Here is a 461,373-nt window from a genome sequence, read left to right as displayed (position 1 = left end):
TGGAGGAGGAAGTGAAGAACAACACGGACGAATCCGCGTACAAACACGAAGGGTTCACGGCTCAGCAGTGGATACTGGTGGATTACGTGAACGTCGTAGTGCATATTTTCATACCCGAAACCCGGAAATTCTATAACCTGGAAGAGATGTGGAGCGACGCGGAACGCATGGAACACCTCGATCACTGAACAAAACCCCGCGTTTTGTATTAATTACTTACATAAAAGACAACTCTCATTCGTAAAGGAGCGAACGATCATGGAAAAAGGAGGCAATAACTATAGCAAGGGACCTGATAAATCACCGAAGAAAGGACCGAAATTCAATATCTACTGGGTATACGCCTTCATCGGCATTGCCCTGCTGGCTATGAATTTCGTACTGCCGATCTCCAGCCAGCCCAAGGAACTGTCCGGTTTCAAGGAGTTCCAGCAAAAGCTGCTCCGCACCGGCGACGTAGACAAGCTGGTGGTGGTGAACAAGGCCCTCGTAGAAGTTTATATCAAAAAAGAACGGCTGAACCAGCCGCAATACTCGGAAGTGGCCAAAGGCCGCCTCGGCGCCCAAAACTCCGGTCCGCATTACCAGTTCACCATCGGGAGCGTGGAAAGCTTCCAGAAAGAGCTGGACCGCGCACAGGAAGGAATGCCCCTGGTAGACCAGATGAACGTATCCTACGTTCCCCGCCAGAACTGGTTCGAGCCGCTTATGCAAATACTGCTGCCCATCCTGCTGCTCATCGGTATGTGGGTACTGCTCATGCGTAAAATGGGCGGCCCCTCCGGCGGAAGCGGCGGCCCCGGCGGCATCTTCAACATCGGCAAATCCAAAGCCACCCTCTTCGATAAAGGCACCCGCGTCAACATCACCTTCAACGATGTTGCCGGCCTCGACGAAGCCAAAGTGGAAGTGATGGAAATCGTGGATTTCCTCAAAAACCCGAAGAAATACACCGCGCTCGGCGGTAAAATCCCGAAAGGAGCCCTCCTCGTAGGCCCTCCCGGTACCGGTAAAACCCTCCTCGCCAAAGCCATGGCCGGCGAAGCGCAAGTGCCCTTCTTCTCCATGTCCGGCTCCGATTTCGTGGAACTGTTCGTAGGCGTAGGCGCTTCCCGCGTTCGTGACCTCTTCAAACAGGCCCGCGAAAAAGCACCCTGTATCATCTTCATCGACGAAATCGACGCCATCGGCCGCGCCCGTGGCAAGAACGTCATGATGTCCAACGACGAGCGCGAGAACACCCTCAACCAGCTCCTCGTGGAAATGGACGGCTTCGGTACAGACAGCGGGATCATCATCCTCGCCGCCACCAACCGGCCAGACGTGCTCGACAGCGCCCTGCTTCGCCCCGGCCGTTTCGACCGCCAGATCTCCATCGACAAGCCCGACCTTTCCGGCCGTGAACATATCTTCAACGTACACCTGAAGCCCATCAAGACGTCGCCCAACCTCGACATCAAGAAACTCGCTTCCATGACGCCCGGTTTCGCCGGGGCAGACATCGCCAACGTATGTAACGAAGCCGCGCTCATCGCCGCCCGTAAAGGCAAGAACGAAGTGGAAATGGAAGACTTCAACGACGCCATCGACCGTGTGATCGGCGGCCTCGAGAAGAAAAACAAGATCATCTCCCCCGAAGAGAAGGAAGTGATCGCCTACCACGAAGCCGGCCACGCCATCTGCGGCTGGTACCTCGAACATGCCAACCCGCTCGTGAAAGTCACCATCGTTCCCCGGGGCGTGGCAGCACTCGGGTACGCACAATATCTCCCGAAAGAGCAATACCTCTATAATACCGAACAACTGGAAGACGATATCTGCATGACCCTCGGCGGCCGCGCGGTAGAAGACATCGTGTTCGGAAAGATCTCCACCGGCGCGCAGAACGACCTGCAGGTAATCACCCGGATGGCTTACGCCATGGTGACCGTGTACGGTATGAACGACAAAGTGGGCAACGTATCCTTCTACGATCCGAACAACGAGCAATCGTTCACCAAACCGTATTCCGAAGAAACGGCGAAAATGATCGACGATGAAGTGCGCGCACTGATCGACAAAGCTTACCAGCGCACCAAACGCCTGCTGACCGACAAGCTGCCCCAGGTTAAACTGCTGGCGGAAGAACTGCTGAAAAAGGAAGTGCTGTATAAAGACGACCTGGAGCGCCTCATCGGCAAGCGCCCGTACGATACGCACAAAGAACATATCCCGACGAAGGCAGGCATAGGTGTGGAAGGCGTTCACCCGTCAGACATCATCAATCCTTCCCCGGCTAACGTAACAACCGAACAGGAATAAGGCACAATGAAAGTATCTCCCGCCAAAGAAAACATCCTCAAAAGGGTCCGCAACGCGCTCAGCCAGCCGGTTCAGCTCCCGTTCCCCCATGCGGAAGGTAACAATTCCGTATTCGTCACCGAAAATGAAGGCCTCGAACTGAAATTCGCGGAAGAATTTTCGAAACTGCAGGGCAAATTCATCTTCTGTTCCTCCCGTGAAGAACTGGCGGAAAACCTCCAGACACTCGTGGAGAACAAGGAATGGGCGCACGTGCATTGCCAAACACCGTCGCTGGAGAAAATCCTCCAGCCGTTCAATCCCGCCTACCTCAACGTGGGCGACATGAACCAGATGGATGCCGCGATCACCGATTGCGAAATGCTCGTTGCCCGCACCGGCTCCATCGTCATGAGCGCAGCGCAGCCCTCCGGCCGCGCATTGCCCGTGTTCGCACCCGTCCACCTCGTAGTGGCGTTCACCCACCAGCTCGTGTTCGACGTGAAAGACGGCATCCAGCGGCTGAAAGAGAAATACCAGGGAAACCTTCCCTCCATGATCTCCTTCGCCACCGGCCCCAGCCGAACCGCCGATATCGAAAAAACGCTCGTGGTAGGCGTACACGGCCCGAAAGAAGTGTATGTTTTCCTGCTGGATGAATAACTACTTCAAATACAATAGAATAACGATACTTGTAAAATGCAAAAGGAATTCATCACTTTTGCATTTTACATTTCATAACGAACCATGAACATTCATCTGCCGCCCGGCAAACGTGTATATTTCGCTTCCGACTTTCACCTCGGCGCCCCCGATATGGCCCGCAGCCGGCAGCGCGAAAAACTCATCGTACAGTGGCTCGACGAAGCCTCGAAAGACGCACAGCACATTTTCCTCGTCGGCGATCTCTTCGATTTCTGGTTCGAATACAAACACGTCATCCCCAAAGGATACACCCGCCTGCTGGGCAAGCTCGCCGAACTGCGCGACAAAGGCATCGGCATCACCGTTTTCATCGGCAATCACGACATGTGGATGGACGGGTATTTCGAGGAAGAACTGGAAATTCCCGTGTACTTCGAACCGCAGCAGTACGTGATCGGTGGAAAGAAATTCTATATCGGTCATGGAGACGGCCTCGGCCCCGGGGACCACGGGTATAAATTCCTCAAGAAAATCTTCCGCAATCCTGTTTGCCGCTTCCTGTTCTCGTGCATCCCGCCGAACTGGGGGATTTCCATGGCGAACTTCTGGAGCCGCAAAAGCCGCGCCGCCACCGGCGAAAAGCTGGAAACCTTCCTCGGTGAAAACGAGGAATGGCTGGCGATCTACTCCCGCGAGATCCTCCAGAAAGAACATTTCGATTACTTCATCTTCGGCCACCGCCACCTTCCGCTCGATCTGAAAGTGGGAGACGCATCGCGCTACATCAACCTGGGCGACTGGCTGAACTATCATTCCTACGCCGTGTTCGACGGCCAGGCTACCGAATTGAAATATTACAAAACCGGCACCCCGATTTAACCGAGGATCTCGTGTAAGATAGGCGGGCTGTGCAATTCCTTGAAATCGGGGAGGTGCAGCCTGTAGAAATCGAGGTAGGCGTACAGGAGGTTGCGCCGGCGCTCCTTGTTCATCAACACCTGCTCCAGGTCGGGGATGTACTGGATGTTCTGCAGCTTGTCCGTAAGCTCGCTGTTGGTTTCGTCGAGATAATTGGTGTGGTGCGGCGGAAGGTCGACGTAAGTGCCTTCGGCCAGATCGAGGTAAGGCGTGAATTCCGAGTAATGCCCCGCGAAATGGAACCCCAGGTGCGCGGCGAAGCGCAGGGTGAAAAACAGCGGGAGATTGGCCGCCACGGCGGTGTTTTCGGTATCGAGGGCGCGGAACACCTTTTCCGTGAAGTGGTACAGTTCGGGATCGGGCTCCGGTTGTTTGAGGGATTTTTGCAGCAGCTCGATGAGGTACAGCGCCACCGTGTTCTTCACGATATTCACGTGCATGGTGGTGTAGATATGCCCCGGTTTGAATTCGGAAATCCGCTGGATATTTTTCTGTTCGTGATGGTACACCACGAGGTCGAGGATGTTCCCGGGCTGGAGGATATTGCCTTTTGCCGCCTTGGGGCGCGACGAGCGCACGCCGTTCACGATGTACGACTGTATCCCGAAAAGCTCCGTGAAGATGCTCAGGATAACGCTGGTGTCCCCATATTTGACGGTGCGGAGTACAATGCCCGGAGTTTTGTGCAGCATATCACACAAAAATCGGTTATCAGCGGATAAATACCAGTTTCGATACGATTTTTTCCTTCCCCGCCGCATCACTGGCCAAAACGAGATAAACCCCGCTTTGCGGACGGAACCCCGTGTAATCCCGCCCGTTCCAAACCGCCTGCCCGCCCTGGGCGCGGGTTTGAAAGACCAGTTTCCCGGAAACGTCCGTGATTTTGACGTACGCGTCGCGCACCAGCCCGCGAACGGCGATCGTACCGTTATAGCCGGAAGGTACGGGGTTCGGGAAGACGAGCACTTCGGCACCCTGCGTTTCGCTGCCTTCGGTGGCTTCCCCGCGCCAGGATACCAATCCGTTCCCCGTCCCGAAAAATACCTCTCCCGTTACGGGATCGATGGCGATGCGCTGAACGGTATTATCGGGGAGTGGACTGTTGCCCGTATGGAAATGCCGGAGGATGCGGCTCCCGTCGGCACTGGTGAGCCAGGCGCCGTTGCGCGTGCCCACCCATTTGCGGTTGGCGCCGTCTACCGCAATGGAAAGCACCTGCTCGTTCTGGAATAAATACCCGGCGAAAGCGTCTGTACGAACTACCGGGAGCCAGGTTTCACATGCGTTTGCTGAAAAAATGTCCTGCGCGCATTGGTAAACACCGATGCCCCGCGCCGTACCGATCCAGATCCAGCCATCGCGGTCTTTGGCGAGGCAATAGACTTGCGACGACGGGAGGTTCCCGCGGCCCGCGCCCGATTGCAGCTGTTTCCAGCGATCGTCGCGAGGATCGTCGGCGTTAGTGCCATGGTCCATGACGATCACGCCGCCGCCCAGCGGGGCTGCCATCCATTTCTGGTCGAAATCGTCGATGAGGATTTGCGAAACGGCATTGTACGGGAGGAAATAGGGGACGGTGAACCCGTTCCAGTTGCCGGATTTATTTTTGACGAGGAGTTGCTGCTGCGTGGCGCCGAAAGCGGTAGCCCAAAGGTGCCCGTTTTGATCTGCCGCCACGCCGCCGATGCGCTCCCGGCCGAGAGGTTTCTCCTGCACAACCGGAGCGCCGTCGCGGAAAGTAAAGACCCCTCCGCCGAAGGAGCCCGCATATACATTCCCGTTCCCCGCCGAAAGGGAAATCACGTCGGGGACGGCCTTGCCCTGCTGTACCCATTCGCCTTCCCGGAAAACCGATACCGGAAAAACGGCCCCGGACGGCTGCCAGTTATCGCTGACGGTCCCGGAAGCGGCCCACAGCGCGCCTCCGTGCGGAAGCAGCGCCCCCGAAGCCGGGCCTGCCGGGGCATCGGGCGTGAGCGCGGTGAAAATATTGTCTTGGTAAAAAATGAGCCCGTTTTGCCGGTCGGCGATCCAGATCCCGTTTGTGGTCGGCACAGCGCCGGAAGGCGAGGGCAGGAGGGCGCTTGTTAAAGTGGTTTCTTCATCCGAAATCCGGACCACCGCTCCCGGGAGCCCCATGAACAGCGCATTCCCGGACGATTGCAGGAACGTGATCGCACCGCGGCCGAAGACCCACTTCTGCCAGGCGTTGCCCGTGAAGCGGAAAAGCGTGTCTTTGACGCGGGCAACGAGGTAATCCGAGGCTACCAGTTGCTGTGCCGTTGCGGGAAGGGACGGAAGTATTTTCCAGGAACCGGGGTCGGCCAGGTTGGAGGCCGATATGGATGCGCGGTAGATACCATGCGACGTGGATGCGAATATTTCCGTACCGTAAATGGTGGCAGACAGTACCGGGTACCCCGGCGTCCAGGTGTCGGCGATTTCGCGGCGGCGGAGGTCTGTAACGATGATGCCGGTAGGCAGGGGCAGGAGGGCTCTGTCCCCCGAAATGAGGATGGAAGTTGCGGCTTTATCGGGGTTCCCCGGGTGCTGGAGCACGTCGGGGATATTGGTGACGCGGCCGTTGGATACGAGGTCGATATTGCCGTTGCGGTACGCGAGCACGAGGGTTTGCAGCCCTTCGTGCCAGGCCATCGCGGAAATGCCGGCGTCGTGCAGGCCGGTGGATTTACCGTACCGCGTTACCGCGTGCTCGTCGGCCGACAGCGAGAAGAGCCCCTGTGCGGTGGCGCAAAAGATTTCATTCCCGTTAGCCGCCACGGCAACGGCCTGGCGGGTGGGGAAATGCTCGCGCCATTGGCCAATCGGGATGCTTTGCGAGCGTAAGTCGTTGGAAACGAGTATCAAAAATAAAATCAAGCAGGGGCGAAACATACCTCAAAAGTAACAATTATGAATTATCTCTTATGCATTAATCGACATGAATAGTTACCTTTATGGCCTTTAAACAAAATTAGTCTAAATCTATGTGGCAGCGCCTTGCAGCTTTCGTGTTGAAATTCCGTTTGTGGCTTCTGGCTTTGTTGTTCCTGGGAACGGGCGTCATGGCTTATTTTGCGAGCAAAGTGGAGCTCTCTTACGAGTTCACCGGCGCTATCCCCCGCGATAATCCCAAATGGCTGGTTTACCAGGATTTCAAACAGAAATTCGGTGAAGACGGGAACATGATGGTGATCGGGCTCGAGACCGATAAGCTCTTCCAGCTGGAATTCTTCCGCGACTATGTGGCCATGAACGACGCATTGCGCAAAGTGGAAGCCGTGGAAAACACCCTCAGCATCCCAGTCGCCGTAAACCTTGTGAAAGACGCGGAAACACAGAAACTGAAGGCCGTTCCCCTGTTCCAGCCCCTGCCCAAAAACCAGGCCGAACTGGATAGCCTGAAAAATGTCTTCTATTCCCTGCCTTTCTACAAAGGCCTGCTCTATAGCACCAACGCCAACGCCTATATGATGGCTGTGAGCATCAACAAACAAATCCTCAATTCGAAAAGAAGGATCGAAGTGGTGCAGGCCATCCAGAAAATAGCGGAGGAATTCGGCGAAAAACATAATGTGGACGTGAAACTGAGCGGCCTGCCCATGATCCGGACCATCATGGCCACCAAGGTGGCAGACGAGCTGAAGATGTTCCTCTACATCTCTTTCGTGCTCACGGCCCTCATCCTGCTGCTGTTCTTCCGCTCTTTCAGCGCCGTGCTCATGAGCATGATCGTGGTGGCGATCGGGGTGATCTGGAGCGTGGGCACCATCGTGATCTGCGGCTACAAGATCACGCTGCTCACCGGTCTGATACCACCGTTGATCGTGGTGATCGGCATCCCCAACTGCGTTTACTTCCTCAATAAATACCATACGGAATATGCCGTTCACGGCGACAAGATGAAGTCGCTCGTACGGATGGTACAACGGATGGGCATCGTGACACTGTTCACCAACCTCACCGCGGCCATCGGTTTCGGGGTGTTCTATTTCACCAATTCCGCGATCCTGAAGCAGTTCGGGGTAGTGGCGGGGGTGAATATCATGCTCATTTTCCTCATCTCCTTCATCTTCCTGCCGTCGGTACTGAGCTATCTGCCGCCGCCGAAAACGAAGCATACCAGCTATCTAGACAATAAAGCCTGCCGCTGGGTGCTGGAGTTCCTGAACCGCATGGTGTTCAACTACCGGCCATGGGTATACGCATTTACGGTGATCATGGTGGTGCTGGCCGTAATTGGTATGGCGCGCCTTCGCCCGGTGGGTTTCATCGTCGACGATATTCCGAAGAACGATAAACTTTATACCGATCTCAAATTTTTCGAACATCGCTTTAAGGGCGTGATGCCGCTGGAAATTGCGGTGGATACGAAAAGGAAGAACGGCGTGGTGAACCTCCGAACGCTCGAGAAACTCGACGAGCTGGGCAAGATCATCGCCGAACAGCCTGCGTTTGCACGGCCGCTGAGCGTAGCCGAAGGGATCAAATTCGCGAAACAGGCGTATTATAGCGGCGACAGCCTGAACTATACCGTGCCCAACCAGTTCGACATCGGGTTCCTGGCGCCATACCTGCGCATGAAAGGCGGGGGCGACAAATCCGTGTTTTCCCAGCTGGTGGCTTCTTTTATGGACAGCACCCGCCAGGTGGCGCGCATGAGCGTGAACATGGCCGACGTGGGATCGGTGGAACTGCCGCGGCTGCTGGATTCGCTGCGCCCGCAGGTAGACCGGATCTTCGATACCGCACATTATAAAGTGACGTTTACCGGCACGAGCATCATTTTCCTGGAAGGGAGCCGGTTCATCATCAACGGCCTGGCGGAAAGCATTCTGCTGGCATTCGTGCTGATCATTTTCTGTATGTTGTACCTGTTCCGCAGTTGGCGGATGCTCATCATTTCGCTGGTGCCCAACATTATTCCGCTGCTGGTGACGGCTGGGGTGATGGGTTGGCTGGATATTGCCATCAAACCCTCCACGGTGCTCGTTTTCAGCATTGCGCTGGGCATCGCGATAGACGTAACGATCCGTTTCCTCGTGAACTTCAAGCAGGAATTGCCGCTGAACAATTATGATATTTCCGCGACCGTGCGGCATACGATCAACGACACGGGTTTGAGTATAATTTACACATCGCTGATCCTGTTCGCGGGCTTTATGATCTTCAGTTTTTCGGAGTTCCAGGGTACGAAGGCGCTGGGCTGGCTCACGAGTTTGACGCTGGTGATGGCGATGATCACGAACCTGACGATTTTGCCGGCGATGTTGTTATGGATGGAGAAGGCGTTGCAGAAGAAGGCGAAGAAGAAGGAATTGTGGAAGGCGCTGGATGAGGAGGCAGACCTGGAAATGGACCAGATCGGGTTGGACGAGCGCAAGGACTGATGCGTTCATCCTGTTTTATGACCGTTCAAATAATTTTACGATCGTCGCACTAGATAATTATCTCATATCTGTAAGGCATTAAATTTTAAACCCGTGGCCGCTTGCCGCGGGTTTTTCATTGCCTTCAGGTCAAATAATCTAGTAGGGGGCGTTCGACATGGGGAATTCGCCGTTTATAATAAAGCATTATATATAGTAGAGAAAAAGTAAGAGGTTTAGGATGCCATTTCTAATCCTCTTAGTCCATGAAAAATAAGTTCCTAAAGGGCGCTCATTTATCTGAGCGAAAATTTAAGGAGATACTTAAGCTGTTCTCCGAAGATTTAACCGCCACGCAGATAGCCAATATCAGTGGCGTTAGCAGGGTAACGATCAATAGTTACTTGAAGAAGATCAGGTTGCAGATTGTAAAGTACTGTGAATCTTTACAGCCTGAAAAAGCAGCGGGTTCCGCATCTCTGGGGCACCGCGCACATGCACTCCATCAGCCGCAAGACATAGCCGTTGCCGTTAAGACCGATGTAGACCGGATCGTGAAACCGGTGATATTCGGTATTTACAAGAGCGAGAACAAGGTGTTTACGGAAATTCTCCCGGACGTTAGCCGTTCCATGATCCAGGCGATCGCCCGCGGGAGGTCTGTACTGGAAACGGTGGGCAGTGCGGAGCGGATCCGCCGGTTCAACGGGGTGGTAGACCTGAGTCAATATCGTTTGTATCACCTGGGCCACGGGCATCACGAGGCGGAAAACAAGACGGTGCTCGACGATGTGGACGGGTTCTGGGGTTTGACGAAGCACCGGCTGGCGAAGTTCAAGGGCCTGAACCGGAATACGGCTTATTTACATTTGAAAGAATGCGAGTTTCGCTACAATTATAGACATGAGGAATTATACGCAGTACTACTTAATCTTCTCAAGACTTTTCCATTAAACTTATCTTGACCATAATTTGTTTCTAGCGACAATTGGCGTGAATTACGGGAAAACCAGTAATTTTACGTTACCAAAGTCTGTCGCTTATGAAAAAAGTAAACAAAAAACGCTTGCCGTTCGGGTGGCCGGGCGTGCCAGTGCAAACAAGATCTGGTCGGGGTACTGCATATAAACCTTTACCGTACAGCGTTTCAGCAATAAAAAATATTGTGCTCCGCAGCCATGCGGCGCATGCAACTAATTCTAAAGATCTCGATTTAGATTTTGGTTGATGATAAGCGGGTGATAATCTTGTCGCCTGCTTTTTCTTTTTGTACCTGGTTTAACCCGGCTCAAGGCAAAGCAATAGGGCGGCATCCCAATATAACGTCGTTCCATACCACAGAATCAACTTATCAAGAAAAAATAGTATTAACCAAAAAAAAATGTATGTCCCCTCCAAAAAATTTACAAATCAATTGCGTTAAGAAAGAGTTAAGTAATTTATATTTGTCTGTTAAAATTCTGTTAAACAACTAAATTATGCTTATGAGGAAAGGTCTAACCGCACTTTTCCTGATCCTGGTTTGTATATCGGGACAGGTATTGGCGCAGAGCCGAACCATTAAAGGAAAGGTTACAGCGGCAGATGACGGTACCCCTATCATTGGTGCCACGGTGATTGCTAAGGGCACAAATGTCGGAACCGTAACAAATGCTGAGGGTATGTATTCCCTGAACGTTCCTAATGGTGTAGACGTACTGGTGGTTAAATTCATCGGTATGCGTGACCAGGAGGCGAGAATCTCCGGTTCAACCGTAAACGTCGTTTTGACTACCGACGTTACCAATCTCACAGAAACAGTCGTAACGGCCCAGGCTATCCGCAGGGAGAAACGTTCGCTGGGTTTTGCCGCTCCGACCGTTAAGGCGGAGGAGCTGACCAAAGGCCAGAGCGTGAGCGCACTGAACGGTCTTACCGGTAAGGTACCTGGTCTGAACATTTCGGGTACTGCATCCGCTCCCGGTAGCTCTACCCGTATCGTACTCCGCGGTGGTTCGTCCATCACCGGTAACAACCAGGCGCTGCTGGTAGTGGATGGTGTGCCCATCGACAACAGCGGTCTTATGGGTGGCGGCGACAGCCGTTCTTCCGTTGACTTCGGTAACCGTGGTAACGACATCTCCCCGGACGACATCGAGTCCATCAACATCCTGAAAGGCCCTGCAGCCGCTGCGCTGTATGGTTCCCGCGCTTCCAACGGTGCATTGATCATCACCACCAAATCCGGCAAGAAAGGTCAATCCAAAATGAACGTTTCGTTCAATACGGCCAACACTTTCTCTTCCGTGCTGAAAATTCCCGAGTACCAGAACGAATTCGGACAGGGTTATCCTGATGATACCTATCCCGGTGGTTACCACAACGACCCGAAGGAAAACTGGAGCTGGGGCGCACCCTTTACCGGACAGGTGCAACCCTGGGGCCAGGAAATCAATGGCGTTCGCCTGCAGAAACCTTACGCTGCCATCAAAGACAACGTGAAAGACTTCTTTGACCTGGGCATGGCCACCAACAACAATCTGGCACTTTCCGGAGCTGGCGACAAAACAACCTACTTCCTGTCGCTCAACGCTTTGAATTCAGACGGAGTAATGCCTGGCCATTCCGACACGTACAACAGGTACAACGTGCGTTTCAACGGAACTGCCGATCTTGCGCACAACCTGACTACCAGCGTAAACTTCAACTACTCCAAGATCAAATCCAACATGGTTCAGGGTGGCCAGGGCGACGGTTCCGTATGGAATTCCGTTATCCAGATGCCGCGCGACATTCCCCTGACTTCGCTGAAAGACTTGAGCAACCCTTACAACAGTTTCGGTAACATTTTCGATGCTGGAGGCAACCCGTTGTACGGCTACTATGGCGCATACACGGTGAATCCTTACTGGCAGCTGGCGAACTATCGCAACGAAAATGCGGTGGATCGTATTACCGGTAACTTCCAGGTAGGTTGGAAACCCCTGTCTTGGTTGAACGTAGTTGAACGCCTTGGCGTCGATGTTTATGCTGACCGTCGTAAGTACAAATACCCGAAATTCAGCTATGCTCCTGCCGATAATACTTCCGGCGAGTACAGCAGAGCCGCGAACACCCAGGTGGGCGCCGGTAAGTACCAGGAAGAAATCTACAACCTGGCGGAAATCGTGAACGACCTCATGATCACCGCTGAGCATGAATTCAGTTCCGACTTCAAAGGGAGCATCCTGTTGGGCCATAACATCCGTCAGCGCCAGTTCGACGTTTCCGATGTGGAGACCAACCCCTCCGGCGGCCTTGTTGTGCCCGGATGGTATAATTTCGGTAACTCCAATGGTCCGATCGATGCTGTGAATACTTTCTCCCGTCGCCGCCTCATCGGTGTATACGCAGACATCAACATGTCTTACCGCAACCTGATCTTCCTGGGTCTTACCGCGCGTAACGACTGGTCTTCGACCCTGCCGAAAAACAACCGTTCCTTCTTCTATCCCAGCGTGAACGCATCATTCGTGTTTACTGAACTGATGAAAGACGCTGCAATCTCCGATTGGTTTGAATATGGTAAGATCCGTGCCAGCTGGGCGCAGGTGGGTAACGACGCCGATCCCTATCTGCTGAATACCTTCTATGACCGTACCAACATCCTCGGACCTTTCGGTGCCACCCGCTTCCCGCTTAACGGCATTCCGGGGCTGGCCCAGTCCAACAGGATCGGTAACCCCGAGCTGAAACCGGAGATCACCACCGCATTCGAGGTAGGTACAGAGATGAGCTTCTTCAAGAACAGGCTGAGCCTGGACTTCTCTTACTATCAGAACAAGTCTAAAGACCAGATCCTGAGCATCCCGATCTCTGCGGCCAGCGGTTTCACTTCCAAAGTGGTGAACGCAGGTTCTATCCAGAACCGTGGCGTTGAGCTCGCGCTGCGCGGTACGCCTATCCAGACTTCTTACGGTCTTAGCGTTGAACTGTACGGTACATACACCAAGAACAAGAGCGAAGTGCTTTCGCTGCTGCCGGGTGTGGACCAGATCGTTCTGGGCGGTTTCGGCGGTATGTCTATCGTAGCCGCTGTGGGCAAACCGTACGGTACCTTCTACTCCCAGGACCTTCGCAAGACGCCTGACGGAAAAGTTATCGTAAGCTCCAACTCCGGCAACCCGTTGCTGACGCCTGCATCTGTATACCTCGGAACTTACAACCCGGATTATATGGCATCCCTCGGTACCAACATCAAGTTCAAAAACTGGAACCTCGGCGTACTGTTCGACACCAAGCAGGGCGGTATGTTCTATTCCAGGACGAAGGACCTGATGGACTTCGTAGGTGTATCGAAAGAATCCGCTGCCAACGGCCGCGTTCCCCATCCGTACCCGAATTCTGTGATCGTAGATCCGAACGATGCCAGCAAATTTATCGCGAACACGAAGCCGTATGATATGGTGACTTACTGGTCCAACATCATACCGGCAGGCCAGCACGTACTGGATGGCTCTTTCGTAAAACTCCGTGAAGCGAACCTGAGCTACCGTTTCCCGAAAAGCATGCTGAATAAAGGTATCTTCAGCGACGTTACCATTGGTCTGTTCGGTAACAACCTGTTCATGTGGACTCCGAAAGAAAACGAGTACGTAGATCCTGAAGTGAACTCTGGTGGTTCTTCCAACGAACAAGGTCTGGACTTCTCCGCCCAGCCCTCCCTGCGGAACTTTGGCTTTAACGTGAAAGTTACTTTTTAACAGTTACTAAAAAATTGAAGAATGAGAAAATTGAATATAAAGAAAGTGGCTTTGGCTGTTACGATTGCCGTGACGGCGGTGGGCTGCGGTAAGTTTCTGGATGTGAACGATAGCCCCAACCAGCCTTTGACGGCAGACGTGAAACTACTGTTGCCGTCTGCACAGGCGGCTACGGCACATGTGCTCTCCAACCAGTTTGGTATTACCGGCGGCCTGTGGTCTCAATACTGGACGCAGAACCCGTTCTCGAGCCAATACCGGAACACCGAGCGTTACACGATCCAGCCTTCTACTTCCAACAGTCCCTGGGCTATTCTGTACGCCGGCGCCTTGCAGGATTACAAGCGCGTAATCGAGAATGCGGGCAGTCTCAACCAGCATGCGGCTATCGCCCTGGTAATGAGAGCTTATACGTACCAGATGATCACCGATGCCTGGGGCGACGTTCCGTTGAAGGACGCCCTCAACGAAGGTGTTAGCCTGAACATCCCGTATCAGTCCCAGAAAGTTGTTTACGACAGCATATTCCTGTGGCTCGACCGCGGCTTGGCCATCCTGAATCCTTCCAGCCCCAACAAGGTTGGAGGTGAAGATCTGGTTTTCGGCGGCAACATCAACCAGTGGATCCGTTTTGCCAATACCCTGAAGCTGCGCGCCTACCTGCGCCTCAGCGGTATTGATGCAACGCGTGCCGAAACCGGTGTAAAATCGCTTGAAGGCAAACCGCTGCTGTCTTCCTCCGCTGCGATCCAGTACGCCACGACCGGTGGTAACGAGAACCCCCTGTTCTCCGAGATACTCGGCCTTGGCAGAACGCAGAACCTGGTAGCCAGCAACACTTTCCTGGACGCGATGAAGGCAAATAAAGACCCTCGTCTGAAACAACTTTACACCACAGTTACTTACGATGGCGTTGAGGATACCGTAATCGGTAACCGCCAGGGTAACTTTACTGCTTCTCCGGACTTCGATCTGTCGTTCCCCAGCGCTGCAACCGGTGGCCTCGGTGCTGACAACAATTCCGCCACTGCCCCAGTAGTGCTGATCTCCGAAGCGGAAAGTTATTTCCTGCAGTCGGAAGCACGTGCACGCGGCTGGTTCACCGCCGGTAGCGCGCAAACGCTCTTCAATAACGGTATTACTGCCAGCTTCGAAGCCAACAAAATCGGTGCTCAGGCCGCTGCCTACATCGCTAGCGCTACTGCCGCCCAATGGCCCGGAAGCATGGCCGATCAGATCAAAGCGATCATTACGCAGAAATACTTCGCCATGAACGGCTGGCAGACATTCGAGGCCTGGACCGAATGGCGTCGCACGGGTTATCCCGATTTCTTCGTGCTGTCGTCTAACCAGGGCCTCAGCGGAAAATTCCCCGTTCGCTTGCCTTATCCTGAAACGGAAGCCAACACCAACGGTGAGTTCGGCAACGTAAAACACAGACCTAACAGCGAACGCCTCTGGTGGGATATTGCCGACTAAGTCTTGTGAATTTATATGTATTCAGAAAGGCCGTTCCGTTCACCCGGAACGGCCTTTTTTTGCCCTTTCCCCATAAAATATCCCCCCAAATTTCCAATCACATTTAAGTGTACTATCATATCTGTTGAAATTCAGTATCTTGTGGTTCATTCTGTTACACCTTCGGGGCATTAGACAAAAACGTAATCACATGAACAAAACGCTACCGCTATGGCTTTTGACCGCCATCAGCATTCCGGGCGTTGCACAGACACCAGGTAGTAGACCAGATTCTGTTATCCCTTCGAAACGGCTTCTGGACGAAGTCGTTATTTCAGGTTATAACACCGCCACCCGCAAGCAATACACGGGAGCGGCCACCATCGTAACGGGAGACAAATTCCGTATGGCCCCCACCGCATCTTTCGACCAGATGCTGCAGGGCCGTGCGCCCGGACTTTACGTGGCAACGGGAAGCGGTCAGCCCGGCGCCGCCGCGCGCATGGTGATCAGGGGCACCGGCACCAATAACGACATCAGCAATTTCCGCGCCTCCGCTCCGCTCTATATCGTGGACGGAATTGCCGTGGAAAGCGGTGTTTTCCTGGGATTGAACCCGGCAGACTTCGAATCCGTCAGCGTCCTCAAAGATGCCAACGCCACGGCGCTCTACGGTTCCCGCGGCGCCAACGGCGTGGTGATCGTCACCACCCGGAGAGGGCAGCAGGGCGATGTCCGCTTTGCCTTCAACACCCGCCACGGCATTTCCCAAATTTCCCGCCGCCATTTCGATATGATGAATACGAAAGAAAGGTTGCAGTTTGAGGAAGAAGTGGGCCTGGAAAATGGCCGCACCATCGGCGCCGGATGGATCTTTTCCATGAAAAATCCCGCCAACGCCAATCTTCCCGCCGATGTGAAAGCCCGCTACCAGGGTATTCTCGACAGTCTCGGCGGCATCCAAACCAACTGGATGGATCACCTCATGCGCGATGCAGCGCCTTTCCACGAATACGAACTTTCCGCCACCGGCGGTTCCGACAAAGTTCGGTTCTACTCATCCGCCAGCTATCTATCCCAACAAGGCATCGCCTATCGCTCCGGCCTCGACCGGTATACCTTCCGTACCAATGTAGACGCTACCGGCAAAAAACTGCGCCTCTCCATTAATACGGCTATCGGATACACCGGCAGCGATCTGATCGAAGACGAAGCCACGCAATCCGTCGGCAATCCCTTCGCTTCCGTTTATTACGCATTGCCTTACGAACAACCCTACGTTAACGGCGTGCTGGTGCATAGCGGCAATAAAGCCAGTTTCGGCGGCGTGTACGATACCCGTGAAGGTTCTGACGCCATCGAGCGGATGCAGACCACCACCAACCGCCTGAACCAGCTGAAAGGGCTCCTCAGCTCATCGCTGCGGTACCAGGTGAACGATTGGCTGTATGCAACCTTCAATATGGGGATGGATTTCCGCGAAAACAATGAAATCCGCAGCGCGGCGCCGGGCTCCCTGGCCGGTAAATCGGCACCGGGGGGGCAGGGGTATCATGAAGAAAAAGTCAACCACTTCTTCCAGTTCACTTCTTCCGCCGGCATTACGTACGACAAGCTGCTGGCCGGGCGCCACCGGCTCGTGGTGGCGGGGTTTTATGAATTCAACCGCCTGAAATACCAAAGTTTGCAGGCGAAAGGTTTCGGCTTGACGCCGGGCCTCGGTGGCACGCTTTCCGGTACCACGCCCGGTTCGGCCGTCAACGGGTTCATCCCGCAGGTAAGCGGGGAACGGACGGGAATGGCGCTGGCATCGTGGGTAGGGCTGGTGCGTTACCTGCTCGACGAGCGCTTCAGCCTCAACTTCAGTTACCGGTACGACGGCTCGTCGACACTCCCGAAAAAGAACCGCTGGCAGCCGTTTTACTCCATCGGCGCGGGGTACGACCTTCCCGGGCTCGAAAACGTAGCGTGGATCAATACTTTGCGCGTTCGCGCCAGCTACGGTACATCCGCAGCGCCGCCGAACCAGTATTTCGCCTACGCAGCGGGGTACGGGGCTACGCGGTACGACGGTCAGCCGGCCATTGCGCCCGTTGCCATCGGCAATCCCGATTACGAATGGGAGAAAACGCACATGACCAACCTCGGCCTCGATCTCGCATTCTTCGATCATCGCCTGCGCCTGGTGGCAGATTGGTATAACCGCGAAACGAAAGGCTTTTTCCTGAGCGAACGGCTGTCGATGACGAGCGGTTTCGATTCCCGGAACATCAATGCCGGCAATGTCCGTAACCGCGGCGTGGAACTGGACCTGAACGGGGATATCATCCGGAAGAAAGACCTGACCTGGTCGGCCGGCGTTAACTTCACGTACAACCGGAACCTGGTAACGAGCCTCGGCAGCGCCAATCAGTACCAGGTGAGCACATTCCTCATCCGCGAAGGACTGCCCGTCAATTCCCACTACATCGTAAAATATGCGGGCGTTGATCCCCAGACCGGCGAAGCCCTGTATTACGACCGCAACGGCAATATCAATTCGAATTATAGTTTCAGCGCCAGCGTGGCCGAATTCGGCGCCAACGATCCTAAAATATACGGCGGCTTCAACACGGGCGTTCGCTGGAAAAACTGGTCGGCCGATGTGCTGTTTTCGTATATGACGGGCATTTCCCGTTACAACGCGATGGACTGGTATACGCTGAACAACAATTCCAACGTGTACAGCAACCAGTCGCGCCGCTGGCTCAACCGCTGGCGCAAGGCCGGAGAAGCAGCGGAAGAAGCGTCTTTCGGCAGCCCGCGGACGTTCTCGTCCCGCCACATCCAGGATGCATCGTTCCTGCGTTTGCGTACCGCGCAGATCACTTACAACCTGCCGGAAAGCCTGCTGGCGCGTACGCAGGTGATCAGGGGCGTAACGGTGTACCTGCAGGGCCAGAACCTGTTGACATTCACCAAATGGAACGGTTTTGATCCGGAAGATTACAATGCCAACGCGTTTTTTGAATATCCCGCACCGCGCACGATGGTGGCGGGCGTTCGTGTCCAGTTCTAAAATCAATCAGGAATGAAATCAATGTTTAGATATAGTTTGATAGCGGTGTGGATGATGGCGGCTTCCTGCCTGGGAGACCTCGACGTCAAGCCCACCAACATCAAAGACCAGACGGTAGCGTTCAATTCGATAGACGACGTGAATGCCGCCGTTTTGGGAGCGTATGCTTCGCTCAACGGTCAATCCATCAAGATCAGCTCGCTTATCGCGGATGAAAATATGATGCCGCTGGAAAACACCGTGAATACCGGTGGAACGGTGTTCAGGTGGCAGCACAACGAATCTACGCCCGATGTGTTGCCCGTTTGGAAAAGCAATTACCAGGCCATCGACCGGGCGAACCGCATCCTTGCCGTGATCGACGGTGTGCCTGCCGAATCGCATGAATTAGAGCGGAGGCAACAGTTAAAAGGGGAGCTGCTGGCGTTGCGGGCATATTGCCACCTGGAAGTGCTCCGCAATTATGCGGTGTCTTATGATGGGAACGACGACGGTATTCCCGTGATGACCTCCTCCCAGGTTTCGCAACCCGGCCGGAGCAAGGTGAGCGCGGTTTTCGCGCAGATCCGCAAAGACCTCGGCGACGCGAAGCTGCTCATTCCCGCCAACTGGACAAGCGCCACGCGCATTACCCGGCTGGCCGTGTTCGCCATCGAAGCACGCACCGCGCTCTACCAGCAGGATTGGACGGCGGCCATCGCCGCTGCGGATGAAGTGATCGGCGCGGTGCCATTGGCTACGGAGCAGCAATTCCCCGGCATCTGGACCGACCTGGCCACGCAGGAAGTGATCTGGAAACTGAAAAGGGAACCTTCGGACGAGCGTTTCGGCGCCTTCTACCGGACGAACGCAGGGATGGTGCTGTATGCGCCGTCATTCAAACTGCTGGCGGCTTTCGATGCATCGCACGACGTCCGCTTCAGCAGCTGGATCGCCGATCTCGATGCTGCGCCCGCAAGCACCCGCTGGACGGTCACGAAATATACCGGCAGTTCCGCCAACCTGAACCTGACCGACGTCAAGCTGTTCCGTGTTTCGGAAATGTATCTCATCCGGGCGGAAGCGCAGGCGCGCAAAACCGGCGCCAACATCGCCGCGGCCAATTCCGACCTGGAAACCCTGCGCTCCAGCAGGATCGATAATTACGTGCATTCCGGCTACGGTACCGCCGCGCAGGTGCTCGACGCCGTTGAAGCCGAACGCTTCCGCGAACTGGCTTTCGAAGGGCATCGGTATTACGACCTCCGCCGCTGGAAGAAAGATATCGTAAGGCTGCCGCAGGATATCGTGAGCGTTGGCGGAAATGTGCTGACGTTGCCGGTTACGAAAAAACAGTATTTCATGCCGATCCCTTTCGAGGAGATGCAGGCGAACCGGAATATCGGCCAGCATCCGCTGTATCGATAGGGATAACGCAACATCCTTACCTGGAAAAGCCCGGAAGCCAACGCTTCCGGGTTTTTTGATGCCGGGCATAAAAAAGGAGCCTCCGTGCGGAGGCTCCTTTTTGTTTACAGCGGAACTGCAATTATTTCAACACTTCAGCCAGTTTCTTTTCCAGTTGATTACCGCGCAGGTTGGCAGCGATGATCTTGCCGGCGGGGTCTACCAGGATGTTGGTAGGGATGGCGTTGATGCCGTACAGCGGAACAACGGAAGATTCCCAGAATTTGAGGTCGCTCACGTGCGTCCAGGCGAGCTGGTCGTCGGAGATGGCCTTCATCCAGGCACCTTTTTCCTTGTCGAGCGAAACGCCGAGGATGGTGAAGTTTTTGTCTTTATACTGATTGAAAGCCGCGACTACATTGGGGTTTTCCTGGCGGCAGGGGCCGCACCAGCTGGCCCAGAAATCGACCAGAACGAATTTCCCTTTGAAGGAGCTGAGTTTGATCTGTTTGCCTGCGGGATCGGGGAGCACGAAATCGGGCGCTACCTGTCCAACCATGGCGGCAGGGCCTGCTTTGGCTTCTTCGGCGCCGCCTTTTTCGAGGGTTTCGAGGCCGGCGAGGGTGTTTTTCACGAAGCCGTTTTCAGGGAATCGTTTGGCGATGTCCTGGAAATCTTTTTTATGGGCTACGCGATCTGCGGCGTCTTCAAAACCGGCGAGTTCCATGGCGAAAACCGCGGGAACGGGGTTTTTGGAAGCGCGGGCGGCGGCGAGGAAATGTTCCCGGAAGCTTTTGGTTTCCTGGTCCATGGCGGCGCGGCGCGCGTCGAGGACGCTATCGGGTGTTTGGGCGATACGCATGCTGTCGAACGCCTGCATTTCCTTGCTCAGCGTCTGCGATTTCTCGCTGTAATATTTCAGTAACTGCTGGATTTCGGTGGTGGCTTCGGACCCTTTCACCTGGATTTTTTCCAGTTCGTTATAATCGCCGGTGATGCTCATATCGCCCGCATCGAGGGCGAGGAAGATATATTTTCCGCTTTCGAACCGGATGGCGTAGAGGCCTTGTTCGGGGACCATGCCTTCGAGGGTGATTTTTCCGGACGCGTCTTTAACGGCCGCCGTATCCACGATTTTGGTGGAGTTTTCCATCACTTCTTCGAGGTACACCTTTTCCAGAGGGGTGTTCGCCAGTTGCACATCGATCTTGAACGCGCCTTTCTCCGGGTGACTGTTGCAGCTTGCCAGTAAGGCGGCCGCTCCTGTCAGCCAAATCGCAAATTGTTTCATGGGCTTTTCGTTTAGTTGGATTTTCAATCAAAAATAGTCCTAAATCCCCGGAAGGGTTCTCCGGAAATGTTAAAATTATGTAGTCGGTTAATTAAACAAATCACCTGAAATGGTCATTTCCCTGCGGTATCGGCTCCAGCGGGGGGCGTAAGCGCGGAATGGGCCTGTGGCGGGGCTTTTTCGGGAGATGTTATCCGGGATGAGCGGCAGTCGTTAACCGTTGAGGCGCTTGAGCAGCAACTCGTTAGTTAATTTCGGGTCTGCCTTTCCCCCGCTCATTTTCATGACTTCGCCGACGAACATCCCGATGAGACCTTTTTTCCCCGAGCGAAATTCCGCCACTTTTGCCGGGAATCTGGCCAGCACTTCATCGATTACGGGGAGGATGCTGCCGGCATCGGTTTCCTGGATGAGATTGAGGGCGGTGGCCACTTCCAGCGGTGTTTTACCGGGTTGTTCGATCATGGCGGGCAGGATGCGGGAGGAAGCGATGGAGAAATTCACCTTTCCGTCGTGGATCAGCGCAATGAGCGCGGCGAGGGCGGAAGGGTTGAGGGGGAAGTCGGAAATAGCGGCATTGCGCTCGTTGAGCCACGATTTAACGGGGCCGAGCATCCAGTTGGAGGCGGCCTGTGCGTGGGGCGTTTCGGCCATGAGGGCTTCGAAATACACGGTGGTTTCGCGGTCGTCGCAGATCACGCGGGCATCGTATTCGCGAAGGCCCAGCTGGCTGGTATAGCGGGTCACTTTTTCTTCGGGAAGCTCCGGCAGCGAGCGGCGCACCTGGTCGAGGAAGGCTTCCGTCAGCCGGAAAGGCGCCAGGTCCGGCTCCGGGAAATACCGGTAGTCGTTGGCTTCTTCCTTGGAACGGAGGGAAAACGAGCTGCCGTTGGAGGCGTCGAAGCTGCGGGTTTCCTGGACAATGGTGCCCCCGGTTTCCACGAGCTCGATCTGCCGTTTGATCTCGTTTTCGATCGCGCGCTTCACGTTGCGGATGGAGTTCATGTTCTTCACTTCCACTTTGGTGCCGAGCGTGGTTTCGCCTTTGAGGCGGATGGAAACGTTGGCGTCGCAGCGCATGGAGCCTTCTTCCATATTGCCGTCGCACACATCGAGCCAGCGAACGAGCCGGCGGAGCTCGGTGAGGTAGGCGTAGGCTTCGTCGGCCGAGCTGAGGTCGGGCTCCGTCACGATCTCCACGAGGGGAACGCCGGCGCGGTTATAGTCGATGAGCGTGTTGTGAGGGTCCTGGTCGTGGATGGATTTCCCGGCGTCTTCTTCGAGATGGATGCGGTTGAGCTGCACATTCCGGGCGGTCCCGTCCACGAAAATGGGCACATGGCCGCCCACGCAGATGGGAGCGGTGTGCTGGCTGATCTGGTATCCTTTCGGGAGATCGGGGTAGAAGTAGTTCTTCCGGGCGAAGAAGTTTTCCTGCTCGATACGGCAATGACAGGCAAAACCGAGCCTGATGGCCAGTTCTACCGCCTTTTTGTTCATGAAGGGCAGGGTGCCGGGGTGCCCCAGCGTAACGGGACTGATATGCGTGTTGGGCTGACCGCCGAAGGCGGCGGAGTCGCTGGCGAATAATTTGCTGACTGTCAGCAGTTGGGCATGCACTTCCAGGCCAATTACCGCTTCATATTTGTTATAATCGATGCTCGCACTCATAATATTGATATCACTGCTGATTCGCACAAAGATATTCAAACTGTAAAAAAGCAGGGAATTTTCACGAAATTGTATCATCAACGTTCCATCCTATGGCTGCTATCCAAGATATTCACCAGGCCCAGCGCCGCTTTTTCGACTCCGGGGCCACCCGTTCCCTGCAATTCCGTAAATCCGCCCTCAAGCAACTGAAAAAATCCCTCAAACGGCACGAAGCAGCCATCCTGGCCGCACTCCGGGCCGATCTCCGGAAAGCGCCGGTAGAGGCTTTCGGCAGCGAAGTCGGGCTTTTGTATGACGAGATCGATCATACCCTCACCAATCTCCGCCAGTGGATGCGCCCCCAACCGGTCAGCTCCCCGCTCATGCATTACCCTTCATCCAGCACGGTGTACCGCGAGCCCAAAGGACTGACGCTCCTCATCGGCCCCTGGAATTACCCATTCCAGCTGGTGGTGAATCCGCTCATCGGGGCGGTGGCGGCGGGCAATTGCGCCATCGTGAAGCCTTCCGAACTGGCGCCCGCTACGGAAGCTGTGGTAGCCAAAGTGATCGCTGACGCGTTTGCGCCGGAGCACGTGACCACCGTTTTAGGGGACGGCGCCAAAGTAGTGCCCGAAATCATGGCCTACCGGTTCGATCATGTATTTTTTACGGGCAGCATCCCCGTGGGCCGGAAAATCCTGGAAATGGCCGCGCCCCATCTCACCCCCGTAACGCTGGAACTGGGCGGGAAAAGCCCCTGCGTGGTAGACGCCGGCGCCGACATTACAACCGCTGCAAAAAGGATCGTGTGGGGGAAATGCTGGAACGCCGGGCAAACATGCATCGCGCCGGATTATGTGCTGGCCGATAAAAAAATATTGCCGCAATTGCTCGAAGCGCTGCGCGATGCCGTCACGAAATTCTATGGCGACGATCCCGCCAAAAGCCCCGATTACCCGCGCATCATCAACGAGCGGCAGTTCGACCGCCTGGCCGGCTACCTGGGCGAAGGCACGGTTTTTTCCGGCGGGCAAACCGACCGGTCCGACAAATACATCGCGCCCACCATTCTCACGGATATCAAGCCCGACGCGAAGGTGATGCGGGAAGAAATCTTCGGGCCCATATTGCCGGTGATCCCTTATAACGGCACCGATGAAGCCGTGAAAATGATCGCTGCCAATCCGTATCCGCTGTCGCTGTACATTTTCACCAAGAGCTCACGCACGGCGAAAACGCTCGTGGAGAAAGTGGCTTTCGGGGGAGGTTGCATCAATAATACGCTGGTGCATTTCACGAACCTGGAGATGCCGTTCGGCGGGATTGGTCCCAGCGGGATGGGGCGCTATCACGGGAAGTACAGTTTCGACGAGTTCACGCATGTGAAGGGCGTGATGAAAACGGGCACCTGGCTGGATGTTCCGGTGAAATATCCGCCGTTCGGGAATAAGTTGAAAATGCTGAAGATGCTACAGAAATAGGCGGAAAATCCGACCGGAAAAGTTTCGCGTTTCGTGAATCGTTATCATTGAAATGATCGGTTTGCGAAACGTTTTTTTATGCAGGTATCTGAAGTAATATTTTTCGGTGGATGTAAGAAAACGCAGCAAACGCACAACTAATAATTGAGGAGGATTTTGAGAAAAATGGCTGCAATATTTTTATGAAAAGGTGCCGAAGAAGTTCTGTGTTTCGCAAGTGGTTATTATTGAGTTGAACATTTTAAAACATGAAACGTATGACTACAAACTAACTTGTGACCAAAGCATGAAGACCGGGCGCGTAGTTTCGTTCAATATGCGTGGAGAGAACGATCCGCGTGAGCTAGTTGATTCCGGCAAAGTTTTCCCTGGGCGTGAATAACCGATAGTTGAATATTATGAGTGATTCGCAGGTAGTAGCCAAACTACAAGCGATCGGACCGGAAAGTGTTGTTGGGCCTGGCGATGGGATGCTTTGGTAGATCGCTATCTTCCGGATTAACGATCAGTAAAATATAAAAACGGCCCGGGAACTCCCGGACCGCCTCTCTTTGCTTTACACTAAACTATATATCTGCCTTACTGTTTACAAATTTTCGGACCGCAGTTTACGCGGTACTTTTACCGTCAGCGTTTCGGTTTTGCCGTTGCGGCGGATGCTGAAACCGATGCTGGATTTATCTTTCGCTCCGCGATAACCGGCAACCACTTCCCGGGCGCTTTTTACCGGCTGGCCGTCGATGGAAAGAATGACATCGCCTGTTTTGAATCCGGCTTTTTCAGCGGCGGAACCGTTTTCTACGGATTGAACGGTGGCGCCGTCGTTCGCTTCACGGTCCTGCACCTGGAGGCCCAGTTTGGCCTGGGCGTTGGGGTTGAAAAGGTCGTCGAAGCCGCGGGGCATCTGGAAAACGCGGGGCTCGTCGTCGAGCATCCGCGGACTGCGGAAACGGCGGCCGCGCATCGTGTCTGCAGCACTATCCCGCGGTTGTAATTTGGCGGTTGCTTTTTGTTCTTTCTTATCGCGGAGGTAGAGAACGGTCACTTCGTCGCCGGGCTGGAGTTTTCCAATGGTTTCGAAAAGGTCTTGCGGCTCGGAGATTTTAGTATCGTTGACTTTCGTGATCACGTCCCCGGCTTTGAGCCCTGCTTTGGCCGCGGCGCTGTTTTCCGCAACTTCGGTAATGGTGGCGCCTGCTGCGGCGGATTTTTCGGTGATCACGCCCAGTACAGCTGGCCCCGGCCTGATGGCGTCTTCCAGGAGGTTTTCGGGCATATGGTCGGGGAAGTTTCCGTTTCGCGGTATGATGACGCGGCGTTTCACGGAAAGCCCGTCGCCCTCGTATTCCCGGATGGGCTTGCCATCCACGAACACTTCGCCGTCTTTGATCTCTACGGTTACTTTCGCATTTTGCGTTTCGCCTTTGCGTTTGATGATGATCTCGTCATATTCTCCCAGTTTATGACCGCGCCCGTCTTGTGCGGATACCGCGGTCGATGCCAGGGTAAATGCGAGGAGGAGGGTACTGCCGGAAAAAAGGAGTCTGCGCATAATATCAGCTGTTTTTTTAGTGACAGGGCAAATTTACAGGCCGGGGAGGGTAAAAAAATGTTAAAAAAGCGGTGGAGGCGATAACGGAATGTTAAAATAAAGAAAGGCTCCGGGAGGAGCCTTTCTATCATCAGAGGATGCTTTTCACTTTTTCGATGACCGTGGGGAACTGGCTGACGTCTTGCCCGCCGGCATTGGCCATGGAAGGCTGTCCGCCGCCGCCGCCTTTGATGAGGCCGGCAACCTGTTCCTTGATGATCTTCTGGGCGTTGAGGCCTTTGTTTTTCACGAGGTCGTCAGACAAAAGGACGGCCACTTGCGCTTTGCCGCCGACGTTGGCGCAGAGCACTGCCGCGAAGGGCGCGGTCAGCAGGTCTCTCAGGACGTTCGCGTAAAGCCTTACCGCATCAGCGCTGGAAGCGTCTACCACAGTGCCCACGAACTGTACGCCGTTCACGGTTTCCGCTTTTTGCGGGAGGCTGGCCGCGGCCTGTTGTACCTGTTTCAGTTCGAGGGCAGCAAGTTGCTTTTCGAGGGCCGATTTTTCGGCAACGAGCGTTTCCACGGCTTTGGCGGGCTCTTTCGGGTTTTTGACAGCCGCTTTGATTTCTTTCAACTGCGCGATCTGTTCATTAACATATGCTTCGGCCTTGGCGCCGGTAACGGCTTCCACCCTTCTCACGCCGGCCGCAACTGCGCCTTCGGAGAGGAATTTGAAGAGCCCGAGCTCGCCCGTATGGCCTACGTGCGTGCCGCCGCAAAGTTCGAGGGAATAATTGGGATCGATGGTCACCACGCGTACGGTGTCTCCGTACTTCTCGCCGAAAAGCGCCATGGCGCCCAGGCTCATGGCTTCATCGCGGGGCATTTCGCGGATGATCACGGGGATGTTTTCCCGGATTTTCCCGTTCACGATGGCTTCGATGGAGGCCAGCTCTTCGTCGGTCACTTTGGCGAAATGGGAGAAATCGAACCGGAGATATTCCGCGTTCACCAGCGAGCCTTTCTGCGCCACATGCGTGCCCAGCACCTGGCGAAGGGCGGCGTGCAGCAAGTGGGTAGCGGAGTGGTGACGGGCGATGTCCTGGCGCTTGAGCGCGTCTACTTCCGCTTTTACCGCCGCTTCCGGATGGGCCGGTAACTGGTCGGTAAAATGAACGATGAGGTCGTTTTCCTTTTTGGTATCGGTAACGGCGATGGCTTCCGTTCCAAAGTACAAGGTGCCGGTGTCGCCCACCTGCCCACCGGATTCGGCGTAGAAGGGGGTTTTGTCGAGCACGATCTGGTACTGTTTTTTGCCTTTCGCCGTGATTTGGCGGTATTTCAGCACTTTGGCGTCCGTGGTCAGTTCGGTATAGCCTACGAAAACGCCGGAAGGCTGTTCGTCCAGTACGCTCCAGTCACCCAAATCGAGGGTGGTGGCGGCGCGCGAACGGTCTTTTTGCTTTTGCAGCTCTATTTCAAACCCTTTTTCGTCGACCTCCAATCCTTTTTCCGATGCTATTAGCTTAATAAGATCGAGGGGGAGCCCATACGTATCGGAAAGTTCGAAAGCGGCGCTGCCATCGATTTTCTTCGTAGTGGATGTAGTGGTGGACGAGCTTAATGTTTCGAAGCGGTCCAGGCCGCTTTCCAATGTTCTTAAGAAACTGGTTTCTTCTTCGAACACTACTTTTTTCACGAAATCGAGCTGGTTGTACAGTTCCGGGAAAACGGTACGGAATTCTTCCGCGAGCATCGGTACCAATTCGTGCAGGAGCGGCTTTTTCACATCGAGGAAAGAGAAGTAGTAACGAACTGCCCTGCGGAGGATGCGGCGGATCACATAACCGGCCCCTGTATTGGCAGGCAGTTGCCCGTCGGCGATGGTGAAGGATATGGCGCGGATGTGATCGGCGATCACGCGGAAGGCGATGTCGGTTTTTTCGGTCTGACCGTATTTTTTGCCGCAAAGCAGCTCCGTGGCGTGGATCAGCGGGGTGAAAACGTCGGTGTCGTAATTGGACTGTTTGCCCTGGATCACGCGTACCAGGCGTTCGAAGCCCATGCCGGTGTCTACGTGCTGAGCGGGGAGAGGCACGAGGGAGCGGTCTTTCATGCGGTTGAACTGCATGAATACGTTGTTCCAGATCTCGATGACCTGCGGGTGGTCGTTGTTCACGAGGTCTTTCCCCGGAACGGCGACTCTTTCGGCGTCTGTACGGCAATCCACATGGATTTCGGTGCAGGGGCCGCAGGGGCCGGTTTCGCCCATCTCCCAGAAGTTATCCTTTTTATTGCCCAGCAGGATGCGGTCTTCCGCGATGTGGCGCTTCCAGAAATCGAAAGCGTCCGCGTCCATGGGCAGGTTTTCAGCTTCGCTGCCTTCGAAAACGGTCACGTACAGGCGGTCTTTCGGGAGTTTATACACTTCCGTCAGCAATTCCCAGCTCCAGGCGATGGCTTCTTCCTTGAAATAATCCCCGAAGCTCCAGTTCCCCAGCATCTCGAACATGGTATGGTGATAGGTGTCTATCCCCACTTCTTCCAGGTCGTTATGTTTGCCGCTCACACGGAGGCACTTCTGGGTGTCCGCGACGCGGGTCCACTGCGGCTGCTTGTTACCAAGAAAAATGTCTTTGAACTGGTTCATCCCCGCGTTGGTGAACATCAGCGTGGGGTCGTTTTTCAGTACGATCGGTGCGGAAGGGACGATGTGGTGCCCCTTGGACACGAAAAAATCCAGGAACTGTTGCCTGATCTGGGCTGCGGTCATAAAATATTAGTCGGTATTAATATCTAATTTTAGTATTATAATTGCATCCGTCCTGAAATTGGCGTTATTTTGTGATTGTCGCAAATAGGCCCGCCGAGAAAATTGAGATGCAAAAGGTTGACGTTTTAGCCTAATTCTCTTAGGTTTGCGGACCCCGGTTACAACCGTTCAATTTTTTAGCGCAAGGTGGAATGCGGTGCAAAAATATCGAAATAATCATAACTAGCTAACCGCCATTTTCCGGGGCCAATCCGCCCGGGAACCGGGTTTATAATAAATTTTAACGGGGGGCGTTCTATCGTACGCTGCTATCAACCGCTAATGGTTCATGAAGAAAGTCAAATATTTTTATAATACTCAAACGCTTAAATACGAAAAGCTCGTAGTCTCCGTCAAGGTGAAAGTCCTCCGGATCCTCGGCTTCCTGTCTGCCGCCATCGTCACCGGCATGCTCTTCCTCACGGTCTCTTACCGGTTCCTCGATTCCCCCAAGGAAACGATGCTCCGCCGCGATCTCGATAATATGCAGGAGGAATATAATACCCTGCAAGACCAGGTGAAAGAACTGAAAGGGCAGCTCGGCGAGCTTCAGCATCGCGACAACGAAATTTACCGCGTCATCTTCGAAGCCGCTCCCATCCCGGATAGCGTGCGGGCGGGGCAAGACGAGAAATCCAAAGAAAACCTCGCCCTGTCCGCCAAACCCGAAAGCGAAATCATCGCCGCCACCAAAAAAATGCTGGCGGAAATCGGGAACCGCGTCCAGCTCCAGGAAAAATCCTACCTCCAGATCGAAGATCTTATCAAGAACAAACAAAAGATGCTCGCCTCCATCCCGGCTATCCAGCCTGTGGCCAACAAGGACCTCGACAGGATCGCGTCCGGGTTCGGCTATCGCATCGACCCTATCTATAAAACCGTAAAATTCCACTCCGGCCTCGATTTCACCGCTCCTTCCGGCACGCCTATTTATGCCACGGGCGACGGTACCATCGAAGAGGCCAGCCTCAGCGACGTAGGCTACGGCAACCACGTGGTGGTGAACCACGGTTATGGCTATAAATCGCTCTACGGCCACATGGTGCGCATCAAAGCCAAGCGCGGCCAGGCCGTAAAACGGGGCGACATCCTCGGATGGGTGGGCAGCACCGGCAAATCCACCGGTCCGCACTGCCATTACGAAGTGATGAAAAACGGGGTGAAAGTAGACCCCGTGTACTTCTTTTATAATGATCTTACTCCCGAGCAATTCGACCGTATGTTGAAGATCGCGCGGTCCGGCAACCAGTCTTTCGATTAATGGAATGATTATTGAAGGAAATGGCGGTTCAGTTCATGGGATGGATTCCGTAATATTGTATCCGTAATCTTTTTCATTATCAATTAGTTTCGGTTATGATGCAGCAACTGGACTTATTCGGCCTGCCGACGCCGCCCCCGACCGCAAAGCAACCTGTGCCCGGAGTTCCCGGGGAGGAAAACGGCGCTCCTCCGGCACCGGACGCCCCGCTTGCCGCAGGTGAAACGCCGGTAAAGGGCAAAAAAAGAGGCCGGAAAAGTCTGAAAGAGCTGTCTGGCGATCCACACGTGATCCAGGAACTGGAAAAATTAACGCTCGACAAACAGTACTATTCCATCAGCGAAGTGGCCGGCATGTTCCGCGTCAACACTTCCCTGATCCGCTACTGGGAAAATGAGTTCGATATCCTCCAACCCAAAAAAAACCGGAAGGGCGACCGCCTTTTCCGGCAGGAAGATATCCAGCACCTCAAACTCATCTACCACCTGCTGCGCGAAAGAAAGTACACCATCGAAGGCGCCAAACAGAAACTCCGGGAAGACAAGCGCATCGCCTCCCGCAATTTCGAAATGGTAAAATCCCTCGAGAAAGTCAGAACGTTCCTGACGGAGTTAAAAGATCAATTATAAAACATAGGACATTATGCGTTTACACACAGTACTACTGGGATGCGGATTGTTGCTGTCTTCCGTGACCATGGGCCAGAGCAAGGCGCTCAAAGGCAAATTCGAGATGAAACAGCTCCTTTCCGACTCCTCCTACGCCTGGTTCCATAACGGCGTCAACCGCTATAACGCCAACACCACCATGGTCAACTATATCAAGACCAACAAGGATAAGATTCAACTGGTGGCTTTGGTTAACCCGGCAGACGAAGCCAGCCGCACACTCCTCCCCGAATTCTATAAAGTAATGATCCTGTCCAGCGTGCCCGAAGAATCCATCCACATGTACGCCGTGGATAATTCCGGGAACAGCGGAGACACGAAGGCAGACAGCTACAAAGTGAAAAAATATCCCACCATCATCGTGGTGCGCGACGGGAAAGAGGAAGGCCGCATCACCGGCGCCGCTTCTTCCACCGTGGAAGACGATCTGGCCAAGATCATCATGAAGATGAACGCGAAATAATTATCGTCATATACAGCGAAAAAAATCCCCTCGGGCATAGCCGGAGGGGATTTTTTGTTTCGCAGGGAAACGGATTTATGCGCTTTCCTTCATGGCCAGGCGCGCGCCGTGCTTTTCCAGGATGCGCAATGCTTCCAGGTTCACGCGCTCGCGCAACTCCAGGTACGGCGTGCCGTCGAGGATATTGGTCATGTAAATGAGTTGCAGGAGAATGGAATCTTTCCCGAAGTCGTGCAGGTTCACGCTGAAGCCGGGCTCCACATCGGGCTGCGCCTTCAGGAAAGCCTGGAGGTCTTTCACCACGGCCAGCACCGCCGCAGGAGGCGTATCGCCGGCGAGCTCCAGCTTCATGGCCACGCGCTGCTGCGTGCGCAGCGACAGGTTGTCGAGCACGCTGTCTACCATCTTTTTATTCGGAACGGTCACGAAAGTCTTTTCCAGCGTGCGGATGCGCGTGCTGCGCAGACCGATCTTTTCCACCGTTCCCTGGAAATTGTCGACCTTAACGCTGTCGCCTACACGGAATGGTTTGTCGGAAAAGATGATGAACGAGCCGATGAGGTTCTCGATGCTTTCCTTGGCGGCGAGGGCGAGGGCGGCAGCGCCGATGCCAAGACCCGCCACCAGCTTGTCTACCAGCTCTTTCCCGAAAAGTATGTAGATAAGGATTATCGCTCCGATGATATAAACGATCGCTTTGAAGAAATCGCGGAAGAAGATGACGAACTGGTCGTCGGTTTTATCGTGCGTTAGGCCGGCTTTCTTTTCCAGGATGAGCGCGAAGAAATCGATGAGTCGCAGCAGTATCCTGATGAACGTCATGCTCAGCACGATCTTCAGGACGAGCGCCAGGAGCATTTTCAACGTGAAAGGCTCGGCGCGGTTGAACACGACGATATTCAGCGCTTCGGGAAACACGAGGTGATTGCTGGCCATGATCACGGCCACCATCACCAGGAAGTATTCTATCGGCTTGAGCAGCAGCTCCACGAATTCTTTTTGCCCGATCGCGGGAGACCAGTGCCGGATAAGCCCGTACAGTGCGGCGGCGAGGCTTTTGGACAAATATCGCCGGATGAGGACAACGAAAAGAATGATGCCCGCAACGATAAGATAGTTGCGGACGGAGTTTTCGAAAAACTGTTGGTTCAGGAATTCATTCATAGCGGTGCAAATCTACGCAAATAGCGATTTCAGGTCGAGGATGCGGGAGGTATTTCCGGAAATCTGAACTACGCCGGGCGTTTTGCCTTTTTCGAAACTGCCGAACCGGTCGTCGATCCCCAGTGCCATCGCACCATTGAGGGTAGCCCATTGCAGCATGGTTTCCAAGGGGATGTGCGGGAATTTCTGGCGGAGGGTTGCTATTTCGCGCCAGATGGAAAGCTGGTGGTTGGATGCGAGACTGTCGGTCCCCAGCGTGATCGTTACGCCGGGCGTAGCCAGGAGCATGTCCACATCCGGCAGCATGCCTTCGATATACAGATTGGCGTTGGGGCAGAGGCACCAGTAGGTTTGGCCATCCCGCGCCAGCGCGGCTTCCACGTCTTGCCGGGTGGTGAAGGTGTTATGGACGAGGAGCATCGTTTGCCCCTGGTCGAAATACGGGATATAGGCGGGCAGGCTGTTGGAGCCGGTCCCGCCGATAGAGGAGGCATCCATATTGAAATGACGGTAAAATTGCAGGAATGGGCCGGTTTTGTGACGGAATAATTCGTTTTCGGCGGCGGATTCCTGGTTGTGGATGCTGATGGTGCCGTTGCTTTTGAGCCCGTTGATGAGGCGGAACAGGGTGGGCGACACGGAATAGGGCGCATGGGGGACGAGGGCAGCCGGCAGTTGCGCCTGGCGGAACTGGGCCAGTACGGCCATGGAGTGTTCCAGGCGCTGCGGGGCCGATGCGTCGGCAACGCCCATGCATTCCACGAAGGTGTGCCACACGGTCTGGTGGGCCGTCCGCCGTTTGACGGGCACGGTGGCGGCGGTGTTGGCGATGTCTCCCACGGCTACGGTCCCTTCCTGGTGCATGGCCCCGGCGGCGGCGTCTATGGCGGAATGGAGAACGTCGGCGGCGGGAGGGGTGCGGTTTTCCATGACGGCCGTGAGGAAGGCGGGGAGACCGGTGCCCTCGGGCACCGACCCTTTCATGTGCGACAGTTCAAGATGACAATGGGTGTTAATGAACCCCGGGCAAAGTATCCCATCCAATTTCACAAAATCTTCCCCTACCCACGAGCGCGGAACGAGCGCCGAAACGGTGGCGTTCTCATCCAGCACCAGCGCCCGGCCTGGGCCATGAAACTTTCTCCCGTCGAATATATCGTCTGCTGTAATCTTGATCATAAGGGTGAATTTAGGGAATGTTGGCCGGAAGCATCGCCTTCCGGCGCTTAAAATAACCGGCAAAAGCGTAATTTTGCAACCCGAACCGGCAAGGCGGGCAGGGACCAGCGGCGTAATAACGCAGGATCAAGCCCTAAATTGCTGAATTTTAATCCGGATAACCGATTTATGATAGATAAACTGGAAGCCATCAAAGGCCGATACGAACAAGTTTCCATGGCGCTTACCAACCCCGAGGTAGTAAGCGATAACAAACAATTCAGCAAGCTGAGCAAGGAATACCGCCAGCTGGAAAAAATCGTAAAGGCCTACGACGCTTATCGCAAGCTTCTTGAAGCCATCGCCTTCAATCGCGAAGTGCTCGAAAGCGGCGACGAGGAAATGCGCGAGCTGGCCAAGGAAGAAACCGAAGGCCTGGCGGAACAGAAAGATCAGATGGAGGCCGATATCCGGAACCTCCTCATCCCGAAAGACCCGCAAGACGAGAAGAACGCCATCCTCGAGATCCGCGGCGGCACCGGGGGCGACGAAGCCGCCCTTTTCGCCGGAGACCTCCTGCGCATGTACCTCCGTTATTGCGAGAACAAAGGCTGGAAAACGTCTATCATGAACGAAAACACCGGCGGCGCAGGCGGCTACAAGGAAGTAGTGGTCGAAGTGTCTGGCGATGATGTATACGGCACCCTCAAATTCGAATCCGGCGTTCACCGCGTACAGCGCGTACCCGCTACCGAGGCCTCCGGCCGCGTGCACACTTCCGCTGCTACCGTGGCGGTGCTGCCCGAAGCGGAAGAAGTGGACGTAGACGTTCGGGAAGCCGATATCAAAATGGACACCTTCCGGTCTTCCGGCGCGGGTGGCCAGCACGTAAACAAAACCGAATCGGCCGTGCGCCTCACCCACATCCCCACCGGCGTGGTGGTGGAATGCCAGGAAGGCCGCAGCCAGCACTCCAACCGCGACATCGCCATGCGCATGCTCCGGACCCGCATTTACGAAGCGGCCGTCCGCAAGCATGAAGACGCCATCGCTTCGCAACGTAAATCACTGGTTTCCACGGGCGACCGCTCCGCGAAAATCCGTACGTACAACTATCCCCAGGGCCGCGTGACCGATCACCGGATCGGTATGACCGTCTACAACCTCGATGCCTTCATGAACGGCGAGGTCGAAGAAATGATCCAGGCCCTCCAGTTCGCCGAAAACGCAGAGAAAATGAAGACCGGCGACCAGATGGGTATGTAATCCCGTCGCGTTCCGCTTCCCACGTATAGACAATTCCCTTTTGCAACAATTTGCGGAAGGGAAATGTTATTAATCCTGCGCGTATGCAGCAATTGTCGAGCTTCATAATTTATCCACCCTAAACTTTCACAAATGTTAGATCAATTAGTGCAACTGGTCCGCGAAAATGCGCAGGAAACAGTAGTAGCCAACCCTGCCATTCCCAACGAACAAAACGATGCCGTGATCGGCGAAGCGTCTCACTCCATCGCAGAAGGCCTGCAGTCTGCACTTGCCAACGGCAATGTGAAAGAAGTGATGGGCCTTTTCAACGGAAACAGCGCGCCCGATAGCGCAAACCCTTTAGTGAACGGCATCCAGGGGAATTTCGTAAAAAACCTCATGGAGAAATTCGGTCTCAACAGCGGCGCTGCCGCTTCCATCGCCGGGTCGCTCATCCCTTCCGTTTTGGGCAGCCTCGTAAAGAAAACCAATGATCCGGGAGACAGCTCTTTTTCGCTGGACGGCATCATCGGTTCCCTCACCGGCGGTTCTACCGGCGGCTTCAATCTCGGTGGTCTGCTGGGCAAGTTCGGCCTGGATAAAGACGGCGATGGCGATGTTGATATGCAAGATCTCACCGCCATGATCACGAATGGCGCCAAACAACAGCAAAGCAGCGGCGGCCTGGGCGGGCTTCTTGGTGGCCTTTTCGGGAAATGACGCATCGGGGAATAACTCCATATCTTTTAAACCGTTATCCCTTACACATTGATAAACATAAATTTATCTGCCGGAAAAAATTGTTGGCAAAGAATTTGTTTAGGCTAGCGTACTCAAACCAAAAAAATAACCAAGATGAAAAGATTGAATGCATTTGTGGCGATGGCGATGGCAGGTATCCTTGTTTTCAGCTCCTGCAGCACGTGGCAGAGCATGGACAATACGAAGAAAGGCGCCGTGATCGGCACCGGTGGCGGAGCTGCTGCCGGCGCGGTGATCGGAAAGGCCGCTGGTAACACCGCCCTGGGCGCCATCATCGGTGCCGCAGTAGGTGGCACTGCCGGCGTGCTCATCGGTAAGAAAATGGACAAGCAGGCCGAAGAAATCAAGAACGAAGTACCCAACGCCACCGTAGAACGCGTAGGCGAAGGTATCAACGTTACATTCAACTCCGGCGTACTGTTCGGCTTCGACAAATCCGACCTTACCGCTACCGCCAAATCCAACATCGAAGAACTGGCGCAAGTGCTGAACAAATACCCGGACACCCATGTTCGTGTGGAAGGCCATACGGACGATACCGGTTCCGATTCCTACAATTACGGCCTGTCCGAACGCCGGGCAAAATCCGTAGCGAACTACCTCGTTGGCCAGGGCGTTTCCGCTTCCCGCGTGCAGACTTTCTGGTACGGCGAAACCCAGCCTAAATTCCCTAACGACAGCGAAGCCAATCGCACCAAAAACCGTCGTGTGGAATTCTCCATCTTCGCAAACGACAAAATGAAGTCCGAGGCGAAGAACGAAGCTGGTCAGAAATAAGCTTTTTAGTTGAATTTTCTCATAAGCAGTTTGAAACGGTCCTCCCGGCTTTCCGGGAGGATTTTTTTTGCCATGTAGTTCATGACGAAAAAGCCGCCAGAGACCTTGTCCATGGCGGCTTTTTGTAGTATAAACCCAGTTTTACAGCGTATCGAGCCCGGCGAGGAGGATGGCGCAGGCCTGGCGGATTTCTTCCTCCGAAATGATCAGCGGCGGCACGAACCGGATGGCGTTGGATGCGAAAAGGAACCAGTCTGTAATGACGCCGTTGGCGATGCAATAATCAATGACTTTCTTGGCGGAGGGGAAATCTTCCACTTCCACGGCCAGCATGAGCCCGCGGCTCCGCACGGCCTTGATCTTCGGATGTTGCAGCAGGCTGAGGAACAGTTTTTCCTTATCGAAAACGCCGTCGATCATGTTTTCGGAAAGCAGCGCCTTCATGCCCGCGAGCCCTGCGGCGCAGGCCACGGGGTGGCCGCCGAAGGTAGTGATATGGCCGAGAACGGGCTGGTTCGTCAGGCTCCACATGATATCGCGGTCGGCGATGAAAGCGCCCAGGGGCATCCCGCCGCCGAGGGCTTTGCCCAGCAGCAGTACGTCGGGGACGATGCCGTATTGTTCGAAGGCCCACAGGGTGCCGTTCCGGCCAAGCCCGCATTGTATCTCGTCGAGGATGAGCAGCGTACCGGTTTCGGTGCAGCGGCGGCGGAGGGCTTGCATCCATTCCACGGAAGGTGCCAGCACGCCCGCTTCGGCTTGTACCGTTTCTGCGATCACACAGGCCGTGCGGTGGGTGATCTGTTCGAGCATGCCCATGTCGTTATGCTGCAAATGCAGTACATCGGGCAGGAGAGGGCGGTAGGCGTTGCGCCAGTATTCGTCGCCGATGATGCTCAGTGAGCCCTGTGTGGACCCATGGTAGCTGTTTTTGAATGCGATCACGCCGGTGCGGCCGGTGTGGCGCTTGGCCAGCTTCATGGCGCCTTCGGTGGCTTCGCTGCCGGAATTCGTGAAGTATACGGAGTTGAGGGAACCGGGGAGGTGTTGGGTGAGGAAAGTGGCGTACTGTACCTGCGGCGATTGTACGAACTCGCCGTACACGATCAGGTGCATGTAAGCGGCCGCCTGTTCCTGGATGGCTTTCACGACGGCAGGGTGGCAATGGCCGACGTTACAGACGCTGATGCCCGCGATCATGTCGAGGTATTGCTTGCCCGAAGCGTCCCACATATGCATTCCCTGCGCCTTTACCATCTCGAGCGCCAGCGGGGCGTCGGATGTTTGCGCCACGTGCTGTAAAAAAAGCTGCCTGTTATTCATTGGGGCGAAGTTAGTGAAGTTCTATATTTGTATCATGCCAGTAATATTACCAGTAAAGGGTGTACACCCGCAAATGGGCGACAATTGCTTCATTGCGCCGAATGCCACCATCGTGGGCGATGTGGTGATGGGAAAGGATTGCAGCGTTTGGTTCAATGCCGTGGTCCGGGGAGATGTGAACAGCATCCGCATGGGCGATAAAGTCAATATCCAGGATGGCGCCGTGATCCATGCTACTTACCAGAAAACGAAAACCATCATCGGCAACAACGTATCCATTGGCCACAACGCGATCGTGCATGGCTGCACGGTGGAGGATAACGTGCTGATCGGGATGGGCGCCATCGTGATGGACAATGCCCGGATCGGTTCCAATACCATCATCGCCGCCGGGGCCGTGGTGCTGGAAAATACGCAGGTGGAAGCGGGATGCATCTATGCCGGGGTGCCCGCCAAAAAGGTGAAAACCATCTCCCAGGAGCTCATTTCCGGGGAAATCGACCGCATCGCCAACAACTACATCATGTACGCCGACTGGTTCCGCGACCAGGTGTAGTCATGTTATGAATAATTATTATATTGCAGGTCTAATCCCGGACCTATGAAATCAAAATGGACGATTGGGCTGTGGGCGGCATTCCTGTTGGCGGGATGCGCCTCCCAGAAGCAAGGCTGCCCTGGCAGCACATTCTATAATTCCGGCAATATGAAACAGAACGCCAAGGCCGGCAAACAAATGAAACTTTTCTAAAACCCCCGTCCATGCGGCATCTTGTCATTTGCCTGATCGTCATATCCGCACTGGGAGCGGGCTGCAGATCTCAGAAAACCGGCTGTCCCACCCCAAAGCGCAACCTCGGTGCCGAAAAGGTATTCGATGAAATGAACGCCCCGAAGAAAAAGGGATTGTTCAGGCGGCGGTGATTCTCGTGCCGGGGAAAAAAGGCCTATCCCCGGAAATCAATCGTATTCATGCGCATTGATCGTGGCCAGCACGGTAGCATAGCTGACATACCGGTCGATATCGATGTCCCCCCTTTCCACGGCGGCTTTCACGGCGCAGCCGGGCTCGTCGAGGTGGAGGCAGTTGTTGAACTGGCATTGGGGGATATATTCCTGCATCTCGAGATAGTAATGTGAAAGCTCCGCTTTCGGAATATCCACGATCCCGAATTCCCGGACGCCGGGCGTATCGATGAGCCGGCCGCCATTGGGCAGGTCGAACATCTCGGCGAAGGTGGTGGTATGTAAACCTTTTCCGCTCCATCCGCTCACCTGCTTCGTTTTCAGTTGCAGGCCGGGCATCAGCCCGTTGATGATGGTGCTCTTGCCCACGCCGGAATGGCCGGAAATGAGGGTGGTCTTATCTTTCAGCAATTCTCCCAATTCGTCGATCCCGATCCCTTTCGCTGCGCCCGTCAGCAAAACGGTATACCCGATCTGCTCATAAACTTCCTTCCAATGTTCGAACTGCTCCATTTCCTTGTCGCGGTACACGTCCATTTTGTTGAACACGAGGATGACGGGAATATGGTATGCGGCGGCGGTAACGAGAAAGCGGTCGATGAACCCCTGGGAGGTGCGCGGCTCCCTCACGGTTGCCACGAGCACCGCCTGGTCGAGGTTGGCGGCTACGATATGTTTTTTGTGCTTGCCCTGCGGCGAACTGCGAACGATGTAATTATGCCGTTTTTCGATGCCGGTGATGATGGCCGTACCTTCCTCGCCGTCTGTCTCCAGTTGGATTTCGACATGGTCGCCGACGGCGATGGGGTTGGTAGACGTGATGTCTTCATCGATTTTGAAGATGCCTTTGATACGCGCCTGGTAAAAAGCGCCCTCGTCCGTTTTCACGGAATACCAACTGCCGGTGGATTTATAGATCGTTGCTTGCACGGTGTAAAGATAAAGCAAATCCGGACTAGGGCAGCCGCTTGAAAAGCGTATACCGCAGCACGGCCTCCAGCAACAGTGCCGCCAGGGCGATCATGGCCAGTGGAAAGAAATGCTCCTTGAAGCGCCGGTAAGACGTGATTTCCACTTTGGTGCGCTCCATTTTATCGATTTCGTGGTAGATGTCTTGCAGGGAAGCGTTGTTGGTGGCCCTGAAATACCGTCCGCCGGTTTCGGTGGCGATCTTTTTCATGAGGGGCTCGTCGATCTGCACGTCCACCATTTGCATTTGCACGCTGCCGTCGGGCATGGTGGCGGGCGAGGGGGCTTTGCCGATGGTGCCTACGCCGATGGTGTAGACTTTCACTTTATATGCTTTGGCGATTTCGAGGGCGGTGAGCGGGTCTACGAGGCCGGTGTTGTTCACCCCGTCCGTCAATAAGATCACCACTTTGCTTTTGGCTTTGCTTTCGCGGAGGCGGTCTACGGAGGTGGCGAGCCCCATCCCGATGGCCGTCCCGTCTTGCAACATCCCGCTGCGGATGGCCATGAGCTGCTGTTTGAGCACGCCATGGTCGGAGGTGATGGGGCATTGCGTGAAGCTTTCGCCGGAGAAGATCACCAGGCCGATGCGGTCGCTGATGCGGCTGTCCACGAAATCCATCGCTGTTTTCTTGGCGGCTTCCATCCGGTTGGGCCGGAGGTCTTCGGCGAGCATGGAGCCGGAAATGTCGATCCCCAGTACGATGTCGATGCCTTCGCTGTCGATGTTTTCAGAAGTGTTGGACGTTTGCGGCCTTGCCAGTGCGGTCACCAGCGCGGCGAACGCGATGATGCGCAGGGCGGGGAGGATGGGCCGGAAACGGATTTTCCAGGAAACGGGAATGCCTTTGAGGCCTTGCAGCGACGAGACTTTCACCGATCCCTGGAACTTGCGGCCGGCGCTCACGCTCCACCAGATAAAGGCGGGGATGAGCAGCAGCAGCCAGAAGAAGGCCGGGTGTGCGAATTCAATATTTTTCCAGAGTTCCGCGTTCATGAGTGGTATTACGAATTTGTGCCGATGGCCGGCTGTTCGGTTTTGGGCAGGGCGGAGGCGCGCGTCCATTCCACCACGGCCCTGGCCTTGCGCAGCGAGTCTTCATGCTCCTGCGGCGAAGGCTGGAGCTTGGCGAACTTGGCGAGATCGGCCAGGCTGAGGACGGCGTAAATTTCGTTGCGCTGCTGATTGAGGATGGTGACCGGCTTGATGTCGTCCATCAGTTCCGCCGTGGTCTGTTCCATGGCCGGTATGTTGAACTGCTGCTCGAAGTAATTGCGCAGCACGTCTGTCAGCGAAGTGTAATAGCCTTTGACGTCCGTTTGCCAGGGCTGTTCTTTCTCCAGTTTGTCCAACGCTTCCACCGCGCGTTCGAACGGCGATTTGGAAGGCACTACGGGCAATGGTTTCGGCGCTTTCTTGCGGTTGCGCCACATGGTGAAGTACAATACGATGGCCGTGATGAGCAGGAATCCGCCCAAAATAAGGAACCAGTAATCCAGCCAGTTGAACCCCACCACGCGCAGGGGCTTGATGGGCTTGAAGGCTTTGGTGGTGTCTACGGCCACGGTGCTAACATCGATGAAAATGGGATCGGTGAACACGGAGTCGTAAGACCCGTCGGTTACCGAATACACTTCGAATTTCATGGGCGGCAGTTCCCACCGGCCGGAATCGAAACTGGTGAAGGTGACGGTTTGCCGCCAGATCCGCTGGTTGTCGTTAGAACCGGTCGTGTCCAGCTGTGTGCGTTCCACGAGCTCGATGTGGTTGCTCGAATCGGGGATGTTGGGGAAGATCACTTTGATGTTGGCGCCTTTGAGGGCGTACAGCATCACCTTGGCGGTAAGGTCTACCTTCACGGATTCGCCGATGCGGATACGCGTGGTGTCGGCCTTGGCCGTTACCTTGAAGTAATCTTCGTATTGGACCGGCTCTTCCTTGTCTTGCGCCCGGGCGCCGGCAAAGATGCAACAAAGGAGGACGGTGGTGAATATGTTCTTGATGGATTTCATCCGGTCTTGATCGTACTTCGTTTATCGGTTATACCCTGTTCAGGAAAAATGTCTGTAAAGCTTTCACGTAATCTTCATCGGTGCGGATGCTGATCAGTTCGGCGCCGCTTTTCATGAAAGCGTTGCGGCAATATTGCGCGTGTTGCTGGAACTGGCGGTCGTAATATTCCCGCACTTTCCGGTCGCTGGAATCCACCCACTGCGAAGCGCCGGTTTCGGCGTCGGTCATGCGGATGAGCCCTGCGTCGGGGAGCTCTTTGTCGCGGCGGTCGTACACCTGCACGCCTACTACATCGTGCCGTTTGGAGGCGATGTTGAGGGCATCCTGGTAATTCCCGGAAAAGAAATCGCTCAGGAGGAACACGATGCTTTTCTTTTTGGTGGCGTTGTTGAAGAACCGGAGGGTTTCGGCGATGTTGGTGCCTTTTTTCTTCGGTTCGAACGACAGCAGTTCGCGGATGATGAAGAGGATGTGCGATTTCCCTTTCTTCGGCGGAATGTATTTTTCCATGCCGTCGCTGAAAAAGATGACGCCAACCTTGTCGTTATTCTTGATGGCGGAAAACGCGAGTACGGCGCACAGCTCGGTAACGAGGCTGCGCTTGGTCTGGCGCGTGGTGCCGAAGGTTTCGCTTTCGCTCACGTCTACCAGCAGCAGCACGGTCAGTTCGCGTTCTTCTTCGAATATCTTGATGTAGGGGCTGTTGAAGCGTGCGGTCACGTTCCAGTCGATGGCCCTTACGTCGTCGCCGAAATGGTAGTCGCGCACTTCGCTGAAAGACATACCGCGGCCTTTGAAGGCCGAGTGGTATTCTCCGGCGAAGATGTGGTTGGTCAGCCCTTTGGTCTTTATTTCCAGCTGGCGGACCTTTTTGAGTATTTCTGCAGTGTCCATCTGATGGCGGGTTTAAAGGGATCAGGGCACTTCCACGGCGTTGAGTATCTCGCTGAGGATGTTTTCGCTGGTCACGTTTTCGGCTTCGGCTTCGTAGGTGAGGCCTACGCGGTGGCGCATCACGTCGAAGCAAACGCTGCGGACGTCTTCGGGGATCACGTATCCGCGGCGCTTCGTAAAGGCGTACGCTTTGGAAGCGAGGGCCAGGTTGATGGAGGCGCGGGGCGATCCGCCGTAGGCGATGAGCGGTTTCAGTTTACCGAGTTTATAATCTTCCGGGTTACGGGTGGCGAACACGACGTCGAGGATATATTGTTCGATCTTTTCGTCCATATATACCTGGCGAACGAGCTTGCGGGCTTCGAGGATTTCCTCGGGGCGTACCACAGGGCTGATCTTCGCCTGCCCTTCCGGGGCAAGGTTTTGCCGGATGATGTGGCGTTCTTCTTCCTTGGTGGGGTAGCCGATCACGACTTTGAGCATGAAACGGTCTACCTGTGCTTCCGGGAGGGTGTAAGTGCCTTCCTGCTCGATGGGGTTTTGCGTGGCGAGCACGAGGAACGGTTCTTCGAGTTTGAAGGTAGTGTCTCCGATGGTCACCTGTTTTTCCTGCATGGCTTCGAGGAGGGCGCTTTGCACTTTGGCGGGGGCGCGGTTGATCTCGTCTGCCAGGATGAAATTGGCGAAGATGGGACCTTTGCGGACCATGAACTCGTTTCGTTGCTGGTTATAGATCATGGTGCCCACCACGTCTGCCGGCAACAGGTCGGGAGTGAACTGGATGCGGGAGAATTTGGCGTCGATGGCGGAAGACAGGGATTTGATGGAGAGCGTTTTGGCGAGGCCGGGCACGCCTTCGAGGAGTACGTGGCCCTGGGCGAGCAGGCCGATCATGAGGCGCTCCACCATGTATTTCTGGCCTACGATCACTTTGTTGATCTCCATGTTAAGGAGGTCTACGAAGGAGCTGGCCTGGTGAATCTTTTCGTTGATCTGCCGGATGTCGTACGAGGTATTTTCCATGAATTGTTATTTCAAGGTTGCTAAAATAAGGATTCTGCCATTTAAACCTACTCCCATAGCGGGATTCCGCAGTTAAAAACCTGTTAAATCGGGCGCCGGAGGGATTTCCTGTTAAAGCAGATATGGTTTATAAAAAATTCCAATTTAAGAATACGGATCGATATTTACATTGATTTTTTGCGTAAACCGTACATTTGTCGTCCGTTAGCCCTGCAATACAAATGCCAGACAGGGCGGCGCATCATAAACCAATTGAAAATGAACAACGACGATTTTAATATACGCTGGAAAAAAGTGGAAGACCTGCTCACCGCCCGTTTCGGCAAAATGCCCAATTTCGAGGGAGTGCTCATGCTGATCGGGGTGCAGGAAGTGAACCTCCCGAAGAAGAAATTCACGAAAGAGCAGAAGCAGGACCTCATGCACGTGGCGGTTTGCGTATTGCTGTCGCGCAGCGGCTATTTTGAGCCGGAAGGGCGGGATAAGGACGGATGGCCGCATTTCAAGGAAGTTCATCCGGTGCCCAAAATGGGGATGGAAGAGCAGGAACGGTTCCTGAAAGCGCATATTATCGACTATTTCGAAGAAGGGGAGGAATAAGCCCGGCCCCGCAACCGGGCCGAAGTGTGCGACGCAACGGCGGCCCGGCCCTGCAAGGAAGACGAATACACGAACATGCCCATGAATAAAAAGTTACCCTTTTTACTGCTGTTGCTGCTCGCCACCATGGCCGCGCATGCGCAGCGCAACCGGAAAGTGAAGGTTTATACGCCTTACGGAAAAATGGTGATCCGGTTGTACGACCAGACGCCGAAGCACCGCGACAACTTCCTCCGGCTCACGAAGCAGCATTATTTCGACAGCCTGTTGTTTCACCGCGTGATCAAAAATTTCATGATCCAGGGCGGCGATCCGGACAGCAGGCGGGCCAAGCCCGGGGAAACCGTCGGCAACGGCGGGCCGGGATATACGGTGCCGGCGGAGTTCCAGCTGGATCTGTATCACCGGAAAGGCGCACTGGGCGCGGCGCGGGACGATAATCCCACGAAGGCCTCGTCTGGCAGCCAGTTTTACATCGTGCAGGGGAAGAAATGGACAGATGGCGGGCTGGATACGCTGGAGCAAACGCGGCTGGGCGGCCGGAAACTGCCGGTAGACCAGCGCGAGGTGTACAAAACCTGGGGCGGATCGCCGCATCTGGACCAGAACTATACCGTGTTCGGCCAGGTGGTGAAGGGGTTTCATGTGATCGACAGTATCGCCGCCGTTCAGACCAACAAGGCAGACAACCGGCCTTTGCAGGACGTGCGCATGAAAATCCGCCTGAAAAAGAAGTTCTTTTTCTTCTAGGTCTGTCATTTTAACGTTTTGAAAATGACAAACTTTTTATAATTCTGGACGTAATCTTTATTTTTACCGCTCAAAATCAAACTTGACATGAATTTTCCGTCGAATCTGCGTTACACCAAAGACCACGAGTGGGTATTATTAGAAGGGGAAACTGCGAAAATCGGTATTACCGAATTCGCGCAGCGCGAATTGGGCGATATCGTGTTCGTGGACATTCCCACGACCGGTAAATCGCTGGCCGCTGAAGACGTTTTTGGAACCGTTGAAGCGGTGAAAACCGTTTCCGACCTGTTTCTGCCCGTTGCCGGTACGATCGGTGCGGTGAACGAGGAGCTGGAAAGCAGCCCTGAGCTGGTGAATACCGACCCTTATGGTGATGGCTGGATGGTGACGATCACCGTGAACAACCCTGCCGATGTGGAAGGCCTGCTGACGGCCGACCAGTACAAAGCGCTGGTAGGCGAATAATTTATTATGCCTGATACATCGCGTAGAAACCATAAAGACACATTTAGTATGAGGATGATCCGTTTTTACCTGCCCGCAATGGGATGGATCATCCTCATTCTTTTTTTGTGCACCCTTCCGGGAAAGGCGATACCGACGACCGGTTTCCTGGAGATGCTGCATTTTGACAAGGTGGTGCACTTTTTCCTTTTCGGGGGAATGGTGTTGCTGCTGGCGTATGGATATTACCGGCATCACGGGCGCATCGGCGCGGGCATGCTCACACTGATCGTTACCTGCGTCTCTGCCTACGGGCTGGCGATCGAGTTCATCCAGAAATACCTGGTGGCCAACCGTAGTTTCGATCTGTGGGATTTTGCGGCGGATACGGCGGGCGCCATTGCGGGCGCGCTGATTTTCCGGTTCGTGGGGATGCGGTTTCTGAAATGATCGTTGTTGAAAAGACATACTTTCCATAAGATGCGCCTTCATTCAGGCGCTTTTTTTATGCCTGCAATCTTCGATTTTCGGAGATATTCTCCGAGTTAGAAGAGAACTTCTTGCATTTTCGGAGATTTTTTGGAACGTGTTGCCAGGCGCGTTAATATTGCGGGCGCTACCGTTAACCCAGGTACGATTTTCAAATACCTTCATTATGAATGTAGGCAACACGATCCGGCGATTGCGGGAGTACCGCAACCTGACGCAGGAGTACATGGCGGACCGGCTCTGCATCGGTTCTACGGCTTATGGGAACATAGAGCGGAACGAAGTGAAGCGGCTGACGGTGGAGCGGCTGATGCAGATCGCCGAAGTGCTCGATGTTCATTTCACGGAACTGTTCAACGATCCGCCGCCGCAGCAGCGGCAACCGAAACCGGTGCTGCAGGAAAAGGACCTGCAAGACCTGCTGGCGTATTTCCGGCAAGACAAATTGCTCATGAAGGAAATGATGACGACGATGCGCGATTCCATGCAGAAGATGGACCAGATGATGCGCGAGCACATGCGGATCATGCAGGCGGTGCTGCATCCCATCCGGGAAGTCTCCACGCAGAAAGCAAAAGCGCAGCAGCCCTAGAACTGGAGCCTGAAGCTGCCGAACACGCCGAACTTTTTGTTGTTGACCTCGGCCGGCAGGGGCTTCGGCGCCACTCTCCAAACGAAATCCACCCGAATGAATTTGAGAATGTTTTCAACACCCGTGCCTACTTCTATATAGGGACTGCCCTGCAGCGTCTTGAACGGATAGTTCGTTTGCAGGTTGAGGGCGCGGTTTTTGTCGCTGAGGCTGCCGATCACGCCTTTGGCCGTCCAGAACTGGCGGAACTTCAGTTTGCGGACGAGCGGGATGTAATTGAAGATCCCGCTGCCGAGGGTGTGCTCGAGGTTGAAACCGGCGTATTGGTCGCTGATGAACTCGTAGCGGTTCATCATGTTGAACGCGTATTTGTTGTAGTAGTAGATCTCGTTGCCGGGATGGATTTCCAGCAACGGGTAAGGCAGGGTGGTATTGAAGATCTTCCCGCCGAAGAAGTTGTAGTACAACTGTCCGAACGGCGCTACTTTCAGGTAGTCAGACACCGTGAAGGTAGCTTTGTGGTAGCTGTAGTTGCTCTTCCAGATACCTTTCACGCCCAGCGCATATTTCAGTTCCACGATGGGGTATTTGCTGCCGAGGCTGAATCGGTAGTAATTGCCTTCGAGGAATTCTTCGCGGAAAGCGTACCGCAATTTCACGGCCACTTCCAGGTTCGTGTAGGGATCGGTTTTGCCGCCGCCGTGCGGGAATACGGCGCTGCCGGGTAAGGGATCGTAGGGCATGAACTGTTTGTGCACCAGTGAGAAGTGATGCGAGAACCCGCTGTAATATTCCTTGAAGAACTCCGCACGCTTCTCTTCGATCTGCATGAATTTTTGCGGAACGCCGGGCTTGCGGATCGCGAGGGTAAAAATGTTATCCGTGCCCACTTCATCGTAATAGCTCGCGCCATTGTCGAGATCGCGGATGAATGAACCGTACACGTACATGCGCGGGTGGCGCTGCAGGAGGTACAGCGCGGAAACTTTCCCCTTGAAGCGGTCGTCGCCGAACCCGTAGGCCAGGTACCCGTTGAGGTACAGGTCTTTATGGAACTGCGGCGTAGTCCCCAGATCCAGCCGCACCCGGAAACCTTCCAGGCGGTTCTGGGAAAAGAGGTACCAGTACGGCCCCCATTCCAGCGGCCCGAACGGCTTATATCCCGTAGCCAGGAAGCGGATGGTATTGGAATATTTCTGGAACAGCGGCATCTTCTGCAGTGTGTCCACCATTTTGTAAATCGACTGTTCATTATGGCTCAGCGATTCGTGGCGGTGGCTGTCCCAGAAGGAATCCGTCCGCGTACGCGCACTGTCGGCCACCACGATGTTTTGCGGGTAGCGTTTTTCGGAGAACAGGTTGGTGACGGCGGTATCGTTGAGGATGAAACCCTCGTACGTCGTCGTTTTACGGCCGATGAACTCGATGGTTTTCGTCGGTTTGGGGCTCGGCGTCCAGAAGTCGACCACGAATTTATCTTTCGCGAGGAACCATCCGCTGCTGTCGGCCAGCTGTTTGAATTCCTGGACGAGGGAGATTTTGCGGACGAAATTGATGTTGGCGTCGTTGGGGACCGACATGCTCATCTTCTGGATGGCGAAGGTGGAGTCCATCACCCAAAGGTCGCCGATGAATGCGTTCTCGCCTTTGCGCCGTGGCTCGAAGTTCATGCGGATGAACCGGTTGTTGGCGATGTATTGCGTATCGGTAATGCGGTAATTATAGAAAAGCGTGCCGTTGCTGCTGATGGGGCTCACGAAGCTTTTGTCGAACACCGGGATGAAGTTGTCGTACACATTGATGTTCTGGTACATGCCGCCGAGGAACTTGGTGACGCTCTCGTTGTCGAGGCCCGAGGTGCGGGAGGCTTTGATGATCTCTTTCGTTTTCTTCGGGTTGCGCTGGAAGTAATAATCGGAGATACTTTCAGTGAGGAACACGGGAAGGAACGGCTGGTTTTCCGTGGTGCTGTCGATATTCTTCAGGATGAACGAAAACGGCTTGGTGAAGCGGTTCTTCGCGAGCTTGACGGTGTTGAGGTTCTTGATATCGAGCTCCAGTTTGTTGTAGATCTCGTATTTATAGCTGTCGAGCCGGTCGTAGTTATTGAAAGGTTTCCGGCGTACGATGTTCCGCAACAAGATGATGGCGAAGTTGACGTTGGCTTTGACTTCATATGTTTTGAGGGAAACGTCGCCGCGGGAAATCTCGAAAACGAGCGTTTGCTCGGGCAGTTTCCGGTCTACGAACAGCACGGTCCTGGCGTAGCCCATGACGCGGACGAGGAGGGAATCTGAGGGGATGGAAGGAAGTTCGAAAACGAATGCGCCTTCCGCATCGGTGACCATACCGGTGTTGGTGCCCACGAATTGGAGTGTGGCAAATGGGATCAGTTCCTGGGTGTGCGCGTCTTTAACAATGCCTTTTACTTTATGCTGCGCATGTAGGGGTAAGAAGCTGATGAGCGTTATAATTGAAGCTATGGTTCGTTTCCAGCCGTTCATTTCAGGAGGCAAATTAGATATTTTCGGACGAATTAGTTTGACTGTTGTTAAATGGGACGGATTTATGGCAATTTCCAGCCTGCCAGGGTAAACCGCACCGCGGAAACCCGGGAAACCCGTGCTGTCAGGCCCGCATCGCACCCATCACCCATCCATCGCCACTCACGCATCTGCCTACACTTTCCGGGCAACATGGTAATTTGATGGGTATCGGAACCGGGATCACCCCGCCGGTTTTTCTCCGCCGTATCCCACCCTAAACGAACACCCCCTTCCCAAGGTTACGCCGATCCACCCGCAACGCCCCAAGACAAAACGCACGTCCCGACCCTTTACCCCTATAACAACACAAAAACATGCCGGATTTCTTACAGCACGTTTCCATTCCCTATTTTCCGGAAATATGCCTAGCTTTGATAGACAAAGTGCTTTCTCTATGAACGAGCAACAACATCTCGATACCCTTAAAGACATCAAGCGGATCATGGAACGCAGCACGCGGTTCATGTCGCTCAGCGGCCTCGGCGGCGTGGGCGCGGGCCTCAGCGGGCTCATCGGCGCATGGTTCGCCCACGGCATCCTGGAAGATTACCGCGCGAGCGCCGGTTCCCCCTTCCTGTATAACGGCGGCCATTACGAATCCGGCTCGCCAGACGTCAACCTGCTGGTCCTGAAGCTGTTGCTCATCGCGGCGGCGGTGCTGGCGGGCGCCCTTACCACCGGCAGCTATTTCACCTGGCGGAAAGCCCGGCAGCAGGGCCTCCCCATCTGGGACGCCACTGCCCGCAAAGTGGTCATCAATCTTGCCGTGCCGCTCGTAGCGGGTGGTTTTTTCATCCTCGGCATGATCTATAACGGATTTTACGGTTTCATCGCCCCGGCCTGCCTCGTGTTTTACGGCCTGGCGCTCATCAACGCCAGCAAATTCACCATGCCTGAGTTGCGCTACGTGGGCTTCACCGAATGCCTCCTCGGGATCATCGCCACTTTCTTGCTGGGATACGGCCTCTTTTTCTGGGCGCTCGGCTTCGGGCTGGTACATATCCTGTACGGCGTCATCATGTGGTGGAAATACGAACGCGCCCCCCAGGCGGCTTAAACCTCCCTTTGCATGAATCCAATCGAGAATCTGAATAAACTGTTCGAAAGTAGAATACGGCTTGGCGTGATGAGTGTGCTGATGGTAAGCGAGGAAGTGAGTTTCAACGATCTCAAGGCGATGCTCGACGTAACCGATGGCAACCTGGCCTCGCATCTCTCCACGCTGGAGGAAAATGCCTACATCAAGGTGCACAAAGGGTTCGTGGGCCGCAAAACCAATACCACCTATTCCATCACCAAAGCCGGCGAGAAAGCCTTCAAGGGCCACCTCGCCGCGCTGGAAGCCATGATCAAATTCACACAGTGATGAACAGGCTGACCGGCAGTTTCCGCAACGCCTTCCGCGGCATCGGCACCGCGCTCCGCAGCGAGCCCAACGCCCGTATCCACCTCGCGGCTACTGGCGCCGTCATCGCAGCAGGGATTTTTTTCCGCTGCTCCGCCGGCGAATGGGCCGTGCTCGCCGTAGCCACCGCTGCCGTGTGGACGGCCGAGCTGCTCAACACGGCCATCGAAAAATCGATGGACCTCCTTCATCCGGACCAGCATCCCCTCGTCAAAAAAATCAAAGACATGGCAGCCGGGGCGGTGCTCATTGCTGCCATGGGTGCGGCGATCGCGGCGGGGTGCATCTTCCTTCCAAAAATACTATAGCAGAAAAGGACACGAAAAAGCCGGCTGATGTAGCCGGCTTTTTCGTGTATCTGAATTGCGTTCCGTTTAGAAGTCTACGCCCAAACCGAAGGTGAGCTGTGGTTTGCCGCGGAAGAACCCGGTCATGGGCCAGCCGGCGTCGAAGCGGGCGAAGTAGCCCAGCACGGTGGTGCGGGCGCCGAATCCGTAACCGCCGACGAAGGGCCCGAGGAAGCCTTCCTTGATGCGGATCACCACACCTTCTTCGGTTACGTATTCCGTATAGTTCGCGTCTTTGAACTTCAGTTTTTCGTTCCAGGCCGTACCGATATCGATAAATGAAATCAGTTGGAAGTTGCGGAGGAACGCGCTGTTGATGGGCTTGTCGATGAAAGTGGTGAACACCGGCAGGCGGAGTTCCGTATTCATCAGCATGACGTTGTTGCCGTTGCGGATATTCTGTTTGTAGCCGCGCATGTTCACGGCCAGCGTTTGGTAAGCGTAATTCTCGTTGGCGTTCGGTGCGCGGTTGGTGTAAATGTCGGGCTTGATCATCCAGTTGTCTACCCCCCCGAGGAAGTAGATCAGCTTGCGCGAGCCCCAGGAAAGATCGGCGGCGAAACGCGTAGCCCAGATGAAGTTCCGGGTGATTTCCACGTAGTGGCGCGCATCGATGCCCATGTTGTAGGTGAACTTGCCTTTCGGCGTCACCTGTCCGAACAGGGTGTTGCGGTTCCCGGAAATCTGCGCCACCATATCGCCGTAAATCTTGTAGCGGGTGCCTTTGAAGATGTTGATGGCGGGGTTGATCACGTTGTCGTGCACATATTCCAAACGCGCCAGCACGGCGGTTTCCTTGTAGTTGGGCTCTTTCAGCGATCCCTGGTCGTTGGCGAGCACTACCAGCTCATCCGTCCGCAGACCCGCCGCGAGGCGCATGCTGCGCACCTGGTCGAACGGATAGCGGACTTCTGCCTGGTAGATGTTCGTTTTGTTCTTGATGGGATAGTTGGTGAACTGGTTGCTGCCGTCCCCAACGGTCAGTGCGGCTTTTTCCACCTTGCGGTAATACGTCAGTTTGTAATCGAAACGCTTCTTGAGGTAAGCGAACGAGAACATATACTCGGTACCGTCGAGGGCAAGGGGGATACGGAATGCGCCGGAGAACTTGTAATCTTCCATAAGATCGCTGATGCCGAGGCGGATGAGGCCGTTGACGGGGTCTGCCAGGCGGATGGGGCCCTGCGGCCAGCCATAGTAAGGCTGGTAGCGGTTCATGAGCACCGAGTTGTCTATCTGCGTTACCAGGTAGTCGGAGCTGAACTTGAGCCTGTAATTGCTGAGGCGCGCGCTTTTCAGGATGGGCGGCTCTTTCTTTTCGGACAGTGCGGGCTCGTTGGCGGTATGCGCCGCCGTATCCGCCGGCTCGTTGCCGAATTCGTTCTGGAAGAAGTTAGGCTGCTTGGGGGCCGTGTCTGGCCGTGCGTAATAGCTCGGCAGGCCCATGCGCAGGGAGTCGTCGCGCATTTGCTGGCGCATGTAGTTGGTGGGCCGGGCCGAAACGTTGCGTTTTTTCAGCGTATTGGTGTCCACCTTCAATTTATACAACCGTTTCCAGTCGCCGATCTGCACTACTTCCGACACCAGGCCCTGGTCTCCCGCGATCCGGGATTCCTTGATGCCGAACTGATAGTTGGTTACGGGGAAAACGTACGTTGAGTCGTTGGTGATCGTAATGGCCTGAACGGAATCCGGTGCCGTGGCGCCATAATCCATCAGGGCGGAATCGAGTTCTTCCTTGTCGGGATTGTGGAGGATCTCCGCGCCCACGAAGTACAGGGAATCCACCCCGGCCCTTTCCGCGCGGAAGAAACCGGCGTACCGGTTGTTGATGCCATTGGCATCGCTCACGAAGGTAAAATGGGTGGTATTGTACTGAACGGGCAGGCGGGCATTGCCGTAGGGGAGGTCCGTTAACTGGGAAATCTGTTTTTCGGAAGATTTGTTCCAGTTGTCGACCATGAAAATATTATACCGGTTATGCGGCAGCGAGGTGTCCGAAGTACGGGCTTTTGAGTTAGGACGGTTGGAGGAATAGATGATCCCGCTTTTGCCGGGGAACGCCGCGAAGGAAGGATCGAGATCGTCCCACACGTCGTTGGTGATCTGGTCTACCTTGCTGTTGGTCATGCTATAGGTGAAGATATCGGTATGACCGTTGCGCACGGCGGAAAGCAGGAGGGAGTTATCGAATTCGAAGAAGAACTTCATATCGATGATCCTTTCGAACATGGGCAGGTCCTGTTTGATGGTGATCTTGGAGATCAGGTCATAGACCATGAGGCGGGTTTTGCCTTCGTGTTCGTATACCACGGCCAGCCGGTTCCCTTTATGGTTCCAGGCCAGCAGGGGATAGTTGGGATCGAGTTTGGACGTGAGCTGTTTGACGCCGCTCTTCAGCAGCACCTTGTTGGTGCTCCAGCCCAGGTTGATCTTCACTTTGTAGGTGCCTTTGCTGTATTCCACCACGGCGTACATGGAGTTTTTGGGATTGGGGGCGTAGCGGTAGTAGTCTTTTTTGCCGATCTCGTTGGAAATCACGCCGGTACCGCGCGTCACCTGGCGTCGGCGGCGGCCGTCTTCCTGGAAGCGTTTGCGCCACCACATCATGAAATCGGCCTGTGCGGCTTTGGGTTTCATGTGCAATACCTGCTCGAAGCCTTTTTTGAGGCCGCGGTTGATGCGGGTGATGTACATGAGGTAAGGCACCGCGTCTTTACCGTACTTGCTTTCCACGTAATACCAGAACGCCTGGCCGGCCAGCAGGGGTTTGTCGAACGTAAGCTGGTTGAAGGTGTTGTATTTCCCGGAGTTGAGGGCGGCTTTGAGCTGATCGTCGAGCTGGGGGGTCCAGTTCTCGGCGGCGTATGCGATGAACCCGTCTGTGAACCAGTTGGGGAAATCGATGAGCACGGCGTTGCCGGCGAATTCGCCGATATCTTCCCCGAACAGGAGGGTTTCGAGCATGACCCGGGCGATGCCCTGGCGGATCTGGCGGCGCAGGTTGGCATGGTCGCCGTCGAAGTAAACGAGGAGCTTGTTGCCGACGAGCTTCGTCACCCCGCCCGTATTCTGCCAATCTACCCCGATCCCAACGTTGGATTGCTTGAATTCGGCGAAGTTGTTGTACACAATAATGTTGACTTTCTGCCGGAAAGTGAATTCCATGAACTCCTCCAGCTGAGGCAATTCCCTTTCCGCGCACTGGGCCACGTACTTGCCGAGCTCGAGGCCGTTCTGGGCGAAGTACGTGTTGAAGTGCCGGGTCGTGTAGAACCGCCACTTGAAGTTCTTGTACTGTACCCGGTTCTGGCCAAATTCCACGGTATTCGTCTGCGCCTGGGCGTTAACAACAAATCCGATCAATAGGCATAAGCATGGAATAATTGACCTGGTAATAAATCGGTTCATACGGAAAGTATTGATAATATTGTGTAGCGAATTAAAATTAGTAAAAAACATCAACAATGTTTGAAATCAGGTGCTTCACGGTGAATCCTTTTCAGGAGAATACATACGTACTAATTAACGAAAAAAAGCAGTGTATCATTATAGATCCCGGATTTTATTATCCCGAAGAGCGGGACCAGTTCCTCCGGTTTATGGCCGAAAACGAGCTGACGGTAGCCCGGTTACTCAATACCCACTGCCATCTCGATCATATCTTCAGCAACAGGCTGGTGCAGAAAATGTTTGGGAAAGGGCCTGAAATCCACCGGTTAGACCAGGTGGTGCTCGACCGTTCCCCCCAATCCGGGATGATGTACAATATCCCTTTCGAGCCCAGTCCCGAGCCGGTGGGTTACCTGGAAGCCGGCGATAAGGTGACGTTGGGAGACGATGAGCTGGAAGTGATCCTCACCCCGGGCCATTCCCCCGGAAGCATTTCGTTCTACTCCGCGAAGCAACATTTCGTGATCGCCGGAGATGTGTTATTTAAACAGAGTGTGGGTCGTTCCGACTTCCCTGGAGGTAATTTTGAAACACTGGCAAGCAGCATCCGGGAAAAACTGTACAAGTTGCCCGACGAAACGGTGGTGTATTCCGGACACGGTCCCGAAACTACGATCGGGTTCGAAAAAGTGCATAACCCCTTCGTTCCGGAAGACCCCTCAACCCGCCTTGCGTGACAGCAGCCGGGCGATGTCTTTCCTTTCCGGCCAGGCGATAACGGCCAGGTATACACCCAGTTCCGCCACGGCGGCGATATGAACGGGCCAGAACCCCAGCCCCTGCACCTTTATATAATCATGCAGCACATACAGCGCGCCCGCCAGGCCCAGGTACCCCAACACCTTCGGCACCTCGTACGGCACCGGGTAATATTTCTGCCCGAGCAGGTACGAGGCCGTCATCATCGACCCATAACAAACAAATGTGGCCCAGGCCGAGCCCGTATAGCTGAACTGCGGGATCCACCAGATATTGAGGACGATCGTCACCAAAGCCCCGCCCATCGTGATCCACACCCCCATCAGGTTACGGTTGGTCAGTTTATACCAGATCGTGAGATTGTAGTATATCCCCAGGAACACCGTGGCCATGGCCAGGACCGGTACCACATGGAGCCCTTCGGCGTACGACTTGTCGGCCCCCCGCGTAATGAGCCACGACCAAATATCGAGGAACAGCGCCACCACAAGGAAAGCCGCGCCCATGAACATCGTGAAGTATTTCATGACGCGGGCATAGGTCTGCGGTGCATCTTTCCGCTCAGCCTGGTTGAAGAAAAACGGTTCCGCGCCCATCCGGAACGCGGTGATGCTGATGGTAATCAGCACCGCCAGCTTGTAATTGGCCGAAAAAATACCCAGCAGGCTCATGGAAACCTCGCGGCTGGCGGGGTACACCTGCGGGAAGATCAGCCGGCTCAGCATTTCGTTGATCATGCCGCCGAGGCCGATGGCGATGAGGGGCCAGCTATACAGGATCACTTCCTTCCAAAGGGATTTATCGAACTTCCAGCGGAAAGCGCTGAATTCTTTGGATAGGAACAGCAGCGAACAGGCGCTGGCGGCCATATTGGCGATGACGTAATATTCCACGCCATAATCCGGATTGTACCACGACAGGTACCCCTGGGCATGGAGCTTCGGCGCAAATTTCAGGATGAACACCGTCAGCGCGATCTGCACTATAATGGTCGCCAGTTTCACGGCGGCGAACTTGCGCGGCCGGCCTTCCTGGCGCAGCCTGGCGAAGGGGATCGTGGTGAGGGTGTCGAAGAAAAGAACGCCCGTGGCCAGCATCACGAGGTGCTCGCGGCCGGGGAAACCCAAACCCTCCGCCAATACCGGCGAGCCGATGAGCAATATCCCCGAAAACAGGAAGGTGCTCACGATCATGGATACGTTCAGGGTATTGAATAGCCGGTCTTTCTCCACCGACTGCGTAAACCGGAAATAGCTGGTTTCCAGGCCGTAGGTGAAAATAATATTGCAAAAAGGGATGAATGCGTACAATTGCCCCACTTCCCCGAACTTCTCGGCGGGGAACACGCTCGTGAGGAAGAGCTGGAGAATGAACCCTAAAAATCGGTGTACAATGGTAGGAACGCCGTACCAGATCGTTGCGCCGGCCAGTTTCTTGATATTTCCCAAAGCGTCGGTTTTAATCCAAAAATAAGAATCGTATTAATAGTCGCGCCCCGTTCCGGGCCGGCGGTTCTGTTTTTTTTCACTGAGCCGTTTCTTGAACTGGAGGCGTTTTTCCTTCATGGCTTTCGTCGGCTTCACTTTTTTGCGGGTTTTCGGGACAAAGAGCCCTTTTTCCAGCAAGGCGTTCATTTTGCGGATCACTTCCCCTTTATTGCCCAGCTGGGAACGTTCCGTCTGCGATTTTACCTGCAACAGGCCGTCGGCGTTCAGTTTGCTGCCAAGGTGCTGCAGCAGGAGGGTCTTCTGTTCTTCTGTCAGCAAAGCGGAGCCGGCGATGTCGAAGTACCCTTCCACCATCGTTTCCACCTTGTTTACGTTCTGGCCGCCTTTGCCGCCGCTGCGGGCCGTTTTGAATTTTATTTCCGGAGTCACGTCAAGCATAACACATTCCTTATCTTTAACGCAAATGTAAACGCTTCGAAGAATATTTTATGAGAGCTGTGATCCAAAGGGTGGCCCGGGCCGAAGTATCCATCGGCGGGGAAGTGAAATCCGCCATCGGCGGGGGCCTTCTCGTACTGCTGGGTATAGAAGACGCCGACGGGCCGGAAGATATTGCGTGGCTGAGCGCCAAAATCGTCAATCTCCGCGTTTTTAACGACGAAAACGGCGTCATGAACCGCAGCGCCCTCGAAACCGGAGGCAGTGTCCTCCTCGTTTCCCAATTCACCCTACACGCCTCCACCAAAAAAGGCAACCGGCCCAGCTACCTCAAAGCCAGCAGGCCAGACACCGCCATCCCGCTCTACGAAAGCATGATCGCCAGAATGGAGGCCGATCTCGGCAAGCCCGTCGGCACCGGCAGCTTCGGGGCGGATATGCAGGTTTCCCTGGTGAACGACGGGCCCGTCACCATCATCATCGACACTAAAAACCGAGAATAAATGACCATCCAGGAAGCCCAGCAGCGCGTAGACCAATGGATCAACACCACCGGCGTCCGCTACTTTTCCGAACTCACCAACATGGCCATCCTTACCGAAGAGGTCGGCGAAGTGGCCCGGATCATCAGCCGCCAGTACGGCGACCAGTCGTTCAAACCTTCCGACCGCGATAAAAACCTGGCAGACGAGCTGGCGGATGTGCTGTGGGTGGTGTTGTGCCTGGCCAACCAGACCGGTGTAGACCTCACCGCGGCGCTGGAACAGAATTTCGGGAAGAAAACCACGCGAGACGCCACCCGGCATAAAGACAATGAAAAGCTGAAAGGCTGACGCGTGGTGAATTAATATAATACGTTGTTTCAAAATAGGATTTTATCTTTGCGCGACTATGGCAACAGATCAGAACAAGTTCCAGGCGATCATTTCGCACTGTAAAGAATACGGTTTCATTTTCCCGTCGAGCGAAATTTACGACGGTCTGAGCGCGGTGTACGACTATGGCCAGTACGGCGCGGAGCTCAAGAAGAACGTGCGCGATTATTGGTGGCGTTCCATGACCCAGATGCACGAAAACATCGTGGGCATCGACGCGGCGATCTTCATGCACCCCACGGTTTGGAAAGCATCCGGGCACGTAGATAACTTCTCCGACCCGATGATCGATAATAAAGACAGCAAGAAGCGCTACCGCGTGGACCACCTGATCGAAGGGTACGCTGAAACGCTGGACGCGGATGCGGGCAAAGCCCTCATCGCCGAAATGGAGGGCCTGATTTCCAAAGACGATTTCGCCGGCCTGAAAAAGCTGATCGAGGATAACAAGATCAAATGCTCGGTGAGCGGGACCGTTAACTGGACAGACGTTCGCCAGTTCAACCTCATGTTCTCCACCGAATTCGGCGCCGTTGCATCCGACAATGAAGACGATAATAAAGTGTACCTCCGTCCGGAAACGGCGCAGGGTATTTTCGTGAACTTCCTGAACGTGCAGAAGACGGGCCGTATGAAGATCCCGTTCGGTATTGCGCAGGTGGGAAAGGCGTTCCGTAACGAGATCGTAGCCCGCCAGTTCGTGTTCCGCATGCGCGAGTTCGAGCAGATGGAGATGCAGTTCTTCATCCGCCCCGGCACCCAGCAGGAATGGTACGCTTACTGGAAAGAAGAGCGGTTGAAATGGCACAAGAGCCTGGGCCTGAAACCCGAGCACCTCCAGTTCCACGACCACGCCAAACTGGCCCACTATGCAGACGCTGCGGTGGACATCGAATATAATTTCCCGATCGGTTTCAAGGAAGTGGAAGGCATTCACAGCCGTACCGATTTCGACCTGTCGCAACACCAGAAATTCTCCGGCAAGAAGCTCCAGTACTTCGATCCCGAGATCAACCAGAACTACGTGCCGTACGTGATCGAAACCTCGATCGGTCTGGACCGCTGCTGCTTCATGGTGCTTTCCGAAGCGTATGTTGAAGAAGACCTCAGCACTCCCGAGAAAGCGGACTCCCGCGTGGTACTGAAGTTCCCGGCAAAGCTGGCGCCCATCAAACTGGCCGTATTCCCGCTCACTAAAAAAGATGGTTTGCCGGAACTCGCGCGCGAACTTTTCAACGATTGCAAAACCCAATTCTATTCCTTCTACGAAGAGAAAGATGCGATCGGTAAACGCTATCGCCGCCAGGATGCCATCGGTACGCCGTTCTGCGTAACCGTGGATCACCAGACAAAAGAAGACGGCACCGTTACCATCCGCTACCGCGATACGATGCAGCAGGAACGCGTTCCCATGAGCGAAGTGAAGAACATCGTCATGAAAGCTATGATGGTTTAATATATTCGTCTGAAAATAACGAGGCGCCTCCGACCGGAGGCGCCTTTTTTTATGCGATAAATCAACCGTTCCCTGCGATATGGAAACCGTCTTGCGATAAACGAATTTTGGTGTCGCGAAAATTCAAACTGTCTTGCGATAATCAAACCGCTCGCGATAAAAACGAACCTGACTGCAAAAATAATCCCAATTCCGGTAAAATCAACCGTACAGTTCGAGGTGAACATCGTGCCGGTCGTACCCCATCGCCTGTATCCGCTGCCGCGCCTCGTCGATCATCGCTTTCCAGCCGCAAAGGAAGAAATACGCCGGCCGGCGGTCGGCCAGCAAGTCTTCGTACACCTGGTGAACATAGCCGCGGTGGCCCGTCCACCCGGGATTATCTTCCCGCGAAAGGGTAGGGTGGTAGTGGAAACCAGGCATCTCTGCGGCGAGGGCGCGCATCTCGTCCTTGTACAGAATATCCTTCTCGTACCGCGATCCGTATATGAGATGGATATCGGGATGGGCGATGCCGTTCTTGTGGAGGAATTTCGCCATAGACCGGAACGGCGCTATACCCGTGCCCGTGCAAATGAGGAAAATATCGCGGTCGAGCGATTCGGGCAGCACGAAATTGCCCAGCGGTCCGCGGAGCGTAAGCTCGCTGCCTTCCCTGATCTCGTTGAAAATGTAAGTAGTGCCGGCTCCGCCTTCCAGTAGCACGATCACCAGTTCTATTTCCGATGAACCGTTGGGGTGGGAGGCGATGGAATAGCTCCGCCAGCGCTTGTTTTTCTTTTCGTGGATAGGCAAATCCAGCGTCACGAACTGCCCGGCCTTAAAGTGGAATGCTTCCTTTTCGGGGATGTGGATCCAATATCTACGCGTGTTATACGTCTCGTTCACAATCTTCGTTACCACGCCGGTATACCATTGTTCGAGCATGTATGAAGGTTTTTTGCAAGATGAGTAAAGCCATTTCACATAAATTACGCTTTTTTTCCGGTTTACGGGGGATTGCGGGAATGTTAGCACCCGAGCCCGGCCATATCCCTGACCCAAGGGAAGCGGAAAACTTGAAAATGCCTTATCTTTGCATCCTTCATGAATTTGCAGGGAGTATTACAATTGTTTGAACGGGATCCCCGCCTGAAATCACTGGCGGACGGGACCCTCATGCCCGCGCCCCGCTATTTTCACCTTACGGGCCTCACCGGCAGCGCCGCCGCCTTCGTGGCGGTAGTCCACCGCAACAGCTCAGACGCCAATCACCTCATCATCCTGAACGACAAGGAAGAAGCCGCTTATTTCCATAACGACCTGGAACATCTTTCCCAGGCGCTGGACATCTTCTACTTCCCCGATTCATTCAAGAAAACCGGCGTCTTTTCCGACTTCAACAGCAGCCACAGCATGCTGCGGACGGAAGCCCTCATGAAGCTCACCGGGCCCCAGCCCCACAAGAAAGTGCTCGTGACCTACCCCGAAGCCATCTTCGAAAAGGTAGCCGGCAACACGTCTTACAACACCAACATGGTGTCTGTCAAGGTCGGCGAGAACCTCAAGGTCGACGACCTGCTCGCCAAACTCGTGGAATGGGGCTTCGAAAGCACCGATTTCGTGTACGAACCCGGGCAATACGCCGTTCGCGGCGGCATCCTGGACATATATTCCTTCGGGAACGACAAACCCTACCGCATGGAACTCTTCGGAGACGAAGTAGACTCCATCCGCCTGTTCGACCCCGAATCCCAGCTTTCCGAGCGCAAGCTCATGCAGGTGACCCTCATCGCCAATATGGACACCCGGGCCACCACGCACCAGAAAATGTCGCTCACCGAGTTCCTCCCGGAAAACACCACCGTCTGGATCAAAGATCCCGCATACGTGCAGGGCGTGCTGGACCAGATGGAGCAGCGGCTCGACGACTGGCTGCAGTCCGGCCGCGCCACAGACGTGAGCGACGATGAAGCTATCCAGCTGTATGAAGCTGATTTCTCGAAAGCGGATGTGCTCATGAATGACCTGCTGCAACGCCATTGCGTGGTGTTCGGGGCGCATTTTAATTTCGAGAAAGTACCGGCCGGCGTACAGGAGATCGCGTTCAAAACGATGGAACAGCCCGTTTTCAACCGCCAGTTCGATCTCCTCATCAAAGACCTTTCCGCCCAGAACGCGGCCAAAACCGCACTGTTCATCTTCGCGGAAAACCCGCGGCAGCTCGAAAGGCTCCGCAGCATTTTCGAAGACCTCAAAGCCGATTTTCTCTTCTATCCCATCCCGGTGCCCATCAGCGCAGGGTTCGTGGATGCGGGACTGAAAATCGTTTGCTATACGGACCATCAGATCTTCCAGCGTTTCCATAAATACAAAGTGAAGCAGGCCTACAATAAAAACAGGGCCATCACGCTGAAAACTTTGCAGGAACTGCAGTCCGGCGATTTCGTGACCCATATCGATCACGGCGTGGGCGTATATTCCGGCTTGCAGAAGATCGAAGTAGGCGGAAAGATGCAGGAAGCGATCCGCATCATCTACAAAAACAACGATCTGCTGTACGTGAACATCAACTCACTGCACAAGATCAGCAAATACACCGGCAAGGAAGGCGTTACGCCCAAAGTCAATAAACTCGGCAGCGACGCGTGGGAGAAACTGAAGGAAAAGGCGAAGACCGAAGTAAAAGACATCGCCAAAGACCTCATCAAGCTCTACGCCGCCCGCAAGGCGCAGCAAGGGTTCCAGCACACGCCAGACACCTATCTGCAAACAGAACTGGAAGCCTCGTTCATTTACGAGGATACGCCAGACCAGTCCAAAGCCACGGCCGACGTGAAACGCGATATGGAATCCCCTTCGCCAATGGACCGCCTCGTTTGCGGAGACGTGGGCTTCGGCAAAACCGAAGTAGCCGTGCGCGCCGCATTCAAAACCGTGGTAGACGGCAAACAGGCCGCCGTGCTCGTGCCCACCACCATCCTCGCGTTCCAGCATTGGAAAACGTTCTCCGAGCGGTTGAAGGATTTCCCCTGCACGGTGGATTACATCAACCGTTTCAAATCCGCCAAAGAGAAGAAAGAAACGCTGAAAAAACTGGAGGAAGGAAAGGTAGACATCATCATCGGAACGCATTCGCTGCTCGGCAAGGAAGTGAAGTTCAAGGACCTCGGCGTCATGATCGTGGACGAAGAACAGAAATTCGGCGTGACGGCGAAGGAAAAGCTGAAAACGATGAAGGTGAACGTGGACACGCTCACGCTAACGGCCACGCCTATCCCGAGAACGTTGCAGTTCTCGCTCATGGGCGCCCGCGACCTTTCCATCATCAATACCCCGCCGCCCAACCGGCAGCCCATCGAAACGGAAGTGCTCGTGTTCGACAAGGAGCAGATCCGTGATGCCATTTATTATGAAACGGAGCGCGGTGGCCAGGTGTATTTCATCCACAACCGGGTGAACGGGCTGCGCGAAATGGCGGGCCTCATCCAGGAGCTGTGTCCGGACCTGAGCATCGCCACGGCGCACGGGCAGATGGAAGGGCATAAGCTGGAAGAAGTGATCCTCGATTTCATCGACCGCAAGTACGACGTACTGGTTTGTACCAATATCGTGGAAAGCGGGGTGGACATTTCCAACGCCAATACCATTATCATCAACAACGCCCATCACTTCGGCCTGAGCGATCTGCATCAGCTGCGCGGCCGTGTGGGCAGAAGCAACAAGAAAGCGTTCTGTTACCTGATGGCGCCGCCGATGAGCACGCTGCCGACAGACAGCCGCAAACGCCTCCAGACGCTGGAGCAGCACAGCGAACTGGGCTCCGGCTTCCAGATCGCCATGCGCGACCTCGATATCCGCGGTGCCGGGAACCTCCTGGGCGGCGAACAAAGCGGTTTCATCGCAGAGATCGGGTTCGATATGTACCAGAAAATCCTCGACGAAGCTATCAGGGAGCTCAAGCAAACCGATTTCAAAGACCTGTTCAAGGACCAGCTGGAAGAAAAGAAAGATTACGTTTCCGATACTACCATCGATACCGACCTCGAAATCCTCATCCCCGATACATATATCGAAAGCATCCAGGAAAGACTGAACCTCTACCAGGAGCTCGACAATATTACGCAGGAGTCCAAACTACAGGAATTCGCCGCCGGGCTGGAAGACCGCTTCGGGCCCGCGCCGGAACCCGTACACGATCTGTATACCACCATCCGCTGCCGTTGGATGGCCATTGCGCTGGGCTTCGAGAAAATGATCCTCAAAGAAGAAACCCTTCGCTGTTATTTCATCAATAACCCGGACAGCCCCTACTTCGAATCACCCACGTTCCAGCATATCCTGCACTACATCCAGACGCGCACCAACAACGCACGCCTGAAGCAGGTGGGCAAGAATTTCATGCTCATCGTAGACAGGATAGACTCCATGACCAAGCTGCACGACTTCCTCCGCAAAATGACCGACGCGCGGAATTAAGAACTTTTGTAACATATCTTTGTTTTATACGTTACACCGGCACACAAAATCATTTTACCTGACTAAAACTTAAAGAAAAGTTAAAGCCGGCACAAGCATATGGAAACACATCCATGCCCCGCATCCTGCTGGTGAATTTAAAACTGAAAGCAATGAAAAGATTAACCGTACTTTTAATGGCCCTTGTTATGACAGCAACTTCCTTTGCACAAACTACCGACAACAAGCCCCCGGTAAAAAAGATCGAAGTGAACGGCAGCGCCGAAATCGAGATCACGCCCGACGAGATCTATTTCAACATCACCCTGCGCGAATACATGAAGAACAAAACGCAGAAGGTTTCCATCACAGAACTGGAACAAAAACTCCAGAAAGCCGTGGAAGCCGCCGGTATCGCGAAAGGTGATTTCACCATCGCCAATGTATTCGGATATAACTACGACCAGTGGTGGAAAAAGAAGAAAGATGCGCCCGATTTCATGGCCCGCAAACAGTATCGCCTGAAATTGACCCGCCTCGACAAAATCAACGGCATCCTCGCCGCTGTGGATGAAGAAGGTATCGAAAGCGCGAACGTAGCTTCTTTCAGCAGCAGCAAAATGGAAGAATACCGCAAACAGGTGAAGATCGAAGCGCTGAAAGCCGCCAAGGCAAAAGCTGAATACCTGGTAGCCGCTATCGGTGAAAACCTCGCCGGTGTGATCGAAATCCAGGAGTTCAACACCGATCAGTACAGCGACGTTCGTCCTGAAATGGCGAATATGATGGTCCGCAAAGCCGCTGCTTACGACGCTGCAGGCGGTGCGCCCGATTCCAACATCGATTTCAAAACCATCAAGATCCGTGCGGAAGTGCGTGCCGTATGGGGAATCAAATAACGCGAAACTAAAACAACGCAAAAGAAGAAGGGCTCCTGGTCGTCACCGGGAGCCCTTTTCATGTCTTGATGGTTTGGTCACTGACGCCCGATGACGTATGACGCGGTCTACATTCTACTGTCGTTTTTAACTGTCTTTTCAGTCTATTTTGCTACTAACGGCCTCTTGCCGAAGTCAGGTAAGTTGGGATAAATAGGACACGTATGTTGCGATGGTTTTTCAGAAAATTACTTCGTGTATCTGATGAGCGAAACCTCGAATCTGCCTTCGGAAACCACTTTCTTTTTGGTTTCGTCCACATCATGGACCAACACGCCGCTAAACGTGCCCTTCGCTTTGGATTCGCTGATGGATTCGATCTTGATGGTGGCGCTGGCGCCGTACTCGAGGTCCACGGCTGAATAGCCGATACCTTCGCTGAGGCGCTGCATCCAGCCGATGGTATTGTATCGGAACGTGTTCAGTTCGTAGGTCCCGGTTTTCAGTTGTTTGTTGGGAAACGCGACGTTGACGGTCAGCAGCTGGTTGTCTCCCGTCATACCGCTCACGATGAGATGGCTCATCACATCGTTGGCCGTATCGTACAGGCTGCCGGTGAGTTGTTTGGAAACGGTGAGCTCCTGCCCGTCGAGTTTCATCGACATGGTGCCCTGGCTGCGGTTGTCCTCGAAAATATCTTTTTTCTTGCAGGCGGTGAGGCAAAGAGCCACCGCAATGCCAAGGGCCGGCAGCGTGCTTGCGATTTTCATAGGTATACGTTTCTTTGGTACAGGTGATGCTAGCGGATGCAATATACACCGTTAAAACACATTATCAAAATTAATTATAAATAAAAATTTGCATTGGTGGGAAAGTTGGGGAAAAACGAAGCGGCCGTTCCCTTTGAGTTGGAACGGCCGCTATTCGCAAGATATTATTACCGAGCGGGTTACGCGTCGATTTTTGCGTATTTGGCGTGCGATTCGATGAATTCGCGGCGCGGGGGGACCTCGTCGCCCATGAGCATGGTAAAGATGCGGTCGGCCTCCGGGAGGTTGTCGATCGTCACCTGTTTCAGCGTACGGACGTCCGGGTCCATCGTCGTATCCCACAGCTGCTCGGCATTCATCTCACCCAGACCTTTATATCGCTGGATGGTTACGCTGTCTTCCTTTCCGCCGCCGGCCAGCCGCGTAACGGCCGCCTTGCGCTGATCTTCGTTCCAGGCATACTGGAATTCCTTGCCTTTCTTCACGAGGTACAGCGGGGGTTGAGCGAGGTATACATACCCTTGTTCCACCATTTCGCGCATGTAACGGAATACGAAAGTTAGGATGAGGGTGGCGATGTGGCTTCCGTCCACGTCGGCATCCGTCATGATGATCAGCTTGTGATAACGGAGCTTGCTGAGGTTGAGGGCTTTATCGTCGTCGGGCGTACCGATGGTCACGCCGAGCGCCGTAAAGATATTTTTGATCTCTTCGTTCTCGTAGATTTTGTGCTCGAGGGCTTTTTCCACGTTCAGGATCTTACCGCGCAGCGGCAGGATGGCCTGGAAGTTACGGTTACGGCCCTGTTTGGCCGTACCACCCGCCGAGTCCCCTTCGACGAGGAAGAGCTCGCATTTATTGGGATCATTGTCGGAGCAGTCTGCCAGTTTGCCGGGGAGGCCGCTGCCGGTCATCACGCTCTTGCGCTGTACCATCTGGCGGGCTTTCCGGGCGGCTTCGCGGGCCTGGGCGGCCAGCACCACCTTGTTGATGATCTGCTTGGCTTCCTTGGGATGTTCTTCCAGGTAAGCGTCCAGTACGTTGGCCACCGCGGAGTCCACGATGCCCATAACGTCGGAGTTGCCGAGCTTGGTTTTGGTCTGCCCTTCGAACTGCGGCTCGGGAACTTTCACGCTCACGATGCAGGACAGCCCTTCGCGGAAGTCGTCTCCCGTCACCTCCACCTTCGATTTCTCGAACAGCTTGTTTTTATCGCCGTACGATTTGAACACGCGGGTGATGGCCCTGCGGAAGCCGGCTACGTGGGTGCCGCCTTCGATGGTATTGATATTATTAACGTAGGAGAAGATATGCTCGTTGAACGAATCGTTGTAGAGCATCGCTACTTCCACCGCCACATTGGCGTTGGCGTCATGAGTTTCGATATAGATCGGGTTGGGCAGCAGCGGGTTGCGGCGGCCGTTCTTGTCGATCAGTTCCACGAATTCGATGATACCGCCTTCGCTGTAGAAGGTTTCGCTGAAATTGTTGCCGTTGTCGTCTTTCTCCCGCTCGTCGCTAAGGGTGATGCGGATGCCGCGGTTCAGGAACGCCAGTTCGCGCAGGCGGCCGGCGAGGGTTTCGCGATTGTAAACGGTTTCGGTGAAAATGGTGGCGTCCGGTTTGAAATGTACGATCGTACCGGTGATATCGCTCTGGCCGATCTCGCGCACGGAGAACTGGGGGACGCCCATTCTGTATTCCTGCTCGAAAATCTTGCCTTCGCGGTGAACGGTTACGCGCAGGGGGTCGCTCAATGCGTTCACGCAGGATACGCCCACGCCGTGCAGGCCGCCAGACACCTTGTAGGTGTTTTTATCGAATTTACCACCGGCGTGCAGTACGGTCATCACCACTTCCAGCGCAGAACGCTGTTCTTTCTGGTGCATGCCCGTGGGGATGCCACGGCCGTCGTCCTTTACGCGGATGGAATTGTCTTCACAAATGGTTACTTCAATGTTCTTGCAATATCCGGCCAGGGCCTCGTCGATGGAGTTGTCTACCACCTCATAAACAAGATGGTGTAAACCTTTGACACCGATGTCGCCAATATACATGGCGGGGCGTTTACGCACGGCTTCCAGCCCTTCCAGTACCTGGATATTATCGGCGCCGTAATTGCTGGAGGCAGGCGGTGCTTGCACTAGTTCTTCACTCATATTTTTAGCTGAAAATCTTTTTTGAACAAATCCGTTGAATATCCAGCAAAAATACGGAAAATCAGGCTAATTTCCATGAAAAACAAGGCTAATTTGAGGGGTGTGGATACTCGGTGGAAACTGCAGTCCTACAACCCGGCCGCCAAATCGGTCAGCACCGTTTCCTTGATACCGGTGAAGATGGTCTTCCAGACGAGGTTGAAGAACGATTTTTGCGGATCTCTCGTGAATTTGGGTTTGGCAGTCCGCAAAGGCTGTCCGGGCGAAGGGTTTTCGTTCTGGATCACCATCAGGTTCGCGATGAGGCTCACCAGTCCTTTTTTCCGTTTTTTGCCTTTTGCCACGATATCTTTCAGGAAATCGATCTTCAGATCGTCGTATTGCATGGTCAGCGTGCCTGCGGCCGAACGCTCGTTACCCCGGATGTGCCATTCCAGTTCCCGGATTTTGGCGGAGCGGATAGACACCTCTCCCAGCGGCCGGGTAGCCGCGTTCATCTCCCTGCCGTCCATATCGTTCAGCTTCCCGCTCACGGCAAAAGCGCCGGCATCGTTCCCCAGCGCGAAATCGAAATGCGCCTTCAGCTTGCCGGTCCGCATGAGAATGGCGTGAAGGTCTACCGTGGCGTGGGGATTTTTCTGCACCAGGGAATCCACGTTCGTGATGTTTCGGAACGTGCCCCCGGCCTGATGAAACTCCACCACGCCGGTTTGCCCGTTGCCCGGGTTCACCTCCGAATAACTCACCTGCACGCCCTGCGCCGTAAGCGTATCGATCCGCAAAGGCAGCTCCAGCTTCATGAGCAGCTGGTTGGGGAACTTGCCGAGCAGATCGCCCGGCGGCATGGGCAGCCCCCGGTTGCGGTAAACATGCAGCTCCCCGCCGTCGATACTCGCTTTCCGGATAACCGCCTCCTGCTGCAGGATGTGGCGGAGCAGTACGCCGTCAGCTGTTATATTGTTGAAAGTCAGTTGAAAACGATCCTTTTGCGTACCGATCCGTTTGTCGAATTCGGATGTACTGTACCGGGGATCCAGCTGGAAACTGGCCACAGTCAACTGTTTGGCCACGGCGTTGAAGGAAATATTGGAAAGCCGCATCCAGTAAAGGCTGTCGGCCGTCCGGTACTCCCATTTCCGGAGCCCCACGGTAAAATCCTGCGCATACAGCACGCGCGTCAGGTCATTTTCGCTGATGGAGTCGATGGCGAGATTTCGTAGTACCACGTCGAGGTTTCCGAGCTTCGTGATCTTTCGGCTGCTGTCTTCCCGGATTTGCGTGAATTGCAGGCTGGTATTGGCTAATTCGATCTCCCCGATGCGGAAATTCCGGATGGAGCGCGAAACGGATGCGTAAAAGCTCTTCCGGGGCGTGGTATCGTTGCTGCGCATGTCGTGCACGATGGTCAGTTCGGGGTCGCGGAGCCGGAACGATCTGGCATCCACCTCTTTATGCAGGAAATACCGCCAGATTTTCAGTCCCGTCACCTGTACCCGCCCCAGTTTGGCGTTGTACAGCACTTCCGGGGCGCGCTGTTCGTGTACGAGCCGATCATAAACGGCGGAATCGGGGAGGAGCGCCACATGGTCGATGGCTACGCTGCCGGTGAGCAAATTCAGGTGGATCTTGCCATAGGCGAGGGTATAGAGGCTGTCCGACCCTTCGGTCACATATCTCCGCAATTCCGCATCGAGCAGCTTTTTCCAGTACGTGCCGAGGTACCATCCGCCGGCGAGCAGGGCTATGGCCAGGGCGCCAGCCACGAATAGAATGATTTTCCAGGATTTCTTCATGCGTAATCTACTGTTGCTAAAGTTATACCAATTCCCCCGGTAAGGTCTGTGAATTGTAAGGACTTTGTCAGCCTGATGCGATAATAACAATCATTCGTTACTTTTGTCCGGCTTCATATGAAAGAAATACAGGAAATATTACAATTGGCGATGGCGCAGCCGGCCATGAGTGACCAGCTGGAGCTGGCGGTGTCCGAATCGGTCGCCGTTCCTGATTGTCTTGATTACACCTTGCAACGGTATGTATACGATCGTCCGCTTCCTGTGGAAGATGTGGCGATGGTGGTGTACCAGCCCGCCAAGCGCGGGAAGAGCGCGGCTATCGAACTGCGGTACTGCGTGGCGGGGAACAAGTATTGCCAGCGGCCGAACTGTAACGACCGGGTTTGTGCGGAAGGGCATAAAGCGGCAGATTGCGCGAGCGATAAACTGCCTTCGATCGATTTGATCACGGTGCGTTTCCATCCCGGGTTCATCCAGTCTTTACAGAAGAGCAATACGAACAGTACGCTGTTCGAGCTGCAATCGCGCAAGCCTTTCATGAAAACCATCCAGCCCTGCACGAAGTCGAAAAACGTGCTGGAGCAGATGGTACATCATAATTATGAAGGGGTGTTGAAAAACATCTTCCTGCAGAGCAAATCCCTGGAGCTGCTGCTCTTCAGTTCCGACCAGTTCATACAGAACGATACTGAAGAGCGTTACGGCTGCCGCTTCCTGACGCAGATGGAAGACCGCTCCAAGATCGAAAAGGCGCGCACCATCCTCCTGGAGCAACTGGATGCGCCCATTACCATACGCGAACTGGCGCGCAAGGTGGCGATGAACGAATGTTACCTCAAAAAAGGCTTCAAAGCCATGTACGGCACCACCATCTACGATTATTTCCAGAAGGAAAGAATGGAAAAGGCCCGCGGTCTCCTCTATGAAAAAGGGATGTCCGTTTCGGAAGTGGCCATGATGATGGGGTATTCCTGCATTTCACATTTCTCTACCGCTTTCAAGAAGCATACAGGCCTGAAACCCTGTGAGTTATTACTTCGCTAACCCGTTTTTCCCGGTACGATCATTTCTTTTCCCGATCCGATATTTCGTTTGACGAAGATCGATGCATCTTTGTAACACGTTACTGGATATCGATCCGGTTACCTCATAAGCTTCCTTATCAGATTTGACCTAAATCGGGAAGGCTTGCGGTTAGTAATGCCATTAAAGCGGCGCCCTGATCAAACACCACTCACGACAAAGAGCTGGGGGCCGCCATCCGTAAGTTTTTCCACCGTAATTTGCATAAAGCCGTTACTTTTCTGTAGCGGCTTTTTTCTTTTTTAGCCTGTTGTGGAGCAACCGTAGAATTTTATCGACCACCGTGGAATTTGTCTACGGTTGTTTGTTGGATGTGGGTTTGGTGTAGATGGCTGATTTTATGATATTTTATGGGTCGGAGGGATTCACTGCTTGTTGAAAAAGTTAATCCGATTAACATCCGTGACTTATAACTTAAGGTACTGACATATCAGCGGGGAAGAAACATTACGTCATGACAGCGCCAACTCATTTGCAGGTTTGTTCGTTGGAATTTTTTCATCAACCGGAAATTACATCCACCTGGAATACGCATTTTTTCTTGCAGGCAATTTTGTCGGAAGGATTATATAATTCGGCGGGAATATTCTTCCGTTGAACGCCGGCGACTTTTAACGTGATTTGACGAATGAGCCACGTAGCGTCTGCCCTCAATCCCTTTACAGGCTTATTTGTGAGCGGAAGCATACTTCCATTTGCAGGAAAAGAAAAACCCCGCCCAAAAGAGCAGGGTCTGTCCTATTTATCCCTATACCTATGAAATACTTAATTATGTGTTGTAAGTAGTACTAATCAACAATAGTGCCAGCATCGTTCATCAGTACTGTTTTGGCAGCACCATTTTCTTCGATGCTTACTTTGTAATAAGAGGCAACATCCGCTCTTTCGATTTTCCACCCTTCTTTAACAACGGCGGACGGATATTTGTTCTTCAAAGTTCCCAAAACTGTTTCGGGCACAGCTCCGTTCAGGTATTCGCTGCGGGTAGCCACCCAGGCTCCTTCTGCATTGTACTCTACTGCGGTCTTCACGCTGTCCCTGCTAAAGGATGCGATCCAGTTACCGCCGGCTGTTTTTACCCAGGCCGCGTTCGTAGTGCCTGCATATTGGGCATTTTGCTCGAATGCCGCTTTTACGGGCGCAGGAGCCTCTACTTTCTTAGCTGTGGTCTTGGATTTTTTGGTGGATTTCTGTTGCGAAAACGCTATGCTGGAAGTGAAGATAGCAGCGCAAAGAAGTAACGTTACTCTTTTCATAAAAGATATGGTTTTTCTCTGTTATACGGTCTTCTCTTTCAGTACCAAAACCTTGCCAAAAACGCAAAGTAAGTACAGTTTATTGTAAATTACCCAATTTCGCCGTCATTTTTTTCAAAATCCCTTTATTTTTTATGAACGGCAGGCCCACAGGGAATCCTCCGCCTATTTTCGTAACTTCGCAGAATTTTAAAATCCATTCATTAACAACCAGGTGGGGTATTGAATATGGCCAGCAAATATCAGGAATATAACCAGCTGAATTTACCGCAAATAGAACAGGAAATCCGGAAGGAATGGGAGCAGCACCAGATCTTCGAAAAAAGCGTCTCCAACCGCGACGGCGCCATCCCTTTCGTTTTTTATGAAGGCCCCCCGAGCGCCAACGGCCTCCCTGGTATCCACCACGTGATTTCCCGATCCCTCAAAGACCTCGTTTGCCGCTACAAAACCATGAAAGGCTACCAGGTGAAACGCAAAAGCGGTTGGGACACCCATGGCCTCCCGGTAGAGCTCGGCGTCGAAAAAATGCTGGGCATCACGAAGGTAGACATCGGGAAAAAAATCTCCATCGAAGAATATAACGAAACCTGCCGCAAGGAAGTACTTAAATATAAAGACGTCTGGGAAGAGCTCACCCGAAAAATGGGATACTGGGTTGATTTGCAACACCCTTACATCACCTTCGAGAACGATTATATCGAAACCTTATGGTGGTGCCTCCAGCAACTCTATAAAAAAGGACTGCTCTATAAAAGCGTCTCCATCCAGCCGTATTCCCCCGCAGCCGGCACCGGCCTCAGCTCCGCGGAACTGAACATGCCCGGCACCTATAAAGATGTAAAAGATACCACGGTAGTGGCCATGTTCAAAGCCCTGCCCTCCGAAAAATCACAATTCCTCTTCGACGCCGCTGGCAACGGAGAAGAAGTGTTTTTCCTCGCCTGGACCACCACGCCCTGGACCCTCCCGTCCAACCTCGGGCTCACGGTCGGCGAAAACATCGACTATCAACTCATTAAATCCTTCAACCCCTATACCCACCTCCCCATCAATGTGGTAGTGGCCAAAGACCTCGCCGGCAAATATTTCAAAGCCGAAGGATTGAACGGCGACCTCGCCGCCTGGAAACCGGAAGACAAAATCATCCCCTGGCAGGTCATCGCCGACTTCAAAGGCCGCCAGCTCGAAAACATCCGCTACGAGCAACTGCTGCCTTTCGCGCAACCTGAAGAGGGCGACCCCTTCCGCGTGCTGCTGGGCGATTTCGTAACCACCGAAGACGGTACCGGTATCGTGCATACCGCGCCCGCGTTTGGGGCAGACGACAATCGCGTCGGTAAAAAATACGGCATCGGCATCCTCACGCTGGTAGACCGCCAGGGCAAATTCACCGATAACGTCGGCGAATTCTCCGGCCGTTACGTGAAAAACTACATCAACGAAGCCGATTATAAGGACGTAGACGTAGATATCGCCGTAAAACTGAAGAAAGAAAACCGCGCCTTCCGCGTAGAAAAATACGAACACACCTATCCCCATTGCTGGAGAACGGACAAACCCGTCCTCTACTACCCGCTGGATGCCTGGTTCATCCGCACCACCGCCATGAAAGACCGGATGGTGGAGTTGAACAAGACCATCAAGTGGAAACCGGCGGCCACCGGCACCGGCCGCTTCGGCCAATGGCTGGAGAACATGGTGGACTGGAACCTCAGCCGCAGCCGCTACTGGGGCACGCCACTGCCGATCTGGCGTTCGGAAGACGGGACCGAGGAAATCTGCATCGGGTCTATCGCCGAACTGAACGAAGGGATCCGCAAAGCCAATGAAGTACTGGGCGGAGATGTGAACAAGCAATACCTGCACGACGGTATCCTCGATCTGCATAAGCCTTATGTGGACGACATCGTGCTGGTAAGCCCCACAGGCAAGCCCATGTACCGCGAGCCGGACCTGGTAGACGTGTGGTTCGATTCCGGCGCCATGCCGTACGCGCAATGGCATTACCCTTTCGAGAACAGGGATAATATAGATAAAGGGCTCGCTTTCCCGGCGGATTTCATCGCCGAAGGCGTGGACCAGACGCGGGGTTGGTTCTATACCCTGCATACGCTGGGTGTGATGCTGTTTGACAGTGTGGCTTATAAGACCGTGGTTTCCAATGGCCTGGTGCTGGATAAAGACGGCAACAAGATGAGCAAGCGCCTTGGCAACGTGGTGGACCCGTTCCAGACGATCGATCAATATGGCGCAGATGCCACCCGTTGGTACATGATTACCAACGCATCGCCCTGGGATAACATGAAATTCAATGTGGAGGGTATCAAGGAAGTACAGCGCAAACTGTATGGCACCCTGTACAATACCTATAACTTCTTTGCGATGTACGCGAACCTGGACGGTTTCCGCTTCCAGGAGCAATACATCCCGCTGGCAGACCGTCCGGAAATCGACCGATGGATCATTTCGGTGTTGAATTCGCTCGTGAAGCGGGTGACGGACAGCCTCGACGATTTCGAGCCCACGCAGGCGGGCCGCGCCGTGCAGGAATTCGTGGACGAGCACCTGAGCAACTGGTACGTAAGGCTTTGCCGCCGCCGGTTCTGGAAAGGGGAGTATGAGCACGACAAGATTTGTGCGTTCCAGACGCTGTACGAATGCCTCGAGAAGGTGTCGCAGCTCATGGCGCCGGTTTCTCCGTTCTTCTCCGACTGGATGTATCGTAACCTGAACAGTGTCAGTGGTTTACGTCCGGAAGCATCGGTGCATCTGTCCGATTTCCCTGCGGTAGACGAAACGGCGGTAGATGCGGAGCTGGAGGAAAGGATGCAGTTGGCGCAGGATATTTCCTCGCTGGCGCTCAGCCTTCGTAAGAAGACCAATATCAAGGTCCGGCAGCCTTTGCAGAAGATCCTGATACCGGTTACGGACGCCCATATGAAAGACCAGATCGCGCTGGTGGAGCACTTGATAAAAAGTGAAGTGAATGTAAAAACTATTGAGTATCTTACGGAAACGGAAGGGTTTATCAAGAAAAAGATTAAGCCGAACTTCAAATCCCTCGGTACCCGGATGGGTGCCAGGATGAAGGCGGTGGCGGGTGCGATCGGTGAAATGACGCAACACGACATTGCCTCGCTGGAGAAGTCCGGAGAATTTGGCTTGAGTATTGATAATGAGCACATTCCGATCGGTTTGACGGATGTTGACATCATTTCCGAAGATATTCCAGGCTGGACAGTAGCGAATAAAGGTATGTTAACCGTGGCCCTGGATATCACCATTTCACCTGAATTAATGGACGAGGGCAATGCGAGAGAGCTGGTGAACCGCATTCAGAAGATACGGAAGGACAGTGGTTTTGAGTTAACTGACCGTATCAGTGTCAAAGTACCGGACGTTCCGTCCCTGAAATCGGCGTTAATGAACTTTAATGACTATATTTGCACGGAAATTTTGGCAGATAGCTTGGAAATAGTGCCGCAATTACAGGAAGGTACGGAGGTAGAAGTTAACGAATTTAAATTCAACGTATTAGTTAACAAAAAAAGCTAATCCCATGGCAACAAAGAAGAAGGTTGCTGGTAAGACTATCAAGAAGGCGGCTCCTGCGAAGAAAGCGGTAGCGAAGAAAGCGGCGGCACCTAAGAAGGCTGCAGCCAAAGCGGCGCCTGCCAAAAAGAAGCCGGCTGCTGCGCCGAAGAAGGCGGCGGCGAAGAAACCCGCGGCGAAAGTTGTGAAACCCGCTCCGAAGAAAGCTGCCGCGAAGAAACCGGCTGTGAAGGTAACTACTTCAAAAGCAACCTCTTCCAAGAAAGCAGTGCCGGCTAAAAAGCCAGCTGCTGTTGCCAGGAAAGCTGCGGCTCCGGTGAAGAAGACGGCGGTTAAGCCTGCTCCTGTTGCCAAAAAGCCCGCGGTTGTGGCGAAAGCTCCCGTTAAAAAATCAGTGAAGGCCGTAACCGTAAAAGCGGTGCCGGTACCTGCACCCAAAACCAAGAAAGCACCGGCGGCCAAAACCCCGGTTGCGCAGACTGGGCCGATTATTGCTAAACCCGTAGAAAAAGTAGATATAATGGCAAAGAGCAAACAGGAAAAATCAGAAAAAGAGCCGGTTAAGAAGGCCAAAGCAGAAGAACCTGCGAAACGGGTTGCTGAGAAACCTGCTGGAAAAACGACATCCCGCTCCGCCGGAAGCAGCCGTTCTTCCTCCGCCAAAGCGGTGACATACGTGCCGGAATTCACCAAATCCGTGCTCGATCAGCCCGAAGCGCCCACAGGTCCGATATATCGTTATAGCGATCCCGAATTGCAGGAGTTCAAGGAAATCATCCTCAAAAAACTGGAAGCCGCCAAAAAAGAACTGGTGTTCCTCCAGGGCCTGATCACCCGTAAGGATGAAGCAGGCACCGATGATACCGAAAACAAATACATGAGCATGGAAGACGGCTCCGGTTCCCAGGAACGCGAGCAGCTCAACCAAATGGCAAGCCGCCAGATCCAGTTCATCGACCACCTCGAGAAAGCCCTCGTGCGTATCGAAAACAAAACTTACGGCATCTGCCGCGAAACCGGCAAGCTCATCGAAAAAGCTCGCCTGAAAGCAGTTCCGCACGCGACCCTCAGCATCGAAGCGAAACTCGCCAAAAGCAAATAACCGTCAAGCAAAAAATAATGGAAGGCCGTCCGTTCTGGATGGCCTTTTTGTTTGCCCCTGCCTCATGGCCGCATTCACCCTACTTCATCAATACCATCGCCCATCACCCTGTTTATTACCCCCATCAATGCAAGCCGCAAATCGTAAAATTTTTCCCTGCCGGGCGAAAATGCAACAGCAGCGGATTGCAGTTTCGAAATTGTATCCGGATATATAACGTTATTGCATACACGTTAATGGCTATCCAGTTTACAAATGGATGGGCCACCCGGAAGAATAGCCCCCGTTCATACTTCTGTTACCACCCAACACAATAAGAATCGGGAATTGTGCCGGGCCAATTTATGGATCGAATGAAGAAACTGCAAGGGGGCCGGGGCCGCGAGATCACGGCCCCCCCTGATAAAATAATCCCATGTTATGATGATAAGCGTCATCAAAATCAACAACACGAAACTAATGATCAGCGAAACCATAACCTGAGAAAAAGGGCGAGGAAATCTCAGTGTGGGAAGAGAATATCTCCGAAAATCGGAGGATAAAAAAAAGCTCCTCCGAATGAATGGAGGAGCTCGTGGATTATATACCTTTTGTTTATTGCTATGCAGGTTTCAATGCCTTCCCATCGCAATCTTCCTTCCGCCGAAACGCTTTTCCCACCTGCCTTGCAGCCAGGTACACCAATCCTGCCGCCGCCAGCGCCGCCAAACCTCCCAATCCAATGTTCAACGCCTGGCTCTTCGTCGGCCAACGCTTCTTCACCTTGTCGGGGCTCGCCTGCGCAATGTCCAGCAACGGCGCCATGCAATTGTCTTCGATCACCTTATCGGCCATCGTCGCGGTTTCTACATGTTGTGGATGGTACGCCACACCAATGCCCGCGTCCTGCAACAGTTCGCCATCGGTTTCGCCGTTGCCGACGTAAATAATGTTCTGCGACTGGATATGGTATTTGTCGGAAATATATCGCAGGATATTGCTCTTGCAATACTGCGCACTTCCGTTCCTTCCGGAGATGAAATAATCGGGCACCGTTATCTCGCCGGTAGCCACGCTATGCACGAGGTGCAACCTGTTGGCAAACGCGAAATCGGCGCCCAGCTTGTTTTTCATGTGGTTGGCCACACATTCGAACCCGTCCGTGATCAGGCCGCAGATGTACCCGCGCCGTTTCAGTTCACGAATGACATGACGGATGTCAGGCGTCACGGGAATACTATCCGCCACCTCCAGCAGTTCCGCCAGGTTCCTGCCCTTGAAAAGCGCAGCGCTGCGCGTGAGCACCGATAACGGATCGGTATAATGTTGCAGCACCTGCACGAGCGACTCCTCCTGTTCAAAGGCCACTGCAGCGGAATACAGGTAGTTTTCGCGGAAGATCGTTTCGTCGAGATTGAAGATCACCATCTTCTGCAGCTTGTCGATGGATTCGAGGATCGAATATTCCATCTGCTCGCGGATGATGTTGATGTTGCCCAGCGTTTCGAGGTTTTGCTGGGGAATGCTTTCCGCTTTTTTCAGGATGGTGCGGCTCACTTCGCGGCTCATTTTACTCAGCTGTTCCCAGGTCTGCATCGCATTCTCGAGCCGGCCGATATTCACTTCGCGGATGCGCGCGCCCATGAGGTACATGTCTATCAGCAACCCGATGTCTACGCCGTAGTCGTTCTCGAAATGAACCTGCTGCAACATGTCTTTCCGCGCGGCGATCATACCGCTGAGCGGCTGGTTGAAATGCGCAAGCTCGGGGAAAAGAATACTCAGCAGTGGTTTGGCCACAAGCTGCGTTACACGGCCTGCCTGCCGTTCGAAATATGATTTGGTGAAATCGGCTTCGTTGTTCACGATTGCGTCGGTCAGCATTTCCACCAGTGCGTCCGGATATGTGAGAATGTCGCCGTCCACATACATGATGATATCATGTTTCGCGGCCATCATGCCTTCCCGCATGGAAATCCCTTTCCCGCGCTGGCTGCTGGTGATGACGCGCACCCGTTCCTTCAGGGCTTCGTCTACGGTATTATCGGTGGAGTTGTCGTCAACTACGATAATGTCGATAGGTCGGGATGTTTTTTTGATGGTCTTGATGACCTGTCTGATCGTTGCGCCCTCGTTGAGCACGGGAATAACTACGGAAATCATAGGCGTCAATAATAGTTTTTGTGAACAATTACAGTGCCTTTTGGCAGCCTCTTGCCCCAAAAATGATACCATAATGGCGCCATGCATGGCGCGGGAACCGCCAAAAAAGGCTAATTTTACGTTACTTCACGCTTTAGGAGCATGGATGGTTCAGCTTAAACGGTGTATATATGCAAGAAACTAAAAGACAAAAGCAGGTAGGACAGCTGGTGCAGGAAGAGCTCAGCGATATTTTCAATCGCATGGGCTTCAACGTGACGGAAGGCGGCATGATCTCCATTTCTTCTGTCAAGATGACGCCGGATTTGCTGGAAGCGCGCATCTACCTGAGCATGTTCCAGATCAAAGCGCCGGTTGAAATGCTGGCGCGGATGAACGAGCGCATGGGCGAGATCCGCCGCGATCTGGGCAACCGCGTCGCAAAGCAATTGCGCCGCGTCCCGGAACTGACTTTCTTCCTGGACGATACGCTCGATCATGTTTTCAAAATGGAAGAGTTGTTCAAAAAGATCAACGAAGACGATAAAAAGTCAAAACCCTAATCCCGCCCATCTTTTCGCATGATCTGGCAATTCGCTGCACGATATTTCCGCGCCCGAAAATCCACCACGGCGATCAATATCATCGCCTGGGTGAGCGTGGGCGCTATCGCCGTCGGCACCGCCGCGCTCATCACCGTTCTCAGCGTGTTCAACGGCTTCACGGGGCTGGTCAAATCATTGTACTCATCTTTCTATCCCGACTTCCGCATCGTTCCCGACAGCGGCAAAACCTTCGTGCTCACGGCAGACCAGCTGAAGCAGATCGCCGCCGTGCCCGGTGTGGCAAGCATTTCGTCTACTGTCGAAGAAAAAGCGGTCGTACGCAATGGTACCAAACAAACCATCGCGGTAATAAAAGGAGTGGACGATGATTTCACCAAAGTGGCGCATGTGCAGGACAAACTGGTGAGCGGCGAATACAGCCTGAAAGATGAAACGGGGCCGCAGGCCGTATTGGGCCTTGGTGTGGAAATATCGCTCGGGCTCGATGTGGAGAAAAGCCGTGTGCCCATCACCGTTTACATGCCGCGGCGCGACGATGCCGCGTTCAACCCGCTGATGCCCGACCAGTCGGTGGTTTCCGGGACCGCGTACCCCGCAGGCTCTTTCGCGATACAACAGGAATTCGATAGTAAATACGTGTTGGTGGACGTCGGTTTCCTCCGCCGGATGCTCGATATGCAGCCGGGCGAAGTTTCGGCCATTGAAGTAGCCATGGCGCCGGGTGCGGGTGAGCGGAAGGTCAAACGCGCGCTGCAGGCGCTCCTGGGCGACGGGGTGCAGATCCAGACCCGTATGGAGCAGCACGCCACCATATATAATGTAATGATGGTGGAAAAATGGCTGACGTATGTGTTCCTCAGTTTCATCCTCGTCATCGCCGCGTTCAACATGATCGGTTCGCTGTCTATGCTGGTGATAGAAAAGCAGAAAGATATCACGATCCTTAAAGCCATGGGCGCCAGGACCGCCACCATCCGCAGGATATTCCTGGCCGAAGGGCTGATGATCGCGGGTTCGGGGACGGTAGTCGGGTTCGGGCTCGCCATTATCATTTGCCTGATGCAGCAATACTTCGGCCTGGTGAAGCTTGGCGGCGGAACTTTTCTCATCGATGCCTATCCGGTTGAAATGCACGGGAACGATTTCCTGCTGGTGGCGGTTACGATCCTGGTGATCGGAACGCTGGCGAGCTGGTACCCGGCGCACCGCGCGGCGCGGCAGGTAATCTCGTTGAAAGCGACCTGACCTGTCACTTTACCGTACTTGTATACGATTTTGCGCCAACGCAAGCCCATAAAAAAAGCGTACCCGGAGGTACGCTTTCCTATTTTACAGATGGTAAAAAACTATTAGTAGTCGCCGAGGGTTTCGGGCAACTGGTCGAGTGCCTTGGCCAGCTGCTCGTCGTTGGGAGCGATGCCGTGCCATTCGTGCGAGCCCATCATAAAGTCTACGCCGGCGCCCATTACGGTGGTCATGAGGATCACGATGGGTTGTGCTTTGCCGGTGAGGCTTTTCGCTTTCTGAAGGGTAGCTACCACATCGTCCATATCGTTGCCGTTCATGGAGAGGACTCTCCAGCCGAAGGCGTGGAATTTGGCTTCGAGGTCGCCGAGGCTCATTACTTTATCGGTGGGGCCGTCGATCTGCTGGCCGTTATAGTCAACGGTGGCGATGAGGTTATCGATTTTGTGGTGCGCGGCGAACATGATGGCTTCCCAGTTTTGGCCTTCCTGGAGCTCGCCGTCGCCATGGAGTGAATAAACGACTTTATGATCGTTGTTCAGTTTTTTGGTGAGGGCGGCGCCGCAGGCAACGCTGAGGCCCTGGCCGAGGGAGCCGGATGCTACGCGGATACCGGGGAGGTGTTCGTGGGTAGTGGGGTGGCCCTGGAGGCGGCTGTCCAGCTTGCGGAAAGTAGCCAGTTCGGGCACCGGGAAGTAACCGGAGCGGGCGAGGGCGCTGTAGAAGACGGGGGAAATGTGACCGTTGGAGAGGAAAAACAGGTCCTGGTTTTTGCCGTCCATTTCGAAGGGCACGGGCTGATGTTCCATGACCTTGAAGTACAGGGCCGTGAAAAAGTCGGTGCAACCGAGCGAACCGCCGGGGTGGCCGCTTTGTACGGCGTGCACCATCCTTACGATGTCCCGCCTGATCTGTGTGGCTATATCTTTCAGTTCTGGCATGATAATTGGCGTTTTTAGCTTCGCAAAAGTAATAAGAAATTCCCCGCTTTTTCAGTGATTATCTGAATTTTTAAAAAAGGGGGGAAGTCGGGCCTCAAAATTTCTTGATACACATTTCGCTGAATTCAATATCTTTGCACCACAACCCCCCGTATGGAGAATGTAATTATCGCAACTATCCTGAGTTTCGTTATAACCTACTTTGCGATCCCGGTGTTGATCCGGGTAGCAGAACTGAAGCATCTATATGACGAACCGGACGAGCGCAAATCGCATAAAGTACGAATCCCCACATTAGGTGGCCTGGGATTCTTTGCCGGTTTCATACTGGCATCTGCCGTATGTGTACCTGCCAAGGAGAATTTCCCCTTGCAATATTTGCTGGCCGCTTTCTTCGTAATTTTTTTCGTGGGCATGAAGGACGACCTGGTCGGCCTGTCTCCCGTTAAGAAACTGGTAGGCCAGCTCGTGGCTGCATTTGCCATCATTTACCTGGGCAACCTGCATATATCCAATATGTACGGCTTCCTCGGGATCGGCGAGCTTCCTTTCCACTTCAGCCTCCTCCTTACGTATTTCACTTTTATCGTAGTCATCAACGCTTTTAACCTGATCGACGGGATCGACGGGTTGGCGGGCAGCATCGGGCTGGTTGTGTCCGCAGTGCTGGGTGCTTACTTCCTTTTCGCGCACGAAATGCTGTATGCCGTGATGGGTTTCTCCCTGGCTGCAGGCCTCGCCGCGTTCCTCATCTACAATGTTTCTCCCGCGCGCATCTTCATGGGCGACACCGGCTCCCTGCTGGTAGGCCTTGTGAACGCGACGCTCATCGTTAAATTCATCGATGTGGCCGGCAACCCCGCCAGCGCAGTTCCCCTGCAGGCAGTTCCGGCAATCGCTTTCGCCGTACTGATCATTCCCCTGTTCGACACGCTCCGGGTGTTCACCATCCGTATGGCCCGCGGCCGCAGCCCTTTCACGGCCGACCGTCACCACATCCACCACTACATGCTGGCCCTGGGGCTGAACCATCGCCAGGCTACCGCCGTCGCCGTAGTGTCCAACATCGGTTTCATTCTCCTCGCATATAACCTGCAAAGCCTGGGCACCACGGTGCTGCTGTTCCTCGTCGGGAGCCTGGCATTGGGGGGCACCTCCGTCCTCTTCTACCTGAAACGCCGCAAAGAGATCGCCGCCTCGGAAGCCGCAGCCGCTATCGCCTTCGCAGCCGTAGAAACCGCGCCGGCAGAGCCGCCGCCCGCCACCACCAAATCCAAGATTTTGCGGGTGCCCACAGAATCCGTCATGCAGGACAAATAACCGGCGCACCCCGCTTGCCAACTGCCAACGCATCGTCTTTCCCTTTGACGATTAAAAGATTTCATGTAGGTTTGCAAGCACTTTAAGTAAATATTCTTATGCAAGACGAACTTAATTTAATCCTGGACGACGCGAAAGATTCCATGGTGAAAGCAATTGCCCACCTGGAAGCAGAGCTCACGAGAATACGTGCCGGTAAAGCCAATCCTGTGATCCTCGACGGTATCACGGTAGACTATTACGGCGCACCCACCCCCCTTAACCAGGTTGCCAACGTAGCCGTTGCGGATGCCCGCACCCTCACCGTTCAACCCTGGGAGAAAAACATGCTGCAAGCCATCGAAAGAGCGATCATCGCTTCCAATATCGGTCTTAACCCGCAGAACGACGGTTTGATCATCCGCCTCTTCCTCCCCCCGCTCACCGAAGAACGCCGTAAAGAACTGGTGAAAAAAGTGAACGGAGAGGGCGAACACGCCAAAGTTGCCGTACGCAACATCCGTCGCGACGCTATCGAAGCCATCAAAAAACTGCAGAAAGACGGTCTCAGCGAAGACACCGCCAAAGATGCGGAAGCCAGTGTTCAGGAGTTGACAGACAAGCACATCGTGCTGGTAGACAAGCATTGCGCGCTGAAAGACAAAGAAATCATGGCCATCTAACCGCCATACATCAGATAATTGAAAAGAGACAGGTTGCGGCCTGTCTCTTTTTTTATGTCAGTCTGGATACATTTATTTCCGGTTGACGAGGTACACCCCGCCCATGATCACACCCAGGCATAGCACCTGCCATCCGCTGATGGCTTCACCGGCCACGAACCCCCATCCAATGGCCACTACCGGCAATCCATACGTTACCATACTGGCGAAAATTGCGCCCGCAGAACGGATCAGCTGGTAAAACAGGAGGGAGGCCACGCCCGTGCCGATCAAACCCAGGGTGCAGCTGGCCGCAAGGCTCATCCATGGCCGATCCGCCGCCTGGAAAGTGGCGCTGAAACCGCTCAGGAGCAATACCGGCAAAGCGAAGAGCCCCATGAAAAACAGGGAAATCGAAACGAGCTGGAGACTCTGGAATTCTTTTAGGTAATGATGCACCAGCGCAATGTTGAGCCCGTAACACGCCGTGGCCAGGATCACCAGGAAACCGTAGTACCAGTACGCATTCGCATCTACTCCCTTCACCAGGAAAAGGAGGATCACACCCGCGAACCCGATCATCAGCCCCAGCACCTGCCGCTTCAAAACAGGCGAATGGAAGAGGGCGAGCGAGAAGATGAGTGCGAACACGGGCGTGAAGGAATTCAGCATGCCGGCCAGCGAACTGTCTATCCGCGTTTCCGCGATACAGAACAAATACGCCGGAATTCCGTTACCTAATAAACCGGACATAATTATCACGGGTATTTTGGATGCGGGCGTTTGCCGGATGAACCGGAAGAAAAACGGCAACAGGGCCGCCCCGGCCGATATCAGCCGGATGCTGGCCACCTGGTAGGGGGAAAACGAGGCCAGTCCCAGTTTCATGAGGATGAACGAGCTGCCCCAGGTGAGCGATAGCAGGAGGAAGATCCCCCAGTTCAATACGCGTTGGTTCATAGTGCAGCAAAGGTACCGATTCCGAATTGTGCCGATGTTAAAGTATATTAAGAAAAAATAGAGATATGCCATCCATCAAGCTAACCGACATCCCGACCACCGCTCCGAAGAAAGTCGACAAGGAGCAAATCAAAGAGGAAATGCAGACCATCCTCAAAGACCTCGACGAATTGCAGAACCTCCTGTACGCCGAGCACAAGCACAGCCTGCTCGTAGTGCTCCAGGGAATGGACGCCAGCGGGAAAGACGGCGTGATCCGCGATGTTTTCGGCACCATGAACCCCATGGGCGTGGTGGTTACGCCGTTCAAGGCTCCCACGGCGCAGGAAGCCGATCACGACTTCCTCTGGCGCATCCACCAGCACGCGCCGGGAAAAGGAATGATCCAGGTATTCAACAGGTCGCACTATGAAGACGTGCTCGTACAACGCGTACATAAATGGGTGGATGAAGACGTGATCGCCAAAAGGTTCAACGCCATCAACGATTTCGAAAAGCTCCTCCGCGACCATAACAGTACGCATATCCTCAAATTCTACCTCCACGTATCTTCCGAAGCGCAGACGGCCAGGCTCGAAGAGCGGACGCAGGACCCGCGGAAGATGTGGAAATACAACGAGAAGGATTTCGCGGAAGCGAAACTGTTTAAAAAATACCAGAAAGCGTATGAAGATGTGTTCAGGGAATGCCATAAAATCCCCTGGTACATCGTGCCTTCAGACGATAACTGGTACAAGGAATACTTCATCGCCAAAACGGTGAGGGATACACTGAAGTCCCTCAAAATGAAGTTCCCGAAATTGCCGAAAGTCAAAAATAATGAGGATGTCAAACCATAATTCTGTAAAATTGCACTGGATTTCAACCCTTTCTTAACCTTCAAAAACCTTGTGTATGTCTTTTTTTGGTGAATTCAAAGCCTTCGCCATGAAGGGGAACGTAATCGATCTGGCTGTCGGTGTTGTTATCGGTGCCGCATTTAACAAGATCGTTGGCGCCATTGTGGATTCGATCATTATGCCGATAGTAGGTGTACTTATCGGCGGTTTCGATTTCAAATCGCTCGCGATAGAAGTTGGATCGGCCAAAATCATGTATGGCGCAAGTATCCAGGCTGTCGTAGAATTCATTGTGGTGGCGTTCGTTCTCTTCCTTGTAATAAAAGCGATCAACCGCATGAAGAAACCTGAAGAAGCACCCGCTCCCGCAGGCCCTACGCCTACCGAGCAACTCCTCATGGAAATCCGCGACGAGCTCAAAAAACAATAATCTTATATCAGTAAAATCGACGGTTGACCGGTCTTTCCCGGTCAACCGTTCCTATAATTGTATTCAACCGACAGTAACCATGAAGCATTTTTCCTGTTTCCTCCTGGCCCTGATGGTCTTTTGCGGAACATTGCGCGCGCAGGACCAGTCATTCAAAAACCTGCGCGAAGAATCCGCCAAAGGCATTAAAAGCACCGAAAAAGACACCACCGGCAGGCTGTGGCTCAAAGGCGGATCTTTCGGGCTCACCTTCAACCAGGGCTCGCTTTCCAACTGGGCCGCGGGTGGCGATAAACTTTCGCTCTCCCTCCTCGGCACCCTCAACCTCTTCGCGAACTATAAAAAAGGCCGGCACTCCTGGGATAACAACCTCGACCTCGCCTATGGCTATGTAAACACCACCAGCCTCGGCAACCGGAAGAGCGACGACCGGTTCGACCTCACCTCCAAATACGGTTACGATATCGGCCGGAAATGGTACCTGAGCGGGCTGTTCAATCTCCGTACCCAGCTGTCGGACGGCTATATTTACCCGACCGATTCCACCCGCGAATTCACTTCCACCTTTTTCGCGCCGGCCTATGTGGTGCTTTCGCCCGGTATAGACTGGATGCCGAACAAGGATTTCTCGCTGTTCATGTCGCCCTTCACCGGCAGATGGATCGTGGTGAGGGATGATTTTTTGTCGAACAAGGGCGCCTACGGGGTGGATTCCGGCAAACACGTGAAAAGCGAATTCGGTGCCTACATAACGGCCAACTACAACAAGGAATTCGCCAGGAACATGACGTATAAGTCGAAACTGGAACTGTTTTCCAACTACAAACACAATCCCGGGAATATCGACGTATTCTGGACGAATATTATCTCATTGAAAGTCAATAAGTTGATTAGCGCCAATATTTCGTGGGACATGATTTACGACGATGACGTGCGGGTTTTCGAGAACAAGGAAACCGGCGTCATGGGGCCGCGGCTGCAGATAAAGCAGGTGCTGGGCGTGGGGCTGACGGCCAAGTTCTGATCTCCCGGATTTTTGTTATTTTTGATAAACCTGTCGGTACTTCCCGGCAGGTTTTATTGTTTAATTATGAGTGACCAGAATATTTACAAGATCAGTCTCCCCGAGTTCGAAGGCCCCTTCGACCTGTTGCTGTTTTTCATCGAACGCGACGAGCTGGACATATACAATATTCCGATTACGAAGCTGACGAACGACTTCCTGGACTATATCCACCATATGGAGCAGCTCAACATCGAGCTGGCGAGCGAATTCATCCTGTTCATTTCCACGCTGATGCGCATCAAGGCGAAAATGCTGTTGCCGCGCAAGGAGGTGGATGCTGCGGGCAACGAGATCGATCCGCGGCAGGAGCTGGTAGACAAGATCCTCGAATACAAGCGTTACAAGGCAGCGGCGGTGGAGCTGGCCGAGAAGGAGGCAGACCGCATGCTGGCGATGAAGCGCGGCAACATCCAGAAAGAGCTGGCCGAAATCGGCGAACTGACGAGCGAGGGCTCCGAAGTGCAGACGCTCACGCTTTTCAAGCTGACCAAAACCTTCGAGAAGGTGATGCAGCGTGTCAAGGAGCGCAGTAATAAACCGCAGCACGTGGTATACAAATACGATTATACCATGGAAGGCAGCCGCGAATACATGCTGGACCTGGCGCGCGGGGAAAGGACGATGGCTTTCGAAAAGATGTTCGACCATTGTAAAGACCGCGTTCATGCCATCTTCCTGTTCCTCGGCATGCTGGAACTGGTGCAGGCCAAATACCTTTCCATCATGGTGGGCGAAGGCCGCAATAATTTTATCATCGAATACATAGACCCGGCCGACCGTCCGGAAGAAGAAACCGTGGTTTTTGAAGATTAGCGAATTATGGCAAGCAAGAAAGAACATATCGAAATGGTGAACCTGGGCGAATACGCCCGTGCGTCCGACGATCCGCAGGAATTCAGCGTGTCGCACCTGTGCAGCCTCGGCCCCGTGTTTTTCGAGCACCAGGAAGCTCCGCACCGCCATGATTTCTATACGATCTACTGGATCAAGAAAGGAGAGCTGACCCATACCATCGACACCGTGACCCACACCGTGAAAAAGAACACCCTGTTCTTTCTCGCACCCGGACAGGTGCATCAGCTCAAATCTTCCGAAAAGATCGATGGCTACATGATCGCTTTCCATAACTGTATGATGTGCCCGGCCGGTTCTTCGGACATGGACCCCGTCAAGACCGGGCTTTTCGTGAACGATGCGTTCAGCTCCGTGGTGCCCGTCACCGATCCGGAAGTGGAAAAAGAAATCGACTGGATGATCCAGCGGATGGAAGAAGAAGTGACGGCGCGCCGCGCCAACTACCATTCCGCATTCCGCAACCTGCTGCAATACTTCCTCATTATCGCCAGCCGGAACGCGCCCAAGCCTGTTTCCCTCACACCGGAATACCAGTCCAGGCACAACAGCGCCCTGTTCATGACGTTCAAAGGCCTCATCGAACAACGTTACAAGGAACTGAAGAACGTGAGCGACTATGCCGCGCAACTCCATATCAAACCCGTGCTGCTCAACGAGATCAGCAAACAGCTGTCTGGCATCACCGCCGGCGAGCATATCCGCAACCGCGTGATCCTCGAGGCGCAGCGGTATCTCTTTAATACCGATCTGACGGCCAAAGAGATCGCCTACGCCCTGGGGTTCGAAGATCCCCACTATTTCTCCCGATTTTTCAAGAAATACACCAACCAAACTCCGTCGGAATTCAAGGAACTTGCAAAAGCGTAGTTCTTTTTTCGTAAAGAATTGATTGTTAGGTAGATATGATCCGGTCGAAAAAAAGTCCACCGATTACATCATTCTATCCATTTCAAATAGATGTTGCAACATGTAATTTTGTGTTGTCTTTTAAAGGAGGCAATATGACACACACCACCAAGCAAGTAGCACATGTTTATCAAGGCGCGCAGTCGCACATGGTTGGCGACGGGTTTAAGGTCCAGAACCTTTTCCCTGGCGGAAACAAGATGATCGGCAAGCAGTTGAGCCCGTTTTTCCTGCTGGATTATGCGGCCCCTCACTACTTCGCGCCTTCTGAAACGCCGCGCGGCGTGGAAGAGCACCCGCACAGGGGGTTCGAAACCGTGACCATCGCCTACCAGGGCGCCCTCGAGCACCGGGACTCCGGCGGCAACAGCGGCAAAATCGGCCCTGGCGACGTGCAATGGATGACCGCCGCTTCGGGCATCGTGCATGAAGAAAAACACGAAGGCGCGTTCACCCGCAACGGCGGCGTCCTCGAAATGGCCCAGCTCTGGGTAAACCTGCCCAAAGCCCACAAAATGGATCAACCCGGGTACCAGTCGATCCTAAACGCCGACATCCCCGTGGCAGACCTCGGTAACGGCAGCTACGCCCGCGTCATCGCCGGGAATTTAAACGGCGCTAACGGTCCCGCAAAAACCTTTACGCCCATCAACTTGTTCGATCTACGGCTCACCGCCGGAACGGAAACCACTCTCACACTGCCCGACGGTTTTAATACCGGCATCGTAGTCCTGAAAGGTGCGGTTACCATCAACGGAACGCACGCCGCCAAAGCGGTAGAGATCGCGGTATTCGAACAAGCCGGGGAAACGATCACTGTAAAAGCGGAAGAAGACGCAACGCTGCTTGTTTTGAACGGCGAGCCCATCCGCGAACCCATCTTCGCTTACGGTCCGTTCGTCATGAACAACAAAGAAGAGATCATCACCGCGATCGACGATTATAACAACGGCAAAATGGGCCGGCTGAACTAACAACAACATTTGGACCTGAATTGAACATTCATCAACAACTTAAAAACTTACACACAATGGCAACCTGGAAAATTGACCCCGCGCACAGCGAAGTTGAATTCAAAGTAAAACACCTCATGATCACCAACGTAACCGGCCACTTCGCGCAGTTCGACGGTACGGTGAGCGCTACCAAAGACGATTTCACCGATGCCAACATCCGCTTCGAAGCCGATGTGGACAGCATCAGCACCAAGAATTCGCAGCGCGACGAGCACCTGAAGAGCCCCGATTTCTTCGATGCGCCCAATCACCCGAAATTGTCCTTCACGTCTACCGGCGTTGAAAAAATCGATGCGGACTCTTTCGTCCTGAAAGGCGACCTGAGCATCCGTGGCGTTACCAAACCGGTGGCCCTGAACGTAGCATATTCCGGCATCACGATCGACCCGTATGGCCAGACCAAAGCAGGTTTCGAGCTGACCGGTAAAATCAACCGTAAAGATTTCGGCCTGTCCTGGTCGGCTACTACGGAAGCCGGTGGACTGGTGGTGAGCGATGAAGTTCGCCTGATCGCTGCGGTGCAAATCATCAAACAAGCATAATTAAAAAATAAAAGCACTGACGATGGATATCCTCGAGAAACTGAACTGGCGATACGCCGTTAAAAAGTTCGATCCCAAGAAGAAATTGAATGAAGCGCAGTTGGAAAGGGTACTTGAGGCTACCCGGCTGTCTGCATCCAGTTACGGCCTGCAACCTTACAAAGTGATCGTAGTGAAAGACCCCGCGGTGCGGGAAGCGCTGAAAGCCGTATCCTGGAACCAGCCGCAGATAACGGACGCATCGCACCTCGTGATCTTTGCGCGGTACGACGAGTTGAAGGATGCACATGTGAACAACTACATTGATCGCATTGCGGGCGCCCGGAATCTGCAGCGCAACGAACTGGAAGGATTTGAGAATGTAATGAAGGGCACGGTGAACCGCCTCAGTGAAGATGACGCAGCCGTATGGACGTCCAAACAGGCCTACCTGGCCCTGGGCACCCTGCTGACGGCCAGTGCGGTGGAAGGTATAGACGCCTGCCCCATGGAAGGATTCGATGCGGCTGCATACGATGAAGTATTGGGACTGAAAGGAAAGAATCTGCGCACGGTAGTAGTGGCGGCGATTGGATTCCGCGCGGAAGAAGACGGTTTGCAGCATGCGAAGAAAGTGAGAAAGCCCCTGGAAGATTTCGTGGAATCAGTGTAACATTCAGGTTGTTTGGGGGTTTAGGTAAACCGGGCGGAGCAATTCGCCCGGTTTTTTTAATCTGGATTCCTTAATTTTATTCCCTGGCGAAACATTTCACCCTAAATAAACTCATCAAAATGAAAAGATCCGCAACCGCAAACTGGAAAGGCACTGGTAAAGAAGGCAATGGCACCGTATCTACCGACTCCGGCGTGCTGAAAGATACCCAATATTCCTACCTCAGCCGTTTCGAATCCGGTATCGGTACCAACCCTGAAGAACTGATCGCCGCCGCCCATGCAGGCTGCTTCACCATGAAGCTGAGCTTCGTGATCTCCGGCGCAGGTTTTACCCCCGGTAACATCGACACCAAAGCGGCCGTAACCTTCGAAGGCGGCGCCATCCCCGGTATCCACCTCACCGTAACGGCGAGCGTGCCCGGCCTGGATGAAGCCAGGTTCCAGGAATTCGCGGAAGACGCAAAAGCGAACTGCCCGATTTCCAAACTGCTCAACACCAACATCACGATGGAAGCGAAACTCGTATAAGCGTTTCCGTTACATTTTTCCGAAAAGCCGGGTGTGGTTGCGAAAACTGCACCCGGCTTTCTTTTCCGGGAAAAATAGTCCACCATTTGCGCCATTGCGTCCATTGCTGCGGGGCGTATTTTTTCGGAAATTTGCATAAAGAAAAAAGGAGATTCAAGATATGAAAACTACCATTCACCGTGCAGATTCCCGTGGCTTCGCCAATCACGGCTGGCTGCAGTCTAGCCACACTTTCAGCTTCGCCGGGTACTACAATCCCGAGCGCATCCATTTCGGCGCGCTGCGCGTGCTGAACGACGATACCGTGAAAGGTGGCATGGGCTTCGGGGCGCATCCGCACGATAATATGGAGATCGTGAGCATTCCGCTGAGCGGCGCCCTCGAGCACCGCGACAACACGGGCCGCCACGAGATCATCAATCATAACGACGTCCAGATCATGAGCGCCGGCACCGGCGTGGAGCACTCCGAGTTCAACGCCAGCAAGACCGATCCGGTGAAATTCCTCCAGATCTGGCTGTTCCCGAAAAAGCGCGACGTCGCCCCGCGGTACGGCCAGCAAACCTTCGACCCCGCAGACCGGCACAACCGCCTGCAGGTGGTGGTTTCGCCCGAAGGAACGGGAGAAGGCCTCCCCATGAACCAGGACGCCTGGTTCTCGCTCGGGAACTTCGATAAAGGGCAGGCTTTCAGCTATTCCCCCAAAAAAGACGGAAACGGCCTTTACCTGTTCGTGATCAGCGGCACCGTGACGGCAGCCGGCGAAACCCTGTCCCCGCGCGATGCCCTCGCGGTGGAAGACTACACCCGGCTGGATGTGACAACGTCCGAAGATGCCCAATTGCTGCTGATGGACGTGCCCATGCTCGCATGATCCGAATCCACAGAAAATACCTCGCCCGGTGGAAAAAATCCACCGGGTTTTTCGTTCCCCAAAGCCAAATTCTCCGTAAATTAGACCTGAGCGTAAGATTGATCTGAATGGGATATTGAAACGAAAGCAGGGCTTATGATGCGTACAATCGTCATCCTGTCACTTTAATCAATATATCATGGAAGTACCAGCACAGTCATCAGAGATCCAGGCACAGTTCTCGACCTGGAAAGAAGAAGTAGATAATGTACGTTCCAGCTTACGTACCATGCGCGGCAAACTCCAGGAAATCGCCACCTCGCCGCAAACCAATAACGAAAGGTCCATGGCGATCGAACATTTCCAGAACCAGTTTATCCGGCAGCTCGAAGTAGCCGACGAAATGTACCACGACCTGAAGCAGTCCGCCAAGCACATGGGTTACGGCAATCCCGCCATCGTGCATCACGACAGGCCTGTAGACGACATTAACAGCCTGCAAGACCGCATGCAGGTATTCCATAAACTCCATAATGAATTGGCCGGTGAGTTCCACCGGTTCGAATCGTACGATTAAACCCCGTCATATTACCGGTGATTCGTCTGGCGCAGCTTGTCCTGTATCTTGTGCAGCGTTGCGTCCAGTTCCGTGCTGCATTCCCGCAACATGGCCAGCAGCCTGTTGTTCAGGCCCGGCTCGTTTTTCTCGAGATCGAACATCGACATGATGCCCAGGATAGACGATACGGGCTTGCGGATTTCATGTGAATTGATCCGCGCGATTTCGTGCAGCGTTTCGTTGTTTTCCTGCAGGCGTTGCATGAAAGTGCGCCGTTCCGTAATGTCTGTCTGGATGAGGATGTATTGCTGTAACTCGCCATGGGCGTTGAGTACGGGCGTTACATCGGATTTCACCCAGTAATGCGCGCCGTTCTTTTTGTAGTTGAGGATTTCGATATTGAAAGCGGATGCACGCGCCATTTGGTCTTCGATCTGCAAAACGGTGGCGGGATCGGTGTCTGGGCCAGACAGGACCTCTTTCACCAGTTTGCCGTTCACTTCGTCTTGCAGGTAGCCGGTCATGATGCGGAAACCTTCGTTCACCCATTCTATCCGCCCCCGCGCGTCGAGGATGATGACGCTGTTGGCCGTGCGGCTCGCCACGAGGCTCAGCAGCTCGATCTCCTGTTTCTGCCGCGTACTTTCGTCCACATCCTGCATCACACCGATGACGCGGATGGGCTGGCGCTGTTCGTTGTAGATGATGTACCCGCGGTCATACACGTATTTGTAACGGCCGTCGGCGCAACGGAAGCGGTAATTCACTTCCAGCCTGTCTTTGCGGAGCGTGCAGGTAATGTCGAACTGCTGCATGACGTGGGGCAGGTCTTCGGGATGTACCCTTTCCTGCCACCATTCCATCGTATCGCCGACATCCGCATCGCGGTAGCCGAAAAGCGTGACGGGACCGTGGTTCCGGGCGATGCGGTTCTGCCTGATATCGTAGTAATAGACGTAATCCGGCGTAACCTGGGCGAGGAGGTCGTACCGCGAGCTGATGTCCCTCGCTTCGATCATTTGCCGCACTTCCGCGTCGATGTCCAGCGCCATGACGATGCGGGCCTGTTTGCCCTGGAAGAGCGTGGGGCGGGAGTGGAGCTCCACATAAAACGTTTCCCCGTTCCTGCGCCGGTGCTGCCAGATGCCGCGGTAGGAAATGGTCGTGTCCGTCCGCTTTACGTCTTCCATCAATTCCGGAATGGTGGCGGGATCGCGGATATCGTGCAGGGTCATGGACGCAAATTCCTCCTGCGAATAACCATATTTTTTTACCGCCGCTTCGTTGACCGCGAGGAACCTGAGACTTCCCCATTCATATACCCACATCGGCACCGGATGCTCGCTGAAAAACTGGCGATAAGGCGCATGCAGGGATTCGGCGGAACGGAACATCCATCGCGCAACCACAAATACGATCAAACAGGAAATAACGAGGAATACGAAGAACAAAATGATACCCGCATCGCTGCCCGGAAACCAGTCCGCCAGCAATACACGGAGCGGCCGGTAAACAATCCCCCAAAGAAGGCCGGCTGCCGCCAGGATGCCCGTGATTTTCAGGGCAGGTAAGCGCATCACTTGAATTTAACGGAAGGTAGCCAATTTACCGGTACCGGCCAAGATTCAATCCCGGTGCGGTTTGCACGCAAACTTGCTTGTCACCATTCGAGGGTAACGTTGTCGCTTTGGGCGTACCCGGTGCAGGTGAGGACCATGCCTTTGGCGCGTTCTTTTTCCGTCAGCACTTCGTTGACAGACATCCAGACTTTTCCGCTGGTGCAGGTAGCGATGCACGATCCGCAAACGCCGCCCTTGCAGCTGTACGGCTGCGCCACGTGCTGGCGGAGGGCCGCATGGAGGATGGTCTCGTTCCCCGGCACGGGCAGCGTCTGCTCCACGCCGTTGTGCAATAGCCGCACCTGTTTGATGGAGGTATCGTCGGGCACGGCCACCCGCGCGATTTTCGCATCGGTGTTCACCACGAAGTTTTCCTTGTGGAGCTGATCGGGCCGGAAGCCCATGAAGGTGAGGGTGAACTGGGCCATGCGCATGTATTCGGCCGGCCCGCAGATATAGAAAAGCGCCGCTTCGCGGGGATGCCGCAAATGTTTGGGTGCGATGGATTCGAGAATGAGGTTGTTCATCCGCCGGATGCCGGGCGCCGCGTCTACCGGGTCGCTGAAGATCCAGACAACGGTCAGCCGGTCGGGGAAGCGGGTTTCCAGCGCCAGGATGCGATCGCGGAAGATGGCGCTTTCCTCGTTCCGGTTGCTGTAGATCAGCGTAACGTGTGAAGCCTTTTCTTCGTGCAACGCCTGTTGGAGGAGGGAGAACAGGGGGGTGATACCGCTGCCGGCCCCCAGCAAAAGAATGTCCCGCGCGGAACCGGGCTCGCTGTCGAGCACGAACCGGCCGGAAGGCAGGAGCGAAGTCACCACGTCGCCCACCTGCCAGTGGCGGATGATGTGGCGGGAAATGGCGCCGTTGGCCACGCGTTTGACGGTCACTGCCAGGTGGCCGTCGATCCCCGGCGTGGTGCTGAGGGAGTAAGACCGCCTGTATTCCGTGCCGTGGAGCTCCACGAGGAAGGTGAGGAATTGTCCGGCGCGGTAATTCACGGGTTTCCCGTCCGCGCTTTCGAAGCGGTAGGTGTACGTGTCCGGCGTTTCGCGGATGATGTGCGTGATGCGAAGTGATATGTAGAGGTCGCGCATGGTGCATTGCGGCGCCCGGTGCTCCGGGCGCCTGACGGCCTTTATCAGCTGGTTTGAACGGAAATTTTGCTGCCTATCATGGCGCGTACGGCCGAGGCGATGGCGGCTGCATCGTATCCGCATTCGCGTTGCAGTTCGGCGGGTTTGCCGTGCTCCACGAGGCGGTCGGGGATGCCGAGGCGCTTCACGTCTGCCTTGTATTCGTTGTCTACCATGAATTCGAGCACTGCGCTGCCGAAGCCGCCTTGCAGGGCGCCGTCTTCAACGGTAATCACCCGGTCGAAGCGTTGGAAGATCTCATGGAGCATCTCCGTATCGAGGGGTTTTACGAACCGCATGTCGTAATGCGCGGGCTGCAGGCCGTCGGTCATCAGTTCCTTCATGGCCTCGGTCACAAAGTTACCGGGGTGGCCGAAGGAAAGGATGGCTACGTCGCGGCCGTCCTGTATTTTTCTGCCGGTGCCGATCTTGACGGGAGCGAAGGGCCTCCGCCAGTCGGGCATCACGCCTTCGCCGCGCGGGTAGCGGATCACGAAGGGGTTGACGGTGGTCGGCAGTTGGGCGGTGTACATGAGGTTGCGCAGCTCTTCTTCGTTCATGGGTGCGCTCACGATGAGGTTCGGGATGCAGCGCATATAGGGAATGTCGTACGCGCCATGGTGCGTGTAGCCGTCTTCCCCCACGAGCCCCGCCCTGTCGAGGCAGAACACCACGGGCAGGTTCTGGATGGCCACATCGTGGATCACCTGGTCGTACGCACGTTGCATGAACGAGGAGTAGATGTTGCAATAGACTTTCATGCCCTGGGTGGCCAGGCCGGCGGAAAGCGTAACGGCGTGCTGTTCGCAGATGCCTACGTCTATGGCGCGGTCCGGCATTTTCTCCATCATCCATTTGAGGGAGGAGCCGGAAGGCATGGCGGGCGTAATGCCCATGATGGTACCGTTCTTTTCGGCCAGTTCGATGATGGTGTGGCCGAATACGTCCTGGTATTTGGGCGGTTGCGGTGTTTCGATCGCCTTTTTGAAGATCTCGCCGGTGATTTTGTCGAACAGTCCGGGCGCATGCCACTTGGTCTGGTCTTTTTCGGCGAGGGCGTATCCTTTCCCTTTCACGGTGCGTACATGCAGCAGCTTGGGGCCGGGGATGTTGCGCAGGTCTTGCAGGGTATCTACCAGTTTGGTGATGTTATGACCGTCGATCGGCCCGAAATACCTGAGGTTGAGGCTTTCGAACAGGTTGCTGGATTTGGTCACCATGCCTTTGACGCTGGCTTCGAGCTTGGAGGCCATGTCGCGGGTAAATCTTTTGCCGATGGGCAGCTTCCCGAGCAGGTTCCAGACATCGTCGCGGAGCTTGTTGTAGGTATGGGAAGTGGTGATATCGGTCAGGTATTCTTTCAGCGCGCCCACGTTCGGATCGATGGACATGCAGTTATCGTTGAGGATAATGAGCACATTGGCATTGGATACGCCGGCGTGGTTGAGGGCTTCGAAAGCCATACCGGCCGTCATGGCGCCGTCGCCGATCACGGCGATGTGCTGGCGGTCGTGCTCGCCCTTATTGGCGGAAGCGATGGCCATGCCCAGTGCGGCGCCGATGGAGGTGGAGGAGTGCCCTACGCCGAAGGTGTCGTACTCGCTTTCTCCGCGGTTCGGGAACCCGGCGATGCCTTTGTATTTGCGGTTGGTATGGAAAACGCTTTTACGGCCGGTGAGGATCTTGTGCCCGTAGGCCTGGTGCCCCACGTCCCACACGAGCTGGTCGTACGGCGTGTTGTAAGCATAATGGAGCGCAACGGTGAGTTCCACCACGCCCAGGCTGGCACCGAAATGGCCGCCGTGAACGCTCACGACGTCAATGATGAACTGGCGCAGCTCGTCGCACACCTGGTGCAGTTGCTCCCTGTTCAGTTTCCGCAGATCGGACGGGTATTCGATCTGGCTCAGTAATTGACCTGCCGTAATTTCCATATCACCTTTTGGGTTTAATGCCCAAAAATACATGTTCTGCCGCATTTTTCGGCCCATCCGCCGCACAAATCCATTCATCGTCAGCACTTTTTTGATGCTATCCGAAGCTTTTCGGAGCTGGACGGGACTTATGATATTGAAAATCAATTTTATATGTAAATTTTTGTCCTGGCGGGATTGTCATTTCGTTCAGGAGCGCCGCCGGTGGGGGGGGATCGGCGCTTTGGCCCATTTAACCGCTTAAACCGCCATTGGTAATAATTGGGTTTCGCTGCGCGGTGCGGCTTGGTATTTTTGGAAGAAGCAGGTTTTATCGCAGGACTTTGCTAACTTTTGCTGAATGTTAAAACGCTTGTCTAAATATTGGTGGTGCCAGATACTCGGGTGGGGAGCGTGTGCCTTTCTTTACTTTTTCGTGGCCGTTTCGATGGACAAAATGGAGTGGTGGATGCCGCCTTACATGCTCGCCACCGCACTCCTGGGCATTGCCATTACGCATGGTTTCCGGGCTATTATCGTCAAATACAAATGGATCGAAAAGCCGTTCGAAAGCGTGGCCATCTACTTTTTTTTCGGGAGTGTGGTTTGTGCCACGATCGATTCTTTCATCCTGAGCGGTTTCTATTACGCCATGAATCACTCCCATTTCGAGGTGGATTTCTATGACAACTGGCTGCGGACCTTCCTGCAGCAAACCACCTTTATTACGCTATGGGCCGTGATTTATTTCCTCTGGCATTATGTGGAGGAAAGCCGTAATTCCCAGCTGAACCAGCTCCGGCTGGAAACTACCGTGCGCACGCTCGAACTGAAGACGATCAAGAGCCAGCTCAATCCGCACTTCATTTTCAACGCGTTGAACAGTATCCGCGCGCTGGTGGACGAAAATCCCCGCCGCGCCAGAACGGCTATTACCGAGCTCAGCAACATCCTGCGCAACTCGATGCAGGCGGATAAGGCCGAAACCGTGAGCCTGGAAAACGAACTGAGCATCGTAAAAGATTATCTTGCATTGGAAAATATCCGGTTCGAGGAGCGGTTGAAGGTGCAGTACGATATCGATCCGGAAACCCTCGAGCTCCCGGTGCCCCCGCTGATGCTGCAAACCCTCGTGGAAAACGCCATCAAGCATGGCATCTCCCGCGAGGTGAACGGCGGCCTGATCCTCATCGGCTCCCATGTCCACGACATGTGCCACGAGATCACCATCCGCAACACCGGGCAAATCGTCGAAAAACAGCAGAACGGCGGCGGTTTCGGCCTCGCTTCCACCCGCCAGCGGCTGGGGATACTCTTCGGGAAAAGAGCTTCCTTTGACATCAAAAACATCGATTACGCAACGGTAGAAGCCAAAGTGCTCATGCCGCTATTATAAAATCGTCAACCAATTTTGACAGTATGAAAAAAGCTTTGATCATAGACGACGAACGACTGGCCAGGAGCGAACTCAAAAAGCTGCTGGCAGACCATCCCGAGATCGTGGTGGTAGGTGAAGCGGTGAATGCGAAAGACGGGATGGAAAAGATCGAATCACTCAGGCCCGATCTGCTTTTCCTCGACATCCAGATGCCGGACAAGACCGGTTTTGATCTGCTGGCCGAACTGGAAAGAACGCCCCAGGTGATCTTCACCACCGCGTACGACGAATACGCGCTTAAAGCCTTCGAATACAATGCGCTGGATTACCTGCTGAAGCCCATCGAGCCGAAGCGGCTGGCCGATGCCATCCACAAGCTCCACCAGGCGGATGAAAAAGAACGGATCGCTTCCGCTTCCGGGATCCGCAATATCCTCGGCGAGGCCGACCAGGTGTTCGTAAAAGACGGCGACCGCTGCTGGTTCGTCAAATTGCAGGAGATCCGCCTGTTCGAAAGCGTCGGCAACTATGCCCGCGTATATTTCGAAACCAATAAGCCTTTGATCCTCAAATCGTTGAATGCACTGGAAGAGCGCCTGGACGAGCGCGTGTTCTTCCGCGCTAACCGTAAACATATCGTGAACCTGCGCATGATCGAGCGGATAGACACGTATTTCAACGGCGGACTGTTGCTGGAGATGCGCGGCGGGGAGAAGATCGAAGTGAGCCGCAGGCAGGCGGTGAAATTCAAGGAAATGATGAGCCTGTAAGGCTTTGGGACATATTTTTTCGGAAGGGCGATGGAAATTATTTTTCCTTCGCCCTTTTTCGGTTAAACCCGGGAATGTTTTGCCGGTCTAATCTTTAGGACAATTGGACGGAGTATTTAAAGGAAAGGGCTGCCCTGGAGAAGGCAGCCCGCTTTTATTTAAATTATGCTTATGAAAAAAGGCCTTACGGCCGAAAAAACCATAGAAATGCCATAGCCGAACCATGACCTGGACAGATTACGTTACGCGTACTGTAATAAATTCTCTGGATATGCTTGTGTTAGGTATAAATACACACAAACAGGGCGGATGAAATGCGTCGGCCTTGAATGGATCTAATAAACATTGCTCACGTCCAAATCGCCACTTACTCAGGGCCGATATTATCTAAAAAATGGTCTGGTTGGTTTCGGGGTGCAAGATATTAAACCTCTGCAAGTTTTTCATACAATTCTTGCGGAGATCAATAAAAATTTTGATAGAGGGATAATTTGAGCGGCTGAAATGTATCGGCTAGATAAGCCTGTGGGTTAACGGGCGGCGTTTACGGGGGCGCTGTGAACGGCATCTGCGATTTCCCGGATGAGGGACGCGTCTTTTTCGATGGCGTTACCGACAACAATGATATCAGCGCCGGCTTTACAATTCAGATATGCTTTCTCTGCGGTGCGGATACCTCCGCCCACGATCACCGGCACTTCCACCTGGCTGCTTACCCGTTGGATCATGCTTTCCGTGATCGGTTTGCGGGCGCCGGAGCCCGAGTCCATATAAATCACTTTCATGCCGAGCATATCGCCCGCCATGGCCGTACACATCGCGATATCATCTTTATCCGCCGGAATGGGCGTGGCGTTGCTGATGTAAGACACCGTTGTGGGAGCGCCGCCGTCGATCACCATGTAACCGGTGGAAATAACTTCCAGCCCGCTTTTCTTCACCGCCGCGGCAGATACCACGTGCTGGCCGATGAGCAGTTCCGGATTTCGGCCCGAGATCATGGAAAGGTACAGCAGTGCGTCTGCGTAGCGAGACACCTGTGAGGGGCTTCCGGGGAACAGGATCACCGGAATGTCGCAGCTGGCTTTGATCTGCTGTACTACATCGTCTAGATGGTCAGTGATCACCAGGCTGCCGCCCAGGAAGATGTAATCTACCTTCGATTCCGTGCATTTGCCCGCCAAATCTGCGATCCCTTCAGGTGTGACCTTATCCGGATCGATCAGAACAGCGAATGACTTTGTACCCTTTGCCTTTCTCTCGATAAAGGAATTGTATATTTTTCTGTACATTAATAATGCATTGTTCCGGTTGTCGCAAATGTATACAATTTTTCGTAATAAGGACAGGGTGAAATAAATATGCATGGTATTGATTTTGCAATTGATTTCACCCCAAAACCGGTGAAATATCAACACCCTTGCTGCCGTTTTTGTTAATGGAGGCTTTTCCACAAGCTGTGCAAAACAAAAACTCGTTTGTGTACCATTGTAAGGTAACTTAGTTATCCCACACCAAGCGTCGAAAAACCAGTTTTGTTTAATCCTGTTAAAAATTTTCTAGGGCATGAAAAATCAAGTAAAAAAGACCGGTGGTCTTTCGTTTTCACGGCATTTTACCCGCGAAGGCGTGAGCCCCTTCGATCAGTTCGAGTATGATTTGCGCTCTTCCGTGATCCGCAACCCGGGGGGCGATGTAGTTTTTGAAATGAATAATGTGGAAGTACCGAAGGGCTGGTCGCAGATCGCTACCGACATCCTCGCCCAGAAATACTTCCGGAAAGCCGGGGTGCCGCAGCCCGACGGCTCCACCGGCCGGGAAACCTCCGTTCGCCAGGTGATCCACCGTATGGCCAACTGCTGGCGCGCCTGGGGCGAAAAGTATGATTACTTCGCCTCCCCCGCCGACGCACAGATTTTCTACGAAGAACTGGCATATTGCATGCTCAACCAGGCCTGCGTGCCCAATTCCCCCCAATGGTTCAACACCGGCCTCTACGAAAGCTACGGCATCAAAGGCAAACCGCAGGGCCACTATTACGTGGATCCCAAAACCGAAAAACTCCAGAAATCCACCTCCGCATACGAACGGCCACAACCGCACGCCTGTTTTATTTTGAGTGTGGACGACGACCTGGTGAACGACGGCGGCATCATGGACCTCTGGGTCCGCGAAGCACGCATCTTTAAATACGGTTCCGGCGTAGGTACCAACTTCTCCCGCATCCGCGGCGAAGGCGAGAAACTCGGCGGCGGCGGCACCTCCTCCGGCCTCATGAGCTTCCTCAAAATCGGCGACCGCGCCGCCGGTGCCATCAAATCGGGCGGCACCACCCGCCGCGCCGCGAAAATGGTCTGCCTCGACCTCGACCATCCCGAAATCCTCAATTTCATCAACTGGAAAGTGGAAGAGGAAAAGAAAGTCGGCGCCCTTATCAACGCCGGCTACGCCTCCGACTACGAAGGCGAAGCCTACAAAACCGTTTCCGGCCAGAACTCCAATAACTCCGTCCGTATCCCCAACAGCTTCTTCCATGGCCTGGAAGCCGATGGCGACTGGAACCTCACGGCGCGGACCAACGGGAAAGTGATGAAAACGGTGAAAGCCAGCGACTTATGGAACCAGATCGCCTACGCGGCCTGGCGCTGCGCCGATCCCGGAACGCAATACGACACCACCATCAACGAATGGCATACCTGTCCGCAGGGCGGCCGCATCAACGCGTCGAACCCCTGTTCGGAATACATGTTCCTCGACAATACCGCCTGCAACCTGGCTTCGGTGAACCTACGCAGGTTCTTCGATGAAGACGCCAGCCGGTTCGATGTGAAAGGTTTTGAGTATACGGTACGGCTGTGGACCGTGGTGCTGGAGGTTTCCGTGCTCATGGCACAATTCCCGTCCAAAGAGGTGGCGGAACTGAGTTATCAGTACCGTACCCTGGGGCTGGGGTACGCCAACCTGGGCAGCATGCTCATGGTAAGCGGTATCGCGTACGACAGCGAGGAAGCCCGCGGGATCGCGGGGGCGATCACGGCGATCATGACCGGCGTATCGTATAAAACGTCCGCCGAAATGGCCGGGCACCTCGGCGCTTTCCCGAAATACGAAGAAAATAAACAGGACATGCTCCGCGTGATGCGCAACCACCGCGCCGCGGCTTACGATGCCATCGAGGCGTACGAAGGGATTGAGATCCGGCCGCAGGGGATCAACGCGCGCTTCTGCCCGGATTACCTGCTCACGGCGGCCACCAAAGCCTGGGACGATGCCGTGCAGCTGGGCGAACAATACGGTTACCGCAACGCGCAAGCCACCGTCATCGCCCCCACCGGAACGATCGGCCTGGTGATGGATTGCGATACCACCGGTGTGGAGCCCGATTTCGCACTGGTGAAATTCAAGAAACTGTCGGGCGGCGGATACTTCAAGATCATCAATCAATCTATCCCGACTGCGCTCAGAAACCTCGGTTATAAAGACAATGAAGTGAAGGCGATCGTGGATTATGCGAAGGGCACGGGCAGCTTCGGCGGCGCGCCATATATCAATCCGCAAACCCTCAGCGAGAAAGGTTTCATCGGCGACGAGCTGAAAAAACTCGACACAGCGGTTGCCTCATCCTTCGATATCGCATTCGTTTTCAACGTATACACACTCGGCGAGGAATGCCTGCACAGACTGGGCTTCACGCCGGAGCAGTATTTCAACATGGAATTCAGCCTGCTGCACGAGCTTGGTTTTACCGATGAGCAGATCGAAGCGGCGAACGATTACGTTTGTGGTACGATGACGGTGGAAGGCGCGCCCTACCTGAAAGAGGCGCATCTGCCGATTTTCGATTGCGCCAATAAATGCGGTAAGAAAGGCGAGCGCTACATCCACCCCCACGGGCATATCCGGATGATGGCCGCAGCGCAGCCGTTCATTTCCGGCGCTATTTCCAAAACCATCAACCTGCCCAACGAGGCCGTGGTGGAGGAAATCGCGGATTCTTACAAACTGAGCTGGGAGCTGGGTTTGAAAGCCTGCGCGCTCTATCGCGACGGTTCCAAACTGAGCCAGCCGCTGAGCAACAAGAGCGACAAAAAGAAAAAATCCACAGAAGCCGAAGGGCCCGCTGCCGCAGAAACCGCGCAGATCATCGATATGAACCAGCTCACGATCGACGAGCTGCTGGAAGAACTGAACAAGCGCATGACCGCGAGCACGGATACTTCGCTGAAACGCGCGCTGTCGCGGATCGTGGAGCGTAAAACGCTGCCGGCCAAGCGCCGCGGGTTTACGCAGAAAGCGAAAGTGGGCGGCCAACCGATTTTCGTGCGGACCGGCGAGTACAGCGATGGTACGCTGGGTGAGATTTTCGTGGACCTGGCGAAAGAAGGCTCCACTTTGCGCAGCCTTATGAACTGCTTCGCCATTGCGGTGAGCGTAGGATTGCAGTATGGCGTGCCATTGGAAGAGTTTGTCGACAAGTTCGTGTTTACACGGTTTGAGCCCGCCGGCATGGTGGACCATCCGAATATCCGTTCGGCCACTTCGCTGATCGACTATATCTTCCGCGTGTTGGGATACGAATACCTCGGCCGCACAGACCTCGTCCACATCCTCGATGCACCGGGCAATACGGGCGAAGACGAGTGGGACGAACCGCCTGCCGCACCGGCTGCGAAGCCCGCGCTGTCGAACGTACGGATCGTAGGCAACAAGTCGGAAACACCGGCCCCGAAATCGGCCAAAGTCCAGCCTGTGGCGGCTGCGGGGAGCGAAGGAAGTACCCAGGAATACATGCGCAGCATGCAGAGCGATGCGCCGGCATGTAACACCTGCGGGCACATAACGGTTCGTTCCGGCACATGCTACAAATGCCTGAATTGCGGAAATAGCATGGGTTGTAGCTGATTTATTCAGGACTTTTTAACAAGTATCGGCGTTTCAGTGAAATGTGGCCGCATGATGAAACCGGCCATGGTAGAGGGTTTGACAAGTATAAATAATGGGGATACTTTGTTAATTATTTGTTATTCACAGCTTAAAATTTCAAATAAAGTTAACATCGATATACCTTTGTATACAAATAGGGTTTTCATAGGATAGTAACAAATTGAGGGCGCTTTTCTAAGTGCCCTTTTTCTTTTCAAACCCTTGAAGGCTGCACGTTTCGCAGTTCGATCCTTTCTCTTTTCGTTTTCACATTTCTTTAAGATTTCAATCGTAAAAAAGCGGTTTCGCCGCGTGCGGAATTTTTTCGTCGCGCCCATTTTCGAAACACGACGCGTTCAATTTTCCGTCATTTGCTTTCGCCGGATTTTCCGCTGCAATTTTGCCGCAGTGAATTGAAAGAAGTGCCCGTTAACCACGATCACTGCAGCTACGAATGTTGTGAATGAAAGCTTTGTACTTGATAATTTGATATTGATGGAAGTGATCCGGCGGCGGCGGATGCGCGCGTTACATATGCGAAATTTTTCCCGACGTATTGATGCTGGCCGTGTTACCCGGACAGGCACCTTTTCATTAACATGTAACCGGGAGGCGCAAAACCGTTTTTGTCCAGCGGGTTATTTTTTCTTGAATTTCGTTTAAAAAAACGACCTCCAATTTCAAAATATTCATTTTTCAGGTCGTTTTTTGCGGAAATCGAATATTAAACGGAAACAGATTGTAGTTATTTAATTTATTTTATATTTGTTAAAGTATTAATTTTTTATATGGTTACTGTCCTATGAAAAACCAAATATTCCTACACCGCGAGAATCTTCTTGCACAGTAAATGACTCTCGAAAGCAATGGATTTTTCCATTGCTTTTGTTTTTTTATGCGGTGGTAAAAATTAACCCGCAGGATGCAGCTCGCGGAAATGAAAACGGGTATCCCAGGCTGTGGGCGCATCATCCTTTTCCGGATCCTCTTTTTTATAACAATCGTCGTTATTGCGTGCAGGTGCATACGTCCTCGTCACCGTTTCGCCCATCTGGAAAGGCACGGGCGCATGGAATATGGGGCCGTCGTAGACAAAACTGTGGAATTCCCCGTTTTCCCCGCAAGGGTCCACGTTCCCAGGTAAATCTTCCAGGAAAGCCGCGTCGAACTCCCGCCCGGCAAACGACGCCGGCAAATACCGGTCGTTCGCACAAACGATCACCGCCCTGAACCCCGACGCAATGAAATCCTTCGCCAGCTCCAGGCTGTCGCGCTTCCAAAGCGGGAAAATCCCTTCCATCCCGGCTTTCGCCAATTGCGATTCCCGGTAAGCCCGCAAATCTTCCAGGAAAATATCCCCGAACACCGCCCGGGTGATCCCCGCCTGCCGGTAACTTTCCAGGGCTTCGGTCATGATCCCGTTATAATCTTCCATCGACGCGTTTTCGGGGAGATACGCCTTTTTCAAGGGGATGCCCGTCCGCAAAGCCTGTTCGTCCAGCAACCGTTCCTGCACCCCGTGCATCGAAACACGGCGATAGGCGGCGCTGAGGGTCGTGAACAACCCGCGGACCTGAATATTTCCCTGCTTTTGCAGTTGCCATAGGGCGAAAGACGCGTCTTTCCCCCCGCTCCAGTTAAGATATGCTTCCATTTCACGTAAAATTATTCTAATTCCAAATCATTAACGTGGCGGGAGGGTTATATTTGATAACCTAAACCTGCTCCCCATGCGCGCTATCCCCTGCATCCTCTTCGTCCTTTTCCTGACTTTTCCCGGCATCGCCCAGCACAAGGGGCTCGTGGCCGGCCCCATGACGGGGTCCGTAGAACTGCGCGACGCCATAGTTTGGGTGGAAGTGGCACCCACGGTGAAGCAGGTGGCCGTCCGTTTCTGGCCGAAAGGACAGGAAGGCCGTGCCCGCACCCAAAACTGGACCGGGCAATCCGGTAGAACCTACCTGCCTGTCAAACTGCAGCTCGTCAACCTCGATCCCGCCACGGAATACGAATACGAGGTCGTAATAGATAAAATCCCGGCTAAAAAGTCTTCCTTCAAAACCAAAACCCTCTGGCAATACCGAATGCCCGCGCCCGATTTTACGTTCCTGACGGGCTCCTGCGCGTATTTCAACGAAGACGGGTTCGACCGGCCGGGCAAGCCCTACGGCAAGGATTCCTCCATTTTCCTCACCATGGCCAAAGAAAAAGCCGATTTCATGCTATGGTTGGGCGATAACTGGTACACCCGCGAAGTGGATTACCATTCCGCGCCTGGCCTGGCCTACCGCGCGCACCGCGACCGGTCCCTGCCGGTGCTGCAGCCTTTCCTGTCGGCCATGCCGCACTACGCCACCTGGGATGATCACGATTTCGGGCCCAACGATGCCAGCAAAGCCTACATTTTCCGCGACGAAAGCCGCGCCGTGTTCATGGATTACTGGCCCAATCCCACCTTCGGCCGGGACGGGAAAGGCATTTATACCCAGTTCAGTTTCAATGACGTAGACTTTTTCCTGCTGGACGGGCGCTACTTTTCCAGCGGCTCCCGGATGCCAGACAGCATCGGCGGCAAACCGAACGCGGAAAAGAAAATGTACGGCGACGAGCAGATGGAGTGGCTCCGCAACGCCCTGCTGCAAAGCAATGCCCGATTCAAGGTGGTGGCCACCGGGAGCCAGGCGCTGAACGTGTATTCCCGTTGGGACAGTTTTCATCATTTTCCAGTTGAATACCAGTCATTTATGGATTGGCTGAATGAAGTGGACATCCCTGGGATCGTATTCCTCACCGGCGACCGGCATCATTCCGAAGTCGTTAAAATGGACCGCCCCGGCAATTATCCGTTATACGACATTACCAATTCTCCCCTCACATCCGGCGAGGCCGCCCCTTCGGGCATCGAGGTGAACAGCCCCATCCGCGTGGCGGGAACGCTGGTGGTGACGCAGAACTACAGCAGGATCAAGGTGTTAGGGCCGCAAAACGACCGCAGGATGCAGGTGGAGTTCGTGGACCGGAACGGCCGGGTGCTGGGGAAATTTGAAGTGGCGGCGCAGGAATTGAAAAAATAATTCGGGGAAAGCTGCAACTTTTCTTGCAGCGGTTCGTCTATTTGATGAAAGGCCCAAAAGGATGTTGGTAGCTTTACAAGTGCTGTTTGTACCGCAAAACTACGGATTCGTCAAAAGGGCTTTTATTTCACCAGTTATTTTGTATTTTTAGGTCATTAAACTATTACCCTTATGAAAAAGCTGTTGTTTATGTTGGCAATCGGAACGGTGGTTTCATCCGCCGCGTTCGCCCACAACGGCGATAAGACTACCAATAACGGCGACAAGTCTGCCAATAATGGCGACAAGACCGAGAAGGGCGCTACCGTAACCGCCGCCACCGCCAAAGCCAAATCGAGCAACAGGCTGGAGGAGATTCTGTGGACCGTTCCGCAGTCGAAAGTGGAGAAAGTAGACGAACTGGAGATGAACAAGGCCATGGTAGACCTCTATAAGTGGTATTTACAGAACGAAACCCGCATTAAGAACGATCCTTCCCTCAAGCTGGATCCGAAAGATCAAATCGTTGCACCTTTCAAGGTTGACCCGAAAGTCCTGCAACAATACATGCAATTCATCAAGAAGAACTTCCCCGGTCTCAACGAAGATGATCTGAGCGATAAGCGCACGGCCAGCAAAACCCGCAAAACCGCGCCTGTATCCACTTGCGACGATCTCGACAGCCCGATGCCTTTGACGGCTTCGAAATAATTTCGTAAGTTCGTTTAATGCATCTGCTCCAGTTTACCTACAAAAGGGAAGAAGTTATCAATGCATTACGGTTCCATTTTTTACGCAGGGGCGAAATCAAGGTTTTTCGCAATGCCCTGATCATTTTGCTATTGGCAACCGTGATCGGGTACGTGTTGCGCCTGGTGAACTTCAACGCCATGCTGGGGATCGTGCTCATGATGTTGATCCTGGGCTGGGCGTTCTGGTATTTGCTCCCCGTTTCCACTTACAATAAAGCCGCTACTTTCAGGGATAATATCCGCCTGCATTACAATGATGAAGGAATGGCGATCCAGACCGGGGTGGGAGAACGCCAGCTGTTGTGGCGCAATTTCAACCAGATCGTGGAAACGGATTCTTTTTTCTATCTCTACCGCGACAAGCGCAGTTTCTTCCTCATTCCCACGAGTGCTTTCCAGAGCGATGAAGCGCACCTCCAATTCCGCGAACTGATGCAGCGCGCGATCCCGGATTATCGCCGGAAAGACAAATCCTGATCAGAGTTTCCTGAACATTTCGACGTGATCGATGCCTACTTCGGTGAAAATTCCGCCGCGGGTAGAATAGCCGTTTTTTTCGTAGAACGGCCGTGCAAGGTCGCGGGCGTGCATCATCAATTCTTCGAACCCTTCTTTCCGCGCCTGTTCTTCGGCGAAGCGGAGCACGCGGCTGCCGGTGCCTTTGCCCTGCTGATCGCCGTCTACCGCCATTTGCCGCAATTGCACGGTGGTTGCGCTTACCGGCGTGAGGATGCAACAGCCCACGATGCGGCCGCCATCGAAGCAGCCGATGAGGATGTCGTGCATTTCCTGTTGCAGGTATTCCTCCGAAAAAGTGAGGCCCAGCGGGCGGCGGAGGATTTTGTCGCGCAGCGCGATCATGCTGTGATGGTCGCAACTGCCGTATTCGATGAGGCGGATATCGGGCATGGGACGAAGGTACGGAGGTTTACCAAATGACGTTTTCTGTGTAGGGTTGACGGGCGTAATCGGGGAACGGGCGGACTTTTTCCAATAAAGCCGTCCGCACATTGAATTCCCAGATGGCGGCATCTTCCATCCAGGGATCTTCGAGGATGAGCAGGGATTCCGGGCCGGATTGGCGCATGTCGTAAACGCCGACGCCATGATAACGGGTGACGGCACCATTCCGAATGACCGCCAGACCATCATTCCCTCCAACGGCAGCCCAGTCGCCATTTTCGGTCAATACACCGCAGGTAGGATTACCATAAAAAGAATCGATCAATATGGCTTTCCTGGCGTTGACATCGAGCAGGTAAGCTGCTTCGAAAATGCTGACCAGGCCGAATGATTCATTTTCTGCATGGATAACGAGATTCGGCCCCCCGGTTTCTTTCATACTTCGATACAACTGCTCGAACAATTCGGTTTCCGTTAACATGCAATGAATTTATACTGGATTACTGTTAAAATATTCAAGTATCACCGGCGCCACAGACCGCACTTCCAGCATGGGATCGCTGATCCGCAGGGCGTTCGGGTGCGTATCCGTGCAAACGAGCCGGGTGATGATGCCGCTGTCGCGGATACGGTCGAAGCCGTTGCCGGCGAAAATACCATGGGTGGTGATAACGGCGATGGATGAGGCGCCCGCCTGTTGATAAGCCTGCGCGGCGTTAATGAGCGAACCGCCGGTGCGGATCATGTCGTCGTAAATGATGACGGGCGTATCCTGAACATTGGCGCTGATGGCAGTGACATGCGTTTCTTCCCCCGAAACCCGCTTTTTGAACACGAACGCCGCAGGAACACCGAGGTCGTTGGCGAGCGATTCCACCCATTTGGCGCGGCCGGAATCGGTGCTGGCGAGCACGAAAGGCTTGCCGCCGGCAATATCGAGCGCTGCCTGCTGCACGATGTTTTTGGCGTACAAATGCACCGGCCTCACATTGCTTTCAAAATAATACGATATTCCGTCTACGTGTAAATCGATCATGATCACCCTGATACCGTTGGCAGCGGCGGGCAGGGCGGAGAACAGCGTGGCACGGGTTTTGGCTTTTACGATCTCCCCGTACTGCACGGCCCTTTCCATGGTGGAATAGCCGAAGTAGGGGATCACGAGGTTGATGCAGACGGCGCCGTACTGGATACAGCCGTTGGCGATGTCGAACAGTTCGAGGGTTTCCTTATCGTCTATCGTTCCGCCGATCAGAACCACTTCCTTCCCGCTAACGTTGGAGGTTATACGGTGATAGTGTTCGCCGTCGGGGAAATCGCGGATGGAAAGGAGCCCCGGCTCCCATGTGTCTGGCGCGATGGCGAGCAACCGCTCCCTGAGATATTGGTACCTTTGCGTGGAAAATACGATTTTACGGGCCATGGCTTGAATTTCAGGAGTTTCCCGAAATTATGCCAAAAGCGTCAGGCTTATAAATTATTTTTAACGTTTCATTTGAGCCCGGAACGTTAAATTTGAGAGCATAGTATGAAGCAATTTCTGTTAAGATACGCCGTGGCGGCGGGTGTTTTGTGCCTGGTCGGACTGCAGGAAGCCAGCGCGCAGGCTGTCCGCCTGATGGGTATGATCACCGATGCGGACACGCGCACCGGGCTCCCTGGCGTTACCGTCTGGAACAAACGCAGCAACATGGGCTCGATCTCCGGTGAAACGGGCCGTTATTATATCGAGGCGCTGCCGGGCGACACCATCGAGTTTTCCAGTATCAGCTACGTGCGCACGGCTTACGTGGCGCCCGGGATTTCCGCGACCCGCAACGTGGAAATGAAGCGCCATATCATGGGGCTCCAGGGCATCAACATCCGTGGCCGCATCTATAAACAGGACTCCCTCGCCATCCGCGAAGAATACGAACGCTATTTCGGGTACAAGCGCCCCGGCGCGCTGGATGTGCTGAAAACACTGCCGTCCAACCCCATCACCGCGCTCACCTACCTCGTTCCCAGCAAAGCCCGCAAACGCCGCGAGAAATTCGGGGAACAGCTCAAATACTGGGAAGAGGAAAAGCATATCGACTACCGCTACAATCACGACCTGGTGGCCAAAATCACCAAACTGGAAAGCCCCGAGCTGGATTCGTTCATGCTCGCCTACCGCCCGCCTTACAACTTCCTGCTGAACGCAACGGAATACGATCTGCTGCTGTTCATCAAACAATCGTACGAACGCTGGCAAAAACAGCGCGGCGAAGGGAGAAAGGAATCCGCCAACTAAGTTCGTCAACATACGGAAACGCCCGTCCAGCTGCATGCTGACGGGCGTTTCCCGTTAAAGGAATCCCGTCCGGGCGGTACCTGGACGGGATTTTCGTTTTTATCTGCGGGGAGATTATTTCAGTAATCCGCCTTTCAGCCGCATGAGCTCCGTTTCCGCCACTTTCGTGTTGTAGCGCGCCTGGATGAGGCGGTAGGCGGCGAGCTCGAGGCTTTGCTGGGCTTCTTTCACTTCCAGCGTGGTGGAAACCCCTTGCCGGAAGCGTTCCAGCGCCACCATGGTGTTTTCGCGGGCGAGGTCTACGCTTTCCTGCTCCAGTTCCAGCGCCATTTTGTAGTACTCGTAATCGCGGTAGGCATTGCGCAGTTGCAATTGCACCAGCGAGGCCTGGTTGTCGAGCGCGAGTTGCTGATATTCGATATCGAGCTTCGCGGCTTTGTATTGGCGATGTGCGTTGAGGCCGTTGAAAATGGGCACCGTGGCGGAGAAGCCGTAGTTGAAGCCGCGGTTCTGGTTGAACACGGGGCTGAACTGGTTGATGGCGGCGCTCGCGCGCGACTGGTTGAAGTTATAGGCGGAGTTGAAAGACAGTACCGGGAAAAAATCCCCCTTTCTTTCCTTCAGCGTCAGCCGTGAAATTTCCAGGTTCTGGCGGGAGATCTGCAGCTGGGGGTTCGTCTGGTTGACGTTTTCCAGGATCTGACCGTAAGTGTACCGGAGGTTCAGCGGGATGGTGTCGAGCACGTCGTAGTTCACGCTTTCGTCGGCGATGGCGAGCAGTTGATTGAGCGACGCTTTGCTTTGTTCGATCACGGTTTGCTGGCGGAGCCAGTTGGCGCGTTGTGCGTTGTAATCCACTTTCGCCTGGAGCCAATCCGTTTTCGGCGCAAGCCCGGTCTGGAACTTGGCGTCGGAGAGTTTCACGCGTTCGTCGGAAATGGACATCTGCTCGGCGAGCGCGCGCAATTGCTGTTTTTGCTGCGCGATGTTGTAATAGCTGTTGATGATATTGGCGACCGTATTCTCGACCTGGTTGCGGACGGCCAGTTCGCCCAGGATCTCGATGGCCTGCACGCGCTGGCGCGTAGCGAACATCTTGAGGCCGTCGAACAGCGTCCAGTTGAGGTTGACGGCCGCTTGCAGCTGTTTGTTCTTGATGCCCGAGGTGTCGCGTTTGGTGCCGTTGCCGAATTCCTGTTTGGTGGCGGTATTGGTCCAGGTCTGGGCGGCGGTGCCGTTGATGCGCGGTGCGAAGGCGAAGTTGGCGTATGCGTTATCGTTGGCCGACAATTCCGCATCGTTGCGCGCCATGCGGATATCGAAGTTGTTTTTCAGCCCCAGGTCGATCGCCTGTTCCAGCGTGAGCACCTGCTGCGCGCGGGTGGCGGTGCAGGCGAGGATCAGGGAGGTGAAGAAGAATATCTGTTTCAGTTTCATTGTTAGCATGATTTTAGGCGTGCGCGGCGGATGCTGCCTCTTCGGGCACTTTCGAATCAGTTACCGCGTCTTCGAATTCCGTGTTCTTCTTCCTGCGGCTGAGGAAGGTGTACACGGCAGGGATCACGTACAGCGTGAGCACGAGCGAGAACATGATGCCGCCCACGATCACGATCCCCAGCGGGATGCGGCTGGTAGAAGCCGCCCCGAGGCTCATCGCGATGGGAAGCGCGCCCAGCGCCATGGCCAGCGATGTCATGAGGATCGGGCGCAAACGCATCACCGCACCTTCGATCGCCGCGTCGGATTTCTCCCGGCCGGCGTCGCGCATGTGGTTGGCGAATTCCACGATGAGGATCCCGTTTTTCGTCACCAGGCCGATCAGCATGATCACCCCGATCTGCGAGAAGATGTTCCAGGTCTGGTTGAATAGCTTCAACGACAGGAATGCGCCTGCAAACGCCATGGGCACCGTGAGCATGATGATCAGCGGATCGACCCAGCTTTCGAACTGCGCGGCAAGCACGAGGTAAATGAGGATGAGCGCCAGCAGCAGCGCGAACATGGTGTTGGAGCCGGACTCGGCATAGTCGCGCGAGGAGCCGCTCAGCGCCGTGTCGAACGAATTGTCGATCACTTTTTCCTTTTCCAGTTTGGCGTAAATGGCGTGCATGGCGTCGATACCGTCGCCGATGGTTTTGCCGGGGGCAAGACCTGCGGAGATGGTGGCCGATTTCATACGGTTGTAGTGATAGATTACCGGCGGGCTCGTTTCCTCTTCGATGGTCACGAGGTTATCGAGCTGGATGGCTTCGCCGCGTGCGTTGCGGACGTAGATGCTTTGGAGATCGACGGGGTCGTCGCGGTCGGCGCGGAACACCTGGCCCATCACCTGGTATTGTTTACCGTTGCGGATGAAGTAACCGAAGCGGCGGTTGGAAAGGGCGAGTTGGAGGGTGGAGGAGATATCTTCCACCGAAACGCCGAGTTCGCTGGCCTTTGCCCGGTTGATGTGGATGCGCAGTTCGGGTTTGTTGAACTTGAGATCTACGTCAACGCCCTGGAAAACCGGGTTGGCGGAAGCTTCTTCCACGAATCGGGGGATGACGGCGGAGAGTTTCTCGAAGTTCACGTTCTGCAATACGAAAGCAACGGGCAAACCGCCGCGGCGGCCTACCTGGATGGTTTGCTGCTCGATGGCGAACACTTTGCCCTGGGGGAACCGGTACATATTGCGGTTCACCATATTCACGATGTCTTTCTGCGAGCGGAGGCGCTCGTTCGGCTCGGGGAGCGTCACGAACGAGAAGGCCGTGTTCACGGAACCCGCACCGGAGAAGCCCGGCGCCGTCACGGAAAGGATCACTTTCTTTTCGGGGATGGAATCTTTCATGAAATTCACCAGGTCTACCACGTACTTGTCCATGGCATCATAAGCCGTGCCTTCGGGCGCGGAGATGGAAAGGCGGAACGTGCTCCGGTCTTCCACCGGCGCCAGTTCTGACTGGATGTTGGTGAACAGCACGTAGATCATGCCGATACAGGCCGCAATGATCACCCAGGCGAACCAGCGGATCTGGATGAAGGAAGCGAGCGTATTCTTGTAGCTCCGTTCCATCCACTGGAAGAACGGCTCCGTTTTTTCGTAGAACCAGGAATGCTTGTGCGTTTTGCGGGCGAGCTTTACGTTGAGCACGGGCGTGAGCGTAAGTGAAACGAACGCCGAGATCAATACGGCGCCGGCCACCACGATCCCGAATTCCCGGAACAGACTGCCCACGAACCCCTGGAGGAAGATGATCGGAAGGAACACGAACGCCAGCGTTACCGACGTGGCGATCACCGCAAAGAAAATTTCTTCGGAACCTTCCTTGGCGGCGCGCATGCGCGGCATGCCCAGCTCGATCTTTTTATAAATGTTTTCCGTGACCACGATACCGTCGTCCACCACGAGCCCCGTGGCCAGTACGATGGCCAGCAGCGTGAGGATATTGATGGTGAACCCGCAGATGTACATGATGAAGAACGCGCCGATGAGCGACACGGGAATGTCCACGATCGGGCGAAGGGCCATGAGCCAGTCGCGGAAGAACAGGTACACGATGAGGATTACCAGCGTGAGGGCGATGATGAGCGTTTCCTGCACCTCATGGATACTCTTCTTGATGAAGGCGGTATTGTCCATGGCGATGTTGAGGGAGATGTCTTCCGGCACCTCCTGCTTCAGCTGGTCGTATCTTTTATAAAATTCTTCGGCGATGGCCACGTAGTTGGAGCCTGGTTGCGGAATAAGGGCGAGGGCGATCATCGGCACGCCGGATTCCTTCAGCTGCGTTTCCTCGTTTTCCGGCCCGAGCACGGCCTGGCCTACGTCGCGCAGCCGGATTTCGGCGCCGTTGACGTTCTTGATGATGAGTTCATTGAATTCCTCTTCCGTATCCAGCCGCCCGAAAGTACGCACGGTCAGCTCGGTAGCGTTGCCCGCGATCTTGCCGGAAGGCAGTTCCACGTTCTCGCGCTGGAGGGCAAGTTGTACGTCGCCGGGGGCGAGGGAATAGGCGGAAAGGCGGGCGGGGTCCATCCAGATGCGCATGGCGTATTTCTTCTCGCCCCAGATCTGGATGGCGGAAACGCCGGGAATGGTTTGCAGCCGTTCGAGGAGCACGTTGGTGGCGTACTCGGTGACTTCGAGCTGGTTGCGGGTGTTGGACTGGACGGTCATGGAAATGATGGCGTCCGAGTTGGCGTCGGCTTTGGATACCACGGGCGGGGCTTCCAGGTCGTTGGGCAGGTTGCGCTGCGCCTGGGAGACTTTGTCGCGCACGTCGTTGGCCGCGGCTTCGAGGTCTTCACTCAGTTCGAATTCCACCGTGATGTTGGAGGAGCCTTGTGAGCTGAGGGAGGAGATATTTTTGATACCGGCCACACCGTTGATCGCTTTTTCGAGCGGTTCGGTGATCTGGGTTTCGATGATATCGGAGTTGGCGCCGGGGTAGGATGTGCGGACGTTCACCACCGGCGGGTCGATGGCGGGGAAGTCGCGCACCCCGAGGAAGGTGAACCCGACCAGGCCGAAGATCACGATGATGATGTTCATCACGATGGCGAAGACGGGCCTTTTAAGCGATATGGAGGGTAAGCTCATGTGTTTCGTTGTTAAGTTCAGGGAACCGCTGCTGTTTCGGGCAGCGCACTATTGCACCTTATTATATTGAAAGGGCATTCCGGGTTTCAGTTGGAGTATACCGGTGGTGATGACGGTGTCCCCGATCTGGAGGCCGCTGGTGATCTGCACGTTGTTTTCGTTACGGATGCCGGTTTCCACGTTCACGAATCTGGCTTTGCCGCTATTTGCCACGATCACCTGTTTGAACCGGGTTCCGGGGATCACGGCCTGGGAGGGGATCATAATGGCGTTGGGATTGTCTTTCAGCTGTATGGAGGTGCGGGCGAACGATCCGGGGAACAGGGTGCCGTTGGGATTGGGCACGATGGCGCGGATTTTCACGCTGCGGGTGGCCAGGTCGATCTTGGGATCGATGGCGTATATGGAGCCGCGGTAGCGGACGGTGTCTCCCGTCACGGAAAAAGTAACCGGGTCGCCTTTACGGATGGCGTTGCGGTATTTTTCGGGCGAAGCGAAGTCGATCTTGAGGGGATCGAGCTGCTGGAGGGTGGTCATAATGGTGGTGGGGCCTACGATGGCGCCTTCAGACACGTTGCGGAGGCCGATGGTGCCGCTGAAGGGGGCGCGGATCTCCGTTTTCTGGAGCTGGGCCTTGTTATATTCGATGTCTGCGCCGTAGGCGGCTACCTGGTTGGTGGTCACGTCCACATCCTGCCGGGAGATGCCGTTGATCTTGAGGAGGGATTCCTGGCGGGAGAGGGTGGTTTTGGCGAGTTCGCGCTGGAGCTCGAGTTTGCGGAGCTGGGCGAGGATGTCGCCATCGTACAGTTTGATGAGGAGAGTGCCTTTGGCTACTTTGGCGCCTTCTTTAAAATATATATGGGTGATGCGACCGGTGATCTCGGGTTTGAGCTCCACTTCTTCGTTGCTTTGGAGGGTGCCGGAGGCTTCGATGATTTCGTCGAGTTTCACGGGTTTCACAACATAGGCATCGGCCATGATGGGTTTTCCGGCCGGGCGGCCGCCGGCGGAAGGAGCGCCGGGTTTTGCGCCGGGTTTTGCGGTCAGCTTATAAATAAAGAAGCCGGCAGCAGCCAGAACCAGGAATAGAATAATAATTCGTAAGGTCTTATTTCGCATGTTTCAGTCTATATAAAGTTTAGTAACCGCTTTCGGTTTTTCGGTCCGGGGATCGGGACGTGGAATCCATCCCCCGCAAGTTAAGGGATTTCGAAGCCGGACAAATTTAATAATTGGACGTTATCGCGCTCCCGATCCGGTTTTAAATATGGTTAAGTGGCTGAATTCGGGGGCTGAATGGTCAACTTGTATGTCGTAACAGCTAATTAGGCGGGGATTTGTGGATGAGCGGTGCAATAAGGGCCGGAGGTGAAATGATGGGGGATGGATAGGTGAAGGGAGGATGCGCGGCTTCGGGGGGGACCGACAAAAGGGCAGTTGCCGGGAATGCGGGGTGTGGTGAGGGGAGGATGGGGCCGGGGAGAAAAAGGGGAGAAAAGCGGGTGAAAGCGGGGTTTTCAAGGATGAAAAAGGGGAGTCATATGTTTGGCCGCGTGTATGCGGTGAAAGCTGTAATTCAATGCTGTGGCTTATCTTGGAGTTCATTGTTGTTAAGCAAATGGAAAATCTGGGTTAAAATTCTACCGAATCCTTGGCAATTGAATAAAAATTATATTTTTGCAGTCAAGTTTTAAACCAAAAACACTTAAAATTATGTCAGACATTGCATCAAGAGTTAAAAAGATCATTATTGACAAATTAGGCGTTGACGAAGCCGAGGTAACTCCTGAAGCCTCTTTCACCAACGACCTGGGCGCTGACTCTTTGGATACGGTAGAACTGATCATGGAATTCGAAAAAGAATTCAACATCTCCATTCCTGACGAACAAGCAGAAACTATCACCACTGTTGGCCAGGCAGTAGCTTACCTGGAAGAACACGTAAAATAATCCAACAATCAGAACTGTTTTAATGCAACCAAGACGAGTAGTCGTTACAGGTTTAGGCGCGCTGACACCGCTCGGCAATTCCGTGGAATCTTTCTGGCAGGGATTGGCGAACGGTGTATCGGGCGCTGATTATATCAAGCAGTTTGATGCTTCCAAATTCAAGACCCGTTTTGCCTGTGAGCTGAAAGACTTCGATCCTACCCAATTCATGGATAAGAAGGACGCGCGCAAAATGGACCCGTTCACGCAAACCGCCGTCATAGCAGCCGATCAGGCTGTTGCGGACGCGAAAATCGACCGCAACTCCGTGGATGTTGACAGGGTTGGCGTGATCTGGGGTACGGGTGTAGGCGGGATGATCAACTTCTCGAATGAGTTAAAGGAATTCCATTCCGGGGACGGAACGCCACGTTTCAGTCCTTTCCTGATCACCCGGCTGATCCTGGATATTGCCGCAGGGCATATATCCATGCGGCATGGTTTCAGGGGGCCTAACTTTTCGGTGGTATCTGCCTGTGCATCCGCCACCAACGCCCTTATCGAAGCCATGTACACCATCCGCTACGGAAAAGCGGACGTTGTCATTTCGGGTGGTTCCGAAAACATCATCAATGAGCCCTGCGTAGGCGGTTTCAACGCCATGAAGGCGCTCAGCGAACGGAACGACGATCCCAAAACGGCCTCCAGGCCATTCGATCTCGACCGCGACGGTTTTGTGATGGGCGAAGGCGCCGGCGCACTGGTGCTGGAAAGCTACGAACATGCCATGGCCCGCGGCGCGAAAATCTACGTCGAGCTCGCCGGCGGCGGCGCATCTGCAGACGCACACCACATCACCGCTCCTCACCCCGAAGGGCTCGGAGCCATGAATGTGATGACGCAAGCCCTCAAAGATGCCGGCCTCCAACCGGAAGAAATCGACTACATCAACGTACACGGTACCTCTACTCCGCTGGGCGACATTGCGGAAGTAAAGGCCATTCAAAAGGTATTTGGAGAAGCTGCCTACGATCTTAACATCAGCTCCACCAAATCCATGACCGGGCACCTGCTCGGGGCTGCCGGAGCCGTGGAATCCATTACGATCATCAAGAGCATTCTGGAAGGTCTCGTGCCTCCCACCATCAACCACTTCACCGACGATCCCCAGCTCGACGCCCAGCTGAATTTCACCTTTAACGTTGCACAAAAAAGAGAAGTGAGAGCGGCGCTCAGCAATACCTTCGGGTTTGGCGGGCACAACGCCTCCGTTATTTTCAAAAAATTTGTTCCTTGATTGTGTGAGACTACTTCCAGGATTCCTATATAAAATTTTATACGGGAAAAAGAAACTGTACAAAGACCTCTACAACCTCCTCGGGTTCCACCCGGGCAATCTGGCTTTGTACGAAGTTGCTTTAAGCCACCGTTCCAGCAAGGAAAAATTCCTTGAGAGTAACGAGCGCCTGGAATATCTTGGTGACGCCATCCTCGGCGCCATTATCGGCGACTATCTCTTCAAAAAATATCCCTACAAAACTGAAGGATACCTCACCGAAATGCGGTCCAAAATCGTGAACCGCCAGCAGCTCAACGATATCGCCATCAAAATGGGCCTCCGCAAACTCACGATCTACGACAAATACAACTCCTTCCTCAAAATCTCCCAGATCTTCGGTAACACCCTCGAAGCCCTCGTTGGCGCCGTTTACCTCGATCGCGGATATAACCAGACCAAACAGTTCGTCCACAAACGTATCCTGGTTCCCTACATCGACCTCGAAGCACTCGAGATCGTGGAGATGAACCATAAGAACAAACTCTACGGATGGGCCAACAAAAACGGTAAAACCCTCGAGTTCGAGCTCATCGAAGAACAGATGGACAATGGCCGCCGCATCTTCACCGTTGGCGCCATGCTCGACGGCGAACTCATCTGCACCGGCAAAGCCTTCAATAAAAAAGACGCCAGCCAGATCGCGGCGTCTCAGGCCATCGAATTGCTGGGAATCGGAGAGAACGATAAATAATCACTTTCACGTAGGTTCAATAAAAAAGACGCCGGTAATTCCAGCGTCTCAAAACCTTGTATTCCGTTAAGCCGGCTTCACGTTCAGCCGCAATATCGTTTTCAGTTTATCCGGCGGGGTTTTTCCCGGATCGTTCAGATAGATTTCATGATGCACGCCGTTCACTTCCAGGTGGTGCTGGCGGATGTATTGATGCAACTTGGCCACGGAAGCTTCCTCTTCGAAATAGGAGCCCGTATGCAAGAGCTGTACCGCCAGCGAGGGGGGCATCGCTTCGAAACGGAGCGCGTCGAGGAATGGAAGCTTCTTGTTGCCCGCCAATGCCGCCGCCTGCCGGCAATCGCCGCGGCTCACGAAGGCCGGCATCTGGATCGCCAGCTTCCAGTTCCATTCAGCAGCCGTAACGCCCGGCAAAGGCTCGCCGCTGTTGGCCCACCAATAGCCTTCCAGCGCGGGCATCCGGAAATCGTTGCCCTGCAATTTGGAAATCTTGCGGACGTTGCCCGCCGTAGCCAAAAGCGTTTTGATCTTGGAACGGAATTCCCCGGCATGGCAATCGCCCGTACCTTCCACGGTCAGGAATTGACCGGGCGCTATGGTTACTAACTCGGGGGTAGACCGCGCCCGGTAATATTGTCGAAGTTCTTTGTTGAGATCTGTTTTTTGCATACCTGTCGTTTATGCAAAGGAAACTGGCCGGTGTGACAACGGTATGTCAGGAGTAATGTTCGCTTAATTCGGAAATCTGCTGGCGGATGATGATCTTCAGATCGTTCGGTTCCACGATTTCCACATGTTTCCCCAACATCAGCAGCCACCGCGCAAAGTAGGAGAGGCTGCGGTACAGGAAATCCATCTCCACATAATTCTCTTCTGTCCTTTCCTGTACAAATCCGTAATGATATTTCTGTTGCCCCAGCCAGCGCGCCACATCGTGCGAAATTCGCACTTTGATCAGGCTCGGTTGGTCGGGATCGGCCTCAAATTCCTTTGTGATGTATTGTTGTAAAGTGATCCGTTTCGATTTGTCGAACCCCTGGTTCGTGAGGTGAAGGGTCTTGATACGATCTGCCCGGAAATCGCGGTAGTCGTTGCGGAGGCGGCACCAGCCGATGAGATGCCAACTGCTGTTCATATGGAAAATGCCGATGGGCTCGATCTCGCGGTGACTGGTGCTGTCGTTGTAAAAGGAGTAATATTCCACCGCCAGCACTTTCTGATTGGCCAGCCCTGCCTGGATATCGCTGAGGAAGCGGTTGGGAAACTCCTGTTCGTCGTTGCTCCGCCGGTCGTGCAGCACGGCGATGTTTTCGTCGAGCGATTCGAGGAAGTCCTTATCGCTTCCCCGCAGCACGGCCCTGATTTTCTGCATGGCGGAACTGAACTGCTGGTGGTTGGAGCGGTCGCTGTGTTTTTCCATGAGTTTTTCACCGGTGAGCAGGGCGGCGGCCTCGCTGCGGTCGAACATCACGGGCGGCAGATGGTACCCGTCCACGATATAATATCCCGTTCCCGCCTCGGCCCCGATGGGCACGCCGGCTTCCATGAGGGCTTTAACGTCGCGGTAAACGGTGCGCAGGCTGATGTCAAACCTGTCAGCGATCTCCTGCGCCTTCACGATTTTCTTCCCCTGCAGTTGAACAAGAATAGCGGTTAAACGGTCGATACGGTTCATGCTTCAAATGTAAAGACAAATTTTGCCCGGAAAATAGTCCCCGATTAAACTTTTCACCCTTTTTAGACATCTTATTGGCATAAAGGCTAAGATTTTGGTGTTTCGCAGCTTTTCAAAAAAAAGATGTTTTAACACGCATGTATTTTTATGGTTCGACGTCAAACTAATAAACAGTGCAAGTTATCCCCTCAAGATATGTAAGGAACTAGTTGCTGTTACAGCATATAGTTAGGTTAAATGGTAAAGCCCTGGCAATTCCTTGCCGGGGCTTCTTTTTTTGCCCGGAACCTGCGTCAGTAGCTCATTTCATTGAGTTTTACCTTTCCACGGAAGGTCCAGAACACGAAAATGGTGTAGGAAATGACGAGCGGCGTGCCGATTGCGGCCATCAATAACATGATTTTCAATGATTTGGGGGAAGATGCGGCTTCGTAGATGCTGATGCTGTAGGCCGGATTGGTGGTGCTGATGACGATGTTGGGATATAGCCCGATGGCGAAGAGGATCAATAAAACAGCCGTGATGCAGCTGGAAAAGACGAAGGCGGTGAAATACTTCCGCGCGTCGATGTTCCGCTTGATGTTGAGCACGGTGAGCACGGCGAGCAAGGGCAGGGCAAACAGCCATGGGTTCTTCTTGAACTCGTCGGTCATATGCGGAATGTAGATCAGCGTTACCATCGAGGAGAGGATGAAGCAGAGGATGAAGAATTTACTGCAGTTGTTGACCAGGACCGTCAGTTTGGCGTAGAGGCGGTTTTCGGTTTTCATGACGAGGTAAATGGCGCCGTGGAGCATGAAAAGCGACAGGGTCGTAATGGCGATGAGGAGGGCGTAAGGATTGAAGAAGGTCAGCAGATCGCCGGTGAATTCGTGTTTTTCGTTGATGGGCAGCCCGTGGATGAGGTTCCCCAGTACCAGGCCCAGCAGAAAGGTGATCAGCGTGCTGGAGGCCGTATAACTCACATCCCACATCTTCCGCCACCACGCCATGGGCTCCTTGCTCCGGAACTCGATCGAGATCGCGCGGAAGATGAGTGCCACGAGGAACAGCATGAACGGTACGTAGAAAATCGAGAGGATGGTGCCGTAAACGAGCGGGAACCCAGCGAACAGGGCGCCTCCCGCAATCACGAGCCACACCTCGTTGCCGTCCCACACCGGGCCGATGGCGTTCAGCGCTATCCGCCGGCTTTCTTCCTTATTGAAAAAAAGATGGAGCGCCCCGGCGCCGAGGTCGAACCCGTCGAGCACGCCGTAGCCTGTGATCAGTCCCCCGATCACGAGGAACCAAAGTGTGGGCAGGTCCAGTCCTAAGATCGTTTCCATGTCTTGCGTTTTGAGGTGTTTAGTGTTCGGGATGTTGCAGTTGCTTGATATTGCGCTTCGAGAATTCGTCGCTTTCTTCTTCTTCGTTGTGCGTCATGGCCGGTCCGTGCTGGATTTTCTTATTGAGCAGGTAAATGAACAAAATGAACAGCAGTGTATAGACGAGCGTGAAGAGCACGAGGCTGAATACGACCTGGTTGGCTTTCACGTCTTTGCTCAGCGCGTCTGACGTGCGGAGGAGGCCATATACCACCCAGGGCTGCCTGCCCACTTCGGCGGCGTACCAGCCGGCCTGGTTGGCGATCTGCGGCAGGAGCACGGCCCAGATGAAGAGGGTCATGAGCCATTTTTTGTTGAACAGCCGTTTTCGCCAGAGGTAATATACGGCCAATAACGTCATGGCAATCAATATCATACCGATGGCGATCATGATGTGGTAACTCTGGAATACGAAGTTCACCGCCGTGGGCCGTTCCGTTTTGGGGAAGGCGTCCAGCCCGGTCATGGGGGCGCTGAAGGAGCCATGGGTGAGGAAGGAAAGGCCCCCCGGCAGGCCGAGCCCTGTGGTTTTCCCGGCTTCATTGTCGACCCAGCCGAAAAGGTACATGGGCGCCACGGCGGAGCTGTCCCAATGCCCTTCCATGGCCGCGAGTTTGGCGGGCTGATATTCGCTTACGTAGTGGGCGGAGCGGTGGCCGGTGAACAGCTGCGCCAGCGCGGCGATCACAGCTACGGAGAGGCCTACCTTGAACATGGCCTTCGCCGGTTCGAGGAACCGGTTGCGGACGATGTAATAAGCCCCCACGCTCATCACCAGGAACGATCCGGCGAGGAAAGCGCCGATGATCACGTGGGAGAGGCGGTCCATGGAAGAAGGGTTGAACACCATTTCCCAGAAGTCGGTAATCACGGCGCGGGCCATGAGCCCTTCGCCTTCGATGACGTAGCCGGTGGGCGTTTGCTGCCAGGAATTGGCGATCACGATCCAGACGGCGGAGAACATGGAGCCGAGGGCGACCATGATGGTGGAAAAGAAGTGGACGCCTTTGGAGACGCGGTTCCAGCCGAAAATAAGGATGCCGAGGAAGCCGGATTCCAGGGCGAAGGCGAAGATGCCTTCGGCGGCGAGGGCGCTTCCGAAGATATCGCCCACGTACCGGGAATAGGTGGCCCAGTTGGTGCCGAACTCGAACTCCATGACGATGCCCGTGGCCACGCCGATCCCGAAAATAAGGGCGAAAATCTTGATCCAGAAGCGGGTGATGTCTTCATACATCCTGATCCCCGTGCGGAGGTACATGCCTTCCATGATAACCAGGCAAACGCCCAGCCCTATGCTGAGCGGCGGGTATATATAATGGAAAGCGATGGTGAAGGCGAACTGAATGCGGCTGAGTATTTCGACTGACGGCATGCCAAGGGTTGTTTTAGTTGCACAAAATTAGGATGGTGGAACGGGGGCTGTCCTGATGCGGGTCAGGCGCAGTTCCTGATCTTCATCAATTTAATGAAATGCAAACACGTTGGTCTTCCTTACGATGTCAATAACAATCATTTAACACCTGCAGGCATAGCCCGACGCTAATTTTGGTGGACCATGGACGGGGTGTTCCGAAAGGGCCATTCTTCCATGTAGTTAAATTGGAGCGTATTTAGCAGGTCTGGGGATCTCCCCGGACTTGTTATTTTTCAGCCAGGCCTGTTAACGATATTTTAACAAAACCTACCGGCGGGTGTACTTAATTTCCCGTGGCATCCATGACCGCCGATACAAGTAAGTTCAATATAAATTTTGGAGAGTTATCAGCCCTGGCCCGATGTTTATCGGGCTAATTTTTTGCCGGACCGCGATTTGTTAATCGCTTGTTGCTGTTGACCGTGCGCAGATAGGGGCTGAGCCGTAGAAGATTTATCCCCGGCCTGTCGGGAATATTCCGTAAATTATAGAAGAGCGTTTTTTGAATGTTAATGGAGTGGTTCAATAAAATTAAACGTGTTGGCCTTCAACCCGACCACAGGGAGGGTGATGTAAAGCGTTTGATGGTGGTAAACTCATTCAGCTTTATCACCGCCCTGCTTTGCACCTGCTGTGGCGTGAGCCTCGCATGGATTTCGGGCGACTGGTCCATTTTCTACACCGCGCTCGGCTTCGTAGGCGGTTTCTTGTCTGTACTCGCTTTCAATCGCGTCGGCCGGTACGCTACGGCCAAATTCACCCTCATGCTCGTGTTTTGCCTGGTGATGCTGTATTATGGCGCCACTTTCGGCGAAAGCACGCAGGTACATTTCCTGGGGCTTTTCCTCATCGGGGTGCCCCTGCTCATCTGCACCCCGAACGAAAAAGAACTGCGCTGGTACTGCCTCTGCCTCATCGCCACCTGCCTCATCCTCCTCGAAACCAATTATTATTTCCAGCTGGTGACACCCATGGCCATGACGCGGGACGAACTGTATATTTTCCGGTGGATGATCATGTCGGTAGTGCTGGCGCTCAATTATATGGTGATCAGTTTCTACCAGATCAATATCTCCGGCCTCGTGAAACGCCTGCACAAACGCAACGAAACGCTGCTGGAGAAGAATAAACTGGTGAACGACAAGGAAGCCGAACTGAAAGCGGCGAACGTGAAACTGTCGGCGTACAACGAACATCTCGAACAGGAGGTGAGCGACCGTACCAAAGACCTCCTGGCCAGTAACATCGCCATGGATGACGCTATCCAGCACCTCAAGCGCAGCAACCGCCAGCTCCGCGAACAGGATAAAATGCTTACCGCGCAACTGAAACTGCTGGAAGAAGCGCGGGAAGAGCTCACCAAAGCCCGCGACGCCGCGGAAAAAGCCAATACCGCCAAATCCGCTTTCCTCCGGGAAATCAGCCACGAAATCCGCAACCCGCTCAACGCGGTCATCGGGATGACGTACCTCCTCCTCAACGAAGCCGACAACCGCAACCGCATCCCGCAGCGCGTGCTGGCCTACATCGAAAGCATCAGTACCAGCGGCCATAGCCTGCTCGAAATCGTCAACAACGTACTCGAGCTCGCCCGCATCGAAGCCGGAAAGATCGACCAGGTGCAGCCCGAACCATTCGACCTTCGCGAATGGCTCCGCGGCATTTCGACCATTTATCAGAATGCGGCGCAGGTCAAAGGCGTGGCCATCCAGTTGCAGATCGACAATCGCCTGCCCGGCATCGTTCGCGGAGATCGCATCCACCTCACCCAAATCGCCAATAACCTCCTCGGCAACGCCATCAAATTCTCCCCTGAAAATAAAAAGGTAACGCTGCACGTCTTCCGCCGGGAACCGGCGCACTGGTGCATTCGCGTGTCTGACGAAGGGATCGGCATCCCGGAAGACAAGCAGCGCATCATCTTCCAGCCGTTCGAACAGGCGGATGCTACCATCCATGAAACTTACGGCGGCACCGGCCTGGGCCTCACCATCACCCGGCGCATCGTGGAAATGATGGGCGGCACCATCTCCGTTCGCAGCACGCCGGGCATGGGCACCGCGTTCACCGTTACCCTGCCGCTCGTGGAAGAAGACGCCATGGCCGGAATGGAAGTAGCGGCCGGTCCGCTGGAAACGCAGGCGGAATACCAGTCGTTCCCCTCGGAAACACGCGTGTTGCTCATGGAAGACAGTGAGATCAACCAGCTCATCATGGAGCGCTTTTTCTCGCATGTGGGCATCAACCTGCACATCGCAGGAAATGGGGAAGACGGGCTTCGCCTCGCACGCGCCGTGCATCCTGACATCATTATCCTCGACATGCATATGCCGCGCATGAGCGGCCGCGAAGTGATCGTACAGATCCGGAAAGATCCTGACCTGAAACATATTCCCGTCATCGCCATTTCGGCCGATGCATTCCGTGAACAGCAGAACGAGGCCAAAGCCGCGGGCGTGAACGAGTATCTCATCAAGCCCATCGAATTCGACCGGCTGTATAACGTCATCGACCAATACATCCGCCAGGCGCGGCAGCAGGCGCCCTTCCCGTTGCGCGTCATCCGGGCGAGCTAGTTTCCCAATGAAAATTACAAAGCGGGCAGATCGGCCCAGGTGGTTTCGGCGATCACGGACTCGTCGTCGGGCTTCGCTTTGCGGACGGAGTTCACGGTCCAGTACGCCAGCTCGTCGGAGGGGATGGAGTATGACAGGATGGATTTGATGCCTTCATCCGTCAGGTCGGGGCGCAGCCATTCCTTTTCCAGTTCGCGGGGGAGGATGAGCGGCATGCGGCCGGCGTTGTCGCCGCCGTTGTGGATGCGTTTCATGACATCGTTGGCTTCGCGGGTGATGAGCGTGAAGGTGCCGGGGATTTCGCCGGTTTCGGGATCGGGGAAGTGCGACCAGGCGTAGAGGCCGGCGATGAAGAAGATGTCGCGGTCTTTGACGTGGATGTAATAGGGGATCTTATTTTTCCACCCGGGCACTTCGCGGTGTTCGAAGAAGCCGGTGGCGGGGACCAGGCAGCGGTTTTTGCGGATGCGGTTCCAGTAGGCCTTGGTGTCGAGCACTTTTTCGGAACGGGCGTTTACCATCCATTTCCTTCCCTTCTTCACTTCTTCCGGTGTTTTCATGTAGTTGGGGATCACGCCCCATTCGAACCTTTTGAGCTTGAATTCTCCATTATCCTGCATTACCACCGGCCATTTGGGGTACGCTTGCGCCACTTTGTGGAAAGTGGGCTCGAAGTGAAGGTCCAGCTGGCCCATATCTTTGAGTTCGGGCAGATAGTCGAACACGGAGGCGATGCTGGCGGAGAAGGAAAGGTCGTAACACATGGGATCAGGTTTTTTCGATGTCGGAGAAGGGTATTTTGATTTCTTCCTGTTTCGTTTTCAAAGTAAGGAAAAGTTCGCCAAACTGGATGAACAGCGATACGTGGAGGTTTTCCTTCCGATCGGGCTTCCAGTTGGTATGTGCGCGGACGTACTGTTTGATAGCCGCTCCTGTTGCGGGATCGGGGCTCCATTTGCGTTTGGCGAGCAGGCCCACGTAGATGGCGTATCCGTCGGGTTGTGCGGCGGCTGCGAAAAGGCGTTCCCGGTCGGCCGCGTCGTTCCCATCATATACGCGCCGCTGCGGATCGTCGGCGATGGCTTCGAAATGCGCCCGCGCCTCTCCGATATTCCTGTAGGCCGAAATGAGGAATGCTGCCTTCAGCGAAGGGTGCATGCCGCGGGGATATTGCTGGCGTACGAACCATCGGTGCCCCGCTGCCAGGAGCCCTTCCAGCACGGCGGGCCGTAATATGGCGAGCGGGTTGTGCATTATTCCGCTTTTGCTTTGATGATTTCCTCCAGGCGCGTAGTGTAGCATGGCGAAAGCCGCTCCTGCCGCAGCGCCCATTTCCTGTCTCCTCCCTGCACCGCGAAACGCAGCACCGGTTTGCCGGCGAAGTGCCGCGTGATCCCGTCGAGCGCCTGCATGAGCTTGCGTTCCTTTTCGTGGTCGGTGGCTTCGAAGATGTTTTCCTGCACCTGCGAATCGGGCACAAGGTCCATCGCGATGATGCCGGTTTTCTTGTAATTATATCCGGGCTTGAAGATGCGGTCGAGCCCCAGGAGCGCCTGGCGGATGAGCTCCCGCGTGCTGCTGGCGGGCACTGGCAGGCGGAGGTTCACGGAGCGGTGGTATTGCGCGTCTTGCCCGCGGAAATTATTCGTTTGAACAAACACCTGTATGATGCTGGCCCGCGAGCCCTGTGCCCGCAGTTTCTGCGCAGCTACGGCGGCGTAGTTGCCGAGGGCTTCGCGGATATCGTCCTTTTCGGTGAGCAGCTGACCGAACGAGCGCGCCACGCAAACCGCTTTTTTCGCCGGCGCCGACTCCTCCAGCCCGATGTTCGGAATGCCGCGGAGCTCATGAACCAGCCGCAGGCCCAGGACGGTCAGTTCCCGCCGCGCAAAATCATCGGGCACGCGGGAGAGGTCGAGCGCTGTGTGGAACCCTTTCTGGTGGAGCATGGCGGCATATTGCGCCCCGATGCCCCAGATGTCTTCCACTTGCGTGGCGGCGAGGACGGCCGTGGTTTTTTCGGGGGTGTCGAGCACAAGGAAGCCTTCGGGTAATCTGGATTTTTTGACGGTCCGGTTGGCCATCTTGGCGAGGGTTTTGGTGGGCGCCACGCCAACGGAAACGGGCATCCCGACGTGGTGCAGTACCCCTGTGCGGATGGCCGCGGCCAGTGTGGCGGGGGAAGCATGGCCGGTGACGTCGAGGAAGGCTTCGTCGATACTGTAGACCTCCATCTCCGCCACGAAGCCCGCCAGCACCTGCATTACGCGCTGCGAGAGGCTGCCGTACAAGGTGTAGTTCGAGGAAAAGACCGCGACCTGGTGCCGTTCCAGCAGCGCCTCCATGAAGAATGCCGGCGCGCCCATGCGGATGCCGAGGGCTTTGGCTTCTTCGGAGCGGGAAATCACGCAGCCGTCGTTATTGCTGAGCACCACCACCGGCCTGTGAAGGACGGCCGGGTGGAAGAGCCTTTCGCAGCTTACGTAAAAATTGTTGCAGTCAACCAGGGCGATCATAATGCTAATTTTATTAGCAAATATAGCTAAAAATATTGGCCAATTATCCGAAGTGCGCCACGATCGCATCGGCGATGCGGCCTACCAGCGCGGAATCCGGCGGGGTAGGGCCCTGGGAGATGGCGCGGAGGCCGTCTTCCTCGTCCAGCTCAAAGATCACCAGCCCGTCGCCCGTATCCACATGAAACGCCATGCCGTAGCCTTTCACGAAAGGCTTCACTTCAAAGCGGCGCCCGTCCACCGAAATGGTAAAAATTTCCATGGGGCAAATATCCGCCATTCCGGGTATAAATACCTTATGCCGGGCGGCACGGGGTTCCTGGTAAATCTGTTATTGGTGTATGCAGATGAAGTGGGGGGATTTCCTGACCGGCGCCGGTCACCTGCTGGGGGGAGCCGTGACCGGAGTGCCGGGTGAGGAAAGAAGAGGCGCATCAGTTCAGTAACGCCTGGATTTTTGTGGTCAACTCGAGTGGACTGAAAGGCCTTATTATGATTTCTTCCGCTTCCATGCCGAACCAGGAAGAAATACTGTCCATAACGAAAGAGGCGGGCAGTATCATGATAACAGGCAAACCGCGCCGCCCTCGCTGGGCACGCAATTGCGCTGAAAGTTCATCTAAATCGGGGAAAGGCAACTTCAGATCGGCGATCACCAGGTCGTAATCATACGAACCCAATAACATGGCCGCTTCTTTTCCGTTGTATGCCAGATCTGCAAGGTGTCCTTCCTTCTTAATGATCAGCTCTACGACATGGATCATTAATAAATCGTCTTCAATTACCAATATCCTTTTCATATACGGGTCACTGTTGAATCCATTGCAGCACAGGCATACGACGGCCTGCCGCGCACGCGGTACGTTTTATTATATGCTGCTAAAATGGAAGTTTCAATAAAAATAGAGGCGAGTATACAGGTATACGTCTGAATCTTTTATATGGCTTTCCGATAATATTCAATCTACTAGGTATAAGCCGGTCAGACCCAACTTTGCATATACTGTGCCAAAGTTTTCATTGGTTAATGCGCATTAACAAGCCTGCCGGATAGGTTTTGAATGCGGACATTCCTATCTTTGGGCCCGAGTTCTTTACCCAATTCATATTTTCCATAGCGTGGTAGCCGGCGAAAGCCGGATTTAAAAAGGAACCGTGTGCAAATCACGGGCTGTCGCGCAACTGTAAGTAACTGCCAGAGTTACCGCCCAAGGCGTTCATTGTCCTGACCTGAACAGGATGAGAAGAACGGCGGTAATGTTACAAGCCAGGATACTTGCCCGCTATGAAAGATCTTGCTTTCGCGATTTGAAGCAATGGTCGGGACCGTCATGGGCAACATATGCCCCGCCGTTCCATGCCTACTCACATTTCCTGAAAGCGTACGAAAACCGTAAGGAGCATTAATCCACATTAATGTCTTAAAAACGTTTTTGCTATGCTGAAACACACCCTCGGCTACCCGCGCATGGGAGCCCAACGCCAGCTCAAGAAAGCTTGCGAAGCTTACTGGCAAGGCCGCATCGGCCGCCAGGAACTGACCGTCACCGCACAACGCCTCCAGGAAGAACAATGGCGCCTGCAACAAGCCGCAGGGATGGACCTCATCCCCTGCAACGATTTCAGTTACTATGATCATGTGCTCGACATGTCGCTCCTCGTCGGCGCCATCCCCGACCGGTACGCGCCCGTGGTCACAGACGTGCCGCAGAACACCGAAACCGACCTCGCATTCGCCATGGCACGCGGATGCCAGGACCACGGCCTCGATCTCACCGCCATGGAAATGACCAAGTGGTTCGACACGAACTATCATTACATTGTGCCGGAATTCCGCAAAGACCAGTCGTTCCGGCTCTTCTCCAACAAAGTGTTCAACGCCTTCGACGCTGCGAAGCACCAGCTGACCGCCACGCCGAAACCCGTGCTGATCGGCCCCGTGTCTTACCTGCTGCTCGGCAAGGAAAAAGAACCCGGGTTCCACCGCCTCAGCCTGCTGCCCCGGCTGCTCCCCGTTTACATCGAAGCGCTGCAACGCCTGCGCGACCGCGGTGCTGCATGGGTGCAGCTCGACGAGCCCTTCCTCGCCACCGACCTCCCCGAAGGCGCGGCGGATGCTTACCGTTACGCCTACACGGAGATAGCGAAACATTGCAAAGGCGTCCGTACCATGGTGACGACCTATTTCGAAGGGCTCCGCGACAATGCGGAACTGGCCGCTTCGCTGCCCGTGTGCTGCCTGCACATCGACCTGGTGCGCGACCCCGGGCAATTGGAACAACTCCTGCCCCTGCTATCGCCGAAAATGTCGTTGTCGCTGGGTTTGATCGATGGAAGGAACATCTGGAAAAACGATTACCGCCGCTCGCTGCCGTTCATTCAAAAGGCAGTCGGCCAATTGGGGGAAGACCGGGTGATGATAGCGCCGTCGTGCTCCCTGCTGCACACGCCGGCCGACCTGGAGTTGGAAACGCAGCTGGATGAAGAGCTGCGCTCCTGGATGGCGTTCGCCAAACAGAAGCTGCAGGAAGTGGGGGAGCTGGACAGGATATTCCACGGCGAAGATGCCCTGCTGTCGGCCAACGAAGCGGCGATCGCTGCGAGGAGCGCATCCACCCGCATCCACAAACCCGCCGTGAAAGCACGCGTGGCCGCCATTTCGGAGCGCGATGCGCAACGGTCGTCCGGTTTCGGGCATCGTCAAACATTGCAGCAGCAAAGGTTCCGGCTGCCGATGTACCCCACCACCACGATCGGTTCGTTCCCGCAAACGGCGGACATCCGTGCGCTGAGGGCGGCTTTCAGGAAAGGCGATCTTACACAATCACAATACGACGAATCGCTGGAATCCGCTACCCGGGAAACGATCCGGCTGCAGGAAGATATCGGGCTGGATGTGCTGGTACACGGCGAATTCGAACGGAACGACATGGTGGAATATTTCGGGGAAAAGCTCGAAGGATTCGCGTTCACGCAACACGGCTGGGTACAGAGCTACGGCAGCCGTTGCGTAAAACCGCCGGTCATTTTCGGTGACGTGAGCCGGGAGCAGGATATGACCGTTCGCTGGTCGGTGTTCGCGCAATCGTGTACCGCGCAGCCGATGAAAGGCATGCTGACCGGGCCGGTAACCATTTTGCAATGGTCGTTCGTCCGCGACGATCAACCCCGCTCCGAAACCACGGCACAAATCGCCCTGGCGATCCGCGATGAAGTGGTGGCGCTGGAGCAGGCGGGGATCGGCATCATCCAGATCGACGAGCCCGCCATCCGGGAAGGGTTGCCCATCCGCAAGGCCGACCGGGAACGGTATCTCGACTGGGCCGTGCGCGCCTTCCGCGTCTCCGCATCGGGCGTGCAGGACGGAACACAGATCCACACGCACATGTGCTACAGCGATTTCAACGACATCATCCGCCACATCGCGGAGATGGACGCAGATGTGATCACGATCGAAACGTCGCGGTCGCAAATGGAATTGCTGGAGGCTTTCGCGGATTTCAAATATCCGAACGAGATCGGGCCCGGTGTGTACGACATCCATTCGCCGCGGGTGCCGTCTGTAGCCGAAATGGAATTTCTCCTGCGCAAGGCCGCCGAATATCTGCCGGCACGCAACATCTGGGTGAACCCGGACTGTGGCCTGAAAACCCGGAGGTGGCCCGAAACGGAAGCCGCGCTCCGCAATATGGTCGAAGCTGCGAAAGCGGTGAGGGCCGGTGTGAAGGAAGCGATTTGACGATGATAAAAAGAGCCGCGCTGGAAACAGCGCGGCCTTGTTTCGGCTTCATTGATAAGACCGGATCACGTTCCAGCCATACCATCTCTTCATAGAAGCGTCTTTAATAAACTTATCGTGCGACTGAAAACAGGTTGCATCATAATCCTCCCACTCCGCGATACTTGTGGAATGGCCGGTACCCCAGCCATTTCGCCAATACTGCCAACAGGCGGAACGCCCATTTCTGCAGCGTTACCGGAACGCCGGCCATGTAGCAATGGTCCGGATACCGGTGCAAGGTAGCCGCCAGTTGCAGGAAGCAGGGGATGCCCCTGCGGTTGAAAGCGCCTTTCTGTGATAACGACCATAATGTTTCGAGAATACTTTCCCACTGCATGGCGGGTGCGATCTCGTAAGTGAAATGCAGTGGCTCCGTAAGACTGCCGTTGCGCCATGCATGCGCGGTGCCGGGGGGTATCACTACCTGGTCGCCCGCGTGGTACAACCGCGACGTGTTGCCGGCTTCCATCCACAGGCTGCCGGAATGAACGATGAACTTTTCTTCCTGCAGCGGGTGGCGGTGGCGATGGGCGCCGCAAGCCGTTTCACCGCCGGGGCCTACCACAGCGGCGATCTGGAGGTAAGCGCCGCCGGTGCTGGCGTGTGTTTGGAGAAAAGTGAACTGCTCCTGGTTGTAAGGGTTGTAAATAACGGATCCCTGCCGTACCATGATCGCGCGGTTTTGAGGTCTTTGTACGGCAGCAAAAATAAGTGCGGCAAGAACCTTGCCGCACCGGTAGTAATACTTAATTATATGGGTAATGATGCTTAGGATTTGTCCATCGCGCGCCAAACGAGCGCCGCGGCGATGCCGCCAACGATGGGGGCTGCGATGAAGAGCCAGAGCTGCGAAAGGGCGTTGCCGCCGGCGAAGATGGCGGGGCCGAGGCTGCGGGCGGGGTTAACGGAAGTGCCCGTGATGGGAATGCAGAAAAGGTGGATGCAGGTGAGGGTAAGACCGATGGCGACGCCGGCGGTGGTGCCGTTGCCCCATTTGCCGGTAGCGCCGAAGATCACGAACAGGAACAGGAAGGTGAGCACTGCTTCGGCTACGAACGCCGAGGCGGTGTTATATCCTGCGCCGTACCCTTCGCCCCAGCCGTTGGAGCCCAGGGCCCATTCGCCGAGTTGCCAGCCTGGAAGCCCTTTCTGGATGGTCCACAACACCCATGCGGCGATCACTGCGCCGATGCATTGGGCGATGATGTACCCCAGCGCGTCGGCCGCCTTGATCTTGCCGGCGGTCAGCATGGCGATGGTAATGGCGGGATTGATATGGCAGCCCGAGATGCCCCCGATCGCGTAACACATCACGAGCACCGCCAGCCCGAAAGCGAAAGCGATCCCCAGCAACCCGATACCCGCAGGCCCGGAGGCGCTCACCCCCGATACCACGGCCGCGCCGCACCCAAAAAATACCAGGGCGAACGTGCCGATCATTTCCGCAAAATACTTGGTGGAAGACTTGATTTCCATGTGGGTTTGAATTTTGGTTACCATTAATACAAACCAACCCCCGATATTGTTCTGCCTCTAAAACGGGGATTTGCGCACGCCCGTAGCCTCGATGGCGAACCGCAACAAGCTGTTTTTCCCGGAAAGCGATAACTTCCGTGTAATGTTCATCCTGTGGTTGCTCACCGTTTTTTCGCTGATGCCCAGCTCTTCGGCGATCTCCCGGCTCGACTTGTAAGCCGCCACCAGGTGGATGATCCGGAACTCCGAAGGCGTAAGCATGGCCATCATTTCCACCGCGCCGGTAGGCGATTTGTGCTTTTGCCGCAGCAGGAAGGTAGACATCTCCGGACTGATGTACGCGTTCCCCGCCGCTACCGAATGGATGGCGTGGATAACATCCACCACCGCATTTTCTTTCAGCACATACCCCATGATGCCGATCTCCAGGGCTTTCATGAAAGCGTCTTTCACTTTGTGCATGGTCAGCAGCACGATAGGCAGCTCCGGCTGGTGAAGCAAGGCCTCCTCTGCCACCTGGAGCCCGTTCAGCTCCGGCATGTCGATGTCGAGAATGGCAACGTCTGGCCGTTTGGACCGGATGCCTTCTGCCGCATCGCGGCCGTTGGCGGCCTGGTAAATGACGCGGAAATCGCCGCCGGATTCGATCACTTCCCGAAGGCCTTTGAGGAAAATCGGATGGTCGTCGGCAATAAGGATATCAAGTGTTTTCATGATACGAAATGGGAATGTTGACGGAGAGCGCCGCGCCCTTGCCCTCGCCGGGGTGAATGATGAACTGGCCGCCCATGATCTGCACGCGCTCACGGATGCTCAGCAGGCCGAAGCCGTTTTCGTTCGCGTTCCCGAAACCGACCCCATCGTCCGTCACCACGATCTTTATCAGCCAAATGGCCCGGTGCACGCGCAGGGTGCAGCGTGTGGCGCCGGAATGCTTCACCATGTTGTTCAGCAATTCCTGCACGATGCGGTAGATATTGATTTCGTTTTCGGGGGAAAAAAGATGGTCGATATTGTCGATCCCTGCGTCCATCAAGATGTTGGCGCCGTCGCCGGTTTCTTCCGCCAGGCTCTGGATGCTTTGGGTAAGGCCCATCATTTCCATCTGGTAAGGCCGCAGGGAGTAGGAAATATTCCGGATTTCCTGGATGGTATCCGCCACGTTCCCGGCGATGTCCCCGGAAATGGACTGCGCGTCGTTTTCGGTTTTGTTGCGCAGGAGGAGCAGCCGGTTTTTGATGAGGATGAGCTGCTGGCCCACACTGTCGTGCAGCTCCGACGCGATACGCTTGCGTTCGTGTTCCTGCATGCGGATCATTTCTTTGGAGAACGCGCTGCTTTGTTCCATCGCCTGGAGCTGGAGGGCTTCTTTCGCGCGTTTGTAGAAATTCAGCTTGCTGGTGAGCGCCCACGAAAGGATGATCGCTTCCAGCGCCGTGCCCAATTGCGCCGCATGCCGCGTGAATGCGTTATCGGGCAGCAATCCGTTGTCCCGCAGGTTATATACCACGCCGAATACGATGAGCAATCCGAATCCCGCCAGGAAATACACGGCCGGCGGGAACCCTTTCACATACACTGAAATGCCCGCCGCGAGCCAATATGCGAAGGTGACGTAAATCGCGGCCTCCAAAACGATGTACATCACCGGCCAGGGAACGAAAAGGGCCATCACCGGGATGGCGATGAGGAACACGGTTAGCGGAACGCGCAGTTTGTGCACCAGCGGCGCGTGTTCTTTCACCCGTAAGAAAGTGTTGGTGAACAACACGCCGAACAGCATCCCGCCGGGCAGCACGGTCGTCATTTCGTTGAGCCAGCGTGCGCTGGGAAAGAAGACGGCAATGTAGTTGTTGAGGACGAGGGTGGACAGGCCGGAAAAGAGGATGTACAATACGTATAGCAGGTAGGAAATATCGCGGAGGGTGATGAAGGCGAAGAGGTTGTAGATCATCAGCGCCAACAGGATGCCGTAGAAAATACCGTGGATGAAATCGTCTTCGTGCTGTGTTTCGAGGTGATATTCGATGGCCGCCACTTCCATGCGCAGGCGCATCACGGCGTTGCCGGTTACCCGGAGATAATAGGTGGTGCGCTTTGCCGGCGGCGCGTGCATCGGCAACAGGGGCATGTTGGATTGGATGATACGCCCGTCTCCCGCAGCGCCCGAACGGTAGCGGACGTTGCTGAATTGCCCGGGAATGGTTTCATGATAGAGATCGATCTCCTGCAGCCCCGCCGAAGCGATGGAGAGATACAGCGTTTCATCCACCGGGTTTTCTACATCGAACTTCACCCACCATGCCGAGGAAGTGGCGCCGGGAACGGCTACCGCATCCGCAGATCGCTTGAAATCCCCGCTGCGCGCCACTACGTCGCTGATCGTGAGCTGTTTCCCGGGATCTTCCAGCAGCAAAGGATACGCGATCTTTTGCGGCGGGATTCCCGGGCGCGGGGCGTCCGGAAAAACGGGGTGGAAAAAAAGCAATCCCGGCAGGAGGAAAAATAAGCTGCGCAACATGTTGTGGCAAAATTACGATTGGTGTGTACAGGGGCTATAGGTATTGTTACCCATAAGGTGCAAAGGTAAGCCGCGCGGGAAGGAAATGAAAATAGATTTAAAGTGTTGAAAATCAGTTGTAAAGAGCTAGATAAACTTTCAGCGCGATGCTGGATATCATCGGGGCAGACGAAGCTGCAGGGAAATTTCCGGGCAGGGTGGCGGGAAATCTGGCGGCACGACCGCTGGCTGGCATACTGTTGCGAAGGGTACCACCCTCCGCAGGAATCATATTGATTGTAATATTCTTCCGATCGGTTAAAAAGGACGGAGCCGAGGGGGAGCTAATTAATGGGCAATGATCGGACTTCTGTTGGCTTGTTATAATTGCAGGAAACAAATATTATTTTTGATGAAATAGTTACCCATTCAATTACTGCAATTGTATATGATCACACTTTTACGGCTATACGGCCAAACCAGCAATAATTTTATCCAGCATATCCATCTCGATGCTTTTTGCAGGGCCAACGGGTTGGAATACAAAAGCCCGCGGATGAATAAATATTACGGAACATACCCCGGTTTGCGATCTGCAGGTTATGGTGATTCAGTATTGGGAATGAAAATCCAGAAAGCCCTTTCCTTCAAGCCTACCTATCATTTCAATAAAGAAGACAACCAGGAAGTGTATGAAAAGGATTTGCTGACAGGCCGGAAAATGTATTGCGAAGGCTGGTTTTTCCGCTCACCGGATGAAGTGATCAGCCGGTATATCCCCATTTACAAAGAACTTTTCCGGCCTGCTTTTGATACCCGGCCCCTTGTGGAAAAGTATTTACAGGCACCGGATGGCGAAGTAAGGATTGCGGTGCATATCCGGCGGGGGGATTATAAAGAATGGCTTGGCGGGGCGTATTACTTCGAAGACGAAGTTTATATCGATAAAATTCAACAATTGCTTACGTTGCTGAACCGGCCGGCTAAAATTATCATCTTCACGAATGAAACCAATTTAAACCTTCCGGTATACAAATCGGCGTTCGGGGATGTGGTGGTTTCCGGCAAATCCGTGGCTGAGGATCATTACCTCATGTCGCAGTGCGACTACATTCTCGGGCCTTTCAGCACATTTACTTTGTGGGCCAGCTTTATTGGCGAAACAAAATTTCATCATTTTTTCAAAAAGGATGAAACAATAGAACTCGACCGGTTTCGGATATGCCGTGGCAATTGGTGGTAAGCGAGACGGCCATTCGGTTGCCGGAAGCATGGCTGCTGCGGCTTCCGCTTGTCCGGCCGCCAGCGTTTCCCGGATCGCCTGGCATTACGCCGTAACATCTTCCGCTCCTACGATCCAATCATTTACATACGTGCGAACGGCCGAACCGGACATCCCGATCTGGAAGGAGCGTACGCTTCGTCAACGGGAACGGGGAATTCGTCAGGTTTAAAGCCCCTGGAAGGTATTCACGGATTGGAATTCGGCGAGGTATGCGCGCGGAGATCGTCCTTTCACGCTTTTGAACACGCGGTTGAAATTGGTGATGCTGTTGAAGCCCGCCTTGTACGCCGCTTCTGAAATGCCGTCGGGGTTTACGGTCTGGGTGAGGCTTTTGCAGGCTTCGTTGATGCGCACTTCGTTGAGGAAAGTCACGAAACTGCGGCCCGTATGCCTTTTGAAATACCTGCAAAACGCCTGTGGCGTCATGTAGGCAACGGCCGCCACTTCGTCGAGCGTAACGTGGGTGTGATATCGTTGCATAACGAAATGGAGGATCCTCCCCAGCCGCATCCCTTCGCTTTCTGACAGGTCAGCAGAATAATCCGCAGGGCACAGCCGCTCGGTGTGCCGCAGGTTTTGCAGCGAGGTAAATACATCGAGAAAACGTTGTAACGCATCGAGCCCAACGGCATCGTGCGCCGATTCTATCAGCTTCGGCAATTCCGGGCACTGCGCGATGTCGGTTTTAAAACCATGCTGGTTAGCCTGGAGCCAGGTTTTCAGCATTTTCATTTCCGGCAGGTTGAAAAGCCCGCCAATCGTGCCTTTGATGTTAAAGTACAAAGACGATGCCTTGATGGATTTACCACTGTCTGCCGCAAAAAATTCAGGATTGCTTTTGAACAGGTGCGGCAGGTTGCTGCCGATGAGGAAAACGTCGCCGGCTTTGAAAGCATGCATATTGTTCCCGGCCAGCAGCATGCCTTCTCCACGTTCCACGAGCGTGAGCTGGTACTCGTCGTGCCGGTGGAGGTGCGGATAAAAATGCGGCTGCTCGATCCGCTCTGCGATCACACTTTTGTTATCTGGATAGAGTATGGTAAACGGTAATACTTTCATAACCGGGATGCGTCCCTTAATTTACGCTTTTTACCCCATCCATGGATCTTAAAACCCGGATCAGGTTAAAATCCGGTAAGTTATGGTCAAAATCGGTCTGGCGAGAAGGCGGAAACGTCCATGACAGGGGGTTGTTCCGCAATCAATTGACTGACAACCAATCCGGTAGCCGGACCGAGGCTCAGCCCCATCATGCCGTGGCCGGTTGCCAGCACGAGGTTTTTCAGTGTTTTGCTAAAACCGATATAAGGCAGTCCATCAGGTGAAGAAGGCCTGAAACCATGCCAAACCTCCGCGGCAGCCGGCATTTTCACGTGCAGGTTCGGAAAATAGGCGGGGATGGAAGACACGATGCCTTCCACGCGGTTCATATTCACCTTGTCGTTCATCCGCCCGAGCTCCATCGTTCCCCCGAAACGGATCCGTCCATCCATCGGTGTAATAGCGACCCGCGCTTCGCAAAGCAGTGCCGGCACCTCCACGATCCCGCCTGGGTTATGCTGTAAGAAAGAGTATCCTTTTCCCGGCATGAGCGAAAGGCCGATGCCCATGGTCCTCGCCACCTCCGGCGACCACGCCCCGGCCGCCAGCACGAACCTGTCGGCCGTAAACTTCTTTCCACCGGCCAGCACCGATTTTACGATGCCTTTTTCAATGTCTACCCCGTCGACTTCGTGCTGCTTCAGGATGGAAACGCCGTTTTCCGCGAGGTGTTTTTGCAGCGCGTCCATGAGCGTCATGGGCGTGAGGTGGCTGTCGCAGCGGTAATGAACGGCGCCCAGTACGTCCAGTTCGAGCCCGGGCTGTAGGGCTTTGCATTCCGCGGGGTCCAGTACGGCCATGTCCAAACCCAACGCCCTGGCGTCTTCCACGAGGTGCGATTCCTCTTCAGCGGTTTTTTCCGTTTTGAAGAAAGCGAGAATGCCCCGGTGCCGCAACCCCATGTCGAAACCGGGTTGCGCCGCGAGTTCGGTGTACAACCGGTGGCTCAGCAGCGACAGGTCGCGAAGGGGCGCGGCGGAACGTTTCACATGCTTCGCATTCGCATGTCTCATAAATTGTAACCCCCAGCCGATCAGCGCCCGGCTGAACGACGGTCTCACGTAAAAAGGACTTTTGCTGTCGAACATCCAGCGGATGCCGCGGTTGATCATGCCGGGCGAAGCCATCGGCACGAAGTGGCTGGGCACGATCATGCCTGCGTTGCCGTACGAGCAGTTGCCGGCAATATCTCCCTTGTCGAGCACGGTAACGCGGTGGCCGTCTTTGTTGAGGTAATACGCCGAGCACAGCCCAACGATGCCTCCGCCGATGATAACGATATCTGCCATGGAATAGACTTAAATAACCTGGAAACCGAATGCGTAAGGATCGTCTGCCTCGTCGATGCGGATGTTGTTGTACCCGTAAACCCTCGCCCAGCCTTCAATGCTGGGGATGATGGCGGGTTTGCCGGCGAGCTCGGCGACGGCTTCCACGCGACCGGTGAATTTGCTGCCGATGAAACTTTCGTGGATGAAGGGCTCGCCCTGCCGGAGTTTCCCCTTGGCGAACCATTGCGCCATCCGGGCGGAGGTGCCGGTGCCGCAGGGCGACCGGTCGATCGCTTTATCGCCGTAGAAAACGGCGTTTCGTCCGGAAGATGCGGGATCGATGGGCGCGCCGGTCCACTGGATATGGCTGCAACCATTGATGGTAGCGTCTTGCGGATGCACGAACGTATGCGCATCGTTGATCCGCTTGCGGATTACCTGGCTCCATGATACGAGTTGCGCGGCAGTATGATGTTCCAGCCCGCGGAAATTCTCCTGCGGGTCGATGATGGCGTAGAAGTTGCCGCCATAGGCTACGTCGAACCGGAGCATGCCCAGGTCCGGACATTCCACCTGCAGATTTTCGGCGGCGAGGTACGAGGGAACGTTGCGGAGTTTGACGGATTTCACTTTCCTGCCTTCCTGCTGATACTCGATGACGATGAGGCCTGCGGGTGCTTCCATACGCACGGTGCCGGGGATTTTCGGCGTCAGCAGCCCTTCCTCGATGGCGATGGTGATGGTGCCGATGGTGCCGTGGCCGCACATGGGCAGGCAGCCGCTCGTTTCGATGAAAAGCACGGCCACATCGTTCGCAGGGTCGTGCGGCGGGTAAAGGATGCTGCCAGACATCATGTCGTGGCCGCGGGGTTCAAACATAAGCCCGGTCCGGATCCAGTCGAATTCCCTGAGGAAATGCTGGCGTTTCTCGCTCATACTGTCGCCCTGCAACAGCGGGCCGCCGCCGGCTACGAGGCGGACGGGATTGCCGCAGGTATGCGCGTCTACACAAAAGAATGTTTTCGATATCATTTTCTTGCACAGGTTAAATCGGTGATACGAATGATATTGAGCGGGTTGGAGGACTTCAATTCGTCTGGCAACAACTCATCCGGCCAGTTCTGCCAGGCCTGCGGGCGAACGAACCGGGCCACGGCGCCCTGGCCCACGGAGGTGAAGCGGCTGTCTGTGCTCGCGGGGAAAGGGCCGCCATGCTGCATGGCAGCGCAAACTTCCACGCCGGTGGGCACGCCGTTGAAGACGATCCTCCCCGCCAGGTCCGCCAGTTGCTGAATGAGGTGCTCGTGTGCGGGAAGTTCGTCCGGTTCCCCCATGACGGTAACCGTCAGTTGCCCGGCGAGCGCCGCGGCGGCCAATTGCAGTTCGCGCAAATCCTCCGCTACCACTACCATCGCATACGGCCCGAATACTTCTTCCTGCAAATGCGGGTTGGAAAGGAAATCCCGGGCGCTGACCTGCGTGAGCCGCGCGCGCGTCGGGAAATGGTCCGTTCCGGAAGCGGGGGCGCTTTCGGCCAGGAGCGTCACTCCGTCCGCGCTGGTCATTTGGGTAGACAGTTGATGATAATGTTGATGGATGCCCGCGGTGAGCATGGGAACGGATGCGGTTTCCCGGATGGAATTTGCCAGTGTGGTGGTGAAAGTTTGGAGGGCGGGCGTTCGCAAAGCGAGTATGAGACCGGGTTTGGTGCAGAATTGCCCGCCGCCCAGGGTGATCGATCCGGCGAGTTGCGTGGCAATTTCCACCGCACGTTTTTCCAGCGCAGCGGGTAAAAGCAGTACGGGATTGATGCTGCCCATCTCCGCGAAAACGGGAATGGGAACTGCACGTTCGGCTGCGAGCTTTTGCAACGCCAGTCCACCTTTTAGCGAACCGGTAAACGCGACCGCTTTCGTAGCCGGATGTTTCATCAAGGCCGCGCCCACTGTATGCCCGTCATCAAATAATATGGAAAAAACACCTGCCGGCATGCCGCATTTTTCAATGGCGGATTGGATGGCAGCCGCTACCAGCGCGCCGGTGCCGGGGTGCGCGGGATGCGCTTTCACGATCACGGGGCAACCGGCCGCGAGAGCCGAAGCTGTGTCGCCGCCGGCCACGGAGAACGCCAGCGGAAAGTTGCTGGCCCCGAAAACCACGACAGGCCCCAGCGGAACCAGCATTTTGCGGATATCCGGCGGACCGGTATGGGTCACGGGTTGCACCCAGGAACCTTCTTCCACGAGGTCGGCGAAAAGCCGAAGCTGTGTGGTGGTGCGACCGAGCTCGTTGCGCAGGCGCGTGAGCGGAAGCCCGCTTTCCGCCGAAGCCCTTTCCGTTATTGCGTTTCCGTCTGATTCGATTTCTTGAGCGATGGTACGGAGGAAGAGCGCTTTTTTATCTTTCCCGACACGGCGGTACGATTCGAAAGCGGCGACGGCGGCTTGCATCGCGGATTCCACATCCGCAGAGGCAGCGCAGATGAACGAGCCATCGAGCAGCGCGCCGGTGGCTGGGTTCACGGCCTGGAATGAATGAAGGCCGATGCTATTGGACGTTTGCATGGATGTTGAGATAGTCAGGTAAAATGGGGCGTGTTGCCAATGCGGTATCGATCACTTGCTGAACGGTTTCGCGTTCCTTTCCTTGCAGCTGAAGCCTTGGCGCGCGCACGTTCTCCGTGCCGATACCGGTGCCGGCTGCGGCCAATTTGATGTATTGGACGAGGCGGGGATGGATGTCCAGCTCCAGGAGCGGCATAAACCAGCGGTAGATTTTCAGCGCGGTGGCGATGTCTCCCGATTTGACGAGCCTGAATATGGCCACGGTTTCGCGGGGGAATGCGTCTACCAGTCCTGCCACCCAGCCGTCTGCGCCGAGCACGAGGCTTTCGAGGGCGAGGGGGTCTACACCGGTGAGGATTTTATATCGGTCGCCGAAGCGGTTGATCATGCGGGTGATGTTGATGACATCGCGCGAGGATTCCTTCACCGCCTGGATGTTTTGATAAGGCAGCAGTTCCTCGAACATCTCGAGCGTGATGAAAATCTTGTAGTCCACCGGGTTGTTGTACAGCATGATCGGCAGGCTGGTGGCGGATGCTACGGCCTTAAAGAAAGCGAGCGTTTCGGCATTGTCTGCGTAATACCGCATGGGCGGCAGGAGCATCAGTCCGTCTGCGCCCCAGGATTCCGCGTCGGCCGCCAGTGCGGTGGCGGCGCTGGTGGTTTGTTCGGCGATGTTGACGAGGATAGGGAAGCCCTTCGGCAGAAAATCCCGCGCGGCCAGATACAGCTGCTTTTTCTCTTCGTTGGTGAGCGTGCTGGCTTCGCCGAGGGATCCGCCGATGATAATGCCGTCTACACCCGCATCGAGCTGCGCGGCGAGATTGATTTTCCACATGTCGATGTCCAGTTCGTCGGACGGAGTGAAGGGAGTCAGAAGGGCGGGGAAAACGCCGTTCCAGTTAAACTTGCGCATAAACCTTTGTTTGGTTCAAAGGTAGGGGAGGCCGTGGGCGCGGATGTTACGGGATTTAACTGGAAGTTGACGGATATTGACCGGTTTCCTTCCGCCCGTATACCCACAACAAAAACGCCCGCGGATTGCGGGCGTTTTGGCGAACAAGTCGCTGTATTATTTACTGCTTTCGTGATTTTCCTGCGGGTTTGGGCGAGGCCTGTTGCGCACCGTCAAAATGGAACCAGTTGAAATCGGCGAATCCGCCTTCGCCGGCGAATGTTTCGCTATAATTGAGGAGGGCAAACCGGTTTGCGGTCCAATCCAGTCCCAGCCCCATTTTCAATGTGTCGCCGAATGGCAGGAAATGCTTTCCGTCGGTGCTGTACGAGAAAGTTGCGAGAAAGCCGACATGGGTGACTTGCGCCCTGATCCAGATTCTGGTGTGCGGGAACCGGGGAATACTATCGATTACCTTTCCATCGTTCACCATGATGAGCATATTCCCTTCACTGTTTTTCCGTATCGCGATATAGGCATATGGAAACTGGAATACTCCGAAACCTGCCACGTTTCCCGCTTTCAGCTGGCTTACGTCCATTTCTACGGTGCCTGCCGATGTGGGGCCCTGGACCCGCTGCGTCAATGTATTGCGGGCAGATTTGAGGTCGGCCGCGTATGAAGCCTTCAGGCGCAGGTGCCCTTTCCTTTCCCCGAGCGACCATTTACTATTATCCGGGTTATGGTTCCACTGCCATTGCAATCCCAACGTCCGGGTATTGAATTCATCGGAAGTGGCGGGGTTGGCGATGGGGTAGGTTTTGCCGACATGTGGCTTTTTGCCTGCGGCGTATCCTTTTCCATGGTCGCCGAGGATGGGCCATCCATCTTCCCAGGTCACGGGCATCAAATGCGGTACACGGCCGATGGGGCCACGGTCTTGCATGATGATGAACCACCAATCCCCATTCTTCAACTGCACCATTCCGCCCTGGTGAAGGCCGTTGTTGGGATAGGAGCTTTCGTCCTGGTAAATTACCTTGCTTTCGTACGGGCCTTTAATAGACTTGCTGCGCAGGCACATCTGCCAGCCTTCTGTTCCGCCGGCCGGGTTGGTGATGTAATAATAGCCGTTGATTTTGTACATGTGCGATCCTTCCATGCTATAAGCCGGGTAATGCGCGGTAGAGCCCTGCGGACGGGGGACACGTCCCTTCCAGATGGGTTCGGCATTGAAGGGGCCCTTTACGGAAAGCGCGTCGGCATTGAGCTCGGTGAGGTAAAGCGTGCCCGCACCATGGACCACGTAGACGCGGCCATCGTCGTCGAAGAACAGCCCTGGGTCGTACATGTAATCCGGAAAGATGGTACGCTTCCAGGGGCCTTTTACATCATCGGCCACGCAGATGGAGAAATACCCGCTGTCGGCCCCCCATCCTCTCGGGGTGCAGAAGCCGACGTAGAATTTCCCGTTATGATGGCGGATGGTGTTGGCCCAGGAGCCGTTGAGGTACATGGTGCCGCCCTGCATGTCGAATTTGGGATTTTCGTCGTATCGCGCCACCGCATAGCCGGCCATTTCCCAGTTCACGAGGTCTTTGGACCGGAGGATGGGACTCCCCGGCACGTAGTGCATGCTGGTGGATACGAAGTAGAAATAATCCCCCACGCGGATGACGTCAGGGTCTGGCCAGTCTCCCCACAGGAACGGGTTTTTGAACGTGCCGTCCCCGTTATCGGCGGTGTAAACGGTTGGCTGCTGTTGCGCGTGGAGATGGAGGTGCCCTGCGCAAACGAATGCGAAAATGATAAAGAGTAGCTGCTTCATAAAACTGGTAAATGTTCATTCCGCCTTGCCGGATGCGTTACCCGCGGCGGCTGGCGGAACGATCAAAGTTAGGATAAGCGATCCGACCGGAACAGGGACGATTTTGATAAAAACCGATGGTTTATTTGCAGGGGCTGGTCCATTCCCATCGATTTCCTGCCGTGGAACTGTCGGGGTCGGCTGTATTGCAAGGAGAAGTTTGAGACACGGAATATCCGTCGAATAAAGAAGCGGTCGCAGCAGGATGCGAAATGCAGATTTATCGGAGGAACACCGTTTTACCAGAACACCGTATACAAAGCCGCCAGTATCCCGAGAATGATGACCGCGCCCACTTTGAAGCCGGTAGTGGTGCGGAACATGGAGCGGTTGATCTCGATAGGCGCTTCTGTTTCGGGCCGGGGTTGCGCCAAACTGATAACGACCATCACGGCGATGAGCAGGCAGAAGGTGATAGACATCCGGTCGAGGAAGGGAAAATCCGGGAACGCCCCGCCCGTCCATTTCGGGAGGAATTTCAGGACCGTGGAGATGGGAATGGTGAGCAATGCGCCGGCGAGCGCCGCGGAAGCGGTGGTACGTTTCCAGAAGAAACCGAGGAGGAAAATAGCCAGCACGCCGGGCGAAATAAACCCTACATATTCCTGGATGAACTGGTAAGCCTGGTCGAGGGATCGCAAGGCCGGGGTCACCAGCGCGGCGATACCCATGGAAACGATCACCGCCCATTTGCCTGCGCGCACCAGTTGCCGTTCGGTCGCGTTTTTATGGAAGAATTTCTGGTAAATGTCCAGGGAAAAAATGGTGGAGATGCTGTTGGCCTTTCCTGCGAGAGAAGCCACGATGGCGGCCGTCAGTGCAGCGAAAGCCACGCCTTTAAGGCCCGGCGGCAGGAGGTTCATGAGGGTAGGATAGGCGTGGTCGGGCTTCACGTGCCCGGCGGCATCCGTCATTTCCTGCTGGAACATGCCGTTTTTGTGCAGCACGAACATCACGATGCCCGGCAGTACGGCGATCACGGGCACGAGGAGTTTCAGGAAGGCGGCGAAGAGAATGCCGTTGCGGGCGGTTTTCAGGTCGGCCCCCAGCGCCCGCTGCGTGATGTATTGATTGCACCCCCAATAAGCCAGGTTGTTGATCCACATCCCGCCGATCAGTACAGACAAGCCGGGAAGCTCCTTGTAATAGGGGTTGCTTTCATCGAAGATCATATGGAAATGCGTAGGCGCTTCCCGCCGCAACACCCCCAATCCCTGGAGAATATTCCCGTCATAACCGAACTTTTCCGACAACAACGACAGCGCCAGGTAAGTAGTCACCAATCCGCCGACAATCAATACCAGTACCTGTATCACATCCGTATACCCGATCACTTTCATCCCGCCCAGCGTCACGATGATCGCAAAAACGCTCAGCCCCGCGATGCACCATTCGAACGAAATCGTCGAAATGGAAGTAATGGCCAACGCACCGAGATAGATGATGGAGGTGAGGTTCACGAAAACATACACCAGCAGCCAGAATACCGCCATCACGGTGCTGACCTTGTCGTTATACCGCTTCGCGAGGAATTGCGGCATGGTGTAGATCTTGTTTTTCAGGTAAATGGGGATGAGCACCACTGCGACGATGATCAGCGTGGCCGCCGCCATCCATTCATACGTGGAAATGGCCAATCCCAGCGCGAATCCCGAGCCCGACATCCCGATGAAATGCTCCGCGGATATGTTGGACGCGATCAGGGATGCCCCGATCGCCCACCAGGTCAGCGACCCTTCCGCGAGGAAGAAATCTTTAGAACTGGCGGCGGCGGAACGTTTTTTCCGGTAGATGTAAAATCCGTATGCGGCAACGATAAAGAAATAGATAAAGAAAACTACATAGTCGGCGAACTGCAGTTTATTCATACGCGTGGAAAGGGTTTAGTGGTTGCGGCAGGGATCAGAATTTCAGGTTGGCGGGCAGGTATTTGGCCACCAGGTCTTCGTAATAGGGCCGCAGCTGTTTCCAATCCGGCGGTACGGGGTTTTTCGAATAAAGATCGTATGGATTAAAGAGCTTTACCCAACGGAGCATTTCACGGTCGTGCCCGTCCAGCAGATCGCTGTACGCGCCTTCGCGGTGCCAGGCGTAGAAAGAATGGTACCGCAGCATGTAGAGGCCCTGCTCCGGCAGATAGTCTTTCATCATCTGGTACACATATTCGTCGTGCCCCCACGACATGTCCACGTTCCGCAGCCCGCATCCTTTTTCATAAATGCCGGTGGGCGACTGGAAGCGTTCGTCGCGGTAATCGGGGTTGTTTTTGAAGAATTCCGGGTATACGATCTTTTCGGAGTACGCGCATCCCACGGGGAAAGTATCGCCAACCACGGCCCATTGCGGCTCGCCGAAAAGACAGAGCACCTTGCCCATGTCGTGCATGAGGCCAACGAGTACCATCCAGTCGGGGTGCCCGTCTGCGCGGATGGCTTCGGAGGTCTGGAGGAGGTGCTGGAACTGGTCGAGATCGGTGTCGGGGTCGGAATCGTCTACCAATTCATTGAGGAAGTCGAACGCTTTCCAGACGGGCATTTCCTTTTTGTCGAACTTGAGGTAATCGGCCCGTTTCTGCTGCACGAAATCGTATGTCTGGTAAGTATGGTTGAGGCGGTAGAATTCGCGGACGGTGTCCCGTTCCGGGGTATCGTAATTCCGGTATTGGTCGGTCGTTTTATCTTTGGCGATGCTGTCCGGGTCGGGATACCGGTTGAGGACGGCATCTTCCCATTCATCGAGGCTGTTCAGGGGATTGATTTCCGAGGGTTTGAACGGTTGCTGGTTACCCATGGCAAAATTTTTTGTAGTTTGAGAGATGTGGAATCCATCCATAATTTCGGTTATTTTTAAGTGGTTGTGTACGTTTCCACTTTCTTTATTTACGAAACCGGTTTCGTAGAAAGATGCAGCAGATCACCATAAAAGCCCTGGCCCGGGAGCTCCAGCTTTCGGTTTCGACGATTTCAAAAGCGTTGCGGGACAGTCATGAGATCAGCGAAGCCACCAAGCGGCGGGTGCTGCAGCTGGCCGCGCGGCTGGATTATAAACCGAACCCATATGCGAGCAGTCTCCGCGGGCGGAAGAGCCGGAACATCGGCATCGTGATCCCTGAAGTGGCGGATAGTTTTTTTTCGCTGGCGATCAACGGGATTGCGGCGGTAGCGAAGGAAAAGGGGTATCATTCCATCATTTGCCTGACGCATGAAGATAATAAAGACGAACAGGCGATCCTGAAAGATTTCCAGAGCGGGCGGGTAGACGGGGTGCTGATGTCCGTTTCCGGGACTACGGAGAACGGTGCGCACATTCGCGCGTTGATGGACCATGGCGTTCCCGTAGTGCTGTTCGACCGCGTACTGCCGGACGTTCCTGCGCCGAAGGTGGTTACAGACGATGCCGCCAGTGCGGGCAATGCCACGCGATTACTGTTGAAAAACGGCTGCCGGCAGGTGGCGTTCCTGGGGCTTTCGCCGCGGCTGTCTATCAGTGCAGACCGGCTTTCCGGCTACGAAAGCGCCCTCCGCGAAGCCGGCCATCGCCCGTTGGCGAAGAACGTGCTTTGCTGCGATGCCGATGCGCACCGGAACCTCCTGGCGATCAAGCGGCTCCTGCGCCGGAAAGACCGGCCGGATGGCATTGTGGCTGCGGTGGAAAAGCTGGCGCCGCTGGTGTACCAGGCTTGTAATGAGTTGTCGCTGCGTATCCCGCAGGATGTGAAAGTGATCTGTTTTTCGAACCTGGAGATCGCCGGGATGTTGCAGCCCTCGCTGTCGACGGTAACGCAGCCGGCGTTCGAAATGGGGGCGAAGGCGGCGGGATTGTTAATTAAGCTCATGGCGGGGAAGCGGGTGGAAATGGAGGTGGTGGTAGGATCGGGGATTGTGGGGAGAGGGTCTACCGGTGGGAGTGGCAAGCTTCCAAATCGTACATTCCCTAATGATACCGGCAGCAATTAGCGTCTGGATAAACCCAATCGAATAATGGCCAAACTGGTTCGCCAGCCAGGAATGCGTAAAGGTTATACCCCTGTATGGATCTTTACCGATTATACACTTGAGATAATATCAAGGATATAAGACAGCCGCAGCTTTTCCTGCTCAATTCTTCCCTGCACCGGCATTAGCCGGTTATAAGCACCTACCTCTGCCGGCGTAAGATGGGTCGGTGGTGTTTTTTTGTATTTCTCTGTCAGGCGTTCCACTTCCTGTTCATGCAGATCAAAGCACTGCTCGTCCATGAGGATGCTGCGGGTATGCGGATATTGCGCCCGGAACATACTTAACATATTATAGCCAGCCTCATCCATATCTCCCCAATAATACAAACTTGCCCGGTGCAGCATCGGGATATCCGCCAGTCCGGTGAGGGCGAAACCTTTGGAACAGACGGCAATGGCACCGGGCCTTGGCGGCAGCATGTATAATGTAGTTTCATTCTCCACTATCCAGATTTCGCTGACGGGCCAATGCATGCGCTGAAGCGATTCCTGTGATAAGCCGATGATTTCCATGTCGGGGAGTAACTGTTGTTGCAGGGATTTGTCGAGCCATCTGACGGGAAACAGGAATGATTTCTGACGCAGCCCCAAAGCCACTTCCAGGTTATTGCTGGCCTGTTTGCAGATGCCCGGGTGCAAATGTGTCACTAGCGGAAGGATCGTTGCCTGATGCCGCTCGATGAATTTTGTGTGAACGGGGACCGGGAGGCTGCGTAAATAATGTACATGCAATTCGTTTTTGTGCAGGTAGTCGATGACGGCGCAAATCCCTTTCCAGTCGGCCCCCAATTCCAGCACTTTGGCCGGCCGGGCGGATAGCCAGGAACGGATTTCCGGGTTCCAGGCAACCAGGGCAAGCAGTTGTTCCTTAAAGGCTATCGTCTCTTTTTCTTTCCGGACCAACGCCAGAAAATCACTTTCGGACGTCACCACAATATTGACCGGCCAGCGCTGTTTGCCGAATTTCTTACTGTTCCAGTCTTCCCAGCAAACGGTCCATCCATATCCTCCGTCCTTTTTCTCATGCCGCAAAAAGCATTGAACGGATTGTTCCAGCATTTCCCAGGTTTCCGGTTTTTTCAGGCCGCTGCGAAGTTCGATGGGCGTGAATTCCTTTTCATCGATCAGCGACTGTAGATAACCGGGGTAATTTTTTTCCAGCCGGGAAAGGTAGGTTTTATCCAGCATAGCCATTAATTGGTTGTTTCGTCCTGGGACTTCATTCTGTCTATCAATTCCTTTTTCGTCATATTATACAGGGTGCTGTGGCGATGGCCGACACGCTGGACCAGGTGAACATGGGCGATAAAATCCTGAACGATCTGGATTTTATCGCTGGGCGTAACTACCAGTAACTGCAGGTGCAATTCCCGGCAGAGTTCCATCAGGTAGGTCGCTTTTTCTTCGTCCTGGTTGCTGAAGCTTTCATCTACGGCAATGAACCGGAGGCTCCGGGAGTTTTTGCCTTCGCGGGTAATGCCGAACTGATAGGCAATGGCGCTGCATAGGATCGTATAGGTGAGCTGGGCCTTTTCGCCGCCGGATAGTTGCCCCATCTGCTTATATGTTTTCTTCGGTTCGTTGTTGCCGCGGTAACGTTCGTCTGCCCAGAATTCGAACCAGTTGCGGACATCCAGGACTTTTCTTCGATAGTTCTCGTCTTTGTCCAGGTCGTTAATGAGCGGCTGCACTTTCTCTGTGAAATGGAGGGCTTTCGCCTCGAAGCTTTCCTGCGCCCAGTTGGCCGCCTGGGGCAATGCTTCGAGCAACCGCTGGCGGAACTCCCGGATTTCCGTTCCGGCGCCCAATACCCTTTTGCCCAGTTGGATGTAAGTGTCGGGTAGCCGGTTGAAGTTGATGGCGGCTAATGATTCGTTCAGGCGTTTTACGCTGGTGTCGATGTCGCGTTCCCATTTATCCAGTGCTTCCTTGAGGCCGGCGATCTTGTGGGTGATGGTGATATTGATGAAGGATTCGAAATCCCGCCTGTATTTCGGAAGGTTTTCGGTGGCCAGGGTTTCCAGCCATTCCATGTATTCTGCCGCATAGCCGGGATCGTCGGGGAGTTGCTGTACATCCCCGCCCCAGTCGGGATATTTGGTAAGGATGTCGGGCGATGGGCGTTTGATTTTTCCGATCTGGTACATTACCTGCTTTTCGGCCTTCGACAGGTTGTCCAGGATCACGTCTTTATCTTTTTCCAGCAATGCCCTGAAAGATTCATAACAATTTCTGAGGTCCGCCAGTCCAGGATTTCCCAGCATCCCGCTATGCTGTTGCTGGAAGGAAAGCAACCGGTCTTTATCCTCCACCGTCAGGCGCTCCAGCAGCGGCTTTAGCGAGGCGGCTTCCTGGTCGTACTGTTCTTTCCGCATTTTCAGCTGCGCGCCTTCCTCGATGAGGGATTCATGGAGGTTGTCTGCTTCGGCGCGCGATTGCAGGATCTGTTGCAACTGTTTCTTCAGGGCGTCCAGCGCTTCGTTGCTCTGGCGCAGCGCTTCCGTCTGTTTTTTGAGGTTTTGTATGCTGGCCGTGATGGCTTTAAGGTTCAGGGAATCAAATGCCGGATGTTCGTCAATTCTCTGGCTGTGGTAGAATTGCGTGGCCAGCCGTTTGTTTTTACTGGCGCACCGGTTGATGATTTCATCCGCCGAAGCGATCACTTCCACGGCAACGGCCCTTTTTTTCAGCAGCGCTTCTTTCTTGTTCTCGTTGTTCCAACCCAGCACGTAGCGGCTGGGGTCGTTCCTGTCGGGCCGGTCGTCTTTCTCGTGGCGTTTTCCGTTTTTGATGAGGCCGTTCAGCGTGATGGCGTTTTCATACCGTTCGATATGCTTTTCATCTTCCAGGCAAGTGGTGCGGAAGGTGCGGACCGTTTCCTGCTCCAGCCAGTCAGAAAGCTCATGGTCCGGATGGAATTCCAGTTTCTCCGGAACGGTACCTTCATCCATATGCTGGTGAAGCGGTGTATCGAGTACGTGCGTGTATACCAGTCTTGCCCGGAGGTGATTGTTGTTAACGTATTTATTTACTTTTTTGTAGTATTTATCGGGCACCAGCATGCGGAGTGCGAACGGGCGGAGGAGTTTTTCCAGCGCGGGTTGCCAAATCATTTCCTCGCTTCTGACCTGCATCAGCTCGCCTGCGAAGGGCAACCGGGTGATGTCGATGTTCAGTTCGTCGCAGATCTGCTTCCGTAAATTGATGAGGTGGTAGTCGATATTGTTTTTGCTGTGCTGCAGGCTGTTCAGTTGCTGCTCCAGTTGTTCCTTGTCTTCCAGCGCTGCCCTTTTCCTGTTTTTGGCTTCGAAGTCGTCTTCTTCATTGAGGCGTTTTTCGTTTTCGAGGGCGCGCAGTTTTGTATTGTTTTCCTTTTTGATCTGCTGATAGAGGTCCCTGGTTTCCGGAACGGTTACGGTCAATTTCAGGTCTTCGCACCATTTGCTGAATTGGGAAAGTTCCTGTTGGGTGGATGCGAGTTCCTTTTCCTTTTCCGCGATTTCCGTTTCGAGGGCTTTTAGCCGTTGCCCGGCTTTGTTGTGCTGGATCTGGAAATTGACGTCCTGTTCTTCCTGCTGGTATTTTTGGATGGACGCCTTGATGGCGGTCTGCCTGCCATGCTGCAGCCGGATCAGGTCGTTTAGTTCGCTGATGGCCGTTTTCAGCAATTCTCCGTGCGTATATCTTTCCCAAACCTGGGCGGTTTCGAGCAGTTCTTTGTTCTTTCCGGCTTTGATCTGCAGCTCCCGGAAGCGTTCGTACTGTTCTTTAAGGGCCGTCAGCATGCTGATTTGCGCTTCGGATTTTTCGATATTGCGTTGCGCGTCGAGGAGGGTGACGAGCTGTTTTTTCAGCGCGTCGAATTCCTCTTCCGTATTTCTCGGTTCCAGCATGTTCTGGCGGATGAACTCGTCGAGGTTGCCCAGTACCTTGATCCCGACGGTCTGGTTAAAGAGCTGGAGGGCCTGCATGCTTTGCATGCCGAGCACTTCCACCATTCGCTGGGCATATTTGCTGGCGGCGTCGAACCATTCTACCTGCTTGCGGGCGCCTTTGTTGTACCGCTGGTCTATATTCCGCTTCCAGTTGCCGGTTAGGTCGAACGGTTTGAAGTCGTTTTCGATGAGCAGCGCCTTGTGTGCGATGCCGAAATACTTTTTCATTTCGCCGTTCAGGTAATGGCGTACCTGGAACAGGGTTACTTCCTGCCCGGTTTCATTGGCGAAATGTACGAGCAGGATGCTATAGGCGCTGGATTTGTCTTCCCGCAGGTATTCCGTTTTCGACGTCCCGTTCGCTTCGTTGTTGATGGTTCCGAAGCCGCCGAGCACGTAGCTGTCTTCCGTGCGGTCGCCTTTTTTCTCGCTGCCGCTGCTCTGGTTGTAGAACCGGTATCTTTTTTCCGGAACGATCAATGTGAGCAGGGCGTCCACGAAGGTGGTCTTGCCGCTGCCGTTCGCGCCGGTCAGCAGGCTGGTTTCGCCCATCGGCCGGATGGTATGGATGGTTCCGTCGAAGGTGCCCCAGTTCAAAATCTCCATGTATTGCAGGCGGAATCCGTTCTTCTCGCTGTCTGTGCTGAAAACATCTAGCTGCATCGATAGTCGTTAGTTGTTGTTGATAAGTTCATCTGTTTCCCGGATGGCGGTATGTTGTTGTTTTACCTGCAGTAGCTGCTGGTAAAAGTCATCCAGCTCTTCCGCGCCGATCCGGGCTTTGATGATTTTGCAGATACGGAATCGTTGTTCATCGGGGATTTCATGCGCTTCTTCCTGGCGGAGGAAGCCATATTCTTCCGCTTTTTCGATGAGGCGGTCAATTTCCTTCATGAATTTCACGCGGCTGAGGGGTTCCTTGAAGAACAGCTCCGCATATTCCTTGATTTCCCTTCTTTTCCGGATCAGCTCGCGGTTGGTGGATTCTCCCGTTTCGAACTCGGCCATCATTTCCCGGAGCAAAATGAGCATGATGCTTTCTTCATAACCCAATGCCCGGCGATGGATCCAGCTGAAGCCTACGTTATCTTCTTCCGTGAAGTTATGTGTCAGGAAAGCATATCCATCGTCTTCGTCCAGCGTCATTCTCAGGCCGATCGCCGGCAAAAAGGATTGGATTTCGTGTTTGAACTGCAGGAGTTTTTCCCAGTTGCTTTTCTCCAGGTATTCCAGCGGCCCTTTTAACAACCGGATGAAAACCGGGGTGAAAGGATGTATTGGATGGTTCGGATTCATTTTTAGAGATTGAATAGTAAAAACGGGACTTCTACGAACGAAGTCTGTTCCTTGTTCAGCGGTATCAGTTCGGTGCCGGTGCCGATCACGCTGGCTTTGCCGGGTTTTTCGCGCAGGAACCGGAAGTAACCGACAACTTCCGCCAGTCCGTGTTCCAGCGGCGAGATCTCCAGGACTTCCTTCAGCGATGCCGCTTTCTGGATTTTCAATGCCTGCTCTACTTTATTCCAGAGGTATTTTTTATCTACCAGGGTGGTGTTCAGTAGCCGGTCGAACCGTTCGGGATCGGTTACTTTTTCCGGTGCGGCAGATGGTTGTATTACTGTTGGAGGCGGTTTTTTGGGTGCCAGCTGCAATTTTCTGTCCATTACCATCTTAATGTCCGGAGTTTCCGGGATGTTCAGTCCGCAGTGGATATCAGGTACGTTCATCAGGTCGAAGACCAGTTCCTTGATACCAGCCATCTGTGCGCGAAGGCGCCTGTGTTTTGCGATTTCCTTTTCGGTGATGATGCGGCTCAGTTTGTCGGCCATTTTATCATTGGCGTCGTACACGGCCCGGCCTTGCTGGAGGAGCAGTGATTTTACGTTCTGGATAAAGTTTTCGTCTGCGGGGATTTCCCTTTCCCTTAGCAGCGTCAGCAGTTCATCCATGAGGGTGTGCCATTCTTCCTGTCCGGCGCGGGAAATGAGAAAGTCCCAGAAAGCGTAGAAGCTTTTGCCCTGGCTGCTGTTGCGAAGGGCGTCGTAGGCTTCGAACGCATATCCCAGTATGGCGCCTTTGTGTTGTTCGGTGCGGGTGTGATGCTCTACGATGGAGCGGTGGATCTGCTTGAAATTGTCTTCCACCTCCCTGAAGTCGCTGATCAGTTCATAGCAAAGGCGGGAAAAGAGGTCGAGGCGCTCCCCGACCTGGGCGTTGTTGTAGCTGTCCGGAGCGATGCCCAGTTCGATGGCTTTTATTTCCTTGTCGATTTCGGCTCTTTTGTCTTTGAGGATTTCCAATCTTTTCCGGGCGTCGTCTTCCGAATGTTCGACGATATCGCGGAGTGAGTTGAACAGTAATTTGAACCGGCTTTCGGTGCCTACGTGCTGCCGGTTCTGGAGGGTGGAAATCCATTGGAACAGTCTTTCGGTGTGGGCACTGAGTTGGTATTGGATGGTGCCGTCTGCGTCGATGAGGTCCTGCAATATCCGTTTTTGCACCCAGTTGAGGAGGTATTTCCGGCTTCTGATGTCTTCATTTTCGCCGAAAAGGATATTGGCTTCGTCCAGGTCTTCGGCGTTTTCGGACTGGGTGAGGAGGAAATCCGCGACTTTATGGATGAGGGTCTCTTCATCGATCAGCAGGCGGTTTTCTTCCTTGAAGGCGCTGTAAAGCAGGGGAAGGACCCATTTTGAATTATGCAGGCGGAGTATTTGGAAAGTTGGGTTCGCGCTCAGTAAATATGCAACGTCCTCGCTGGTCATACAGGTTTGGAGGGGTGTTTGGTCATAAAAATCCGGTACACTCGAACCGGCAATTTAGCGCTTTCTTTCAAAAGTACCCCATTGATGATATGTGATTGGATGTTAATCCGGCAGCCTTATTCCCCACATTACCGCCAATCGCCTAAAATCCTTATGTTTATGCTATATATCGATATCAACGTGGCATGGGAACGGGCGGACTATATGAGGAGCAACAATTGCTGGCGGCTTTGTATTGGCCGATATTTACTTGGAATTATGGCAACATCGGCGATTTTCCCTGCCAGGGGCGCGCTAAATAAATGGTTGCGCGTATCCGTACGTAATGCCGCTCTCCATGTTTTGGAACAGGAAAAGCACCACCGGGAGAAGCATGCCTTGTTACTACCGGGGTCCGAATGCCGGTTCGAAACGCAATATTCGTAACCACCATACAAAAACAATGCAAGACGTACTATTTGATTTTATATCCAAATACGTTTCTCTGACAGAGGACGAGAAAAACGCAATAGTTTCGTTAGACATATTCCGCTCTTTCAAAAAAGGGACGATTTTACTCCATGAAGGACGGAGGTCCACAGATAGCTACTTCGTTTTAAAAGGCTGTATCCGGACATATTATGTTCTGGATATTGAGGAAAAAACGACGGCTTTCTACACGGAAATGGAAGCCCTTACTCCTCCTTGCGTTGTCAGCAAAACGCCGTCCGAATTTAATATAAGTTGCATAGAAGACACGCTGCTTACAGTTTCAAACGCTGATATGGAAATAGAAATAAACAGTAAGTTTCCAAAGTTTGAAACCGTATGCAGAAAATTATCCGAAGAACTTTTAGCCAAGCAACGAATAGACTTTGATGAATTCAAAACGTCTTCCCCCGAACAACGTTACCTGAATTTACTACAAAAACGACCAGACCTTATCCAGCGTGTGCCGCAGCACCAATTAGCGAGTTATTTGGGTGTAAAACCCCAGTCTTTAAGCAGGTTAAGAGCCAGGATTGCAGAGAAAAATAAGGGATAGGGTCCATTTCTTAACTTAAGTGAACGCGTTATGGCATTTTGCCAATCTACCTTTGCAATATCATCTAACAATTAATAGGATCGATTTGCAAAAGAGAATTTTATTGTCCGCTTTGACATTAATGTTGGCAAGCAGTTTACCGGTGAACGCACAAAATGCCAGGAAAGACAGTTCATATAAAAAGTATTTTGTTGGGAGCACTTTCCTGATGTTAGGGAATTTAATTCCCAATGACCGGAACCCGCCTCATTTTATACAACTTAATGTTGGATATCGGATCACGCCTAAAGATGTTGTTTTCCTGGAACTTAAAAGATCCAGGTTTGCCTACCCGCTCGGCATCCCCTGGGGAAAATCGTTTGATGCACCTGGAGAAAACTATCCGGGACATGTACGCCAGAATATAATTGGACTGGCTTACAATCGATTTTGGTGGAAAGGTGTGTATACTGCTGTTCATGCCATGAACGCCTTTCAACGATATTATAATGAGAATGATGAAAAGACGGCAAATGGATTCACTTTATTCATGACGTACCGTTTGGGCTACCAGGTTAAATTATTTAAAAACCGCTTCTTTATAGAACCATCTGTTGGTTTGACTCATTGGCCCATTAAAACGAACACTCCGCAATCTTTTAAAGAAAAGGAAAGTAAGTGGCCAGAATACTTTGGTTTCGAACCCGGGTTCCATTTTGGGTATAATTTTTAGTGTGTTGTATATGAATGCACAGAAATCACCACAAAACGAACTGACGGATATCAAAGTCAGTTTGAAACTGAAACTCGCGGCGCTGTGGGCGAGCTTTATGTTCCTCTACATCTATATAGATTACTTCCACTTGTATATGCCGGGTTCACTGAAAGATATGCTGGCAGGAAAGGCATTTGTATATGACGTTACGCAGGCATTTCTTTTGATAGTACTCATCACTGTAACGATTCCGGCGTTGATGATTTTCCTTTCCGTTGCCCTGCCGGCTAAAATAAATCGTTGGGTAAATATCATTATTCCAGCAGTCTATATTCCCTATACGTTGTTGAATTTGGCAGGAGAGGCCTGGGTGCACATGGTGCTCGGGGCTGTTGTAGAGCTCGCTCTTCTTTGTCTGATTATTTTTCATGCATGGAAATGGCCCCGTATTTCATGATGAGCCTGTCAGCGAAAAGGTAAGACAGCTAGCGGCATAATATCCAGGATCGACCGTTGTTTGCTTAATACACCCTGTGCTATTCCTTTGATACTTGTTACGGTTTCATCGTTCTTCCATGCCGCCATTTTCCGGGCATTGGTTACATCTCACATGCTGACGTACAAAATCTATCAACTTATTCTTACCGGAAAACTTGTAATGAATGAAATTGCTTGATGGCTTTTCCAGCGCTCCCTTGTCTTGGCAGGTTTCCCCCAATGTGCAGAAAGATGGAGGCCCGATTTTTGGCAGCCGGTAGTCAACAAATTTGATGATCGAGCCGGTTTAGGATGCAAAAGCATCCATTTGGGTCTCATTTGTTTCGCCCTTCCTTTTTGCTCCGGTGGTTGTATCCGGGGCATTGGGAGATATTGGATAAAATTGAAGGGAATTGCAAGTAAATGTCTGATTTTCAAGATGGATTGGCGTTTTGTAATGGTGGATATATACGGTTAGAGACGCTGATGATTTCAAGCGGCAATCTTTAGTTCGATGTTGAATTTGAAAGTATATATTTATTGATCATATATATGGAGATGGGTTTAAGTTTTCGCCCGAAGGTTTCTGGATGTTCGCCTGCCGACGTATAGTATTCGATTTTTCCGTTGATTTTGGAGTACCACACTTTGCCCAAAGACTGGTATGTTATGGTATCTGGCCGCGTAATTTTTCTGAAGTATTTGAGTTTCATGGTGTCTAGTGCTATGATCCTTGCATTTTCCACCTTTTCGTTGCATGCTGCAAGCTCGTAGTGGTCCTCTTTCCAATACATACAGCCACCGCTTAAGTCCAACGGTTGACTGGATTCCTTCCACCACCACGTAGCGGTTGTTCCCAAGACCAGAGACAATATTGCCGCAAGGGCGAGCCTTTTCGATGGTTTACTTTTTGTCTTTTCCTTTCCAACCGGATTTTCCGTTCCCGACAAGGGTGATGGTGTTTCCGAAATCTCCGGCTTTTCCGGTTTGGGGCCAGGGACTTCTGTTAGCAGTATTTCAGAAGTTTGTTCAGGCGCATCTGTTTCCGGTAATGCAATATTTCCCGCCGCATAGTTTTTCCCGTGTTTAAAGGGTCTGCCTGGAAAGTCTATCAGCCATGCCAACAACTCAATATGCTTCTCGTCAGGTTTCTCTGATTTTCCCCTTATGAAATTTACCAATGGCCTGAACTTGTCGGTTTCACAGCGCTGAACAACCGCCAGGATGGTTTTTGTTTCGTTTAGATCGCCGCAGAATTCCCGGATGGTCTTTTCGTCCTGTTTGCTGACATTTTGTGTGCATTTCAATTCACAAACTTCTTTGATTTTCGCGGGCGTCAGATACATAAGCCCGTAAGGCAGCGTATTCTCTTTCTTTTTTCGCTCATACGCATCCAAAATCATTTGCTGGTAGTCGATAAATAATGTCGCCATAATTGAAATTATAAACTGAATAATCGGAATTGATCCGGCATTTCCGGAATTACAATAGGAATATCAGGAATTACAAGAATCATTGGAATTGTTTGCTAATCAGCCTTTTATGTCGCTCTATCTTTGTTTTGCAATCGGGTAAGACCTCAATAGCTAAGAGGTTTTCTGTACAGACCTGATTCAACCGCAGGCTAAAAAAGCGGATGCCGATAACCGGCTTGGGAAGCGATTAAAAGCTTCCGCGATCTACGCCTGCACCCCTTCCCAAAAAACAAGAAGCGCTTCTTGACTGACGCTAAACCGCTGCCGGACGCCCCGGCAACCGGCAGCCCTTTTTTACCACTCACAAACATTTAATCCAATGATTCACATTATATTAGGCTTCTTCCTGGCATTATTCTGCCCCAGCCACTCCAACAACAGTAATAACAATAATAATGGTGAACAGGTTACTACTTTCGGAGATACCGGTGGAGAAACCGGTACAATCACTCCCAAAAAGCCCTGACGCTTAGTTCTGGTGAGGCAAGAGTTTTCTTGCCTCACTTTTTTTTATCTGTATGGAATAATTCCTTAGATCGTAAGAATTCGATATTTTTAATAGAAATAACCTCATTGCGCCCCTTATACTTCATCCTGCCTACATTGCTCGGTGGTCTATTTGCCTGTTCATCTATCCAGGAAGCCCCGCAACCCGTATCCGCCCCCACGTTGGATAAAGGGGTGTCCTTCTTCAATACTAATAACGACTCGGCGTTTTATTATTTCAATCTTGTTGCTACAACGGCGGGTAACGACAGCCTCGATGTGGCCATGGCTTATACTTACATGGGTATTATCCAGGCTTATGAGGGTGATCAGTACGGCGGGCAGGAAAGCCTGCTGAAGTCCCTCTCATTTCTGGACGATAAAAAACCGGAAGATTACGACTGCCTGAGCGCAAATTACCATGAGCTGGGCAACATCTGTCTGAATCTCAAGAACTATGATGCAGCGATCGGTTACGTTCAAAATTCATTCAAATATATAAAGCATCCGGAAGACGAAGCCATAGCCAATAACAGTATTGCACTTATCTATCAAAAGAAGGGTGACTATGACCGGGCCGCTGCATTGTACAAATACCTGCTAAAGAAAAGTAAGGATAAGTCAAAGGAGTTTGCGCGCATCTTGTCCAACTACGCCAAGACCCAGTGGCTTAAGGATTCAACTTATCCTGCCGGGCCGGAGCTGCAATACGCCTTACGGATCCGCCGCGACTCGAACGATGTCCGGGGCCTCAACGCCAGCTACGCCCATCTGTCTGATTTCTATACCGTCTCTGCACCGGATTCCGCACTTTATTATGCAGGGAAAAGATACGAGGCGGCCCAGGAAATGAACAGCCCTGACGACCAGGTGGAGGCCCTTTCCAAGCTCATAGCGTTGAGCCCCGCCCATTCGTTGAAAACCTATTTCGTTCGTTATCAATTTCTTACCGATAGCCTGCAGACCGCCAGGAATGCGGCGAAAAACCAATTTGCCCTCATCCGGTTTGAAGCGGAGAAAAGCAAAGCCGACAACCTGCAGTTGCAAAAGGACAACGCGCACCGGAAAACGCAGCTGGTAGTGCTATGGTTTGTATTTACCGCTATCGTCCTGCTCGCTGTTTTTATCGTCGTTTCATGGGCGCGCCGGTCGCGCCGGCGCAGGCAGAAGATAGAGGATGCGTCCCGCCAGGAGATTCAGGCAATCCGGTTGCGAACCTCCCAGCGCGTGCATGACGTAGTAGCCAACGGCTTGTACCGTGTCATGACGGAAGTGGAACATGAGCAACATATCGACAAGGAGAAGCTCATTGACAAGATCGAGGAGCTTTATGAACAATCCCGCGATATCTCATACGAAGGCCCCGTGGCGTCGTCGATTCCCTTTCATGTTAAAATGGACGATTTGTTGAAATCCTTCGGCTCCGGGCATATCAAAGTCGCGATCTTCGGGAACGGACCTGGGCTCTGGGAGCAGGTAAATACGCATGTTCAAATTGAAATGGCACATATTCTGCAGGAATTGATGGTGAATATGAAAAAGCACAGCAACGCGCAATCCGTGATGATTAAGTTCGGATTGCAGGATGGCCGGTTGCGGGTGCTTTATACCGATGACGGCATCGGTCTTTCACCGCAAATTAGTTATGGAAATGGGCTAAAAAGTACGGGAAACCGTATTGAAAGGAATGGTGGGGAAATTACTTTTGAGCATCCTGAAAAAGGAGTAAGAATTCACATTTCCTTCCCAACTGCTTGATCTTTATGATTACAAAAGTTCTGATCGCCGAAGACCATGAAAGCGCCAATATTTCAGTCCAGAAAACGCTGGAAGACCTGGCCATCACCGATACGGCATATGTATACTATTGCGATGACGCCCTGAATAGAATCGTGCATGCCCTGAAAGCGGGCGATCCTTTCGACCTCCTGATAACGGATCTTTATTTTGAACCTGATAATAATATACAGGTATTATCAGGCGGAATGGATCTCATCGCCGCAGCGAAGAAAGAACAGTCTGGCCTGAAAGTACTTGTCTTTTCCGCGGAAAGCAGGCCGGCTGCGATAGAACAGCTTTTTAAACATGAAGATATAGATGGGTTTGTACGCAAAGCGCGGAACGATGCTCGGGAACTGAAAGAAGCTATCCGTGAGATATCCAGGCACCGGCGGTATTTTCCGCGGTATACCGGTCAGGAGACCGGCCAAAAAAATGCTTATTCCTTTTCGGAATTCGATATTGTAATAATCACATTGCTGGCGCAGGGCATGTTGCAGAAAGATATTCCTGCCTATCTCCAGCGCAACCGGATAAAGCCCTCCGGCCTGAGCAGCGTTGAAAAGCGGCTGAACCAGATGAAAGACGCTTTCGGTTTTACGAAGAATGAACAACTGGTCCTGCATTGCAAAGCGCTCGGCGCTATCTGAGCGAATCTGAAAAATTTCATCATACCCGATGAATTACGGTTTCCCATAAAATCAGGTTGGGCAGTAAGCATACTTTTGATTCATAAATCAATGATACAATGAAACAGAAGTATTATCTAAACAACCGGATGCAGGCTAATGGCGATTACGAGGTGCATGCATCCACCTGCAAATATTTTCCCCTGATGTACAGCGTCACTTACCTGGGCGAGTTCGATACCTGCAGCGATGCGGTTCGCGCAGCGAAAAGGCGCTACCCGCAAGCGAACGGATGTTACTATTGTAGCAATCCCTGCCACACAACTTGAGGTCGGCGATCGTCCATTAGTAACCCTCATTGAACCCGTCAGGCTATGAAATTACTCCTATATGCCTGGTTGCTCACCTCCAATTTTAACTGCAGCCAGGTTACGGTATACGTTTGCGACAGTAAGAGTGCCACGAAGTACCATTTTAGATCGGATTGTCGCGGATTGAATAATTGTAAGCACCGGATCGTCAGCATGCCCCTCGAAAAAGCTTCGAAAACGAGAAGCCTTTGCAAATGGGAAGATTAAACCGGTAGTAATCAAAACCGCATTTATAAAATATTATTCCTGTGTTATGACGTCAACTCCAAATCGTACCCCGTTAAAATATTTACAGTTCGAGGGGGATCATTCCTATCGGCGCTACGTCCAACTGGACGTTCCGGAAAAGTCGCCAGCACCGGCGCCGCAGGGACAGACACCCTTGGAAGCGCGATCCCATGGCAGTTATGGCCCGCTTTTATTTCACCCCCACTGGAAAGCGCGACGCAGGGAAATCCTCCAGCGCGACATGCATCGCTGCGTACATTGCCGGAGTAACCAGCAATTACAGGTGCATCACCGGCAGTATCACTTTTTGGCGGACCAGCAGAAGTACCGACTTCCCTGGGATTATCCGGACCATTTACTTATAACGCTATGCGAGGCCTGTCATAGTAAAGGGCATAGCAGATACAAAGTACCTACAATCACGATCAAATAATACATCATGGGCTTATTCAATATTTTCAATCGGCAGCGCCCGAACGGCCATAGTCATGCTTTGGCGATAGAAAGCGTTATCCCCGATATTCCGGAATCCACGTTTGTGGAAATGGAAGCACCCGGAAAAGAGCCGGCTGAGGAAAAAACAACTACGCAGCAGAGCGGTGGGATCCATTTGCTGTATGAATTCCTCGACAGGAATTTCGAAACGAAAGGTTACAACGATGCACTTATCAATCCCGACACCACGCATCTGGACCAAAACGTGACTGCACTGAAGAATGACCTTGAACGATCTATCAGGAAAGTAAAGACGTTTTACGAAGACTTTATCCGGCAGATCGATTTCCACATCACGAGCAGAAGCCGAAGCGGAATGATAGATACGGTGGAGGAGCTAACGGTAAAGAGGGAGATCGCCGAAAGCCATATTGGCCAGGTGAAGGAGATTGAAGAGCAGGCGAAGCGGAACGAAGGCGTGGGGCATGGGATCGTCATTAGCTATACCAGAGGGTTTCGAAATGGACTGGCCGCTATTTCAAGCCATATGATCCTGAATAAGAACTTTTAAATCAAGCGTTATGAGACATATATGGATTCGCTTCGGCTGCTTCATGACCGGGTACAACTACGGCATTCTCAGGAACTGCAGCGAAGGGGCTTTTAAGTCTGTGAAAAAGTATACGGCGGCGATGCTGATCGTTTGTATCCTCTGGTTTTTTATCGGGTTTACTTTTGCGCACCGTTATTTGTCGCTGGGGCTGCCAGGCTGTTTACTGGCAGGTTTACTGTCGATGGTGATCATTGTACAAGTGGAGAAGCAAATCGTATTATCCATCAATCCCAATCGATTGCTGCTATTTTTCAGGGGGTGCCTGGCATTCATGATGTCTATCCTTGGCGCTGTAATCATCGACCAGATACTGTTCGAGAAGGATATCGAGATAGAGAAAATCTCCTACGTTTCCGAGAAGGTGGATAAAATTTTGCCTTCGAGGACAGGTGAATTGAGGAGACAGATCGCAGCCATTGACACGGTGATCGCCCGGAAGGAAATAGAAAGGGAAAGTTATGTAGAAGAAATCACCAAGCGCCCCACCATATCCGTTACATCATCCAGTTCGGCGGTGAGGACCGTGCCCGTGCATACTGTTACTTTATCCGGAAAAGATACTACGATTCTAACGAGGGTAAACGAAGGTAGCGTTTCGACGACATTGGTGCCGAACCCCAAGATCGAACTCACGCGTGCGCTGGATTCCACGATCGGTTCTATACGCCAGCAACGGTCCCTGAAGGAAAACGAGCTGCTGCATATGAAGCCCGCATTGGAAAGGGAGATGAGGGAAAGTACCGGTTTCCTGGATGAACTGACAATCATGGCGCGGATGCTTTCGGCTTCCTATGTGGCCTTGGGTTTTTGGTTCCTATGGATCCTTTTTTTCCTGTTTATCGAGATGCTGGTGTTGTTCAGTAAAATGGGGGATAAGTCCAACGATTATGAAAAAGCCGTGCTGCATCATATGAACATCCAGATGCGGAGGCTAGATGCCTTGGGAAAGGGGTTTGAGTAGCGGCCTGATTTATTACACACCTATAATTAAAGTATTCCATGGATTTTAAAGATGAAATCAAGCTTTTCGGAGATAAGGTCGAAAAGCTGAAATCCCAGATTCAAACAGAGGAAGCCACGAAAAACGCTTTCATCATGCCTTTTATCAAGGTGTTGGGTTATGATGTATTCGATCCCTTCGAAGTGATGCCGGAGTTTATCGCGGATATTGGGATAAAGAAAGGAGAAAAGGTAGACTATGCTATCCTGAAAGAAGGCCAGCCTTCCATTCTCATCGAATGCAAGCATTGGGGCGAGAACCTGGATCCGCATAATTCCCAGCTTTTCCGATACTTCCATACAACGAAGGCCAAGTTCGGGCTATTGTCGAACGGGATCGTATACCGGTTTTATACTGACCTCGTTGAACCAAACAAAATGGATGAAAAGCCATTCTTCGAGTTCAATGTGACGGACATCAAAGACAATCAGGTCGAAGAACTGAAGAAATTCCACAAGTCGTATTTCAACATCGAAAGTATTCAGACAACGGCCAGCGACCTGAAGTACATGAATGAATTGAAGATCCTGCTGGCCGGAGAGTTCCAGAACCCATCAGAGGGACTTGTCAAATTATTTGCGAAGCAGATTTATCGGGGAATGTTGACTTCCAAAGTTGTCGAGCAACTCGGCGGGCTCACCAGGAGGTCGATCCAACAATTTATCAACGACCTGATCACCGAAAGGCTCACCTCTGCCCTGAAGAAGGAAAATGGGCCGGATCAGACAGTTCCGGATAAGGAAACGACGGATATCGCCGGGGAGAAAGGTGCTTTGATTGAAACGACCGACGATGAGCTTGAAGCGTACATGATCGTAAAGACCATCCTTCGGCAGCGTATTAGTCCGTCAAGAGTAGCGCACCGCGATGCGCAATCCTATTTTGCCATTCTGCTGGACGATAACAACCGAAAAACGATCTGCCGACTGTATTTGCATGGCTCCCGAAAGTATATCGGCACATTCGACGAACAGAAGAAGGAAACGAAGACCGAGATCGTTACGGTAGACGATATTTTCATGTTCGGGGAAGCGTTGCATAAAACGGTAGAGTGGTACGATATGGACCGCGTACAGATGGCGACGAACGGATAGTTCAAATGGAAGGCATGTACAATCATTTCATCATAACTACTAAAAATTCAATTTATGGCTGATCTTCAGATTACCTGCATTAACAAAACGCCGCGCGACAACCCCTATGATGGCATCACGCATGTTGGCGGTCATTCATGGAAGCTGAAAAGGGAAGATGCGATAGCGCATATCAAAGACGGTACGCACTCCTTTTATACGCTGGTGCGCGGGAACAGGGGAGAGGTTGGCGTGGTGGAAGGCCCCAACGGGAAATATCTGAGAACTTACGCAGACGGTAAATGGAACGATAATTTATTGGCCTTGCCCGAATGCTTTTAATTTAATGGAGCTGTGACAATAGGGATATGATGTGGTAGGTGCCAGTTTTGGCACCTTTTTTCTTGTAGGTCCGGAAAGCAAAAGGCACGGCCCGGACGTCATTCAATGGCCTTTTTTAAACGAATTTGGAATCATCTTTAGAAAGGATCGATTAAAAGGAGGATAAGCTTGACTAAATACCCGACTACAAACAGAAAACCCGCGACAAGCGCGGGTCTCTTCTAAATCGTGCGGGCTGGGAGGGACGATTATCGAACTTTTGAGTTTGAATTCAAATAAAAGAATAGACCATATACTTCTGTATCAATCGTTTATACATTTCCATCCTTCAGATAGTCAAGGAGACCAGATTGTGGCGGTCTCTTTAATCTAAAATCACGTTTATCATGCTGCGAGCTATTCTACCCATTCGATTTCTCGTTTATTTTTCTCTAGGCCGATCAGTCCTGAACGCTCATAACCTTCCTAGCAAGCCTGGGACATAAACACACCTTCTACTTTCATTTCGAAGCAGTCTGGAGGTGTGGTTGATATCAGCAATTTGATGGTGGTGAATTTGCTGCCCAGCCCTAGCTTATCCATATGGGCATAATATTCTTCCAAATTCCGAAACTTATACGTAGAAAATTCACGGGGCCTGTTTTCTCGCGTCATAATCGAGTGCGATAGGTCCATCACTTCAGGCAGAATTTTATGAGGGTAGTCGGTTTTTCACAGGAGCAATACCTATCTAACAAGAGCTAAATTATTGATAAAGAGAGCTATTAAGAAAGAAGTAAAAAGTGGTTAAAAACGACACTTTTTTACCTTTTGCGGACTGGACGAACCCACGGGTATTAAATCGAAGTATGCACGGGCTTACATAAGCCATTTTAACAGTGTTGATTTTCAACATTCTACAACACCGATCTCATTTCTTACGTAGTACCTCTATTGAGGTTGACAACATTGAACTCGACTAAAAAATCGACTAAACTATGTTGTTACCAATCAAACCGATTTGCCCAAAGAACAAGGTACGTCGGGATGGCACGGGGCTGGTCTTCGTCCAGTATTGTGGCGCCGACAACAAAAAGTTGCTGCTGAATACGAAAATCGCCATCCCTCCCATATGCTAGAACCGGAAATTCCTCCGGGTAATGCCCGATCTACCGGCCCGGTATGGCAGAGCCGCTGAATTGGGCGGACGGCTGACCTCTATGCTGCGAATGGAGGAGGACATTATTTCTTATGCGGTGAAAGAGAAGATTCCGGATGTAGGCGTAAAATGTTCCGGCCAGAGGCGTTAATCACCGTCTGCCAAGGGCACCACCACGATATCGACCCGCCTGCCTTTGCTCAGTTCCGCGGCGGCAGCCGTGTCGGCGCCCATGGCTGCGGCGGAGATCTTCTGCTGATCGATGCCGCACTGTATGAGGTATTCCCGGATGGATGCGGCCCTTTTGCCGGACAGAACGAGGTTGTGCTGTTGAGAGCCTGTAATGTCCGCGTAACCGTTTACGATCACGGCCTTGTACCCTTTTGCGACGATACGCGCCGCCGTTTCCCGCAACACCTGGAAGTCGCCGGGCTTTTCGATCCGGAAGCTGTCTGTGGAGAAGTAAATGTCGGGGATGCGGATCGTATCTGGCGGCGGTGCGGCGGCTATGACGGGCGTGTCTGCAGGAGCATTTTTCCGCGGCCGCAACTCGTGCCGCAACCGGTTCGATGTGAGCGCACGCGCCCTCGTCTGCAATTCTTCGGGCGTCAGCCTGATTTTGCCGGCAGGCGTGAGCGATACATCGTCTACCGCAAAGATGGGGTTAGACGCTACGGGAGCCGCCTCCCCCTTACCAGGCGCCCCCAGTATGAGCCAGCGCTCGTTGCCGGCGGCTTCGAAGCGGACAGATATTTTCGTCCACCCACCTTTCTCCCGCCTGCCCACGGTCATCTTCGCGGCGGCTGGCGGCCGGAGCGTCCGCGGGCCGGTGCCCAGCATATGTTCCCGCTGACCGGCGAAGGCGAAAGAGATGTCGTTTACGGAAGACCCGGCGTCGCTGAGGCCGACGTAATATTCGAGCGTGTAGGTCTGGCCGGCTTCGAGCGGGAAGATCAGCTCGCTCTGCCAGTAAACGAACTTATCTGGTCCGGCATACAGGAAAATGCAATGCGCGCCGTTGCCCCGGCTCAAATGTTTTATACGTTGATAAGCCCAGTCGATATCGAAGGAAGTATACCAGCCGGCTGGCGCGCACGGAGATTGAACCTCGCAGATATTGACGGATTCTAAATTGCCGTTGACGACCAGGTTCTGACCAGATGCGGAAATGCAGGCCGGGATCGCCAAAGCTATGAGGAGGGTAAAACGCATGTACCGGGTTTTGACATTAATTGATCGTACAGTCGAAGGGTTTCCGCTGCCATCCGCTTTCCGGTAAATCGCTTTCTGTATTCCCGGTAGGCGTTACGTGCCATCCTGCCGGCGAGCTTCGGGTCGGTAAGCAGACGGATGATGGCAGCCGCCAGTTTCGATGGGTCGAGTTCGTAATTGTTTTCATGAAAGTCTATATTAACGAGCAGACCCGTCCTCTTATTGTGAAACGCCTCCCGAAGCCCGGGGATGCCGGAAGCCACGATCGGCAACCGGTACATCATCATTTCTATCGCCACGAAATTGCACTGGTCGTACAAAGACGGGATAACGCCCACATCGGCCGCCTGGTACCAATCGAACAGGCCAGGTTTCTTCTGTTCGCCGATATAGGTCATCCACGGCTCGGAAAGGTAACTGTCCAATATGCCCAGCCTGTCGAAACCGGCCACTACCAGCCGCACGTTACCCATTTGCTGGTAGGCGGTCCGTATAGCGTCGATCAGGTGCATAATCCCCTTGTCTTCATTGATCCTTCCTGAATATAATACGATACGGTCGCCCGGTGGCAATCCCAGTTTTTGCCGGAACAGCTTTTTCCGGTTGTGTCTTGCCGGCCCGGGATCGAACCTGAGCCCGTTGTAAATGGTCCGGATCTGCCGACCATCAACACCGTATGTATGCGCGAGGTCTTGCCGGCCGTGGTTGCAGATCGAAATGAGGCCGTCCAGCTCCCGATAAAGCGCCCCGCATTTTTTGAAGATTTCCATAGCAGACAGTTCCTCTCTGGAATACTTCCGCGCCTGCAACGCCTGAAAAAGTGCGTAATTCCCCCGAAAATAGCCAAACCAGTTGAAGAAATGGTACGTATACAGCACCTTGCAACCCATCGCCTTTTTCAGTTGCAGACCGAACTCCAGGAACGCGTAATGGTTGATATGCAGCATCGTCGGCCCCAGCTGCAGTAAGATTTCCCGGCAAACTGGCGCCAGCATTCGCCAGTAGGCATCGCTGTATTTCGCCGCCCGCTGCTCCGGGATGAAATAATAGGTGATGCGCTGGTGCTGGCGGACCGTCACCTCCGCATATCCCGGTGCGTCAAAATTAATGATGCAAATATGTTTGTCTTTCGTGCCGGGGAAATTCTCCACCAGGTTTTCGAGATAGCGCTGCACGCCGGTGAGCCGGTACTATTGAATCTACCAAAGAGGTGGTTCCGACCAATCTTCCTTGGTATAACTCAACTACAAACAAATTCTGGTCAAAATTAAATGCCAGTGATCCAAATAAAAAGATTGGGGCGTCGCTGGTTTTAAAAGTTATGGCAGGGGACGTCGTCGATCTGAAAACTAAAGCTTACTACAAGGCGGGTCCTATGCCTCAAGGGCAGGCTCCGGTTCAGGAAATTCTGAACAGTCTCCTTTATGCATATTTAGGAGGAAGTACAAATATTATCAACATTGGTAAGGGGAATCTAATTACAAACAATAATACTATCCTTAACGCCACTGATTTATCTAAATTCATTTCAGATAATCAGAATAACAACAATACAGCGTCCGCTGCGCCCAAAGCATATTTAAACTATGTACTTTTTGATGAAAATTTGAATTTTGTTAATGGAGCAGTTAAGCGCATAAATGGTCCCGCTGATCAACTATCGGAATATATCGGGCATATGGACATCGAAAAAAGTGGCTATCTATATGTTTATACAAGTAACGAAACGCAAACAGATGTATGGTTCGATGACGTGCAGTAGTGCTCCAAGCGGGGCCGTTACTTCAAGAAAGCACCCTTTACCCTACGGGATTAGAAATTGCCTCGCTGAGTAGCAGGCAGATGCTGCGAGCGCCAAATGAAAAACTCTATCAAGGAAAGGAGCTGGATGAGGAACTTGATGTTACGTTGTATAACTTTGAAGCAAGATTTTATGATCCGCAAACAGGCCGATTCATAAGCGTAGATCCAGCATGGCAGTTCTTTAGTGGTTATACCAGAATGGGCAACCATTGGATTGTTGGACGGGATCCTGACGGTAAAGTTTGGCATATAATAATTGGCGGACTTATTGGCGGTGGCATTAACGTAGTAATGCAAGCCATCAACGGCAACATTAAGGGGCCGGGTGATTTTGCTGTTGCTTTTGGGATTGGGTTTGCTGCCGGCGCGGTAACAACTATGACTGCAGGGGCGGTGTCTGGAGCAATGATGGGTACTGGTTTTTGGAGCGGCGCAGTAAGTTCAACGGCGGCTTCATCTGCAATATCTGGCGCAGGTGGATTTACACAGGGATTCGTTGCCGGAGGGATTGGATCTGGAATGGGATCTTTAATCGAAACTACCGGTAATGCAATAGCTTTCCATGATATGGATTTTGGTGATGCATTAATGCAGGGCGGTCAATCAGCAAGTATGTCGTTATTGACTGGAGGCTTGATACAAGGTACAGCCAACGGTTTTATTGCTATGGGGGCGGGTCGAAGTTTTCTTGATGGAAGCCTTATAATGGAAGAATAACAGCCCATCCCAAGCATTTATAAGTCATTCACTTACAACGAAAACATGGCTCGTTTGCAAAACCATCCTTACTGGCCATTAGGCCCTAAGCAAGCAATCAGGTTTAGAGATAGAAAATCTGTATACCCGCACTGTTTATCTGCCTTCAAAGGGTTACATTCCACTCCCAAAAAACAACAAGACTTTTGACTTTTTAAGTCCTGAAATAAACATGGTTGTTAGCATGAAAACTTCGGCAGCAGCAAAGTTGAGCATTGCGAAAAACATTCAGGAAATGGCAGCTTTACCTTATGAAACGAAAGTGCTACATTTGGTGTTCCCGCCAGGACACTTACCAATTAACGTCAAACAGGTTGAAAGTCTGGCTGAAAAGTTAGGAATACATGTAATAATTGACCATCTATAGTTTTTAAACTATGAGTTTACGCTTTACGATATCATTTCCAGAAGAGCAACTGCCGCAAAGTGGTGAAGTGCTTAAGTTGGTGCTTAAGCACCTGCCATTTCAACCAGTTAGAATGCTCAGTCCTTTATTCGCTCCTTCATATACACGATTTAACAAGAAAAAAATCGACGAATATATAGAAACAATGAATAGTGTCGATGAAAATAAGTTTTGGTTGGAAGAAGGAGAGGGAATTGATCCGTTTGAAGAAGTATCAACCACACATTCTTTTTCATTTAATTGGGATAAAAGTAATAAAGTGAAGATTCTTACATTCCGATATCCTGAGGATGTAAAACCTAACGCTCAATCATTACTAGATGTCTTCCAAGTGCCATTTACCTTTGCATTTGTAACTGACAGTTCTAAAATTAAATGGCAGAATGAGAAATTCATTAAGAACTACATTGCCCATGGCAGACCTTACCAGCATCTTAAGTTAGAACAAACTTCCCAATTGGCTCAGGTATATGGACCCATGATTGATATAACAGAAAACCCTGGTCACGAAGCAATTGTATTATCAATGGATCTTATGGCAGCGCCGGAGATGTGGTTTGGGCCGTTAAGTCAACCTTACTTTGATAGAAAGTTGCTGCTGAGTTTTCCGGATGCTATACATATTGATTTGCTATGTGACGAGACAGTCTATGTAAATCTCTTTGATGTCGAGACTTCTGACTATGAGTTAGCTGAAATCCTAGAATTACAGCGAAAATTCAGGAAGTGGGTAAGAATGAATGAGGTTGAAAGTATGCTTATTAGCCCTACCACCAAACCCAATAATGTAATGGAAAGAAAAATTGAATTTGATGAGGTTGAAAAGCCTAAAGTTTCGACAACTATTTGGAAAATAGTTAAAGGAAAAAAAGATAAAGATTAAACTTGAACTTTTTAAAGACACTCTTAAAGAATTAATAAAACCTACAAAAAGGAAGTCATCAATTGATAAAATAATATCTAGCTATCCTTCCAGGAAGTTTACATGCGGCGAATCATTTTATAGAATCCGAGTGAATCCTCAAGACCCTCATCAACCAGAACAGTATGATTCTCCACCAGATAGATTCTTGGGCCATGGTCGATTAGATTCTGCTAACTTTCCCGTTTTGTACGGCTCTCAAGATGCCGAGGTATGTATTCATGAATGTAGAGTTTCAGTAGAAGTTGAAATATACATGGCTACAATTGAGGCCTCTAAGGACTTATGTTTTCTTGATCTGACCGAAATACTATCCGAAGATGGAACAGAATTTGAAAGCCTAGATTTAGCTATTCATTTTCTGTTTTTAGCAGCCAAACATTCCTATAAAATATCAAGAGATATTGCCAAAGTTGCAAAATCTGCAGGCTATGACGGAATTATTTACCCCTCTTATTTCAGTTTAGTAAGGACGGGAGCAATGCCCTTTGAAACTGTTTTGGGAATTTCAACAAGAAAGCTCGGTGAATTTAAAGATAGAGCTCAAGGCCACATAATTCAAAATATGGCAATATTTGGAAGACCTATTAAAGATGGCAAGCTCCATGTACGTTGTATAAACCGAGCTGTATTGAATCGCGTCTTTTACGGTATCAGTTTTGGGCCGGTACAATACTAGCCGAATAAAATAATGATATTATTTTATTACCACGGTTTATAAAAATTCAAAAACCTTAAGTATACTAAAAAGAAAACTATAATAAATGAAATGGCTAAAAACAGATATTTGGTTTCTATCGTTTTATAAAGTTTAAATGATTTCGGTATTGATTTGATTTGTCCAGCCGTAAGCAAGAACAAATAATAGCATACCATAGTAGTGGTTACGAAGGTTGCTAATACCGATATGGAATTGAGCAAATCTTTCATAAATAAAATTTACTAAAAAAATATCACTTAGGCAAATCTTTATTCGTAGAAACTTGTTTCATAACATTAATAAAATCCTTTGAATCTGAAATCTCTAGTGAATCCATTGTTTTCTTCAAAACTAAGTCTTGCTTTTCCCGATCATGCTGCTCGTTCAAAAAATCGGAAATGCTCTTTATTAGGCCCGGAAGTCCATCAGTTTTAAGCTTAACCGTCCCATTCTCATAACCGCCCCCACACAAAAAAAGAAGTACTGCAGAGATAGTCAGTGTTCGTTTACAATAAGACTTTAAGTTAACTTTCCCCGGCGAATTTAAGTATGTTTTAACCTGGACGGACGATAAATCAACAAGAATGTCATTTGCCTTTGCGTATTTATCAACTAGAGTTAAAAGACTATGACCAAATCCAAATAAATCTGTTGCTTGGATTTCATCATTGGATTTACATCCAACACCAGATTTATCTCATCATTTAATAGATAAAAGTCCCTGAGGTTTCGTTGTATTAATTCCGCGTAGTTATTAATGTTGCTAATTGCCTGATGAGACTGTAGCATCTTAAAGAGATAAGGATCTAAATCACTTCGTTTGATAGTTTTATTCCACTTTACTTTTTTTCTCTTTCTATACGGGCATCCCGTAATATTAAGTTGGTGTTCAGACAACTCCGGAATTGTATTTGATGTCACCACTCCAAATGTGAGGTACTTCGAATTTTCCGACGGAATGATAATTACATCATTTGTTTTCAATTTGTAAACGAACCTAATTATTTGGTTAGTAGTTAGTCCGGGAGACCTATCATCTGGATATAACTCAATTACCTTTGCTTTTAGGGCTTCAAAAAACGAAGTAGTATCTTCACCGTGGATTGTTTTCAACGTATGAAGTAACCCGAGTGAAATTTCCTCGTGTTCTATCGCTATGAAATTATGCTCTTTAAAAGAATCGTAATACTTGCCTGATTGTGTTCTAATAAGCCAGTACTCAACATCAGATGCAACACTTGGAATTTGATCGATCCAACTGTCAATTTCTTTGACTAATTCATCCATCGAGGGTAGTATTTAATTTAGGGGTTGATGGGATGGAATTTCAATACGTGGTCAAAACTTTATGCGTCACAATATAGGTTAATTTTATTAAATATCAACAACGCTAAAAGTGAGGATGACTTTGCAATGTGTTTTTATTTTCGTCATCGAAGGAATAGAGATATCATTTGTGTAAATTAAAGATGTTAACCTCCGTAAAGATCATTGAAAACAAAAGGGAACTCGACTAAATACTCGACTAAAAACAGAAAACCCGTGCCTAGCGCGGGTCTCTTCTAAATTGTGCGGGCTGGGAGGGACGATTATCGAACTTTGCAGGCCAGATTGACTAAAGCTAAAATGCGCAAGTCCTGTATAGGTACACCACCTTTTCCGATCCCTTCTGCGGACCAAACGTAGTTATCTTAATCATAACTCATCTAACTTTTGGTGACACTTTATTCGGAGCCTTGATCATTTATATATCTTTCTAATTGAAAAACCAAATCATACGTGGTTTTATTAATACAATATTTAATCAGTTCATCCATTACTTTCTTTTCAAAAGATTTTGAAGCTAAACCCTTTCGAATCAAGCAAATATCTTGCATTAGGTTACTAAGCAAGAACCAGTCATCACTAGAAATTACTTCTTCTTTTCCCTTATTCTGTATGTAGTAGCCATCATAATAGCCTTTGTATTTTTTAAATATTTCTATTTTCTCCGGCGTTAACATTTGTACTGGATTTTAAAAGTGAAAATTATGCCTGTACATTCGGATTCTTTAATAATGCAGGATATTCGAGTACCCCCCAATTATAGAACATTAACCTCCATAAAGTTCATTGAAAAAAGAGAACTCGACTTAATACTCGACTAAAAACAGAAAACCCGCGCCAAGCGCGGGTCTCTTCTAAATCGTGCGGGCTGGGAGGGACAATTATCGAACCTTTAGCTGGCAACAAAAGAGCAATATTCCTCACTGTCCGGCATAACGATATTCAAACTTCTTAAGGATCTTACTGTTTTGATCACGCACCAAAATCAATCTTCCAAAGGTATCATATTCGTAGTAAGTGGTAACATTGTTGGCGTCTGTCTGGCTCGTCATCCCTATTAATGGCGCATAAGTATAGGTCGACACGCTTACTTGGCTGTTACTGGCGAGCCCGGTACGAATCTTATTTAACTCGGTCCGGATCTGCGCATCCGAATAGGTATGTGCATTATCCAGCATGGTTTGATTGATCAGGGCGGACACTGTAGCAACATCGCTTCCTACTACTTTGGCAACCGGGTAAACGCCGTTGTACCCCCATAAGTATACTTCCTTAACATCGTTCACCTTTTGTTTTTCTGTTGGATTCCCATCTGGGTCGTAGCTATTAAATAATATGCGGGTTTTGTAACGGGTATCTGCGGCAAATACGGCAGCATTCAGGGCTGTAGGTAATTGTCCAGCGGGCGCGTTAGAAAACTTGAATGCTGAAACCGGAATAGGTATGTTAGTTTCCAATACACTAACGGATTGAATATTCCCCCATCCGGCAGGATAATAGTTCGTAAGACTACCTTCGGTAATTGAAAAGGTCCCTGTTGGGTATTCCTTCAATTTCACCGTTTCTAAAGGCACCGATACGATATTCTTGCTTATCAGATTGTCGATAGCGGCATTTCCAGTCAGATATTCCTTGGGATATGTGTAATATTCCTTTGATACGGAGCCATCGCTTTGAGCAATAGATTTACTGACCGGTAAATAACTCTTGCCGCTATTTTCTATCGTAGTGGTAGTTTTTTGCTCTCCATTTCCTTGATAAAGCGTCTCTTCAGTTTTCTCAAGGAAAATAGTACCTGAATGATGGCTATAATATGTAAACGAAACCAAATGCTGGCCATTCACGAGATTCCGGTTGGTTATATTCACTTGCAAGCCATTGCTGACTGGTTCGAGGGTCTTTTTGTAAGTATTTTCAACTTTACGAACCTGGGTATATATCTGCGTTACATTATCATACTTGTAATCCATTTGCTGCGTTAAAAAGCCGCGCAACCAGTCTCTGCGATCGGCCGGAGGATTCGGGGCTTCATAGAAAGTAAATCCATCTGCGCTAGCATTACCTTTGTAAAGCACGTCCGGCGATTCCAAAGGTCCCAAATACGAGTATGATGTTTTTCCTAAAGGAACCCCGGCTTCAGACACAGCCTTTTCTTCAACATACCGGTATCCTACAAATGAGTTGTGAGTAGTACTTAATGGATTAACAGAGTTGTATGAAATGCCTAAATGTCTATCAAGCGACCCTGTTCTTGCTTCGACAGTAAACTCAAACTGATATATTGGTGCAGCCAGCAATTGCCCAGAACTCCCATCCTGTTCATACTTATATTCTTTGTATAATGTTTTTTGGGAAACCGAATCATACTGTTTACTTTTCCTTACCCTTATACCCCCTACTTTTGGAGGTTGCCCTTGTGAACCCTGTTCGCTCGTTATAGTATAGAAGCCAGATAATGTGGCACTATGTAATTTTTGATGATCGGGATTCTGCGGACTGTTTAATAAAGCATAGGAAGGACAATGGTAAAGGCGATAAGCCCCAGGCTGAAGGGTGACATTATAAGTTCCGTCGTTATATCCTCTCCAAATAACGCTGCCGGTAGAAACATTCATTATGTAGAAATTCAAACCGCTTGCTGGGTAGTAAGGAATATCTGTTAGCAGTACCTGTGCCGTTCCCGTACTTCCATGGTACACAGCAAACTCAATATAGTAGTTCCTAACCATATTGCCATTTCCGTCCGGCCGTATTTCGTAATTCAAGCCCTCATACCATCCATCTACATTGTACTTATAGTGGCTAAGGGAGATGGAATAGATTTCGTTGGTTTTGGTAACTTTTGGAGGAATGTTAGGACTTGGAGCTGCATCATTTGATTCAAATTCGTACTCCGTAAAACCTCCTGAAGCATGGTTTACTTTGTACAAGCTTCCTTGTTTGGCATACAGGAAATCAGGGCTCTTACCTCCCACGTATACCACAGGGTTAGGGCTACCGGTTTGAGAGGGCTCTATCAATACAAAAGGAAGCTCTGCCGAGGGGTTATCCGCTTTATTCGAATATCCCCAATGATCTACTAATGGAGAAGCCCTGTGCGGTAACCCATACTCTGTATGATAATCAAAACGCTGGCCATTGTTTAACGCAACCCCGTTTGCGTCTTGTTCTGTCGATTTCATTAACATTAACCGCCGGCTAAATGATACGTTAGGAGTAATAGTTGAAGAAACGAAAAAATTATTGGTACCAGCAGGGTTGATGCTTGTGTAATCTACTAGACTGTTCCCAACTAAATACTTATAATCCAGTTTAAATTGTCTTTTAATATTGCCCTGTTTGTCTTCGACAATAATTTTATCGAGCGCATTATCACCCACAAGATCCGCACGTCCCAGTGTTGTTGGGATGAACCTGATCTTCCCTTCCGGAAAGTCAATGGATGACAGTCTTTTTGTATTAACATATTGTCTTGGTACGGATGTAGAAGATGGATAATTGTCATCTTGGCCCTCTAGCTGTAAAATACTAGTCTTTGTTGGTGCAAGATCATAAGCCAGATCAACAGATGTATAGTTAAACACAATCCTTTCTCCGGTGGGGGATTCCATTTCTGTCAAGTACCAACTATTGATGCTTCGTCCGTTAGTAGTAAACCCGCTTCCGGTCAGCTCGTTATTCCTGGAAGCTGATAACGTTTTTTCATAGTCCTTAAAGCGGTAGATGATGCCTTTATCATCAATGATCTGCCAATCCGAAATGCAAGAAGCGTTGCCGTCTGAAAACTGAAAAATGGCAATATTCCCCTTCGTAATCTTATAATTGCTTTTCGGAATTGACTTGGGAGTTCCGGCTGCGTCAAACACAAATCTGCCTGAGCCACCGGGAAGGCTATAGAAAAATAAATCTTGCTGAGAATCAATTGTTCCTTCCGCCATGCTAATAAAGTCTGGATTATAGGGCGTTGACGGAGGTATGGTGTAATCTATATAACCAAATGTCGGTGTTTCATCCGGCATCCCCACTACCGACCGCGTTATAACGCCGCCGGCATTGAGATTCCATCCCAACCCACACCACGATGCCATATCGGCTACCTTGACCCCACCGGAGGTATAACTAAGTGTAATGGGAACTTGCATTACACCAGCATTCACTGTCCAAATAGGAACAGAAATTTGTGGCGTACCTGTATACAAACCCATCTGCGTTTCGGTATTAAATACCAGGTTAGCAGCATTGGGCGCTGGAGGAATAATTGTCTTTTCCTGGGCTAACGAAAGATTCGCCCAAATGATTGCCAAACAAGTAAGTACTTTTCTAAACATGGCGTTAACTATTATCATTGTTCATTTTTAGGGCTGGTGCTACGAACGTGACGAGGTAAGTTTCTTTTTGGGAAATTTCAGTCAACTCATTGAGGAAGTAGCGTAAATATTACATTCTAAGCCCCTGAGGAAAGTTCAGTAGTAGTGACAGCTATATGAAGTTCATTCCTGTTGGAGAGGGTGATTTCATTAATTACAACTCTTGAATAATTGGAGCCAAATCTCGCGAAAATGCAGCAGTAGCACTGGTTACAAACAGGAGTGGGCAACAACATATGAAGAAAATTCCTTCTATTCATAAGGTAGGGGTTTACGTGAAAGTAACGATATGGGTGTAAGTTCTAAACCCCTATTTTGTTAAATTCATGTTAATTTCAAAGTAACGCAAATGGTTGTTTGCCAGTGTTAAGAAATTACTTATTTTAATATGGAAATTAGAATCGCAGTTTAATCGATTACCCCGTTTGCAGTGAACCGCCTCAAGTTTTGCCCCCTTTCCTGCTGACTGTAATCCTGTTCAAAATTAATACCCTAACCGCATTTTGATGAAACGAATTCTCGTACTCGCATCCATTTTTGCCGCCCTCGCTTATACCGGCGCTTCCTTTGCCCAACAACCGGATAATAGTGTTCCCGCCACCAAAACAGCACGAGCCGTACCTATCGCCATGCCTGCCGGAGCAAAGGTGAACTACGTTCGGACCTGGTCGCCCAATCAACCGCTGACAGACCCTACCGCCATAACGGCCGCAACTGACGCGGGAAACGCTCCTATGTCCACCGCATATTTCGATGGATTGGGACGTCCGTTACAAACCGTCGTAAAAGGCGCTTCCCCTGTAACGAAAAAAGATCTCGTAACACCCGTTGAATACGACGCCTATGGCCGTACTCCATTTAACTACCTGCCGTACGTCAGCACGAGCGGGGATGGTATATTAAAGCTCGCCCCTTTTGCCGAACAAAAAGTATTCTATGATGGCCAGCTTACTACAGCCAACAATACCAAAGAAGAAATCTATTACGCCGAAACGCAATTCGAATCCTCCCCGCTCAACCGGGTACTGAAATCCATGCCGGCCGGCAATAACTGGGCGGGATCGGCTAGAGGCACTTCCCAGCAGTACCTCGTAAACGCAACTACGGATGAAGTGCGCAAATGGCAGGTGGGTACCTTAATGACCGGCAATGTCCCCTACTCAGTGGTTACCTCCAATGGCGCCTATGCCGCCGGTGAACTGCTCAAAAATGTGACAACTGACGAGGCCGGCAAGCAACTGGTGGCATATGTGGATAAGGAAGGCCATACCATTCTTAAAAAAGTACAAATTGCGGCAACTCCCGGGGCCAACCATACCGGGTGGCTTTGCACTTATTACATATATGACCTGATGGGCAACCTCCGTTTCGTGCTACCCCCAAAGGTGGTAGAAGGCCTCGCCGCGGCCGGCTGGGTACTTAGCGCTGCCGCCAGCAAATCGCTTTGTTTCAGGTATGAATACGATGTCCGTAACCGAATGGTCCTTAAAAAAGTACCGGGCGCGGATTCCGTTGAAATGGTCTATGATCAGCGGGACCGGCTCGTTCTCACAAGAGACGGAAACCTGCGTGCCGTTGGCGGCAAATGGCTGGCCACGTTATACGACAATCTCAACCGGCCGACGATGACCGGTATCTATACCAGCCCCCGCACGCACAGCGAACTGATCGGCGACCAAAGCACGTCGCCTGGAGCTAATACCATCCTTCCTGCCAGCCTCGACCCGTTGACGTATACGTACTACGACAACTATACTTACGCCGGTGCCAAGGCAGCGCAATCTGCTTATTATACCAGTCCACAGGCCGGCAGTAACCCATGGCCAGAAACCATTGCCGTCAATACGCAAACCCGCGGCCTGGTCACCGGAACGAAAATCAGGGTACTGGAAACAGCTCAATATCTTACTACCACCACATATTACGATGCCAAAAACCGTCCGCTGCAGATATTAAGTGATAACATAAATGCGGGCTTAGATGTAACCACGAACCTATATGACTTTTCAGGAAAGTTGCTCAGTACCTATGAATATTACAACAACCCGGCCGCCGGCGCAGCAGGAGTTACGCGATTACTGACGAATTTCAGCTATGATCATGCGGGCCGCGTGTTGAAAGTCACCAAAAAGCTCAACGACAATGCCGCTCATACCCGAGATATTGCTACCAATACCTACGATCAGTTAGGGCAATTGCAGAAAAAAGAGTTTAAGAATGTTGCCGGAACCGTGATCGAGAGCATGACGTACACCTATAACATCCGGGGCTGGCTGAAAGGCATTAATCGTAATTATGTGAAAGGAACGGAGACCCGGTATTTCGGGCAGGAACTGCATTACGATGCGGGGTTCACGAACAAAGAATATAACGGGAACATCGCTGGTGTTACCTGGAAAGGTACCAAAACAACAACTCCCAATGCCTACGGATATGTGTACGATGCCGCCAACAGACTTCTGAAAGCCAACTTTACCCAATCCACAGGAGCCACCACCTGGGGAGAAACCGCCCATAACTACGATTCCTGGATGGGAGATGGCGTCAACTACACAACAGCCTACGATGCAAACGGAAACATACTTCGTATGCAACAATGGGGTGCTAAAGGCACATCCACGAATGTCAGAATCGATAGTCTCGCATATACTTATTATGATTCTACTGCGCTTTCTGCAACTAATAAACTCTATAAAGTTGCAGAGGGATCAAACGACCCAGCCACCACATTAGGGGATTTCAGCGATCAAAATGCCACATCGACTTTCGACTATGCTTACGACAAAAACGGGAATCTCACCAAAGACGCTAACAAGAACATTACTGCCATACAGTATAACTTATTAAACCTGCCAAAGGCTATTACAATGACTGGGAAGGGCACGATCAGCTTTATTTACGACGCGACCGGGCGCAAATTGGCAAAAACGGTGCTCGATCAGACGGTAACCCCGAACAAAACCACGCGGACCGACTATCTCGGCCCCACGATTTATGAAAACAACGTGCTGCAACTGATTTCACACGAGGAAGGCCGCATCCGTCCCATTACTGGAGGAAGCTTCACGTTTGACTATTTCATGAAAGATCATTTGGGTAACGTCCGGATCGTGCTGGCGGAAACCAATCCGCCCCAACAGCTATATATGGCCAGCATGGAACCGGAACAGGCTTCCGTGGAAAATGCGCTGTTCAGCAACATCGATGCCTCCCGGACGGAAAAGCCCGTAGGATACCCGGACGACCCGCAGACAGACCAAAACACTTCGGTAGCTAAGCTAAACGGCAACGACCCCGACCGGCGCATTGGCCCCAGCCTGGTATTGAAGGTAAAGACCGGGGATACGGTGCGTCTGGCCGCGAGAGCATTCTATAAGACGCAGGCATTCAAGCAAAACCAAAAGCCTGGCGCACCGGCAGCCGATATGGCAACTGCTTTGATTCGGGCTTTCGGTAACCCGGGGAACGCTGCATCCCAACCGCATGGTTCCGAAGAGAATGCGAACGGAACGCCTTTTGGCGCCGATTTCATAAATGACGGCTGGCAGCGACTCGTGAACCGTGAATCCAAAGACGCAGCCAATCCGGATAGGCCTAAAGCATATTTGAATTTTGTACTATTCGACGAACAATTTAACTTAGTGGAAGGCTCTAGTGGCGTAAAGCAAGTAGCCGCTCAGCCCGATGAGCTTCAGACTCTTGGCGCGGACAATGTGGTTATGGAGCAATCGGGCTTCTTGTATGTCTACACCAGCAACGAGACGCAACAGGACGTGTTCTTTGACAATGTAACTGTGGCTTTGGCGGGGACGCCTGTGCTGGAGGAGACGCACTATTATCCGTTTGGATTGGCCATGGCGGGATTGAGCGACAAGCAAGCTATTGGAAAGGAAAATGCTTTCAAGTACAACAGGAAAGAATTACAGACTAAGGAGTTTACTACCGGGCCTGGTTTGGAATGGTATGATTATGGTGCCAGGATGTATGATCAGCAGATTGGCAAATTCTTTACAATAGACAGATATACCGAGAAATATTTCAGTTTGAGCGGTTACAACTATGTTGCCAATAACCCAATTGCTTCAAAAGATGTAAATGGCGATTTCATAATCTCACTCCATTATAAAATTACTTACGATGTAATGCTTCGATTTGGTTATTCTGCCGGGGCGGCAGACCGTGAAGCCTACTATTCATCATATTATGCGGATCGACCAAGTGCTTTCTTTATGAACCTAAATGATATGGCAGCCTTGCGTTATGGGATACCTGAGCCTAAGTCTCCCGGAATGCAACAACTGGGATGGAATAGGGGGCCATTTTGGGATGATGATGTGACGAAAAATTCACAAAACACCGGCTCTGCTGCCGAAAGCCAACGACATTCCATGGAAGCCGATGATGAGAATATTGGCGCTGCAGAAGCAACGAGACGAGGTCAGGAATTTGGCTGGGGACAAATTTTCAAAGCCGCGAAATTCGGCACTCCCGACAAATGGAACATTGGAAGTGCAGAGGCGAAGGCATTTGGTATCGGGTTACACGCTTTGCAGGATTCGAAACCGCATAATGGTACGAAAATGGAGCATCACAGTATCTATAAAGATTTGGGTAAAGGAGCAGCCGGTAAAAAGGCACTTAGGGATGCCACATTAATAACGGAATCTGCACTGATTGTGGTTGAAGTACTTAATGGGAATTTCTCCCATATTCGAAGTGGAACACGAATCGATATTTCCGGCATGAACAAAGAACAAAAATCTCAATTTCTTGGTGCCCTATTAAAGGGTAAACTTACAATCAAATAGTTATTTATGAAGTTAATCTTTCGCACAGTATACATACTATTGGTCTTCATTTATTCGCTTGATATTCTTCTTCTTGCATTGCTAGGTTCACATGGAAAACTTGTATTCAATAATAAAGAATCAATGGGCCTTATGCTCCATTTCTTAATTTGTTGGATTACAATATTGTTGTTCCTGGGAATAAAAAAGTACTACTCCAACTTTTACTATTTGCTCGGCTGTTGTAGTATTCACTTCGTGCTTCTGATACTGAATATACGCCACACCTTTAATCTCTTTTCGATTAACGAAAACTATCAACAATTGATTTTTTGCATGATTTGGACCGTTGGGTGCATCTTTGGAATTTATGTTCAATTTGTACTTACAAAACACCTGTATACCAAGCGGATAAACAAAAAGGAATTCAATTAAATACTAGACTAAAAAACAGAAATACCCGCGCCTAACGGGGGCTCTTCTAAATCGTGCGGGGCTGGGAGGGACGCTTTTCGAACTTTTTTTATGCCAACATCCAATAATGGCGCGATGAATTACAACCTTCACCTAGAACCGATCTAATGTACCCATCCCAATTAGCAGTATATCATTGGCCGATTGAAATACTATTCAGTGAAGGATTTGAATAATCCTATTGATTGAATGAGTTCGTACTTCCATATCATTGGAAAGCAATGACAAACACAAACCAACAAATTCAATAATAAGCAATATAATGAAGAAAATACTACCGCATATCATTATGGATGGCGAAAGTAAAATGTCAATCAATTCTACCTTTCACGTCGTTCCGTTTTGATTGACACTTGCTTGATTGACGTCAAAGTATCTTAATATAAAATGTCGGACATGAGCACTTAAAACATATGTTTATTAATAATATTACGATTGAGTTTCTAGTCTGAAGTTTATTGTAATCTATTTGAATCTATATTTATTGACTGATGCTCCAGCATGAAATGAATTTTTGTTACCCCCAAAACTTCTTTTGCCGAAATTCAATGCTTTTAATAAGCCATAATGTATTTCATACTTTACTCCAGTTTTAACCTTGGGGGATAGATTGGCATAGTTGCGCTCTCTAAAGCACCATCTGATAAAAGTATTTCTTCCTTGGCCTTCAATGTAGCAAATTACATTCAAATCAAAAAGGAACTGTAAAAATGTATCTGCAGTATCAAAAAATTTAGGTTTATTGATATTCGTCTTTTCGAAATATTCCATCATCTCACAATAAGCCCTTGTAAAATCCATATAACCAAATGTACTTTTCCCTTTCAAAAAGTCAAAAAATTTCCTAAATGATTCATAGTCAGTTTCTGAGAAATAGAACGCTAGATAATCTTTAATTTCTCCAAGTAAGTAATCCGAATATCGTGTTTGAAACTCTCCATTATCAAAATCATGATGAGAGAACGTACTTGGGTCATTCTTTTGGTTCCTAACATGTATATCCTTAAGAAAGTCAAGCATTGTGACTATATCTCTTGGACGATAGAGAGAATATCTTAGAAATTGTATAAAGGACGACTCTCGCTTGTTAGCAATAAACGGTTGATAAGGAAAATAGTGATTCCAACAATCGCCAACCTTACTATTTTCGTCCTGTTGGGCTAAAAGCAGTCTATCTGCGAGTATAAAAAGTTTTGAATTTCTATATTCGGAGTAATTAGTTCTCCAATCAAGTAGAATAGAGTTGTCCTTAATCTTATTGTTTTGATTTTGCAAGCCAAGATTAGCAAAAATATCTGGGCGAATTAGAAGAACTACTTTTAATCGTCCTTCCCCTTTAATAGATGGAAAAAATTCATTGTTAACTGACCACGTAGCCTGTGCGAGTCCTTTAATACACTCTATGTAATACTCGTACGAAACTGAATCAGGTCTAACATCTATCCCATCTATGAAAAAAGTATAATTTGAATTTAAAGTTAAGCTGGCAATTGCTTTTTCGAAATGATTCTGAATATATAGTAGATTAGTTTGAAATTTTGAATGTGTAAAACTTCCTTCTTTTAGATTTTCACCCAACAATTTGAAATACTTATGCAGCACTTCGGCAGAGAATTTTGTCTTTTCCACAAAGTTTAATGCATGTACAATTTCTGGAGAAAAAGCGTTAAGATAGTATTCGTCGATTGCGTTCTGTATCGCATTGAATTTGTCAGAAGACTTAAAAAAGCCTTTAGCACTTTCTTGTTCCTTTATTCTATGAGATATTATTAAGTACAGTAAAACTTTCCAAACGTTTGTATATTCAGATAACTGCAAATGGTTATCTTTTTTTAACTTAATAAACTTTTCATAATCAGTTTCACTTACATTATTTATAAAGCCGACCGTATTAAATGAAACATTATTAGTTACAGTATTGCGGCGCGGACAACAAAAAAGTGCTGCTGAATACGGAAATCGCCATCCCTCCCAAATTCTGGAACCGTAAATTCCTCCGGGTAATGCCTGATCTCCCTGCCCGGTATGGTGGGGCTGCTGACCTGGGCGCACGGCTGGCCTCCCTGCTGCGGATGGTGGAGGACATTATTTCTTATGCGGTGAAAGAGAAGATTCCGAATGTAGGCGCATTCCTGAAACAGACCTTCCGCCCGGACTTTGATCCTTCCGGTCTGTTTGAAGCGGCGGAGTTGGCAGCGACAACCAACCCGGGTATCAACCTCGATATTTATTTCCAGATCGAGCATTACATCCAATGCAAGACCGGGAAGGTGTCTCCGGCCACGATCAACGTATTCAAGACCATGAAAGAGCATGTACTGGCCTACGAGACTTACCGCGAATCCCCGATCAGCTTTGATAGCTTTGACTATTCCTTTTACGAGGGGTTTGTAGACTTCCTGACATACGAATACATCCAGCCCCGCCGGAAAATCCCTACAAAGGGATTGCGGCTGGCTTCCATCGGTAAAACCGTGAAACACCTCCGCCTGTTCCTCCGCGACCGGATGCGCCGGAAGATTATCCCTCCCATTGACCTATCGGATTTCAAGATACTGGACGAGAACGCAGACGCTATTTATCTCACCTCGGTGGAGATCATGCACATTTACGGGCTGGACTTGACCGACCGGCCAGACCTGGCCCCCTGCCGGGATTTGTTCGTTTTGGGGTGCCTAACGGGGCTACGGTTCTCGGATTTCACCTCCCTGAAGGGTAGCGACATTCGGAAAGGGATGTTACATAAAAAGCAGGAGAAGTCGGATCATTGGGTGGTGGTGCCTCTGCGGAAACAGGCGGAAGAGATTTTTCTGGAACGGTTCCGGGAGGGCGTTCCCGTCTTCAGTAATGTGATGTTTAACCGGCTGATAAAGGAGGTGGCGAAGTTGGCGGGGATCGTGGAGCCGGTACGGTTCACCCACAAGAAAGGGAATAGGGATATAGCGACTGTTCGCCCGAAATGGGGCTGGGTGACTTCCCATACCTGCCGCCGGTCTTTCTGCACGAATGAGTTTTTGGCGGGTACACCGGTTGAATTGATTATGCGGATTAGCGGGCATAAGAGCCTACGGGATTTCTACAGGTATATTCGGATCACTCCTGAAGAAGCGGGGCGTAAGATTAGGGAGATTTGGCAGCAACGAGGAGAAATCCTATTGGCAGGATCTGTTCAATAATAGTTGAGGGGGCAAGACTGCCCCCTCCATGGAAAAGTATATATACGATGTAAAGAAAATCGCTACAGCATAAAGTGGTCGATCCGCTTTAATACGGACAATACTTCCTTCAATCCGTGGGCGTTGCATAGAAGCGAAAATGGAGGGATGTCTCCCAGCGATTGATTGCACTCCTTCATCCAACCGTTAAACGTTCTCCTTTGGCCGAATAGATCATATCCGAACGCATAGATATTGGCCAACTGTAGAATCGTATTACTGGCCTCCACCGGGAAAATCCTTGCGTCCCTCCATTCCCGGAAGCCATCGCCGGTAATATTCAGGACAAAGCACAAATCAGTAATATCCATTTCAGTTACAATCAGGAAATCTTCTACCATATTGATGGTAAGGCCGGATTGAATGATTTCCGCCGCTCTCTCGAAGGTTAAAGGATGCAATAGCTTGATTTGCCCGAACGTTTGCAGGGCGTGTAGTTCCAGTGTTTCAGGTTGGTTCTGTTCTATGATAAATGGGTTTATGGTTGGTTTTTGAATTGACGGAACGGGTAAGGTGAACGGGAAAAGGCTTCCGCGCGGGAATTTGTGGAGGATTTTGCGCGAGGTTGGAAAGATGCTCTTTCAGGATTTGGTTAATCTTTGCCCTATCAGTACGGGAGATCAGCTCCGGATGTTTCATGTAGAAATCGAGGGTATCTTCCTCCCATCCGCATTCAATGCAAATCCGGGTTTGAAATATGTCACCGATCAGGTTGAGGACGGCAACGACTTTAGGAAGATTGTAACGGAACTTCGCTTGCTTCGCCATAGTGGTTGTTTTATACGGTGAAGGCGGCAGGCGGGGGAGGAAATAAAAAAAGCGTGAGCCTCTACTTGCCGCCCCAGGGTCTGGAATACCGGATGACGTAAGCGAGCACCCACGCCGTAGCGTGAGCACCACCCTTGTCTCTAGTATCCTTAGTTTTCCAGACCCTGGACTAGAATCAAAAGCGATTGCCTCAATTACTTGAAAGCAACAAAATTAATGATTTCCCGCCCGCTTGTATAAGGTGGACGGCTATTAATTCTTAATGCAATATAGGTGAAATAATTCACTGTACCCATGCTTGGGTACATTATTTTTTGGGAAGTGTCGGAATTTCCGGGAATTATGCCCACTTCCGATGATAAATTCCTGATTGAGTTTGGCGCGCGCCTGCAGAAACTGCGGACGGCAAAGAAACTTAGCACCCGCGAGTTCGCCTATAAGGCGGAGATTTCCCATAGCTCAGTGGGGAGGCTGGAAGCCGGTGAAACCAATCCGACGCTGACCACCCTCGTAAAGCTGGCGGAAGCGCTGGAGATTGACATGAACACGCTCACCGGCAAAAAATAGGCGAGTCGCGCCCTTTGGGCAAGGGCCGATCTAACACCGATGACCTGAACCAACGCCGACTGGCCCTTGCCCAAAGGGCGCAAGCCCGCGGCAGGCGAACAAATTTCGAAACAAAAGCCATTTTTGAGCCCAACCGTGATACCTATTATATTTGCAATGCATTACACTTATAAATTTCCATTAATAAAATGTTCAATGGACTCAACTCTGTAACCTTTAGCAACTTCCCAATTGAAGAAAGGAAGGTGAATTTCTTTGTCGATTTTTATCAGTACTGCAATCACTTTGCTGGAAAAATTAATAATCATGATCTAGACACACCAACCAGCATTTGTGCAAAACTCATTTTTCAACTTGAAAACAACAAGGATAAAAGAGGAGTAAAGTTTGTTAAAAATCATTTGAAACGTTTAGCTGTATATAGTAACATATATGCCAGTTCATTCGCGGAATTTCAGCCCTTAATGCACATTTGGGAACGTTGGATTCAAGCAGACGGAAATTATACCTTCTTACGTGATAACCTGAGCGAATTCACTAGCTTATCTAAAGCACTGCACACACAATTAGAAGCGAACCTAATCAGTCATACTGTAGAGCGCATTAAAGAGCATCTTTTAACAAATGAATCTCTTGAAACCCTTAAAGAAGGCCTTTCTTTCTTTACTAAGATATTAGTAGCAGAAACAATAATTGGACGCCGTAGTAGAAATGAAGCCCGGGAATTATTCTCAGAAATTATGACAAATGACTACCGGAAGTTTCCTTATCCTGCACACATAAATACTTCGGAGGAAAAAAGGCGATTCTTTAATGCGAAGAATATTGTAGTAATTTTAGACGCAATTAAAAACTTTGCTCATGCGCCAGTACTTGAACAATATATTTACTTTAGAATTCCAGGGCTGGAATTAGCCGACAATTCCGCTTACGAACATAACAATACCAAAATATACCCCAAAAGTCATCCTGATGTTAAAGGGATGTTAGAATGGTTATCTACCTTAACAGACCCAGACATAAAGAACTTTTTCGAAGGGAAAATAATTTCAATAGGTGAAGTAAAAGTCAAAAGTGCGACCGTAAAAGGTGCATACAAGTTGGCAAAAAATAATATTCTCAATACAACAAGATATATTGGCGCCGTGCTTGATAAAAGTATTCACGTAGATATTGAGAGCTATTTACATACCGAAAACAAGGTAAATTTTGGGTGGAATATTAGGTTTATCAATGGCAAGGCTGTAATTCATGAAAACGAGCGCTTGCAATTAGAAGATAACGCTTTTGATCGATTTAAAGATGACACTTGCCATTCCGGATGGGAATTCGTTAAACATGAACAATATTATATTCAGGCACAAATTGACCAAAACATATCTAATTTGTGGGCGTATTTAGAGTTCGTGCTTTCTAATCCATCTACATCATTGGTTCCAGCAGAAGTTGCCGCGGCCATATTGGTTCTTGACGAAACTGAATTTCAATTTTGGTCGAATTTGCATTATCTCCGCAATACTATTGATTCGATGAATACTAACTGCAAGAGAATTGGATTGGATATTGATCAACAGCAGGCAATGTTGAATGATCTGGATAAATTTAAGGAGTATGGACCACTGACCCAAAGTGACCTATTTCAATATGGATTTTCCAAAATGATGAATCAATCGAACCTCGCGTCGTCGGAGAGTAGAAGGGAGCAATATCGCTTTTATATAGAGATAATGAACGAGACCTACGAACAACGTAACCTTATCCAGCATCAAGGAATTAGCTGTGAGGCAGCAGTAACTAAATTAAATAGTATTTTGCCTTTTATTTTTGCTAGAATTCGACATGTACTATTTGAGTATGCAAAGCGATACCCAACTAAAAATCGAACGGAACTTATTGAACAGATCAAGGTAGATACAGCGAATTGGAGGGAGGTTTGATCACTTAATTACTCAGATATCTTTAATACTACAGGCCCAATCCACGGCTCCTCTTCACCCTCCGGACCACATCTACCCGCTCCCCACCAAATCGCTTCTGGAAGCCTGCAAATGAGAAATTCCGGTGGATATCGCTTCCCTTGAAAGCATACTTACCCTTCCGGAAGCTAATTCCGGCCGCTTCTCCTTTTCCGTTCCGCTTATACATGATATCGATCCGGCAATGGGCGAGGACATTTTCAAGATGTGCGAAACTCTTGCATAGTACCAGCGCGGTGGCTATGGTGGAGAAGATTTCCTCCTTTACGGCTTCCTCACTTCCACGCGCCGGAGGCGTTAGCTTCGGCGTGCGCCCTTGGGCTATTTTCAGTCCGTGTTCCAAAGTAAGTGCCTGGGCTACCTTTTTCCCCCGAAGCCCTAGCCAGCTATCCGAAATCGCTATTCCCTTCATGTTTACCAGATTGGCTATTATATGCAGGTGCTGATGGGCCTTGTCGGAGTGCTTAACGATGGTAAACTGGGTGTCAGTAATTTTAAGGCGGTCAAGGTATTGGCAAGCGATTAATGTCATTCGGGATTCTGTAACCCTATCCGATGGGTGAAAACTCAATATCCCATGAAAGACGGCGCGGTGCTTATTGGGTAGCCTCCGGCGGTTGTCTTCAAAGTCAGCAGCCATATCCTTGGGGTTGGCTTCTCTAACGCCATTGACGTGGAGGATCTTCACATGGTCTTCCTTCCTGCATACGTATCGGCAGCATCCCGCAAAGGATTTGCCGGTAATTACTTTACTTATCACTACTTAACTTTTTAAGGATAGAGGCTAACTCCTGATAGGTATGATAGAAGCCCCTACAGACGTCAATATAGCCGGTAGCGTTGCAGACCTTTGCCATCTGGTTAATGTTGTTCGCCATACCAATGAGGGCTTGCCGGTACTGACGGCCGTCCTCATCCAGCCGCGCGATCACCTTGCCCCGGAGGATAATTCCCCGCATGAAGGGCATTAGTTTTATCCCGGCCTTGGCCGCCTGCTCCTTTAGCTGGGCCAGTTCTTCCGTGTTCAACCTGATGCCGACCTGGTGCTGGCGTTTCTTTGGGCTGGGAGGTCGCCCACCTTTCTTTGCACACATAAGCCAAAAATTCAATGATTGCCCGCTGGCGGGCAACCTTTTGCGACCAGCGGGAGCAAAAGCGAGCGAGTTTTTGCGAAGCAAAAACACCGCTCGCTAATACAAAATCAAATGACGGGGGACGACTGGCCGGGCGAACCGTCCGGGTAGAGCAATTGCTGGATATCGTTCCAGAGGAAGTAAGCCCGCGACCGAACTTTATAACGTTTCAGCTTGCCGCACTTAATCCAGTCGTAGATCGTGGGGCGGGTGACTTGAAAAAGCTGGCAAACCTCGGCAATCTTTAGCAGGGGTTTGTAGTTGAGGCCGGGTGTAACAAACGTGGAACTACCAGCCGCCGGTTGCACTTCCAATCGGCCGACTTCCTCCCGCACCAGTAAACGCAGCTTCTGCCAGAATACCTCCGGCTCCAAAGGAAACAGCATTGGAGTGGTGGGCAGTTCATTCTTCGCACTTTCCATAGTTTACAGATTTAGGCTGTAAATATGGGGTTGGGGAGGCCCGGAATCGGGTTAAGTATACTTGTATTTAGTTAAAACGGCGGGATTGACAGTTATTCGGGCCGATTATATCGGATTTCCAGCTCTTTTAACATTTGCACACCCTTTGGAAACTGCATTTCCTCAAAAATAGCGTACACTTCCTCGAAACTCTTCGTAATCTCGGTTTGCTTTCTTTGCTCAATCTTTGCCCGCTTTTCCTTCTTGAATAGTAAATCGAGTTCGTTCTTTAGGCCCTTCTGGCTTACACCGAAGATTTTAAGCAGCAGGCTTGCAGATTTATCACTTGGGGTAAGAAAGTTAATTTCAGCACATTTATCCAAAATGTAGTAAAGCAATACAAGCCCCCGCGTGGAAAGTTGCTCTTGTTTGCACTTTTCGGCCCAAATTCGCTGATTCCCTTCGAACTCGGATATTACAGTTTCCAGTTTCGGGAGAAAATCACCGGTAAAAGCTGGACGATATAAAAGAACATATAAGGGTAAGTAAAGTAAAATACCTACGACTAGTACCAGCAAGAGATAAGATATATTAAAGGTGGCCAGTACGCCCAGGAATACTATTCCGCAAATGGCCACCAAAGCTGCATAATGGCACAAGGCCCAAAACCAAAAGTCGTTGATTAATTTCCGTCGCGTCGCAGCTATCGGCCAGCTATCAAAATGCTCCTGATGCTTTTCATGGGTTCGACGGAAGTGAAGGGTCAAGTATTGAAAATTAAAAGGCTGTTCAAATAAGATGAATGATTTCAATCTATGAAAAGGAAACAATTGCATATCTTAATTTGATTTCTATCAAATTACTAAAAAAACAATTAATCGCCTTTACCCAAAGCCCTTAAATCGCGTTTCTATTGTATTTTCAATAGAAAATTGAAACTAATACTTGCATTTATTTATAATGCACGCTGATCAGTATTCTATCCGCCAAAATTACAAAGTCACCTCCACTTCTTCAGTCTGCTCAGCATAGTCATATTCAGTTTTAAACAATTCAATTTCTTTACTAGAAATGACTACATCTATGTTATTGATTACATCTTCATCTATAATTTCAGTAGCTTCAATAACAGTTCTTAAGTTATTCTCTATCCAGTCAGAATTCCAAATCTGCAACCTAGGATTATTTATTTTTTCGCAAAGTTTTTCAGAGTATACTTTTTCTCTATCAAGTTTAATAGTAACCCTTTGAAGCCAAATTTTAATATGCCCTGTATTGGGTATCTTTTCGAATCTATTGTGAATTAGAATTAGTATTTCATTCTTTTTATGGTCGGGAACGAGCGACAAGAGTTTGCTTAGAACCGCAGAAGCAATTGGATAAACTCTTGGGTTTTTATACATTATGTCTACCAAAATGCTAACTAAAACAATTATGCTTTGATGAGTTTCAGTTACATCTTTAATTCTGTTATAGAATTTGCCTAATGCTTTCGATAAACTGCCCGAATTTGGATGTTCTTCCGAAAGCTTATGAATAATCAATAAATGTTCTTGAATACCTTTCGCACCCTTCTTTGATGAAATCCAGTATAATTTATCCGATTTTATTGAGTTCTTTATGACGTTATTTGATACGATTGTTTTCTGTGCGTTCAAACGCATTCCAAGCTCAATCAAAATCTCCGTCAGTAACTTGGTAATATGTTCAGCAGTTTGTGGATTGTTCGAAAAAATTCGATAATCATCTCGATACCTTATTATTTCATAATCTTGAATGTTTGCTTGTTGAATTTTGGTAGACAGTTCTAGATCGGCAAAACCAAGAACCATTTCAGCGATAAAATCCATCAATACGCTCCCTTGTGGAATTCCATTGGTCTGCCCATAGGACATACTCTGTAAGTGTCTATCGATAATATTGCCGACCAACCCTTTGTCTTTTCTACGGTCCTTGGCGGTTGCTTTTGTATGTATTGCCCATGGAACAGAATGAGTATACATTGATCCATAACAATCAGAAATATCAGTATGCAAAACATATTCAAACTTCAATGCCAGCTCCAACGATTGCTGTTCAATTGCTTGCCACCACTGACTAATTGTAGTTGCTTTATCTGATTGTTGATTATCTGAACGTAATGGAATGCTATAACATCTGATTTGAGGATTTGCCTGAAATTGATTGAATCGAGCTACAATTAGATTCCAGTTTGCCTGTTCAGTAATTTTATTAACTAATGAAACATACAGGGCTGGATGAATCAATTGAAAAGGGCGCCATGCAAATTTCCCATCTTTGTTATTAAGAAACTTATAATTTACTCCTTCAAAATTTGCTGGAAAATGAGGCTTAATTTCTCCATCTTCATCAACATAAGTAGAGTGAAAAGTTTTAAGTTCCCGGCCTCGCATATGTGTTGAAACAGCCTGCAATAGGTTTCCAAATTCAAAATAAGTAGGAAGATCAAAGTTGATATAGCTTTCTCTCTTTAGAAAATATTGCCTTGCTTCTGTATAATTGAGGTCTAAAACTTTAGTCATGGGTATAAGTTCAATTTTGTCGGATAACCGGTTTTAAATGCGCTTAACACTCAAATATACATAAGTAATTCCATTATGTGTTATCGCGTAAATTTCTTGCTATGCTCAAAATAATTAAGGCTATTAACTAAGCATACTCATGAACTAAATTCCCAATTTCGAATAGTCGTTTAATCAAGATTTTTTTGATTAAGCTGCGATTGAGGGCGATCATGTTTTTTTTACGAGAAAACTGAATCGCCCATCTTTTTAAGTCACTTTTCGTAACTTAAAGTATGTTAACCTCCGTAAAGATCATTGAAAACAAAAGGGAACTCGACCAAATACTCGACTAAAAACAGAAAACCCGCGCCTAGCGCGGGTCTCTTCTAAATCGTGCGGACCGGACGGGACTCGAACCCGCGACCTCCGCCGTGACAGGGCGGCATTCTAACCGACTGAACTACCGATCCATTCCGTTAACCGGGTTGCAAATATAGCGACAAGTCCCGTAATTTTACAAATCATTTTTTACGATGTCGCAAAACGAGCATTCTCCCACAGCCCAGGCACCCCGCCTCACCCGACTGGCCCCCACGCCCAGCGGTTTCCTGCATGTGGGCAACCTGCTGTCGTTTGCCGCCACCATCGCACTTGCAGACCGCTTCCAGGCCAAGGTCCTCCTCCGTATCGACGACCTCGACCGCGACCGCCTCCGCCCCGCGTACCTCCAGGACATATTCGATACCCTTCATCATATGCACATCCCCTGGCACCAGGGCCCCCGCGATCCGGACGATTTCACCGGCAATTGGTCGCAATCCCTGCGGATGGCGCGCTACGCCGAATTCCTGGATAACCTTCGCGCTGAAGGCCACCTCTTCGCCTGCGATTGCTCGCGTACGCAACTGGTAGACGGAAACTATCCCGGTACCTGCCGCCATAAAAATATACCGCTCGATCAACCTGGCGTGGCCTGGCGGATCTTCACCGACCCGGACGCGATCATTCCCATGCAATCCATCGGGATGAAGCCCCCGCCCATGCGCTTACCGCCTTCCATGTACGACTTCGTGGTACGCAAGAAAAACGGAGAGCCCGCCTACCAGCTGGCTTCCGTGGCAGACGATCTTCAATTCGGGGTAAACCTGGTAGTGAGGGGCGAAGATCTTTTGCCTTCGACCCTCGGTCAACTCTATCTCGCGTCCCTGTTGCCGCCCAACCCGTTCGCGCAGACCGTTTTCTGGCATCACCCCCTGCTGGAAAGCCCCTCGGGCCACAAACTCTCCAAATCCGTAGGAGATACCTCCATCCGGTTCATGCGCGAACAGGGAATGTCGCCGGCGGACATCTGTGCCGCAGCGGCCCGCATGATCGACCCCGGCGCGCGGCCGAAGGATGTCATGGAACTGGGAAATTGGCTCCTGCAGCGGGAAGGAGCGGATATGTGAATTACTTAACCGGTTCCCGCAATATCGTTTTCAATTTCTCCGGAGCGGTTTTCCGGAAGTCGGAAAGGTAGATCTCGTGATGTAGCCCGTTGTGGGAAAGGTTTTGGGCGACCATGTACTCATGCATCACCTGCAGGGACTCACCTTCGCGGCTAAACGGCCCTTTATGCAGCATCTGCAGCGATTTTCCTTCATGCATGGAAAACAACCGTACGTCTTTCGCCTTTTCCACCCCTTTTTTCGACGCCGCGGCAATGCCGGCGGCTACGTCTTCTTCCGTTACGAAATCGGGAAGCCGGATGAGCAACCGGTACGACCATTCACTCCGCGGAACCCTGGCCGGCGCGTCGGCCATCGTAAGGCCGGGATAGGCGTCCATGTCGAACCACCACTGGCCTTCGAGCTTGGCTACGGTAAAGTCGTTTTCGCGCGCTTTGCAGCGGAATTTAATGGCATAGGCCACAGGGTAGAGGGTGGCGATGTTGGCCGCGAACGCTTCTCCGGAAGGGTCGCCGGAACCGGTCAGGGAAAGGTAGTGCGCCGGGCCGATGTCTACGATTTCCGGCTTGGATGCGGCGCTGTAATAGGTTTTGTACTTTTTTGCGAGGTCCAGTTTTTCCATTGGGTCTAATTTTGATGCAAATAAATAATGAGGCGTGACAGCCTTATGTCAGTAGCAATGGTTGTTTATTTTTGTTAACTTTCGAATCAACTAAAATAGCATCCTATGAGTAAATTTGTCATCACCAAAAGATCGAACGGAGAATTTCAGTTCAATCTGAAAGCCGGTAACGGCGAAGTTATCCTCACCAGCGAAGGATATTCTTCCAAAGCAGCCTGTCAGAACGGGATCGATTCCGTTCGCAACAATGCCCGGCAAGACGAGCGTTTCGAGCGGAAATCGAACGCCGGCGGGAAATTCTACTTCAACCTGAAAGCTGCCAACGGCCAGATCATCGGCACCAGCCAGCAATATTCCTCGGAAACGACCCGCGACGGCGGGATCGATTCGGTGAAGAAAAATGCACCTGAAGGAGAGGTGGATGATCAGTCGGCGGCGTAACCGGGCTTCGCATATTATTACAGCAAAAAGGCCTGCAGTGTTGAGTTGCAGGCCTTTTGAATTTATTTCCCTTCCAGCTTTTCCAGCCGTTTTTTCATATCGGCATTCTCTTTTTTCATTTCGATAAGATAAAGCGTCAGTTCCTCCACCTTCTGCAAAAGCCGGGCATTCATATCTCCGAGATCGTGCCCGTCCTTTTTCACTTCCGCCTCGCTGGGAATGCCGGGCAAGTGCTTGTTGGCGCGGACGAACGCGGCTACCGAATCCAACGGCTGTAAAGCATAGTCATCCGCAAACACGAAATCTGGCCAGCCTGTAGCCTGGACTTTCACCTTCCGCGCGGCGATCGTGCCTTCCACAGCTAGTTTGGCGGTGCCTGTCGCCATAGTATGGGTGCCAATGGTGGCGCTGCCTGGAATGATGAGCGTATTGGCCTTGAACCCTCCGGGTGTCTGGATATAGTTGGCCATGAAAGGCTCAACTAAAGTTACTTCCTCGTCTTTGACCAATGTTAAAGTTGCATTGGTAGTATAGCCGGTGAAGGTGAAATAGTACAAGGAATAATTATTGGTTATTTCGAGCGCCATATATTTGACGCTGTTATAAGTAACAATAACGATTGTCGTAGGTTCGTTGTAACAAAGCAGGGTCCCGATGTTGCCGTTGTAGGCGCTGGAAGTATTGACCTCCATCGTCCATTTGCGATTGTAGGACCCCGCGCTTCCTCTTACAGCACTGATCTTCCCTGACACCTGGTAATCCTGGATAAGCGTGCCAACATAAATGGGATGCAGTAGAATATAATTGGTGCCCTGGGAGTCTTCCGAATTGTTGGCGATGAATTTGTTAACGACATACGTCCGCCCTGTAGATACAATCTGCAACGGCGCCTGAGGCGAAGTAGTGCCGATGCCGGCGTTGCCTGTTGCGGGAAAAGTGTTGCTTTGGGCGGAAAGGGAAACGGGGATTGAAACGGCCACAGCCAGGGTTAAGAGAAATTGTCTCATAGGTATTGTTTATGGATGTTTGGAAACTCAATATACAACAAAGTATGTTGAGGTACGAATTGTATGGATTAATGCCGGAATGATAAAGGGGGATCCGAGGTAGGCGATCCCTGGTAGGGCATTCCTGTTTTTGGGCGGGCAGGTGAGCGGTAATACGATTGGCCGTTGCGGAAGCGCTAAAAACCAAAAAATGCCCAAAGACCGAAGTCAATGAGCATTTAAAGCTTGCGGAGGAGAAGGGATGAAAACCCATCCTGGAAAGCCTTAACAGTGCTTGATTCTACGATCATAATACATTTTTGATACCTTAGGCCATACCTTCCAGTGAAAGGAGCTGGTTTGAAGATGCAGTCAAATTACTGCTTTTTTGTTACTTATAGAGGCTGATACAGTCATTGAGCTTGCCTACGATATATTCTGCTATCTCCAGTATTCTGTCCCTTTCTGCCCTGGTGATAGTGGCATATTTGGAGGTAGATACTTTCCTGTAATAGGTGGCATTTGAGAAATCACAGTCCAGGCAAACCCTGTCTTTAAAGGCTTTACCTGCATTATCGAAGTGCTTATGCAAATTTTCGAGCATGCTCATGCTGTTGGGTTCTTCAGGAAGATCCATGATATTAGTATTAATGATTATGCAATTCCTCGAAAATGCCCAGGAGGGTATCTTCCTTCCTGTAATTTTCCCTCAGGATGGAGGTTGTACCCCAAAAGTTGCAGCCATAACCCCTGAAAACTACCTCTCCCAAGAGAATCAGTTCATCCCCCATCCAGTGAGGCACCAGGAGCCATTCGTAAATGTACCTTTCCTTGGGGGCTGCTTTGTCGAGGACTTCCCTTTCCAGTTTGACTTTTTCAACCCTGTCCTGGAGTTGTTTGACTTTTTCATCGTCCAGGGTGTGGAGGATTTCTTTCTGGAGAATGGAAATTTCCCTGTCCTTGCGCATCAGGAGGTCTTTTACCAGGAGGCAGGTTCCTCTATGGACATGGCCATCTATCAGCACATCATACACAAGTGGGTTGTGGATGAAGGAGTGGAGGGATTCATCATTACTCAGCAGGAAACTGTTTACAAGATAAGTTTGATCTGCCAGGATGGCTGCTTTGCAGAAATCCTGGAATTTGGCTAATTGATCTTCTGCCATCGTTAAAACATTTATTGGTTTAAAAAAAGTTACCCACCCTACCAGGAGGTAAGATGGGTAAGGTGAAATTTTGAAAAAGTATCAGGCTGCTGTGGATTCTTCCAAGAGCTGAAAGAGTAGTTTGTTAAGGGATTGGAGCTGGTGAATCAGGCATTTTGGAGAAATACTCACTTGGTTCGTAGCAGCCTCCTTTTGTCCAGTAATTACTTTCATCAGGCCATCCACATCAAAAGAGAAGAAATCTCCCAGGGTCAGGCCATATATTCCAACCAGCTTTTGCAGTCTGGTGATGGGTATTCTGGAAGCATCTTGTTCCAGAGCTAAATAAGTGGAATGCCCTATGCCCAATTCCTCTGCAACATAAGCCTGGGTGTAATTATGGATCAGTCGCAGCAGGTAAATTTTTCTGCCAATGTCGTTCATGTAAATAAATTTTAAAGAATAGATGTTAGGTCAGGAACCAACTGGATTGGTGGTTGTCCAGGGCTCGCCTGATTTCCTCAGTAAACTGGAAGGCATTCAGTGATCTGTCCAGGAATGTGTCGATGTAGGAACTTTTATTGGCTCCAGTGAATAGGTTATATAACCTCCAGAGGTTGATGCTACCATCCTCATTTCTACAAAAGCTATCGTCCCTGTAATAATCCCTGCAAACAGTGCTGAGCTGGGTGTCACCAAACAGAAGAGGGGAAATGCCTGCTTTCATGGCAGGAGGCAGATAATTGAACAACTTACATTTCCCAATGAGGTGGACAAACTGCTGCTCAGAAATATCATAGTTGGTGAAATTCCTGAGTTTTTGAATGTGCTGGGATGCATTGTATTGGCTGAACAGAGAGTATATAGCATTTTTGAGCTGCGCCATATTCTTCACCTTCAAATCTGCCATATAGCCATCAGTCCTTACACATAAGTTTGTGCAAACCTTATTCTGGAACCCAATAAATACCTTGAAATGCTCATCAGCACCTTTCTTGGTGTATAAGTTCTCCAGGTTGTAGGCTTTTACTCCTCCCAGGGTAAGGGTGAGGTTATTCCCTTCGATGGAATCTGAGATGCTGGGGATTTCAATGATAAAAGCCATCCTTTCGAAATACAGGGTCTTTTCGTGATCCAATAGGTCTTTTGCTGCCTTTTCTTTGGCTTCAGGGATTCTGCCTTTAATAGGATGGCTTAGCCTGATGGAAGGGCTTAAAATGGATTCCTGGGAAAATACTTCTACTGCTACCTGGGAGGTCAGTTCGATAAAATCATAATGGCTGATTAAAGGCTCATTGTCCTTCGCGAAACAGGGGATTGTGTGGTCTTTCCTGATGTGTGCCAGAGGAAATTCCTCTGTATTGGCTTGTAGGAAAGGTTTGGAGGTAGAAGTTTCCTCAAAATCAATATAAGTTCCCTGGTGAGAGGGAGTTTGCAAAATAGCTTGTTCCATTTTTTGAACTTTTAGGAAAAGAAAAAGGGCAAAACCTTTGTAGTCCTGCCCTTCATCTGATTGGGTGAATGAATTAATTGGATGGGATTATGTGATTAAGGTACATATGCATATTGATGGGTCAGCTTTACTGCTTCCCCAGTTTCGTGCATAATAAAGTCGTAGGGTTCACATTCCTGTTTTACAATGTTTCCTTCGATGGATTTTCCAACCATCAGCCTGGCTGTGGTTTCATCAAAAGTTGAAGAAATAAAGCATTTCCTGACTGTAGCGTAAAATCTCCCTGATTGTTTGGATTGGATCATTTCAATATCACCTATCAGCTCCAGGGAGACAAATGATTTCCCCTGTGCATCAGCATGCACTTTAAAATTCTTAATAGTAACCATAGTTGTAAGGATTAGGAATTATATAACTAGTTGATAAAAAAGGTGGGGTATACCCTGAACCTGATATTAAGAGGGGGTGTATTAAATGGGGTGGTCGCTACTTACATTTATATGAGGGGGAGGGCAGGAAGGAATTTCAATTATGCTATATATTAATTAAACATCGAAAAATTTGGGGCTGGAAAAATTTAGCTAAAAATAGGGAGATTGGACTAGATAGGTATTTATTCAAACATAGTGCAGATAAACATTTACTCAAACATAATTGTGGAAAATCATGTAAGGTTTATTTACTAAATAATTTAGTATATTTGATATAATGTAATATCAACCTATGGATTTAGATAAGGATTATCAAAAAAGTTTATCAGATACACTGACTAAAAGCCAGGATGATTTTGAGAAACAGTTAAGTTTTATCAGTGCTGGTGCATTGGGATTATCCATGCTTTTTATAGAGAAAATAGTCCCACTTAGCACTGCCTGCAATAAGTGGTTACTTAAATCTGGTTGGATTCTTTTAGCCATAACTCTTTTTTCCAATCTTTTTTCTCATTTCCTTTCTGCCCAATATAATTACAAAACTCTTATTGAATATCAATGTGGCTCCGAGACGAAACATGCGAAGAGGACAAGATGGATTACTTTAATAAATGTAGGTACAATCATTACATTGATTTTAGGGATTCTTTCAATTTTAATTTTTTCATCAATAAATATATAATGTATGAGCAAAGAGAAAGAAACAAAGGTGATGCCTAGAGAATTAGTCCAAGAAAAGTTGGGAAGAGTGGTTCCTCCACCTCCCAAGGCTTCGACAAACAATAGTAATAGTAGTCAAGCTACGACAACTTCATCTGGCGATAACAATAATAATAGTACATCTAATAACCAATAAGGAAAAGTTGTATGCGACTTAGTGGAAAGAGTGTTGTAGAACTCTCTAATGAGGACATTTTGTCCTTGATTGAACGAAGAGTTCCTGAATCAATAACCCTGGATTATAAAAGGGACTTTAAACTCAAAGATGATGGTGATAGATCAGAATTGCTGGCTGATATAACAGCATTTCATAATACAGAAGGTGGTATTATAATATTTGGATTGGAGGATGAGAAAGATGAATTAAATCAAAGTACAGGAATCCCCCAATTGCCTAGTGGCAATAGAGTGGCCATAGACAATTATGATAAAGTCATATCTCAAATTGAGGAAATTGTTAAGAATAATACAGATCCCCAATTAAGTCATTTGTCTTTTAGTAGTTTAATACCTGTAAATGGCTGCAATGTTTTTGCAATATCAATTCCTAAAAATTTATCGTTACCTACCAGAATAAGTTTTAAGAACTCAAGTAAATTCTACAGGAGAAGGAATACTGGCAAGTATTTGTTGGATACCCATGAGTTGTATAATTTATTCATAAAGAACATGGAAATGAGAGATAGGGCCAAACAGTTTATTCAGGATAGGATAAAATCAATACAGACAAACCCTTTTTGGGATGCTATTGTTGATATTCCCAATATGATACTTCATATTATTCCTTTGTCAAAAATGGGCTATACTTCTTTGGATTTTTTGCCTAGCTCATTTCATGAGAATATGATTAGAAAATTACCTCCAATCATGTCAAGTGGCTACAGCTATAATCATACTTTTGAGGGTTTTGTTATCCATACAAACCCATATTCTGATATGTATTCGTATAATTCAATATTTAGAGATGGCTGCATTGAGGTTTTTACAACAGGAATATATATGCAGGATGCTAGTAATAAGTATTTTCTATCTGGAGAGAATTTAGCAGCTGAAGTTTTGCAGCAAGTAAAGCAGACAATAGAGTTCTACATCACAGCATCGATAGAATCCCCATATTGTATTTCTTTAGCATTTAATAACATAAAAGGGATGCCAATTTCTGGACTTTGGAATCATAAAAAAGGCTTCAAAAAGGAAAGTCTATTGTTCCCAATAGTTGTCATTCAAGATTTCAAACAAGATTATTATAAGGCAATGGAATCATTGTTCCATATCATTTGGCAAAGTGCAGGTTACGAAATGTGTCCTCCAGATATTTTACAGAAAATATAGATGAATCAATCAGGCTCAAATTCAAACAACTTGTAAGGAGCGACTTCTAGTGCTCTAGCAATTGCAGCTACATGAGATATAGATGTGTTGATAGTTCCCCTTTCAATCCTACCTATTTGAGATAATTCAAACCCACACTTAAAGGCAAGTTCTTCCTGGCTCATCTTCTTGAACTTCCTTATTTCTTTGAGCCTTAGCCCAAATTTTTTGATAAAATCCTCATCCCTATAGTAGTTATTAGCCACAAGGCAAAGAGAAACCTTGTGATATAGAATTGTTAGAGCAAATTTGCGTTATTTACTGCAAAACAGGTATTTTTACTTCAAAACCACATATTATGAAAAGTTTCACTCTATTTGGTCTACTTTTTCTTTGTTTAAATTCATCAGCTTATTCTCAACAACCTGTTGATGCTTTAGACCCAATGACCTTGGAGAAAAACAAGGATGATTTAGAAAAAATTAAAGCCTCAATTGAGAGAAGTAATACAGGGCCAACAATACAAGACTATTCTACCTCGAAAGAAAAAACTGAATTGGATCAACTTATTGAAAGTCTGGAGCCAGGCAATGGCCCTCATGCAAGTTCTAATCCAGCCACCACTCCTATAGCACCAACTGGTATATATAATACTTCTGATACCAGCAAGATTAATTTTGATGATGAGATATTCAAATCTTCTAACGAGAATAATAATAATCAGGGTACTTTGGTAGTATTCTCAATTGTCATCATTTCCACATTGGCAATAGTTGTACTTATATTAAAATTAAAATAACATCTACCTATGGAAAATATCAAAGGGTGTCTTTGGGGCATAGGCATTCTTGCAATTGCTTGTATTGCAGCATTTATTATTGATGGCCTATGGAATGGACTAATTTATTCCCTGTTCAAAATTCCCTGGTGGTTGTATATTTTAGGGATAGTTGGATTTATTGGCTTTAAGTTAAAGAAGTAGCCAACTGTCAGATTAAATCGTAGCTATCTTATCTTACACGATTAATAAATCAATTCCCATTTATTCTTGCCAACATGGAGGTATAATGAACATTATCCACATATTTTACCAACTCTAGTACAATTGGAACTAGTTTTTCAGTCTCGCCAAAAAGATTGTCATTATATCCCCTTATGCTGGTTCCATGATCTGCTCTATGCGAATAATGATTTACAAATTTTCTAACTTTTGCAAGTTCGCTGAATCCCACTATTTCGTCAAAGCATTTATCCAGTTTCTTTCGACCAAACTTGAAAGTTAGAAAAGATTCTAAGAGCTGTCTGCATAAATTAGCTATAGTGTGCGTATGATAATAAGATTTGTCGTTCGATTCATTGTATTTCTTAATTTCTGAAAAAATAAAGTGATACTCAGAACCAAATTGCTTTAAAACATATTCAGCATCTTCAAATATCGCAGCTCTACTACCATTATGATTAATGTTCTTTATGCAGAACACTTTTTTTAAATCCTTTGCCTCAAACCATTCATTGATAAGGGAGAAAAAATTGAAATTATGTGTAAGAATAAAGAGCTGTCCAATCTTACTTGGCATGTCTTTTTCTGAAAAGAACTCTTCTTTAATGAAATGAGCTGCATTGAACAGATGATTGCTATCAAAGCTTGAAATAGGATCATCCAAAACAATAATTGACTCCTGCAAATCAGCTATCTCCATCTCCTGTAATTTTGATATGAAATAGACAAACGCAATGGCTGTTCTTTCGCCCTCACTCAAATGCTTTGCCAATTCTTTTTTTCCTGACCTGATAATTTTATATCCACCTTCATCTGCAATATATTCTAACAAAATATCATTTCTTCCCAGAAACTTATATAGGTTCTCATTAAATTGTTCAGCGCCCATAACAGCATTGACTAATACCTTTTCTAATTCTAATATTTCCTTGGCTATCACATTTAGTTGTTGTCGCACTTCATTGGATTCTTTGTCCAGCTCTTCGATTTCAATCAAGCTTCTAAAATATTCATTGTTAGAAAGTGCTTCGCTGACATAGTGTAGCTCCAGCTTTTCTTGGCTTTCTTTAAGTATTTTTGAATAATTATCAGTTTTGCTATTGCATAATTCGAGGACAGAGATCACCTTATTTACGCTACTACTAAATGCAGTAAAAATAGAAGTTGTATTTTGTGTATCTAGAGATAGTATTTCAAATGGATTTCCAAGTTTAGTATTCATGGTGTCAGACCAATATTTCAACTTAGTATCAATTTCTATAAGGACGCTCTTAAATTCATTAACTGCATCTTTGTATCCTTCCTTATATTCATCATATAAGTGATCTTCCAGTGGCACTGAAAGGTGAAATCCCTGTTTTATACTTTCAATGAATTTAATGCCATCTTCTATTTTTGTTTTTAATGAAATATAGTCTGCACTAAAATGTGCATTTAGTGCATTAATTCTCTCTTTTGCTATTGCATTTCCACAATATCCACAAACTTCACTACCTATTTTTGAATGCAATTTCAAGCCCTCTTCTACCCATCTATTGAGTAGTTCGTCATTAACTAATTGCTCTATTTGATTAGACACAATATTGGTTTGTAAAACTAGATTCAACCTGGCTTCAAATTCAATTAAGTTATTTGAATTAGGCAATTCAAACTCCAGGGGAATAATTTCTTTTACCTCTGGCTTAACTGCCATAATGACTTTGCTTAGATCTGCATCAGTAAGAATCGAAGTTGCATTTACTTGTTGTTTATGCCTATCGATAAATGCTGATAGTTTATTTCTATCATAGTTAAAATAGTAAGTATCTTTTGTGTCAATGACCTTAAAAGAATTTTTAATCCCTTTTGCAATATCTGAAAGGAACTTCTCATTTACTTTTCTTTTATCCCTGGCTCCATTTTCAGCATTCAGCAATCTGTCAACAAGACTCTTTTTCTCTTTATTTAGTTCTTTGAGTTTTGCCTTTTCTTCAATCCTTTCTTTTGATACCAAAAGAATGCTTTTGGCGCCTTGTTCCTCAAAATTTATATTCTCTGCAACGAAGTATTTATTAAATACTTTTAATTTCAATGAATTACTTGACAATGATGCCCCATTTGTCAGCTTTTGCTTATCTGCTAATTCAATTTCAAATTTAGCATCCAGGTGTTCGTCTGGAATAGATTTTTCTTCAACATACTGAAGCAGATTAGAAAATGTGCTTTTCCCACTTCCATTCCAACCATAGAATAAATTATATTTTGAAAAGTCTGACAATGATGAAGACCTTGTGAAATCTTGAAATATGCGAAATCCATGGATTTTGTTGATGCTTTTAATCATAAGTAAGAGATTTTTGGTGTCACAACTATTCGAAAAATAGAGAAAGTCCTAAAAAGTGGATAAGCCAACTCAATATACACGACAATATAATGTAATTGTAAGTTAACAGTTTGTTATTGATACCCTGTTCGTTCAATCATGTTTGCATTTTAAAATCCAGTCCAGAGTATTGAGAAGATAGGAAAGAGAATGCTGCTTAAAATTAGCTGATAACAGTGCAGAAAGTAGATTCTGTAAGATGTTGAAATTGATACTTTCAATTGGTGTCAATAATTTTTTTTAATGCTATTGGCAAATAAATCGAACCATAATAATTTTACAATTCAGTTTTAAAATGGCCAAAGTTTCCTTGGGATATTTTGGTCAGGTGATATAAAAATTAATTCACAAAAAAATAAAATATGAAAAATTACAAAACGAGCAATCAGCCTGGATTCAGGTGATGGAAAATTATTTATTCTTAGATGGAACAACAGCTTTTTTACATTCCAGAGAACATAGATATAGATGATATTATCAGGAAAAATTCAATCAGCCACATAGATGGTTTTAATAGAGATAAGCTACTCTACATTTTACACCTTCTTGCAGAAATCCCCTCCAGAAACAAAGATTTAACAGACGAGGAAGGTTATGTACCTATTAATGCTGAAATCCTGAAACAATGGATTGGCAAAGGATATTCTGACTATTTAACCTACCTACTGGAAGCTGGTATTATTGAAACAGATGACCAGTTTATTGTTGGCGTAAAATCAAAAGGATATAGATTTTGCGAAAGATACCAGCAATCACTTAAATCAATTCCTATTACCAATTCTATTCTGCTCAAAAAGATGGAAGGCATTAAACAGCCCAATAAGGGCACAAAGGAGCCTCAAATTTTCAATAATGTTACTTACAGTAGTGGAATGGCGATTGAAAAAAAGGAGCCAGTTAATGCCTCTACAGCTAGCCAATTTGATCTATCTTCTATTGGCAGTAAATACACTCCAATAGAAAGATGGTATAAAGCTGGTGGCTTGAATATTAATGATAAGCTGGCACATGCGTACAATGCAGAAATATATTTACAAAAGAAAAAAGACAGATCGAAATGGGATAAAACTATTAGTGGTAGAGGGATTGAGTGGAAAAACCCCTATACACAGTATCTTGGTACCCATTTGAATATTGAGAAGATAAGGAGAGGTTTATTTAACGCACATTTTGACCAAAATGTATTCAGGTATCATTCTGCACTGACTTCCTGTAAAAGAGAAATAAGAAATGCTGTTACCTACGATGGCGAAGAATTAGTTTCTATAGATTTGTCAAACAGCCAGCCTACTTTGCTTACTTTGCTGTTAGACGATGGATTCTGGACGAATGAAGCGAAGGGAGGAAAATTGAATTCTTCAGATATTCCTTACTTATTCATTACTCCAATATTCGCCAACCACAAACACTTATCCAATACCATTACTCTGTGCAAAAATGCCCAGAATAATAGAATAATGGAGGGGGATGAAATGTGGAATTATTATCGAATGGTTAGTAGTGGAAATTTTTATTCTGAATTTCGTCATCTGCTAAAAGATAAGCTAGGATTTGATTTTAAGACAAATGATGAAGTAAAACCCATGCTATTCACTGTGCTGTTTACAGATAACAGATTCATTGGACAAGAAGAAGCTGCACCTAAAAGAATTTTCAGAGATATATTTCCCCAAATATATGAGATCACAGCATCCATCAAAAGAGCGAAAGCTGAAAATTTACCTATCCTGCTGCAAAGGATTGAAAGCTACATCATGTATCATCGTGTAGTTGCAAGAATTGCTCAGGAAAAATCATATCTGCCAATTTTTACACTCCATGATTCTGTCGTAACATTGAAAGGATATGAAGAGTATGTAGAGAATGTAATGAAAGAAGAGTTTGGTAAATGTCTTGGATTTACACCTCATTTTAAGCGAGAGTACTGGATTGAGAACAAGCTAAAAATGGCAATATAGCCAGGAAATGTCAGCAGGCGCAGGAATCATTCTCGTGCGTCTATTCCTATTAGAGAGTAACTTATAATTCTGTATTACTGTTAAGGCAAAAAGGCAGGAACTATGTCCTGCCTTTGCTCAAACTGTCTTACACACCTAAATGTATTTTTTTGAATGGCTTTGCCATATTTAGGCAACTTTCCTTTCAATATGTGCATAGTGATATATCACTCCTCCAAATGAATATTTCTCTGATGATATGGCGTTGTCGAAATAGATATTGTTCCTATGCCCATTACTAGCCAACTCCTTCAAAATGTATACAAGCACAGTTTCTGGAATTAAAACAGTACAATGACTGATTTTGGTATCATCCATCAGTAAGAATATATAGTCAAAATCGGCTGTTTGATACTCCCCTGTATACTCATTTAAAATGATGATATCTGATTCTGATATTTGAGAGATTGCTTCATCCTTAGCAGCATTTATTTTGAATCGCATGTGGTATATTTTAAATTGTTTTAAGTGATTTGAGTTATTTCTTCCTATTTTATATAACATAAGGGCGGTGGCTTGTTCCTTTGAATCATATCTTGTTGTTTTGTTCGATTCAAAGGTGCCAAATTGGATTATGTCCTTTAGTCCTGAACAAGTACTGTCAGGACTAATCAGTTGTTGAAATGTAATGTGGTAAGGGGTTTTGTTTTCCTTATTTCAGCTTTGAAGTATTAATTCTATCTCCTTTTAAGGCTCTTTTATCTTCTTTGCTAGGGGTTAAAAGTGTATCAATTGATGAAGGGCTGAGTGGTTGCCCATCTTTTTCAATGAAATTATTGAGGAGGAAATTTTTTATTTGCTCTTTTGTGGCCTTGATCAATGGCTCCCCTCCATTCTCAACATTTGAATATAAGTCATAAAACAAGGTTATAAGGACTTTGGATTTCCCCATCCATTGTAATTTGTGGGAAGATTGGGGGGACGAGGATAGGTTTAATTTTTTGGGTGCTTCAGTATCATCAGGAACATTGTATTTATCTATAAGTTCTGCTTTCAAATCTTTAAGACAATTGGCGATAAAAATGTATTTATTCACATAGTCCAATCGCTCTGCATAAAGAATAAGGGGATTAAGGGTTTTATAGATAGTTTTTAGGTAGAGGATTTGCTTCTTTTCATCATCTATTCCCAGGATAGCATTGTCAATGAGATCAAGTGCATTAATCATCCCTCCTGCAACCCTTTCTTCCAGAATCTGAGTAAAAGATATTTTTTCAACATTGGCTTGGGAGTTTTCGTCAACTGCATTCGTAGATGCATACTCGATCGTATCATTTTGGAAATCCCTATTTAAAACTGGGGCGAATTCAGCACCCAGCAAAAATTTCATTCGTTCTTTGGCTATATGGTTTCTTAGGATAAGGTCTTTAAAGTATTGTAGGGGGTGTTGCATAATAGGTGTAGGTTTTGTTTCCCTACACCTAATTTAATAAAAGTTTGAATTTCAGCTACAATTTGAACCAAAATACCAGTATAATAAGGAAGACGAAACCCATAAGAAACTGAATGATTGGATTCTCTTGTAGGTAGGAGTATTTATTAGGAATGACTTGTTTTGCAATAAAAGTTCCTATACCCCAACAAATAAACCCCATCACCAGGATCGTCCAGATCAACATGATTTTATCCATTGGTAGATGTGTTTAAGTTATCAGATAATTTCACCCTTAATGCCTGCATATCCTGGCTAATCTTCGAATCCACCACTTTCGCATAAATCTGAGTAGTCTTCAAATTGGTATGCCCCAACATCTTCGACACACTTTCAATAGGCACCCCATTACTCAGTGTAATTGTCGTAGAAAAGGTATGCCTGGCTAGGTGGAATGTCAGTTTCCTGGATATTTCGCACAAATCCCCAATCTCCTTCAGATATGCATTTACCTTCTGATTGCTGGGGATAGGGAAGATGAAATCCCTTTTTCCCTCCAGGGAATGCAACTCCAGGTACTTTTCAAGAATAGCCAATGCTTGGGGTAGGAGGGGTAGGCTAGTGCGCACATTGGTCTTTTGCCTGAAGGTGTTCACCCATTTCCCACCATCAACCCCAATGATGATGTGTGAGGGCTTCAGTTGCTTCACATCTGCATAGGCCAACCCAGTGTAGCAGGAGAAAAGAAAAATATCCTTAATCCTGGCCAGCCTGAGATTGGGAATAATTTTATTCTCCAGTTTCTGAAGTTCATCCAGGGTGAGAAATCCTCTTTCCACGAGCTTTAAGGAGCATTTAAAATTCCTGAAAGGATTATTATCCAGCCAGCCATGAGCAATGGCCATGTTGGTGATCTTTTTCAGGAACTGGATATATTTGATGGTGGGGTTGTGGCTAATCAACTCCACTGTTTTGAGGTAAATCTCAAAATTCACTACAAACTGATGATTCAGCTCCTTCAGGAAAATATCCTTTCGTTTATACTGATGGATGATATAGCTCCTGACCTTGCGCTCCAAAGTCTTGTATTTCGTATTGGTGGCTTTGGCGTTCTTGATCCCTGTTCCCTTTGCCAGAAGGTCATTGTGGTAGGTTAGGGCTTCCAGTAGGGTTTTCCTTTCAATATCAGCACCAGCCAATCTGTGTTTTATCAGATCGAGGGAAATGGGTGTTTCCTGCTCCAGCAGAGAATTGTAAATGGAGAGGATTTTAGTTCTGAGGGATGCTAAAAGTTTATTCATTTCCTGGGCTTCAGGCTTGTTGCCTTTTACCTGGTACTTCTTCGCATCCCATGATTTTTCTTCGATGAATAAGCCTGTATTGTGGTTGAGCCTTTTCCCTTCATGGGTGATCCTGGCAAAGATGGGAATGCCTCCCTTTTGCGTCTGCCTGGATTTGTAGAGAAAGAAACTGACGAAGATTCTATTGCTTTCCATGTAGAAGTTTTTACGCTCCTTCCAGGAAGGCATGGCTAAAAGTAGTAAATGTGTAATGGGTTGATATAGATGTTATTAAAGGTGCTTTTACTGCTACCTACAAAGAAATGTACTGCTACCTTCAGTGATACCTTCTGTTATAAAAAACAGGTTGTTTCTTCAGTTCGCCCACATAACTTTTTTACTTAATTCTATATCTGTAAAACCTGTAGAAGTTAATACAGGAAAGGGTTGCAACTCCCCCAAAACAAAAAATGCCCAAAGACCGAAGTCAATGAGCATTTAAAGCTTGCGGAGGAGAAGGGATTCGAACCCTTGATTTTCTTACTCCAGCCCTCCAAAAGTGTTATCGCTTGGTTTTCTGATATTTACGAAACGCTGATTATTTAATATGAATGTGGTTTTGTGGGCTTGCGTAGACTTTTACGTAGAGTGCCGCAAACTTGTTTGCGCTATCAATTCTCATTTTCGGGAATTATAGACCAAAATTCAATCTTATTCCGCCGCCAACGCCTCTCAACGAATGTCCTCCTGCAAAAACTTCGATCGTCTTGTATTGATAGCCAACATATCCGCCGCCGCCAAATGTTGCTTTCTCATTAAAAACGTGGTGTGAGGCACCTTGATTCACGTAGTCATATTTTTCGCCGCCGCTGGCAACAATTTGTAGATTCAGCCCCTTCCAAACATATCTGCTGTATCCCAAATCAATTGTATAAAAGAAATCTTTTATGTCTGAGTAGCCCGGAGGATAAACCCGGTTTTCAGTCCTATCGGCCTTTCCTTCTTTGTCAGTAAACTGATAAGTGGCGCCAATATGAAACCTGCTCTTATTAAGTTTAAAAAAGAGGTCTACATTTAAGCATTTCTCGCTATGGAAACCAGCAGACAACCCAACGGCTTTCGTTTGAGCAAAAGCAACTGTCGGAGCAATAAACAGGAACAAAATAAGTGCTTTTTTCATAGTGATGGCGAGGCTGTTCTTTTACAATAAGTTTTTTTAAGTAAATGCTATAGGCTAGAAAGAGTCTTTAGTTTTCATCTTCTCGCTGAACGTAGTAAGAATGGCTTGGGCCTCCGTCATAGCGTAGTTTTTCACACTATAGAATACTTTGTCTTCAGTTTTTTTCGCGTCGCCAGCAAATCTCCTCATGAAAACTTGCTGGTTCAAATCACCATATTCGGTTCCTGTAGATGGTCCATATGCGGATGTCAGTTCTCTTCCGGAATGCCTAAAATCTGACAATACCATTCGGTACTTACCATCTCGAACATCAATAGACATTACATAAGCTATATTTCCAAAAGGGTTTTTAGGAAATGACATCATTGCTTTTCCAATAATCTTACCTGCTTCTTTATCGTGCATATCAACAACTGCTTTAGCGGATCCGTAAGATTTCGAAACCCACTCAAATGCGCGAACAAATAATTCATCCTTTTTATCTGCTGAAGATTCGGTAATTGAGAATTCAAACGGACTGGGGTAATTCTGTTTAATTATTTTTCCTCCAGGCGCACATGCTGAAAATAATATCAAACTAAAACAAACAGTAAATGAGATGTACTTCATGGTATTCTTTATTTATAATGCGCATATACAATGCGTACTGCGGTATTATGTTTGTTGAACCTACTACCTATTAACTGAGTTAACCTCCAAAACTGTACGACATGAGCCGCAAGAAAAGAAGACTGGGGCCGGGCGCAGCTATTTCTCCAAATCCCGCCATGCTATCATGGTATCTCGCTCAATTTCCTCCAGCGCCTTTTCCACCGAAATCCCCAGGCGCTCCGCTTCCTGTTTCGCCACCCGCTGAACCAGCACCTTCAACAGAGCACGCTCCCGGTTAAGTTCGTCTCCAGGTAAAGCGGGCTTCCCTATTCCAACCAGTTCAGTGCGAAAATGAGCTTTAAAGTTATCTAGATGTTCCTGATATACTTTCCCGTTAGAGCCCAATAAGGTGGAAAAGTGTGTTCTGGTATACCCTAACCGTTTCGCAATTGCTTCGTTGGTTAAAGGCGCACCGGCCATTTTGCTGTTATTTTTTACAATATCTACCAGCTTTTGAAGCTCTATTTTGAAATCCATTTAATAAAAATTATGTTCGATTGAATAACATCGAAAGTTTTACAATCGAACATTTATCTCTTGGAATGTTCGATAATCGCACATAGATTTGTACTGTAATCGCACAGCAAAGTTACACTGTGGTTACTGAAAAATTACACGTGAAAGTACGCAAAAATCGTAATACGTATGATTCCGGCAGATAAGAAAGAAGAAATAAAGGAATTGTTGAAGCAGGTGAACGTGGCGGATATCTGCCGCCAGCATGGCCTGAGACCCGCTTCGGTGTCGGAATCGCTGGGCGACCGGCGCCGGGATCATACCGCTTTAAAGGTTGTGGTGAGGGAGGCAAGGAAGATCGTAGCACAACAGGCCGCGGAAATCGATAACCTTTAAACTACCCTCGCCATGAGCCCCGAACGTATCGACAAACTTGAACAAAACTTATTGGCGCTCCGGAAGATCGCTGACTGGCTGCTGGAAGAGGTGCGGGCGGAGAAATCCGCCTCACCCGCCCGGCGGCAGAATAAAAGGCAGGCTCGGGTGGTCGATCTTAAAACGCGCATTCTCTGTGGCAGACTGAAGCCAGACCACTTGCGCACCCCTAAAACCAAGAAAGCATGATCCACATCATCGATTATATCGTCGGCGCCGATGGTCTCGGCCTTTTCATCGCCTGGGATCGCGACTGCATTCCGCAGGAGGATCGCGAATTGGAGAACGGGGAGTTGCTGGAATTGTTACTGCAAGCCGGTTACATCTGCGATTACCACCAGCATAACGGCGCGGATGTAGCAGTGTTGATCGACGGCTTCAAATACTGGACGGATCTCCAATCCTTCCTCCGCGACGAGCTCAGCGATCAGATGTGCATCAATCTTTTACAGGAACAACTTAAACAGGTATAACCGCCTCTTCCGGAGGTAATTCATAACACAAATTTTACCAATACAATTATGGAAAATTACACTCTTCCCACGGGGAAAGTCCTCGTATTGCGTTCATGTGAGCCGGATATGACCAGCCACGGAGGCTTCAAATGGCCTGAATCCGGCCCCGTTACCTGTCCTGACTGGAAAGACAACACCGAATGTGGCAATGGGCTACATGGCTGGCTCTGGGCACAAGGTAATTTTGACCTCAAATTTAAAAGTCCGCAGGCAAAATGGCTTGCACTGGAAGTAGACGAGAAGGATATCCGCGAATTGAGCGGTAAGGTCAAGTTCCCCGCCTGCACTGTTCTTGTAACCGGTACATTCCGCCTGGCGTATGATTTCGTTATGAAGTATTTCTGGCTGAAGCATGCCGCCGAGTTGCGCCTCCAAGTAGTGCAGGACCCTACCGCAAAATATTCTGACGAAGAAGGTGTCAGTGTAGTGACCACTGAATTTAAAGCCTCAGCATCCGCTGCTGGCGATGGCGGGCACGCATCCGCTGCTGGCAAGTACGGGCACGCATCCGCTGCTGGCTATGGCGGGCACGCATCCGCTGCTGGCGATGGCGGGCACGCATCCGCTGCTGGCGATGGCGGGCACGCATCCGCTGCTGGCTATGGCGGGCACGCATCCGCTGCTGGCTATGGCGGGCACGCATCCGCTGCTGGCTATGGCGGGCACGCTGTAGTACTCGGGCTTAACGGAAGAGCATGTTGCGGAGAAAACGGGGCGCTGATCCTGACTTACTGGGATGGTACCCGCAACCGTCACGTTGTTGGCTACGCCGGCGAGAACGGCATTGAGTCAGGGAAATGGTACAAACTGAGCGATAAAAAGGAACTGGAACTGATTGCAGACGCGATTTGAATGTGAAACATTGGAAGAGTAGTCCGGGTTTTTCTAAATCTGGAATTTTCTCACCCTTTTAATTCAATAAACTATGGACAACAATACCATCCTCGCAGGGGCCATAATTGCGGCTTACTACCTGCTTTGCACCATCGCTTTTTACCTGTACAATAAAACCGGTAAATCATGAGCCCGATCACACTCGTACTCGGCGGTATGCTGTGCCTGGCACTACTGTGTCTGTTCGCTTACTTTCTCGGTAAACTTTTTAAAGCCCTGGGAGATGACACCACTTTTTGCTCACATTGTGACGATGACGATGTTCATTGTCCTGTATGCCGCAATGCGGAAGGTCTTTAAAGAACCATCGCATGACCGGAGTAATAACGATAGTGGCGTCCGGCCGCGTGTGGTTCCAGGAACGGTACAGCTTCATCGACGATCGCAGGCGCATCTTGTCAAGGATTTCGGAAGAATTCGAACCGCCGTACGAAATCATCATTATGCCGGACGTGTCCGAAGAAATCGAAGTACTGCACTGGTCGAAATTGCAGGTGCAGTTTTCACTCTCGCCCTTATCTGCACTGCGATCTGGTGCATCGTCAAACGTAAACATCAAAAAAGCAATATAGGTATGAACATCAGTATGACTTTGACCGCTGATAAAGCGGCAGATTTTGAAAAGCTGGCTTTGGTCTTTTCGGCCCTGGCAGACAGCTCGTGCGCGCCCGGTGTCAAATCTGGCGATTCTGCTAAGGCTTTAGCCGCCCCAACAACCTCAAAGGTTGCAGCACCTTTATCATCCGGCAACGTTGCCGAGAAACAGACACTAGCACCCGCTGCTGTTGAAACAGAAGGCAAAACTCTCTCGCTTGAGGATGTCAGGAAAGCCTCCAAAGCTAAGATCGATGAAGGCAAACAGGACCAGGTTAAAGAGACGCTGGAGAAATTCGGTGCAAATCGACTCACCGCGCTGGAAAAGGCTGATTACTCCGCATTCATGGCCGAACTGGATAAGTTATGAGTTCTCATGCATTCCTCCCTCCCTCCAGTGCTAAAAGATGGATCGCATGCACTCTCTCCGCTCATTTGGAAGCTCAATTCGAGGATAGAGCCGGTATAGAGGCAAAACGGGGTACCCTCGCTCACCTGCTCGCTGAGACGATGCTAAAGGAGAAATACGGGCTCATCTCTACTACAGAATCTGCTGCTATCCTGAAGGAATGTAAGCTCTCGCCATTGTACGATGACGCCATGCAGGTCTACATGGAAGACTATGTGGCCTACGTGGTTGAGACTTTTGAGACTATCCAGGCGGCGACCCCTGATGCAGCTATTTTCATCGAGGTTAAGTTGGATATGACGGAGTATGTTCCTGAAGGCTTCGGCACCGGCGACGTCACCATTATCGGCGACGGCCGCATGCGGAACATCGATTTGAAGTATGGTAAGGGCGTGTTAGTGTCGGCGGAACGTAACGAACAAATGATGTTATATGCGCTGGGGGCTATCCGAAAGTATGGAATCCTTTACGACATAGATGTCGTTGAGATGACCATATATCAGCCGAGGCGCGATAACATCTCTGATTGGGAGTTGCCGACTACCGAACTGCGCAAATGGGCCGAAGAGGTGGTGAAACCTCGTGCGAAACTCGCTTTTGAGGGAAAGGGCGAGTTCGTTCCCGGAGAGCACTGCCACTTTTGCCGCGGTAAAGCGGTATGCCGGGCCAATGCGGAAAAGAACCTCGAAATCGCCCAATACGATTTCCGTGACGGGCATTTGCTCTCTGACCAGGAGGTGGCGGACATCCTTTCCCGCGCCGACCAGTTCCAGAAATGGCTCACTGCTGTGGAAGAGTTTGCGCTCGAATCGGCTGTCCAGAAAGGCAAACGCTGGCCTGGTTATAAGCTGGTAGAGGGCCGCAGCAATCGGGTGTATTCCGACAGGGAAAAAGCTGCGGATGCGCTGAAGGCTGGTGGCTTCTCCGACACGCAGATATACGAGCCTCAAACTTTACTCAGCATCACCGCCATGGAGAAAGCCATCGGGAAGAAAGCGTTTTCGGTGCTACTGTCCGATCTCATCGACAAACCGCCCGGTAAACCTGCGCTTGTGCCAGTTTCCGATAAACGGCCAGAGCTGAACAGCATTGAAAGTGCTCAAAACGATTTTTCTTAATTGATTCAAAACCAATATTTAACAATGACAACTACAACCAATCCCGGCAAAGTGATTACCGGCCTTGTGCGCTTCAGCTACGTACATGTATTTGAAGCCGTCGCCCTGGAAGAAGGGCAGGAGAAGAAGTTTTCTGTTTCCCTCATCATCCCCAAATCGGACAACGAGACAGTTGACAAGATCAACGCGGCGGTGGAAGCCATTAAAGCGCAGGTGAAGGCAAAGAACGGCGGCAAACTGCCGGCCAAATTTAAGCTACCGCTGCGCGATGGCGATGAAGAACGCCCTGACGACGAAGCGTATGCCAACAGTTATTTCCTCAACGCCAACTGCAAACCGCAGCCTGGTGTCGTGGGGCCGCTGAAGGATAAGGACGGTAAACCGTTGCCGATCACGGATCCCGCGCAACTCTACAGTGGCTGTTATGGTCGTGCCAGTATCAATTTTTACGCTTTTGATACCAAAGGGAATAAGGGCATCGCCTGCGGCCTGAACAACCTGCAGAAGCTCCGCGACGGGGAGCACCTGGGTGGTCGTAGCCGTGCGGAAGACGATTTTTCTGATGATCTCCCAATGGATGACGGAGACTTGCTTGATTAACCTGCTGGGGCTTCGGCCCCAGCCTTAAAACCTCCTCGTATGCAATTCGAAGATATTCAAAGACTTATGCAACAGATTAGCGGATTGGATACTGATATCCGCAAACTGCAACGTTGCGCCACCAGGTTGAAAGATCTGGATGCTGTAATCGGTTTGAAGTTAGTTCTTCCAAAAGCAGCGCCTGTCGAACATTTTGATGGAGCAGCCAACCCTATGGCATTCCCTATCGGCGGGCTTATGGAAGGTCTCATGTCAACCTTTATACGAAAAGCCCCGCCTTCCGAAGATTTCCACTTCAATATCACGGAGGTAGAAGCTCTCCAGATCCTCGGTGTGATCGTAGCCCATAAGGAGGCTGCGCGGATGCACCATATTAAACAGCTGGCAGACGCCGGCATCTCCATTTCTCTTTAAATCTATTGATATGCAAAACGCTTTCACCGACCGTGACCTGATGCCATTTGGCAAACATCGGGGCAAAGCCATGGCCAATGTGCCCGCACCGTACCTGCTTTACTTGCTCAATGCCGGAATCGATCACCCGGGTGTAAAAGGGTACATCCTCGATAACCTGGATATCCTGAACAAGGAAGCCGCAAAAGTAAAACGCTGATGCGTACGCTGGCCATAGATATAGAAACCTTTTCCTCTACCGATCTGACAAAGTCAGGCGTTCACAAGTACGTGGAGGCTCTGGACTTTGAGATCCTGCTGCTTTCCTACGCCATCGATGGCGGCGAACCTATGTGCGTTGATCTGCTGGCAGGCGACACGCTGCCAGTCGACATCCTTGATGCGCTTACCTCACCTGCGGTGCTGAAAACCGCCCATAACGCGGTTTTCGAACGCACATGTATGGCCAAATATTTCGGCCTGCCAATGCCGCCGGAGCAGTGGGAGTGTACAATGGTGAAGGTCGCCATGCTCGGCCTGCCGCTATCGCTGGATGCTGCAGCAAAAGCGTTGAAGCTGGATGCAGAGAAAGACGCGGCCGGCAAAGCGCTTATCCGCTACTTCTCGCTACCCTGCAAACCGACCAAAACCAATGGTGGCCGCACCCGTAACCTCCCGGAGCACGACCCTGAGCGGTGGGAAAAATACAAGTCTTACAACCTGCAGGACGTTCGCGTCGAGCTGGCAATCCGCGGCAAGCTGTCTGCTTTCCAGATCCCCGATCAGGAACGCCGCCTCTGGCAACTGGACCAGTACATCAACGACAACGGGATCCTGGTGGACACCCTGCTGGTGCGCAACGCCATCCGGCAGGATCTTGCCTACAAAGAGACGCTGACCGAGGAGGCGGTGCGGATCACGGGGCTCGATAATCCCAACAGCGCCACCCAGCTCAAAGACTGGTTAGGGAAGGAGATGGACAGCGAAGTGGAAACCCTCCGTAAGGATGATATCCCCGCTCTGCTGCAGGCGACCGATAAAGAAGCCGTGCAGCGCGTGCTGCAGATTCGGCAGGAAATGGCAAAGACATCTGTGAAAAAGTACAAGGCTATCGCAGCATGCGTGTGCGCTGACCGCCGCGTGCGGGGGCTGCTGCAGTTCGGTGGGGCGAACCGAACGGGTCGGTGGGCCGGGCGCCTGGTGCAGGTGCATAACCTGCCGCGTAACGAAATGTCCGATCTGGAGCTGGCCCGCGAGATGGTGCGACAAGATAACCTTGGCGGGTTGGAGCTGCTTTTCGGGAACGTGCCGGACGCGCTTTCGCAACTTATCCGCACCGCCTTTATCGCGCCGAAAGGCCACAAACTGCTGGTAGCCGATTTCTCCGCCATCGAAGCGCGCGTTATCGCATGGCTGGCAGGGGAGAAGTGGCGGCTGGGCGTTTTTGCCACCCACGGGAAAATTTACGAGGCCTCCGCCGCCCAGATGTTCGGCGTGCCGCTGGAGAGTGTTACGAAGGGCTCCGACCTGCGCCAGAAGGGAAAAGTGTCCGAGTTGGCGCTGGGCTACCAGGGAGGGCCGAACGCGCTTATCAAGATGGGAGCACTGAAAATGGGCATTGTCGAGGAAGAGCTGCCACGGCTGGTGGCTATGTGGCGCCAGGCCAATAAGGCGATCGTGCGGTACTGGGACTGTGTGGGGAACGCCGCGATCGAGGCTGTTGAGTTCGGCCAGCCTGTAACCATCAGTCATGGCATCGTCCTCCGTATGGAACGCAATATCCTTTTCATCCAGCTGCCCAGTGGCCGGCGCCTGGCGTATGTACACCCGCAGCTTCGCCCGGGAAAGTACGGTGGTACCGTGCTCGCTTACGAGGGGATGGATCAGACCACAAAGAAGTGGGGCATGCAGGAGACCTATGGCGGCAAGCTGGTCGAGAACATCGTGCAGGCCGTAGCCCGCGACTGCCTCGCCGTAGCTATGCTGCGGCTATCGGACGCCGGGTACCGGATCGTAATGCACGTTCATGATGAGGTCGTGCTGGAGGTTCCCGACACTGCCAGCTCCACGGAGAAAGTAAACGAAATTATGGGCATGCCCATCGACTGGGCGCCCGGACTGCCGCTGAAAGCGGAGAGCTTTGAAACTTCATTTTATAAAAAGGATTGACATGAAAATATTTTTTAAAGATACGGGGTTAGAGAATCTTCAGCGCGCCATTGAACGCGCTGCGCAAAGAGACGCGCAGGGAAAACAGTGTAGCCCGGAAAATGACTTCGTCAACCGCCCCGGTCATTATACGGCCGGCGCCATTGAAGTCATCGACTTCATCGAAGACCAGGGGTTCAATTACCGCATCGGCAATGCGGTGAAGTACCTGTGCCGTGCCGGGCGTAAAGATCCTGCGAAGCATGTCGAGGATCTGCAGAAAGCGATCTGGTACATCAACCGGGAGATTCAGACACTGGAAAAGGATAAGCCATGAGAAAGTTCACGCCAGAGGAAGACGATTTTTTACGTAAGAATTACCTGACCGTGCCGGCAAAACGGATGTCGATCCTTTTGGGGCGATCGGAAAGCGCTGCGCGGCAGCGAATGGCGTTGCTGGGGCTGGTGGCTCCGCCGGAAGTGATTGAGCGATTTCGGAAAGAAAGTCAGTTCAAGAAAGGGCAGGTCTCATTCAATAAAGGACGGAAGCAATCGGAGTACTGCAGCCCGGAAGGTATCGCACGGTCAGCGAAAAACCGCTTCAAAAAGGGCCAACTGCCCCCGAATACCTTGTATGATATGGCAATTACTGTACGAAACGATAAGCGTGGCGTGCCATATAAATTCATCCGGGTCTCGCAATCCGTATGGATACCCCTTCAGCGGTACGTATGGGAGAAAGAAAACGGCCCGTTGGCCAGAGGACTGAAAGTGATCTTCAAGAACGGCGATACGATGGATTACCGCCCTGAGAACCTGGAAGCCGTTTCCTGCCGCGAGCTCATGCAACGCAACTCCGTTCACAACCTTCCGAAACCGATTGTGCAGACCGTACAGCTTCGCGGCGTACTCAACCGTCAGATTAACAAACGCATTAAACAGTTGAAAGATGAAAAACAAAATCAGTGACCTGCGTGATCACATGTTCGCCGCGCTCGAACGGCTTGCCAACGAGAACATGACCCCAGAGGAGCTCAACACCGAGATCGAGCGCTCCAAAGCGATTTCAGACGTAGGCAAGGTTATCGTGGAGTCCGCAAAGACAGAGGTTCTATACGCCAAGCTGACCGGGCAACGCCACGAGGCGCCCACGAAGTTCCTGCAGCTTGACGAGGATGGCATTCGTAAAATCGAACGTCCTGCAGGAACCTACAGCAATAAATCGCCTATGGGAATTGCCGGCAGCGAGGAATAAACCCAAACAAACATGACATCACAGACTATGCAATATGACGGCCAGCTGGATATCGCCACTGGCCGCTACCGGATGGAGCGGAATTGGAAGAACAAGCAGGTGCTATGGTCTGACCTGGTGGCGAAGCTCTCCGCCACCCACCGAACAACGGAGACCTACCAGGAGTACCTGAAGGCGAAGAAGTCGCGGCAAGATGAAATAAAAGATATCGGGGGATTCGTTGGCGGCTACCTGGCTGGTGGCCGGCGTAAGGCCGGCACGGTCGTGCACCGCCAGTTGCTTACTCTCGACCTGGACTTTGCTACACAGGGGGTGTGGGACGAATTCACCCTGCTGCACGACAATGCTGCGGCGCTCTACAGCACGCACAAGCATTCCCCGGAAGCGCCGCGCCTACGGCTTATCCTGCCGCTGGATCGTGAAGTCGGCCCGGACGAATATGTTGCGATCGCGCGGCGGGTGGCCGGGATGGTCGGCATCGAGTTATTCGATCCCACTACTTACCAACCGGAGCGGCTCATGTACTGGCCCTCCACGGCGAAGGATGGGGTTTACCGCTTCGAGCACCAGGACGGCCCCTGGCTTTGTGCCGACGATGTGCTGGCGTCGTACCGCGACTGGCGCGACAGCAGCGAATGGCCGACCAGCAGCCGCGAATCGGATATTACGCTCCGCGAACTGCGCAAGCAGGGCGACCCGTTGCTGAAGCCGGGCATTATTGGTGCATTCTGCCGGACGTACTCCATCGGCGAGGCTATTGAGGTTTACCTGTCGGATGTGTACGATACCTGCGACGTAGCCGACCGCTTTACCTACAAGGAAGGAAGCACCAGCGCCGGGCTGGTGGTGTATGATGATAAATACGCCTACAGTCACCACGGGACTGACCCGACCAGCGGCAAGCTATGCAACGCGTTCGACCTGGTGCGCCTGCACCGGTTCGGCCTGCAGGATGAAGATGCACGGGAAGACACCCCGTCCAATAAGCTACCGTCGTTCCTCGCCATGCAGGAGCTCGCGGCCAAAGACCCCCAGGTGCGCCGGCAATTAGGTGCCGAACGGCTTGGGGAGGCGCATGCCGACTTTTCCGACGACCTGCAGGAGTTGGATGCCGAGCCTGCCAGTGATGAATGGTTGGCGGATATGGACGTGGACAAGAAGGGTAATTACTACTCCACCATCGACAACATCATGCGGGTGCTGCAGAACGACCCGGCACTCAAAGGCCGCTTCGCCCTTAACCAGTTCGAGCGCCGCGAGGTGGCGCTGAAGAACCTGCCGTGGCGCAAAGTCACCCCGCAGACCGCCTACCTCACGGATGTGGACGACGCCGGCGTGAGGCACTACCTGGAAAGCGTGTACAATATCACCGGCGTGCAGAAGGTGCAGGACGGTATGAACCTGGTTACCGCCGCCAACGGCTTCCACCCGGTACGGCAATACCTGGAGGGGTTGAAATGGGACGGCGTGCCTCGTGTGGACCAGCTGCTGATCGACTACCTGGGCGCCGAGGATAATATCTATGTACGCACTGTAATCCGTAAAGTGCTGGTTGCCGCAGTCACCCGCATTTTCCGCCCCGGCGCCAAGTTCGACTACATGATCGTAACTGTTGGCCCACAGGGAAAGAAGAAATCCTCACTGATCGATGCCCTCGGCGGCGCATGGTATTCCGATTCGCTCACCACGGTGCAGGGAAAAGATGCTTATGAAGCCGTACAGGGTGTATGGATCCTTGAAATGGCGGAGCTCGCCGGGCTTAAACGCGCGGAGGTGGAAATCGTAAAGCACTTCATCAGCAAGCGGGTAGACCGCTACCGGGTAGCCTATGGCCGGCGCGTGGAGGACTTCCCTCGGCAGTGCATCCTGTGGGGCACCAGCAACAACCGCAACTTCCTGCGTGACCCGACGGGTAACCGCCGGTTCTGGCCTGTCGATATCCACGTCACGCCGCCAACCAAAGACGTATTCGTTCACCTTACCGAAGAGGAGAGAGGGCAGGTATGGGCAGAGGCGATGGAGTTGTACAGGGCCGGGGAGCCGTTATTCCTTCCCAAGGAGATCGAAGACATGGCCACTGCCGTGCAGGCGGAACACGCCGAGCACGACGAGCGCGCCGGTATGATCGCCCGGTACCTGGACACCCTGCTGCCGGACAACTGGGAGCAAATGGACATCTACCAGCGCCGCGCGTTCCTGGCTGGCGATGAACTGGCGGCGCCAGGCACTCACCAACGCACCCGTGTCTGCGTGGCGGAGATATGGTGCGAGGTGCTGGGAGGGCAGCAGAAGGAGATGAACAAATACAACACGAAGGAAGTACACGACATGATGCGGGCAATGAAGGGGTGGGATGAATGTAGGTCGGCGAAGTCACGATTTGGCTTCTATGGTTTACAAAAAGGCTACGTGAGAACTGATTTCGTGGTAACAGATGATGTTACCACTGTTACCACGAATGTTACCACGAAAAATAAGTCGTGGTAACATCGAAAGACAATACAGTAAGGAATCCTAACCAATTGTTACCACTGTTACCACGAAATACTATAACTTATCGAAAAGGTTAATTAGGGGATGTAGATAAGAATAACACTCGCCTAAACACGCGTAATAGAATGTATGGGAATTTGTGGTAACAGTGGAACAGTGGCAACAAACCTGAAAATGGCACAAGAATCAAAACTCGAAACCCGACTCCGTGAACGTGTGAAGAAACTGGGCGGACTGGCGATCAAAATTTTCATCCTGATGTTCACCGGCTTTCCTGACCGGATTGTCCTGATGCCCGGCGGCCGGTTCTGGATCGTAGAGATGAAGGCGCCAGGCGGATCACTGAGCCCACGCCAGCAGACGGTTCATCGCAAACTCCGCCGGATGGGCTTTGAAGTGACGGTGATATGGGATGAAGAAACATTACAGAACTTTTTTAAAATCATTGAGTTATGAGTAGTAAAAGGGAGAAACAAGAAGAAGGAAGAAAGGCACATGCTAGGAGAATATCCGCCTTTCAAAAACAAGGATTTACCATTTACAGGATCGCAAAGGGCGGATATGATGGGGAGCATTGGGGGTACAAGCATAAAGACGGAAGGAGCGGGGGCGGTTTTGATCGTGACTCGGATGTCATGGATTATTTGGAAAGAATGAACATGGTAAATTTCGAAAAGCCATGAAGTACGCCCCTTTCCCCTATCAGGAACACGCCACCGAGCACATCATCGAACACCCAGCCGCAGGGTTGTTCCTGGAAATGGGTCTCGGCAAAACGGTGTCCACGTTGACCGCGATTGACCGTTTGATGCGGCAGTACATGGAGGTCGGTAGGGTGCTGGTGATCGCCCCGAAGCGCGTGGCGGAGGATACCTGGACGACCGAATGTGCCAAATGGGACCACCTCCGACACCTGCGGATCTCTCGGGTACTGGGCACAGAAAAGCAACGCCTGCAGGCGCTGAAGGCCTCCGCCGATATCTATGTCATCAACCGCGACAACGTTGTATGGCTGGTGGCCCAGCTGGGGGGAGCGTGGCCGTTTGATATGCTGGTCATTGACGAGTCCAGCAGCTTCAAGTCACCGAAGGCGGCGCGGTTCAAAGTGCTACGATCCGTCCGTCCGAAGATCAACCGCGTGGTGATCCTGACCGGCACACCGGCGCCCAATAACATTATCGACCTGTGGCCGCAGCTATACTTGCTGGACCAGGGCAAGCGCCTGGGCAAAACCATCACCGGGTTCCGAACGGAGTATTTCTCAGCTGGCCGCCGCAATGGTCACGTGGTGTACGACTACGTGCTGAACGGCCAGAAGGACGACGGCATCATGGGTGCTGGGATCATGGAGAAGGAGATCTACGACAAGATTGGCGATATCTGCATTTCCATGAAGGCTGCGGACTACCTGCAACTCCCGGAGCGCATTGATCGTTTCGTGCAGGTGCGTCTCCCGGCGAAGATCATGGACCAGTACCAGGAGTTCGAACGTCGGCAGGTGCTGGCACTGGCTGACAACAACGAGATCACCGCGGTTAATGCGGCGGCATTGTCCGGCAAGCTCCTGCAGTTCGCCAACGGCGCGGTATACGACGAGGAGAAGATGGCGCACGAGTTCCACACCGAAAAGCTGGAAGCACTGGAGGAGATCATCGAGTCGGCCAATGGTGCGCCGGTGTTGGTATTCTACTGGTTCAAGCACGACCTGCAGCGCCTTCACAGGCACCTGGCAGCCTATAAGCCTCAGGAGTTGAAGGGTTCTGACGACATCCGTAAGTGGAACGAAGGCAAAACCCGCGTTCTCCTGGCGCATCCTGCCAGCGCGGGGCACGGACTCAACCTGCAAGCTGGCGGTAATATCATTGTATGGTTCTCGTTAACGTGGAGCCTGGAACTTTACCAGCAGGCCAACGCCCGACTGCATCGGCTCGGCCAGGACAACGCAGTGATCGTTCATCACCTGGTCGCCACCGGCACCATGGACGAGGATGTGATGGTGACGCTGGGGGATAAAGCCGATTCCCAGGACGCGTTGATGCGTGCGGTAAAGGCACGGGTAAAAAAATATTTCGGCGTGGCGCAAAAAGTATAACGAATTCAAATTTTTACTATTTTTGTTACATCAGGCTACCCGATTACCCACACAGTTTATAGCCGGTGTAACTCACAAACACTCGGCAATGATCCAAGGAATTAACGTGAAAGAGAGCAGTGGCGAATTGCTTATCGGCATCAAGCGCGAGCAATTCATTGCCCAGATCAATTCCCTTCCCGACAAAGATGGATGGGTAAACCTCATCATCTCCCCGTTGCGCGCCCCGGTTTCGAAGGGCTACACGCACACCGTAAGACCACAAAAACCTAAAAAGCATGGGACGACCGAAAAGCATCAGTAGTCCCGAACGCCTTTACCAGCTGTTTGAAGCATATAAGCAGCTGGTAAAGACTTCGCCTTTTGAGGTACATGACTACGTCGGAAAGGATGCCGTAGAGGTTCATAAGCGTCGTGAAAAGCCACTTACCCTCGAAGGGTTTGAGAACTACGTAGAAGGATTAGGTGTGATTGGCACACTAGCGCACTATTTCATGAACTACGAAGGGCGTTACGAAGCCTTCGTAAGTATCTGCGCGCGTATACGCCGCGAAATCAGGCAGGATCAAATCGAGGGCGGCATGGCGGGAATTTATAACCCCAGCATCACGCAACGATTGAACGGCCTGGTGGAGCGTACCGATGTTACCACGCAGGGAGAAAAGATAAACGTGGACTACGGGAAGTTGAGCGATGGAGCACTTGAAGAAATCGTCCGGGCTTCCGGCGCTGGATCCGAATAAAGCGCTGGCGGAGCTGTGTAGACGCCGTTTTTACCGGTTCTTTCTCGAAATGTGGGAAACGATCGAGGCGGCGGAGCTGGTGCCCAACTGGCACATCGAGTACATCTGTGATGAACTGCAGGATGTGTACGAGAGGTGGGCGCGGGGCGAATCGCAGGACGATGTCCTGATAAACGTACCGCCAGGCTCCACGAAAAGTACCATCGTTACGCAGCTGTTCCCGGCCTGGTTGTGGGTGAAAGACCGATCAGCCAGGATTATTTCCAGCAGCTACGCGGCAGATCTTGCCACGGCGCACGCTGTTAAAACGCGGGATTGCCTGAAGTCGGAGAAGTTCCAGGCCTTGTTCGGCAAGGACTACGTAAAGTTCAAAGACGACACCGACGGCAAGACGCATTACAAGAACGACGCGAAAGGCGAACGTTTCGTAACCAGCACCGGCGGACGGGTTACCGGGATGCATGGCGACTTTATCCTGATCGACGATCCGCTGAATCCGGAACAGGCGACCAGCGATACCGACCTGAAGAAAGCGACGAGGTTCGTTTCCCGCACGCTGGCGACCCGGAAAACGGATAAAAAGCGTTCGGTGACCATTATGGTCATGCAGCGCCTCCACGAGGCGGATCCCGCCGGAGAATGGCGAAAAAAGAAGCTGCTGCGGTACATCTGTCTGCCGGGCGAACTCAGTAAGGACGTCCATCCAGCTGAATTGAAGGATCGGTACATTGACGGGTTGCTGGACGTTCGGCGGTTACCGCGCGAAGCCCTGGAAAAGCTCCAGACCGATCTTGGCAGCTACGGATATGCCGGCCAGATCCAGCAGCGCCCGGCGCCGGAGGATGGTGGGATATGGAAGCGGTGGTTCATCGCTATTCCGGACAACGCTTTCCCGACGCCCGACCAGCTGGAGGACTACGGTTCTGACTGGGACACGGCCTATACGGAGGCGCAGAAGAATGACGCCAGCGCGTATTGTACATCCGGTGCCATCCGGCTGAAGGAGGGCCGTAAGATCTTCATCGACAAGATCGGGCACGCCAAAAAGGAGTTCCCGCAGCTGATCCGGTTTATGAAGCTGCTGCCGGCGCCACACTACGTCGAGGCGAAGGCTTCCGGTAAAAGCGCCAAACAGACGCTGGTGTCCAATGGCATACCGGCGATCGAGGTGCAGGTGGTTGGTGGCGACAAGATCGCCCGGACGAAGATGGCGACGCCGCCGGTGGAAGCCGGCCTGGTGTTTATCCGGCAAAGTCTCGTCGATATGCTGTACGACGATCCCGAACAGGGTCTGCTGGCGTTCCCGAACGGCCTGCACGATGACCTGAACGACGCAATAGTACAAGCCATCCAGCGGCACACGCAGCCGCAAAAGGAATGGTTCTAGATATTTTCTCTGGCTCCGGTTCTCTCCCGATTTGGCCGTAAAACACGGCAAATGAACATTGTCCAACGCTTGAAATACGCGGCACAGGCCTTTGGAGGCCGATTGCCGGTGAATAATGGCGGCATGCGGGAGGTGGGAGCGCAGTTGGTATCCAACTTGCAGAACACCAACCAGTATGTGAAGAACGGGTATTCCGCCAACGCGATCGTATACGCGATCATTTCCTATTCTGCCCGAAAGTTCTCCACCGTTCCCCTTCATCTCTACGAAAAGACCAATGATGCCGCCTTCAAGCGGTATAAGGTGCTTTTGGGTAGTGGCTTTCCAACCACCAAAGCGGCAGCGATCGAGGCTACAAAGTTGCGGCGGAAGGCGCTGAAGGCGGTGGACACCCACCCGGTACTTGACCTGCTGGCGCGGCCGAATCCCATGCAGGGCGGCTCCTCCTTCATCGAGAACCTCTACGGTTTCAAACTCATTACCGGTGCCGGCACAGCCTGGGCGAACCGCGGAGGCATTGAAGGCGGTGAACCGCTGGAGCTGTGGTGTCTGCCCTCGCAAGACATCGACATCGTATGCAAACGCCCTGATTTCCTCGTGCCCGTTGGCTACCAGCTGAAACACGGGTACATCACCAACCTGCGGAAAGAGGACGTACTGTACTGGAAATACTGGAACCCGAACTGGTCGACCGACGGGTCTCACCTGTACGGTATGGCGCCGCTGCAAGCCGGGGCAATGGTCGCCACGGAGCGCAGCAAAGCCGACCGCGCCAGTGCGACCGTTATGCAGAACCTCGGCAGCAAGGGCGTGATGTTCGCGAAAGGGGAGAAGGGCATGTCCGTGGAGCAGCGGGATCAGCTGCAGGACAGGCTCGACCAGGAAGTAAACGGGATCCAGAATCTTGGCCGCGTCGGACTCGCCAATACCGAACTGGGGTATATCAACCTCGGCCAGACTATGCAGGAAATGGCTATGGAGGGCGTGAAGCGCATGTCCAAAGAGGATTTGTGCAACGTGTTCGGCTTTCCGCCGGTTATCCTCGACCCCAGCAAGGGTACGCTGGCCAACCTGGAGGCATCCATAAAATCGTTCGTTACCAACAAGATCATACCGGAGTGGTGCTCCTTGCGCGATGACCTGAATGCCTGGCTGTTGCCGATGTACAAAGACGGCCGGCGCTATTGGCTGGAGCCGGATTTCTCGGCCATCCCGGAGCTGCAGGAGGATCTGGAGAAGCAGGTGAACGCCGTGATGAAGATCTGGCCGCTCACCCCTAACCAGATGCTAGAATACCTGGGCTGGGAGATCGACGAAACCGATCCCGTCATGAACCGCAGGTATGCACCTGCCAACTTGGTGCCGCTTGACGAACTGAGCGCCCCGGCTGACGACATTAGTACCGATGTTGAGAAGCTGTTGCGAAATGGAATTTCTGATTATAAATAATCCAATTTTTATGCGTTACACAAACATTGTTGTTGAGAAACAGGAGACAGGGCTTACGTGGGAGAATCCCGTGATAGTGTCACGGAATTTTGACCACATCGCGATCGGTAAGGCATGGCTCCGGATTGGCGCGAATGGCGAAATCGTGGCAGACATTGAAACAGACAATGAGTGTGCTGGTCTTTATCCCGCCATTGGGTACAAGTTTGATACGACCATGCCTGACAAGAAAACGATCACGGGCATTGGACTCTGCGATAACATGAATCTGGATGCAACGATTTCGCCTTTATGACCGATCGGCAGATATGGCGGCAGTTTGAGACGTTTCAGAAACGGTACGAACGCAAATATGCGAAGCAGGTGTACGCCTTGTTGCGGCGCCAGGCACGTCAGATTGCGGCGTACCTCGTCGAGAACGGCATCGAGCAGACGATTGCCGCCATGTCGCTATTGATTCGCCGGCAGGATGTGGCGGATCTGCTGCAGCGCCTGTATACGGATGTAGGAGTCCGCTGGGCGAACATTGAGTACGGCAACATCCTCGACCAGGTGAAAGGTTATGATGTTCCCGTACGCACCAAAGCTTTCGGCTTCAATGCCGAGTGGGAGGCGATACTGAATATCTTTTTCACCGCTTACGGCGGGGATAAGATCACCAGCATTGACGAGACCACCAAGGAATGGCTGATCCGTAAGATCATCGAAGGCCGCGAGGCGGGACTCGGCCCGGAGCAGATCGCCAGATCCATGAGGGATGATAAAACGATCCCGCTGGCACGTGCGCGGGTGATCTCCCGCACGGAGACCGTAGCTGCGGCGAACTTCGGCGGCATGACTGCGGCACGGCGCAGTGGCCTGCGGATGAATAAGCGCTGGGTAAATGCCCACGACGGACGTGTCCGCGAAACGCACAAGGACGTGGCACAGGGTGGCGTGGGAGGTGAAGTTGTGCCGCTGGAGCAGCCGTTCAGCAATGGCATGATGCATCCGGGTGATCCGCAAGGTGGCGCGAAAGAAGTCATTCAATGTCGATGCATTGTGAGCACCAGGCCAGCGCGCGACGGAAACGGGATGCCGATAAGAGCGTAAAAGTATCGTAATGACATTGGAAGAAGCGATTAAGATTGTTATACCGACGCCGCCAGGCGCGTGCCGCCTGATCCGCATGCGGCTGGAGTTTGAGCGATTTCAACTGAAGCAACGCATCGAACAGAAAAGAGATTTGCACCTGGTGCCGAAAAAAACTTTGGAAGAAATCGAAAAACTATTTTGCGAATTGAAATAAATACTATTTTTGTAAACGTATGGCAGAAAAGCGCAAGATTACTCCGCGCAAAGAGAAAGCCAGAACCAATTTCCCACCCAATTTATCTGATTCTCCCCGCAAAGAAAAACGTCCAGTTCACGCGCCTGTACCGTTACAGGTAACCTCTGACCATGCGCATTCCCATAACGCGCATGAAAAGGAACATTCAGTACAAGACCCTCGATGGGGGCATTAAGGACGTAGACACGCAGTCTCGTACACTGAAAATTGCAATCGCATCGTTCGGAGAGGCTAACCTCGACCGCGATCGCGATATCATCCTGCATTCTGCCGCAACAAAGACTATCAAGGAACGCGGCCCTAAAGGCACCAACGAGATCTGGCACCTTACCGATCACGTATACCTGATGGAGCATGCACTGGGTAAGTTCTCCGACCTGTACGTTGAAGGGGATTATCTCATTGGTATCTCCTCTCCCAGCCGTACCCGCCTGGGTAACGACGTGATGGAGCTGTATGTGGACGGCCACATCAACCAGCACAGTATCGGATTCGGCGTAATCGAAGAAGAACAACGTAAAGATGGTGTAAACATCATCAAGCAAATCGCGCTGTGGGAAGGTTCCACCGTCCTGTGGGGCGCGAATGCCAACACGCCGACCTTCGGAGTCGCCAAATCCCTTACAAAAGCGGAGGCGTCCTCCATGCTGGAGCGGACGATCAAAAGTCTCCGCAACGGTCACTATTCCGACGAAACTTTTTCCTTACTGGAATTACAACTCAAAGCGATTCAACAATATCTTCTTGACATTGACGAAAAAGCCACTGCGCCGGCATCCGAGACCACGCAGCCGGTTGTCAAAGCGGTTGATTACTCCGGTTTATTGAGTGAAATAAAATCAGTTCAAAACATCTACAAAAACTGACACTCATGTTTCGGATATTATTTCCCATGAACTTCCTGTACCGTGACGCGCTCGCCGATGGCGGCGGCGGAATGGAGGAAGTGACCAAAGCGGTCAAAGAGCTGAAAACCGAGGCCGAAAAAGGCCAGGCAGCAGTGAAAAAGCAAATCGGCGATGTCGCCGACGAAGTGAAAGGCGTCAAAGAAGGCGTCGAAGAAGTGAAATCCAGCGTTACTGTTGTACGTGACGAGCAGGATAAATTGAAAGAAGAAGTGAAATCCCTGAAAGCTGCTCGTGGGCGCGAAGGGGCTGAGCCGAAGCGGAAGAACTTCAATCAGGTGCTTGCTGATGCGCTGGTTGAACAAACCGATGAGCTGGAGAAAATGGCTCGCGGTGATAGCGGCCGGAAAAAGAACCTATCAATCCAATTAAAAGCAGTTGGTGACGTAACAACGGCCAGCGTAAGTGGCGGTGATGCATGGGGGAACATTATTCGTCCCGGTATTATCGAACTGCCCAAACGTAAGGTGAATGTGCGGGATCTGTTACCTGTTGGCTCGATCGGTCCCGGCACTGAATTCGTATACATGCGGGAAATTCCCGGTGAAGGTGCGCCCGATGTTCATACAGAAGGGGCGGTAAAATCCAAACTGGATCTGAGACTGCAGGAAGACAGTGTTAAAATCCAGACCATTGCGGGGCTGATGGACGTAACAAAGAAGGCGTTCAACAATATCCCCGGGTTTGTATCACTCATGCAGTCCCGCCTCCCCGAACTTCTTCGCAGAGCTGAAGATCGCCAGGAACTGTGGGGCGATGGTACCGGTGATAACCTGAAGGGCATTTTAACCGCCGGTAACTATACCGCTTCCGATTCTACGGCGGATACCCTGGTAGAACAGCTTATCGACGGCCTGTCTCAGGCTGAAGATGAACTGGAAACTGACGTTACGACAATTCTGCTGCGCCCCAAGTACTATTTCTCATTCTTCAAAAACAAAGCTGCAGGATCAGGTGAGTATGATCTGCCTAAGAATGTAACGTTTGTGAATGGGGTAATGTATGTTTCTGGTATTCCGGTGTATTCTTCCACTGCCATGAACAAAGACTTCGCGGGAGCAGAAGCGAACAAATTCCTTATTGGTGACTGGAGCCTGGGCGCACAACTGCTCGTTCAGGAAGATATGCGACTGGAAATCAGCGAACACGATCAGGATAACTTCCGTCGTAACAAGTATACCGTTCGTATCGAAGAAACCGTTGCGCTTCCTGTATATGGTAGCCGCTTTTTCATCGCTGGCGACGTGGCAACCCCTGTAGTGTAACAGATCCTTAACGAAATACCTCACCGGGAGGGTGGCGTAAAACCGCCCTCCCTCATTCTAAAAGCAAATGAAACGTTTCCTCTTTCTCGTGACATTGGTGTTCGGTTTTGCCCTGGCCTCCCAGGCGCAGACCGCCTTTGTGTCGCAATACAGCAAGGCACTGGACACGGTGACCAACACCGCGACCAAATACATGACCATTCCGACGCCGCTGAACAGTTTCTACAAAACTGCCGAGATCTCCGTGACCTATACGAAGATTAGCGGCACCGTTGCGGGCACTGTGGCGTTGGAATATAGTATCGACGGTACGAACTACTATTCCCTGACTGCCAATGCCGCAGCGACGGCGACGGATGTTGCATCACAGACATTCGGCTGGTCGCTGAAGGACGTCGGTTTCCGATATATCCGGTTAAAGTTCACCGGTACCGGTACTATGTCGGCCCAAGTCAAGGGTATGATTAACGCACGCAAACAAAATTCATAGCCATGGTCAAGACCCTTGTTACCAAGAAATTTATCGACCGGGACACCAAAGAGCTGCAGACGGTCGGCATGGAGTACGAGTGCGACGAAAGGCGCGCGGAGCTCCTGCGGAATGCGGGGTATGTGAAACTCCCTGATGCGGAACCGGAAGCACCGGAAGCACCGGAAGCACCGGAAGCACCGGAAGCATCGGAAGCACCGGAAGTCGAAGGTGAAACGGGTGTACCTGCCGCTCCTAAAGTTGCAAAACCCAGAAAAGTTAAACAGAAATGATCCGTAACCGCATCAAAGACGTCGTAGAGCTTGCGGCTCCTGCCCAGGAACCGGTAAGCCTACAGGAGGTCAAAGACTTCCTGCGGGTGAGCTTTGCCGATGACGATGCGGTGATTTCCGGGATGATCACGGGTGCCCGCCAGCTACTGGAGAAGCGCCTGAACATCTTCCTGGCAGTACGGTCGCTGAAAGTTACTTTTTCCCATGACGGATGCAGTGCAATTGCGCTGCCCTACGGGCCCGTCGGTAACATTACCGCCTCGACTTTCAAGTACGACCTCGACGATACCCTGACCATCACTACCTCCACCTATACGATCATCGGCGATCAATTCAAACAGTTCAAAGGTGCAGCAGGTTGGTGGACGATAACCTACGACGCCGGATATGTAACGGCGCCGGAGGCACTCCGCCAGGGTGTCCTGAAGCAGGTCGCATGGATGTACGAGAACCGGGGTGATACTGCCAAGACGGGGCAACTTAACACCGATGTTCTTTACATGTTGGCTGGCTACGACAAAAACGCGTGGATATGATCGGCCAGATGCGGTATAAAGCCACCTTTCAGACTCCCGTCGCAACGGCGGTTGCCGGTGGTGGCCAAACGGTCGAGTACACCGATACCCTAACCGACTGGGTGGGGGCGAAGCAGGTGAGCAGCAAACCGGGAGAGGAGGGGTTCCAACCTTCCCTGGGTAATACCTACCGGTTGTCGCTACGGTTTCGCAACGGCTTCGCGCCTCAGTACGAAATGCTCGTAGCCTTTAAAGGCGGATCGTTTACGATCACCGGTATTGAGTCGGATCTGCGAGAGCGTTTCTGGTATATCACCATCACCGAAAAAGTGTAGATAATGGGCCGCGTGCGATACACGCTGAAAATTGAGGGCATGGATAAGGCCTTTGGTAAGCTGAAGAAAATCGACAAGAAGCTCATAAACGATGTCGATGATATTCTCCAAGCCGCGGCATTCGATACCAACGACGATGCGATCAGCAATATTCAGCGAGAGGGTGCGATTGATCTGGGAGCAGGCGGAGGGCTGATATCTCACCAACAGGTGCGTGCGATCGGGAAGAATAAATACGAAGTACTGAATTCGTCCAAATACGCACCTTTTATCGAATGGGGTACAGGGCGACAGGTCAGTGTGCCGGCAGAATGGGCACAATACGCGATGAAGTACAAAGGCCCTTATCCTGGCACCTGGGACGAGTTCGAGGAGAACATCCGGGCATGGATGAAGCGGCACGGAATACCAGATCGCCAAATCTATACCGCCTCAGATGGAACTGAAAGCTACATCGATGTGACGTATTCGATCATGATTAAGATACTGGAGCGCGGATTGCCAGCTAGACCATTTCTGTACCCAGCGTACGTAAAGAACAAAGCCGAAGTAGTAAAACGACTCAAAGAATTATTTAAATGAAAGATCCCGGCGCAGCCATACGAAACGCCATTTTTCTTGCATGTGACGGTGTGGTGCTCCACTTGGGGCAACCAGTGCCGATCTACGACGGGAATGCCGATTTATCTGCTCCGGATCAATACATCGTCCTCGGTTCGCAGACATGCAACCAGAACGGCGATAAGCAGACTTTCATAACATACAACACGATTATCGTGCATGTTGTCACCCGATTCGACCTCACCGACCGTGGGAATACCTTGTTCGCAGACAACATTGCTACCCAGATTACCCAGATCGTTAACCCCGATCCTGTTACCCAGCTCGACCTGGGCCCCGATTTCCAATTAGTGGTCACAAATGTAGAGGGAAGCGATACGCGCCGGTACGCCGACGCCCGCCACCGCTTCGTCGAGAAGGCCATCCGATTTCAACTCATTGTAAACCAACACTAAATGTAAAATAATGGCAAAGCTGAAAGCGAATGACGTCGGCCTTTTCCTCAACACGGGAACGACCGCAGTGCCTGTCTGGAAAGTGCTCGCTTGTCTTACCGCCACCGACATCGATCTCGCCGTGGAAGAACTGAATGGCGATTCCAAATGCGGGATCGACCGGGAAGCCGGCGATGTTACCTGGACGGGGTCGTTTGAAGGTTTCTTCAAACTGGATCCCACTTCCACAGAGGTAAGCGGTGAAAACCTGTTGGAGATTGCCCAGGCGAAAACCAAAAAGGAGTGGAAGATCTCCAATTCGGACGACTCCTATTATCGCGCCTTTACCGCATACATTTCGTCCTACAACGAGAGCGCTCCGTACAACGAATTCGTAACCTTCTCCGGTGAACTGAACGTTTCCGGCACAGTAGCAACCGCACCAACACCGTGATTATGACAGACGTACAATTTGAACTGGGCGGCGTTGTCCGCCAACTGCGTTTCGACGCTGGCGCATTGAAACTTTTGCGTTCCCTCCTGAAGAAGGATCCGCTCACCGACGACGAGCAGGATGAAGATCATGCGGCCAAAATCGCATTTGCAGGCATTCTACGTGAACATGCTCGTCGGAAAGTGCCCTGCCCGATCACCTTTCAGGAGGTGCAGGAATGGTTTGATGAGATGTCGCCCAAGGAGCACCTGCCAATCCTGACGGCCTTCAAAGTGGCAATGGACATCGAGCCGGCGGAAGGCGCCTCGACTTCGGAGCCCGGAGCGGATAAAAAAAAATAACCCTCCGTGATCTGGAGAAGATCGCGATTTGCGAGGTCGGTATTTCTCCTGCTGATTTTGACGAATTAAGCCTGCAGGAGCTGATTTGGATGATTGAAGGCTACCGTACGCGGGATGCGCAACGGCAGGAGCCGTTCAGAATGCTGTACTGGCTGACCTTCAACGCCAACAGCAAAAAGCCGAAGTCGTTCCGCGCAATGCAGGAGGAGTGGCCGCTGTACACCGACAAACTAGATAATTCGATACCGGACATAGAAATGATGAACCAGGCGTGGGATCGCCTGCAAAACGTGAGTAATGGATCAAGCCGGAATTAAACTCATTTTTGACGCAGAAACCAAAAGAGCCGAGGAAGGGGCGAAGGCGATAAGCGACGCGCTCAACGGTGTTGGTAAGCACGCGAATGCTGCAATTGCTGACCTCAGCAAGATCGAAAAACTGCTGGGAGAGGTGGCGCAATCCACCCGTGTTACAATGCATGCGATAACCTCCATGTCTCATGCCTTCACCGATTCGGGGAAAAAAGCTGTTTCTGGTATGGGTAATGTTAAACGCGGAGTAGCAGATGCAAGCACATCGCTGACCGGGTTTACACGTATCATACAGGATGCGCCCTTTGGCTTCATCGCCGTAGGGAATAATATCTCCGAACTCATTACCCAGCTGGGTGGCCTATCTAAACAGGCAGGCAGCGCAGGTGGAGCGTTGAGGGCTTTGGGGCAATCTATTCTCGGCCCTGGCGGTGTGGTACTGGGGCTTAACCTGGCCATTTCTGCCGTTACCGTCGCTGTGCAGAAATATGGCAGTTTGGGCGAAGCTGTGGACGCTATCCTGAACCCCATGAAGGAACAGGCGCGAATCCAGAAGGCCGTAAACGATACAATGCTGGCTGGTGCGCAGGACGCACAGACGGAACTTGCAAAAATTGACGCGCTGTATCGGGCTACGCAAAACCTTAATGTCCCACTGGCAGAGCGCAATAAACTCATCGATTCCCTGCAGAAGAAATACCCCGACTACTTCAAGAACTTCACCAACGAGGCGCTGCTTGCTGGTCAGGGGGCGGCCGCATATGACAAACTCCGCCAATCAATCATCGCCACCGCACAGGCTCGCGCCATCGAGAAGAAGATCGGCGAGTTGTCCGCGCAGCGGCTGGAGATCGATATGAAGCGCACCAAACAGATTGCCAAGCTGGCAGAAGCCCAGGCCAACGCTCGCAAGATCGACGAGGAGGCCGCAAAGGCGCCGAAAGGCGGCATCGGTATTGGCGCAGCGCAACAGATGGATCGTTTCCAGGCGGCAGGGCTATCCGCCGCCGCTACTGTCAATTCATTGCAGGGCAACATCTCCGGGCTGAACAAGGAAGAGCAGGAATTGGTGAAAACCATTGACGAACTCATCAAACGGCAGGATGCGCTTGCGGTACAATTCGGTAGTAAGATATTCGGCATCCAGGCTGATAAAGCCAAAGCGGCCGGGAAGACCATTTCCGATGTGGTGCAGGAAATGAACAAAGACCTGACCGGGTTGAATGTGGCTTTTGCCGCAGTCGGCGGTACGGTGGCCAGTCTCGCCGTGGACAAACTCCGCGTGTTCGAGAAGGCGCTGAAGGATCTGGCAGAGTTCGGTGTACGCCCAGGGGATGAGCTGTTCAACCAGATAAAAACACAGATCGAGCAGCTGCAGAACTCCCTGACCAAGACGCCGGTAACAATCAAATTACCAGTGAAGATTGAGGCGTTACCAACGATCGGATTCAATAATGAGGCTTTCCGGGCAGGCATAGCTACTTTAGGGAACAATCTTTCCAAAGAGATTACTGCTTTAAATGAAAGACTCACCATAATGGCAAGAGAAGCAACGATGAACGCTTTCCTTGCGCTCGGCGATGGAATAGGAGCAGCAATTATTGGATCGCAGAGTGGTATAAAGGCTGCAATGTCATCGTTTTTGAACATTCTCGGCGGCTATATGCAGGCTTTGGGAAAGGAACTTATTGTTTACAGTAAGGTTTTGGACGGCATTAAAATCGCGATAAGTGGGCTTAACTCCACTGTTGCATTAGCTGCCGGCGCCGCTGCAATTATCGCAGGCGGGGCCCTGAAAGCATATGCTGCGCAAATCCCCTCATTCGCTACTGGCGGTATCGTCTACGGTGACCAAATAGCCCGCGTGGGTGATAACCCCGGCCGCAAAGAGGCTATTGTACCCAGTGAAGACTGGCGCGAGGCGTTCGGCGGCATGCGCGGTTTCGACGGGGAGCTGGTAACCAAGGTTCGGGGTCAGGATCTGTTCATTATCATGAAAAAGGCTGCATCGCAGCAGGGGAGGGTCAACTGATGGCGTATGAACTGAAATACACCTTCTCCTTCCGCGACCGGCACGTCGTGACGCCAGCCACCTGGCGCGTCGATATTCTCGACGGAGAGCAAGCTGCGGGCTCCGTATATACGCTGGTGCCATCCGGCGATCCTCTCATCACTGAGCGCATCGAGACGGACGACGAGAAGGCAAATTTTATCATCGGGCGCCAGATAACGTTCTCCTACGAATTCACCGGCGCTGTCGGCGAACCCCTTCCTGAAGAGTTCTTTGAAGCCTCGGAGCGCCGCTGGCGGGTGGAAGTGTACCGGAACAACGTGCTGGATGGGGTTTACTACATCAAACCGGATTTTTGTTCCCGCACCTGGAAGCACGCGCCGTACACCATAACGCTGAAAGCCGTGGACGGTTTTTCCTACGCCAAAGCGGTTCCGTTCGATATGTACGATACAGATCAAAAGCTGGTGTACGATAAGGTGAGCCTGTACGAGACTATGCTTACCCGTGCCCTGCACCAGATCGTCGACGCCGGCACGTCCATAAACATCCTCTGCAGCCTTACGCCGACCAATATCGAGGCAGGGAAGCGGTTACTGAACGGAACTTTCATCCATACTGATATCTTTTATGATTTTGTCACCGGTCCCGTAATGGTACACGACGTCATAACCGCTTTCTGTAAAACCTTTTACGCTCGGTGTTTTATCGCAGGTGGTCAGGTCTGGTTCGTCCGCATGCAGGATTTGACCAGCGATACGTTCACCGTGGAGCGCTACGAAAGCGAATTCACCGTGACCGATGTCGCTGTTCCTGAAATGCTGGCATCTGGTGGATCGACGGTAGGCGCCTTCGACGTGCTGCCAATCGACGACGACCCGGAATTGCCCATGGTGCCCGCACTGAAGAAAGCCACTTTCGAAGTGAACTACCAGGGGATTAATATTCTGTTGAATTTCAACTGGGAGACCTATGACGGTACCGCAAATTATGACCAATGGCATCGATCACTCGGCACTCCTGCGCTAGGTAGGGTGGGGGATGGGACAATCGAGAGCCCTTACGGCGCGCTTATTCCATTCAGCACCAACAGCCTGCATAATATTAGCCAGGGATTTTATAGCGATACACAGAACATACGTATTAAGCCCGGAGAATTGTTGGATTTGGAATTCAAGTATCGATTTAATAACACAAAAACCTTTGCGTTCCTAGTAAATCTAGACAGTGACGATCCGGATTACCTCGGGTTCACTATGGGAGCTGGCGGTGACTGGGTAGCTGAGGGGCAAGGTGTAGAAGATACGTCCCGGCAAAACCTTATTCGCAACGGTCGTAAAAGAGACGGCAATTTTAAGGTTAGATCCTTACCTGTGCCACACCCTCGTCCAAACGGTACCCCGTCAGGTCCACCGCCGACTTCGTTCAAGTTATCCTTGTTTTTTTACACACCCTACGAATTGTCCGAAACGGTGGATGGGCCTTTCGTCGATTCCGTTACACTTTGGCCGCCGAAGATGGGCATCATCAATCTCGCCTCAAAAGGGCGGCGCCTGGCGGCGATCAACGGGGCGAAATTCTCCCGCGAAAAGACAGATCCGCAGCAGTTCAGTTTCATTGATACCGGTGATGATGGTGCGTCCAACACGCTTTTCACCGGGGCGGCAAAAGAGCCGGTTGCCAGCTGGGAGAGCAGTAAGCCCGGCATCGTCGCCGACGATATCGAACGCCACATGGTGCGGGCGCACATCGACCAGTACGCCAGATCCCTGCAAAGCTGGGAGGGGAGCCTGTACAGCAATACGCTGGAGTATTACAGTGTGATCGAGTTCGACGCGCTGCCGGGTAAACGTTACCTGCAGCTGCGTGACACCTACAATAACCTTACCTGCACGCACGAGGTATCGCTCATCGAGCTTTTACCGGAAGGCGGGGCGCAGGTTGAAATACGTGAGTTTGACATCGAGGAGGAAAACGAATGAAAGGAAAGGACTTCATAATCTACATAGAGGACAACGGGGTCGAAACGCCTATCTGTTATGCGACAGACTGCGTTTTTGATTTCCAGTACTCCACCCGCCGGATCGTCGATCCGACCACCCGGTGGCGCCGGTTCCTCGCCGACGACATCACCTACACGGTGCAGGTGCCAGGCGTAGTGGTGTTCCGCGCCTCGGTGAACTGGGTGAAGCTCAAAGGCTGGGCCGAACAGGGCGCGGAATTGAAATGGCGCGCTTCGGCATATGCTGTGGGTGGCTATTCCATGTCCGGCTCCATCCTGATTACCTCGCTGAATTTCACCAGCCAGATGAAGGACGTCATCAAGTTCGACATGGCGGCTACCGGTACCGGTATGGCAAAGGACGTTTTCCAGCCAATTCCCGCCGACGTCTTCCTCGCAGATTCGTCTATGGCGCGCCTGTTCGGTTGCCCCGACCCGTACCCGGTATCGCTGTACTGGTACAACGCGGACGGCACAAGTCCTGGTGGCGTGATCGGCATCGCCTATAACGCGGACGATGTAATCAACCAATTCAACTCCTATCCGGAGAATCAATACTTCCAGTTGACCGGGTATACATCCGGGTGCGATTTCAGCCTGCTGGCTGAGTGGGATGCGCCTTTCGTGCCGTCCGTTGTATTTGCGTCCGCTTCGCCTGGATTGGGCCTGTGGACAGGAACGGACAACGAGGGTATTACTCCCGACCCAGACACTAACGAACTTATAAGCCCGAATTATGCCTGAGTTTGATATCGTAGACCTCGTAGCCGTCCAGGATCTTCCCTCCGGAATAGCCGTCACCAAATTGTGGCAGCTGGTGGTGGGGGATCCTGCGACCAAGAAGGCATATAAAACACCCATCGAAAATGCCGGCGACATCATCGCCGATCAGCTGGGCTCCGCCGTGAACCTGCCAGATCGGTACTACACGATCGGCGGCGAGATGCATGGCGCTACGTTGGAGAACGACACGAACCCAGTGTCTCCGACTTTCGGCAAGCCGATCCGTTTGGTTGACGCATACCTGGAAGGGAAAGAATACAGCATCGATATGCGCGGGATGGGCTTCATGGAGAAAGGCCCGGAGTGGCAGAACAATGTCTCCGGTGGCGGGTTTCACCACACCAAGACCGGCGCCTATTTCGTGAACGGCCAGAAATACCGGGTCGAGTTCAAGCCGGTTATCAGTAGCGTGGTGGCTACCCCTGACGCAATCGCCCGGTTTACCTCCGGGGTGCAGGTGGTTACCTCCAGTGTTACCGCAGGTGCGGCATTCGACCGGAAAATGATCCTGCTGCAATCTGCCACGTCGCTGGCAATCACCTACACACTGAACTCGGCTTACCCGGAGAATGTGCTGTGCGTGGTACGTACTGGCGGCGGGCAGCAAAAGCAATCCGTTGTGGCCGCGCCGGCAGGTCAGACTATGGTGCGCGGTGTTTCGCTGGTGCCCACCCGTGTTGTCCTGGGGGAAATCGACTACGTATTTCTCGTCCGGATCGGTACAGTTTGGTACGTTGTCGCCCAGGGAGAACGGTGGAAGCAGGTGGGCATGCCTGCATTTGGCGGTATACCCGGCCCTGACCTGATCCGCGCACAGCGCCAGACGCTACAGGCCAACGAATACCCCGGTGTTGACGATTATTGTGTTGCGCTCGCCGCAGCCTACCCGGGTTCGGTAGTCACAATCGCCCAGGCAGCCGCAAACCCTACGAAGTGGGCGCGAGGTGGTGGAGTGGTGATGGTGCCGAAGTGGGATGGATGGTTCCCACGTTTCCTGGATCTTGGTGCGGGGAAAGATCCCGACCGGTCTGAGCCGAATATCGTCGGCTCCACGGAGGCCAACCAGAACAAGGCACACAACCACGAAAATGGCAATTTCAAAGGGTTAATGCAGATCACTGGCACCGGAACAGCGGTAAACGGTGACAACGATCCCGGAAATACGCAACCGAATCTTTTTGGAATGGGGAACATAGTTTCCGAGGGCGGCTCCGAAGCCCGCCCCGAGAACGTGGGATTCCCCGCTTTAATACACATATGACGATGAAGAGAGTATTGACAATTTTGGCAGTATTGCTGTCAATGGCCGCACAGGCGCAGAATGAAACACCATGGAACTACAACGCGATTAACAATGCGTATGATGGTCTCTGGCCGCGGGGCATTTTCATGTTACCCCGTGATACAACCAAGAAGGTTATACTAGACGAGAATTACATGCCCGTCGGCGATTCCGGAATTCTTGCGTATTGGCATGGGAAACCGCGGTGGAAGGATAACGCAGGTATCTGGCGGGAATTCGCATCTGATCTTTCCGCCTACATGAAATACTCAGACACCTCGACCACAATCGCTACACGGACGTATGTTTCGCAATTCGCCATCGAAAACCGCGCTTCAGGATTGCAGCCCAGCTCCAGCTTTGGCATTACAGGGACGGCAAGAATCGCTACGAATACTACGCCGGCTGCGCCGCTACATGTAGGGAAGCTACCCTCAACTTTAGACCTGTCCATCGTGGCGGAGGGAAATATCCAGACGGTACCAGCTGAATCGGGTAACCAGGCGCCTACTTTGGGGCAAGTGAATGATTCCCTTCCCGGAATTGCTGATTCGGTTGAAGAGCTCATACTATTCGGCTCTCCAAAACATAGCGTTCTTGTCACTGATTCACTGCGCGGCGGATGGTTTACATGGCAAGCTACCGGTACTGCTGACAAAGGGATAACGTTTGCCGGGAGTAACGGATACTGGGTACGCGCGAAAGCCAATCCGGTTAAAGCCACCTGGTTTGGGGCAGTTGGCGACGGAATTGTGAATGACAACCAGGCAATAGCCGATGCTGTGGCATATGCCATCAGTCGGAATATCGGAATAATCGAGGTGAATGTGCCTAAGCTCCTGATTGATTCCGTGGACTGCCAGGGCGTCGCCGTCGTGGGAATGCAGACAGTACTAACCGGTAGATTTGACAACGCAAAGTACATTCGTGGCTTCATTGTTAACGATTACGACCGGGAGATTTCGCCAGCTTACATACCTCCGGCTATGACACGATCAAATAAGATGTGCCTGTACCGGAATGATGATTCGACATTCTACGCGATCACTAAGAAACCCCGCGGGTACTTACTTACAGTCCTGAGGAAGAATATTGTGACCACTGATGATTCTGAAGGTCTTCCAACCGATCTTTTGCGAACGACAATCGTACACGATATCGATGATGCGTATTTAACGAGCAATTCCGCGCCGACCAAATCCGGCACCTGGTCATATTACGAATACTTCCGTGGCACCCACGGGATCGTTATGCACATTAACACGACAGCAGCACAGAATGCGTATATCGAATTCTCATTCACCGGAGCCGAAACACAACTGGGGTTAATGTCCTCCGCTTCCGGATCAGACGTAGAGGTGAGGATAGATGGGAATATAGTAGAGACATTCAACACTACCCGGCCCACTGCGGAGCTGTTTACCCGGAAGTATGCCAACCTTTTGCCAGGTACTCACACCATCAGGGTGACCAAGACCAATGCCGGGGGGAACATGTACGTATGCGGCGTTAACTTTTATTCGCTCAAGGACGCACCAGTGGCATCATATGACAGCATGTACTACTACCGGAACAACACCACGTACCCTCCCTACATCTTCAACAGTGGCGCGCAAGAATATGCCGTCATGAACTATAAGAATAATCGGTTCGCAGGCTCCTATCATGGAGGAGAAACGCTGATCTCACGAGACGTCCGGCTCGATGGCATTGCTACGGATATACTGTCAATCAAGGCGGTAGTATGCAACAACATTGATATTACCCAGCGGACAGTGATTAAATGGTCGGGAGTTGCTGCGCCGGATTCTCTGAATACGATGTCCACGCTTCGCTTTTTCGACAGCGGGTATGAGTTTCGCGCCGCAATGGATGGAGAGGTCCATGCAAAGCGATTCTTCACGGCCATGACCACTACTTCGGACCTGTTCGACGAGCTGTTATTCCCATACCGAATCCCTGACATCAGCACGGCCAGCCTTCCGATCATTGCTAACAACAGGGTCAGCCTCGGCCGCGTGAACATGATAGTTCAGCGGCATGCAGCTTCCGGGCGGAAGGTCACCACGTCTTGGAATGTACATCCGAACGACAATCTTCTGCGCGGCGGGGCTTATATCTGGATCGTTCCAGGCGCATATAACAAGCTCTATTACGCCCTGAATGAGGATCGTTTGGCTACGGTGAAAAACATTTCATTTACTGTTCAAAAAATATTTGAATGATGGATAAAATAGCACTACTCAAAGAAATATGGCTTCGCCTTTCCTCCGGCAGTGGTAACACTCCCGAATTCTGGAAGAAGATACAATCCTACAGTATCTATATCCTTTTGGCCATGGGCGCGGCCTTTGGCCTGGAGTATCTCGACGTTTTCGTTATCCCGGCAAAACTGTCTTCGGCGCTCATCTTCCTTGCCGGCTGTCTCCTCGGTACCGGTGGTGCCGCCACGGCAACGGTGAAGGATCCGGAGAAGGCCGGAATTAGCGAGGAATCTAAATACAAACCGAAAGGCTAACTGATCATGGAAAACCGAATAGCTCATATGGAAGACAAGCTGGAAGAATTGTCCGGGAACGTGGAGAAACTGTCCGAATCCCTGAAGGATATGAAGGGCATGATGGCGCAGGTGCGGGAGGGGATTATGGGAAACCCAGTAGCAGGAGACAAGGGCCTTTCCGGGCGCCTGGCCAAGCTCGAGGAGAAGATGGAGACATATGAACGCTGGAAATGGTGGGTTATCGGCGCTGCATCGACAATCGGATTTTCTTTGAATGAGCTGTTCGAAACTATTCTCACCAAATGAAATACCTCATTTCGATATTGATCCTTCTGGCCGGCTGCCGGACAACCAAAGATCCATCCGCTGCAGAACGGGAGGCGCTCCGGGCTGTGCTGGGGGAGCACCTGGATAGCCTTCAGCTGGCGCCTCCGCTAACCCTCCAGGGTGAAGCCATCACCATCGAAACGCGCGGCAGTATTCCGGATTTCGATTCCGGCGCCGTGAAATCGAAATCCGGCCGGCTGACGGTGAAGTGCCCGGACAAAACGTTGAACCTGGACAGTATCCTCCGGAACAATCGCGTTTTCCTGGCCATGGTAACTGCGTGGAAGCTGGCTGAAGCCCGGAAGGATAGCACGGCACGGGAGAACGCAGTTTATAAAGCCGATAACGCCCGGCTCACTAAAGGCAAGCGCGCTGCGGATCTACGGTTCTGGCTGCTGGCCGGCGCTGTGCTGGTTTGGCTAATTATCAAATTCAAAACCGGGGGCCTGGGCTTCTTCAAATTGTTCAAGAAATGACCAATCCGAGAAACATCAAATACATCGTATTACATTGCACCGCGACCCAGCCATTCGCAAGCGTAGAAGCTATTCAGCGATACTGGAAGGAACAACTGAAATGGAAGAGTCCAGGCTATCATTACATCATCTCCGCCAACGGCGGAGTGAAGCAACTTGCGGACGAAAGCGACGTGACCAATGGGGTACAAGGATTTAACCAGGCATCCGTTCACGTCTCGTACATCGGCGGAATAGATGAAAAAGGGGATCCGAAGGACACCCGAACACCCGAACAACTGGAAGCGATGAAGGCGCTGGTAAAAAAACTCAAAGCAAAGTATCCAACTGCAAAAATTCTGGGCCACCGGGATTTCCCAAGAGTGAAGAAGGCGTGCCCCTCATTTGACGTAGCGGACTGGATTTCAAAATTGATATAGTTATTCAGGCCAATTATTATTGTGGGGCAATAATTTGTTGTTTACCGGAATTAACCTTTTCATTGGCCATCAGTTCAAATTCAGCACTTACAGTTGAAATTGACCCACCTTCACATTTTGCAAAGCAACCAAGATATTCACTTTTGACAGTATCCTCAACTTCTACATTAATAATGATTTTGTGGCGATAGATTTTGCTAAGATCGCTGTGTTTAGAGAACCAATTCTGAAACGTCTTATTCCTAAATTGTTGTCTGCCATCAGTCGAATCGCAGTGATACATGAGCACAATCTGAGAGAAACCGGACATAAAATGAGAAATGATGGCGCAGATTGTTTGGCCAACACGAGGATCGTGAGAGGAATTGGATTGGGCTTCTTCGTCTACAGGGCAAAAACCAAAAGCATAGCCGTGCTGTTGCAAAAATGGGTATGGATCTAGGCCATCTGCCCAATCATCAGCAGAAACTATGTATGCGTAATACCTTAAATAACTGTCGGTAGTAAACCAGTACTCGGTACGTGATTCTTGGGGGTGCTCGGATATTTCAAAGGCGTACACTGATGTTTACCGAAGTTTTACTGAGGCTTTACTTTAGGGGCAGTTTTTTGAGCAAGGGGGCTATTTCTCATCTGTTCCTTGATTTGCTGCTTTTTTTCATGCAGCTTGTCAAGGAAGGCGAGTGCTTTGGCATTTGTGGTCGTTATGGTGATCTTCTTTTCCATGGGTGTTGCGAATTAATTGTCAGGGGTATTAATATTTCTGAACTATGACTTTGACGTACTTATTAATCGCATTGATGCCTTCAAAGCTAAGTTTCAGCACTGAAATAACAATGCGTAGATGAAAAAAATTACAAACTACTTCTTAATACAATTGATTATCAATTGAAATGATATTTTCCAGCCGCCTATTTTTTTAGTGGCAACATGTATAAAAAGGGAAAATTCAGGCAATAAATTTAGTAAATAATGCTAAATATTTTAGTATTATTTGCCTAATTAAATTAGCATTTTTAGCTTTTTAGACTAAGAAACTATCAAAAGCCAGGCAAAAATACCCGGCAGAGTAATGTTATGCAATACTAAAAATGTCACGCAAAAGGTACGTTACCCTTAGCTACGATCCGTTGGGTGATAGCCCAATTAAATCACAGATCCACCATGCTTTCTTTAATCTGCTGGCGGAGCCGTTCTCCTTCCTTCCTCAAATATGGTTTTGTTGAGCTAGAACCCAGGGCATGACCGTAGCTTGCCTGGACACCACTATACGACACGCCGGCATCTCGTTTGGCATCGCCGCCTAGCCCTTTGAACGAGTACAGGCTGATATTCAATCCAAGTTCATCCTTTACGTATTTTTTCCAGAGGCGGGAAAGGTTGTTCGCCGTGAGACTTTTCGGGCCTGAGCGCAGTTTCCGGCCAAATGCGTAATTGCTTGCCGGGTGGTCGCCTTGACGTTCCCGAATCCATTTTAACATGAAAGCAGGCACCGGCACCACCCTATAAATTCGGGTTTTACCCTCCAGATAACTGAGTTTAATCTCAGAGTTCAACCAGTCTGTCATATTGTAACGATACTGCAGTATCTCGTTTGGCCGCATTCCCGTTACATGTTCAAACCTGACCAGATTATACAATTCCTGGTGATACTTCGGTAATTCAGCTTTCAGCATCTTCAACTCCTCATCGGTCGCGTGACGGTGTATCCCGAAGTCGATCGGTTCTTTATCATCTATTTTTAAACAGGGATTGAACTCTACAGCTTCCCATTCCAGCAAAGCGTCGAAGTAGGCGCTGATGTAAGATTTGTACCGGTTGAAGGCATTGGGTGTCCACACTTTGCCCTTTCCTTCTTTGTCATACTCCGCCTGGCGCAATTTTCCAATCTGCTCCAATAGCATTCGCACGTGTACCCGCTTCACCTTTTCCAGCGGTAATTTGTCCATCCCCCCGGCCTTGATTGCGGGAATGGCGTACCGGAGCCCCGTTTCGTAATTGAATCGGCTCTTTTTCTTTAATTCTTTCTGACGGATTTGGTAAGCGAGCTGAATGGCGTCAGGGAACAACGTGGCCGGAGTAGGTACCGGAACGCCATCAGGGGTTTTCATTTCGTGAATTGGCTCCGGTGCAGGCTCTGATTCCTGATGACTGAGGAGCCAAGCTTCTATTTTACAGTCGAAAGGGTTCCATCCGGCTTCGAGGCTTTCTGTGATGATTTTCACTGCGGCACGACCTTCCCGGTCCCGTTCCTTCACCGTGCTAAAATAGTTGATCCCCAATCGCACCGGGACTCTTTTGCGTCTTTGTCGAGCTTGGCATGTGAAGTAAAAATCGACATACCATTCCTTCGAAAGATCACCGTTGTACCGATGTAATTGAGGATCACTGTAACCTGGTTTTAACATGACTGATAAATTTTAAAAGTTGACTTTTACGTAGACTTTTTTATTTATCAGCGCTCCGGAATTCGCTAAAACCCAAGCTGGGATTGACTGCGGAGGAGAAGGGATTCGAACCCTTGATAGGCTTTCACCTATACACACTTTCCAGGCGTGCCAGTTCAACCACTCCTGCACTCCTCCGTACGGTTGAATTATTCAATTCAGGGTTGCAAAGATAGACTTTTGTTGAACATTTCCAATTTATTTTTCGGGAAATATTGGGCTTTTCGGGCCATTAATCCAGGATGTCGGCTTCTGAAAGCGTCAGTTCCCCACGCAGCGGCACTTCCAACAACCGCTTCACCTCTTCGGGCGGCAGGTTCTGGCCCAGCAGGAACATCAGTTTGGTGGTGGCCGCCTCAAACGTCATATCGTGCCCGCTCACTACGCCGATCTTCTGTAGGTGGGTCGACGTTTCGTATTTGCCCAGCTCTACCGAACCGCCGTCGCACTGCGTAATGTCCACCATAATGATCCCCTTGTCTGCCGCTTTCTGCAGGCATTCGGTGAACCAGGGCTGGGTAGAGGCATTGCCGCTGCCGAAGGTTTCCAGCAACAGGCCGCGCATGCCGGGCGTATTCACGATCGCCTCCACCGCGCGCCGGGTAATGCCGGGGAAAATCTTGAGCACGCCGATGTTGTTATCCATGCTCTTGTGCACCTTCAACTCCTTCTCGGGCGCGGGAAGCATGAAATTCTGCTTGTACTTGATATCGATACCGGCCTCTGCGAGCGCAGGATAGTTCATGGAATAAAACGCTTCGAATTTTTCGGCGTTGTACTTCTTGGCGCGGTTGCCGCGGAAGAGCATGAAGTCGAAATAAATACAGACTTCCGGTACCATACAATGCCCGTTCGCCTTGGTGCTGGCGATTTCCATGGCGGTGATGATGTTCTCCTTGGCGTCTGTCCTGATCTTGCCGATCGGCAACTGGCTGCCGGTGAGGATCACGGGCTTGGAAAGATTCTCCAGCATGTAACTCAGCGCGGATGCGGTAAACGCCATGGTATCGGAACCGTGCAGGATCACGAAACCATCGTACCGTTCATACCGGTCTTCGATAATACCGGCCAGCTCGGACCATACTTCGGGATGCATGTCCGATGAATCCATCGGCGGATTGAATGCGTACACATAAAAATCAATTCCCATCCGGTAGAGCTCGGGAAGATTGTTCCTGATCTCGTTAAAACCGATGGGCCGCAGCGCGGTCGTCTTTTCGTCGTAAATCATCCCCACGGTGCCCCCGGTATAGATGATGAGAATCTTCGTCATGTAATGCTATGGAATTGCATGCAAATGTACCGCGGAATCAGTTAGAGCATTTTGAATAATTGTTGTGCATTGGCAGTGGTAATCGAAGCCACATCCTCAATTTTTAGATTTTTTACATCTGCGACCGTCTGCGCGATCAGCGGGATGTAGCTGCTTTCGTTCCTTTTGCCGCGATAGGGGACCGGCGCCAGGTACGGCGCATCGGTTTCCAGGACGATGTGCTCCAGGGGGATTTGTGCCACAATGGCGTCGAGGCCCGACTTCTTAAACGTGACTACACCGCCGATACCGAGGTAGAACCCCATGCCGATGATCTCCTCCGCCTCTTCGCGCGTGCCGGAAAAACAATGGAACACCCCCGTAAGCCGCCCGTCATGCAGCTCCTTCACCACATCGATACACGCCCGCGTTGCCTCCCGGCTGTGGATGGCGATAGGAAGGCCGATCTCCAGCGCCATCCGGATCTGGCTGCGGAAAGCATGGTATTGCTGCTCCTGGAGCGACTTATCCCAATAAAAATCCAGCCCGATTTCCCCCACGCCCCAAAATTTCCGCGCTTCCAGCCACTTCCGCACAATAGCCAGCTGCTCTTCGACGTTTTCTTTCACATAAACGGGATGCAACCCCATCATGGGAAGGCAATGTTCCGGGAAAGCCGCTTCCAGCGCCAGCATCACCCCGATGGAATCTTCGTCGATATTGGGCAGCAACATCGTCCCAACACCCTGCCGGATGGCGCGCTGCACCATCTCCGGCCGGTCGGAGTCGAAATTATCGGAGTATAAATGGGCGTGCGTGTCAATCCAGTTCATTATATATTGTTTTTTTCAGTTAATTGTTTATCTTTAGTTTTGAGAAAAATTTAATATTTGAGGCGAACCGTCCGTCAAAGGTAAGTCTCACTATGCCAATACCTATAAAAAACCTCCTACGATGAAACACTATTTTAACACGAACAAGGTGCTGTCTGTTACTGCGCTCGCCATCAGCGCCATCACCGTTTTCTTCGCCTGTAAGAAAGATGACGCCAAATCCGGGGCAGACGACAAGAAAGACAACAACACCATCTCCGCCGCTGTTTCCGAAGCCAACGTCAACGCCATATATGAAGATGTGTTCAACGCATCGATCGATTATAACCGGCGCGAACTCCCTCCCGGAGGCCGTAAAGCACCGGAACAGGCAGACACCGATCCCAATCCGAACGTTTGCTACGGCGTATTCACCGCCGAACCGGGCGATGTGCTCACCTATCCCAAAACGCTCACGATCGATTTCGAAAACGGTTGTACGGACGGCCGCGGCATCACCCGCAAAGGCAAACTCAAAATCAGGCTCACCAGCATCCTCTGGCTGCAAGACGCCAAGGCCACCGTTACCTTCGAAAACTATTTCGTGAATGGCATCAAGGTAGAAGGCACGGTTGTGATCACCACCACCAGCTGGCTCTCCGCGAAGAAAACGTTCACTTACACGGTAACCGACGGCAAAGTGACCTATCCCAACGGCTACACCGCCACCTACAGCGGCACCCGCACTGTGGAATATAAAGACAATAATACGGTAGATACGAAAGACGATCTGTTCGAGATCACCGGCAACGCCCTGCTGAAAGACAGCCTGGGAACCGCTACCGTAGCCATCACCACCCCGCTTAAACGCGGCCTCATCTGCCCCTGGATCCAGTCTGGCGAAGTAACCGTTACCCTCAACGGCCGCAGCGGCAAACTGAACTACGGCAACGGCGAGTGCGACAAAAAAGCCACCCTCACCATAGGCGACAAAACCAAGGAAATCTCCCTGTAACCCGCAACCGGACCCGATAATAGCAACGCCGCACGACCCTCCCGGGCATGCGGCGTTGCCGTTTCCTTAACCTTCCCTACACGATCGCCCTCACCTCCCAGCCCTGGCGCTTACAGTGCTCCAGCACCCGCGGCAGCGCGTAACTCATCCGGTCCCAGGCCTTCTCGCTGTCATGAAAAACCACGATGGAACCGGGTTGCAGCTTGAACACCACGTTCTGGACACAGGCCTCGCCCGTGATCTCCCTGTCGAAATCCCCGCTGAGCACGTCCCACATAATGATCTGGTATTCCTTCTTCAATTCCTTGATCTGGAACGGCGAAATCCGCCCGTACGGCGGACGGAAAAGCCGGGAACGGATGTATTGCGCCGCTTCCTTGATATTGGCGAGATACTTGTCTGTAGCCGTTTTCCAGCCGTTGAGGTGGTTGTGGGTATGATTGCCGACCGCGTGCCCTTCCAGCAAAATCTGCTGGTAAATTCCAGGATGCTCCACCACATTCTTCCCGATACAGAAAAACGTGGCCTTCGCACCGTATTTTTTCAGCTGTTCGAGCACGAATGGCGTGGCTTTGGGATGCGGGCCATCGTCGAACGTGAGGTACACCGCCGGTACGGCAGGCGAGAAATTCCAGGTGCAGCTTTTGTAGAGCGACTTCAAAAAGCCGGGTGTTTTCGTAAAATAGAACATGTTAAGCGGATTAGCGTGATCGTTCCCTGCCCCGAAATTATTATTTTTGCGCCGTATGAGTCACAATAAAGTAAGGGTGCGCTTTGCGCCGAGCCCTACGGGCGGACTTCACCTCGGCGGCGTACGCACGGTGCTGTTCAATTATCTTTTCGCCCGTCACCACAACGGTGAGTTTATCCTCCGGATCGAAGACACGGACCAGACACGCTTTGTGCCCGGCGCCGAGGATTATATCGTGGAATGCCTCCGCTGGTGCGGGCTGGAGCCCGATGAAAGCCCCCTGAAAGGCGGTCCGTACGGCCCATACCGCCAATCCGAACGCAAACCGCTGTACCGCCAGTACGCCGAACAGCTCGTTGCTTCCGGCAACGCCTATTACGCGTTCGATACCCCCGAAGAGCTGGAAGCCATGAAGGAAGTGGAACGCGCCCGCGGCAACCATTCCCCGCAATACGGCCACACCGTCCGCGGCCACATGCGCAACTCGCTGAATATGGAAGCGGCCGAAGTGAAGGAGCTCCTCGATAAAGGGACACCCCACGTCATCCGCATCAAAATGCCGACAAACGAGGAAGTGACGTTCACCGACATGATCCGCGGCGACGTTACATTCCAGACCAATATCGTAGACGATAAAGTACTGCTGAAAGCAGACGGGATGCCCACCTATCACCTCGCCGTGGTGGTCGACGATTATCTCATGAAGATCACCCACGCCTTCCGGGGCGAAGAGTGGCTCCCCTCCGCACCGGTGCACATCCTGCTCTGGCGATACCTGGGATGGGGCAACCAAATGCCGCAATGGGCCCACCTGCCGCTCATCCTGAAGCCCGATGGCAACGGTAAACTGTCCAAACGCGACGGCGACCGCCTCGGCTTCCCCGTATACGCCATGAACTGGACAGATCCCAAAACCGGCGATCTCACCCGCGGTTTCCGCGAAAATGGATTCCTCCCCGAAGCGTTCATCAATATGCTGGCCATGCTCGGCTGGAACGACGGCTCCGGACAGGAAATTTTTACCATCGAAGAACTGATCGAAAAATTCTCCATCTCCCGCGTCCACAAAGGCGGCGCCAAGTTCGATTACGACAAGGCGAAATGGTTCAATCACGAATGGATCATGCGCACGCCGAACGACCGCCTCGCCGCGCTGCTGTTCCCCGTGCTCGAAGCAAAGGGCGTTTCTGCAGACGCGGACTACGCGGAAAAGATCGCCGGCATGGTGAAAGAGCGCTGCCATTTCGTGAACGAGATCTGGGACCATGGGTTCTTCTTCTTCACCCGCCCCGGAAAATATGACCTCGATGCCGTGAAACCCAAGTGGAATGCGGATAAACAGGCTTTCTTCGGAGAATGGTCTGCCGCGCTGCTGGACCAGGAAGATTTCTCCGCCGCCGCGCTGGAAGAAGGTTTCAAGGCGCTGGCCGCCGCCAAAGGCATCAAGCCGGGAGAATTGCAGTTGCCTTTCCGCATCATGCTTTGCGGCGGGAAGTTCGGCCCACCGGTATTCGATATCGCCGCTACCATCGGCAAAAACGAAACGATCGACCGTATCATGATCGCGCTGGAAATGTTGAAGTAGTATAACATGACCGCATAAACGAAAAGGCCATCCGCTGTGGATGGCCTTTTTCTATTACAGTGAAGTTCGATTATGCTTTTTTGGCTTCTTTGGCCCAGGTGTCTTTCAACGTCACCGTCCGGTTGAACACGGGTTTACCGGTCGTAGACTCGGTGTCGGCCACGAAGTACCCTTTCCGCAGGAACTGGAAACGTTCGCCGGGCTTGGCATCGGCCAGGAACGGCTCGATATGGGCCTTTTCGATGATTTCGAGGGAGTTGGGATTGATGAGGTCCTTGAAATCGCCTTCCGCGCCGGCCGGGTTTTCCACGGTGAAAAGCCGGTCGTACAACCGCACTTCGGCCGTTTGGGCATGTGCTGCGCTCAGCCAGTGGATGGTCCCTTTCACGCTCATGGCGCTGCCTTCCGCACCCGATTTGCTTTCGGGGATGTGGGTGGCGTAAACCGTCGTCACGTTGCCGTTCTCATCCTTGTCGAAGCCCGTGCATTCCACGATGTAGGCGTATTTCAGGCGCACCTTGAGCCCCACGCCGAGGCGGAAGAACTTCTTGGGCGGATTTTCCATGAAATCTTCCCGCTCGATCCACAGCGTATTGCTGAAGGTCACGTTGCGATGGCCCGCGGCCGCGTCTTCCGGGTTGTTTTCTGCCTGCAGTTCTTCGGTTTGCCCTTCGGGATAGCTTGTGATCACCAGCTTGATGGGATCGAGCACGGCCATCACGCGCGGCGCGGTTTTGTTCAGCTCCTCGCGGATGCAGTATTCCAGCAGCCCGAGCTCGATGATGTTATCGCGCTTCTGGATGCCGACCCTTTCCGCGAAGGTGCGTATGCTCGACGGCGTGTAGCCGCGGCGGCGGAACGCAGCGATCGTGGGCATGCGGGGATCGTCCCATCCGCGCACGATGCCTTCGTTCACCAGTTGCAGCAGCTTGCGCTTGCTCATCACCGTGTAGCTGAGGTTCAGCCGGGCGAATTCGTACTGGTGCGACGGGAAAATGTCCAGCTGCTGGATGAACCAGTCGTACAGCGGCCGGTGGGGGATGAATTCCAGCGTGCAAATGGAATGGGTGATATTTTCGATGCTGTCGCTCTGCCCATGCGCGAAGTCGTACATGGGATAGATGCTCCAGGCGTCGCCGGTGCGGTGGTGGTGCGCATGTTTGATGCGGTACATGATAGGATCGCGCATGTGCATGTTGGGAGACGCCATGTCGATCTTGGCGCGGAGCGTTTTGGCCCCGTCGGGGTATTTGCCGGCGCGCATGTCGGCGAAGAGCTGGAGGTTTTCCTCCACGCTGCGGGTACGGTAGGGGCTATCTTTCCCCGGTTCCGTGGGCGTGCCTTTCAGCGCGGCGATCTCCGCGGCGGAGGAATCGTCTACATACGCGAAGCCTTTCTTAATAAGCTCCACGGCGTATTGATACAACTGTTCGAAGTAATCGGAGGCGTATAATTCTTTGGCCCATTGGAAACCGAGCCATTGGATGTCTTCCTTGATGGAATCTACATACTCCGTGTCTTCCGTAACGGGGTTGGTGTCGTCGAACCGGAGGTTGGTCTGGCCGCCGTATTTTTGCGCCAGCCCGAAATTGAGGCAAATGCTTTTGGCATGGCCGATATGGAGGTAGCCGTTGGGCTCGGGAGGGAAGCGCGTGAGCACCCGTCCGCCGTTGACGCCCTTGGCAATGTCTTCTTCTACGATCTGTTCCAGGAAATTCAGTGATCTTTCTTCGCTCATATTTGGCAGTTTATCCGAATTGCAAAGGTAATATAATTGAAAACACGCTTTTGCCGCACTTTCGGGGAAAATACTACATTTACAATCCAATTATAGGAATTATGGTCAACCCGAATCAACGTCCCATCCGCGTACTGGTAGCCAAAGTAGGGCTCGACGGTCACGACCGCGGCGCCAAGGTGATCGCCTCCGCCCTTCGCGATGCGGGGATGGAAGTGATATATACCGGACTGCGGCAGACGCCGGAAATGGTAGTGAATGCAGCTTTGCAGGAAGATGTGGACGCCATCGGCGTGAGCATCCTGTCGGGTGCGCACATGACCGTATTCCCGAAGATCATCGCCCTGATGAAGGAAAAAGGGATGGACGATGTGCTGCTGACCGGCGGCGGCATCATCCCGGACACGGATATGCAGGAACTGTACGCCCTCGGTGTGGGGAAACTCTTCCCGCCCGGCACCCATACCCGGGAAATTGCCGACTATATAGATAGCTGGACGCGGGAGCGCAGGGAATTTTAATATTTTTGAAACTTTTCACAAACACGTTCGTCTTCTTTACGGACGGCAGCATAACGATGGCTTTCCGGGGCAACCAAAACGGAAAGCCCGGCCGATGATGAGCGGCTGTCCCCATCCTTAACCAAGTAAAGTTGAAACCATCATGAAAATTGTCCGCTACGCAACACTGTGCCTGGCCCTCACCGCCTCCGCAACCGCTCTCCGTGCCCAGGAAGACACGAAAACCAGCGATACCACGATCGTATCCACCGAAACCAAGAAGAAAGTGAGCTTTCATTTTCACATCTACGCACCCCCGAAGCCCGGTAAAGGTTACATCACCGCCGGCGGAAACGGACCGCTGCTCTCTTTCGCCAACGTGAAACTGAACGATGAGCGTATGCGCAACATCCCCCGGTTCACGGTTTTCTTCAACATCGGCACCAATTACAACTACGACTTTAATAATAATATCGGTATATTTACTGGATTGAATATCAAAAATATAGGTCTAATCACCAAACCCGAAGACAATGTGAAGCTGAAGCAGCGCGTGTATACGCTGGGCGTTCCGGCGGGGATTAAAATCGGGGACCTCCGCAGCGGTACCTTCCTGTATTTCGGCGGGGAATATGATATGGCCTTCAATTACAAGGAGAAATATTTCCTCGACGGCGACAAAAAATCAAAGTTCAACGAGTGGTTCAGCGACCGGACCGATTTGTTCATGCCATCGCTTTTCGCCGGGTTCCGCTTCGGGTCTGCATTTGGGGTGAAGGGGCAGTATTACCTGAACAATTTCTTCAACCAGGATTTTACCGAAACCAAAGACGGTGTGAAAACGCAGCCGTATAAAAACCTGAAAGCCAACCTGATGTTTGTAACATTAAGCTACAATTTCGGGATCAAGGCCAGGTCGCACAACAAGACCACCACCACTACCGAGTACCGCAAAGGCACGAAGGTGATCATCGAAAAAAGAACAGAAATTACTGATTAACAATATTTTAGCCAACAAAGGAGAAGGGCGCTGCAGAAAAGGCAGTGCCTTTTTTATTTCCCGTATCCCTTCAATAGCCTTAAATTAGCCGGATCATACCGAAACAAAACATCTTGCCATATGTACAAAACCCTTAACACGCAAATCAATGACGGCATTCTGGAGATCACGGTCAACCGGCCGGACAAGCTCAACGCCCTGAACCGCGAGGTGATGCACGACCTGGCGCTGGCGGTGGATGAAGTGTACAAGAACAAAGACGTGTATGCGGCCATTATTACGGGCAGCGGGCCCAAGGCGTTCATCGCCGGGGCGGATATTGCAGAGTTTTTGGAGTTGTCGCCCGAGCAGGGGATGGACCTGGCGAAGAAAGGGCATACCATTTTCCAGCGGATCGAGGATTGCCACAAGCCCATCGTGGCGGCGGTGAACGGTTTTGCGCTGGGCGGCGGATGCGAGCTGGCCATGGCCTGCCATTTCCGGCTGGCGAGCGCCAATGCGAAGTTCGGGCAGCCCGAAGTGAACCTGGGGATCATTCCCGGATACGGCGGCACCCAGCGGCTGACGCGCCTCATCGGGAAAGGGAAAGCCCTGGAGCTCATGCTCACGGGAGACATGATTTCGGCGGAAGAAGCCTTGAAATGGGGGCTCGTCAACCACCTCACCTCCCCGGAAGAGCTGCTCCCCAAAACCCGCGAACAGCTGGCCAAAATCCGCGAAAAAGCGCCCCTGGCCGTGATGCGTGTCATCAAATGCGTCAATTCCTACTTCAAATACGATGAAAACGGGTTCGAGACGGAAATCAAGGAATTCGCGGACAGCTTCGCCACTAAAGACCTCGCCGAAGGCGCTTCCGCATTCATCCAGAAACGTAAACCCAATTTCAAAGGAGAATAAACCGCAGGTTCTGTAACTTTACGGTCCAAAATTTCAAGTATTATGGATTTCAGGATAGAGAAAGACACGATGGGCGAGGTGAAAGTGCCTGCCAACGCATATTTTGGGGCACAAACCCAACGTTCCATCGACAACTTCAGGATAGCCCAGGACATCAACAAAATGCCGAAGGAAATCATCAAAGCCTTCGCTTACCTGAAAAAAGCCGCCGCCCTCACCAACCGGGACGCCGGCGTGCTGCCCGCAGAAAAAGCCGCGCTCATCGGGAAAGTGTGCGACGAGATACTCGAAGGCAAACTCGACAACGAATTCCCCCTCGTGGTTTGGCAAACCGGCTCCGGCACCCAATCCAACATGAACGTGAACGAAGTGGTGGCCTACCGCGCCCACGTCATCAACGGCGGCCAGCTCACCGATAAAGACAAGGTATTGCACCCGAACGACGATGTGAACAAATCACAATCCTCCAACGATACCTTCCCCACCGCCATGCACATCGCGGCGTATAAAATGCTCGTGGAAGTAACCATCCCCGGCATCACCAAACTCCGCAACACCCTCGCCGCCAAAGCGAAGGCATACATGCACATCGTGAAGATCGGCCGCACCCATTTCATGGACGCCACGCCGCTCACGCTGGGCCAGGAAATCAGCGGATACGTGTCCCAGCTGGACCATGGCCTGCGCGCTATCAACAACACGCTGCCCCACCTGTCTGAACTGGCGCTCGGCGGCACTGCGGTAGGTACCGGCATCAACACGCCCGATGGGTACGACGTGAACGTTGCGAAACACATCGCCGCACTTACCGGACTGCCTTTCGTGACCGCAGAAAATAAATTCGAATCCCTCGCCGCGCACGACGCCATCGTGGAAGCGCACGGCGCGCTGAAAACGGTAGCCGTTAGCCTGATGAAAATCGCCAACGACATCCGCATGCTCAGCTCCGGCCCCCGCTCCGGCATCGGCGAGCTTTTCATCCCCGACAATGAGCCCGGCTCTTCCATCATGCCCGGTAAAGTGAACCCCACGCAATGTGAGGCCCTCACCATGATCGCCGCGCAGGTGCTCGGGAACGACGTAGCCATCAACATCGGCGGCGCCACCGGCCACTTCGAACTGAACGTCTTCAAACCCATGATGATCTATAACTTCCTCCACTCCGCTCGCCTGCTGGGCGACGGCTGCGTGAGCTTCAACGACAAGTGCGCGGAAGGATTGGCGCCCATCGAGGAAAACATCAGGAAACACGTAGACAATTCCCTCATGCTCGTAACCGCCCTCAACACGAAGATCGGGTACTACAAAGCCGCCGAAATCGCGCAGAAAGCGCACAAGGAAGGCACCACGCTGAAGGAAATGGCCGTGAAACTGGGTTACGTAACGCCCGAAGAATTCGACGCCTGGGTGATCCCCGCCAACATGGTCGGCAAACTCGGATAAGCGAAACCGAACGATAAAAGAAAAAGGTTGTCTGCAGATGCGGACAACCTTTTTTTATGTTCGTAAAGAATCAGGCTATTTCATGATCGTCAGAATGATCGTGCGCAAGCTCATGGCGATCACCAGCACGGCCACCAGGATCATGAGCGGTTTGCGTTTCATTTTTTTGACAAGGATGGCGGCAAAGGGAGATGCGATCACACCGCCCAGAATGAGCCCGATGATCACCTGCCAGCTGTCTACGCCGTTGAAGAAAAGCAGCGTTCCCGCGCTGGACGCGGCGATGAAGAATTCCGCGGCATTCACCGAACCGATGGTATAATTCACCGTGCGGCCTTTCGCGAGGAGGGTAGAAGTCACGATCGGCCCCCAGCCCCCTCCGCCGATGGAATCCATGAAGCCGCCGAAAAACGCCAGCGGACCGAGCCGCTTGGTTTTACTCTTGGGCTTGCGTTTCTGCAATGCCTTGCGGAGGATCAATATGCCGAGGATCATGAGGTAGGCGCTCATGAACGGTTTGATGACATCGCCGTCGATTACGTCCGACAGCAGCCATGCGCCTGCGATAGCGCCGATCATGCCCGGGATGAGGAGATGGAGGAATAATTTCTTGTTGACGTTGCCCAGCTTGAAGTGCGCGATGCCGCTGGCGCCCGTCGTGAACACTTCGGCCACGTGCACGCTGGTGCTCGTCATGGCCGGAGATACGCCCAAACCCAGCAGGAGCGAAGATGACGTGGCGCCATACGCCATGCCCAATGCCCCGTCGATCATCTGCGCCATCAGCCCCACACCCATGAAAAACAGGAGCTTGCTGGTGAAAATGTCCTGTACCGACTTCGCGATACGCGTTTGCGCATCATGCGAAATGCCGTAATGATACGTGAACCACAGGCCAGTCGCCACCGCCAGGATAGACACCCCGATCGTCACCCAGATCCAGTAACTCTTTTTATTGTCCTCGTTCACGAGGTCTATGAGCACTTTCTGGGTGGCATCGGTAGCTACTCGCTGTTCCGCCTTATCGATCACCTCATTATGCGACATGACTAATTATTAATTAAGTCTACAGGAATTGTGGACTAAAAATAGAGGTAATCCACGGTTTATCCAAATATTTCTGTCCTTAATTCTAAAAAAGGCGGAGGACGCTTTACGCCTCCGCCAGACAGGCTGGTTTTGTGTAACAGGGTTTCCAATTGTATGGTAAAGCGGCCGCAGCGGGCTGCGGCGCGCCTTCAGCTATTTGGCCAGCAGGCCTTCGATGGAGAAGGATGCGTAGTACAATCCGCCGATGGTCGGGCCCGCGGCGTATTGGATATAGCGGTGGTTGAACAGGTTGGAACCACCCACCTTGATGGTGGTTTTGTATCTGGGGATACGGTAATTCACCTGGGCGTCAACGGTACTGAATGCCGGCACGTCCCCATTGGCGAGGGGGCTTTCCCACTCGAACGTGTTCTGCCAGCGCCACACCACGTTGAACCCGAAATTCTTCAGCAGCTCGCGGTTACCGAAGCTGATGTTGCTCACCCAGTCGGGCGTGTTGAAACCGGTAGCGAACACGTCTTTTTCCTTGTTGTCGACGATGTCGTTGTAGTTCAGGTTACCGGCCAGGGTCCATTTCTTGTAGAAATTATACGTCAAACCCAGCGATGCGCCGTAATTATCGTAGGTATTCCTGGCGTTGGTATACACCCGGTAGCGGGTTTGCTTGCTGCGGTTGGCGGCGAGCATGTCGAGCACGGAAGCGTCTGTCCCCACCTTATCCGTTGCGGGCACCGCAACTTCCACCTGGCCGAGGAAGCCGTCGTACCGGTTGTAATACGCATCCGCGTCTACCACGAATTTATTGCCCAGCAGCACGCTGCGGTAACCTGCTTCGAAGGAGTTGATACGCTCCGGACGGGTAGGGCTAAGCGCCGTGATATCCAGCAGGGCCTTGTTTTTCAGGGCGGCGGCGTTGGCGGAAAGCCCGTCGGCCACGTCTTTGTTCACGGCGTTATTGAAGTTGTTCACGGAGGCGAGGGTGTAGGAATTCTCCAGGTAACCCAGCCCATCGTTGATATAGGAAAGGCCGCCCACACGGCGCACGTTGCCGTTGTTCACGAACGAAAGGGCTTCGAACAGCGCAGGGAAGCGGAAGCCGTTCTGCCAGCTGGCGCGGAAGTTATGTTGCTGCGCAAGGGTGTAAACGACTGCCAGGCGCGGGTTGATCCTGGGATCGAACTCGGGGTTGTAATCCACGCGGATGGAGCCTACCAGCTTCAGTTTGTCTTCAAAGAAAGTTTTGCTCACCTGCGCGAAGCCGCCGAATTTCTTGTAGTGGACGTTCTTCCCGCCCGGTGTGGTCCTGTCTTTCACGGGTTTGGTGAAATCGACGAAGTTATTGCCGTCGGGGATCACTTCATACAGCCTTCCGTCTGTTCCTACCAGCAGGTTGAAGCGTTTTACGTGGCGGCTAAGGTCCCACTGGGCATCCACGTGATACACGCGGCTATGCTGATCGAGCCAGGCGCCGCCGGTGGCGGGCGCTCCGGCAACCGCGGCGGCGTGGTCCCAGTTATTGATGCCGATGATGGTTTGTTTCAGGGCGTCGAACTCGGGCGTGCCGGGCTGAACGCGGCCCTGGTCGGCGGTGGAGCGTGCGCGGCGCATGGCTTCTGCGAGCCCGGTGCCGGCGTTGATTTCCGACTGCAATTTCGCCTGGAAGGCGTCTCTCCAGGCGTTGTTGCTCTTATGGGTGAGGTCGAGGTTGTCGGTCAGGGGTTTGAGGTTGTAGGAATTGCCGGTATTTTCCAGCATCACATATCCGCGAACGAAATAATCCGCGCCGCGCAGTTCGAGTTTGTGGTTTTGGACTTTCACACCGTCCAACTGGATTTTGTTCCCACGCTGGAAGAGGCCGTCCATTTCACCGAAACGGTAAGTATAGCTGAGTTCCGCCTTCGGCGTGATGCGCCAGTAAAGGCCCAGGTCGGCTTTGATATTTTCGACCGTGGGGTTTACGAGGTCTTTTTCCCAATAACCCGTGCGACGAACGTTGAAGGTTTCGTTCTTGCCGTTCAGCGTCACGCCTACGGAAACGTTGTTGTTGTTCTCGTCGCCGTATTTGTTCCAGGCGTCGTACGCGGGGTTGTTGGCGGCGCCGTTGAGCGCGGGGAAGCGGCTGTTGGCGGCGCCATTCTGGTCTTTGGGGGTGCTGGCGCGCCAGTCGGTACCGCGGAGGTAGCTGACGTTGACCTTGAACGCGATTTTATCTTTCCAGGCGTGGGCGTAGCGGATAGCGGTTTCCGTGAGCACGCTGGGGTCGTAATCGATACCGTCTACGTGGTTCACGCCGATTTTCTGGTAAACGCTGAGGCCTTTATAAAGGAAAGGACTTTTGGTCTGAAGGTTAGCCATACCGTTGATGGCGTTCATGCCGTAGAGTGCGGAAGCGGCGCCGGGTGTGATTTCCACGCTTTGGATGTCGAGCTCGGTGGGGCCGATGGCGTTGCCGAGGGGGACGCCGAGCGTGGCGGCCTGCATGTCTACACCATCCACCAGCTGCATGAAACGGAAGTTATTGGGGATGTTGAAGCCGCGGGTGTTGGGGACTTTAAATGTGAGGCTGGATGTGGTCATTTGGACGCCTTTCACGTTTTCGAGGGCATCGTAGAAGCTGGGAGCGGGCGATTCCTTGATGGCGCGGATATCGAGTTTTTCGATGGCTACGGGCGATTTGAGGGCTTCTTCCTCCACGCGCGATGCGGTGACCACTACCTCCTTGCCCAGCAGGGTTTGGGTGGCCAGGCCGATGTCGAGCCGGGAACCGGTGCCGGTTACTTCGAACTCCTGCGACTGGAAGCCGAGGCTGGAGAACACGAGCGTAAAGGGAAATTTGAGGCGGGATTTCAGGACGAAGTTCCCGCTATTGTCGGTAGTGGTGCCGGCGATAGTGCCTTTCACCAGTATGCTGACGCCGGGAATGGCTTCGCCGGTGGTCTGGTCTTTTACCTTACCTGATATCTGCACGATATTGTTTTCCTGGCCGCTGGCGAAAAGCGCGGCCAGCAGCAGGGGCAATGCGAGCAGGAAGCGATTGTAAACTGTTTTCATATAGTTGTTGGCTTTATTAATACTATTAGTCTATAGGAATAGTGGACAAATGTAAATGGGAAATTGGAAATTTACAAGAAGGGAGGGAAGGAATTTTTTAAATTGGCCATGGGAAAGGGTTCCAGGAGGGGCCTGCCGCGTCGGGCCCGCAGCCGGCGGAACAGGGCTCCTCCATCGCTGCGCCTGAACCGCACCCGTCGGGAGGTAAAAAAAGGCCGCATCCCGGAGGAGCGGCCTTTGAAATATGTAATACACGGATAATTTATGCTACGGTATCGTCCAGCGCGGGTTGCGTTCCGACAGGCTTCTGTTTCTCGTCGCCCGGTTTGTGGAGGAAACGCTTCTGGAAGATGAGGATGGCGATCACGCCCACCGAAATAGCCGCATCGGCGATGTTGAAGATCGGACGGAAGAAAATGAAATGCTCGCCGCCCCAGAACGGCATCCACTCCGGGAAATTACCGCTGAACAGCGGGAAATAGAGCATATCCACCACGTTCCCGTGCAGGAAAGTGCCATAGCCGCCGCCTTCGGGAAGGAACTGTGCTACTGACATATCCGTGCTGTCGGAGAAGATCAGTCCATAAAACATACTGTCGATCAGGTTGCCGGCAGCGCCCGCCAGGATCAGCGCCCCGCAAACGAGCAGGCCGTTGTGGTATTTCTCGCGCACGAGCCGCTTCATATAGAAGAAACCCACGATCACGGCGATCAGGCGGAACATCGTGAGGGCGATCTTTCCGAATTCGCCGCCGAACTTCAGGCCATACGCCATCCCTTCATTTTCAATAAAATGAATCTGGAACCAGCTCCCGAATATGGGGAAACTTTCGTTCAGCGCCATATTTGTCTTGATCCAAAACTTCAGGACCTGGTCTATGAATAGGATCCCTATCACGATCCATACAATGTGACGATACTTCAAAACTTCAAATTTTTCCAAAAATAATGTATTATTTCAAAGTTGCCCCTCTCCACTGCTATTCCTGGAAATAAACCCGTTTCACGCGCTGGGAAATTCCGGTCAGGATCTCGTAAGGTATGGTGCCGGCCCATTTCGCCACGTCTTCCACGGGCAGGCCTTCTCCGAATACGATTACTTCGTCGCCCTCCGCTACGTCGGGGATGCCGGTTACGTCGAGCATGAGCATGTCCATCGCGATGACGCCGGCCACAGGGGCCAGTTTCCCGCGAACGAGCATTTTCCCGTTCCCGTTGCCCAGGGCGCGCATATATCCGTCTGCATACCCGATGCGCACGGTAGCGATGAGCGAGGGCGCTTTGGCCTGCCAGGTGGCGCCGTAGCCTACGGTGTCGCCTTTGGGAATGCGCTTCACCTGCGACACGGTGGATTTCAGGGTGCTGACATTTCGCAGTTTGTCCTGGAAATCATGGGCGCTGTCTACCCCGTACATCCCGATCCCGAGCCTCACCATATCCAGCTGCATCTGCGGCAGGCGGTGGATGGCGGCGCTGTTGACGATGTGGCGGATGACGGGGTACCCCAGCTGCTGCCGGAGCGCCTGGCTCATTTTCTGGAACCGGTCGAACTGCATGTTGGTGAAATCGTCTTTCTTCGGGTCTTCGCTGGCGGCGAAGTGGCTGAAGATGGACTGTACCCTGAAAAGCCCTTCGGCATTGAGCCGCAGTGCCAGCGCAGGGATGTCTTGCTGCTCGAAGCCGAGGCGGTGCATGCCCGTGTCCAGCTTGATGTGCACGGGGTAATTGGATTTATTCGCATAGCGGACGGATTCCTCGAACAATTCCAGCAGGTGCATGGAATACAGTTCGGGCTCCAGGTTCCATTGTAAAATAGCGTCGAAGCTGCTGGGCTCGGGGTTCATCACCATGATGGGCAGCGTAATGCCGGCGCGGCGGAGCTCTACCCCTTCGTCGGCATACGCCACGGCCAGGTAATCGATGCCGTGGAACTGCAGCAGGTTGGCGATCTCGAAGCTGCCGCTCCCGTAGGCGAAGGCTTTCACCATGGCCATGAGTTTGGTGCCGGGCTTGAGGATCGACTGGTACGCTTTCACGTTGTGCGCCAGCGCGGTAAGATTGATCTCGAGGATGGTTTGATGGGCTTTTTGTTCCAGCAGTTTACCGATCCGCTCGAACTGGAATACGCGGGCGCCTTTCACGAGGATGGACTCGTTCTGGAAATCCGCGGTGTTCACCTGCTGGAGGAATTCTTCGGTGCTGGCGTAAAACTCGCTTTTCACCCCGGCAAAACTTTTCTTTTCGCGCGAGATATTCTTCCCGATGCCGATAAGTTTGCTGATGCCTTTGCTTTCCAGCATGCCGGCCACTTCTTCGTACAGCGAGCCTTCGCTTTTCCCGGATTGCAGGATATCGCTCAGGATGACCGTTTTGGTAGGATGCTGGCGCTGCTGCTGGAGGAATTCCAGCGCGATGGCGAGCGATCCGAGGTCGGAGTTGTAGCTGTCGTTGATGATGGAGCAGTTATTGATGCCCTGTTTCATTTCCAGCCGCATGGCGATGTTGCCGAGATGGTCCATCCGCTCCTGGATGGTTTCCTGGGGCTTGCCCAGGTACAGCATGAGCGCCCAGCAATGGATGGCGTTTTCGATGGAGCCCTCGTCCACAAAAGGAATGCGGATGAAGACCGGCTCCGATTTGTACAGCGCATCGATGCGGGTGTGGTTATCGTTCTTGTCGACCGAAATAATCCGGAGATCGGCGTCTGTCTTGCGGCTCCAGGTGAGGAGCTGCAGGGCGTTGTCGATCTCGCGCTTGCCCACGAGGTTATGGAAATTGTTGACGCACTCGTTGAGCGCCAGGTAATCCTTGCAATAGATCAGCACATCGCTGCGGGTGAACAGCACGAGCTTTTCGTTCACTTTCTGGCGGATGTTGAGGAAGCCTTCGTTATGGGCTTCGCCGATATTGGTGAAAATGCCGATGGTGGGACGGATGATCTTTTCGAGGTTCACCATTTCGCCGGGCTGTGAAATGCCGGCTTCGAAAATGGCGAGGTCGTTCTCGGGTTTCATTTGCCAGACAGACAGGGGCACGCCGATCTGCGAGTTGTAGCTTTTCGGGCTGCGGACGATGTTGTTGTCTTTTTCCAGCAGCTGGTACAGCCATTCCTTGACGATGGTTTTGCCGTTGCTGCCGGTGATGCCGATCACGGGAATGTTGAATTGCTGGCGGTGCCAGGCCACGAGGGCGTGGAGCGCCTGCAGGGTGTTTTTGACTAAAATGATGTTGGCTTTCGGGTAGAGGCCCTGGGCGATGGGCTCGCTGACCACGAAATTGCTGACGCCTTTTTTGTACAGATCGTCGATGTACTGATGTGCATTGCGGCGCTCGCTCACAAGGGGAATGAACAAGGATGTTTCGGCAACTAGCAATTTCCGGCTGTCCAGCAAAATGTGTTCGATCTCCGGATGCCCGGTCTGTTGCAACAATTCTCCCTTCAGGATCTTACTGATACTCTCTGCTGTATACAATGTTATATGGTTTTAATCGAAAAGCGCCCGCAGACTCTCATGTACGGGCGCTTTCAGTTCGGATCAACTAACTCTCTTTGGACTCGGTCGGTTTAACCGGTAATTTCTTGTCGAACAGTATGGAATATACAATGGAACCTGCCAGGCAAAGCACGATCACGATGAGCGATACCCAAACCGGCATATGGAAGTTCCAGATCTCTGCCAGCATTTTCAGACCGATGAATACCAGCACGATGGCGATGCCCTGCTGCAGGTAATCGAACTTGTCTACCGCACCTCTCAATAGGAAGAAGAGGGAACGGAGGCCAAGCACGGCGAAGATGTTGGATGTATATACCACGAGCGGTTCTTTTGAAATGGCGAATACGGCCGGAATGGAATCCAGCGCAAATACGATGTCGGTAAACGCCAGCATCACCACCACCACGGTCAGCGTCGTGAAATACACTTTCCCGTTCTGCTTGATGGTGAACTTGTCTACGTTCGGCTGATTGGAGAGCCGCAGGTACTTCTGCATGATGCGGTACGCGAAATTCTCCTCCGGCTTGAACTCATCGTGCTGGTCTACCATGAACATCTTGACGCCTGTATATACAAGGAACGCGCCGAAAATGTACAGGATCCATCCGAATTGGGCGATGAGGGCCACGCCCACGGTAATAAAAATGGCGCGGAACACGATAGCCATGAGGATACCGATGAGCAGCACCCGCGCATAGCTCGTTTCCTTGATCTTGAAAAATCCGAATATGAGAATGAAAACGAAAATATTGTCGATGGAAAGCGACCACTCCATGAGATACGCGCTCATGAATTCGACAGCCATCTTTGAGCCGTCTTCGTACCAGATAAATGCACAGAAGCCCATAGACAGCGCTACCCAGAAACAGGTTTGGAGGAGCGCCTTTTTGATGGACATTACTTCACCTTTTTTACTTAATAACCCCAGGTCGAAGATCAGGGCCAGAACGATCACAATTCCAAAAACTGTATACGTCCATGTTTGCGGTGTCATGTAAAGCGGAAAAATTTAATGAATGGCAAAGATAATGGATTCCGGCAGCTTTTACCTGGCATACTTGCGCTGCCTGAAGTACTGGAACGCCATGGCAAACAGCAATACGGCCCCGATGGGAACGGCAAATGCGATGATCTGCCATTTCGTTTTATCGCGGCGCACCTTTTCACCGTCCAGCAGCCTGAGCGTCAGTTCCTTGTTGCGCGTTTCCATCACCGGGCTCTTGCTGGCCAGGTAATCCATCCCGTTAAGGAAAAATTCCTTGTTGGCGAACTGGTAATCCGGGTTGAACTCGTTGACCCCCATCTGCAATGGGCCGCTTTTCCGCGTCACGGCATTGAGCACCAGGTCTGCATCCCCCGCTACGATCATCCTGCCCGCGGTATCCGCTTCCGGCCGGAAAGGCCTGTGCGCGGAGGTTTCCCACTGCCGCTGCCCCTCCGCGCCGATCCGGTGGCGGAACAGCGATGAAAAACGCCCCTCCAGCAACACGGCCACCGGAACGTTCCGCGACCGGAACTCCCGCGGATTGGGCTGCTGCTGCACGCTTTCGAGCGTGATCTGCACAGGGCTGCGCACCAGCCGGCTATGTTCCGACGAGGTGAGCAGCACGGTTTTATGAATGTCTCCACCCGCCATCGTATCCACCGATCCCGCGAAGCGGCTCATCACCAGGTCCAGGTTTTTGACGATGGAATGGCCGTTGGTAGAATTGAGCAAAGGGAAATAAGGGAACGGCACGGGCTGGATCTGCGGTTTGTCGCCGATGTTGCCCACCACGAGCGGGATAATGTCTGCCCGGAGGTCCTGGATAAGATCGGGGTTCACCCGGGCGCCGTATTTGAACAGCAGGTCTTCCAGCTGGAGATTGCGGTCGAACGCCACGAAATCGCGCCCGCGCAGACTGTCCGTCGATGCCGTCAGATTGTCGAGGAACCAGGCGATATTGCCGCCCTGCATCACGTATTGATCGATCTTCAGTTTGTCGGCGTCGGTAAACGTCCGGGTCGGCCGGACGAACAGCAGCGCATCGAATTCGTCGGGGATCGCCGGTGTGGTGGCGAGGTTGACGGTATCCACTTCATACAGTTCATGCAGCGTTTTCAGCGCGTCGTAGACTTCAGGGCCTTCCGGTTCCCCATGGCCGAGCATGTAGCCCACGAGCGGACGATGGTTTTGCTGCAACTGGTAAATGGCGTTGGCGAATTTGTATTCGAGGAGGGCTTCTGAGCTGTTGAGCGCCTGCATGGGGTCCATGCCGCCCTGGCTTTTCAGGAGGTTGACGGCCGATTCGCGGTCTTTGTATGTAATAATGGCGCCGGGGAAAATGAGTTTCTCGGCGTAGGAATCCTTCCCGTCGTCCTGCACCTGCAGGTTAAAGGGCAGGATGCCCCGTGCCATGAGCGTGTCCTGGAAAGCGGCGCGCATGGAATCGGGGAGATCGGAGCCGGGATTGAGGAAGCTGAAGCGGACGTTGTTGCCGCCGAACTGCTGGAATTCCTCGAGCAGCTCGCGCGTGGCGTTAGACAGCTGTCGGAAGCCGGCGGGATATTTCCCCTTGAGATAAACTTCGATCTGAACGGGCGCGTCGAGCCGGCGGAGGAGATCGCGGGTGGAAGGGGCGAGGGTATAGCGCTTCTCGGCGGTGAGGTCGAACCGGGTATGGAAGAACCCTGCCGCCGCGTTAATAGCCACGATCACGGCCAGGAGCCCCAGCGTCCGTTTCAGGTATTGTTTTCGTTTGTCCTTTCTCGTTAGTTCCATAATCAACCCTGCCAGATTTTCCTTTCCAGCGATATTTTGGTAAGATATAACATCAGTCCGGCCACGCTGGCGAAATACACGATGTCGCGCGTGTCTATCACGCCGCGGCTGATGGAAGTATAATGATAGCGGATGCCGGCCATGGCGAGGTAATAATCCGCCCCGCCTTCGAACACCGCCAGTTTGCTGAGGGCATCGAACCCGGTGTAGAGGATGTAGCAGGTGAAGATGGCCACCAAAAAGGCGACCACGGCGTTAGCGGTGACAGACGAGGCCCAGAGCCCGATGGCGGTGAACACGCCCCCCAGCAGGAAAAGCCCCAGGTAAGACCCCAGGATGCTGCCGGTATCGGGCCCGTTTCCCGCCGCGGCCAGCTGCGAAATGGCGAGGTAATACACGGCCGTGGGAACGAGCGCGATGGCTACGATGAGCAGGCAGGCCCAGTATTTCCCCCAAACGATCTGCCAGGGCGTCACCGGCTTGGTGCCCAGCAGCTCCATGGTGCCGCTGCGGTACTCGTCCGATAAACTGCGCATGGTGATGGCGGGAATCAGCAACAGGAATATCATGGGCGCCAGCTCGAAAAGCCCGTCCAGGTCTGCGTACCCGGCCTCGAGGAGGCTCGTGTCCCGGAAAATGAACAGGAACAGTCCGTTGGCGAGCAGGAACAAAACGATGGCTACATACCCCGTGATACTGCTGAAAAATTGGTGGATGTCTTTCTTGAAAATGGCATACATGACGGAAGCAAATATAATTCAATTACGTTTCCACAATATTTGAATTTTTAATCATCCGTAAACGATTCAATAAAAAAGCCGTCCGGTTACAGGGGACCGGACGGCTGGAAATGCGTATGTGTTTGCCGAAAGCTTACACGGCGAAGCTGTCGCCGCAGGCGCAGGTGCGGGAAGCGTTGGGGTTATTGAAGTAAAACCCTTTCCCGTTGAGCCCTTCGGAGAATTCCAGGACGGTATTGCAGAGGTACAGGAAGCTTTTCAGGTCTGTCACCACTTTAATGCCTTTGTCTTCGAAAACCTGGTCTTTCGGCTTGGTTTCGTTGTCGAAATCGAGTTTATAGCTGAGGCCGGAGCATCCTCCGCCCACAACGGACACGCGCAGGAAGTAATCCTCGCCCAGGGTCCCTTCGGCCCGGAGCGCATCCACTTTTTGCTTGGCTTTATCACTGATATAGATCATCTTATCCGTATTTACTGGTTATATATTGCGTGCAATGAGCGCACGGTATTGTTGACTGTCTCGATGGCACGGTCTACGTCCGCTTCGGTCGTAAACCTTCCCAATCCAAACCTGAGCGAAGAATGTGCCAGTTCTTCGGGGACCCCCATCGCTATCAGCACATGACTGGGCTCGGGATTGGCGGATGTGCATGCCGAACCCGAAGATACGGCTATTTCCCGGGTTACGCCGCGCAGGAGGTCGGCCCCCCGTACGTCGGGGAACTGCAGGTTGCTGACGTGCGGCAGCCTGGGGGCGCCTTCGCCGTTCACCCGGGCGCCGGTTTTTTCCACCAGCGTTTTTTCCAGCCTGTCGCGGAGGGCCGCCAGCCGGCGGGATTCGCCTGCCATTTCGTCGGCCGCAATGGCGCAGGCCTTGCCCAACCCCACGATCCCCGGTACGTTCAGGGTGCCCGAACGCATGCCGCGCTCGTGGCCACCGCCGTCCATCTGCGCCGCCAGCCGCACGCGCGGAGCCCTGCGGCGGACGAACAGCGCGCCCGCGCCTTTGGGGCCGTATAGCTTGTGGGCCGACAGCGCCAGCATCCCGATGCCTTCGCCGGCGGCGTCCAGGGGTATTTTACCCACGGCCTGCGTGGCATCCGTCAGCAGCAGGATCCCGTGTTCCCCCAAAATCCCTGAAATATCGGCGATGGGTTGGATTACGCCCGTTTCGTTGTTGGCGTATAGCACGGCAGCCAGCACCGTGTCTGGGCGGATGGCGGCTTTGAGGTCGTCGGGGTTTACGGTCCCGCGGCCATCTACCGGCAGGTAGGTAACTTCCGCACCGAGTTTTTCGAGGTGGCGGCAGGTGTCGAGCACGGCTTTATGCTCGGTTTGCAGGGTGATGAAGTGTTTCCCTTTTACCGCATATGCTTCGGCAGCGCCTTTGAGGGCCAGGTTGAGGGCCTCTGTGGCGCCGGAAGTGAACACGATTTCCTGGGGCTCGGCACCGATGAGCGCAGCCACTTCCTCGCGCGCCTGCTGTACCGCTTCCTCGGCCGTCCATCCCCAGGCGTGCGCGCGGGAAGCGGCATTGCCGAAATGGGTGGTGAAGTAAGGAAGCATGGCTTCCAGCACCCGGGGGTCGCAGGGCGTGGTGGCGTTGTTGTCGAGGTAAACGGGCAGTGTCTGCATCTATGCAAAATTACGGTATAAGTTCTACTTTTACCCGGAACCGCCCGGGTCGCGGGTAACCGCAGGGTCATCTTTCCGGGCATTAAATCATACACCCATATGTTAAAAGTTGAGCACATCGGCATCGCCGTGAAATCGCTGGCCGTTTCCGTTCCCCTGTTCGAAAAACTGCTGAACGCGGAGTGTTACAAAACCGAGGAAATCGCCTCCGAAGGCGTGTCTACCGCGTTTTTCCGCCAGGGCGAAACGAAGATCGAGCTGCTGGAAGCATTATCTCCCGCCAGCCCAGTCGCGAAATTCCTCGAAAAAAAGGGCGAAGGCGTGCATCACCTGGCTTTTGAAGTGAAAGACATCCGCGCCGAAATGGCCCGGTTGCAAAACGAAGGCTTCGAACTCCTGTCTGCCGAGCCCAAACCCGGGGCAGATAACAAACTGGTATGTTTCCTTCATCCCAAAAGCACGAACGGCGTGCTGGTGGAGTTAACGCAGGAACGGACCGGATAGAAGGAAATCAGCCTGTTATAAAAAAAGCGCGAAAAAAAATGGCGGTATTTAAACCTTTTATTTAGTCGCGCGTTGATATTGGTATAACACAGCACAAATGCAAGCCGCTCAGGCTTCATCACAATACTCTAAAGTTGGCATAGGTTATGAAAACCTGTGGGTTTTTTAACTCGCAGGTTTCTTTTTTTGCCCAATCCGTAAGCGATTGCGGAGATTTTGTTCGGGAAGCCGGCATCGGTAAAAAATCCCGGCCGCCGTTGCGTCGCACACTTCGGCATTTGCGCAGGAATGGAGGAATATTGTAGGGATTACATTAATTTCCATTAGCCTTTCCCGTTTTAAAAGATGTTATCAATGACCCGTCCTGGTTTTATCGTCCTGATGTTTTTCCTGCTAACGGGAACGACCGTAGCCGCCCATTCGAATTAATTCACGACCTTTTCCATCCCTACGCTCCGCGAGCCTTTTACGAGGAGGTGCGTGTCCTGGAACTGTTGCTGTTCCAGCCAGGTGCGCGCTTCGCCGGCCGTTTCGAACCAGATGTAGGGGTGCCGGGTTTTGGAGAATTCCTTTCCCACGAGCACAACGGCTTTCCAGTGGCTCAATTGGAGGAGGTCGGCCAGCGCCTGGTGCTCCTTATCACTGTCCGGCCCCAGTTCCTTCATGGCGCCGAGGAGGAGGACTTTCTGCTTCGCATCGAGCCCCGCGAAATTTTCCACGGCGGCTTTCATGCTGGAGGGGTTGGCGTTGTAGGCGTCCATCACGAAGGTGTTGGTGCCTTTTTTCACTACCTGGGAGCGGTTGTTGGAGGGGACGTACGCTTCCAGGGCGGCGCGCAGTTTTTCCGCCGGCACCTTGAAATGGAGCCCGGCAGCGATGGCGGCCATGACGTTCGGGAAGTTGTAAGCGCCCACGAGTTGGGTGCGCACATGCCCTGCGCCTGCGGATTCCAGCTCCAGCAGGGCGGTCCCGGGGAAAGGGGCGCCGGCGTAATCGGCCGGGTCGTGACCATAGGTGATCACCGTACCGATGCCTTTGCTCATCTCCACCAGGTAGGGATAATCCTTGCAAACGAACACCGTTCCGCCGTTTTCGCGGAGGTAGTCGTACAGCTCGCCCTTGGCCAGGCGCACGCCTTCCTCGCTGCCGAACCCTTCCAGGTGGGCCTTTCCGATGTTGGTGATGATCCCGTGCGTGGGTTCCGCCACTTTGCAATAGGCGGCGATCTCGTGGCGATGGTTGGCGCCCATTTCGATCACGGCCATTTCCGCGTCCATGGGGATGCGCAGCAGCGTCAGCGGAACGCCGATATGGTTGTTGAGGTTGCCTTCGGTGGCGTATGTACGATATGCCGCGCCCAATGCGGTGCGGAGCATTTCTTTCGTAGTGGTTTTACCGTTAGTGCCGGTAATGGCGATGAACGGAATGTTGAACTGCCGGCGGTGGTGCCTTGCCAAAGCCTGCAGGGCCGCCAGCGCATCATCCACCAGCATCATCCTATCCGGCTGGGTGAAAAACGCAGGATCGTCGACCACCGCGAAACTGGCGCCGGATGCCAGGGCCGCACCGGCATACTGGTTACCGTTGAAGTTGGGGCCGCGCAGGGCAAAGAAGATATCGCCGGCTTTGAGCTGGCGCGTGTCTGTTTGCACGGAAGGGTGCTGGCGGTAGATGGTATATAGCTGTTCGATATTCACGTGTTGCGGATTTGCGTACAAAAATAAGGAATGATGGCCCTCATTTTCTTTATTATCTTTCGCAGGCAACCTATGTAGGCCCGAACCCGTAATTAACGCTATGCAAACCCGTCAACTTATGCTCATACGCAGGAAACAATTATGGACGATGCCGGCGCTGCTGGCCCTGTGCATCCTGGCCGCCTGTACGTCTGAACAGGCGCCGGAGCCTACCGCCAACGCCGATTGCTCCACCGTGAACGTCACCGCAGCCCGGATCTACGAAATCGTTCAGCAGCATTGCACCAACCGCAGCTGCCATCCCGGAACGGGATCGCCGCTGAACGCCGATTTTTCCACGCCCGCCAAACTGAAAAATTACATTTCCACCAACGGCGCATCATGGACGTTCCGCGTTACCGGCGCCGGTGCCGATATGCCGCAAAGCCAGGGCTATCCCCCATTGCCGAAAGCCGTGCGCGATTCCATCGCCTGCTGGGTAAACAAGGGAATGCCGGATTGATCCACCAAAACAGTCACGCATGAAACGAATTTTCATCATAATCGCATTCCTTGGTCTCGCCATTCCGGCGGCGGCACAGAATGTACAGTCGTGCCGCTCGGTGCGCCTGCGTTTCTTTTCCAGCGCGCCGCTGGAAGACATCGAGGCGATGAGCACCCAGGGCGTATCGGCCATCAATCCCGCCACGCGCGCCATTTATTTCAAAGTGCCCATCACCTCGTTTCAATTCAAAAAGAAACTGATGCAGGAGCATTTCAACGAGAATTACCTCGAAAGCGACAAATTCCCCTACGCCGAATTCAAAGGGAGGGTCCTCGGCACCACAGACCTCACCAAAGACGGCACCTGGCCGGTTGAAGCGGAGGGCGACCTCCAGATCCACGGCGTCACCAAATCCTACCGGGTATCCGGCACCATCACGATTGCGGGCGGTAACCTGGCCGCAGAAGCGAAATTCAAGGTGCGAGTTGCCGATCATAACATCAAAATCCCGAGCCTGGTGATAAAAAATATCGCGGAAGTGGTGGAAGTGACCATGAGCGCGCAATATCAACCGGCCGTCAAACCTTAATCCAAAAAGCTTCAAACCAGCGAATATGTTGCATCTCCGCTTGCTCACCGCCCTTCTGCTCACCGCCCCGGCCGCCATGGCGCAGGACGATCTGGGCGCCATTTTCGGGAAGGACTCCGTCCGCCGCGATCCCGTGACCTCCACTTTCAAAAGTACCCGCATCATCAACGGGCAGTCGAACGAAACCCTGGCCAGGGGCGACCTCGACTTCCGGGTGGCGCACCGGTTCGGCGACATTGGCGGCTCCGGCGGCGGATCGTCCACCTTTTTCGGGCTCGATAATTCTACAGACATCCGCATCGCCTTCGAATATGGCATTACCGACCGCCTCACGGCCGGCCTGAGCCGTTCCAAAGGCAACGGCAACTTTTCGCAGATGTGGGAGGTGCTTGGCAAATTCAAACTGCTGCAGCAAACGCACGACAACCGCGTGCCGGTCGGTATTACGCTGTTCGCCAATGCGGTGGTATCGTCCATGAAAAGCAGTCCGGACCAGGCCGATCCCAATTATTTCGCCAAATTCTCCGACCGGGGGAGTGCTGTGGCCCAGCTGGTGATTTCCCGGAAGTTCGGTGAAATGGTGAGCCTGGCGCTGCTGCCCTCGTTCGTGCATCGTAACCGTGTGGGTTTCAAGGACATGAACAACATGTTCGCCATGGGGTTGGGCGGCAGGCTGCGGTTCAGCAAACGCGTGGCGCTGGTGGCCGATTACTTTTATTCGTTCCGCGACGAGGAAAGCAAGGATTATTACGAATCCCGGGGCACGAAGTTCTACAACTCGCTGGGCGTGGGCGTGGAGATCGAAACGGGCGGGCACGTGTTCCACCTGAATTTCACGAATGCCACGGCCATCCTGGAGAACCAGTTCATCCCCGAAACGGTGAGCACCTGGACGCACGGACAGTTCCGCTGGGGCTTCAATATTTCGCGCCGGTTCTCGCTGGGCGGGCGCTAGGTCGTTAATGGGAAGTGAATGGGTACGATTGTGCTGTTTTTGGACCCAAGCCGTTAAATTGCGGATATGTCAACATTGAAATGCCGTATCCGGGAAGGCTCCATGGTGGCGCGGATAGCCGCCTGGAAGATGGGTTCCGGCAATATCGCGATCGTTTTCGGGAACGTCATTCACCTGCATGGGGTAAGCCGGGAGCGGTTCCTGGCCAATACGGCGTGGGTGCGGCACGAGGTGCGGCACGTTCGTCAGTACCGCGAGGCGGGCTTCTGGCGGTTCCTGTGGCGTTATGTGCGCGACTGGCGCCGGTATGGCTATTATAACATCCCTTATGAAAAAGACGCCCGGCTGGCGGAAACCAATCCGCGGGAGCTGGAAGGGGTGGAGATACGATAAAGATTCGTTAAAACGAAGGGGGTGGGGATAAAAAATGTTGCAACGCGGTTATTTTCCTTATTTTTACGGTAAAGGCTGATTAATATGGTTAAGAAGGTCACAGAGGGAATCACGATAAGCGTGGAAACGTTTTACCAGCCGGATTACTCCAATCCGATCGGCAGTGAGTTCATGTTCGCTTACCGTATCACCATCGAAAATAACAATACCTTCCCCATCAAACTGTTGCGCCGCCATTGGTATATCATCGATTCCAACGGCTCGCACCGCGAAGTGGAAGGGGAAGGCGTGGTAGGTGTGCAACCGCTGCTCGCACCAGGCGAAAGCTATCAATATGTTTCCGGCTCCAATCTCCGCACGGAAATCGGTAAAATGTACGGTACGTATCAAATGGAAAACCAGCTGAACAAGAAGCTCTTCGATGTGAAGATCCCCGAGTTTCAGATGGTTGTGCCGTTCAAAATGAACTAGGGCCGGTATTTGGCCCCGTTGAAGATGAGCATCGCGTCCTGCGTGTTCATGAGTTTTTCCAATGTATATTCCGGATGGCGCTCCATGAATGCCCGTACGATCCTGTACCCGGTAAACGCGCCTATTTTACCCGGCGCCTCGGCTGGCATGCCCTGGGTCGACGGCCCGTCGCCGATATACCGCGCGATCGTTTGTCCATCACGGCTATACAATAATTTATTCTCCACGAAATACTGCCAGACCATCTGCTCGTTTTCTTCACAGAATTTTAGCTGTCCGCTCGTATATCCCATGCGGATGTGTGCGTCCGTTTCCGGCAGCACCTGCTCCAGGAAGTATTGCTGCTTGCCGAGGTATACCAGTTGCCCGGCCAGGGAAGCTCCTTCACGAGGCGCGTCCAGCTGCTGGTACAGCACGGTCATGACGTTGACGGGTATGTTTTCGGGGGTGAATCGGCGGACCATATATTCCGGCATGTCGGGCACCAGCCTGTACACGTTGAAATCCGCGCCCATATACATGTCCAGCCCGATCCCCAACACCGAATCGATCGTTACGGCACCGAAATTGTTGACGGCGGAAATGAACGTGAGCACCTGCGGCGCACGGAACTTCGGCTGGTAATATTTCGCCAGGCGGAAGGCCTGCGTCAGCTCCTTTTCCAGCGGCCGGATATCGGCGAAATGCGCGCCCACGGAATCGTTCAGCGCGCGGATGTCTTTATTGGCGAGGAAATCATGCACGGATCGTATCCATGCAACGGAATCACCGGTGTTGGGAAGATAGAGGATATGCGAAAGATAGTCGTTCACGAAACCGGGATACATTTCCTGCAACAATTTTACGCCCGTTGCGACGTTAGTGGTATCAATACCGGCAAATGCCCGGTCGAACCGTTCGATCTTCACCGTGATGGGGATGTGGCTGACGTCGGGGATCTGTTTTTTTCGTCCGCAACCCGCCATGATGGCGTTTGTAAGGATCAGGATACACAGGGAATGTATTTTCAGGTAACTTTGCATCGCCTATAATAACTTTAGAGATGGTAAAAATATTGTTTCGCAACGTATTCCGGAAATCCTTTCTGATGGCCGCGGTGCTGATCGCATCGGCCGCTTCGCTTTCTGCCCAGTCTTTCAGCGACCGTATGTCCGAAAAAACCGGGCGCAAAGTGCGTTTCGGGTTCAAAATCGATCCCGGTGCCTCGTTCCTCAATCCGCAGGAAGCCGGCGTAACCCGCAACAGCGGCCGTTTTTACTTTAGCTACGGCGTATTGGCCGACTGGTTCATCGACGACGAAGAACGCTATGCCCTGGCAACCGGTGTGCAGGTGACGCACTTCGGCAGCGTGATGCAGTACGAAACCGGGAAAGGCCTGTCAGACTTCCGTTCCGCATCTTCGGAATACGACATCCGCCTGCAATACATCGAAGTGCCGGTGGCGCTGAAGCTCAAAACCGCTACGGCGAAAGGGTTCGACTTCTACGGACAGTTCGGCGGCTTCGTGGGTATGCCTATCCGTGCGCGTGCGAATGTTATCAGCAACATGCAACGGTTCGACAAGCTGGGCGTGCTCCGCCAGATACAGCCTTTTACGGCCGGAATGCTCCTGGGCGCGGGTGTCGAATATCCGCTCACGGAAACGCTGACCGGCGTGGTGGGCATCAATTACCAGAATAATTTCGTGGACATCACCCGCAACGGCAAGTGGAACGACGGGCGCGTAACGGGCAATAGCTTCATTTTGCGGCTCGGGGTTTATTTTTAACCCTGTTTAGTCCGTACATTTGCCAGACAAAAAAGTACGGATGAATATTTTCCTCGCCCAGCAGAATTACCATATCGGCAACTTCGAGGCCAATACGGCCCGCATCATCGAAGCCATCCACGCCGCGGAAGCCCGCGGGGCCGACCTGGTCGTGTTTTCCGAACTGTGCGTGTGCGGATATCCGCCGAGGGATTTCCTGGAGTTCGAAGACTTCATCGCACGGAGCTACGCCGCTATCGACGAAATCCGCAAGCATACGCAGAAAACCGCCGTGCTGGTGGGCGGTCCGCAGCGCAATCCCCACCGCGAAGGGAAAGATCTCTTCAATGCCGCTTTCTTCCTGTATGAAGGCGAAATCAAGCAGGTGGTGCAGAAAACGCTGCTGCCGACGTACGATGTGTTCGACGAATACCGCTACTTCGAGCCGGCGTTCGAATGGAACGTCATCCCCTTCAAAGGAAAAAAACTGGCCGTAACGATCTGTGAAGATATCTGGAACCTCGGCGATAACCCGCTGTACCGGATTTGCCCCATGGACCGGCTCATCCTGCAGCATCCCGACGTGATGATCAACCTGTCTGCCTCGCCGTTCGATTACGACCACGACGAGAGCCGGCGCGAGATCATCTGTGAAAATGTGAAGAAGTACGGCCTGCCGATGTATTACTGTAATACCGTCGGCTCGCAGACGGAGATCGTGTTCGACGGCGGATCGATGGTGTTCGACGCGGAAGGGCAGATCGTCAAGCAACTGGCCTTTTTCGAGGAAGATATGGCTGGCGTGGAGCTGGATGCGCTGGGCAAAAAGAAACCCAATCCCGAAACGCCCACCACACCCAATTCCGTGATGGAAGAGCTGGTGTTCGACCATAACATCGCCCGGATCAAACAGGCGATCGTGCTCAGTATCGGAGATTATTTCAAAAAAATGGGCTTCAAACAGGCCATCCTGGGCTCTTCCGGCGGGATCGACAGCGCAGTGACGCTGGCTTTGGCGGTGGAAGCCCTGGGCAAGGAGAACGTCCGCGCCATCCTCATGCCTTCGCCCTACAGTACGGAACATTCGGTAGACGATGCCGTGGCGCTGTCGAAAAACCTCGACAATCCTTACGACATCATCCGCATCAACAATATTTACGAGCATTTCCTGGATACGCTGGAGCCTTACTTCAAGGGGCTGCCGTTCAATGTGGCGGAAGAGAATACGCAAAGCCGCATCCGCGGGAACCTGCTGATGGGGCTGGCTAACAAGTTCGGGTATATACTCCTGAACACGAGCAATAAGAGCGAGCTGTCTACCGGTTACGGGACCTTGTATGGCGATATGGCCGGGGGGCTTTCTGTGCTGGGGGACCTGTACAAAACGCAGGTGTATGCCCTGGCGCGGTATATAAACCGAGAAAAGGAGATCATCCCGGTGAATATCATCGACAAGGCGCCTTCGGCGGAATTGCGGCCCAACCAGAAGGATTCCGACAGTTTGCCCGATTATACGATACTGGACCGCATCCTCTATCAGTATATTGAGCGGCGGCAGGGGCCGAAGGAGATCGTGGCGAAAGGGTTCGATGAGGCGCTGGTGGCGCGTACGCTGAAAATGGTGAATACCAACGAATACAAGCGGAACCAGTTCTGCCCCATCGTCCGGGTGTCGTCCAAAGCCTTCGGGATCGGGCGGAGAGTGCCTATCGTGGGGAAATATTTGAGTTAAGGGAGAACCCTGCTATCTTTGTCCAAATTTCAATATTCATTATAAAATGTTACAGGTACAATTTATCCGTCAAAACAAAGAGCTGGTACTGGAAAGGCTGGCCGTGAAGCATTTCGCGGACGCGGCTGCCGTCGTAGACGAAGTACTGGCGCTTGACGATCAGCGCAAGAAGCTGACGCTCGATTACGATGAAACGCAAGCCAAGGTGAATTCCGCATCAAAAGAGATCGGGAAGCTCATGGCATCTGGCGACAAGTCGGGCGCGGAGTCTCGCAAGCAGGAGGTGGCCGCCTACAAGCAGGCGCTTGGGCCCATCGACGAGCAGTTGCGCGCGACGGAGAAATTGCTGCACGACACGCTGGTCAGGCTCCCTAACCTGCCCGGTGCGGACGTTCCCAAAGGCAGAACAGCGGAAGATAATGTGGAAGTGCGCCGTGGCGGCGATATCCCCGTCCTCGCCGCAGGTGCTGTGCCGCACTGGGACCTGGCCAAAAAGTACGACCTGATCGATTTCGAGCTGGGCAATAAGGTGACCGGCAGCGGTTTTCCCTTCTACAAGAACAAGGGAGCCCGTCTGCAACGCGCGCTCATCAGCTATTTCCTCGATTTCAATACATCCAACGGCTATACGGAATTCCTGCCGCCGTTCCTCGTGAACGAAGCATCGGCTTACGGCACGGGACAGCTCCCCGACAAAGAGGGACAGATGTATTACATGCCGGAAGATAACTTCTACCTGATCCCCACGTCGGAGGTGCCGCTGACCAACGTTTTCCGTGACGAGATCCTCAAGGAATCGGAGCTGCCGGTGAAAATCACGGCTTACAGCCCGTGTTTCCGCCGTGAAGCGGGGTCTTACGGTAAAGATGTGCGCGGCCTCAACCGCCTTCATCAGTTCGAAAAAGTAGAGCTGGTGCAGATCGTGCATCCCGAAAAATCGTACGATACGCTGCAGGAAATGGTGGCACATGTCGAAAAGCTGCTCCAGAGCCTGCAACTGCCTTATCGCATCCTCAATCTTTGTGGTGGCGATATGAGCTTCGGTTCCGCGCAGACCTTCGATTTCGAGGTATGGTCTGCCGCCCAGGAAAAATGGCTGGAAGTATCGTCCGTTTCCAACTTCGAGACGTTCCAGACCAACCGCATGAAAGTGCGCTTCAAAGACGAAAACGGCAAGAACCAGCTGGTACATTCGCTGAACGGCAGCTCGCTGGCATGCCCGCGGATCATGGCCACATTGCTCGAAAACAACCAGACGGCCGACGGCATTTTGCTGCCGGAAGTGCTGCATACATATTTCGGGGGAGACAGGATCGCGTAGGCGTTTGTTCTCCCATCAAGGCAAAAGCGCACGGATACATTCCGTGCGCTTTTTTTTATGCGGTAAGGATCAGTACAGGTAATTGAGCGCAACGATGTCGTTGGCATTGAAAGTGCGATTGCCGCCGTTGGAACAGGCGAGCATCCAGGATGCGGCGTCGGGGCCGGTGGGCGTACCGGGGATGTGTACGGCCCCTACATTGGAGGCGCCTTCGTTGCCTGCTCCGCTGGCTCCGCAACTGAATGCGCGATCCATATAGTCGGTGTGGCGGAAGCCGATGCAGTGGCCCATTTCGTGCTGGATTACAGAGCCCACGTAGTCTACATTGGGATTGGCGCCATAAGCTTGTTCGTGCGTGTTCATGGAAATGGTGCTGTACGGATTGCCGTTACGGGTGGGGAAACCAGCGGAGCCGAGCGTGATGAAGCCACCGCTGGGGCCCTGGTAGAAACCTTTGATGGTAATGTCTGCCTTGCCGCTGGTGATCCGGCGGAAAGTGAGCTGCAGGTTTTGTGCATTGTAGCGGGCAATAGCAAGATCGGCGCCGGAAACGAAGGCAGGGCCCAGATTCATCACTTTAACGGTGATCTGGCGGGGCAGGCTTTTTACCAGGTTATTCGTTCGGTACTGTTCCGTTTCGGCGATGCGCAGATTGGCCGAAGTGGAAGCCTCGCTGAGGTTTTCGGCGGTCAGCAGGATATCGCCTTCCACCAGCCATCCGCCTTCCGCAGCGCGAACGCCGGACGAAGAAAAGCCTAGGGCCTTGATTTTGGCAATCACATCTTGCGGAACGGGCGCTGTGTCCTTTTGCTGGGTTGCCCCATCTTTCTTACAGGCATAAACAATGAAGGCAAACGTGGCGCCCAGTAGCAGGGCTGCAATGGTGTTCTTTCTCATGGAAGTTAAGATTTTGTAGATTTTGGAATTAAAAATGAATATCGTTAAATGGAGCATGGAAAGGCCTGTCCGGAAACCGGGCTCCCTTTCATCGGGCTATCAACAATGCAATGGTACGCACGCAAATGGTGCCGGCACGTTTACAATATGCTGTTAGGAATGCTCTCTATACAGGTTTTTTTAGATGTTCAATAAAATACGGAGGACGTAGCGTTTAACGGAATAAATGTGCTCGTTAAGATTCGGTTAATACAGATTGCGCTTACTATGCTCTTCGTTCAGATCTGGGCTTTTCGATTTTCCAATAATAGGTATTTTTTTTCACGCAGAAAAAAAATTATAGATTAGATATATGTCCGCCCGCTATGTTTCCCGGATTTTATCGCTCGTTGCCATAATGGCCGCTATATTGCATTTGCGGCTACACGCGCAGGAAAGCCGTATCGTGCAACGGTACGCTACAGGTACTGCGATGACTGCATCCGACCGGCGGGGAACATCGGAAGACGGATTTTTTCTCGTCAGGTTTCCTAACGTTCCGGAACAGTCGGTGCTGGATGCTTGGGGATGGATAAAATCCCTCCATCCCAGGTACCACATCGTCCGGAAACTGTTCCCCGATTCAACGGTCGTGTCATGGCAATCGAATTATAACTGGAAAGCCTCAACGAAGTTGATCGAACGGATTTATGCCTTGCATGAAAATGACAGTATCACCCTTATTGCTGATGCAGCCGGAACGGCGCGCGTCCTGGGGCAACCCGCCGCCAACGTATACGAGATCAGGATCGCCGTGAAAGACTGGCCCGCACTCTCCGCCGATCCCCGGCTCCGGCTGGCCGACGTTCCCCGCCGTCCGCATTCGGAATCCGCATCCGCGAATGCCGATCTTTCCATTAACCGCGTCAACGCGCTCCATGCCGAAATGCCGGGCCTTCGCGGTAACGGCATGCGGATTTCTTTGAAGGAAACATTGTACGATACGCTCGATATCGATCTCCATCCCCGGCATATCCGCCATGTCAGCGAACCTGCGCGCACGGAAACGCATGCCACCCTCATGGCCACACTCATCGCCGGGAATGGCAACAGTGGCCCTGGCGGACTCGGAGTCGCACCCCGCGCCATGATCGCTTCCTCGGATTTTTCGCGCCTGCTGCCGGACGATGCCGCAATTTTCTCCAACCTCCAAATCCATGCCCAGAACCATTCATACGGCACCGGCATCGAAAATTACTACGGTCTGGAAGCGGTGGCGTATGATGCGCAGGTCCGGGAACTCGATACTTTCCTGCACGTTTTTTCATCTGGGAATATTGGCACGGATGCACCCGCAGAAGGTATTTATTCCGGTTTGACGGGTTTCGCCAACCTGAGCGGCAGTTTCAAACAGGCGAAAAACATATTGGTGGTCGGTGCCACGGACGGGAATAATATCACCACCCCCCGCAGCAGCAGGGGCCCCGCTTTCGACGGACGCATAAAGCCGGAACTGGTGGCTTATGGCGAAGGCGGTACCTCGGATGCGGCGGCGCTCGTGTCGGGGATCGGGTTGCTGCTGCAGGAACAATTCCGGCTGCAATCGGGCGCAGCGCCTTCCGCTGCGCTCCTGGCCGCCATACTGATCAATTCCGCCAAAGACCTGGGCACGCCGGGCCCTGATTTTATTACTGGATTCGGTGCGGTGGACGCGCACGCCGCGGCGAGAACGATCCTTGACCACAGCTACGCCACGGGGATCGTGGGGCAGGGGAATACCTTCCAGATGCCCGTTCCAGCCGGAACGGGAACACTCCGCGTGACGATGCGGTACACTGATAGGGAGGCGCCGGCCAACAGCGTCCGCGCGCTCGCCAACGACCTCGACCTGTGGCTGACGGACGCGTCCGGAAACCGATTCGATCCCTGGACGCTTTCGACGTTTCCGCATAAGGACAGTCTTACCCGCGCCGCGATTCCCGGCCGCGACAGCCTCAATAATACCGAGCAGGTACTGGCACGATCTGCTGCCGGCGGATTGACTGTCCACGTTCAGGGCCGCAATGTGAGTGGTTCGCAAACCTTCGCCCTGGCCTGGCAATGGATACCCGACGGATATTTCGAATGGGATGCGCCGGCCACCGGCGAAACGCTCGATGCAGGAGTAGCCGCTACGTTGCGCTGGAGCACGAACATCAGCGGCCCCGGGAAAATTTTTTACCAGCAGGGCGAATCGGGCAACTGGCAGCCGCTGACTGACGTACAGGATGTGAATGAAGGCCAGGCGAAATGGGAAACACCTCCGGCGTTCGGGCCCATGCAATTGCGGATGGATGTTGCCGGGAAATCGTTTACAGGCCCGCAATTCCTTGTAGCGCCACGCCTCCGGCCCGCAACCGGTTTCATCTGCAAAGACAGCGCGCTGGTTTGGTGGGCGGCAGCGTCGGGCGCTTTCCGCTACCGGGTTTATGCGCTGGAAAACGACGCATACCGGTTGTTAAGCGAAACGGCGGATACAACGTTCGCTTTCCGTACGTCTACGGTTGTTTCGGGCATTGTAGCCGTTAGCGCCATTGCGCAGCAGGAAGGCCCCCGCAGTCCCGCGCACCGCTTTTCCGCTAATGCGCCCGGTTGCTACGTCCGCAATTTTACGGCCGATCTGGATGCTTCCGGGGCCGTGCAATTGCAACTGGAGCTGGGGACGCCGGTTGGCTTGCGGAACATCCGCTGGTTCAGGCAGGGGATGTTGTTGGGGAGCACAACGCCGGGGAATGGTTTCGTATATGCGGCAACGGATGAACGGCCGCCCCAGGGGATCACATATTATTATGCGGAACTGGAGCTGGCGAACGGCCGCCTGATTTTAACAGACGCGGTGCCCGTGGCGCATACCGGCGCCGATGAATACCTCCTTTTCCCGAACCCCGCGGGCGAATGGATAAGGCTCCTGGCGAAAGGGTTGCGCGGGCAGCAGATCGTAGTGACAGACATGCAGGGCCGGGTACGGAAAAGCCTGCGGATGGAAAGCCTCCAGCAGGAAATTCCCCTCATCGGGCTCCCGGCCGGCAATTACTGGATCGGCGTTTATGAAAACGGGAAACGGCAGTTCGGCACGCGCTTCGTGAAAGTGCGTTGATCCGTTACAGAAAAAAATACTTAACTTGTCAACAGGTCAAACATGCAAATTATGAAAACACTCATCCAGTTATCACTCATCACCGTTGTGTTATGGGGATGCGCCGGTGGCCTCAACCCCAAGAATACCGAGAAGGTGAACGCCGCGTTCGCCAAATACGAGGATTCCCATGGAAAGGCGATCTTCCGCGAGAAATGCGCGAAATGCCATAACTACAAGCTTCCTGAAACGAAGACCGCCGAAAAATGGCCCGGCATCATGGACAAGATGGCCAGGAAGGCGAAACTGAACGACGAGCAGAAATCGGCCGTTGTTGCGTTCGTTACCAAGCACGCGAAAGCATCCTGATCCCTCTCCGTACGTAATGGACCGGCGGCCGGAAAGCCGCCTTTTTTATGCCCGGAAGCCAGACCGGTACCTTATATTTGCGGGAATGCGACACTTCCTTCCCAATGGCAAACAACTGATCATCCGGCCTCCCCAGGTCATGGATGCGCAAGCTTGTTTGACTACCTTTCAAACGGTTACCCGGGAAACGGATTTCCTGTTGTACACGCACGAAGAATCCCTGCAGTACAACCTGGCGAAGGAGGAGGCGTTTATCCGTGCTTACATCGATAATCCGAACAACCTGTTCCTGGTGGCCGATGTGGAAGGGGAGATCGCCGGGATGGTGAGCCTCAACCAGGGCCGCACGCGCAAGCAGCACCATATGGCGCTGCTGGGCATCGCGGTGTTGCATAAATACTGGAACATGGGCATCGGGCGGCGGTTGCTGACATCGGCCATCCGATGGGCGGAAGGGCATCCCCGCATCGCCGTGGTCCATTTCGAAGTGCTGGCCAATAACGAACGGGCCATCCAGCTGTACCGGAATTTCAATTTTACGGAACATGGCCGCATCCCCGGCGGTATCATCCAGCCGGATGGTTCGCCGGTAGACCTGGTGGTCATGAGCAAACGTATCAAACCCATACAAGACCGATGAAAACTTTTCAGGGTTATTACTCCTATGAAACGCCCGACCATATCCAGGGTGCAGACATCACAGTTACGAACAAACGTATCGAAATCCATTTGAAAGACGCCCACGGCAACCCGCGCATTGTGCACTGGTATTGGGAAAACGTGGTACGGGGCGAAGAGCGCCCCGGCGGCTGCGTGCTCCATCACACCGGCCTTCCCCTTCAAACGCTTCTCGTCCCCAACGGAGAATTCGCTGCCGAAGTGGATGTACAGATGAAAAAGAAACGCCGGAATTTCCCCACGGCCTGGGTCACCTTTTTCACCACAGGGCTCATCATCCTGGGACTGATCGTAGCCGCGTTCGTATGGATCGTGCCGTGGCTCGCCGGAAAGGCGGCCAACGCGCTGCCGGTGGAATACGAAGTATCGATGGGGGAGGAAGCATATAAATCGCTCATCGCCGAATATAAAATCCTGCCGAAACAAACCGAACAGGTCAATAAATTTTACAAACAGATGGGCGTGAAATCACCCTATCCCATTCAAATTACGGTGGTGGATTTCGATGAAACGAACGCCTTCGCAGTTCCCGGCGGCCACATCGTGGTATACAGCGGCCTGCTCAGGCGCATGCAGCAACCCGAGGAGCTGGCGGCGCTGCTGGCGCATGAAAGCTCGCACGTCAACCTCCGCCATACCACCCGCTCGCTCATGCAGAGCCTCGGCACCTTCACCGCCATGAGCCTCATTTTCGGTGACGTTACGGGCATCGGCGCCGTGCTGGTGGAAAACGCCAGCTCGCTGAAGGACCTGGAGTATTCCCGCCGCCTCGAAAAGGAAGCCGACTTAAACGGCCTGAGCATGCTCAAAAACCAGGACATCCCCGGCAATGGCTTCGTGCTCCTGTTCAAAACGCTCGGCCAGGGCGGCGGAAGCGCTCCTTCCGAATGGCTCAGCTCGCATCCCGACCTGGAACGCCGGGCGGAATACGTGCAGGAAAAGCTGACTACCCCCGAACCCGCCGTTCCCGCTCCGCTGAAAGCGACGTGGGATCAGATCAGGGCTGGTTTGAAATAGAAAAAATCACGAAATTTAAGGGAGAAAAACGGAGGGAAAATGAATCGCTACGACAGACAGATCAGACTGGAAGGCTTCGGCACGGAGAAGCAGGACATGCTGCGCAACGCATCCGTGCTGGTAGTGGGCGCCGGCGGCCTCGGCGTGCCGGTATTGCAGTATCTCACCGCCATGGGCGTGGGTCGGATCGGGATCGCGGAGGAAGATACCGTTTCGGTCACCAATCTCCAGCGACAGGTGATCTATACCACCGCAGATGAAGGGAAACCGAAGATCGGCGCGGCTATCAGCAGGTTGCGCGCCCTCAGTCCCGACACCGTTTTCACCCCTCACCCGCAATATCTCAGCACCGCCAACGCGCTCGACATCGTTGCGCAATACGACCTGGTGGTGGATTGTTCCGATAATTTCGGGACGCGCTACCTCATCAACGATACCTGCGTCATCCTCCGGAAACCTTTCGTATACGGTTCCATTTTCCAGTACGAAGGGCAGGTGAGCGTACTGAACCACAATGGCAGTGGCACCTACCGTTGTCTTTTCCCCGAGCCGGGGAACGCGCCCGATTGCAACGACGTGGGCGTGCTGGGCGTTTTGCCTGGCATCATCGGTTGCTACCAGGCTTCGGAAGCGGTGAAAGTGCTCACCGGCATCGGGGAGCCGCTCGCCAACCAGTTGCTCACCATTCAACTACTCGATAATACGCACCAGGTCTTTACTTTCCAGCCGCAACCCGGCAATCATGATATTACCGCATTGGAGGAAAGCTACGGCAATTCCGTTTGCGATGCCCGTACGCTCCAGCTCCTTTCCGTACAGGAATTGAAGGATTGGCTGGACGAAGGCCGTGATTTTCAATTGATAGACGTTCGCGAACGCGACGAATGGGAATACTGTCATATCGAAGGGGCGGTGCACATTCCGCTGCGGCGGGTGGCGGCATCTTTGTCGAACCTCCCGCGGGAAACGCCGGTGGCGATGATCTGCCACCACGGGATGCGGAGCCGCGCTTCGGCCGAACTGCTGCTGCAGGCCGGGTTCCGGGACGTGTACAACGTGACGGGCGGCATCCATGCCTGGGCCTGTGAAATCGACACCTCCATGGCCCGTTATTGACAGGGTGGAACGGTATTTGAGAAATTTTTAGCGTTTGCGGCGTTGCCGGTTAAACTTTGACCGTTGCTTGCCCGTCTTACTCTAAATTTTCCCGATTATGCCAGTTGTTCCATTACAGACTCAAATGCAGCACCTGGGCTGGAGGGCCGGCTTCGGCGAAGGCCTTCCCGAGATCAGGTCCTGGATGAAAAAGCGGCGGAAAGAAGTGGTGCGTAAGATCATCCTCGGCCCCTCAGATGCCCCGTCGCCCATCCGCGTGGTAGACGAAACCGATCTCCCCGATTACCGGCGCCAGCGCAACATGGGCGCGGAAGAGCGCAAAATGGTACAACGCCTCAATACAGACGGCATTAAGGATCTCAACGTTTTATGGTCGCACGCCATGATCACCAGCGATCATCCGCTGCGGGAAAAAATGGCGCTGTTCTGGCACGGGCATTTCGCCTGCAGGACCCAGAACGTCCTTTTTAACCAGCAATTGCTCGACACCATCCGGCGCCACGGCCTGGGGAATTTCGGGACGCTCCTCAGCGAAGTGTCCAAATCTCCCGCCATGCTGGGCTTCCTCAACAACCAGCAAAACCGCAAACAAAGGCCCAACGAGAATTTCGCGCGGGAAGTGATGGAACTTTTCACCCTCGGCCGCGGCCATTACACGGAGAAAGACGTGAAAGAAGCCGCCAGGGCATTCACCGGATGGGGATACAACGATATGGGCGAATTCCAGTTCCGGAAAAAACTGCACGACGACGGACCCAAAACCATCCTCGGGAAAACGGGCAATTATAATGGGGACGACGTCATCAACATCCTTCTCGAACAAAAACAGACCGCAACATTCATCTCCGGAAAAATATACCGCTACTTCGTTCACGAAAACGGCAACGAAGCGCATGAGCGGGAACTGGCAGAGAAATTTTACCGCAGCGGGTACGACCTGCGCGCGCTCATGGAGCATATTTTCATGGCCGACTGGTTTTACGACGACAGCATCGTGGGAAGCAGGATCAAATCACCGGTAGAGCTCATCGTGGGGCTTCGCCGCGCGGTGCCCATGCGCTTCGAACAGGAAGAAGCCATGCTGGTGTTCCAGCGGGTACTGGGGCAAACGCTTTTCTATCCGCCGAACGTGGCCGGATGGCCGGGCGGGCGGAACTGGATAGACAGCTCCAGCCTCATGTTCCGCCTCCGCGTGCCGCAGATCATTTTGTATTCGCAGGAATTAAACATCCGCCCGAAAGAAATCACTCCCGAAATGGGGGAAGGCCAGAATTACAAAATGACGATGCAGGTAAACGAACTGCTGAAAAAACAGTACGCCCGCCGCGTGAATGCCCAGGTAGACTGGCAGCCGTACCTCGACGGGTTCAGGGACGTGAAGCGGGAAGCACTCGCCGAATCCATCGCGCAATCGCTGCTGGTACGGAGCAAAGGCATCGACCGGGCACTGCTGGAAAAATATTCCGATGCCTCCTCGCGGGAAAATTACATCAAAACGGTAACGATCGACGTGATGAGCACGCCGGAGTACCAAATGTGTTAACAAGAAACGGATCGTAACATGCTAATACACAGACGGCGTTTTTTACAAGTGGGTTCCCTGGCATCGGCCAGCCTCATGCTTCCCAAATTCCTCAAAGCCATGGAACAGGGGAATTTCGTGCCCCCGGGCAATAAAGTCCTGGTAGTGGTACAGCTCTCCGGCGGCAACGACGGGCTCAATACCGTCATCCCTTACCGCAACGATATTTACTACAAGCTCCGCCCGCAACTGGGCATCCGGAAAAACGATGCGCTCGCCCTGAACGACGAGCTGGGCATCCATCCCGCCCTCAAAACCTTCAAAAGCCTGTACGACGACGGATCGCTGGGCGTCCTCAACAACGTAGGCTATCCCAATCCCGACCGTTCCCACTTCCGCAGTATGGACATCTGGCAAAGCGCCAGCGATTCCAGGGATTACTGGGGCACGGGCTGGCTCGGCCGTTTCCTCGACGCGCAATGCAAAGGCTGCGACAAGCCCACGCAAGCCCTCGAAATAGACGACACCCTCAGCCTGGCGCTGAAAGGCAATGACGTGAAGGGGCTGGCGCTCACCGATCCGCAAAGACTGTACGGCGCCAGCAACGACCGCTATTTCCGCGATCTGCTGGCCAAACAGCAGCATGACGACGAGCATCATAACGTCGATTACCTCTACAAAACCATGGCGGAAACCATTTCATCCGCCGGTTATATCCAGCAGCAGTTCAAAACGTACAAAAGCAAGGAAAGTTATCCGAACACCGAGCTGGGGAAAAACATGAAAACGATCGCGGAGCTGATCATGACAGATATCAATACGAGCGTGTATTACGTTTCTCATGGCAGTTTCGATACGCACGTTGGCCAGCAGAATCAGCAGCAGCGGCTGTTTTCACAACTCAGCGACGCCCTGGCGCCGTTTGTGGCCGATCTGAAAAAGAACCACCGGTTCAACGACGTACTGGTTATGACATTCAGCGAATTCGGAAGGCGCGTGGCGCAAAACGCCAGCGGCGGCACCGATCACGGGACGGCGAACAATATGTTCCTCGTGGGTGGTGGCCTGAAGGAGAAAGGTATCCTTAACGACGGGCCCAATCTCACCGAGCTGAAAGACGGCGATCTGCAATTCAGGGTCGATTTCAAATCGGTGTACGCCACGCTGCTGAAGAAATGGCTGGGGGCAGACGATGCCGCCATCCTGCAAAAATCCTACGAGCATTTATCCTTCATCTAACCGCGTATAAACCCAAAAAAGAAAAGGCCTCCTGCATCTGCGGGAGGCCTTCATTGTATGCAAAACAATTATTTGGAATAATGATCGTACGCCGCCTTCGCGATTTTTGCGATCACGGCGTCGCGGGTGGCTTCGTCTGCCGCGCTCATGGAAACGAACACGGAAACCGCCAGCTGTTGGCCGTTGGGAAGGGTGATGATGCCGGCGTCGTTGGTGGCGGAAACGATACCGTCTTTCGTGCTGCCCGATCCCGTCTTGTGCGCAACCGGTGTGCCGGCGGGTAACAGGCCGGGCAGGCGGTTTTTGCCGGTAGTGGTGGCGAGCATCGTATTCATGAGGAAATCGTTGCTGGGTTTGGAAAGTGCCGTGCCTTTGCGGAGGATGTCCAGCAATTGGGAGTAGGCGGATGCCTGCGCCCAGTTCTTGAACTGCAGATCAAACCCCGTGCCCGGGCCATTCATTTCCTCTTCCGTCATCACGATCTCGATATTCTTTACGCCGAGGCTATGCACGTAATCATTGATCACCTTGCAGCCGCCAACTTTCCGGATGAGCACGTCGCAGGCGATGTTGTCGCTTTGGGCTACCATGAGGTAAATAAGGTTGGCGATGGTTTTATCTTTCGTGCCTTTCGGAAAGCTGTCCTGCAGCGGGCTGTAGGTTTCGAACAGGTCGTCGGGCGTAACGGGCAGCTTTTGTTCGAGCGTGAGTTTACCTTCGTCTACCTGTTTGAGGACGGTCATGGCGATGGGGAACTTGAAAGTGCTTTGCATGGGGAGGCGCGCGGTGTCGTTGAGCGTGAGCGTGTCTCCGGTAGCAAAATTTTGGATCGAAACACCTACTACGCCTTTTGCTTCCGCGGCGATGGCGGAGATTTGCAGGCGCAGGGAATCGGTGTTGGGCGACGTGGAGGTGCCGGATACGGCGAGACTGTCTGCCGCAGGCTGTTTCGGGTTACCGGCGCAGGAGGCCATGAGGGTGATGATGGTGGCGGAAATGATATAAGAACGCATGGGAGGAGATGGGTTTAGGAATGCAATTTACGGCAATCGGAAACCCAGCGCGCGGCTATTCTGAATTATTTTTCGGGGGATGTTGGAAACCTACGAGGAATAGCTGTTTCCGGTAGTCTCTCGGCGCCATGCCGGTCGATTTCCGAAAGGCTTTCGAGAAGTGGGAAATGTCTCCAAATCCCAGCTGGGCGCTTATTTCGGCGTAACTCAGCCGGGTGGTGGCCATTAAGTATTGCGCCCGTTCGATCCGTTTTTCGTGGATATGGTTCAGGGGGCGGGTGCCGGTAAACGCCTTGAACTGCCGGGAAAAATAATCCGGATGCAGGTTCACGCGGGATGCGAGGAAATTGACCGTCAGTTCCGCATGCAGGTGAAGGGCGATATAGTCCAGCGTTTCGGCGAGTTTTACCGGGATGGGCGTTGCGGAATGCCGGTCTGTAGCGTGTAGGGAGAGGAACCTGGCCGTCAGTTGCCACAGAATGCCCTGCGTTTCCATGGACACCGCTATGTTCTGGAGGTTGTTCAATTCCTGGTACTCCCGGTAATACACGTCTTTCTCATACACTTTCGGATTGTCGGACCGGTTGATGCCCCGGCCGGGATTGATTTCCAGCAGTCGGTTGAACAATAATCCATCCATTTCCGTTGCCGCCACTTTCAAAATGCTGCGCTGCTGCGCGAAAAGGGAAATCCCGTCTGTCGAATCCTCGAAAAACTGGACGAAGTACTGGTCGAGATGGCTGTCGCACCGCATATTACACAGTGTAAAGCTGGGGATGATGTACAGGAACCCGGGCTCCAGCGTCACCGTTCCTCCTGCACCCGACAGGGAGCCATCGCCGTCGTGGATATAATAGATCCGGTAATAGGGGCTGATGACGTGCTGGTAATTCCACCGGGTATCGAGTTGTACGCGGTCTACATTCAATAAGGTAAAAGTATGCTGGAATTTTCGTTGGATCATAACGGTGCGGCTTATCGCTGCTAAAGTAGGATTAAAAAATTAGCAAAAGGTCGGATTTATACAAAAAAAAGTCCGTTTGGGGCAAGTTTTCGGGGGAGGATCGGTTGTAAGTTTGGATCGTTACTCATTCACGTTATCCAAGTATCGAACAGTTATGAAAAGAAGGACATTGGTCAAGGGCGCGCTCGCCGGTATTCCATCGCTATTGCTTTCCGGTGCTGTCGGCCGTGCGGCGGGCTTCTCCGGGCTTTTATCCCCCGAATCGGCCCAGCCTTTCCAGCCTACCTGGGATTCGCTTTCCAACTACGTTGTCCCCGAATGGTACCGCGATGCTAAATTCGGGCTTTGGGCGCACTGGGGCCCGCAATGCGAGCCGGAGTTCGGCGACTGGTATGCCCGGAACATGTATTTTGAAGGCGGGGAGGCGTACAAGTACCATTGCGAAAAATACGGGCATCCTTCGAAGTTTGGGTTCAAAGACGTCATCCGCCAATGGAAAGCGGACAAATGGGACCCCTCCGAACTGGTAGGTCTGTATAAAGGCGCTGGCGCGAAGTTTTTCGTGGCCATGGCCAATCACCACGATAATCTCGATCTTTTCCCCAATAAATACCACAAATGGAATTCCACGCGCGTTGGCCCTCACAAAGACATCGTTGGCGGATGGGCCGCCGCTGCGCGGGAACACGGGCTCCCGTTCGGCGTGAGCGTGCATGCTTCCCACGCCTGGACCTGGTACGAATCCGCACAACAGTCCGATAAGAAGGGCCCCCTCGCCGGCGTGCCGTACGACGGGCATCTTACCGCCGCACAGGGAAAGGGCACCTGGTGGGATGGACTGGACCCGCAGGAGCTATACGTCCAGAATCACCCCCTGAGCAAACCCGGCGGCTATAATCAACAGAAGTGGGAATGGAAAGACGGCGCATCCATTCCTTCGAAAGCTTATTGCGAAAAATTCTTCAAACGTACCCGGGCGCTCATCGACAACTACGATCCCGATCTCGTTTATTTCGACGATACGGTGCTCCCGCTGTGGCCGGTCAGTGATGTCGGCTTGCGCATCGCCGCGCATCTTTATAATAGCAGCATCAAAAAGAACGGCAAGCTGGAAGCGGTACTCACCGGAAAAATCCTCAACGAGGAACAGCGGAAATGCCTGGTGTGGGATCTGGAGAAGGGGCAGAGCAATGTCATTGAACCGCTGCCCTGGCAAACGGATACATGCATCGGCGACTGGCACTACGACCGGCGTACTTATGATAAAAAGGGGTATAAATCCGCCAAAACCGTGATCCATACCCTGGCCGATGTGGTGAGCAAGAACGGGAACCTCATGCTCAGCGTGCCCGTGCGTGGAAACGGCACGATCGACGAGCAGGAACGGGCCATCGTAGAAGCGATCGGCGCATGGATGCGGGTAAATGGTGAAGCGATCTATGGCACCCGGCCGTGGATGGTTTTCGGCGAGGGGCCCGCTACCGAAGCAGCCGCATCCATTGCTGCGGCGAATTTTAATGAAGGGAAAGGAAAACCTTTTACAGCGGAAGATATCCGCTTCACCAAAAAAGGGAGTACGCTCTACGCCATTTTGCTGGGCTGGCCGGAAGGAGGCAAGACGCTCGTCAAAAGTCTTGCGGGCAAAGGGAAAGTTTCTTCCGTGAAACTTTTGGGTCATGATGCCGAATTGGTATTCGGCCAAAGCGAACGCGGGCTTGAAGTTCAGTTGCCCGCACAGGCGCCGGGAAAGGAAGCTTTTGCGCTGAAGATCGAAGGGGCCGTGGTGTAAACGTTTCTACCATCATCAAGTCGGAAATATACAATCTGGTTTAACCGGTCCGTTGCAGGCCGGAAGGGAATACTTTTCACATGTGCGCCGCAGGGGCATCGCCACGCAGCAGCTGAACGGCTGCGTCGCCGAACCGCTCGCGCCGAACTTCAAACTGAAATATGAAGGTAAATATCAATTCTGGCCCATTCCGCAAACGGAAACCGACCGGTATGCGCCGGCGTTAAAACAAAACCCGGACTACTGTTCCGCGGCTACCCTGCATTGTTTGTATGATAAGCATGAAGAAGTTTGTATGATAAGCAAGGAGAAATGTCGAATGCCGGAGCTGATCTTCGGCACCAGCGGCCTGGGGAACCTTTACGAAGCGTGGCCTTCCGAAACGAAATGGCGAATTGTGGAGGAATGCGTTCGTATGGCCCCGGGCCCGCTGGTTTTTGATACGGCCGGCAAGTACGGCGCGGGCCTGGCATTGGAAACGCTGGGCGAAGGGCTGCGGAAACAGGATGTCCGTCCCGGGGAAGTCGTTATCAGCAACAAGCTCGGCTGGTACCGGACCGCCTTGAAGGGAAAAGAGCCATCTTTCGAGCCCGGCGTCTGGAAAGACTTACAGCACGATGCCGTGCAGCGGATCAGCTACGACGGGATAATGGCCTGCTACGAACAGGGAAACGCCCTGCTGAACGGGTACCGGGCGGGCTGGGTGTCTGTCCACGATCCAGACGAATACCTCGCGGCGGCGGTTTCTCCGGCCGACCGTAAGCAGCGGTTCGAAGACGTGCTGTCTGCCTACGTGGCGCTGAAAGACCTGCAGCGGGAAGGAAGCGTTACCGGCGTAGGGATCGGGTCGAAAGACTGGACGGTGGTGAGGGCGATTTGCGAAGTGGTGGAAATGGATTGGGTGATGATCGCCAATAGCTTCACGATGCATCATCATCCGGCGGAGCTCGTGGCATTTATGCGGCAGCTCGATGCGCAGGGGATTCCCATCGTCAATGCGGCCGTTTTCAACGGCGGTTTTTTAACAGGACAGGATTTTTATAACTACCGCGGGGTGTCGCCGCATACCCATCCGGAGTTGTACCGCTGGCGCGAAAAGATGCACACCGTTTGCCGGGAATTCGGCATCCTTCCGGCGGCCGCCTGCGTCGCTTTCGCGAAAAGCGCGCCGGGAGTACGTTCCATCGCGCTGAACATGACGGCCGATTACCGTGCGGCCAGCCAGGTCGATATCCTGAAAACCAGCATTCCCGCCGCATTCTGGGAAAGAATGGCGGCGGAAAACCTGATCGATGAACATTTTGCGGAAACCCATCTTTACGCACCTGATATATGAAAAGACATTGCTTCGCCCTCGATCTGAAAAACGATCCGGCCCTCATCGCCGAATACGAACATTGGCATAAAGCCGAAAACGGTTGGCCCGAAATACGCAAAAGCATCCTCGACGCCGGAATCCTGGAGATGCAAATCTACCGCACCGGCAACCGCCTGTTCATGATCATGGAAACGGAAGACGATTTCCGCAACGAGGATAAAGCCGCCCGCGACGCCGCCAATCCGCGCGTGCAGGATTGGGAACGGCTCATGTGGAAGTACCAGCAGCCCCTCCCCTGGGCCAGCGGCAACGAAAAATGGGTGTCTATGGACCGGATTTACCAGTTATGACCTTCCTGCATTCGAATTCGCTGTCAAATTGGCCGGATTTCGATGTGGCTTGTTTTTGGAAGGGATGAAACCCTAAACAAGGAGGTTTTATGGATGCATTTTCCCAGATCATCCATCAGGCGGTGGAAGCCGCCGGCAGATCAGTCGTGAAAATAGAACGGCTGGATGCCAACAGGCAAGTGACCGGTACGGGATCGGGATTCTTCTTTTCGTCCGACGGTTATCTCTTCACCAATTCCCATGTGGTGCATAAGGGAAGTTATTTCAATGTGATGCTGCACGACGGTTCGGTGTACCCTGCCACGCTGGCTGGGGAAGACCCCGATACCGACATCGCCATACTGAAATCGAACGCCTTCGACTTCCAGCCGGCGCAACTGGGTGCCGCATCGGACCTTCAGATCGGTCAGCTGGTGATCGCGATCGGCAACCCCATGGGTTTCCAGCATACGGTAACCACGGGTGTGGTCAGTGCCCTCGGGCGCTCGCTCAGCGGTGAGAACGGCCGTTCGATCGACGGGCTCATCCAGACGGATGCGGCCCTCAATCCCGGCAATTCCGGCGGCCCGCTTATCAATTACCGCGGCGAAGTGGTCGGCGTCAATACCGCGATGATCCGTGGTGCGCAGGGGCTTTGCTTCGCCATCAGCATCGATACGGCGCGTTTGATCGCGGCGGAACTGATGAAAAGCGGAAAGGTGTCGAGAGCATACCTCGGGATGATGTTGCAACAGGTGAACCTGGTACCCAAACTGAGAAGCGGACTGGAACTGAAAAATAAATCCGGCCTCTTCGTGACGGGGGTGGAACGGGACGGGCCGGCCAACAAGGCCGGTGTGGCAGACGGAGACATCGTAGTGTCGTTCAACGACCAGCCGGTGGAAACGGCTGACGTGCTTTTCCGTCTGCTGGACCGCGACAAGATCGGGCAGTTCCAGTTTATCCGGCTGATCCGGCAAAACCGGCTGGTGGAGCTGCGGATCACGCCATCGGAGCGCGTTGCCTGAAAATGGAAATCCCCCATCGATGCAAAACGATGGGGGATTGTTTATCATGAAAATCTGATATGCGGATTAATGGATGGCCGGCCCGTTCGTCTGGCATTTCAGTTTGAAGTAGCCGCGCGTCAGTTGGTGGATCGTTCCCTGGTCCATAGATACCGCCGTTCCGCTGAATTCCCCGATCACCAGGTTGTCTTTCACCTGGTGGATCGTGACGCGCCAGTTGCCGGTGGTTTCGTCGGCCCGGATGAATTCCATCGTCGGGAATTTCTCGATCGTGAATGCGTTGCCGGGCTGGTTGTTGGTGTAAACGCCGGGCTTAATCACCACGTCGTCTCCCATGATGTGGATCAGCACCGCATCTTTGTCGTAAGTGTAGCCCTGGATGAGCATCTGGGCTTTATCGTTCGTAGGGTCGGTGTCAGACTTGTCGCCGGGCGCATAATACACCATGTTCCGCTGTTCGGAAAGCATGACTTTTCCGTTCATCTGGAACGAGATGAACCTGCGCTCGGGCTCCACATCTTTATCGCTGCTGCAACCTGCGCCGAAAAGCAGGATGCCGAGCAGGGCGAGGGTATTGGTGGAATAAGACATAGGATCGGGTATTTTAGAGTTTATCAATAGAAACCTGTTTCTGACGGCCGATACGATACAGCATATACCCCATCGCGGCGAAGAACAGTACGCCCAGCAACTGGTAGCCGCCTGCACCGAGCGCCCGCTCGAGCCCTTCATGCGCGCTCACTTTCGCGAGCGTGGCGGATATGCCATCGTTCACCGAAAGTATGGCAACGATCACCCCGGACACTGCGCCTCCGGCCACAAGGCCTGTGGCGAAGAGGTTGCCTTTGCCCAGTTCTTCCTCTTCGGCCGAAAGCTGCACGCCGGAACGCTTCTGCTTCCAGTCAACCAGTCCGCGGATCGCGCCGCCGATGAAGATGGGAAGGGTGGTAGACAATGGGAGATAAGCGCCCACAGCGAACGACAGGGATTTTACCCCGCAAAGTTCCAACGTAATGGCGATGAATACGCCCACGAGCACGAACTGCCAGTCGAGGTCGCCGCCAAGGATACCTTTAATAAGGGTCGCCATCAGCGTAGCCTGCGGCGCTGCATAAGTGGGGGAGCCGATGGCGTGGGTAATGCCCTGGTCCATCATGGCTTTGGTGGGCGTATCGAGGTAGTGGACGGTCCAGCCGATTACCAGCGACGAAACGATCGCGCCAACGAACAGGGCGATCTGCTGGTTGCGCGGCGTGGCACCCACGATGTAGCCGGTTTTCAAATCCTGCGAAGTAGCGCCGGCATTGGCCGCTGCGATACAGATCATGCCGCCAACGACGAGGGCCATGGGCTCATAGATCTTGCCCGTCCAGCCCACGGCGATGAAAATGAGGCAGGTGCCCATGATGGTGGCGATCGTCATCCCGGAAATGGGATTGTTGCTGCTGCCGATGAGCCCTACGATGCGGGAGCTCACGGTCACGAAGAATGCGCCGAAAATCACGACCAGCAGGCCAACCAGCAGTTTATTGAGGATAGACTCGCCTGGGAGCTGCGGTAAAAGCGCCATGAGGAGGATCAAAACGATGCTGCCGATGATCACATATTTAAAGGAAAGGTCTTTTTCGGTACGGGGAACTTGGCCGGTGGCGCCTTTTTCCTTCAGGGAGCCGAGGCTGTCCTTGAACGAGGAGATAATGGTGGGGATGGTTTTGAGCAGGGTGATGAAACCACCTGCCGCAACGGCTCCCGCGCCGATTTGCTTCACATATGCCTGGTAAATGGCGGACGACCAGTCGTTGAACGAATGCGCCGCGGGGTCCCAAGCGCCGGGGCCGCCAGGAGTCTGGAGATTGGCCAGCATACCGAGTTTCACGAGCTGTGCGGCAACAATGTCTCCCGGAATGAGGGATGCCAGCAGGGGGATGAGGCACAGCCAGGCCAGCACGCCGCCTGCCACGAGTACGCCGCCGATCTTGGGGCCGATGATATAGCCTACGCCGAGATATTCAGGAGTGATTTCTCCGGAAAGCTTGGCGGATGGGAAGATTTTATTGGCCTGTTTGGTCATGTAGGCCGGCGTTTCGGCGATCACGTGCAGCACTTTTTGCAGCATGGCGTACAGCAAGGCCACGCCCAGCCCGATGAAGGCCGTTTTGGCAAAGGTGCCGCCCTTTTCCCCTGCCTTCAGTACAGACGCGCAGGCCGTGCCTTCCGGGTAGGGAAGGGTTTCGTGCTCCTTCACGATGAGGGACCGCCGCAGGGGGATCATCATCAACGTGCCCAGCAGCCCGCCGAAAATGGCCAGTACGAGGATGGTCAGGTAATCGAAGTATTTTTCGCCGCTGCTGATGCCCATTTCGCCCGCGGAAAGGAAAAGGAACCCCGGCAAAGTGAACACCACGCCCGCCGCGATGGACTCGCCCGCGGAACCGGTGGTCTGGATGATATTGTTCTCCAGGATGGTGGTTTTGAAGAACTTCCGGCCCAAAGTAATGGCGATCACCGCAATGGGGATAGAGGCCGATACGGTGAGACCGGCCTTTAAAGCCAGGTAAACGGTGGCGGCGCCGAAGATGATGCCGGCCAGGCATCCGAGGAGTATCGACTTGAGCGTCAGCTCCTTCATTTTAACTTCGGGGGCAACGAAAGGTTTGAATTTCGACGACATAAGCAGTTAGATATATATCAGTTTTGGCCTAAATATAAGTAAAAAAGGAGCAGGGGAAATGCCTGCTCCTTCTGAAAGGATATAAACGTCTGTCGACGGTATTTTATTAGCGAACGCCGTGCATTCCTTTTTTCAGGATCCCGGAGATCAGGAAAAGGAGCAGGGAAGCAGCGCCGGGGAGGATCACCATCACCATGAAAAATTCATACAGGTTATGGATGGTAAAGCCCAGGAACTGGGGGTAATGCGCAGAGATGTTGAGCGATTTCAGCTGGGAAAGCTGCTCCACTGTGGGCGTGATGGTTTTGTCGAGGATGCCCTGCAGGTCGATCCCGGCCTTGGCCGCGTCCTGGAACTTGTTGCCGGTAGGAGGGAGCAGGGTGCCGAGGGTGCCCGCCAGCGCGTAGCCGGATGCGTTACCGATGAACCAAACGCCCATCAGCAGGCTCGAGAAGCGGAGCGGAGCCAGTTTCGACACGAGGGATAGACCGATGGGAGACAGGCACAGCTCGCCGATGGTGTGGAACAGGTACATCACGATGAGCCAGATCACCGCCAGTTTCTCGGTTTGCCCGAGTCCTTTTACGGAAAGCCCGATGATCAGGGAGCCGAGGGCAAGCAAAGCGAGGCCGATGGCCTGTTTTACAGGGGAGATAGGCTCCAGTTTGCGCGTTTGCAGCCAAGACCAGAGGAAGCTCATCGGAAAGGCGAATATGATGATGAACGCGGAATTGGCGTTTTGCACGAAGCTGGCCGGCATTTCCCATCCGAAAAGGCGACGGTCTGTCTGGTAGCTGGCGATGAAGGTGAGCGAAGAGCCCGCCTGTTCGAAACAAGCCCAGAAGAAGATCACGAAGAAAGCCACGGCGTAGAGTACGAGGATACGGTCGCGCTCGATTTTGGTGATGGACTTGTCTGTCATGATCAATACCGCCAGGCTGATGCCTGCAGCGTAAATGAACGGGTATACCCATACCTTGATGGGATTCTGGACAGTTACGTTAGGATCGAGGGAAAGGTAGTGGATCGCGAAGAAGAGGATGACGAGCAAGGCCCCGGCGATGCCGATGGCTTTGGAGGTGAAGTGTGCTTTTTCCGCTTCGCCGCCGGCCTGAACGGCCTGGTTCGTGAATTTCGGTTTGGCGCCCACGGCTTTACCGTCGGGCGTAATCACATATTTATCTTTCAGGTAAAAGAAAAGAACGGTGCCGAGGAACATGGCTGCGCCGGCGGCGAGGAAGCCCCATTTGAAGGCGGAAGCCACCTGGATGGTGCGCTCTCCTTCGTTGATGGTAACGTCTCCCAGGAGCGGGCAGATGGTCATACCGAGGAACGCGCCCACGTTGATTCCCATGTAAAAGATGGTGAAAGCGGAATCCAGCCGGGAGTCTCCCTTCGGATAGAGCTGGCCTACCATGGAGGAGATGTTGGGTTTGAAGAAGCCGTTGCCGATGATGATCACGAAGAGGCCGAGCCACATGATGCCGCGGGCGGAGTCTACGTTGCCTTCGAACATCCAGCCGCTGAAGAACAGCAGCAACTGGCCGATAGACATGATGAGGCCGCCGAGAAGGATGCAATTGCGGTTGCCGAGGAAGCGGTCGGAGATGTATCCGCCTAGCATGGGCGTGAGATAGCTCAGGCCGAGGAAGCCGCCGTAAATAATAGAGGCGTCCGCATCAGAGAAAGCCAGTGCATTTACGAGGAACAGCGAAAGCAGGGCCCGCATTCCGTAGAAGTTAAATCGTTCCCACATCTCGGTAGCGAATAGCACACCAAGACCCTTCGGATGACCCTTCTTCTGCAGGGACTCCGACTCCAGCGCAACAGCTGATGGATTCATAAATGGTTAGTTTTGAATAAAAAATATACAGTTACAGTTCAATTAATCAGGCAATATAAAGAAATTCGCACTATCACGTCCAAAAACCGGTTTTTTTGACCTTACTTTGCAAAAATTTCCGCGCGTGCAAGGTTTCGCCGGAGCGCAGGGAATCTCCTCATATATTACGTCTCAATCCATTATGAACATTTTACTGTTAGGTAGCGGTGGCCGGGAACATGCCCTGGCCTGGAAGATGGCTCAAAGTCCTGCATGCACCAAGCTCTACATCGCCCCCGGCAATGCGGGAACGCCCGCCTATGGCGAAAACGTCAACCTTTCCGTCTCCGATTTCGAAGGCATCAAAGCCTTCTGCATCGATAAACAGATCGATTTGCTCCTGCCCGGCTCCGAAGAGCCCCTGGTATTGGGCATCTACGATTTCTTCGGCGCAGACCCCGCCCTGCAGCACATTCCCGTGATCGGCCCCTCCAGGTCCGGAGCCCGGCTGGAAGGCAGCAAGGCCTTCGCCAAGGAGTTCATGCTCCGCCACAACATCCCCACCGCCGCCTATCGCGAATTCAGCGAAGCCAACTTCGAAGAAGGCCTCGCCTATATCGCCGCTCACACCCTCCCCGTTGTGCTGAAGGCCGACGGCCTCGCATTGGGCAAAGGTGTCGTGATCGCAGCCACCCACGAAGAAGCCATCGCCGAATACACCGAGATGATCAAATCCGCCAAATTCGGAGACGCCAGCAAAAAGGTGGTCGTGGAAGCATTCCTCACCGGCATCGAAATGTCTGCCTTCGCTTTGAGCGACGGCCAGCATTACGTATTGCTCCCTTCCGCCAAGGATTATAAACGAATTGGTGAAGGGGACACCGGCCTCAACACCGGCGGCATGGGCGCCATTTCGCCCGTTCCATTTGCAGACACGGCTTTCATGAAGAAAGTGGAAGACCGCGTGGTACGGCCTACCGTGGCCGGACTGGCCGCAGAAGGCATCGTTTACCACGGGTTCATTTTCTTCGGATTGATCAACGTAGAGGGCGACCCCTTCGTTATCGAATACAACTGCCGCATGGGCGACCCCGAAACGGAGGTCGTAATGCCCAGGCTCCAGAACGATCTGCTGGACCTCTTCACCGCCGTAAAGCACCGGCAGCTCGATAAAGTGACCATCACCGAAGATCCGCGCGCCGCGGCTACCATCATGCTTGTGAGCGGAGGGTACCCCGAGGCCTACGAAAAAGGTAAGGAAATCACCGGCATTCCCGCTCCCACGGCCGATCAGATCGTTTTCCACGCCGGCTCGAAAGCCGATGGCGGAAAAACACTCACCAACGGCGGCCGCGTGCTCGCCATCACATCTTTGGCAAGCGATTTGCAGCAGGCATTGGCGCATTCCAGGGAGACTGCCGACAGCATTTCATTCGGGGGCAAGTATTATCGTCGCGACATTGGGTATGAATTCAGCTAAGTAATTCGTCGTACAGGGTTCACAGATAGCGAAAATATGCATATAGCATTTCTTTTATTTATTTCCGCTGAACTTCTTGAATAATCCAATAATTGCATCGTATATTCGTTAGAATTATTCATTTTTGCATTCAAATATTTTTGACCGTATCAAACAATGGGCTTCTTTAACTTTTTAACTCAGGAGATTGCAATTGACCTCGGTACCGCCAATACACTGATCATTCATAACGATCAGGTGGTGGTAGACGAACCTTCCATCGTGGCTATTGAAAGGGCCAGTGGAAAGATCGTTGCCGTTGGTAAAAAGGCAATGATGATGCACGAAAAAACGCACGAGTACCTGCGCACCATCCGTCCGCTGAAAGACGGTGTGATCGCAGACTTTAATGCGGCAGAGGGGATGCTCCGCGAGCTGATCAAGATGGTTTATCCCAAGAAGCCGTTGTTCGCCCCGAGCTGGAAGATGGTGATCTGCATCCCGTCGTCCATCACGGAAGTGGAGAAACGCGCGGTGCGCGACTCTGCGGAGCAGGCGGGCGCCAAGGAAGTGTATCTCATTCACGAACCGATGGCCGCGGCCCTCGGTATCGGTATAGACGTGGAAGAACCGGTCGGTAACATGATCATCGACATCGGAGGCGGTACCACCGGCATCTCCGTGATCGCCCTCGCAGGGATCGTGTGCGACCAGTCTATCCGCATCGCGGGCGACGAATTTACGGCCGACATCATGGAAGCCCTTCGCCGTTACCACTCACTGCTTATCGGTGAGCGCACGGCAGAGCAGATCAAGATCCAGATCGGGTCTGCCCTGAAAGAGCTGGACAATCCGCCGGACGACATCCCCGTGAACGGTCGCGACCTTGTGACCGGTATCCCCAAACAGATCATGGTATCTTACCAGGAAATAGCCGAAGCGCTGGACAAATCGATCTTCAAGATCGAAGAAGCCATCCTGAAAGCATTGGAAACCACCCCGCCCGAGCTGGCAGCGGACATTTACCGCCGCGGCCTTTACCTCACCGGCGGTGGCGCCCTGTTGCGCGGGCTGGACAAGCGCCTGAGCCAGAAGATCAAACTGCCCGTTCATGTAGCAGACGATCCGCTGCGCGCGGTAGTAAGAGGCACCGGCATTGCCCTGAAACATATCGGCAAGTATCCTTTCCTGATGCAATAAAAAAAACACATCCCGGCTTGCCCCAGGCATGCCGGGATGATATCCGGAATCCTTAGACTCGTATCCAGTGCGCAATCTGATCATTTTCTTACGGCGGTACTTCAACTTCTTTCTGTTTTTGCTGCTGGAAGTGATTTGCTTGGTTTTCGTTTTCCGGACCAATAATTTCCAACGTACCGTTTACCTCAATTCCGCCAACGGCGTCTCCGGCAAACTGTACACCCGCTACAACGATATCCAGTATTATTTCCACCTCAAATCCACCAACGACAGCCTCGTGTCGGAAAACCTCGCGCTGCTCCAGCAATTGCCTACCAGCTTCGAGAAAAAGGATACGGCTTCCCAGGTGAAATTTGACACCCTCCGGAAATTTACCAACGATACGGCCCGCAAGCTCCTCGGCACGGAGGTCCGCAAGTTCCTCTACCGCAGCGCCAAAGTCGTGAACAACTCCGTTAACAAGCCCGTCAACTTCATCACCATCAACCGCGGTTCCAAAGACGGTATCCGCCCCAACATGGGCGTGATCGGGCCGAACGGCGTGGTGGGCGTGGTGCGCACGGCTTCGGAAAACTACGCCGTCATCATTTCCCTGCTCACCAAATCCAACGGCAGCACCTCTTCCTTCAGCTTCAGTTCCCGCCTCAAAAATTCGGGCGAGATCGGAACGGTGTATTGGGACGGGTACGACGGCGGGTATGTGACGATGAAAGACGTGCCCCGCAGCGCCAAACTGCATAAGGGCGATACGGTGGTGACGAGCGGCTTCTCGGCCGTGTTCCCCGAAAACATGAATATCGGGTACATCGACACCTTTTACATCGGTGAGAAAGCGAGTACCTCGGTTACCATCCGCCTCAAACTGGCCACTAATTTTTACAACCTGCAATACGTGTACGTCATCGAGAACCTGCTGCGCGACGAGCAGGAGCGGCTGGAAGATTCGACACGCAAAATGTTGAAATGAGCATACTGTTAAGAAATATCATCCGATTCATTTTGCTGATCCTGTTCCAGGTAATGGTGCTGGACCGGATACTCGTGCACCAGATGGTGAACCCTTACCTTTACATGCTCTTCGTCCTGCTGTTGCCTTTCAACATCCCCCGCCCGGCGCTCCAGTTCCTGGGCCTGTTGCTCGGCCTCACGCTCGACATGTTCTCCGACTCCATGGGCATCCACGCCGCGGCCTGCGTGTTCATCGCTTACCTGCGCCCGTTCGTGCTCAACATCCTCAGCCCGCAAGGCGGCTTCGAAGGCCCCCAGCGCACGCCCTCCGTTACCACGATGGGCATTTCCCAGTTCGCGATTTATGTGACCGTTATGGTCCTTTTGCATCACATCGCGTATTTTTGTTTGTCCGTTTTCAGTTTTGCTGATCCCCTGTACCTGTTGACGAAGATCTTGTTGTCTACCACAGCCAGTTTGTTGCTGATCCTGATCTACGAACTGTTGTTTTTCAGCAGGAAATAAGGGGCCATAAAAGTCATAAATCCAGGAACCTGCCATGTCCGTTTTTAATCAGTCCAGGAGGCGCGTCATCCAGTTCATCATGCTCGGCACCGTATTGGTGATCGTGGCGAGACTGTTTTTTCTGCAGGTCGTGGAAACGAAATATTCCAAACTGGCAGACGCCAACGCCCATCTCCGCAAGGTGATCTACCCCAGCCGAGGCATCGTGTACGACCGCCATGGCCGCCCGGTGATGCGCAACGAAGCATTGTACGACCTCATGGTGACCCCCATCAACGTAAAGAACATCGATACGGCGTACATGTGCGAGGTCCTGAATATCGACATGAAGGAATTCAACCGCCGGATCCAGGTGGCGCGGAACCGGGAAGGGCCCCGCCGCCCGTCGGTATTCTCCAGCCTGCTATCGCCCGACATGTACGGCAAACTCCAGGAAAGCATGTACCTGTTCCAGCCCGGATTCGAACTGGTGCAGCGGCCCGTCCGCTCGTACCCCTACGGCGTGGGCGCCAATTTCCTCGGATATATCAGCGAAGTTTCGCCCGGCATGCTCAACGATACGTCCGGCAAATACAGTGCTTACCAGCAAGGCGATTATATCGGTATGACGGGGCTGGAGCGGACTTATGAAGATATTCTCATGGGGCAGCGCGGCATTCAATACCTGGTAAAAGATAACCTGAACCGGCCTCAGGGTGCCCTTGAAGGAGGGATCTTCGATACGGCCGCCATCGCGGGTAAAAACCTGCGGCTGGCGCTGGACATCGAGCTGCAGGTGCTCGGTGAAAATCTCATGAAGGGCAAGATCGGCAGCATCGTGGCCATCGACCCCAAAACCGGCGGCATCCTCACCATGGTGAGCGGCCCGTCTTTCGACCCCAACCTGCTGTCCGGCTCCAACAAAGCCAGGAACCTCGGGATTTTGTTGACGGATACGGTGAAACCCATGTTCAACCGGCCCATCCAGGCTTATTATCCGCCGGGCTCCACCATGAAACCCATCACGGGCCTCATTGCGTTGGACGAAGGGGTGATCACGCCCAGTTTCGGGTTCAACTGTCGCGGCGGGTACGGTCTTTGCGGCCGGTTCTCCCGTTGTCTGCACAGCAATCCCGGCCACGCGGCCAATATGCGCGCGGCGCTCGCCAACTCCTGTAACAGTTATTTCATGCACCTGTACCGTCTTTCAGTGGATGCGCCCAAATGGGGCGGCGTCAAAAAGGGACAGGCGAAATTCGTGGAATACCTCAACGCGATGGGCTTCGGCCGGCAGACCGGGATTGACATCCCGTCTGAAAGCAGGGGCGTGGTACCCGATACGGCGCGGATGAACCGCGTATATAACAATGTATGGAACAGTTGCTCGGAAATGTATGTGGGCATGGGCCAGGGCCAATTGGGCCTCACGCCGCTGCAGATGGCCAACGCCATGTGTATCATCGCCAACCGCGGATCGTATTACATTCCGCACTTCGTGGAGAGCGTGGATAACGATAATTCCAAGATACTGGATAAATATAAAAAGAAGCAGACCGTAGCGCATATTTCCACCGAATCCTTCAATAGCGTGATTTTGGGGATGGAAGACGTGGTGAAACAGGGTACGGCGCGCGGCGCACAGATCGAAGGGATCGACGTATGCGGCAAAACCGGTACGGCGGAAAACAAAGCACGGATCAACGGCAAGGTCGTTCAGTTGAAAGACCACTCGCTGTTCGTTTGCTTTGCGCCGAAAGACGATCCGAAGATCGCGCTATGCGTGGTGGTGGAAAACTCCGGTTTCAGCACCACTTATGCTGTGCCCATCGCGGCGCTGCTGCTGGAAAAATATCTGACAGACAGTATTTCCGTGAAACGTAAGCCCATCCTGCAAAAAATGCTCGACGCCAATACGTTCTCGCCGGAGATCAAGCATAAATCCAAACTCGACTCCCTCAACAGCGTGAGCTACGCGGGCGCCGAAGGAGCCGTGATCATGCGGAAAATACTCGGACACTAAAAGTAAAACGCGCAAAACCATAACATGAACCGCTCACAAGCGAAACTGACCGCAGGCATCGACTGGCCCGTTCTCGGGATGTACCTCGCTCTGGTATTCATCGGCTTCCTGGCGATTTTCGCCGCAGAATACCGGGAGGGCGACCAGGTGATACAGAACATCCTTTCCCAGAATAAAAACTGGGCCAGGCAGGTATTGTGGTTTGGCGTGTCCATCGTGCTTGCGTCGGGGATCTGGCTCACCGACTCCAAGTTCTTCACCGCCACCGCCAACCTCTTCTATGCCTTTGGTATATTGCTGTTGCTCGTAGTGTTGGCCATCGGAACGGGCGTGAAGGGGTCCAATTCGTGGCTCGAGCTGGGCGGTTTCCGGTTCCAGCCCGCCGAATTCACCAAGCTATGTACCGCGCTGGCCTTGGCGAAATACATATCGGCCATGGAAACGGATTTCACCAAGCTCCGTTCGCGACTCATCGCCGTGGCCATGGTGATCGTACCCCTGGGGATCATCATCCTGCAGAACGAAACGGGGCTGGCATTGGTTTACCTGGCTTTCTTTCTCGTCATGTACCGGGAAGGTTTGCCCGGGGTATTGCTCGTAATCGCATTTTCCAGTATCGTGCTCGTACTGAGTGCCTTGCTGGTCGATAAATTCATCCTCCTCTACATTTTTACCGGCGTAGCCGCGCTCGCCGTTTATTTCAACCGTTTCCAGATCCGGCGGAACAAATCCCGCCTGGCGTTCATCGTAGGCATCTGGGCATTTTGTGCCTCGTTCGTGATGCACGTAGTGCCGTTCGTGTTTTCCAATGTCTTAAAAGATTACCATGTGCGCCGCATTTACGTGATGCTGGGGAAGGAAAACGACCCCAAGGCCACGTACAACACCCGCCAGTCCATGATCGCCATCGGCTCGGGCGGGTTCTGGGGAAAAGGGTACCTCAAAGGCACGCAAACCCGGTTCGATTTCGTGCCGGAACAATCTACCGACTTCATTTTCTGCACCATCGGCGAAGACTTCGGCTTTGTCGGGAGTATGATATTCCTGGGGATTTACGTGTCCCTGCTCTTCCGGATCATTTTCATCGCCGAAAGGCAGCGAAGTACCTTCAGCCGCGTCTATGCCTATAGCGTGGCTTCCATCATCTTTTTCCACCTGGCCATCAATATCATGATGACCATCGGTCTGGCGCCGGTGATCGGGATTCCCTTGCCACTGGTGAGTTACGGCGGTTCGTCGCTCATGACGTTCACCATGCTCATCTTCATCATGCTGCGCCTCGACGCAGACCGCCAGATGGTACTGCGATAGGGCATATTCGTTACATTTGTATAATGGCACGCATCATCCCGCTTTCGGAAGGAAGCTTTACAGTAGACGGAACCAAACAATTTGTACCCTTCGACGACCGGAAAGACCAGCTCGGAGCCCGTCCTGCAGGTTCGTTGCTGGTAGAGATCCAGCCTTTCCTCGTGATTACGGACCGGGATATTCTGTTGATAGACACAGGCCTGGGGTTCCGCAATCCCGACGGTATTTTACAACTGCATCAAAACCTCATCGATAACGGGATCAATCCCATGGAAGTGACCAAGGTGCTCATGAGCCACCTGCATAAAGACCATTCCGGCGGCGTCATTTCCACCGATCCCGTAACGGGCGAACGCAGCCTGAGCTTCCCTCACGCCACGTATTACGTCTCCAAACCCGAACTCGATTACGCCTTCGCGAACGACGGCAAATCCTATCACAAGGAAGATTTCGACCTCCTCGCGCAACGCGACAACATCGTGTTCACCGAAGGGAAAGGCACGATAGACGGGTATATCCATTACGAATGGTCGGGCGGGCATTGTCCTTTCCACCAGGTTTTCCTGGTAGACGACGGGGAAGACAAAGTATTTTTCGGGGGAGACGAAGCGCCGCAGATTTCCCAGATGCGGAGCCGCTTTGTGGCCAAGTACGATTACGATGGCAAGCGTGCGAGCGAATTGCGGCAGGAGTATATGGAACGCGGAAAGGCTGGCGACTGGACGTTTTTGTTCTATCACGACACCAAGCAACCCACAACAAAATTCCAAATATGAACCATTTAGCCGAAGCCTGGGTGCAGGCGTGGAACAACCACGACCTCGACGCCATCATGGAACACTATGCCGACGACATCGTTTTCTATTCGCCCATCATTCAACGCCTGAACAACGACCCTACTGGCCGCATCACCGGGAAAGCCGCGCTGAGAGCCTATTTCGAGAAAGGGCTCGTTGCTTTTCCCGATTTGCACTTCGATCTCTATCATGTGCTCGAAGGGGTGGATTCGATGGTGCTGTATTACAAAAGCATCAACAACCGCCTGGCGGCCGAGACGATGGTGGTGGATGGAAATGGAAAGGTAAAGGAAGTAAGAGCCCACTACAAGGAACAATAAAAACGGAAAGCCCTCCTGGCCGGAGGGCTTTTTTTATGGTCGGTGTTTGTTTCCTTTCGGATTGTTGATCGCCCGGTTTTCGCGGCGCTCCTTGAGCTGGCGGATCATCATCGAGCGGAATTCCCTTTCCGCGCGGTAAAGTCCGGAGACTTTCTTTGCGGGTAATACTTTGAGGAATTCACCTTTATATTTCGTTTTGATGTCGAGCATGCGTTTTTCGAAACCCAGCTCACGGTCGAGGGCTTCGTTGGCCATTTCGTCGGTCCGCGGTTTGGTTTTTAGCTCTTTCGATTTTTTCCGGCGTTCGGCGATCAGTTCATTCACTTCATGCGAATATTGCTTGTAAACCGGCCAGAATTTCTGTGCTTCTTCGGGTGTGAGGTCCAATTCGCGGGAGATGTAGAGGATTTCGAGGGATTTCACTTTATCTTCCCCCGATTCCTTTGGCGCATCCTGTGAGCGCACGGCAAGCGCCGGCAGCATGAAAATGCTGATGAATCCGAACAATATTCCAATCAACTTGATCCGTTTCATCTGGTTATCAATTATTTAATTGTGTCTGCTGTAAGAGGTTGTCTTCCAGCAGGGTTTCAATTTCTTCGTTGCTCAGGTCTTCCGGCAGCACGGATGGCATGCTTTCTTCGAAAGATACGTTGGCAAATATATTATCATCGTCGAACTCATCCGACCGGAACTGTAGAAAATCCACGATTTCCTGGTCGCTGATCTGGGCGAGCTCGCGGTCGATGGAGCTGCCGGTCCATTGTTTGGCGCCCCAGATGGCGGAAACTACCACCACCCCGGCGATGGCTGCGGCGGCGAGGCAGCGTTTGAACAGCCGGATCCTTTTGCTGATGGGGACCACTTTGGTGACAGGCTCGTTGCCGCTGCCCTGGACCATATCGCGGTCGAGCCCTTCGAAATACCCGTGGGGCGTGTGGAAGGGGGCTGTTTTGCGGGGCAGCTGGGCGAGGAAGGGAGCGATGGCTTCCAGTTCTTCCGTCACTTCATCGTGGCTGTCCATTTCCCGCATCCGTTTGAGGAGGCGTTTCGGGAACTGCGCAAAATAGTCGTCCGGCAGGTTGAAATCCGGCATCACGCCCATTTCGGGCAGGTGGGGAGCCACCTGGTTCAGTTCATCAGCGATATCTTTTCCTTTTTGCGACATACATATTTGAGACCATCCGGCAGGCGAATGGTTTAATTTCAATTATTTTTTAAGAATTCTTCCACTTTTTTGACGGCATGATGATACGAGGCTTTGAGGGCGCCTTCGGAGGTGTCGAGCACGCGGCTCATTTCTTCGTATGGCATTTCATCGTAATATCGTAAGCTGAAAACGGTGCGTTGTTTTTCCGGCAGGCTGAGGATGGCGTTTTGCAGTTTCCATTCGATTTTTGCGGGATCGTAGTTGGGATCTGCCTGGAGTTTGTTGCTGAGGCCGGATTCCACGTCAGACAGGGATATGGCGGCTTTCCGCTTGAGGCTGTCGAGGAACGTGAGGCATTCGTTGGTGGCGATTTTATAAAGCCAGGTGTAGAGCTGCGCGTCTTCCCGGAAATTGTCGAGGTTTTTCCAGACTTTGATGAACACGTTTTGCAGCACGTCGTTCGCATCGTCATGATCGATGACGAGGCGGCGGATGTGCCAGTAGAGCCTTTCCTGATACTTCCTGACGATGAGGGTGAAACCTTTCTCCCGGCTGTCCGGGTGCCCGAATAGCGCCAGTAATTCTTTATCTTCTTGCGTTACAGCCATAGGCGGTTGTCTAATGAGCGGTTACCGTTGGAGCATGCGGTATATTGGACTAATATAACCATAATCCGCGGTCCGGGTTTGCTGTGAAAACAGAAAAAACCACCTATAAGATGGTTTTTTCTGCCGAAGGTTTAACGCTTCTATGAATTTTATCCCTTTTTACGGGCGATGGCTTTCTCTGCCGCAGCTACGATCTGGGGTGTGTCCAGGCCGTATTTCTTGAGGAGGTCTTTAGGTGAACCGCTTTCCCCGAAAGTATCGTTGGTGCCGATGTATTCGATGGGAATGGGGTTGTGACGGGCCGCAACCTGTGCGATGGAATCTCCCAGGCCGCCGAGCACGTTATGCTCTTCGGCGGTAACGGCGCAGCCGGTTTTGGTGATGGATTTGATGACGGCGGCTTCGTCGAGCGGCTTGATGGTGTGGATATTGATGAGTTCCACGCTATAGCCTTTCTCTTCGAGGATGCGGCCGGCTTCCACGCACTTCCATACGAGGTGCCCGCAGGCAAAGAGGGTGATATCGGTGCCTTCGTTGAGGATCTGGGCCTTTCCGATCTGGAAATCCTGGTCTTCCGCCGTAAAGTTGGGCCATTTCGGCCGGCCGAAGCGCAGGTACACGGGTCCTTCGTAGTCGGCGATGGCGATGGTGGCGGCTTTGGTCTGGTTGAAGTCGCAGGGAACGATGACGGTCATGCCCGGGAGCATTTTCATCATCCCGATATCTTCGAGGATCTGGTGGGTGGCGCCGTCTTCGCCGAGGGTGAGGCCGGCGTGGGAAGCGCAGATTTTCACGTTTTTGCCGGAATAGGCGACCGACTGGCGGATCTGGTCATATACGCGGCCGGTGGAGAAGTTGGCAAAAGTGGTAGTGTAGGGTATTTTGCCGCCGATGGTCATACCTGCGGCCACACCGATCATATTGGCTTCCGCGATGCCGCATTGTACGAAGCGGTCGGGGAATTCCTTGATAAACGCCTGCAGTTTCAGGGAGCCGGCCAGGTCTGCCGTGAGGGCTACCACGTTGGGGTTCCTTCTGCCTGCTTCGAGGATGCCTTCGCCGAATCCGCCGCGGGTTTCCTTCTCGTTCAGTACTTGTATGTCTTTTACCATAATGCCAGAAATTTGTGTCGCAAAGCTAGAAAATAAAATAAATTAATTCTGTAAAACACGGTCGCGCAGCGCAACTTCCCATTGCCAGGCCGTGCGGATCGAGTCTTCGATGGTGATCTGCGGGTCCCATCCCAGCAGGGTCTTCGCCTTATTATTGTTGGCGTAGATGGCGATCACGTCTCCCGGGCGCTCGGGGCCCAGTTCGTAATTCAGCTTCATCCCAGACACTTTCTCGAAGGCCTGGATGGCTTCCAGCACGGTTACACCGTTCCCGGTCCCGAGGTTGAAAACTTCCAGGTTGCCGGCGTTGCGTTTTTCGATGAGGTACTGCAGCGCACGGGTGTGGGCGTTGGCGATGTCCATCACATGGATGTAATCGCGGATGCAGGAGCCGTCGCGGGTGTTGTATTTGGTACCGAAAACGGTCAGTTTCGGGATTTTGCCGATGGCGGTCTGCGTGATCACGGGCACGAGGTTGTCGGGTTTGCCGATGGGCAGTTCGCCGATCAGTGCGGAGGGGTGCGCGCCTACGGGGTTGAAATAGCGCAGCAGGATGCTGTTGGTCGCGTTCACCCGGCTATAGTCTTCGATCATCTGTTCGCCCATCTGCTTGGTGCGCGCATAGGGGCTCTGGGCCTCGCCGAGCGGGGTGGTTTCCACCACGGGCAGATCGGTAGCGTTGCCGTACACGGAGCAGGAAGAGGAGAATACGAAGTTGGGAATGTTGAATTCCCGGATACATTTCAGTACGTTGATGAGGGAAGTCAGGTTGTTCTGGAAATACAGCAGGGGCTCGTTCACGGATTCGCCGACGCTTTTCAGCGCCGCGAAGTGGATAACGCCTACGATGTCGCGGTTTTCGTGGAAAACGGCGTTCGTGTCTTCCAGGTTGCAAAGGTCCACTTTATAATTGCGGATCTTCCGGCCCGTGATTTTTTCTACACCTTCCAGGAGTTTTGTGGAGCTGCGAATGTTGCTGTCGACCGATACCACGTCGAAGCCGTTGTTGATCAGATCTACGATGGTGTGGGATCCAATGTATCCGCAACCGCCCGTAACAAGGACTTTCTGCATACAGAATAACGTTTATTTAATCAGATTCATCAAATATGCGCCGTAACCGCTTTTCAACAGTGGTTGCGCGAGTTTTTGGAGCTGTTCGTTGTCGATAAAGCCCTTCCGCCAGGCGATCTCTTCTATACAGGCGATCTTGATGCCCTGGCGTTGCTCGATGACCTGCACGAATTGTGAGGCCTGGATGAGCGAATCGAAGGTGCCGGTGTCGAGCCAGGCCGTGCCGCGGGGGAGGATAGACACCTGCAGGCGGCCTTTTTCAAGGTAGGCCTTGTTGACGTCGGTGATCTCGTATTCTCCGCGGGCGCTGGGTTTCAGGTTGGCGGCGATCTCCACCACCTCGTTGTCGTAAAAGTAAAGACCTGGCACAGCGTAGCTGGATTTCGGCTTCGCCGGCTTTTCTTCGATGGAAACGGCTTTCATATTGCCGTCGAATTCCACCACGCCGTATCGCTCGGGGTCCGCCACATGGTAGGCGTAAACGATGCCGCCATGCGGCCGGGTGTTATGGCTCAATTGCGTACCGAGGCCTGCGCCGTAAAAGATATTATCTCCCAACACCAGGGCCACGGGGTCTTTCCCGATAAACTCCCGGCCGATGACGAATGCCTGTGCCAGGCCGTTGGGCTCGGGTTGTTCCGCATAGGAAAGCCGGAGGCCGAGATGGCTGCCATCACCGAAAAGGCGCTGAAAGGCAGGAAGATCGTGCGGGGTGCTGATGATGAGAATTTCCCGGATTCCAGCCAGCATAAGGGTGGAAAGGGGATAATAGATCATCGGTTTATCATAAACGGGCATGATCTGCTTGCTGATCGCGTAGGTGATGGGGTGGAGCCGGGTCCCGGAGCCCCCTGCCAGAATAATTCCTTTCATGGCTTAAAAATCCAGTTTTTGGAGGCACAAAAATAGTCGAACCAAATGGATTCCCCCTAATAATTTGGGATTTAATGCAATAATCTAACGCATCCAGGCCCGATTCCAGGAGCCGGAGCGCTTCAGGGTCGGGGATTTGTCATCCGGAACTGTCATAAAAACAAAACTGGCGGGATAAAAAATGCCGCCCGGGAAGGCGGCATTTCTATTTCGAAATAGAAATTCTCATTTCACGAAGAAATTCACGATGAAGAACACCACCGCGGCCAGGGCTGCACTGATGGGGATCGTGAGGATCCAGGCCCAGAGGAGGTTCACCGTCACCCCCCAGCGCACGGCCGAAAGACGTTTGGTGGCGCCCACCCCGATGATGGAACCGGTAATGGTATGCGTGGTGCTCACAGGGATACCGAGGCTTTCGGTCATGTACAGCGTGATCGCACCCGCCGTTTCGGCGCTCACCCCTTCCAGCGGCGTCACCTTGGTGATGCGGGTACCCATCGTTTTCACGATCTTCCAGCCACCGCTCAGCGTACCCAGGCCAATGGCCGTGAAGCAGGCGAACGGTACCCAGTCGGGCACGTCTTTTAAATGGCCGATGCTGCCGTGGGCCACCATCGCCGCGGCGATGATACCCATTACCTTCTGCGCGTCGTTACCACCGTGGCCAAGGCTGAATGCGGCGGAAGATACCAGCTGCAGGCGCTTGAACCAGTTTTCCGCACGGTACGGATTGGCCCGCTTGGAAACGTTCACGATGAACACGGTGATGAGGAACGCCACCACCATGCCGATGAAGGGTGCCAGTACGATGAAATATACCGTAGGCAACACTTTGGAAAAGTTGATCACGGCGAAGGACCCGTGGGCGTTTGCCACCGCCGCCCCGATAAACCCGCCGATCAGCGTGTGGGAGGAGCTCGACGGGATGCCGTACCACCAGGTCAGCAGGTTCCAGGTAATGGCCGCCACCAGCCCGGAAAAGATCACCTTCAGGGTGATGAATTCCTCGAACACCGATTTGGCGATGGTATTGCCCACCTTGAACTCACCGTAAATGTATTTGGAAACGAAGAACGCCGCAAAGTTGAAAAGTGCGGCCCACAGCACCGCCTGGAACGGCGTCAGTACTTTGGTGGACACGATCGTGGCAATGGAATTGGCCGCATCGTGGAACCCGTTTATGTAATCGAATATAAATGCCAGTATAATGATGACTACCAGAAATGTCATGAGCTGTCGGGATTAGCGGCTACGCATATTTAATGATGATGGTTTCTATCACGTTGGCGGAATCTTCGCACTTGTCGGTAGCGATTTCCAGCGCCTGATAGATCTCGCGCATCTTGATCAGCTCCACCGCATTGCTTTCCTGCTCGAACAAATCCGCGATCGCACGGTCGTAAATATCGTCGGCATGGTTCTCCAGGCTGTTGATCTTCACACACGCATCCGTGATCGCCCGCATATTGTTCATGTTGCGCAGCTCGGGGATCGCTTTGGCCAGCTCCGCCACGCCCTGGTTGATCAGGTCAGCCAGTTTGCGCACGCTGTCATTGATTTCCACCACTTTGTACATGTCGATACGCTTGGCCGAGCCATGGATGTAATCCGCCACATCGTCCAGCGTAGAGGCGAGATAGTGAATATCCTCCCGGTCGAAAGGCGTAATGAAGTTCTGCCCCAATTCTACGAAAATGCGATGCGTCAGGTCATCGTTCTTGTGCTCCAGCCGCTCGATCAGTACTACTTTATCTTTCCGGATCACCGGGTCCTTGGTTTCCACCAGCTCCACCAGCACTTTACCCATTTCCACCAGGTTCGCCGCCACATCTTCGAAAAGTGAATAGAACACCCTGTCTTTCGGCATGAACAGTTTCACAATAGAATTAAAGCCTCCCATAAATGTTTGTGTTTGTTGAAAATTTGCGGCAAAATTAGTTTTCTAAAAGAAATGGCGCCAGAAAAAAATGAGAATTAATGTTTTGGTAACATTGAATTAATATGAAAGTAATATAGCAATTTTTCCTTTGTGATAGAATACTGGCGCCTTTCAGCTCAATCATATAACTAACATTTTTTATGTAAAAAAGTTGAAAAAACGCCCATAAACCAACAAATGTCAGACAAACGACCACTGGATATTGTAGTCATTTCCGACGTCCACCTCGGAATCTACGGCTGTCACGCAAAAGAGCTCGCCCAATACCTGGACTCCATCCAGCCCAGGATCCTCATCCTCAACGGCGATATCATAGACATCTGGCAGTTCAGCAAACGCTACTTCCCGAAGTCACACACCAAAGTCATCCGCCGCATCCTCAAAATGATGGGCAAAGGCACCGATGTCTATTACCTCACCGGCAACCACGACGAAGCCCTCCGCAAATATGCCGGGTTTGGATTGGGCAACTTCCTGATAGACAATAAATTAATCCTGGACGTAGACGGAAAGAAACACTGGTTCTTCCATGGAGACGTGTACGACGTTACCATGAAAAACTCCAAATGGCTCGCCAAACTCGGTGGAAAAGGGTACGACCTCCTCATTATCCTCAACCGCCTCGTAAACCACCTGCTGGAGAAAATGGGCCGCGAAAAGATGTCCTTTTCCCAAAAAGTGAAGGCCGGCGTGAAACAGGCCGTCAAATTCATCTCCGATTTCGAACAAACGGTGGTGGAGATCGCGGCAGACAAGGAGATAGACGTGGTCTGCTGCGGCCATATCCACCAACCCGTGATCCGCGAAGAGCAGGTAAACGGGCGGACGGTGACCTATCTCAACTCGGGCGACTGGGTAGAGAGCCTCACCGCCCTGGAATACACGGAAGGGCAATGGAACCTGTACCGCCACGCCGAAAAGAAAGCGCCGGTGGTGGAGGAAGAAGATGAAACCCTGCAACTCGAATGGAGCGCCGTGGCCCGCTCGATTTCCTTCACGCGTTAATTTTCACACATTTATAACGTTTGCTTAATATTCAGGTAACCCTGGACGGATAAGTTTGCGTAACCGATCCGAATACTAGATGAAGACGCTCAAGCTACACCCACTCATGACGATATCCCTGTTACAGATGCAGATACAGCGGCTCCTCCACTGCAATGCCGCGGTATATATCCGTCATACCCTGGCAAACGGTTTTAATACCCTTCGCGAAGCCGGCCTCGAAGAAGAGGACATGATTGAATTCCCTATAGACGAAACCCTCAGCCTCCGCGAGTTCGAAGAAGAAGTAGAAGAAAAATTCCATTTTTCCATCGAACTGTGCAACCAGGACTCCAAACCCTTCATGAATAAAAGCCTGCGACTCTTCCAACTGCCGCCCTGCTCCGAAAAACCGCCCGCCCGCGGCGTCGACCTCTCCATCGAATGGCTCCTGCGCCAGGGCGGAAACCCCGCCTTGTAAACGGTTTTTCGGCTGAAAACCTTATCCACCACGCTTCGGGGGTATCGTTAATGATTTTTTAATGATTCCTTAACAATTAACATTCTGGTAATATTGGCTTAACATTGGCATAATTCGACCATAGTAGTTTTGCGGCCGTAATCAATACACAAATACGTGAAACGCATTATTACTGCTGTACAAATTATCGGGATTTTATGCATCGCCTGCCTTCCTTCTTTCGCGCAGGACGGATCCGGAAAGATTACCGGGAAACTGACCGACAAGAAAACGGGCGAACTGCTGATCGGTGTGACAGTGATGGTACAGAATACCTCAAAAGGCGCCGTGACCGACGTAGAAGGCCGCTACCTCATCCAGGTAGCTCCCGGCACTTATACGCTCGACTTCAAATACATGGGCTACCAAACCAAATCCATCGCAGACGTGGTGGTAAAGGCCGGGCAAGCCACCAACCTCGACATCGCGCTGGACGAGCCCAAGTCCAAAGACCTGCAGGAAGTGGTGATCCGCGGTTCCTACAAACAGGAAACCATCAACGCCCTGTACGTTGCGCAGAAAAACAACCCCAGCATTTCCAGCGGCATCTCCGGCGAAAGCATCCGCCGCAGCCCGGACCGTAACACCTCCGAAGTGCTCAAACGCGTAAGCGGCGCATCCATCCAGGATAACAAATATATTATCGTACGCGGCCTCAACGACCGGTACAATACCGCCACCATCAACAACGCCATGCTGCCCAGCACCGAGCCGGACCGCAAGGCTTTCTCCTTCGACCTCATTCCTTCCAACCTGATCGATAATATCATTATCAACAAGACCGCATCTCCCGAGATGCCCGCCGACTTCGCCGGTGGCCTTGTACAGGTATATACCAAAGATATCCCTACTGAAAATTTCCTTTCCTTCAATATCGGTATGGGATACAACACCCAGACCACTTTCAAGGAAACGCGGAGCATGGAGCGCGGTAAAACCGACTGGCTGACTTTCGACGACGGCCTGCGTAAACTGCCGTCTTCCTTCCCCTCCTCCAGGCAGCAATACAGCGGCCTCGATCTCGACAAGAAACTGTCGCTCAGCCGCGAGTTCAAAAACAACTGGGCCGTTTCCGATCAGGGGAAAGCGCTGCCCGCGCAGAACTACCAGGTTACCTGGGGCAACCGCATCCGCCTGAAAAAAGACGGTTCCTTCGGCAGCATCATCAGCGTTACCTATCGTAATTCCGAAAGCATCCAGAAAGGCGAACGTGCGGATTATGAAGATGGGAAAGTGCGCAGCATCAATTTCTCTGAGGATTTGTATAAATACAATACCAGCCTCGGCGCCATCGCCAACTTCACGTACGTGAAACGCAACAACAAGATCTCTTTCAAGAATATCTTCAACCGAATCCTCGACAATAACTATATCTACCGCTCCGGTAACAGCACCGACGTCGGCGACCTGAAGGCTTACGGCCAGGACCTCACGATCAAGACCATGCTGAACTCCCAGCTCGAAGGCAACCACAAGCTGAACGCCCGTGACTGGAGACTGGACTGGAACCTGAACTACTCGCTGACCAACCGCGACCAGCCCGACATGAAGGTGCTGACCTACCAGCTGGATACGCGCGACAACGAATACAAAGCCATGATCCCCGTGAACTCCGTTGCCCGTAACGTATCCCGTTTCTGGTCGAGCCTGGAGGAATACGGTGTGGGCGGAACGGCTGCGCTCACCGTTCCTTTCAATATCGCCGGCGTTAAGCAAAGCGTGAAGCTGGGTGGACAGAAACTCTACCGCCAGCGCGACTTCAGCGCCCGCGTGCTCGGATATGCCGCCAACCAGACCGGTTACGACCAGTCGATCCTGTCCATGGAACCCGATCAGATCTTCGATCCGGCGAATATCCGCGAGAACGGTCTCCGTATCGATGAGATCACGAACAACTCCGACAAATACAAAGCAACGTCTGACCTCGTGGCGGGTTATGTGCAGTTCGACAACAAGATCGGCGACAAGGTACGTGTGGTTTGGGGCGCCCGCGGCGAATCGTACTACCAGTTCATTCGCACCGCAGACTTCTCCGGCAAGCGCGTGAAACAGGATGTTACCTTCTTCGACATACTGCCCAGCGCCAATATTTCGTACGCGGTGAACGAAAAGTCGAACATCCGCCTGAGCGGCAGCAGAACGGTTTCCCGTCCTGAGCTGCGCGAGCTGAGCTATTTCTCTTTCTACGATTTCGTGACCTTCAGTTCCATGATCGGTAATCCCGATCTGAAGCGGGGCCTCATCACCAACGCCGACCTCCGTTACGAATTGTATCCCGGTGCGGGAGAGGCGATCACGGCTTCCGTGTTCTTCAAGCACTTTAAAGACGCGATCGAACAGATCGTAGACCCGGGCTCCACGCCCAACCGCCGCCAGATCCTGTTCCAGAACGTGCCCAGCGCGCAGTCGTACGGGTTTGAACTGGAATTCCGCAAGAAACTGGACTTCTTGTCGGACGAGCCGTTCTTCAGCAATACCACCGCTTTCGCGAACTTTTCCTATATCCATTCTTCGGTAGACCTGCAGGGCATAGCGTCTGAAACATTGTCGCAGCGAGGTCTCCAGGGCCAAAGCCCCTACCTGATCAATGCGGGCATCCAGTATGTGAATCCCGAGACCGATCTCGCATTCGGGCTGCTGTACAATAAAATGGGACAGCGCGTGTACCTGGTGGGCTTCGAAGGGTATGAGCACATCTACGAAAAGGGCCGCGACCTGATCGACCTCCAGATCGGCAAGAAGATACTGAAAAAGAAAGGTGAGCTGCGTTTGAACGTGAGCGACCTCCTGAACCAGAAACTGATTTTCTACCAGAACAACGACAGCAAGAAAGCGTACAGCAAGAACGTTGACCAGATCATCAACACCCTCCGCCCCGGTACGAACATTTCTCTGTCCTTCTCTTACCAGTTCGGTTTGGGAAAGAATAAATAAGACGATACAGTAACAATTTCATAACGCCCTGTTAAAGTGCGCATAACATACCAAAGGCACTTTTGCACTGCAATTCAATCACTGAAAATCTGTTCGAATGAAACTTGTAAAATTCCTTGCTTTTACTTTAGGTGCAGCAGTAGCGCTCTCTTCCTGCCGTAACAATGATGGCGATGGCGACGACCTGACGCCCGTTGTGGAAACCGTGCTGAGCGGTGTTCAGACCGAGAGCAAAACCCTTACCAATGACAAAGTGTGGACGCTGAAAGGATACGTTTATTTCCCGGAAGGCAAAACACTGACTATCCAGGAAGGTACCGTGATCAAAAGCGACGTAACCGAGAAAGGCGCGCTGATCATCGAGCGCGGCGCGAAAATCTTCGCTACCGGTACCGCGCAGAAACCTATCGTATTTACTTCCGGCAAAGCCCCCGGACAGCGCCAGCCTGGCGACTGGGGCGGCATCATCATCCTCGGTAAGGCTAAGACCAACCGTAGCACCGATCCCCAGATCGAAGGCGGTGTAGGTCGCTACTATGGCGGGAACGATGACAACGACAACTCCGGTATTCTCCTATATGTACGTATCGAATACGCTGGTATCGCAGCACAGCCCAACTCCGAAATCAACGCCCTCACCCTGGGCGCTGTTGGTAGCGGCACCAAAATCGATCACGTTATGACCGCTTTCGCGAACGACGACGCCTTCGAATTCTTCGGCGGCACCGTGAGCCCCACCCACCTGGTGGCCTTCGCAACGGCAGACGACGATTTCGACTTCGATTTCGGTTACCGTGGCACCGTTCAGTACGCAGTAGCGCTTCGCCGCCCCGACTTCGTTGACCCCGGAGACGCCGGCAACGGTATCGAGTGCGATAACGACGGCACCGGCTCCAACGCTGCCCCCCGTACGCACCCCGTCATCTCCAACATGACCATCATTGGCCCCAACGGCGCCACCGGCACACTGTCTAACCACAACCTCGGCAACCGTTGGAGAAGGGCTACCAACTTCACTTTCGTGAACTCCATCCTCCTCGGTAACCAGAAAGGCGGCTTCTCCATCGAATCCTCCGCCAGCTGGAACGACTATAAGAACGGCGTGAGCAAATGGCAGAACAACATCGTGTACGCTGTTGCCAAACCTTTCAGCACCGACTCCGCCACCGCCCGTTTCCTGACCGGCACCAAATACCCTGCTGATCCCATGCAAAGCGCAGACCGCACTGCCATGATCAACGAAGGTATCTCCATGCTGCGCGACCTGGCTACCGCTGCCGGACAGTACAACTTCGTAGCGGCTACCGCCGATGCAGTTGGGCTGACCGATCCTTTCAACCTGACTACCCCCAACTTCCTCCCGAAAGCGGGCTCTGAAGCGCTGAAAGGCACCTTCCAGGCTGCTTCCGGCGTGAAAACCGAGTCTTTCCGCGGTGCTTTCGGTACCGATAACTGGATCGCTGGCTGGACCAACTTCAACCCTGGTCAGCAGGCGTACTAATCACGCATCTGTCGAATCGTTATAATCTACAGCGCCCGGGCAACCGCCCGGGCGTTTTGTTTGCTGTATCCGGTTCCGTATTTTTGCGCGATGAAGGCAATGCGCACAATCGTTCGGACAGGTTTCCTGGTATTATTTCTCAGCACGGCTGCGTTTTCAGCGAAAGCCCAGTTCCTGATGGACATGATCGATACCACGACCGAACTGGGGAAGGGGATGATTTCCATCTACAAACGGTACGATCACCTGCGGATCAGCGGGTACATGCAGCCCCAGTTCCAGTACGCATCGGATAAAGGCATAGAAAGCTTTGCCGGCGGGGATTTCAACAAGCAGTCAGACAACCGGTTCATGCTCCGCCGCGGCCGCGTCCGCTTCGATTACGCCCACTTCAACAAGCGCGATCTGCCCACGGTGCAGTTCGTGTTCCAGTTCGACGGTACCGAGCGCGGCGTGAACATCCGCGACTTCTGGGGCCGTTTTTTCGATGGCCGGTGGGATGTGATGGCGCTTACGATGGGTATGTTCGCCCGGCCTTTCGGGTACGAGGTAAACTTTTCCTCCAGCGACCGCGAAGCCCCCGAGCGCGGGCGTATGAGCCAGATCCTGATGAAAAGCGAGCGCGATATGGGCGGTATGCTCACCTTCGAGCCGCGATCCAAATCCCACCCCTTGCATTACCTGAAAGTGGATGTGGGCCTGTTTAACGGGCAGGGCCTCTCCGGCCCGTCGGACTTCGACAGCCACAAAGACGTTATTGCCCGGGTGGCCATGAAACCGCGGCCCGTCAATGCTGCCGGCTGGCTGCTTTCCTTCGGCGGCAGCATCCTGTACGGCGGGATGGAGCAGTTTACCAACAAAATTTATACGATGGAAGGGGGGAAGAAAGACTTTTCCGTGGATTCGAGCGCCAATAATGTGGGCGTTATCGCCCCCCGGCAATATTTCGGCGCCGATGCGCAATTCGTGATCCCCAACGGCAAAGGGCGCGGCAGCACGCAGTTCCGTGCGGAATACATCCGCGGCACCCAAACCTCTACGGCGCTGGATACCGAAACGCCCGGAACGATCCCGATGGAGAAATCCGGCGCCTTCGCGCCCCTGTACATCCGGCCGTTCGACGGCGCTTATTTCTCTTTTCTGCAACACCTCGGCAGCGCCAGGCACCAATTGGTGATGAAATATGACTGGTACGACCCCAACCGTAGCGTAAAGGGCCGCCAGATCGGCGATGCGGCCGCCAAATACCTCACGCCCGCAGATATCCGGTTCGACACGTTCGGTTTCGGGTACGTTTTTTACTTCAACGAAAACATGAAAGCCACGATCTGGTATGACCGCGTATGGAACGAAGGTACTTCCATCGACGGGTTCGGGGGCGATATCCCGGACAACGTGTTTACCACCCGCATCCAGTACCGTTTCTGATCATTTTACACGATGGAAGAGGAAAAGCTGTTTCATAAACGTTACAGCAGGTTCTCGCGGCCCAGTTCCAGGGTAAACCCGAACGTGGAGCCTACTTCCACCTTGCTGCGGACGTTGATCGTCTGATCGTGCGCTTCCACGATATGCTTTACGATGGCCAATCCCAGGCCGGTGCCGCCGATATCGCGGCTGCGGGCACGGTCTGTCCGGTAGAAACGTTCGAACACCCGGGGGAGGTGCTCTTCGGCCATGCCGGTCCCGTTGTCGGAAATCTCCACGAGCGCGCGCTTCCCGTCCATATTATATACGCTGGCGATGGTTTGTCCTTCGGTTTTACCGTATTTCACCGAATTCTCGATGAGGTTGATCAGCACCTGGCGGATCTTTTCCTTGTCGGCATAGACCTGCACGGGTGCTTCGCAGCCTTTCTTGATGCCGAACTTGATGTCTTTCTGCCGGGCTTTGATGGAAAGGGTGTCGAACACGTCGCGGATAAGGTCTTGGATAACGAATTGTTCTTTATTGATGGTCATTTCCCCGCTTTCGAGCTTGGAGATTTCATCGAGGTCGTCGATCAGCCGGCACAGGCGGTCGATGTTCTTGGTCGCTTTCTTGAGGAAGTCCTTATTGACGTTGGGGTCTTCCAGGGCGCCGTCCAGCAATGTATGAATGTACCCCTGCACGGCGAAGATGGGGGTTTTCAGTTCGTGGGAGAGGTTGAGGAGGAATTCTTTCCGGAAAGCTTCGTTGCGGCGGAGGTTTTCCAGTTCTTCCTTTTTCTGCGAGGCCCATTTTTCCACGTCTTCGCTTACTTCCTCGATGGTTTTGAGGGGCAGGATGTTTTTATTGAAGAATTCTTCGCGTTTGGAGGCCTTTGTCTGGTAAATGAACTTGTAGATGAGCTTGATCTTGCGGTAGATGAAGTTCTGCAGGGTATAGAGATAGAGGAAATAGGCCACGATGAAGGTGAGGCCGAGCGCGAGGAGCGTTTGTTGGAGGGTGGCGCCGATAAACAGGCATCCGAGGGCCATTACGACCGACAGGATGAACGCTGTGAAGGCGGCGAGTTTCTGTGGCGACAGGTTTTTGGCTTTCAGCATACTCCAGAGAGCGGATAGATTGTGATAGCTGGAAATTAAACTAAATTTTTTACTTGTAGAGGTAGATGCCATAAATCACGGTGCCGGTGGCCACAGAAGTGCGGATACGGGAAGTTCGGGAGGGTTGAAAATGTGTTTATAGTTCGAATTTGTAGCCTACGCCTTTTACGGTGGTGATGAGGTCTACGCCCAGTTTCTGGCGGATTTTGCGGATGTGCACGTCGATGGTGCGGTCTCCCACGATCACTTCCGTTCCCCAGACCTGGTTGAGGATTTCGTTGCGGAGGAACACGCGGCCGGGCTTGGAGGCTAGGAGCTGGAGGAGCTCGAATTCCTTTTTGGCGAGGATGATTTCGGTGCCTTTATAGGTGACGGTGAATTTTTCGCGGTCGATGATGAGGTCTCCCAGGTGGATCTGCTGTTCTTCCGTTTTGTTGAGCCGGCGGAAGAGGGCGTTGATGCGGGAAACGAGGAGCCTGGGCTTGATGGGCTTCGCGATGTAATCGTCTGCCCCCATGTTCAGCCCTTCTATCTCGCTCTTTTCATCGTTGAGCGCCGTGAGGAACAGTACCATGGTTTCTTTGAACTCCGGCAACCGGCGCAACTCGCGGCAGGTGTCGATCCCGTTCTTGTTGGGCATCATGATGTCCAGCATGATCAGGTCCGGACGGAAGATCTTGGCCTTCTGGATGGCCTCGAGCCCGTCTTTCGCCGTCACCGTTTCGTAACCCGCGCTTTTAAGGTTGTAACTGATGATCTCGAGGATATCCGCCTCATCGTCTACTACCAGAATTTTTCCTACTGCTACTGCTGGTTCCATCAACATAATTTGGGTGTTTAAAGACGGCACAAAATTAATCAGCCCTTTCCCGATTCATGAAAAGATAACATTATGTAATTGTTAATTTCGCCGTCTGAAATCGTTTCTCCGCCTGCAAATTACGCTTTTTTACCCCTTTTCGGCCCCGGTCGCCCGCCAATCCGGCAGACCTTTCCACCGCCCATCAAAAAGAATTCAAGTGCCGGAGAACGGAAACCGGCCATGATACCGGGTTACGGATCAGGTATTTAACATAAAACGCATATGAATTGTTCGGTATGCCTGCGATGGGATTGCTTATCTACTATAATTGGTAGTAAATTTGCAGTGTAGCATAGGAGTAACACATCAATATGAAAAAAGCATTACTAATCATATCTTTAGGCATTGTGTACAGTGGTTGGAGTTATGGTCAGAGAGTTCAGATCCCCATCAACCGGCAAGGCTTCCATGACAACATCGACAAGGAGCAGCTAAACGCCGACAAGCTGGACGGCAAGCAGGACGGTTACGTGAAGGTCGGAGACGACGAAAACATGAACCTCCAGGTCACCAGCGCCCTCACCAAACTGGTAGACGATATGCAGCTGGAAATCGAGCTGGATACGTCTTTGGACCACCGCCTGAAAGTAAAATACCTTTCCGGCCTCCACCAGACCCTCCGCGATTACAACGTGAAACGCGCGTATAAACGCATCGACGCCGAAGAGGCGCCCGCCATGCTGCAGGCGTATCACCAGATGATGCAGGCAGATATCAAGGGGAAAAGCATTTACCCCGTTGCCCGGTCGCTGAGCTTCGAAGCCGGCGAACGCATGATCGACGCGTTCCAGGAAAACCCCGGCTACAAAGAAGCCCGTGCGGAAATGTTCTCCAAGTTCGCTTTCAAGAACCTCGAAGACATCATGCCCAAACTCGGCCCCTATCTCGATTACCCGATCGTAGACACCATCGTGGCCGCCGTGGCTAAAAAGTACCCCAACCAGGTGCTCACCTACGCCACTTCCTACACCCCCACCGCCAGCGCCATCCGCCGCAACCAGGACCCCCTCGTGCAGCAGATCGTCGCCATCGGCAAAAGCAGCCAGTCCACCAAACTGCTGCCCTTCATCGACCAACTCCTCGACGGCTCCGCCACCCTTTCCGAACTGGAAAGCAAAGTTGCCAACGACGATACCTATTTCCGCCTCATGGTCCACTCCTCCATCGTGCTCCAGAAAAAACGCGCGGAAGGGGCTAACATCCTGGGCCTCAAAGCCATGCAGGAAAATATGAAAGCGAAATCGCTCCGGTATATCCGCGAAGTGAACGACCTTCACGAAGAAGGCCATGCCGTCCGCTTCCGCATCGTGAAGGATTTTACGCCCGAAGAACTGTATTACCTCATCATCAACGGCCAGGAAGAATTATTCACCTCCAGCTACACCAACGCCGCCAAAATGGGGCTGTACGACCAGATGATGCTGCGCATGAAACCGCCGCGGGGCGACAGCCTGCTCATGCTCGTGAGCTTCGACCGGTTCAAGAAATTCATCGCCATGGCGGCGGGCTTCAATACGCTCGACAACTTCCTCAAATCGATGGACCCCGAAAACGCCAACTACCTCATGGTGAAATTCGTGCGGAGCCTCGAGAAAACGGAGGACCTGGAAGACGCCGTGGACGTGGCCAATTCCTTCGGCTCCATCCGCGATCCCAAACTGCTGGACTTCCTCCGCGAGGAGGTACGGAAGAACTTGTCGTTCGTACAGCAGAAGCACGATAAACGCGGGATCACCATTTACTCCCTCCTCAACAGCATTTTCACGGAAGACGGGCATGGCAGCGACAGCTCCTGGGCGTCTGACATGAGCTCCAAGCTCCAGCTGCCTCCCATCAACTACGTGGAATTCGCCACGCTGCCCAGCGACAGCGGCCGCATTTACCAGCAGGTATTTTTCTACGGGGATGAAGACGGGATCAGCTCTTACGCCAGCTTCATGGGGAATTTCCCGAAAGGGGAGTGGAACGTGACGAAAAATACTTACTGGACGACCATTACTTCCGCCAAAGGCAAGCCCACGACCATTTTCGCCAATAATCCGCTGAAAGAGCCGGAAGATAAAACGGCGATCGAGAAGCTGGGCGAGTACCTCGACGAGAAAGACATCCATCCCACCATATTCATCCACCGCGGCCACAGTTATCATGTGAACACCACGCTGGATAACCTGCAGAGTACGGCGAGGATCGTTGTGCTGGGTTCCTGCGGCGGTTACCACAACCTGGCGACCGTACTGGAAAAAGCCCCCGAAGCGCACATCATTTCCTCGAAACAGGTGGGTACCCGCTGGGTGAACGAGCCCATCATCCGCAGCCTGGAAGATGTGGTGCGCGCCGGCAAGAATGTAGACTGGGTGCAGATGTGGGCCGGCCTCAGCCGCAAGTTCGCGGGAGAGGGGGCCAACAAGGCGCTGTTCGACGACTACGTTCCGCCGCATAAAAACCTCGGGGCCATTTTCATCAAGGCCTACCGGCAGGTGATGAAAGACGAAAACTGATTGTGAAAAAGGGAGCCCGGCTCCCTTTTTTGCGTTTTGGGAATTACCGTTTACTTTTACAGAGATGAATAAAGACAAGACCAAAAAGGTTTTCGATGTCAGTCTGCTGAACCGCGTTTTCTCCTTTGCAAGGCCCTACCGGCGGTATTTTTACCTATCGATGTTCCTGACGGTGCTGCTGGCGGTCCTATCCCCGGTGAGGCCCTGGCTCATCCAGCAAACGGTCGATAAGTACATCACGAACCAGTGGGCGCAGATGTTGATGATCATCACTTTCGTGCAGATCGGGATACTGATCCTGGAAACGGCGGTCCGCTTTTTCTTCAGTTACATCACCAACTGGCTGGGGCAATCCGTGATCAAGGACCTGCGGGTGGCCGTGTACCGGAAAGTGGTGCGGCTGAACCTGGGATTCTTCGACCGCACGCCCATCGGCACGCTCACTACGCGTACCATCAACGATATTGAGGCGATCAACGATATTTTTTCGGAAGGGATCATTTCCATCGTGGCAGACGTGCTCATGATCCTGGCGATATTGGGCGTGATGTTCTCGGAAGACTGGCGGCTGACGCTCGTGAGCCTGAGCCCGTTCCCCGTGCTGATTTTGGCGACGTACTTTTTCAAGGAGGCGGTGAACAAATCGTTCCACCGCGTGCGCAATGCCGTAGCGGCGCTCAACGCGTTCGTGCAGGAGCATATTACCGGCATGACGGTGGTGCAGGCGTTTTCCGCCGAGAACCGCGAGTTCGGGAAGTTCCGCGTCATCAATAAAGATCACCGAAAAGCCAATATCGACGCCATTTTCGCCTATTCCGTGTTTTTCCCGGTGGTGGAAATCATACTCGCCATTTCGCTGGGGCTCATGGTGTGGTGGGGCGCCAACATGGTGCTGAATTATGAAGTGACGCAGGGCGTGATGATCGCGTTCATCATGTACCTGAACATGCTGTTCCGTCCGCTCCGCATCCTGGCCGATAAGTTCAACACCCTGCAAATGGGGATGGTGGCCAGTGAAAGGGTGTTCAAGGTGCTGGACAGCGACGAATTCATGCCCGACAACGGTACACATTCGGCGGCGGGGATGAAGGGCGATATTAAGTTCGATCATGTGTGGTTTGCGTATAAAGACGACCGGTACGTGCTGAAAGACGTCAGTTTCCACGCCAAAACCGGGCAAACGATCGCGTTGGTGGGGCATACCGGCAGTGGGAAAACCACCATCATCAGCATCCTCAACCGGCTGTATGAAATCCGGAAAGGGACGATAGAGATCGACGGGGTGAAGCTGGAAGATTATAAACTGGCGGAGCTGCGCAGCAGGATAGGGGTGGTGTTGCAGGATGTGTTCCTGTTTTCCGGTTCGATCTTCGAGAATATTACGTTGCGGAACCCCGATATCAGCCGCGAGCAGGTGGAAGGGGCGGCCCGGCTCATCGGGATGCACGATTTCATCATGCAACTGCCCGGCGGGTACGATTACCCGGTGATGGAGCGCGGAAGCACCCTTTCGCTGGGGCAGCGCCAGCTCATTTCGTTCATCCGCGCATTGCTGTACGACCCGGCGGTGCTGATCCTCGACGAGGCCACTTCGTCTGTAGACACCGAGTCGGAAATGCTGATCCAGCATGCGATCGATAAGCTGATCGCCGGGAGAACGGCCATCGTGATCGCCCACAGGCTGAGCACCATCAGCAAGGCTGACCAGATCATCGTGCTGGACAAGGGCGAGATCCGGGAGGCGGGCACGCACGACGAGCTGCTGAGGCTGGAGGGGTACTACCACAAGCTGTATATGATGCAGTTTCAGGCGTCGGCGAATACGGCCTGACAATTTTAGCTATATTTACCGCAGAATTTAAATCCCATACCCTGTACCATGAGAAAAAAATTGCATGGCTGTTTGTTAGCATGCCTGTTCTGGGCCCTGGCGCCCACGGCCGCATTCGCCGGAGATTATGAAAAAGCCTGGGAGGCGATCCTGAAGAATGACTTCGCGAAAGCTAAAGCCCTCCTGCAAAAGGCCGTCAACCAAAGCGAAAACCGCAACAGCGCGCTCGCCACCCTGATGTTGCTGGAAAACAACGAAGGTTTCGGCGAAGACATCATTTCAAAACACAACAATCCCGCACGCCGGTTCAGCGATCCCAATCCTTATTGGTACGCCCTTTGGTTCAACGAAGGGGTGCTGGGCAGCTACGGCAAGAAAGACGCCGTACGGCTCGCCAATGTGGACTATGTGCTGGAAAACCCCGGCTTCAACGGTTCCATGCGCGCCGCCGCGAACTACTTTAAAAGCGCGCATTACGTGTTCAGCAACAAAACCGCCCTCGCCAGCCAGCTCTATCCCAAAATGGGAAGCATTATCAACTGGCAGTACGTCGGCACTTTCGATAACATCAACGGCAGCGGGTTCGACAAGCCCTATGGCCCCATCACCGAAGTAGCGAAAGGCAAAGGGTTCAACGCATACAACAATACCACCATCGACTGGTTCACCCCTGCGGTTGAGAGCCAGCAGGGCTGGGTGCTTCCCTTCATATACTTTAATTCCGGCAGCGGGATCGGGTATATGCAGACTTTCGTGGAATCGCCGGCCGACCAGGAAGTGATCCTCTGCCTCGGCGGCAGCGGCGCCTTCAAGCTTTGGCTGAACGACCGCCAGCTGATAGGCGAACCGGAAGAAAAAGTGACGGAGCTCGATTACTGGAAAGTACGCTGCAAACTCAACAAAGGCTATAATCGCGTGCTGGTACAGCTGGGTTATACGGGAGCAGGCGCCCGGTCGAACTTCCTCGTGAGGTTTACCGACGAAAATTACAATCCGGTAGCGGGTCTGAAGAGCGTCAGCGAACCGAAAGACTATCGGAAAGACATGTCTGCCGCGCCCGTAAAACTCATTCCCCATTTTGCCGAAGCATATTTCAAAGACCTGATCGCCCAAAAGCCCGCCGACCTCGTCAACCCCCTGCTCCTGGGTTGCGTCTACGCCCGCAACGCGGAGTATGATAAGGCAAAAGCCGTGCTGCAGCCCGTCCTGAAAAAGTACCCGGATTGCGGACTGCTGCTGCTCCAGTATTACATCAACCTCAACGGCGGCCACAACACCACCGAACTGCGCGAATTGCTGGAAAAGCTGAAAACGATGCTGCCCGACAACTACTGGATCATGAATCTGGAAGTAGACCGGCTGCTGGAAGAGAAAGATTATACCGGCGCGGTGGCGATGATCGATAAGATGGATAAGATTATAGGCCGGAAAACCGCCAGCACCATGGTGAAGCGCATCACGGCCATCGCTTACCAGGAGAAGCTGGATAGCATGTTCCTCCTGCTCGAAGAAGGCCACAAAGCGTTCCCGGACGAAGTACAGATTCTGTCCATGCTTTGCTACAAGGCTGCCGAAATGGACCGCAAGCCCGATCTGGCCATCGATATGATGGAAAAGTACCTGGCCGGCAATTACAATGAAGAATTGTACAACCGCTTGATAAAGTCTTACATGAGCAAGGGCGATCTGGAAAAGGGGGAGGCGATTTATCGGAAGATGTTCGATTTTTCCGGGTATTCCATGAACCCTTACGAAAAGATCTCCGGCTATTATTTCTCGCGCCAGCAGTACGATTCCGCCATCACTTACCTGGAAAAACTGCGCAGCATTTCCCCGTACTATCATAAAGCGGCCGGAGATATCGCCTATTGCTATCTGCAGCAGAATAATACGGACAAGGCGCTGGAATACTTCAGGAAGGCGCTGGCCCTGCATGCGGGGATGGATAATTACCGCCGCCAGATCCGCACCCTGGAGGGGAAGAAGGATGTGTTCACCTACTTCGCCGGCGGCGACCATTACGCCCGCATCCAGGACGCATTGAAGAAACCGGCGGATACCGCCTATGCTTCCAGCTATATTTTCGACGAGAAGAATGTGGTGCTGTATGCCGACGGCGCCAGCGAGCGCGAAGTGAAGACCGCGGTATACGTGCGCAACAATAGCGGGATCGAACGCTGGAAAGAGTTAAGCCTGCCGTATAACAGCGTGTACGACAATATGACGATCCTGAAAGCCGAAGTAGTGAAAGCCAACGGCAGCAAAATCCCCGCTGAAACCTACCAGAACCAGGTGGTATATGCGAAGCTGGAACCCGGCGATGCCATCTTTTATCACTATAAAGTGAACAGCTACGGCATCGGGCGAATGGGCCGCGAATTCTGGGACGATTTTTATTTCTCCGCCAATGTGCCTACCAAATACGCCCGCTACAGCGTGCTCTGCGCAGAAGGCGTGCCGCTGCAATACAACCTGCGCAACAATCCCGGTTTCAAGCCGGACATCAGGCAGGCAGACGAGTTCAAGCTCTATACCTGGGAGCGCAGTAACGTGCCCGCCTTCAAATCCGAGCCGTATATGCCCTCGCTGGGCGACTTCGGGGAGGTACTGACCGTGAGCACCGTGAAATCCTGGAACGATATCAGTGAATGGTACAGCGACATCACCCGCATGCAAAGCCGTGAAGATTACGATCTGAATATGGCTTACGGCGAAGTGTTCCCGAAAGGCACTGCCGGGCTTTCGGCCACGGAAAGGGCCCGCAGGATTTATCAATATATCGGGGATAATATCGGGTATAGTTCCGTTTCGTTCCGCCAGGGCGCCTACGTGCCCCAGCGCGCCGGGAAAACGCTGGCCACCCGCCTGGGAGATTGCAAGGACATGAGCGCCCTCTTCCTCGCCTTCGCGCACAAAGCCCAGCTGCCCGCGAACCTTGTACTGGTCAATACACGCAACAACGGAACGCAGGGTATTTCGCTGCCCAGCATGGAATTCAACCATTGCATCGTGCAATACCAGGCAGACGGGAAGGATAATTTCCTGGAACTGACAGACCGTTACCTGCCTTTCGGCACCCTGCCGCAAACGGTGAAAATGGCGCAGATGCTGAGCGTGCCCTATAAATACGAAAAGCAGCCCGCTTCGCTGCAATCCGTTCCCGGAGGCAAATCCAATACCACGCTCACCCGGAAGGTGCATGTCAAAATCCAATCGGCGGATGTACAGGTGAATACCAGCTGTGAAGCCACCGGCAACCTCGCCGCCATGTTCCGTGAGCGCTACCTGCACAAGGCGCCCGACGAGGAGCGCGAAACCGTCCGGGAGCATGTGGGGTATGGTTTCAAGAACCATGTTGAACTGGGTAAATACGCGTTCCGGGACCTGGAAGGCGATTCGGATACGGTGCATTGGAGCTGCGACTTCCTTGTCAGGAACGAAGTGGTGAATGTGGGCGATTTCAGCATGCTGCGCCCGGCGTTCATGGAAGCGGTGGCCACACAGCATATTTTTACCGATGAAGAGCGGAAGTACCCTTTCCAGTATTGGTCTTATGAGAATACCGATAAATATGTGACGGAGTTGACGATCGAGCTGCCGGAAGGGAAAGTGTTCGACCAGGTGCCGGGGAACATGGAAGAACAGTTCCAGGGGATGCGGTACGGGATTGCATATGAGAAAGTTGCGCCGGGGCGGCTGAAAGTGACGCGGACGTTCCAGGCGGATACCGGGGCGGAGATCGCGCCGGCCGCTTTTGCAGGCATGAGGACTTTTTTTAATAAGATCGTAGAAAAGGAACAGAAATACATTTCCTTTAAATAACGCTATTGCGCCTGCGCGGCGGTAAAATACCATCAAGCGGTACGCAAAGAAGTAGGAGGGCACCCCGGGCCGGGGTGCCCTTTCCTTTTTTAGGATTGATTATGAACGGGTTGGGAGTGCGGGGGCATGTGGATATGATCCTCGTCAGTTTTTTTGATGCCTCATACTATTTAATGTAAAATCGGTTACCTTTGCACAAAATTTCAGAAAACTGTGTTTTCCTTGAATCGGTTCAAATATAAGCTGGTAGCCCTGATAACGGTGTTTTTCATCACCGTTTCCGGCACAATTACCACGGCCCAAGCATCAGACGGCCATGAAGAAAAGAAAGGTTTTAATGCGAAGGAAGTCATCCTCGGACACGTGAAGGATGCGCACGACTGGCACTTGCTGGACGTGGGCGATTTTCACCTGACGGCTCCGCTCCCGGTTATTATCTATAACCCGGTGCGTGGCGTTTCGATGTTTTCTTCCTCCAGGTTCCACCACGGGCATGACGCGTACGACGGGTACCGCCTGGTGGACGCGCATTACCTCGCGTCTCACCACCTGACCGCCGCCCAGTATCCTGAAGGCAGCATCATCGAGGTGGATGCGAACGACAATCCGACCGGCCAGAAGATCTACGACTGGTCTATCACCAAGAACATTGCATCCATGCTCTTCGCAGCGGTGCTCCTGGTGGTCCTGATGCTCAATGTAGCCAAGGCTTACCGCGTACGTGGCCACCGCCAGGCTCCGAAAGGCTTCCAGAGCCTCATCGAGCCGGTGATCATCTTCATGCGCGACGAAGTGGTACGCCCCAACATCCCGGGCGCGAAAGGTGAAAAGTACGTTCCTTTCATCCTGACCATCTTCTTCTTCATTCTCATCAACAACCTGCTGGGCCTGCTGCCGGGTTCTGCCAACGTAACCGGTAACATCGCGGTAACGGCGGCGCTGGCGCTGATTTCCTTCATCGCGATGATGGCGGCTACGAACCGCCACTTCTGGGCGCACATCTTCAACCCTCCCGTACCGGGCGGCGTGAAGATCATCCTGGCGCCGGTGGAGCTGATCGGTGTGTTCACCAAACCGGTTTCCCTCATGATCCGGCTTTTCGCCAACATCCTGGCGGGGCACATCATCATCCTGAGCATTATCTCCCTCGTGTTCATATTCGGTTCGCTGAATAAAGTTGCCGGTTACGGCTTCCTGCCTATCACGATCGTGTTCAACATCGTGATGATGATGCTGGAACTGCTGGTGGCTTTCATCCAGGCGTTCATCTTTGCCAACCTTACCGCTGTATTCATCGGTCAGGCCATGGAACACCAGGGCGGTCATCACCATTAATAACAACGTTTAATCTAAAATTCAAATACACAATTCATCATGGAACTTTTAACTGTAATGATGCAGGCTGCTGAATCCGCTTCTGGCCTGGCTAAAGCTGGTGGTGCTGTTGGTGCTGGTATTGCTGCTATCGCAGCTGGTATCGGTGTAGGTAACATCGGTAAGAGCGCGCTGGAATCCATCGCTCGTCAGCCCGAAGCTGCTAACGACATCCGTGCTAACATGATCCTGGCTGCGGCGCTGGTAGAGGGTGTTGCCCTGTTCGGCGTTATCGCGGGTCTGCTGGCGGTAGTACTGTAATCGCAGAAACTTTTTACTGCATCTGGCGCAAAGGGCAAAAGATGCAGTAAATTCAATTTTCCGAACCATCTCAACGCATAAATATTATTATATATGGATTTGTTGATGCCTCAATTAGGCTTATTCACCATCTCTTTCATCATTTTCCTGATCGTTCTGTGGATCCTCGTGAAGTTTGCCTGGAAGCCTATCCTGGCAGTTCTGAAAGAAAGGGAAGATTCCATCTCCGACTCCATCGCCACCGCTGAGCGCGTGAAAGAGGAAATGGCGCAAATGAAAGCCGAGCACGAACATGTGCTGGCCGAAGCGAAAGCCGAACGCAGCGCTATCCTGAAAGAAGCGAAAGACGCCAAAGAGCAGATCATTCGCGAAGCCAAGGAACAAGCACAGGCCGAAGCCAAAAAAATCATCGCGGAAGCTTCCGTAGCCATCGAGAACCAGAAAATGGCCGCCCTCACCGACGTTAAAAACCAGGTAGGCACCCTCGTGATCGAAGTAGCGGAAAAAGTGCTGCGCAAAGAGCTGTCCGACAAAACCAACCAGGAAGCTTACATCAAGCAACTGGCCGGCGAAATCAAACTGAACTAATTAAAACGGCTGAATAAAAGAATATGCAGAATCCCCGTTTAGCAAACAGGTATGCGAAATCGCTGATCGACCTGGCGGTGGCCAAGAACGAACTGGAAGCCGTGCATGGCGACATGCTCCTGCTCCAGTCCATCACCCGCAGCAATGCCGACGTGGTTGCGCTGCTCCGCAGCCCCATCATCAAGGCCGATAAGAAGATCAAGATCATGGGCGCCATCCTCGACGGTAAGATCAGCGGCATCACTTCCGCGTTCATCCGCCTGGTAACGCTCAAAGGCCGCGAAAGCGTGCTGGCCGAGATCGCCGGGGAGTTCGAAAAGCAGTACAATGCCCTCAAAGGCATCGTTCGCGTGAAACTGATTTCCGCCGCCCCGCTCGAAGCACAGCTGCTGAACCTCATCCGCGACAAGGTGGAAACCTCCGCCGGCCGCAAAGTGGAACTGGAAACAGCAGTAGATCCCGAACTGATCGGCGGCTTCGTCCTCGAAACCGGCAACGAACTGTTCGACGCTTCCGTCCTGCGCGACCTGAAGGATATCAAGAAACAGTTCCTCAAGAACATTTACGTTTCCGAAATCCGCTAACCAAGCAATTTAACAGCAGCCGCTGCGTAATCGCAAAGCTGTTGTCGTTATAACAACAAACCTTAACGACTCTTTAAAAAATCATAACGATGGTTGATATTAAACCAGATGAAATTTCGGCGATACTTCGCCAGCAACTGAGCAACTTCAACGCTTCCGCGGAACTGGAAGAAGTAGGCACGGTACTGCAGGTGGGTGACGGTATCGCCCGTGTATATGGCCTGAACAACGTTCGCTCCGGTGAACTCGTGGAATTCGAGAACGGCGTAAAAGCAATCGCGCTGAACCTGGAAGAAGACAACGTGGGTGTGGTACTGATGGGTGAATCCACCGCTATCAAGGAAGGAGACACCGTTCGCCGCACCGGCCAGATCGCCTCCATCAAAGTAGGCGAAGGCCTCGTTGGCCGCGTGGTAAATACCCTCGGCGAACCGATCGACGGTAAAGGCCCCATCACCGGCGAACTGTACGAAATGCCCCTGGAACGTAAAGCTCCCGGTGTAATCTACCGCGAACCGGTAAAGGAACCCATGCAAACCGGTATCAAGGCGATCGACGCCATGATCCCCATCGGCCGCGGCCAGCGTGAGCTGGTAATCGGTGACCGCCAGACCGGTAAAACCGCCATCTGCATCGACGCCATCATCAATCAGAAAGAATTTTTCGACGCGGGCAAACCCGTGTATTGCATATACGTAGCCATCGGCCAGAAAGCATCCACCGTTGCCGGTGTGATGAAAACGCTGCAGGAAAGCGGCGCCATGGCCTACACCACCATCGTTGCAGCTTCCGCTGCCGATCCGGCTCCCCTCCAGTTCTACGCTCCGTTCGCTGGCGCAGCCATCGGTGAATTCTTCCGCGACACCGGCCGCCCGGCGCTGATCATTTACGATGACCTGTCCAAACAAGCCGTAGCTTACCGTGAGGTGTCCCTGCTGCTCCGCCGTCCTCCCGGACGTGAAGCGTACCCCGGTGACGTATTCTACCTGCACAGCCGCCTCCTCGAACGCGCCGCGAAAGTGATCGCGAAAGACGATATCGCCAGGCAGATGAACGACCTCCCCGAGTCTATCAAACACCTCGTGAAAGGCGGTGGTTCCCTGACCGCCCTGCCGATCATCGAAACACAGGCTGGTGACGTATCCGCATACATCCCCACGAACGTGATCTCCATCACCGACGGACAGATCTTCCTCGAAAACAACCTGTTCAACGCCGGTATCCGTCCTGCGATCAACGTAGGTATCTCCGTATCCCGCGTAGGTGGTAACGCCCAGATCAAGTCGATGAAGAAAGTATCCGGTACCCTGAAACTCGACCAGGCGATGTACCGCGAAATGGAAGCCTTCTCCAAATTCGGCGGCGACCTCGACGCGGCTACCAAATCCGTTCTGGACAAAGGTGCCCGTAACGTGGAAATCCTGAAACAGCCGCAGTTCAGCCCGTTCTCTGTTGAAAAACAGGTAGCGATCATCTACCTCGGTACCAACGGCCTGCTCCGTGAAGTGCCCGTGAAGAACGTAGCCGCTTTCCAGGACGCCTTCCTGCACGAAATGGAAGTTCGCCTGCCCGAAGTGCTCGGTGAATTCAAGAAAGGTAACCTGCCCGAAGAAGGCATCAAGAAAATGGTTGCACTGGCCGACGAGCTGAAGCCCCGCTTCGCTTAAGCCATAGCGCATATAGTTTGTAAAGGCCCTCCGCTTGCGGAGGGCCTTTTTTTGTCGTCACCTTCCGTTCGTTTTTCATCCGCCAGCGGAGGTTTTTTTTGCCACATCCCTGCAAATCAACAGATTTAAGTATGTGAAAATGGTTCGATAATTTTGCCCGGTGCGGAAGGAACGGAGCGGCATAAGTGTTGGCCGGCGGATGGAACTCGGCCCGGCCTCCGTTGTGTCACTCCCTTCATCTTTCCCGTTCTGCCCAGCAGATATATGTTTTAACATGTAATTTAATTTGAAAAATAGTTTGGTTTATAATGTAAACTAAATTAGTTTTGATCCATCATTCTGACCTAACCTTATATGTACAAGCTATTCCTTCCCCTGGTTTGCCTGCTGTTCCCCCTGGCTATGCAGGCGCAGACCGTGGTCGCCGGTAAAGTGACCGACGCCCGCAAGAAGCCCCTGGCAGGCGTGAACATCTCCCTGGTCGGGAGTTACGACGGCGCCACCTCCGCGAAAGACGGCAGTTTTTCCTTTACCACTTCAGAAAAGGGAGAACGCCTCATCACCGCCACACTCGCCGGCTTCGCTTCCATCGAAGTGAAAGCGGACCTTTCCTCCAGCGCCCCCCTGCTGCTCGTCCTGAAAGAAACCGTGAACGAACTGAAAATGGTCACCATCTCGGCCGGCAGCTTCGAAGCCAGCGACGAAAAGAAGAACACCGTCCTCAAACCCCTCGATATCGTGACCACCGCCGGCGCCAACGCAGACATCGTGAGCGCGCTCAAAACCCTGCCCGGCGCGCAGCAGGTAGGTGAGAAGGAAGGCCTCTTCGTACGCGGGGGCACCGGCTACGAAACGCAAACTTTCATAGACGGCATGCTCGTCCGCAACCCGTTCACCAGCGGTATGCCCGACTTCGCCGCGCGCGGCCGGTTCTCGCCGTTCCTCTTCAAAGGCACCACCTTCAGCAGCGGCGGCTATTCCGCGCAATACGGCCAGGGCCTCAGCTCCGCGCTCGTCCTCGAATCCATCGACCTGCCGGAACGATCTTCCTACACCATGGGCATCGGGTCTGTAGGGCCGTCTGTCGGCATCGATAAACTGTCGAAAGACAAAAAGAAAGGCTACGGCTTCGAAATGGATTACACCAATCTCTGGCCCTACTTCAAGATCATGAAGCAGAAACAGGAGCCGGTTGTAGCGCCCGAATACCTGAACGCATCGGGCAACTACCGCATCAAAACCTCGAAGAACGGCATGCTGAAAATCTTCGTCATGGGCACCGCCGGGCGATTCGGATTCAAAGGCGAAAGCCTGGAGTATCCCGGGTCGAAGGAAGAATTCCGGCTCAACAACCAGTTCGTCTACACCAACGTTTCCTGGAAAGAAAGCCTGGGCAACGGCTGGAAGATCCAGCTGGGAACTTCCTACAGCACCAACCGCGACCGAATTACCATGGACACGCTCGGCAAACAACCGGAGCCCACGCGCATCAAGACCCGGCAAGACCTTTCTCAGTTCCGGGCCGTGCTGTCGAAAAACCTTGGCAAATTCTCCGTGCTCCGCCTCGGCAGCGAATATCAATACGGAACGGAAGCATCGAAATTCAATCACTTCGAAGCGGATTTCGTAGACAGCTACACCGCGTCTTTCGCGGAAGCGGACGTGTACATCACCCCGCGGTTCGTAGGCCGGCTCGGCTCCCGGTACGAATATTCCTCGCTGCTCCGTTCCCCCAACATCGCCCCGCGCGCATCGCTCGCCTATAAACTCAATGCCAAAAGCCAGGTGGCCCTGGCATACGGCGAGTTTTACCAGAAACCGGAGCCGCAGTATCTCCGCTTCGATCGCAACCTCGGCTACATGCGCGCCACGCACTACATCGCCAGCTACCAGCATATTTCCCAGTTCCGCGTATTCAGGACGGAAGTATTCTACAAACAATACCGCGATCTGATCAAAACCGTTCCCTCGTACAGCAATAACGGTAAAGGCTATGCGAAAGGAGCGGAGCTTTTCTGGCGCGATAAAAAACTCATCAAGAACGCCGACTACTGGATTTCCTATTCCTGGCTCGATACGAAGCGCGATCACCTGAACTTCCCGTATGAAGTGCAGCCCGACTTCGCGGCGGAACATACGGCCACGTTGGTCTACAAACATTTCATTCCCGACTGGATGCTCAACCTGGGCGCCACATACACCTTTGCTACGGGACGGCCGTATTACAATCCGAACCGTCCGCAGAGCGAGTTCATGACCGACCGAACGCGCAACCTCAACACGCTCGGCATCAACGTCAACTACCTGACCACCGTTGGCAAGGCGTTCACGGTATTCGTGTTCACGATGTCCAATGTGATCGGGAACGAGCAGCAGTATGGCTGGCGCTATTCGTCGGACAAGATGCGCAGAAGCATGGTAGGGCCCATGGCGCCGAGGTTCTTTTTCCTGGGCATGTTCATGAGCTTCGGCATCGACCGCCGGCAGGAAATGATCGACCGTCAATAATTTCATCATCAACCCTCAATATTCAAATATGAAATCCATTCTCGCCTATTTACTGCTTTTCGCCGTTGCTACGGCCAATGCGCAAGACCGTTACCAGGCCGCCATGAAGCAACAGGTAGGGTTGCTAGACAGTGCCAGCACCTTCAATCCTGCGTCGCTCAACGCCCTCAGCAACACTTTCGAGCGCATTGCCAACGCGGAGCAAACCCAATGGCTGCCGTATTATTATGCCGCTTATTGCCTGGTGAACGAAGCTTTCATGACGCAAGACAAAACCAAGGTGGACCCCATTTCCGACAAAGCCGCATTGCTGGCAGAAAAAGCCGTGGCATTGAAAGGTGCGGATTCCGAATTGTCGTGCCTGCTATCGCTCATCGCTGTTTCCCGCATCGCGGTAGACCCCATGACGCGTGGCGCCAGATTCGGCACCGAATCCGCCGAACTGCTGGAAAAAGCGAAGGCGCAGAATCCCGAAAACCCGCGCGTGTATTTGCTGCAGGGCCAAAACCTCATGTTCACGCCCGAAGCTTTCGGCGGCAGCAAATCGAAAGGGAAAGAACTGCTGAACGTGGCATTGCAGAAATTCACGGCGTTCAAACCGGACAGCGACATCGCGCCGCGCTGGGGTGAAGCCTATACGAAGGAATTGCTGAAAATGAATCCCTGATTTTTTTATACTTTACGGGCGGAAGCGCTGATTCCGCCCGTAATTTTTTAGTAATCCAAACAATCGTGAAACGTGTTTAAAGAACTGGACCCGGTTTTACATTCGCAGTTGCGGCTGGCAGTGATGTCGGTGCTGATGCGGGAGAAAGATGCGGAATTTACCGTGCTGAAGGAGTTGACCAACGCCACGGCGGGGAATCTCAGCGTGCAGATCAATAAGCTGAAGGAAGCGGAATACATCGAAGTCACGAAGCAGTTCAAGGATAATTACCCCCAAACCATTTGCCGCGTCACCGAAAAAGGATCGGCGGCATTCGAGAATTACATTCGCTCCATCAAATCCTATTTCCATACCGGCGGGAAGTCCTGAAATTTGGGACTGACGGGCCGATGCAGCGTTGCTTGGTATCTTTAACGTCCGCCCGGGGCGGTTTAGAAACCTTAAAAGGCACGCGATGGAACTGCTGGATCACAAACTGAAAGTGGCGCCCACTTCTGCGCTCGTTTTGCTGCAAACCCGGTCTTTGTACGACTCCGGTATCGCCGGTCAGTATTACGACCTGCTCGATTTCGGCGACGTACGGGAGCTCTCTTCCGGGATCCAGGGCGCCTGGCCGCATTTCTCCACGGTGGTATTGTACCGCAAGCGATTTGTCCGCCATTTGCTGGAAACGTACCTGCAAGACGGTAAGCCCGTCCAGGTCTGTATTCTCGGCGCCGGCCTCGACCCGATTTCGCTGTATTTGCTGGAACGCCACCATCAGGCCATCAGCCGGATTTATGAAGTAGACGCGGTGCATATGCCCGTGAAATCCTCGCTGTATGCCCGGCTGCTGCCGGGCGAACCGGCCCTGCATTTCATTCAGGCGGATATAACGGATACCCTGCATCTGCTGGATAAACTCCGGGATGCGGGGTATTCTACCGAAGAGCCCGCCGTCGTCATCTTCGAGGGCATCATCCACTATATTCCCGACGAATTGTTCCTCAATACGATGCAGACTTTCCGGACGCCGAACAAAACGAATGTAGTGCTCATGGATTACCTGTTGCCCGAGCATAAGGTGCCCGTGGCCCAGCAGCCTATGCTGCGCGACCTGAAGGCACGGATCGAAAAATTCATCGGGGGAAGCACGTACCAGTACGAGCGCCGGGAGATTTTCCGGCTGGTGGAGTTGCTGCATGGCGATGTGGCCGGCATAGACTCGCTGCAGGACATAGAATTCAAGCTGAACGGCCGAAATGAGCTGTTCTACGAAGACGGGGAAGGATTTATGGAGATGACCGCTTTTTACCTCTGATTATACGGCGCCTCTTTCCGAAGCGATCTCCGTTTTCTTCAGGGGATTGCGGGTGTTTTCCGCGTATTCCTTGCGCTGGGCGATGATGTCGAGGCAGGAATACACGGCTTGCCGGAACGAGGCTTCGTCTGCCATGTTTTTACCTGCGATATCGAAGGCGGTGCCATGGTCGGGCGAGGTACGTACGATGGGGAGGCCGGCGGTGTAGTTGATGCCTTCGCCGCTGGCGAGGGATTTGAAGGGGATGAGGCCCTGGTCGTGATACATGGCCAGCACGCCGTCGAACTTCGTGTACATTTCGCGGGCGAAGAAGGCGTCTGCACTATAGGGGCCGAAGGTCAAAGTGCCGCGCTGCTTGGCTTCGCGGATGGCCGGGGCGATCTGCTGGATTTCCTCGTTGCCGATCAAACCCTCGTCTCCCGCATGCGGATTGAGGCCCAGTACGGCGATGCGCGGATTGTCGATCCCGAAATCGCGCACGAGGCTGTCTTTCATCATGGCGATCTTGGCGAGGATGTTTTCCTTGGTCACATATTTGGCGACTTCCGAAACGGGAACATGCTCGCTAAGCAGGCCCACACGCATATTGTCTGCCGTCATGAACATGAGGACATCCTTGCTGTTAAAGGCATTGCGGAGGTAGGGGGTATGGCCGGTGAAGTCGAAATCCTTCGACTGGATGTTCTTTTTATGGATGGGAGCGGTCACGAGGCCTTCGATCTGTTTGGCCTTGAGGCTTTCCACGGCTACCGCGAGGGAGCGGGCGGCGTATTTGCCGCCGGTTTCGTTCAAAATGCCGGGCGTGATCTGGACTTCTTCTTCCCAGCAGTTGAAAACGCTCACCTGTTTGGGGTTCAGTTTGGTGAAATCCTTGATGCTCTGGTAATTGAAATTGTTCTCGTTGAGCAGTTTTCGGTAGAAATTGATCGCTTTGTTGGAAGCGAAAACCACGGGGGTGCACAATTCAAGCATCCGGCTGTCGGCAAAAGTCTTGATGATGATCTCCAGGCCGATGCTGTTCAGGTCTCCTGCGGAGATCCCGATAACGGGGCGGTGCGTATGTGCGTTTGCTGAGCTCATGAGTAAACGAAATATCCAACAAATATACGTGTTATAGTTGACAGATAGGCCCCCGGGGGCAAACTGCCGGGGATTCCTTAAATTTGCAGCTTATTCTGTTCCATGTATACGCTGAAAAAGTCATTAGGCCAACATTTCCTCAAAGACGAGAACATGTGCCGCAAGATCGTGGAGGCATTGCCCGTTACGCCGGGGATGCAGCTGCTGGAAGTGGGCCCCGGTGCCGGCGCCATCACCAAATACCTGCTGGAGATCCCGGACATCGCCTTCAAAGCCGTGGAACTCGATACCGAAAAGGTCCAGTACCTCGAAAAAACATTCCCCGCCATCACCGGCAGGATCATCAACGAAAGTTTCCTGGAAATGGCGGCTCCCTTCACCGGGCCGTTCGCCATCATCGGCAATTTCCCCTACAACATCTCCACCCAGATCATGTTCCGCGTGCTCGACTGGAAGGAGCAGATACCTCTTGTGGTGGGCATGTTCCAGAAAGAAGTGGCGCAGCGCATTGCCGCGGGGCACGGGAACAAGGAATACGGCATCCTCAGCGTATTGCTGCAGGCGGAGTACAGGATCGAATACCTGTTCGATGTACACGAAAACTGCTTCAACCCGCCGCCGAAAGTCAAATCCGGCGTCATCCGCTGCACCCGGCTCGAAACGCCCTACGAAGTGAAGAACTGGAAGAAATTCACCCTCCTGGTGAAAACCGCCTTCGGCCAGCGCCGCAAGCAGTTGCGCAACCCTTTGAAAGGACTGTTCAAAAAAGAATATTTACAGGAACCCATATTTACGAAACGCGCGGAAGAGCTTACAGTAGCTGATTTCGTAGCCCTCACCGAACACATGTTATGAGCAAGCAAGTAATCATCACGGCCAAAGTACACGAATATCTGATCAATGAATTACAGGAGAAGGGCTTTGCGGTCGACTACCGGCCTTCCATCACCTACGAAGAGCTGGCGGCTTCCATCCACACGGCTTCCGGGCTGATCGTGACCACAAGGATCAAGGTAGACAAGGCGATGCTCGACCGGGCCGCGCAGCTGGAATGGATCGGTCGCCTGGGATCGGGGATGGAGCTGATCGATACGGCATACGCCGCGGAGAAAGGCATCCGGCTGGCGAGCAGCCCCGAAGGCAACCGCGATACCGTGGGCGAACAGGCCGTAGGCATGCTGGTAATGCTCATGCATAATCTTTTAAAAAGCAACCTCGAACTGCGCAACGGCATTTGGGAGCGCGACGGCAACCGGGCCTGGGAACTGGGCGGGAAAACCGTCGGCATCATTGGTTACGGCCATACCGGCGGCGCCTTCGCGAAAAGGCTCCGCGGGTTCGACATGAAGATCCTCGCGTTCGACAAATACAAAAGCGGCTTCGGCGACGAATTCGTGGAGGAAGCTTCGCTGGAAGCCATTTTCAGGGAGGCAGACATCGTGAGTTTGCATCTGCCGCTCACGGAGGAGACCCGGCATTTGGGGAACATGTCCTTCTTCCGGGCTTTCCGCAAACCCGTGTTCCTGCTCAATACTTCCCGCGGGAAAGTCGTGAAAACGGCAGACGTGGTGAAAGCCCTGGAAAACGGCGCCCTCGCCGGCGCGGCGCTCGACGTGCTGGAAAACGAAAAGCTCGATACGTTCAGCGAAACCGAGAAAGCCGAGTTCCAGTTCCTGCTGGAACACCCGCGGGCGGTGCTAACCCCGCATATCGCCGGATACAGCCATGAAGCGAGCATCAAAATGGCGAAAGTGGTGCTGGAAAAACTGGGATTGTAGCATATGGGAATCCCTCCATATTAAGCATTTTAATATTTGATAGGGGGGAGGGTTCCGAACGAAAAAAAGTTATATTTGCAATACTGACAACGAATTGACGTCTTTGCGAAAGCGAGGGCGTTAATTTTTTTTTCTATACAACTAAAACATTCAGGTATGTCTGGCGTAAATTACGTTACCAAAGAGACCCTTGACCAGATGAGAGATGAGCTGACGCAACTCAAGACCAAAGGACGGGCGGAGATTGCGCGTGCCATTTCGGAGGCGCGTGAGAAAGGGGATTTGAAAGAAAACGCGGAATACGACGCAGCCAAAGAAGCACAGGGGCTTCACGAAGCCAAGATCGCCACGCTGGAAAACGCCATCGCTACGGCGCGCGTGGTGGAAGCGGGCGATATCGATACTTCCAAAGTGTCTATCCTCTGTAAAGTGACCATTACCAATCTCGCCAATAAGAAAACCATCACTTACCAGCTGGTTTCCGAGAAAGAAGCCGATCTGAAACTCGGCAAGATCTCTGTTACTTCCCCCATCGGCAAAGGTCTGCTGGGCAAGAAAGTTGGCGAAGAAGCCGATGTTACGGCCCCCAACGGCAAGCTCCGTTTCAAAATCGACCACATCACCGTGTAATAGCGGCGGCGATAATAGGAAAGGCCCCCGCGCGCGGGGGCCTTTTTTTATGCCAAATATTGTAGCTTTATACCGAGCAAAAAGCGACCCGACACATGACCATCTTCTCAAAAATCATCAAAGGAGACATTCCGAGCTATAAAATCGCGGAAAACGACAAGTTTTACGCGTTCCTCGACATCTTCCCCATGATGGAAGGCCACACCCTGGTCATCCCCAAAACGGAAGTAGACAAATTCTTTGATGTAGACGATGCGTACCTGGCGGAGTACCTGCTCTTCGCCCGCCCCATCGCGAAAGCCATCGAAGCCGTGGTACCCTGTAACCGGGTAGGCATCAGCGTTATGGGCCTCGAAGTGCCGCACGCGCACCTTCACCTCGTACCGATCAACTCGGCCGACGATCTCAATTTCACCCGCCCCAAGCTGAAACTGCAGCCTGAAGAACTGAAGGCGATCCAGGAAAAAATCGTAGCGGAACTGGAGCGTAACGCTTAAAGGGTCGGAACGTAGAACTTGAACCCGATGCCGTGCAGCGTTTCCAGCTTCACGTCTTTGTCGTCGACAAAATGCTTACGGATTTTCGTAATGAAGACGTCCATGCTTCTGCCGAGGAAATAATCGTCTTTCCCCCACACGTGGTACAGGATTTCTTCCCTTTTCAGGGTTTTGTTGGCATTCTCGCAGAAAAACTTCAAAAGATCGGCCTCTTTCTGGGTAAGGCTCGCCTTTAGCTTGCCGGAACTGTCCATCAGTTTCAGCTCGCCATAGTCGAACGTCGTTTTGCCGACGGTATAGGTGGAGCGTTTGTCTGCATTGAGGGGCCGTGTCCGTTTCAGGAAAACTTCGATACGCAGGAGCAACTCCTGCATGGAAAAAGGTTTGGTTACGTAATCGTCCGCGCCATGTTTGAAACCGCTGATCTTGTCTTCGTCCTGCGACTTGGAAGTGAGGAAGAGAATAGGGATCAGATCGTTCTTCTGCCGAATTTGCCGGGCCAGTTCAAAGCCGTTTTTCTTGGGCATCACCACATCGAGCAGACATATATCGTACAGGCTTTTTTGAAACGTTTTCCAGGCTATTTCTCCATCAGAGCAATGGGTCACCTCGTATCCGGATTCTTCCAAACGTTTTTTGGTAATAGCACCCAGGTTATAATCATCCTCCACTAGTAAAATTCTAGCCTTCGTATCCATCTACGAAAAAAATTAGGGGTGATAAAAGGTAAAAAATTTCATTAGTAACACTTGTAGGCGCCCCGCGGTACTGGTTCAGGGCGCTATTCAGCCTTATTTCAGTTCAAAATAAGTACAATTTCTCAATTAACAAACATCGGCCGGTGGGATTATGTTCAATTTGCATCAAGGTCTGGAGAGCCTTTCGGGATTCTGTTGGAGGAATTTCTCCCAGCCTTTTGATTTACCGGTGGTTACGAGGGGGCTGGAATCCTGGAAATGATGGCAGACGGCAACCGCCAACGCGTCTGTGGCATCCAGGTATTCGGGCACTTCGGTGAATTGGAGGATGCGTTGGAGCATCTGCCATACCTGCTCCTTGTTGGCATTGCCGTTGCCGGTGATCGACTGCTTCACTTTCTTGGGGGAATATTCCGCAACCGTAAGCCCCGCCTGCATCGCCGTGGCGATGGCCACGCCCTGGGCCCGGCCGAGTTTGAGCATCGATTGCACGTTTTTGCCGAAGAAAGGCGCCTCGATAGCGCAACAAACTGGTTTGTGTTCCCGGATGATTTCATTCATCCGGTCATGGATTTTCCGGAGCCTTTCGTAGTGATCGATTTTAGGATTGAGCTTGAGAACGTCCATCTTGATGATCTCCGCATGCTGGCCTTTTACGGCGATCAGGCCATAGCCCATGATGATGGTCCCGGGGTCTACCCCGAGAATTATTTTTGTATTGTTTGCCAAGCGGAGCCTATTTTTGCCAAAAATTCGACGAAGTCTGAACAAAAGTACCAAAATAATCCTCAATTACGTCCTCGGCGGGGCGCTCTTCACCTGGTTAACCTTTGCGATCATCAGGCAGATCCGGCACCAGGACAATCTGCCGGCGGCCTGGGCGCATATTCAGGAGATCGTGGCCGACAGGGGTTGGGTACTTTTGCTGATGGTGATCCTGATGATGCTGGTGAACTGGGGGATCGAGGCGCGGAAGTGGCAGATATTGGTCCGCCCGCTCGAAGAAGTGCCGTTCCGGCGGGCTTTCGGGGCTATCCTGACCGGCGTGTCGGTGTCGGTGAGCACTCCCAACCGCATCGGGGAATATGGTGGCCGGATGCTGTACCTCAGCAATGCGAGCAAGCTCAAATCCATCGCCGCCACCATAGTAGGCAGCTTTTCCCAGATCATCGCCACCCTGCTTTTCGGCCTGGCGGGCTCCATATTTTATATATACCGGTTCGATGTGGAAGGATTGCCCGCTGTTGCCCCGGGTTTTAGGGAAAAATTAACGCTTGCTTTACTCATAGGGGTTTGTGTCACCGTTTTATTCCTTTATTTTCGGTTACGATGGGTGGTTTCGCTGGTAGACCGGGTGAAGTGGCTGCGGAAGGTGAAGGTTTTCATCATGGTGATTGTCCGGTATTCTCCCTCGGAATTGAGGACCCTGCTGTATTTGAGTGCCATCCGGTATATCGTGTTTACGGCACAGTATTTGATTTTATTATATGCGTTGGGAGTTGCATTTGTGTGGTGGGAAGGGTTTTTCATGATCAGTGTGATCTACCTGGTTATGGCGGCGATCCCTACGGTAGCCATAGCGGAAATCGGCTTGCGGGGCAGTGTCAGCCTCCACTTCCTGGGCCTCCTGAGCGCCAATGCCGCCGGCATACTGGCCGCCACGGTGGCGATCTGGCTTATCAACCTGGTGCTGCCTGCCGCCATCGGTGCCGTGTTGCTCCTCGGCGTGAAGATTTTCAGAGATAAATAGCGAACGATCGATGAAGTATGTTTTACTGTTGCTATGCGGCCTGTTGTTTTACCCCGCCTCGCCCAAGGCGCAGGAAAACTTTTGCGGTGTCGTCAACACGGCGTTCAAAGCCAGCGAAACCCTCACGCTCAAAGTGTTCTATAATCTCGGCAGCGTATTCGTAGGCGCCGGGGAAGCCACTTTCACCACCACCCTCGAAAAATATAACGGCAAAGACGCCTATCATGTAGTGGGCGACGGGAAAACGTATCGCTCGTACGACTGGTTCTTCAAAGTCCGCGACCGCTACGAAAGCTATATAGACACCGCCACCCTGCTGCCCATGCGCTTCATCCGCAACATCAACGAAGGCGGCTACAAGAAATACAACAACGTCGTCTTCAACCGCGAAACCAATACCGCCACCAGCACGCTCGGCAATTTCAAGGTACCGGCCTGCATCCAGGACGTCATCTCCTCCATCTATTACGCCCGCAACATCGATTTCAACAAATACAAACCCGGCGATAAAATCCCCTTTTCCATGTTCCTCGACGATGAAGTGTTCGACATCTACATCCGGTACATGGGCAAAGAACAGGTGGAAACCCGCTACGGCACCTTCCGCGCCATCAAGTTCAAGCCCCTCCTCATCAAAGGCACCATCTTCGAAGGCGGCGAAAAAATGACCGTGTGGGTAAGCGACGACGGCAACAAAATCCCCCTCCGCGTGGATTCTCCCATCTCCGTCGGCAGCATCAAGGTAGATATGATCAGCTTCTCCAACCTCCGCTGGGCCCTCACTTCACTCGTAAAGAAACGTTAAAGCCCGAACCGGAATGATCTTTATCTGTTATATTTGTTGCTGACTCAATCTATTTTAAATATGGAAGAACGCAAACCCAAGATCCTGCTCGCCGAAGATGACACCAACCTCGGAATGGTACTGAAGAACTACCTGGAACTCAACGATTACGACGTGGAGCTTTGCAGGGACGGCATCCTCGCGCTGGCAGCCTTCCGCCGGGACAAGTTCGACATTTGCCTGCTCGATATCATGATGCCCAATATGGACGGGTTCAAACTGGCGGAAGAGATCCGGGACGTTGACCCCGATATTCCCCTGTTCTTCCTCTCCGCCAAAACCATGAAGGAAGACATCATCCAGGGTTATAAACTGGGTGCCGACGATTATATTTCCAAACCCTTCGATTCCGAACTGCTCCTTCTCAAAATCAAAGCCATCCTGAAACGCAACCAGGAACTGAACAATAAGGAAGAAGAGCAGTTCGAGTTCAGGATCGGTCAATACCAGTTCAATTCCCGCCTGCGCACGCTCGTCAAAGGCAGCGACTCCCATACGCTGTCGCCCAAGGAAAACGAGCTGCTGCATATGCTTTGCGAGCACAAGAACGACCTCCTTCCCCGCGAAGTGGCACTGAAGAAAATCTGGGGCAGCGATACGTATTTCAACGGCCGCAGCATGGACGTGTATATCGCCAAACTACGGAAATACCTGAAAGACGATTCCAATATCGAGATCGTGAATATCCATGGCAACGGTTTCCGCCTCGTGGTGAAAGACTGACGCCATTAAATATGATGTGGAAAGGCCGGTTGAACGTTCAACCGGCCTTTTTTATTCGTTTGATAATGAATTGATTAGAAGAGAAGTTGCGATCCCCGGCTATTGGGGTTCCGCCCGAGGTGATGGTAGGCTTTTTCCGTCACTTCGCGGCCGCGGGGCGTGCGTTTGATGAATCCTTCCTGGATGAGGAAAGGCTCGTAGACTTCCTCGAGGGTCCCGGCTTCTTCGCCCACCGCTGTTGCGATGGTGGTGATGCCCACGGGGCCGCCCTTGAAGTTATCGATGATGGTGGAAAGGATGCGGTTGTCCATTTCATCGAGGCCGTATTCGTCTACGCTGAGGGCTTTGAGGCTGAACTGTGCGATGCCGAGGTCGATAACGCCGTTGCCCATCACCTGTGCGAAATCGCGTACCCGGCGCAGGAGCCCGTTGGCGATACGCGGGGTACCGCGGCTGCGGCGGGCGATTTCAGACGCGGCATCTGAAGTGATCTTGGTGCCGAGGAGGCCGGCCGCGCGCCAGAGGATGCGTTGCAGCGTTTCCGAATTATAATATTCCAGGCGGCTTTTGATACCGAAACGGCTGAGCAGCGGGGCGGTGAGCAGGCCGGAGCGCGTGGTGGCGCCTACCAGCGTGAAAGGGTGCAGGTTGATCTGGACCGTCCGCGCATTGGGGCCCGAATCGATCATAATGTCTATCCGGTAATCTTCCATCGCGGAATAGAGATATTCTTCCACAACGGTGCTGAGGCGGTGAATTTCGTCTACGAACAATACATCGCGCTCCTCGAGGTTGGTGAGGAGGCCGGCAAGGTCGCCGGGTTTTTCGATGACGGGGCCGGATGTTTCGCGGATATTCACACCGAGCTCATTGGCCACGATGCGCGACAGTGTTGTTTTCCCGAGGCCGGGAGGGCCGTGGAAAAGAATGTGGTCGAGCGCTTCGTCGCGCATCTTCGCCGCTTTGATGAATACCTTGAGGTTATCGATGATCTGGTCTTGCCCGGAAAAATCCATGATCTCCCGCGGCCGGATGCTGTTCTCGAATTCCTTCTCGGCGGCGCTCATCCTGCTGTCATCTGGTCTTAGGTTCGGATTGGACATGTAAGTTTGTTGCCTTTCAGCGTCAAAAGTAATGAGAAATTGGCGAGGATATGAATATCGTTTATTTTTAGGCAAATCTTGCATCGACCTATGACCAGAAAATTAATAGCCGCCGCCGTGCTGTTCGCCGTTAGCCTGGGCGCCTTTGCGCAGCAGACCGACGTGAACGAGGTTCGCCGGATCATTTCCACACTTGCCGCCGACGACATGATGGGGCGCGGGACTTTTACGCCGGGGATCGAAAAAGCGTCCGTTTTCATTGAAGCGGAATTCGAAAAAGCGGGGCTGGAGAAATTGCCGGGTGCCAGGAGTTACCGGCAGCCATTCGCCATGAAAGGGAGAACGATCTATCCTGCAGATTCGCTGGACCTGGTGCCCGGTGCCAAGGCGCTTCATAATGTGGTTGGCCTCATCCGCGGAGCGAGCAAACCGGACGAGTACGTGATCTTTTCCGGTCACTACGACCATATCGGCATCCTGAAATCCGAAACGCAGGACACGATCGCCAATGGGGCAGACGATGATGCTTCCGGCATTACGGCGGTGATCCTGCTGGCCCGCCATTTCAGGCAGCATCCGCCCGAGCGAACGGTGATTTTCGCTTGCTTCACGGCAGAGGAGATCGGCGGCTTCGGCTCGCGCTATTTCTCCCGCGAAGTGCATCCAGACAGTGTGGTGGCCATGTTCAACATCGAAATGATCGGCAAGGAATCCAAATTCGGCCGAAACAGCGCGTTCATCACGGGTTTCGAGCGTTCGGACTTCGGTCAGATCCTCCAGCGCAACCTCGAAGGATCGGCTTTCAAATTCCATCCCGATCCCTATCCCGAACAACAGCTTTTCTATCGGTCGGACAATGCCATGCTCGCGAAGCTCGGCGTGCCGGCGCATACGATTTCCACGACGCAGATCGACAAAGACAAGCTCTATCATAGCGTAGACGACGAAGTCGAATCCCTCGACCTGCAGAACATCGCCGACATCATCGATGCGATCGCGGTGAGCTCGGGCACCATCGTGAGCGGGAAGGATACGCCTACCCGCGTGGCGAAGGAAGAGTGAACTTCATGTCATATAAAAGTGCAAGGGCGGACCGAAAGGCCCGCCCTTGTTGTATTTGGAAAAAGATGGATCAGAGTTGGAGCTTCGCGATCACGCTGAAGTGGTCGGAAGCGAAGAGGCCTTTCCAGGTTTGCGAGATGGTGGCGTGCTGGAGTACTTTCCAGGGGCCTTTGAGGAAGATGTAATCGATGGGTTCGTCGCCGGTTTCCTGTGAGCGGAAGCCGTTGAAAGTGCCAGTGGGCCCGTAGTGCGGTGTTTGGCTGAGGGCTTGGGCGTCTTTGAGGTGCTTCGGGTTGGCGGCGTCCACGATCACGCGGATGGGCTCGTCGTCGGGCGTAGCGTTGAAATCGCCGGTGACAACGGCGGGCAGTTTGCCGGAGATGGCGGCTACCTTGTCCAGCAGCAGTTTGGCGCTTTCGCGGCGGGCGATTTTGCCCATATGGTCGAAGTGGGTGTTGAAGTGGAAGAAGATTTTGCCGGTGACGATGTCGCGGAATTTTCCGTAGGAAACGATGCGTTCGATGGCGGCGTCCCAGCCTTTGGCGCCGATGGTTTCGGGTGTTTCGGAGAGCCAGAAGGTGTGTGATTCGAGGAGTTTAAGGCGGGTGGTATCGTAGAAGATGGCGGAGAATTCGCCTTTTTTATCGCCGTCGGTTCGGCCGACGCCGAGGTATTTGTATTGCGGAAGGGATTGCTGAAGGTCTTGCATTTGTTCCCAGAGGGCTTCCTGGACGCCGAGGAGTTGCGGGTGGTGGAAGAGGACTTGCGACGCGAGGCGGTCTTTCCGGTGGGGCCAGGCGTTGATGCTGTCTTTGGGTGTGTTCATGCGGATGTTGAACGTCATGACCTGGATGTTACGGTCTTGTGCGCCGGCCTGGAAGCCGGTGAAAGCGGAGAGGAGAAGCAATAAAATCCTTTTCATGCAGTCAAAATACATTACAATCTTCGATTTTCGGAGATATTCTACGTTAACCCTGAGATATTCTCGCCCTTTTTTCATTGCCCGGGTCCCGCCTCCCGCTAGTTTTGCATCAGGATGTATCACCGTCCGTGATCATCCGGCAACATCACTATGAAAACGATACGCATAGTACATGAGGGGCGGGGGGATCGCCGGGTCCGGGCTGCGGGTGTGTTGTTTCAGGATGCGGGAGGTTGTTGGCATGCGCATGTACCGGCATTGGGATTGACGGGTTATGGGTGGTCGCGGCGGGCAGCATATGGTTCGTTGGAGGTGATGGTGCGGGTGTATTTGCGGGCGGTGTGCGGGATGGGAGGAGTGCTGGAGGATATGGGGGAAGGGGGCTGGCGAGTGGAAGGGGGAGAATGGTACGCGCCGTTGATGGGGTATGGTCAATTGCGGGAAGTGCTGGGATGTATGCGAAGGGGGGCGGTGATGCGGCCGTTCGGGTTATTGCTGGAAGAGGGCTCGCCGGTGCGGGGTTCGTAATCAATCAATAAGGGATATGCAAACGCTGGAAAGCAATGAGGACGTGTCTTTGGATACGTTCCGGGATTTCCTGTGCCTGAACGGTTATCATTTCCGCTTGTTGGATGGCGGTCATGAGCAGTGGGAAGGTGTACGGCGGCGGCCGGTCGTGTTGTCGCGCATGGTGTGCCCGGTGCCGCCATTTGTCATCCGGCAGGTGTTGCGCGATACAGGTATCCCGATGGATGCCCTGAAGGCTTATTTGGCGGGGGCAGACGTGAAACCATTGTCCGCCGGGTAACCGGCGGCAGCGGTGGACATAAGCAGCATAAAAAAGGACCGGCATTCCTGCCGGTCCCCTGGTATGTTATCGCTGGAATCAGCGAACGCTTTTCAGTAGTTCCTGTACGGCGCGTTCCAGTTGCGGATCTTTGTCTGCCAGCCTGTCGGTGAAGGTGGTTTTAACATAAATGTCCGGGGCCACGCCTTCTTTCTCCAGGTTCTTGCCGTCGAGGGTGTAGCAGCCCCAGGAAGGAAGCCGGTAGAAGGAACCGTCTACGAGTCCTTTGCCGGAGGTGAAAATGATCCAGCGGTAAGATTCGGTGCCGATGATTTTTCCGAGTCCGAGCGCCTTGAAGCCTGCGGCCGTCATTTCGGCATCGCTGAGCGATTGCTCGTTGATCAGTAATACGATGGGTTTGCCTGCCGGTGCGAAGTTCGGTTGCGGCGAGGGTTTGCCTTCACGGTATTGCCATTGGAGATACGGGCGTTGGGAGAGGAACTTGAGGACTTCATCATGTACGTTGCCACCGGTATTGTAGCGGAGGTCGAGGATGAGCGCGTCTTTACCGGATAATTTCGCGGTCATGTCGATGAGAAATTTGTCGAGCTCCCCGCCGCCCATGTTCTTCATGTACGTGTATGCGATGCGGTTATTGCTGAGTTGGTCGACTTTCTGCTCGTTGCCGTAAATCCATTCGTCATACAGCTGCTGGTCGAGCGCGCCGGAGCTTTGCGGGTGGAGCCGGACTTCGAAGGGTTTGCCGCTGCGTTCGAACGTGAGCGTGATTTCGCGCTCCATGGAGGGCCGGGTGAAGTATTGGTCGCGGCATTGTTTGGGGTCTACGGCTTTGCCGTTGACCTGGGTGAGCACGTCTCCGGGCCGGATGTCGATGCCTGTTCTGTCGGCATGGCTGTTGGCCACGATGCGCTGCACGGTGTAGGGTTGCCGGGGATCGAAGAGGACGCCGGTTTCCATGGTCTGGTAGCTGAGGGCGATGCGCTCGTCGTCGCCAAAGGTATTGAAGCCCAGGTGCGAAGAGTTCAGTTCTCCGAGCAGGTCGTTCAGCAGCACGCGGAGATCTGCGCGGTTGTTCACGTACGGCAGGTAGCGGCTGTATTCGTCGCGCAGTTTGGGCCAGTTGGTACCGTGGAAATCGGCATTGTAGAAGTTTTCTTCCACATTCGCCCACATTTCGTAGTAGATCTGCTGGAATTCTTGCTGCAGGTTGCGGTAGAAGGTTTGCCCGATGCTGATGGGCTCGATCTTGTTGGCGTCTGCATTGAGTTTGCAGATATTTCCGCCGGCGAGTGCGAAGAGTTTGCCGTCTACTTCCACGATGTTGCCGTCGAACCGTTCGCTGCCGTTGATGCGTTCTGTCTTGGTTTCTTCGAAGGGTTCGCTCACCATTTTGTAAAGCGCACCGCGGCCTTCGTGGTTGGAACCGAAGAAGAGGGTGGTTTTGTCGCCTTTTACGGACATATGATAGGGGCCATATTGGGAACCGAAGCCGGGAGACACCTGTTCTACGCGCTGCATGAGCCTGTCCGTATTGATGGTGATGCGCTTGGTGGCGTCTGCGCTGTCGGATTTTTTGCCGGATTTTGCCGTTTTGTCGTCTTTCCCGTCCTTCCCGGATTTATCGGATTTGTCGTCGTTCTTTTTATCGTCTTCCTTCTTTTTGAAGAGCTCGTCGAATTTGGAGGAGCGATAGGGATCGTCGTATTTGTCGAGCGCGAGCCGGTAAATCTTCGGGTTGGTCATGCCGAAGGGATACGCGGGCCGGGTGCGGGAGGAGGCGAAGTAAATGTACTTTCCGTCGGGCGACCAGAGTGGATCGGTTTCAGACACACCGGTGTTGGTGAGGTTGGTCGTCGTATTTTTTTTGAGGTGATGTACGAAGATGTCTTTTTCGAAATTGCGATGTGCGTTGAATACCACGTATTCGCCATTGGGCGAAAAGCGGGGATCGGGGCTTTGGAACGCCCAGATTTCCTCTTTCGCGATGGTGCGGGATTGCAGTGTTTTGAGATCGATGATCCGTACTTCGTCGCGGCCGCTGAAGTAGACGGCCTGTGAGCGGTCGTGGTTCAGGTTGAGGCTGCGGTTGTTGCGTTTGTCGCTCGTGTGCTGTTTGATGGTTCCACTGCCATCTGCGGCAACGGTGTAGAGGTTGAGGTAGCCGTTGAGCGTTTGGTTGAACAGCAGGGTTTTGTTATCGGGGAGCCACAGCACTTCGGTCGCTCTTTCGCCGTTGCGCGGTATCTGGCGGACGAACTTCCCTTCGATATCAGATACGAAGATTTCGCCGCGCGAAATGAAGGCGAGTTTCTTGCCGTCGGGCGATACATCGAAGTTGGAGATGCGGTCGCGCACGTCGAAAGCCTGTTCTTTTGAAAGAACGGGGTTCCGGAAGAGCTGGAGCGCGAGCTTTTCGGATTTCCGGGAAGCCACGTCATACACCCAAACCTGGTAGTCTTTTTCAAACACGACCTTGCTGCCGTCTGCACTGACGTTGGGCCGTTTGATGGAGGTGGGGAATTTGGTCAGGGCTTTTTTCTGTCCGTTGGCGAAGGTGTAGAGATTGTATTCCCCGTTAGCTTCGTCTGAAACGAAGAATATGTTGCCTTTGCGGTCGATGGTGGTCCAAAAATCCTTGCCGCGGTAATCGGTGTATTGTTTGTATTGTTTGGTGGCGGGGTTGTAGGATTGGATGTCCGGGTTGAAATCGCCTTTATATCGTTTGCGGTTGGCGGCCCAGCTGGATTCCCAGGTGTCGTTGAAGAACAGCTCGCCGGAGGCGGGATGTTCCGACAGGTTGTGTACCTGGTTGAAGTAGTGGGGGAATACGCGAACGGGTGTGCCGCCGTTGATGCTTTGTTTGAAAGCGGTGGCGGCCCCTTCGCGGTTGGAGGTGAAATAGATGGATTTGGAATCCCAGCTCCAGGAGTCCATGAGGTCGGGAGTGTCATGAAAGGTGAGCTGTTTGATGTCTCCGCCGTTGATGGGCATAATAAACACGTCTTGCCGCCCGAACTGGGTGCCGGTGAAAGCGATCCATTTCCCGTCGGGGGAAACCCTCGGGAGCGTTTCGTTGCCTTGCATGGCGGTGAGGCGGGTGGCGTGAGGATTACGGAGGTCCGCTTTCCAGAGGTCGCCTTCGAAACTGAATATAACCGTTTGTCCGTCCGGGGTAAGGGTGGGAGAGGTGGTGAAATAAGTGTCCGACTGTTGGGCCGCGGCCGGCAGGGATAATGCTGCCGCCAGGATACCCATGTAGATTGGTCTCATAATAACAGGGGAATTTAAGGATAGAAAGATAGTGAGGATTCCCTGTACCCGGAAACCATTTATCACAGCAGGAGGCGGTTTCAGAACATTTTTCGGGGGATTTCGGGGGAAGGGGGCGCATTAGGGGGGCTGGCGCTACCGGTTTTTCGGTAGTTGTAAACATGCAGGACGCTCCCAAACAAAAAAGCCGGCCCTCAACAGGCCGGCTCTTCCGTATCGAACAATGGTTTTTTACACCACCACGTTGATCATTTTACCTTTAACAAAGATGATCTTCTTCGGTGTTTTCCCTTCCAGCCACTTCTGCACCACTTCATTCCCCAGCGCGATCTGCTCGGCTTCCGCCTGCTCCACGTCCAAAGAAATGTTGATGGTCGTACGAAGTTTGCCGTTTACGGAAACGGGATATTCCTTCGTGGATTCCGCCACGTACTTCGCTTCGAACACCGGGAACGCCGCGTCCAAAATGGAACCGCTGTTGCCGATAGCTTCCCACAGCTCTTCGCTCATATGCGGCGCATACGGGGTGAGCAGCACCAGCAGCTGCTCCAGCACGGCTTTCTTGTGGCACTTCTGGTCGGTCAGTTCGTTGGCGCATACCATGAACGCGCTCACCGCAGTGTTGAACGAAAGGCGCTCGCTGTCTTCGTCGATCTTGCGGATCGTCTTGTGCAGCGATTTCATCTCTTCCGCGGTAGGCGCTTCGTCTTTCACCACCAGGCCCTTGTTTTCATCGTAAAACAGGCGCCATACTTTCTTCAGGAAGCGGTGAACGCCTTCAATGCCCTTGGTCTCCCAGGGTTTGCTCTGCTCGATCGGCCCGAGGAACATTTCGTACATCCGGAACGTATCGGCACCGAATTTCTCCACCACCATATCGGGGTTCACGGTATTGAACAACCGCTTGCTCATTTTCTCGAGCTGCGTTCCACAGATATATTTGCCGTTCTCAAGAATGAACTGCGCATTGGCATAATCGGTACGCCAATTTTTGAACGCTTCGGTATCCAGTTCCACACCATCCACGATGTTCACATCCACATGAAGCTCGTCGGTCTCGTACTGGTCGCGCAGGCCGGCAGACACGAACTGGTTCGTTCCCCGCACGCGGTACACCAGGCGCGAGCTGCCGCCGATCATCCCCTGGTTCACCAGTTTCTTGTAAGGTTCGTCGTGCCCGATGAGCCCGAGGTCGAACAGGACTTTCGTCCACAAACGGCTGTACAGCAAATGGCCTACCGCATGTTCGGTGCCGCCGATGTACAGATCCACCTGGCCCCAATAGTCAGACACCTTCCTGTCGCAGAAAGTTTCCGCGTTGTTCGGGTCCATATACCGGAGGAAATACCAGCTGGATCCGGCGTAACCGGGCATGGTATTGGTTTCGCGCTTCAGTGACGTGCCCGGATCGGAAGGCAGGTTCACCCATTCGGTCACGTTCGCGAGCGGCCCTTCACCCTCTTCGCCCGGCCGGTAATTCTCCACATGCGGCAGTTCCAGCGGCAATTCGGAAACATCCAGTGCTTCGGGAATGCCATTGCGGAACACGATGGGGAAAGGTTCGCCCCAGTAACGCTGGCGGCTGAATCCTGCGTCGCGCATTTTGTAATTGATCTGGCGTTTGCCGATGCCCAGCTGCTCGATCTTTTCGGTCACGATGTCCATCGCTTCGCGCATGGGCTTGCCGTTGAGGAAGCCGCTGTTCTGGAGGATGGCGTCTTTAGTGGCGTTGGCTTCTTCGCCGTTGAAGGCGTCGCCGATGATATTGGTGATCGGGATGTTGAAATGACGGGCGAAGCCGAAGTCGCGCGCGTCTCCGCAGGGCACCGCCATAATGGCGCCGGTGCCGTATCCCGCAAGCACGTATTCGGAAATCCAGATGGGAATTTGACGGCCGTCGAAAGGATTCACGGCATAGGCGCCGGTGAAGCATCCGGTGATCTGTTTCACTTCGGCCATGCGCTCGCGTTCGGACCGGCTTTGCACATATTCGCGATAGTCGCTCACCGCCTGGCTTTGCGCATCGGTCGTAATGGTGTCAACCAGTTCGTGCTCGGGGGCAACCACCATGAAGTCTACGCCGAAAATGGTGTCTGGGCGGGTGGTGTATACCACGATGTTCTCGAGGCTGCCGGCCACGTTGAATTTGATCTCGGCGCCCTGGCTTTTCCCGATCCAGTTGCGCTGCATGTCTTTCATGGCATCGCTGAACTGGACGGTTTCGAGCCCCTCGAGGAGGCGGTCTGCATATTCGGTGATGCGCAGGAACCACTGGCGCATTTTCTTCTTGATGACGGGATGGCCGCCGCGTTCGCTCACGCCGTTGATCACTTCGTCGTTGGCGAGCACGGTCCCCAGAGCGGGGCACCAGTTCACTTCGGCGTAGGCGAGATAGGCGAGGCGGTACTCCATGAGGGCCTGCTGCTGCTCTTCGTAGGTCCAGTTGTTCCAGGTGTCGGCGCTGAAGCGGAGGCTGCGGTCGCCGGGGCATTCCTGGTGGATATTGCCTTCCTGCTCGAAAATGCGGATGAGCGTTTCGATGTTTTCGGCTTTGGCGGCATGGCGGTTATACCAGCTGCCGTATAGCTGCAGGAAAATATGTTGTGTCCATTTATAATACGCCGGGTCGCTGGTGTTGATCTCGCGGTCCCAGTCGAAGCTGAACCCGATATTGTCGAGCTGCTGGCGGAAGGTGCGGATATTGGCTTCGGTGGTCACGGCGGGGTGTTGGCCGGTTTCGATGGCGTATTGCTCCGCAGGGAGGCCGAACGCGTCGTACCCCATGGGGTGCAGCACGTTAAACCCTTTCAGCCGTTTGTAACGGGCGTAGATGTCTGACGCGATGAAGCCCAGCGGGTGCCCAACGTGCAGCCCGGCCCCGGAAGGGTAGGGGAACATGTCCAGCACGTAACATTTGGGCTTGGTGCTGTTGTTGCTGACCTTGTAGGCGCCGGTTTTCACCCAATGGTCCTGCCATTTCCGCTCAAGTTGCCTGAAATTGTACTCCATAATCATCTAAAGCCCGGTATTGCCGGGCGCTTTGTTGTAAATTACTTATTCACAAAAGATTTTCCAACCGGGCATTTTACCATATAATAAATAATGTTAAAATACCGTTTGGGATGGCAAAAGTAAACATAAGTCCCAATTTTTATTATTTTCGCTCCTAAACTATAGACGAATGGCTCAATCCGGGAAAATGTCAGCAAAGAAATCGAAGCCGTCTTATATATATTCGATCATCGGGGTGACCCTGGTGCTCATCCTGCTGGGTGTGCTCGGTCTCTTTATGATCAATGCCAAGAACCTCAGCGAGTATTACAAGGAGAATATCGAGCTGCAGGTGATCCTGCGCGATAATGTGAAGGAAGACCAGGCCATCGCCCTGCGCGATTCCCTGGCGGTAATGCCGTTTGTGAAAAAGGCGGAATATGTATCGAAAGATATGGCGGCCGAGAAGTTCAAACGCGAGAATCCGGAAGAGAATTTCGCCGTGCTGGGCTTCAACCCCCTGTATGCGAGCGTCGATATCAGCCTGCACGCCCGTTATGTGCAGCCAGACAGCCTGAAGGCGATCGAGGAGCAGATCCAGAGCCGCGCCAACGTCCGCGAGCTGTATTATCAGAAGTCGCTCGTATCGGAAGTGCTGGAAATCGCCAAAAAAATCGGGATCGTACTGCTGGTGATCAGCGGGCTGATGTGCATCGTGGTACTGTTCCTCATCGATAATACCATCCGCCTCGCCATGTACAGCAACCGTTTCCTTATCAAAACGATGCAGATGGTAGGGGCTACCCGGTGGTTCATCGCCAAACCGTTCGACCGGCGGAGCATCATCAATGGCGGCCTCAGCGCGGTGCTGGCCATCGCCTGCCTGATCGGGCTGATTTCCTTCGCGGAATCCGCCCTGCCGGGCCTCCGCGGGATGCGCGACTACTGGCTGACGGGGCTTCTGTTCCTGGCGCTGGTCCTGCTCGGCATCGGTATTTCCCTTCTCAGCACCCATCGCTCCGTGATGAAATACCTCAAGCTGAAACTCGACGATTTATATTGATCCAAATTTAATCTACAGATATGTCCAAAGAAGCAAATAAGCCGTCCACCTCCAGGTCTCTCTTCGGGAAAGGCAATTACCAGCTTATGCTGGCAGGTGTAATCCTCATCGCTATCGGGTTCCTCCTGATGATGGGCGGCAGCTCCGACGATCCTGCGCGCTTCTCCCCTGAAGAAGTGTACAGCTTCCGCCGTATCACCCTGGCCCCCATCGTGATCCTCCTCGGCCTCGCCGTTGAAGCATGGGCCATCATGAGAAAGCCGAAAGCCTGATTATCAATACCGTAAACCCACATTGTAATCATAGCGATGACGCCCTCATCGCTTTTTCTTATTTTGAACCATGAGCACATTAGAAGCCGTAATCATAGCCATCATCGAAGGAATAACCGAATTCATCCCCATCTCGTCTACCGGCCACATGGTCATCGCCAGCAGCGTGATGGGCATTCACGAAGACCAGTTCACCAAATTATTCGAAGTCGCCATCCAGCTCGGCGCCATCCTCGCGGTGGTAGTACTGTACTGGAAAAAATTCTTCGATTTCGGCAAATGGCAGTTCTATGCGAAACTCATCTTCGGCGTTATGCCCGCCCTGATTTTGGGGTATCTGCTCGACGATTACATCGACACCTGGCTGGAAAGCCCCCTCATCGTGGGTTGTACCCTGCTGTTGGGAGGCTTCGTGCTGCTGGTGGTCGATAAATGGTTCCGGCACCCGACTATCAAGTCTGACGATGAGATGGACTATTTCCGTGCCATCCGCATCGGGCTTTTCCAGTGCATCGCCCTCATTCCCGGCGTGAGCCGCAGCGCAGCCACCATCATCGGCGGTATGCAGCAGAAACTGACCCGCCACGCCGCCGCGGAATTCTCCTTTTTCCTCGCCGTGCCCACCATGGCCGCAGCCACCGGGTACAAACTGCTGAAGAACCACGAAGTGCTCACCAGTTCCCCCGACAACATCCGCCTGCTGCTGATCGGCAATGTGGTGGCCTTTATTGTGGCCATGCTCGCCATCAAGTTCTTTATCGGGACGTTGCAGAAATTCGGGTTCAAAATGTGGGGATACTACCGGATCGTGGTAGGCATCATCATTATCGCGACAATTTTCCTGAACAAATAGGAAATCATATCCATGAAAAAAGGCTGACCGTATGATGCGGTCAGCCTTTTTTTATCCCTTTACGGCGAGGAGGAGCTCCAGGTCCGTGTATTTCAACTTGAATTTTTCGCTGAGGTGATAATTGGTGAGGGCGCCCTTGTACAGGTAAATCCCGTTCCTGACGCCGCGCTTGATCCAGACGAGGTTCTCGAACCCGCCATCGTCTGCCGCTTCGATCAGCAGCGGCATGAGCACGTTGCTGATGGCCTGGGACGCCGTGCCGGCGAAGCCCGACGGGATGTTGGGCACGCAATAATGGATCACGTCGTATTTCTTGAAAACCGGATTCTCGTGCGAGGTCACTTCCGAAGTTTCAAAACAGCCGCCGCGGTCGATGCTCACGTCCACGATCACCGACCCGGTTTTCATGTGAGACACCATCGATTCGGTGACTACGATGGGCGTGCGCCCGCTTTGGGAAGACAGGGCGCCCACGGCCACGTCGGCCGTCCGCAGCTGGTCGGCGAGCACCCGTGGCTGTATGACGGAGGTGAAAACGCGCACGCCGATGTTATTCTGGAGCCTTTTGAGCTTGTAAATGTTATTGTCGAACACTTTCACGGAGGAGCCGAGCGCCAGCGCCGTGCGCGCTGCGAATTCGCCCACGATCCCCGCGCCGATGATCACCACTTTCGTAGGTGGAATGCCGGTGATGCCGCCCAAAAGGATGCCTTTCCCGCGGCTGCTCGTACTGAGGTATTGCCCCGCGATCAGCATTACCGCCGACCCCGCGATCTCGCTCATGGCGCGAACGATGGGGTAGGTGCCGGAATCGTCTTTCAGGTTTTCGAATGATAACAGCGTGATCCGCTTGTCCATCATTTTCTGCAACTGCTCCGCTTTCAGGACAGACAGGTGGATGGGCGAAATAACGATCTGGTGCGGGTGCAGCAGCTCGATCTCTTCATCGTTCAGCGGAGCGGATTTCACGATAACGTCTGCCTTGAACACTTCTTTCTTGTCATACACGATCTCCGCGCCGGCTTCCGAATAGTCGGTATCGTAGAAATGCGAGCCGTCGCCCGCTTTATGTTCCACCACGATATGATGCCCGTTATTGGTGAGGATGCTGACTGCGTCGGGCGTAAGCGCGATGCGGTTTTCCTGGAAGGAGGTTTCCTTCGGTATCCCGATGTAAAGGCGGGAATTTTTCTGCGGGATGTCCAGCGTCTCCTCGAGGGGCGAATACGTGAAACCGGCACTCACAACAGGTTTTGGCCTATGCTCCATATTGATGACAGTTGTATGTTTGGGTGGCTACCAAAGTTACGTTTATTATTGCAGGGAAGGCCTGAATTCCCCCGGATGGGCGGAACCGGCCACCAGCTGGCGTTGCTGGCCCGGGGTGACGGACAGGAAGATATGAACGGTATCTGCCGGGAGGATGTCGCTCACCACATCCGGCCATTCCACGAAAGACACGGCGGAAGGGTGGTAGAGACAATCCTCCACGCCGGCTTCCACGGCTTCTTCCAGGTTTTTGAGGCGGTAGAGGTCGAGGTGGTAGATGATCCTGTCCTGCCCGTCGCCGTTTTTGAACCGGTATTCGTTGATGATGGAAAAAGTGGGGCTTGCGGTGGTGCCGTTTACGCCTTTGGCGGCGCAAAGCGCTTTGATGAAGGTGGTTTTACCCGCCCCCATATCGCCGTTGAACGCGAAAACGCGTGCTTTCGGGTAATTGGCCCAAAGTTGCCGGGCCGCATCCTGTAATTCATCCAGTGAGAAAATCAATTTCATACGTGTCTATCCCTTATCAAAGCCTAAATTTAGCAATTCCCGCGCATTTACGGCCGTTTTATGCCGTTTTCAGGGGTTTTGACGGCGGAACAGGCGGCGGAAAAGCACCGGTGTTGCAATAATTCCCGCCGTACGGCCAAATGCAGCATCGGCGCCCGGGATCGCCGGCCGCCCGGCCGAAAAAGCACCGCTGTTGCATTAAAAATCCATGGGTTTGCGGGGCTCCGGCGGTAATTTTGTTCCATATGGAAACGATCAGTTGCAAGGTAAAAGGCATGAACTGCTCCAGCTGCGCGCTCACCATCTCCAAATTCCTCGAAAATAAAGGCATGGAAGATGTGGCGATCAGCGTGGCCACGGAAGAGTTGCGCTTCAACCTCCCCGAAGGCGCCAGCGCCAACGAAATCATCAACGGCATCAACGGGCTCGGGTACGAAGTGGTACTCCCCGGCGCCGAGGCGCAACAGCGGCCTTTCCATACCTCCCTCACCTTCAAATTCATTTTCTGCGCCATATTCACCGCCCCGCTGCTCCTGCACATGTGGGTAAACTGGCACTGGCTGCATAACCCCTGGGTGCAACTGGCGCTTACGCTCCCGGTGTACCTCGCCGGTATGGCGCATTTCGGGAAAAGCGCGTTCCGCTCCCTGCGCAACGGCGTAGCGAATATGGACGTGCTGGTGACGCTGGGTGCCACGGCCGCCTTCGCTTACAGCCTTATCGGGGCGTTGCAGGGCCTGGGAGAGAATTACCTCTTTTTCGAAACCACCGCCGCCATCCTCACCCTCGTGTTCCTCGGCAACCTCCTCGAAGAACGTTCCGTCAAATCCACTACCACCGCCATCGCCGAACTGGCCAGGCTCCAGCATACCACCGCCCGCCGGCTGCATGTGCATGAAAACGGCGAGGAACATGTAGACGAAGTGGATAACGGCGCCCTGCGCACCGGCGACCGCGTGCTCGTCAACACGGGCGATAAAATCCCCATGGACGGCACCATTTACTGGGGCTCCGGCCACGTCAACGAATCCATGATCACAGGGGAAAGCGCGCCGGTCGGCAAGCAGGAAAAGGATAAAGTGATCGGGGGGACCATCCTGGAAGACGGTTCCATCAAGATATTTATCACGGCTACGGGGAAAGATACCGTGCTGTCTTACATCATCGACCTTGTGAAGCAGGCACAGGGCAACAAGCCGCCGATGCAGAAGCTGGCAGACAGGATCAGCGCCATTTTTGTGCCCCTGGTGCTGGGGATCGCGCTGCTGACGTTCCTGGGCTGGTATATTATCGGCGGAACGCCATTGCAGGTGGCCATGATGCGGGCGATCGCCGTGCTGGTCATCGCATGCCCCTGCGCCATGGGGCTCGCCACGCCGGCGGCTGTGATGGTGGGCCTGGGAAGGGCCGCGCGAAACGGCATTCTCATCAAAGGCGCCCATACGCTCGAACAGTTCCGCAACATCCGCCAGATCGTGTTCGATAAAACCGGCACCCTCACCACCGGGAAGCTCCGCATCGGCCAATGGCAAGCCACCGGCATCGATGAAGCTACTTTCCGTTCCCTCGTATTCAGCCTCGAAAAATATTCTTCCCACCCCATCGCCCGGTCGATCACCGCCGCGTGGAAAGGCACGCCGGAAACCACCCTCCGGCAGGTCCGCGAAATAAAAGGCCTTGGTATGCAAGCCAGCGATAAAGACGGGAACGAATGGAAACTGGGATCGTTCCTCCTCGCGAAAGACCTCACTACAGACGATTCCCATAATATCTATCTCCTGAAGAACGGCGCCCTGGCCGGCTGGCTCAACTTTACCGACGAGCTGCGCCCCGAAGCGAAAACCGTCATCGGCAGTCTTCATTCCGCCGGTATTAAAACCATCCTCCTCAGTGGCGACACTGCCCGCAAATGCCGCGAAATGGCGGAAGAACTGGGGATGGACGCGTGGTTCGCCGAGCAGTCGCCCAAACAGAAGCTCGAAAGAATAGACGCGCTCATGCAAGATGCCCCAACGGCCATGGTGGGCGACGGTATCAACGATGCGCCGGCGCTGGCGAAGGCGACCATTGGCGTATCGCTTTCCGATTCCACGCAGGTGGCCATGCAGAGCGCGAACGTGATCCTCCTCAACAACCACCTCGCTGCGCTGCCGCTCGCCATGGGGCTGGGCAAACATACCTATCTTACCATTAAGCAAAACCTTTTCTGGGCCTTTATTTACAACGTGGTGGCCATTCCTGTGGCGGCGCTCGGTTTCCTGAACCCGATCGTGGGCGCGCTGGTAATGGGCCTGTCGGACGTAGTGCTGGCCATCAATTCCGTGCGACTTCGTTTCAAGCGTGTAAGCCATTAAAATTTGTCGTTAATTCGTATATCGAAATCCGTTCGTGAATGATATACTGGTTAGACCTCATCGGCACCTTCGTGTTCGCCATATCCGGCGCGCTGGCGGCTTGGGACAAAAAGATGTACCACGACATATTCGGGGTGAGCTTCACTGCGTTCGTTACTTCCATCGGCGGCGGCACGATGCGCGACCTGATCCTGGGCACGCGGCCGGTGTGGGTGAATGATTCCCGGTATGTGATCGCCATCATTCTCGGTGTGATCGTGACCATTTTGTTCCGTGCGCGGTTCCTGAAATACCGGCGGTCCCTCTTTTTGTTCGACACGCTGGGGATCGGTTTTTATACCGTGATCGGCTTGCAGAAGGCATTGGCATTTGGGGTGCATCCCTGGGCGGCGGTGATTCTGGGGATGATTTCGGCCATTTTCGGCGGGGTGATCCGCGATATGATGGTGAACGAAATCCCGCTGATCTTCAGCCGCCAGATTTACGCAACCGCCTGCCTCGCCGGCGCCGCGCTGTACATCGGGCTGCGGCACTTCGGTGTGGATCAGGACTGGAACATGGTAGCCAGCATTATTCTTGTGATCGCGATCCGGTTGACGGCTTTGCGCAAAGGCTGGTCTTTGCCTTATTTGGAGAAGAAATAACACATGTCTACGGCACAGCAAATATTACAGCAATACTGGGGATATTCCGGTTTCCGCCCCATGCAAAAGGAAATCGTGGAGGCGGTGGCATCGGGGAAAGATACGCTGGCGCTGCTGCCTACGGGCGGCGGGAAGTCGATCTGCTTCCAGGTGCCTGCCATGATGCGCGAGGGGCTTTGCCTCGTGGTGACGCCGCTCATCGCGCTGATGAAAGACCAGGTGGAGAACCTGAACAAGCGCGGCATTCCGGCGTTCGCTATTTATGCGGGCATGATGGGGAAGGATGTGGAAAAAGTATTGGCGATGGCGCGGGAAGGAGACATCAAATTCCTCTACGTTTCGCCGGAAAGGCTCCAGAGCCGCCGGTTCCTGTGGTACTGCGAAGTATTGCCCGTGACGCTGATAGCGGTGGATGAAGCGCATTGCATTTCGCAGTGGGGGTACGATTTCCGGCCGGCTTATCTGCAGATCGCCACGATCCGCGATCAATTCCCCAACGCGCCTATCCTCGCGCTCACCGCTACCGCCACGCCCGCCGTTCAGAAAGATATCTGTGTACAGCTGCAACTGCGCGCACCGAATATCTACATCAAATCTTTCGCGCGGCCCAACCTTTCCTACAGTGTGCTGGAAGAGGAAAGCAAGCCCGCCCGCATCCGCGCCATCCTCGACAGGGTGCCCGGCACCGCGGTGGTCTATTGCCGCAACCGCCGCCAGACGCAGGAGCTGGCAGGGCTGCTCCAGGCCCAGGGGATTTCGGCGAACTATTACCACGCCGGCCTTCCGAACGAGGAACGCAACGCCCGCCAATCCGCTTGGATCAAGGGCGAAACCCGCGTCATCGTTTGCACGAACGCATTCGGGATGGGGATCGATAAACCCGACGTCCGCCTCGTGGTACATGCCGACGTGCCCGACAGCATAGAAGCCTATTACCAGGAAGCGGGCCGCGCGGGGCGCGACGAGCAGAAAGCCTACGCCATACTGCTTTACACGCAAAACGACCTGGAGCAGATGAAAGCCCGCCTCGAACTGCAATTCCCCGACCTCGACACCATCCGCGAAGTGTTCCAGGCCGTGGTGAACTACCTGCAGGCGCCCGCCGGCGGCGTGGAAGGTGTATATTTCGATTTCGATTTCAATGAATTCGTACAGCGGTTCAAGCTCAACGTCACCGTGGCCCACAGCGCCATCAGGATCATCGAGCAGGAAGGCGTCTGGCAACTCAGCGAAAGCGTGTACATGCCCTCCAAAGCGGAAATCATCACCAACCGCGAAACGCTTTTCGAATATGAAAACATCAATGAACGCCTCGATCAACTCATCAAATCCCTTCTGCGCACCTACCAGGGAATTCTCGATATGCCCGTCCCCATCTTCGAAAAACAGCTAGCGCGCATCCTTAATTGCACGGAAGACGAGATCGTGGACAACCTCAAACAATTGCACCGCCAGGCCGTGGTCAGATATCATCCGCGGAAAGACAGTCCACAGTTGTCGTTCCTCCAGGAGCGCCCCCGGGCGCAGCAGCTCCGCATCGATATGGAGCGCCTCGCGCAGCGGAAAAAGATCATGGAAGCGAAGATCAACGCCATCACGAAGTATGCGCAAAACGCGGAAGTTTGCCGCACGCGCCAGCTGGTGGGGTATTTTGGGGAAAAGGACGCCGAAAGATGCGGCGTTTGCGATGTCTGCGTGAAGGAAGACCGGGGGAAACTGAAGGCCGGGGAGTTCGGAGAGCTGGCGAAAGCCATCCTGGCCGCGCTCAATGAAAAGTCGAGCATGCAAAACCTCATGCAAAAGCTCGACGCGGAGGAAAGCAGGATACTGGATACCCTGCAATTCCTCATCGCCGAAGGCTGCGTCTTGCGCGATAGAGACGGGTTGCTCTTCGCGGCGAAGCCCTGAAAAAATTATAACGTCACAACACGGCGTTCTGCACTGCTGCGGAAACCCGCTTCGATCACCTTCACCACGTTCAGGCCTTCTTCGGGCGTAACGGGATTGGGTTTGCCTTCGCGGATGGCGCCGTACACGCCTTTATAGAAATCAAGATAGTTGCCGTTGCCGCCGGGCAGGAATTCCTTCACCGTTTTACCGTCTTTCTCGGTGTGGAGCAGGCCCCATTCTGCCGGTGCTTCCGCGCCCCAGTCGGGCGTATCGGGCAGCACGCCTTTCATGAGCAGCGCTTCCTGGATGTCTGACTTGCTTTTGATGAAAGAGCCTTTGCGGCCGTGCAGGATGTAGGCGGGGAGGGCTTCTTTCACGAGGTAGCTCGATTTGAGGCGCACCCGCAGCGAAGGATAGTACAACAGCAATTCGAAATAATCGTCTACCACGGATTCCCGGCGGATGATGCGCACGTCGCCGAACACGGCTTCGGGCATGCCGAAAATGGTCAGCGCCTGGTCGATCAGGTGCGACCCGAGATCGTACAATACGCCGGTACCGGGCGAAGCGGCTTCCTTGTGTTTTTTATAGCTCAGTTCTTCCTTGAACCGGTCGTAGTGGAATTCCACTTCCAGTACATCGCCGATGAGCCCTTCTTCCACCACCCGGCGAACGATTTTGTAATCGCTGTCGTAGCGGCGGTTTTGATATACGATGATGAGTTTCTGTTGTTTTTTGGCCAGTTCGATCAGTTCTTCGCCTTCGGCGGAAGTAACGGTGAACGGCTTCTCCACTACCACGTGCTTGCCCGCGAGGAGCGCGGCTTTGGTGTATTCGTAGTGGGAATAGTTGGGTGTGTTGACGATGATGAGTTCCAGTGAGGGGTCGCCGATCATGCTCATCACGTCCGGGTAGATTTTTACGGAAGGATATCGTTGCTGCGCGAGGTGTTTGGAGCGTTCGGTCACCGCCGTCAGCTCGAAGCCGGGATGCACGTGGAGGAACGGCGCATGGAATGCGTATCCGCTGTGGCCGTAGGAGCAAAGACCGGTTTTGATGGGTGTTGACATATCTTTTAATTGTTTTTTATTGGATTGCCGCTGTTATCGAAATTTTTCTTCAGAAAATTTTCCGTCTGCAGGATAATGATCACCGCCGGCACCACGCTGAAAAGCAACGGCAACACGATGATCCAGACTTCGGGGACGTATCGCAGTTCCATGCCGCTGGTGAGCCACACGGGGATGCTGAGGGCAAGGATGCCGATGCCGGTGTTGCGCATGATCCGGGCGGAGTAAATTTGCGACGCATCCCACGCCGCCTGTGATTTTTTCGAGCGAGGCGAGCGGTAGCCGTAGATGGGATTGATGTTTTTCGGAGGGAACTTTCCGAAAATCCATCCCATCATCGTAAAAATCGTTCCGATCAGCAAGATAATCAGTACCATGGCGCAATATTGTTGAACTTAAAACCAGCTGGTCCCTTTCTTCTTGCTGCTTCTACCGCCCAGTCCCAACGCGCCCAGCAAGCTTCTCGTGATGATATTGGCGGCAGTGCGGCCGGCCTGTTTCGCGGCGGAGCTGGTCAGCACCGATTCCAGCAGGCCTTTTTCTTCTTTCTGGCGGCCTCTTGCAGCGGGTTTGGATTCCGCTTCCTCCTTCGCCTGTTCAGCCGCTTTTTCGGCGGCTTCTTCCAACTTGGCGGTGAGGATTTCGTAAGCGCTTTGGCTGTCGATCTCCTGGTTATATTTCCGTACCAGTTTGGATTTGGCCACCAGGTCGTCTATCTCCCCATCGCTCAGTATATCCATCCTGGAACGGGGGGAAGTGAGCATGGTGGCGGCCAGCGGTGTAGGCGTGCCTTTTTCGCTGAGGCAGGTCACCAGTGCTTCGCCGATCCCGATCTGCGTGAGCAGTTCATCGGTTTTATAGAAATCCGACAACGGGTAGTTTTCCGCCGTCTGCTTGATCGTTTTACGGTCGTTGGCGGTGAACGCGCGCAGGGCGTGCTGTACCTTCAGGCCCAATTGTCCCAATACGGAAGCCGGAACGTCCATGGGGTTTTGGGTGCAGAAGAAAATACCGACGCCTTTGGAGCGGATGAGCTTCACGATCGTTTCGATCTGTTGCAGCAGCGCATCGCTGGCTTCCTGGAAAATCAGGTGCGCCTCGTCGATGAACATGACGAGCTTCGGCTTTTCCATATCGCCTTCTTCCGGGAGCGTGGCGTACAGTTCGGCCAGCAGGCTGAGCATGAAGGTGGAAAAGAGTTTCGGGCGGTCCTGGATGTCGGCCACGCGAACGATGGAGATCATTCCCCGCCCGTCGTCCCCGATGTGCATGAGATCGTCTACCTCGAACGATTTTTCGCCGAAGAACACCGTAGCGCCCTGCTGCTCCAGTTCGATGACTTTCCGGAGGATGGTGCCGGTGGAAGTGGTGGAAATCTTGCCATAGTCTTTTTCCAGTTCCTTCTTGCCTTCGTCGCTCACGAACTGCAGCACTTTCTTGAAGTCTTTGAGGTCGAGCAGCGGCAGTTTATTATCGTCGCAATACTTGAAGATCATGGCCACGAGCCCCGCTTGCGTATCGTTCAGCTCCAGTATTTTGGACAGGAGCACGGGCCCGAATTCGCTGACGGTGGCCCGGAGGCGCGCGCCTTTTTCGTGGCTGAGGGTGAGGAGTTCCACGGGGTAGCCAGACGGTGTCCATGTTCCGCCGATCTTGGCATACCGCTCCGCTATCTTTGCGTTGGAGGTGCCAGGGGCGGCGATGCCGCTGAGGTCACCCTTGATGTCCATCATCAGCACAGGCACGCTGGCGTCGCTGAGGCCTTCGGCGATCACCTGGAGGGTCTTGGTTTTACCGGTACCGGTGGCGCCGGCGATGAGGCCGTGCCGGTTGAGGGTTTTGAGGGGAAGGTACACGTCTGCCCCGGCGATCACCTCACCGTCGAGCATGGCGCAGCCCAGTTTGAAATGTTCTCCCTTGAACGTGTATCCGTTGTTGATGTATTGTAAGAAATCTTCCTGCTTGGACATAGCGATCGGTTTTCGTGAAGATAGCGGTTTGATGGATCGTTTTTATTGTTCGTTCAGCAAAGCTTTGGCGCCGTCGATGCTTTTGAGCATGAGGTCTTTCACTTCGCTGATTTTCTTTTTCTCGGATTCGAGGTAGGCCTTTTTCTGTGCGTTGTCTTTGTCGGCCAGTTCCATATCGTACCCGTGCATCCAGGCGTTCATGGCGCTGTTGGCACTGTCGAGCAGGGCCCCGGCGGAGTGGTAAACTGCGGTGTCTGCCTTGGCTTTGCCGAGGGAGTCGGTGACTTCGGCGACGCGGGTGCGCAGGCGGCGGATGACCATCATCTTGGCCATGCCTTCGTCGTGAATGGCCATCACTTCGGTGCTGAGGGAATCGATGGCGAGGGAGTCCTGCACCGCGGTAGCGTCTTGCGAATTCGTGTTCCCGCCCTGGCATGCGGTGAGGAAAAGGGCTGCGGCAACGGGCAGCGTACGTAAGATGTTCTTATGCATATGTTTCGGTTTAACGGTTAAAGGTTGCTGAGCGGGAAGGTTTCCTGCGCGCGGATCCCTTTTTCGGTGCTTTGGAGCGTGCAGCATTCGACCACGGGGTCGTGCTCGAAATAGAGCACGTAATTGCGCTCGTTGGCTTCCATGAGGAAGCGTTTTTTCTCCTCCAGCGTGGTAAGCGGGAACATGTCGTACGCCATCACGTAGGGGAGGGGAATATGGGCGGTGGAAGGCAGCAGGTCGGCCATGTAAACGATCGTATGCCCGTTGTACCGGATTTCGGGGAGCATCATGGCATCGGTGTGGCCGTAGGCGAAACGCACCCGGATGTGGTCGGTGAATGCGATCCCGTCCTGCTGGTCGATGAATTTGAGCTGGCCGCTTTGCTGAATGGGGAGGATGTTGTCTCGGAGGAACGAGGCTTTTTCGCGGTCGTTCGGTTCCGTCGCCCATTTCCAGTGGGCTTCGTTGCTCCAGTACGTGGCGTTCCTGAATGCGGGCACGAGCTTGTCGCCCTCGCGCTCGATGCTGCCGCCGCAATGGTCGAAGTGCAGGTGGGTGAGGAAAACGTCGGTGATATCGTTGCGATGGAAGCCCAGTGCGGCCAGCGATTTGTCGAGCGTATCGTCTCCATGCAGATAGTAATGGGAGAAGAATTTGGCGTCCTGTTTGTTGCCGATGCCGTTATCGATGAGCACGAGCCGGTTGCCGTCTTCCACGAGCATGCATCGCATGGCCCAGGAGCACATATTGTTATCGTCTGCCGGGTTGAGTTTGTTCCAGATGCTCTTGGGGACGACGCCGAACATGGCGCCGCCGTCGAGTTTGAAAAGGCCGGTATTGATCGTGTGTAATTTCATGTGTTAGATGGTTTCGGTTTCATAAGCCGCGGATTTTTCCGCTGCTGCTAAGCTACGTTGTTTCTGCAAGGCGGAGAAAACCCAAAGGAGCCCGATCACGAAGAAGCCCGTCAAAACGAGTACGGACGTCCGCATATCGCCGGTCAGGTGCTCGATATACCCGAAACTGAACAGGCCGATCACGATGGAGATTTTTTCCGTGACGTCGTAATAGCTGAAGAAGGACGCGGTATCTCTCGTTTCAGGGATCAGTTTGGCATACGTTGAACGGCTCAGCGATTGAATCCCGCCCATTACGAGCCCCACACCTACGGCGAGGAAATAGAACTGGGACTGCGTAGTCATGAAATACGCGGCCAGGCAGATGCCGATCCACAGCAATACCGTGAGCATGATGATGCGGAAGTTGCCGTACCGCTCGGACAGCCTTGCCATGCCCCAGGCGCCGAGCACCGCCACCAGCTGGATGATCACTACGCAGCCGATGAGGTTGGTCTGCGGCATTTTGAGTTCCTTCAGTCCGAAGATCGTGGCTACCATCATGACGGTCTGCACGCCCATGGAGTAAAAGAAAAACCCCCTGAGAAAGCGCTTCAGCACCGGCATCCGGCGCACCTGCGCGAAGACTTTCTTCAATTCCGCAAACCCGTCGGATAACACGCTTCCTTTATGCGCTTCGATGGAAGGTTGTGATTTGGGGAGGCGGACGAACGGGATTTGCGCGAACCCGATCCACCAGCAGCCTACGAGGAGGAAAGTGATCCTGGGGGCGAGGTCCCCGGAGAGCTTCATGGCATCGAAACCCAATACCAGTGCAAATCCTACGATCTGGAGGAGCACGCTGCCGATGTACCCGAACGAGTATCCGCGCGCCGAAACCCGGTCGCGCAGTTCAACCGGCGCAATTTCGGGCAGGTACGAGTTGTAGAACACCAGTCCGCCGCAATACCCCACCGTGGCCAGTACGAAATAGAGTACCGCCAGCTCGAGCGAGGAATTCGTGGTAAAGGTGAAAAACGCCATGCAGGAAAGGCCGCCGAGATACGTGAAAAAACGGAGGAAGTTCTTTTTATTGCCACGGGTATCCGCGATGGAACCGAGGATGGGCATGGCGAACGCGATGAGGAGATAGGCGAAGGCGAGTGCATAGTCATACAGCACGGAGTTCTTCAGTTTCCAGCCGAAAAAATCGACCACGTCGCCGCCGAATTCGGCGTTGGTGATGGAAATAAAGTAAAGCGGGAAAAAAGTGGTCGTGATCACGAGATTATACACGGAATTGGCCCAGTCATACATGGCCCATCCGTTCACGACTTTTTTATTCGGAATGCTCATAGGGAGAATTTAATCATTCACAATGACGCCCTGAAAGTACAAATTATTACTTGTAGTCGCTGATCCGGATTTGTTCCTGGCAAAAGCTGTATTCGGCGGGGTCGTTGGAGGAAACGATGATAAGTCGGTTGCCGCCGTATTCGCGGATCAGCTGCTGGTAGAGGCTGATGCCGGCGGCGTCGAGGTTGGTGCAGGGCTCGTCGAGCAGTAAAACGCGGACGTCGGAGAAGATGGCAAGTGCGAGGCGGGCGCGCTGTTTCATGCCGGAAGAGAAGTGTCTTACCTGTTTGTGCCAGGCGGCGTCGAGGCCCACGATGCCGGCGATTTCCCGGGGTTTGAAGCCGGGCAGGAAGGTTTTGAACTGAAGATGGAATTCGAAGCATTCCTGCAGGGTCAGTTCTTCCACCACTTCCAGGTAGGGAGCTACGATGGCGCAATGGCGGAAGAACTGGTCTTGCGGGAGCAGTTGATCGTTGAAGAAGTATTCCAGTTTGCCTTCACTGTGATGGTGATGGCCGCTGATGATCTGCAGCAGGGTACTTTTGCCGGAGCCGTTGGGCCCGAGGATGGCGGAGCCGCCCGTGCCGGAGAAAGTATGGGTGCAACGACGGAAGATCCAGTCGTGGTTATACCGTTTTCCGACCTGGTTAAGCGAGATCGTCATTCGCCCGGGTGCTGTATCCTCTCATGATGCCGCGGCCGGAGTCGCGGATGAAGGAAAGGATTTCGTCCCTTTCGTCCGTGGCGGGGAATTCGGCTTCGATGATGCGGATGGCTTTGGAAATATTGTTGCCTTTCACGAAGAGGATGCGGTAGATGTCCAGGATGTGGTTGATCTTGTCCAGCGAGAATCCTCTGCGCTTGAGCCCGATGGAATTGACGCCGACGTACGACAGCGGTTCGCGGGCGGCTTTTACGTAGGGCGGCACGTCTTTACGGACGAGGGAGCCGCCGGTCACGAAGGCGTGGTTGCCCACTTTGCAGAACTGCTGAACGGCTACCATGCCCGCCAGTACCACGTGATCGCCGATGGTGATGTGCCCGGCGAGGGTGGTGTTGTTGGAGAACACGCAGTTGTTGCCGATGATGCAATCGTGCGCGATGTGGCTATAGGCCATGATGAGGCAGTTATTGCCGATGGATGTTTTCCAGCGGTCTTTGGTGCCCCTGTTAACGGTCACATACTCGCGAATGGTGGTGTTGTTGCCGATTTCCACGATGGTGTCCTCGCCTTCGAATTTGAGGTCCTGCGGAATGCCGGCGATCACCGCTCCGGGAAAGATGCGGCAGTTTTTGCCGATGCGGGCACCTTCCATGACGGTCACATTGGAACCGATCCAGGTGCCTTCTCCGATCTCGACATTTTTATGAATAACGGTAAAAGGATCGATTTTTACATTGGGCGCAACTTTGGCGTCCGGGTGGATGTATGTGAGCGGGTGAATCATGCTGTTATTTTATCCTTCGCGTTTTACAATTTGAGCAACCATGTCTGCTTCCGCCGCTACTTTATTGCCGACGAAGGCGGTTCCGCGCATTTCCACCAGGCCTCTGCGGATGGGGCTGAGCAGCTCCATTTTCAGTACCATGGTATCTCCGGGCATCACTTTTTGCTTGAATTTGCAATTATCGATCTTGAGGAAATAGGTATCGTAATTTTCCGGGTCCGGTTTCGGGTTGAGGGCGAGGATGCCGCCTACCTGGGCCAGGGCTTCGCAGATCAGTACGCCGGGCATTACCGGGTTGTTGGGGAAGTGCCCCTGGAAGATCTGCTCGTTGAAGGTGACGTTCTTGATGCCCACCACCAGCGTATCGCTCAGTTCGATGATCTTGTCTACCAGCAGCATCGGGTAACGGTGCGGCATGGTTTTCACGATGCGGTTGATGTCGTAGATCGCCGGTTGGTTGGGATCGTAGATGGGAACGTCGCGGTTATGCTTGTTCTTCTTGATATACGCCTTGATCTTTCGGGCAAACTCCACATTGGAAGCGTGCCCGGGACGGTTGGCGATGATATGCGCCTTGATGGGGTAGCCGATCAGGGCGAGGTCTCCCACGATATCGAGCAGCTTGTGGCGCGCGGGTTCGTTGGGGAAGTGAAGCTGTGCGTTATTGAGGATGCCTTCGCGCTGGTGAACGGAGATTTCCGCACGGTCGAAAGCCTTGGCGAGCCTGTTCAGCTCTTCTTCGCTCACGGCGCGGTCTACCACCACGATGGCGTTATTGATGTCTCCCCCTTTGATGAGGTTGTTGGCCAGCAGGTATTCCAGCTCGTGCAGGAACACGAAAGTACGGCACGGCGCGATGTCTTTCTTGAAATCGGCCAGGCTTTTCAGGTTGGCGTGCTGGGTACCGAGCACGGGAGAATTGAAGTCGATGAGCGTAGTGATGCGGTAATCCGGCGCCGGAAGGGCAGACATTTCCACTTTCTTCACTTCATCGTAATAGTTGATATTGGTGTCGATGGAATACCAGATCTTTTTGGCTTCCTGTTCCTGGATGCCCACTTCTTCGATAAGGTCGATGAAAGGGATGGAAGAACCGTCCATGATGGGGATTTCCGGTCCGTTCAGCTCGATCAGTACGTTGTCTACCCCCATGCCTACGAGCGCGGCGAGGATGTGTTCCACGGTGCTTACGCGGGCACCGTTATGCTCGAGCGTGGTGCCGCGGGCGGTATCCACTACATAGTCCACATCCGCTTTAACGATTGGCTGGTCCGGCAGATCGATGCGTTGGAATTTGATGCCGAAACCGGGCATTGCCGGCTTGAGGGTCATGTTCACATGCGCTCCTGTATGCAAACCAACACCAGAAATGGTCACGGGACCTTTCAGGGTCTGCTGGTTCTGTTGCTGAGTGTCCATCATTATAGCTACGTATTCAGTTTCTTTTTTTAATTACACGCCGGCTTTTTCCGCCAGCAGTTGCTTCACCATTTCTTCCAGCTCTTTGACCCGCTTTTCCAATTCCGGCAAATTTCTAAAAATTGCCTGACTTTTCAGTGAACTTTTATAATCGTACGCCGGGGAGCCGGTAAGGGCGGTATTGGGCGTGCTGATGGATTTCGATAATCCGCTTTGTGCGTTGATCCGGGTGCCGTCTGCGATCTGGATATGCCCGACGATGCCTACCTGCCCGCCGATCACGCAGTTCCGCCCGATCTTGGTGCTGCCGGAAATGCCCGATTGCGCCGCGATCACGGTATTCTGGCCGATTTCCACGTTGTGGGCGATCTGGATGAGGTTATCGAGCTTCACGCCGGAAAGGATCACGGTGGAGCCCATGGTGGCCCGGTCGATGGTCGTATTCGCACCGATCTCCACATCGTCGTGGATCACCACGTTGCCCACCTGGGGCACTTTTTTATACGAGCCGTCTGCCTGCGGCGCAAACCCGAACCCGTCTCCGCCGATCACGCAGCCGGCATGGAGGATCACGCGGTTGCCCAACACGCAATGGTCGTACACTTTCACGCCGGGGTACAGTACGGAGCCGGAACCGATCTTCACATTGTCTCCCAGGTACACGCCGGGGTAGATCTTCACGTTATCGCCCAGTTGCACGTTCTCGCCAAGATATGCGAAAGCGCCGATGAACACGCCGGTGCCCATTTTTACGGTGGCCGGAACGTGGGAAGGCTGCTGGATGCCGGTTTTGTTGCCCGCACCCGTCAGTTGCTGGTATTTCTCCAGCAACAGCGCGAAGGAGCTATATGCATCTTTCACACGGATGAGCGTGGGCTTCACGGGCCGGTCGATCTCCAGGGTATCATTCACGATGAGGATGGATGCCTGCGTGGTGTAAATGAATTCTTCGTACTTGGGATTGGCGATAAAACTTAACATGCCGTCCCCTGCCTCTTCTATTTTGGCGATATTGTGCACTTTCACTTCCGGGTCCCCCTCCAGCTTACCGTTCAGTATGGTAGCCAGCTGTAATGCGCTGAATTGCATAGTTATAATGTTGAAATGTTACCTTCCAGGCCGCCTCCGGATAATATTACCGTATTCACTAACATGTTAAGTTCATGTAAAACGTTGTTAGCCTAGAATTTTGGATGACAAATGTAGAATTTTTTTATCGGTCTTGCCAAAGTATGCGATACAAGGGCATTGTCGATGGATGAAATATCCCGCACGTTGCCGTCCTTATATAATATGTTAATCTTTTCATCTTCAGCATCATACGCCTTGAGGCTGGCCGCATCGGTGAACACGAAATATTCCGCTTCCGTTGCGGAAAGCCCCAGCTCCTGCATCGCTTTTTCCCGCAGCCCGGCCACTTCGGCCGCGCTGAACGGGTCGTTCCGCAGCGTAACCTTGAAAAGTTGGCGGTTCACGAGCCACCGGCACAGCGTGCCCAGCGTCTTGTCTTCATGCCCCGCCCACACTTTTATGGCGCCCATGATGTCGTAATCGTCCAGCAGGCAGAACTGCGCCAGCACTTCGGGATCGCGCTCAAACTCCTGGCGCCCCACCCGCCCGTACAGGAAGTACCGCAGCGCGGGGGAACCGAACAGCTCCACGCCCTGCCCCGCGAGCACCTTGGCCCGCATCAGCACGCGCACCAGCATGTTTTCCGCGCTCAGCACCGTTTTATGCAGGTACACCTGCCAGTACATGAGCCGCCTCGCCACAATGAACTTCTCGATGGAATAAATCCCTTTTTCCTCCACCATCAGCTCCCCGCCGGCCACCGTCAGCATCTTGATGATCCTGTCGTACGAGATCACCCCTTCCGAAACGCCCGTATAAAAGCTGTCTCGGCTCAGGTAATCCATCCGGTCTACGTCTAACTGGCTGGAAACCAATTGATGCAGGAATTTTTTATGATACCGGTCGTTAAAAATATCCAAAGTCAGGTCCAGCGCGCCGTCCATCTCCCGGTTAAGGGTCTGCATGAGCAGTTGGGAAATCTCCTCGTGGGAAACACCTTCCACCAGCGTATGCTCCAGCGCATGGGAATATGGCCCATGCCCCACATCATGCAATAATATGGCCATTTTCGCGGCCACTTCCTCCTCTTCCGATATTTCCACCCCCTTTCCCTTCAATTCCGCCAGCGCACAGCTCATCAGGTGATATGCGCCCATACTGTGATGGAAACGGGTATGCATGGCGCCCGGGTACACCAGGTGCGCCAGCGCCATCTGGTGGATCCGCCGCAACCGCTGGTAGTAGGGGTGCGACAGGAGGCTGAATATCAATGGATGATCGATTGTTATAAACCCATACACCGGGTCGTTCACAATCTTGCGTTTTCGGTCAGTCATTCGGTCATTTTATATCGATCGGTACAAATCTACGCCATCCGCGCTAACTTTTGCTGTAGGGAAAGCCGCGCCCCGGCGTTTTTACACCGCATGGGTACGATTTTTGACCGTATCTAAATATTTGCCAATATATTCTAAATAAATTCGTAATTCGTATACATGAATCAAATCAACATACTCTGGGTGGACGATGAGATCGATTCCCTCAAATCGCAGATCATCTTCCTGGAAAATAAAGGATACCACGTTTCCGCACTCACCAACGGGTACGACGCGCTGGAATTCCTCCGTGACAATATCGTGGACGTGGTGCTGCTCGACGAGTCGATGCCCGGCATCACCGGCCTCGAAACCCTCGGGAAGATCAAGGAAATCAACCAGCAGATCCCCGTGGTCATGATCACGAAGAACGAGGCGGAAAACGTTATGGACGAGGCCATCGGTTCCCAGATCACCGATTACCTCATCAAACCCGTCAACCCCAACCAGGTATTGCTGTCGCTCAAGAAAATCATCGACAACAAGCGCCTCGTGGCGGAAAAGACCACAACGGCCTACCAGCAACAGTTCCGGACGCTGTTCATGGCCCTTAACGATAATCCGAACCACGAAGAATGGGCCGATATCTACAAAAAACTCGTGTATTGGGAAATGGAAATGGCGAAATCCGACTCGCCCGAAATGCTGGAAGTGCTGCAGTCCCAGAAATCCGAAGCCAACACCGAGTTCGCCAAATTCATCGCCCGGAATTATGCGGATTGGGTGGCCCCCGGCGCCAAAAACGCGCCCATCATGAGCCACACCCTCTTCTCGAAGAAAGTGCTTCCCCTGCTCGACCCTTCCGTCCCCAACTTCTTCATCCTCATCGATAACCTCCGGTACGACCAGTGGAAAGCCATCCAGCCCATCTTCTCCGAATCGTTCCGGGTGGTGGAGGAAGACACCTTTTACAGCATCCTCCCCACATCCACCCAATATGCCCGCAACGCCATTTTTGCCGGCATGCTGCCGATAGACATCGAAGCGAAATTCCCCGATGAATGGAAGAACGACGACGAAGAAGGCGGCAAAAACCTCCACGAAGAGAAATTCATCGCCGCGCAGCTGGCCCGCCTCAAAATGGACCCGAAATTCTCGTATACGAAAGTGGTGCACCATGCAGACGGGCAGCATCTCGTCAACAATATCCACAACCTGCTGAACTATCCGCTGAACGTGATCGTTTATAACTTCGTGGACATGCTCAGCCATGCGCGGACGGAAATGGAAGTGTTGAAAGAACTGGCGGGCGACGAAGTGAGCTACCGTTCCATCACCACCAGCTGGTTCGAGCATTCGCCCCTTCACCAGGCGCTGAAGAAGATTTCGGACAGGAAGATCAACCTGATCATAGCTACAGACCATGGCTCCGTGCGCGTGAAAACGCCGGTGAAAGTGATCGGCGACAAGCAGACCACCACCAATCTGCGATACAAGCACGGCCGCAACCTGAACTATGACCCCAAGGAAGTACTGGCCTTCCGCGACCCGAAAGATGCCGGGCTGCCGCGGCCGAATGTCAATTCTTCTTATATCTTTGCCCGTGGAGACGGATACCTCTGCTATCCGAACAATTATAATTTTTTTGTGAACTATTACCGCAACACCTTCCAGCACGGCGGGATCTCGCTCGAAGAGATGATCGTACCGGTGGCGAAGATGGTGAGCAAATAGCTAAACAACGGGAGAACATATGAACCTGAAGAGTACCCCCGCCAACCTGGCGAAGCTGGAGAAGATTTTTGACGAGGCGAAATATATTATTCGCTACGAAAAAGGAACGTTCAACTCCGGCTACTGCATCCTGGAACACAAGAAAGTAGTGGTGGTGAACAAATTCCTGAACGTGGAAGGCCGTATCAATACCCTGCTCGACATCCTGCCGTCCATCGCCCTGGAAGAAGGCTTCCTGACGCCGGAATCGCAGAAGCTCTACCGCCAGGTGCTCGACAGCCGCGCCGAAATGGCCGCTGCCGCCGCCAAAGAGGAAACGTCGAAGAACGAGGCCGGGGAAGACGGGGCCGAAGACGAAACCGCTGACGAAAACCCGGAAACCCCGCAGCCGTGAAAGTAACCTTCCTCGGTACGGGCACCTCGCAGGGCGTGCCTGTCATCGCCTGTCCGTGCAACGTTTGCGCCTCTTCAGACCTGCGGGACAACCGCCTCCGTTCCAGCATCCTCATCTCCGACGAAAAGGCCGGCAATATCGTTATCGATACCACGCCCGATTTCCGCTACCAGATGCTCCGCGCACAGGTGAAGCGGCTGGAAGCCGTGGTCATCACACATTCCCACAAAGACCACATCGCCGGGATGGACGATATCCGCGCCTTCAACTATTTCCAGCAGCAACCCATCGACATTTACGCTTCGGATTATTCGCAGGACGTGATCATGCGCGAGTTCTCCTACGCGTTCGCCGATTTCAAATACCCCGGTATTCCCGAACTGAACCTGCAGCCGATCGGTAACGAACCGTTTTTCGTGAACGGCCTGAAATTCACGCCCGTCAACGTTTTGCATCATAAAATGCCCGTACTGGGCTTCCGCTTCGGCGACTTCACCTACATTACCGACGCCAATTTCATCGCGCCGGAAGAAAAGGAAAAGGTCCGCGGGTCGAAAGTGCTTGTGCTCAACGCGCTCCGCCGCGAAAAACACATCTCCCATTTCACGCTCGACGAAGCCATCGAACTGGGCCGGGAGCTGGAAGTGCCGCAGGTGCTATTTACGCATATCAGCCACCAGCTTGGGTTGCATGCGGAAGTGGAACCGATGTTGCCCGAAGGGATGCACCTCGCATTTGACGGGCTCGAAATAAATTTGTGATCGAAAAAAAAACTACATTCGGCGCTCATAAAAACCATTGTTTGTGCCGGACTCCTTTTTCGATTTTTCCCGTCGGGAACGGCAGGGCATTGCCTGCCTGCTGATCCTCATCGTAATTTTCCAATGTTTACCGGCCGTCTGGCTGCATATCCGCCCATTGCCGCCGCCCGCGGATACGCTGGGCATGGCGGAGGCGGAGCGCGCGGTAGCGGGGCTCCTGGCGGAAGGGGCGCGCGAGAAAACGCGGCGGCACGACAGTATGCGCGCCAGTTGGAAAGGCAAATCCTACCGTAAAGACAGTGCATTCCGCAAACCCTGGCAGCGCGATACCGCGAGGAAGAAATCCTGGGAGCGGAAGCCGCCGCCGGTGATTGGAATTAATGCAGCGGATAGTGCGGAATGGGAACGTTTGCCATACATCGGTGCGGGGTACGCGGGGCGCATTGTACGGTTCCGGAACCGGCTCGGCGGCTTCCACAGCGTCATACAAGTAGGTGAAACCTACGGTTTACCCGATTCCGTATTTAAAAAAATTCAACCTTATTTACGACTGGGTGATGAATCTCTAAGAAAGATCGATGTCAACGAGACAGATGAAAAATCTTTGGCCGATCATCCATACATCAACACGAAATTGGCCCGTGCTATCATACGATATCGCAGTGCCAACGGGCGTTTCAGGCAGGTGAGCGACCTAATGGCGCTGCCTTTGGTGAATGACTCCATTTATCGTAAAATTGAAAAATACTTAATCGCCCCTTAAAACGTATTTCAGGTTATGAACTTTCAGCCAACGGACATGCAACAACAGATCGCCCAGGTGATCAAAGATTTCGGGAAAACGAACATCCAGCCGCATATTATGGAGTGGGACGAATCGCAGACTTTCCCTGCAGACCTGTTTCACCGCATGGGGGAGCTGGGGCTGATGGGTGTGCTGGTGCCGGAAGCCTATGGCGGCTCGGGGCTCGGTTACCTGGAATATGTGACGGTCATCAGCGAAGTGGCGCGGCTTTGCGGTGCGGTAGGGCTGAGCCTGGCAGCGCATAACAGTTTGTGCACCGGGCATATCCTGCAATTCGGTAACGAAGAACAGAAACAGCGATGGCTGCCCAAACTCGCATCCGGCCAATGGATCGGCGCATGGGGCCTCACAGAGCCCAACACCGGGTCAGACGCCATGAACATGAAATGTACGGCCAAGAAGGAAGGTGATGAATGGGTGCTTAACGGCACCAAATGCTGGATCACGCACGGGAAAAGCGGAAACGTGGCCGTGGTGATCGCCAGAACAGGCGCGGTGCGCGACAGTCATGGCATGACGGCCTTCGTAGTGGAGCGCGGAACGCCTGGTTTCAGCGGCGGGAAGAAAGAAAACAAACTCGGCATGCGGGCTTCCGAAACCGCCGAAATGATTTTCGATAATTGCCGCATCCCGGCGGGGAACATGCTGGGCAAGGAGGGAGAAGGTTTCATCCAGTCGATGAAAGTGCTCGACGGCGGGCGCATTTCCATTGCAGCGCTCTCGCTCGGCATCGCGAAAGGCGCGTACGACGCGGCTTTGAAATATTCGCAGGAACGCCACCAGTTCGATAAACCGATCTCCAGTTTCCAGGGTATTTCCTTTAAACTGGCGGACATGGCCACGCAGATCGCCGCGGCGGAATTGCTGACCATGCAGGCGGCCGATATGAAGAACAAGCATTTACCCATGACGAAACAGGCCGCCATGGCCAAATACTACGCTTCGGAGATCGCGGTATCGGTAGCCAATGAAGCCGTGCAGGTTTTCGGGGGATATGGTTACACGAAGGATTTCCCGGTGGAGAAGTTTTACCGCGATGCGAAGCTGTGTACCATCGGCGAGGGCACGAGCGAAATCCAGAAGATCGTCATCGCAAGGGAAGTCCTCAAATCCTGACAGTAAAAGTAAAAGGTCAACTCATAGTCAGCGGCTGGCTCCCACAGGGGCCGGCCGCTGCGGTGATACGGCAGTTGCCATGAATTGTGCCGTTTTTCGGTTAATTTTAGGGGAGCATTTTCCGCTACTTTTGAAACCAACAATTATGATCATTGAAACGCAACATATGCCACCGTTGGCCCGTTGGATCGGAGGCGTCATCGGGGCTCCGCTGCTCGTACTTTTTATGTACAAGGCCGTAACTACCGGAGAATGGCTGGAAATGGGCATCGCATCCGCGGTGTTGCTGTTGGGATTGGGCGGTATGCTGATGTGGCTGCATATGCGGCTGGAGGCCGACGAACAGGGGATTCAACTGAAAATCCGGCCCGTATTGCGACTGCAGCGGAATTTTCCGTGGGAGGAATTGACGGATGTGACTTTGCTGGGGGCAGGGCGCAATTTCGGTGGATGGGGCATCCGGTATGTGGGAGACGGATGGGGGTACATTTTCGAAGGGAATCAGGTGCTGAAATTGAAATTGCGTAATGGGAAAACACGATATATTACGACCAATTCCGCCGAAGATATCCTGCGGTTATTCCACCGTGGACAGGGAAAGTCCGCCATGAAATAGTCCCGCTGCCGATCGGGACATTTCCATCCAACCCTTTTGCCCACGGTTTTCTATTTTGACCTTACTGCATACTATTTTATCTGGATACCATGGGTTGGCCCGCACTTCCGTAAAGATATAATCAATCGATTGCAATTTTACAATTTGTTGAAAATGATTTCATTACTTTTTATTGTTAACTTTTATAAATTGCGCCCATTAATCCTGACAAATGACAACCTTAGAAGACCAATTGAATCACCTCTTCCCCGAGGCCTCCGCCATTCCGGCGGAGTATGATCTGCCCGGGGAAATCCACCAACGGAGCTACCTGTCTGACGGCGTTATGAAGAACTGGCATGGAGACGTGCATACCGTGTTATCGCCTGTCTGCGTCAAAACCCCCACAGGCCAGGAACGCCGCGTCATCGGGTCGTACCCCCTGTGTGGGCCCGACGAAGCTATGGAATCCCTCAACGCCGCCGTGGCAGCCTATGCAGACGGCAGGGGAGAATGGCCGACCATGTCGGTAGCCGAGCGCATCGCCTGCGTGGAAAAATTCACCGGCCGCATGATCGCAAAAAAGCAGGAAGTGGTAAAGCTCATCATGTGGGAGATCGGTAAATCCTACACCGATTCCGTGAAGGAGTTCGACCGCACGGTCGAGTACATCCATGCTACCATCGATGCGCTGAAGAACCTCGACCGCAAGTCGTCTTCCTTCGCCATCGAACAGGGCATCATCGGGCAGATTCGCCGCAGCCCGCTCGGGGTGGTACTGTGCATGGGGCCTTTCAATTATCCCCTGAACGAAACTTTCACGACGCTGATCCCCGCGCTCATCATGGGCAACACGCTGCTTTTCAAACCTCCCAAACATGGTACCCTGTTGCATTTCCCGCTCCTCGAAGCCTTCCGCGACTGTTTCCCGGCGGGTGTGGTCAACACCATTTACGGCCGCGGCAACCAGATCATCGCGCCGCTCATGGAATCCGGGAAAATCAACGTGCTCACGCTGATCGGCTCCAGCAAAGTGGCCAACCAGCTGAAAAAAATGCACCCGAAAGTGAACCGCCTCCGCGCGATTTTGGGCCTCGACGCCAAGAACGCCGCCATCATCACCGAAAAAGCCGACATCGACCTTGCCGTGAAGGAATGTGTACTGGGATCACTTTCGTTTAATGGTCAACGTTGTACCGCCATCAAGATCATTTACGTGCACAGCAGTGTGGCAGCGGCTTTCCTGGAGAAGATGACGGCGGCTGTCAGCCAGCTTAAATCCGGGATGCCCTGGGAGAAAGACGTATTCCTCACACCGCTGCCGGAACCCCAGAAGCCGGGCTACCTCCAAAGCTGCGTGGCGGATGCCGTAGCCCATGGCGCAAAGGTGATCAATCCCTTCGGTGGCGCGGCCAACGCATCGTTCGTGTACCCCGCCATCGTGTATCCCGTCAATGAAAAAATGAAACTCTACCGCGAAGAGCAATTCGGCCCGGTGATCCCGGTGGTGCCGTTCGACGATATCGAAACACCCATCCGCTACCTCATCGAAGCAGACCATGGCCAGCAAGTGGCCCTGTTCTCGAACGATGCGGCGGAACTGGCTTCCCTGATCGATCCGCTGGTAAACCAGGTGAGCCGTGTCAACATCAATTGCCAATGTCAAAGAGGACCAGACATCTTTCCGTTCACCGGCAGAAAGGATTCCGCGGAGGCTACGCTCTCCGTTTTCGACGCCTTACGCGCGTTTTCCATCCGCTCTTTGGTGGCTACAAAACAGACCGAAGAGAACAAAGCGCTCATAAATGAGATCGTAAGTGCCCAATCTTCGAACTTTTTATCAACAAAGTATATATTTTAATCAACTGTAAAGGCGCTGCTGTCTCATAACTTAGTGATAGCGATCGCTTTTTTTTACATTATTTTGAATATTTACACCTTAGTGTGATGGAAAATTGATAACAGAAAGTTAAATTTGAGTTAATTACTTTCCTTACCAATTTATCAACCTAAACATTAAGAAAGATCGAGAAAATTTTACTCCAAAAAGAAACCGCCTCACTCTGAGGCGGTTTTTATTTTGCCCTGGAGGAGTGTAGCCCTGGTTCTTTCCATTCTTTCTCCTTCACATTTGCCATGCCTTCAGCTTCGCCGGCGGAAAGCCGTACAGCCGCTTGAACGCTGCGGAGAAGTGATTGGGCGAGCTGTAGCCGAGGAAGTCGGCCACTTCGTTCACATTTCTTTTTTCTTCGACGATGAGCCGGCGCGCGGTTTTCATCCGCATTTCCTGCACGTATCCGAACACGGTGTTGCCGAATAATTGCTTGAATCCTTTTTTCAGTTTGAATTCATTCAGGCCAAACCGGCGGCAAAGAAAATTAAGGCTCAGTTGTTGGTCGAGGAAATGCTCGCGCAGGAAATCCTTCACGGATTGCAGGCGTGAAACATCGGCGGGGGGAATGATACGCCCGGGCCCTGCCTTCACCTGGAAGTGAAGTAATGCCTGCAGGGGATCCCAGTCTCCGGCGAAATCAGGTTCGGGCACGGTAGCGTGGTCCATGAAGAATGCATGCGTGGAAACCGCGTCCTGCGCGGTGATTGAAACTTTTGGGGTCATAACGTAATCCGATTATCGTACAGTATTATCCGTTTTGCGTACCACCTGGGGTTGTGGCGGCACGTACTTTTGATGTCACAAAAATAATCAATCTCATGATGCGGAAAATACTGAAATGGACAGGCGGAATCATCGCCGTTCTCATTACCGGGGTACTTATTTTTTATTTCATCATGCATATCATGGTGAAAAATAGTAGAGACAAAATCTACAACGTAGAAGTACGGATGTTCGATATTCCTTCGGATTCCGCTTCCATAGCGGCTGGTGCGCATATCTACGCAACGCGCGGCTGTGCAGACTGTCATGGTGCCGATCTCGGCGGAAAAAAATTCCTCGACGAAGGGCCCATCGGCAGGATATACGGTACCAACCTCACCCGCGGCAAAGGCGGGCGGGCGGCGGATTACACGGATCGCGACTGGTTACTGGCGCTGCGCCACGGCATCCGGAAAGACGGGAAGCCTTTGCTGGTCATGCCTTCGTATGAGTATTACAAAATGACGGACGAAGACCTTGGCACCCTGATCGCCTATCTCAAATCCGCCACCCCGCGCGATAACGAAACGGCTGCACCCAGCCTGGGGCCCCTCGGCACGGTGCTTTCCGGCATCGGCCAGCTACCCCTTATCCCGGCTGAAAAAATCGATCACGCCTGGCGGCCGGGCCCCCCGGTAGCGAAAGGCCCTACCGCTGAATACGGCCAATATCTTTCCATGTCCTGCACCGGCTGTCACAAGCCCAACCTGAAAGGCGGCGAAAGCCCCATTCCCGGCGGCGTATTCGTACGGGACATCACGCCTTCGGGCAATATCGGCAAATGGTCGGAAAAGGAATTCATCGCCGTGCTGCGGACCGGCAATACGCCCGACGGCCGTGCACTGAAGAACGACGATATGCCATGGCAGATGACGAGCCAGTATTCCGACGAGGAACTGACCGCATTGTACAGATATTTAAAGACCCTGTAACTATGGCCCTCCCGGGAACGATATACTATCCGGTGACGGCGGCGAAGCGGAGTTTGGAAGAAAATTTTGGAACGGCATAGGGGGGAAGCGGTGGATGTCGCGTTATACGATGGAATTGGAACATTTTTATAAACAGGCAGAGGCGCCCGGAAGCGCCTCTGTATAAAATCGATGAGTATGTTATTGTTGCTAGTGTCTGCCGCGCAGAATTCGCGTGATTTCATCTATTGCCTGGTGTCTGACGCTTGCCGCAGCATCCGCCGCGCGGCATAACCGTTGTTAATCCAGGAAATCTTCAGCGGCGTCCGGCTTTTTGGGTTGGGCGCCGCCTGCCATTCCGGCGAACCACACGTCTACGTTGCCCGCGATCATGGGGGGCAGCTTGCTTTTTACGAAATCTTTTACGGCTTCGATGGCTTTTACGGCCTGCTCGTCGTTAACGCCGGCTTTATCTTTCACTTGCTGGATGAGCTCTTGCATCTGGACTAATTTTATCGGTTTGGAATTCGGGTGATCAGGCTACCTTGAGTGCCACGAGCGTGCTTTTTTCGAGCTTATCGGCCGCCAGGGCACGGGTGAGCACGAAAGATTTTTCGGTGGTGCTGGGCAGGTTGAACATGGCATCCGCCAGTACCACTTCGCAGATGGAGCGGAGGCCGCGGGCGCCCAGTTTGTATTCCAGCGCTTTTTCCACGATGTAGTCCACTGCATCGTCTTCCACGTCGAACTCGATGCCTTCCACCTTGAACAGTTTTTTGTACTGTTTGATGAGGGCGTTGCGCGGTTGGGTGAGAATGGCTTTCAGCGCGTCTTTATCGAGGGTGTTCAGGTAGGTTACCACCGGCAGGCGGCCCAGCAGTTCGGGGATGAGGCCGAATTGCTTGAGGTCTTGCGAATTCACGTAACGCAGGATGTGCTTGCGGTTTTGTTCTTCCTGTTCCTTGTTCACCGTGAACCCGATGGAATGGGTCTGGATACGGCGGGAGATGATCCGGTCTACACCGTCGAACGCGCCGCCGCAGATGAACAGGATATTCTGGGTATTTACCTTGATGAGTTTTTGCTCGGGGTGCTTGCGGCCGCCTTGCGGGGGAACGAGCACTTCGGTGCCTTCCAGGAGTTTAAGGAGGCCTTGCTGAACGCCTTCGCCGCTCACGTCGCGGGTGATGGACGGGTTATCGCTCTTGCGGGCGATCTTGTCGATCTCGTCGATATACACGATCCCTCTTTCGGCGGCTTCCACGTCGTAATTGCAGACCTGGAGGAGGCGGGTGAGGATGCTTTCCACGTCTTCGCCCACATAGCCGGCTTCGGTGAAAACCGTAGCGTCTACGATGGTGAAGGGAACGTTGAGGAGGCGGGCGATGGATTTGGCGAGGAGGGTTTTACCCGTACCGGTTTCGCCGACCATGATGAGGTTCGATTTTTCGATTTCCACGTCATCTTCCGTTACCTGCTGGTTGAGGCGTTTGTAGTGGTTGTAAACGGCCACGGCGAGGATTTTCTTCGCATCGTCCTGACCGATCACGTATTCATCCAGGAAATGCTTGATTTCCACCGGTTTCGAGACTTTCGGGACGAAGTGCGAGGGGCCGCTTTTGCGGGGCGCTTCGCCTGCGGGGCTCAGTTCCTGCTCAATGATCTCCTGCGCGTTGGCCACACAGTTTTCACAGATATGGCCGTCTGCACCTGCGATCAATATCCTTACCTCGTCTTTGTTCCGGTTGCAGAACGAACAGCGTATCTTGGATTCTTTCATTTATCTGGTTTTTAGTGTAAGGCTGTTGCAGCCTCGATTACGAGGTTACAAAATTACGGTTTTTTGCCGGGTTTCGGAAGGGGAAAACCTACCCGTTGCCCCATCCCGCTTTCAACTTAACAAATTCTTACATATGATGGATTATTGCCGTTCGTAGCCCGGTTTGGCGGGTTGGGGAAACAAAAAAAACGCTCCCGGTCGGGAGCGTTTTTTTATGCGTTTGTCCGGAGATTACTGGGGTGTGTTGCCACCTTCCACAGCTTTCTTGCGGGGATTTTTGTCCAGAACGTCGTCGATGATACCATATTCCTTGGCTTCGTCGGCCGTCATCCAGAAGTCGCGGTCGCCGTCTTTTTCCACTTTTTTCACGGGTTGGCCGCAGTGGGAGGCGATGATTTCGTTCAGCTCTTTTTTCAGCTTCACGAATTCGCGTGCGGTGATCTCGATGTCGGAGGTTTGGCCTTCCGCACCGCCGTGGGGCTGGTGGATCATTACGCGGGCGTGCTTCAGGGCAGTGCGTTTGCCTTTGGTGCCGGCAACCAGCAGTACGGCGCCGAAGGAGGCGGCCATGCCGGTGCAGATGGTGGCGATGTCGGGCGAAACGATCTGCATGGTATCATAAATACCCAGACCGGCATATACGGAGCCGCCGGGGCTGTTGATGTACATCTGTATATCGCGGTTACGGTCGGCCGATTCGAGGAACAGCAACTGTGCGGTGATTACGTTGGCCACATAGTCGTTCACGGGATCGCCGAGGAAGATGATACGGTCTGCCATGAGGCGGGAGAACACGTCCATCTGCGTAACGTTCAACTGGCGCTCCTCGATGATATAAGGAGTGAGCGAATTGATGCGGGAGTTACGGGCATAACTATCTACAACCAGGCTGCTGATCCCGCGGTGGTGAATCGCATATTTCCGGAATTCGTCATTAATGTTCATGATGGTGATGTTTATGAGGTAATTTAACAAAATCTTCTGCAGTAATTTCCTCTTCTTTTACGTTCACCTTGGTTTCGGCCCAGTTGAACAGCTTCTGGGTAATGAGCTCACGATAAGTCTGGTCCACGTATTTCTCGTCTTGCAGCAGGCGCTCCAGGTAGCTGTCCATCCACTCAGCCTGGTCGCCGCCGAGGCCGTAGTAAGACAGGAGCTTGGTGCGGGCGTTGTCTTTCAGTTCGTCGAAAGAAACGTCGATTTTGTTATCGCGGATCAGTTTGTCGCTGATGAGCGTCCAGCGCAGCTGATGGTCGAAGTTCGGGTATTCCTGTTCGGCTTCGGCTTCCGTTTTCGGGTTTTCGCCGCCTTTCTGGAGCCAACGTTTCAGGAACTCTTTCGGGAGTTCGATCGGCGTTTCGTGCACCAGCGTCTCGAACAGGTCGTTGTGCAGGTGGTTGGTGGCTTCCTGTTTCCAGTATTTGCCGATCTCTTCGCGGAGTTTTTCGCGGAAAGCTTCGGCGGTAGCGATGTTCTGGCCGGGGTACACTTCGTTGAAGAATTCCTCGTTCAGTTCACGTTTTTCGATCAGGGTCAGCTTGGTGATGGTGAGCTGGAAGTATTTTTTCGCAGCGTCTTTATCGTTAGCGAGGCCGAGGTCTTTGGTGATGTATTCGATACGGTCTTTATCGAAAGCTTTGGAAAGCTGGAACACGATGGTGTCGCCTACTTTTTTGCCCATCAGTTTTTCCTGTGCGGCGGCGGAGAAGGTTTTTACAAGCAGTGAGTTTTCTTTTTTCTCTGCGCCTTCTGCGATGTTGCCTTTGCTGTCTGTCTCAATGAACTCGAGGTTCAACACATTGTTCTCGGAAGTAACGGTTTCGGGCTCGCTGGATTTGCCGCCTTTCAGTTGCAGACGGTCCAGTTCCTGGTCAACGATCTCGTCGGTCACCTTTACGCTGTAGCGGGTGAGGGAAGTTTTCGCCAGCAGGGGATCTACGTCGAACGCAGGTTTGAGGCCCACTTCAAAAGCGAAGTCGAATTCCGCAGGTGTATTGTAATCGAAGTTTTTCGGTTCGTTCTCGAGGGAGAGAGGCTGGGCGAAGATTTCCAGCTTTTCGGTCTGGATATAACCCATCAGTTCCTTTTCCACCGTTTTCAGCACTTCGTCTGCAAACAGCGCCTGGCCGCTCATTTTTTTGATCATGCCGGCGGGAACCTGGCCTTTCCGGAATCCAGGGATGTTGGCTGTTTTGGAAAAATGCTTGACAGCTTTCTCGAAATTAGGAAGGTAGTCTTCCTGGCTCACTTTCACAGTGATCTTATCATTTAATAAACCAATGTTCTCTCTGGTTACGGTTGCCATTTTTGCTTTTTGTTAATATTAAAAACACAGAAAATATACTTGTTCGTCTTTCCGTGCCCAATCCCGTCAACCAAGATTGTGCCACGGGCCCGCAGTGCGGAAAACCTGCCTTTTTAGCAGGGCGGGCGGGCCGCCAGACCGACAGAATATCACCGACCGGGCCGCAAACGAATTTTTGGCTTCCTCTAAATCAGTTAATCTCAACGGTTTGTGAAAAAATGCCACTGCCGGCGAAGCGCGAAGATAGTGCGTTTTCCCGAAATTATGGCCCCGGGGTAGTCATATTAGGGCGGATCTTCATGCGTGCCCTCAGCGCCAGGCCCGCGGCGTAAACCGGAACGGCACTTCACCGGCGACAACGATCCGCGGGGGATCATCCCCGCTGCCAGTTCTCCGGGAAAATGGGCCCTAGCGCCCCGAAAGATTGCTGATTTTCATTTGCCGCTCCATTTTTCCTTAATCGATCAGCGCCAGGAGGCGGTCGCGCACCAGCAGGCAGGCGCCGGCCATGCCCGCATGTTCTCCCTTGCGGGAAAGCACGAGCCTGGTATCGTTATTCACCAGCGTCAACGAAAATTTATTGATCGCGCTGCGGATGGGCAGTAAAATGTAATCGCCGGTGGAAGCGAGCGCCCCGCCGAGGATCACTACTTCCGGGTTGAGGATATTGATGAGGATGGCGATCCCCCGGCCGAGTTTTTCCCCGATTTCCGCGATGAGCTCGATAGCGAGGGTATCTTCCTGCTTCACGGCGGCGAGGATGTCTTCCAGTTGCACATCGTCCGGATTGGGGATGCGCCTGGCCACGACGCTGGTTGCCCCTTCGCGGAGGCGGCGGATGAACAGGCGGGTGAGCGCGGCGCCGGAAGCTTCCGTTTCCAGGCAGCCTTTCTTTCCGCAATGGCAAAGGATTTCGTTGTCGAAAACCGGGATATGGCCGATGTCTCCCGCGAAGCCGGATTTGCCGTAATATAATTGTCCGTTCAGCAGCAGCCCCATGCCGATGCCGTGCTCGAGGTTGATAAAGAACGCGTTTTTCTCGTGATAGGCGCCGCTGCTGAATTCACCGTAAGCCACGGCGCGGGAGTCGTTTTCCAGGAACGTGGGAATGCCCAGCCGCTGCTCGATCACCTTGCTGAGCGGGTCTTCCTGGAAATGGAAGAAGCTGTAACTGTAACCGGAGCGGTAATTGATGCGGCCGGAAAGGTTTACGCCGATGCCGATGACTTTCCTTTTCCCTTTTCCCGAAGCGGCGATGAACCCGGTGATGATGTCGCACAGCCGGCAGAGGGCTTCCGGGGTGTTCTTGAGATGGAAAGGCACCTTTTCCTGGGTGCGGACGAGGTTGTTCCGGAAATCCCCCAGGCCGAGGTTCACATAATATTGCTTGATATCCACCCCCACGAAAAAGAACGAATCCGGTTCCAGACCGTACACATTGGGCCGCCGGCCCGCCGCCGCCTCAATCTTCCCGTAATCCTTTACCAGTCCGTCGGCGATCAGTTCGTTGATCAGCTCGCCTACCTTCGGCACGCTGGCGTTCAGCTCGCGGCTCAGGTCGGCGATGGTGGCGTTGCCCGCGTTCACGAACCACGACAAAATCTGCTTCTTCTGCTGCAGGTTCTTGTACGCTACGCCCGTGATGGCATCGTTGCGGAGATCTTCGAAAAAGGTGTGACGGCTCATGTCGCTGCTACTTCATTAAAGGGTTCAAAGTAGCAAAATTTGCCCCAAGGTTTATATCCATATCATTTATTAAAATAATTAAAAAACTAGTTGTAGTATTCTAAATAAAATTGTTATTTAGTGTCCTGCATTATACCGGGCGCCGTCGAAGCGGGACGCGTGCCGGATATGATCGAGAACCCGTGGACCGGTAGCCGCGTTATGAGAAACTGTGCTTCCTGGCAACCGTTCCGCTTTCATCTGTAAACCGCTTTTCATGCAATCGATTTTCGTCGGGAGAAGGAAAGGCTGTCCGCAATGGCCCGCCGCCGCGTCTTTTGTTACGATCCGATTCAGAACTTTTATTATCAACTTATGAACCTGTTACAAATCGCGGAGCAGTACCGCGACAACCTGCTGAACGATGTGATCCCATTTTGGCTGAAACATTCCATAGACGAAGAGTTTGGCGGATTTTTCACCTGTCTCGACCGGGAGGGGAACGTTTTCGATACCGATAAATTCGCTTGGCTGCAGGGCCGCCAGGTGTGGACGTTCGCCATGCTCTGCAACAGGCTGGGCATGCGCGACGAATGGCTGAAAACCGCCGAGCACGGGGCCGATTTTATGTTGCGCCATGGCCGGGACGCAAATGAGAACTGGTATTTCAGTCTTACCCGCGAAGGCCGCCCCCTCGTGCAGGCGTACAACATTTTTTCCGACTGCTTCGCCGCCATGGCGTTCGCGCAGCTGGGCAAAGCCACCGGCAAGGCGGAGTATGATGATGTGGCGCTGCGCACGTTTCAAGGCATTCTTTCGCGGTTCAGCCAGCCGAAGGGCCACTACTCCAAAGCCGTTCCCGGGACGCGGCCGCTGAAGGGGCTATCGCTCCCCATGATCCTTTCCAACCTGGTGCTGGAAGTGGAACATGTGCTGCCGCGCGAAACGGTAGACAGCACCATCCGCGAATGCGTGCGTGCGGTGATGGAAGATTTTTACGATCCGGAAACCGGGCTCATCATGGAAAACGTGACGCCAAACGGGCGGCTGTCGGATTCTTTCGAAGGCCGCCTCGTATCGCCCGGGCACAGCCTGGAATCCATGTGGTTCCTTATGGACATCGCGCATCGCCTGGGCGATGAAAACCTTATGCATAAGTGTAAAGACATCGCTTTGCGCATGCTTGCATTCGGATGGGATGGAGAATTCGAAGGGATTTTCTATTTTTTGGACGCGAAAGGACGGCCTCCGCAACAACTGGAATGGGACCAGAAGCTCTGGTGGGTGCATCACGAAGCCATTGTGGCCATGCTGAAAGGTTACCGCTACACCGGCGACGAGCGTTGCCTCCAGTGGTTTCACCGGTTGCATCACTATACCTGGCGGCATTTCCGCGACCCCGCGTTCGGCGAATGGTTCGGGTACCTAAACCGCAGGGGAGAAGTGCTGCTGCCGCTGAAGGGCGGGAAATGGAAAGGATGTTTCCATGTTCCGCGCTCGCTGTTCCTCAGTTGGAAAACGCTGGAGGAGATCGCCGTTTCGCAAACCGTAACTGTATAACCAACCAGATTTGATCGTATTATGGCCAACGTACTTATGCCCGAAATGAGCGTCCGCCGGGGCGCTTCGCCCTCGTCCCGCAATTATCTGCCCGCGCTGCTGTCGCTCGCAGTGCTGTATTTCATGCTGGGTTTCATCACCTGCCTCAACGATACGCTGATCCCGTATTTCAAGGAAGGGTTTACGCTGAGTTACATGGAATCGTCGCTCGTGCAGTTTTATTTCTTCGCCGTGTACGGGATTTTTTCCATTCCAGCCGGGCGGATCGTATCGCGCATCGGGTTCCGGAAGGGCATGGTGGCGGGGTTCCTCGTGGCGGCGGCGGGTGCGCTGCTGTTTTACCCGGCGGCCTTGCTGCATGCGTATTACCTTTTCCTGGCGGCGCTGTTCATTGTGGCGGTGGGGATCGTGTTCATGCAGGTGTCTGCCAACCCGTACATCGTGGTGCTGGGGCGGCCGGAAACGGCTTCATCGCGCATGAACATGATCCAGAGCGTAGGTTCCGTGGGCACGATCGTGGCGCCTTTGTTCGGTGCGGCGGTAATATTGCCGGGGATGGCCGCCGGCGGCTCGTCGGCCGTGAAATATCCTTATGCGGGGATCGCGTTGCTGCTGGTCGTGATCAGTGCGGTGTTGTGGCGGATGAAACTGCCGGAAGTGCGGCCTGTGGAAGATGGTCAGGCGGAAGGCGGATCGGCGCTGGGTTTCAGGAACCTGAAGCTGGGGGCGCTGGCGATCTTTTTTTATGTAGGGGCCGAAGTGGCGGTGGGGTCTTTTCTCACCAATTACATCGCCGATACGCTGGCCATCACGGAGCAGGAAGCGAACCGCTATGTATCTTTTTATTGGGGCGCGATGCTGATCGGGCGGCTCCTGGGCGTGGGGGTACTGCGCGTGGTGCGGCCGGAAAGGATGCTGGTGATCAACGGGCTGGCGGCGATCGCGCTGATCGTGGTGGCTATGGCTACCGGCGGGCCGCTGGCGGTGTGGGCGCTCATCAGCGTAGGGTTGTGCAATTCGGTGATGTTCGCCATTATTTTCTCGTTGTCGGTAAACGGCGTGGGGAAGCATATCACGCAGGCGTCGGGTATCCTGTCTACCGCTATTTCCGGCGGAGCGGTGATCGTGGTGTTGCAGGGATGGCTGATCGATAGCGCATCGTGGACAACGGCTTTCATCATCCCGGTCCTGTGCTACGCGTATATCGTTTTCTATGGTATCGAGGGATGTAAGCCCCGGCGGACCGGTCATGCAAAATCGGTTTAGTTTGTAAATAAAATTAAAAACATGCTGCTAGTTGACGATAATTATCCAAAAATATTTCCTACTAGCTTAGTATTTTTAAAATAATTTTCTATCTTTAGCCTGTACGATAAAAAATTGAGGTAATACCACGTTAGAGAAGCCCGGGAACCCAACGAACGCCAACGAACTGATGCAGCGTGTTTAAATCCGGCCCGGGGGAGAAACAGGGGAAGGCATGCGCGCTTCCTGGACCATCAGCAAAAAAAATCAAACTGGGAATGGATAGAGAAGCTGGTTTGCGCGTAGGCGCGGACGGGGATTTCTATTTCCTTCCCGGAACATGAGAACGTAATCAGCCAAAAGCAAAACAAATTCGCTACAAGATGAATATGCAGTAACCGTCACTAATTACTGTTACAGATAACCAACCCTGTGCGACCGCTTCGCGCACGGGAAGTGTTTTGTCTGCAACGGGTCCGCGTACCGATGTATTAAATCACTTAAATCAAGCAACAACCTACGCTATGTTATTTCCACTGAAGGTCAATTCCGGCATTGCTGCCGACAGGGCGATCCTGCGCTTGAAATTGACGTTGGGACTGTTTTTCGCCGCCGGCGCCGCCATGGCAGCCGACCCCCTGGCGGAGAACCGTCCGGATAACGCGAAATCCACTGTCAGCGCCGGCAATATACCCGCCGCATACTTCGCTCCGAAAGACACCGGCATCGTCGTGAAAGGCCGCGTGACCGATTCAACGGGGATGCCCTTGCCCGGGGTTTCCATCACCCTGAAAACCGACCCGCTGAAAGGTGTGCAAACGAACGGATCGGGAGAATACACCATCAAGATCGCCGGCCCGTCGACCCTCGTTTTCTCTTTCATGGGCTATATCAAACAGGAACTGGCCGTTACCGACAGCCGCACGCTGAACGTGGAATTGAAAAGTTCCGATAAAATGCTGGGTGAAGTTGCCATCGTGGCCTTCGGCACCCAAAAGAAAACCACGATGGTCGGCGCTGTCACCACCATCAATCCCAAAGAGCTGAAAGGCCCTACCAGTAACCTTACCACCATGCTCGCCGGCCGGCTGGCGGGCGTGATCGCCATGCAGACTTCCGGTGAACCGGGGAAAGACAATGCCGACTTCTTCATCCGCGGCGTCACCACCTTCGGCAGCGGCAAGGTAAATCCGCTCATCCTCATCGATGGCCGGGAAAGCACGCCCAGCGACCTGGCGCGCATCCAGCCCGACGATATTGCCGGTTTCTCCATCCTCAAAGATGCGACGGCTTCCTCGCTCTACGGCGCCCGCGGCGCCAACGGCGTGATCCTGGTGGCCACCAAATCGGGGGGCATCACCAGTACGCGTTTCAACGTGCGGGTAGAAAACTCCAATTCCAGGAATACACAAAGCCTGAAGCTGGCAGACAACATCACGTACATGCGCCTCGCCAACGAAGCGGGATTCAATTCGAATGCCACGACCCGGCGCTATACCGAAGACGCCATCCGCCACCGCGTGAACAAAGACAATCCCTACGTATATCCCAACAACGACTGGATGGACCTGCTGCTGAAAAACAGTACCAACAACCAGCGATATAACTTCAACCTGAGCGGCGGTGTGGAAAGGGCGCAATATTATGTTTCGGGGACTTACAATATTGACAACGGCCTCCTCCGCACGATCGACGACAACTCGTTCAACAGCAACATCAAGGCGCGTAACTACGAGATACGTTCCAATATCAACGTGAAGTTGACCAAAACTACGGAAGCGATTATCCGTACCACGGGCCGGTTCTACGACTACCGCGGGCCGCAGGGCGGCTCCAACCAGTTGTTCACGAACGCGTCGCGCGCCAACCCGGTAGCCTTCCCGGCCTATTTCCCGGCTTCTTTTGCGCCAGACGAGAAGAACCCGCTGTTCGGCAGTGCGCGCATGACGAACGGCAACCTGATGATGAACCCCTTCGCCGATGCGGTTTCCGGGTTCACGCAGAACAACAATTCCACCCTCATCGCGCAGCTGGAGCTGAAGCAGGATTTCGGCTTCCTCGTGCCGGGGCTCAGCGGCCGGGTGATGGCGTATACCCAGCGTTACGCCGAGTTTAACCTCAGCCGCCGGTTCAATCCGTTCTATTATATGGTAACGGTAGATCCGGAAGAAGGCGTTCGCGGCCTGGAGCCCCTCAATCCCGGCGGCGGTACCAAATATCTCAACTTCCAGGGCGGAGACAGGAAAGCGAATTTATACACCTATATGGAGGCCGCGCTGAACTATAACACGACGATCGGTAAAAAGCACAATATCGGCGGCATGCTCATTACGCTGCTTTCCAATAACGTAGACGGTAATGCGAACGACCTGTTGCTGGCGCTTCCCCGGCGCAACCAGGGCTTGTCTGGCCGTTTTACCTATGACTACGATTCCCGCTACCTCGTGGAATTCAACTTCGGATACAATGGCTCGGAGCGCTTCGAAAGACGTAACCGCTTCGGCTTCTTCCCCTCTGTGGGCGCGGGCTGGAATGTGAGCGGGGAGAAATGGTTTGAGCCGTTCCTGCCCGTTGTGAGCAGGCTGAAGTTCCGCGGAACATACGGTGTGGTGGGTAACGACCAGATCGGTTCCGGAACCGACCGCTTCTTCTATCTGGCCAACCTTTCGCTCGGCGGCGGCGGCGGATATTATTTCGGCGACAAGTTCAATTACGGCGGCGGCGGTACTGTCATCAACCGTTACCCCAACCCGTTCATTACCTGGGAGCGTGCATACAAAACCAATATCGGCATGGAGCTGGAGATGTTCAGGGACTTCACATTGCAGGCCGACATTTTCAAGGAACGCCGTACAGACATCCTGCTGTACCGCTACAATATTCCTTCCACCATGGGGCTCCGGTCTATCCAACAGGCCAACGTGGGCGTGGGTGAAGGCAAAGGGGTAGATATGACGCTGGAATACAAGCGCACCCTGAACAAAAATTCCTGGCTCAACGTACGCGGTACATTTACCTATGCTACGACGAAGGTGGTGGAGAACGAAGAGCCGGCTTACGACAAAAGCCTGTGGCACCTCCGCCGCGAGGGACGTTCCGACCAGGTACGCTGGGGATATGTTGCAGAGCGCCTGTTCACCGACGAACATGATGTGGCCAACTCGCCTTCCCAGTTTGGTATCCGTGAGCTCGCCGGCGGCGATATCAAGTACGTGGATATCGACGGAGACGGCATGATCACGGATCGCGACCAGGTGCCGATCGGGCACCCCGCGCGTCCGGAAATCAACTATGGGTTCGGTTTTACGTATAAATACAAATCATTCGACATCAGTACCTTCTTCCAGGGATCGGCGCGCTCTTCCACTTACATCGATGCAGGTGGCATCGCCCCGTTCATCGAAGGTTCCAATTCGCAGCGCGGGTTGTTGAAAGTGATCGCAGACGATCACTGGTCGGAATCTAACCAGGACCCTTACGCCTTCTGGCCCCGCGTCCATTCCACCGTGTTTTCCAACAACCTCATGACTTCCACGTGGTGGTTGCGCAACGGCGCCTTCCTCCGCCTCAAAACGGTGGAGCTGGGATATGAACTGCCCGATCGATTGCTGAAGCGTATGCACCTCAACGCCCTCCGGCTGTACGTGAACGGCCTCAACCTGTTTGCCCTGAGCAGCTTCAAGATGTGGGACCCGGAAATGGGCGGCGCGCAAGGCGGCGGCAACAACAATGCCTTCAACTATCCCGTGCAGCGCGTGATCAACGTCGGCATCAACCTCGGATTTTAATTTCCTGACACAAGAACGCATTTATCATGAAACGGAATTTCAGATTCATCATATACGGCACCGTACTGGCCACCGCACTGGGGACCGCCTCCTGCCAGAAAGGCTTCCTGGACGTGGTGCCCGACAACGTAGCTACGCTCGACGATGCCTTCTCCAATAAAACGGAAGCGGAAAAATACCTCCGTACCTGCTACTCCTTCCTGCCATCAGTAGACCCGGTCAGCAATATCCTGTACATAGGAGCGGATGATATGTGGACGTACCGGTACGGCCAATACTCCTACCAGTCGCCATGGAAGATTGCGCTGGGCGAACAAAACGCCGGCTACCCCTGGGTGAATTTTTGGGACGGCGAAAACCACGCACAGCCGCTCTGGATCGCTATCCGAGAGTGCAACATCTTCCTTGAGAATATGTACGAAAACGGGGTGACCCGCCGTATTCCCTACCTGAGCCCCGAAGACCAGAAGCGCTGGATCGGGGAGGTAACCTTCCTGAAGGCGTACTATCATTTCTGCCTGTTGAAAAACTACGGGCCCATCCCGATCGTGGACGTCAATATCCCCGTGAGCGCAACGCCGGAAGAAGTGAAAGTGTTCCGCCAGCCGGTAGACGAAGTTGCGCAGTACCTCGTCAACACGCTCGACAAGGCCATACCCATGCTGCCCACGGAATTAACCAACAGGGTAAACGAGCTGGGGCGTATTACCAGGCCGGCAGCCATGATGCTGAAAGCACGCGTACTGGCCGCATGGGCCAGCCCGCTCTTCAATGGCAATACGGATTTCAACAGCCTGAAAGACGGTAAAGGCACGCAGCTCTTCAATCCTGCGTACGACGCCAACCGCTGGGCGCTGGCCGCCAAAGCGGCGGAGGAAGCCGTTGCGGAATGCGCTGCGGCGGGGATCCATCTGTATGAATTCAATTCGCCCTTCGTAAGTATCACCGACGCCACCCGCTATCAGCTGAGCACCGCCGGCGCCCTCAACGCCCGCGAAAACCAGGAAGCCATCTGGGCGCTGACGGGAAGGGCCGGCCAGACCGCTGTGCTGCAAACGCACAACGCGCCGAAGTACCTGATGTCTAGCCGCGACAACTACATTGGCGGGTATATGTCGCCCACGCTGAAAATGGCGGAAAACTTCTACACCAAGAACGGTGTTCCCATTTCGGAAGACAAAACCTGGAACTACCAGGGCCGTTACGATCTGCGCGTGGCCAGGCATGAAGAGCGGTTCCACGTTCAGGAAGGATATACAACGGCCAGCCTCCATTTCGATCGCGAGGAAAGGTTCTATGCAAACCTCGGCTTCGACGGTGGCAGGTATTTCCTGGAAGGGAACAAGACCGACGAAAAGTCGTCCAACATCCAGGCGAAATACGGGCAACCGCAAGGCAAAGCCAGCGAAGAGTTTTACAGCGTGACGGGTTATTTCGTGAAGAAGTTCATCAACTATAAATTCAACCAGACCGATCAGGCGGTAACTACCGAAACCTGGGCATGGCCCGAAATGCGCCTCGCCGACCTTTACCTCATGTATGCCGAAGCACTCAACGAATCCGGTCAAAGCGCCCGTGCCATCGAATACGTAGACAAAGTGCGCGAAAGGGCGGGGCTGAAAGGCGTGGAGGAATCGTGGGCCAATTTCTCGAACCGGCCCACCAAATTCACGACCAAAGAGGGCTTGCGGGATATTATCCGCCAGGAAAGGCTCATCGAGATGGCATTCGAAGGCCATCGCCTCTGGGACCTCCGCCGGTGGAAGCTGGCCGTCGAATACATGAACCAGCCGGTAGAAGGATGGGATATTCTGCAGAAGAACGCGGCCGATTATTACCGGAAGAAACAAGTGTTCAACCAGCGCTTTGTGGCGCCGCGTGATTACCTGTGGCCTATCAAGCAGCACAATCTCATCATCAACACCAACCTGCTCCAGAACCCGGGCTGGTAAATTCCCTAACGCCAAATGCGATCCATCATGAAGAAATTTCCGATCATCATATTGCTGGGCACTTTATTGTTCTCCTGCAAGGAAGAAAAACCGCTTTCTCCCATGTTGGCCGATGCGAACCCTCCCGGCCAGGTTTCCAACGTAGACATCAAGCCGGAGCCTGGTGGCGCTACCATCAGCTACGTACTCCCCAAAAGCCAGAACCTTTCCTACATCGTGGCCGAAATCAAAACGCCCGACGGCAGGCTCCGCACCTACAAATCATCGTTCTACACCAACCAGCTCCGCGTGGAAGGCCTCGGCGATGAAAGCGAATACGAAGTGCGCATCTATTCCGTAAACGGTGCGGAAGTACGCTCCGAGCCGGTCGTGAAGAAGTTCACGCCCACGGAACCTCCTTATCTCAAGGTGTTCAAGTCGCTGAATATGTTTGGCACTTTCGGCGGAGTGGGAGTTACCTACCTCAACCCCGACAATCAATCGCTCCAGGCGATCCTCATCGGGCCCGACTCGCTGGGCCGCATCGCGCAGCTCAACGCCGCTACCCTCGATCAGGAAGAGGGCAACGCAACCTTCAGGGGGCTGAAAGATGAGGAAACCGTTTTCGGCATGTACCTCGAAGACCGTTGGGGCAACCGTTCCGACACGTTGTTTGCCTCCATTACACCGCTTTTCGAAAAAACGCTCGATAAATCCAAATTCCGCACCTATAAAATGCCCAACGACCCCATACTGGTAATTGAATGGAACGTAGCCGTGGCATTTGCGTTCGACGGAAAGTGGTCGTCTGTATGGGCATCGCCATACGACGGAAACGGCAACAACTGGCAGAACGTTTCCACGAACACCAAGGGCCTCGATCCGACATGGATTACGTTTGACATGGGCGCGCAGAGCAAGCTGAGCCGGTTCCGCATCAACCACTACTACCGGTACAGCAACCGCGGCATGAAGAAATACGAGATATGGGGCTCGAACAACCCGACGCCCGACGGCAGCTGGGACAGCTGGACGAAGCTGGTGGATTATGAACAGAAGAAGCCTTCGGGGCTGCCGGACGAAGTGTTTAACGATGCAGACGCAACGGCCTGGTTACTGGGCGACCAGAAAGATTTCCCGCTGGATGCACCCGCGGTAAGGTATATCCGTGTCCGCTGCCTGGAAAACTGGATGGGAACGGGCGACCTGAGCTTCTCGGAGATCACCCTGTTCGGACAACCGATGTAATCCACCCTTTCAAAAATTGCACATGAAAAAATTAATGCTTTCGATATTTGCCCTCGCCGCAGCGCTGGCATGGGCCGGTTGCTCGAAGATCGACGACTACAAGGAATTTACGACCGGTAAAATCAGGAAATACGCGGGGAAGGTGGATTCGTTGAAGCTCTTTCCCGGTAAGGACCGCCTCGTGCTCAGCTGGCTGCTGATCGCCGATCCCAATGTGAACAATGTGATCATCAAATGGGGGGATGCCGACTCAATAACGTTACCGGTTACACGTACAAATAAACCGGACTCCATTGCACATGAGATCTCACCTCTGCCGGAAGGCCCCTATAACTTTACGGTCATTACCACCAACTCGTTCGGCGAGCGTTCCGTTCCGGTTTATATTTCGGGGAAAACTTTCGGGGATAATTATACCAAAACGCTGCTCAACCGTCCGCTGGACGATGCGTACCTCGCCGAGAACGGCCATGCGAACCTGAAATGGGGCGCCCCTGAAGAAACCTGTATCGGCGTCAATATCACCTGGACGAAGAAAGACGGTTCCCAAGGCAAACATTATGTGAAAGGTGCAACGGCAGACGTGGTGCTGGAAGATTACAAACCGGGATCGGCGTTCACGTACGAGACGCTCTTTAAACCGGAACCCCTGGCCATCGATACCTTTTATGCCGCGCCGGTCACCATGCCGCTGAAGCGCGAATGGATCTCTTCGCAATACCTGAAGAATTACCGCCTGCCCTTCGCCATCGGGACTTGGGACGGCTCCCGATGGGGGACCCCGGCGCACTGGAACGTATCCGCATCCGCCAAAACGCGCAGCGGCGGATATGGCGGGTTCGACAACCTGAACGGGGCCGCTGCTTTCGGATTCGAGAAATGGGAAGGAGAAACGGCCATCAGGAACGGGAAAGCCTGGCAAACCGTGACCCTCCCCGCCGGAACGTATGAACTGGCGTTACACCTCGGTAACGGTGAATGGTGGCTTGGTACCCGTGGCAGTGAACCCCGCTACCTCGCCGCGGCCACCGGCAATGAACTGCCCGATTACAATGCAATGAATTCCGCACTGGCATATAAGAGCTTCGTGGACCAGGCGCGTGCCAGTATCCGGTTTACGTCTGACGGCGTCAATCCCATATCGCTTGGCTTCGTCCTAAACTGGGAAGTGTGGGACGCGCAGTTCTTCCGCGCGCAGGAAATTATTTTGTACAAAATTCCTCAATAACTTGAATTATGATCAAATCAGCGTTGAGTAGTTTAATGGCACTTTGGATGGTGGGGGCAGGCATTGCTTCCACCTCCTGCCAGAAAAGTATGCAGGCCACCACGGCAACGGCGCCCACTGAAATGGGGAAACCCAAACCACCCGCAAAGCTGCCCCCATACTACATTTCCGACCTCGCGCTCATCTACCAGGGCGGCACCCACCGCCTTCCGTGGACGAGCACCCATCTCAAACCTTTCGTATTCCGGACCCCCACCACCGGGTTCGAATGGCTGTTCGACGGGTTCCTGTTCATCGAGTTCAAAGACAACCTGGGATATGAATACGCCGAAGGCTACGGCCAGCAGCCGGCCGGAAAAGCTCAATGGCTCTGGCTCCTGCAACGGAATTTCGAAGACGGGAAGGCCATTAAGGCGCTGAACGGAATGCTCGACAGCCTCTCTGCCCAGGGTAAAACCCCCGAGCGCAAACGCAAAGTGGTGCTCACGCTTCCCGAGCCCATCCGGTCTGCCACCAACTGGGGAGAACTGAACGGCAGACAGCTGAATTTCGCCGTTGCGGCGGATCGCGTGGCTGCCTGCCAGTGGTTCATCGATACGGCCATGACCATGTGGAACGCCGCCAACCTGCAACACCTCGAGCTGATGGGATTCTATTGGGTGGCGGAACACAATACCGGTGCCGCCGAGATCCTGCCCTCCGTTGCCACCAAAATCCATGAACGCAACAAGCGCTTTTACTGGATCCCGTATTATGGGGCCGATGGCGCCGGCAATTGGAAGAACATGGGATTCGACATCGCCTATCAGCAACCCAACTACTTCTTCGACCTGAATTCGCCTTACAGCATCCTCACCGGCGCCATTCGGTTCGCGCAGCAGCACGATATGGCGCTGGAAATGGAATTCGACAACAGGCTCATCACCGATGCCGGCTATCAGAAAAAATACACCGATTATATAAACGAGTTTGAAAAAGCCGGAGCCTGGCGTAATTTACCCGTCGCCTATTACGAAGGCGGCGGCGGATGGTGGGAGATGAGCCTCCAAACGGACCCTACCGTCACCGGCCTATTTAAGCGGCTTGCTGAGATTATTTCCACGAGACAAAAAGATACCGACGTACGATCCCGGTAGAAAAACTACACGATTGATGAAAAAAATATGGATGTTCGGGTGCATGTTGGCATTAGCCGCCTGCTCGCGCAAATCACCCGGAAACAAGGTACTGTTGCTGTCATCAGCAGGCAGCACGGAAACCATGATCGCTGCCGTAAAGGCATCGGCCGAAGCCAATGGATGGGAGCTGGTAGAAGGGAACAAATCCTTCCTGCATCCCGATTCCCTGCAACATTTCAGGACCATCGTCAGCAACTGGTCGTACCCCGACAGTCTCGACCACCGTCAAATCAACGCGCTCCAGCGATACCTGGAGGCGGGCGGCACCTGGGCGGTGATGAAGGATTCCTCCTTCAAAACGAAAGGATGGCCCTGGCTGGATGCTTTGGCAGACAACGACCAGGTGTTTATGGGCGCTCCCGAAGAAACGGAACGCATCCTGGCGAAAGCGGGAGACGAAGCCGGCGGGCTGGATTATGCCGCCTGCAGCACGCCCGCCATCCCGGAAAATAACCGGTACACCTATACGATGCTGGCGCAGGGGCTCGACGAACCCCTGCAACTGGCCGTGCTCCCCGGGAACGACGTGATGTTCGCCGAGCGGAAAGGCGCCGTTCGCCTGTACCGCGCCCGTGAAAAAGATGTGATCACCCTGGCACAGTTCAATGTTTACAGCGGGCTGGAAGACGGATTGCTCGGCGTGGCCCTCGATCCTGAATTCGACAAAAACCATTGGGTATATTTCTATTACGCAGTAGGCGGAGACGCCCCCGTGAGCCGGCTCACCCGCATGGAAATGCGCGACCAGCGCCTGTTGCACGAAACGGAGAAAACCCTCCTCGAAATCCCCACCCAGCGGAAGCATTGCTGCCACTCGGCCGGATACATCGAATTCGGACCGGATAAATTGCTCTATCTCTCCACCGGCGACAATACCAACGCCGAAGAAACGGAAGGATATACTCCGGTGGACGAGCGCCCCGGGCGCGAGCTCGCCGACGACCAGGCCACGTCGGCCTCCTCGGCAGACCTCCGCGGAAAGATCCTCCGGATCCGCCCCAAAGCCGACGGTACTTACGAAATCCCCGATGGCAACCTGTTCCCGAAAGACGGCTCCAAAGGCCGGCCGGAAATTTATGTCATGGGCTGCCGGAACCCATTCCGGTTCACGGTAGACCGTAAGAACCAGTATGTGTATTGGGGAGATGTGGGGCCGGATACCAAAGTGCCCGGCAGCGAAGGCACCATCAGCTACGACGAAGTAAACCAGGCCAGGAAGCCCGGATTCTTCGGCTGGCCGTACTTTCTCGGCGAAAACGAAGCCCTGCCGAAGTGGGATTTCGCCACCAAAACCGAAGGCCCAAAACTGGACCCGGCCAAACCCATCAACAGTTCGCCCAACAACAAAGGCGTGAAAGAACTGCCGCCCGCTCAGGGCGCCATGATCTGGTTCGGAGACGGCCCTTCCGCCAAATTCCCCCTCGTGGGCAAAGGCGGGCAGAGCGTGATGGCAGGGCCGGTGTATTATGCCGATCAATTCAAAAACGCGGAATACAAACTGTCTGATTACTACGACGGCAAACTCTTCATTTACGATTGGGTGCGCCGCTGGATCATGGCCGTTACGTTCGACGAAAACCATAATTACCTCCGCATGGAGCCTTTCCTCGATCACCTGGCGCCGGCAGCGCCCATCGACCTGCGATTTGCCGACGATGGTGCCATTTACATGATCGAATACGGCACCAACTGGTTTTCCCGGAACATGGACGCGCGCCTCGTCCGCATCACCTACGCCGCAGGCAACCGCCGGCCGGTAGCGGGGATCAGCGCAGACCAGCTCACGGGGCCCGCTCCCATGACGGTGAAGCTTGCTGCCGCGGGGTCTTCCGATCCCGACAGGCAGGACCAATTGCATTACAACTGGAACGTGGAGGGAAAGGACTACGGCGATTCCGCCGTGTCGCACACCTTTGCCAAACCCGGTGTGTATAAAGTGCTGCTGACCGTTACCGACGATCACAAAGCCTTCGATACCGCATCCATCTACATCAAAGCCGGCAACACGCCGCCGGATGTGCAGATCACCACCACCGCCAATAGCTCGTTCTATTGGGACAACATGCAATTCCCCTACAAGGTGACCGTCACCGATCCGGAAGACGGCACCATTGCAGCGGAAAAAGTGGCTGTCGGGTTCAACTACATCCCGTATGGCCGCGACATGGCCGGCGCGCTCACGCAAGGCGGCGCCATGCCCACGCCGAAAGGGAAAGAGCTGTTCTATTCGCTGGATTGCAAGGCCTGCCATACCGAAAACACGGTGTCTGTCGGCCCCAGCCTCATGGACGTTGCCGCCAAATACGAGCGCAATGAAAAGAATACCGCTTTGCTGGCAGACAAAGTGATCCGCGGAGGTAGCGGCGTGTGGGGCAACCGCCCCATGAGCGCGCATCCCGGCATGGCGGTGGAAGAAGCCAAAGTGATCGTGGATTATATTTTGTCGCTGCGTACTTCCGGCGCATCGTTACCGGCGGAAGGCGCCATCGCGCTGAAAGAGCACATCGGCAAGTCCGCCTCCGGCGTGTACCTGCTCACGGCCCGCTATACGGATAAGGGCGCCAACGGCATCGAGGCGCTCACCGGCCAGCAGTTCATCATGCTCCGCCATCCGAAGCTGGAAGCGGAAGAGCGCGATACCGACCAGCATATCCGTTTCGTGAACTGGATCAGCCAGCTGCTCAGTTACGGCGTTGCGAACGACGGCAGCACCTTCGTTTTCAAAAACATCGACCTCGGCGGCATTTCCCGCGCACGGTTCCGGGTGCAGCTGCAAGGCGCCGGCGGAACGCTGGAATTGAGAATGGGCGCCAAAGACGGGCCGGTGGCCGCTACGCTGAAAGTGCCCGCGGGCGACAAAGGCGAATGGACGGAACTGACCGCCCCGGTGAAAGCAGCCCCCGGGCGCCAGGACCTCTGGTTCGTATTCAGCAACCCCGGCCAGGGCGCTCTCTTCAATATCGACTGGACGCTTTTCGAGAATGGAAAATAAAACAGGCGGCAGGAAACGTTCATGACCTGCCGCCCACCTCAAATGCATAAGCCGCCCCACCCGGGCGGCTTATTGCAAAGGTTTGTTGCCTTGTTACAGCCCATTTCCCTATAAACATTAATACTTCGGGCCTACATCAGCGCGCGGAGCACTACAACCCAAAAAAAACTATACGATGGAACTTAGGATGCTTTCTTTGATGTGGATCGCGATGGCCGGCATGCTGTCCCTGTCATTCAATATTGCAATTATCTATTTCCTTTTATCCATCATGAAAAATTCCAAAAAACAAACGGCGCTGCTGGAAAAATTGTTGTCCAGGCCTAAGGACTAATAGGTGAGGAACGCCGAAAGCGTATCCCTATAATTATGCTCATGAGAAAAATGAAAGCCTGTACGGTATTGTACAGGTTTTTTCATTTCCGGATGAACAGCTGAAGGATTTATTTCCCTAATTGTTCCGACAATATTTTGTTCAGCAGATGCAGATCGTTGTCGCGGACGATGGTGCTGTTGTAGATCGTGCGGCCGGTTTTGTCGATAAGGTAAAGTTGCGGTATGGGATAATAGGACATGTCGTTATAAAGTTTATTGTCGCCGTACACCTGCGTCCAGTTCATCGCATTTTTTTCGATGGCTTTGCGGCAGGCCAGCGAATCTTTGTCGATGCTGAAAGAAATGAGCTTGAAAGGTGAATCGCTGTATTTTTCGTTGATCTTTTTCATTTCCGGCATTTCCTCCATACACGGTCTGCACCATGAAGCCCAGAACTGTATCAGCACGAGTTTCCCGCGAAGCGCCGAAGAAACGACAGGCTGTCCGTTGAGGTCTTTCGTATCAAAATCGGGGAAAAGCTGTTGGGAGGAAATATTGATTTTCGTCTGGATTTGATTGGCGAGATAAGTACCGGATTTCGTGTTTTTGATGGATTCGGGAACTTTGGTGTCGTAAAATTCTTTGAGTTGGGCAGGGCTTAGGTGCTTCGTTTTGATGACGCGTGTGAGCAACGTCCAGTAAGAGACGTAGAGCTGCGGGTTTTGACGGATGAATGCGATTTCGGCCAAAGCGACGGAATCTCCCAGCGCAAAAGCCCGGTTTACCACTGACGTATCTGCTCCGATCCGGTGTTTGTTCTTGTGATAATAGGAATATAATTTGTCGAGATCCGGTTTGACGAAAGCATCCATCGCAGCGCCTCCCAAAGCATCGTACATCACAATATTCTCTGAATTCTTTTCATCGACGGAGTAATATTTCGCGGGATCGGGTTCGGATGTCAATGAAATGACAGACCGGCCTTTCGGGAAAAATATCCGTTTATAAATGTAGGTTGAGTCGCTGTCTTTATAATCGATCTGTATTAAACCATACGGACTGAACAATTCTCCGTTCCAGTTCAATTGCTCCGATACTTTCAACTTGTGTTCGCTGATGCCATCGTGCAGGGTGACGGTGAATTTGTCGGTACTTAGCGGGCTGACGAAGCGGATGTTGACGAACGACGAATCCGTCGCGGAAACGGACAGGCCCGTCAATAAGCATAATAAGGAAAGGGTGAGGCGGAGGGGATTCATTGGGACGAAATTTTACCGAAAGTATTTATCCAAATCCTAATAAAATGCTAATTCACCCTTAATGAAATGCTAAAAAAGAAGCCGCCCATCACAGGTGGCTAACTTCGAACTATCAACTCACGAGCGCATATTTTTACAAATTCAGAATTTAATGGGTAATGGGTTATTGCTGCGGAAGCGGCTGGCGCAGAAATGGGCATGCAGGAGGATTTTCGCGTAGAAATCACTGCTCCGTAAATCTTCCAGATCGGCGAGGCAGGCGGTTTCCATACCTGTGATCAGGTCGCCTGCCGCGGCCGTTTCGCAATCTCCGCCGAAGTCGAGGGTCAGGTGCTGGGCGGTTTCCGGAAAGCTGAAATGATAGGATTTTGTCTGCTTTTCCGACCGAAAACTTTTCGTCAGTTGCCATGTTCGTTCACCGCTGCCGGTAACATCCCATTTCAACAAATTGCGGTGAAGGAAGGCCGGTTGGTCCTGGTCATCGAATTGGACAATTGTGGTGCCGTGAAATTTACCTGCCAGGTCGGCGTATCCGCAGAGGTCCGGGTCTCGCAGGATATAGAAGAATCCCTGTTTCAGGGCCATCCAGGCAAACCGGAAAGTATCTTTGTCGCCATACAGTATTTTGCTGTATTCGTTATTGGCGCGGTTGAGATAGGCGCATAGCAACAGGGCGTGCCAGGATCTTTTTTTATCGATCAGCAACTGTCCGGATTCCTGTTCTTTCATGGGTGTATAAGGGACGTCCATAATTTGCCAGATGGGATTATCGGCAGGTGTGATCCAGAAATCCGGCCAGAACACGGCGCCTGTTTTTTTATAACCATCGATGTTGAACAGCAGCGCCGGGTCGGACAGGCAGTGATTATCTGCATCGAGGAACAATACTTCCCGGAAGCTGCTCCGTAATATGGCCATGGGTTTTACGGCAAATCCCGAAATGTCTGCGAGGCCGTGGTCCTGGAAATTCCGGCAACGAGCGTTATATTTTTCCAGTTCCGAAATGGCGGTGGCGCAAAGTTCGTTGCCATTGTACCAGATTTCGACCGGCAGGCTGCAGCCCAGGGCTCTGAGCCGCCTGATACTCAGCCAGGCGCAGGTAAAATACCGGATACCCCCGGCGCACATGACAATTCCCCGCCCGTCGAAGTCCGTATCCGGATAGTCAGGAAAATGCCGCACCTGGTCTTGCCATTCTTCCCGAAGCTGCTCCCTGCGTACTGCTGAAACGGTGCAGGCGGTATAGCGAAATCCATTGGGTTGAAACATCCGTTCTGAGTATTAACTGTTATTTACCTGATCCACGAATGCATCCAGTAATGCAGCAGGGGTTGTACGATTTCCCTGTCGGGTTTCGTCCTGATTTCTGAATAGTCATAAGCAAAGATGTCTTTAACGGGAATAAGCCGCTGGGTAGAATTTCCGTGTTTTTGCAGCGCATCCCGCATCCGGTAGGGCCCGGAATATTGGGGCGTGAAAAGTGCGTCGCGTTGCTTGCGCTGATAGAGTTCGAGGATATCCCCGGTGAGTGAAAGCAGATAGGGCTCCCCGGGATTGGCGGAAAAGCATTCGGAAGCCAGCGTGCCGTTGGCCGGGTCAATCACCAGGTGGCCGTTGGGACAGTCTTCCATCAGCGCCAGGAACCCGGTGTCATCCAGCAACTGGATGTCCCAGTCGATGTAGCAACCACCGAAATGGTACACGATGATGTATCTGGCGATATCGGCGGCCTCGGCATGATTACGGGCGTTGAGAAAGGCCGGAAGCACCGTGGGATATTGCTTTTTCAGGAATGAAGTGATTATCCGGTCGTCCCACACCCTGATCTCGAACCCGGATTTTTTCAGTATTTGCCACGACAGCATGCAGGCCAGCACAAGATCGGGTTTGTGATCGCCGGTCATCTGGTGAATGATTTTTTTTTGCATGAACGAAGAAACATTATGGATATACCTGGCAATAATGCTCCAGTATATAATTTTGAATGGCGTTCAATTGGCCGTCGGCAGGTTGATCGGCTGCCGAAACCTGGTATAGTGTCAGTACTTTGTCTACCCATCTTTTCAATGCTGCTTTCCGGGCGTCGTCTTTAAAGTATGCCCTTCCGTATCCGAAGCAGATAGCGGCATGCAGCGAGAGGTCTTCCGTGGAATATTCGATACCGTATTCGTCCAGTTGGTCAGACAGCAGTTCGATGGTATGTTCCTGCAATTCCTTGAAGTGGTTCCGGCTCACGTTGGCGTCATGTATCCGGTAGTAGGTCAGGCATTCGGGTATGTTGGCAAGCCGGTATTGTTTGCTGATGCGGGTCCAGAGGTTGAAGTCTTCATTGTGGCGGTACTTTACGCGGTAGCGGTTTTTTTTCAGGCATTCTGAACGGATGAGGACGGACGGGTGAGAGATCGGGTTGCGGAAAATCATGCAGGCCCTGATGTCTGCATCCGTCAAAGGGTATTGCGACCGGGAAACCGGCATTCCGATCTTGTCAATCACATAATGATTGCTGCCAACGATGCCCACGTCCTGGTTTTCAGGGGACAGTAGGAAGGAGAGCTGTTTGCGGAGCCGGTGTTCATGCATGAGATCGTCTGCGTCGATGCGGGCTATGAACGCACCTTTTGCCAGTTTGATGCCCTTGTTGAGGGATTTGACGATGCCCTGGTTCTCCGGATTTTCGACGAGCCGGATGCGTTCGTCTTCATTGCGCAATATGATTTCCTTCGTTTCGTCCGTAGATCCATCGTTGACGATGATCAGTTCGAAATGCGGATAAGATTGGCTGAAAATGCTGTTCAGGCAATCCTGCAGGAATTCTCCCGCGTTGTAGCAGGGGAGTACGATGCTGATGAGCGGGTTATCGCCGCTTTCGGCGATGGGTGCGGGCGCAGTCCGCCGGCCGGTCTTTTCATAGACCTTTATGGTGTGCGTTGTCATGATCTCGCTGTTGAAATGTTGGATGGCGTGCCGATGCGCACGGTCGGCATATTGCCTGGCGGTGGTGGTGTCGTTCAGGAAAAAGTATAGTTTTTCTTTCAGGGCCGCGATATCGATCCCCGCATTTTCCGGGTGCTGGAACCTCGGGACTTTGAGTCCGCAGTCATCCGGCACGATCTCCCGCAGGCCGTCCACATCCGCGATGATGATCGGCAATTGATGGTGCATCATTTCGATCGCCGCATAGCTGCACTGTTCGATATGGGACGGAACAACGCCTACGTCGGCCAGCCGGTACATATCAGACAATTTCTCGCGATCCAGGAACCCCGTCATCGTGATCCTCGTCCAATGGCGTGGGGCCTGTTTCAGCAATTCCCCGAAATCCCCTACGCCGGCGAATATCAGCCGCAGCCAGGTGCTGCTTCCTTCCGCTTCCACCATTTCGAGGAATGCCTTCACGAGGTCGTATGCGCCCTTTCTAGCATCGAGCTTGCCAGCGAAGAGGATGATCTGCTCTTCCTGCCCGAAACCATAGTACGCACGAAGCCGGCCGCGGTCTTGCCTGTATTCCTGCACCGGCGGGGCCACCGGCCGCAACCCGTTGTAAACGACAGCTATTTTTTCGGCAGGGTAATGCATCATCCGTTCCAGGTCGCGCCGGGCGAACTCCGAAACGCAAATGATGTGGTCGAGCGAATGGTACTGGATGCTTTCCCCTGTGAGCAGGGGAGATTGCCAGACGGGGGGCTCCGTTGCCTGGAGCATCGCATCCAGCCGCAGAAAGTCGGCATGCTGCTTCCCGCCGATCATTTCGCGCCAGGTGATGCAATGTTTCGTCAGCAGCGTTTTGCATCGGAGGTGTTTTTTCAGGAACCAGGAAAAGAAGCAATGATTGATCCAGTTGAAATGGAAGATCAGTTCCCGGTCTTTCAACTCCTGCCGGAGAAACTGGCAAACCAGCAGGTTGTATTCCGGTTTGGCGGGGGTAATATCACCGGGGATGAAAATGTGGTCTTCTCCCGAAGGTCCCGTTTTCCTGGCCGGCTGCTTGTAATCGTCTACGGCAGACAGCCACAGGTAATTGATCCGGTAACCTTCGGGAAGGGAGGAGCCAAGCTCCCTGACATAGGTGGTAAGCCCGTTCGTTTTGTGCGCCGAGTAGTAATCGACGATGTAAATATTTGTCATCTTTCAGTGCAGAAGTAAAAAATGCGTTTGGTTTGCCTGATGTAGGCATCAATATCCACGCCTTCCTTGTAGAAGTAATAAAGCACCACGTCGATATGGCTTCCGTCGAGGCCGGCTTTGTTGAAGAATACCGCCCGGGCTTTCGGATAGATCCCTTTGTAAGGCGTATCCTGCTTCACCAGGTCGAAAATACCGGCGGTATCTGCATGATATGCGCGGGTTTCTTCAGGGGAAAAATAGATGATCCGGCTATTGACCGTGTCTGCGTGAGCCTTCAGGAGGTTGATCCAGTTGTTGGCCGGGGAAAAGCCGGGGAACATCCTGGCGAGAACGGCGTCCGGTTTTACATGCTGAAAATAAGTATGGATCAGTACTTCCTGTTCTTTGCAAGCGGTAAGCGTGAATAAAGTTCCATGGAAAAGATTGCGGGTAGCAGCGTTGAGGTAGAATGGCCGTGGTTGCGTGGACTCCGCGAGAAAGCCGGCCGGCGGCTGGTAACACAGGTCGAAATCCCGGAGGTATTCCTGGAAACTGGCCTGTTGGTCGGGGCGGGAACCCTGTCCCGCCGCCGTTCCTGCGAGGACGCAAAACAGCGACAGAAGTGAAACGATTTTCTTCATATACATAAGTACTTTATTTATCGACTATATATTTCAGATTATCAAACAATCTTTCTATTAATTTACGATCATTGGTGATGATTTCTGCAATCCCTTTCGTTTCCTGCTTTACGTTGAGCCGGGTCCCGAAGTTCGTTTGCAGGCCTTCCGGGAATTGCAGTGTCACGAGGTAGGTTTCGATATCGCCCTGTGGTGTTTTTTCGATATTTGTTGTGAGTGAAATGGAGTGGACGATCGCTTTGACGCTGCCGTATTCATTATAGGGAAAATCGTCCAGTTTCACGATCACTTCCTGGCCGGTCCTGATCTTACCTGCACCAAATGCCGGCAGCCTGACCTGGCCGTAAGGGTCCTGCTGTTCGGGGACGATCGTGAATACGGCTTCGCCGGCCTGTACGAACTGGTGTTCGCTCCAGAATCGCAGGAATTGCAGCCGCCCGTCAAACGGCGCCACAAACAGGTACTTCTGTTCCCAACTGCGGATGCGGTCCTGAAGATCATTGAAAGAAGCGAGCAGCGCGAGGTCAAACAATTTTTCCTTTTCTTTTTTTTCGATTTCCACTTCGACGATCCTGCTTTCAGTTTGCTGCGCATCTTTTCCCGAAGCGATTTGCTGGCTGATGGCGGACGTATACTGGTTGCGGCTATTGAGATGTTCGATGAGCGACCGGTCGAGGGTTTCCTCGGAAGCCGCCCCCTGGGTGAACAATACGGAGTCGCGATGGAAAAGTTTGTATGCTGTGGAAACATTCTTTTCGGAAAGGCCTGTCCGCGTCGTGCTGTTGACGATCTCCTTTTTTTGTTCTTCCAGCAACTGGCCGAGGCTGGCGATCTGCCGGTCGTACAAACCATTACGGGCAAAATCGTTACACTGGTTCAGGTTTTCGAGGAAAGCATAATAGCTGCTGCTCAGCTCGCCGAGCGGTGCGCGTGCCGGCAGTTTGCCCGCCAACGCCAGGTTTGCGGTTTTGCCGGGCTGGTACCCGGAAAGCAACTGTTTGATCTGCTGTAGTGATGCAAAGGAGGTGGTGTTGTCGATCCCGGCGATCACCATGCCGCCGGTAACAGGTGCGCCTGAAACGGATTGATGGAGCCTGAGTTTGCCGCTGCTCGCCGCAACGAGTTTTACCGGTGGTATGTTGCCGTTGATGGTGATCTGGCCCTTCACTACATCCGGATACCGGATAATATACCCGAACAGCAACAGGAACAGGAATATGAGCAGGACGATGCCACAGGCCCAGGTGCCGAATCGCGCCGGCATCCTGTCAATGATATCCTGCACTTCTTCCGAATGCGCCCGTTCAGGAAAAATGCCGTTCCCGGCCTGGCGTTGAATGGTAGGATTGTCTTCCATGTTGCATTCGTTTGATACGGTGTCAGACGGCGGCCGGTGTGGCGGCAGGAGCCATCAGTTGCGACCGTACCAGTTCGCTGTAATGTTTGTTTTGTTGCATTAACGTAGTGTGGTCCCCGATTTCGACGATCTGTCCGTTACGCACCACGATGATCTGATCCGCCTTCTGGATGGTACTCAGCCGGTGTGCTACTACCACCACGGTTTTTCCCCTGAATACATTGTCGAGCGCCGCGATGATCTTCTGTTCATTAATGGAGTCCAGTGAATTAGTGGCTTCGTCCAGAAAGAGGAATCCCGGGTCTTTATACAGCGCACGGGCAATGAGGAGCCGCTGTTTCTGTCCGCCACTCAGTCCGCGCCCATGTTCGCCCATGACGGTATTATACCCCAGCGGCAAACTTTCGATTTCTGCTGCGATATTGGCTGTTTCGACCGCCTTCCTCAACTTGCCGAAATCTATTTTTTCATCGTCGAGCACAATGTTGTTCAGGATGGTATCGTTGAAGATCTTGCCGTCCTGCATCACTACGCCACATAAATTCCGCCATTGCCGCAGGCTGATGTTGTTGATATTCGTATCACCGATGAGAATATCGCCGAACGAGGGTTTGTACAGGCGGAGTATGAGTTTGAGCAGCGTGGATTTTCCGCTGCCGCTATCGCCCACGATCGCCGTTACGCTCCGTTCCGGTATCTGCAGGTGAATGCCTTTAAGCACCAGTGGTGCATGCTGATGATATTGGAATGATACGTTGCGGAGTGAAATGGTACGGTTTGCCGGAAGTTCAATATCGTCTTGCCCAACATCATGGCTTTCATCTTTCAGCTGATGGATTTCATTCAGCCGCAGGAAGCTGATTTTTGCGGCCTGGAGGGAAATGATGAAATGGATCAGTTGCACGATGGGCCCATTGAGCATGCCGATAATGAACTGTGTAGAGATCATCACGCCGAAAGTCATTTCGCCGCGGATGACCGACTTTGCACAATAGAACGTGATGATGAGGTTTTTGATATTGTCGATAAACATCGCACCCGACTGTTGCCAATTGGAAATTCCCAGCATCCGGATGTTCACCCTGTATTGGCTCGCCTGTATCTTCTCCCATTTCCAACGTTTGCTTTTTTCGTAGTTGTTGACTTTGATATCCTGGATGGAGCTGATGGTCTCCACCCAAAAGCTCTGGTTTTTCCCGATCAGGTCGAAATATTCCCAATCCAGTTTCTCCCGGCGCCGCAAGAAAGCCATGATCCAGGCCACGTACAATACGGAACCGGCCATGAATATGGAAAATACCGTGCTGTTGTATAACAGGAGGATAACGGCAAATACGATGAACGTGACGAACGAGAACAGCATCCCCAGGGAATTGTTCATGATAAAAGAGCGGATCCGTTCATGATCGTTCGCCCTTTGCAGAATGTCGCCCGTAAGCTTGTTCTCGAAAAACGTAATGGGCAATGCCATCAGTTTGATGAGATAGTCGGAAATAAGCGCCACGTTCACCCTGGCCGTGATATGCAACAGTATCCAGTCGCGCGCCATGTTCGACAGCAGCACGCAGACGTATATAGCAATATTGGCGATCAATACGAGGTTGATGAAGGAAATGTCCTGTGTCTGTATCCCTACATCGATCACGGCCTTAGCGATGAAAGGTAGAAATGCCTGCAGGATGGTCGCCAGTAGCATGATGAACAGCAGGCTGGCGAAATTTTTCCTGTAGGGCGCCAGGTAATTGAGGAAATGGGCCAGCGTCCGGCCGCGCTGCACTTCTTCCGATCTTTGACGGAGGTGGAAGTCGGCCTGGGGTTCCACTGCAAGCAGGACGCCGAGATCGCCTTCGTTCCTTTTGGTCCAGTGTTGCCGGAATTCGGCGGCGGTATAACGGATTTGACCTTTGGCCGGATCCGCGACATATATGTACCCGTATTTGGGCTGGGTGTCGTACACCACCACGAAGTGGCTGTTGTTCCAGTGAACGATAACTGGCAAGGGGATTTTATGCAACAGATCGTCGATCGAACAGCGTAACGCCAGGCTGCGAAGCCCGATCGATTCCAGGGCATGACCGAGATCCAGAAAACTCACTCCTTCCCGGCTGATCCCGCATCGGTCACGCAGGAACTGAAGGGAATAATATTGCCCGAAATGCTTGGCGATCATTTTGATACACGCCGGTCCGCAGTCTCGCGCGTCTAACTGGTGTTCGAATGGGAATTGCTTTTTGATTTTTCTCCGTTTTGATGTGGAAATGGGCAACCGGCCCGGAATTTACATTGCCGGCCGGCTGCTGACTGAAATTTAATGAATGCCCATCAGGACATTGCCTGCAAGGTTGCCGGATTGAACGACGCCGGTAACGTTGTTCTGCGGATCATAGTAGGTATAGCCACTGGAGGTATAGCCTGTAATGATGATCGCGTGCGTTGTGTTACTGGAAATGGACATATCCGCCAGCACCCGCCAACCACTGGCCAGCGCCGCCTGGATACCTCCTGACGGGTTAAGACTGGAGGATGTGAAATGGCCCGCCACGAACGAGGATACGTTCGCGATATCGGCCCCGGAAATATAACCGTCGTTCCCACTGGGGACCAGACCCGAATAACCGTACACCTGGCCGTAGGAGTTCAGGTAATAGTCTGTGTTGTGGGACCCGTTGCTGAGATAGGACATGGCATAGAACAGGCAGTAACCGTCGATGCCATCCCCTCCCTGATAGAAGGCCAGATCGTGCTGGCTGATAACCTGCAGTTCCTCCTGGAGCTGGGCGAATGCAAGTTTTGCTTTTTTCTTCATGGAAGTTGGGTTTAAAATTGAATGAAAAAATCCAGCATGAAAATGTGCACTGCCGGCCGCACGATCTCTCAATGCCGGCAAGTATCCGCAAAGGGACGGGGCTAACGGTCCATACGCCTCCGATAGCAAACCATTGCCGGTTTCAGCTATGAAAGGGCGGGATATGAGGGCCGGCGGCCGTTAAGGTAAATTCAGGAAATCAGTGCTATGCGGTTCTTAAAATCGGCTTTCAGTCTGGGTGATGAATCGGGCTTCACGGTACTTAATGCTTACGTTCCTAAAATTTACAGAAAATCGGAGCAACGAGGATTTGTTTAAGCGCATAAGGTCAACATCTGCTTGGAAATTCTTACGGGGATTTTATTCGCATCAACAAGTTGCAAGTGAATATACCAAAAAATCAGCACCGCTAATATTTTTTTGTTTAAAATTTTGTGAAGATTTTTTTAAATTGGATACTGTTCCTGGTAATCCCGATTAACCCATCATTCCATCAGTCATTCTATCATGGACCCATCCTACAAGATTACTTTTTGCATCATTTGCATGAACAGGCTGGGCCACCTTCAGCAAACCCTGCAGCGGAACCTGGCCGATAATCCCCCGAACGAAAATGTTGAACTGCTCCTGCTGAACTATAATTCGAAAGATGCCATGGAGCCCTGGGTGCGCGAGAATTTTCAGCGGGAGTTAGCCGGTGGTCATTTCGTACATTTCAAAACACCCGATCCTGCCGTTTTCGATCACAGCCATTCGAAGAACCTGGCTTTCAAACTGGCCAGGGGCGAGATCGTTTGTAATATCAATGCAGACGTGTTCATGGGGCCTGGCCTGGCGTCTCACGTGCTGGAGGCGTTCGCCCGGCATCCCGAAAGTTTTTTGCATCCGCAGCCGGGATTGCGGTTCGGTGCAGGCGCCGCCGGCATTATCTGCGTCCGGAAAAGCGACTTCCTGAAGGTAGAAGGGTTCGACGAACGGATGAAAATCTATGGATGGGAAGATGTCGATTTCCAGAACCGGCTGGCGCATGCAGGTATACAACGACTACATATAACGGATGAGCGTTTTTGTAATGCCATGGACCATCCGGACAAATACGACAGCCGAATGCTGGGCGCGCGCATCCATGCCGTTTACCTCGACAGGGTGCTGCTGGCCCATGTTCACCGCTTTACCGTTTTAATGCTCTTTTCAGACGGTTCATACAAACTCGGCCAAATGATCAATCACGCGGTTCGGGGAGGCGGAATACCGGTTATACCCGCCGGAGGACCCAGGCCGTACTTCCAGTATGAAATCGAGGGCGAAGCATGGCAAACCGGCCGCTGGACGCACGGGCCGAACGGTTACCGTCTTATCCGTGCGGTACCGGTGGAGGAGCTGCCCCTGCTGGAAAAGAACACGGAAATGTACATACTGCAGGAAGGGAATGCGGAAACGCCTTTCTGGCGGGTGCGGAACCGGCATGTGCTCGATTGGCTGGCATATTTCGAAATGGATTATAAAAACCGGGTGTTGATGTTGACGAACGACCGTGATAAGAAAACGGCAATAAATAATGGCATTTTCGGGCAGGCGACAGTTTACAGGAATTTCGATCCGAAGATGCCGGTCCGGGTGGAGTAAGATCATAGGAGGAATTCCTGCCAGCCAGGCCGGGCGCTGCGGATGGCGGAGGATCGTGCCACCTTTGCGGATGTAATTCGCCCAGGAAAATCCGGTTTGTTGGGCTGGTGTGTGTGGTCGGCGATGATGTAGTCTTCGGGTGCGCCTGCCAGTGCAGCTGCCGGGAAAGCAGTTAGGTTGAGGGGATCGGCGGGGACGGAAGTTTTGTTTTTCCAGATATCATATACGGTATCGAGTAAGGATTCGACATGGGAATTTTTCCCTTTCACTAACCATTCGTCCAGATGTTGGAGGAACTGGAGGAGGTTGTCCGAATGGCGGATGATGACGGCCGTTTCGTGGCAATTGTTGTACACGGGGCCCCAGGAGCCGTCTGGCGCGATGTCGAGTATCCAGAAGTTGCCGGCTTCATCGCCCATGAGCTCGATGTAATTGGGATATAGGCTGCCGAAATCAGGATCGCTGCTGGATTCGGTGAACAGGATGTCTTCGTAGCCCATATTGAAACCGCTGGCGAATCTTATTAGTTCTTCGATGTCTGGCGGGAGATGCCTGGAAGGCAGTTGCTGGCGGAATGTGTCTACTTCTTTGTCCGTCAAACCCGCGAGGGTTTTGGGGACGAGGGATTTACCGTCTACCTGTATAAGTTTTGGCAAGAATGGATTGTAGTTGCAGTAAGGGCGTCATATCCTGACAAATTATGAAAATACATCAATTTATAACGTCCGTTTTGTGAAGTGATGAGGACGATCGTAACTTAGTGCAAGTCACGGTCACAAGTTTCAAAATTAACCACCATATGCCTTTCGCATATTTCCTTCCCGGTGCGGCGTTGAAGCCATACATTCAATCCTATTGGACGTTAAAGGGGAATGACGATACATATGACATCCTGTACCCGGATGGGTGTATCGATATGATCGTAAACCTGGGAGGGAAGTTCGTCGTAACGCAGAAAGGTGTGGTGCTGGAGGAGCGTGGCGTTTATCTCGGCGGAGCTTTGACGGAAGCGATTTATGAAAAAATCCCGGCGGGCGTGTACTTGTTGGGCGTCCGGTTTGCTCCGGGATGTTTCGGGCATTTTTATCCTTCCCGGTTGTTAAGTGATCTGAGGGATGATTGTATACAGGTGAATTCAGAATTTGCTCCTCCCACCCAAGAATTACTGCAAGATCCCATAACGGCTTTAGACGGATTTTATACAGAGAAGCTAGCCGATTTCCATCATCCCGTGAAAGATGCCGCTGCAAAAATCCTGCAATCCGGCGGTAATGCTACATTGAATGAAATTGCCGCCATTTGCCGGAAATCTCCCCGGCAAACGGAACGTATCTTCAAGCAGCATATCGGCCTGACCCCGAAACAGTTTTGCAGGATCGTGAAATATTCCTGCACACAGGAGTTGCTGGCAGCCAGGGCTCCGGAAGAAACGATCCTCGCCATCGCACTGGCGGCCGGTTACTACGACCACGCCCACCTTGCCCGGGAGTACAAGCGTATATCCCGGTGGACGCCTTCCGGTAAATAAGTTTGTCGTTTTTTTACAAACGCCCTGTTAGCGCATGTCCTAGCTTTGTCTTGGGATTCAGCAACAATAATTTAGGTTATGAAACTTACATCCAAAGCGTTGTTAAAAATTGGCGGTATCGCTTACCTGCTGGTCGGGACCAGTCATTTATCGTACGAATTGTTTTTAACGGATGCTGCGGCCGACGGAAAACTGAAAGTTTTCCTGGACAGCTACGACTTCCGGATCTTCGGCAATGCATTAAGCCTCTACCGGTTTCATTCCGGGTATAGCATCATGATGGCGGCGCAGGACATTCTCATCGGCGTGCTATGCCTCACCTTGCGGCGGCCGGGGCGGGGCACGTTGCTGGCGTTTATGTTGGGTGGATTGGTGATGCCGGTTTTGGTGCGGGTTTATTTTATGGGTGGGCCGCCGTTGTATTTATCCATCATTGCGGCGGTTGCGTTTGTGCTGGCTTTCTGGCGATCTTTCCGTGTTAAGGAAAAGGGTGTTTAAATAAAAACGGTAGCAATGAAAGCTGTATATAAAATATTGATTGGATTGATGTACGTCTTTGCCGCGGGGCATATGTTGTATACATTTATGAATGTGGAGGGAAGGGCGTCGGGTGAGGAGCAGATGTGGTTTTTTTCCGGTGGCCTGGCGATGCTTTTCGCCGGGTTTATTAACATGATATTTAATAAGGTTGGCGGCGGGTTCGTGAGAATGGTGAGTCTTGTCACCAACTTGATATTGCTGATATTTTTGATCGTGCTATCCGTCGTAATTCCGGAAGTGCAGGTGATCGTGTTGGCGTCAGTTCTGTTGATGACGGTAATTGTGAACATGGTGCTTTCGCGTGAGGGAGGCTGATGTGCCGTTATTCAAATTGCGGCCGCATCACCCCATAAAAAAGCCAGGCTTACACCTGGCTCCCGACAAATTTCGTGTGGCTGCCAGGACTCTAACCCGCATGCCTCGCGGCACCCGAGCATAAGAATGCGTCACAAGAGTCTTGGTGTGGGAGGCATCAGTCCACAACTGTTCATAGATGAGTAGGGTAGGTTATTACTATTTTTTCCATTACATGGGTTTTTGTAATGAAGAGTATTAGTGGAAATGATTATTCGGGGGATTGCTTTTGCCACTTAGAAGATGGATCAGTGATGAGGATTAGCATATGTTCTCTTCCATCAGTGGATTGATAACAAGTGCGAATAAGGGGGCAAATGAAGATAGGAGATACGGTACCCTATCAATTGAATTGGTGAGTGTGTAAAAGTTTTTTTTGTGATGGTTACCAGTCAATTATATGTGAACATGTCGGAATATTCCCATGCATAAGCTTGTGGACCTGATTTCGTAATTGGTAAATTGGAGTTTATTGAAAGGTTAAGTATATTAAGCAAATAATAGCATTGTTATGAGCTTGCCAACAACACTGACCCCATCCCTACCAATTGATACACAAATTAATATAGCTGCAGTCCAGGAACTCATCCAAAGTAATCGCGATGATCTAGCAAAACCAACACAATTGATCTCCCGGTACAGGTTGGAGAAATCCACCAATGACGATTACAAAGGCAGGCAGTTGCTGGAACTTATCCAGAATGTGGACGATGCCTGCTCGACCTTCGCCAGGATTGAGCTAAATACCTCAACACATCAGCTCAAAATCACCAACGGCGGAACACCTTTTTCCCTGGAAGGATTTCGATCCCTGATGATTCCCAGCCTCAGCCCTAAACGCAAGAAAGTATACATTGGCAACAAAGGGCTTGGGTTCAGGTCTATCCTGAACTGGAGCCAACAGATAACGATCACCAGTAATGGTATTCAAATGGTTTTTTCAAAGGACTTAGCAAAAAAAGCATTTTTTGAATTGTATACATCCTTGGAGAGAGAACAGGTACTCCATGAATTTCAATACACCAAGGAGACTATTCCTATGCCGGTTTTAGCATTGCCAGAAGTGATGAAGGTTGAAGGAGAAGGGGCTGAAACCATCATCCATATCGACTATTTGCCCAGTGCTGAACCAGATATAAAATCTCAGATAGAATCACTCAGGGAGGAAGTGTTACTTTTCCTTCATCATATCCGCAATCTTACCATATGTGTGGATGGCCAATGTAGTGAAATGATAAGCGAGCGTTTGGGCGATGGCGCCATCCGAATTGGCAGTAAAACATGGATGATATATTCCAATGAGGAAGAGGATGAAGCTCCCCCAATGCCCTTAATATATTGTGATCCGGAGAAGGAGGAAAGGGAGGTATATAGCCTGAAACTGGCGTTACAGCATGACCTGTCGGACAATGTACATGAATTGTTCTCCTTTTTTCCAACCAAAATCCGATTATGTCTGCCCATGGTTGTGCATGGTACTTTTGAACTCGATAGCTCCAGGAACAGGATTATAGATTCAGAAAAAAACAGGTTCCTGGTTGGAGAATTATTGAAACTGCTATTCGAGGTGTCAGACCGGTGGAAAGAGAAAGATGAAGTGGCCAATTGGCAAGCTTTTCAGTTGCTCAATCACCAAAGGCAACCTGATTCCGTACTGGAAAGTTTTGGGTTTTATAAGGCCATCAATGAGCGCATCCGGAATAAGGTCAATTTACCATGCCTGGATGGCAGCTACCGCAGATATGAGGAAGTGCAGGTATTACCGGATAGATTCTGTGCCTTGATTGACACATTAGGTTTGCACAGCTATTTTCCAGATGTGCTATTACCAGTACCTGATGAGACAAAATCATTTTTTCAAATGTTGTATCCGCAGTATCAGCTTCAGAAGAAGGTTTCTCCCAAACTCCTAAGAGAAAGAGTAGAGAAGGCATCGAATCAGTTGAAAGGAACAGTGCCTGCGGATACATATGCCGAGTGGGTATTGCAAGTAGGTAAACAATTGACAGATCTACCGCCGGAGGCGATTTCAATACTCTACAATGATCGCATGGAACTGGAGAGCAAAGATTACACGATTTTTACCCCTGCCACTAAAAACACTAAAGTGGAGGTGCCTGAACATGTTAGGATAAGTTTTATTAATTCTGAACTCTACGAGAGCCTATTGAATAAATATGAACTGACCAGTGAGCAGGAAAAATCCAGGTCTTTAAGAGATCGGCTGCATCAATTTACCAATATTCAGTCATTTGAGCCCGCACCAGCCCTTCGGCAGATCATTAATGGGACCAATGAGCAGCTCAAGAGTATATCGAACAAAGACATCAGGATCAGGATGGTAAAATCAATGTTGGGGTCATTGTTTAAATATTACACGACATCCAGATCAGCCAAAGACGTACAAATAACGGTATCCAATATACCTGTGATTACGGAAGCAGGGGAAATCAGAAATGCCAGGGATTGCGTTTTGTCAACTGCTTATCCCAAAGGAGCATTATGCGCAGAGCTATTGGGAAATATCTATGAAAAGAATCAACTTATAGCTTCAGCAGCGGCGCTCGGGATCACAGGAGATTTAAATGAAGTGCAGACTTTTCTACTGGAATTTTTGGATGTAAACTGTTTTTTCATTTTACATCGGGGGGAGAAAAGCGCGATAGGGGATCCGTATTTGAACTATATTTTCAAGTTTCAACAAAAGCCGGACAGATTCAGGAATTATCAATATGATTGCATGTCCATTGTTAACATGGTGAATATTGAGAAACATCTTCAATTGAATGCTATTACAAGAGAGAGTGTGATAGCTTGTGTTTTCCTAGATCCGAAGTTAAAGGAAAGAGTATTGGGAGTAACGGAAGATTCTCTCAAGTACAGTATAGCTGGAGAAGCGCCAGAAACATATAAACATACGCTGACTAATATCCCGTCATATGTCCGGTTTCAATTGACATCTGTATTGAAGCTGGAGGATTTTATCATGGAGAACCAGGATATTCCGTTGCTCAATGATATTGAATTTGATTATGGCGCAACATGTTTTAAGAATAATGGCATCGAAAGTATCACGATCAAAAGTGCCTTACGACAACTGGGTGTGAAGCAATTCTTTCATGAATTAGAGATACACCGGGTGAGCGAACTTGTACATGCCTGGTCCCAGCGAGATCAGCATGGAAGGTTCGCCAGAAAGCTTTATCAATTATGTACGGAGCATTATAAGACCCATAAGAAATTGTTTTCAAAAAAGCATGGGCTTTTGTTATATGCAGTCAAAGGTATCGACAAAGGCTACTATCCATTTGAGAGTGTGTTTTATGTCAATGGCGTGGATCTTCCACGGAAAGTACTCGGGACATATCCATTACTGAATTACCCCAAACGCTCAGGAGAGCAAAATGTAATTGAGGTGTTTTCAGTACAAACATTCAACAATGTATCCTACTATGAACAAGGCCATATAGTGGATCATCCCGCAACGCAGGTGCTGGAGGCGTACCTCCGACAAATAAAGCCTTTTATTTTGCACCGCAGGTTAAAAGCGATTCATGTGGAAGGCGACATTCAGGAGGTGGTGAGAATTGTAAAATCGATAGCTGTTTCGATCTGTTCTAGCCTTACCTATGTGTATAATAATAAAGAACAGGAGGCCGACGGCTATGACTTTGTGCAGAAGCGTGATGAGAAAAACAAGTACTTCATTAAGTATACCGGAGGCAGCTCCCTGGAGGCCATGCGTAAAGATTCAAGGTTTAGTGATGCCATCGCCGAAATTTTTACTCTGGCATTTGATGTGGTAAACATCCATGCAGATATCAGAACTATTTTCAGAAATGACCTGGATGACACCGCCCATCTATTCTCTGAGGAATTTGGCGCTGAAGCAATGGAGGCGACTTTTAAAAGGCTCAAAGTAACTGACGTGGACCGGATGGCATGGGCCGCAATTTGTGAACTGAAACAAATTGACTGTGCGTTAGGCCACGAAGGAGAAGCGGAATTTAGAAAAACAATAGCAGAGCACCTGGACATACCCTCTGCGCTGGTTGCGAAAGTGGATTTTTCCTATGCTGCCACGGCGCAACAGCAGGAAGTAATCTACAAGTTGTTTGCCGCGCTGGATATTGATGTATTGGCGTTTAATTCACGAACTCATTTGGATATTGATTTCAGCAGCTACCATGCCGCGGAATACAGGAAATTGATAGATCAGATCACCCCTCGATTTACCTATTTTTTATGGAAACATTACACAGAAAAATCGATCCCGGAACAGCAGAATTTCCGCAAAGGCATTAGTGAATTTGAAGATATAGCAGATCCGCTGATTAAAAGCCATGCTAGACAGTTCGGAATAAACCACCTGAAAGAGCTGTATGATCAAGTTGCAATTGTATTCGGTTTCACGATGACGATCACCGATCCTTATAAAAAGGACTACGAAGTGCAGCTGGCGGAGAATAAAAGAAGGATGAACTGGGAAGGGGCCATTGACAAACTGGGAGATGAAGATTTCAGTTTATTATATTTCCCGCTCCCCGATGATGAACTTGCCAGGATTAGGAAAGTGTTGGTATTTAAGGATGCGCAACATGGAACACCAGCGACACATGCGGGAGATTCTGCAGGTATCGACAGTGTTTCGGATGATATAACTTTCACTACCCTGGTACCCACAAGTGGGGCAGGTGCATCTACTTCAACCGGTTCCAGTGGCACTGGCGGGGGACAAGGCAAAACCAAGAATAGAAGGCGAAACCAGGAACCCACGGATGATGTTAAAAATGCTCTGGGTGAAAAGGGTGAGCGAATCGTATTTAATTTTTTAAAAGGAATCCATGGCGATAGCAATGTAAGCTGGCTGTCAGAATATTCTGATAACCCGGCCAAAAGTGACAGGTTAGGATATGATATTATTTTTTGGAAAGCACCGGATAGGGTGCCACAATATGTAGAGGTGAAATGGTTTGGAAGCAATAGATTCTTTTTGACAGCAGATGAGCTGGCTTATGCCAAGAAGCATAGGGATAACTATTCCATTTATTTGGTGACAGATAAGGAGATACACGAGTTACCCATCAGCACGCTTTTGGATAGCAACCAGGAGCTGGTAGCAGACCACGAATTGTTTTCAATGGAATTAACACAGTATAAGTTCACCAGGAAGTGATGAAGAAAGGCCGTAGTAGAGATATAATCTACGCGCGTCCGTTAACTTAACGCAATTACCAGATTATCCCATCAGGAGTTACTGCCATACAGTTGCGGCAGATCCGACTTACGAAGTTTAAATTGATCCAATTGAAATAGTAATATTTTATCAAAAGCATAAGGTCGGGGGGATTGTATTTATTTTTCCCTATTTCTTATCACGCGGAAGAAGAATAATTATTGGGAATGGCTGGCAAGCCTTACCTATGTTCGCCCGCTGGCCAAATGACCGGATTCCCGGTTTCATCGTATTCATAAAATTTCTCAATGCAGAATTATTGTGGGTTGGCATACCATCCAAATGACAGAAGTAGATTTTATTGCCCGCAAACTGGGTTGGGAATAGAAAGAGACAAAATAGATAGGGAGCCGCTGGCGGCTCCCAAATTTTTCGCCGGCAGCAGCTATGGCGCCGGAAACGTTTGGGAATTGCGCTTTTGTTCATGGTGCTTAATTGCTGTAGTGACTAACGCGGCAGATCAGTTTCTTGGGATGTACCAGGTAGTGTCGGTTTTCCTAAAGTGCATGTCTGAAATTACTACTCAAAAGATTATGGAAACAGATGTAGCAAAACAGGTGACGGTTGCTTAATATACATTAACGTATTTTTGCACTGATAATAGCTCATGGCTAATTTACGTTCTTTGAGAGGTTGCTGCTGGCAAAACGCTGGCAAAATTGAGAGAAATGAAAATGGCCACCGCCAGGTGACCATCTTTACTTGTGATCTTTTGTGCCCAGAACAGGGGTCGAACCTACATGCCTCGCGGCACCAGATCCTAAGTCTGGCCTGTCGATATCAAATTGCCGCCGCATCACCCCAATAAAAAAAGCCAGGCTTACACCTGGCTCCCGACAAATTTCGTGCGGATGATAGGACTCGAACCCCCATGCCTCGCGGCACCAGATCCTAAGTCTGGCGTGTCGATATCAAATTGCCGCCGCATCACCCCAATAAAAAAAGCCAGGCTTACACCTGGCTCCCGACAAATTTCGTGCGGATGATAGGACTCGAACCTACATGCCTCGCGGCACCAGATCCTAAGTCTGGCGTGTCTACCAATTTCACCACATCCGCTTTTTCAAGGCATGCAAAGGTATTCTTTTTTAGGAATTATAAAAATTATGGATGTTGAAGGTTGTATTTATGTTGATTATCAATTTGTTGTGCAGTCGGAATATGTAAGAAAACGGTCGGCTGCCGCAATGGCAGGATATCACCTTATGGCGTCCTTTTTGTATTTTTGATCCCAGCATGGATACAGTGACCGTACAAAAATACAACCTCGACGAAGAGCAGGAGAAAAAGGAGATCGTTCGCCATTACCGCGCCCTTTTACGCGCCCTGAAGCCCCGTCTCAAAAAAGGCGACCGGGAACTCGTGCGCACCGCTTTCGAAATGGCGGCAGACGCCCATAAAGATATGCGCCGCAAATCCGGCGAGCCCTATATCCTTCACCCCCTCGCGGTTTCCCAGATCACGGTCGAGGAAATAGGCCTCGGCGTCCGCTCCGCCATCTGCGCGCTTTTGCACGACACCGTGGAAGACACGGAAGTGACCCTCGAAGACGTGGAACGCGAATTCGGCAGCGAAATCGCCCATATCGTGGACGGGCTCACCAAAATCTCCACCGTCATCGATTCCAACACCAGCACCATGCAGGCGGAGAATTTCAAAAAAATCCTCCTCACCCTCGCCGATGACCCCCGCGTCATCCTCATCAAGCTGGCAGACCGCCTCCACAACATGCGCACCCTCGATTCCATGAGCCGCGAAAAACAGCTCAAAATCGCCTCGGAAACGGTCTTCATTTACGCCCCCCTGGCCCACCGCCTCGGCCTGTACAACATCAAATCCGAGCTCGAAGACCTCGCCATGAAGTACACCGAGAAGGACCATTACCGCGAAATCGCCAAGCGCCTCAAGGAAACCAAGCGCGAACGGACCCGCTATATCAACGAATTCATCAAGCCGATCAAGGAAGTGCTCCAGGAAGAAGGCTTCAACTTCGAAATATACGGCCGCCCCAAATCCATCCACTCCATCTGGAACAAGATCAAAACCAAAGGCGTCCAGTTCGAAGAAGTATACGACCTCTTCGCCATCCGCATCATCCTCGACTCCGCCGTGGAAAAGGAAAAAGCCGACTGCTGGAAAGTCTATTCCATCATCACCGACTTCTACCATCCCAGCCCCGAACGCACGCGCGACTGGCTCTCCAACCCCAAAGGCAACGGCTACGAAGCCCTGCACGTAACGGTAATGGGCCCCAACGGGAAGTGGGTGGAAGTTCAGATCCGCTCCAAGCGCATGAACGACTATGCCGAAAAAGGCCTGGCCGCCCACTGGCGCTATAAAGAAGGCAATTCCAACGTCCAGGAATCGAAATTCGAACAGTGGTTCAGCCAGATCCGGGAAATCCTCAACAGCCCGGACACCAATACGCTCGACTTCCTGGCCGATTTCAAATCCAACCTCTTCACCGAGGAAATCTACGTCTACACCCCCAAGGGCGACCTCAAAATACTGCCCGTGGGCTCCACCGCCCTCGATTTCGCGTATTCCATCCACTCCGCCGTGGGCAACAAATGCATCGGGGCCAAGGTGAACTATAAACTGGTACCCCTCAGCCATAAGCTCCGCAGCGGCGACCAGGTGGAAATCATCACGTCCAACAAGCAGAAACCCTCGGAAGACTGGCTCAATATCGTGCTCACGGCCAAAGCCAAAAGCAAGATCAAGGACGCACTGAAGGAAGAAAAACGGAAAGTGGCCATGGATGGGAAAGATATCCTCCTCCGCAAGCTCGATCATATGAAAGTGAGCGCCAGTCAATACAATATCAATGAACTGGTGCAATTCTATAAACAGCCGTCGCCGCTCGACCTCTACTACCAGGTGGCCGTCAAGAACATCGACCTGCGGGAACTGAAGCAGTTCAATGTGCTGGGCGACAAGCTGGAGCCGCCCAAACCCGTGAAGCCCGCCGAACCGGCGCCGGCTGAGGAACATCACAAATCAAAGGAATCATCCAAAAAAGACGCGGAACTGATCATTTTCGGGGAAAGCTCCGACAAGATCGCCTATAAACTGGCCAATTGCTGCCGCCCCATCCCGGGCGACGATGTTTTCGGCTTCGTGACGGCCAGCGAAGGACTGAAAATACACCGGACGAATTGCCCGAACGCCGCCCAGCTGCTGGCCAATTACGGTCACCGGGTGGTAAAGACGAAATGGGTGAAAAACCGGGAAATCTCCTTCCTGACGGGCCTCAGGATCGTGGGGATGGACGATGTGGGCGTGATCCACAAGATCACCAATATCATCTCCGGCGAGCTGAAGATCAATATCGCGGGGCTGACGATCGAGTCGAAAGAAGGGCTGTTCGAAGGCCTGATCAAGGTTTTCGTACATGATAAGGACGAACTGGAGGAGCTGGTGAACCGCCTCAAGGGGCTGGATGGTATCCAGAGCATTCAAAGGCTGGAAGACTAGAATATTTTTATTTCCTCCCGATTTTCACACAATCGCCTTATTTTTGCCACTTCTTTAAACCATAATTAACTTTTCAACAATGGTAGATGTTCTGCTGGGGCTGCAATGGGGCGATGAAGGCAAAGGCAAGATCGTAGATTACTTTGCAGGTAAATATGATATCATCGCACGCTTCCAGGGCGGCCCGAACGCGGGCCATACACTGTATGTCAATGGCCAGAAAGTGGTGTTGCATACCATCCCCTCCGGCGTATTTCACGGCAATACCCTGAACCTGATCGGTAACGGGGTGGTGCTCGACCCGGTGACTTTCCGTAAAGAATGCCAGAAAGTGGCGGAAATGGGCATTGATCTGTCCCAAAACCTGTTCATTGCGGAAAAAACGCATATCATCGTACCTACCCACCGCGCGCTCGACAAAGCTTCCGAGCTGTCGAAAGGCCAGGAAAAGATCGGTTCTACCCTGAAAGGGATCGGGCCGGCCTATATGGACAAAACAGGCCGCAACGGTCTCCGCGTAGGCGATGTGCTGCGGAGCGATTTCCGCCAGCAGTACGAAAAGCTGAAAGCCAAACATCTGCAATTGCTCGCCAATTATAATTTCGAAGAAGATATCGCCGAATGGGAAAATGAATTCTGGGAAGCCGTGGAATTCCTCTCGAAAATGAACATCGTGAACGGGGAATACTGGCTGAACGGCAACCTGAAAGCCGGAAAGAAAGTGCTCGCCGAAGGCGCCCAGGGCTCCATGCTCGACGTGGACTTCGGTACCTACCCATTCGTGACCTCCTCCAATACCATCTCCGCCGGCGTATGCACCGGCCTCGGCATCGCCCCGAAATGGATAGCTGAGGTGATCGGGGTTACCAAAGCCTACTGCACCCGCGTGGGCAGCGGTCCGTTCCCCACCGAGCTGGAAGACGAAACCGGCGAACGCCTCCGCCAGGCCGGCCACGAATTCGGCGCCACCACCGGCCGCCCCCGCCGTTGCGGCTGGATCGACCTGGTTGCACTCGATTACACCTGCATGCTCAGCGGCGTTACCCAGCTGGTAATGACCAAAAGCGACGTGCTCGACGAGTTCGACACCGTGAGCGCCTGCACCGCGTATTCCATTGACGGTCAGACCTCCCGCGAAATGCCGTTCAACATCTGCGGCGCTCCCATCCAGCCCGTCCTGGAAAACTTCCCCGGCTGGTCGGAACCCACTGCAAAAAGCGAACGATACGACGCTTTACCTTTGGAAATGAAAAAATTCTTATCTTTTGTGGAAGACTACCTGAAAGTGCCTGTGAAGTACGTTTCCAACGGGCCGGGTAGGGATCAGATACTCGAAAAGTAAAGACAAAAAATTACGAAAAAAACAGTCAAAAAAAAATTTGGCGAATAAAAAAAACTGTTAAAACTTTACCCTTAGAATCTAATTGTAACGTACCATTATGAAATCAAAATCTGATAAAGAGAAAGAGACTAAAAAGACTACTTCGCCTAAGACTGACAAAGCCTCTGAAAAGAAAGCGAGCGCCAAGCCGAAGAAAGAAGTAGACGAGGATGAAGATGAGGATGAGGAGGAATCTCCCCGTAAGTCTGCTGCATCTAAAAAATCAGATAAGCTTGCGGCAAAATCGAAGAAGGAAGACGATGACGATGATGATGACGACGACGATGACGACGATGCTCCCAAAAAAGGGCGTAAACCCGCCAAAGCCGGCTCCCGTAAGAAAGATGACGACGATGAGGATGATGATTCGGATGACGATGATGCCGACGACGACGATGACGCATGGGAAAAAGGCGAAGACGAAGATTACGATCCCGACTTCGAAGAATTCGATATGCCGAAGCCGAAAAACAAACGCGGCCGCCCGTCCAAGAAAAGCGCCGATGATGACGATGACCTCGGTATCGACGATGAATTCAAGGATATGGACCTGTTCAACGATCGCTTCGACGACGACGATGATGATTTCTAATTGACAAACGTGCTATCATACAGTTTTCCTGTTAAAGATATAAGCGCAATTAAACAGCAAATGTTGAGCTGGGGCAACCGGTTCAACATTTGTTGTTTTTTGGACAACAACAATTACCGCCTGGCCGGCTCCCGCGCAGAAGCCATTCTGGCCGCAGATGCCGTGGAAACACTGGAATCCCCCGCCGGCAGCGCGTTCGAAAAATTGCGCCGCTTCCACGACGAAAAACCCGGCTGGCTCTTCGGCCACTTCGCCTACGACCTTAAAAACGAGACCGAAAAGCTCGAAAGCCGCAACCCGGACGGCATCGGCTTCCCCGACCTTTCGTTCTTCCGGCCCCGCTACGTGCTCCGCCTCACCGCAGATGCGCTCGAGATCTCCGGCGAAAACCTCTCCGAAGCGGAAGCCCGCGCCATCCACACCGATCTCCGCAACCAGCCGCGCATCATTCCCGCACCACCCGTTCCCATCATTTCCCAGGCCCGCCTCCAACGCGCCGATTACCTCGAAGCCGTCCGCGCCCTGCAGGACCATATCCTCAAAGGCGATTGCTACGAAGTCAATTTCTGCCGGGAACAATACGCTCACGCCAAAATCCAGGACCCGGCGGCCATTTTCCTCCGCCTCAACGGCCTCAGCCCAGCGCCTTTCGCCGCCTATTACCGCCGCGGCCCCCGCTACCTGGCCTGTTCCAGCCCCGAACGGTTCCTCCGCAAGGAAGGCGACAAGCTCACCTCGCAGCCCATCAAAGGCACCGTGCGCCGCGCCGCCAGCCCGGAAGAAGACGAAGCCCTCATCCGGCAACTCCGCAACAGCCCCAAAGAACAGTCGGAAAACGTGATGGTGGTAGACCTCGTCCGCAACGACCTCTCCCGCACAGCCGTCCGCGGCAGCGTCCAGGTGTCCGAGCTTTTCGGGATCTACAGCTTCCCGCAGGTCCACCACATGATCTCGACCGTTACCGCCACCCTCGACCCCGCGTTCCATTTCACCGACGCCATCCGCAACGCTTTTCCCATGGGTTCCATGACCGGCGCGCCGAAAGTGAAGGTGATGCAGCTCATCGAGCAATACGAACAAACGCGGCGGGGCCTGTTTTCAGGAGCCGTCGGCTATATCACGCCCGGGGGCGATTTCGACTTCAATGTGGTGATACGCAGCATTCTGTACAATGCCGAAAAACATTACATCTCCTTCCAGACAGGCTCTGCCATTACATTTTACAGCAACCCGGAAAAAGAGTGGGAGGAATGCCTCCTGAAAGCCCGTGCCCTGCGCACGGCCCTGGGAATTTAATCGCCCGAGGTAACCAGTTGCGCCAGCGCGTCGGAGATGCGGGGGTAAGAAAACTGGAATCCGGTAGACTGGATCTTCGCGGAAGAGGCTTTCACGCTTTTGAGGACTTCCACGCTCATTTCGCCCATCGCCAGTTTCAGCGCGAATGCGGGCACGTGCACCGTCACGAAGCTCTTGCCCTTAACGGCCCGCGCCAGCTGGGTAACGAGCTCCTGGTTGGTGATGGGGAAGGGGGAAACAGCGTTGTAGATGCCCGTCAGTTGATCGTTGGAAAGGGCGTTGTGGTAGAGGCGGACGAGGTCTTGCAGATGGATCCAGGAAATGAATTGCTGGCCGCTGCCCATGACCGTAGCGAAACCGAGGCGCACGGGCTTGATAAATTCCTTCAGCGCGCCGCCGTGGTTGGATAAAACAATGCCGGTCCGGAGGATGATGACCTTTTTGCCGAGGGTCGACATTTGCTGCACGGCGTTTTCCCAGGCCACGCAGGTTTTGCCGAGGTAATCGGTGGCGGGAGGATCGGTTTCGAGGAAGTTTTTACCCTGAAATTCGCCGTAGTACCCCGTGGCGGAGGCGCTCACGAACGTCCTGACCTTGTTGGGAATGCGCGACAGCTGGTCGAACAAAAGCTGCGCGCTCTGCACGCGGCTGTCGAGGATCTCCTGCTTGCGGGATTCGGTCCACCGCTTGTCGGCCACGTTGGCCCCGGCGAGATGGACGATCTGGTCGGCCTCCTGCAGGGCGGCAGTATCCAGCGTTTGGCGGGATGGGTCCCACAGCGCGAACCGGAGGTTCGGGTGAGGGGAGGGGCGCATCTTCCGCGTATAAACGATCACGCGATACCCCCGCTCGAGGAGAAAATCCGTTAACGCCCTGCCTACCAGGCCAGAACCGCCTGTTATCAAAACCGTGTCCATCATTGTAAAAGCCAGTTGATCCTCCGTAAATTTACGCAATAAATCCCGGTGCTGCCCAGCACTTGGCAATAAGATATTTTTCATGTAGGTTTGAAGCGGATCTATGCTAAAACCGCTGCGTCAGGCGTTTATCCTGTAGAATACCTTAAACTCATGCCCATGCGCTTCCGTCATATCCTTCCATTTCTTGCGCTGATGCTCTGCGCTACCTTTGCCATGGCCCAGAAAGTCACCTATTCCGAACCGGAAAGGGATGATTACAAAACCACCGAATTCGAGATCGTAGGCAGGGTTTCCGGAAACATCCTCGTGTATAAGGCAGACCGCGGAGAATACCATATTTCCGTGTACGACAACGGCATGCAACTGCTCGACCGCGTGAAGCTCGACTTCCTTCCCAAAAAACTCATCAGCGTCGATTTCGTATCCTACCCCGATTTTTCGTACATGATCTACCAGTTCCAGCGGAAAGACGCCGTGTACAGCTTCGTGGGCCGCGTCAACGGGAAAGGGCAGTTCATGGAAGCGCCCGTGATGGTAGACTCCACCCGCATCGGCTTCTACTCCAAGGAAAACAAGATCTATTCCGTGGAAACGTCCGAAGACAAAGGGCGCATCCTCATTTATAAAATCAACCAGGACAAGGAAGACAATAATGTTTTCTATACGTTCCTGTACGACAGTGCCTTCAACCTCGTCAACAACAGCCGCGTGAGCCTCCCCATGGAAGGCAAGAAGCAGTTCCTCAACAACTTCCACCTCAATAACGACGGCGATCTCTTCTTCACCAAGCTGGAACGGGGCTCGGGCCGGGATTATATCGTGAACGGCAGCGTAATCGTGAAGCGCGCTACTACAGACGCTTTCGAGACCATTCCGTTCGAAAAGAAGGAATTGTTGCTGGACGAAGTGAAACTGAAACTGGATAATCAGGACAAACAGGCCCTCGTGACGGCGTTCTATTACAAACAGAAACGCGGGAACGTGGAAGGGATGTACCTCCTCCGTCTCGACTACGCCAACAACCAGCGCCTGTTCGAGAAAACGGTGATCTTCACCCCCGAACTGAAACAGCAGGCGAAGGGCGATGCCTCCACCAACGCGGCTTTCAACGATTATTTCATCCGCAAGATCGTGAACACGGCCAACGGCGGGTTCATGCTGACGGCGGAGTCTTACTACACCTCGTCGCGCAGCCAGCCCTGGAACCGCTGGAACTATATGTATGGCGGCTACGGCGGATATTATCCTTATTATTACTCGCCCTACAGCCCGTCCTATTACAATCCGTATTACTGGAACGACGGGCAGGGCACGCGCTACCATTACGACAATATCGCCATCATGGCGTTCGATGAAAAGGGAGACCTCACGTTCAGCAACTTTGTGCACAAAAGCCAGTTCGACGACGGGGCGGACCTTTACCTGAGCTATATGCTCGTGAACGTGGGCAGCGAGCTGCGGTTCCTGTTCAACGAGCTGGAGCGCCGGCAGTACGTGCTCACCGAAAACACGATCGGGCCCGATGGCAAACTGAGCCGCAAGCCTACGCTCCGGAACCTGGACAAAGGGTTTACCTGGATGCCCCGCTATGGCAAACAAATTAGTGGACGGACGGTGCTCATCCCCTGTATTTACAGGAATTATATTTGCTTTGCAAAAATTGACTTTTAACCCCACCTTTGCATCGTGATTAAGTTTTTCAGATCCGGCAACCCGCTGACGGTCTTGCTGCTGTTCCTGTACATGCTGTTCATCAAGTTTTACTACCTGCTGCACCCGTCGCTGTATCTGGCGGACGGGTCGGAGGGGCTGGCTTATAAATGGCTGGTGGGGTGGCTGGAAGTCAGGGTGGGGCCGAGCCCGATGTTTTTCACGTTCCTGGCGCTGATGCTGCTTTTTGTGCAGTCGCTGCTGCTGACGCGCATCGTGAACAACCACCGGCTTTTCGCGAAGGATACTTACCTGACGGCGATGTGTTACCTGCTGCTGACGTCGCTGTTGCAGCACTGGAACGTGTTTTCTCCTGCCTTGATCGTGAATACGGTGATGCTGTGGATATTTTCCAGCATAACCGACCTGTATATGCGGAATTCCGCGCGCGACGTGTCCTTCAACATCGGTTTCGCGCTGGGCGTTTGCGGGCTGTTTTACTTCCCATCGGTGCTTTTCGTGGCTTTGCTTTTCCTGAGCCTGCTGATCATGCGGGCGTTCAGGCTGGCGGAGTGGATCATCGGGCTGTTGGGCGTCCTTTGCCCGTTTTACCTGTTGGGCACCTGGCTGTTTTTGACGGACCGTTGGGACATGATCCCCGACCTGGTCAATATCCGGGCAAACCTGCCGGTAATTACGGATTATAAGGTTTGGGGGGCGCTGATCGCGACGGCATTGTTTTTCGTGACCGGCTGGCTGATGCTGCAGCGTATATTCAAAAAAATGCTCATACAGGGCCGCAAGATCTGGGCTACGGTGGTGATTTACGCGCTGGTGGCAACGTTGCTGCCACTGTTCAGCGGTCATTTTTCGGCGACGTACTGGGTGCTGGCGGTGATGCCGGTTTCGCTGTTTGCGGCGAACGTGTTCTGGTCGATCACTAACAATACGCTAGCCAACGCGGTACACATATTAGTGCTCGCATATGTTATTGTAATGCAATATTTTAGCCATTGACGGGATTGGGGGTGGTTGTTAGTGTAATCATAAATCTGATGAGTGGTGATTGTAAATTCCCCAATGGTCAGTAATTTTGTTCTTTCCAGTAGAAATATTCAAACAAATAAATAAATGAAATTCGGAGTTGTTACGTTTCCCGGTTCTAACTGTGACCAAGACATGATCGATGCGCTGCGCAACGATTTGAACCAGGAAGTGATCAGCCTTTGGCACAAAGACAAGGACTTGAGCATGTTCGGCACGGAAGACTGCATTTTGCTGCCGGGCGGTTTTTCTTACGGTGATTACCTGCGTTGCGGGGCCATCGCCAAGTTCAGCCCCATGATGCAGAGCGTGGTGGAGTTTGCCAACAAGGGCGGCCGCGTGATCGGCGTATGCAACGGCTTCCAGATCCTGTGCGAAGCGGGCCTGCTCCCGGGCGCTTTGCTGAAAAACGAAAACCAGCAGTTCGTTTGCAAGAACGTATTCATCAAAAGCGAAAACACACAAGCATCTTTGACTAAAGAGGTGACCGGCCGCCCGCTGATGATCCCCGTCGCACATGGCGAGGGTCGTTACTATGCAGACGAAGCCACCTTGGAAGGTCTTTTCGCGAATAACCAGGTGATTTTCCGGTATTGCGACGAGTTTGGCAACATTGTTGATTCTGCTAACCCGAACGGCGCTATCCGTAACATCGCAGGGATCTGCAACAAGGAAAGAAACGTTTTCGGAATGATGCCGCACCCCGAGCGTGCTACCAGCGAAATCCTGGGCAACCGCGACGGCCAGCTGATTTTCCAAAGCCTGATAAATAACAACTAGGCCCAAGGCGCCTGGTCTATACCATCAAAACAACCAACCAATTAAAGAAAGAAGTATGAAAAAGTTGCTCGTAGCCATGATGCTCTTCGCACTGCCGGTATTGGCCTTTGCGCAGGACATGAACCCCGTGAAGTGGGAATTTACTTCCAAAAAAGTGAACGCCACCACGTATGAAGTGCACGCCAAAGCCACTATCGACCGCGGCTGGCACCTCTACGCACAGGAAGCCGGCGAAGGCCCCGTGCCCACCAGCTTCAAATTCGCGAAGAACCCCCTCGCCACGGCACAGGGCAAACTGACCGAAGTAGGTAAAATGCACAAAGCTTTCGACAAGAACTTCAACTCCGAACTGAAATACTACGAAAACACCGTGACCTTCGTACAGAAAGTTACCGTGAAAGGTAAAGCTGTCACCAAAGTGAAAGGCTCCGTTGAATTCATGGTATGCGACGATCACCAGTGCCTTCCCCCTACAGAAGTGGAATTCGCCGTGAACGTGGGAGGCAAATAATCCTGTCTCATCTCATTGATCATAACAACGAGTTCTTTCATGCGAAGGAACTCGTTTTTGCATTTTGCTTTCATACAACCTGTTAAGTCTATCGTACATATGAAGTATATCGTTTCGATAATCACCGCTTTCCTGTTGCTCATCGGATTCTCCACCAAAGCACAGGAAACGGAAAGCGCTCCAATCCATACCTCCTCCTGGGAATTCACCGCCGAAAAAAAGGCGCAAGGAGAATATATCCTGAAATTCAAAGCCAAAATAGAACCGGGCTGGAAACTCATGGCCGCCTCCATGGGGGACGACGAGCCCAACTCCCGCATCGTTTTCGACAGCCTGAGCGACACGCGCGTCAAAATCCAGGCCCTGGCAGACGTTTCCAAGCCCCTCACGGCCAAGGAGCCCCTGCTCGATAACATGGAGATCAAATACTTCGAGAACGCTGCGGAAATCACCGCCACCGTCAAGTATAACACGGATTCCGTAAAAGACCTCCGCGGCACCGTGAACTACTTCATCCTCAAAGGAGAAGAAGTGCTCCCCGAAGAAGTTCCCTTTACCTTCACCGCAGATGCCTCCGGCAACCTGGCCGGTAAAACAGGCGGACTGGAAGAGAACGTAGCCGCCGCCGCAGGCCTCAAACGCCCCACTATCGATCTCGCCAATCCCATCATAAAAGTGGGCGGCATCGGTAACGAAGGCGAATCCAGCGTTTGGCTCATTTTCGTGCTCGGATTCCTCGGCGGCCTCGTGGCCCTGGTAACACCCTGCGTGTTCCCCATGATCCCGCTCACGGTGTCTTTCTTCACCAAATCCGCGCAAGACCGCAAGTCGGGCATCTTCAACGCTTCCATGTACGGGTTCTTCATCTTCCTGATCTACGTACTGTTCAGCCTGCCCTTCCACATCGCCGGTAAAGCCGACTCCGCCATCTTCAACAATATTTCCACCAACGTCTGGCTGAACCTGGCCTTCTTCGTGGTATTCGTGGTATTCGCCCTTTCCTTCTTCGGTCTGTTCGAGATCACCCTGCCCAGCGGCCTCGCTTCCAAAGCCGATTCCAAAGCCAACAAAAACAGCCTCGTGGGCATCTTCTTCATGGCCCTCACCCTGGTGGTGGTTTCCTTCTCCTGCACCGGCCCCATCATGGGTTCCCTGCTTGCAGGCGCCGGTTCCGCCGCCGGTGGCGCTAACGGCGCATGGATGCTCACCGCGGGCATGGCCGGCTTCGGCATCGCCCTGGCACTGCCCTTCGCCCTTTTCGCCCTCTTCCCCAACTGGCTGAACTCGCTGCCCAAATCCGGCGGCTGGCTCACCTCGGTGAAAGTAGTGCTCGGCTTCGTGGAAGTAGCCCTCGCCATTAAATTCCTGTCTAACGCAGACCTCGTTACGCACTGGGGCATCCTCCACCGCGAAACTTTCTTCCTCATCTGGATCATCATCTTCGGCCTCACCACGGCATACCTCTTCGGTCTGATCAAGTTCCCGCACGACAGTCCCGTTAAAAAACTGGGCAAAGTGCGCATCTTCTTCGGTATCCTCTTCGGTGCTTTCACGCTCTACCTGATCCCCGGCATCACCAACACCAAATACGCCCGCATCCGCCTCATGAGCGGCTTCGCGCCCCCGATGTCTTACAGCTGGTACGGCCATCACACCGCTACGGAAAAAGGCGCCGTGGAACCCGATATCATCAACGAATACGAGAAAGGCCTCGCGCTCGCCAAGGAAAAGAACATGCCCGTGCTGCTCGATTTCACCGGCTGGGCCTGCGTGAACTGCCGTAATATGGAGGAAAACGTGTGGACCGATCCCGAGGTACATTCCCTCATCAAAGACAACTACGTCCTGATTTCGCTCTACACCGACGATCGCAAGAAACTCGGCGAAAACGACCAGTTCCTCTTCAAATCCGACGAAGGCTGGTCCAAAAAGATCGTGACCATCGGCGATAAATACGCCACCTTCCAACGGGTGAATTTCATTAACCAGTCGCAGCCCCTGTACGTGCTCATCACGCCAGACGAAAGGCTGCTGACGCTCCCGGTGGCCTACACACCCGATATCCAGGAATACTCCAACTGGCTGAAAGCCGGCCTGGAAGGCTGGAAGAAGGTGAGCAACACCGCGCAGAAATAATCCGCCACCGGAATAAAAAGGAAAGGACGTCTCCGCAATGGGGCGTCCTTTTTTGTTTTATAGTTGTGCTACCATGTCAAAAGAGCGACTGGCCGCAGCCGCGGAAAGTTTTCCCGTCTACCGTGAGGGTGACGGTGAAAGGGTATTTTTTATCCCCGTCGTCCGCGCACACCTGGTTGTCGAATTTGGCGGTCAGCGTGTGGCCGTTAGCGGAAGATGTGAAAATTGAAGCGTCCTTATCGCCTTTCCGGGCCTGTGTTGCGGGGAGCTCGATGATGTTCTCGCCGTAATTGCCGGTATAAATGATCTTTTTATTGGGAATGATGGCCAGTGACCAGCCCGGCTCGTTGCTCACGGCCCAGTGCGAAGCGCCGAGGCGGCGCATTTCGTTGGCTTTGGGGCTGAGGTCTTTCCGGTCGATCAGCAGCGCCGCGTTGGCTTTTTCGGCCAGGGTGTTCACTTCGACGGGGCTGAACCGGTAATCGGTTTTGCCGAAGGGCGATTCGTACGGCGTGATGGCGGCGGCTTCCAGGGACGGGAGGTCTTTAGCCTTGCGGCTTTCCGAGCCTACGAGCGTATCCACATCGAAATAGAACGTGTTTTCGATGACGCCCGTTTTGGTGGTGATCACTTCGCGGAGCATTTTCACGTCTACCGAAACGGTATCGAGGTAAAACCAGGTTTCGATGCTGGAATCGCCCGGAGGGCCTTCCGGGAAGATATAGAGCCGGATGGGCGTGTCTTTGATGGAATATAAACCGATGACGCCGGCGGAATTATCGCCGTTCACGAAATTATGCGCGGCCAACATCTTGTTGGAAGCGGCTTTTTCGTCGATGCTGGACACATATTCGCTGATGGCTGTCAACCGCGCCGCGTCCGCAGCTTCCGCTTCGGCTTTTTCACCGCCGCCGGCGCAGGCGGCCAGCCCGGCCAGCGCAGGGAACAATAAAACATATGGCTTCATAAGAAAGGATTTTAAAACGGGCTGTACGTTGCGAATCGCGTGCCAGTTTTGTGATCTCTTGAAATTCAGGTAGTTAGTAGCTTAGAGATAACACACGGAACGCCCAAACGGTTCGCTGCTTCAGAATTGCTTCAAATTTGTGCGTAATTTTGCCGGATCATGAAAGTGTTGCTGATAGAAGATAATGTGGAGCTGGCAAGCAGCATCTCGGCCTTCCTGGCGCGGGAAGGGTATATCTGTGAAGTGAGCTACAACATCCGCGATGCGCAGGACAAGCTCATTTCCTTTCCGTACGACTGTGTATTGCTCGACATTATGCTGCCCGACGGCAACGGCCTGGAAATTCTCCGGTTCATGCGCCAGGAGCGGATGCAAAGCAGTATTCTCATCCTTTCCGCCAAGAATTCGCTGGACGACAAGATCATCGGGCTGGAAGAAGGGGCAGACGATTACCTGACCAAGCCCTTCCACATGCCGGAGCTGAACGCCCGCCTCCGGGCCATTTACCGGCGGAAAACACTGGGCGGCAGCAATATCATCGCCTTCAACGAGATCACCCTCAACATCGACACGTTCGAAGCCTGGGTGAACGGCATGCTGCTGGATATGACCCGGAAGGAATTCGACCTCCTCATGTATTTCATGGTCAACAAGAACAGGGTGCTTTCGCGCCAGTCGATCGCCGCGCACCTTTGGGGCGATTATACCGACAACCTGAACAACTTCGATTTCGTGTACCAGCATGTGAAAAACATCCGCAAGAAAATCAGTTCCGCCAACGGGACGGATTATATCGGCACGGTGTACGGGCTGGGATATAAATTCAATACATCCCGACAATAACAGCGCATGAAGATCGTAGACAGATTTACGTTGTGGTTCCTGGGCGTTACGATGCTGATCATCCCCATCAACAGTATTATCACTTACCAGAGCATCAAGGGGGAGATCGACCGGGCGGCGGTGGAGCGGCTGAAGCATGTCAACATCCGTGCGGCGGAGCAGCTGGGGCGGGGAGAGGCAGTCGGCGAGTTCATGCAGGGCTGCCGGATCAAGGCGGCGCCGTCGGATTCCACCATGCCGGCGGATTTCTTCCTTATTTCCGACCGCAACGTCAAGCACGATCCCAATATGGAGGATTACGACCGGAAGATCACCGTGGCGTCGTGGCATATGATCAACGGCACGAGTTATAAAATCATTTCGGGGGATTACGTGACCCGTTCCGAACAGATCCTGACCGGTTTGCGGACCAGTATTTTGTGGAAGCTGGCAATATTGATAGGCCTGATCGTGCTCACGGCGCGCCTGGCTTCCAGGCTGGTGCTGGCGCCTTTTTACAACACCCTCAAGAAACTGCAGCATTTTAACCTGCGGTCGCGCACCAAGCTCGACTTCAAGCCCACCCGCACCAAAGAGTTCAACGAACTGAACAAGTTCGTCGGTAAAATGACCGACAAGGCGGTGGACGATTATATTTCCCTGAAAGAATTTTCCGAGAACGCCTCCCACGAACTGCAAACCCCGCTGGCGATCATCCGCAGCAAGCTGGAGCTCATGTCCGAATACAACATTGAAGGCGAACAGGCCATCCTCATTTCCGACATGCAGAACGCGGTAGACCGGCTCACGAAGATCAACAAGAGCCTCGTGCTGCTGGCACGCCTGGAAAACAACGAGTTCGAATGCCGGGAACTGCTCGACTTTTCCCGGTACGCCCGGGAAACGGTCAATACCTTCTGCGATCTGGTGACCATCAAGGGGCTGACGATGGATTACCGCATCGAGGAAAAGGTGGAAGTGAAGCTCCATACGGCCCTGGTAGACATTTTACTGAACAACCTCATCGGCAACGCCATCCGCCATAATTACGCCGGCGGTCATATTTCCGTGGAGCTGACGAGCCGCCGGCTCGTGATCGCCAATACCGGCCTGGAGCCCCAGGGGCCGCCGGAAGAGATGTTCCAGCGGTTCAGGAAGGGGGCCAAGTGCCAGAGCTCCGTGGGCATCGGCCTGTCTATCGTGAAGCAAATATGCGACATGAACAACTTTACCATTGAATACCGGTTTAAAACCGGTCATCACATAATTTCGATCGATTTTCCCGCCACTTTCACTTCTTCAAAATTGCTTCAGAATGATGCGCGCTCTTTGCATGAGAAAACTCAGCTGTAAGGCTGCCATGCTTTAAAATCGCTCATTTTTGAAACAGATGACATCACGCTATCCTGTTCATCTGCTGTTGTCTGTTATCCTTCTCACCGGTTCCACCGGCGCCCGCGCGCAGGTGCTGACCCTGAAAGATGCTGTACGAACGGCACTGAACAACTACGGTTCCATCAAGGCAAAAGCCAACTACGTCAACGCCTCCAAAGCCGCTGCAGAACAGGCCCGCCGGGATTATCTGCCCAACTTCAGCGTGTCTGCCCAGCAAGACTATGGTACCATCAACGGACAGAACGGTCCGCTGTACGGTTTCGGCGGTCTGGGCGTAGCTTCTTCCGGTATGGCCATGCCGGAGCAAAACTGGAACGCCGCTTTCGGGGCGCTCTACCTGGCCAATATGAACTGGGAATTTTTCGCGTTCGGCAGGATGAAGGAAAAGATCAAAGCCGCACAGCAGCTCGCGCACCGCGACGAGCGCGACTTCCAGCAGGAACAATTCCGGCACGAAGTGAAAGTGGCCGGCGCTTATCTGAACCTGTTGGCCGCCCAGCGCCTCAGCGCCGCCTGGGAGCGCAACCTCGAGCGGGCCGATACTTTCCGTTCCGTGGTAACGCGCCGCGCCAGGAACGGCCTCATCGCCGGGGTGGATTCTTCCCTTGCCAACGCGGAAGTGGCCAGTGCCCGCATTTCCCTCACCCGCTCGCGCGATGTGGAGCAGGAACAGGCTAACCTGCTCGCGCAGCTCATGGGCCTCGCGCCACAGCCGTTCGTCCTCGATTCGCTCATCCTCACCCGTTTGCCGGTGGTGGTGACGGATACCGTGGCCATGCAGACGGATGCGCATCCCGTCCTTCAGTTTTACCAAAGCCGCATCCAACTGAGCCGGGAGCAGGAAAAGTACATCCGTACCCTGCAATATCCCGCGTTCAGCGTTTTCAGCATTATCCAGACCCGCGGATCTGGGTTCCGGGCGGAATACATCACCGACCATACCGCTTTCACGCATAATTACTGGGACGGCGTGAAGCCCACCCGCACCAACTACCTGCTGGGCCTGGGCGTCACCTGGAACCTGACCAATATCTTGCGGGTGAACAAGCAGCTCGGCGCACAGGCGTACACGTCCAAAGCATTGCAAAATGAAATGGAAGTAGTAGACCAGCAACTGAAAGCACAGTTGTCGCTCGCGGATGCCAAAATGAAAAACGCGCTGGACACATACCGCGAAGCCATCGTGCAGATCAAATCCGCGTCTGACGCCTATCTCCAGAAAACCGTGATGTACAGGAACGGGCTGAGCACGCTGGTAGACGTCACCCAGGCGCTGTATACCCTCAACCGCGCGGAAACCGACCGCGACGTGGCGTATAGCAACGTGTGGCAGGCGCTGCTGCTGAAATCGGCGGCCGCAGGGGATTTCGGATTATTTATCAACGAATTTTAATCATAGCAGATAATGGGACTCATCAAAAGCGCGCTAGACAAACCGATCACCATCCTCGTACTGGTGGCGGGATTGTTTTTCTTCGGCGTGAAAGCGGTGCGGGAAGTGAAAGTCGACATCTTCCCCAAGCTCGACATGCCGGTGCTCTACATCGCGCACCCATTCGGCGGATACACGCCCAACCAGATGGAAGCCTTCTTCGCCAAGCAATACGTGAACATCCTGCTGTTCGTGAACGGTGTAAAATCCATCGAAACGAAAAACGTACAGGGCCTCACGCTCATGAAGCTCAACTTCTACGAAGGCACCAATATGAGCCAGGCCGCGGCGGAAGTGTCTGCATTCTCCAACCGCGCCCAGGCCATTTTCCCGCCCGGCTCCCAGCCGCCGTTCATCATCCGGTTCGATGCGTCTACGCTGCCGGTAGGTGAGCTCGTGCTCAGTTCCGACAAGCGGACCAACAACGAACTGATGGATATGGCGAACGTGTACGTCCGCGCATCGTTCACCTCCATCCCCGGCCTGGTGGCGCCGCCGCCGTTCGGGGGCAACATCCGTACCGTGGTGATCAAGGCAGACCCCGAGCTGCTGCGCATCCATCACCTTACGCCCGACCAGCTCGTGGAAGCGCTCCGGTTGAATAACCAGGTGGCGCCTTCGGGCAACGTGCGCATCGGCGACAAAAACTACATCACACCTACGAATACGACCGTCAGGAGCATCAAGGATTTCGAGAGCCTGCCGCTGTTCAAAGGCGGCGTGCAGACGCTTTTCCTCCGCGATGTGGCCACGGTAGAGGACGGGGCGGATATTGCCGCGGGGTACGCCCTCGTGAACGGCCGCCGGTCTGTATACCTGAACGTCGCCAAATCGGCCGACGCCTCCACCTGGGAAGTGGTACAGAATCTGAAGAAAGCCATCCCGCGGCTGCAGGCGCAGTTGCCGGAAGACGTAACGCTCAGTTACGAATTCGACCAGAGCACTTACGTGATGAACGCCGTGAAAAGTCTCGTGACGGAAGGCATCATCGGCGCGATCCTCACGGGTCTGATGGTGGTCCTGTTTCTGGGAGACCTCCGCGGCGCGCTCATCGTGATCCTCACCATTCCCGTGTCGATCATTTCGGGCGTACTGTTTTTGAGCCTCTTCGGTCAAACCATCAACATCATGACATTGAGCGGCCTCGCCCTCGCCATCGGGATATTGGTGGATGAAAGCACGGTCACGATCGAGAACATCCACCAGCACTTCGACATGGGCAAACCCAAGGCTCTCGCCATTTGGGACGCATGTAAGGAAATCGCTTTCCCGAAACTGCTGATCCTGTTCTGTATCCTCGCCGTGTTCGCGCCAGCCTTCACCATGAAAGGCATTCCCGGTTCACTGTTCCTCCCGCTGGCACTTGCGATCGGCTTCTCCATGATCACTTCCTACTTCCTTTCACAGACGTTTGTGCCGGTTATGGCCAACTGGATCATGAAAGCACATAAGAAAGGACATGTTCCCGCCAACGAAAACGATACCTGGGACCAGAAGAAAGTGCTCGTGGAACGTGCCGATTTCAATAACGACGGGAAAGTGAGCGGCTTCGAGAAATTCCGGAACCGTTTCATGAAACTGATAGACCGGCTCATGCCCGTCCGCAAACCCGTGGTGATCGCGTACCTCGTCATCATCAGCGGTATCGCGTTCTGGCTGTTGAGCGGCATCGGGCGAGACGTGCTCCCGCGCACCAACGGCGGCCAGTTCCAGATCAGGCTGCGCGCGGAAGAGGGGACGCGGATGGAAAGGACGGAAGAAAAAACGCTCCGCGCCATCCATACCATCGAAAACGTCATCGGCAAGGAAAATATCAGCATCACCTCGTCTTATGTAGGCCAGCACCCCGCGCTGTTCTCCGTGAGCCCGATCTACCTGTTCATGGCCGGGCCGCACGAAGCCGTGCTGCAGGTGAGCCTGAACAAGGACAAACATTTCGAGCTGGAAGGACTGAAGGAACAGCTGCGTGCCGCGCTGAAGGAAAAAGTGCCCGACATGACACTGTCTTTCGAACCGATCGAGCTGACCGATAAAATCCTCAGCCAGGGTTCCCCCACGCCGGTAGAGGTGCGCATTTCCGGGAGGAATAAAAAGCTGAACGAAGCATACGCCAACAAGATCATCGATAAACTGAAAGCGATCCACTACATGCGCGACGTGCAGTTGCAGCAATCCACCAAATACCCGTCTATCAACATCGAGGTAGACCGTACGCGGCTGGCGCAGCTGGGCGCTGATATGACGGACGTTACCCGTTCGCTCATCGCATCCACATCTTCCAGCCGGTTAACGGAAAAGAATGTTTGGGTGGATGAGAAAACGAACCTCAGCTACAGCGTGCAGGTGGTGGTGCCGGAAAACAAAATGAACAGCATCGATGAGATCGCCGAGATCCCGCTCATGAAAAACGCATCGCGCCCCGTGCTGGGAGACGTGGCCACCCTTACCCCGGGAACCACTTACGGAGAGAACGACAACCTCGGCGCCATGCCCATGATCTCCGTGACCGCGAACCTCAACGATACCGACCTCGGTACCGCCAGCGAAGACGTAAAAGCCGCCATCGCCTCCCTGGGCGAGCTGCCCCGCGGTTTAACGATGGAGCCCGTGGGCCTGAGCAATACGCTCACCGAAACGCTGAGCAGCCTGCAAAGCGGCCTGATCGTGGCGATCGTGGTGATATTCCTCATGCTGACCGCCAATTTCCAGTCGTTCCGCGTATCGTTCGTAGTGCTGACCACGGTGCCTGCGGTGATCCTGGGTTCGTTGCTGTTGCTGCGCATCACGGGCAGTACGCTGAACCTGCAATCGTACATGGGCATCATCATGTCTGTCGGCGTATCCATTTCCAACGCGGTGCTGCTGATCACGAACGCGGAGCATTTGCGCAAACATAACGGCGACGCGCTGGCATCGGCCAGGGAAGCCGCCGCGCTGCGGCTCCGCCCGATCCTCATGACGAGCCTCGCGATGGTGGTGGGCATGATCCCCATGGCCATCGGGCACGGCGAAGGCGGCGACCAGGTAAGCCCGCTGGGCCGCGCGGTTATCGGCGGACTGGTAGCCTCTACGGTGGCGGCGCTCGTGATGCTCCCGCTGGTGTTCGGATGGGTGATGAAATCCGCATCCACGCAAAGCGTTTCCCTTAATCCAGAAAACAAAGACAGTAAACACTATATACCTTCCCTGTATGATCACAATCAATAAAACGCCGGGCCTCGCCCTTGCAGCGGCCATCTGGCTTGCCGGTTGCGGCGTTTCGCAGAGCAAACCGGAAAATACGAAAGTGGAAACGGCCACCGCCGTCACCGCCTTTCCGCTCGGGAAAGCGATCTTCTCCGCATCCCTGAGAACGCCGGGAGAGTTGCAGGCTTTTCAGCAGGTAGACCTCTACGCGAAGGTGAACAGCTTCGTCCGCAAACTCAATGTAGACGTAGGCGCTACCGTACAGGCGGGCCAGGTGCTGGCCACCATGGAAGCCCCCGAACTGGGAAGCGCCCTGTCTGGCGCCGAATCGCGCCTGCGCTCGCAGGAAGCCGTGTACCTCGCCAGCAAAGCCAATTACGACAGATTATATCAAACCAGCCTCACGCCCGGAACGGTGTCGCAGAACGACCTGGACATGGCTTTCGCCAGGCAGCAGAGCGATTTTGCGCAGAAAGAGGCCGCCCGGGCCGCCTATCGCGAAATCGCCGACCAGCGGAATTACCTGGAGATCAGGGCGCCCTTTTCCGGGGTGATCAGCGCGCGCAACGTGAGCGCCGGCGCATACGTGGGGCCTTCGGGCAAAGGTTCGGAAATGCCGCTGTTCACGCTGCAGGAACAGAAGAAACTGCGCCTCGTAGTAACCGTTCCCGAAGCATATACGCCGTACCTGAAAGAAAAAAGCGCCGTGAAATTCGTGATCAAATCCCTCGGCAACCGTGAATTCGACGCCATTATCAACCGCCTCGCCGGCGCGCTCGATGCCCGGCTGCGCTCGCAACGCGTGGAAATGGACGTCCTGAACAACGATAAACTCCTCCTGCCCGGCATGGTGGCCGAAGTGCACATCCCGCTGGCAACGGCAGACAGCGTGTTCGTGGTTCCCTCCACCGCCGTGGTCAATTCCACCGAAAAAATATTCGTCATCCGCGTGAACGGCAATAAATCGGAATGGGTAGACGTGCAGAAAGGCCGCGAAGCCGACGGCAAAACGGAAATATTCGGAAACCTCCGCGATGGAGATATGCTTGTGGAAAAGGCCAACGACGAAATCAGGAACGGATCTGCCGTTACGATCAAGAAGTGATACGAATCAATGAGTGGCCAGTAGACAGGAGCAGCGCAGTGATAGGCGCTGTTCCTTTTTTTATGCCGGTATTAAAAACCATGCCATGGAAATTTCAACTTATTGCACTGTAAACCAATTCATTAAGTGTAGAGAAGAATCCACAGTCCCGTTGTTTGAAAATTGAATAATTTTCAGCCGCTTTATTCAGCCAATATGATATTAATCGTAGACGACAGGCCTGAGAATCTCTATTCCCTGCAGCAACTTCTGGAAGTGAATCATTTCAAAGTGGATACGGCCTCCTCGGGCGAGGAAGCTTTGCGGAAAATACTGCGCAATACCTATTTTCTCATCATCCTCGATGTGCAGATGCCGGAAATGGACGGGTTCGAAGTTGCAGAAGCGATCACAGGCTACAGCAAGTCGAAAGACATCCCCATTATCTTCCTTTCCGCCGTGAGCGTGGAAAAGCGGTTCATTACCCGCGGCTATTCGTCGGGCGGGCTGGATTATATTACCAAGCCCGTAGATCCGGAAATCCTCCTCCTCAAAGTGAGCACCTTTTACCGTCTTCACCAGCAAACACGCGAACTGCATGAAGCGCAGGAAGCGTTGCGGCAGGAAGTCATGGAAAGGAAAGCGGCGCAGGAAGCGTTGTCGCACAGCCTGGAAGAGCTTCGTTCCATCCTCGAATCCATCCAGCAGATCGCGTTCACGCTCGGGCCTTCGGGCCAGATCGAGTTCGCCAACCGGTATTGGTACCGGTACGCGGATTCGCTGGAAACCTTGCCGGTTACGCCGGAGGGGGAAACCTCCCTGCCGGAATGCATCGCCAAAGCCATGGCGTCTGGCCAGCAGGAAGTTTGCGAAGTGCGGATCCGGCCCATCGGGGAAACGGATTTCAGGTATCATCTTTTCAGTTTGACGCCGGTGTGGAAAGAGGGCGCCATCGGGAAGTGGGTCTGCATCTTCACCGATATCCACGAACAGAAAATGATCAACCAGCTGCTGGAAAACCGTGTAGACGAACGGACCCGCGAACTCCAACAGGCCAATCACGACCTGGAATACAGCAACCACGAGCTCCAGCAATTCGCATACGTGGCCTCGCACGACCTGAAGGAGCCCCTCCGGAAAATCCAGGTATTCAGCAACCTCATCAGCGGCAAATTCGGGACGGAAGCGCCCGAAGCAGAACATTACCTCAGCAAGATCGTGTCTTCCGCCGCGCGCATGAACAGCCTCATCACCGACGTGCTGGAATATTCCAAGATCTCCATCGGCGGACAATTCCGCGCTACCGACGTCAACGCCATCCTCCGCGATATCCTCGACGATATGGAGCTGCTCGTCCGCGAAAAAGGCGCCGTGATCCGGATGGAAAACGTACCATTGCTCCTCGCCATCCCTTCGCAGATGCGGCAGGTGTTCCAGAACATCCTCAGCAACGCCCTGAAATTCTCCCGCCACGGCGTTCCGCCGGAAATCAGCGTGGTCGCCGAAAGAACGGAGGAACTGTCTGTAACCGGTGAGCCTGCTGCCGAAGGGGCCTATTGCCGCATCACCGTCAGGGATAACGGCATCGGGTTCGACGAACGGTATCTCGACAAGATCTTTGTCATCTTCCAGCGGCTGCACGGCCGCAACGAATTCGAAGGAACGGGCATCGGGCTGGCCATCGTGAAAAAGATCGTCGATACCCACGGCGGACTGGTAACAGCCAGCAGCCGCGAAGGCGAAGGATCGGTATTTACGATCGTACTGCCCGTTCATCAACATCAACACGAAAACCATACTCAAGCAAGCGATACATGAAGTCCAATTTCCAGCGCAACCTCATCATCGGGTTCGGGTTCTCGCTATTCCTGCTTATTACAGGATCGGCAGCGTCCATCATCAGCATCCGCAATCTCATTTCCAGCGCGGAGTGGGTGGAACATACCAACCAGGTGATCCGCCATCTCGACGATGTGCTTTCCCACCTGAAAGATGCGGAAACCAGTCAGCGCGGCTTCCTCATCACCGGCGACCGCGAATTCCTCGAACCCTACCGGGGGGCGGAAGACAGCATCATGCGGCATATCCGCTTCACGAAAGAAATGACGGCCGACAACGTCAGGCAGCAAGCTTCCGCAGAAGAGCTGACGCTCGCCATCCGGCAGCGGCTGGCCGTGCTCAATAATAATATCGACAAAAAGAAGCGCGGCGCGGAAATCACGGTAGACGATATGGAGCGCGGAAAGGAACATATGGACCGGGCGCGGATGCTCGTCACGGAAATGAAAACTTCCGAACAGTACCTCCTCGCCCAACGTACCAGCCGGATGAACGCGTTCGCCGGCACTACGCCCGTTTTCGTGCTCATCGCTTCCATCGTGGCTATTTTCATCACCATCGTTTCCTTCCTGAAAGTCAACGGCGACTACAAACAACGCATCGCTTTGCAGAAGGAACTGGAGAAGAAAGACGAAGACATCACCCGCCGCATCCATATGACGCAGGAAGTGGCCGCCAGAATATCGGCCGGCGATTATGCGGCCCGTATTACGGATGAAGTAGACGACGGTCTCGGCCAACTGACGGTTTCCCTGAACCGCATGGCCGCATCCCTCGAGAAATCCTTTACCGACCTGGCAGACCGCGAATGGCTGCAATCCGGCGTGGCGGCGCTCAACGACCAGATGATCGGCGAATATGAGCTCGACGAGCTGGCCCGGCGCGTGCTGGACTTTGTGGTGCCTTACACCAATGGCAGCACCGGCGCGGTATACGTGGCCGAAGAAGGCGGACGGCTGCGGCTTTATGGCCGGCATGCCGCGGAAAGCGACGGCCTGGAAGAAGTATTGAACTTCGGCGAAGGGCTCGCGGGACAAAGCGCCCTCAGCCGCAAGCCCATCGTGCTGGAAGACGTTCCCGAAGGATTGCTGCGCATGCAGGTCAGCTGCGGCGCCATCCAGCCGAAATCCGTCATCGCACTGCCGCTGTATCACGAACGGAAAGTGATGGGTGTGCTGGAAGTGGCGTCCCTGCGTAGTTTCAGCAACCAGGAAAAATCGTTCCTCGAATCGGCCGTGCTCAATATCGGCACCGTCATCCACATCCTCGACAACAGAAAGCGGCTCCAGGAACTGCTGGAAGAAACGCAGAGCCAGGCCGAAGAACTGCAGGCCCAGCACAACGAACTGGAAAATGCCAACAGCGAACTGGAAGCACAGACGGAAAAACTGCAGGCCTCGGAAGAAGAGCTCCGCACGCAGCAGGAAGAACTGGTAGATGCCAATTCCCAACTGGAAGAAAGAGCGCGGCTGCTGGAAGAAACCAACCGCCTCGTGAAAGACTCCAACCGCGAAATCCAGCGCAAAGCCGAAGAACTTGCCCAAAGCACGAAGTATAAATCGGAGTTTCTGGCGAATATGTCGCACGAACTTCGGACACCGCTCAATTCCATCCTGCTGCTGTCGCGGCTGATGGTAGAGAATAACGAGCGCAACCTGTCGGCTGAGCAGATCGAATACGCCCGCGTGATCCAGAATTCCGGGAAAGGACTGCTCATGCTCATCGACGAAATCCTGGACCTGTCCAAAATCGAGGCGGGGAAAATGGATTTGGTGTATACGGAAGCGGGTGTGGAGGAAGTGGTGAAAGACATGCGCGCACTGTTCGAACCGCTGGCACGGGAGAAAGGGGTGGATTTCGGAACGGAAATAGCGGAAGACGTGCAGGGCGTTTTCGAGACCGACCGTCAGCGGCTCGACCAGATCCTCCGGAACCTCCTCAGCAACGCCATCAAATTTACCGACGAAGGCAGGGTGACGCTGCGCGCCTGGCGCCCGGCGGATTATACCAATACTATCGCATTCACCGTGGCGGATACCGGTATCGGCATCGCCGCAGACAAGCAGGACGTGGTGTTCGAGGCATTCCAGCAGGAAGACGGCTCCACGCGCCGGCGATTCGGCGGAACGGGCCTGGGGCTTTCCATCAGCCGGGAACTGGCGCGGCTCATGGGCGGCGAGATCAGGCTGGTGAGCGAACCGGGTCAGGGAAGCCAGTTCACCGTGCTGCTGCCCGTTTCGTCCGGAGTCGGGAAAGTGGAGAAGCTTTCGGCCTCCGAACTGATGCCCGCCAAAGAGAAAAGCGTATACCGCCAGCGGTTCGTGAGCGACGCCATTCCCGTGGGAACGGTGGAAGACGACCGTGCGGCGATGAAACCGGGCGACAAATGCATCCTCATCGTGGAAGACGATCTGAATTTTGCGCGGTCGCTGCTCGAATTCACCCGGGGCAAGGGGTACAAGGGCATCGTGACGGTCCGCGGCGACGAGGCGCAATCCCTCGCCGAACAATTCCTCCCCGCCGGCATCCTCCTCGATATTCAACTGCCCGTCAAAGACGGTTGGGAAGTGATGGAGGAACTGAAGAGCCATCCGGCCACCCGCCACATTCCCGTCCACATCATGTCTGCCTTCCAGGCGCGGTTTAAAAGTTTGTCCAAAGGCGCGGTAGACTTCATCGATAAACCGCTGACCTTCGACAAGATGGACGATATCTTCCGGAAGATCGAGTTCATGCTCCACGAAAACCCGCGCAAGGTGCTCATCGTGGAAGAAAACCTGCAACATGCGAAGGCCCTGGCGTATTTCCTCGAAAACTATAAAGTCAACACCGAGATCCGGAACGATATCAGCGGCAGCCTGGAATCGCTGCAGAAGCAGGAAGTGAACTGCGTGATCCTGGATATGGGCGTTTCCCACGCCCG

At 52.8% G+C, this 461,373-nt stretch carries 405 protein-coding genes, 3 tRNA genes and 1 riboswitch (2 of these 409 cut by a window edge); of the genes, 242 read left to right on the top strand and 166 right to left on the bottom strand.

Annotated elements, in window-relative coordinates; translation table 11 throughout:
• From rsfS to EJ361_RS06485, 4 genes are all read left to right on the top strand, one after another.
• On the top strand, positions 1–188 hold the final stretch of the coding sequence (gene rsfS, locus EJ361_RS06500) for a ribosome silencing factor (protein WP_126244543.1). 217 nt of this gene lie to the left of the window's left edge; only the last 188 of its 405 coding nucleotides appear in the window; its start codon lies off the left edge, out of view; the stop codon is at positions 186–188.
• Between the two features lie 70 nt (positions 189–258).
• Positions 259–2,301, top strand: coding sequence for an ATP-dependent zinc metalloprotease FtsH (gene ftsH, locus EJ361_RS06495; RefSeq protein ID WP_126244542.1), 2,043 nt, complete (start codon positions 259–261; stop codon positions 2,299–2,301).
• 6 nt (positions 2,302–2,307) lie between these two features.
• The gene (locus EJ361_RS06490; protein WP_126244541.1) at positions 2,308–2,943 is read left to right on the top strand and encodes a LutC/YkgG family protein; all 636 of its coding nucleotides are present in this window, start codon (positions 2,308–2,310) and stop codon (positions 2,941–2,943) included.
• 84 nt (positions 2,944–3,027) lie between these two features.
• Entirely contained in the window at positions 3,028–3,804 is a 777-nt protein-coding gene (locus EJ361_RS06485) for a UDP-2,3-diacylglucosamine diphosphatase (protein WP_126244540.1), read from the top strand.
• On the opposite strand, the gene recO is transcribed toward EJ361_RS06485, so the two are convergent.
• Together recO and porZ are read right to left on the bottom strand one after the other, a co-directional pair.
• Positions 3,801–4,535, bottom strand: coding sequence for a DNA repair protein RecO (recO, locus tag EJ361_RS06480; protein ID WP_126244539.1), 735 nt, complete (start codon positions 4,533–4,535; stop codon positions 3,801–3,803). The two genes, EJ361_RS06485 and recO, sit on opposite strands and share 4 nt — an antisense overlap.
• A 19-nt stretch (positions 4,536–4,554) precedes the next feature.
• Positions 4,555–6,714 carry a type IX secretion system anionic LPS delivery protein PorZ gene (gene porZ, locus EJ361_RS06475; protein WP_164714113.1) on the bottom strand — a complete coding sequence of 720 codons (2,160 nt, stop codon included), beginning with the start codon at positions 6,712–6,714 and terminating at the stop codon, positions 4,555–4,557.
• A 119-nt stretch (positions 6,715–6,833) separates the two neighbouring features.
• On the opposite strand from porZ, the gene EJ361_RS06470 reads away from it, so the two are divergent.
• The 7 genes from EJ361_RS06470 to EJ361_RS06440 all read left to right on the top strand — a co-directional run bounded on the left by EJ361_RS06470 (position 6,834) and on the right by EJ361_RS06440 (position 19,859).
• Positions 6,834–9,236, top strand: coding sequence for an efflux RND transporter permease subunit (locus EJ361_RS06470; RefSeq protein ID WP_126244537.1), 2,403 nt, complete (start codon positions 6,834–6,836; stop codon positions 9,234–9,236).
• A gap of 245 nt (positions 9,237–9,481) precedes the next feature.
• Positions 9,482–10,180, top strand: coding sequence for an IS1595 family transposase (locus EJ361_RS06465; protein ID WP_126244536.1), 699 nt, complete (start codon positions 9,482–9,484; stop codon positions 10,178–10,180).
• Positions 10,181–10,257: 77 nt separating this feature from the next.
• The gene (locus EJ361_RS06460; protein ID WP_126244535.1) at positions 10,258–10,443 is read left to right on the top strand and encodes a hypothetical protein; all 186 of its coding nucleotides are present in this window, start codon (positions 10,258–10,260) and stop codon (positions 10,441–10,443) included.
• 250 nt (positions 10,444–10,693) lie between these two features.
• The gene (locus EJ361_RS06455; RefSeq protein WP_317126924.1) at positions 10,694–13,936 is read left to right on the top strand and encodes a SusC/RagA family TonB-linked outer membrane protein; all 3,243 of its coding nucleotides are present in this window, start codon (positions 10,694–10,696) and stop codon (positions 13,934–13,936) included.
• A gap of 21 nt (positions 13,937–13,957) precedes the next feature.
• Positions 13,958–15,415, top strand: a complete 1,458-nt coding sequence (locus tag EJ361_RS06450) for a SusD/RagB family nutrient-binding outer membrane lipoprotein (protein WP_126244533.1) — start codon at positions 13,958–13,960, stop codon at positions 15,413–15,415.
• Positions 15,416–15,605: 190 nt separating this feature from the next.
• Positions 15,606–18,452, top strand: a complete 2,847-nt coding sequence (locus tag EJ361_RS06445) for a SusC/RagA family TonB-linked outer membrane protein (RefSeq protein WP_126244532.1) — start codon at positions 15,606–15,608, stop codon at positions 18,450–18,452.
• Between the two features lie 12 nt (positions 18,453–18,464).
• Positions 18,465–19,859: a RagB/SusD family nutrient uptake outer membrane protein gene (locus tag EJ361_RS06440; RefSeq protein WP_126244531.1), complete on the top strand. Its 1,395-nt coding sequence runs from the start codon at positions 18,465–18,467 to the stop codon at positions 19,857–19,859.
• A 121-nt stretch (positions 19,860–19,980) separates the two neighbouring features.
• Here EJ361_RS06440 and EJ361_RS06435 read toward each other — a convergent pair whose 3' ends face one another.
• A complete protein-coding gene (locus EJ361_RS06435; protein WP_126244530.1) occupies positions 19,981–21,129 on the bottom strand; it encodes a TlpA disulfide reductase family protein in 1,149 nt (382 codons plus the stop codon).
• A gap of 213 nt (positions 21,130–21,342) precedes the next feature.
• Complete coding sequence (gatB, locus tag EJ361_RS06430; protein ID WP_205686946.1) at positions 21,343–22,800, bottom strand: Asp-tRNA(Asn)/Glu-tRNA(Gln) amidotransferase subunit GatB; 1,458 nt, start codon at positions 22,798–22,800, stop codon at positions 21,343–21,345.
• 92 nt (positions 22,801–22,892) lie between these two features.
• Here gatB and EJ361_RS06425 point away from each other — a divergent pair, with 92 nt between their 5' ends.
• The gene (locus tag EJ361_RS06425; RefSeq protein ID WP_126244529.1) at positions 22,893–24,266 is read left to right on the top strand and encodes an aldehyde dehydrogenase; all 1,374 of its coding nucleotides are present in this window, start codon (positions 22,893–22,895) and stop codon (positions 24,264–24,266) included.
• Between the two features lie 586 nt (positions 24,267–24,852).
• On the opposite strand, the gene EJ361_RS26070 is transcribed toward EJ361_RS06425, so the two are convergent.
• Both EJ361_RS26070 and alaS read right to left on the bottom strand, forming a co-directional pair.
• On the bottom strand, positions 24,853–25,818 hold the full coding sequence (locus tag EJ361_RS26070; protein ID WP_126244528.1) for a PDZ domain-containing protein: 966 nt from the start codon (positions 25,816–25,818) through the stop codon (positions 24,853–24,855).
• A gap of 130 nt (positions 25,819–25,948) precedes the next feature.
• Positions 25,949–28,573 carry an alanine--tRNA ligase gene (gene alaS, locus EJ361_RS06415; protein ID WP_126244527.1) on the bottom strand — a complete coding sequence of 875 codons (2,625 nt, stop codon included), beginning with the start codon at positions 28,571–28,573 and terminating at the stop codon, positions 25,949–25,951.
• Between the two features lie 328 nt (positions 28,574–28,901).
• Between alaS and EJ361_RS06410 the strand changes: the two genes are divergently transcribed.
• The 3 genes from EJ361_RS06410 (at position 28,902) to EJ361_RS06400 (ending at position 31,004) form a co-directional block, all read left to right on the top strand.
• Positions 28,902–29,873, top strand: a complete 972-nt coding sequence (locus tag EJ361_RS06410; RefSeq protein ID WP_126244526.1) for a M23 family metallopeptidase — start codon at positions 28,902–28,904, stop codon at positions 29,871–29,873.
• Between the two features lie 95 nt (positions 29,874–29,968).
• A complete protein-coding gene (locus EJ361_RS06405; RefSeq protein WP_240646558.1) occupies positions 29,969–30,502 on the top strand; it encodes a MerR family transcriptional regulator in 534 nt (177 codons plus the stop codon).
• Between the two features lie 13 nt (positions 30,503–30,515).
• Positions 30,516–31,004, top strand: a complete 489-nt coding sequence (locus EJ361_RS06400; RefSeq protein ID WP_126244525.1) for a YbbN family protein — start codon at positions 30,516–30,518, stop codon at positions 31,002–31,004.
• 75 nt (positions 31,005–31,079) lie between these two features.
• Here EJ361_RS06400 and EJ361_RS06395 read toward each other — a convergent pair whose 3' ends face one another.
• Positions 31,080–32,168, bottom strand: a complete 1,089-nt coding sequence (locus tag EJ361_RS06395) for a mechanosensitive ion channel family protein (RefSeq protein ID WP_126244524.1) — start codon at positions 32,166–32,168, stop codon at positions 31,080–31,082.
• A 12-nt stretch (positions 32,169–32,180) separates the two neighbouring features.
• Positions 32,181–33,347, bottom strand: a complete 1,167-nt coding sequence (locus EJ361_RS06390) for an amidohydrolase family protein (protein ID WP_126244523.1) — start codon at positions 33,345–33,347, stop codon at positions 32,181–32,183.
• A 168-nt stretch (positions 33,348–33,515) separates the two neighbouring features.
• On the opposite strand from EJ361_RS06390, the gene prfA reads away from it, so the two are divergent.
• The 3 genes from prfA to EJ361_RS06375 all read left to right on the top strand — a co-directional run bounded on the left by prfA (position 33,516) and on the right by EJ361_RS06375 (position 36,113).
• Complete coding sequence (prfA, locus tag EJ361_RS06385) at positions 33,516–34,592, top strand: peptide chain release factor 1 (protein ID WP_126244522.1); 1,077 nt, start codon at positions 33,516–33,518, stop codon at positions 34,590–34,592.
• A gap of 132 nt (positions 34,593–34,724) precedes the next feature.
• Positions 34,725–35,294 carry a DUF937 domain-containing protein gene (locus EJ361_RS06380; protein ID WP_126244521.1) on the top strand — a complete coding sequence of 190 codons (570 nt, stop codon included), beginning with the start codon at positions 34,725–34,727 and terminating at the stop codon, positions 35,292–35,294.
• Positions 35,295–35,429: 135 nt separating this feature from the next.
• Entirely contained in the window at positions 35,430–36,113 is a 684-nt protein-coding gene (locus EJ361_RS06375; protein WP_126244520.1) for an OmpA family protein, read from the top strand.
• Between the two features lie 141 nt (positions 36,114–36,254).
• Here EJ361_RS06375 and EJ361_RS06370 read toward each other — a convergent pair whose 3' ends face one another.
• Positions 36,255–37,436, bottom strand: coding sequence for an aspartate aminotransferase family protein (locus tag EJ361_RS06370; protein WP_126244519.1), 1,182 nt, complete (start codon positions 37,434–37,436; stop codon positions 36,255–36,257).
• Positions 37,437–37,470: 34 nt separating this feature from the next.
• On the opposite strand from EJ361_RS06370, the gene EJ361_RS06365 reads away from it, so the two are divergent.
• Together EJ361_RS06365 and EJ361_RS25560 are read left to right on the top strand one after the other, a co-directional pair.
• Entirely contained in the window at positions 37,471–37,992 is a 522-nt protein-coding gene (locus EJ361_RS06365) for a gamma carbonic anhydrase family protein (protein ID WP_126244518.1), read from the top strand.
• A gap of 45 nt (positions 37,993–38,037) precedes the next feature.
• Complete coding sequence (locus EJ361_RS25560; RefSeq protein ID WP_164714112.1) at positions 38,038–38,187, top strand: hypothetical protein; 150 nt, start codon at positions 38,038–38,040, stop codon at positions 38,185–38,187.
• A gap of 209 nt (positions 38,188–38,396) precedes the next feature.
• Here the strand turns inward: EJ361_RS25560 and rsgA are convergent, their stop codons facing one another.
• Genes rsgA through EJ361_RS06340 form a run of 5 tightly spaced genes read right to left on the bottom strand, consistent with a single transcriptional unit; the run spans position 38,397 to position 43,302 of the window.
• Positions 38,397–39,332 carry a ribosome small subunit-dependent GTPase A gene (gene rsgA / locus EJ361_RS06360; RefSeq protein WP_126244517.1) on the bottom strand — a complete coding sequence of 312 codons (936 nt, stop codon included), beginning with the start codon at positions 39,330–39,332 and terminating at the stop codon, positions 38,397–38,399.
• Positions 39,333–39,357: 25 nt separating this feature from the next.
• Positions 39,358–40,368, bottom strand: coding sequence for a vWA domain-containing protein (locus EJ361_RS06355; RefSeq protein ID WP_126244516.1), 1,011 nt, complete (start codon positions 40,366–40,368; stop codon positions 39,358–39,360).
• 8 nt (positions 40,369–40,376) lie between these two features.
• Positions 40,377–41,384: a hypothetical protein gene (locus EJ361_RS06350; RefSeq protein ID WP_126244515.1), complete on the bottom strand. Its 1,008-nt coding sequence runs from the start codon at positions 41,382–41,384 to the stop codon at positions 40,377–40,379.
• Between the two features lie 28 nt (positions 41,385–41,412).
• The gene (locus EJ361_RS06345; protein WP_126244514.1) at positions 41,413–42,279 is read right to left on the bottom strand and encodes a DUF58 domain-containing protein; all 867 of its coding nucleotides are present in this window, start codon (positions 42,277–42,279) and stop codon (positions 41,413–41,415) included.
• A gap of 21 nt (positions 42,280–42,300) precedes the next feature.
• On the bottom strand, positions 42,301–43,302 hold the full coding sequence (locus tag EJ361_RS06340; protein WP_126244513.1) for an AAA family ATPase: 1,002 nt from the start codon (positions 43,300–43,302) through the stop codon (positions 42,301–42,303).
• Between the two features lie 258 nt (positions 43,303–43,560).
• Between EJ361_RS06340 and EJ361_RS06335 the strand changes: the two genes are divergently transcribed.
• The 5 genes from EJ361_RS06335 (at position 43,561) to EJ361_RS06315 (ending at position 46,180) form a co-directional block, all read left to right on the top strand.
• Positions 43,561–43,902 (top strand): hypothetical protein, encoded by a 342-nt coding sequence (locus tag EJ361_RS06335; protein WP_126244512.1) that lies wholly within the window; start codon positions 43,561–43,563, stop codon positions 43,900–43,902.
• 81 nt (positions 43,903–43,983) lie between these two features.
• Complete coding sequence (locus EJ361_RS06330) at positions 43,984–44,652, top strand: peptidylprolyl isomerase (RefSeq protein ID WP_126244511.1); 669 nt, start codon at positions 43,984–43,986, stop codon at positions 44,650–44,652.
• An 87-nt stretch (positions 44,653–44,739) separates the two neighbouring features.
• Complete coding sequence (gcvH, locus tag EJ361_RS06325) at positions 44,740–45,120, top strand: glycine cleavage system protein GcvH (protein WP_126244510.1); 381 nt, start codon at positions 44,740–44,742, stop codon at positions 45,118–45,120.
• A gap of 48 nt (positions 45,121–45,168) precedes the next feature.
• Complete coding sequence (locus EJ361_RS06320; RefSeq protein WP_164714111.1) at positions 45,169–45,549, top strand: VanZ family protein; 381 nt, start codon at positions 45,169–45,171, stop codon at positions 45,547–45,549.
• Positions 45,550–45,754: 205 nt separating this feature from the next.
• Positions 45,755–46,180 (top strand): helix-turn-helix domain-containing protein, encoded by a 426-nt coding sequence (locus EJ361_RS06315; RefSeq protein WP_126244508.1) that lies wholly within the window; start codon positions 45,755–45,757, stop codon positions 46,178–46,180.
• Here EJ361_RS06315 and EJ361_RS06310 read toward each other — a convergent pair.
• Positions 46,177–48,696, bottom strand: coding sequence for a DUF5686 family protein (locus EJ361_RS06310; RefSeq protein ID WP_164714110.1), 2,520 nt, complete (start codon positions 48,694–48,696; stop codon positions 46,177–46,179). The two genes, EJ361_RS06315 and EJ361_RS06310, sit on opposite strands and share 4 nt — an antisense overlap.
• Before the next feature lie 424 nt (positions 48,697–49,120).
• Between EJ361_RS06310 and EJ361_RS06305 the strand changes: the two genes are divergently transcribed.
• Genes EJ361_RS06305 through EJ361_RS06295 form a run of 3 tightly spaced genes read left to right on the top strand, consistent with a single transcriptional unit; the run spans position 49,121 to position 50,439 of the window.
• The gene (locus EJ361_RS06305; protein WP_126244506.1) at positions 49,121–49,783 is read left to right on the top strand and encodes a hypothetical protein; all 663 of its coding nucleotides are present in this window, start codon (positions 49,121–49,123) and stop codon (positions 49,781–49,783) included.
• 12 nt (positions 49,784–49,795) lie between these two features.
• Positions 49,796–50,092: a winged helix-turn-helix domain-containing protein gene (locus EJ361_RS06300; RefSeq protein ID WP_126244505.1), complete on the top strand. Its 297-nt coding sequence runs from the start codon at positions 49,796–49,798 to the stop codon at positions 50,090–50,092.
• A complete protein-coding gene (locus EJ361_RS06295) occupies positions 50,092–50,439 on the top strand; it encodes a diacylglycerol kinase family protein (protein ID WP_126244504.1) in 348 nt (115 codons plus the stop codon). Before EJ361_RS06300 ends, EJ361_RS06295 begins: the two co-directional genes overlap by 1 nt.
• Before the next feature lie 66 nt (positions 50,440–50,505).
• Here EJ361_RS06295 and EJ361_RS06290 read toward each other — a convergent pair whose 3' ends face one another.
• Positions 50,506–53,844: a TolB-like translocation protein gene (locus EJ361_RS06290; protein WP_240646557.1), complete on the bottom strand. Its 3,339-nt coding sequence runs from the start codon at positions 53,842–53,844 to the stop codon at positions 50,506–50,508.
• A gap of 101 nt (positions 53,845–53,945) precedes the next feature.
• Here EJ361_RS06290 and EJ361_RS06285 point away from each other — a divergent pair, with 101 nt between their 5' ends.
• The gene (locus EJ361_RS06285) at positions 53,946–54,608 is read left to right on the top strand and encodes an MBL fold metallo-hydrolase (RefSeq protein ID WP_126244502.1); all 663 of its coding nucleotides are present in this window, start codon (positions 53,946–53,948) and stop codon (positions 54,606–54,608) included.
• Here the strand turns inward: EJ361_RS06285 and EJ361_RS06280 are convergent.
• Positions 54,591–56,078: a lipopolysaccharide biosynthesis protein gene (locus tag EJ361_RS06280; RefSeq protein ID WP_126244501.1), complete on the bottom strand. Its 1,488-nt coding sequence runs from the start codon at positions 56,076–56,078 to the stop codon at positions 54,591–54,593. The genes EJ361_RS06285 and EJ361_RS06280 overlap by 18 nt on opposite strands.
• 33 nt (positions 56,079–56,111) lie before the next feature.
• Positions 56,112–56,516: an alternative ribosome rescue aminoacyl-tRNA hydrolase ArfB gene (gene arfB, locus EJ361_RS06275; protein WP_126244500.1), complete on the bottom strand. Its 405-nt coding sequence runs from the start codon at positions 56,514–56,516 to the stop codon at positions 56,112–56,114.
• 50 nt (positions 56,517–56,566) lie between these two features.
• On the opposite strand from arfB, the gene dtd reads away from it, so the two are divergent.
• From dtd to EJ361_RS06260, 3 genes are read left to right on the top strand one after another with little or no spacing between them, the layout of a single operon-like run.
• A complete protein-coding gene (dtd, locus tag EJ361_RS06270; protein WP_126244499.1) occupies positions 56,567–57,019 on the top strand; it encodes a D-aminoacyl-tRNA deacylase in 453 nt (150 codons plus the stop codon).
• Positions 57,020–57,349 (top strand): nucleotide pyrophosphohydrolase, encoded by a 330-nt coding sequence (locus EJ361_RS06265; protein WP_126244498.1) that lies wholly within the window; start codon positions 57,020–57,022, stop codon positions 57,347–57,349.
• A 58-nt stretch (positions 57,350–57,407) separates the two neighbouring features.
• Positions 57,408–58,847, top strand: a complete 1,440-nt coding sequence (locus EJ361_RS06260; RefSeq protein WP_126244497.1) for a glycine--tRNA ligase — start codon at positions 57,408–57,410, stop codon at positions 58,845–58,847.
• 201 nt (positions 58,848–59,048) lie between these two features.
• Here the strand turns inward: EJ361_RS06260 and EJ361_RS06255 are convergent, their stop codons facing one another.
• The gene (locus EJ361_RS06255) at positions 59,049–59,774 is read right to left on the bottom strand and encodes a ferredoxin--NADP reductase (RefSeq protein ID WP_126244496.1); all 726 of its coding nucleotides are present in this window, start codon (positions 59,772–59,774) and stop codon (positions 59,049–59,051) included.
• Positions 59,775–59,933: 159 nt separating this feature from the next.
• Here EJ361_RS06255 and mfd point away from each other — a divergent pair, with 159 nt between their 5' ends.
• Complete coding sequence (mfd, locus tag EJ361_RS06250) at positions 59,934–63,305, top strand: transcription-repair coupling factor (protein WP_126244495.1); 3,372 nt, start codon at positions 59,934–59,936, stop codon at positions 63,303–63,305.
• Between the two features lie 188 nt (positions 63,306–63,493).
• Entirely contained in the window at positions 63,494–64,183 is a 690-nt protein-coding gene (locus EJ361_RS06245; protein WP_164714109.1) for an SIMPL domain-containing protein, read from the top strand.
• A gap of 227 nt (positions 64,184–64,410) precedes the next feature.
• Here EJ361_RS06245 and EJ361_RS06240 read toward each other — a convergent pair whose 3' ends face one another.
• From EJ361_RS06240 to EJ361_RS06230, 3 genes are all read right to left on the bottom strand, one after another.
• Positions 64,411–64,932 carry a hypothetical protein gene (locus EJ361_RS06240; RefSeq protein WP_126244493.1) on the bottom strand — a complete coding sequence of 174 codons (522 nt, stop codon included), beginning with the start codon at positions 64,930–64,932 and terminating at the stop codon, positions 64,411–64,413.
• Positions 64,933–65,111: 179 nt separating this feature from the next.
• Complete coding sequence (gene gyrB / locus EJ361_RS06235) at positions 65,112–67,091, bottom strand: DNA topoisomerase (ATP-hydrolyzing) subunit B (RefSeq protein ID WP_126244492.1); 1,980 nt, start codon at positions 67,089–67,091, stop codon at positions 65,112–65,114.
• Positions 67,092–67,219: 128 nt separating this feature from the next.
• Complete coding sequence (locus EJ361_RS06230) at positions 67,220–68,884, bottom strand: hypothetical protein (RefSeq protein ID WP_126244491.1); 1,665 nt, start codon at positions 68,882–68,884, stop codon at positions 67,220–67,222.
• 117 nt (positions 68,885–69,001) lie between these two features.
• On the opposite strand from EJ361_RS06230, the gene EJ361_RS06225 reads away from it, so the two are divergent.
• On the top strand, positions 69,002–69,931 hold the full coding sequence (locus tag EJ361_RS06225) for a helix-turn-helix domain-containing protein (RefSeq protein WP_126244490.1): 930 nt from the start codon (positions 69,002–69,004) through the stop codon (positions 69,929–69,931).
• An 827-nt stretch (positions 69,932–70,758) separates the two neighbouring features.
• Here EJ361_RS06225 and EJ361_RS06220 read toward each other — a convergent pair.
• Positions 70,759–71,226: a PepSY-like domain-containing protein gene (locus EJ361_RS06220; RefSeq protein WP_126244489.1), complete on the bottom strand. Its 468-nt coding sequence runs from the start codon at positions 71,224–71,226 to the stop codon at positions 70,759–70,761.
• Between the two features lie 228 nt (positions 71,227–71,454).
• Here EJ361_RS06220 and ileS point away from each other — a divergent pair, with 228 nt between their 5' ends.
• On the top strand, positions 71,455–74,784 hold the full coding sequence (gene ileS / locus EJ361_RS06215; protein WP_126244488.1) for an isoleucine--tRNA ligase: 3,330 nt from the start codon (positions 71,455–71,457) through the stop codon (positions 74,782–74,784).
• On the opposite strand, the gene EJ361_RS25830 is transcribed toward ileS, so the two are convergent.
• On the bottom strand, positions 74,764–75,474 hold the full coding sequence (locus tag EJ361_RS25830; RefSeq protein WP_240646556.1) for a hypothetical protein: 711 nt from the start codon (positions 75,472–75,474) through the stop codon (positions 74,764–74,766). The genes ileS and EJ361_RS25830 overlap by 21 nt on opposite strands.
• On the opposite strand from EJ361_RS25830, the gene EJ361_RS25825 reads away from it, so the two are divergent.
• Complete coding sequence (locus EJ361_RS25825; RefSeq protein ID WP_240646555.1) at positions 75,458–75,883, top strand: TraR/DksA family transcriptional regulator; 426 nt, start codon at positions 75,458–75,460, stop codon at positions 75,881–75,883. The genes EJ361_RS25830 and EJ361_RS25825 overlap by 17 nt on opposite strands.
• Positions 75,884–76,483: 600 nt before the next feature.
• Here the strand turns inward: EJ361_RS25825 and EJ361_RS06205 are convergent.
• Complete coding sequence (locus EJ361_RS06205; RefSeq protein WP_164714108.1) at positions 76,484–78,025, bottom strand: glycosyltransferase; 1,542 nt, start codon at positions 78,023–78,025, stop codon at positions 76,484–76,486.
• A gap of 170 nt (positions 78,026–78,195) precedes the next feature.
• Here EJ361_RS06205 and rbfA point away from each other — a divergent pair, with 170 nt between their 5' ends.
• Positions 78,196–78,567 carry a 30S ribosome-binding factor RbfA gene (gene rbfA / locus EJ361_RS06200; RefSeq protein WP_126244485.1) on the top strand — a complete coding sequence of 124 codons (372 nt, stop codon included), beginning with the start codon at positions 78,196–78,198 and terminating at the stop codon, positions 78,565–78,567.
• 18 nt (positions 78,568–78,585) lie between these two features.
• The gene (locus EJ361_RS06195; protein ID WP_126244484.1) at positions 78,586–79,815 is read left to right on the top strand and encodes an FtsX-like permease family protein; all 1,230 of its coding nucleotides are present in this window, start codon (positions 78,586–78,588) and stop codon (positions 79,813–79,815) included.
• A gap of 104 nt (positions 79,816–79,919) precedes the next feature.
• On the opposite strand, the gene EJ361_RS06190 is transcribed toward EJ361_RS06195, so the two are convergent.
• Entirely contained in the window at positions 79,920–80,756 is an 837-nt protein-coding gene (locus EJ361_RS06190) for a transketolase (RefSeq protein ID WP_126244483.1), read from the bottom strand.
• Between the two features lie 153 nt (positions 80,757–80,909).
• Here EJ361_RS06190 and EJ361_RS06185 point away from each other — a divergent pair, with 153 nt between their 5' ends.
• Positions 80,910–82,076 carry a glycosyltransferase family 4 protein gene (locus EJ361_RS06185; RefSeq protein ID WP_126244482.1) on the top strand — a complete coding sequence of 389 codons (1,167 nt, stop codon included), beginning with the start codon at positions 80,910–80,912 and terminating at the stop codon, positions 82,074–82,076.
• A gap of 98 nt (positions 82,077–82,174) precedes the next feature.
• A complete protein-coding gene (gene frr / locus EJ361_RS06180) occupies positions 82,175–82,738 on the top strand; it encodes a ribosome recycling factor (RefSeq protein WP_126244481.1) in 564 nt (187 codons plus the stop codon).
• A gap of 72 nt (positions 82,739–82,810) precedes the next feature.
• Here frr and EJ361_RS06175 read toward each other — a convergent pair whose 3' ends face one another.
• Positions 82,811–83,677 carry a DMT family transporter gene (locus EJ361_RS06175; RefSeq protein ID WP_164714107.1) on the bottom strand — a complete coding sequence of 289 codons (867 nt, stop codon included), beginning with the start codon at positions 83,675–83,677 and terminating at the stop codon, positions 82,811–82,813.
• Between the two features lie 65 nt (positions 83,678–83,742).
• Between EJ361_RS06175 and EJ361_RS06170 the strand changes: the two genes are divergently transcribed.
• From EJ361_RS06170 to EJ361_RS06120, 11 genes are all read left to right on the top strand, one after another.
• Positions 83,743–84,516 carry a PPK2 family polyphosphate kinase gene (locus EJ361_RS06170; RefSeq protein WP_126244479.1) on the top strand — a complete coding sequence of 258 codons (774 nt, stop codon included), beginning with the start codon at positions 83,743–83,745 and terminating at the stop codon, positions 84,514–84,516.
• 55 nt (positions 84,517–84,571) lie between these two features.
• Complete coding sequence (gene mscL / locus EJ361_RS06165) at positions 84,572–84,946, top strand: large-conductance mechanosensitive channel protein MscL (protein WP_126244478.1); 375 nt, start codon at positions 84,572–84,574, stop codon at positions 84,944–84,946.
• A 79-nt stretch (positions 84,947–85,025) separates the two neighbouring features.
• Positions 85,026–85,970, top strand: coding sequence for a DUF3078 domain-containing protein (locus EJ361_RS06160; protein ID WP_126244477.1), 945 nt, complete (start codon positions 85,026–85,028; stop codon positions 85,968–85,970).
• A gap of 66 nt (positions 85,971–86,036) precedes the next feature.
• Positions 86,037–86,825, top strand: coding sequence for a segregation and condensation protein A (locus tag EJ361_RS06155; protein WP_126244476.1), 789 nt, complete (start codon positions 86,037–86,039; stop codon positions 86,823–86,825).
• 6 nt (positions 86,826–86,831) lie between these two features.
• Complete coding sequence (locus EJ361_RS06150; protein ID WP_126244475.1) at positions 86,832–87,734, top strand: helix-turn-helix domain-containing protein; 903 nt, start codon at positions 86,832–86,834, stop codon at positions 87,732–87,734.
• Positions 87,735–87,868: 134 nt separating this feature from the next.
• Complete coding sequence (locus tag EJ361_RS06145) at positions 87,869–88,747, top strand: pirin family protein (protein ID WP_126244474.1); 879 nt, start codon at positions 87,869–87,871, stop codon at positions 88,745–88,747.
• Positions 88,748–88,803: 56 nt separating this feature from the next.
• Positions 88,804–89,331 (top strand): YceI family protein, encoded by a 528-nt coding sequence (locus EJ361_RS06140; RefSeq protein WP_126244473.1) that lies wholly within the window; start codon positions 88,804–88,806, stop codon positions 89,329–89,331.
• A gap of 22 nt (positions 89,332–89,353) precedes the next feature.
• Complete coding sequence (locus tag EJ361_RS06135) at positions 89,354–89,983, top strand: NAD(P)H-dependent oxidoreductase (RefSeq protein WP_126244472.1); 630 nt, start codon at positions 89,354–89,356, stop codon at positions 89,981–89,983.
• Between the two features lie 119 nt (positions 89,984–90,102).
• Positions 90,103–90,513, top strand: a complete 411-nt coding sequence (locus EJ361_RS06130; protein ID WP_126244471.1) for an OsmC family protein — start codon at positions 90,103–90,105, stop codon at positions 90,511–90,513.
• Positions 90,514–90,673: 160 nt separating this feature from the next.
• Positions 90,674–91,387, top strand: a complete 714-nt coding sequence (locus EJ361_RS06125; protein WP_126244470.1) for a pirin family protein — start codon at positions 90,674–90,676, stop codon at positions 91,385–91,387.
• A 178-nt stretch (positions 91,388–91,565) separates the two neighbouring features.
• Entirely contained in the window at positions 91,566–91,943 is a 378-nt protein-coding gene (locus EJ361_RS06120; RefSeq protein ID WP_126244469.1) for a hypothetical protein, read from the top strand.
• An 11-nt stretch (positions 91,944–91,954) separates the two neighbouring features.
• Here EJ361_RS06120 and EJ361_RS06115 read toward each other — a convergent pair whose 3' ends face one another.
• The 3 genes from EJ361_RS06115 to dxs all read right to left on the bottom strand — a co-directional run bounded on the left by EJ361_RS06115 (position 91,955) and on the right by dxs (position 96,614).
• Positions 91,955–93,502 (bottom strand): PAS domain S-box protein, encoded by a 1,548-nt coding sequence (locus EJ361_RS06115; RefSeq protein ID WP_126244468.1) that lies wholly within the window; start codon positions 93,500–93,502, stop codon positions 91,955–91,957.
• 83 nt (positions 93,503–93,585) lie between these two features.
• Complete coding sequence (locus tag EJ361_RS06110; RefSeq protein ID WP_126244467.1) at positions 93,586–94,641, bottom strand: ferredoxin--NADP reductase; 1,056 nt, start codon at positions 94,639–94,641, stop codon at positions 93,586–93,588.
• 44 nt (positions 94,642–94,685) lie between these two features.
• Positions 94,686–96,614, bottom strand: coding sequence for a 1-deoxy-D-xylulose-5-phosphate synthase (gene dxs / locus EJ361_RS06105; protein WP_126244466.1), 1,929 nt, complete (start codon positions 96,612–96,614; stop codon positions 94,686–94,688).
• A 352-nt stretch (positions 96,615–96,966) separates the two neighbouring features.
• Between dxs and EJ361_RS06100 the strand changes: the two genes are divergently transcribed.
• Both EJ361_RS06100 and EJ361_RS06095 read left to right on the top strand, forming a co-directional pair.
• Positions 96,967–97,989, top strand: coding sequence for a sensor histidine kinase (locus tag EJ361_RS06100; RefSeq protein WP_164714106.1), 1,023 nt, complete (start codon positions 96,967–96,969; stop codon positions 97,987–97,989).
• A 23-nt stretch (positions 97,990–98,012) separates the two neighbouring features.
• Complete coding sequence (locus tag EJ361_RS06095; RefSeq protein ID WP_126244464.1) at positions 98,013–98,741, top strand: LytR/AlgR family response regulator transcription factor; 729 nt, start codon at positions 98,013–98,015, stop codon at positions 98,739–98,741.
• A 530-nt stretch (positions 98,742–99,271) separates the two neighbouring features.
• Here the strand turns inward: EJ361_RS06095 and EJ361_RS06090 are convergent.
• Positions 99,272–100,033: a geranylgeranylglyceryl/heptaprenylglyceryl phosphate synthase gene (locus tag EJ361_RS06090; protein WP_126244463.1), complete on the bottom strand. Its 762-nt coding sequence runs from the start codon at positions 100,031–100,033 to the stop codon at positions 99,272–99,274.
• Between the two features lie 274 nt (positions 100,034–100,307).
• On the opposite strand from EJ361_RS06090, the gene EJ361_RS06085 reads away from it, so the two are divergent.
• Entirely contained in the window at positions 100,308–103,643 is a 3,336-nt protein-coding gene (locus EJ361_RS06085) for a vitamin B12-dependent ribonucleotide reductase (RefSeq protein ID WP_126244462.1), read from the top strand.
• 931 nt (positions 103,644–104,574) lie between these two features.
• Here the strand turns inward: EJ361_RS06085 and EJ361_RS06080 are convergent.
• Positions 104,575–105,318 carry an adenine nucleotide alpha hydrolase gene (locus EJ361_RS06080; protein WP_126244461.1) on the bottom strand — a complete coding sequence of 248 codons (744 nt, stop codon included), beginning with the start codon at positions 105,316–105,318 and terminating at the stop codon, positions 104,575–104,577.
• Between the two features lie 76 nt (positions 105,319–105,394).
• On the opposite strand from EJ361_RS06080, the gene EJ361_RS06075 reads away from it, so the two are divergent.
• The 3 genes from EJ361_RS06075 to EJ361_RS06065 all read left to right on the top strand — a co-directional run bounded on the left by EJ361_RS06075 (position 105,395) and on the right by EJ361_RS06065 (position 107,946).
• Positions 105,395–106,738 (top strand): alkaline phosphatase D family protein, encoded by a 1,344-nt coding sequence (locus EJ361_RS06075; RefSeq protein WP_126244460.1) that lies wholly within the window; start codon positions 105,395–105,397, stop codon positions 106,736–106,738.
• A 171-nt stretch (positions 106,739–106,909) separates the two neighbouring features.
• Positions 106,910–107,428 carry a hypothetical protein gene (locus tag EJ361_RS06070; RefSeq protein ID WP_126244459.1) on the top strand — a complete coding sequence of 173 codons (519 nt, stop codon included), beginning with the start codon at positions 106,910–106,912 and terminating at the stop codon, positions 107,426–107,428.
• Positions 107,429–107,445: 17 nt separating this feature from the next.
• Positions 107,446–107,946, top strand: coding sequence for a YcxB family protein (locus tag EJ361_RS06065; RefSeq protein WP_126244458.1), 501 nt, complete (start codon positions 107,446–107,448; stop codon positions 107,944–107,946).
• Here the strand turns inward: EJ361_RS06065 and EJ361_RS06060 are convergent, their stop codons facing one another.
• Genes EJ361_RS06060 through prs form a run of 3 tightly spaced genes read right to left on the bottom strand, consistent with a single transcriptional unit; the run spans position 107,947 to position 109,795 of the window.
• A complete protein-coding gene (locus EJ361_RS06060) occupies positions 107,947–108,378 on the bottom strand; it encodes a GNAT family N-acetyltransferase (RefSeq protein ID WP_126244457.1) in 432 nt (143 codons plus the stop codon).
• 19 nt (positions 108,379–108,397) lie between these two features.
• Positions 108,398–108,853, bottom strand: a complete 456-nt coding sequence (locus EJ361_RS06055; protein ID WP_126244456.1) for a hypothetical protein — start codon at positions 108,851–108,853, stop codon at positions 108,398–108,400.
• 9 nt (positions 108,854–108,862) lie between these two features.
• On the bottom strand, positions 108,863–109,795 hold the full coding sequence (prs, locus tag EJ361_RS06050; RefSeq protein WP_126244455.1) for a ribose-phosphate diphosphokinase: 933 nt from the start codon (positions 109,793–109,795) through the stop codon (positions 108,863–108,865).
• 105 nt (positions 109,796–109,900) lie between these two features.
• Here prs and EJ361_RS06045 point away from each other — a divergent pair, with 105 nt between their 5' ends.
• Complete coding sequence (locus EJ361_RS06045; RefSeq protein WP_126244454.1) at positions 109,901–110,647, top strand: peptidase associated/transthyretin-like domain-containing protein; 747 nt, start codon at positions 109,901–109,903, stop codon at positions 110,645–110,647.
• 114 nt (positions 110,648–110,761) lie between these two features.
• On the opposite strand, the gene EJ361_RS06040 is transcribed toward EJ361_RS06045, so the two are convergent.
• The 3 genes from EJ361_RS06040 to EJ361_RS06030 are packed head-to-tail and all read right to left on the bottom strand — an operon-like array spanning position 110,762 to position 116,351.
• Complete coding sequence (locus EJ361_RS06040; RefSeq protein WP_164714105.1) at positions 110,762–112,084, bottom strand: TolC family protein; 1,323 nt, start codon at positions 112,082–112,084, stop codon at positions 110,762–110,764.
• Between the two features lie 13 nt (positions 112,085–112,097).
• Positions 112,098–115,229, bottom strand: a complete 3,132-nt coding sequence (locus EJ361_RS06035; protein WP_126244452.1) for an efflux RND transporter permease subunit — start codon at positions 115,227–115,229, stop codon at positions 112,098–112,100.
• 48 nt (positions 115,230–115,277) lie between these two features.
• Positions 115,278–116,351 (bottom strand): efflux RND transporter periplasmic adaptor subunit, encoded by a 1,074-nt coding sequence (locus EJ361_RS06030; protein WP_126244451.1) that lies wholly within the window; start codon positions 116,349–116,351, stop codon positions 115,278–115,280.
• Between the two features lie 594 nt (positions 116,352–116,945).
• On the opposite strand from EJ361_RS06030, the gene EJ361_RS06025 reads away from it, so the two are divergent.
• From EJ361_RS06025 to rnc, 3 genes are read left to right on the top strand one after another with little or no spacing between them, the layout of a single operon-like run.
• On the top strand, positions 116,946–117,182 hold the full coding sequence (locus EJ361_RS06025) for an acyl carrier protein (protein WP_012788038.1): 237 nt from the start codon (positions 116,946–116,948) through the stop codon (positions 117,180–117,182).
• Between the two features lie 22 nt (positions 117,183–117,204).
• Positions 117,205–118,458, top strand: coding sequence for a beta-ketoacyl-ACP synthase II (fabF, locus tag EJ361_RS06020; RefSeq protein ID WP_126244450.1), 1,254 nt, complete (start codon positions 117,205–117,207; stop codon positions 118,456–118,458).
• A gap of 4 nt (positions 118,459–118,462) precedes the next feature.
• Positions 118,463–119,191: a ribonuclease III gene (gene rnc / locus EJ361_RS06015; RefSeq protein WP_240646554.1), complete on the top strand. Its 729-nt coding sequence runs from the start codon at positions 118,463–118,465 to the stop codon at positions 119,189–119,191.
• Positions 119,192–119,257: 66 nt separating this feature from the next.
• Here rnc and EJ361_RS06010 read toward each other — a convergent pair whose 3' ends face one another.
• From EJ361_RS06010 to EJ361_RS05995, 4 genes are all read right to left on the bottom strand, one after another.
• On the bottom strand, positions 119,258–119,860 hold the full coding sequence (locus EJ361_RS06010; protein WP_126244448.1) for a GyrI-like domain-containing protein: 603 nt from the start codon (positions 119,858–119,860) through the stop codon (positions 119,258–119,260).
• A gap of 46 nt (positions 119,861–119,906) precedes the next feature.
• Positions 119,907–120,866: a helix-turn-helix transcriptional regulator gene (locus EJ361_RS06005; protein WP_126244447.1), complete on the bottom strand. Its 960-nt coding sequence runs from the start codon at positions 120,864–120,866 to the stop codon at positions 119,907–119,909.
• Positions 120,867–121,159: 293 nt separating this feature from the next.
• Positions 121,160–122,194, bottom strand: coding sequence for a cytochrome d ubiquinol oxidase subunit II (gene cydB, locus EJ361_RS06000; protein WP_126244446.1), 1,035 nt, complete (start codon positions 122,192–122,194; stop codon positions 121,160–121,162).
• Positions 122,195–122,213: 19 nt separating this feature from the next.
• Positions 122,214–123,608 carry a cytochrome ubiquinol oxidase subunit I gene (locus EJ361_RS05995; RefSeq protein ID WP_126244445.1) on the bottom strand — a complete coding sequence of 465 codons (1,395 nt, stop codon included), beginning with the start codon at positions 123,606–123,608 and terminating at the stop codon, positions 122,214–122,216.
• A 626-nt stretch (positions 123,609–124,234) separates the two neighbouring features.
• Here EJ361_RS05995 and EJ361_RS05990 point away from each other — a divergent pair.
• Positions 124,235–126,226 carry an ATP-binding protein gene (locus tag EJ361_RS05990; protein ID WP_164714104.1) on the top strand — a complete coding sequence of 664 codons (1,992 nt, stop codon included), beginning with the start codon at positions 124,235–124,237 and terminating at the stop codon, positions 126,224–126,226.
• Between the two features lie 14 nt (positions 126,227–126,240).
• Here the strand turns inward: EJ361_RS05990 and EJ361_RS05985 are convergent, their stop codons facing one another.
• The 5 genes from EJ361_RS05985 to EJ361_RS05965 form a co-directional block, all read right to left on the bottom strand.
• The gene (locus EJ361_RS05985) at positions 126,241–126,990 is read right to left on the bottom strand and encodes an SOS response-associated peptidase (protein WP_126244443.1); all 750 of its coding nucleotides are present in this window, start codon (positions 126,988–126,990) and stop codon (positions 126,241–126,243) included.
• 4 nt (positions 126,991–126,994) lie between these two features.
• On the bottom strand, positions 126,995–127,480 hold the full coding sequence (locus tag EJ361_RS05980; protein WP_126244442.1) for a hypothetical protein: 486 nt from the start codon (positions 127,478–127,480) through the stop codon (positions 126,995–126,997).
• Positions 127,480–128,742: a Y-family DNA polymerase gene (locus tag EJ361_RS05975; protein WP_126244441.1), complete on the bottom strand. Its 1,263-nt coding sequence runs from the start codon at positions 128,740–128,742 to the stop codon at positions 127,480–127,482. Before EJ361_RS05975 ends, EJ361_RS05980 begins: the two co-directional genes overlap by 1 nt.
• A gap of 43 nt (positions 128,743–128,785) precedes the next feature.
• Positions 128,786–129,004, bottom strand: a complete 219-nt coding sequence (locus EJ361_RS05970; protein ID WP_126244440.1) for a hypothetical protein — start codon at positions 129,002–129,004, stop codon at positions 128,786–128,788.
• A 172-nt stretch (positions 129,005–129,176) separates the two neighbouring features.
• Positions 129,177–129,542: a response regulator transcription factor gene (locus EJ361_RS05965; RefSeq protein ID WP_126244439.1), complete on the bottom strand. Its 366-nt coding sequence runs from the start codon at positions 129,540–129,542 to the stop codon at positions 129,177–129,179.
• Positions 129,543–129,844: 302 nt separating this feature from the next.
• Positions 129,845–130,040: riboswitch (cobalamin riboswitch) on the top strand.
• A 140-nt stretch (positions 130,041–130,180) separates the two neighbouring features.
• On the opposite strand from EJ361_RS05965, the gene metE reads away from it, so the two are divergent.
• Positions 130,181–132,481, top strand: coding sequence for a 5-methyltetrahydropteroyltriglutamate--homocysteine S-methyltransferase (gene metE, locus EJ361_RS05960; protein WP_126244438.1), 2,301 nt, complete (start codon positions 130,181–130,183; stop codon positions 132,479–132,481).
• A 139-nt stretch (positions 132,482–132,620) separates the two neighbouring features.
• Here metE and EJ361_RS05955 read toward each other — a convergent pair whose 3' ends face one another.
• The 4 genes from EJ361_RS05955 to EJ361_RS05940 all read right to left on the bottom strand — a co-directional run bounded on the left by EJ361_RS05955 (position 132,621) and on the right by EJ361_RS05940 (position 136,520).
• Positions 132,621–133,193, bottom strand: coding sequence for a cupin domain-containing protein (locus tag EJ361_RS05955; protein ID WP_126244437.1), 573 nt, complete (start codon positions 133,191–133,193; stop codon positions 132,621–132,623).
• A 98-nt stretch (positions 133,194–133,291) separates the two neighbouring features.
• Entirely contained in the window at positions 133,292–133,999 is a 708-nt protein-coding gene (locus EJ361_RS05950) for an MIP family channel protein (RefSeq protein WP_126244436.1), read from the bottom strand.
• Positions 134,000–134,056: 57 nt separating this feature from the next.
• A complete protein-coding gene (locus EJ361_RS05945) occupies positions 134,057–134,713 on the bottom strand; it encodes a response regulator (protein ID WP_126244435.1) in 657 nt (218 codons plus the stop codon).
• Entirely contained in the window at positions 134,700–136,520 is a 1,821-nt protein-coding gene (locus tag EJ361_RS05940; protein WP_126244434.1) for a sensor histidine kinase, read from the bottom strand. The genes EJ361_RS05945 and EJ361_RS05940 overlap by 14 nt, the downstream gene beginning before the upstream one ends.
• Before the next feature lie 805 nt (positions 136,521–137,325).
• On the opposite strand from EJ361_RS05940, the gene EJ361_RS25555 reads away from it, so the two are divergent.
• Positions 137,326–137,742 carry an alpha-1,2-fucosyltransferase gene (locus EJ361_RS25555; protein ID WP_164714103.1) on the top strand — a complete coding sequence of 139 codons (417 nt, stop codon included), beginning with the start codon at positions 137,326–137,328 and terminating at the stop codon, positions 137,740–137,742.
• 207 nt (positions 137,743–137,949) lie between these two features.
• Here the strand turns inward: EJ361_RS25555 and EJ361_RS05930 are convergent, their stop codons facing one another.
• From EJ361_RS05930 to EJ361_RS05895, 8 genes are all read right to left on the bottom strand, one after another.
• Positions 137,950–138,843 (bottom strand): AraC family transcriptional regulator, encoded by an 894-nt coding sequence (locus tag EJ361_RS05930; RefSeq protein ID WP_126244432.1) that lies wholly within the window; start codon positions 138,841–138,843, stop codon positions 137,950–137,952.
• An 86-nt stretch (positions 138,844–138,929) separates the two neighbouring features.
• A complete protein-coding gene (locus tag EJ361_RS05925) occupies positions 138,930–140,174 on the bottom strand; it encodes an NAD(P)/FAD-dependent oxidoreductase (RefSeq protein WP_126244431.1) in 1,245 nt (414 codons plus the stop codon).
• 9 nt (positions 140,175–140,183) lie between these two features.
• Positions 140,184–141,188 (bottom strand): 4-hydroxyproline epimerase, encoded by a 1,005-nt coding sequence (locus tag EJ361_RS05920; protein WP_240646553.1) that lies wholly within the window; start codon positions 141,186–141,188, stop codon positions 140,184–140,186.
• Entirely contained in the window at positions 141,185–142,720 is a 1,536-nt protein-coding gene (locus EJ361_RS05915; RefSeq protein WP_126244430.1) for an aldehyde dehydrogenase (NADP(+)), read from the bottom strand. The genes EJ361_RS05920 and EJ361_RS05915 overlap by 4 nt, the downstream gene beginning before the upstream one ends.
• Positions 142,704–143,636 carry a dihydrodipicolinate synthase family protein gene (locus tag EJ361_RS05910; protein ID WP_126244429.1) on the bottom strand — a complete coding sequence of 311 codons (933 nt, stop codon included), beginning with the start codon at positions 143,634–143,636 and terminating at the stop codon, positions 142,704–142,706. Before EJ361_RS05910 ends, EJ361_RS05915 begins: the two co-directional genes overlap by 17 nt.
• 160 nt (positions 143,637–143,796) lie before the next feature.
• Positions 143,797–145,443, bottom strand: a complete 1,647-nt coding sequence (locus EJ361_RS05905; protein WP_126244428.1) for a glycoside hydrolase family 43 protein — start codon at positions 145,441–145,443, stop codon at positions 143,797–143,799.
• Positions 145,444–145,721: 278 nt separating this feature from the next.
• Positions 145,722–147,350 (bottom strand): sodium/sugar symporter, encoded by a 1,629-nt coding sequence (locus EJ361_RS05900; RefSeq protein ID WP_126244427.1) that lies wholly within the window; start codon positions 147,348–147,350, stop codon positions 145,722–145,724.
• A 34-nt stretch (positions 147,351–147,384) separates the two neighbouring features.
• Positions 147,385–148,272 carry an inositol oxygenase family protein gene (locus EJ361_RS05895; protein WP_126244426.1) on the bottom strand — a complete coding sequence of 296 codons (888 nt, stop codon included), beginning with the start codon at positions 148,270–148,272 and terminating at the stop codon, positions 147,385–147,387.
• Positions 148,273–148,385: 113 nt separating this feature from the next.
• Between EJ361_RS05895 and EJ361_RS05890 the strand changes: the two genes are divergently transcribed.
• Positions 148,386–149,438, top strand: a complete 1,053-nt coding sequence (locus EJ361_RS05890; protein ID WP_126244425.1) for a LacI family DNA-binding transcriptional regulator — start codon at positions 148,386–148,388, stop codon at positions 149,436–149,438.
• A gap of 89 nt (positions 149,439–149,527) precedes the next feature.
• On the opposite strand, the gene EJ361_RS05885 is transcribed toward EJ361_RS05890, so the two are convergent.
• Genes EJ361_RS05885 through EJ361_RS05870 form a run of 4 tightly spaced genes read right to left on the bottom strand, consistent with a single transcriptional unit; the run spans position 149,528 to position 156,179 of the window.
• The gene (locus EJ361_RS05885) at positions 149,528–150,667 is read right to left on the bottom strand and encodes a Wadjet anti-phage system protein JetD domain-containing protein (protein WP_164714102.1); all 1,140 of its coding nucleotides are present in this window, start codon (positions 150,665–150,667) and stop codon (positions 149,528–149,530) included.
• 5 nt (positions 150,668–150,672) lie between these two features.
• Positions 150,673–154,077 (bottom strand): ATP-binding protein, encoded by a 3,405-nt coding sequence (locus EJ361_RS05880; protein WP_126244423.1) that lies wholly within the window; start codon positions 154,075–154,077, stop codon positions 150,673–150,675.
• A 9-nt stretch (positions 154,078–154,086) separates the two neighbouring features.
• A complete protein-coding gene (locus EJ361_RS05875) occupies positions 154,087–154,710 on the bottom strand; it encodes a DUF4194 domain-containing protein (RefSeq protein WP_126244422.1) in 624 nt (207 codons plus the stop codon).
• Between the two features lie 2 nt (positions 154,711–154,712).
• Complete coding sequence (locus EJ361_RS05870) at positions 154,713–156,179, bottom strand: DUF3375 domain-containing protein (RefSeq protein WP_126244421.1); 1,467 nt, start codon at positions 156,177–156,179, stop codon at positions 154,713–154,715.
• 442 nt (positions 156,180–156,621) lie between these two features.
• Here EJ361_RS05870 and EJ361_RS05865 point away from each other — a divergent pair, with 442 nt between their 5' ends.
• From EJ361_RS05865 to EJ361_RS05855, 3 genes are all read left to right on the top strand, one after another.
• A complete protein-coding gene (locus tag EJ361_RS05865) occupies positions 156,622–157,203 on the top strand; it encodes a Crp/Fnr family transcriptional regulator (RefSeq protein ID WP_126244420.1) in 582 nt (193 codons plus the stop codon).
• An 85-nt stretch (positions 157,204–157,288) separates the two neighbouring features.
• Positions 157,289–157,915, top strand: a complete 627-nt coding sequence (locus EJ361_RS05860) for a hypothetical protein (protein ID WP_126244419.1) — start codon at positions 157,289–157,291, stop codon at positions 157,913–157,915.
• 10 nt (positions 157,916–157,925) lie between these two features.
• Positions 157,926–158,354 carry a DUF6326 family protein gene (locus EJ361_RS05855; RefSeq protein WP_126244418.1) on the top strand — a complete coding sequence of 143 codons (429 nt, stop codon included), beginning with the start codon at positions 157,926–157,928 and terminating at the stop codon, positions 158,352–158,354.
• 526 nt (positions 158,355–158,880) lie between these two features.
• Here the strand turns inward: EJ361_RS05855 and EJ361_RS05850 are convergent.
• On the bottom strand, positions 158,881–159,807 hold the full coding sequence (locus EJ361_RS05850) for a hypothetical protein (RefSeq protein WP_126244417.1): 927 nt from the start codon (positions 159,805–159,807) through the stop codon (positions 158,881–158,883).
• A 615-nt stretch (positions 159,808–160,422) separates the two neighbouring features.
• Between EJ361_RS05850 and EJ361_RS05845 the strand changes: the two genes are divergently transcribed.
• The 7 genes from EJ361_RS05845 (at position 160,423) to EJ361_RS05810 (ending at position 166,805) form a co-directional block, all read left to right on the top strand.
• Complete coding sequence (locus EJ361_RS05845; RefSeq protein WP_126244416.1) at positions 160,423–162,093, top strand: tetratricopeptide repeat-containing sensor histidine kinase; 1,671 nt, start codon at positions 160,423–160,425, stop codon at positions 162,091–162,093.
• Between the two features lie 5 nt (positions 162,094–162,098).
• Positions 162,099–162,764: a response regulator gene (locus EJ361_RS05840; RefSeq protein ID WP_126244415.1), complete on the top strand. Its 666-nt coding sequence runs from the start codon at positions 162,099–162,101 to the stop codon at positions 162,762–162,764.
• A 98-nt stretch (positions 162,765–162,862) separates the two neighbouring features.
• On the top strand, positions 162,863–163,072 hold the full coding sequence (locus EJ361_RS05835) for a hypothetical protein (RefSeq protein ID WP_205686945.1): 210 nt from the start codon (positions 162,863–162,865) through the stop codon (positions 163,070–163,072).
• 709 nt (positions 163,073–163,781) lie between these two features.
• Positions 163,782–164,348 (top strand): hypothetical protein, encoded by a 567-nt coding sequence (locus EJ361_RS05825; RefSeq protein ID WP_126244414.1) that lies wholly within the window; start codon positions 163,782–163,784, stop codon positions 164,346–164,348.
• Between the two features lie 10 nt (positions 164,349–164,358).
• Positions 164,359–165,351, top strand: a complete 993-nt coding sequence (locus EJ361_RS05820) for a DUF4407 domain-containing protein (RefSeq protein ID WP_126244413.1) — start codon at positions 164,359–164,361, stop codon at positions 165,349–165,351.
• Between the two features lie 38 nt (positions 165,352–165,389).
• Positions 165,390–166,484, top strand: a complete 1,095-nt coding sequence (locus EJ361_RS05815; RefSeq protein ID WP_126244412.1) for a type I restriction endonuclease — start codon at positions 165,390–165,392, stop codon at positions 166,482–166,484.
• Between the two features lie 54 nt (positions 166,485–166,538).
• Positions 166,539–166,805 carry a DUF3892 domain-containing protein gene (locus EJ361_RS05810; RefSeq protein ID WP_126244411.1) on the top strand — a complete coding sequence of 89 codons (267 nt, stop codon included), beginning with the start codon at positions 166,539–166,541 and terminating at the stop codon, positions 166,803–166,805.
• A 1,285-nt stretch (positions 166,806–168,090) separates the two neighbouring features.
• On the opposite strand, the gene EJ361_RS05805 is transcribed toward EJ361_RS05810, so the two are convergent.
• Together EJ361_RS05805 and EJ361_RS05800 are read right to left on the bottom strand one after the other, a co-directional pair.
• Entirely contained in the window at positions 168,091–169,155 is a 1,065-nt protein-coding gene (locus EJ361_RS05805) for an OmpA family protein (protein WP_126244410.1), read from the bottom strand.
• Complete coding sequence (locus tag EJ361_RS05800) at positions 169,134–170,330, bottom strand: glycosyltransferase (RefSeq protein WP_126244409.1); 1,197 nt, start codon at positions 170,328–170,330, stop codon at positions 169,134–169,136. Before EJ361_RS05800 ends, EJ361_RS05805 begins: the two co-directional genes overlap by 22 nt.
• Before the next feature lie 35 nt (positions 170,331–170,365).
• On the opposite strand from EJ361_RS05800, the gene EJ361_RS05795 reads away from it, so the two are divergent.
• The 5 genes from EJ361_RS05795 (at position 170,366) to EJ361_RS05775 (ending at position 173,721) form a co-directional block, all read left to right on the top strand.
• On the top strand, positions 170,366–170,917 hold the full coding sequence (locus EJ361_RS05795) for a hypothetical protein (RefSeq protein WP_126244408.1): 552 nt from the start codon (positions 170,366–170,368) through the stop codon (positions 170,915–170,917).
• A gap of 80 nt (positions 170,918–170,997) precedes the next feature.
• Positions 170,998–171,675 carry an RHS repeat domain-containing protein gene (locus tag EJ361_RS05790; protein ID WP_126244407.1) on the top strand — a complete coding sequence of 226 codons (678 nt, stop codon included), beginning with the start codon at positions 170,998–171,000 and terminating at the stop codon, positions 171,673–171,675.
• Positions 171,676–171,898: 223 nt separating this feature from the next.
• Positions 171,899–172,081: a hypothetical protein gene (locus EJ361_RS05785; RefSeq protein WP_126244406.1), complete on the top strand. Its 183-nt coding sequence runs from the start codon at positions 171,899–171,901 to the stop codon at positions 172,079–172,081.
• Between the two features lie 10 nt (positions 172,082–172,091).
• Positions 172,092–173,003 (top strand): hypothetical protein, encoded by a 912-nt coding sequence (locus EJ361_RS05780; protein ID WP_126244405.1) that lies wholly within the window; start codon positions 172,092–172,094, stop codon positions 173,001–173,003.
• A gap of 130 nt (positions 173,004–173,133) precedes the next feature.
• Positions 173,134–173,721, top strand: coding sequence for an RES family NAD+ phosphorylase (locus EJ361_RS05775; RefSeq protein ID WP_205686944.1), 588 nt, complete (start codon positions 173,134–173,136; stop codon positions 173,719–173,721).
• A 639-nt stretch (positions 173,722–174,360) separates the two neighbouring features.
• On the opposite strand, the gene EJ361_RS05770 is transcribed toward EJ361_RS05775, so the two are convergent.
• The 3 genes from EJ361_RS05770 to EJ361_RS05760 all read right to left on the bottom strand — a co-directional run bounded on the left by EJ361_RS05770 (position 174,361) and on the right by EJ361_RS05760 (position 179,396).
• Positions 174,361–175,029, bottom strand: a complete 669-nt coding sequence (locus tag EJ361_RS05770) for a hypothetical protein (protein ID WP_126244403.1) — start codon at positions 175,027–175,029, stop codon at positions 174,361–174,363.
• A 437-nt stretch (positions 175,030–175,466) separates the two neighbouring features.
• Positions 175,467–175,745 carry a hypothetical protein gene (locus EJ361_RS05765; protein WP_126244402.1) on the bottom strand — a complete coding sequence of 93 codons (279 nt, stop codon included), beginning with the start codon at positions 175,743–175,745 and terminating at the stop codon, positions 175,467–175,469.
• A 243-nt stretch (positions 175,746–175,988) separates the two neighbouring features.
• A complete protein-coding gene (locus tag EJ361_RS05760; RefSeq protein ID WP_126244401.1) occupies positions 175,989–179,396 on the bottom strand; it encodes a hypothetical protein in 3,408 nt (1,135 codons plus the stop codon).
• A 545-nt stretch (positions 179,397–179,941) separates the two neighbouring features.
• Between EJ361_RS05760 and EJ361_RS05755 the strand changes: the two genes are divergently transcribed.
• A complete protein-coding gene (locus EJ361_RS05755; protein WP_126244400.1) occupies positions 179,942–184,243 on the top strand; it encodes a DUF6443 domain-containing protein in 4,302 nt (1,433 codons plus the stop codon).
• Positions 184,244–185,161: 918 nt separating this feature from the next.
• Here EJ361_RS05755 and EJ361_RS05750 read toward each other — a convergent pair.
• Positions 185,162–186,748: a P-loop ATPase, Sll1717 family gene (locus EJ361_RS05750; RefSeq protein ID WP_164714101.1), complete on the bottom strand. Its 1,587-nt coding sequence runs from the start codon at positions 186,746–186,748 to the stop codon at positions 185,162–185,164.
• On the opposite strand from EJ361_RS05750, the gene EJ361_RS05745 reads away from it, so the two are divergent.
• Positions 186,700–187,872, top strand: coding sequence for a site-specific integrase (locus EJ361_RS05745; protein WP_164714100.1), 1,173 nt, complete (start codon positions 186,700–186,702; stop codon positions 187,870–187,872). The genes EJ361_RS05750 and EJ361_RS05745 overlap by 49 nt on opposite strands.
• 62 nt (positions 187,873–187,934) lie before the next feature.
• Here the strand turns inward: EJ361_RS05745 and EJ361_RS05740 are convergent, their stop codons facing one another.
• Entirely contained in the window at positions 187,935–188,312 is a 378-nt protein-coding gene (locus tag EJ361_RS05740; protein WP_126244397.1) for an antitoxin Xre/MbcA/ParS toxin-binding domain-containing protein, read from the bottom strand.
• Positions 188,313–188,358: 46 nt separating this feature from the next.
• Positions 188,359–188,679 (bottom strand): hypothetical protein, encoded by a 321-nt coding sequence (locus EJ361_RS05735; RefSeq protein ID WP_126244396.1) that lies wholly within the window; start codon positions 188,677–188,679, stop codon positions 188,359–188,361.
• Between the two features lie 342 nt (positions 188,680–189,021).
• Here EJ361_RS05735 and EJ361_RS05730 point away from each other — a divergent pair, with 342 nt between their 5' ends.
• Both EJ361_RS05730 and EJ361_RS05725 read left to right on the top strand, forming a co-directional pair.
• Complete coding sequence (locus tag EJ361_RS05730) at positions 189,022–189,246, top strand: helix-turn-helix domain-containing protein (protein WP_164714099.1); 225 nt, start codon at positions 189,022–189,024, stop codon at positions 189,244–189,246.
• A gap of 188 nt (positions 189,247–189,434) precedes the next feature.
• Positions 189,435–191,183 carry a hypothetical protein gene (locus EJ361_RS05725; protein ID WP_126244394.1) on the top strand — a complete coding sequence of 583 codons (1,749 nt, stop codon included), beginning with the start codon at positions 189,435–189,437 and terminating at the stop codon, positions 191,181–191,183.
• 28 nt (positions 191,184–191,211) lie between these two features.
• On the opposite strand, the gene EJ361_RS05720 is transcribed toward EJ361_RS05725, so the two are convergent.
• The 6 genes from EJ361_RS05720 to EJ361_RS05695 form a co-directional block, all read right to left on the bottom strand.
• On the bottom strand, positions 191,212–191,982 hold the full coding sequence (locus EJ361_RS05720) for a relaxase/mobilization nuclease domain-containing protein (RefSeq protein WP_126244393.1): 771 nt from the start codon (positions 191,980–191,982) through the stop codon (positions 191,212–191,214).
• On the bottom strand, positions 191,972–192,316 hold the full coding sequence (locus tag EJ361_RS05715) for a plasmid mobilization protein (protein ID WP_126244392.1): 345 nt from the start codon (positions 192,314–192,316) through the stop codon (positions 191,972–191,974). The genes EJ361_RS05720 and EJ361_RS05715 overlap by 11 nt, the downstream gene beginning before the upstream one ends.
• Before the next feature lie 107 nt (positions 192,317–192,423).
• Positions 192,424–192,777 (bottom strand): helix-turn-helix domain-containing protein, encoded by a 354-nt coding sequence (locus EJ361_RS05710; protein WP_126244391.1) that lies wholly within the window; start codon positions 192,775–192,777, stop codon positions 192,424–192,426.
• Positions 192,778–192,869: 92 nt separating this feature from the next.
• Entirely contained in the window at positions 192,870–193,592 is a 723-nt protein-coding gene (locus tag EJ361_RS05705; RefSeq protein ID WP_126244390.1) for a hypothetical protein, read from the bottom strand.
• A 156-nt stretch (positions 193,593–193,748) separates the two neighbouring features.
• Entirely contained in the window at positions 193,749–195,299 is a 1,551-nt protein-coding gene (locus EJ361_RS05700) for an RNA-directed DNA polymerase (RefSeq protein ID WP_126244389.1), read from the bottom strand.
• A 378-nt stretch (positions 195,300–195,677) separates the two neighbouring features.
• Positions 195,678–195,751, bottom strand: a tRNA-Asp gene (locus EJ361_RS05695).
• A 63-nt stretch (positions 195,752–195,814) separates the two neighbouring features.
• Between EJ361_RS05695 and EJ361_RS05690 the strand changes: the two genes are divergently transcribed.
• Entirely contained in the window at positions 195,815–196,729 is a 915-nt protein-coding gene (locus EJ361_RS05690) for a glutamate--tRNA ligase family protein (protein ID WP_126244388.1), read from the top strand.
• Between the two features lies 1 nt (position 196,730).
• On the opposite strand, the gene EJ361_RS05685 is transcribed toward EJ361_RS05690, so the two are convergent.
• On the bottom strand, positions 196,731–197,351 hold the full coding sequence (locus EJ361_RS05685; protein ID WP_126244387.1) for a GyrI-like domain-containing protein: 621 nt from the start codon (positions 197,349–197,351) through the stop codon (positions 196,731–196,733).
• Positions 197,352–197,456: 105 nt separating this feature from the next.
• Here EJ361_RS05685 and EJ361_RS05680 point away from each other — a divergent pair, with 105 nt between their 5' ends.
• The gene (locus EJ361_RS05680; protein WP_126244386.1) at positions 197,457–197,792 is read left to right on the top strand and encodes a YegP family protein; all 336 of its coding nucleotides are present in this window, start codon (positions 197,457–197,459) and stop codon (positions 197,790–197,792) included.
• 62 nt (positions 197,793–197,854) lie between these two features.
• On the opposite strand, the gene EJ361_RS05675 is transcribed toward EJ361_RS05680, so the two are convergent.
• From EJ361_RS05675 to EJ361_RS05650, 6 genes are all read right to left on the bottom strand, one after another.
• Entirely contained in the window at positions 197,855–198,799 is a 945-nt protein-coding gene (locus EJ361_RS05675; protein ID WP_126244385.1) for a hypothetical protein, read from the bottom strand.
• A 370-nt stretch (positions 198,800–199,169) separates the two neighbouring features.
• Positions 199,170–199,415: a hypothetical protein gene (locus tag EJ361_RS05670; RefSeq protein WP_126244384.1), complete on the bottom strand. Its 246-nt coding sequence runs from the start codon at positions 199,413–199,415 to the stop codon at positions 199,170–199,172.
• A 10-nt stretch (positions 199,416–199,425) separates the two neighbouring features.
• Entirely contained in the window at positions 199,426–199,944 is a 519-nt protein-coding gene (locus EJ361_RS05665; RefSeq protein WP_126244383.1) for a hypothetical protein, read from the bottom strand.
• 81 nt (positions 199,945–200,025) lie between these two features.
• Positions 200,026–200,367 carry a helix-turn-helix domain-containing protein gene (locus EJ361_RS05660; protein ID WP_126244382.1) on the bottom strand — a complete coding sequence of 114 codons (342 nt, stop codon included), beginning with the start codon at positions 200,365–200,367 and terminating at the stop codon, positions 200,026–200,028.
• Between the two features lie 25 nt (positions 200,368–200,392).
• The gene (locus EJ361_RS05655; RefSeq protein ID WP_126244381.1) at positions 200,393–201,376 is read right to left on the bottom strand and encodes a DUF3871 family protein; all 984 of its coding nucleotides are present in this window, start codon (positions 201,374–201,376) and stop codon (positions 200,393–200,395) included.
• A gap of 95 nt (positions 201,377–201,471) precedes the next feature.
• Positions 201,472–201,765, bottom strand: a complete 294-nt coding sequence (locus tag EJ361_RS05650) for a hypothetical protein (protein WP_126244380.1) — start codon at positions 201,763–201,765, stop codon at positions 201,472–201,474.
• 334 nt (positions 201,766–202,099) lie between these two features.
• Between EJ361_RS05650 and EJ361_RS05645 the strand changes: the two genes are divergently transcribed.
• From EJ361_RS05645 to EJ361_RS05640, 3 genes are read left to right on the top strand one after another with little or no spacing between them, the layout of a single operon-like run.
• Entirely contained in the window at positions 202,100–202,489 is a 390-nt protein-coding gene (locus tag EJ361_RS05645) for a hypothetical protein (protein WP_126244379.1), read from the top strand.
• 3 nt (positions 202,490–202,492) lie between these two features.
• Positions 202,493–202,663 carry a hypothetical protein gene (locus tag EJ361_RS25550; RefSeq protein ID WP_164714098.1) on the top strand — a complete coding sequence of 57 codons (171 nt, stop codon included), beginning with the start codon at positions 202,493–202,495 and terminating at the stop codon, positions 202,661–202,663.
• 11 nt (positions 202,664–202,674) lie between these two features.
• Entirely contained in the window at positions 202,675–203,859 is a 1,185-nt protein-coding gene (locus tag EJ361_RS05640; protein ID WP_126244378.1) for an AlbA family DNA-binding domain-containing protein, read from the top strand.
• A gap of 5 nt (positions 203,860–203,864) precedes the next feature.
• Here the strand turns inward: EJ361_RS05640 and EJ361_RS05635 are convergent, their stop codons facing one another.
• On the bottom strand, positions 203,865–204,104 hold the full coding sequence (locus EJ361_RS05635; protein ID WP_205686943.1) for a helix-turn-helix domain-containing protein: 240 nt from the start codon (positions 204,102–204,104) through the stop codon (positions 203,865–203,867).
• Positions 204,105–204,196: 92 nt separating this feature from the next.
• Between EJ361_RS05635 and EJ361_RS05630 the strand changes: the two genes are divergently transcribed.
• A complete protein-coding gene (locus EJ361_RS05630; protein WP_126244377.1) occupies positions 204,197–204,637 on the top strand; it encodes a hypothetical protein in 441 nt (146 codons plus the stop codon).
• Positions 204,638–204,646: 9 nt separating this feature from the next.
• Positions 204,647–204,820: a hypothetical protein gene (locus tag EJ361_RS25545; RefSeq protein ID WP_164714097.1), complete on the top strand. Its 174-nt coding sequence runs from the start codon at positions 204,647–204,649 to the stop codon at positions 204,818–204,820.
• A 49-nt stretch (positions 204,821–204,869) separates the two neighbouring features.
• Here the strand turns inward: EJ361_RS25545 and EJ361_RS05625 are convergent, their stop codons facing one another.
• On the bottom strand, positions 204,870–207,161 hold the full coding sequence (locus EJ361_RS05625) for an AAA family ATPase (RefSeq protein WP_126244376.1): 2,292 nt from the start codon (positions 207,159–207,161) through the stop codon (positions 204,870–204,872).
• A 464-nt stretch (positions 207,162–207,625) separates the two neighbouring features.
• Between EJ361_RS05625 and EJ361_RS05620 the strand changes: the two genes are divergently transcribed.
• Positions 207,626–209,158: a hypothetical protein gene (locus EJ361_RS05620; RefSeq protein ID WP_126244375.1), complete on the top strand. Its 1,533-nt coding sequence runs from the start codon at positions 207,626–207,628 to the stop codon at positions 209,156–209,158.
• Positions 209,159–209,326: 168 nt separating this feature from the next.
• Here the strand turns inward: EJ361_RS05620 and EJ361_RS05615 are convergent, their stop codons facing one another.
• From EJ361_RS05615 to EJ361_RS05590, 6 genes are all read right to left on the bottom strand, one after another.
• Positions 209,327–209,641 carry a hypothetical protein gene (locus EJ361_RS05615; protein WP_126244374.1) on the bottom strand — a complete coding sequence of 105 codons (315 nt, stop codon included), beginning with the start codon at positions 209,639–209,641 and terminating at the stop codon, positions 209,327–209,329.
• A 208-nt stretch (positions 209,642–209,849) separates the two neighbouring features.
• Positions 209,850–210,590 (bottom strand): hypothetical protein, encoded by a 741-nt coding sequence (locus EJ361_RS05610; RefSeq protein WP_126244373.1) that lies wholly within the window; start codon positions 210,588–210,590, stop codon positions 209,850–209,852.
• 230 nt (positions 210,591–210,820) lie between these two features.
• Entirely contained in the window at positions 210,821–212,065 is a 1,245-nt protein-coding gene (locus EJ361_RS05605; RefSeq protein WP_164714096.1) for a site-specific integrase, read from the bottom strand.
• Between the two features lie 475 nt (positions 212,066–212,540).
• Complete coding sequence (locus EJ361_RS05600; RefSeq protein WP_126244371.1) at positions 212,541–213,029, bottom strand: hypothetical protein; 489 nt, start codon at positions 213,027–213,029, stop codon at positions 212,541–212,543.
• A gap of 54 nt (positions 213,030–213,083) precedes the next feature.
• A complete protein-coding gene (locus tag EJ361_RS05595; RefSeq protein ID WP_126244370.1) occupies positions 213,084–213,638 on the bottom strand; it encodes a DUF4468 domain-containing protein in 555 nt (184 codons plus the stop codon).
• Between the two features lie 138 nt (positions 213,639–213,776).
• Positions 213,777–214,157 carry a hypothetical protein gene (locus EJ361_RS05590; protein WP_126244369.1) on the bottom strand — a complete coding sequence of 127 codons (381 nt, stop codon included), beginning with the start codon at positions 214,155–214,157 and terminating at the stop codon, positions 213,777–213,779.
• Between the two features lie 168 nt (positions 214,158–214,325).
• Here EJ361_RS05590 and EJ361_RS05585 point away from each other — a divergent pair, with 168 nt between their 5' ends.
• The 45 genes from EJ361_RS05585 (at position 214,326) to EJ361_RS05370 (ending at position 247,674) form a co-directional block, all read left to right on the top strand.
• The gene (locus EJ361_RS05585; protein WP_126244368.1) at positions 214,326–214,532 is read left to right on the top strand and encodes a hypothetical protein; all 207 of its coding nucleotides are present in this window, start codon (positions 214,326–214,328) and stop codon (positions 214,530–214,532) included.
• 12 nt (positions 214,533–214,544) lie between these two features.
• Entirely contained in the window at positions 214,545–214,760 is a 216-nt protein-coding gene (locus EJ361_RS05580) for a hypothetical protein (protein WP_126244367.1), read from the top strand.
• Positions 214,757–215,044, top strand: a complete 288-nt coding sequence (locus tag EJ361_RS05575; protein ID WP_126244366.1) for a hypothetical protein — start codon at positions 214,757–214,759, stop codon at positions 215,042–215,044. The genes EJ361_RS05580 and EJ361_RS05575 overlap by 4 nt, the downstream gene beginning before the upstream one ends.
• 48 nt (positions 215,045–215,092) lie before the next feature.
• On the top strand, positions 215,093–215,938 hold the full coding sequence (locus EJ361_RS05570; RefSeq protein ID WP_126244365.1) for a DUF7666 domain-containing protein: 846 nt from the start codon (positions 215,093–215,095) through the stop codon (positions 215,936–215,938).
• 353 nt (positions 215,939–216,291) lie between these two features.
• On the top strand, positions 216,292–216,552 hold the full coding sequence (locus EJ361_RS25540; protein ID WP_164714095.1) for a hypothetical protein: 261 nt from the start codon (positions 216,292–216,294) through the stop codon (positions 216,550–216,552).
• Positions 216,553–216,554: 2 nt separating this feature from the next.
• Positions 216,555–216,944 (top strand): hypothetical protein, encoded by a 390-nt coding sequence (locus EJ361_RS25535; protein WP_164714094.1) that lies wholly within the window; start codon positions 216,555–216,557, stop codon positions 216,942–216,944.
• Complete coding sequence (locus EJ361_RS05560) at positions 216,941–218,101, top strand: DUF2800 domain-containing protein (protein WP_126244363.1); 1,161 nt, start codon at positions 216,941–216,943, stop codon at positions 218,099–218,101. Before EJ361_RS25535 ends, EJ361_RS05560 begins: the two co-directional genes overlap by 4 nt.
• Before the next feature lie 24 nt (positions 218,102–218,125).
• On the top strand, positions 218,126–218,701 hold the full coding sequence (locus tag EJ361_RS05555) for a DUF2815 family protein (protein ID WP_126244362.1): 576 nt from the start codon (positions 218,126–218,128) through the stop codon (positions 218,699–218,701).
• Between the two features lie 39 nt (positions 218,702–218,740).
• On the top strand, positions 218,741–219,115 hold the full coding sequence (locus EJ361_RS05550) for a hypothetical protein (RefSeq protein WP_126244361.1): 375 nt from the start codon (positions 218,741–218,743) through the stop codon (positions 219,113–219,115).
• A 10-nt stretch (positions 219,116–219,125) separates the two neighbouring features.
• On the top strand, positions 219,126–219,314 hold the full coding sequence (locus EJ361_RS05545) for a putative quorum-sensing-regulated virulence factor (protein ID WP_126244360.1): 189 nt from the start codon (positions 219,126–219,128) through the stop codon (positions 219,312–219,314).
• Positions 219,314–221,263, top strand: coding sequence for a DNA polymerase (locus EJ361_RS05540; protein WP_126244359.1), 1,950 nt, complete (start codon positions 219,314–219,316; stop codon positions 221,261–221,263). Before EJ361_RS05545 ends, EJ361_RS05540 begins: the two co-directional genes overlap by 1 nt.
• Before the next feature lies 1 nt (position 221,264).
• Complete coding sequence (locus EJ361_RS05535) at positions 221,265–221,579, top strand: DUF3310 domain-containing protein (RefSeq protein WP_126244358.1); 315 nt, start codon at positions 221,265–221,267, stop codon at positions 221,577–221,579.
• Positions 221,576–222,211 carry an HNH endonuclease signature motif containing protein gene (locus EJ361_RS05530; protein ID WP_126244357.1) on the top strand — a complete coding sequence of 212 codons (636 nt, stop codon included), beginning with the start codon at positions 221,576–221,578 and terminating at the stop codon, positions 222,209–222,211. Before EJ361_RS05535 ends, EJ361_RS05530 begins: the two co-directional genes overlap by 4 nt.
• Positions 222,192–222,497, top strand: a complete 306-nt coding sequence (locus tag EJ361_RS05525; RefSeq protein ID WP_205686942.1) for a hypothetical protein — start codon at positions 222,192–222,194, stop codon at positions 222,495–222,497. Before EJ361_RS05530 ends, EJ361_RS05525 begins: the two co-directional genes overlap by 20 nt.
• Positions 222,498–222,965: 468 nt before the next feature.
• Complete coding sequence (locus EJ361_RS05520; RefSeq protein WP_240646569.1) at positions 222,966–224,984, top strand: virulence-associated E family protein; 2,019 nt, start codon at positions 222,966–222,968, stop codon at positions 224,982–224,984.
• 180 nt (positions 224,985–225,164) lie between these two features.
• Positions 225,165–225,446, top strand: coding sequence for a VRR-NUC domain-containing protein (locus EJ361_RS05515; RefSeq protein ID WP_126244356.1), 282 nt, complete (start codon positions 225,165–225,167; stop codon positions 225,444–225,446).
• A complete protein-coding gene (locus EJ361_RS05510) occupies positions 225,443–225,673 on the top strand; it encodes a hypothetical protein (protein ID WP_126244355.1) in 231 nt (76 codons plus the stop codon). The genes EJ361_RS05515 and EJ361_RS05510 overlap by 4 nt, the downstream gene beginning before the upstream one ends.
• Positions 225,670–227,082, top strand: a complete 1,413-nt coding sequence (locus EJ361_RS05505) for an SNF2-related protein (RefSeq protein ID WP_126244354.1) — start codon at positions 225,670–225,672, stop codon at positions 227,080–227,082. The genes EJ361_RS05510 and EJ361_RS05505 overlap by 4 nt, the downstream gene beginning before the upstream one ends.
• Positions 227,083–227,170: 88 nt before the next feature.
• The gene (locus EJ361_RS05500; protein WP_126244353.1) at positions 227,171–227,386 is read left to right on the top strand and encodes a hypothetical protein; all 216 of its coding nucleotides are present in this window, start codon (positions 227,171–227,173) and stop codon (positions 227,384–227,386) included.
• Complete coding sequence (locus EJ361_RS05495) at positions 227,361–227,825, top strand: terminase small subunit (protein ID WP_126244352.1); 465 nt, start codon at positions 227,361–227,363, stop codon at positions 227,823–227,825. The genes EJ361_RS05500 and EJ361_RS05495 overlap by 26 nt, the downstream gene beginning before the upstream one ends.
• Before the next feature lie 124 nt (positions 227,826–227,949).
• Positions 227,950–229,212 (top strand): hypothetical protein, encoded by a 1,263-nt coding sequence (locus EJ361_RS05490; protein WP_126244351.1) that lies wholly within the window; start codon positions 227,950–227,952, stop codon positions 229,210–229,212.
• Positions 229,213–229,263: 51 nt separating this feature from the next.
• Positions 229,264–230,661 carry a phage portal protein gene (locus tag EJ361_RS05485; protein ID WP_126244350.1) on the top strand — a complete coding sequence of 466 codons (1,398 nt, stop codon included), beginning with the start codon at positions 229,264–229,266 and terminating at the stop codon, positions 230,659–230,661.
• Between the two features lie 10 nt (positions 230,662–230,671).
• Positions 230,672–230,956 (top strand): hypothetical protein, encoded by a 285-nt coding sequence (locus tag EJ361_RS05480; protein ID WP_126244349.1) that lies wholly within the window; start codon positions 230,672–230,674, stop codon positions 230,954–230,956.
• Positions 230,953–231,753 carry a phage minor head protein gene (locus tag EJ361_RS05475; RefSeq protein WP_126244348.1) on the top strand — a complete coding sequence of 267 codons (801 nt, stop codon included), beginning with the start codon at positions 230,953–230,955 and terminating at the stop codon, positions 231,751–231,753. Before EJ361_RS05480 ends, EJ361_RS05475 begins: the two co-directional genes overlap by 4 nt.
• 10 nt (positions 231,754–231,763) lie before the next feature.
• Positions 231,764–231,949: a hypothetical protein gene (locus EJ361_RS05470; RefSeq protein ID WP_126244347.1), complete on the top strand. Its 186-nt coding sequence runs from the start codon at positions 231,764–231,766 to the stop codon at positions 231,947–231,949.
• 152 nt (positions 231,950–232,101) lie between these two features.
• Positions 232,102–232,857 (top strand): HK97 family phage prohead protease, encoded by a 756-nt coding sequence (locus tag EJ361_RS05465; protein WP_126244346.1) that lies wholly within the window; start codon positions 232,102–232,104, stop codon positions 232,855–232,857.
• A 26-nt stretch (positions 232,858–232,883) separates the two neighbouring features.
• Positions 232,884–234,161 (top strand): phage major capsid protein, encoded by a 1,278-nt coding sequence (locus tag EJ361_RS05460; protein WP_164714093.1) that lies wholly within the window; start codon positions 232,884–232,886, stop codon positions 234,159–234,161.
• 67 nt (positions 234,162–234,228) lie between these two features.
• Positions 234,229–234,651 carry a hypothetical protein gene (locus EJ361_RS05455; RefSeq protein WP_126244344.1) on the top strand — a complete coding sequence of 141 codons (423 nt, stop codon included), beginning with the start codon at positions 234,229–234,231 and terminating at the stop codon, positions 234,649–234,651.
• Between the two features lie 2 nt (positions 234,652–234,653).
• Positions 234,654–234,923: a hypothetical protein gene (locus tag EJ361_RS05450; protein ID WP_126244343.1), complete on the top strand. Its 270-nt coding sequence runs from the start codon at positions 234,654–234,656 to the stop codon at positions 234,921–234,923.
• A complete protein-coding gene (locus tag EJ361_RS05445; protein WP_126244342.1) occupies positions 234,920–235,459 on the top strand; it encodes a head-tail connector protein in 540 nt (179 codons plus the stop codon). Before EJ361_RS05450 ends, EJ361_RS05445 begins: the two co-directional genes overlap by 4 nt.
• On the top strand, positions 235,456–235,773 hold the full coding sequence (locus tag EJ361_RS05440; RefSeq protein WP_126244341.1) for a phage head completion protein: 318 nt from the start codon (positions 235,456–235,458) through the stop codon (positions 235,771–235,773). The genes EJ361_RS05445 and EJ361_RS05440 overlap by 4 nt, the downstream gene beginning before the upstream one ends.
• 39 nt (positions 235,774–235,812) lie before the next feature.
• The gene (locus EJ361_RS05435; RefSeq protein ID WP_126244340.1) at positions 235,813–236,355 is read left to right on the top strand and encodes a hypothetical protein; all 543 of its coding nucleotides are present in this window, start codon (positions 235,813–235,815) and stop codon (positions 236,353–236,355) included.
• Positions 236,352–236,789 carry a hypothetical protein gene (locus tag EJ361_RS05430; RefSeq protein WP_126244339.1) on the top strand — a complete coding sequence of 146 codons (438 nt, stop codon included), beginning with the start codon at positions 236,352–236,354 and terminating at the stop codon, positions 236,787–236,789. The genes EJ361_RS05435 and EJ361_RS05430 overlap by 4 nt, the downstream gene beginning before the upstream one ends.
• A gap of 10 nt (positions 236,790–236,799) precedes the next feature.
• On the top strand, positions 236,800–237,222 hold the full coding sequence (locus EJ361_RS05425; protein WP_126244338.1) for a phage tail tube protein: 423 nt from the start codon (positions 236,800–236,802) through the stop codon (positions 237,220–237,222).
• A 2-nt stretch (positions 237,223–237,224) separates the two neighbouring features.
• A complete protein-coding gene (locus EJ361_RS05420; RefSeq protein ID WP_126244337.1) occupies positions 237,225–237,563 on the top strand; it encodes a hypothetical protein in 339 nt (112 codons plus the stop codon).
• Positions 237,564–237,652: 89 nt separating this feature from the next.
• The gene (locus tag EJ361_RS05415; RefSeq protein WP_126244336.1) at positions 237,653–237,880 is read left to right on the top strand and encodes a hypothetical protein; all 228 of its coding nucleotides are present in this window, start codon (positions 237,653–237,655) and stop codon (positions 237,878–237,880) included.
• Positions 237,861–239,906: a coiled-coil domain-containing protein gene (locus tag EJ361_RS05410; RefSeq protein ID WP_126244335.1), complete on the top strand. Its 2,046-nt coding sequence runs from the start codon at positions 237,861–237,863 to the stop codon at positions 239,904–239,906. The genes EJ361_RS05415 and EJ361_RS05410 overlap by 20 nt, the downstream gene beginning before the upstream one ends.
• A complete protein-coding gene (locus EJ361_RS05405; RefSeq protein WP_126244334.1) occupies positions 239,906–241,867 on the top strand; it encodes a hypothetical protein in 1,962 nt (653 codons plus the stop codon). Before EJ361_RS05410 ends, EJ361_RS05405 begins: the two co-directional genes overlap by 1 nt.
• Positions 241,864–242,631: a hypothetical protein gene (locus EJ361_RS05400; RefSeq protein ID WP_126244333.1), complete on the top strand. Its 768-nt coding sequence runs from the start codon at positions 241,864–241,866 to the stop codon at positions 242,629–242,631. Before EJ361_RS05405 ends, EJ361_RS05400 begins: the two co-directional genes overlap by 4 nt.
• Positions 242,624–243,931 carry a hypothetical protein gene (locus EJ361_RS05395; protein WP_126244332.1) on the top strand — a complete coding sequence of 436 codons (1,308 nt, stop codon included), beginning with the start codon at positions 242,624–242,626 and terminating at the stop codon, positions 243,929–243,931. The genes EJ361_RS05400 and EJ361_RS05395 overlap by 8 nt, the downstream gene beginning before the upstream one ends.
• A 2-nt stretch (positions 243,932–243,933) precedes the next feature.
• Positions 243,934–246,177, top strand: a complete 2,244-nt coding sequence (locus tag EJ361_RS05390) for a hypothetical protein (RefSeq protein WP_126244331.1) — start codon at positions 243,934–243,936, stop codon at positions 246,175–246,177.
• Positions 246,174–246,470 (top strand): hypothetical protein, encoded by a 297-nt coding sequence (locus tag EJ361_RS05385; protein ID WP_126244330.1) that lies wholly within the window; start codon positions 246,174–246,176, stop codon positions 246,468–246,470. The genes EJ361_RS05390 and EJ361_RS05385 overlap by 4 nt, the downstream gene beginning before the upstream one ends.
• A 27-nt stretch (positions 246,471–246,497) precedes the next feature.
• On the top strand, positions 246,498–246,758 hold the full coding sequence (locus EJ361_RS05380; protein ID WP_126244329.1) for a hypothetical protein: 261 nt from the start codon (positions 246,498–246,500) through the stop codon (positions 246,756–246,758).
• The gene (locus EJ361_RS05375; RefSeq protein WP_126244328.1) at positions 246,755–247,255 is read left to right on the top strand and encodes a hypothetical protein; all 501 of its coding nucleotides are present in this window, start codon (positions 246,755–246,757) and stop codon (positions 247,253–247,255) included. Before EJ361_RS05380 ends, EJ361_RS05375 begins: the two co-directional genes overlap by 4 nt.
• Entirely contained in the window at positions 247,252–247,674 is a 423-nt protein-coding gene (locus tag EJ361_RS05370) for an N-acetylmuramoyl-L-alanine amidase (protein WP_126244327.1), read from the top strand. Before EJ361_RS05375 ends, EJ361_RS05370 begins: the two co-directional genes overlap by 4 nt.
• Positions 247,675–247,690: 16 nt before the next feature.
• On the opposite strand, the gene EJ361_RS05365 is transcribed toward EJ361_RS05370, so the two are convergent.
• From EJ361_RS05365 to EJ361_RS05345, 6 genes are all read right to left on the bottom strand, one after another.
• Positions 247,691–248,236 (bottom strand): DUF6169 family protein, encoded by a 546-nt coding sequence (locus tag EJ361_RS05365; RefSeq protein ID WP_126244326.1) that lies wholly within the window; start codon positions 248,234–248,236, stop codon positions 247,691–247,693.
• Positions 248,237–248,253: 17 nt separating this feature from the next.
• Positions 248,254–248,400 carry a hypothetical protein gene (locus tag EJ361_RS25530; protein ID WP_164714092.1) on the bottom strand — a complete coding sequence of 49 codons (147 nt, stop codon included), beginning with the start codon at positions 248,398–248,400 and terminating at the stop codon, positions 248,254–248,256.
• 425 nt (positions 248,401–248,825) lie between these two features.
• On the bottom strand, positions 248,826–250,082 hold the full coding sequence (locus EJ361_RS05360) for a tyrosine-type recombinase/integrase (RefSeq protein WP_126244325.1): 1,257 nt from the start codon (positions 250,080–250,082) through the stop codon (positions 248,826–248,828).
• Between the two features lie 90 nt (positions 250,083–250,172).
• Positions 250,173–250,259 (bottom strand) — tRNA-Ser (locus EJ361_RS05355).
• Between the two features lie 94 nt (positions 250,260–250,353).
• Complete coding sequence (locus EJ361_RS05350) at positions 250,354–251,394, bottom strand: asparaginase (RefSeq protein WP_126244324.1); 1,041 nt, start codon at positions 251,392–251,394, stop codon at positions 250,354–250,356.
• A gap of 41 nt (positions 251,395–251,435) precedes the next feature.
• On the bottom strand, positions 251,436–252,206 hold the full coding sequence (locus EJ361_RS05345) for a TatD family hydrolase (RefSeq protein ID WP_126244323.1): 771 nt from the start codon (positions 252,204–252,206) through the stop codon (positions 251,436–251,438).
• Positions 252,207–252,327: 121 nt separating this feature from the next.
• Here EJ361_RS05345 and EJ361_RS05340 point away from each other — a divergent pair, with 121 nt between their 5' ends.
• Entirely contained in the window at positions 252,328–253,200 is an 873-nt protein-coding gene (locus tag EJ361_RS05340; protein ID WP_126244322.1) for a hypothetical protein, read from the top strand.
• A gap of 76 nt (positions 253,201–253,276) precedes the next feature.
• Here EJ361_RS05340 and EJ361_RS05335 read toward each other — a convergent pair whose 3' ends face one another.
• A complete protein-coding gene (locus EJ361_RS05335; protein WP_126244321.1) occupies positions 253,277–253,891 on the bottom strand; it encodes a polysaccharide deacetylase family protein in 615 nt (204 codons plus the stop codon).
• Positions 253,892–253,946: 55 nt separating this feature from the next.
• Here EJ361_RS05335 and gltX point away from each other — a divergent pair, with 55 nt between their 5' ends.
• Positions 253,947–255,476, top strand: a complete 1,530-nt coding sequence (gene gltX / locus EJ361_RS05330) for a glutamate--tRNA ligase (RefSeq protein WP_126244320.1) — start codon at positions 253,947–253,949, stop codon at positions 255,474–255,476.
• A 70-nt stretch (positions 255,477–255,546) separates the two neighbouring features.
• Here the strand turns inward: gltX and EJ361_RS05325 are convergent, their stop codons facing one another.
• Complete coding sequence (locus EJ361_RS05325) at positions 255,547–257,214, bottom strand: glutamine--tRNA ligase/YqeY domain fusion protein (protein WP_126244319.1); 1,668 nt, start codon at positions 257,212–257,214, stop codon at positions 255,547–255,549.
• A gap of 101 nt (positions 257,215–257,315) precedes the next feature.
• Here EJ361_RS05325 and EJ361_RS05320 point away from each other — a divergent pair, with 101 nt between their 5' ends.
• From EJ361_RS05320 to fumC, 4 genes are all read left to right on the top strand, one after another.
• A complete protein-coding gene (locus tag EJ361_RS05320; RefSeq protein ID WP_126244318.1) occupies positions 257,316–257,735 on the top strand; it encodes a cobalamin B12-binding domain-containing protein in 420 nt (139 codons plus the stop codon).
• Between the two features lie 142 nt (positions 257,736–257,877).
• A complete protein-coding gene (locus EJ361_RS05315) occupies positions 257,878–258,714 on the top strand; it encodes a hypothetical protein (protein ID WP_126244317.1) in 837 nt (278 codons plus the stop codon).
• Between the two features lie 120 nt (positions 258,715–258,834).
• On the top strand, positions 258,835–259,611 hold the full coding sequence (locus tag EJ361_RS05310) for an enoyl-CoA hydratase/isomerase family protein (RefSeq protein WP_126244316.1): 777 nt from the start codon (positions 258,835–258,837) through the stop codon (positions 259,609–259,611).
• Positions 259,612–259,653: 42 nt separating this feature from the next.
• Positions 259,654–261,054: a class II fumarate hydratase gene (fumC, locus tag EJ361_RS05305; protein ID WP_126244315.1), complete on the top strand. Its 1,401-nt coding sequence runs from the start codon at positions 259,654–259,656 to the stop codon at positions 261,052–261,054.
• Positions 261,055–261,129: 75 nt separating this feature from the next.
• Here the strand turns inward: fumC and EJ361_RS05300 are convergent, their stop codons facing one another.
• The 9 genes from EJ361_RS05300 to EJ361_RS05260 form a co-directional block, all read right to left on the bottom strand.
• The gene (locus EJ361_RS05300; RefSeq protein WP_126244314.1) at positions 261,130–262,101 is read right to left on the bottom strand and encodes a sulfite exporter TauE/SafE family protein; all 972 of its coding nucleotides are present in this window, start codon (positions 262,099–262,101) and stop codon (positions 261,130–261,132) included.
• A 195-nt stretch (positions 262,102–262,296) separates the two neighbouring features.
• Complete coding sequence (locus EJ361_RS05295; protein WP_126244313.1) at positions 262,297–265,155, bottom strand: TonB-dependent receptor; 2,859 nt, start codon at positions 265,153–265,155, stop codon at positions 262,297–262,299.
• Between the two features lie 262 nt (positions 265,156–265,417).
• Positions 265,418–266,080: a lipoprotein signal peptidase gene (locus EJ361_RS05290; RefSeq protein ID WP_126244312.1), complete on the bottom strand. Its 663-nt coding sequence runs from the start codon at positions 266,078–266,080 to the stop codon at positions 265,418–265,420.
• A gap of 55 nt (positions 266,081–266,135) precedes the next feature.
• Positions 266,136–268,628: a bifunctional UDP-N-acetylmuramoyl-tripeptide:D-alanyl-D-alanine ligase/alanine racemase gene (locus EJ361_RS05285; RefSeq protein ID WP_126244311.1), complete on the bottom strand. Its 2,493-nt coding sequence runs from the start codon at positions 268,626–268,628 to the stop codon at positions 266,136–266,138.
• Positions 268,629–268,695: 67 nt separating this feature from the next.
• Complete coding sequence (locus EJ361_RS05280) at positions 268,696–269,646, bottom strand: TerC/Alx family metal homeostasis membrane protein (RefSeq protein WP_126244310.1); 951 nt, start codon at positions 269,644–269,646, stop codon at positions 268,696–268,698.
• 51 nt (positions 269,647–269,697) lie between these two features.
• Positions 269,698–271,413: a gliding motility-associated ABC transporter substrate-binding protein GldG gene (gene gldG, locus EJ361_RS05275; RefSeq protein ID WP_126244309.1), complete on the bottom strand. Its 1,716-nt coding sequence runs from the start codon at positions 271,411–271,413 to the stop codon at positions 269,698–269,700.
• 2 nt (positions 271,414–271,415) lie between these two features.
• The gene (gene gldF / locus EJ361_RS05270) at positions 271,416–272,153 is read right to left on the bottom strand and encodes a gliding motility-associated ABC transporter permease subunit GldF (protein WP_126244308.1); all 738 of its coding nucleotides are present in this window, start codon (positions 272,151–272,153) and stop codon (positions 271,416–271,418) included.
• A gap of 133 nt (positions 272,154–272,286) precedes the next feature.
• Entirely contained in the window at positions 272,287–272,613 is a 327-nt protein-coding gene (locus EJ361_RS05265) for a HesB/IscA family protein (RefSeq protein ID WP_126244307.1), read from the bottom strand.
• 11 nt (positions 272,614–272,624) lie between these two features.
• Entirely contained in the window at positions 272,625–273,788 is a 1,164-nt protein-coding gene (locus EJ361_RS05260; protein WP_126244306.1) for a cysteine desulfurase family protein, read from the bottom strand.
• A 99-nt stretch (positions 273,789–273,887) separates the two neighbouring features.
• Here EJ361_RS05260 and mce point away from each other — a divergent pair, with 99 nt between their 5' ends.
• Positions 273,888–274,292 carry a methylmalonyl-CoA epimerase gene (mce, locus tag EJ361_RS05255; protein WP_126244305.1) on the top strand — a complete coding sequence of 135 codons (405 nt, stop codon included), beginning with the start codon at positions 273,888–273,890 and terminating at the stop codon, positions 274,290–274,292.
• Between the two features lie 425 nt (positions 274,293–274,717).
• On the opposite strand, the gene EJ361_RS05250 is transcribed toward mce, so the two are convergent.
• A complete protein-coding gene (locus tag EJ361_RS05250; RefSeq protein ID WP_126244304.1) occupies positions 274,718–275,989 on the bottom strand; it encodes a UDP-N-acetylmuramoyl-tripeptide--D-alanyl-D-alanine ligase in 1,272 nt (423 codons plus the stop codon).
• 118 nt (positions 275,990–276,107) lie between these two features.
• Here EJ361_RS05250 and EJ361_RS05245 point away from each other — a divergent pair, with 118 nt between their 5' ends.
• The 5 genes from EJ361_RS05245 (at position 276,108) to apaG (ending at position 278,881) form a co-directional block, all read left to right on the top strand.
• A complete protein-coding gene (locus EJ361_RS05245) occupies positions 276,108–276,491 on the top strand; it encodes a hypothetical protein (RefSeq protein ID WP_126244303.1) in 384 nt (127 codons plus the stop codon).
• A gap of 19 nt (positions 276,492–276,510) precedes the next feature.
• Positions 276,511–277,062: a YceI family protein gene (locus tag EJ361_RS05240; RefSeq protein WP_126244302.1), complete on the top strand. Its 552-nt coding sequence runs from the start codon at positions 276,511–276,513 to the stop codon at positions 277,060–277,062.
• A gap of 25 nt (positions 277,063–277,087) precedes the next feature.
• Entirely contained in the window at positions 277,088–278,017 is a 930-nt protein-coding gene (locus EJ361_RS05235; protein ID WP_126244301.1) for a DUF5777 family beta-barrel protein, read from the top strand.
• A 66-nt stretch (positions 278,018–278,083) separates the two neighbouring features.
• Positions 278,084–278,410: a DUF4157 domain-containing protein gene (locus tag EJ361_RS05230; protein ID WP_126244300.1), complete on the top strand. Its 327-nt coding sequence runs from the start codon at positions 278,084–278,086 to the stop codon at positions 278,408–278,410.
• A gap of 84 nt (positions 278,411–278,494) precedes the next feature.
• The gene (apaG, locus tag EJ361_RS05225) at positions 278,495–278,881 is read left to right on the top strand and encodes a Co2+/Mg2+ efflux protein ApaG (RefSeq protein ID WP_109699698.1); all 387 of its coding nucleotides are present in this window, start codon (positions 278,495–278,497) and stop codon (positions 278,879–278,881) included.
• Here the strand turns inward: apaG and gldB are convergent.
• A complete protein-coding gene (gene gldB / locus EJ361_RS05220; RefSeq protein ID WP_126244299.1) occupies positions 278,878–279,903 on the bottom strand; it encodes a gliding motility lipoprotein GldB in 1,026 nt (341 codons plus the stop codon). The two genes, apaG and gldB, sit on opposite strands and share 4 nt — an antisense overlap.
• 20 nt (positions 279,904–279,923) lie before the next feature.
• Here gldB and EJ361_RS05215 point away from each other — a divergent pair, with 20 nt between their 5' ends.
• Genes EJ361_RS05215 through serS form a run of 3 tightly spaced genes read left to right on the top strand, consistent with a single transcriptional unit; the run spans position 279,924 to position 283,681 of the window.
• Positions 279,924–280,649, top strand: coding sequence for a porin family protein (locus tag EJ361_RS05215; protein ID WP_126244298.1), 726 nt, complete (start codon positions 279,924–279,926; stop codon positions 280,647–280,649).
• 40 nt (positions 280,650–280,689) lie between these two features.
• Positions 280,690–282,360, top strand: coding sequence for an NAD+ synthase (locus EJ361_RS05210; RefSeq protein ID WP_126244297.1), 1,671 nt, complete (start codon positions 280,690–280,692; stop codon positions 282,358–282,360).
• A gap of 46 nt (positions 282,361–282,406) precedes the next feature.
• Positions 282,407–283,681, top strand: coding sequence for a serine--tRNA ligase (gene serS, locus EJ361_RS05205; RefSeq protein ID WP_126244296.1), 1,275 nt, complete (start codon positions 282,407–282,409; stop codon positions 283,679–283,681).
• Positions 283,682–283,750: 69 nt separating this feature from the next.
• Here serS and EJ361_RS05200 read toward each other — a convergent pair whose 3' ends face one another.
• Positions 283,751–284,578 carry a M57 family metalloprotease gene (locus EJ361_RS05200; RefSeq protein WP_126244295.1) on the bottom strand — a complete coding sequence of 276 codons (828 nt, stop codon included), beginning with the start codon at positions 284,576–284,578 and terminating at the stop codon, positions 283,751–283,753.
• A 352-nt stretch (positions 284,579–284,930) separates the two neighbouring features.
• Between EJ361_RS05200 and EJ361_RS05195 the strand changes: the two genes are divergently transcribed.
• The 7 genes from EJ361_RS05195 (at position 284,931) to EJ361_RS05165 (ending at position 293,613) form a co-directional block, all read left to right on the top strand.
• Positions 284,931–287,693: a S8 family peptidase gene (locus tag EJ361_RS05195; RefSeq protein WP_126244294.1), complete on the top strand. Its 2,763-nt coding sequence runs from the start codon at positions 284,931–284,933 to the stop codon at positions 287,691–287,693.
• A 51-nt stretch (positions 287,694–287,744) separates the two neighbouring features.
• The gene (locus EJ361_RS05190; RefSeq protein ID WP_126244293.1) at positions 287,745–288,041 is read left to right on the top strand and encodes a c-type cytochrome; all 297 of its coding nucleotides are present in this window, start codon (positions 287,745–287,747) and stop codon (positions 288,039–288,041) included.
• 85 nt (positions 288,042–288,126) lie between these two features.
• The gene (locus EJ361_RS05185) at positions 288,127–288,681 is read left to right on the top strand and encodes a GNAT family N-acetyltransferase (protein ID WP_164714091.1); all 555 of its coding nucleotides are present in this window, start codon (positions 288,127–288,129) and stop codon (positions 288,679–288,681) included.
• Complete coding sequence (locus EJ361_RS05180) at positions 288,678–289,736, top strand: M48 family metallopeptidase (protein ID WP_126244291.1); 1,059 nt, start codon at positions 288,678–288,680, stop codon at positions 289,734–289,736. The genes EJ361_RS05185 and EJ361_RS05180 overlap by 4 nt, the downstream gene beginning before the upstream one ends.
• A 39-nt stretch (positions 289,737–289,775) precedes the next feature.
• Positions 289,776–290,852, top strand: a complete 1,077-nt coding sequence (locus EJ361_RS05175; RefSeq protein WP_126244290.1) for a ThiF family adenylyltransferase — start codon at positions 289,776–289,778, stop codon at positions 290,850–290,852.
• A 97-nt stretch (positions 290,853–290,949) separates the two neighbouring features.
• Entirely contained in the window at positions 290,950–292,395 is a 1,446-nt protein-coding gene (locus EJ361_RS05170) for a DUF1800 domain-containing protein (RefSeq protein WP_240646551.1), read from the top strand.
• Positions 292,396–292,413: 18 nt separating this feature from the next.
• Positions 292,414–293,613 (top strand): DUF1501 domain-containing protein, encoded by a 1,200-nt coding sequence (locus EJ361_RS05165; RefSeq protein WP_126244289.1) that lies wholly within the window; start codon positions 292,414–292,416, stop codon positions 293,611–293,613.
• Between the two features lie 68 nt (positions 293,614–293,681).
• Here the strand turns inward: EJ361_RS05165 and bla are convergent, their stop codons facing one another.
• Entirely contained in the window at positions 293,682–294,626 is a 945-nt protein-coding gene (gene bla, locus EJ361_RS05160; RefSeq protein WP_126244288.1) for a class A beta-lactamase, read from the bottom strand.
• 55 nt (positions 294,627–294,681) lie between these two features.
• Positions 294,682–295,590 (bottom strand): helix-turn-helix domain-containing protein, encoded by a 909-nt coding sequence (locus EJ361_RS05155; protein ID WP_126244287.1) that lies wholly within the window; start codon positions 295,588–295,590, stop codon positions 294,682–294,684.
• A gap of 154 nt (positions 295,591–295,744) precedes the next feature.
• Between EJ361_RS05155 and EJ361_RS05150 the strand changes: the two genes are divergently transcribed.
• The 4 genes from EJ361_RS05150 (at position 295,745) to EJ361_RS05135 (ending at position 300,054) form a co-directional block, all read left to right on the top strand.
• A complete protein-coding gene (locus EJ361_RS05150; RefSeq protein ID WP_126244286.1) occupies positions 295,745–297,379 on the top strand; it encodes an alpha-L-fucosidase in 1,635 nt (544 codons plus the stop codon).
• Between the two features lie 82 nt (positions 297,380–297,461).
• Positions 297,462–298,715 carry an aldo/keto reductase gene (locus tag EJ361_RS05145; RefSeq protein ID WP_240646550.1) on the top strand — a complete coding sequence of 418 codons (1,254 nt, stop codon included), beginning with the start codon at positions 297,462–297,464 and terminating at the stop codon, positions 298,713–298,715.
• Positions 298,712–299,047: an L-rhamnose mutarotase gene (locus EJ361_RS05140; protein ID WP_126244285.1), complete on the top strand. Its 336-nt coding sequence runs from the start codon at positions 298,712–298,714 to the stop codon at positions 299,045–299,047. Before EJ361_RS05145 ends, EJ361_RS05140 begins: the two co-directional genes overlap by 4 nt.
• A gap of 89 nt (positions 299,048–299,136) precedes the next feature.
• Positions 299,137–300,054, top strand: coding sequence for a S1C family serine protease (locus tag EJ361_RS05135; protein ID WP_126244284.1), 918 nt, complete (start codon positions 299,137–299,139; stop codon positions 300,052–300,054).
• 66 nt (positions 300,055–300,120) lie between these two features.
• Here EJ361_RS05135 and EJ361_RS05130 read toward each other — a convergent pair whose 3' ends face one another.
• From EJ361_RS05130 to EJ361_RS05120, 3 genes are all read right to left on the bottom strand, one after another.
• A complete protein-coding gene (locus tag EJ361_RS05130) occupies positions 300,121–300,645 on the bottom strand; it encodes a hypothetical protein (protein ID WP_126244283.1) in 525 nt (174 codons plus the stop codon).
• Positions 300,646–300,658: 13 nt separating this feature from the next.
• Entirely contained in the window at positions 300,659–302,725 is a 2,067-nt protein-coding gene (locus EJ361_RS05125; RefSeq protein ID WP_126244282.1) for an OPT family oligopeptide transporter, read from the bottom strand.
• Positions 302,726–302,831: 106 nt separating this feature from the next.
• Positions 302,832–304,568 (bottom strand): peptide MFS transporter, encoded by a 1,737-nt coding sequence (locus tag EJ361_RS05120; RefSeq protein WP_126244281.1) that lies wholly within the window; start codon positions 304,566–304,568, stop codon positions 302,832–302,834.
• A gap of 181 nt (positions 304,569–304,749) precedes the next feature.
• On the opposite strand from EJ361_RS05120, the gene purD reads away from it, so the two are divergent.
• The 8 genes from purD (at position 304,750) to EJ361_RS05080 (ending at position 313,106) form a co-directional block, all read left to right on the top strand.
• Positions 304,750–306,027 carry a phosphoribosylamine--glycine ligase gene (gene purD / locus EJ361_RS05115; RefSeq protein ID WP_126244280.1) on the top strand — a complete coding sequence of 426 codons (1,278 nt, stop codon included), beginning with the start codon at positions 304,750–304,752 and terminating at the stop codon, positions 306,025–306,027.
• Positions 306,028–306,183: 156 nt separating this feature from the next.
• A complete protein-coding gene (locus EJ361_RS05110; RefSeq protein ID WP_126244279.1) occupies positions 306,184–307,206 on the top strand; it encodes a rod shape-determining protein in 1,023 nt (340 codons plus the stop codon).
• A gap of 67 nt (positions 307,207–307,273) precedes the next feature.
• Entirely contained in the window at positions 307,274–308,173 is a 900-nt protein-coding gene (gene mreC / locus EJ361_RS05105) for a rod shape-determining protein MreC (RefSeq protein WP_126244278.1), read from the top strand.
• Positions 308,170–308,679, top strand: a complete 510-nt coding sequence (locus EJ361_RS05100; RefSeq protein ID WP_126244277.1) for a rod shape-determining protein MreD — start codon at positions 308,170–308,172, stop codon at positions 308,677–308,679. Before mreC ends, EJ361_RS05100 begins: the two co-directional genes overlap by 4 nt.
• Before the next feature lie 34 nt (positions 308,680–308,713).
• Entirely contained in the window at positions 308,714–310,678 is a 1,965-nt protein-coding gene (gene mrdA, locus EJ361_RS05095) for a penicillin-binding protein 2 (protein WP_126244276.1), read from the top strand.
• A 24-nt stretch (positions 310,679–310,702) separates the two neighbouring features.
• Positions 310,703–311,989 (top strand): rod shape-determining protein RodA, encoded by a 1,287-nt coding sequence (gene rodA / locus EJ361_RS05090; RefSeq protein ID WP_126244275.1) that lies wholly within the window; start codon positions 310,703–310,705, stop codon positions 311,987–311,989.
• Between the two features lie 23 nt (positions 311,990–312,012).
• Positions 312,013–312,765, top strand: a complete 753-nt coding sequence (locus EJ361_RS05085) for an MBL fold metallo-hydrolase (RefSeq protein ID WP_126244274.1) — start codon at positions 312,013–312,015, stop codon at positions 312,763–312,765.
• Positions 312,762–313,106: a nuclear transport factor 2 family protein gene (locus tag EJ361_RS05080; RefSeq protein ID WP_126244273.1), complete on the top strand. Its 345-nt coding sequence runs from the start codon at positions 312,762–312,764 to the stop codon at positions 313,104–313,106. The genes EJ361_RS05085 and EJ361_RS05080 overlap by 4 nt, the downstream gene beginning before the upstream one ends.
• Before the next feature lie 33 nt (positions 313,107–313,139).
• On the opposite strand, the gene EJ361_RS05075 is transcribed toward EJ361_RS05080, so the two are convergent.
• The 8 genes from EJ361_RS05075 to EJ361_RS05040 form a co-directional block, all read right to left on the bottom strand.
• Positions 313,140–313,640: a hypothetical protein gene (locus EJ361_RS05075; protein WP_126244272.1), complete on the bottom strand. Its 501-nt coding sequence runs from the start codon at positions 313,638–313,640 to the stop codon at positions 313,140–313,142.
• A 7-nt stretch (positions 313,641–313,647) separates the two neighbouring features.
• Positions 313,648–314,274 (bottom strand): hypothetical protein, encoded by a 627-nt coding sequence (locus EJ361_RS05070; RefSeq protein ID WP_126244271.1) that lies wholly within the window; start codon positions 314,272–314,274, stop codon positions 313,648–313,650.
• A gap of 38 nt (positions 314,275–314,312) precedes the next feature.
• The gene (locus tag EJ361_RS05065) at positions 314,313–314,864 is read right to left on the bottom strand and encodes an RNA polymerase sigma factor (RefSeq protein WP_126244270.1); all 552 of its coding nucleotides are present in this window, start codon (positions 314,862–314,864) and stop codon (positions 314,313–314,315) included.
• Between the two features lie 149 nt (positions 314,865–315,013).
• Complete coding sequence (locus tag EJ361_RS05060) at positions 315,014–315,976, bottom strand: transketolase family protein (RefSeq protein ID WP_164714090.1); 963 nt, start codon at positions 315,974–315,976, stop codon at positions 315,014–315,016.
• Between the two features lie 42 nt (positions 315,977–316,018).
• On the bottom strand, positions 316,019–317,050 hold the full coding sequence (gene galE, locus EJ361_RS05055; RefSeq protein ID WP_126244268.1) for a UDP-glucose 4-epimerase GalE: 1,032 nt from the start codon (positions 317,048–317,050) through the stop codon (positions 316,019–316,021).
• 12 nt (positions 317,051–317,062) lie between these two features.
• On the bottom strand, positions 317,063–317,923 hold the full coding sequence (gene rfbA, locus EJ361_RS05050; protein ID WP_126244267.1) for a glucose-1-phosphate thymidylyltransferase RfbA: 861 nt from the start codon (positions 317,921–317,923) through the stop codon (positions 317,063–317,065).
• Positions 317,924–318,148: 225 nt separating this feature from the next.
• Positions 318,149–319,156: an inorganic phosphate transporter gene (locus EJ361_RS05045; protein WP_126244266.1), complete on the bottom strand. Its 1,008-nt coding sequence runs from the start codon at positions 319,154–319,156 to the stop codon at positions 318,149–318,151.
• A 19-nt stretch (positions 319,157–319,175) separates the two neighbouring features.
• Positions 319,176–319,826, bottom strand: a complete 651-nt coding sequence (locus tag EJ361_RS05040) for a DUF47 domain-containing protein (protein ID WP_126244265.1) — start codon at positions 319,824–319,826, stop codon at positions 319,176–319,178.
• Positions 319,827–320,042: 216 nt separating this feature from the next.
• On the opposite strand from EJ361_RS05040, the gene EJ361_RS05035 reads away from it, so the two are divergent.
• From EJ361_RS05035 to EJ361_RS05015, 5 genes are all read left to right on the top strand, one after another.
• On the top strand, positions 320,043–320,870 hold the full coding sequence (locus EJ361_RS05035) for a UDP-2,3-diacylglucosamine diphosphatase (protein ID WP_126244264.1): 828 nt from the start codon (positions 320,043–320,045) through the stop codon (positions 320,868–320,870).
• 79 nt (positions 320,871–320,949) lie between these two features.
• A complete protein-coding gene (locus EJ361_RS05030; RefSeq protein WP_164714089.1) occupies positions 320,950–321,330 on the top strand; it encodes a hypothetical protein in 381 nt (126 codons plus the stop codon).
• 156 nt (positions 321,331–321,486) lie between these two features.
• The gene (locus EJ361_RS05025; protein WP_126244262.1) at positions 321,487–324,303 is read left to right on the top strand and encodes a TonB-dependent receptor; all 2,817 of its coding nucleotides are present in this window, start codon (positions 321,487–321,489) and stop codon (positions 324,301–324,303) included.
• A 97-nt stretch (positions 324,304–324,400) separates the two neighbouring features.
• Positions 324,401–325,804 carry a hypothetical protein gene (locus tag EJ361_RS05020; protein WP_126244261.1) on the top strand — a complete coding sequence of 468 codons (1,404 nt, stop codon included), beginning with the start codon at positions 324,401–324,403 and terminating at the stop codon, positions 325,802–325,804.
• A 99-nt stretch (positions 325,805–325,903) separates the two neighbouring features.
• Complete coding sequence (locus EJ361_RS05015) at positions 325,904–327,232, top strand: porin (protein WP_205686940.1); 1,329 nt, start codon at positions 325,904–325,906, stop codon at positions 327,230–327,232.
• Between the two features lie 41 nt (positions 327,233–327,273).
• Here EJ361_RS05015 and EJ361_RS05010 read toward each other — a convergent pair whose 3' ends face one another.
• Both EJ361_RS05010 and EJ361_RS05005 read right to left on the bottom strand, forming a co-directional pair.
• Positions 327,274–328,332, bottom strand: a complete 1,059-nt coding sequence (locus EJ361_RS05010; RefSeq protein ID WP_126244260.1) for a sensor histidine kinase — start codon at positions 328,330–328,332, stop codon at positions 327,274–327,276.
• Between the two features lie 136 nt (positions 328,333–328,468).
• On the bottom strand, positions 328,469–329,152 hold the full coding sequence (locus EJ361_RS05005; RefSeq protein ID WP_164714088.1) for a response regulator transcription factor: 684 nt from the start codon (positions 329,150–329,152) through the stop codon (positions 328,469–328,471).
• A 389-nt stretch (positions 329,153–329,541) separates the two neighbouring features.
• Between EJ361_RS05005 and EJ361_RS05000 the strand changes: the two genes are divergently transcribed.
• The 12 genes from EJ361_RS05000 (at position 329,542) to EJ361_RS04945 (ending at position 346,294) form a co-directional block, all read left to right on the top strand.
• A complete protein-coding gene (locus EJ361_RS05000) occupies positions 329,542–331,692 on the top strand; it encodes a hypothetical protein (RefSeq protein ID WP_164714087.1) in 2,151 nt (716 codons plus the stop codon).
• A 64-nt stretch (positions 331,693–331,756) separates the two neighbouring features.
• The gene (locus EJ361_RS04995; RefSeq protein ID WP_126244257.1) at positions 331,757–333,523 is read left to right on the top strand and encodes an ABC transporter ATP-binding protein; all 1,767 of its coding nucleotides are present in this window, start codon (positions 331,757–331,759) and stop codon (positions 333,521–333,523) included.
• Positions 333,524–333,571: 48 nt separating this feature from the next.
• The gene (locus tag EJ361_RS04990) at positions 333,572–337,345 is read left to right on the top strand and encodes a DUF3857 domain-containing protein (RefSeq protein ID WP_126244256.1); all 3,774 of its coding nucleotides are present in this window, start codon (positions 333,572–333,574) and stop codon (positions 337,343–337,345) included.
• A 213-nt stretch (positions 337,346–337,558) separates the two neighbouring features.
• Complete coding sequence (gene atpB, locus EJ361_RS04985; protein WP_126244255.1) at positions 337,559–338,680, top strand: F0F1 ATP synthase subunit A; 1,122 nt, start codon at positions 337,559–337,561, stop codon at positions 338,678–338,680.
• 39 nt (positions 338,681–338,719) lie between these two features.
• Positions 338,720–338,980, top strand: coding sequence for an ATP synthase F0 subunit C (atpE, locus tag EJ361_RS04980; protein WP_126244254.1), 261 nt, complete (start codon positions 338,720–338,722; stop codon positions 338,978–338,980).
• Between the two features lie 105 nt (positions 338,981–339,085).
• Positions 339,086–339,568, top strand: coding sequence for a F0F1 ATP synthase subunit B (atpF, locus tag EJ361_RS04975; RefSeq protein WP_240646548.1), 483 nt, complete (start codon positions 339,086–339,088; stop codon positions 339,566–339,568).
• A gap of 23 nt (positions 339,569–339,591) precedes the next feature.
• Positions 339,592–340,152 carry an ATP synthase F1 subunit delta gene (gene atpH, locus EJ361_RS04970; protein WP_126244252.1) on the top strand — a complete coding sequence of 187 codons (561 nt, stop codon included), beginning with the start codon at positions 339,592–339,594 and terminating at the stop codon, positions 340,150–340,152.
• 89 nt (positions 340,153–340,241) lie between these two features.
• A complete protein-coding gene (gene atpA, locus EJ361_RS04965; protein WP_126244251.1) occupies positions 340,242–341,819 on the top strand; it encodes a F0F1 ATP synthase subunit alpha in 1,578 nt (525 codons plus the stop codon).
• Between the two features lie 354 nt (positions 341,820–342,173).
• Positions 342,174–344,327: a TonB-dependent receptor gene (locus EJ361_RS04960; RefSeq protein WP_126244250.1), complete on the top strand. Its 2,154-nt coding sequence runs from the start codon at positions 342,174–342,176 to the stop codon at positions 344,325–344,327.
• A 28-nt stretch (positions 344,328–344,355) separates the two neighbouring features.
• Complete coding sequence (locus EJ361_RS04955; protein WP_126244249.1) at positions 344,356–344,994, top strand: hypothetical protein; 639 nt, start codon at positions 344,356–344,358, stop codon at positions 344,992–344,994.
• Positions 344,995–345,066: 72 nt separating this feature from the next.
• Positions 345,067–345,363, top strand: coding sequence for a winged helix-turn-helix domain-containing protein (locus tag EJ361_RS04950; RefSeq protein ID WP_126244248.1), 297 nt, complete (start codon positions 345,067–345,069; stop codon positions 345,361–345,363).
• An 85-nt stretch (positions 345,364–345,448) separates the two neighbouring features.
• Positions 345,449–346,294, top strand: a complete 846-nt coding sequence (locus tag EJ361_RS04945) for a class I SAM-dependent methyltransferase (protein ID WP_126244247.1) — start codon at positions 345,449–345,451, stop codon at positions 346,292–346,294.
• Here the strand turns inward: EJ361_RS04945 and pdxA are convergent, their stop codons facing one another.
• Positions 346,295–347,374 carry a 4-hydroxythreonine-4-phosphate dehydrogenase PdxA gene (gene pdxA / locus EJ361_RS04940; protein WP_126244246.1) on the bottom strand — a complete coding sequence of 360 codons (1,080 nt, stop codon included), beginning with the start codon at positions 347,372–347,374 and terminating at the stop codon, positions 346,295–346,297.
• 102 nt (positions 347,375–347,476) lie between these two features.
• Here pdxA and rsmA point away from each other — a divergent pair, with 102 nt between their 5' ends.
• The 4 genes from rsmA (at position 347,477) to EJ361_RS04920 (ending at position 350,279) form a co-directional block, all read left to right on the top strand.
• Positions 347,477–348,229 carry a 16S rRNA (adenine(1518)-N(6)/adenine(1519)-N(6))-dimethyltransferase RsmA gene (rsmA, locus tag EJ361_RS04935; protein ID WP_126244245.1) on the top strand — a complete coding sequence of 251 codons (753 nt, stop codon included), beginning with the start codon at positions 347,477–347,479 and terminating at the stop codon, positions 348,227–348,229.
• The gene (locus EJ361_RS04930; RefSeq protein WP_126244244.1) at positions 348,226–349,152 is read left to right on the top strand and encodes an NAD(P)-dependent oxidoreductase; all 927 of its coding nucleotides are present in this window, start codon (positions 348,226–348,228) and stop codon (positions 349,150–349,152) included. Before rsmA ends, EJ361_RS04930 begins: the two co-directional genes overlap by 4 nt.
• A 156-nt stretch (positions 349,153–349,308) precedes the next feature.
• Positions 349,309–349,782: a transcription elongation factor GreA gene (gene greA, locus EJ361_RS04925; protein ID WP_126244243.1), complete on the top strand. Its 474-nt coding sequence runs from the start codon at positions 349,309–349,311 to the stop codon at positions 349,780–349,782.
• 95 nt (positions 349,783–349,877) lie between these two features.
• A complete protein-coding gene (locus tag EJ361_RS04920) occupies positions 349,878–350,279 on the top strand; it encodes an HIT family protein (protein ID WP_126244242.1) in 402 nt (133 codons plus the stop codon).
• Here the strand turns inward: EJ361_RS04920 and EJ361_RS04915 are convergent.
• On the bottom strand, positions 350,276–350,977 hold the full coding sequence (locus EJ361_RS04915; RefSeq protein ID WP_126244241.1) for a response regulator transcription factor: 702 nt from the start codon (positions 350,975–350,977) through the stop codon (positions 350,276–350,278). The genes EJ361_RS04920 and EJ361_RS04915 overlap by 4 nt on opposite strands.
• Before the next feature lie 165 nt (positions 350,978–351,142).
• Positions 351,143–351,706, bottom strand: a complete 564-nt coding sequence (gene ruvC, locus EJ361_RS04910; protein WP_126244240.1) for a crossover junction endodeoxyribonuclease RuvC — start codon at positions 351,704–351,706, stop codon at positions 351,143–351,145.
• Positions 351,707–351,719: 13 nt separating this feature from the next.
• Here ruvC and EJ361_RS04905 point away from each other — a divergent pair, with 13 nt between their 5' ends.
• Genes EJ361_RS04905 through EJ361_RS04895 form a run of 3 tightly spaced genes read left to right on the top strand, consistent with a single transcriptional unit; the run spans position 351,720 to position 354,294 of the window.
• Entirely contained in the window at positions 351,720–352,727 is a 1,008-nt protein-coding gene (locus EJ361_RS04905) for a lysylphosphatidylglycerol synthase domain-containing protein (RefSeq protein ID WP_164714086.1), read from the top strand.
• Between the two features lie 10 nt (positions 352,728–352,737).
• A complete protein-coding gene (locus tag EJ361_RS04900) occupies positions 352,738–353,532 on the top strand; it encodes a DUF3108 domain-containing protein (protein WP_126244238.1) in 795 nt (264 codons plus the stop codon).
• A 60-nt stretch (positions 353,533–353,592) separates the two neighbouring features.
• Positions 353,593–354,294, top strand: a complete 702-nt coding sequence (locus tag EJ361_RS04895) for a response regulator transcription factor (protein WP_126244237.1) — start codon at positions 353,593–353,595, stop codon at positions 354,292–354,294.
• A gap of 74 nt (positions 354,295–354,368) precedes the next feature.
• Here EJ361_RS04895 and ruvB read toward each other — a convergent pair whose 3' ends face one another.
• Positions 354,369–355,397, bottom strand: coding sequence for a Holliday junction branch migration DNA helicase RuvB (gene ruvB / locus EJ361_RS04890; protein ID WP_126244236.1), 1,029 nt, complete (start codon positions 355,395–355,397; stop codon positions 354,369–354,371).
• A 90-nt stretch (positions 355,398–355,487) separates the two neighbouring features.
• Here ruvB and EJ361_RS04885 point away from each other — a divergent pair, with 90 nt between their 5' ends.
• Positions 355,488–356,459 (top strand): M20/M25/M40 family metallo-hydrolase, encoded by a 972-nt coding sequence (locus EJ361_RS04885; protein WP_126244235.1) that lies wholly within the window; start codon positions 355,488–355,490, stop codon positions 356,457–356,459.
• A gap of 70 nt (positions 356,460–356,529) precedes the next feature.
• On the opposite strand, the gene EJ361_RS04880 is transcribed toward EJ361_RS04885, so the two are convergent.
• Positions 356,530–357,381 (bottom strand): endonuclease/exonuclease/phosphatase family protein, encoded by an 852-nt coding sequence (locus EJ361_RS04880; protein ID WP_126244234.1) that lies wholly within the window; start codon positions 357,379–357,381, stop codon positions 356,530–356,532.
• 264 nt (positions 357,382–357,645) lie between these two features.
• Between EJ361_RS04880 and EJ361_RS04875 the strand changes: the two genes are divergently transcribed.
• Both EJ361_RS04875 and EJ361_RS04870 read left to right on the top strand, forming a co-directional pair.
• Positions 357,646–357,909: a hypothetical protein gene (locus EJ361_RS04875; RefSeq protein WP_126244233.1), complete on the top strand. Its 264-nt coding sequence runs from the start codon at positions 357,646–357,648 to the stop codon at positions 357,907–357,909.
• 16 nt (positions 357,910–357,925) lie between these two features.
• A complete protein-coding gene (locus EJ361_RS04870; protein ID WP_126244232.1) occupies positions 357,926–358,189 on the top strand; it encodes a hypothetical protein in 264 nt (87 codons plus the stop codon).
• Positions 358,190–358,267: 78 nt separating this feature from the next.
• Here the strand turns inward: EJ361_RS04870 and EJ361_RS04865 are convergent, their stop codons facing one another.
• On the bottom strand, positions 358,268–361,459 hold the full coding sequence (locus EJ361_RS04865; RefSeq protein WP_126244231.1) for a S41 family peptidase: 3,192 nt from the start codon (positions 361,457–361,459) through the stop codon (positions 358,268–358,270).
• 231 nt (positions 361,460–361,690) lie between these two features.
• On the bottom strand, positions 361,691–364,474 hold the full coding sequence (leuS, locus tag EJ361_RS04860) for a leucine--tRNA ligase (RefSeq protein ID WP_449384902.1): 2,784 nt from the start codon (positions 364,472–364,474) through the stop codon (positions 361,691–361,693).
• Positions 364,475–364,658: 184 nt separating this feature from the next.
• Between leuS and EJ361_RS04855 the strand changes: the two genes are divergently transcribed.
• From EJ361_RS04855 to EJ361_RS04845, 3 genes are all read left to right on the top strand, one after another.
• The gene (locus tag EJ361_RS04855) at positions 364,659–365,513 is read left to right on the top strand and encodes a cell division protein FtsX (protein WP_126244230.1); all 855 of its coding nucleotides are present in this window, start codon (positions 364,659–364,661) and stop codon (positions 365,511–365,513) included.
• A 20-nt stretch (positions 365,514–365,533) separates the two neighbouring features.
• Complete coding sequence (locus EJ361_RS04850; protein ID WP_126244229.1) at positions 365,534–365,785, top strand: DUF3098 domain-containing protein; 252 nt, start codon at positions 365,534–365,536, stop codon at positions 365,783–365,785.
• Between the two features lie 70 nt (positions 365,786–365,855).
• A complete protein-coding gene (locus EJ361_RS04845) occupies positions 365,856–366,638 on the top strand; it encodes an undecaprenyl-diphosphate phosphatase (protein ID WP_126244228.1) in 783 nt (260 codons plus the stop codon).
• Between the two features lie 51 nt (positions 366,639–366,689).
• Here the strand turns inward: EJ361_RS04845 and EJ361_RS04840 are convergent, their stop codons facing one another.
• Both EJ361_RS04840 and tsaE read right to left on the bottom strand, forming a co-directional pair.
• Positions 366,690–367,907: an alanine dehydrogenase gene (locus EJ361_RS04840; RefSeq protein ID WP_126244227.1), complete on the bottom strand. Its 1,218-nt coding sequence runs from the start codon at positions 367,905–367,907 to the stop codon at positions 366,690–366,692.
• 45 nt (positions 367,908–367,952) lie between these two features.
• The gene (tsaE, locus tag EJ361_RS04835) at positions 367,953–368,414 is read right to left on the bottom strand and encodes a tRNA (adenosine(37)-N6)-threonylcarbamoyltransferase complex ATPase subunit type 1 TsaE (RefSeq protein WP_126244226.1); all 462 of its coding nucleotides are present in this window, start codon (positions 368,412–368,414) and stop codon (positions 367,953–367,955) included.
• 245 nt (positions 368,415–368,659) lie between these two features.
• Between tsaE and EJ361_RS04830 the strand changes: the two genes are divergently transcribed.
• The 3 genes from EJ361_RS04830 to EJ361_RS04820 are packed head-to-tail and all read left to right on the top strand — an operon-like array spanning position 368,660 to position 373,320.
• Complete coding sequence (locus tag EJ361_RS04830) at positions 368,660–370,768, top strand: heavy metal translocating P-type ATPase (RefSeq protein WP_126244225.1); 2,109 nt, start codon at positions 368,660–368,662, stop codon at positions 370,766–370,768.
• A gap of 38 nt (positions 370,769–370,806) precedes the next feature.
• Positions 370,807–371,412, top strand: a complete 606-nt coding sequence (locus tag EJ361_RS04825) for a trimeric intracellular cation channel family protein (protein ID WP_126244224.1) — start codon at positions 370,807–370,809, stop codon at positions 371,410–371,412.
• A gap of 3 nt (positions 371,413–371,415) precedes the next feature.
• A complete protein-coding gene (locus EJ361_RS04820) occupies positions 371,416–373,320 on the top strand; it encodes a RecQ family ATP-dependent DNA helicase (protein WP_126244223.1) in 1,905 nt (634 codons plus the stop codon).
• A 5-nt stretch (positions 373,321–373,325) separates the two neighbouring features.
• Here EJ361_RS04820 and EJ361_RS04815 read toward each other — a convergent pair whose 3' ends face one another.
• The 11 genes from EJ361_RS04815 to EJ361_RS04765 form a co-directional block, all read right to left on the bottom strand.
• Positions 373,326–374,372 carry a Gfo/Idh/MocA family oxidoreductase gene (locus EJ361_RS04815; protein WP_126244222.1) on the bottom strand — a complete coding sequence of 349 codons (1,047 nt, stop codon included), beginning with the start codon at positions 374,370–374,372 and terminating at the stop codon, positions 373,326–373,328.
• 5 nt (positions 374,373–374,377) lie between these two features.
• Positions 374,378–374,749, bottom strand: coding sequence for an SdpI family protein (locus tag EJ361_RS04810; protein ID WP_126244221.1), 372 nt, complete (start codon positions 374,747–374,749; stop codon positions 374,378–374,380).
• Between the two features lie 18 nt (positions 374,750–374,767).
• Positions 374,768–376,342: a helicase HerA-like domain-containing protein gene (locus EJ361_RS04805; RefSeq protein WP_126244220.1), complete on the bottom strand. Its 1,575-nt coding sequence runs from the start codon at positions 376,340–376,342 to the stop codon at positions 374,768–374,770.
• A 42-nt stretch (positions 376,343–376,384) separates the two neighbouring features.
• A complete protein-coding gene (locus EJ361_RS04800; RefSeq protein ID WP_126244219.1) occupies positions 376,385–376,834 on the bottom strand; it encodes a hypothetical protein in 450 nt (149 codons plus the stop codon).
• Between the two features lie 17 nt (positions 376,835–376,851).
• Positions 376,852–377,691 carry an MBL fold metallo-hydrolase gene (locus EJ361_RS04795; RefSeq protein ID WP_126244218.1) on the bottom strand — a complete coding sequence of 280 codons (840 nt, stop codon included), beginning with the start codon at positions 377,689–377,691 and terminating at the stop codon, positions 376,852–376,854.
• Between the two features lie 3 nt (positions 377,692–377,694).
• A complete protein-coding gene (locus EJ361_RS04790) occupies positions 377,695–379,026 on the bottom strand; it encodes an MFS transporter (protein WP_126244217.1) in 1,332 nt (443 codons plus the stop codon).
• Positions 379,027–379,072: 46 nt separating this feature from the next.
• Positions 379,073–379,690 carry an ABC transporter ATP-binding protein gene (locus tag EJ361_RS04785; protein ID WP_126244216.1) on the bottom strand — a complete coding sequence of 206 codons (618 nt, stop codon included), beginning with the start codon at positions 379,688–379,690 and terminating at the stop codon, positions 379,073–379,075.
• Positions 379,674–380,474: an acyl-ACP--UDP-N-acetylglucosamine O-acyltransferase gene (lpxA, locus tag EJ361_RS04780; protein WP_126244215.1), complete on the bottom strand. Its 801-nt coding sequence runs from the start codon at positions 380,472–380,474 to the stop codon at positions 379,674–379,676. The genes EJ361_RS04785 and lpxA overlap by 17 nt, the downstream gene beginning before the upstream one ends.
• A 9-nt stretch (positions 380,475–380,483) precedes the next feature.
• Positions 380,484–381,896 carry a bifunctional UDP-3-O-[3-hydroxymyristoyl] N-acetylglucosamine deacetylase/3-hydroxyacyl-ACP dehydratase gene (locus EJ361_RS04775; protein WP_240646547.1) on the bottom strand — a complete coding sequence of 471 codons (1,413 nt, stop codon included), beginning with the start codon at positions 381,894–381,896 and terminating at the stop codon, positions 380,484–380,486.
• 30 nt (positions 381,897–381,926) lie between these two features.
• Complete coding sequence (gene lpxD, locus EJ361_RS04770) at positions 381,927–382,982, bottom strand: UDP-3-O-(3-hydroxymyristoyl)glucosamine N-acyltransferase (protein ID WP_126244214.1); 1,056 nt, start codon at positions 382,980–382,982, stop codon at positions 381,927–381,929.
• A 92-nt stretch (positions 382,983–383,074) separates the two neighbouring features.
• On the bottom strand, positions 383,075–384,301 hold the full coding sequence (locus EJ361_RS04765; protein ID WP_126244213.1) for an HD domain-containing protein: 1,227 nt from the start codon (positions 384,299–384,301) through the stop codon (positions 383,075–383,077).
• A gap of 159 nt (positions 384,302–384,460) precedes the next feature.
• Between EJ361_RS04765 and porX the strand changes: the two genes are divergently transcribed.
• The 7 genes from porX to EJ361_RS04730 all read left to right on the top strand — a co-directional run bounded on the left by porX (position 384,461) and on the right by EJ361_RS04730 (position 391,546).
• Entirely contained in the window at positions 384,461–386,014 is a 1,554-nt protein-coding gene (gene porX / locus EJ361_RS04760; RefSeq protein WP_126244212.1) for a T9SS response regulator signal transducer PorX, read from the top strand.
• A 19-nt stretch (positions 386,015–386,033) separates the two neighbouring features.
• A complete protein-coding gene (locus EJ361_RS04755) occupies positions 386,034–386,408 on the top strand; it encodes a hypothetical protein (RefSeq protein ID WP_240646546.1) in 375 nt (124 codons plus the stop codon).
• On the top strand, positions 386,405–387,169 hold the full coding sequence (locus tag EJ361_RS04750; protein ID WP_126244211.1) for an MBL fold metallo-hydrolase: 765 nt from the start codon (positions 386,405–386,407) through the stop codon (positions 387,167–387,169). The genes EJ361_RS04755 and EJ361_RS04750 overlap by 4 nt, the downstream gene beginning before the upstream one ends.
• Before the next feature lie 43 nt (positions 387,170–387,212).
• Positions 387,213–387,932, top strand: a complete 720-nt coding sequence (locus EJ361_RS04745; RefSeq protein WP_126244210.1) for a ComEA family DNA-binding protein — start codon at positions 387,213–387,215, stop codon at positions 387,930–387,932.
• A 15-nt stretch (positions 387,933–387,947) separates the two neighbouring features.
• A complete protein-coding gene (locus tag EJ361_RS04740) occupies positions 387,948–389,090 on the top strand; it encodes an acyl-CoA dehydrogenase family protein (protein WP_126244209.1) in 1,143 nt (380 codons plus the stop codon).
• A 145-nt stretch (positions 389,091–389,235) separates the two neighbouring features.
• Complete coding sequence (locus EJ361_RS04735; protein ID WP_126244208.1) at positions 389,236–389,706, top strand: hypothetical protein; 471 nt, start codon at positions 389,236–389,238, stop codon at positions 389,704–389,706.
• 211 nt (positions 389,707–389,917) lie between these two features.
• The gene (locus tag EJ361_RS04730) at positions 389,918–391,546 is read left to right on the top strand and encodes an NADP-dependent glyceraldehyde-3-phosphate dehydrogenase (RefSeq protein WP_126244207.1); all 1,629 of its coding nucleotides are present in this window, start codon (positions 389,918–389,920) and stop codon (positions 391,544–391,546) included.
• A 264-nt stretch (positions 391,547–391,810) separates the two neighbouring features.
• On the opposite strand, the gene EJ361_RS04725 is transcribed toward EJ361_RS04730, so the two are convergent.
• A complete protein-coding gene (locus tag EJ361_RS04725) occupies positions 391,811–392,302 on the bottom strand; it encodes a helix-turn-helix transcriptional regulator (protein ID WP_126244206.1) in 492 nt (163 codons plus the stop codon).
• A gap of 95 nt (positions 392,303–392,397) precedes the next feature.
• On the opposite strand from EJ361_RS04725, the gene EJ361_RS04720 reads away from it, so the two are divergent.
• The gene (locus EJ361_RS04720) at positions 392,398–393,273 is read left to right on the top strand and encodes a c-type cytochrome (RefSeq protein ID WP_126244205.1); all 876 of its coding nucleotides are present in this window, start codon (positions 392,398–392,400) and stop codon (positions 393,271–393,273) included.
• 279 nt (positions 393,274–393,552) lie between these two features.
• Here the strand turns inward: EJ361_RS04720 and EJ361_RS04715 are convergent, their stop codons facing one another.
• The 5 genes from EJ361_RS04715 to EJ361_RS04695 form a co-directional block, all read right to left on the bottom strand.
• Positions 393,553–393,753 carry a DUF2267 domain-containing protein gene (locus tag EJ361_RS04715; RefSeq protein ID WP_126244204.1) on the bottom strand — a complete coding sequence of 67 codons (201 nt, stop codon included), beginning with the start codon at positions 393,751–393,753 and terminating at the stop codon, positions 393,553–393,555.
• A gap of 34 nt (positions 393,754–393,787) precedes the next feature.
• Positions 393,788–395,032: an ATP-dependent Clp protease ATP-binding subunit ClpX gene (clpX, locus tag EJ361_RS04710; protein ID WP_126244203.1), complete on the bottom strand. Its 1,245-nt coding sequence runs from the start codon at positions 395,030–395,032 to the stop codon at positions 393,788–393,790.
• A gap of 231 nt (positions 395,033–395,263) precedes the next feature.
• Complete coding sequence (gene clpP, locus EJ361_RS04705) at positions 395,264–395,977, bottom strand: ATP-dependent Clp endopeptidase proteolytic subunit ClpP (protein ID WP_126244202.1); 714 nt, start codon at positions 395,975–395,977, stop codon at positions 395,264–395,266.
• Positions 395,967–397,337 (bottom strand): trigger factor, encoded by a 1,371-nt coding sequence (gene tig / locus EJ361_RS04700; RefSeq protein ID WP_126244201.1) that lies wholly within the window; start codon positions 397,335–397,337, stop codon positions 395,967–395,969. Before tig ends, clpP begins: the two co-directional genes overlap by 11 nt.
• A gap of 456 nt (positions 397,338–397,793) precedes the next feature.
• A complete protein-coding gene (locus tag EJ361_RS04695; RefSeq protein WP_126244200.1) occupies positions 397,794–399,023 on the bottom strand; it encodes an ROK family transcriptional regulator in 1,230 nt (409 codons plus the stop codon).
• A 354-nt stretch (positions 399,024–399,377) separates the two neighbouring features.
• On the opposite strand from EJ361_RS04695, the gene EJ361_RS04690 reads away from it, so the two are divergent.
• The 8 genes from EJ361_RS04690 (at position 399,378) to EJ361_RS04655 (ending at position 414,172) form a co-directional block, all read left to right on the top strand.
• The gene (locus tag EJ361_RS04690) at positions 399,378–400,562 is read left to right on the top strand and encodes an AGE family epimerase/isomerase (RefSeq protein ID WP_126244199.1); all 1,185 of its coding nucleotides are present in this window, start codon (positions 399,378–399,380) and stop codon (positions 400,560–400,562) included.
• A 21-nt stretch (positions 400,563–400,583) separates the two neighbouring features.
• Entirely contained in the window at positions 400,584–401,828 is a 1,245-nt protein-coding gene (locus EJ361_RS04685; RefSeq protein ID WP_205686938.1) for a sugar MFS transporter, read from the top strand.
• Positions 401,829–402,331: 503 nt separating this feature from the next.
• Positions 402,332–405,595 carry a SusC/RagA family TonB-linked outer membrane protein gene (locus EJ361_RS04680; RefSeq protein WP_205686937.1) on the top strand — a complete coding sequence of 1,088 codons (3,264 nt, stop codon included), beginning with the start codon at positions 402,332–402,334 and terminating at the stop codon, positions 405,593–405,595.
• A gap of 26 nt (positions 405,596–405,621) precedes the next feature.
• Positions 405,622–407,547, top strand: coding sequence for a RagB/SusD family nutrient uptake outer membrane protein (locus tag EJ361_RS04675; RefSeq protein ID WP_126244198.1), 1,926 nt, complete (start codon positions 405,622–405,624; stop codon positions 407,545–407,547).
• Positions 407,548–407,574: 27 nt separating this feature from the next.
• The gene (locus EJ361_RS04670) at positions 407,575–408,774 is read left to right on the top strand and encodes a DUF5000 domain-containing lipoprotein (RefSeq protein WP_164714085.1); all 1,200 of its coding nucleotides are present in this window, start codon (positions 407,575–407,577) and stop codon (positions 408,772–408,774) included.
• A gap of 22 nt (positions 408,775–408,796) precedes the next feature.
• A complete protein-coding gene (locus EJ361_RS04665; protein ID WP_126244196.1) occupies positions 408,797–410,002 on the top strand; it encodes a DUF4998 domain-containing protein in 1,206 nt (401 codons plus the stop codon).
• An 8-nt stretch (positions 410,003–410,010) separates the two neighbouring features.
• Positions 410,011–411,138 carry a DUF4855 domain-containing protein gene (locus tag EJ361_RS04660; RefSeq protein WP_126244195.1) on the top strand — a complete coding sequence of 376 codons (1,128 nt, stop codon included), beginning with the start codon at positions 410,011–410,013 and terminating at the stop codon, positions 411,136–411,138.
• Between the two features lie 16 nt (positions 411,139–411,154).
• Positions 411,155–414,172: a PQQ-dependent sugar dehydrogenase gene (locus EJ361_RS04655; protein ID WP_126244194.1), complete on the top strand. Its 3,018-nt coding sequence runs from the start codon at positions 411,155–411,157 to the stop codon at positions 414,170–414,172.
• A 443-nt stretch (positions 414,173–414,615) separates the two neighbouring features.
• Here EJ361_RS04655 and EJ361_RS04650 read toward each other — a convergent pair whose 3' ends face one another.
• From EJ361_RS04650 to EJ361_RS04615, 8 genes are all read right to left on the bottom strand, one after another.
• Positions 414,616–415,746: a TlpA family protein disulfide reductase gene (locus EJ361_RS04650; protein WP_126244193.1), complete on the bottom strand. Its 1,131-nt coding sequence runs from the start codon at positions 415,744–415,746 to the stop codon at positions 414,616–414,618.
• A gap of 141 nt (positions 415,747–415,887) precedes the next feature.
• Positions 415,888–417,015, bottom strand: a complete 1,128-nt coding sequence (locus EJ361_RS04645; protein ID WP_126244192.1) for an alpha-mannosyltransferase — start codon at positions 417,013–417,015, stop codon at positions 415,888–415,890.
• Between the two features lie 23 nt (positions 417,016–417,038).
• Positions 417,039–417,674, bottom strand: a complete 636-nt coding sequence (locus EJ361_RS04640) for a glycosyltransferase family 32 protein (protein ID WP_126244191.1) — start codon at positions 417,672–417,674, stop codon at positions 417,039–417,041.
• Between the two features lie 13 nt (positions 417,675–417,687).
• Positions 417,688–419,871: a glycosyltransferase gene (locus EJ361_RS04635; protein WP_126244190.1), complete on the bottom strand. Its 2,184-nt coding sequence runs from the start codon at positions 419,869–419,871 to the stop codon at positions 417,688–417,690.
• Positions 419,868–420,491, bottom strand: a complete 624-nt coding sequence (locus EJ361_RS04630; RefSeq protein ID WP_126244189.1) for a hypothetical protein — start codon at positions 420,489–420,491, stop codon at positions 419,868–419,870. Before EJ361_RS04630 ends, EJ361_RS04635 begins: the two co-directional genes overlap by 4 nt.
• Before the next feature lie 13 nt (positions 420,492–420,504).
• A complete protein-coding gene (locus EJ361_RS04625) occupies positions 420,505–421,848 on the bottom strand; it encodes an HlyD family efflux transporter periplasmic adaptor subunit (protein WP_126244188.1) in 1,344 nt (447 codons plus the stop codon).
• Positions 421,849–421,870: 22 nt separating this feature from the next.
• On the bottom strand, positions 421,871–424,114 hold the full coding sequence (locus EJ361_RS04620; protein ID WP_205686936.1) for a peptidase domain-containing ABC transporter: 2,244 nt from the start codon (positions 424,112–424,114) through the stop codon (positions 421,871–421,873).
• A gap of 42 nt (positions 424,115–424,156) precedes the next feature.
• Positions 424,157–424,654, bottom strand: a complete 498-nt coding sequence (locus EJ361_RS04615) for a hypothetical protein (protein WP_126244187.1) — start codon at positions 424,652–424,654, stop codon at positions 424,157–424,159.
• 507 nt (positions 424,655–425,161) lie between these two features.
• Here EJ361_RS04615 and EJ361_RS04610 point away from each other — a divergent pair.
• Positions 425,162–426,280: a glycosyltransferase family 2 protein gene (locus EJ361_RS04610; protein ID WP_126244186.1), complete on the top strand. Its 1,119-nt coding sequence runs from the start codon at positions 425,162–425,164 to the stop codon at positions 426,278–426,280.
• A 2-nt stretch (positions 426,281–426,282) separates the two neighbouring features.
• Here EJ361_RS04610 and EJ361_RS04605 read toward each other — a convergent pair whose 3' ends face one another.
• Positions 426,283–426,936: an SMI1/KNR4 family protein gene (locus EJ361_RS04605; RefSeq protein ID WP_126244185.1), complete on the bottom strand. Its 654-nt coding sequence runs from the start codon at positions 426,934–426,936 to the stop codon at positions 426,283–426,285.
• A gap of 143 nt (positions 426,937–427,079) precedes the next feature.
• Between EJ361_RS04605 and EJ361_RS04600 the strand changes: the two genes are divergently transcribed.
• The 4 genes from EJ361_RS04600 to EJ361_RS04585 all read left to right on the top strand — a co-directional run bounded on the left by EJ361_RS04600 (position 427,080) and on the right by EJ361_RS04585 (position 433,878).
• A complete protein-coding gene (locus EJ361_RS04600) occupies positions 427,080–427,808 on the top strand; it encodes a helix-turn-helix transcriptional regulator (protein WP_126244184.1) in 729 nt (242 codons plus the stop codon).
• Positions 427,809–427,886: 78 nt separating this feature from the next.
• Positions 427,887–428,306 carry an LIC_13387 family protein gene (locus tag EJ361_RS04595; protein ID WP_126244183.1) on the top strand — a complete coding sequence of 140 codons (420 nt, stop codon included), beginning with the start codon at positions 427,887–427,889 and terminating at the stop codon, positions 428,304–428,306.
• Between the two features lie 15 nt (positions 428,307–428,321).
• The gene (locus EJ361_RS04590) at positions 428,322–428,663 is read left to right on the top strand and encodes a hypothetical protein (protein WP_126244182.1); all 342 of its coding nucleotides are present in this window, start codon (positions 428,322–428,324) and stop codon (positions 428,661–428,663) included.
• A gap of 550 nt (positions 428,664–429,213) precedes the next feature.
• On the top strand, positions 429,214–433,878 hold the full coding sequence (locus EJ361_RS04585) for a DUF3883 domain-containing protein (protein ID WP_126244181.1): 4,665 nt from the start codon (positions 429,214–429,216) through the stop codon (positions 433,876–433,878).
• A gap of 1,037 nt (positions 433,879–434,915) precedes the next feature.
• On the opposite strand, the gene EJ361_RS04580 is transcribed toward EJ361_RS04585, so the two are convergent.
• Positions 434,916–434,997, bottom strand: a tRNA-Leu gene (locus EJ361_RS04580).
• Positions 434,998–435,174: 177 nt separating this feature from the next.
• Here EJ361_RS04580 and EJ361_RS04575 point away from each other — a divergent pair.
• The 4 genes from EJ361_RS04575 to EJ361_RS04560 all read left to right on the top strand — a co-directional run bounded on the left by EJ361_RS04575 (position 435,175) and on the right by EJ361_RS04560 (position 440,684).
• The gene (locus tag EJ361_RS04575; protein WP_126244180.1) at positions 435,175–437,415 is read left to right on the top strand and encodes a RelA/SpoT family protein; all 2,241 of its coding nucleotides are present in this window, start codon (positions 435,175–435,177) and stop codon (positions 437,413–437,415) included.
• A gap of 79 nt (positions 437,416–437,494) precedes the next feature.
• Complete coding sequence (locus tag EJ361_RS04570) at positions 437,495–438,757, top strand: adenylosuccinate synthase (RefSeq protein WP_126244179.1); 1,263 nt, start codon at positions 437,495–437,497, stop codon at positions 438,755–438,757.
• 97 nt (positions 438,758–438,854) lie between these two features.
• Positions 438,855–439,388, top strand: coding sequence for a hypothetical protein (locus tag EJ361_RS25525; protein ID WP_164714084.1), 534 nt, complete (start codon positions 438,855–438,857; stop codon positions 439,386–439,388).
• Between the two features lie 99 nt (positions 439,389–439,487).
• Positions 439,488–440,684 (top strand): anthranilate synthase component I family protein, encoded by a 1,197-nt coding sequence (locus EJ361_RS04560; protein ID WP_240646545.1) that lies wholly within the window; start codon positions 439,488–439,490, stop codon positions 440,682–440,684.
• Here EJ361_RS04560 and EJ361_RS04555 read toward each other — a convergent pair.
• Positions 440,681–441,604: a TIGR01777 family oxidoreductase gene (locus EJ361_RS04555; protein WP_240646544.1), complete on the bottom strand. Its 924-nt coding sequence runs from the start codon at positions 441,602–441,604 to the stop codon at positions 440,681–440,683. The two genes, EJ361_RS04560 and EJ361_RS04555, sit on opposite strands and share 4 nt — an antisense overlap.
• Positions 441,605–441,760: 156 nt before the next feature.
• On the opposite strand from EJ361_RS04555, the gene EJ361_RS04550 reads away from it, so the two are divergent.
• The 5 genes from EJ361_RS04550 to EJ361_RS04530 all read left to right on the top strand — a co-directional run bounded on the left by EJ361_RS04550 (position 441,761) and on the right by EJ361_RS04530 (position 447,725).
• Positions 441,761–443,275, top strand: a complete 1,515-nt coding sequence (locus EJ361_RS04550) for a hypothetical protein (RefSeq protein ID WP_126244177.1) — start codon at positions 441,761–441,763, stop codon at positions 443,273–443,275.
• A 15-nt stretch (positions 443,276–443,290) separates the two neighbouring features.
• On the top strand, positions 443,291–444,271 hold the full coding sequence (locus EJ361_RS04545; protein WP_126244176.1) for a hypothetical protein: 981 nt from the start codon (positions 443,291–443,293) through the stop codon (positions 444,269–444,271).
• A gap of 114 nt (positions 444,272–444,385) precedes the next feature.
• On the top strand, positions 444,386–445,078 hold the full coding sequence (gene purQ, locus EJ361_RS04540) for a phosphoribosylformylglycinamidine synthase subunit PurQ (protein WP_126244175.1): 693 nt from the start codon (positions 444,386–444,388) through the stop codon (positions 445,076–445,078).
• A 55-nt stretch (positions 445,079–445,133) separates the two neighbouring features.
• Positions 445,134–445,589: a protein-disulfide reductase DsbD domain-containing protein gene (locus EJ361_RS04535; RefSeq protein ID WP_126244174.1), complete on the top strand. Its 456-nt coding sequence runs from the start codon at positions 445,134–445,136 to the stop codon at positions 445,587–445,589.
• Between the two features lie 99 nt (positions 445,590–445,688).
• Positions 445,689–447,725 (top strand): protein-disulfide reductase DsbD family protein, encoded by a 2,037-nt coding sequence (locus EJ361_RS04530; RefSeq protein ID WP_126244173.1) that lies wholly within the window; start codon positions 445,689–445,691, stop codon positions 447,723–447,725.
• A 76-nt stretch (positions 447,726–447,801) separates the two neighbouring features.
• Here the strand turns inward: EJ361_RS04530 and EJ361_RS04525 are convergent, their stop codons facing one another.
• A complete protein-coding gene (locus EJ361_RS04525; RefSeq protein WP_126244172.1) occupies positions 447,802–448,692 on the bottom strand; it encodes a hypothetical protein in 891 nt (296 codons plus the stop codon).
• 159 nt (positions 448,693–448,851) lie between these two features.
• Between EJ361_RS04525 and EJ361_RS04520 the strand changes: the two genes are divergently transcribed.
• The 7 genes from EJ361_RS04520 to EJ361_RS04490 all read left to right on the top strand — a co-directional run.
• Positions 448,852–449,535, top strand: coding sequence for a response regulator transcription factor (locus EJ361_RS04520; RefSeq protein WP_126244171.1), 684 nt, complete (start codon positions 448,852–448,854; stop codon positions 449,533–449,535).
• A 6-nt stretch (positions 449,536–449,541) separates the two neighbouring features.
• Positions 449,542–450,867 (top strand): sensor histidine kinase, encoded by a 1,326-nt coding sequence (locus EJ361_RS04515; protein ID WP_126244170.1) that lies wholly within the window; start codon positions 449,542–449,544, stop codon positions 450,865–450,867.
• 37 nt (positions 450,868–450,904) lie between these two features.
• Complete coding sequence (locus EJ361_RS04510) at positions 450,905–452,302, top strand: TolC family protein (protein WP_126244764.1); 1,398 nt, start codon at positions 450,905–450,907, stop codon at positions 452,300–452,302.
• Between the two features lie 12 nt (positions 452,303–452,314).
• On the top strand, positions 452,315–455,548 hold the full coding sequence (locus EJ361_RS04505; protein WP_126244169.1) for an efflux RND transporter permease subunit: 3,234 nt from the start codon (positions 452,315–452,317) through the stop codon (positions 455,546–455,548).
• Positions 455,532–456,632 (top strand): efflux RND transporter periplasmic adaptor subunit, encoded by a 1,101-nt coding sequence (locus EJ361_RS04500; protein ID WP_126244168.1) that lies wholly within the window; start codon positions 455,532–455,534, stop codon positions 456,630–456,632. Before EJ361_RS04505 ends, EJ361_RS04500 begins: the two co-directional genes overlap by 17 nt.
• 195 nt (positions 456,633–456,827) lie before the next feature.
• Complete coding sequence (locus tag EJ361_RS04495; RefSeq protein WP_126244167.1) at positions 456,828–458,429, top strand: sensor histidine kinase; 1,602 nt, start codon at positions 456,828–456,830, stop codon at positions 458,427–458,429.
• Positions 458,426–461,373 carry the 5' portion of a response regulator gene (locus EJ361_RS04490; RefSeq protein WP_126244166.1) on the top strand. Its footprint extends 637 nt past the window's final position, so 2,948 of the gene's 3,585 nt are visible here — the first part of the coding sequence; the start codon lies at positions 458,426–458,428; the stop codon falls past the right edge of the window. Before EJ361_RS04495 ends, EJ361_RS04490 begins: the two co-directional genes overlap by 4 nt.

This window comes from Chitinophaga rhizosphaerae (assembly GCF_003958645.1).
Classification (GTDB): domain Bacteria; phylum Bacteroidota; class Bacteroidia; order Chitinophagales; family Chitinophagaceae; genus Chitinophaga; species Chitinophaga rhizosphaerae.
Note: the sequence above shows the minus strand (reverse complement) of the source record. Positions and strands in the feature narration are given on the sequence as shown.

What these genes read in the sequence shown, in the direction of transcription:
- ftsH (WP_126244542.1), top strand. Translation starts at nt 259, where the DNA reads ATGGAAAAAGGAGGCAATAACTATAGCAAGGGACCTGATAAATCACCG.
- EJ361_RS06490 (WP_126244541.1), top strand. Translation starts at nt 2,308, where the DNA reads ATGAAAGTATCTCCCGCCAAAGAAAACATCCTCAAAAGGGTCCGCAAC.
- EJ361_RS06485 (WP_126244540.1), top strand. Translation starts at nt 3,028, where the DNA reads ATGAACATTCATCTGCCGCCCGGCAAACGTGTATATTTCGCTTCCGAC.
- recO (WP_126244539.1), bottom strand. Translation starts at nt 4,535, where the DNA reads ATGCTGCACAAAACTCCGGGCATTGTACTCCGCACCGTCAAATATGGG.
- EJ361_RS06470 (WP_126244537.1), top strand. Translation starts at nt 6,834, where the DNA reads ATGTGGCAGCGCCTTGCAGCTTTCGTGTTGAAATTCCGTTTGTGGCTT.
- EJ361_RS06465 (WP_126244536.1), top strand. Translation starts at nt 9,482, where the DNA reads ATGAAAAATAAGTTCCTAAAGGGCGCTCATTTATCTGAGCGAAAATTT.
- EJ361_RS06460 (WP_126244535.1), top strand. Translation starts at nt 10,258, where the DNA reads ATGAAAAAAGTAAACAAAAAACGCTTGCCGTTCGGGTGGCCGGGCGTG.
- EJ361_RS06455 (WP_317126924.1), top strand. Translation starts at nt 10,694, where the DNA reads ATGCTTATGAGGAAAGGTCTAACCGCACTTTTCCTGATCCTGGTTTGT.
- EJ361_RS06450 (WP_126244533.1), top strand. Translation starts at nt 13,958, where the DNA reads ATGAGAAAATTGAATATAAAGAAAGTGGCTTTGGCTGTTACGATTGCC.
- EJ361_RS06445 (WP_126244532.1), top strand. Translation starts at nt 15,606, where the DNA reads ATGAACAAAACGCTACCGCTATGGCTTTTGACCGCCATCAGCATTCCG.
- EJ361_RS06440 (WP_126244531.1), top strand. Translation starts at nt 18,465, where the DNA reads ATGAAATCAATGTTTAGATATAGTTTGATAGCGGTGTGGATGATGGCG.
- EJ361_RS06435 (WP_126244530.1), bottom strand. Translation starts at nt 21,129, where the DNA reads ATGAAACAATTTGCGATTTGGCTGACAGGAGCGGCCGCCTTACTGGCA.
- gatB (WP_205686946.1), bottom strand. Translation starts at nt 22,800, where the DNA reads ATGAGTGCGAGCATCGATTATAACAAATATGAAGCGGTAATTGGCCTG.
- EJ361_RS06425 (WP_126244529.1), top strand. Translation starts at nt 22,893, where the DNA reads ATGGCTGCTATCCAAGATATTCACCAGGCCCAGCGCCGCTTTTTCGAC.
- EJ361_RS26070 (WP_126244528.1), bottom strand. Translation starts at nt 25,818, where the DNA reads ATGCGCAGACTCCTTTTTTCCGGCAGTACCCTCCTCCTCGCATTTACC.
- alaS (WP_126244527.1), bottom strand. Translation starts at nt 28,573, where the DNA reads ATGACCGCAGCCCAGATCAGGCAACAGTTCCTGGATTTTTTCGTGTCC.
- EJ361_RS06410 (WP_126244526.1), top strand. Translation starts at nt 28,902, where the DNA reads ATGAAGAAAGTCAAATATTTTTATAATACTCAAACGCTTAAATACGAA.
- EJ361_RS06405 (WP_240646558.1), top strand. Translation starts at nt 29,969, where the DNA reads ATGATGCAGCAACTGGACTTATTCGGCCTGCCGACGCCGCCCCCGACC.
- EJ361_RS06400 (WP_126244525.1), top strand. Translation starts at nt 30,516, where the DNA reads ATGCGTTTACACACAGTACTACTGGGATGCGGATTGTTGCTGTCTTCC.
- EJ361_RS06395 (WP_126244524.1), bottom strand. Translation starts at nt 32,168, where the DNA reads ATGAATGAATTCCTGAACCAACAGTTTTTCGAAAACTCCGTCCGCAAC.
- EJ361_RS06390 (WP_126244523.1), bottom strand. Translation starts at nt 33,347, where the DNA reads ATGATCAAGATTACAGCAGACGATATATTCGACGGGAGAAAGTTTCAT.
- prfA (WP_126244522.1), top strand. Translation starts at nt 33,516, where the DNA reads ATGATAGATAAACTGGAAGCCATCAAAGGCCGATACGAACAAGTTTCC.
- EJ361_RS06380 (WP_126244521.1), top strand. Translation starts at nt 34,725, where the DNA reads ATGTTAGATCAATTAGTGCAACTGGTCCGCGAAAATGCGCAGGAAACA.
- EJ361_RS06375 (WP_126244520.1), top strand. Translation starts at nt 35,430, where the DNA reads ATGAAAAGATTGAATGCATTTGTGGCGATGGCGATGGCAGGTATCCTT.
- EJ361_RS06370 (WP_126244519.1), bottom strand. Translation starts at nt 37,436, where the DNA reads ATGAATAACAGGCAGCTTTTTTTACAGCACGTGGCGCAAACATCCGAC.
- EJ361_RS06365 (WP_126244518.1), top strand. Translation starts at nt 37,471, where the DNA reads ATGCCAGTAATATTACCAGTAAAGGGTGTACACCCGCAAATGGGCGAC.
- EJ361_RS25560 (WP_164714112.1), top strand. Translation starts at nt 38,038, where the DNA reads ATGAAATCAAAATGGACGATTGGGCTGTGGGCGGCATTCCTGTTGGCG.
- EJ361_RS06355 (WP_126244516.1), bottom strand. Translation starts at nt 40,368, where the DNA reads ATGAACGCGGAACTCTGGAAAAATATTGAATTCGCACACCCGGCCTTC.
- EJ361_RS06350 (WP_126244515.1), bottom strand. Translation starts at nt 41,384, where the DNA reads ATGAAATCCATCAAGAACATATTCACCACCGTCCTCCTTTGTTGCATC.
- EJ361_RS06345 (WP_126244514.1), bottom strand. Translation starts at nt 42,279, where the DNA reads ATGGACACTGCAGAAATACTCAAAAAGGTCCGCCAGCTGGAAATAAAG.
- EJ361_RS06340 (WP_126244513.1), bottom strand. Translation starts at nt 43,302, where the DNA reads ATGGAAAATACCTCGTACGACATCCGGCAGATCAACGAAAAGATTCAC.
- EJ361_RS06335 (WP_126244512.1), top strand. Translation starts at nt 43,561, where the DNA reads ATGAACAACGACGATTTTAATATACGCTGGAAAAAAGTGGAAGACCTG.
- EJ361_RS06330 (WP_126244511.1), top strand. Translation starts at nt 43,984, where the DNA reads ATGAATAAAAAGTTACCCTTTTTACTGCTGTTGCTGCTCGCCACCATG.
- gcvH (WP_126244510.1), top strand. Translation starts at nt 44,740, where the DNA reads ATGAATTTTCCGTCGAATCTGCGTTACACCAAAGACCACGAGTGGGTA.
- EJ361_RS06320 (WP_164714111.1), top strand. Translation starts at nt 45,169, where the DNA reads ATGAGGATGATCCGTTTTTACCTGCCCGCAATGGGATGGATCATCCTC.
- EJ361_RS06315 (WP_126244508.1), top strand. Translation starts at nt 45,755, where the DNA reads ATGAATGTAGGCAACACGATCCGGCGATTGCGGGAGTACCGCAACCTG.
- EJ361_RS06305 (WP_126244506.1), top strand. Translation starts at nt 49,121, where the DNA reads ATGAACGAGCAACAACATCTCGATACCCTTAAAGACATCAAGCGGATC.
- EJ361_RS06300 (WP_126244505.1), top strand. Translation starts at nt 49,796, where the DNA reads ATGAATCCAATCGAGAATCTGAATAAACTGTTCGAAAGTAGAATACGG.
- EJ361_RS06295 (WP_126244504.1), top strand. Translation starts at nt 50,092, where the DNA reads ATGAACAGGCTGACCGGCAGTTTCCGCAACGCCTTCCGCGGCATCGGC.
- EJ361_RS06285 (WP_126244502.1), top strand. Translation starts at nt 53,946, where the DNA reads ATGTTTGAAATCAGGTGCTTCACGGTGAATCCTTTTCAGGAGAATACA.
- arfB (WP_126244500.1), bottom strand. Translation starts at nt 56,516, where the DNA reads ATGCTTGACGTGACTCCGGAAATAAAATTCAAAACGGCCCGCAGCGGC.
- dtd (WP_126244499.1), top strand. Translation starts at nt 56,567, where the DNA reads ATGAGAGCTGTGATCCAAAGGGTGGCCCGGGCCGAAGTATCCATCGGC.
- EJ361_RS06265 (WP_126244498.1), top strand. Translation starts at nt 57,020, where the DNA reads ATGACCATCCAGGAAGCCCAGCAGCGCGTAGACCAATGGATCAACACC.
- EJ361_RS06260 (WP_126244497.1), top strand. Translation starts at nt 57,408, where the DNA reads ATGGCAACAGATCAGAACAAGTTCCAGGCGATCATTTCGCACTGTAAA.
- EJ361_RS06255 (WP_126244496.1), bottom strand. Translation starts at nt 59,774, where the DNA reads ATGCTCGAACAATGGTATACCGGCGTGGTAACGAAGATTGTGAACGAG.
- mfd (WP_126244495.1), top strand. Translation starts at nt 59,934, where the DNA reads ATGAATTTGCAGGGAGTATTACAATTGTTTGAACGGGATCCCCGCCTG.
- EJ361_RS06245 (WP_164714109.1), top strand. Translation starts at nt 63,494, where the DNA reads ATGACAGCAACTTCCTTTGCACAAACTACCGACAACAAGCCCCCGGTA.
- EJ361_RS06240 (WP_126244493.1), bottom strand. Translation starts at nt 64,932, where the DNA reads ATGAAAATCGCAAGCACGCTGCCGGCCCTTGGCATTGCGGTGGCTCTT.
- gyrB (WP_126244492.1), bottom strand. Translation starts at nt 67,091, where the DNA reads ATGAGTGAAGAACTAGTGCAAGCACCGCCTGCCTCCAGCAATTACGGC.
- EJ361_RS06230 (WP_126244491.1), bottom strand. Translation starts at nt 68,884, where the DNA reads ATGAAGAAATCCTGGAAAATCATTCTATTCGTGGCTGGCGCCCTGGCC.
- EJ361_RS06225 (WP_126244490.1), top strand. Translation starts at nt 69,002, where the DNA reads ATGAAAGAAATACAGGAAATATTACAATTGGCGATGGCGCAGCCGGCC.
- EJ361_RS06220 (WP_126244489.1), bottom strand. Translation starts at nt 71,226, where the DNA reads ATGAAAAGAGTAACGTTACTTCTTTGCGCTGCTATCTTCACTTCCAGC.
- ileS (WP_126244488.1), top strand. Translation starts at nt 71,455, where the DNA reads ATGGCCAGCAAATATCAGGAATATAACCAGCTGAATTTACCGCAAATA.
- EJ361_RS06205 (WP_164714108.1), bottom strand. Translation starts at nt 78,025, where the DNA reads ATGATTTCCGTAGTTATTCCCGTGCTCAACGAGGGCGCAACGATCAGA.
- rbfA (WP_126244485.1), top strand. Translation starts at nt 78,196, where the DNA reads ATGCAAGAAACTAAAAGACAAAAGCAGGTAGGACAGCTGGTGCAGGAA.
- EJ361_RS06195 (WP_126244484.1), top strand. Translation starts at nt 78,586, where the DNA reads ATGATCTGGCAATTCGCTGCACGATATTTCCGCGCCCGAAAATCCACC.
- EJ361_RS06190 (WP_126244483.1), bottom strand. Translation starts at nt 80,756, where the DNA reads ATGCCAGAACTGAAAGATATAGCCACACAGATCAGGCGGGACATCGTA.
- EJ361_RS06185 (WP_126244482.1), top strand. Translation starts at nt 80,910, where the DNA reads ATGGAGAATGTAATTATCGCAACTATCCTGAGTTTCGTTATAACCTAC.
- frr (WP_126244481.1), top strand. Translation starts at nt 82,175, where the DNA reads ATGCAAGACGAACTTAATTTAATCCTGGACGACGCGAAAGATTCCATG.
- EJ361_RS06175 (WP_164714107.1), bottom strand. Translation starts at nt 83,677, where the DNA reads ATGAACCAACGCGTATTGAACTGGGGGATCTTCCTCCTGCTATCGCTC.
- EJ361_RS06170 (WP_126244479.1), top strand. Translation starts at nt 83,743, where the DNA reads ATGCCATCCATCAAGCTAACCGACATCCCGACCACCGCTCCGAAGAAA.
- mscL (WP_126244478.1), top strand. Translation starts at nt 84,572, where the DNA reads ATGTCTTTTTTTGGTGAATTCAAAGCCTTCGCCATGAAGGGGAACGTA.
- EJ361_RS06160 (WP_126244477.1), top strand. Translation starts at nt 85,026, where the DNA reads ATGAAGCATTTTTCCTGTTTCCTCCTGGCCCTGATGGTCTTTTGCGGA.
- EJ361_RS06155 (WP_126244476.1), top strand. Translation starts at nt 86,037, where the DNA reads ATGAGTGACCAGAATATTTACAAGATCAGTCTCCCCGAGTTCGAAGGC.
- EJ361_RS06150 (WP_126244475.1), top strand. Translation starts at nt 86,832, where the DNA reads ATGGCAAGCAAGAAAGAACATATCGAAATGGTGAACCTGGGCGAATAC.
- EJ361_RS06145 (WP_126244474.1), top strand. Translation starts at nt 87,869, where the DNA reads ATGACACACACCACCAAGCAAGTAGCACATGTTTATCAAGGCGCGCAG.
- EJ361_RS06140 (WP_126244473.1), top strand. Translation starts at nt 88,804, where the DNA reads ATGGCAACCTGGAAAATTGACCCCGCGCACAGCGAAGTTGAATTCAAA.
- EJ361_RS06135 (WP_126244472.1), top strand. Translation starts at nt 89,354, where the DNA reads ATGGATATCCTCGAGAAACTGAACTGGCGATACGCCGTTAAAAAGTTC.
- EJ361_RS06130 (WP_126244471.1), top strand. Translation starts at nt 90,103, where the DNA reads ATGAAAAGATCCGCAACCGCAAACTGGAAAGGCACTGGTAAAGAAGGC.
- EJ361_RS06125 (WP_126244470.1), top strand. Translation starts at nt 90,674, where the DNA reads ATGAAAACTACCATTCACCGTGCAGATTCCCGTGGCTTCGCCAATCAC.
- EJ361_RS06120 (WP_126244469.1), top strand. Translation starts at nt 91,566, where the DNA reads ATGGAAGTACCAGCACAGTCATCAGAGATCCAGGCACAGTTCTCGACC.
- EJ361_RS06115 (WP_126244468.1), bottom strand. Translation starts at nt 93,502, where the DNA reads ATGCGCTTACCTGCCCTGAAAATCACGGGCATCCTGGCGGCAGCCGGC.
- EJ361_RS06110 (WP_126244467.1), bottom strand. Translation starts at nt 94,641, where the DNA reads ATGCGCGACCTCTACATATCACTTCGCATCACGCACATCATCCGCGAA.
- dxs (WP_126244466.1), bottom strand. Translation starts at nt 96,614, where the DNA reads ATGGAAATTACGGCAGGTCAATTACTGAGCCAGATCGAATACCCGTCC.
- EJ361_RS06095 (WP_126244464.1), top strand. Translation starts at nt 98,013, where the DNA reads ATGAAAAAAGCTTTGATCATAGACGACGAACGACTGGCCAGGAGCGAA.
- EJ361_RS06090 (WP_126244463.1), bottom strand. Translation starts at nt 100,033, where the DNA reads ATGTACAGAAAAATATACAATTCCTTTATCGAGAGAAAGGCAAAGGGT.
- EJ361_RS06085 (WP_126244462.1), top strand. Translation starts at nt 100,308, where the DNA reads ATGAAAAATCAAGTAAAAAAGACCGGTGGTCTTTCGTTTTCACGGCAT.
- EJ361_RS06080 (WP_126244461.1), bottom strand. Translation starts at nt 105,318, where the DNA reads ATGGAAGCATATCTTAACTGGAGCGGGGGGAAAGACGCGTCTTTCGCC.
- EJ361_RS06075 (WP_126244460.1), top strand. Translation starts at nt 105,395, where the DNA reads ATGCGCGCTATCCCCTGCATCCTCTTCGTCCTTTTCCTGACTTTTCCC.
- EJ361_RS06070 (WP_126244459.1), top strand. Translation starts at nt 106,910, where the DNA reads ATGAAAAAGCTGTTGTTTATGTTGGCAATCGGAACGGTGGTTTCATCC.
- EJ361_RS06065 (WP_126244458.1), top strand. Translation starts at nt 107,446, where the DNA reads ATGCATCTGCTCCAGTTTACCTACAAAAGGGAAGAAGTTATCAATGCA.
- EJ361_RS06060 (WP_126244457.1), bottom strand. Translation starts at nt 108,378, where the DNA reads ATGCCCGATATCCGCCTCATCGAATACGGCAGTTGCGACCATCACAGC.
- EJ361_RS06055 (WP_126244456.1), bottom strand. Translation starts at nt 108,853, where the DNA reads ATGTTAACGGAAACCGAATTGTTCGAGCAGTTGTATCGAAGTATGAAA.
- prs (WP_126244455.1), bottom strand. Translation starts at nt 109,795, where the DNA reads ATGGCCCGTAAAATCGTATTTTCCACGCAAAGGTACCAATATCTCAGG.
- EJ361_RS06045 (WP_126244454.1), top strand. Translation starts at nt 109,901, where the DNA reads ATGAAGCAATTTCTGTTAAGATACGCCGTGGCGGCGGGTGTTTTGTGC.
- EJ361_RS06040 (WP_164714105.1), bottom strand. Translation starts at nt 112,084, where the DNA reads ATGAAACTGAAACAGATATTCTTCTTCACCTCCCTGATCCTCGCCTGC.
- EJ361_RS06035 (WP_126244452.1), bottom strand. Translation starts at nt 115,229, where the DNA reads ATGAGCTTACCCTCCATATCGCTTAAAAGGCCCGTCTTCGCCATCGTG.
- EJ361_RS06030 (WP_126244451.1), bottom strand. Translation starts at nt 116,351, where the DNA reads ATGCGAAATAAGACCTTACGAATTATTATTCTATTCCTGGTTCTGGCT.
- EJ361_RS06025 (WP_012788038.1), top strand. Translation starts at nt 116,946, where the DNA reads ATGTCAGACATTGCATCAAGAGTTAAAAAGATCATTATTGACAAATTA.
- fabF (WP_126244450.1), top strand. Translation starts at nt 117,205, where the DNA reads ATGCAACCAAGACGAGTAGTCGTTACAGGTTTAGGCGCGCTGACACCG.
- EJ361_RS06010 (WP_126244448.1), bottom strand. Translation starts at nt 119,860, where the DNA reads ATGCAAAAAACAGATCTCAACAAAGAACTTCGACAATATTACCGGGCG.
- EJ361_RS06005 (WP_126244447.1), bottom strand. Translation starts at nt 120,866, where the DNA reads ATGAACCGTATCGACCGTTTAACCGCTATTCTTGTTCAACTGCAGGGG.
- cydB (WP_126244446.1), bottom strand. Translation starts at nt 122,194, where the DNA reads ATGGAAACGATCTTAGGACTGGACCTGCCCACACTTTGGTTCCTCGTG.
- EJ361_RS05995 (WP_126244445.1), bottom strand. Translation starts at nt 123,608, where the DNA reads ATGCCGTCAGTCGAAATACTCAGCCGCATTCAGTTCGCCTTCACCATC.
- EJ361_RS05990 (WP_164714104.1), top strand. Translation starts at nt 124,235, where the DNA reads ATGGTGGTAAACTCATTCAGCTTTATCACCGCCCTGCTTTGCACCTGC.
- EJ361_RS05985 (WP_126244443.1), bottom strand. Translation starts at nt 126,990, where the DNA reads ATGTGTTACGACCTTTCCTTCTCCGCCAGCATCGCCTCCGTGTTCGAC.
- EJ361_RS05980 (WP_126244442.1), bottom strand. Translation starts at nt 127,480, where the DNA reads ATGCACAACCCGCTCGCCATATTACGGCCCGCCGTGCTGGAAGGGCTC.
- EJ361_RS05975 (WP_126244441.1), bottom strand. Translation starts at nt 128,742, where the DNA reads ATGATCGCCCTGGTTGACTGCAACAATTTTTACGTAAGCTGCGAAAGG.
- EJ361_RS05970 (WP_126244440.1), bottom strand. Translation starts at nt 129,004, where the DNA reads ATGGAAATTTTTACCATTTCGGTGGACGGGCGCCGCTTTGAAGTGAAG.
- EJ361_RS05965 (WP_126244439.1), bottom strand. Translation starts at nt 129,542, where the DNA reads ATGAAAAGGATATTGGTAATTGAAGACGATTTATTAATGATCCATGTC.
- metE (WP_126244438.1), top strand. Translation starts at nt 130,181, where the DNA reads ATGCTGAAACACACCCTCGGCTACCCGCGCATGGGAGCCCAACGCCAG.
- EJ361_RS05955 (WP_126244437.1), bottom strand. Translation starts at nt 133,193, where the DNA reads ATGGTACGGCAGGGATCCGTTATTTACAACCCTTACAACCAGGAGCAG.
- EJ361_RS05950 (WP_126244436.1), bottom strand. Translation starts at nt 133,999, where the DNA reads ATGGAAATCAAGTCTTCCACCAAGTATTTTGCGGAAATGATCGGCACG.
- EJ361_RS05945 (WP_126244435.1), bottom strand. Translation starts at nt 134,713, where the DNA reads ATGAAAACACTTGATATCCTTATTGCCGACGACCATCCGATTTTCCTC.
- EJ361_RS05940 (WP_126244434.1), bottom strand. Translation starts at nt 136,520, where the DNA reads ATGTTGCGCAGCTTATTTTTCCTCCTGCCGGGATTGCTTTTTTTCCAC.
- EJ361_RS05930 (WP_126244432.1), bottom strand. Translation starts at nt 138,843, where the DNA reads ATGAAAGTATTACCGTTTACCATACTCTATCCAGATAACAAAAGTGTG.
- EJ361_RS05925 (WP_126244431.1), bottom strand. Translation starts at nt 140,174, where the DNA reads ATGGCAGATATCGTTATCATCGGCGGAGGCATCGTTGGGCTGTGCTCG.
- EJ361_RS05920 (WP_240646553.1), bottom strand. Translation starts at nt 141,188, where the DNA reads ATGATATCGAAAACATTCTTTTGTGTAGACGCGCATACCTGCGGCAAT.
- EJ361_RS05915 (WP_126244430.1), bottom strand. Translation starts at nt 142,720, where the DNA reads ATGCAAACGTCCAATAGCATCGGCCTTCATTCATTCCAGGCCGTGAAC.
- EJ361_RS05910 (WP_126244429.1), bottom strand. Translation starts at nt 143,636, where the DNA reads ATGCGCAAGTTTAACTGGAACGGCGTTTTCCCCGCCCTTCTGACTCCC.
- EJ361_RS05905 (WP_126244428.1), bottom strand. Translation starts at nt 145,443, where the DNA reads ATGAAGCAGCTACTCTTTATCATTTTCGCATTCGTTTGCGCAGGGCAC.
- EJ361_RS05900 (WP_126244427.1), bottom strand. Translation starts at nt 147,350, where the DNA reads ATGAATAAACTGCAGTTCGCCGACTATGTAGTTTTCTTTATCTATTTC.
- EJ361_RS05895 (WP_126244426.1), bottom strand. Translation starts at nt 148,272, where the DNA reads ATGGGTAACCAGCAACCGTTCAAACCCTCGGAAATCAATCCCCTGAAC.
- EJ361_RS05890 (WP_126244425.1), top strand. Translation starts at nt 148,386, where the DNA reads ATGCAGCAGATCACCATAAAAGCCCTGGCCCGGGAGCTCCAGCTTTCG.
- EJ361_RS05885 (WP_164714102.1), bottom strand. Translation starts at nt 150,667, where the DNA reads ATGCTGGATAAAACCTACCTTTCCCGGCTGGAAAAAAATTACCCCGGT.
- EJ361_RS05880 (WP_126244423.1), bottom strand. Translation starts at nt 154,077, where the DNA reads ATGCAGCTAGATGTTTTCAGCACAGACAGCGAGAAGAACGGATTCCGC.
- EJ361_RS05875 (WP_126244422.1), bottom strand. Translation starts at nt 154,710, where the DNA reads ATGAATCCGAACCATCCAATACATCCTTTCACCCCGGTTTTCATCCGG.
- EJ361_RS05870 (WP_126244421.1), bottom strand. Translation starts at nt 156,179, where the DNA reads ATGACCAGCGAGGACGTTGCATATTTACTGAGCGCGAACCCAACTTTC.
- EJ361_RS05865 (WP_126244420.1), top strand. Translation starts at nt 156,622, where the DNA reads ATGCAAGACGTACTATTTGATTTTATATCCAAATACGTTTCTCTGACA.
- EJ361_RS05855 (WP_126244418.1), top strand. Translation starts at nt 157,926, where the DNA reads ATGAATGCACAGAAATCACCACAAAACGAACTGACGGATATCAAAGTC.
- EJ361_RS05850 (WP_126244417.1), bottom strand. Translation starts at nt 159,807, where the DNA reads ATGGCGACATTATTTATCGACTACCAGCAAATGATTTTGGATGCGTAT.
- EJ361_RS05840 (WP_126244415.1), top strand. Translation starts at nt 162,099, where the DNA reads ATGATTACAAAAGTTCTGATCGCCGAAGACCATGAAAGCGCCAATATT.
- EJ361_RS05835 (WP_205686945.1), top strand. Translation starts at nt 162,863, where the DNA reads ATGAAACAGAAGTATTATCTAAACAACCGGATGCAGGCTAATGGCGAT.
- EJ361_RS05825 (WP_126244414.1), top strand. Translation starts at nt 163,782, where the DNA reads ATGGGCTTATTCAATATTTTCAATCGGCAGCGCCCGAACGGCCATAGT.
- EJ361_RS05820 (WP_126244413.1), top strand. Translation starts at nt 164,359, where the DNA reads ATGAGACATATATGGATTCGCTTCGGCTGCTTCATGACCGGGTACAAC.
- EJ361_RS05815 (WP_126244412.1), top strand. Translation starts at nt 165,390, where the DNA reads ATGGATTTTAAAGATGAAATCAAGCTTTTCGGAGATAAGGTCGAAAAG.
- EJ361_RS05810 (WP_126244411.1), top strand. Translation starts at nt 166,539, where the DNA reads ATGGCTGATCTTCAGATTACCTGCATTAACAAAACGCCGCGCGACAAC.
- EJ361_RS05805 (WP_126244410.1), bottom strand. Translation starts at nt 169,155, where the DNA reads ATGCGTTTTACCCTCCTCATAGCTTTGGCGATCCCGGCCTGCATTTCC.
- EJ361_RS05790 (WP_126244407.1), top strand. Translation starts at nt 170,998, where the DNA reads ATGCTGCGAGCGCCAAATGAAAAACTCTATCAAGGAAAGGAGCTGGAT.
- EJ361_RS05785 (WP_126244406.1), top strand. Translation starts at nt 171,899, where the DNA reads ATGAAAACTTCGGCAGCAGCAAAGTTGAGCATTGCGAAAAACATTCAG.
- EJ361_RS05780 (WP_126244405.1), top strand. Translation starts at nt 172,092, where the DNA reads ATGAGTTTACGCTTTACGATATCATTTCCAGAAGAGCAACTGCCGCAA.
- EJ361_RS05770 (WP_126244403.1), bottom strand. Translation starts at nt 175,029, where the DNA reads ATGGATGAATTAGTCAAAGAAATTGACAGTTGGATCGATCAAATTCCA.
- EJ361_RS05765 (WP_126244402.1), bottom strand. Translation starts at nt 175,745, where the DNA reads ATGTTAACGCCGGAGAAAATAGAAATATTTAAAAAATACAAAGGCTAT.
- EJ361_RS05760 (WP_126244401.1), bottom strand. Translation starts at nt 179,396, where the DNA reads ATGTTTAGAAAAGTACTTACTTGTTTGGCAATCATTTGGGCGAATCTT.
- EJ361_RS05755 (WP_126244400.1), top strand. Translation starts at nt 179,942, where the DNA reads ATGAAACGAATTCTCGTACTCGCATCCATTTTTGCCGCCCTCGCTTAT.
- EJ361_RS05745 (WP_164714100.1), top strand. Translation starts at nt 186,700, where the DNA reads ATGCCTGATCTCCCTGCCCGGTATGGTGGGGCTGCTGACCTGGGCGCA.
- EJ361_RS05735 (WP_126244396.1), bottom strand. Translation starts at nt 188,679, where the DNA reads ATGGCGAAGCAAGCGAAGTTCCGTTACAATCTTCCTAAAGTCGTTGCC.
- EJ361_RS05730 (WP_164714099.1), top strand. Translation starts at nt 189,022, where the DNA reads ATGCCCACTTCCGATGATAAATTCCTGATTGAGTTTGGCGCGCGCCTG.
- EJ361_RS05725 (WP_126244394.1), top strand. Translation starts at nt 189,435, where the DNA reads ATGTTCAATGGACTCAACTCTGTAACCTTTAGCAACTTCCCAATTGAA.
- EJ361_RS05715 (WP_126244392.1), bottom strand. Translation starts at nt 192,316, where the DNA reads ATGTGTGCAAAGAAAGGTGGGCGACCTCCCAGCCCAAAGAAACGCCAG.
- EJ361_RS05710 (WP_126244391.1), bottom strand. Translation starts at nt 192,777, where the DNA reads ATGGAAAGTGCGAAGAATGAACTGCCCACCACTCCAATGCTGTTTCCT.
- EJ361_RS05705 (WP_126244390.1), bottom strand. Translation starts at nt 193,592, where the DNA reads ATGCAATTGTTTCCTTTTCATAGATTGAAATCATTCATCTTATTTGAA.
- EJ361_RS05700 (WP_126244389.1), bottom strand. Translation starts at nt 195,299, where the DNA reads ATGACTAAAGTTTTAGACCTCAATTATACAGAAGCAAGGCAATATTTT.
- EJ361_RS05690 (WP_126244388.1), top strand. Translation starts at nt 195,815, where the DNA reads ATGTCGCAAAACGAGCATTCTCCCACAGCCCAGGCACCCCGCCTCACC.
- EJ361_RS05685 (WP_126244387.1), bottom strand. Translation starts at nt 197,351, where the DNA reads ATGGAAAAACTGGACCTCGCAAAAAAGTACAAAACCTATTACAGCGCC.
- EJ361_RS05680 (WP_126244386.1), top strand. Translation starts at nt 197,457, where the DNA reads ATGAGTAAATTTGTCATCACCAAAAGATCGAACGGAGAATTTCAGTTC.
- EJ361_RS05675 (WP_126244385.1), bottom strand. Translation starts at nt 198,799, where the DNA reads ATGAGACAATTTCTCTTAACCCTGGCTGTGGCCGTTTCAATCCCCGTT.
- EJ361_RS05670 (WP_126244384.1), bottom strand. Translation starts at nt 199,415, where the DNA reads ATGGATCTTCCTGAAGAACCCAACAGCATGAGCATGCTCGAAAATTTG.
- EJ361_RS05665 (WP_126244383.1), bottom strand. Translation starts at nt 199,944, where the DNA reads ATGGCAGAAGATCAATTAGCCAAATTCCAGGATTTCTGCAAAGCAGCC.
- EJ361_RS05660 (WP_126244382.1), bottom strand. Translation starts at nt 200,367, where the DNA reads ATGAACGACATTGGCAGAAAAATTTACCTGCTGCGACTGATCCATAAT.
- EJ361_RS05655 (WP_126244381.1), bottom strand. Translation starts at nt 201,376, where the DNA reads ATGGAACAAGCTATTTTGCAAACTCCCTCTCACCAGGGAACTTATATT.
- EJ361_RS05650 (WP_126244380.1), bottom strand. Translation starts at nt 201,765, where the DNA reads ATGGTTACTATTAAGAATTTTAAAGTGCATGCTGATGCACAGGGGAAA.
- EJ361_RS05645 (WP_126244379.1), top strand. Translation starts at nt 202,100, where the DNA reads ATGGATTTAGATAAGGATTATCAAAAAAGTTTATCAGATACACTGACT.
- EJ361_RS25550 (WP_164714098.1), top strand. Translation starts at nt 202,493, where the DNA reads ATGAGCAAAGAGAAAGAAACAAAGGTGATGCCTAGAGAATTAGTCCAA.
- EJ361_RS05640 (WP_126244378.1), top strand. Translation starts at nt 202,675, where the DNA reads ATGCGACTTAGTGGAAAGAGTGTTGTAGAACTCTCTAATGAGGACATT.
- EJ361_RS05630 (WP_126244377.1), top strand. Translation starts at nt 204,197, where the DNA reads ATGAAAAGTTTCACTCTATTTGGTCTACTTTTTCTTTGTTTAAATTCA.
- EJ361_RS25545 (WP_164714097.1), top strand. Translation starts at nt 204,647, where the DNA reads ATGGAAAATATCAAAGGGTGTCTTTGGGGCATAGGCATTCTTGCAATT.
- EJ361_RS05625 (WP_126244376.1), bottom strand. Translation starts at nt 207,161, where the DNA reads ATGATTAAAAGCATCAACAAAATCCATGGATTTCGCATATTTCAAGAT.
- EJ361_RS05620 (WP_126244375.1), top strand. Translation starts at nt 207,626, where the DNA reads ATGGAACAACAGCTTTTTTACATTCCAGAGAACATAGATATAGATGAT.
- EJ361_RS05615 (WP_126244374.1), bottom strand. Translation starts at nt 209,641, where the DNA reads ATGCGATTCAAAATAAATGCTGCTAAGGATGAAGCAATCTCTCAAATA.
- EJ361_RS05610 (WP_126244373.1), bottom strand. Translation starts at nt 210,590, where the DNA reads ATGCAACACCCCCTACAATACTTTAAAGACCTTATCCTAAGAAACCAT.
- EJ361_RS05605 (WP_164714096.1), bottom strand. Translation starts at nt 212,065, where the DNA reads ATGGAAAGCAATAGAATCTTCGTCAGTTTCTTTCTCTACAAATCCAGG.
- EJ361_RS05600 (WP_126244371.1), bottom strand. Translation starts at nt 213,029, where the DNA reads ATGAAAAAAGCACTTATTTTGTTCCTGTTTATTGCTCCGACAGTTGCT.
- EJ361_RS05595 (WP_126244370.1), bottom strand. Translation starts at nt 213,638, where the DNA reads ATGAAGTACATCTCATTTACTGTTTGTTTTAGTTTGATATTATTTTCA.
- EJ361_RS05590 (WP_126244369.1), bottom strand. Translation starts at nt 214,157, where the DNA reads ATGGATTTCAAAATAGAGCTTCAAAAGCTGGTAGATATTGTAAAAAAT.
- EJ361_RS05585 (WP_126244368.1), top strand. Translation starts at nt 214,326, where the DNA reads ATGATTCCGGCAGATAAGAAAGAAGAAATAAAGGAATTGTTGAAGCAG.
- EJ361_RS05580 (WP_126244367.1), top strand. Translation starts at nt 214,545, where the DNA reads ATGAGCCCCGAACGTATCGACAAACTTGAACAAAACTTATTGGCGCTC.
- EJ361_RS05575 (WP_126244366.1), top strand. Translation starts at nt 214,757, where the DNA reads ATGATCCACATCATCGATTATATCGTCGGCGCCGATGGTCTCGGCCTT.
- EJ361_RS05570 (WP_126244365.1), top strand. Translation starts at nt 215,093, where the DNA reads ATGGAAAATTACACTCTTCCCACGGGGAAAGTCCTCGTATTGCGTTCA.
- EJ361_RS25540 (WP_164714095.1), top strand. Translation starts at nt 216,292, where the DNA reads ATGACCGGAGTAATAACGATAGTGGCGTCCGGCCGCGTGTGGTTCCAG.
- EJ361_RS25535 (WP_164714094.1), top strand. Translation starts at nt 216,555, where the DNA reads ATGAACATCAGTATGACTTTGACCGCTGATAAAGCGGCAGATTTTGAA.
- EJ361_RS05560 (WP_126244363.1), top strand. Translation starts at nt 216,941, where the DNA reads ATGAGTTCTCATGCATTCCTCCCTCCCTCCAGTGCTAAAAGATGGATC.
- EJ361_RS05555 (WP_126244362.1), top strand. Translation starts at nt 218,126, where the DNA reads ATGACAACTACAACCAATCCCGGCAAAGTGATTACCGGCCTTGTGCGC.
- EJ361_RS05550 (WP_126244361.1), top strand. Translation starts at nt 218,741, where the DNA reads ATGCAATTCGAAGATATTCAAAGACTTATGCAACAGATTAGCGGATTG.
- EJ361_RS05545 (WP_126244360.1), top strand. Translation starts at nt 219,126, where the DNA reads ATGCAAAACGCTTTCACCGACCGTGACCTGATGCCATTTGGCAAACAT.
- EJ361_RS05540 (WP_126244359.1), top strand. Translation starts at nt 219,314, where the DNA reads ATGCGTACGCTGGCCATAGATATAGAAACCTTTTCCTCTACCGATCTG.
- EJ361_RS05535 (WP_126244358.1), top strand. Translation starts at nt 221,265, where the DNA reads ATGAAAATATTTTTTAAAGATACGGGGTTAGAGAATCTTCAGCGCGCC.
- EJ361_RS05530 (WP_126244357.1), top strand. Translation starts at nt 221,576, where the DNA reads ATGAGAAAGTTCACGCCAGAGGAAGACGATTTTTTACGTAAGAATTAC.
- EJ361_RS05525 (WP_205686942.1), top strand. Translation starts at nt 222,192, where the DNA reads ATGAAAAACAAAATCAGTGACCTGCGTGATCACATGTTCGCCGCGCTC.
- EJ361_RS05520 (WP_240646569.1), top strand. Translation starts at nt 222,966, where the DNA reads ATGGTCGGCATCGAGTTATTCGATCCCACTACTTACCAACCGGAGCGG.
- EJ361_RS05515 (WP_126244356.1), top strand. Translation starts at nt 225,165, where the DNA reads ATGGCACAAGAATCAAAACTCGAAACCCGACTCCGTGAACGTGTGAAG.
- EJ361_RS05510 (WP_126244355.1), top strand. Translation starts at nt 225,443, where the DNA reads ATGAGTAGTAAAAGGGAGAAACAAGAAGAAGGAAGAAAGGCACATGCT.
- EJ361_RS05505 (WP_126244354.1), top strand. Translation starts at nt 225,670, where the DNA reads ATGAAGTACGCCCCTTTCCCCTATCAGGAACACGCCACCGAGCACATC.
- EJ361_RS05500 (WP_126244353.1), top strand. Translation starts at nt 227,171, where the DNA reads ATGATCCAAGGAATTAACGTGAAAGAGAGCAGTGGCGAATTGCTTATC.
- EJ361_RS05495 (WP_126244352.1), top strand. Translation starts at nt 227,361, where the DNA reads ATGGGACGACCGAAAAGCATCAGTAGTCCCGAACGCCTTTACCAGCTG.
- EJ361_RS05485 (WP_126244350.1), top strand. Translation starts at nt 229,264, where the DNA reads ATGAACATTGTCCAACGCTTGAAATACGCGGCACAGGCCTTTGGAGGC.
- EJ361_RS05480 (WP_126244349.1), top strand. Translation starts at nt 230,672, where the DNA reads ATGCGTTACACAAACATTGTTGTTGAGAAACAGGAGACAGGGCTTACG.
- EJ361_RS05475 (WP_126244348.1), top strand. Translation starts at nt 230,953, where the DNA reads ATGACCGATCGGCAGATATGGCGGCAGTTTGAGACGTTTCAGAAACGG.
- EJ361_RS05470 (WP_126244347.1), top strand. Translation starts at nt 231,764, where the DNA reads ATGACATTGGAAGAAGCGATTAAGATTGTTATACCGACGCCGCCAGGC.
- EJ361_RS05465 (WP_126244346.1), top strand. Translation starts at nt 232,102, where the DNA reads ATGCGCATTCCCATAACGCGCATGAAAAGGAACATTCAGTACAAGACC.
- EJ361_RS05460 (WP_164714093.1), top strand. Translation starts at nt 232,884, where the DNA reads ATGAACTTCCTGTACCGTGACGCGCTCGCCGATGGCGGCGGCGGAATG.
- EJ361_RS05455 (WP_126244344.1), top strand. Translation starts at nt 234,229, where the DNA reads ATGAAACGTTTCCTCTTTCTCGTGACATTGGTGTTCGGTTTTGCCCTG.
- EJ361_RS05450 (WP_126244343.1), top strand. Translation starts at nt 234,654, where the DNA reads ATGGTCAAGACCCTTGTTACCAAGAAATTTATCGACCGGGACACCAAA.
- EJ361_RS05445 (WP_126244342.1), top strand. Translation starts at nt 234,920, where the DNA reads ATGATCCGTAACCGCATCAAAGACGTCGTAGAGCTTGCGGCTCCTGCC.
- EJ361_RS05440 (WP_126244341.1), top strand. Translation starts at nt 235,456, where the DNA reads ATGATCGGCCAGATGCGGTATAAAGCCACCTTTCAGACTCCCGTCGCA.
- EJ361_RS05435 (WP_126244340.1), top strand. Translation starts at nt 235,813, where the DNA reads ATGGATAAGGCCTTTGGTAAGCTGAAGAAAATCGACAAGAAGCTCATA.
- EJ361_RS05430 (WP_126244339.1), top strand. Translation starts at nt 236,352, where the DNA reads ATGAAAGATCCCGGCGCAGCCATACGAAACGCCATTTTTCTTGCATGT.
- EJ361_RS05425 (WP_126244338.1), top strand. Translation starts at nt 236,800, where the DNA reads ATGGCAAAGCTGAAAGCGAATGACGTCGGCCTTTTCCTCAACACGGGA.
- EJ361_RS05420 (WP_126244337.1), top strand. Translation starts at nt 237,225, where the DNA reads ATGACAGACGTACAATTTGAACTGGGCGGCGTTGTCCGCCAACTGCGT.
- EJ361_RS05415 (WP_126244336.1), top strand. Translation starts at nt 237,653, where the DNA reads ATGATTGAAGGCTACCGTACGCGGGATGCGCAACGGCAGGAGCCGTTC.
- EJ361_RS05410 (WP_126244335.1), top strand. Translation starts at nt 237,861, where the DNA reads ATGGATCAAGCCGGAATTAAACTCATTTTTGACGCAGAAACCAAAAGA.
- EJ361_RS05405 (WP_126244334.1), top strand. Translation starts at nt 239,906, where the DNA reads ATGGCGTATGAACTGAAATACACCTTCTCCTTCCGCGACCGGCACGTC.
- EJ361_RS05400 (WP_126244333.1), top strand. Translation starts at nt 241,864, where the DNA reads ATGAAAGGAAAGGACTTCATAATCTACATAGAGGACAACGGGGTCGAA.
- EJ361_RS05395 (WP_126244332.1), top strand. Translation starts at nt 242,624, where the DNA reads ATGCCTGAGTTTGATATCGTAGACCTCGTAGCCGTCCAGGATCTTCCC.
- EJ361_RS05390 (WP_126244331.1), top strand. Translation starts at nt 243,934, where the DNA reads ATGAAGAGAGTATTGACAATTTTGGCAGTATTGCTGTCAATGGCCGCA.
- EJ361_RS05385 (WP_126244330.1), top strand. Translation starts at nt 246,174, where the DNA reads ATGATGGATAAAATAGCACTACTCAAAGAAATATGGCTTCGCCTTTCC.
- EJ361_RS05380 (WP_126244329.1), top strand. Translation starts at nt 246,498, where the DNA reads ATGGAAGACAAGCTGGAAGAATTGTCCGGGAACGTGGAGAAACTGTCC.
- EJ361_RS05375 (WP_126244328.1), top strand. Translation starts at nt 246,755, where the DNA reads ATGAAATACCTCATTTCGATATTGATCCTTCTGGCCGGCTGCCGGACA.
- EJ361_RS05370 (WP_126244327.1), top strand. Translation starts at nt 247,252, where the DNA reads ATGACCAATCCGAGAAACATCAAATACATCGTATTACATTGCACCGCG.
- EJ361_RS25530 (WP_164714092.1), bottom strand. Translation starts at nt 248,400, where the DNA reads ATGGAAAAGAAGATCACCATAACGACCACAAATGCCAAAGCACTCGCC.
- EJ361_RS05360 (WP_126244325.1), bottom strand. Translation starts at nt 250,082, where the DNA reads ATGTTAAAACCAGGTTACAGTGATCCTCAATTACATCGGTACAACGGT.
- EJ361_RS05350 (WP_126244324.1), bottom strand. Translation starts at nt 251,394, where the DNA reads ATGACGAAGATTCTCATCATCTATACCGGGGGCACCGTGGGGATGATT.
- EJ361_RS05345 (WP_126244323.1), bottom strand. Translation starts at nt 252,206, where the DNA reads ATGAACTGGATTGACACGCACGCCCATTTATACTCCGATAATTTCGAC.
- EJ361_RS05340 (WP_126244322.1), top strand. Translation starts at nt 252,328, where the DNA reads ATGAAACACTATTTTAACACGAACAAGGTGCTGTCTGTTACTGCGCTC.
- EJ361_RS05335 (WP_126244321.1), bottom strand. Translation starts at nt 253,891, where the DNA reads ATGTTCTATTTTACGAAAACACCCGGCTTTTTGAAGTCGCTCTACAAA.
- gltX (WP_126244320.1), top strand. Translation starts at nt 253,947, where the DNA reads ATGAGTCACAATAAAGTAAGGGTGCGCTTTGCGCCGAGCCCTACGGGC.
- EJ361_RS05325 (WP_126244319.1), bottom strand. Translation starts at nt 257,214, where the DNA reads ATGAGCGAAGAAAGATCACTGAATTTCCTGGAACAGATCGTAGAAGAA.
- EJ361_RS05320 (WP_126244318.1), top strand. Translation starts at nt 257,316, where the DNA reads ATGGTCAACCCGAATCAACGTCCCATCCGCGTACTGGTAGCCAAAGTA.
- EJ361_RS05315 (WP_126244317.1), top strand. Translation starts at nt 257,878, where the DNA reads ATGAAAATTGTCCGCTACGCAACACTGTGCCTGGCCCTCACCGCCTCC.
- EJ361_RS05310 (WP_126244316.1), top strand. Translation starts at nt 258,835, where the DNA reads ATGTACAAAACCCTTAACACGCAAATCAATGACGGCATTCTGGAGATC.
- fumC (WP_126244315.1), top strand. Translation starts at nt 259,654, where the DNA reads ATGGATTTCAGGATAGAGAAAGACACGATGGGCGAGGTGAAAGTGCCT.
- EJ361_RS05300 (WP_126244314.1), bottom strand. Translation starts at nt 262,101, where the DNA reads ATGTCGCATAATGAGGTGATCGATAAGGCGGAACAGCGAGTAGCTACC.
- EJ361_RS05295 (WP_126244313.1), bottom strand. Translation starts at nt 265,155, where the DNA reads ATGAAAACAGTTTACAATCGCTTCCTGCTCGCATTGCCCCTGCTGCTG.
- EJ361_RS05280 (WP_126244310.1), bottom strand. Translation starts at nt 269,646, where the DNA reads ATGACACCGCAAACATGGACGTATACAGTTTTTGGAATTGTGATCGTT.
- gldG (WP_126244309.1), bottom strand. Translation starts at nt 271,413, where the DNA reads ATGGAACTAACGAGAAAGGACAAACGAAAACAATACCTGAAACGGACG.
- gldF (WP_126244308.1), bottom strand. Translation starts at nt 272,153, where the DNA reads ATGTATGCCATTTTCAAGAAAGACATCCACCAATTTTTCAGCAGTATC.
- EJ361_RS05265 (WP_126244307.1), bottom strand. Translation starts at nt 272,613, where the DNA reads ATGATCTATATCAGTGATAAAGCCAAGCAAAAAGTGGATGCGCTCCGG.
- EJ361_RS05260 (WP_126244306.1), bottom strand. Translation starts at nt 273,788, where the DNA reads ATGCAGACACTGCCCGTTTACCTCGACAACAACGCCACCACGCCCTGC.
- mce (WP_126244305.1), top strand. Translation starts at nt 273,888, where the DNA reads ATGTTAAAAGTTGAGCACATCGGCATCGCCGTGAAATCGCTGGCCGTT.
- EJ361_RS05245 (WP_126244303.1), top strand. Translation starts at nt 276,108, where the DNA reads ATGCTCATACGCAGGAAACAATTATGGACGATGCCGGCGCTGCTGGCC.
- EJ361_RS05240 (WP_126244302.1), top strand. Translation starts at nt 276,511, where the DNA reads ATGAAACGAATTTTCATCATAATCGCATTCCTTGGTCTCGCCATTCCG.
- EJ361_RS05235 (WP_126244301.1), top strand. Translation starts at nt 277,088, where the DNA reads ATGTTGCATCTCCGCTTGCTCACCGCCCTTCTGCTCACCGCCCCGGCC.
- EJ361_RS05230 (WP_126244300.1), top strand. Translation starts at nt 278,084, where the DNA reads ATGTCAACATTGAAATGCCGTATCCGGGAAGGCTCCATGGTGGCGCGG.
- apaG (WP_109699698.1), top strand. Translation starts at nt 278,495, where the DNA reads ATGGTTAAGAAGGTCACAGAGGGAATCACGATAAGCGTGGAAACGTTT.
- gldB (WP_126244299.1), bottom strand. Translation starts at nt 279,903, where the DNA reads ATGCAAAGTTACCTGAAAATACATTCCCTGTGTATCCTGATCCTTACA.
- EJ361_RS05215 (WP_126244298.1), top strand. Translation starts at nt 279,924, where the DNA reads ATGGTAAAAATATTGTTTCGCAACGTATTCCGGAAATCCTTTCTGATG.
- EJ361_RS05210 (WP_126244297.1), top strand. Translation starts at nt 280,690, where the DNA reads ATGAATATTTTCCTCGCCCAGCAGAATTACCATATCGGCAACTTCGAG.
- serS (WP_126244296.1), top strand. Translation starts at nt 282,407, where the DNA reads ATGTTACAGGTACAATTTATCCGTCAAAACAAAGAGCTGGTACTGGAA.
- EJ361_RS05200 (WP_126244295.1), bottom strand. Translation starts at nt 284,578, where the DNA reads ATGAGAAAGAACACCATTGCAGCCCTGCTACTGGGCGCCACGTTTGCC.
- EJ361_RS05195 (WP_126244294.1), top strand. Translation starts at nt 284,931, where the DNA reads ATGTCCGCCCGCTATGTTTCCCGGATTTTATCGCTCGTTGCCATAATG.
- EJ361_RS05190 (WP_126244293.1), top strand. Translation starts at nt 287,745, where the DNA reads ATGAAAACACTCATCCAGTTATCACTCATCACCGTTGTGTTATGGGGA.
- EJ361_RS05185 (WP_164714091.1), top strand. Translation starts at nt 288,127, where the DNA reads ATGCGACACTTCCTTCCCAATGGCAAACAACTGATCATCCGGCCTCCC.
- EJ361_RS05180 (WP_126244291.1), top strand. Translation starts at nt 288,678, where the DNA reads ATGAAAACTTTTCAGGGTTATTACTCCTATGAAACGCCCGACCATATC.
- EJ361_RS05175 (WP_126244290.1), top strand. Translation starts at nt 289,776, where the DNA reads ATGAATCGCTACGACAGACAGATCAGACTGGAAGGCTTCGGCACGGAG.
- EJ361_RS05170 (WP_240646551.1), top strand. Translation starts at nt 290,950, where the DNA reads ATGCCAGTTGTTCCATTACAGACTCAAATGCAGCACCTGGGCTGGAGG.
- EJ361_RS05165 (WP_126244289.1), top strand. Translation starts at nt 292,414, where the DNA reads ATGCTAATACACAGACGGCGTTTTTTACAAGTGGGTTCCCTGGCATCG.
- bla (WP_126244288.1), bottom strand. Translation starts at nt 294,626, where the DNA reads ATGCGTTCTTATATCATTTCCGCCACCATCATCACCCTCATGGCCTCC.
- EJ361_RS05155 (WP_126244287.1), bottom strand. Translation starts at nt 295,590, where the DNA reads ATGATCCAACGAAAATTCCAGCATACTTTTACCTTATTGAATGTAGAC.
- EJ361_RS05150 (WP_126244286.1), top strand. Translation starts at nt 295,745, where the DNA reads ATGAAAAGAAGGACATTGGTCAAGGGCGCGCTCGCCGGTATTCCATCG.
- EJ361_RS05140 (WP_126244285.1), top strand. Translation starts at nt 298,712, where the DNA reads ATGAAAAGACATTGCTTCGCCCTCGATCTGAAAAACGATCCGGCCCTC.
- EJ361_RS05135 (WP_126244284.1), top strand. Translation starts at nt 299,137, where the DNA reads ATGGATGCATTTTCCCAGATCATCCATCAGGCGGTGGAAGCCGCCGGC.
- EJ361_RS05130 (WP_126244283.1), bottom strand. Translation starts at nt 300,645, where the DNA reads ATGTCTTATTCCACCAATACCCTCGCCCTGCTCGGCATCCTGCTTTTC.
- EJ361_RS05125 (WP_126244282.1), bottom strand. Translation starts at nt 302,725, where the DNA reads ATGTCGTCGAAATTCAAACCTTTCGTTGCCCCCGAAGTTAAAATGAAG.
- EJ361_RS05120 (WP_126244281.1), bottom strand. Translation starts at nt 304,568, where the DNA reads ATGAATCCATCAGCTGTTGCGCTGGAGTCGGAGTCCCTGCAGAAGAAG.
- purD (WP_126244280.1), top strand. Translation starts at nt 304,750, where the DNA reads ATGAACATTTTACTGTTAGGTAGCGGTGGCCGGGAACATGCCCTGGCC.
- EJ361_RS05110 (WP_126244279.1), top strand. Translation starts at nt 306,184, where the DNA reads ATGGGCTTCTTTAACTTTTTAACTCAGGAGATTGCAATTGACCTCGGT.
- EJ361_RS05100 (WP_126244277.1), top strand. Translation starts at nt 308,170, where the DNA reads ATGAGCATACTGTTAAGAAATATCATCCGATTCATTTTGCTGATCCTG.
- mrdA (WP_126244276.1), top strand. Translation starts at nt 308,714, where the DNA reads ATGTCCGTTTTTAATCAGTCCAGGAGGCGCGTCATCCAGTTCATCATG.
- rodA (WP_126244275.1), top strand. Translation starts at nt 310,703, where the DNA reads ATGAACCGCTCACAAGCGAAACTGACCGCAGGCATCGACTGGCCCGTT.
- EJ361_RS05085 (WP_126244274.1), top strand. Translation starts at nt 312,013, where the DNA reads ATGGCACGCATCATCCCGCTTTCGGAAGGAAGCTTTACAGTAGACGGA.
- EJ361_RS05080 (WP_126244273.1), top strand. Translation starts at nt 312,762, where the DNA reads ATGAACCATTTAGCCGAAGCCTGGGTGCAGGCGTGGAACAACCACGAC.
- EJ361_RS05075 (WP_126244272.1), bottom strand. Translation starts at nt 313,640, where the DNA reads ATGAAACGGATCAAGTTGATTGGAATATTGTTCGGATTCATCAGCATT.
- EJ361_RS05070 (WP_126244271.1), bottom strand. Translation starts at nt 314,274, where the DNA reads ATGTCGCAAAAAGGAAAAGATATCGCTGATGAACTGAACCAGGTGGCT.
- EJ361_RS05065 (WP_126244270.1), bottom strand. Translation starts at nt 314,864, where the DNA reads ATGGCTGTAACGCAAGAAGATAAAGAATTACTGGCGCTATTCGGGCAC.
- EJ361_RS05060 (WP_164714090.1), bottom strand. Translation starts at nt 315,976, where the DNA reads ATGGTAAAAGACATACAAGTACTGAACGAGAAGGAAACCCGCGGCGGA.
- galE (WP_126244268.1), bottom strand. Translation starts at nt 317,050, where the DNA reads ATGCAGAAAGTCCTTGTTACGGGCGGTTGCGGATACATTGGATCCCAC.
- rfbA (WP_126244267.1), bottom strand. Translation starts at nt 317,923, where the DNA reads ATGAAAGGAATTATTCTGGCAGGGGGCTCCGGGACCCGGCTCCACCCC.
- EJ361_RS05045 (WP_126244266.1), bottom strand. Translation starts at nt 319,156, where the DNA reads ATGACATTTCTGGTAGTCATCATTATACTGGCATTTATATTCGATTAC.
- EJ361_RS05040 (WP_126244265.1), bottom strand. Translation starts at nt 319,826, where the DNA reads ATGGGAGGCTTTAATTCTATTGTGAAACTGTTCATGCCGAAAGACAGG.
- EJ361_RS05035 (WP_126244264.1), top strand. Translation starts at nt 320,043, where the DNA reads ATGTCAGACAAACGACCACTGGATATTGTAGTCATTTCCGACGTCCAC.
- EJ361_RS05030 (WP_164714089.1), top strand. Translation starts at nt 320,950, where the DNA reads ATGAAGACGCTCAAGCTACACCCACTCATGACGATATCCCTGTTACAG.
- EJ361_RS05020 (WP_126244261.1), top strand. Translation starts at nt 324,401, where the DNA reads ATGAAACTTGTAAAATTCCTTGCTTTTACTTTAGGTGCAGCAGTAGCG.
- EJ361_RS05015 (WP_205686940.1), top strand. Translation starts at nt 325,904, where the DNA reads ATGCGCACAATCGTTCGGACAGGTTTCCTGGTATTATTTCTCAGCACG.
- EJ361_RS05010 (WP_126244260.1), bottom strand. Translation starts at nt 328,332, where the DNA reads ATGCTGAAAGCCAAAAACCTGTCGCCACAGAAACTCGCCGCCTTCACA.
- EJ361_RS05005 (WP_164714088.1), bottom strand. Translation starts at nt 329,152, where the DNA reads ATGGAACCAGCAGTAGCAGTAGGAAAAATTCTGGTAGTAGACGATGAG.
- EJ361_RS04995 (WP_126244257.1), top strand. Translation starts at nt 331,757, where the DNA reads ATGAATAAAGACAAGACCAAAAAGGTTTTCGATGTCAGTCTGCTGAAC.
- EJ361_RS04990 (WP_126244256.1), top strand. Translation starts at nt 333,572, where the DNA reads ATGAGAAAAAAATTGCATGGCTGTTTGTTAGCATGCCTGTTCTGGGCC.
- atpE (WP_126244254.1), top strand. Translation starts at nt 338,720, where the DNA reads ATGGAACTTTTAACTGTAATGATGCAGGCTGCTGAATCCGCTTCTGGC.
- atpF (WP_240646548.1), top strand. Translation starts at nt 339,086, where the DNA reads ATGCCTCAATTAGGCTTATTCACCATCTCTTTCATCATTTTCCTGATC.
- atpH (WP_126244252.1), top strand. Translation starts at nt 339,592, where the DNA reads ATGCAGAATCCCCGTTTAGCAAACAGGTATGCGAAATCGCTGATCGAC.
- atpA (WP_126244251.1), top strand. Translation starts at nt 340,242, where the DNA reads ATGGTTGATATTAAACCAGATGAAATTTCGGCGATACTTCGCCAGCAA.
- EJ361_RS04960 (WP_126244250.1), top strand. Translation starts at nt 342,174, where the DNA reads ATGTACAAGCTATTCCTTCCCCTGGTTTGCCTGCTGTTCCCCCTGGCT.
- EJ361_RS04955 (WP_126244249.1), top strand. Translation starts at nt 344,356, where the DNA reads ATGAAATCCATTCTCGCCTATTTACTGCTTTTCGCCGTTGCTACGGCC.
- EJ361_RS04945 (WP_126244247.1), top strand. Translation starts at nt 345,449, where the DNA reads ATGGAACTGCTGGATCACAAACTGAAAGTGGCGCCCACTTCTGCGCTC.
- pdxA (WP_126244246.1), bottom strand. Translation starts at nt 347,374, where the DNA reads ATGAGCTCAGCAAACGCACATACGCACCGCCCCGTTATCGGGATCTCC.
- rsmA (WP_126244245.1), top strand. Translation starts at nt 347,477, where the DNA reads ATGTATACGCTGAAAAAGTCATTAGGCCAACATTTCCTCAAAGACGAG.
- EJ361_RS04930 (WP_126244244.1), top strand. Translation starts at nt 348,226, where the DNA reads ATGAGCAAGCAAGTAATCATCACGGCCAAAGTACACGAATATCTGATC.
- greA (WP_126244243.1), top strand. Translation starts at nt 349,309, where the DNA reads ATGTCTGGCGTAAATTACGTTACCAAAGAGACCCTTGACCAGATGAGA.
- EJ361_RS04920 (WP_126244242.1), top strand. Translation starts at nt 349,878, where the DNA reads ATGACCATCTTCTCAAAAATCATCAAAGGAGACATTCCGAGCTATAAA.
- EJ361_RS04915 (WP_126244241.1), bottom strand. Translation starts at nt 350,977, where the DNA reads ATGGATACGAAGGCTAGAATTTTACTAGTGGAGGATGATTATAACCTG.
- EJ361_RS04900 (WP_126244238.1), top strand. Translation starts at nt 352,738, where the DNA reads ATGAAGTATGTTTTACTGTTGCTATGCGGCCTGTTGTTTTACCCCGCC.
- EJ361_RS04895 (WP_126244237.1), top strand. Translation starts at nt 353,593, where the DNA reads ATGGAAGAACGCAAACCCAAGATCCTGCTCGCCGAAGATGACACCAAC.
- ruvB (WP_126244236.1), bottom strand. Translation starts at nt 355,397, where the DNA reads ATGTCCAATCCGAACCTAAGACCAGATGACAGCAGGATGAGCGCCGCC.
- EJ361_RS04885 (WP_126244235.1), top strand. Translation starts at nt 355,488, where the DNA reads ATGACCAGAAAATTAATAGCCGCCGCCGTGCTGTTCGCCGTTAGCCTG.
- EJ361_RS04880 (WP_126244234.1), bottom strand. Translation starts at nt 357,381, where the DNA reads ATGAAAAGGATTTTATTGCTTCTCCTCTCCGCTTTCACCGGCTTCCAG.
- EJ361_RS04870 (WP_126244232.1), top strand. Translation starts at nt 357,926, where the DNA reads ATGCAAACGCTGGAAAGCAATGAGGACGTGTCTTTGGATACGTTCCGG.
- EJ361_RS04865 (WP_126244231.1), bottom strand. Translation starts at nt 361,459, where the DNA reads ATGAGACCAATCTACATGGGTATCCTGGCGGCAGCATTATCCCTGCCG.
- leuS (WP_449384902.1), bottom strand. Translation starts at nt 364,474, where the DNA reads ATGATTATGGAGTACAATTTCAGGCAACTTGAGCGGAAATGGCAGGAC.
- EJ361_RS04855 (WP_126244230.1), top strand. Translation starts at nt 364,659, where the DNA reads ATGTCAGCAAAGAAATCGAAGCCGTCTTATATATATTCGATCATCGGG.
- EJ361_RS04850 (WP_126244229.1), top strand. Translation starts at nt 365,534, where the DNA reads ATGTCCAAAGAAGCAAATAAGCCGTCCACCTCCAGGTCTCTCTTCGGG.
- EJ361_RS04845 (WP_126244228.1), top strand. Translation starts at nt 365,856, where the DNA reads ATGAGCACATTAGAAGCCGTAATCATAGCCATCATCGAAGGAATAACC.
- EJ361_RS04840 (WP_126244227.1), bottom strand. Translation starts at nt 367,907, where the DNA reads ATGGAGCATAGGCCAAAACCTGTTGTGAGTGCCGGTTTCACGTATTCG.
- tsaE (WP_126244226.1), bottom strand. Translation starts at nt 368,414, where the DNA reads ATGAAATTGATTTTCTCACTGGATGAATTACAGGATGCGGCCCGGCAA.
- EJ361_RS04830 (WP_126244225.1), top strand. Translation starts at nt 368,660, where the DNA reads ATGGAAACGATCAGTTGCAAGGTAAAAGGCATGAACTGCTCCAGCTGC.
- EJ361_RS04825 (WP_126244224.1), top strand. Translation starts at nt 370,807, where the DNA reads ATGATATACTGGTTAGACCTCATCGGCACCTTCGTGTTCGCCATATCC.
- EJ361_RS04820 (WP_126244223.1), top strand. Translation starts at nt 371,416, where the DNA reads ATGTCTACGGCACAGCAAATATTACAGCAATACTGGGGATATTCCGGT.
- EJ361_RS04815 (WP_126244222.1), bottom strand. Translation starts at nt 374,372, where the DNA reads ATGTCAACACCCATCAAAACCGGTCTTTGCTCCTACGGCCACAGCGGA.
- EJ361_RS04810 (WP_126244221.1), bottom strand. Translation starts at nt 374,749, where the DNA reads ATGGTACTGATTATCTTGCTGATCGGAACGATTTTTACGATGATGGGA.
- EJ361_RS04805 (WP_126244220.1), bottom strand. Translation starts at nt 376,342, where the DNA reads ATGTCCAAGCAGGAAGATTTCTTACAATACATCAACAACGGATACACG.
- EJ361_RS04800 (WP_126244219.1), bottom strand. Translation starts at nt 376,834, where the DNA reads ATGCATAAGAACATCTTACGTACGCTGCCCGTTGCCGCAGCCCTTTTC.
- EJ361_RS04795 (WP_126244218.1), bottom strand. Translation starts at nt 377,691, where the DNA reads ATGAAATTACACACGATCAATACCGGCCTTTTCAAACTCGACGGCGGC.
- EJ361_RS04790 (WP_126244217.1), bottom strand. Translation starts at nt 379,026, where the DNA reads ATGAGCATTCCGAATAAAAAAGTCGTGAACGGATGGGCCATGTATGAC.
- EJ361_RS04785 (WP_126244216.1), bottom strand. Translation starts at nt 379,690, where the DNA reads ATGACGATCTCGCTTAACCAGGTCGGAAAACGGTATAACCACGACTGG.
- lpxA (WP_126244215.1), bottom strand. Translation starts at nt 380,474, where the DNA reads ATGATTCACCCGCTCACATACATCCACCCGGACGCCAAAGTTGCGCCC.
- EJ361_RS04775 (WP_240646547.1), bottom strand. Translation starts at nt 381,896, where the DNA reads ATGATGGACACTCAGCAACAGAACCAGCAGACCCTGAAAGGTCCCGTG.
- lpxD (WP_126244214.1), bottom strand. Translation starts at nt 382,982, where the DNA reads ATGCAATTCAGCGCATTACAGCTGGCTACCATACTGAACGGTAAGCTG.
- EJ361_RS04765 (WP_126244213.1), bottom strand. Translation starts at nt 384,301, where the DNA reads ATGACTGACCGAAAACGCAAGATTGTGAACGACCCGGTGTATGGGTTT.
- porX (WP_126244212.1), top strand. Translation starts at nt 384,461, where the DNA reads ATGAATCAAATCAACATACTCTGGGTGGACGATGAGATCGATTCCCTC.
- EJ361_RS04755 (WP_240646546.1), top strand. Translation starts at nt 386,034, where the DNA reads ATGAACCTGAAGAGTACCCCCGCCAACCTGGCGAAGCTGGAGAAGATT.
- EJ361_RS04740 (WP_126244209.1), top strand. Translation starts at nt 387,948, where the DNA reads ATGAACTTTCAGCCAACGGACATGCAACAACAGATCGCCCAGGTGATC.
- EJ361_RS04735 (WP_126244208.1), top strand. Translation starts at nt 389,236, where the DNA reads ATGATCATTGAAACGCAACATATGCCACCGTTGGCCCGTTGGATCGGA.
- EJ361_RS04730 (WP_126244207.1), top strand. Translation starts at nt 389,918, where the DNA reads ATGACAACCTTAGAAGACCAATTGAATCACCTCTTCCCCGAGGCCTCC.
- EJ361_RS04725 (WP_126244206.1), bottom strand. Translation starts at nt 392,302, where the DNA reads ATGACCCCAAAAGTTTCAATCACCGCGCAGGACGCGGTTTCCACGCAT.
- EJ361_RS04720 (WP_126244205.1), top strand. Translation starts at nt 392,398, where the DNA reads ATGATGCGGAAAATACTGAAATGGACAGGCGGAATCATCGCCGTTCTC.
- EJ361_RS04715 (WP_126244204.1), bottom strand. Translation starts at nt 393,753, where the DNA reads ATGCAAGAGCTCATCCAGCAAGTGAAAGATAAAGCCGGCGTTAACGAC.
- clpX (WP_126244203.1), bottom strand. Translation starts at nt 395,032, where the DNA reads ATGAAAGAATCCAAGATACGCTGTTCGTTCTGCAACCGGAACAAAGAC.
- clpP (WP_126244202.1), bottom strand. Translation starts at nt 395,977, where the DNA reads ATGAACATTAATGACGAATTCCGGAAATATGCGATTCACCACCGCGGG.
- tig (WP_126244201.1), bottom strand. Translation starts at nt 397,337, where the DNA reads ATGGCAACCGTAACCAGAGAGAACATTGGTTTATTAAATGATAAGATC.
- EJ361_RS04695 (WP_126244200.1), bottom strand. Translation starts at nt 399,023, where the DNA reads ATGAGCCGTCACACCTTTTTCGAAGATCTCCGCAACGATGCCATCACG.
- EJ361_RS04690 (WP_126244199.1), top strand. Translation starts at nt 399,378, where the DNA reads ATGAACCTGTTACAAATCGCGGAGCAGTACCGCGACAACCTGCTGAAC.
- EJ361_RS04685 (WP_205686938.1), top strand. Translation starts at nt 400,584, where the DNA reads ATGGCCAACGTACTTATGCCCGAAATGAGCGTCCGCCGGGGCGCTTCG.
- EJ361_RS04680 (WP_205686937.1), top strand. Translation starts at nt 402,332, where the DNA reads ATGTTATTTCCACTGAAGGTCAATTCCGGCATTGCTGCCGACAGGGCG.
- EJ361_RS04675 (WP_126244198.1), top strand. Translation starts at nt 405,622, where the DNA reads ATGAAACGGAATTTCAGATTCATCATATACGGCACCGTACTGGCCACC.
- EJ361_RS04670 (WP_164714085.1), top strand. Translation starts at nt 407,575, where the DNA reads ATGAAGAAATTTCCGATCATCATATTGCTGGGCACTTTATTGTTCTCC.
- EJ361_RS04665 (WP_126244196.1), top strand. Translation starts at nt 408,797, where the DNA reads ATGAAAAAATTAATGCTTTCGATATTTGCCCTCGCCGCAGCGCTGGCA.
- EJ361_RS04660 (WP_126244195.1), top strand. Translation starts at nt 410,011, where the DNA reads ATGATCAAATCAGCGTTGAGTAGTTTAATGGCACTTTGGATGGTGGGG.
- EJ361_RS04655 (WP_126244194.1), top strand. Translation starts at nt 411,155, where the DNA reads ATGAAAAAAATATGGATGTTCGGGTGCATGTTGGCATTAGCCGCCTGC.
- EJ361_RS04650 (WP_126244193.1), bottom strand. Translation starts at nt 415,746, where the DNA reads ATGAATCCCCTCCGCCTCACCCTTTCCTTATTATGCTTATTGACGGGC.
- EJ361_RS04645 (WP_126244192.1), bottom strand. Translation starts at nt 417,015, where the DNA reads ATGTTTCAACCCAATGGATTTCGCTATACCGCCTGCACCGTTTCAGCA.
- EJ361_RS04640 (WP_126244191.1), bottom strand. Translation starts at nt 417,674, where the DNA reads ATGCAAAAAAAAATCATTCACCAGATGACCGGCGATCACAAACCCGAT.
- EJ361_RS04635 (WP_126244190.1), bottom strand. Translation starts at nt 419,871, where the DNA reads ATGACAAATATTTACATCGTCGATTACTACTCGGCGCACAAAACGAAC.
- EJ361_RS04630 (WP_126244189.1), bottom strand. Translation starts at nt 420,491, where the DNA reads ATGAAGAAAATCGTTTCACTTCTGTCGCTGTTTTGCGTCCTCGCAGGA.
- EJ361_RS04625 (WP_126244188.1), bottom strand. Translation starts at nt 421,848, where the DNA reads ATGGAAGACAATCCTACCATTCAACGCCAGGCCGGGAACGGCATTTTT.
- EJ361_RS04615 (WP_126244187.1), bottom strand. Translation starts at nt 424,654, where the DNA reads ATGAAGAAAAAAGCAAAACTTGCATTCGCCCAGCTCCAGGAGGAACTG.
- EJ361_RS04610 (WP_126244186.1), top strand. Translation starts at nt 425,162, where the DNA reads ATGGACCCATCCTACAAGATTACTTTTTGCATCATTTGCATGAACAGG.
- EJ361_RS04600 (WP_126244184.1), top strand. Translation starts at nt 427,080, where the DNA reads ATGCCTTTCGCATATTTCCTTCCCGGTGCGGCGTTGAAGCCATACATT.
- EJ361_RS04595 (WP_126244183.1), top strand. Translation starts at nt 427,887, where the DNA reads ATGAAACTTACATCCAAAGCGTTGTTAAAAATTGGCGGTATCGCTTAC.
- EJ361_RS04590 (WP_126244182.1), top strand. Translation starts at nt 428,322, where the DNA reads ATGAAAGCTGTATATAAAATATTGATTGGATTGATGTACGTCTTTGCC.
- EJ361_RS04585 (WP_126244181.1), top strand. Translation starts at nt 429,214, where the DNA reads ATGAGCTTGCCAACAACACTGACCCCATCCCTACCAATTGATACACAA.
- EJ361_RS04575 (WP_126244180.1), top strand. Translation starts at nt 435,175, where the DNA reads ATGGATACAGTGACCGTACAAAAATACAACCTCGACGAAGAGCAGGAG.
- EJ361_RS04570 (WP_126244179.1), top strand. Translation starts at nt 437,495, where the DNA reads ATGGTAGATGTTCTGCTGGGGCTGCAATGGGGCGATGAAGGCAAAGGC.
- EJ361_RS25525 (WP_164714084.1), top strand. Translation starts at nt 438,855, where the DNA reads ATGAAATCAAAATCTGATAAAGAGAAAGAGACTAAAAAGACTACTTCG.
- EJ361_RS04555 (WP_240646544.1), bottom strand. Translation starts at nt 441,604, where the DNA reads ATGATGGACACGGTTTTGATAACAGGCGGTTCTGGCCTGGTAGGCAGG.
- EJ361_RS04550 (WP_126244177.1), top strand. Translation starts at nt 441,761, where the DNA reads ATGCGCTTCCGTCATATCCTTCCATTTCTTGCGCTGATGCTCTGCGCT.
- purQ (WP_126244175.1), top strand. Translation starts at nt 444,386, where the DNA reads ATGAAATTCGGAGTTGTTACGTTTCCCGGTTCTAACTGTGACCAAGAC.
- EJ361_RS04535 (WP_126244174.1), top strand. Translation starts at nt 445,134, where the DNA reads ATGAAAAAGTTGCTCGTAGCCATGATGCTCTTCGCACTGCCGGTATTG.
- EJ361_RS04530 (WP_126244173.1), top strand. Translation starts at nt 445,689, where the DNA reads ATGAAGTATATCGTTTCGATAATCACCGCTTTCCTGTTGCTCATCGGA.
- EJ361_RS04525 (WP_126244172.1), bottom strand. Translation starts at nt 448,692, where the DNA reads ATGAAGCCATATGTTTTATTGTTCCCTGCGCTGGCCGGGCTGGCCGCC.
- EJ361_RS04520 (WP_126244171.1), top strand. Translation starts at nt 448,852, where the DNA reads ATGAAAGTGTTGCTGATAGAAGATAATGTGGAGCTGGCAAGCAGCATC.
- EJ361_RS04515 (WP_126244170.1), top strand. Translation starts at nt 449,542, where the DNA reads ATGAAGATCGTAGACAGATTTACGTTGTGGTTCCTGGGCGTTACGATG.
- EJ361_RS04510 (WP_126244764.1), top strand. Translation starts at nt 450,905, where the DNA reads ATGACATCACGCTATCCTGTTCATCTGCTGTTGTCTGTTATCCTTCTC.
- EJ361_RS04505 (WP_126244169.1), top strand. Translation starts at nt 452,315, where the DNA reads ATGGGACTCATCAAAAGCGCGCTAGACAAACCGATCACCATCCTCGTA.
- EJ361_RS04500 (WP_126244168.1), top strand. Translation starts at nt 455,532, where the DNA reads ATGATCACAATCAATAAAACGCCGGGCCTCGCCCTTGCAGCGGCCATC.
- EJ361_RS04495 (WP_126244167.1), top strand. Translation starts at nt 456,828, where the DNA reads ATGATATTAATCGTAGACGACAGGCCTGAGAATCTCTATTCCCTGCAG.